A 454,630-nucleotide genomic window follows, 5' to 3' on the forward strand; every position below is an offset into this window, starting at 1 on the left:
CGCCCGACGAAGTCGTCGCCCTCCTGGCCGCACCCGCCCCGACGACCAGGACCGGACGACGCGACCACGCACTGCTGGCCATGACCGTGCAGACCGGCCTTCGCATCAGCGAGGTCTGCTCGCTCACGATCGACGACATCTACCTCGGCACCGGGCCTCACGTCACCTGCACCGGCAAAGGACGACGGCAACGCATCACGCCCTTGACCAGTGCAACCGTGAGCGTGATGACGGCCTACCTCACTGAGCGGACCACCCGGCCCGGAACCGCGCTGTTCTGCGGTCCCCGCGGACAGGCCCTGTCCCGCGACGCGCTCGAGCACCGCCTTGCCACCTGCGTCGCGGCCGCAGCGATCGTCTGTCCCAGCCTGGCCGGCAAGCACGTCACGATGCACACCCTGAGACACACCGCAGCGATGAACCTGCTCGCTGCCGGAGTCGACGTCGCCGTCATCGCGCTGTGGCTCGGGCACGCCGACACCCACAGCACCGACGCCTACCTCCACGCCGACATGGCCATCAAGCAAGCAGCCCTCGACCGAACACGACCACAAGACGTGAAGCCCGGGGTCTACCGCCCCGAGCCCGACATCCTCGCCTGGCTCGCAGCCCTCTGACTATGCCGACCATCCCGCGCCGAACGCCCCACCACCACAGCCCGTCACGACGAACGTCGGCATAGTCCGGAGGTCGGCATAGGACATCCAATGCCGACGTCGGCATTGCAGGTCGGTGACCCACACCCGGTTCGGGGCCGGCGCGGTGAAGTCGCGGTCGAGCAGGTCGCCGGCCCGCTTCCCGTCCTTGGCGGGGATCGTGGTGCGGACCTTCTTGGCCCGCCGCACGCCCTCCAACCCCAGCGTGCGCATCGCCCGATCCACCGCCCCGGCCGAGGCGCCCGGGACCGCGGTGCGACGCACGTAAGCGGTCATCTTCCGGCGCCCGTAGAGCCCTTCTGGGGCCATGACCCGCTCGCCCTTGGCGTTGAGAGTCCAGGCGATGTCACGGACCGCGTCGACGACGACAGCGTCGCTGACCGTGCGCTCGGCGACGGCCCGGTTGGTCTTGCGCCAAGACCGGTAGGTGCGCGCGGCGATCTGCAGGCCCTGCCCACACAGGACCCTGCAGACCGACTCGACCGCGTGCCCCTGGGCACGCTGCTCGTCGATGAAGGCGACGATCAGCGGTTGCGGGGGTCGAGCTCCCCGGCGAAGAAAATCGAGGCCGCCTTCAAGATCTCGTTGTCCTCACGCAGCCGACGGTTCTCGGCCTTCAACCGCTTGATCTCAGCCGACTCGCTGCTCGAGACCCCCGGCCGGTCCCCGGAATCGACATCGGCCTGGGCGACCCAACGCCGCAGGCTCTCCTTGCCGACCCCCACCTGCACCTGATCCCAGTACGGCCGAGGGCAGCACGGATTCGGAGGTCGCAGCCACCGCGCCGTGCGAGCCGCTGCCGGATCTGCCGCGTGGGCGGATCGCCTACACGCAGACCCGGGAGGACGGCTCGGCCGCCCTGTACCTGATGAAGCCTGATGGCACCGATCGGCGCTGCCTGGTCGACACCGATGGTCCGGACAGTTGGCCGGCCTGGTCTCCGGACGGGCGCTGGTTGGCGTTCGTCGGGAGTACCGGCGGTGCGGACCAGGTGTTCGTGGTCCGCGCAGACGGAACCGGATTGCGTGAGGTCACCGACTCGGCGACTGCCATCAAGGAAAGTCTGGTCTGGTCGCCCGACGGGCGCCGGATCGGTTACACCGCTTCGGTCTCCGAAGATTCCGGACCGTTCTCGATCCATCTCGTCGACCTCGACGGATCGCAGGACACGACGATCGCTGCGTCCCGTCCACCCGATGTCGGGTATGTCGAGCTGAAGGACTGGTCGCCCGATGGGAAGACCCTCCTCTACTCCGCGGACGCCGGCGCCGGCACCGGGCTCTGGACCATGACGCCCACGGGAAGGAACAAGGCCTTCCTCCGCGGGGAGCCCGGTGACTTCGGGTCAGGGGCGGTCTACTCTCCCGACGGCGCCAGCCTCGTCTTCCAGGCAGACCTCGACGGCGGCTGCATCTATCGCAGCGATGCCCGCGCACGACACCTGGTGCGGCTCACCCAAGGCTGCTCCGTTGGCTTCGAGCTCGACTGGTCCCCCGACGGCCGTTGGATCGTCTGGGCCGGAGGTCCGCACGGACCGGCCGATGCCGAGGTGATGGCCTCCGACGGCACCCAACGGCACACGATCGTCGACGACGCATCCGTCGCCCACACCGCATGGCAGCCTCGTCTCCACCCATGACACCACTGAGCAACACACATGACTCAACCGTCTCGGGCCCGGTGGGACCAGACCCAGCCGTGCAGGTGGGTCTCCCGCCGCCATCAGAGAAGGGCATCACCATGAGTTACAGCCTTACCAGCAGATCGATCCGGGTGGCCGCCGTGGGGGCGCTCAGCGTGTCCCTCGTCGCGTGGCTCCCGGACGCCGGGCCGGCGCTCGGCGCCGCCTCACCGACCGGATGCGGGATCGTTCTCCTGCCGAGCCTCGACGCGTCGGGGGAACACCCAAGCGGCGAAGTCCTGGACCTGACGCACGACGGCGTCTACGTGGGATCCTCCGACGACGCGGCGGGGGTGCGAAGAGCGACGTTCTGGGTGGACCGGGTCGCCCACCAGGTGCCGGTGGACCTCCAGGACGGCTGGATCGAGGACGTCAACCAGCAGCACGTCGCGGTCGGGGCCGGTTGGGACGCTTCCGCCGAGGTCTACAAGGGCTATGTGTTCGACCTCGACAGCGGTGACCTGACGTGGCTTCCCGGCATTGGTGGGGACGGGGCCGACGCCCGGCGCATCAACGAGCATGGTGTCGCGGTGGGTGGGGGCACGACCGCGAACGGAACGGCCTTTCCGTTGCGGTGGTCACCCCCGTACACCTCGGCCGATCGCCTGCCCAAGGCCGGCAGCAACCAGCACCATGAGGGCGCTTGGGCCGCTGGCAACAACGACCACGGCACGATCGTGGGGCTCGGGTTCCGCGGACGGGTCACTCCGGACCGCCGCGACTACGGCGGCTATCCGGGCTGGTTCCACTTCGCCGATCTCGACGCGATCAGGTGGTCGCCGGGACCGCACTCGATGGAGGAGGCCGGTCCCTACTCGCACGCGTGGGACGTCAACAACGATGGGATCGCTGTCGGGTTCGCCGACTTCGACACGTTGATGACCGCGGCCGCGGCCTACTGGACTCCTGACGACCGACTCCACCAGATGGGATCCGTAATCCCCGGCATGTGGGAGTCACTCGCGCTCGGCGTCTCCGAGGGCGGCTGGGCCACCGGAAACGTCGGGTTCGAAGTGCACGACGACATCGAGCCGCACGCGTTCGTGTGGACCGGGACGGGCGACTTGAGGATGATGCCGACGCTCGAAGGCCCCTGGGACGCGGCCTCCTCCAATGCGCACGGCGTTGATGACGTGCGCGACGAGGTCACCGGCAAGCTGGAGGTGGGCGGCGGCTCCAGGCCGACGGTCTGGCGATGCGCGTCGGCCATCGGCGTGGACGCGAGCTGAGGACCGCCACTGCCGCCCGTTTCGGGTTCCCCGCATACGGGAAGGGGCAGCGCACTCAGCCGAACGACGCTTCGATGCGTTGTCGGATTCCGTCCACGGTCACCGGACCTCCGTACGGAAGCACCCACTGCGGGATCGTGTGGCCGACGTCGACGTCCATGACGACCACCATCTCTGGGTGGTACTCCCTGACAGCCCGCAGGACGGCCTCCCGGTTCTCCGCTCGCAGCCTTCTCGCATGGTCCTGAGTGGGACGGTGGATGTGGTCGCCTACGGGCGGTCTGCCCCAGATGAGGGCGGGAAAGACCTCGAGCAAGCCGCGCTCGCCCAAGTTGCGCAGCATTCGGTAGACGTCGCGCGGCGGCGGTCGTTCCTCCGACGTCTCCACCAGTAGCACAGAGCCGGCGTACTCCTCGACTGGCAACACCCAGCGGCCAGCGGCCATGGTCCAGGTCAGCACCTCCAGGTTGCCGCCCCACAACGGACCGACGACCTGGCGTTGCGGACCCGACCAGGTCCACGGCTCGGCCGGCAAGCTCGGCGCCCACTCGGTGAGGGAGCGCGGGTTGTCCCAGGCCATCCCGATGTCGCGGGAGCTGGCAACCGGGTGTAGCTCGACGACACCTCCGAACAGCGCCGCCCGCAGTGAGGCGAGGTGGCGCGGGTCGATCGCAGGGCCTGGTCCGAGGTGCACCTGGGTCGAGCCGCCGTGTACCGAGGACACGCCGTGGAACCAGAGCCAGTTGAGGAGATTGGTGTTGTCCGAGTAGCCGACGAACCAGGTCGGGTCCCGGATCAGTGGAGCCGGGTCGAGGTGGCGGAGCACGGTGATCTGGTCCTCACCGCCGACGGTTGCCAGCACGGCGCGGATCGAGGGATCCGCGAACGCCGCGTTGAGGTCCGCAGCTCGCTCCTCGGGACTGCCCTGCCGACGAGTGGTAGGGAACTCGACCGGCTCGACTCCGAGCTCCATGCCTAGCCGGTGCATGGCCTGCTCGTGAACGGCAGGAAACTCACCCGGAACAGCCCACGATGGTGAGAGGACCGCCACCCGCTCGCCTTCAGTAAGGCGCCTCGGCCGTACCGTGTCGCGCGCCATGCGCCAGTAAACCACGAGCGCTTCGCCTGTCCGGAGCACAGAACCTATCGGGCCATGCACGCCGACCAGTCGACATGGACGCACTAGAATCGCCAGGTGCCAACAGGCCGCTTGACACACGTAGCGTCAACGGTCTGCTGCGTCAGTATCTGCCCCGCAGGCGGGACTTCCGGGCCCCCGCTCTGCCAGCGATGTGAGCCGCAGCGTTGCCGCTCGGGGTTCGGCTTGCGGGACGGTCGCGCCTGCTGACGTCGACTGAACCAGTTGTAATCGGTGCTTCAGGATCAGGGCGGCGCTTCTCCCTCACTTGGGCGATGTGCGCTGCCGCTGTGGTCCGTAACTTGGCCAGCGCCGGGAGTCCCGCGCGTCGCGGGAACGGGGGTTCCCGAACGCGAGGAGTCCCACATGCGACACCATCGAATCCTGACGTCCTCGGCCGTCCTCACCCTCGTCCTCGTCGTCGCCCTCCCGACCGCCTGGGCGACGCCCGGCAGCGGCGTGGTGGCGGAGCCGCTCGTCACCTCCAACGCCCCCGACGGTCTCGACGCCAAGTCGAGGACCGACGGCTGGAAGGCCCACCTCGACATCAAGGGCAGCACCGACGTGCGGACCGTGAAGTACACGGTCGCTCCGGGCGGCACGTTCGGCTGGCATTCGCACCCCGGGCCGACGATCGTCGTCATCAAGCAAGGCACATTGACGTACTTGGACAGCGAGACGTGCGAGTCGACGGCATACTCCCCCGGCACTGCCTTTGTCGACGATGGCAACCATGCGCACAATGCGTTCAACCATGGCACTGTCGAGCTTGTCTTCTACGCCACCCACCTGATGCCGGCGGGCATGCCGACCCGCATCGACGAGCCCGCCGCCGACTGCTAACGGATCAGGCCCGGACAAAGGCGGCGACAGTGGTGCTTGGCCGGCCCGGCATGGAGAGCGTTCCGACGACCCCGTGGACTACCGCGACGACTCGATCTGCACACACGTCCCAGGAACCCCACCGCGGAAGTGGTGGTGAGTCCCTGAGCCGATCAGGCCATCTCAGGGACGTGAAGGTGCGCGAACACCAGCTCCATCTCGTCCACCCGCTCGACCCGGGCGCCGAGCTCTTCGGCGACCCGCTCTCGAATGGTCCGAGCGTCGCTGCCCGTAGCGTCCATCGATCGGTCGCTGTCGAAGACGACAGTGCCGACCACTCGGCCGCCCTCGCGATCGATCATCAGGCTGGCACTGCAGAATCCTTCCATCTCCTCGAGACGCGGAAGGACCGCCATGCGGTAGGTGTCAATCGCCCGATCCGCGGTGCCGGGGTCTCCGCTGAGCCACGTGAGACGTGCGCATGCGCCCTCGGGCGCGGCGTGGTCCCGGTGCACCACCGCCACTTCCCACTCGTGTACCTCGCTGCCGTTGCTGCCAAGGCTCTCCTCCGCACGGCTGCGAAGGGACATCACCTTGTCGGCGCTGGCCAACGTCGCTTCCTTCGTCTGCCACGCCGTCGTAGCGATGCAGCGACCTGACTCGCGGTTCACCAGCAACGACATTCCGACGCATCCGTCCATCTCGGACACGACAGGAAAAACCTCGTCCCGGACGACGCCGATGCCGTCGTCGACCTTCTTGGGATCTGCCTGAACTTCGGTGGTGCGCACAAACATGACACGTCCCTATCTGCTGTCAGGCAGCGTCCCGGCGGCGCTGCCACCACCCCCAACGCTCCGCTGGTGGGTACTTCGCGTCAAGGCACAAGCGAGGGAAATCCGGTCCGCCAGTGGTCGCCAGCCAGAACGAAACGGGGCGCCCGTCTCGCACCCGTGTGCCGTCCTCCAGGCTCACGCGGGGCGCCCGGCTCCCGCGCCGCGGCCCTGCAGACAAGCTCTCGACCTCCAGGTCCGGCGCGACCCAGCCGTGGCGTCTTGGTGGACTTGACGGACGGTGCCCCGAACCGGGATGCGTCCCACCGCCGCCTGTCGGGGTACCCCCTCCGACCCAGAGCCCATGAGTGGGTTGGACGAGTGGGCCACGTGTTTATCGAGAAGCAAGTCGCATCCGGATACCCAGTCCAAGCGATGACGCCTCTCCTGGCGGAGCTGACGATGGATTGTCATGCGCTCGCCACTTCGGGTGGAAGACGAGTGACGTCCATCCTAGGAGGCATCATGAGACGAACTCTTGCGCTCGGACTGGTGGTCGGAAGCCTGATGATTGCCGCGCCGGCCGTGGCCGACCCGGACAACACGAACACCCTGAGCCGCACACTCGCCTGCGACAACGGGCGCACCGTGGACGCGGTGTTCGCCGGGGAGAACGGGAGCAACTTCAACGTTACGGTTGATCAGAGCGTGTTCGTCTACAGCCAGCTCATCGTGGACCGTCCCCCGCTCGGGCCTGGCGGAAACGATGAGACGACCACACGTGGCCTCCAGGGTCAGGGCGCGGACTCGCTCGTCACGTGCGAATACACAACACCATCCGGCAACCATGTCACGGCGATTGGCTTCTTCACGCCGAGGTCTTAGATCTCTGTGACTCATCGGTCAAGGGCGCCATGCTGCTGACCGTCCGCATCCGGTATCCGCTCTGATCCGCGCGCCGTTCGCGACGTGCCCCTTTCCGCCGCCAATGCCCGTCAACCGCGAGTCGGCTGATCTGAACGTTCCCGTTGGGCGATCCGCTTGCGAGACGGCGGCGGCTTTGGTGCCGGCCGGGGGAGTGGCGCCGGAAGCGGCTCGCTCTACGGACCGACCGGATCAGCCGATGAGAGTGTGCTGAGCGTCAGGCTCGCGATCGAGCAGCCCGATAGGCCCGCACTCCCACTGGATCATCATCTGGCGTTACGGCGAAGCCATCGACCGTCCGGACAACGTCGAACTCGGAGCCTTCCACCTGGCTCCACTCGCCGTTCTCTCGCGTCCAGAGAGCCTTGTTCACCGAGTGCGCTTTACGAAGGACCGGCCTTCCCTTGGCATCGAGCACAGTCGCGAACTGTCTTCGGTGAACTCCACCCAGACCTCGTCCGATGAGCCCTCGATGCTGTCGAACTCCACCACGAAACTGTGTGCGGCCACAGTTCGACCCATTCGCCACGCGACGTAGTCATACATGTCTGCCATGGTCACCGGGACCCCTTCCGCCGTCTCGCCGCGCGCCGCCGGACCAAAGGCGGCCGTGAAACCGTCGGGATCCCTGTTGAGAACCGCTTGAGTGCACAGGTCGTAGTTAAGACGGATCTCGCGCGCAACCGCCTCCAGGTCAGGTTCAGACATGGATTGACGATAGTTCCTGGCGCGTCCGCTCAGCCGCTGAGCGGATGGCGGCACAGGCTTCCGCTCATGTCGCTGCGCGGAGTCATGCGTATGAGCGGAACCATCAACGTGGCCTGGCCCAGCGTGCAAGACATGCTCATCGCGTCCCTCGGCTCGTGACCTCAACGAGCTGTACGACGATTACGCGCGGCGGGTGCGCCGCTGGTTGTGAGGCGGGCGTGTCACTTCGCACCCACCCCGAGCCAGACGGGGAACGACGGATTCCCTGCCTCGAAGCCGACCCAGACCTGTTCACCGACCTCCGGCAGCACATCCTCGGCGCCCACCGGGAAACAGGCCGAGGCCCACCTCGCCACGTCATCGCCCAGCGCCGGTAGCCGTACCCGCACTCGGCTCTTCCCGTCCGGGTCCGCCCGGTCCATCACCAGCCCGGGGTAGATCCCCCATGCTCGGCTCGGCTTCGCGACCACGGCCGGTCCGACGACCAGACGCCCCGCCTCCACGCTCACCACCGTGGCGCTCTGCCCCGGCGAGCGGTAGCGCACGTCGATCGTCGCCTCCGACGGCGGCCGACGTCCGTGCACGCCGTCCCCGAACTCGATGATGCGCGTGCCGCCGTCGCCGGGCAGGACGACGAAGTGCGGATCGTCGGGACTCGACCCGTCGAGGTCCTGGACCTGCCGCCAGGGCAGTCCCTCGACTGTGACCGAGATCCGTCGCCCGGCGCTGGCCAGGTGCGCCTCGTCCGAGAGTCGGTCGGAGTAGCAGCTCAGGAGGTCGCTCACCCACGCCAACAGCTCGACCAGGGCGATGCCGACGTCGCCCTCGCCGGCGGCGGTCCGCTCGCGCAGCTCGTCGAGCGCCTGGCCCACCAGGCTCTCCAGACGCCCCCGGTCGCTCGGAGCCCGGCCCTCACTCGTCGATCCGTCCACGCCCGTCATTGTGTGCCCGCGCGTGCTCTGCGCGGGAGCGTCGCGGGGTATCCAGTTTTGACTATTGCGGCGCCGGTCCGGACGCCGGAATACTCAAGTGCGCCGCTTCGTCTGGGTGACCCGAGGGGCCGTCATGGGACCTGAGAAGACACGGTCAGCCGTGCCACCGGGCGAGCGCGCAGTCACACCGGGCCCGACATGAGCGACCCCCTCGACCAGCTGGTGGTGGCGCTTGCGGCGCGCGCCCCGAACCCGGGTGCCGCGCTCCCAGCGCTGACCACTGCCGCCCAACGCGTCCGCGACGCGGACCCGGCGGGCCTCGACCAAGCGGTGCGATCGTGGCGGACCGTCCTGGCCTCCGTCGCGGCCGGAGCCGAGGCGGGCACGCAGGCCCAGGCCGAGCGCCTGGTCGCGAGCGCCCTGGGGCTCCCGCCGGTCCCCGGGCTCGCCGACGGCATCGCCCGGTCCGTCCTCACCGGCGACCACCGGCTGCTCAGCGGCTGGAGGGCCGACGCGCCCCTCGGGCCGCTCGCGTTGACGGCTCAGCACGCAGCCGTCGCAACGGCGCGGGCACATGGCGAGCGGCTGCTGGTCGGCCTGCTCCCGGCCAGCGGGGTCGCGGGGGTGCTGGACGCCGGACCGGTGCGGATCAAGGGCAGCTTCCTCGTCGACGACGACAGGAACGGCGCCACCGGCCACCTCTCGGTTAGCTCGGGCGCCGTCGCCGCCGGCGCGCTGGGACGCCTTGCCCGGGTCGACGGCACGGTCTCGTTCGTCGCGATCCTGGGCGCCCGGTTCACCCCCGGGGTCCAGCTCGGCTTCGGCTTCGAGCTCTCGACAGTGGGTGGCGTGATCGGCGTCAACGTCGCCGTCGACGCAGACGAGCTGCGCCGCAAGCTCCGAGAGGGCACCGCGCTGGCGATCTTCTTCCCCGCCGACGTCAACGCGGGCGAACGCCTGCTTCCGGCCGTGCGCGAGACGTTCCGGACCCGAGCCGGGAGCGTCGTCGTCGGTCCGTCCGCCGAGCTCACCTGGCTCCAGGTCGCAGGGGCGTCGATGCTGCGGATGTCGTTGGTGCTGCTCCTCGAGCTCCCTCGCGGCCGGGTGCTCGTGCTGGGGCGCGCCGCGGTGAGCATCCCGCCGATGCTGGACCTGCGGCTTGACGTGCTCGGCGAGATCGACGTCCCGCGCGGCTTCTACGCCATCGACCTCGCGGTGGTCGAGGGCCGGGTGATGGGGATCTTCCGGGCCGGAGGTACCGCGGCGATGCGGATCTCGACGGCGCGGCCGGCGTACACGCTCTTCACGATCGGCGGCTTCTACCCCGGCTACCGCACCCAGGTGCCGGGCCTGCCGGAGCAGCGGCGGATCTCGTTCGGACCCAGCATCCCGCTCCCCCTGACCTTCCGCTTCGAGGGCTACTTCGCCTTCACAGGCGGCACCTTCCAAGCCGGCGCCCGCTTCGAGATCGGCTTCGACGTCGGCATCCTCTCGGCCCACGGCTTCCTGACCTTCGACGCCATCGCCCAGCTCGACCCGTTCCACCTGCGCGTCGACCTCGCCGGCGGAGTCGAGGTCGAGGCGCTGGGCGTCGACTTCGCCGGGGTGAACTTCCACGGCACCCTCGACGGTCCGGGACCCGTCGTCGTCCGAGGGCGGGTGCGGGTCTCCTTCATGGGGGCCAAGGCCTCCTGGAACGACCGCTTCGTGCTCGGTTCCCCCGACCGACCGGCGCCGAAGCCGCTGCTCGACCACGTCGCCGCGGCCGTCGCCGAGCAGGTCGTCCCCGCCGCCATCTCCGGTACTGCGGGGCACGACCCGCACGTCGCGCTCGACGCGCCCGCCCGGACCCCCGAGGGCATCCCCGTCGTGCACCCGATGGGAGCCGTGCGGTGGAGCCAGACCCTGGTGCCGCTCGAGCACCAGCTGCAGCGTGTGCAGGGGCGGCGGATCGGACGGACCTGCACGGTCCGCGTCCAGAACCTGGTCGACGGCACCACCCAGGGCGTCGTCGCGTCGTTCGCCCCGGCCTCGTTCCGCGACGCCGATCGCGACCAGCTGCTGTCGCTACCCGCCTTCGAGGACCTGCCCTCCGGCGTCCAGGTGCCGCTCGACCTGGACCGCGACCAGCCGGCAGTCGTCCCGGGAGAGCTGGCCTACCGGGAAGTCTACGAGCGCGAGGACCGGCTGATCCCGACGAGCACCCTCCTCGTCACGGCGGCACTCGCGGCGCGGCTGGCGGCGGCGCGGAACCCGGCGTCGATTCGGCTCAAGCCACCACGGCTGGCAGTGCGGGCCGAGGCCTGGTCGGTGCGCGACACCGCCAACCCCGGACGCGCCGACGAGGCCACGTCGTGGACCGCCGCGGTCGTCGGCGCCGCTGCCGGGCGCAGCGAGGGTCGGGACACCGTGGCCCTCCCGCAGAGCGAGCCGGCCTACTCCGCAAGCGACCTGTGGGGGCCACCGTGAGTGAGCTCCTCGACTTCGCCCGGTGGGCGCGGCGCGGCGGGCCGGGCGACGCGCCTGTCGGCGGACGCCCGAGCACCAAGGTGGAGTTCGAGCTCACCGACGAGCGGCACACGGTGCCGACGGCGCTGCACTTCGCGCAGCCCGGCCCCGGTGATGTCCGCGGCCTCCGGGCGGGCGCGATCCGGCAGGTCGTGCCGCCCCCGGGCGACCACGACGCCGACGAGGAGCACTGCCCCTACGTCGAGCTCGCCACCGAGGACCTGCCCTGGCGCTACGGGCTCACGGGCGGTGGGGACCCGCGCCCCTGGTGCGTCCTCGTGGTCGGCGACCCCGCCGACGTCGAGATGCTCGGCGACCGCGCCCGGATCGGCCCGGTCGCGCAGGGTGCGCACCTGCTCGGTGAGGCGGGCCTTTCGGCTCACGTCCAACGAGCTCGAGGCGCTCCGGCCGGCTCCGGCTTCTCCCGCGTGCTCAGCCGTGCGGTGCTCGAGAAGGAGCACGACTACGTCGCCGCCCTCGTCATCCCGTGGCGCGCCGACGGCTCCCCCGCCTGGCCCGATGCCGGCCCGGTGATCGTGCCGTGCCTCCACTCGTGGAGATTCCGCACGGGCGAGGAAGGCACCTTCGACGACCTCGCCCTCGCGCTGCACGCGGCCGACAACGACCTCGTGGGCACGGTCCGCGTCCACGTGCGCCGACCGGACGGCGAGCACGAGATCACCGTCCCCGGGGCACTCACCACCCTCGGCTTCGAGTGGGAGCCGCTCACGCCGGGGCACCCCGCCCGCGACCACGAGGTGCTCACCGACGAGACCGACAGGCAGGGTCGGCGCTACGTCCAGCCGCCGGCGTACGGCGAGGCGTGGAACACGCACGGCGGCGTCCGCGACGACGTGGCCAACGCCGCCACCCGGCCCGACGCGCAGTGGCCCTGGACCGCGCAGGCCAACGCCGACCTCCGGATGCGGGCGATCGCCGGCGTCGGCCTCCAGGCGGGAATCGACCTCCAGGAGCAGATCGTCGACGCGGCCGCCCGCCAGTGGGGCGCCGGGCGATGGGCCGCCGACCTGGTCGGCTCGCTCGCCCTAGGGACCGCGGTGACCGACGGCCTGTGGCGTCGCGCCCCCGAGGACCAAGCGGCGCTGCTCGCACTGCTCGGCCCCGCCGCCCACCGGATCCCCGTCACCGACCACCCCACCGCCACGTCGCTCGCCGGCGCAATGACCGACCCCGGGCCGGGCCGGGCGGCCTACCCGGCCGGGCTGCTCGGTCCGCAGCTCGCCCGTGTCGTCGGCCGGGACGCGGTGCGGGACGCCGGCGGCGTCGGCGCCCTCCAGGACCGCGCGACCGAGGGCCTGCCGACCGCCACGTCGCCGCACGACGAGACCGCCTGGGGCGCCGAGGTCGACGAGATCGACGCCGGCCACGTGGCCGGGCTCGGGCATCGCACCGAGCGGGACACCGGTGGCGCGGTCACCGCCCAGGACGTCGACGACGCCATGCGCCGCAAGCTGGCCGACCTGCCCATCGCGCGCGAACTCGAACCGGTGCCACCCGAGTCGCTCCTGCCACCGCGCCCCGCGGCCGTCACCGAGATCCTCGTCGACGCGCTCACCAACGGCTCACCCGGCCGGCGCGTGATCGGCCGGCTCGAGGGCCACGACCTGGAGGAACCGCTCGCGCCGCTGCGCGACTGCCCGGACCTCGACCTGCCCGCCTGGCCCTACCTGCGCGACGTCGTACCCCACTGGCTGCTGCCGGGAGCCGAGACCCTCGAGCCCGGCGCAGTCGTGGCGATGCGCACCTGCCCCGAATTCGTGGAGGCGTTCCTGCTCGGCCTCAACCACCGGGCCCTCGGTGAGCTGGCGTGGCGACAGCACCCGGTCTCCGCCGGGTGCACGCCGCTGCGCCGGTTCTGGGACGCGGTCCCCGACGACGGCGCCGCCGCCACCGGGGCGGACGTGCTGCCCGTCAAGGACTGGGCCGCCGGCAGTCGGCTCGGGTCCCACCCCCCGCCGGGAGTCCGCGCCGAGCGGCTGGTCGTCGTGGTCCGATCCCCGCTCTTCCGCCGCTATCCGCGCACCCTGCTCTTCCTTGCGCCGCAGGGGCCGCTTGCTGACTGGAGCCGCGGCGACGTGCGCCTGGACCAGCCGGTCATGCCGCGCTCGGTGGCCGCGATGAGCCCCGACCTCACCATGTTCGCCTTCGACGAGGACCCCGACGTCATCCAGACCCATTGGGTGGTCGTGCAGGAGATGCCCGAGGGCATCCGCTTCCTGCGCACCGAGCCCGGCGCCGACAGCGCCACCTGGGCCGAGGCCAACCTCGACACCCCGCTCCGGGTGCTGCTCCCCGGGCCGGAGACGGTGGGGATGTCCCAGTGAGCGGCAGCATCGGCGTCCTCCTGCCGGCACGGCTCGAGACCCGCTTCGACCAGCGCCCCGACGGGTCGTGGCGGCTGCGGGTCATCGTCGTCCCCGGCGAAGCGTCGTTCGACGTGCACGACCCGGTGGTCCGCACCGACGAGCTCGACCGGCTCGAGGTAGCTGCGACCGCGTGCGACGGACAGCTCGCCGGCGAGGACGGCGCCGGCGCGTTCGACGCGCTCGCACAGGAGGTCGGTGCGGGTCGGGCGCTCTGGCTGGTGCGCACCCGGCTGCGGGTGACCGCCGCCGGCTGGTCGGTGGACCGGACCGGTGCCGTCGAGCGCGGCGAGGTCGAGGCTGCGCCGGCCACCCTGCGCGGCCTGCCGAAGCGGCTCCAGGTGTGGGCCGAGACCGCCGGCGGCGACGTGCTGCTGCGGACCCTGCGGCCGCGCCGCCGCAGCCTCCCGGTCAGCCCGCCGCGAACCGACCTTCCCGAGGCTGAGCGACCCGATGTCTACTGGGCCTCCTGGCAGGTCCTGCGCCGCAGCGGGCTCGCCGGCTCGGTCAACCTGAGCCGCAAGGGAGTCGACCCCGACGCCATCCAGCGGCTCGTGGTGGTCGGCATCGGCACCACGCCGGCGGCACCGCTGTTCGAGGCGCACGCCCACGCCGGCAACGCGGCGCTCCTGCGCCCCGGCACGCCGACCAACGTCACCGCCGGGTCCGCCGGTCATCCGCTTCCGACCGCGGCCGACCACCACTCGCTGCTGCGCCCACCCGTCGAGCCCGAGCACCTGACGCCATCCGCGTCGACGGCGTCGGAGGACCTGGCGCGCGCCCTCTCCGGCGCGACCACTGGGCTCCCGCGCCTGGTCGGCGGCGACGTCGACCACCGCAGCGTCCAGCACGCCGCCGTGCAGACGGTCTGGCCGGCGCTGTGGGGGCACGCGGCCCATGACCTCTGGGGCCCGGGTGACCGGTGGCCGGTGGGGGAGCTCTCCTGGTGGATCGAACGCAACCTGCTGCCGCAGGGCCCGTTCGCCACCCTGCTCGTCGACGACCAGCCCTACGGCGTGCTGCCGCTCACGCCCCTCGACGCGGCTGCCGGCGGACATCCCGTCGAGGACCACCTCGCACCCGCGCTCGCCGAGGCGCTCCGCTCCGTCGCCGGCCTCGCCGCCGAGGACCGCGACACCGTGGTCGGGGCCGACTCCGAGCGGCTGCTCCGGGTGCTGGGCCGGACGCCGACATCACGGGGCTACGCCTGGCGCTGGAGCCTCCCGCTGGCGCTGCTCGGCGAGCCGGCGGTCACCGACGCGCAGACCGCCGCGGTGGCGCCGTACCTCAACGCCGCCGGGCACGACGCGACCGCGGCGGCGGCGCCCCCGGTGACAGTGGGCTCGCGCCGCGACGTCACCGAGCCCCCCGCCGAGCCGCCCGCCCGACCCGACACCCCGGCCACCGCGGTGCAGTGGGACCTGGCGATGCGGATGGCCGAACAGGTACTCAACGCCGCGCACCCCGAGGGCGAGCTGCTGCGCCGGGCGCTGAGCGCGACGGTCAAGGACGAGCCGGTGCGCGCGCTGCTCGCATGGCTGTGGAACGCCGTCCACCCGCTGCGCGACGACCCGCAGTCGCTCAACGCCCATCTCGAGGGCCTCGGGGACCCCTGGCCCGACAGCCTGCTCTTCCACCTCGCGCGGCTGTCGCTCGCCGAGGTGTGGCGATGGGGGCACTGGGCGGCCGAGGGCCGGAGCGGGCCGCCGTCGTCGGAGGGGCGGACGCTGCAGGACTTCGGTGAGGCGTGGCCCTCCCCGTGGGTCGGCGACGCCACTTGGGTGATGGAGCTGGTCGCCCGGCTCGTGGACTCGCTGCTCGACCTCGCGATGCGCGACCTCGGGCGTCGCGGGGACCTCGACCGCACCACGGCCGCCCTGGTCGACACGGCCACCCATCGGCTCGACCCGTGGGCGATCGGTCTTGCCTGGCGGCGGCTCGACAGCCGGGACGACGCGGAGCGGGTGCTCGGGCTCTACGGCTACGTCGACCAGCCGTTCCGCGGCGAGCCCGGCCTCGGCGACCGCGGCGTCGCCCTGGCTCCCTCGCCCGACCAGGCCAAGACCGCGGCGATCGCGCGAGACCGGGCCGCGGCCCACCATGAGGACGGGCTCACCCCGGCGACCCTGAAGGACCTCGCCCTCGACTCCGAGCGGGTCCGGGTGGCGCTGCGGGTCGCCCGGGCCGTGCGCGGGGGCGCGCACCCGGCCGAGGCGTTGGGGCGCGAGTTCGAGCGGCTGCTTCCGTCAGCGCCGGTCGTCAGGGACTTCCGGGCCGCCTACCCTGCGCACCGCACCGACGCCGGCCGGCGCACCTGCGACGGACTCAAGGCCGCCGCGGCGGTGCAGGACGACACCCTCGCGGGCGATACCGGCTTCACGCCCGAGGGCGAGGTGGCCAGGCGGTTCGGACTGCTCGCCGAGCTGCCCGCCGACCTCGGTGACCTGTTCGTGCTCGAGGCCGTGCACGACAGCGTGACCGGCGGGGCCGCCCAGGCCGTGGTGGCGCTGGACGCCGCGGCCGGGCTCGCCGCGCCGCCGGACCTGCGTTTCCCAACCACGCCGGCGAGCGGCGTACCGCTGCGGACCAGCGTGCACCTCGAGCTGCCCGAGGCGCCAGTCAGGGCCGCGCGCTTCCCCTCCGACGCCTGCCCCGCCGCAGCGGCCCACCTCGACGACGCCCTCCCTGACCCGGACGGGGCGGACCTCGCGTGGTCGGCGGGCGACGCGATCGTGACGCTGGCCGGGATGGGGCTGGCCGCCGCGGACCTGGTCGCGGTCGACGACGACACGTTGCTGGCGGAGGCCGGCGCACGGCTGGGCGTGCCGGGATCCGAAGTGACACCCGCGCTCGGGCTGGAGACCGCACGACGCCGCGTCGACCTGCTCGTGCGGTGCGCGCCGCCGACGGAGACCGACCCCGGGCTGCTAGCCGACCTGGCGGACCGGGTGCGCGAGCTGCGGGCCGCTGCGCTCGACCTCGCGGTCGACCTGGAGGCCTTGGGGCCCGACGCCGACCTGCCGGCCGCGCTCGCCCGGCGCGCCCTCCGGTGGGGCGTGCGCGGGCCCGCGGACGGCGCGGCCGCGCGGCTGCGGGCCCTGCTGCCGTCGACACCGGAGGGCCCGGTGCCGGACCCAGTCGGCCACCCGGTCACGGACCCGGTCGAAGAGCTGGCACGGCTCGGGGGTGGCGCCGGCGGGGCGCCAGGGTCCGCCGTACGCCGCGGGCCGGTGCTGCTGCCCGCCGAGTCGAGAGCGACGGGGACCACCGTCTCCGACGAGTGGCGCGAGGTCTTCGGGCGGGTTCGCTCGACCGTGGCGCTGGTGCCCAACGGGTGGACCTGGCGGCACGCCTCCGGTGACGAGGCGTGGACGGGGCGACCCGACCAAGACGGGCGCGGCCGGGTGGCCGACGTGGTCGTCGGTCCGCGACGCCCAAGCGCCGTGGTCGCAGGGGTTCTGGACGCTTGGACCGAGACGCTGCCCGAGGGCGACGTGCCGGTGACCGTGGCGTTCTCGTTCCGTACGCCGGGTGCCCGGGCGCCGCAGGCGATCCTGCTCGTGGTGCCGCCGGCCGACGGCGACGAGATCGACGTCGACACCGCGCGCGACGTCGTCCGGCAGGCGGCGCTGCTGGCTCGCGCCCGCAGCGTGCCCCCCTCACGACTGGGCGGCGTCGGCGCGCTGCTGCCGAGCGCCCACCTGCCGGCCGGCGAGCGCGGCGGCGTCAAGCTCGCGAGCGTGCCGGTGCTCGGCGACGAGCGCGACAGCCACGGCCTACACGTGCGGCTCGAGCCCGCGCCCGCGTCCGCCGCCGACCTGGACGACGCGCTGCGCGCCGAGGTGGGCGACCCGGTCTGGATGCTCGCCCGGCAGTGGCAGCTCGGCGAGCACGCGGGGGAGAACGCGTCCAGCCCGGTGCGCTACCGGCTCCAGGTGTCCCATACCCCGCTTCGGGCGCCGGTGGGCCGGTCGTTCGCCGATCCGGTCCGGCTGCCTGGCGAGGCGGTGCTGGAAGCGGCGACGCGCGACGTGCTGCTGCCCGACGCTGTCGCCGGGCGCGCGAAGGACCCGTGGGATCCGGTCGCGCTGTGGCACCACGACGAGCTGCGCGCCGGGATCCCGCTGGTCCCCGTGCCGGCCCCCGAGCACGACGGCGGCGTCGCAGACTGGTGGTCGCTCGATGCGGACAGCGCGTTCACCCCGGTGGCGAGACGCCGGGTCTTCAGGGGTCTGCCCGGCCGGATGGACTATCCCGGCGCGCCGGAGCCGGGGTGGTTCACGCTTGAGGACCCGCGCCGGACGGTCATGGGACACCTGCCCGACCCCTCGCACGTGGCGTCGCTCTACTTCCTCGACGTGTTCGGCGGGCACGCCACCGACTGGTACCTCGCGTCGCTGGCGACCCCGCCCGGTCACGTCCTCCGGCTGCACGACCTCCAGGTCGTCGACTCGTTCGGCGACGTGTGGCCGCCGCCGGGAGAGCCCTGGGAGTCCGAGGCCGACGCGTGGACGACGCCGTTCCGCACGGCCGGTCTCGGGGAGCACGACCTCCTCGCCTGGTTCGCCACACCCCAGCCGTTGGAGGGAGACGTCCTCGAGCAGGTCGTGCTAGGCGTCGACGAGGACGCCGACCTGCTGTGGGTGGTCGAGGAGCGGATCGACGGTCGGGACGCACCGGGCCCGGACGCCGCGGTCGGGACGGGGGTCGCCGCGGCGCGCGGGGTCGAGGCGGGCGACAAGATCGCCGGCACTCCGCCGCTGCGCTACCGGCTCACGGCCCCATCGCCCGGGCCCTGGCACCCCTACCCGGCCCTCGACCCGACTCAGGGTGGGCCGCGCCGGTTCCGCCAGGGGCGGCTGCGGGTCGAGAAGAGCGGGAGGCCGCGCAACGGCGTCCTGCCCGACGCCTCGAGCCGGTTCCTGGCCACCCGCCGTGGGGGCCGGCTGCCCGAAATCGACCCGGCGGCCGTGCCCGCGGCCGGGCTGCGGCTCGAGAGGCGGTGGGTGCTGGCGCGCACTCGGGACGGTCTTCCGGTCGTGTGGCAGCAGCGTCGCCGGATCGACCCGCTCGCTGCGCCGGCGTACGCCGTGGGTCACGACCGGACGGAGCCGCGATGAGCTCGCTGGCGTCAGCGCTGGACGAGCGCCTGGGCCACTGGTCGACGACCTGGTGGCGCGGCTGGGACTGGCCGGCTGTCGGTCGCCGTCGTGCGTGGCATCGAGATGGTGATGCGCGGGTTCGGCGTGCCCGACGTACGCACGGGCGAACCGGTGACCCCGGAGACGATGCTCCACCTGGCGTCGGTGTCGAAGCCGTTCCGTGGCGACCGCGGTGATGGCGCTGGCCGCGCGCGGCGACCTCGACCTGGACGCGCCTCTCACCCAACACGTGCCCGAGTTCGCGCTCGCGGACGGGAGCGCGACGGAGGTCAGGGCTGGCGGACTGCTCAGCCACACCAGCGGGCTGGGCGACGTGACGGACTACTTCTGGCACGAGCCGCGGCTCGGGACGAGGCGCTGAGCGACTTCGCGCGGAGCCTGTCCGACTGGCGGCTCAAGTCCGACCCCGAGAGCGACCCACTCCTACTCCAACGCCGGCTATGAGCTGCTCGGCCTGCTCGTGTCGCGTGTCGCCGGGACGACGTTCGAGCAGGAGATGACCGACCTGGTGCTGGTGCCGGCGGGGATGGAGCGGAGCCCCTTCCTGCGCGCCGACGTACCGGCCGGGCTCGGCGCGACGCGGCACCTGGGGCGGCCCCTCGTGGTGCCCGGCGACGCCTCTATCCCGACACGCGGCGGCACGCGCCGAGCTCGACGCGGCACTCCAACCTCGTCGAGAGGAGCCGGTGGACCCACGCCGTCTCGGACGCGACGGTGCTCGACGCCGAGTGGTCCGAGCGGATGGCGGCGCCCGTGCTGCCGCTCGACGACCCGCCATGCGAGGAGGCTGTCACGCTGGCGTGGGGCCTCGGCACCTGGCGCGGCCACCGGGCCGTGAGCCACAGCGGGATCGGGCACCGGGCCAATGCCCCGTCTCGGGCGGGCCTTGTCGGCCCTTCCCAGACGAGCATTGGTGAGGTGTTCGTCACGAGCGCCGTATCAATCGGCGACGCAACTGGAGATCGTTGTTTTCCGTGTCGGGGAGCGGCGCCTCACGTAGCCGGCCCCCGCCGACCTGGAGATCCAGATCGGCGGGGCCCTTACCGCTGTTGCAGTGACGACCGGTGCGTGAACTCCGGGCGTATGAGTGCAGCTACTCCCACCGGATGGAGTCGAGCCAGGTCTGCATGGGCTCTTGGACCCTTGCCCGGTCCTTGGGTGCGTATTCCACCCAGAAGAGGACCAGTCCCTGCCCGGTGCGTACGGCCGTCACGTCCATCGGCTTCTCTTCCAGCAGCTTGTAGCACGCTCCGGCCCTCACGCAGAACAGGTCGTACGCCGCCGTCCCGGGCTTCTGAGCGAGGGTGAAGGTCTGCGCCGAACGGCCACCGACCTCGGTCGTGGCGACGTTGCTCACCGTGAGCTCGTCCCGGGTCTGGCGGATGTGAGCGGCCAGGTCGGCGGGCAGATCCGACGTCGGAACCTGGGTGAACGTGCTGATCAAGAAGGCTGCGGCAGCGCCGCTGGTGCCCTTGATGGAGTAGCCGCGCGTCCCGTTCTCCATCGACGGATCCGAGAAACCCTTCGGGACGACGAACCTCATCGGGAACGTGACCCCCTCGAATCCCTCGACGGTGCTGCCCGGGGTCTGAGGTGCTTCCGGCACCTCGGGCTCGGGCTCGGGCTCGGCCGAGGACGCGGACGGCGAGGCGACTGGGGCCGCGGGGTCCACCGGCGTCGGCGCCCCATCTTGTCCGAAGCCGAACCAGATGGCGCCGGCCACGACGGCTGCGGCGCCCAGAGCGGCGGCTGCGATGCCTGCCCTACCCCTGCGAGGACCTCGGGTGCCCTGGTCGAGTCGGTCGTGGAACTTGTTGAGCTCGGTGACGGTGTCTGTCTGGGTCATTGCTTCCTCCGCGTGTTGGTGGAGGACAGCGGTCAGTCGTCGCTCGACATCTGAGTCGGTCATGACTGCTCCTCCCATTCCTGAGCAAGCGCGGCCAGGCCGCGGCTCGCATGTTGTTTGACCGAGCCCCGGGATATCCCCAGGGTCTCGGCGATCTCGAGCTCGGACTGCTCGAGGTAGTAGCGCATGACCAGCACCTGCCGCTGGCGCATGGGCAGCGAGGTGACCGAACCCCACATGCGGGCGGCCTCCTCGTGCGCCACCACGCCCTGTTCCGCGGACTCGAGCTCCTCGGAACGAGGAACCAGGCGCAAGGTCGCTCGTTTCCCTCGGAGCCCGCGACGCAGGACGTCCCGGCTGCCGTTGACGACCGCACGGTTCAGGTAGGTCACCGCGGCGTTCTGGTCCCGAAGGCCTCGCCAGTGCCGGTGCAGCGCGGCGAACGCATCCTGCACCACGTCCTCCGCCACCTGGCGGTCGTCCACGAGCAGCGCTGCCAGTCCCACCAGTCGGCGGTGGTGGACCACGAACAACTCGGAGACAGCCGCGGACGCATCACTGTCCGTGGAGCGCAACGGCACCACCACCTCAGGCCCCGGCCCCTCGATCTCGTCCCTTGCCACGTGCATATCGGATCAGACGACGCAGGCGAACAACGGTTGACACCTGCCAGCCACGAGCTCAACTGGGCTAGACCAGCCTGACCGCACCGACTGAAGCGACGTTCGCGGCCCGAGTTGAGGAGACGCTCGCCTACTTCACCACCGCCGCCTCGCCCACGGCTTCCGCAACTTCACCAACCACCGCATCCGAGTCCTGCTCGCCGTCGACCGCTCACGCCCCTACCGCCGCCGCGCGAGGATCGGACCCCGAACCATGCTGAACTGGGAAGGGCCCCTTTGTCCCGCTCCACAGGGTCGTGTGGCACTACCGCTGGTGTAGGGGCCGTGCATGACTTGTGTCATGTGGTTCTTCAGGGCGGTGGAGACGAGTGAGGGCACATGGGTGTGCTGTCGGGGTCGACAGCAGTTCGACACTCACGCGTCACTTGCCGACGCTATCGAGCACCTTGGGGAGCTTGCCTCGCGCGACAAGCCCGCATGGTTGTTTGCCCATCATGAAGACGGCCGCGTCACGAAGGTGGGCGAGGTCGGCGCTTCGGCACCCGGCTCACATTCCGGCGCGTGAGAACCCTCGACATCACGTCTGGTTTGGCGCCGATGCGAGCCGGCCACGGTCGGGTCGTCAATCGACGATGAACTCACCGAGCGACTCGTTGCGGTGAATGGAAGAAGCAGGCCCGTTCGCAGTAGGCGCCTGTCGGTCATGGCCAACCGTCGGGGCAGGCAGTCGCCCTGTGACTTGTCGGTGAGGCGAGCGCATGATGAGGCATGGCCAGCGTCAGCAAGCGCACCTCGACGCGCATCGTCGTTGACAAGAGGTCCGGCAAGGAGACGACGGTGACGGTCGAGCGTTATCGCGCCCGCTACCGTGACGAGACGGGCAAGGAGCACGCACGGCACTTCGCCAAGAAGGCCAATGCCCAACGGTGGCTCGATGAAGTCACGGCCGCTGTTGTCCGAGGTGACTATGTCGACCCGGCGGCTGGGAAGATCACGTTCGGGCAGTGGTTCCGGCGTTGGTCGGAGGTGCAGGCTTGGACTGACGGCACCGCCGAGACGGCAACCATGACGCTGGCGTCGGTCACCTTCGCTGACGTGCCCATGAGCCGGATCACCCAGCTGCACGTCGAGGCCTGGCTGAAGGCCATGACCCAGCCGGGTCCGAAGCGCAAGAAGGGTCTTGCGGCGTCGACCAGGCGCACGCGCTACAACTACGTCCGCATGGCCTTCCTCGCGGCCGTCAAGGCGCGAGTGATCCGACAGGACCCGACATCGGGGATCTCCCCACCACGTGTCGCCAAGTCAGAAGGCAGGCTCAAGATCCCGACGCCCGAGCAGGTCGGCGCGGCGCTGCAGGAGGCGCCAGGTGACTTCCATGGCTTCGTCGCCGTGTGCGCCTTCGCCGGCCTCCGGCTCGGGGAGGCAGCTGGCCTTCAGTTGCGCGACGTCGACTTCCTCCGACGGACCTTGTCGATCCAGCGTCAGATCCAGGGCCAGGTCAATTCGAAGACGGTGGAGGTCTCGCCGAAGTACGAATCGGCCCGCACGGTCTACCTGCCCGACGACCTCGTGACAGTGCTGGCCGCTCACCTCGAGGACCATCCGCCGCTGGGTGACGAGCGGTGGCTGTTCTCCCTCAACGGCTACGTCTACAACCGCAACAGCGCCGGGAATCAGTGGCGGCGCCTTCGAGCGAAGGTGGGCATGGACGCGTTCACCCTGCACGACTTGCGGCACTTCTTCGCGTCGGGCCTGATCGCCGACGGCTGCGACGTGGTGACTGTGCAGCACGCGCTGGGTCACTCCTCGGCGTCGATCACCCTGAACGTGTACAGCCACCTGTGGCCCAAGGCGGAGGACCGAACCAGGGCTGCGGCGGCCAACCTGATGGCGACGACGACCGATTCTGCGGACTCTGTGCGGACTCTGGCCGGTTTCTGAGCGTGAATCAGCGGTAGTTGGTGAACTGCACCGCGAAGTCGTAGTCCTGCGACTTCACCAGCTGCTGGACGGCTTGGAGGTCGTCGCGCTTCTTCGACGAGACGCGCAGCTCCTCGCCCTGCACCTGCGCCTTGACGCCCTTGGGGCCCTCGTCGCGGATCAGCTTGGAGATCTTCTTGGCGTCCTCGGAGGTGATGCCCTCCTTGAGGGAGATGTCGATCTTGGCGACCTGGCCGGACTGGCGCGGCTCGGAGGCGTCGAGGATCTTGAGGCTCTGGTTGCGCTTGATCAGCTTGTCCTGGAAGACGCTGAGCACCGCGCTGGCTCGCTCCTCGGCGGACGCGGTGATCTCGATGGCCTTCTCGCCCTTCCACTCGATCGACGCGCCCGTGCCCTTGAAGTCGAAGCGCGTGGCGATCTCGCGGGCCGCCTGGCTGAGCGCGTTGTCGACCTCCTGGCGGTCCAGCTTGCTCACGATGTCGAAGCTCGAGTCAGCCATGGTGTGCCTCCTTGTGGGGTCCTTCTGGGGGTGCCCCGGCGATTCGTAGAGAAGTCTGTGCCTTGCTATTGTTCCGCACGGCCCGGCAGGTTGCCCGAGCGGCCAAAGGGAGCTGACTGTAAATCAGCCGGCATTGCCTACAGAGGTTCGAATCCTCTACCTGCCACTGGACGCAGTCCAGTCGCGAGACCCCCGTCGACAGGCGGGGGTCTCGTGCATTTGACTCGTTGCATGGACATCGCTCCTCCCGACGACGCGTGGCTCGACGCCGAGTGCCGCCGCCTCCTCGACTTCGGTCGCCACGTCGCCCACCCGTTCGGCGGCGCGGCCTGGCTCGACGACGACGGCGCACCCGACCTGTCCCGCCCGGTGCACACCTGGATCACCAGCCGCACCGTCCACGTGTACGGCCTCGGCTCGCTGCTGGGCGTCGAGGGCTGTACGCCGGTGGCGACCGCCGCGCTCGACGGGTTGCGCACGACCCTCCGGGACGCCGAGCACGGCGGCTGGTTCGGCGCGATCGGCGCCGACGGTGAGCCGACCGGCACCGGCAAGTCCTGCTACGACCACGCCTTCGTGATGCTCGCGACCTCGACCGCCACCGTCGCCGGGCTGCCCGGGGCGGAGGACCTGCTCGCCGAGGCGACGCAGGTCTTCGAGCAGCACTTCTGGGACGAGGACCTCGGCCGGGTCGTCGACGAGTGGGACCGCTCCTGGAGCGAGGCCGCGCCCTACCGCGGGCTCAACTCCACGATGCACTCCCTCGAGGCGATGCTCGCCGTCGGCGACGCCACGGGCGACGCCACCTGGCACCGGCGGGCCGGTCGCCTGGCCGGCCTGGTGGTCGAGCTCGCCGCGGCGTACGACGGGCGGCTCCCCGAGCACTTCGGGCCGGACTGGTCGGTCGACCTCGAGCTCAACCGCGACCGCCCCGACGACCCGTTCAAGCCCTACGGTGCGACCGTCGGCCACGGCCTGGAGTGGGCGCGGCTCCTCCTCCATGTCGAGGCGACCCTCGGCGCTGACGCGCCCGCCGGGCTGCTCGAGACCTCGCGGCTGCTGTTCGACCGGGCCGTGGCCGACGGCTGGCACGCCGACGGCGCTCCCGGCTTCGTCTACACCACCGACTGGTCGGGCACGCCCGTCGTGCGCCAGCGGATGCACTGGGTCGCGGCCGAGGGGATCGCGGCCGCGGCGGCGCTGCACCGGCGTACGGGCGAGGAGGCCTACGCACGTCGCTACGCCGAGTGGTGGGCGTACGCCGCCGAGCACCTGATCGACCTCGAGCGCGGGTCGTGGCACCACGAGCTCGACCCCGCCAACCGTCCGCAGGCGAGCGTCTGGCCGGGCAAGCCGGACCTCTACCACGCGGTGCAGGCGACGCTCCTCCCGCGACTGCCGCTGGCTCCAGGTCTCGCGCGCGCGGTGGCCCTGTCGCAGGGTCGGTCCGCCCCGGCATGATGGGGCCATGGCCCCCATGCAGCCCCGGGTCCTCGTGGTCGGCGAGGCGCTCGTCGACGTCGTCCCCGGCCCCGACGGGCAGCCCCGTGACCACCCCGGCGGCAGCCCCGCCAACGTGGCCATCGCCCTCGCCCGGCTCGAGCGCGACGTGCGCCTGGTGACCCTCCTCGGCGACGACGCGCGCGGCGCGGCCGTACGGTCGTGGCTCGAGGCGAGCAACGTGGTCGTGGTCGCCGGGCCGACCGGGTCGGGTCGCACGTCCAGCGCTGTCGTGACCCTCGACGAGTCGGGCGCCGCGAGCTATGTCTTCGACCTCGACTGGGACCTGCCCGCCGTGCCCGACGAGCCGTGCGAGGTCTTCCACGTCGGCTCGATCGCCACGGTGCTCCACCCGGGGGCCGACGCGGTCCTGGCGGCGTTCGAGGCGCGCAAGGGCCATGCGCTGCTGTCGCTCGACCCCAACGCCCGCCCTGCCATCACGCCCGAACGGGCCGGTCCCGTCGCCCGCGTCGAAGAGCTCGTCGCCCTCGCCGACGTGGTCAAGGTGAGCGACGAGGACCTCGCGTGGCTGCACCCCGACCACGACCCCGTCGCGACCGCCGCCCGCTGGGCCGCTGCCGGCCCCGGGCTCGTCGTCGTCACCCGCGGCGGTGCCGGCGCGGTCGCCGTACGCCCCGGCGGCACCACGCTCGAGGTCCCCGGCGTGCCGGTCGCGGTCGCCGACACGGTGGGAGCCGGCGACACCTTCAGCGGCGTGCTGGTCGACGCGCTCATCGCCCTCGGCGTGCACGGGGCGGAGTCGTCCGACGCGCTGCGCGCGCTCTCGGACCGCGACGTGCTCGGTGCGGTGACGACCGCCGCGATCGGCGCCGCGATCAACGTCTCGCGTCCCGGTGCGGACCCGCCCTCGCGCGCCGAGCTGAGCGCCGCGCTCGGGGTGGACCCCCAAGTCGGCCGGGAGTGACCCCGGAGCAGATCCACGACATCGGTCGTCGCCGCGCGTGGATCATCTGGTTCGTCGCGCTCGCGGTCTACGTCCTCGCGGTCTTCCACCGCAGCTCGCTCGGTGTCGCGGGCATCATCGCCTCCGACCGTTTCGACATCAGCGCCACCAGCTTGGCCACCTTCACCGTGCTCCAGCTCGTCGTGTACGCCGGGATGCAGGTGCCGGTCGGCGTGCTGCTCGACCGCTACGGCTCGCGCACCATGCTCCTCGTCGGTCTGGTGCTGATGACCGCCGGGCAGCTCGCCTTCGCGTTCTCGTCCTCCTTCGCCGGCGCCGTGGCCGCGCGGGCGGTCGTGGGTGCGGGCGACGCGATGGTCTTCGTCAGCGTGATACGGCTCGTCACGATCTGGTTCCTGGTGCGGCAGGCGCCGCTGGTCACCCAGCTCACCGGGCTGACCGGCCAGCTCGGCGCGATCGCCGCCGCCGGCCCGCTGGCGTACCTGCTCCACGAGCTCGGCTGGACGCGCACCTTCGCGCTGACCTCCAGCGTCGGCGTCGTGCTGCTCGTCGGGGTGGTCGCGCTGGTGAAGGACTCGCCGTACGCCCGCGACGACGTGGTGGCCGTCAAGCTGCGCGCGCTGGCGCAGTCGGTCCGTACGGTGTGGGGCAACCCCGGCACCCGGCTGGGCATGTGGTCGCACTTCGCGTCCCAGTTCTCCGCCACCGTCTTCGCGCTGCTGTGGGGCTACCCGTTCCTCGTGCAGGGCCTGGGGTGGTCGCCCCGCGGCGCCAGCACCCTGCTGATGGCGATGACGGCCTGGGCGGTGGTGAGCGGCCTCGTCCTCGCCCGGCTGGTCGCGCGGCTGCCCTACTACCGCTCGTGGATCGTGGTCGGCGTCGTGATCGCGATGGTCGTGCCGTGGACCGGGGTGCTGCTGTGGCCGGGCGCGGCACCCACCTGGCTGGTGGTCGTGATGGCGTTCGCGACGGCGAGCGGCGGCCCGGCCGCGATGGTGGGCTTCGACCTGGCCCGCTCGTTCACGCCGCCGCACGAGACCGGTCGCGCCAACGGGCTGGTCAACATCGGCGGCTTCACCGCCTCGCTGCTGACGATGGCGCTGATCGGCGTCGTGCTCGACCTGTCGGCGAGCGGCGGGATGGAGTCCTACACGCTCGGCGACTTCAAGCTGGCGATGGCCGTGCAGTACCTCTTCTGGGCGCTCGGGATCGTCCAGACCCTGCGCTACCGGCGTCGCGGCCTCGCCCACCTCGCCCGGGTGCACCCCGGATCGGTCGAGCAGATGCGGGCGGGGCAGCCCTTCGTCCACCCGGGCATCGGGACCGAGGGCGTCTAGGCGATCCCGAGGACAGCCGCCCCGCGGTGGTGAAGGATGCCTGCATGGGCATGTTCTGGAAGTCACGGGGGCGGGACCAGGGCCCCGCGGACGACGCGCTGACCTTCTTCTCCCGCGACCAGGCCGACGAGTTCCGGGCGCTGGTCGCGGCGACCCTCGGCGAGCGCGGGCTCGAGGTGCAGATGCAGCCCGACCACGCGGTGGACGCCGCCGGTCGGCAGTTCGGGCTGTGGAACCTCGCCGCCCAGTGCGTCGAGGCCCGCCGCCGTGAGTGGCCGCGGCTCGCCGCCGAGCACGTCGACCGGGTCCTCGCGAGCCTCGATGCGCCCGATCCGTTCGAGGACCTGTCCGCGGACGAGGCGGAGCTGCACACCTACGCGCGGCTCTACGACGAGAGCGCGATGCCGTCGCTCGACGGCTTCCCCCACCGTGAGTTCGTGCCCGGCGTGGTGGAGCTGCTGGCCCTCGACCTGCCGGAGACGGTGGCTGTCTACAACCGCGAGCACGCGTCGCGGCTCGGCGGCTGGGAGAGGCTGCGCGAGCACGGTGTCCGCAACCTGCGCGCCCTTCCGGTCGAGCACCTCGAGCAGGTCGACGTACCGGGTGGCGGGTCCTTCCACGCGCTCCTCGGCGACTCCGTGCACACCGCGAGCCGCGCCCTGCTGATGCCCGAGCTCGCCTCGGCGCTGGCCGGGCACGAGGACCTCGGTCACGGCTGGCTGATGAGCATCCCCAACAGGCACCAGGTGACGTGGCACATGATCCGCGACGCCTCGGTCATCCCGGCCGTCTCGGCGATGGCCCACTTCGCCGGGCTCGGGTACGCCGACGCGCCGAGTCCGCTGAGCCCGCACGTCTACTGGTGGGACGGGACCGGCTACCAGCAGCTCACCCGGATCGACGCGGACGGGGCGAAGTCCGTCCACGCAGGCCCGGAGTTCACCGAGATGCTCAACGAGGTCGTCGGCGACGAGCAGCCCTGACCCTCAGCCGATCTCGCCGTCCCCGTCGGAGTCGAGGTCGCCGGTCGGGTCCTCGGCGGTCGGGTCCTCCAGGAAGTCCCCGCCGACCGGGTGCCCCTGCCACGAGACCATCTCCCAGCCGGACTCGACGTCGCCCTCGAGCACGATGAGCGCGGTGTTGTGCAGCGGCTGCGTGGCGGGCGGCGCGTCGGGGTGCGGGGTCATCCGGGTCGAGACCCACGTACGCAGCGCAGCGCCGTGGCTCACGACGAGGGCGGCGTCGTGCCCGGCGGCGGCGATCGTACGGACGGCGGCGTCGTAGCGGGCCAGGAACTCCTCGCCGGTCTCGGCGCCGGGCATCCGGTGGGTGAGGTCCCCCTCCAGCCAGGTCGCCACGGAGCCGATGTAGCCGGCGACCGCGTCGTGGTCGCTGCGCATCTCGAAGTGGCCGGCCGCGATCTCCTCCAGCCCGTCGAGCTGGGTCGGGGTGAGCCCGCGGTCCTCGGCCGTCGGCGCGGCGGTCTGGTGGGTGCGCACACGGCTCGAGACGTAGATCGCGTCGAGGTGCTCGTCGGCGAGGGCCTTCGCGGCGGCCGCGGCCTGGGCGTGGCCGAGGTCGGTCAGGTCGAGCCCGGGGTGGGCGGTGTCGAGCTCGCCGGAGACGTTGGCGTGGGTCTGGCCGTGGCGCATGAGCAGCAGTCGCAAGGGAGGGATCCTCGGCAGGGTCGGTCGGTGTGGGCTAGGTGTTGAACTGGGAGGTCTTGCTGGAGGCGAGCTCGCGCGCCTGCTCCAGTGGCAGCGTCTCGAGCGCCTCGGCGACGTCGGAGCCGATGTGGCTCACCTCGACGCCGCGCTCGAGCGGGACGAGCGTGTGCACCAGGCGGTCGTCGTAGGCGTGGACCATCGTGAAGGCCTGGTTGGCGTCGACGCCGGAGACGAAGCGGTCGACGGGTGCCGGGTCGCTGGTGTAGCAGCTGGCCGAGGCGACCGAGACCGGGACGCCGGCGAAGGTCGACCACGTGGACAGGTGGAGGTGGCCGGCGAGGATGCCGCGCACGTCGGTGCCGGCGATGACGTCGGCCAGCGCCTGCTGGTCGTGCAGCTCGATCAGCTCGGCGGCGCGCAGCATCGGCAGCGGGAGCGGCGGGTGGTGCATGGCCAGCAGGGTGCCGTGCTCGGCAGGTGTGGCCAGGACGTCGGCCAGCCAGGCCAGCTGGTCGGCTGTGAGCTCGCCGTGGTGGTGCCCGGGGACACTGGTGTCGAGCGCGACGATCCTCAGGCCCTCGACCTCGTGCACCCGGTCCTGGGGGCCGGCGTCCTCGGAGTCGAAGAGCCCCCGGGCGAACGGCTCGCGCTCGTCGTGGTTGCCCATCGTCCACACCACGACAGCGCCCATCCCGGCCGCGAACGGCTCGACGATCGAGCGGATCGTGGCATAGGCCTCCGGCTCGCCACGGTCGGCGATGTCGCCGGTGAACACCAGCGCTTGCGGCGCGGGCCGTACGGCCGCCAGCCGGTCGAGCGTGCGCCGCAGGTGGGCCACGTTGTCGATGACGCCGTAGTGGAGGCCCCCGCCACCGATCAGGTGCGGGTCGCTGAGGTGCGCGACGACGTGCCGCGGGGCGGCGTACTGGCCGAGCTGCTTCACGACGAGCAGCCTAGGACCAGCGACAAGGCCGGGACCGGCTCGGAGCCGCGTCGGTGCCTGGGTTGGCCGGCCGTTCACCCGGTCGTCGAGGCACGGTCGGGAACGGGTCGGAACGGGGTCGCGACCCCCGCCTAGCGTCCGGCCCGTGGTGTCGCGCGGTGTGGTGGGGAGCGCGCTGGTGCTGCTCGGCGGACTGGTCGTCGCGACGATCCCCGGCAGCTACGCGGTGGCCGACCTGCTCCAGCCCCTGCGTGGCTCGGCCGCCGGCCGGATGGCGGGCCTGGTGGTCGTGCTCGCGGGGCTCGGCCTGCTGGCGTCCGCCTGGCTGCACCTGTGCCGGCAGGTGGCCCGCGCGGAGGGTCCCGACCAGCCGGCCGCGCTGGCGCGAGTGCGCGCCGCAACGGTCGCGTGGTCCCTGCCCCTGCTCGTCGCGCCGCCGCTCTTCTCGCGCGACGGCTGGTCGTACGCGGCCCAGGGCGCGCTGGTGCACCGCGGGCTCTCGCCCTACGAGCACGGTCCGTGGAGCCTGGTGGGGCCGCGCTCGGTGCCGGGGCCGATCGTCGAGGGCGTCGACCCGCGGTGGATGGCCACGCCGGCGCCGTACGGCCCGGTCCCGCTCGTCGGCGGCGACCTCGCTGCCGGGCTGACCTCCGACCCGTGGCTGCTCGTCGTCGCCCACCGGGTCATCGCGCTGGCCGGCCTGGCCCTGCTCGCCTGGGCGGTGCCGCGGCTGGCTCGCTGGTGCGGGGCCAACCCGGCCCTCGCGTCAGGCCTCGTGCTGGCCTCGCCGCTGACGGTCGCCAACGGAGTGGCGGGGCTGCACAACGATCTGCTGATGGTCGGGCTGATGGCCGCGGCCCTCGTGGCCGCCCGCGACCACGGCTGGGTGGCCGGCGCCGTCCTCGGAGGGCTCGCCGCCGGTGTGAAGCTGCCCGGAGGGCTGGCCTGCGTCGCGGTCGTCCTGCTGACCCTGCCTGCGGCGGCCCCGGTGGCCGTCCGGGTCCGCCGCACGGCCCGCGTCGGGGCCGTCGCCGTCGCCGCCCTCGTCCTGCCGGGGGCGGTGTGGGGGCTGGGCGTCGGGTGGATCGAAGCCCTGGCGGTGCCCGCCACGGTGAACACCCCGCTGTCGCTCCCGACGCTGCTCGGCGGCTGGCTCGACCTCGTCGCCCGGCTCCTCGGGGTCGGCACGCCCGACGAGACCTTCCTCGACGTCGTACGACTGCTGGCCCAGGTCGCCGTCGTCGGCGTCGTCGCGCGGGTGCTGGCCGCCCACCCCGCGGGCGACGGGCGGGCGGCGGTGCGTGCGCTCGCCCTGGTGATGCTCGTCGTCGTGGCGCTCAGCCCCGTGGTCCACCTCTGGTACTTCCTGTGGGTGGCGCCGTTCGTCGCTGTCCAGCGGCTCGGTCGCGGCGCGATGGCGACCCTGGTCGCCGTGTCGCTATTCTCCGGGCTGGTCGCACCCATGGACTCGTCGCTGCACGGCGCCTACCTGGCGATCGTGATCGGGTCCCTCCTCGCCGCCGCAGCGGCCGTGCTGCTGCTGCTCACCCGGCGGGCACGCGAACGACTGGCGGGCATCACCGAGGAATGGACCTCCAGCATCGACGCCACCGTCGCCGACCACGGATAACGCGCCGCCCGCTCGCGGGCCGCGGCGCGCCGGCTCGGCACCGGGCGGGCGGCCACCTCGAGCACCGCGTCCGCGAGGGACACCGGGTCGGGGGAGCCCCAGGCGCCCGACGCCTCTTCCACCAGCTCGCGTGCGCCGCCGCGGTCGGCGGTCACGACCGGCGTCCCCGACGCCAGTGCCTCGAGCACCGCGAGGCCGAAGGTCTCGCCCGGGCAGACGCTGAGGGCGACGTCGGCGTGCCCCAGCGCCCGGCTGAGGCGGGCGGGGGAGTCGACGTACCCGCGGAAGCGTACGGGCGCGGAGCCGGCGATCGCGACGAGCTCGTCGCGGTGCGGGCCGACGCCGTAGACGTCCAGCCGGACCGGTACGCCACGGCGGTGCAGCTCGACGGCGGTCGCGACGGCGAGGTGTGGGCTCTTCTCCCGGGAGAGCCGGCCGGCGTGCGCCAGTCGCAGCACCTCGACGGGCCCGCGCGGGTGCGGTCGGAAGGTCTCGAGGTCCACCCCGAGCGGGACGCGTACGACCGGGCAGCCCGCGGCGCCGGCGACCGCCGCGAACTCGTGGCGGGCGTAGTCGGAGGTGACGACGACGGTGTCCACGCTGCGCACGAGGAGCCGGTTGAGCAGCCCGACCGAGACCTTGGACGTCGCGTCGAGGCCGGTGCGCAGCGCCAGCATGTCGTCGAGCCGCTCGTGCGACAGCAGCACCGACCCCACGCCGTTGCGGCGTGCCCAGCGGGCCACGGGGAGGAGGGTGAGCTTGTCGCTGAGCTCGATCGACGTCGGCTGCCACTGCTCGAGGACCTCGGTCACCCGCCACGGCTCGACGATCAGCCGGTAGCCGCCGCCGACCCGCGGTGCGCGGAGCTGGACGACGTCACCGAGCGGCGTCGACGTGCGGGTGTCCTCCGGGCCGGGGACGACGAGCAGCCGCTCGCAGCCGGCCGCGACGTAGCCCTCGCCGAGGGCACGCAGCGCCGTACGCATCCCTCCCGAGGCCGGGCCGACGAAGTTGGCGAGCTGGGCGATGCGCATGCGCGCACGCTGGCGCAACGAGGTGAACGGACCTCGACGTGCGCCTTGCCGTCAGCGGGCCGGGAGGATGCGTCCGGTGACCTCGCCGAGCGAGATCCGGCCGCCGCCCGTGCCCGGCGCGGTGTAGCGCAGGGTCACCTCGTCGCCGTCCTCGAGGAAGGTGCGCTCCCGGCCGGCGACGGTGAACGGCTCCTTGCCGCCCCACGACAGCTCGAGCAGCGACCCGCGCTGGTGCCGCTCGGGGCCGGACACGGTGCCCGAGCCCCACAGGTCGCCGGTGCGCACGCTCGCGCCGTTGACCGTGGTGTGGGCGAGCATCTGGGCGGGCGACCAGTACATCGTGCGGTAGGGCGGGCGGGCGACGACCTCTCCGTCGAGCACGACCTCGACCTCGATGTCGAGGCCGGCCGGGCCGTCGACGCGGAGGTAGTCGAGGACCTCGGGGTCGTCCTGTCCGGGCAGGTCGGTCCACGCGGCGTCGAGGGCGGCCAGCGGCGTCACCCACGCGCTGATCGAGGTGGCGAACGACTTGCCGAGGAACGGCCCGAGCGGGACGTACTCCCAGGCCTGGATGTCGCGCGCCGACCAGTCGTTGAGGCCGACGACGCCGAAGGTGTGCCGGGCGAAGTCGGACGTCGCGACGCGCTCGCCCATGGCCGACGGCACGCCGACGACGAAGCCGAGCTCGGCCTCGATGTCGAGGCGCTGGGAGGGGCCGTACGTCGGGTCGTCGTCCGTGGGCGCCTTCCGCTGCCCGCAGGGGCGTACGACGTCGGTGCCCGAGACGACCACCGTGCCGGACCGGCCGTGGTAGCCGACGGGGAGGTGCTTCCAGTTGGGCAGCAGCGGCTCGGCGTCGGGGCGGAACATCCGCCCGACGTTGGAGGCGTGGTGCTCGGAGGCGTAGAAGTCCACGTAGTCGCCGACCGTGAAAGGCAGCAGCATCGTCACCGAGTCGAGCGGGGCCAGCGCGGACTCGACGAGGTCGCGCTCGGTCTGGTCGGTGAGCAGGCCGGTCACCCAGGCGCGCGTCGAGTCCCACACGGCGGGGCCGGCCGCCATGAACGGGTTGAGGGTGGGCTGGTCGAACAGCTCGTGGATGTCGACCATGTCGGCGGCCGCGACGACGCTGAGGTCGAGGACCTGGTCGCCGATCCGCACGGCGACCCGCGGCCGCTCACCGGAGCTGGCGAACACGCCGTAGGGCAGGTGGTCGACGTCGAAGCCGGAGCCGGCAGCCCCTTCGACCCAGCTGCTCGGGGTGGTGGGTGTGCTCATGGGGCGTCCTTCCGGTGGGGCAGCAGCCCGAGGGCGATCAGGTCGTCGCGGGGCTCGGTGACCGAGCACGACCCGAACGAGGTGAACCAGCGGCGGGCGGCGGCGACGCCTCCGTCGGCGAGGTCGGCGGCCAGCGCCGCGCCGTCGCGCTGCTCGAGCACCGCGGTCGCGTCGTCGACCGAGCCGCCGTCCCACAGCGCCTTCGTCGCGGCCGCCACGTTGAGGAAGCCGTGCGTGCCACCGCCCTCCGGGTCGTGGCGTACGGCGCGGTGCAGGCCGGCGGTCGCCTTGAACCTGGTCTCGCGGTCGAGCGCCGCGTCGATCCACGCCGCGACGGTCGCGGAGTCGGGCACCAGGTCGTGGTCGACGTGGCCGAGGCGCAGCTTGAGCCGGTGGTCGCACGCGGCGACCTCGTCGGCCGCTGCCAGCCATGCGGCGGTCGGCGGTCCGGGGAGCTCGATGAAGAGGGGCACGTCGAGGTCGGCGTCCCGGGCCGCGGCGTCGATGCGGCGGACGTTGCCGACCGGGTCGTCGGTGTCACGGACGACGATCTCGACGGCCGCGACGTCCAGTCCGAGCCTCGCCGCCGCGCCCAGGGGGCCGGCGAGCTGGCCGGCGCCGCCGGTGACCACCACGGAGAGCGGGGCGTCGAAGCCGCGCACCAGCGGCAGGTCGGTGTCACGGAGCACGAAGCTGCCGACGAGGTCGGCCCACCACTCCTCGCGACGCGCGCCGTACGCCGCGGTCGCGTCGTGGAGGGGGGCGTCGCCCGGCGGGAAGATGGCGGCGTCGTCGACGAGGCCGGTCCACTCGTCGGGCCAGCCCGAGGAGTCGGCGGGATCGGCAGGAGCGGGGTCGACAGGTGGTGGGGAGGGCGTCACGGGTCTACTCTAGCCACCAGATAGCGGACGTGAGAGTCCGATAATCGGATGACAGGATCGCACCGATGGCCTACTACCGAGCACTCGGCCAGCTGCCCCGCCAGCGCCACACCCAGCTGCGCGACGACGACGGTCACCTGTTCCGGGAGGAGCTGATGGGCGAGGAGGGCTTCTCCTCCGACTCCTCGCTGCTCTACCGCCGCGGCGTCCCGAGCGCGATCACCGACAGCACGGTCTGGGAGCTCGGCGACCAGACCCGCACCCCCAACCACCCGCTCAAGCCCCGCCACCTCAAGCTGCACGACCTGGCCACCGGTGACTGCGCCGTGGAGGGCCGCCGACTGGTCCTCGGCAACAACGACGTCCGGATCGCCTACGTCGTCACCGGCACCGACCCGTCCCCGCTCTACCGCAACGCGATCGGTGACGAGTGCGTCTACGTCGAGTCCGGCAGCGGCACCGTCGAGACCGCCTTCGGCGTGGTGCCATACCGCGCCGGCGACTACGTCGTCATCCCGCGCGCCACCGACCACCGCTGGGTGCCGGCCGAGGCCTCGCGTCTCTACGCGATCGAGGCCAACAGCCACATCCACCCGCCCAAGCGCTATCTCTCGCGCTTCGGCCAGCTGCTCGAGCACGCGCCCTACTGCGAGCGCGACCTGCACGGCCCCGCCGAGACCTTCCAGGCCGACGGCACCGACGTCGACGTGCTGGTCAAGCACCGCACCAGCTCGGGCATCGTCGGCACCCGGCTGACCTACGCCACCCACCCCTTCGACGTCGTCGGCTGGGACGGCTGCCTCTACCCCTACACGTTCAACATCGAGGACTACATGCCGATCACCGGCAAGGTGCACCAGCCGCCGCCGGTGCACCAGGTCTTCGAGGGCTGGAACTTCGTCATCTGCAACTTCCTGCCCCGCAAGGTCGACTACCACGAGCTCGCGATCCCGGTGCCCTACTACCACTCCAACGTCGACTCCGACGAGGTCATGTTCTACGTCGGCGGCGACTACGAGGCCCGCAAGGGCTCGGGCATCGGGATCGGCTCGATCAGCCTGCACCCCGGTGGCCACGCCCACGGCCCGCAGCCCAGCGCGATCGAGGCGTCCCTCGGCGTGCAGTACTTCGAGGAGTCCGCCGTCATGGTCGACACCTTCGCCCCGCTCGAGCTCGGCGAGGGCGGCCTCGCGGTGGAGGACCCGGCGTACGCCTGGAGCTGGGCCGGGCGTGGCCCCAGCCCCAGCCCCTCGGGTCGTGCCCCCGGCGAGGACGGCGGACCGGCGGTCTTCAGCAACAGCTGAGCGCCCCGTCGCCGCGGCCCCTTCCTTCGGGTGGTCGTTAGCGTGGCCGGCATGACGACCGCTGAGCACAGAGGCGGCGACGCCGACCTCCCGCCCTGCGTCCTGCTCCTCTTCGGTGCCCGCGGCGACCTCGCCGCTCGCAAGCTCTTCCCCGGCCTCTACCGCCTCGCGGCCGCGGGGCGGTTGCCGCGCGACTACGCGGTCATCGGCAGCGGCCGGCACTCGCCGGGCTCGGACGAGGACTTCCGCGACGAGGTGCTCGAGGGTCTGCGCGACTCCGTCGACGACCTCGACGAGGACGTCGCCCGCGAGCTGCTCGAGCGGACCGCCTTCTGCACCTCCGACGCCGACGACGGCACCGAGCTCGCGGCCCGGGTGCGCGAGGTCGAGAGGGACCTCGGTGAGGACGTACGCCGCCTCGTCTACCTCTCCGTGCCGCCGACCGCGATGTCCGGGATGGTGGCGATGCTCGGTCGCGAGGGCCTCGCCGAGCGGGCCCGGCTGGTCATCGAGAAGCCCTTCGGCCTCGACCTGGCCTCCTTCGAGGAGCTCGACGACGACGTGCACGCGGTCTTCGAGGAGGAGCAGGTCTTCCGCATCGACCACTTCCTCGGCAAGGAGGCCGTCCAGAACCTGCTCGCCCTGCGCTTCGCCAACGCGCTGTTCGAGCCGGCGTGGAGCCGCCACAGCATCGCCTCGGTCCAGGTCGACGTCCCCGAGACGCTCGCGATGGAGGGCCGCGGCTCGTTCTACGAGTCGACGGGCGCGCTGCGCGACATGGTCTCCACCCACCTCTTCCAGATCCTCGGCGCCGTCGCGCTCGAGGACCCGGGGGAGTGGTCAGCAGCCGCCGTGCGCCGCGCGCGGGCGGCGGTGTTCGCGGACGTGCGCCCGCTCGACCCGTCGCGCGTGGTGCTCGGCCAGTACGACGGCTACCGCGACGAGGACGACGTCGACGAGGACTCCGACGTGGAGACCTTCGTGGCGCTCGAGGCCTTCGTCGACAACGACCGGTGGCGCGGCGTGCCGTTCCACCTGCGCACCGGCAAGGCGATGGCCGAGACCCGGCGCACGGTGACCCTGCGCTTCCGCGAGCCGGAGTCGTCGGTGTTCGGCACCGGACTGGCGCCCGACGAGCTCGTCCTCGAGCTCACCGACGAGGCGCAGGTGCACGTCGAGCTGCTCGGCAAGCGTCCCGGCCCGGAGATGGAGCTGGCCCCGGCCACGATGCGGCTCGACCTGGGCGACGAGCTCCCGCACGACGAGCCGCTCGAGGCCTACGAGCGGCTGCTCCTCGACGTGCTCCACGGCGACCACACGCTCTTCGCGCACGCCGACGAGACCCGCCGGCTCTGGGAGGTCTGCCAGCCCGTCCTCGACGACCGCCCCGACCCCCGCCCGTACGCCTCCGGGTCGTGGGGCCCGCAGGAGGCACTCGGCCTCCCCGACGGGGGCTGGCGGCTGGGGCGCGAGGACTCCGATGGGTCGTGACAGGGGAAGTGACCCCGAGGCCCTCCCCATCGCGGAGCACGGCCTCGTCGGTGACCTGCGCACCGCGGCGCTCGTGGCGACCGACGGCACCATCGACTGGTTCTGCCCCGGCCGGTTCGACGCACCGAGCGTCTTCGCGTCGATCCTCGACCCCGGCGCCGGGTCGTGGCAGCTGCGTCCCGACGACGAGGACGCCCGCAGCCAGCAGTACTACCTCCCCGAGACCAACATCCTCATCACCCGCTTCATGACCGAGCGCGGGGTGGTCGAGGTCCACGACTTCATGCCCGTCCTGCGGGCCCACGACCCCGACCACCGCCAGCGCCTCGTACGCCGCGTCGTCGGGCTGCGGGGCTCCGTCGACCTCACGACGTCGATGGCGCCGCGCCCCGACTACGGCACGACCGAGCCGGACCTCGACGTCGAGGACGGCGTGGTGCGCTTCGCCGACGGCGACGTCCACCTGGCCCTGTCGAGCACCGTGGACCTCGACGTCGACGACTGCTCCGCCTCGGCCCGGCTGTCCCTGCGCGCCGGCGAGTCGGCCCTGTTCGTGCTCGAGGTCCTCGCGCCCGGGGAACCGGCCCACGGGTGCGGCAAGGGTGACGTCGACGAGCTGTTCGAGGCCACCGCCGCCTTCTGGCGGTCGTGGCTGTCGCAGAGCACCTACACCGGGCGGTGGCGCGAGTGGATCGACCGGTCGGCGCTCACCCTCAAGCTGCTGTGCCACGAGCCCACCGGCGGCATCGTCGCCGCCCCGACCACCAGCCTCCCCGAGAGCATCGGCGGCACCCGCAACTGGGACTACCGCTACGTCTGGGTGCGCGACGCCGCGTTCAGCGTGTACGCCCTGCTGCGCCTGGGCTTCACCGACGAGGCGGCGGCGTTCGTGCGGTTCCTGTCCGAGCGGCTCGGCGAGGCGGCCGAGGACGGTGACGACGAGCTCGGCCCACTGCGGGTGCTCTACGACCTCGACGGCAACCTGCCCCACGAGCGCGAGCTGGGCCACCTCGCGGGCCACCGCGGCTCGCGACCCGTACGCGTCGGCAACGGCGCCGTCGACCAGCTGCAGCTCGACGTCTACGGCGAGCTGATCGACTCGGTCTACCTCTTCGACAAGCACGGGCGCGGCATCAGCCACGACGCGTGGTCCGACCTGCGCCGCATCATGGCCTGGCTGATGGACAACTGGGAGCGCCCCGACGCGGGGATGTGGGAGATCCGCAGCGAGCCGCGGACCCACACCACGTCGCTGGTGATGAGCTGGGTCGCGGTCGAGCGGATGATGCGGGTGGCGCGGCGGCGTGGCCTGCCGAGCGACCTGACCGAGCTGGCCACGACCCGCGACGCGATCTACGAGCGGGTGATGACCGACTGCTGGAACGACGAGCTCGGCGCCTTCACGGCCTTCCCCGGCGGGAAGGTGCTCGACGCCGGTGCCCTGCTGATGCCGATGGTCAAGATGCTCGCGCCCGACGACCCCGGTTCCTCTCCACCCTCGCCAAGGTGGAGGAGCGGCTGGTGTCCGACAGCCTCGTGCTGCGCTACGACCCGGAGTCGTTCGCCGACGGCGTCTCGGACGCCGGTGGGACCGAGGCCGGCATGGCCGGCGGCGAGGGCACGTTCTCGCTGGCCTCGTTCTGGTACGTCGAGGCCCTCACCCGCGCCGGCCGGCTGGCCGATGCGCGCCTCGCGCTGGAGAAGATGTTCACCTACGCCAACCACCTCGGCCAGTACGCCGAGCAGGTGGGGCTCAACGGCGAGCAGCTCGGCAACTTCCCCCAGGGCTTCACCCACCTGAGCCTGATCAGCGCCGTGATCAACCTGGACCGTAGCCTCGACGCATGACCAGCGCGCCGGGGACCCGTCCGGCCCGCGGCACCCTGGTGCTGATCCCGTTCGTTCTGGCGATGCTGGCGATGCTCGGCCCGTTCAGCATCGACACCCCGTTCCCCGCGTTCTCGCAGATGGGCGACGCCCTCGACGTGTCCGTGGGTGAGCTCCAGCTCGTGGTGACCGCCTACATGCTGGCGTTCGCGGCGATGAGCATCTTCCACGGACCGCTGTCGGACGCGCTCGGCCGCAAGCCGGTGATCGTGTGGTCGCTGGCGGCGTACGCCGTGGCCTCCGTCGCGTGCGCGTTCGCGCCGACCCTCGAGTGGCTGCTCGTCGGGCGGGTCGTGCAGGGGCTGGCGGCGGGCGGCTCGACGATCGTGAGCCGCACGATCATCCGGGACCTGTTCGACGGCGCCGACGCGCAGCGCCTGATGAGCCAGGTCGCGGTGATCTTCGGGCTGGCCCCGGCGATCGCGCCGGTCGTCGGCGGGCTGCTGGTGCAGGTCGGGCCCTGGGAGACGGTGTTCTGGTTCATGGCGGCGTTCGCGCTGGTCCTGCTGGTCGGCTCGCTCGCGCTGCTGCCCGAGAGCCACCCGCCCGAGCGGCGGGTGCCGTTGCGGGTCGGCGAGGTCGTCGCCGGCCTCGCCGCGGTCGTGGCCGTGCCCGCCTTCCACCGGATGGCCTGGGCCGGCACCCTCGTCTTCGCCGCCCAGTTCCTCTACATCGGCGGCGCCGCGATCTTCGTCGTCGACCTGCTGGGCGAGGGCGAGCTCGACTTCTGGAAGCTCTTCGTCCCGATGATCGGGGCGATGGTGGTCGGGTCGGTCCTGAGCGGGCGCCTCGGACCGCTCGTGACCAGCTCCCAGCTGGTGTCCGCCGGGTACGCCGCCAGCGCCGCGGGCGCGCTCCTCGGCGTCGTCGTCGCGCTGACCCCCGCCGGCGAGGTGCTGCCGTGGGCGGCGGCCGGCGTCGCACTGATCGCCTTCGGCAACGGCCTGGCCTACCCCAACATCCAGCTGCTCATGCTCGACCTCGTCCCCACCCGTCGCGGTGCGGTCATGTCGGCGGGGGCGTTCGTCACGCTCGTGTTCAACGCCGTCAGCGCAGCCGTCCTCGCCCCGTACGCCGGTCGCTCCGTCCTCGGCTTCGCCGTGGCCGCGGCCGTCTGCGTGCTCCTCGGCTGGGCGTGCTGGCGCTGGCACCAGCACGCCTCGCGCACCTCGGTCCGCGCCTGAACGACCGCCCGCCGCCGCGGCCGAGGGTGGCGGCAGATTGCGGTTGGGGGTGCCTGGGAGGTGCGATGTGCCGCCACCCCTCGAGGTCGGGCGGCGGTGGTGGCGGCAGATGGCGCGTACGGGGGCGCGCGGGTGCGAGGTGCCGCCACCCCCGGGTCGGGCGGTGGGGGTGGCGGCAGATGACGGGTGGGGGTGCCTGGGAGGTGCGATGTGCCGCCACCCCTCGAGGTCGGGCGGCGGTGGTGGCGGCAGATGGCGCGTACGGGAGTGTGCGGGTTGTGATGTGCCGCCACCCCCGCACGCCGGGCCGGCGGCACGGGCTTTGCACCCGAGTTCCCTGCTTCGAGGTACGGATCTGTACCTGTAAGCAGGGCGGTCACCGGATATCCGGTGACTCCAGCCGCCGCGAGCCGACCGCCGACTCAGGAGGTCCAGGCCCGCCAGAGCGCGGCGTACTCCCCGTCGAGGTCGATCAGCTCGTCGTGGCTGCCGAGCTCGACGACGAGCCCGTCCATGACGACCGCGATGCGGTCGGCGTCGTGCGCGGTGTGGAGGCGGTGGGCGATCGCGACGACGGTGCGGCCCTCGAGCAGGTTGTTCATCGAGCCCTCGAGGGTGCGCGCCGTGCGCGGGTCGATCAGCGAGGTGGCCTCGTCGAGCACGAGGGTGTGCGGGTCAGCGATGATCAGCCGGGCGAGCGCCACCTGCTGGGCCTGCGCCGGCGTCAGGGCGAATCGCCCGGACCCGATCATCGTGTCGAGGCCGTCGGGCAGCCGCTCGACCCAGGCGAGGGAGCCGACGGCGCGCAGGGCCTCGCGCACGGCGTCGTCGGAGGAGTCCTCGCGCGCGAGCACGATGTTGTCGCGCACCGTCCCGATGAAGACGTGGTGCTCCTGGGTGACCAGCGCGACCTCGGTGCGCAGCACCTCCAGCGGCAGGTCGACCAGGTCGACGCCGCCCACCCGGGCGGACCCGGTGCGGGGGCGGTTGATGCCCGAGAGCAGCCGGCCGAGCGTCGACTTGCCCGAGCCGCTGGGGCCGACCACCGCGAGCCGCTCGCCCGTACGCAGCCGCAGGTCGATGCCGTGCAGCACGTCGTGGCCCTCGCGGTAGGCGAACCGCAGGTCCTCCCCGACCAGCTCGACCCCGTCGGGCAGCCGGTCGCCGGGCTCGCGGTCGGGCTGGACCTCGGCGATGCCGAGCAGGCGGCTGGTCGAGGCGGCACCGACCTGGAGCCGGTCCACCTCGCCGATCACGGCGTCGAGCGGCTCACTGAGCGCCACCACGTAGAGCATCGCCGCGGTGATCTGCCCGAGGTCGACCCAGCCGCGGCTGTAGGCGTACGCGCCCACCAGCAGGGTGACGACCTGCGGCACCTGGAAGGCACCGTTGAGGGCGGCGAACAGCACGTTGCGCAGCGTCATGCCGTAGCGCTCGGCCTGCGCGGAGACCTCGATGTCGTCGGAGCCCGCGCGCACCCGGGCGGTCGAGAGCCCGAGCGCCTCCACGGTGCGGGCGCCCTCGACGGTCTCGGTGAGAGTGGTGTTGATCCGCGAGTAGGTCGCCCCCTCGGTGATGTAGGCCTTGGGGGCGCGGCTCAGGTAGGTGCGCACCGCCGGCGTGCACAGCGCGAACACCACGAGGGCCGGCACCGCGAGCACGAGGGAGTTGAGCAGCATCGCCACGACGGAGAGCAGGACCGTCAGCAGCGAGATCAGCAGGCGGGGTACGCCCCACTGCACGCTGCGGGCCATGGTCCCGACGTCACGGGTGACGCGCGTGACCAGGTCGCCGGTGCTGGCACCCTCGACCCGCCCCAAGGGCAGGCGCAGGATCGTGCCGACGATGTACTCGCGTGCCGAGGCGAGGAGGTCCTGGCCGAAGTGGGTGGAGGTCCGCTGGGCGCCGAAGGTGAAGACGGCCTGGAGCAGGACCACGCCGACCACGACGAGGGCCAGCGTGTCGAGCCCCTCGACGGCGGCACCCTGGGTCTGGACGCGGTTGACCAGCTCCCCGAGCAGCCGCGGCACCACCAGCGCGGAGCCGGCGGCGAGCGCGTTGAGGGCCACGAGCAGGGCGAACGACTTCTTGCGGCTGCGCACCAGGTCGCCGAAGAAGGCGAGCACCGCGCGGTTGCCCGACACCGGCCAGCCGCGCGCCGGGTTGCGGGAGGCGGCGTAGACGTCCTCGGCGCGCTGGCGGCGCAGGGCGTGGCGCTGCCACAGCGCCCGGTGGCGCTCGCGAGCCCCGACGCCCCGCGGCGGGTGCAGCTCGTCGGGGATGGCGGGCGGGTCCTCGGTCCGGTCGCGCCAGGTCGCGGCCGAGGTGGCGAGGAGGTCGGTGCTCATCGGGCGGCCTCCTCCTCGTCGAGGGCGCGGGCGACCACGCGGCGGTAGTCGTCGACGGCGAGCAGGTCGGCGTGCCGGCCCTCGGCCACCACCGTGCCGTCGTGCAGCAGCACGACGTGGTCGGCGTGGTGCAGCCAGAGCGGTGAGACCGTCGTGACCACCGTGGTGCGGCCCCGGCGGGTGTGGGCGACCCGCTCGGCGACCCTGGCCTCGGTGTGGGCGTCGACGGCCGAGGTCGGCTCGACCAGCACCAGGACCGGCGGGTCCCCGGCGATGGCCCGGGCGAGGACGACGCGCTGGCGCTGCCCGCCGGACAGGCCGCGGCCGCGCTCGTCGAGCTGGCCCTGCCATCCCTCGGGCAGCGCGTCGTAGACGTCCTCGGCGTTGGCGACGCGGAGGGCGTGCTCGGCCTGCTCGCGGGTCAGCCGGCCGTGGGGGTCGACGGCGTCCTGGAGCGTGCCGGCGAACAGCTGGCTGCCGGTGTCGCTGACCAGCACCTGGCGGCGTACGTCGGCCAGGTCGGCGCGGGCCAGGTCGACGCCGCCGAGGGTGACGCCCCAGTCGCGGCCGGCGCGCTCCTCGTCGAGCGCCGCGATCCGGGCGCGTTCACGGGCCTTCTCGGCGCGGGCGCGTCGGGCGGCCCGACCGCGCACCGCGTCATCCCCGTCGACGGGGACGGGCTCGGTGTCGGCGGGCAGGTAGCGGCCGAGCCGGTCGGCCAGGGCGGAGCTCTGCTCGGGGACGGCGCTGACGACGACCGTGAGGATGCCCGGCTGCACGGTGAGACCGCTGGTCGCGTCGTGGAGGGCGGCGGTGCCGTCGAGGGCGACCGGCTCGGCCGGGTCGCGCCACGGGGGTCGCTGCTCGAAGATCGCGATGGCCTTGCGGGCGCTGACCATCGAGCGCACGCCCTTCTGGGCGAACTCGAAGAACGTCCGGATCGGCCCGACCATGAACAGGCCGTAGCCGAGGAAGGTGATGAGCTGGCCGACGGTCAGGGCGCCGGCCTCGACCTGCCGGGTGCCGAGCCAGACCAGGGCGACGAGGAAGATGCCGGAGAGCAGCACGCCGACGGCCTCGACGACGGCCTGCCAGATGCCGGCCGCGACGCCCGCGTCCTTGGCCGACTGGGACTGGCGGTCGTAGTTGGCGCCGAAGGTCTGCTCGCCGCCGATGCCCCGCAGGATCCGCAGGCCGGCGACGATGTCGGTGGCCAGCGAGGTGAGGTCGGACGTGCGCGAGCGCTCGAGCTGCTGGCGGCGGTGCAGCGGCCGCAGCAGCGGCAGCGCCGCGCCGACGAGCACGGGCGCCGCGACCAGCGTGAGCAGGCCGAGCTGCCACGACATGGTCAGCACGATGACCGCGACCGTCAGGTAGGAGACCAGCTGGCCGACGGTGCGGGCGAGGATCTCGGTGAGCGCGCCGAACTCGTCGGAGTCGCTGGAGGCCACGCTCAGCACCTCACCGGTCGGCGAGCGCCGGGGCAGCACGTGCCCCATCTGCACGACCTTGCGGGTGACCATCTCGAGCGCGCCGTAGAGGCCGATGAGCCAGGTCCGCACCACGAGCGTGTGGGACACGATCCCGAAGACGGCGCCGATCAGGACCACGCCGAGCAGCAGCGCCGCCCAGCCGAGCAGCGCCGCCGTCGAGCCGCCCACGATGCCGTCGTCGACCGCGCGGCCGAAGATCCACGGGCCGAGGGTCATCGGCAGGAACCACAGCGAGTAGCACAGCGAGGACAGCGCGATGAGCGCCTTCTGCTGGCCCAGCACCCACCTCAGGAATGCGGCAGGCGTCCGGGTGTCGGGGTCCGGAGAGGGGGCGGCGTCTGAACCCGAGAAGAACGTCGCGGTCCGGGGTGGGAAGTCCTGCATGTCACCGTCGACCCTAAGCGGTCGGGCCCCGTCCGGACGACGCAATAACCAGGTCGCCCGGACGGGGTCGTGGGCCTCAGGCCGCGCCGTACGCCGGGTAGTCGGTGTAGCCCTCGGCGTCGCCGCCGTAGAAGGACTCCGGGCGGGGCGGGTTGAGCGGCAGCCCCTCGGCCAGTCGGCGGGGCAGGTCGGGGTTGGCGATGAAGGTCCGGCCGAAGGCGGCCGCGTCGATCCAGCCCGCGTCGAGCAGCCGCTCGGCCTTGGCGAGGTCGTAGTTGCCGGCGCCGACGATCGGGCCGGGGTGCGCCTCGCGCAGGGCCCGGCGGTAGTCGTCGTCCAGCTCGGGGCCGCCGGCCCAGTCGGGCTCGGACAGGTGGAGGAACGCCAGGTCGCGGCGGCCGAGCTCCGCAGCGACGTACAGGCCGGCCTCGGCGCCCTCGGGGTCCTCGGTGCCGTTGAAGGACCCGATCGGCGAGATCCGTACGGCCACCCGGTCCGCGGACCACGCGCCGACCACGGCGTCGGTGACCTCGAGCATGAGCCGCGCGCGGTTCTCCAGCGGTCCGCCGTAGGGGTCGGTGCGCAGGTTGCTGTCCGCGGCGAGGAACTGGTGCAGCAGGTAGCCGTGGGCGCCGTGGATCTCGACGAGGTCGAAGCCGGCCTCGCGGGCGTTGACCGTGGCCCGCCGGTAGTCCTCGACGACCCGCGGGATCTCCTCGAGGTCAAGCGCGCGCGGCACCGGGCAGGCCACCCGCGTCGGGCGGCCGTCCTCGCCGCGCACGGTGGTGCGGTTGCGGTAGGGGCCGGCGCTGGCCGAGACCGGCAGCGCGCCGTCGTGGAACGACTCGTGCGAGACCCGGCCGACGTGCCACAGCTGCGCGGCGATCAGGCCGCCCGCCTCGTGCACCGCGTCGGTGACCCTCCGCCAGCCCGCGACCTGCTGGTCGCTGAAGATGCCGGGGGTGTCCATGTAGCCCTTGCCCTCCGGGCTGATCTGCGTCCCCTCGGAGATGAGGAGGCCCGCGCTGGCTCGCTGCACGTAGTACTCGCGCATCAGGTCGTTGGGCACGTCGCCCGGCACGGTCGCGCGCATCCGGGTCAGCGGCGCCATGAAGGCGCGGTTCTCCGTGCGTACGGCGCCGAGGGTCAGGGGATCGAAGAGGGAGGCCATGACGGGGAGCAACGGCCTCCGCGTGGCCGCTATTCCGTGCGCTGCCTCGCCGCACACCGCCCGGACGGGCCCGTCCGGGCGGTGTGGGGAGCGCCACCGGCGAGGCAGGATGGACCCGTGACCTTCCTCTCCCACCTGCGAGACGTGCCCGCCCGGCTCCGCAACGAGTCCCGGCAGGTGCCCACCGACGACATCGACGAGACGGAGGTGGAGGTCGAGTCGACCGCCCATGCGGCGGCCGGTGCGACGGCCGTCGCGGTCGCGATGCGGCGCGCCATCGGGCAGATGGGGGTGCGCCGCGCGGCCTCGACGCTGACCAGGCTCAACCAGGTCGACGGCTTCGACTGCCAGGGTTGCGCCTGGCCCGACCCGGCGCCGGGCCACCGGCACGCGGCCGAGTTCTGCGAGAACGGTGCCAAGGCCGTCGCCGAGGAGGCGACCAAGGAGCTGCTCGACCGGGAGTTCTTCGCCACGCACCCGGTCGCCGACCTCGCCGGGCGCACCGAGTTCTGGCTCGGCAAGCAGGGGCGCATCACCGAGCCGATGGTCCTGCGTCCCGGCGCGACGCACTACACGCCGATCTCGTGGGACGACGCGTTCGCCACGATCGCCGGCCACCTCCGCCGCCTCGACCACCCCGACCAGGCGACCTTCTACACGTCGGGCAAGACCTCCAACGAGGCGGCGTTCGCCTACCAGCTCTTCGTGCGCGCGTTCGGCACCAACAACCTCCCCGACTGCTCCAACATGTGCCACGAGTCGTCCGGGTCGGCCCTCGTCGACACCATCGGCATCGGCAAGGGCTCGGTGAGCCTCGAGGACATCCACCAGGCCAAGCTGATCGTGGTGGTCGGCCAGAACCCCGGCACCAACCACCCCCGCATGCTGTCGGCCCTCGAGGAGGCCAAGTCGCGCGGCGCGCGGATCATCGCGGTCAACCCGCTCAAGGAGGCCGGCCTGGTCCGTTTCAAGAACCCCCAGCACGCCAAGGGCCTGACCGTCGGCACCGCGCTGGCCGACCTCCACCTCCCCATCCGGCTCAACGGCGACCTGGCGCTCTTCCAGGCGATCGGCTCGCTGCTGGTCGAGTGGGACGCCGTCGACCGCGACTTCCTCGACCGCTACACCACCGGCTACGACGAGTACGTCGCCCACGTGGCCGACCTCGACTGGGCGAAGGTCGAGGCCTCCACCGGGCTCTCCCGCGAGCAGGTGACCGAGGCGGCCAGGATGTTCGCTGACTCGCCCGCGACGATCACCTGCTGGGCGATGGGCATCACCCAGCACCACAACGCCGTCGGGACGATCAAGGAGATCGTCAACGTGGCGCTGCTCCAGGGCAACATCGGCAGGCCCGGCGCCGGCGTGTGCCCGGTGCGCGGGCACTCCAACGTGCAGGGCGACCGGACGATGGGCATCTGGGAGCGGCTGCCCGACCACTTCCTCGACGCCATCCGCGACGAGTTCGGCTTCGAGCCGCCACGCGAGCACGGTCTGGACACCGTCGGGTCCATCCAGGCGCTCCGCGACGGGAGGGTCCGGGTCTTCTTCGCCATGGGCGGCAACTTCGTCGGTGCCGCGCCCGACACCGAGGCGACCGAGGCGGCCATGCGCAACGCCGCCCTCACCGTGCACGTGTCGACCAAGCTCAACCGTTCGCACGTCGTCCACGGCGGCGAGGCGCTGATCCTCCCCGCGCTCGGGCGCAGCGAGAAGGACCTGACCGGCGGGCGTCTGCAGCGCGTGACGGTCGAGGACTCGATGTCGGCGGTCCACGCCTCCCACGGGCCGCTCGAACCCGCTTCGGAGCACCTGAAGTCCGAGGTCGACATCATCTGCTCGCTCGCACTCGCCACCCTCGGCGAGGACTCGCCCGTCCCGTGGGCCGCGTTCCGCGACGACTACAGCGAGATCCGCCGCCGGATCGCGCGCGTGGTGCCCGGCTGCGCTGCGTACGACGAGAAGGTGCACGAGCCCGGCGGCTTCGTGCTGCCCCACCCGCCCCGCGACAACCGGGTCTTCGAGACCCCCAGCGGCAAGGCGGTCATCACCTCGACCCCGCTCGACGTCCTCGACGTGCCGCGTGGGCGGTTCCTGCTGCAGACGATGCGCTCGCACGACCAGTTCAACACCACGATCTACGGCCTCGACGACCGCTACCGCGGGGTCAAGGGCGGGCGGCGGGTCGTCTTCGTCAACCCGGACGACGTGCGCGACCTCGGCTTCGCCGAGGGCGACGTCATCGACCTGGTCAGCGAGTGGAAGGACGGCATCGAGCGGACCGCCCGGTCGTTCCGCGTCGTCCCCTACGACCAGCCGCGCGGCTGCGTGGCCGCCTACTACCCGGAGGCCAACGCGCTCGTCCCGCTGGACTCCACGGCGGAGAAGAGCAACCAGCCGGTCTACAAGTCGGTCGTGGTGCGCCTCGAGCGGCCCGGCTCCGACGAGCACGCGACGGGCAGCGGGCACGGGTCGAAGGACCAGGGACCCGGCTCCCTCCGCGACGACGAGCCGCACCACCTGAGCTGAGCCTCCGCACGAGTTCACCCGATCGGTTAGCGTGGCCGACGATGACCGCGCAGATCGACGTGCTCACCTCGCGCGAGGTCCCGCTGGGGGGCCCCCGGGCGATGCGCGTACGCCGAACGCTCCCGCAACGGCACCGCTCGCTCATCGGGGCGTGGTGCTTCGTCGACCACTACGGCCCCGACGAGGTCGCGCACACCGGCGGGATGGTCGTCGCGCCCCACCCGCACACCGGGCTGCAGACCGCGAGCTGGCTCTTCGAGGGCGAGATCGAGCACCGCGACTCGGCGGGCAACCGCGCGATCGTCCGTCCCGGAGAGCTCAACCTGATGACCTCGGGGCGCGGCATCTCCCACTCGGAGGTCTCCACCGAGGGCACGTCCGTGCTGCACGGCGCGCAGCTCTGGATCGCCCTGCCCGGCGGCACCCGCGACACCGACCCCGGCTTCGAGCACTTCGTCCCGCAGCCCGTGCGCGGCCCCGGCTGGGAGGCCCGCGTCTTCCTCGGCTCGCTCCTCGGCGCCGAGTCGCCGGTGGCCACCCACACCCCGCTGCTGGGTGCGGAGGTGATGCTCGCCACCGGCAAGACCCTCGAGATCGAGGTCGACGAGTCCTTCGAGCACGGCGTGCTGCTCGACGTCGGCGCGATCGACGTCGACGGCACCGAGCTCAAGCCCAGCGACCTCGCCTACGCGGCCCCGGGCACCCGTACGCTCACCGTCACCGCCCACGAGGAGGCCCGCCTGCTCGTGCTCGGTGGTCCGCCCTTCGGCGAGCCGATCGTGATGTGGTGGAACTTCATCGGACGCACCCACGAGGAGATCGTCGGCTACCGCGAGGAGTGGCAGGCGCAGATCCGCGGCGGCCGGCAGGTCGACGGCCGGTTCGGGGTGGTCGACATCGACATGGACGCGATCCCCGCCCCCGAGATGCCCAACGTACGCCTCAAGCTCCGGCACTGACCGCGATGGGTTCCTCCGCGGTCGTCGGCACGGACGGCGTCGCCCGCTGCCCCTGGGGCAGCGGCGACCCGGTCAACCTCGCCTACCACGACACCGAGTGGGGCCTGCGGGTCTCCGGCGAGTCGGCCCACCTCGAGCGGCTGACCCTCGAGGCGTTCCAGTCCGGCCTGTCGTGGCGCACGATCCTGCTCAAGCGGGAGAACTTCCGGGCGGCGTTCGCCGGCTTTGACGCCGACGCAGTCGCGGCGTACGGGCCCACGGACGTCGAGCGGCTGATGGCCGACGCCGGCATCGTGCGCAACCGGCGCAAGGTCGACGCCGCGATCGCCAACGCCCGGGCCACCGTCGCGCTGCGCGAGCAGGGCGGTCTGGAGGCGTTCATCTGGTCCTTCCGCCCCGAGCCTGGCCCGCCGCCGCGCACGACTGCCGACGTGCCGACCACCTCGCCCGAGTCGCTCGCCCTCTCCAAGGCGCTCAAGAAGGCCGGGTTCGCCCACGTCGGTCCCACCACGATGTACGCCCTGATGGAGGCCATCGGCCTCGTCGACGACCACCTCGAGGACTGCCACCGCCGCGGCTGCGCTGACTGACGGACGTCAGTCGGACTTGCGCCAGACCGAGACGTGGCTCTCGCTGTCGCTGGTGAAGGGTGCGCCGTGCCAGTCGGCGACGCGTCGTTCGAGCGACATCCCGGCGAGCTGGGCCATCAGGTCGCACTCCGCCGGCCAGATGTAGCGGAAGTTGCTCGCCCCGTAGGTGACCGTGCCGTCGTCGTGGCGGCGGTAGTGGTGGGACGTGCCCTGCTGGGTGGTCATGTCGTAGGTGTCGAAGCCGACGTGGCTGCTTCCGACGTGGAACGGCACCGCGTCCTGTCCCGGAGGGAACCGCCGGATGCCGGGGACCCAGAGCTCCACGACGAAGCGGCCGCCCGGCGCGAGGTGCCGTGCCGCGTTGCCGAAGCACGCCACCTGCTCGGCCTGGGTGCGCAGGTTGCCGATGCTGTTCCACACGACGTAGACGAGGCTGAACTCGCCCGGCACCCGGGCGGTGGCCATGTCGCCCACGACGACGGGGATGTCGCCCCGCTTGCCCAGGAGCTGGTCCGCCATCGGCTGAGAAAGCTCGATGCCGCTGACCCGCAACCCCCGGTCGGCCAGCGGGATCGCGACGCGGCCGGTGCCCACCGCCAGCTCGAGGGCTGGACCACCACCGGCCAGCGCAGCCAGGAAGTCGACCGCCGGGTCGAGGACCTCGGGGTCGAACATGAAGGCCGAGCTCTCGTCATAGGTCGCCGCTGCTTCTGCGTCCCAGTAGTCGCTGCTGGTCATGGCTGCACGCTGCCCGGCGGCGGTCGCCGACCACAACCGATTTGACCCCTGCCGCCGCGCGCGCCCAGTCCGTAGGCTGCCCCGCTATGACGCGCGTGCACGCCTTCTCCGCCGACGACGCCCTGGCCGACCTCGACGCCACCGGCCTGGTGGCCGCGCTCCGGGCGGGGGAGGTCACGGTGCCCGAGGTGGTCGACGCGGCCATCGCGCGCACCGAGCGGGTCGACGCCGCCCTCGGCGCCGTCGCGTACGCCGCCTACGACCGGGCGCGCGCGGAGGCGAGGAACCCGCGCGGGGGCTGGTTCGCCGGGGTGCCGACCTTCGTCAAGGACAACGTCGACGTGGCAGGGATGCCGACCCAGCACGGCGCGGACGCGTTCACGGCCCGGCCCGCCCGGGCCGACGGCGACTTCGCCCGGATGTACCTCGCCACCGGGCTGATCCCGCTGGGGAAGACCCAATTGTCCGAGTTCGGCTTCTCGGGCGCGGCCGACCACGTACGCCTCGGCCCGGTGCGCTCGCCGTGGAACCCCGACCACTACGCCGGCGCCTCCTCCGCGGGGTCCGCCGCGCTGGTCGCCGCCGGGGCGGTGCCCATCGCCCACGCCAACGACGGCGGCGGCTCGATCCGGATCCCCGCGGCCGTCAACGGCCTCGTCGGGCTCAAGCCCACCCGAGGCCGCCTCGCCCAGGACCGGATCATGCGCGAGATGCCCGTGCGCATCGTCTCCGACGGCGTGCTGACCCGCAGCGTCCGCGACACGGCCGCGTTCTACCGCGAGGCCGAGAAGATCTGGCGCAACCCGCTCCTCGCGCCGGTGGGCGACATCACCCGCCCCGGCCGCGCGCGGCTGCGGGTCGCGGTGGTCACCCAGGGCATCGGCCGCGACTGCAGCCCCGAGGTGCGCGAGCTCACCCTCGCCACCGCCGCGCTGCTGGAGTCGCTCGGCCACCACGTCGAGGAGGTCGACAACCCGGTCCCGGCGAGCTTCCCCGACCACTTCGTGCGCTTCTGGTCGCTCCTCGCCTACGTGATCGCCAAGCGCGGTCGCAAGGACTACGGAGACACCTTCGACCCCACCAGGCTCGACAACCTCACCCTCGGCCTGGCCAGGCACGCGGCGCGCAACCTGCACAAGCAGCCGTTCTCGATCGCGGTGCTGCGTCGCTCCCAGCACCTCGCGGCCCGGCACCGGGCGGCGTACGACATCACCCTCACGCCCACCCTGGCCACCGAGACGCCGCGCGTCGGGCACCTCCGACCGGACCAGGACTACGAGGAGCTCATGGGCCGGCTGATGGACTGGGTGGCGTTCACGCCGCTCCAGAACGCCACCGGCGAGCCGGCGATCTCGCTGCCCCTCGCGACCACCGCCAGCGGGCTCCCGCACGGCATGATGCTGGGTGCCGGAGCCGGTCGCGAGGCGCGCCTGCTGGGGCTCGCCTACGAGCTCGAGGAGGCGGTCGGCTGGCCCCGGATCCAGGGGGCCGCAGAGGCCGGATGAGGCCGCGCCCGAGTCGATTTCTCATCGTGGCGGGGCGTGTGTATCGTTCTCCGTCGTTGCCCCTTTAGCTCAGTCGGCAGAGCGTCTCCATGGTAAGGAGAAGGTCTACGGTTCGATTCCGTAAAGGGGCTCTGGGTCGGGTCTCCTCCGGGAGCCCCCGACCTCCGCGGCGGGGTAGCTCAGGTGGTTAGAGCACACGGCTCATAATCGTGGTGTCGCGGGTTCGAGTCCCGCCCCCGCTACCGCCAGTCCAGCAGCTCCACCCCGCACCACCCGCCAACGCAAAGGTTCTCCCATGGCCAGCAAGTCTTCTGACGTTCGCCCCAAGATCACGCTCGCGTGCACGGAGTGCAAGGAGCGCAACTACATCACGAAGAAGAACCGTCGCAACGACCCCGACCGCATCGAGCTGAAGAAGTTCTGCCCGCGCTGCCGCGCGCACACGGCTCACCGCGAGACCCGCTGACGCTTCTCCTCCCCGTCTCCGACCCGTCCGACTCCTCGGACGGGTCGTTGCGTGTTCGAGGGGGGTCGGGTCTCGGACGCTAGGGTCGACGTATGCCTGTCGACCCCTCGCTGGTGGGGCGTGAGTTCCCCGCGCCGGCGCCCCTGACCGTGACCTCCGAGCGGGTCGCCGCCTTCACGGCGGCCGTCGGCCACCCCGGCGGCGACGTGCCGCCGACCTTCCCGATCGTCCTCGCCTTCGACGCGATGATGGCGTTCCTCGACGCCGAGGCGATCGACCTGCACCGCATCGTCCACGGCGAGCAGCGCTTCGCCTACGTACGCCCGCTGGCGGTCGGCGACGAGCTCAGCGCGACGCTGACCGTGACCGGCCTGCGCCAGATCGGCGGCGCCGACATCATCGCCACGACCAGCGAGCTCACCGACACGACCGGCGCCGTCGTGTGCACCGGCAAGGCAACCCTCGTCCACTCGTCCGGAGCGGAGACAGCCCAGTGACCACCCAGCTCGCCGCCGGCGACGCCCTCGGGCCGTCGACCTTCACCGTCACCCGCGCCGACCTCGTCGCCTACGCCGACGCCAGCGGCGACCACAACCCGATCCACCAGGACGAGGACGTCGCCCGCAGCGTCGGCCTGCCCGGTGTCATCGCCCACGGCATGTTCACCCTCGCACTGGTCGGCCGCGCCGTCGCCGAGTGGACCGACGGCGCCGAGGTGGTGGACCTCGGCGCGAAGTTCACCAGCCCCGTCGTCGTGCCCGCCGAGGGCGGGGCCGAGGTGGTCGTGGGCGGCACCGTGAAGTCCGTCGCCGACGGCCTCGTCACGCTCGCCCTCGAGGTCACCTGCGGCGGCCAGAAGGTGCTCGGCATGCCCAAGGCGGTCGTGCGCGAGGCGGTCGTGCGTGGCTGAGCTGCTCGGCCCGCACACCTCGCTCCGCCTCGGCGGTCCGGCCGGCCGCTGGGTCGAGGCGCGGACCGAGGAGGAGCTGGTGGCGGCCGTGTCCGCCGCCGACGAGCGCGGCGAGCCCGTCCTCGTCCTCGGTGGCGGCTCCAACCTCGTCGTCGCCGACGACGGCTTCCCCGGCACCGTCGTCCACGTCGCCACCCGCGGGGTGGCCCCCGACGTCGACGCCTCCGGCGACCCGTCCTGCTCGGGCGCGACCGTCACCGTGGCTGCGGGCGAGACCTGGGACGACGTCGTCGCGCAGGCCGTCCAGCGGGGCTGGGTCGGCGTCGAGGCGCTGTCGGGGATCCCCGGCTCGGTCGGCGCCACCCCTATCCAGAACGTCGGCGCCTACGGCCAGGACGTCTCCCAGACGATCGCCCGGGTCCGCGTGTGGGACCGCGTGCTGCGCGGCGTACGCACCTTCCCGGCGAGCGAGTGCGGCTTCGGCTACCGCAGCAGCCGCTTCAAGGCCGACCCGGGCCGCCACGTCGTCCTCGACGTCACCTTCCAGTTCCGCCAGGGCACGCTGGGCGCGCCCGTGGCGTACGCCGAGCTGGCGCGGGCGCTCGGCGTGGCCGAGGGCGCGCGGGCGCCGCTGGCGGACGTCCGCGAGGCGGTGCTCGCGCTGCGGCGCGGCAAGGGCATGGTCCTCGACGCCGCCGACCACGACACGTGGAGCGCGGGCTCGTTCTTCACCAACCCGTTCCTCACCCCCGAGCAGGCGGCCGCCCTGCCCGACGGCGCGCCGCGGTGGGAGCAGCCCGACGGCACGTGGAAGTCCAGCGCCGCCTGGCTCATCGAGCACGCCGGCTTCGGCAAGGGCTACAAGAGCCCCGCGGCGGGGGAGCGGGTGCAGCTGTCGACCAAGCACACCCTGGCCCTCACCAACCGCGGCGACGCCACCACCGAGGAGCTCCTCACGCTCGCGCGCGAGGTGCGCGACGGCGTGCGCGAGCGCTTCGGCGTCACCCTCGTCAACGAGCCCGTGACGGTCGGCTGCTCCCTCTGACCCGTCTCGTGCGCCCTCCGGGTCAGGCGAGCCAGGCGGCGATGTCACGCCTGGCCGCGGCGACGACGTCCGACGGGGCGCGCGAGGCCTCGAACGACATCTCCGCCAGCCGCGCCAGCGTGGCGTCGTCGAGGTCGTGCGCGGCGCGCATCGTGGCGTACTGGCCCGCGAGCCGCGAGCCGAACAGCAGCGGGTCGTCGGCCCCGAGGGCCACCGTCGCGCCCGCGGCCAGCAGCTGCGGGAGCGGCACCGACGTGAGGTCGGAGTAGACGCCGAGCGAGACGTTGGAGGTCGGGCACACCTCGAGCGCGACGCCGGCGGCGACGATGCGCTCGAGCAGTGCGGGGTCCTCGACGCTGCGTACGCCGTGGCCGAGGCGGTGCGCGCCGAGGCTGTCGAGGCACTGCCGGACGTGGTCGGGGCCGCGCAGCTCGCCACCGTGGGGGACCAGCAGCAGGTCCGCCTGACGGGCGATCCGGAACGCGCCCTCGAAGTCGGCCGTGGTGCCGCGGCGCTCGTCGTTGGAGAGCCCGAAGCCGACCACCCCGCGGCCGGCGTACTGCGCGGCGAGACGCGCGAGCGTACGGGCGTCGAGGGGGTGCCGGGTGCGGTTGGCGGCGACGACGACGGCGATCGCGAGGCCGGTGCGCTCGGAGGCGTCGCGCACGCAGTCGAGGACCAGGTCGGTGAAGGCGGTGATCCCGCCGAACCTGGCGGCGTAACCGCTCGGGTCGACCTGGATCTCCAGCCACCGTCCGCCGTCGCGGACGTCGTCCTCGGCGGCCTCGACCACCAGCCGGCGCACGTCCTCGGGCGTACGCAGCACCGAGCGCGCCACGTCGTAGAGGCGCTGGAACCGGAACCAGCCCTTCTCGTCCGCGGCGCTGAGCTGCGGCGGCCAGTCCTCGACGAGCGAGTCGGGCAGCACGATGCCGTCCCGCTCGGCGAGCTCGAGGAGCGTGCCGTGCCGCATCGAGCCGGTGAAGTGCAGGTGCAGGTGGGCCTTGGGCAGCCGGGACACGTCACGCAGGGGTCGTACGCCGCCCGCCCCCGTTGCCGTCATGCCCCGCATCGTAGGCAGGGGTGACCACCTCGGTTCGACGCGGGCTGGATCAGCCCCGTATGCTTCCCGATTGGTGGTTTCGCCACATGCTTCGGCATGCCCCCAGCGATGGGACTGAGACCGCCGAAGGGCACTAGCTCAACTGGCAGAGCATCGGTCTCCAAAACCGAAGGTTGGGGGTTCAAGTCCCTCGTGCCCTGCGAGGAATCACTGCACCAGCAACACGCACAGCAACAACGAGAAGGTGGATGACGTGGCCGACGGCAACGCGGTTCAGGACCGGCGCGACTCGCGCGGCGACGACCGTGGGCGCACCAGCCCCGCCACGTTCCTGCGCCAGGTGGTGGCCGAGCTCCGCAAGGTGGTGTGGCCCACCCAGCAGCAGCTCATCACCTACTTCTTCGTCGTGCTGGTCTTCGTCGTCGTGGTGATGGCGATCGTGACGCTGCTCGACCTGGCTTTCGGAAAGCTGGTCTTCGAGGTCTTCACCGGCAGCAACACCCAGTGACGACACGGCAGTGACCCACCGCTCGTGAATCCCGCCGGGTGATCCCGGCCCCGGTCCCGGAGACCGGCCCAGCAACGACGTACGGAGTGAGACGTGTCTGAGAACAATGACGTGGACCAGGTCGACGACCAGGTCGAGTCCCTCGACGAGGCGACCCCGGAGGACGCCTCCGCGGACTCCGTCGCGGACACCGAGGACGACGCCCGCGACGACGCCGCCGAGGCCCAGGACGACACCGTGACCGACGAGCTCGACGGTGCTGAGACCGTCGAGTCCGACGAGGACGCAGACGCCGAGACCGTCGAAGGGGAGGGCGAGACCGAGTCCGCCGACGCCGAGCAGAACGACCCCCTCGAGGCCTTCCGCCGCGAGCTGTGGGCCAAGCCGGGCGACTGGTTCGTGGTGCACACCTACTCGGGCATGGAGAAGCGGGTCAAGCACAACCTCGAGAACCGCATCATCTCCCTCAACATGGAGGACTACATCCACGAGATCGTGGTCCCCACCGAGGAGGTCGCGGAGATCAAGAACGGCCAGCGCAAGATGGTCACCCGCACCGTGCTCCCCGGCTACGTCCTGGTCCGCATGGACCTCACCGACGAGTCCTGGTCGGCCGTGCGCCACACGCCGTCGGTCACCGGCTTCGTGGGCCACAGCCACCAGCCCGTGCCGCTGAGCATGAGCGAGGTCGAGGACATGCTCGCGCCGGCCGTCGTGGCCGTCGCCGAGGCCGAGGCCGCCGCCTCGGGCGAGAAGGGCTCCTCCACCACCCCGCGCAAGCCGGTCGAGGTCGCCGACTTCGACGTCTCCGACTCCGTCATGGTGGTCGACGGCCCGTTCGCCACGCTCCACGCGACGATCACCGAGATCAACGCCGAGTCGCAGCGCGTCAAGGCGCTCGTCGAGATCTTCGGCCGCGAGACCCCGGTCGAGCTCTCCTTCTCGCAGATCCAGAAGGTCTGACGATTTCCGTCCGCCTGCTCGTCGGGCCGACAATGCAGTAGCGACAACCCGTGGCAGGGGGCAGGTGCCCTCGTCATGACCACACGAGAGAAAGTAGAAGGCAATGCCTCCCAAGAAGAAGATCGCCGCACTGGTCAAGGTGCAGCTGCAGGCCGGCTCGGCCACCCCGGCCCCGCCGGTCGGTACGGCGCTCGGTCCGCACGGCGTCAACATCATGGACTTCTGCAAGGCCTACAACGCCCAGACCGAGTCCATGCGCGGCAACGTGATCCCCGTCGAGATCACCATCTACGAGGACCGCTCGTTCGAGTTCATCACCAAGACCCCGCCGGCCGCCGAGCTCATCAAGAAGGCTGCCGGTCTCTCCAAGGGCTCCGGCGTCCCGCACAAGGAGAAGGTCGGCAAGCTGACCAAGGACCAGGTCCGCGAGATCGCGACCACCAAGCTGCCCGACCTCAACGCCAACGACATCGACGCGGCCATGAAGATCGTCGAGGGCACTGCGCGCTCGATGGGCGTCACGACCGACTGACACGTGGGAGAGCCGCGCTGGCTCGCTAACCACATCCTTCGCACCAGAGAAACGAGAAGACCATGCAGCGCAGCAAGACCTACCGCGCGGCGGCAGAGCAGTTCGACAAGGACGAGCTCTATGCCCCGCTGGCCGCCATCAAGATCGCCAAGGGCGGCTCCAAGAAGAAGTTCGACGAGACCCTCGACGTCGTCATGCGCCTGGGTGTCGACCCGCGCAAGGCCGACCAGATGGTCCGCGGCACCGTCAACCTCCCGCACGGCACCGGCAAGACCGCCCGCGTCCTCGTGTTCGCGAACGCCGACAAGGCCGACGCCGCCCGTGAGGCCGGCGCCGAGTTCGTCGGTGGCGACGAGCTGATCGAGAAGGTCGCCGGCGGCTGGCTCGACTTCGACGCCGTCGTGGCCACGCCCGACATGATGGGCAAGGTCGGTCGCCTCGGCCGCGTCCTCGGCCCCCGCTCGCTCATGCCGAACCCCAAGACCGGCACGGTGACCCCCGACGTCGCCAAGGCCGTCACGGACATCAAGGGCGGCAAGATCGAGTTCCGCGTCGACCGGCACGCCAACCTGCACTTCATCATCGGCAAGGCGTCCTTCTCCGAGGTCCAGCTCGCAGAGAACTACGCCGCCGCCCTCGAAGAGGTGCTGCGTCTGAAGCCGGCCAGCTCCAAGGGTCGCTACATCAAGAAGATCACCGTCTCCACGACGATGGGCCCCGGCATCCAGGTCGACCCCAACCGCACCAAGAACGTCGCTTCCGAGGACGAGGCCGTCCAGGCCTGATCCCCGCAGCCGCAACGGCCCGGTCGCCCCTCCACGGGGCGGCCGGGCCGTTTGGCTGTGGAAGCATCGGGTAGAACCTCCCCAGGCAAGCAGCCGCCGGCTCGTCGCACCACTCGTCCCAGGAGACACACATGCGCGTCACGTCCCTCGCCCGCCGCCTCGGCTCCGCCGCCCTGGTGCTGACCATGGGAGCCGGACTTGCTGCGTGCAGCGACGACTCCGGCTCCGCCGACTCGAGCACGGCGACCGACGAGAGCGCGGACGCGACCGAGGAGTCCGCGGACGACTCCGCGGAGGAGCCCGACGAGGCGGCGGAGTCGTCGCTCGCCGAGCTGTCCGCAGCGGACTTCTACCCGTCGGTCATGGCGGCGCTGCAGGACGCCGAGACCTTCGCCTTCGAGACCACCTCCGACACCGGCGGCCGGACGCAGACGATGTCCGGAACGGCTCGCTTCAGCGACGAGGGCGTCGAGATGCAGGCCACCGGCACCGGCGCGCAGGCCATGGACATGATCCTGCTCGGCCAGGCGATGTACATGAAGTCTCCCGACCTCGGCACGGGCGACAAGTGGCTCAAGATCGACCTGAGCGACCCCAGCTCGCTGTTCGGGATGATCGGCAAGGCGACCGACCCCGAGGTCATGTTCAAGGCGATGGAGACCCCCAAGAAGCTCGAGCTCGTCGGTTCCGAGGAGGTCGACGGCGTCGAGACCAACCACTACCGGATCACGCTCGACCCCGCCCAGTACCTCGAGGCGATGGAGTTCCCCGCCGCGATGGCCGACATGCTCCCCAAGGAGCTGGTGACCGAGATGTGGGTCGACGCCGACAACCTGCCGCGCAAGTTCGCCCAGACCACCGAGGTCCCGGCGATGGGCGGCGGCCAGCCCACGACCTCGACCACCGAGGGCACCTACTCCGACTTCGGCACCGACGTCGAGATCGAGGAGCCCCCGGCCAGCGAGGTCACCGAGCAGCCGGGACTGTGACGACCAGCCTTCGGCTCACTCCCGGAAGACCCGCTCGTCGATCAGCTGCTCCTTGACCTCACTGCCCTCGGGCTCGTAGCGGCCCTGGTCGAACCGGGTCCGGTACTGGAGCACGGCCCCGTCGCGGCCGAACCGGTTCTTCTCCACCGTCAGCACGGCGTACTCCCGGAACCGCTCGGCGTTGCCGAGGTCGTAGGTCAGGTGGTGGCGGGCGACGATGTCGAACTTGTTGTTGAGCACCAGCACCACGTCGGCCTCGTACGCCAGGGCGCTGGACCCGCGCAGGTCGTTGGCGCGCATCCGCTTGCCGGAGCGCAGCGCCTCCTTCTCCGCGGCGGCGATGGCCAGGACCGGGGCGCTGATGTCGATGGCGAGGTCCTTGAGGCCCTCCACGATCTGGGTCGTGCTGGACTCCTCGTCGTCGTGGCTGGTCTTCACCTTCTGCAGGTAGTCGACGATCACCAGCGGGGTCGTGCCCGACAGCTCGCGCACGGCCGTGATGGCGGCCTCGATGGCGGAGAGGTCCGTACGCGTGCCGGTCGAGCGGTGCACGAACAGCATCTCGGAGTAGTGCGACACCTTGGCCAGCGCCTCGACGCCGGCGGGCACCGACTCCAGCCGGTGCTCGAGCGAGCTCACCCACAGGTCGTCGAAGATCGACCGGATGCTGTTGACTCGCACCTGGTCGGAGTCGTCGAGCTCGCCCGCCTCCATGGCGAGGAGCTTCTGGGTGAGGTCCTCGGCATCGTGCTCGTAGGAGAAGTAGATGACCGGGCGGCCGGTCGCGGCGTTGTTGCGCGCGACCTGCAGCGCGAAGGTCGACTTGCCGAGGCCCTGGGGGCCGGCGAGGAGGACGAGCGAGCCCGCGCGCATCCCGCCGCCGATGATCGGATCGAGGCCCGTGAAGCCGGTCTTCCACACCCGCCCGGCGGCGTTGCGTCCGGTGAGCATGCGTTCGTCGCTGCGAGCCAGGGAGGCCCCTACGGTCATGAGCTGGTGGTCCACGCGACCATGGAACCAGTGATGGGTGCCCGCCGGGTGCCGATTGCACGGTTTGCCCCGGCCGACCGCGCCGATTTGTCGGCTCCGCACGGTGGCGCGTACAGTTCCCACTCGAAACCAGAGACCGCAGGTTGTCATGAGCTCCACGCTCGTGACCGAAGGTCCGCAGCAGCGGGCGGCCGGCGCAGGTGACAGAGCAGAGCGGAACATCCCGCCCCACGCCCTGAGCCTGTGCTCAGGGCGTTCGTCGTCTGTGGGCCCGACGCCGGTGGTCAACCCCGGAAGGAGACCCATGGCGCGGCCAGAGAAGACTGCCGCCGTTGCAGAGATCGTTGAGTCCTTCAACGACTCCGCCGGCGCTGTGCTGACCGAGTACCGCGGGCTCACCGTGAAGCAGCTGCAGGACCTGCGGCGCGCCCTCGGCGAGAACGCCAACTATGCCGTGGTCAAGAACACGCTGGCCAAGATCGCCGCCACTGAGGTGGGCATCGAAGGCTTCGACGACCTGTTGACCGGCCCCACCGCCATCGCCTTCATCAATGGAGACGTGGTCGAGGCCGCCAAGGGTCTGCGTGACTTTGCCAAGGCCAACCCCGCCCTTGTCATCAAGGGTGGAGTCCTGGACGGCAAGCCGCTCGACGCTGCAGAGGTCGCCAAGCTGGCCGACCTCGAGTCGCGTGAGGTGCTGATGGGCAAGCTGGCGGGCGCAATGCTCGCCTCGCTGTCCCAGGCCGTCTACCTGCTCAACGCGCCGATCGCCCAGGCCGCCCGTCTCGCGGGTGCGCTGCAGGCCAAGGCCGAGCAGGACCCCACGATCCTCGCAGGTGGTGCCGGCGCGCCGGCCGCTGCCGAGGACGCCCCGGCGGAGGAGGCCACCCCCTCGGAGGGAGCCGCCGAGCCCGAGGCGACCGACGAGGCTGCCGAGCCGGCAGCCGAGTCCACCGACGCCTGAGCCCAGGCCGACGTACACCACCTGAAACCCGGCACGACCGCACGACGCGGACGGGCCACACACGGAAGGAACCGCCACCATGGCGAAGCTCAGCACCGACGAGCTCCTTGACGCGTTCAAGGAGATGACCCTGATCGAGCTCTCCGAGTTCGTCAAGCAGTTCGAGGACACCTTCGGCGTGACCGCCGCCGCCCCCGTCGCCGTGGCCGCCGCCCCGGCCGCCGGTGGCGCTGCCGGTGGCGACGCCGCCGCCGAGGAGAAGGACGAGTTCGAGGTTGTCCTCGAGGCCGCCGGCGACAAGAAGATCAACGTCATCAAGGAGGTGCGCGCCCTGACCTCCCTCGGTCTGAAGGAGGCCAAGGACCTCGTCGAGGCCGCCCCCAAGACGATCCTCGAGAACGCCACCAAGGAGGCCGCGGACAAGGCCAAGGAGGCCCTCGAGGCCGCCGGCGCCACCGTCACGGTCAAGTGACGATCCGCTAGTCGCTCCACGAGGGGCGGTCACCGTGAGGTGGCCGCCCCTCGTGTCATTTCGGGCCACCTCCTGCCCTGTCGCGCGGGGGCGGCAGCCACTAGAGTGAGCGGGTCTGGATGCGCATCACGAAACGAGTTGCTCCATGCGCAACAAGAGAACCACGGCGACTCTCGTCCGGCTGCTCGAGAACGCCCGCTACGAGGTGCTGCCCACCGCGTCCACGGAGGACAAGGTCCTCGAGCACCTGGCGCGCGACCGCACCGTCACCGTCACCGCCTCGCCCACCAAGGGGCTGGAGGCCACGCTCGACCTGGCCGAGCGCCTCGCCGGCCACGGCTACGCCACCGTGCCGCACCTCGCCGCCCGCATGGTCTCCGGTCGTGACGAGCTGGCCGAGATCGCCGAGCGGCTGCACGGCAAGGGCATCACGAGCGTGTTCGTCCCCGGTGGCGATGCCGAGGCCGTCGGTGACTACCCCGATGCACTCGCGCTGCTCGAGGACCTGAAGGAGCTGGGCTCGCCGTTCGCCCACGTCGGGATCACCGGCTATCCCGAGTCGCACCCGACCATCCACGACGACCTCACGGTGCAGTCCATGTGGGACAAGCGCCGCTATGCCACCCACATCGTCAGCAACCTCACCTTCGACCCGGCCGTGGTGCGCGACTGGGTGCGCCGGCTGCGCGCCCGCGGGGTCACCATGCCGCTGCTCGTCGGCATCCCCGGGCCGGTCGAGAGGGCCAAGCTGCTCGGCATGGCGACCAGGATCGGCGTCGGCGAGTCGACGAAGTTCCTCGCCAAGAACAAGGGGGTCTTCGCCCGCCTCGCTGCGCCGGGCGGGTTCACCGGCGAGAGGTTCCTCGAGAGGTGCGCGCCGGCGCTCGGGGAGGACGGGGCCCTCGTGGAGGGCCTGCACGTCTTCACCTTCAACCAGATCGGCGAGACCGAGGCCTGGCGCACCGACATGCTCGAGCGCCTGCGAGACGGCCACGCGCGATAGTTCGGGACGTTGTGGGGGCGTACGCGACCGTCCACCTACCAGTTCGTCCCGAACTACCCCGCCACGAGGGCCGCGAGGGCCCGCTCCAGGCCCTGGTCGCCGGTCTCGACCACGGTGAGGGGGAGCCCGATGGTGTCGGCGGCCTGCTCTGCGAGGACCTGCAGCTCGTCGTCGGGCGACTGGGCCAGCCAGACCACCCGGGTGTAGTTGCCGAAGTAGGCCTCGCGCAGCTCGGGGTGTCGGTCGAGCCCCATCTCCTGGACCACGGTGCGCGCGAACGAGCGCACGAGGAAGTCGGTCAGCAGGTAGGTGCCGGGCTGCTCGTCGAAGAACCGCTCGAGGCGCGACGCCCCGGCGTACACGTCGTAGCAGTGCAGGCCCGGGAGCCGCTCCACCCCGAGGTCGCGGCACACCTCGTCGAGGGCGCCGTACGTGCCGCAGTCGGCGTAGCCGATGACGACGCGGCCGTACGACTCCGCGAGCCGCTCGGCCAGGGTGCGCACCTCGTCGGCGATCCGCCCGGGGTGGTTGTGGAGCAGCGGGGGCAGCGGGTGCACGTCGACCGGCCAGCCGCGGCGTACGACGACCTCGGCGGCTGGCTGGGCGATGGCGCCGCAGGCGACCAGCGCGACCCGCTCAGAACGAGAGCTGCTCGACGAAGGCGTCGTTGAAGTCGGGGCGGTCGGAGAGCTCGACATAGTGCACCTCCTCCAGCAGCGCCAGCGCGCCGGCCCGCTCGCGCACGGACAGCAGGGCCATCTTCGCCCCTTCGCCAGCGACGTTGCCGGCCGCGACGATCCGCAGCACGGGCAGCCGGGGGACCAGGCCGATGCGGACGGCCGAGGCGGGGGAGAGGTAGCTGCCGAACGACCCGGCGAGCAGCACCTGCTGGATGTCGCGGTGCTCCAGCCCGAGCTCCTCCAGCAGCAGCGACCATCCCGTGGAGATCGCGGCCTTGGCGAACTGGAGCTCGCGGACGTCGCGCTGCGAGAGGTAGACGCACTCGGCCGGCTCGGTGTCGGCCGTGGGCCGGTGCAGGAGGAAGACACGCTCCTCCCCGACGAGCGAGAGCCGGTCGGCGAGCGCGGGGGCGATCTCCTTGGCCTCCTCGTCGGGCACGAGCCGACCGCTGGCGTCGAGCAGCCCGACCCGGACGAGCTCGGCCACCGCGTCGACCAGCCCCGAGCCGCAGAGCCCCCGGGGCTCGACGTCACCGATGACCCCGAGCGTGACGGAGACGTCCGGCTCCTCCGCGTGCGCGTCGACCTTGACGACCTCGATCGCCCCGTCGGCGGCGCGCATGCCGCAGCGGATCGCGCCGCCCTCGAAGGCCGGGCCGGCAGGGGCGGCGGTGGAGAGGAGCGTCTCGCCGTCGCTCAGCACGATCTCGCAGTTGGTGCCGACATCGATGAACAGCCGCGTGCGCTTGTCGCGGTCCATGCCGGTCGCGAGCATGCCGGCGACGATGTCGCCACCGACGTAGGCCCCGAGGGCAGGGAAGAAGAACGCCCGGGCCCGCGGGTGCAGGTTCAGCCCGATCTCGGACGCCAGGACGGTCGGTGGCTGCGCGGCCGACATGACGAACGGCGCGACCCCCAGCGGCTCGGGGTCGATGCCGAGGACCAGGGCGGTCATCGTGGCGTTGCCGGCGACCGCGACCTCGTAGACGTCGCTGGGGTCGACCCCGGCCTCGCGGCACACGCGACCGGCCAGGTCGGCCAGCGTGGCGCCGGCTGCCTGCTGGAGGCGGCCGAGCGCGGCGGGGTCCATCATCGTGGCGCTGATGCGGGTGATCACGTCGCCGCCGAAGGGTTGCTGCGCGTTGAGCGTCGAGGCGACGGCGAGCGGGGTGCCGGTGCTGACGTCGAGGAGGGTGCCGACGACCGTCGTGGTGCCGAGGTCGAAGGCGATGGCGTAGCGGATCGCCGTCGTGTCGCCCGGCTCCACGTCGACCAGCGCCTCGTCGAGGATGACGGCGGTGACCTTGAAGTCGGCGGAGCGCAGCACCGTCGAGAGCCGGCGCAGGACGTGGAGGTCCGCGGTGAGCTCGAGGTCGTCGATGGCGTCGGTGAGCCGGACGAGGTCGGTGCGCTGGTCCGACAGGGTCGCCTCGGTGAGCTCGACGTAGCGCTTCTGGAGGGCCGGACGCAGGATGACCTGCCGGCCGATGCCGACAGTCGCGGCCTTGGGGCGCGTGGTCAGCGGCGGGACCTCGACGGACAGGTCGCGGGTCGCGTGGAGGAGGCAGCCCAGCCGCCAGCCGGCCGAGAGCTGGTCGGCGGTGAAGGTGCGTACGTCGTGGCGGGTGACCGGCACATCGGCGTCGGAGGTGACCTGGATCCGGCACTTGTGGCAGGTGCCGTGGCCGCCGCAGGTCGAGTCGATCGCGATGCCGTTCCACGAGGCGGCGTCGAAGACGGTCACCCCGGGCGGGACGCGTACGCCTCGCACCGTCGGCGGGACCTCGACGCCGTCGTCGGAGGTGCTGCGGACGGTGAAGGACAGGTCGACGCGACCGGTGCCGTCGTGGGTGGGCGGCTCGGCTCCCGGCCTCTCGATCAGGCCCTCGCGGGCGACGTCCGCGAGCGAGAAGTCCGGTCCGTCAGGAGGTCGGCTCATCGTGGTGCTCCCGCGCGGCTGTCGTCACGCGCCGTCCGCCGCCTGCTTGGCCCGGTGGGCGGAGATCCAGGCCATGCCCCAGTCGTCGTGGCCGAGGAAGAGGTCGGCGGCCTTGACCGCCTCCACCACCTGCGGGGTGCGGGTGTCCATGATCGCGCTCGTGAGGCCGGACACCATCGCCATCGGCAGCCAGGTGCCGTTGAGGGTGTGCCGCCCCGGCATGCCGAAGGACACGTTGGAGGCCCCGCAGGTCATGTTGACGCCGAAGTCGTCGCGGATGCGGCGCATCACCTCGAAGGTCACCAGGCTGGTCGTCGTGTCGGCGCCGATCGGCATGGCCAGCGGGTCGATCACGATGTCGGCCTGGGCGATGCCGTACTCCTGCGTGGCCACGCGGACGATCTTGGCGGTGAGGTCGAGGCGCTTGTCGGCCTCCATGGGGATCTCGTCGTGGTCGTTGGGCAGCGCGATCACCGCCGCGTCGTACTTCTTCACCAGCGGCAGGATCGCCTCCATGCGGTCGTCCTCGGCGGTGATCGAGTTGACCAGGGCTCGACCCTGGTAGACCGAGAGGCCGGCCTCGAGGGCCTCGACGACCGAGGAGTCGATGCAGATCGGCAGGTCGGTGAGCTCCTGCACCATCTGGATGGCCTTGGCCAGCAGCTCGGGCTCGTCGGTCAGGGGGACGCCCATGTTGATGTCGAGGACGTCGGCGCCGCCCTCCACCTGGGCCTTGACGTCGCGCTCGATCGCGGAGAAGTCGCCGGCGCGGAGCTGCTCCTGGAAGATCCGGCGACCGGTCGGGTTGATCCGCTCGCCGATGAGGGTGAAGCGGGTGTCGTGGCCGATGACGACCTCGCGCGAGGCGGAGCGCAGGACCGTACGGAGCGGCTCGGCGCTCATCAGGCGGGGACTTTCGTACGCTTCGCCTCGAGCAGGCTCTTGGCGCGCTTGACCGTCTGGGACGCGTCGGCGGCATAGCCGTCGGCGCCGACCGCGTCGGCGTACTCCTGGGTGACGGGGGCGCCGCCGACCATCACGATCACCTCGTTGCGGATGCCGGCCTTCTCGAGGGCGTTCATGTTGGCCTTGAACATCGGCATGGTGGTCGTCAGGAACGCGGAGAAGCCGACGATGTCGGGCTGGTGCTCCTCGATGGCGGCGACGAACTTCTCCGGCGCGACCTGCACGCCGAGGTCGATCACCTCGAAGCCTGCGCCCTCGAGCATGATGTTGACCAGGTTCTTGCCGATGTCGTGGACGTCGCCCTTGACGGTGCCCATCAGGAACTTGCCGACGGTCTCCACGCCGGTCTCCGCGAGGAGCGGTCGCAGGCGCTCCATCGCGCCCGCCATCGCGCGCCCGGCGATGAGCATCTCGGGGACGAAGAAGTCGCCGCGCTCGAAGCGCGCGCCGACCTCCTCCAGCGACGGGATCAGGGCGTCGAACAGCAGCGTCTGCGGCTCCATGTCGAGGGCGAGCCCCTCGTTGGTCAGGTCGAGCACGCGCGGGGCGTTGCCCACCAGCGTCTCGTCGTAGAGGGCCTGCAGGATGTCCTCGGGGGTCATGCGACCACTTCCTCGTTCTCCTCGGTGCGAGCGGTGCGGCTGGCGGGTGTCGGGCGGGCGGGACCGCGCAGCAGGGAGGACAGCGCGGCGGACTGGTCCAGCAGGCGGTGGCCGAGCTCGTCGAGCCGTTGCGCCAGCCGGGGGGTCGGGCCGGAGATCCCGAGCGAGGCGACGACGTCGCCGCGGATGTCGAAGACGGGGACGGCGATGCCGGTCAGCCCGATCTCGAGCTCGTCCTCGGTCAGCGCCCAGCCCCGCTGGCGCGAGCGCTCGCCGTCGCGACGTACGGCCTCGCGGTCCGGCAGCGTCGTCGGCGTGGGTCGCTCGAGCTCGCCCTCGGGGAGCTCCAGCGCACCCCACGCGAGGAGGACCTTGCCGAGGGCCGAGCAGTGGGCGGGCACCTCGATGTCGGTCCAGTCGCGGGTCCCGAGCAGGTAGGTCGAGTCGACCTGGGCCACCTGCACGACGCGGTCGCCGCGGGTGACGCTGAGGTGCACGGTCTCGCCGGTGTCGGCGCCGAGCCTGTCCATCACGGGGCGGGCGAGCCGCACCAGCTCCTCCCACGGGTCGTGGCGCGCGGCGTAGAGCCAGAAGAGCCGGCCCGCGACGTAGGACCCCGCCGGGTCGCGCTCCACCAGCCCCGAGCGCTCGAGGGCGGTGAGCAGGCGGGAGGTCGTCGACTTGGCGAGCCCGCTCGCGTCCTGGAGGTCGGCGAACGACAGCGGCTCGTCGGCGTGGACGACGGTGGCGACCAGGTCGGCGGCGCGGTCCAGCGCACGCGTGCCGGTGGCGGCCTCGCTCACGGCAGCTCCTTCGCTGGAGGGGTTCCCAGAGGTTCCATGATGTGGAACCGTGGTTCCACATCATGAGGCTAGAAGCCGTCGTGAGTCGAGGTCAAGGCCCCGGGCACGTCGGTGGGCGGCCGCTCCGACCCAGCCGGACCCAGGAGGACCCGTGTTCCGCAACACGATGCCGCGCTACGAGGTGCTGTCCGAGGACGCCATGGCCACCCTCGACCGAGGCTGGCGCAAGCTGATGACCGAGATCGGCGTGGAGTTCATGGACGACCGCGCCCTGGAGCTGTTCCGCAAGGCCGGCCAGCGGGTCGAGGGCAACACCGTCTTCCTCGACCCCGACTTCGTGCTCGAGCAGGTCGCCAAGGCGCCGAGGGAGTTCGACGTCCAGGCGCGCAACCCCGCCAACACCATCCACATCGGCGGCGACTCGATGGCCTTCGGCGCGGTCTACGGCCCGCCGTTCGTGCGGCAGGGGGCCGTACGCCGCGACGCCACGATGGAGGACTTCCGCAGCTTCACCAAGCTGGCGCAGTCCTTCGCCGTGCTCGACTCCGCGGGCGGCGTCATCTGCGAGCCCAACGACACCCCGCTCGACAGCCGCCACCTCGACATGACGTACGCCCTGCAGACGCTGACCGACAAGGTCTACATGGGCAACGTCGTCTCCGGGGTCAACGCAGCCGACACGATCGCGATGACCTCGATCCTGTTCGGCTCGCGCGAGGCCATCGAGGAGACGCCCGCGACGATCTCGCTCATCAACTGCAACTCGCCGCTGCGCTGGGACGACCGGATGCTGGAGGCGCAGTTCGAGTACTCCGCCGCGGGCCAGCCGGTCGTGCTGACGCCCTTCATCCTGATGGGCGCGATGTCGCCGGTCACGATCCCCGCGGCCCTCGTGCAGCAGATCGTGGAGGCCCTGTCGGGGATCGCGCTGTCCCAGCTGATCCGGCCCGGCACGCCGGTGATCTTCGGGTCGTTCCTCTCCAACATCGACATGCAGTCCGGCTCCCCGACCTTCGGCACGCCCGAGTCCGGGATCGGCCTGCTGTGCACCGGTCAGATCGCCCGGCACTTCGGCCTGCCCTTCCGCACCGGGGGCGGTCTGACCTCGTCACAGGTGGCCGACGCCCAGGCGGGCTACGAGGCGCTGATGACCCTGATGCCGACCTTCCTCGCCGGGGCCAACTGGGTGATGCACTCGGCCGGCTGGCTCGAGGGCGGCCTGGTCGCGGGCTACGAGAAGTTCATCGTCGACGTCGAGCTGCTCCAGATGCTGCGCCACGAGTTCACGCCGCTGGAGATCGACGAGGAGTCGATGGCGTTCGGCGCGCACGAGGAGGTCGGCCACGGAGGGCACTTCCTCGGCGCGATGCACACCATGGAGCGCTTCCGCACCTGCTTCTACCGGCCGCTGCTGTCGTCGTCGGAGAACTACGAGCGGTGGATGCGCAACGGGGGCCACGACGCCAACGAGCGCGCCACCGTGGCGTACCAGAAGACGCTGGAGGAGTACGAGCAGCCGGCCCTCGACGACGCCGTCCGCGAGGAGCTCGAGGACTACGTCATCCGCCGGAGGGCCGAGCTCGGCGACTGAACCGGGTCGCCTACGACAGGCCGAGGATCGTGCCGTCGTCGGCGAGGTCGATGCGCGCCGCGGACGGGTCGCGGGGCAGGCCGGGCATGGTCATCATGTCGCCGCAGACGACCACCACGAACCCGGCGCCGGCGGAGAGGCGTACCTCCCGCACGTGCAGCTCGTGGCCCGACGGCGCGCCCAGCGAGGCGGGGTCGGTCGAGAACGAGTACTGGGTCTTGGCGATGCAGACGGGCAGGCCGGAGTAGCCGTCGCGCTCGATGCGCTGGAGCCGGCGCCGCGCCTTGGCGTCCCAGGTCACGAGCCCCGCTCCGTAGAGGCGGGTGGCGATCGCCTCGACCTTGGCGGTCAGCGAGAGCTCGTCGTCGTAGGTGAAGGAGAACTCGTACGGGGACGGCTCGGCCAGCGTCGCGAGCACTCCCTCGGCGAGGCCCTTCGCGCCGTTGCCGCCGTCGGCGAAGTGGGTGGCGGGATAGGCGCGTACGCCCTCGTCGGCCACGAGCGCGACCACCCGGTCCACCTCGGTGTCGGTGTCGGTGGGGAAGCGGTTGACGGCCACCACGGCCGGGATGCCGTAGACGTCGCGGATGTTGGCGAGGTGTCGGCGCAGGTTGACCATGCCCGCCTCGACGGCCGCCACGTCCTCGCGCCCGAGGTCCTCCAGCGGCACGCCTCCGTGGTACTTCAGGGCGCGTACGGTCGCGACCACGACGGCCACGTCGGGACGCAGGCCGGACTTGCGGCACTTGATGTCGACGAACTTCTCCGCCCCCAGGTCTGCGCCGAAGCCCGCCTCGGTGACGACGATGTCGGCCAGCCGCAGCCCGGCGCGGGTCGCCATCACCGAGCTGCAGCCGTGGGCGATGTTGGCGAACGGCCCGCCGTGGACGAAGGCGGGGGCGCCCTCGAGCGTCTGGACCAGGTTGGGCGCGAGCGCGTCGCGCAGCAGCGCGGCCATCGCTCCCTCGGCGCCGAGGTCGCGCGCGGTCACCGGCGCCATCGCCCGGGTGTAGCCGATGACGATGTCGCCGATGCGCCGCTTGAGGTCCGCCCAGGACTCGGTGAGGCAGAAGATCGCCATCAGCTCGGAGGCCACCACGATGTCGAAGCCGTCCTCGCGGGGAAAGCCGTTGATGTGCCCGCCCAGCGCCACGACGACCTCCCGCAGGGCGCGGTCGTTGGTGTCCACGACGCGCTTCCAGGTCACGCTGCGCACGTCGATGTCGAGCTCGTTGCCGTGGTGCACGTGGTTGTCGATGAGGGCGGAGAGCAGGTTGTTGGCGGCGGCGATGGCGGCGAAGTCGCCGGTGAAGTGCAGGTTGATGTCGGTCATCGGCACGACCTGGCTCCAGCCGCCGCCGGCGGCGCCGCCCTTCATGCCGAAGACCGGGCCCATGGACGGCTCGCGCAGGCATGCCATGGCGCGGTGGCCCAGGCCGTGCAGCGCGTCGGTCAGTCCGACGGTGGTGGTGGTCTTGCCCTCGCCGGGCGGGGTCGGGGAGAGGGCGGTGACCAGGACGAGCCGGCCGAGCGGGCGGTCCGCCAGCGAGGTGAGGTAGCCGACGTCGACCTTGGCCTTGAAGTGGCCGTAGGGGACCAGGTGCTCCTCGCCGATCCCGAGCGTCTCCTCGGCGATCTCGCGGATGGGCCGCAGGACGGCGGCGTTGGCGATCTCGATGTCGGACTGCATGGCGGGCTCCTGGGCGGTGGTCGGTGGCGGTTGCTGCTGGCCCGGCGTCTCAGCGGAAGACGACGGTGCGCTCGCCGTTGAGCAGGACCCGCGACTCGCTGTGCCAGCGCACGGCCCGCGAGAGCACCTGCGCCTCCACGTCGCGTCCTGCCGAGACGAGCTGGTCCTGGTCGTAGCCGTGGTCCACGCGCAGGACGTCCTGCTCGATGATCGGCCCCTCGTCGAGGTCGCCGGTCACGTAGTGCGCGGTCGCGCCCACCAGCTTCACGCCACGGTCGAAGGCCTGGTGGTAGGGCCGGGCTCCCTTGAAGCTCGGCAGGAACGAGTGGTGGATGTTGATCGCGCGTCCGGACAGCCGGCGGCACAGGTCGTCGGACAGCACCTGCATGTAGCGGGCCAGGACGACGAGGTGGGTTCCGGTGTCGTCGACGAGCTGCATCAGGCGTGCCTCCGCCTCGGCCTTGGTGTCCGGGGTGACGGGGACGTGGTGGAACTCGATGCCGTACGAGCGCGCGAGCGCACCCGCGTCGGGGTGGTTGGACACGATGGCCGGGATCTCGATCTGCAGCGCGCCCGTGCTGGCGCGGAAGAGCAGGTCGTTGAGGCAGTGCAGGTGCTTGGACACCATGATCAGCGTGCGGTAGGGCGCGGTCGCGGCCCAGAGCTCGAACTGCATGCCGAAGTCCTCGGCGACACGTGCGAACGCCGAGCGGAGGTCGTCGGCGTCGGCCGCCGCCTCGGTGACGAAGGCGATCCGCATGAAGAAGCGGTCGGTGAGCCGGTCACCGAACTGCTGGCTCTCCACGATGTTGGCGCCGCGCTCGACCAGGAAGCCCGAGACGGCGTGCACGATGCCGGGTCGGTCGGGGCACGACAGGGTGAGGACGAACTCGGCTCCGGTGGGGCCGTGCGGCATGGTGTCTCCTGCAGCGAGAGGGGGTGTCGTCGAGCGCGTTGCTGTTGCGCTTGACGAAACGCAGTCTGCGATACGCAACAGTGACTGCGCTAGTGTCCCCCCATGGTGGACGTGGCCGACACCCGCGACCCGGGCGGGGATCACGCGCAGCCCAGCCCCGCCGTGACGGGCGCCGGCGTGCAGTCGGTCGACCGGGCGCTCGGCATCCTCGAGGTGCTGGCGCGCACCGGCGAGTCCGGGGTCACCGAGATCGCGCTGGAGCTGGGCGTGCACAAGAGCACGGCCTTCCGCCTGGTGGCGACGCTGGAGGCGCACCGGCTCGTGGAGCAGACCGCCGACCGCGGCCGCTACCGCCTCGGGGTCGGGATCCTGAGGCTCGCGGGCGCCACCACGGCCCGCCTCGACCTCGTGCAGGAGGCCCGGCCGATCGCGCGACAGCTCGCCGCGGACACCGGCGAGACCGTCAACATCGCCGTGCTCTCGGAGAGCTCGGCCCTCTACCTCGACCAGGTCGCCGGGTCGTCCGCGCTCCAGTCGCACAACTGGGTCGGCCAGCACATCCCGCTCCACGCGACCAGCAACGGCAAGGTGCTCCTCGCCGGTCTCGACGACGACGGCCTCGACGCGGTCCTCGGCACGCTCGCGACCTACACCTCGCGCACCATCACCCGCCTGCCCGAGCTGCGTGAGGAGCTGGTGCGCGTGGGCGAGCGGGGCTACGCCGTCGCGGTCGACGAGCTGGAGGTCGGGCTGACGGCGGTCGCGGCTCCCATCCGCAACGCGCACGGCGACGTGATCGCGTCGATGAGCGTGTCCGGTCCGTCCTTCCGGCTGCCGGAGGAGCAGGTCGAGGAGGTCGTACGCCTCGTGGTCGCGGCTGCGGTCGAGGTGTCCCACCGCCTGGGCTGGGGGCACCGCTGACCCGACGACCGGACCAGCCCAGACCTTGACGGCCGAACCCGGGCCGCAGGATCCTTCCGCACAGAGAGAGCGAGGCGAACGTGGCCGACCTGTACATCGACGGCAGCTGGATCCCGGCCCGCGGAGGTGGGCGGCGTGAGATCCGCTGCCCGGCTGACGGGTCCCTGGTCGCGGAGGTCGCCGAGGCGGACGCCGGCGACACCGAGCTGGCCATCGCTGCCGCCCACCGTGCCTTCCACGAGGGCCCGTGGCCCGGGTGGTCCAACCGGGAGCGGGGCGACCTGCTGCTGCGCGTCGCCGACCTGCTCGAGCGTGACAAGGACGCGATCGCGCGAGCGGAGTCCCTCGACACCGGCAAGCGGCTGGTCGAGAGCGGCTACGACGTCGACGACGTGGTGTCGGTGTTCCGCCACTTCGGCCACGCGGCCGACGGCGAGGGCGGCCGCGTCGTCGACACCGGCAACCCCGCCGTGGTGAGCCGGGTCGTGCACGAGCCCGTCGGCGTGTGCGGCCTGATCACGCCGTGGAACTACCCGTTGCTCCAGGTGGCGTGGAAGGTCGCGCCCTGCCTGGCGGCGGGCAACACCTTCGTCCTCAAGCCGAGCGAGATCACCCCGCACACCGCCATCCACCTCATGCGGGTGCTGGAGGAGGCGGGGGTCCCGGCGGGTGTGGCCAACCTGGTGCTGGGGGAGGGGCCGACCGCCGGAGCGCCGCTCTCGGAGGACCCGCGCGTGGACCTGGTGTCCTTCACCGGGGGCCTCGCGACCGGCAAGCGCATCATGGCCGCGGCGTCCGGCACGGTGAAGCGGGTCGCCCTCGAGCTCGGCGGCAAGAACCCCAACATCGTGTTCGCCGACGCCGACTACGACACCGCCCTCGACTTCGCGCTCACCGCGGTGTTCCTCCACTCCGGCCAGGTGTGCTCGGCCGGCGCGCGCCTCATCGTCGAGGAGTCCATCCACGACCGGTTCGTCGACGACCTCGTCGCCCGCGCCCGCGAGATCCGGCTGGGCGGTCCCTTCGACGAGACGGCCGAGACCGGCCCCCTCACCAGCGCCGCCCACCGCGAGAAGGTCGAGGCGTACGTCGCCGCCGGCCTCGCCGAGGGCGCGGTGCTGCGGTGCGGCGGCGCGCGCCCGGACGACCCCGCCCTCGCCGACGGGTTCTACTACCTGCCGACCGTGCTCGACGGGTGCACCAGCTCCATGAGCGTCACGCAGGAGGAGTCCTTCGGCCCTGTGCTCACCGTCGAGACCTTCGCCGACGAGGCCGAGGCCGTGCGGCTGGCCAACGACAGCATCTACGGGCTCGCGGGTGCGGTGTGGACGCAAGACTCGGGCAGGGGGCAGCGGGTCGCGGCCGGGCTGCGCATGGGCACGGTCTGGATCAACGACTACCACCCCTACGTCGCCCAGGCCGAGTGGGGCGGCTACAAGCAGTCGGGCATCGGCCGCGAGCTGGGCCGGGCGGGGCTCGACGAGTACCGCGAGACCAAGCACGTCTGGCACAACATCGCGCCGGAGCCGCAGCGCTGGTTCGGCGGGTCCTCGTCGTGACCAAGGCGTACGACTTCGTGATCGTCGGCGGCGGGTCGGCCGGGTGCGCCCTGGCCAACCGGCTCTCCGCCGACCCCGCGACGAGCGTCCTGGTGCTCGAGGCCGGACGCACCGACCGGTTCGACCCGCTGATCCACGCGCCCGCCGCCCTGCCCTTCCCGATCGGCAACTCGCTCTACGACTGGAAGTACGAGTCCGAGCCGGAGCCGGCGATGGGAGGCCGGCGCATCTACCACGCGCGCGGCAAGGTGCTGGGCGGCTCCTCGTCGATCAACGGCATGATCTTCCAGCGGGGCAACCCGATGGACTACGAGCGCTGGGCCGCCGAGCCCGGCATGGAGGCCTGGGACTACCGGCACTGCCTGCCCTACTTCCGCCGCATGGAGTCACTGGTCCTGCCCGACGGACAGGTCGGCGCCGACCCCTGGCGCGGCGGGTCGGGCCCCTTGCGCCTCGAGCGCAGCCCGGCGCTCAACCCCCTCTTCAGCGCCTTCTTCGAGTCCGCCCAGCAGGCCGGCTACCCGCTGACCGACGACGTCAACGGCTACCGCCAGGAGGGGTTCGGTCGCTTCGACCGCAACATCGTCAACGGCGTACGCATGTCCGCCGCGCGGGCCTACCTGCACCCGGTGATGGGCCGCAAGAACCTCACGGTCGAGACCTACGCGCACGCCACGCGCGTGCGCTTCGAGGGCAGGCGGGCCGTCGGCGTGGAGTACCTCCGCGCCGGGCGCAAGCACGAGTACGCCGCGGCCGGCGAGGTGGTCCTGTGCGGCGGGGCGATCAACTCACCGCAGCTGCTGCAGCTCTCCGGCGTCGGCAACCCCGAGCACCTCCGGCCCCTCGGCATCGAGATGGTCCACGACCTGCCGGGGGTGGGGGAGAACCTCCAGGACCACCTCGAGGTCTACATCCAGCACGCCTGCCTGCAGCCGGTGTCGATCGTCGAGGGCCTCAAGTGGCACAACCGCCCGCTCGTCGGCCTGGAGTGGCTGTTCAAGCGGACGGGCACGGCGGCGTCCAACCACTTCGAGGGCGGCGGGTTCTGCCGGTCCAACGAGGACGTCGACTGGCCCAACCTGATGTTCCACTTCCTCCCGATCGCGATCCGCTACGACGGGTCGCCCCCGGAGGGCCAGGACCGCTACGCCCACGGCTACCAGGTCCACATCGGCCCGATGTACGCCGACACCCGCGGGTGGGTGCGGATCGCGTCGAGCGACCCGCGGCAGAAGCCCAGGATGCTCTTCAACTACCTCTCCACGCCCAACGACCGCCGCGAGTGGGTCGAGGCGGTGCGGGTGGCCCGGACCATCCTGGGCCAGCCCGCCCTCGCGCCGTTCAACGGCGGCGAGCTGTCGCCGGGCAGCGAGGTGGAGACCGACGAGGAGATCCTCGAGTGGGTCCGCAAGGACGCCGAGACCGCGCTGCACCCCTCGTGCACGGCGCGCATGGGCACCGACGAGCAGTCGGTGACCGACCCGGGGAGCATGCAGGTCCACGGCACGGAGGGTCTGCGGGTCGTCGACGCGAGCGTGTTCCCGTTCGTCACCAACGGCAACATCTACGCCCCGGTGATGATGGTCGCCGAGAAGGCCGCCGACCTGATCCTCGGCAACACCCCGCTCCCGCCGGCCGACGTGCCCTACTACCGTCACCGCGACCAGTCCCCGCTCTACCCGCCGGGGGACCCCCGCAACGCCACGTGACCCCGACCGCTCGAGACCGGAGGCCCACATGACCGCACAGCTCGACGCCCGCGCACCTGCCGAGCCGGACCGTGGTGCGCCCGGCCCCACCGTGCGGTGGCCGGTCTTCATCACGTCCTTCGTCGGCGTCTGCCTGATCACCCTGTGGGCGATCGTCGCGCCCACCAACGCCGAGAGCGTCATCGGCGACCTCGTGGGCAGGGTCGGGACGGGCTTCGGCTGGTTCTACGTCGCGCTGGCCACCTTCATCGTCGGCTTCGTGATCTTCCTCGGCGTCTCGCGCTACGGCAGCATCCGGCTCGGCCCCGACCACTCCCGCCCGGAGTTCTCGACCTTCGCGTGGGCGAGCATGCTGTTCGCCGCCGGCATCGGCACCGACGTGATGTTCTACTCGGTCATCGAGCCGGTCTCGCAGTACACCGCGCCGCCCGTCGGTGAGCCCGGGACCGTCGACGCGGCCCGCGAGGCGACCGTGTGGACGCTGTTCCACTACGGCGTGACGGGCTGGGCGATGTACGCGCTGATGGGCCTGGCCCTCGCCTACTTCTCCTACCGCAAGAACCTGCCGCTGGCCGTGCGGTCCGCGCTCTACCCGGTGTTCGGCAAGCGCATCGACGGCCCGCTCGGCCACGCCGTCGACACCGCGGCCGTCCTCGGCACGATCTTCGGGGTCGCCACCAGCCTCGGCATCGGCGTGGTGTTCCTCAACGTCGGGCTCAACGTCATCTTCGGCGTGCCCGTCGGCACCGGGGCGCAGGCGGCCCTGGCGGTCCTCGCCGTCACCGTCGCCGCGGTCTCGGCCACCACCGGCGTGGACAAGGGCATCCGGTTCCTGTCCCAGCTCAACGTGCTGCTCGCCCTCGCGCTCGCCGGCTGGGTGCTGATCACCGGCAGGACCTCGTTCCTGCTCAACGCCGTCGTGATGAACGTCGGCGACTTCATCAGGTCCTTCCCGGCCAAGTCGATGGAGACCTTCGCCTTCACCGACACGCAGGAGTGGATGGAGCTCTGGACGCTGTTCTTCTGGGCGTGGTGGGTGGCCTGGGCGTCCTTCGTGGGCCTCTTCCTGGCCCGCATCTCGCGCGGGCGCACGATCCGGCAGTTCGTGCTCGGCACGATGGTGATCCCGTTCAGCTACATCGTCATGTGGATCTCGATCTTCGGCAACGCCGCGATCGACAAGGTCCGCGGCGGGGACGAGGCCTTCGCCGAGGCTGCCGTCGACTTCACCGGCGTCGGGTTCTACGACCTGCTGCGCGACTACCCGCTGGCCGACGTCGTCGTGTTCCTCGCCGTCGTGGTGGGCCTGCTCTTCTACATCACCTCCGCCGACTCCGCGGCGCTGGTCATGGGCAACCTGTGCTCGGAGCTGCACGACGTGCAGCAGGACTGCGCCGCCTGGCTGCGGATCACCTGGGCCAGCGCCACCGGCCTGCTGACGGTCGCCATGCTCGCCGTCGGCGGCATCCTCGCCCTGCAGTACGCCACGATCATCATGGGCCTGCCGTTCGCGTTCGTGCTGGTGCTGGTGATGTGGGGCCTGTTCCGCTCGCTCCGCAGCGAGGGCCGCAAGGCCGAGGGCGGCGTACGCGGCATCGCGCCACTCCTCTCGGCGCGCACCGGGTCCACCGAGGACAACCGGAAGGCGTGGAAGGCCCGGCTCGCCCGGGCGATCAACTTCGTCGACGACGAGGCCGCAGCCGCGTACCTCGTCTCGACGGTCCGCCCCGCGCTGGTGGAGGTCGCGGAGGAGCTCTCGTCGATGGGGGTGCCCGCCGCGGTGACGGGTGGCGGGGCGATCGGCAGCGACGAGCTCCCGTGGGCGGAGCTCGCCACCGACCTCGAGGCTGACAGCTTCGTCTACCGCGTGGTGGTACGGCGCTCGCCCGTGCCGACCTACGGCGGCCGGATGATCGGCAACCGCGACCAGTACGCGCGCCTGGAGGTGCACCTCGCCGACGGCGGCCAGGACTACGACGTCATGGGCTACACGGCCGAGCAGGTCATCCACGACTGCCTCGACCAGTACGAGCGGCACCTGGAGTTCCTCCGCGCGCTGTGAACGGCCGGCCAGCCGGTCTGGACCGGGTCACGGGCAGGGCACGGTGTCGCCCCTGCTCTTGACCGCGGAGGTGAGTCGCAGGATCCTTCGCTTGTCCGGCTGGTTGCGTTCAGAGCATCTGGTTGCGACATACGCAACAGCCAGCAGCGAGGCGGAGGAGCAGCCATGACGGCAGCCCTGGCGGTCGACAGTCTCTGGAAGATCTTCGGCGCCCGCGCGGACAAGATCATCGGCACGCCCGACGCCGAGCTCTCGCGCGCCGACCTGAAGGCCCGGACCGACTGCGTGGTGGGGGTCAAGGACGTCTCCTTCGAGGTGGCTCCGGGAGAGGTGTTCGTGGTGATGGGCCTCTCCGGCTCGGGGAAGTCCACGCTGGTGCGGCTGCTGACCCGGCTCATCGAGCCCACCAGCGGCACGGTCACGCTCAACGGGATGGACATCACCTCGGCCTCGGCGAGCCAGCTGCGCGACGTACGCCGCACGCAGGTGTCGATGGTGTTCCAGCACTTCGGCCTGCTGCCCCACCGCCAGGTGATCGACAACGTCGCCTACGGGCTCGAGGTGCGCGGCGTCGCCAAGAAGGAGCGTCGGGCGAAGGCCGCCGAGATCGTCGAGCTGGTCGGGTTGCAGGGCTATGAGAAGTCCTATCCCGACCAGCTCTCGGGCGGCATGCAGCAACGGGTCGGCCTCGCCCGGGCGCTGGCCGGCGACCCGGAGATGCTGCTCTTCGACGAGCCGTTCTCCGCGCTCGACCCGCTGATCCGGCGTGACATGCAGAACGAGGTCATCCGGTTGCACCGCGAGCTCGGGAAGACGATGGTCTTCATCACCCACGACCTCGCCGAGGCCCTCAAGCTCGGCGACCGGATCATGATCCTGCGCGACGGCGAGATCGTGCAGATCGGAACTCCCGACGAGGTCGTGGCCCAGCCCGCCGACGACTACGTCAAGGACTTCGTGTCCGAGGTGCCGAAGGCCCACGTGCTCACGTTGAAGTGGGTGATGCGCGAGCCGCGTGCGGGGGAGCCGATGGACGGGCCTGCGCTGCCGGTGTCGACGATCGTGCGGCAGGCGGCCCGGGCCGCGATCGCGTCCGACGCCCCCATCCGGGTCATGGACGGGGACACCCTGGTCGGGGTGGTCGACGAGGAGGACATCATGCGGGTCGTCGTGGCGGAGGAAGACGTGACGTGACCGCCACCATCTCTCCCTCACCGTCGCCGACGCCCAAGCCCGTCGAGCCCGGCGCTCCGCCGCCGGCCGAGGAGCAGGCCAGCATCAGCCGCTGGATCCCGGCTGCGGTGATCCTGGCTGTCTGGGTCGTGGTCTGGTACTTCACCAACGGCACCCAGACGCTGGCGCTGCCCGGCACGTCCCGCACCGACCTGCACGACCGGCTCACCGAGTTCCAGAACGAGCTGCTGGCCGGGCGCGCGACCAACCCCGTCATGCAGTTCACCAACGCGATCGCCGATGCCCTGCGCAGCGCCGTCGAGTGGCTCCAGCGGATGGTCGTGCTGCCCAACTTCCCGCGGCCGGTGCCCGAGATCGGCTGGCTGGGCGTCGTCGCCCTCGCGACGTACGTCGCACTGGTCGTCGCGAGCTGGCGCATCGCCCTGCTGGTGGCGGCGTCGTTCCTCTCCTTCGGCGTCCTCGGCTACTGGCAGGACTCCCTCGACCTGCTCATCATCACCGGCATCTCGGTCGTGCTCGCCGTCGTCATCGGGATCCCGCTGGCCGTCCTGATCGGCACCAGCCGACGGGCCAACCAGGTCGTCACGCCCTTCCTCGACTTCATGCAGACGATGCCGACGTTCGTCTACCTGCTGCCGATCGTGCTCTTCTTCGGCATCGGCCCGAGCGCGGCCGTGGTCTCCACGCTGATCTACGCGCTGCCACCCCTGATCCGGATCGCCGGGTTCGGCATCCGCGAGGTGTCGGCGACGACCGTCGAGGCCACCGACTCGGCCGGACAGACCTACTGGCAGCGGCTGTTCAAGGTGCAGGTCCCGATGGCCCGCAAGACGATCATCGTCGGCCTCAACCAGACCACGCTGGCGGCGCTGTCGATGGCCACCCTCGCCGCCTTCGTCAACGGCCCCGGGCTCGGCAAGCCCGTGCTCGCCGGCCTGCGCATCAACGACGTCGGTACGGCATTCGTGCCCGGCGCGCTGATCGTGGTCATGGCGGTCATGCTCGACCGGACCACGACCGCGGCGAGCGAACGCGCCGAGAAGGTCGCCCGCGGTGGTGGCGGCGACCCGCGGGTGCGCCGGGGGCTGATCATCGGTGGCGGGGTGGCGACCCTGGTCGCGATCTACCTCTCGCGCACCTACGTCAGCCTGGCCGAGTTCCCTGCGTACAGCATCGGCGACACGGTCGCGCGGGCGGTGAGCGACGGCGTCGACTGGTTCACCGGCACCTTCGGCGGCGCGACCGAGTGGATCAAGGACCTCATCACCAACCAGTTCCTCAACCGCACGCAGGCCCTGCTCGCCGACTCACCCTGGTGGCTGGCGTTCGTGGCGCTCGCCGCCCTCGCCCTCGTCTTCGGCGGAGTGCGTGCCCTGGTCAGCACGATCATCTGCCTGGCCGGCATCTGGTACTTCGACCTGTGGCACGACGCGATGATCACCCTCAACATGACGCTGGTGGCCACCGTGCTGGTCATGGTCCTGGCCCTGGTCTTCGGCGTCTGGATGGCGCGCGACCGCCGCGTCGACCTGGGCATCCGCCCGCTGCTGGACGCCGGGCAGACGATCCCGCCGTTCGTCTACCTGATCCCGGTGCTCGCCCTCTTCGGTCCCTCCCGCTTCACCGCGATCACCGCCGGCATCGTCTACGCCGCCCCAGCCGCCATCAAGCTCGTCGCCGACGGGGTGAAGGCCGTCTCGCCCACCACGATCGAGGCAGGTCGATCCACCGGCCAGACAACCTGGCAGGAGATCACCAAGGTCCAGCTGCCGATGGCCAGAGGGTCGCTGGTGCTGGCCACCAACCAGGGCCTGCTCTACGTCCTCGCCATGACGGTCATCGGCGGTCTGGTCGGGGCCGGCGCGCTCGGCTACGACGTCGTCTACGGCTTCGCTCGCAGCGAGGCCTGGGGCAAGGGCCTCGCCGCGGGCATCACGATCGTGCTGCTCGGCGTGATGCTCGACCGGATCACCCGCGCGGCCGCCGACGTACGTCGTGACGACGGCCCCGGATCGCGCCGCGCCTTCAACCTCCGGCTGCCGATCGGCCCGCCGAGCAACTAGCACCACCCTCACAGAAGGAGCAGCACCATGCGCAACACCCGAAGCCGAGCGGCCCGCCTGGGCGCGCTCGCCACCGTCGCAGTCATGGCGCTCTCCGCCTGCGGCGGGGGATCCATCGACGAGCAGACCGAGGCCAACGAGGAGGCCGCGGGCGAGGCCGGGGGCGAGTGCGGCGACCTCAACATGGCCGTCAACCCCTGGGTCGGCTACGAGGCGAGCGCCTACGTCGTCGGCACCGTCGCCCAGGACCAGCTGGGCTGCACGGTCAACTACAAGGAGCTCAAGGAGGACGTTTCCTGGCAGGGCTTCGGCACCGGTGAGGTCGACGTGGTCATCGAGGACTGGGGCCACCCCGACCTGGAGAAGAAGTTCTTCGCCGAGGAGGGCGACGGCACCGCGGAGGACTTCGGCCCGCAGGGCAACGTCGGCATCATCGGCTGGTTCGTCCCGCCGTGGCTGGCCGAGGAGCACCCCGACATCCTCGAGTGGGAGAACCTCAACAAGTACGCCTCCGAGTTCGCCACCTCGGAGTCGGGAGGCAAGGGCCAGTTCCTGGGCGCCGACCCGTCGTACGTCCAGTTCGACGAGGCGATCGTGTCCAACCTCGACCTCGACTTCAAGGTCGTCTTCTCCGGCTCGGAGGCCGCCAGCATCGAGGCCTTCCGCAAGGCCGAGGAGAACAAGGAGTGGGTCATCGGCTACTGGTACGAGCCGCAGTACTTCAACGCCGAGGTCGCCATGCAGCGCGTCGCCCTCCCTCCCTACGAGGAGGGGTGCCAGGACGACCCGCAGGAGGTCGCCTGCGACTACCCCGAGACCGACCTGAAGAAGATCGTCGGCACCGAGTGGGCGGCGTCGGACTCCACTGCCGTCGACCTGGTGCGGAACTTCACTTGGACCAACGAGGACCAGAACGTCGTCGCTGCCTACATCGCCGAGGACGGCATGTCGCCCGAGGACGCGGCCGCGACGTGGATCGAGGAGAACCAGGACAAGGTCGACGCCTGGCTCGGCTGATCGTGCTGCGCTCCGCCCCCGGCCGGGAGTCCTTGACACCCGCGCCGGGGGCGGAGCACGAGGAGCCGTACGAGTCGACGCTCCCGTCGCGGGTGCGCAAGGCCGTGCTCCACGCGCAGAAGTACGACTCGGTCGAGAACCACTCGGTCGCGCTCGCCGCGCTCGGCGCCGACCCGGACGAGGTCAGCCCCATGCCCGACGGGGAGAAGAGGTCCTGACCGGGTCCTGACGGGAGCCCGAGCCCGTCCGCCGCCCCCGCGCACCCTTGACAGTGCGCGGGGGCGGCGGCGTACATTTCGAGTGTCGCGCATGACGCAACCAGTTGCACAATACGCAACACGCCACCACGCAGCATCCGAGCCGTCCCCCGCACAGGAGCCAGCCATGGCAGATGTCCCCCCGACCGCCGGCGTCGTCGTGATCGGAGCCGGCATCGTCGGCAACAGCCTCGTGCACCACCTCACCCGGCTCGGGTGGAAGGACGTGGTGCAGATCGACAAGGGGGCGCTGCCCAACCCCGGAGGGTCCACCGGTCACGCCTCCAACTTCATCTTCACCGTCGACCACTCCCGCGAGATCACCGACCTCACCCTCGACTCGGTCGCGCAGTACGAGGAGATGGGCGTCTTCACCCGGTCCGGCGGCTTCGAGATCGCCCGCACCGAGGAGCGGATGGAGGAGCTGCGGCGCCGCATGTCGAGCGCGCGGGCGTGGGGCATCGAGGCCGAGCTGGTCAGCCCGGCCTTCGTCAAGGAGCGGGTCCCCTTCATCGAGGAGGACCAGTTCATCGGGGCGTTCTGGACCCCGGGCGTCGGCGTCGTGGACTCCTTGCGCGCCGGCACGATCATGCGCGAGCGCGCGCTCGCCACGGGCGAGCTGACCGTCGTGCCGACCGTGGAGGTCGTCGGGCTCGACACCGAGGACGGCCCCCGCGGCCGTCGCATCACCCGGGTGCGTACGACGGGTGGCGACATCGACACCGACACCGTGGTCATCGCAGCGGGCGTGTGGAGCCCCAAGCTCGGCGACATGGCCGGCATCAGCATCCCGCTCACCCCGGCCGTGCACCAGATGATCAGCGTCGGGCCGTGCCCCCAGCTGGCCGAGAAGGAGGGCGAGATCTCCTTCCCGATCATCCGTGACATGGACACCTTCTGCTACGAGCGCCAGCACGGCGCCGACATGGAGGTCGGCTCCTACGCCCACCGCGCGATCCTCCACGAGCCCGAGGACATCCCCTCGATTGAGCAGGCCAGGCTGTCGCCGACCGAGATGCCCTTCACCTCCGACGACTTCGACCCCCAGCTCGAGCAGGCCTACGAGCTGATGCCCGAGCTGCTCGGCGCGGAGGGCGCGGAGATGCGCTACGCGATCAACGGCCTGCTCTCCCTGACCTGCGACGGCAACCCGATCCTGGGCGAGAGCGAGGTCGCCGGACTGTGGACCGCCGCGGCCGTGTGGATCAAGGAGGGCCCCGGCGTGGGTCGGGCGGTGGCGGAGTGGATGACCGACGGCCACTCCGAGATCGACCTGCACCACAGTGACATCGCCCGCTTCCACCAGCACCAGAAGCGGCGCGAGCACACGCGGCTGCGCACGACCGAGTCCTTCATCAAGACCTACGGGATCATCCACCCGGCCGAGCAGTACGAGTCCGACCGCGACCAGCGGCTCTCACCGATGCACGACTCGCAGGCCAAGCTGGGCGCCGTCTTCTTCGAGACCGCCGGCTGGGAGCGCCCGTTCTGGTACGAGTCCAACGCCGGACTGCTCGAGCAGTACGGCGACGCCGTGATGCCACGCGAGCACGAGTGGGACGCACGGTGGTGGAGCCCGATCATCAACGCCGAGCACCTCCGGATGCGGGAGGCCGCGGCGGTCATCGACCTCTCGGCGTTCTGCATCTTCGACATCGAGGGCCCCGCGGCGCTCGAGGTCGTCCAGACGACGTGTGTCGCACAGTGCGACGTCGCGGTCGGCAAGGTCATCTACACGCCCGTCCTCGACGCCAAGGGCGGCTTCCGCTCCGATCTGACGGTCATGCGGCTCGGTGCGGACCACTTCCGGGTCGTCACCGGCGGCGCGCACGGCATGGCCGACCGCGCCTGGTTCACCGGGCACCTGCCCGAGGCCGGCACCACCACGCTTACCGACCGCACCGACGACGTCTCGACGATCGGCATCTGGGGACCACGAGCCCGCGACATCGTCTCCTCGCTGACCTCCGACGACGTCTCCGACGAGGGCTTCGGCTTCCTGTCCTGCCGCGAGATCTCGGTGTCGTCGGGATCGGGGAAGGGCATCACTGTCCTCGCCTCGCGCATCTCCTACGTCGGCGAGCTCGGCTGGGAGCTCTACGTGCCGATGGACCGGGCCGCCGACCTGTGGGAGGTCCTGCTCGAGGCCGGCGCGCCGCACGGCGCGGTCCCGGCCGGCATCGGCGTCTACGGCACGACCGGCCGCATCGAGAAGGGGTACCGCGCGTACGGCGCCGAGCTCGACTCCGAGCGGACCGTCGTCGAGGCGGGCATGCAGCGGCCCAAGGTCAAGGCGGCCGACTTCGTCGGCAAGGAGGCCTACCTCGCCCAGCGCGAGGCGGAGCCGCAGTCGGTGCTCTGCACGCTCACCGTCGACGACCACACGTCGGCGTCCGGCACCAAGCGCTACATGCTCGGCGGAGAGCCGATCCTGACTCGCGACGGGGGCACCCTCACCGACGGCCACGGCCACCACCCCTACGTTACCAGCGCGGGCTCGGCGCCGTCGCTCGGCAAGCACGTGCTGCTGGCCTACCTCCCGCCCGAGGAGGCCGTGATCGGCAACGAGCTCGCCGTGTCCTACATGGAGGAGCTCTACCCCGTCACGGTCGGCTCCGTCGACGCCACCCCGCTCCTCGACCCCGCCAACGAGCGGATTCGCTGATGGTGAGCCCTCTCGTCTGCGTGAAGCGCGTCGTCGACTCCTCCAGCGAGGTGGTCCTCACCGAGGACGGCCAGGGCGTCGACGGCCGCTTCGCCGGCTTCACCACGAGCGCCCACGAGGAGTGCGCGGTCGAGCTGGCCGTGCGGATCGCCGCCGAGGAAGGTGGCGGCGCGACCGTCCTGACCCTCGGCGACGCCGACGCGGTGGAGCAGCTGCGCTCCGCGCTCGCGGTCGGGTGCACCGCCGCGACCCACGTGCTCGCCGACCCCCAGGCGTACGGCCCCGCCGACGTGGCGCGCGAGATCGCCGCGGTCGTCCGTGACCACGCCGCCGCCGGCACCCCGCACGACCTCGTCCTGCTCGGCAACGACGCCGCCGACAGCGGCGACTTCCAGGTCGGGATCCGGCTCGCGTACGAGCTCGGCTGGCCGGTCGTCAACGGCGTCAGCACGGTGTCGGTGGCCGACGGCGTGGTGACCGCGAGCGGCTCCGGCCCCGACGGCCACGAGACCTTCCGGCTGCCCCTGCCCGCCGTCGTCACCGTCCTCGAGGGCGGCGTCGAGCCGCGCTACCCGACCGTCCCCGGCCGGATGAAGGCCAGGAAGGTGCCGATCGAGGAGCGGGAGCCGGTCGCCGAGCCCGTCGGGACGTCCCGCGTACGCCTCGTGCTCCCGCCGCCCTCGCCGTCCACGGTGCAGGTGCTGGGGGAGGGCCCCGGCGCCGCGCCCGCGGTGGTCGACCTGTTCGAGCGGCTGGGGGTGCTGGCGCGATGATCCTGGTGCTGGTGGAGGTCTCTCCCGCCGGCGAGGCGGTCGAGACCTCGCGGGAGGCCGTCACGTTCGCCCGCGACCTCGCAGCCGCCGGCGGTGGCGTGCCGATCGACGCCGTGCTGGTCGGCACGCCCGACGACGCCCTCGTCGGGGTGCTCGCGTCCTACGGCGTGCGTCGCGTCCACGCCCTCACCGGCCCGGCGTACGACTCCTTCTCGGGAGCCGCGTGGGCGGCCGGCCTGCTCGAGGTGCGCGAGCGGTCGGGGTCCGTCGTCGTGATGGCCGCGGGCACGCCCCGGGGCAACGAGGTGCTCGCCCACGTCGCAGCCCGTACGTCCTTGCCGATGGCGGCCAACGTGGTCTCCTTCGAGGGCCTGTCGCCCTTCACGGTCACCCGCCAGGTCGTCGGCGGCGCCGCGCTCGAGGAGATGCGGCTCGCGCAGCGGCCCGCGATCTTCACCGTCGCCGGCCACGCCGTGGCGGCCGCGCCCGCCGACGCACCCGGCGCGGGCGAGCTGGTCGTGGAGACCCCCGCGGTGGCCGACGCCGACCTCGTCGCCCGCGTCGTGTCGACCGACGAGCCCGAGCCCGACCTGTCCGGTGCCCTGACGTCGGCGCGGGTGGTCGTGGGTGCCGGTCGCGGTGCCGGGTCGGCGGAGGGCTTCGACGACCTGCTGGAGCTCGCGGACCTGCTCGACGCCTCGCTCGGCGTCTCTCGGGTGGTGACCTCCCTCGGCTGGCGTCCGCACCACGAGCAGGTCGGCCAGACCGGCAGCCGGATCTCGCCCGACCTCTACATCCCGTGCGGCATCAGCGGCGCGATCCAGCACTGGGCCGGGTGCAGCAGCGCCAAGGCCATCCTCGCCATCAACACCGACCCGGACGCCCCGATGGTCACCAAGGCCACGCACGCCGTCATCGGCGACCTGCACGAGATCATCCCGGCGGTCAACGCCGAGATCCGCCGCCGCCGCGGCTGAGGGGCGTTCGGCTGCACCGACGCGACGTGCGGCCCTGCCTACGTGCGCAACGTCCGGATGCCCAGAGCGACCGCCAGCAACAGCGCGCCGACGGACACTGTCCCGAGCCAGACCCACTCTGGGATCGAGTCGGTGGGGTCCCAGGCCATCAGAGCACCGAGGACCAGGAGGGCCAGACCGCCCCGCAAAGCGCCGACAGGTGCGAACTTCGCCTCCGGAGATGCCATGACGGCGACCGTAGCCGATCAGCCGGACCGCCATCGCAACGCGGCCGGTCGGCGACTGGTCCTACGTGAGGCGTGGCGCGCGGGGCCACTGAGCTCCGTGACTGCCCGCGCATCTGCTCAGTTGTGCGGTGCCCGTGATGCGCCAGATGCGTCACAGCGACCGCACTGATCGCGGCTCCGGTCATCCAGACCTTCGAGTCGAGCCACAGTTGAGCCGGCAACGTCATGGTTGTGCGGCTGCTGGTACGACCTGAACCCATGACGTTCCGCCCCCGACGTCATGGGGGCCGGTCGCGGACGTGACCACCAGCCATGACCTCCGCGGCACGACCGCATCTCGGCAGGTCCGGATGTTGCGCGCACCCCTAGCGGTGTCTCAGCCACATCCGTGGGGTGCGGAATGTGGCTCAGGCACCGCGACTGGGCGCGTGTTCGTGTGCGACATCAACAGCGGTGTCCCAGCCACATTCCTGGGGCGCGGGATGTGGCTCACCCACCGCCACCAACGGCCCGCAGCCGCGACACAGTCCGCTCATCGGCACGTCCGCATGGTCCAGCTGAGCCGGCGGGCGGCGCTGCAGGGCAGGTCCTCCTGCCCCCGCCGCCGCGGCTGACCCCTCCCAAGGGTGGTGACGACCGTCTCAACCCGCCCGTAACCTCTCGCGACCTCCCGCGTTGTCTACCCAGTAGTAGCGCGGGACGGGAGCCCGGCTCGAGCCAGGAACCAGACGGCAGGAGGGTGCACATGGGTGTCGAGATCCAGGTCAACGACCTCACGAAGTCCTTCGGCAAGCAGCTCATCTGGGGCGACGTGACGCTCACCGTCCCCGCGGGCGAGATCTGCGTGATGCTCGGTCCGTCCGGCACCGGCAAGTCGGTCTTCCTCAAGACCCTCATCGGCCTGCTCAAGCCCGACAAGGGCTCGATCATCATCGAGGGCACCGACATCGCCAGCTGCTCCGAGCGCGACCTCTACGAGATCCGCAAGCTGTTCGGCGTGCTCTTCCAGGACGGCGCGATGTTCGGCTCGATGAACCTCTACGACAACGTCGCCTTCCCGCTGCGCGAGCACACCAGGAAGTCCGAGTCCGAGGTCCGCGAGATCGTCATGGAGAAGATGGACCTCGTCGGGCTCCTCGGCGCCGAGGACAAGCTCCCGGGCGAGATCTCCGGCGGCATGCGCAAGCGCGCCGGCCTCGCCCGCGCGCTCGTGCTCGACCCCGAGATCGTGCTCTTCGACGAGCCCGACTCCGGCCTCGACCCGGTCCGCACCGCCTTCCTCAACCAGCTGATCGTCGACCTCAACGCCCAGATCGACGCCACCTTCCTGATCGTCACCCACGACATCAACACCGCGCGTACGGTGCCCGACAACATCGGGCTGCTCTACCACCGCCACCTCGCGATGTTCGGTCCGCGCGAGCAGCTGCTCAGCTCCGAGGAGCCGGTCGTGCGCCAGTTCCTCAACGCCCAGCGCGTCGGACCCATCGGCATGTCGGAGGAGAAGGACGCCGACGAGCTCGCCGCGGAGGCCGGCCAGGAGCTGCCGCCGCTGCCGCCGATCCCGCTGCAGCTCGACCCGTCCAACGGCATCCCGCGGCGCAGCCAGCGACCCGCGGGGGAGTGGTGCCGCGAGAACGGCATCACCCCGCCGCCCGGGTCCTTCGAGTCCAGCAACGCCGGCCTGGCCCCGGGGGTCTGACGAGCCATGTCGACCTCGCTGTCCTTGCGCGCGCTCGCCCCCATCGGGGTCGCGGGCAACCTGTTCGCGTTCGCCCTCGACGTCTTCCGCGGGCTGTTCAGGCGGCCCTTCCAGCTGCGCGAGTTCATCCAGCAGTCGTGGTTCATCGCGTCGGTGACGATCATCCCGACGGCCCTGGTGGCCATCCCGTTCGGGGCCGTGATCGCCCTCCAGGTGGGCGGGCTGATCAAGCAGTTCGGTGCCCAGTCCTTCACCGGCTCCGCGTCGGTGCTGGCGGTGATCCAGCAGGCCGCGCCGATCGGGACGGCGCTGCTGATCGCGGGGGCCGGCGGGTCGGCGATCGCGGCCGACCTGGGCGCGCGCAAGATCCGCGAGGAGCTCGACGCGATGATGGTGCTCGGGATCGACCCGATCCAGCGCCTGGTGGTGCCACGCGTGCTCGCCTGCATGCTCGTGGCGTTCTTCCTCAACGGCATGGTCAGCGTGGTCGGCGTGACCGGCGGCTACGTCTTCAACGTGATCCTCCAGGACGGCACCCCCGGCGCCTACCTCGCGAGCTTCACCGCGCTGGCCCAGCTGCCCGACCTCTGGATCGGCCTCATCAAGGCGCTGGTCTTCGGCCTCATCGCCGCGATCGTCGCCTCCTACAAGGGCATGAACGCCAAGGGCGGACCCAAGGGCGTCGGCGACGCCGTCAACGAGTCGGTGGTCATCACGTTCCTGCTGCTCTTCGTGGCCAACTTCGTCCTGAGCATGATCTACCTGCAGGTCGTGCCCCCGAAGGGCGGATGACGATGGCTCTCAAGGACGTCTACGCCAAGCCGCTCTCCTCCCTCGACGACCTGGGAGGCCAGCTGGCCTTCCACCTCAAGGTGCTGCGGTCGGTGCCGCGCTCGGTGACGCGCTACCCCCGCGAGATCATGCGGATCCTCGCCGAGGTGACCCTCGGCTCGGGTGCCCTCGCGGTCATCGGCGGCACCGTCGGCGTGATCATCGGCATGACCTTCTTCACCGGCGCGCAGGTCGGCCTGTCGGGCTACGCCGCGCTCAACCAGCTCGGCACCGCGGCCTTCTCCGGGTTCGTCTCGGCCTACTTCAACACCCGTGAGATCGCCCCGCTGGTCGCCGGCATCGCGCTCGCCGCCACGGTCGGGTGCGGCTTCACCGCCCAGCTCGGTGCGATGCGCATCTCCGAGGAGGTCGACGCCCTCGAGGTGATGGCCATCCCGTCGATGCCGTTCCTCGTCGCCACCCGCGTCGTGGGCGGCCTGATCGCGATCATCCCGCTCTACGTCGTCGGGCTGCTCTCGTCCTACTTCGCCAGCCGGCTGGTGGTGACCCAGATCTACGGGCAGTCCTCCGGCACCTACGACCACTACTTCAACGCGTTCCTGCCGCCGGGCGACGTGCTGTGGTCCTTCGGCAAGGTCCTCGTCTTCGCCGTCACCGTCATCCTCATCCACTGCTACCACGGCTACACCGCCTCCGGCGGTCCCGCCGGGGTCGGCGTCGCCGTCGGGCGCGCCGTACGCACCAGCATCGTCGCGATCAACGTGCTCGACCTGCTGATGTCGATGGCCATCTGGGGCGCGTCCACGACCGTGCGGTTGGCGGGGTGAGGGCGCGATGAGGACCAAGGCACTGGGAGTGGTGTTCCTCGTCCTGATGCTCGCCGCGGTCTGGGCGACCTACGGCGTGTTCACCAAGAAGTTCAGCGACTACGACGAGGTGACCCTGCAGGCGTCCCGCATCGGCCTGCAGCTGCCGCAGCGCGCCGACGTCAAGATCAAGGGCGTCATCGTCGGCGAGGTGCTCGACTACGAGCCCACCGCCGAGGGGGCCGAGATCACCCTCGGGCTCTACCAGGACCGCACCACCGACATCCCGAGCGACGTCACGGCCTCGATCCTGCCCAAGACCCTGTTCGGCGAGAAGTTCGTCTCCCTCGACGTGCCCGACGGCGGCTCGTCCGCCGAGCCCATCGCCGACGGCGACGTCATCGAGCGCACCGACCTCTCGATCGAGGTCGAGCAGGTGCTCAGCGACCTCTACCCGCTGCTGCGAGCGGTCCAGCCGGCCGACCTCAACATGACGCTCAACGCCGTCGCCACGGCGCTCGAGGGTCGCGGCGAGCAGCTCGGCGAGACCCTCGAGACCCTCGACCGCTACCTCACCCGCTTCAACCCCGAGCTCCCCGCGCTCGTCGAGGACCTGCGCCTGACCGCCGAGGTGTCCGACACGTACGCCGACGTGCTGCCCGAGGTCGCCACGATCCTGCGCAACACGATCACCACCACCTCCACGCTGGAGGACCGCGAGGAGAAGCTGAAGGCGCTCTTCAACGACGTGTCGAAGTTCGCCGCCGTCGCCGACCGGTTCACCCGCGCCAACGGTGACAACCTGGTGCGGCTGGCCGACCTCGGTGCCGAGCAGCTCGAGGTGTTCGCCCGCTACGCGCCCGGCTACCCGTGCCTGCTCGGCGGCATCGTCGGCGCCGGCAAGCTCCAGGCCGAGGCCTTCCGCGGCTTCACCCTGCACATCGTGCTCGAGACGCTGCCCAACCAGCCGCGCGGCTACACCGCCGCCGACGCGCCGGTCTACGGCGACAAGCGGGGCCCCTACTGCGGCCGGCTGCCCAACCCGCCGTGGTCGCAGAGCAACCCCGTGACTCACCAGCCCAACTTCGTCGACGGCGTCGACGAGCCGACCGGCAAGGGCACCAGCCGAGTCGGCCCCGGTTGGTCCGGCACCTCCGCCGGCTATGCCGGCGGCCGCGACGAGACCGCGCTCCTCAAGGCCCTGCTCGCGCCCGGGCTCGGCCTCAGCGCCGACGACGTGCCCGACCTCGGCGTCCTCCTCGTCGGCCCGATGGCACGCGGGGCGGAGGTGTCGCTGCGATGAGCCAGCTCCTCGACAAGAAGACGTCCATCGACCTGTTCAAGCTCCTGGTCTTCGTGGTCGTGACCTCGCTCGCCACGACGGTCCTCGTCGTCACCATCGGCAACCTCGGCTTCGGCTCCTCGCGCCAGTACCGCGCCGAGTTCACCGACGCCACGGGGGTCAACAAGGGCGACGACATCCGCGTCGCCGGCGTACGGGTCGGCACGGTCGACGACGTCGAGATCGTCGACCGCACCCGCGCGCTGATCACCTTCTCCGTCGACGACGAGACCTCGGTCAACGGCGGCACCAACGCGGCCATCCGCTACCGCAACCTCGTCGGGCAGCGCTACATCTCCCTGACCCAGGAGGTGGGCGACACCCAGCGGCTGCCGGACGGCTCGACGATCCCGGTCTCGCGCACCAAGGCGGCGCTCGACCTGACCGTGCTGTTCAACGGCTTCAAGCCGCTGTTCCAGGCCCTCTCGCCCGAGGACGTCAACCAGCTGTCGTTCGAGCTGATCCAGGTCTTCCAGGGCGAGGGCGGGACGCTGGAGGGGCTGCTCGCGCACACCGCGTCGGTCACCTCCACGCTGGCCGACCGCGACGAGGTCATCGGCGACCTGATCGACAACCTCTCGCTCGTCCTCGACCACGTGGCCGACCGCGACCAGCAGCTGACCCGACTGATCCGGTCGTTCCGCACGCTCGTCGGGGGGCTCAAGAAGGACCGCAACGCGATCCTCGGCTCCCTCGAGGAGGTCTCCGCCCTGTCGGTCGAGACGGCCTCGCTCATCGACGGCATCCGCGAGCCCTTCGTCAAGGACATCAAGGAGCTGCGGGCGGTCGCGGGCAACATCGACAAGAACAAGGCCGAGCTCGACCGCGCCATCCAGGTCCTGCCGATCAAGCTCAACAAGATCGGCCGCACCGCGATCTACGGCTCGTTCTTCAACTTCTACCTCTGCGAGTTCCAGGGCCGGGTCAACCTGCCCGGCAACGTGCAGGTCCCGGTGAAGTACAACACCGGCTCCGACAGGTGTGATCTGGGATGAAACCTTTCCGTGAACGCAACCCGGTCGTCGTCGGCGCCGTCAGCATCGTCGTGCTGGCGATGGTGCTGGTCGCCGCGCTGCGCGCCGACGACCTCCCGGTCATCGGCGGCGGCGACACCTACCACGCGATGTTCACCGAGGCCGGCGGGCTCAAGGTCAACGACGAGGTCCGCATCGCAGGCGTACGTGTCGGCAAGGTCGACGAGATCGAGCTGGCCGGCAACGAGGTCAAGGTGAGCTTCAAGGTCGACGACGCCGCCGAGTTCGGCGCCGACACGCGCGCCGCGATCAAGGTCAAGACGATCCTCGGGTCGATGTTCCTCGCGCTCGAGCCGGCCGGTGGCGGCCAGCTCGACGAGGGGGCCACCATCCCGGCCGCGCGCACGACCTCGCCGTTCGACGTGGTCGAGGCGTTCGAGGGGCTGGCGTCGACCTCCGAGCAGATCGACACCGACCAGCTCGCCGAGTCGCTGACCACGCTGGCCGACCTCACCCGCAACACCCCCGAGGAGTTCCGCGGGGCGCTCGACGGACTGAGCCGGCTCTCGGCCAACATCGCCGCCAAGGACGAGCAGCTCAACACGCTGCTGGTCAACCTCGAGCGCGTCTCCACGGTCCTCGACGAGCGCGACCAGGACATCATCAGGCTGATGGAGGACAGCGACGTGCTGTTCCGCGCCCTCGTGGCCCGTCGGGAGGCCGTGCACGACCTGCTGGTCTCCAGCACCACCCTGTCCAAGGAGCTCACCAGGCTCATCGACCAGTCGCGTGAGGACCTCAAGCCGGCGCTGGCGCACCTCGAGAACGTCATCGCGGTGCTCAACAAGAACGAGGACAACCTCGACAGCAGCCTTCGGCTGATGGCGCCGTTCTACCGCGTCTTCGCCAACACGCTCGGCACCGGTCCGTGGTTCGACACCTGGATCTCCAACTTCCCGCCCGTCCCGCAGGTGGGCTGACCCATGGACCTCGTGAAGCGCATCCTCGTCCCCCTCATCGTGCTCGGCTTCGTCGTCGCGGCGGCCGTCAGCGTCCTCGGCGGCGACACCTCACGCACCGTCGTCGCGCACTTCCCTCGGGCGATCTCGGTCTACGAGGGCAGCGACGTCCGCGTCCTCGGCGTCCCCGTCGGCACCGTCACCCGCGTCGAGCCCACCGGCACGGACGTGACCGTCACGATGACGTACGACGACGAGGTCAAGCTGCCGGCCGACGCCAAGGCCGTCATCATCGCGCCGTCGGTGGTCGGCGACCGCTACGTCCAGCTCACCCCGGCCTACTCCGGCACCGGGGAGATCCTCGCCGACGGCGCCGAGCTGAGCGTCGAGGACACCTCCCAGCCGCTGGAGCTCGACCAGATCTACGACAGCCTCGACCGCCTCAACGTGGCGCTCGGCCCGCGCGGCGCCAACCGGACCGGCGCCCTGTCCGACCTGCTGTCGGTGACCGCCGACAACTTCGGCGGCCAGGGCACGACCTTCCGCCAGACCCTGCGGGACTACTCCCGCTTCAGCGACACGCTCGCGGGCAACTCGGACGAGCTCTTCGGCTCGGTCGAGGCGCTCGGCAACTTCATGGAGACCCTCGCCGACAACGACCAGACCGTCCGCCAGTTCAACCAGTCCCTCGCCGACGTCGCCACGATGCTCGCCGGCGAGCGCGAGGAGCTGGTCGCGGCGACCAGGAACCTGTCCGTGGCGCTGACCGCGGTCAAGGAGTTCGTCGAGGAGAACAAGGGCTCGCTCAGCCGCAACATCACCGGCCTCAACCGGGTGGCCAAGGTGCTCGTACGCCAGCGCGGGGCGCTCGACGAGATCCTGCGCGTCGCCCCGGGAGCGCTCAACAACCTCGCGCTGACCTACAACCCGCAGGCCGGCACGCTCGACACCCGGGCAAACTTCGGCGAGTCGATCAACCAGCTCGAGCTCGACCCGGCCGCGTTCCTGTGCGGCTTCGTCGGCCAGGTGGAGCGGTCGGGCCAGGTCTGCGACCGGATCACCCAGCTGCTGGCCCGGCCGCGCGCGGGTGCCCTCGGCGAGAGCGCCGCGCTGCCGGCGCAGGACGTGTTCGACCCGACGCTCGGCGGACTCGTCGCACCCGACGCCGCCGCCACCGACAGGGAGGAGCGGTGATGCGCCCCCAGGCCGGCCTCAGGGCACTCGTGCTCGGCATGCTCGGCTCGCTGGTCCTTGCGGGCTGCGACGCCAGCGTCTACTCCCTGCCCCTGCCGGGCGGACCCGACGTCGGTGAGGACCCGATGACGGTCAAGGTCGAGTTCGCCGACGTCCTCGACCTGGTGCCCCAGTCGACGGTGAAGGTCAACGACGTCAGCGTCGGCAAGGTGACCGACATCGACCTCGAGGGCTACCAGGCCCTCGTCACCCTGGAGGTCCGCCGCGACGTCGAGCTGCCCGGCAACGCCGTCGCCGAGCTGCGACAGACCAGCCTGCTCGGCGAGAAGTTCGTCGAGCTCAGCGCGCCCGAGGAGGGCGCGATCGACGACCCGCTCGAGGACGGCGAGACGATCCCGATCGAGCGTGCCGGCCGCAACCCCGAGGTCGAGGAGGTGCTCGGCGCTCTGAGCCTGCTGCTCAACGGCGGCGGCGTCGCGCAGCTCAAGACCATCACCCAGGAGCTCAACAAGGCCCTCGAGGGTCGCGAGGAGTCGGCGAAGTCGGTGCTGCGCAACCTGCGCACCTTCACCGGGCAGCTCGACGAGAACAAGGCCGACATCGTCGCCGCGATCGAGTCGCTCAACCGCCTCGCGCTGGCGGCGGAGAAGCAGCTCCCGACCATCGACGCAGCCCTCGAGGAGCTGCCCAGCGCGCTCGACTCCATCGACCGCCAGCGCGACGACCTGGTGGAGATGCTCGCCGCGCTCAACGACCTCTCCGACGTCGCCGTCGACGTCATCACCCGCTCCAAGGGGGCGACGATCACCTCCCTCGAGCGGCTCGACCCGGTGCTCACCCAGCTGGCGGCCTCCGGCGACGACTTCACCAACGCCTTCCACGTCTTCCTCACCTACCCGTTCGTCGACGAGGTCGTGGGCCGCGACCCGCAGGTGGCCCGCAACCTGCACATGGGCGACTACACCAACCTCTCGATCACCCTCGACGTCGACGTCCAGGGCGGCCTGACCAGCACGCCGACGCTGCCGACCAACCTGCCGACGGTGATCGACCCCACCGTCGTGGTCAACGACGTGCTGGCCTGCCTGCAGAGCGGATCACTCACCAGCGAGGCCTGCGCCAAGGTGCTCGCCAACCTCGAGAAGCTCACCCGGCTGCGCGAGGAGTGCGCCAAGTCGGAGAACAAGGACAAGGACGTCTGTCGCGAGCTCAACTCGATCCCGGGCCTGCCGCCCGAGCCGTCCCTGCCGATCCCGTCCACGCTCCTGCCGACGCTCGTCCCGACCGGCCTGCCCCGGGCGGGCACCGGCGAGGAGCCGCGCCCCGGCAACCCGACGATGGGTGACCTCATGGAGGCCTACGACCCCGACCTGGTGAGCCTGCTGATCCCGGGGATGGTGCAGCGATGATCACCCGTCGGACCAAGCTCCAGCTGCTCGTCTTCGCCATCATCACGCTGGTGGGCGTCAGCTTCGTGGGCGCCCGCTACGCGCGGCTGGACCGCCTCCTGATGGACCAGAGCTACACCGTGACGGCCCACTTCGCCGACTCCGGCGGGGCGTTCGCCGGTGCGCTGGTCTCCTACCGCGGCGTACGCGTGGGCGAGGTCCGCGAGCTGGTGCTCACCGACGACGGCGTGGACCTGGTCCTCGACATCGAGGACGAGCACGACGACATCCCGGCCGACGCCCACGCGCTCGTCGGCAACCGGTCCGCCGTCGGCGAGCAGTACGTCGAGCTCCAGCCGCAGAGCGACCGCGGCCCCTACCTCGAGGACGGGTCCGAGATCGCGCGGGAGCTGACGACCACGCCGATCGCGACGGACACCCTGCTCACGAACCTCGACGAGACGGTCCGCAGCGTCGACGAGGACGACCTCCGGACCGTCACCTCCGAGTTCGGAATGGCCTTCAACGGGGCAGGGGAGGACCTCCAGACGATCCTCGACAGCAGCGACGAGTTCATCACCGCCGCCGAGCAGAACTTCGACGTCACCGTGGACCTGATCCGCGACAGCAACACCGTGCTCAACGGCCAGATCGACTCCGAGCGCGCGTTCCGTCGCTTCGCCCGCGACCTGTCGCTCTTCACCACCACGGTGGCCGACAACGACAAGGACCTGCGGCGCCTGATCGAGGACGGCTCGCTCGGGGCCAACGAGCTGCGCGTCTTCCTCGAGGACAACGAGGTCGAGCTCGGCGACCTGATCAACAACCTGGTCACCACCGGCGAGGTGGTCGTCAAGCACCTCGACGGCATCGAGCAGCTGCTCGTGCTCTACCCCTACGTCGTCGAGGGCGGCTACACGGTCGTGTCGAAGTCGCCGGGCACCGGCCTCTACGACGCCCACTTCGGCATGGTGATGACGTCCGAGCCGCACGTGTGCCTCGGCGGCTACGAGGGCACCGACCGGCGCTCGCCGCTCGACGGCAGCAACGCACCGATGAACGAGGACGCCCGCTGCACCGAGCCCGCCTCGAAGTCCAACGCCCGCGGCTCGCAGAACGTCCAGGCCCCGCGAGCGGCGACCGGCTGGGGCACGGCCGACTTCGCGTACGACCCGGAGTCCGGCGCCGTGACCTCCGACCCGGCCGAGATCCAGCGGCTCCTGGGGGAGCGGGCCACCGCGCCGGGCACCCTGGGCCGCGACTCGTGGAAGTGGCTCTACCTGGAGCCGCTGCTGGCCGGAGGCGTGACCCCGGGCGGAGAGCCTCGTTAGACAACCAGTGAGACAGACAGGGCCCCGGGAGGGTGGCCCCGACGTTCTCGAGGGAGGGAACACATGCCTGTGCTGACCGACACGTCCGTCCGCGACGACGAGGCCGACCTGTCCGCGGACTCCACGCCGCCGGACACCGCCGGCGCACCGCGCCGCACCCGCCTGCGGCGGGCGTTGGCGGGGGTCCTCGCCGTCATCGTGGTGACCTGCGTCGTGCTGCTCGTCTGGATGGCCGCCGGTGGCCGCTCCTCCGCGTCGGGCGCGCTCGACCTGCCCCGCGAGCGCGAGCAGGCGATGAGCCTGACCGACCAGTTCGTCAAGCGACTCGGCACCTATAGCCCCGACATGCTCGACGACTCCGGCCAGATGCCCGCCTACCGCGAGCAGGTCCGCGAGGTGATCACCCCCAAGTTCGCGGCCGACTTCGACAAGGAGGTCGCCACCGCGGAGCAGCTGGTCGCCCAGGGCGGCATCACCCGCAGCGCCGAGGTCTTCGCCACCGCGGTGTCCTCCGTCGACGACGACTCCGCGCGCGTCCTGGTGGCGGGCGCGTTCACCGACAGCTACACCCAGGGCACGGGCGACGAGGCCCGCACCGTCGACCAGGAGCCGCTGCCGTTCCGCTTCACCGTCGACCTGGTGCGGATCGAGGGGGAGTGGCTCGTCGACGACTTCACCCCGGTGAGCGCCCCGCAGGAGTCCGGTGACCCGGCGACGGGCACCGGCAGCAGCGAGGGGAGCACCCCGTGAACGACGCACCCACCTGGTACGACCTCCTCGACGTCCCCCGCGACGCCTCGACCGAGGACGTCCGGGCCGCCTGGAAGGCCCAGATCGCCGACCTCGAGCCCGGCGACCGCCGCTTCGACGCCCTCAACCGGGCCGCCAAGGTGCTCCTCGACCCGGCCGCGCGGGAGGCGTACGACGCCGGGTTGGGCGAGTCTGAGCTGGTCGAGGCTGAGCTGGGCGAGCCTGCACTGGTCGAGCCTGAGCCGGTCGAGGCAGGCGCCCCGGCGCTGACCGACGTCGAGACCGAGCGCGAGCGGAGCCGCCTGCTGCGGCAGCGCTCCAGGGACCAGGCCAGGGTGCGGCGTACCCGCGAGAAGGAGCAGCGCGCCACCCGCCCCGCTCCGACGTCGGGGGACGTCCCCTCGTGGCTGCTCGCCGGTCTCGGCGTGCTGGCCGCCGGCCTCGTGGCCGCGACGGCGTGGATGTGGACCGCCGGCGACGAGGGCGACGACTCCGCGGCGCGCGAGGCGCAGGTCGCGGCCGAACGGGCCGTCGTGCCCGTGCTGTCCTACGACTACGAGACCCTCGAGGCCGACCAGAAGGCCGCGCAGGCACTGATGACCGGCGGCTACCGCGAGGAGTACGACAAGCTCTTCACGGTCCTCGAGGACAACGCGCCCCAGACGCAGACCCGGGTCACCGCCGACGTGATCGCCTCCGGCATCGTGCGCGCCGCGGCCGACCGGGTCCAGGTGCTCGTCTTCGTGGACCGCCCGACGACCAACAAGCTCAGCGCCGAGCCGGTGGTCTACAAGGACCAGGTGACGGTGGCGATGCAGCTCGTCGACGGCGAGTGGCTGGTCGACGACCTGACGACCTCACCCGTCCAGGGGTGAGCGCCCCGGTCGGTGCGCCCGGATCGGCGCGTTCTGCTTGACCCGGGAGGCTTCGACGTTCATAGTCGACGCCAACGCGTGGCACCCGGTCTCCGGAGTTTGACCCCGCGTTTGAGGCGTGTCCTGATGTGCGCTAGTGTGGGTCCTTGCGCCTGCCCTCAGATGCCCGACGCCTTCCGGACGGCTGTTGCGGTGGTCGGCCGGCGCCGAGATCACTTGGATCATTTGTGAGGACACCTCTTGGCCGCGCGCAGCTCCGCTGGTAACCACCGTCGCACCTCTTTCGCAAAGATCACCGAACCTCTCGAGGTTCCCCCCCTCATCTCGCTCCAGACGAGCAGCTTCGACTGGCTGGTCGGCGGAGAGCGTTGGGAGGAGGAGGTGGCAGCCCGTCGGGCCGCCGGTGAGGACGTCTCCGAGAAGACCGGTCTGCAGGAGATCTTCGAGGAGATCTCCCCGATCGAGGACTTCTCCGAGACGATGATGCTCTCCTTCGACAACCCCGTCTTCCTGGACGAGAAGTACACCGAGGAGGAGTGCAAGGAGAAGGACTTCACCTACTCCCGCCCGCTCTACGTCTCGGCGGAGTTCATGAACCACGAGACCGGTGAGATCAAGGGCCAGACGGTCTTCATGGGCGACTTCCCCATGATGACCAAGAAGGGCACCTTCATCATCAACGGCACCGAGCGGGTCGTCGTGTCCCAGCTCGTGCGGTCGCCCGGCGTCTACTTCGAGTCGACCCCGGACAAGACCTCCGACAAGGACATCTTCACCGCCAAGCTCATCCCGAGCCGCGGTGCCTGGCTGGAGTTCGAGATCGACAAGCGCGACCTGGTCGGCGTACGCCTCGACCGCAAGCGCAAGCAGAACGTCACGGTCCTGCTCAAGGCCCTCGGCTGGACGACCGAACAGATCCGCGAGGAGTTCGGCCAGTACGAGTCCATGATGCTGACCCTCGAGAAGGACAGCGTCCGCTACGAGGTCGTCTACGAGGAGCTGCAGAAGAAGGCGCGGGGCGAGGCCCCGACCGCCGAGCAGGTCAACGACGAGGTCACCCGCCTCGCGCTGCTCGACATCTATCGCAAGCTGCGCCCGGGCGAGCCGCCCACGGCCGAGGCCGCGCAGACGCTGCTCAACAACTACTACTTCAACCCCAAGCGCTACGACCTGGCGAAGGTCGGCCGCTACAAGATCAACAAGAAGCTCGGCCTCCACGAGGCGTTCGACCAGCAGACGCTGACCATCGACGACGTCGTGGCCGCCATCCGCTACGTCGTGCAGCTGCACGCCGCGGGTGTCCAGGGCGAGTCCCCTGACCTGGTCGACGCTGCCGGCAACGTGGTCGAGGGCCCCGACGGCTCGCCCGTCAAGGTCCAGGCCGACGACATCGACCACTTCGGCAACCGCCGCATGCGCACGGTCGGCGAGCTCATCCAGAACCAGCTCCGCACGGGCCTGGCCCGCATGGAGCGCGTGGTCCGCGAGCGGATGACGACCCAGGACGTCGAGGCCATCACGCCGCAGTCCCTGATCAACATCCGTCCCGTGGTCGCGGCGCTGAAGGAGTTCTTCGGCACCTCGCAGCTCTCGCAGTTCATGGACCAGACCAACCCGATCGCCGGCTTGACGCACAAGCGTCGCCTGTCGGCCCTCGGTCCCGGTGGTCTGTCCCGCGACCGCGCCGGCATGGAGGTCCGTGACGTCCACCCGTCGCACTACGGCCGCATGTGCCCCATCGAGACCCCTGAAGGCCCCAACATCGGCCTGATCGGCTCGTTGGCCTCCTACGGGCGGATCAACCCGTTCGGGTTCGTCGAGACGCCCTACCGCAAGGTCGTCGACGGTGTCGTCACCGACCAGATCGACTACCTCACCGCTGACGACGAGGACCGCTACGTCATCGCTCAGGCCAACGCGCCGCTCGACGACACCATGCGGTTCGTCGAGGAGCGCGTCCTGGTCCGCCAGAAGGACGGCGAGGTCGACGCGATCCTGGCCGCCGAGGTCGACTACATGGACGTCTCACCGCGCCAGATGGTGTCGGTCGCGACGGCCCTGATCCCGTTCCTCGAGCACGACGACGCCAACCGTGCGCTCATGGGCGCCAACATGCAGCGCCAGGCCGTGCCGCTGATCACCAGCGACAGCCCGCTGGTCGGCACCGGCATGGAGTACCGCGCCGCCGTCGACGCCGGTGACGTGGTCGTCGCCGACAACGCCGGTGTGGTCAAGGAGGTGTCCGCCGACGCCATCGAGACGATGAACGACGACGGCACCTACCAGACCTACCGCCTGGCCAAGTTCCGTCGCTCCAACCAGGGCACCTGCATCAACCAGCGTCCGCTGGTCAAGGCCGGTGACCGCCTCGAGGTCGGCACGCCCATCGCCGACGGCCCCTGCACCGACGACGCCGAGATGGCGCTGGGCACCAACCTGCTCGTCGCCTTCATGCCGTGGCAGGGCCACAACTACGAGGACGCGATCATCCTCAGCCAGCGCCTGGTGCAGGAGGACGTCCTCACCTCGATCCACATCGAGGAGCACGAGGTCGACGCCCGCGACACCAAGCTCGGCCCCGAGGAGATCACGCGGGACATCCCCAACGTCTCCGAGGAGGGTCTCGCCGACCTCGACGAGCGCGGCATCATCCGCATCGGCGCCGAGGTCACCACCGGTGACATCCTCGTCGGCAAGGTCACGCCCAAGGGCGAGACCGAGCTGACCCCCGAGGAGCGCCTGCTCCGCGCGATCTTCGGCGAGAAGGCGCGCGAGGTCCGCGACACCTCGATGAAGGTGCCGCACGGTGAGTCCGGCACGGTCATCGGCGTTCGCGTCTTCAACCGCGAGGACGGCGACGACCTGCCCCCCGGCGTCAACGAGCTGGTCCGCGTCTACGTCGCGCAGAAGCGCAAGATCTCGGTCGGCGACAAGCTCGCCGGACGCCACGGCAACAAGGGCGTCATCGCCAAGATCCTGCCCGTCGAGGACATGCCCTTCATGGAGGACGGCACGCCGGTCGACGTCGTGCTCAACCCGCTGGGTGTGCCGCGTCGTATGAACATCGGCCAGATCCTCGAGCTGCACCTGGGCTGGCTCGCCAAGCAGGGCTGGGACCTCAACCTCTCCGGCGAGAAGGGCGAGTCCGACTGGAAGAAGCGCCTCATCTCCATCGGCGCCGACAAGGCCGACCCGAACACCAAGGTCGCGACCCCGGTGTTCGACGGTGCCCGCGAGGACGAGATCACCGGCCTCCTCGGGTCCACCCTGCCCAACCGCGACGGCGACCGGATGGTCAAGGAGGACGGCAAGGCCAACCTCTTCGACGGCCGTTCGGGTGAGCCGTTCCCGGAGCCGGTGGCTGTCGGCTACATGTACATCCTCAAGCTCCACCACCTCGTCGACGACAAGATCCACGCTCGCTCGACCGGCCCCTACTCGATGATCACGCAGCAGCCCCTGGGCGGTAAGGCCCAGTTCGGCGGCCAGCGGTTCGGCGAGATGGAGGTCTGGGCGATGGAGGCCTACGGCGCCGCGTACGCCCTTCAGGAGCTGCTGACGATCAAGTCCGACGACGTGCCGGGCCGCGTGAAGGTCTACGAGGCCATCGTGAAGGGCGAGAACATCCCCGACTCCGGCATCCCCGAGTCGTTCAAGGTGCTCGTCAAGGAGATGCAGTCGCTCTGCCTCAACGTGGAGGTGCTGTCGCAGGACGGCTCCACCATCGAGATGAAGGACGCCGAGGAAGACGTCTTCCGGGCGGCCGAGGAGCTCGGCATCGACCTGTCCCGCCGCGAGCCCAGCTCCGTCGAAGAAGTCTGACCGGTGGACGCGCGAAGCGCCTGTCCTCCGGAACGAGGAGACAGTCGCGCGGAGCGCGTCCACCCCGGTCAGTCCCAGCTTTTTCTCTCACGTATCTAACGAAGGACTACAGCCATCGTGCTCGACGTTAACTTCTTCGACCAGCTTCAGATCGGCCTGGCCACCGCGGACGAGATCCGCACGTGGAGCCACGGCGAGGTCAAGAAGCCGGAGACCATCAACTACCGCACGCTCAAGCCCGAGCGTGACGGCCTCTTCTGCGAGAAGATCTTCGGTCCCACCCGGGACTGGGAGTGCTACTGCGGCAAGTACAAGCGCGTGCGCTTCAAGGGCATCATCTGCGAGCGCTGTGGCGTCGAGGTCACCCGCTCCAAGGTCCGCCGTGAGCGGATGGGCCACATCGAGCTCGCCGCTCCCGTGACCCACATCTGGTACTTCAAGGGCGTCCCGTCGCGCCTGGGCTACCTGCTCGACCTGGCCCCGAAGGACCTCGAGAAGGTCATCTACTTCGCGGCCTACATGATCACCTCGGTGGACGAGGACGCCCGTCACCGCGACATGGACTCCCTCGAGAACAAGGTCGGCCTGGAGCGCGAGCGCCTCGAGAAGCGTCGCGACACCTCCGTGGAGGACCGCGCCAAGAAGCTCGAGGAGGACCTCGCCACCCTCGAGGCCGAGGGCGCCAAGGCCGACGCCAAGCGCAAGGTGCGCGACGGCGCCGACCGCGAGATGAACCAGCTCCGCGACCGCGCCAACCGTGAGATCGCGCGGCTCGAGGAGGTCTGGGACACCTTCAAGAACCTCAAGGTGCAGGACCTGCTCGGCGACGAGCTGCTCTACCGCGAGATGAAGACCTGGTTCGGCAAGTACTTCGAGGGCCACATGGGCGCCACGGCGATCCAGAAGCGCCTCCAGGACTTCGACATCGAGGCCGAGGTGGAGTCGCTGCGCGACACCATCGCCAACGGCAAGGGCCAGCGCAAGGTCCGCGCCCTCAAGCGCCTCAAGGTCGTCGACGCGTTCCGCAAGACCGGCAACCAGCCCATCGGCATGGTGCTCGACGCCGTCCCGGTGATCCCGCCGGACCTGCGCCCGATGGTCCAGCTCGACGGTGGCCGCTTCGCCACCTCCGACCTCAACGACCTCTACCGCCGCGTCATCAACCGCAACAACCGTCTCAAGCGACTGCTCGACCTCGGCGCTCCCGAGATCATCGTCAACAACGAGAAGCGGATGCTGCAGGAGGCCGTCGACAGCCTCTTCGACAACGGTCGTCGCGGCCGTCCGGTCACCGGGCCGGGCAACCGCCCGCTCAAGTCGCTGTCCGACATGCTCAAGGGCAAGCAGGGTCGCTTCCGCCAGAACCTGCTCGGCAAGCGCGTCGACTACTCGGGTCGTTCGGTCATCGTCTCGGGCCCGCAGCTCAAGCTCCACCAGTGCGGCCTGCCCAAGCAGATGGCGCTCGAGCTGTTCAAGCCGTTCGTGATGAAGCGCCTCGTCGACCTGTCGCACGCGCAGAACATCAAGTCCGCCAAGCGGATGGTCGAGCGCGCCCGCCCGGTCGTGTGGGACGTCCTCGAAGAGGTCATCACCGAGCACCCCGTGCTGCTCAACCGTGCCCCCACCCTGCACCGCCTCGGCATCCAGGCCTTCGAGCCGCAGCTGATCGAGGGCAAGGCCATCCAGATCCACCCGCTCGTGTGCGGCGCGTTCAACGCCGACTTCGACGGTGACCAGATGGCCGTCCACCTCCCGCTGTCCGCGGAGGCGCAGGCCGAGGCCCGCATCCTGATGCTGTCGACCAACAACATCCTCAAGCCGTCGGACGGCCGTCCGGTGACCATGCCCTCGCAGGACATGATCATCGGCCTGTTCTGGCTGACCACCGACCGTGAGGGCGAGCCCGGCGAGGGTCGCGTCTTCTCCAGCCCGGCCGAGGCGATCATGGCCTTCGACCGCCGCGAGATCACGCTGCAGAGCAAGATCCGCATCCGCCTCACCGACGTCGTCCCGCCGCTCGACCTCGAGCTCGGTGCCGACTGGGAGGAGCGGACCGCGATCCTGCTCGAGACCACCCTGGGCCGCGTCTACTTCAACGACACGCTCCCGGCGGACTACCCGTTCGTCAACGAGGAGGTCGGCAAGAAGCGCCTCGGCGCGATCGTCAACGACCTCGCCGAGCGCTACACCAAGGTGCAGGTCGCTGCCTCGCTCGACGCCCTCAAGGACGCCGGCTTCCACTGGGCCACGCGCTCGGGTGTGACCGTCTCGATCGACGACGTCACCACGCCCGACAGCAAGGCCGAGATCCTGGGCCGCTACGAGGCGCAGGCCGAGAAGGTCCAGAAGAACTACGAGCGCGGTGTGATGACCGACGACGAGCGTCGTCAGGAGCTCATCGAGCTGTGGACCCAGGCTGCGGCCGAGGTCGGGCGGGCCATGGAGGCCAACTTCGACCGCGCCAACCCGATCTACATGATGGTCGACTCGGGTGCCTCCGGAAACATGAACCAGATCCGGCAGGTCGCGGCCATGCGTGGACTGGTGGCCAACCCGAAGGGCGAGATCATCCCGCGCCCGATCAAGGCCAACTTCCGCGAGGGACTCACCGTCCTCGAGTACTTCATCGCCACCCACGGTGCCCGCAAGGGTCTCGCCGACACCGCGCTGCGCACCGCCGACTCGGGCTACCTGACCCGTCGTCTGGTGGACGTGTCGCAGGACGTCATCATCCGTGAGGACGACTGCGGCACCGAGCGCGGCCTGCCCAAGCGGATCGACGACGAGCACGTGGAGACCTCGGCCTACGCCCGGGCCTCCGCCGTCGAGATCACCCACCCGGAGACCGGCGACGTGCTCGCCGCCGCCGGCGAGGACCTCGGCGACGTCAAGATCGGCGAGCTGGTGGCGGCCGGCATCACGGAGGTCAAGGTCCGCTCGGTCCTGACCTGCGACGCCCGCACCGGCACCTGCGCCAAGTGCTACGGCCGCTCGCTGGCCACCGGCAAGCTGGTCGACATCGGTGAGGCGGTCGGCATCATCGCCGCCCAGTCCATCGGTGAGCCCGGCACGCAGCTGACCATGCGTACCTTCCACACCGGTGGTGTGGCCTCCGCCGACGACATCACGCAGGGTCTGCCCCGTGTGGTCGAGCTCTTCGAGGCCCGCTCGCCCAAGGGTCGTACGCCGATCTCGGAGTCTGCCGGTCGCGTGAAGATCGAGGAGACCGACAAGGCCCGCGTCGTCGTGGTCACCCCCGACGACGGCTCCGAGGTCCAGGAGATCCCGGTGTCGAAGCGCTCGCGCCTCAACGTCGAGGACGGCGACCACATCGACGTGGGTCACCACATCACGTCCGGTACGCCCGACCCGCAGGACGTCCTCCGCATCCTCGGTGTCCGCAAGGCCCAGGAGCACCTCGTGGACGAGGTCCAGGAGGTCTACCGCTCGCAGGGCGTGGCGATCCACGACAAGCACATCGAGATCATCGTGCGGCAGATGCTGCGCCGCGTGACGGTCATCGAGTCCGGTGACACCAACCTGCTCCCGTCCGACCTGGTCGACCGGGTGCGGTTCGAGGAGGAGAACCGGCGCGTGGTCTCCGAGGGCGGCAAGCCGGCCTCGGGTCGTCCGGTCCTCATGGGCATCACCAAGGCCTCGCTCGCGACCGAGTCGTGGCTCTCGGCGGCCTCCTTCCAGGAGACCACCCGGGTGCTCACCGACGCCGCGATCAACGGCCGCTCCGACAGCCTCCGTGGCCTCAAGGAGAACGTGATCATCGGAAAGCTCATCCCGGCCGGCACCGGCCTCGAGCGCTACCGCAACATCCGGGTGGAGCCCACCGAGGAGGCGCGCGCCGCGGCCTACTCGGTCACCGGCTACGACTCCTACGACTACGACTTCGGTCCGTCGTCGCAGGCCGTCGCGCTCGACGACTTCGACTTTGGCTCGTACCAGAACTGATCGCGAAGCGATCAGCTCTGGTGTGACGAGCCAGATCGAGTAGCACCAACGCCCGCCCTCGCTTGCGAGGGCGGGCGTTGTGCGTATCGAGATCCACCAGTGGGCGTCCGAGATCGACCAGGGTGCGCAGCAGCCTCACTGACCAGCGGGGTCGCCGGCTACGGCGCGAGCGCGCGCACCCACCCGGCGAGCGTGCGCTGCACGCGGGCCGCGAGCTCGATGACCGGGTCGGCAGCGTCGGCGCCGCCGAGGACCCGCAGCTCCCAGGCGCCGTACCACGCGACGTAGGCGCCCACGAGCACGAGCAGCAGTCCCGAGACGCGGGGGATCCATCGGCCGGTGCGCCGCAGCCCGGTGACGAGCCCGCGACGGGCCAGCGCGACGGCCACGGCCGCGACGCCGACGAGCAGGCCCATGCCCACGCTGTACGCGACGAAGAGGCCGACCCCCTCATCGGTCGAGCCCGAGCGGAAGCTCGTCACCACGATCGCGAGGAACGGCGCGATCGAGCAGGTGAGGCTGGCCGCGGCGTACGACATGCCGAACCCGACCATGGCCGGCACCCGCCGGGTGACCGGCCGGCCGCCAGCGCGCCCCACCTGCAGGCGGGGCAGCTCCCGGCCCGCGAGCAGCCACAGGCCGGCCAGGGCGACCAGGGCGCCGAACACCGTGGTGAACCACGGCAGGTACTGCTGGGCCTGGGCCGCGACCGGCGAGACGACCAGGCCGAAGACCCCGAAGACGGCCACGAAGCCGACCGTCATCCACGCGGTCAGCCACAGCGCGCGGCCGACCGACCGCGCCGGCCCCGGCGCGTCGTCGCCGAGCACGAGCACCGAGAGGTAGGCCGGGAGCAGCGCGAAGCCGCACGGGTTGACCGCCGCCAGCATCCCCGCCGCCACGGCGAGGGTCAGGGTGTCGCCCACGGTCAGCCGAGCACGGCCTCGACCTCGGCCGCGAGGTCGTCCTCGCCGCCGTAGCCGGCCTCGAACGCGATCTCACCGTCGGCGTCGAGGACCACGAAGGAGGACTGCTCGGTGACCCCGAAGCGCTGCCACAGCACACCGTCGACGTCCTCGAGGTGGGTGATCCCCTCGACGTCTCCCGCGAACCCGGCGATGGCCTCGGCGCTGTCGAGCGAGCCGACGCCCACGACGGCGACCTCGTCCCCGTAGGTGCGGGCGAGCTCCTCCACCTGCGGCACCTGGCCGCGGCAGGTCGGGCACCACGGTGCCCAGAACCACAGCACCGCCGGGCTGCCGGCGAGGGAGGCGCCGTCGAACTCCTCACCCGCGACGGTCGTGGAGGTGAAGTCCAGCAGCTCGGGGACGGTCGCGTCGGGTTGCCCGGCCCCGTCTGCGGCCCCGGAGGCGTCGGGGGACTCGCCGGGCGGGTCGACGGGGGACTCGCTGGTCGCGGCCGGCGCGTCGGCGGAGGTGGTCGCCTCGCCACCGCAGGCGGCGAGTGCGACGGCGAGCGGCGCCACGATGGCGTGCGCGAGGCGTCTCATGGATCCAGCATCCCAGCGCGGTGCTGGCCCGCGGGTGGTCCCGGGATTACGAGACGCTTACGGCGGCCACCTAGAATTTGCCCGTGCAGATCCCCTCCTCGACCGACGTGCTGGTCGTCGGCGCCGGCCCGGCGGGTTCCGCTGCCGCGGCCTGGGCCGCCCGCGCCGGCCTCGACGTCGTGCTCGCCGACGCGGCGACCTTCCCGCGCGACAAGACCTGCGGGGACGGGCTCACGCCCCGCGCGATCGGGGAGATGCAGAAGCTCGGCCTCGAGGACTGGCTGCGCGCCCACACCGTCAACCAGGGCCTCCGCGCCCACGGGTTCGACCAGACGCTGCTGCTCCCGTGGCCGGGAGGGTCGCACCCCGACTGGGGATCGGCCGTCGCCCGCACCGAGCTCGACGACCACCTGCGCACGGTGGCGATCAAGAGCGGCGCCCGCGCGATCGACGGCGCCCGCGCGGTCGGCGTACGCCGCGAGGGCGAGCGGATCGCTGCGGTCGAGTTCCGGGGCTCGCAGGCTCGCACCTCGACAAGCGACGGGGACGGCCCCTTCGAGATCGCCTGTCGCTGGCTGGTCGTCGCCGACGGCGTCCGGTCGCCGCTCGGCAAGCTGCTGGGTCGCGAGTGGCACCGCGACACCGTGTACGCCGTCGCCGGGCGCTCCTACGTCGACTCCACCGCCTCCGACGACCCGTGGATCAGCTCGCACCTCGAGCTCCGCGACGAGCAGGGCGAGCTGGTGCCGGGCTACGGCTGGATCTTCCCGCTGGGCGACGGCACGGTGAACCTCGGTGCCGGCACGCTGGCGACCAGCAGGCGGCCCGCCGAGGTCGCGATCAAGCCGCTCATGCAGACCTATGCCGACACGATCGGGCCGGACTTCGGCCTGTCGGGCGAGCTTCGGATGCCGACGTCGGCGCTGCTGCCCATGGGAGGAGCAGTCAGCAACGTCGCCGGCCCCAACTGGGCGCTGATCGGCGACGCCGCGGCCTGCGTCAACCCGCTCAACGGCGAGGGCATCGACTACGGCCTCGAGACGGGCCGCCTGGTCGCCGAGCACATCGCCGGCGGCACCGGCCTCGGTGAGGCCTGGCGGGCCACCCTCGTGGAGCACTACGGCGAGTCCTTCTCCATCGCCCGCCGTCTCGCCGGGATCGCCACCCAGCCCCGGGTCGTGGCCGCCCTCGGCCCGGCCGGCATGCGGTCCGACTGGCTGATGACGCTCGCCCTGCGCTGGATGGGCAACCTCGTCGACGAGGCCGACCGCGACCGTGCGGCTCGCGTGTGGCGCTGGGCCGGGCGCCGGTCGATGGCCCGCGACGCGCGCCCGCCGTTCTCCTGATGCGACCGGGCGCGTGAGCGACGGCCATCCGCCGCCCCTGCGGCGCCGAAGCAGGACCGTGGGCAGGACCTCGGACAGTGCGACGGACAGCGCGACGAGCAGCGCGACGGACAGCACGGTGCGCACGGAGCGGACCTACCGGGCCGCCGTACGGATCGGGCGCGTCGGCCTGCGGGCGCTCGACATGACGGTCACCGGGACCGGCGCCGAGCACGTCCCGCGGACCGGGCCGGTGCTGCTCGCGGCCACGCACGTGTCCTACCCCGACTTCCTGTTCGTGCAGGGGGCCGTCCGGTCGTCGGGTCGCTTCCTGCGGTTCATGACCCGCCACGACGTGTGGAACGTGCCCGGCGTGGCGCAGGCGATGACGCGGATGCGGCACGTCCCCGTCGACCGGCAGGCGCCGGCAGGGGCGTACGTCGGGGCGCGGCGGCTGCTGCGCGAGGGCGAGGCGGTCTGCGCGTTCCCCGAGGCCGGGATCAGCTGGTCCTACACGGTCCGGTCCCTCATGCCCGGCGTGGCGGGCCTGGCCCGCGAGACCGGCGCCCCCGTGGTGCCGGTCGCGATCTGGGGGTCCCAGCGGGTCTGGTCGGTCGGGCTGCCCGACGAGCGGGGCGGGAAGCCGCGGCCCGACCTGACCCGCGGGCGCCGGATCGACGTGTCGTTCGGCGAGCCGATGACGATCGGTCCGGGCGAGGACATCGCCGGGTGGACCCGCCGGCTGGGGGAGGTGCTGACCGTGCAGCTCGAGGAGCTGCAGCGGCTCCCGCACCACGTGCCCGCACCCGGCGAGCACGCCCCGTGGCACCCGGCCCACCTCGGTGGGCACGCGCCCACCCGGGCCGGGGCGGCGCACCTCGACGTGGTGCCGCGGTCCGCGATCAGGCCGACGTGGGGGCCGAGCTAGCGGAGTCGTCCCGGCGTCGTCGGGCGTCGCGCCGCGCCTCGAGCCAGCCGAGGGGGTTGGTGAACGGCTCCAGCACCCGGCGTACGGGCGGGGAGGCGAGCAGCAGCGTCAGGGCCACCGCGCCGAGCATGGTGAGCACCAGGCCGGTGATCGGGTAGGAAGCGGTGAAGTCGGGCCAGCCGAGCGCCTTGAACGTCTTGATGACGAAACCGTGGAAGAGGTAGACCACCATCGTGGCGGTGCCCATCGTGGTGAACCAGCCGAGGCTGCGCCGCGGCACCAGCGACATCGCCGCGAAGGCGCCGAGCAGGCCGACCATCATCACCGTCAGCCGGGTCTGGAAGACGAACTCGTTGTCGATCGGGATCTCGGAGTAGCCGGTGTCGTACCAGAGCAGCGCCGACTCCGCCCACGTGTCGGTGTAGACCGCCATGATCCCGATGCCCACGAGCATCGGCACCGCCGCGACCTTCACCCACACGTCGTCGAGGTGCGCGAGGTGGCGGGGCTTGAGGTGCAGGCCGAGCACGAAGAACGGCAGCAGGCCGAGGAAGCGGGGGATCATCAGGGCCTCGGTGTCCCAGATCCCGCCCACCAGGCTGACGATCACCGACAGCGGCAGGAAGAGCCAGTGCGACGTGAGGATCGGGGTGACCAGGCGCCACATCAGCAGCACGATGAGGTACCACATGGTCCAGTGCGGCTCGAACCACAGCGGACCCGTCACCCCTTCGTCGACCACCTCGCGGCGGTAGTAGAACAGCGCCGGCTCGAAGAGCAGGTAGGGGATCGCGAGGGTGTAGACCAGGCTCTTCATCCGGCGGCGGTCCCACTCGAAGGACTTCGAGAGGTAGCCGCTGATGAAGACGAACGCCGGGATGTGCCACAGGTAGATGAAGTCGTAGACCCAGTGGCTGCCCGCGGTGTCCTCGACGAGCCCGATGGCGTGCCCGACCACGACGAGGGTGACCAGGACCATCTTGACGTTGTCGAGCCACGGGTCGCGGGACGGGGGAGCCACGGCGCTCACCGTACTTCACTAGGTTGGGCGCATGGGATCCCTGCCGAGGCGACAGCGCGTGGCGGCGTACGCCGTCATCCTGCGCGAGCGCGAGGGCCGCGTCGAGATCCTGCTGAGCAGGCTCGCACCGCGGGTCTCGCGCGCCGAGCTCTGGACGCTGCCGGGCGGCGGCGTCGACCACGGGGAGGACCCGCGGGACGCGTTGATCCGTGAGGTCCACGAGGAGACCGGCCTCGCCGCGGCCGTCGGAGACCGGGCCCGCGTCTACAGCGCACACATGCCCCGGTCCCCGCGTGACGGCCAGCTGGTCGACGCCCACGCGATCCGCCTCGTCTACGAGGGCTGGGTCTCCCCGGACTCGCCGGCGCCGCGGGTGGTCGAGGTCGACGGCTCGACCATCGAGGCCGCGTGGCGCCCCCTCGACGACATCGCGTCCGGCGCGGTGCCGGTGGCATCGGTCGTGACCGAGGCCCTCGTCGACCACCAGCCGTTCCGCCTGCAGCGCGTCGCGGCGTACGCCCTCGTCACCCGCCGACACGGTGGGCGCGAGGAGCTGCTGCTGACCCGCCTGTCGCCGCGCGCCGCGCACCCGGGCAGGTGGACGCTCCCGGGCGGGGGCGTCGACCACGGCGAGCACCCGTCGCTCGCGCTGGCCCGCGAGGTCGAGGAGGAGTGCGGGCTCCCGTGCCGCGTGGGCGAGCTCGTCGGCGTGCACGACACCCACTTCGCCGGCACCGCCCCGTCGGGGCGCATCGAGGACTACCACGGTGTCCACCTGGTCTACGCCGCCGCCGTCGACGACGGGGAGCCCCGCGTGCTCGAGCAGGACGGCACCACGGACGCCGCCGCCTGGGTGTCGGTGGGCGACATCGACTCGGGCGCGGTCGACGTGCTGGAGCTGGTCCGCTGGGCCCTCGACCGCAACCGCTCGCCTGCGCCGGGGGGCGGTCCACCGGATGCCGGCCGACGGCCGCCCCCGACCTAGGATGGACCCATGAACCCCCGCCACCGCCGACTCGTGATCCCGGTCGCGCTGGGGGCCCTCATCCTCATCGTCGTCCTCGCCGCCATCCTGTGAGCCGCACCGGTGGATGACGAGCTCACCACGGTCCGCTCGGCGATCCTCGACGCCGACCACCTCGTCCGCGCGCTGGGCAGCGGCCGTCGCAAGGGACAGCCGGTGCCGCGCGTCGGCGACCGGGACGTACGACGCGTCGAGGTCCGCGTCGTCGACCTCAAGGCCGGTCGCCACCTGCAGGTGACGTCGTACGACGCGACGCAGGCGCACACCGCCAACCACCGCCTCGGCGAGGCCGCCGAGGCCGCGGTCGACGCGCTGCTCGCCGAGCCCTTCGCCAACTGGCACGTCGACACGGCCACGGCGACCCTGCAGCTGCGGGTCACCAAGAAGGGGGTGCCCCTGCTGCACACCTCGGCCCGCGCCGAGGAGGTCGAGCCGGCGCGCGGGCACGACCGGCCCAAGGACCGGCTGCTGGCCGAGGACGACCCGGTCCTGGTCGCGCTGGGCATCAGCGACGCGCAGGGCCGGGTGAAGCCGACGCGGCAGGCCAAGTACCGCCAGGTCGAGGAGTTCGTCCGGCTGCTCGACGCCGGCCTCTCCGACGCGATCGCGCAGGGACGCGTACGCACTCCCACGACCGAGGAGCCGCTACGGGTCGTCGACCTCGGGTGCGGCAACGCCTACCTCACCTTCGCCGCCCACGCCCACCTCAGCCGTCGGTGGCCCGTACGGATGACCGGCGTCGACGTGAAGCAGCAGTCCGCGGACCACAACGCGCAGGTCGCCGAGCGGCTCGGCATCGACGCCGACTTCGTGGTCGGCTCGATCGCCGACGCGCAGCTCGAGCTCGCGCCCGACGTGGTGCTGGCCCTCCACGCCTGCGACACCGCGACCGACGACGCGCTCCACCGGGCGCTGGAGTGGCAGGCCCCCCTCGTGCTGGCCGCGCCCTGCTGCCACCACGACATCGCGGCGCAGCTCCGCACGGCCGAGGCGCCCGGCCCCTACGCGATGCTCACCCGCCACGGCATCCTGCGCGAGCGCTTCGCCGACACCCTCACCGACGCGCTGCGGGCCTCGCTGCTGCGCCGCGAGGGCTACCGCGTGGACGTGGTGGAGTTCGTCGAGAGCGCCCACACGCCCCGCAACACCCTCCTGCGGGCCGTCCGGACGGGTGCCGAGGGTGCGGGCGCGTCCCGCGAGTACGACGAGCTCCTCGCCGCGTGGGGCGTGCGGCCCCGGTTGGGCGAGCTGCTCGGCGAGTGAGGCTCCACCACCTCCACGCGGCTACGGTGGCCACGTGCGAGCGGGACGGGTGGCGGTCGGCGCGTCGGTGGGAGTGGCCGTCGCGCTGCCCTTCCTGCTGGGCGCGGCTGTAGGGGCACCGGACCCGGCCGGCACGCCGGTCCTCCGCTTCGGTGACCCCGACATCGTCGAGTCAAGGGGGCTGGCCTTCAGCGCCACCACGCGGGGCGGGCTCGTGCACACCGTCAACGACTCCGGCGACTCCGGGCGCGTGTTCACCGTCGACACCGCCACCGGCAGCACGGTCGGCGTGACGTCGTGGGACGCCGACCCCGTCGACGTGGAGGCGCTCGCCCCGGCCGGTCGCGGGCACGTCTGGGTGGCCGACATCGGCGACAACCGGCGCGTGCGCGACTCCGTCGAGGTGCTGCGCGTCCCGGTCGGGCCGGGCGAGCGGACCGCCACCCCGGAGGCGTACGAGCTCGTCTACCCCCACGGCGCGCGGGACGCGGAGGCGCTGCTCGCCGACCCGCTGACCGGGCGGCTGCACGTGGTCACCAAGGGCGTCTTCGCCGGGGAGGTGTACGCCGCCCCGACGCGGCTGCGTGCGGACCGGCCCAACCGGTTGGTCGAGGTCGCCGAGGCGCCCGGCATCGTCACCGACGCGACGTTCCTGCCGGGTGGCGGAGGCGTCGTGATGCGGACCTACTCGGCGGCCCACCTCACGGCGTACCCGTCGTGGCAGCCGGTGGCGTCGTGGGAGCTCCCCCCGCAGGACCAGGGCGAGGGGATCGCGTACGCCGTGGGGCAGGTGCTGGTCAGCACCGAGGGTGCGCGGTCGGAGGTGCTCGCCGTCGACCTCCCGGCGGAGGCGGGCCCGACCGACCTGGCGGGTCCGGCCTGGACCGCGCTGCGCTGGCTCGCGGTCGCGAGGGGTGCCCCGCTCCAGCCCTAGGCCAGCGCGGCGTCCAGCGCTGCCTGCACGTGCAGCGTCGTGCACGGGAACACCGGCAGCTCGACGTCGGCCTGCTTGACCAGCAGCTCGAGCTCGGTGCAGCCGAGCAGCACGCCCCCGGCCCCGGCGTCCCACAGCTCCTCGATGATCGAGACCACCCGGCCGCGGGTGCGGGGCAGAACCACGCCGTGCACGAGCTCCTCGTAGATGGCGTCGTTGAGGAAGTCGTGGTGCGAGGCGTCGGGGACCAGGACCGACAGGCCGTGGCTCTCGAGCCGGTCGACGAAGAACGACTCGGACATCGCGACCTTGGTGCCGATCAGCCCGACCTTCTCCACCCCGGCGGCCTTGACGGCCTCGGCGACGACGTCGGCCAGGTGCAGCACGGGGATGTCGACGGCCTCCTCCACCTGGTCGGCCACCTTGTGGAAGGTCGTCGTGCACAGCAGCAGGAAGTCGGCGCCCGCGCGCTCGACGCGGCGCGCGGCGTCGGCGAGCAGCAGCCCGACCTGGTCCCAGCGCTCGTCGTCCTCGAGGTGGGTGACCTCCGCGAAGTCGACGGTGGTGAGGGCGAGCTTCGGCGAGGACAGCCCGCCGAGCCGCTCCCGCATCCCGAGGTTGAGGTCGCGGTAGTAGACCGCGCTGCTCTCCCAGCTCATGCCGCCGACGAGTCCGATGGTCTTCACGCGTGGCAGTCTGCCATCTACCCGGTCCGGTGCACCTTGTGTGCCGCAGCCTGGGCACGCGGCTTGATCACCAGCTCGTCGACGTCGACGTGGGAGGGCCGGGTCGCGACCCACGCGATCGCGTCGGCCACGTCCTCGGCGAGCAGCGGCTGGTCGACCCCGGCGTACACCGCCTCGGCACGCTCGCGGTCGCCTCCGAAGCGCACGAGGGCGAACTCGTCGGTGCGCACCATGCCGGGTGCGACCTCGCTGATCCGGATCGGCTCGCCGTTGAGCTCCAGCCGCAGGGTCTGGGTGACGACCTTCACGGCGTGCTTGGCGGCGGTGTAGCCGCCGCCACCCTCGTACGCCCAGCGCCCGGCCGTCGAGCCGACGTTCACGACCACGCCGTCGCCGCTGGCGCGGAGGGCGGGCAGGAGCGCCTTGGTCACCCGGACGAGCCCGAGCACGTTGACGTCGTACATCCAGCGCCACGCGTCGAGGTCGGCGTCGTCCACGCGGTCGATGCCCACGGCGCCGCCGGCGTTGTTGACGAGCACGTGGCAGACCGGGACCGCGGCGGCGAGCGCCTCGACGGAGGCGGCGTCGGTGATGTCGCAGGTGACGGCCACGCCGCCGATCTCGGCGGCGAGCTGCTCGATCCGCTCGGTGCGCCGGGCGGCGCACACGACCCGGAACCCCTGCGCGGCGAGCGCGCGTGCGGTCGCGGCGCCGATGCCGCTCGAGGCTCCGGTGACGACGGCCGTGCGGGACTGGGCGCTGTCAGCGGCCGGTGGGGTGCTCATGCCCCCATCCTGCCAAGATGTGCCGGTGATCATCGCGGCGGCTGACGGTTCGGCACTCGGCAACCCCGGCCCCGCCGGGTGGGCGTGGTACGTCGACGACGGCTGCTGGGCCTCGGGCGGCTGGCCCCACGGGACCAACAACATGGGCGAGCTGATGGCGGTGCTCGATCTCCTGCAGCAGACCGCCCACCTCGACGACGACCTGCACGTCTTCTGCGACAGCAAGTACGTCATCGACTCGGTCACCAAGTGGATGCCGGGGTGGAAGCGCAAGGGCTGGAAGAAGGGCGACGGCAAGCCCGTCCTCAACGTCGAGCTGATGAAGGCGATCGACGCGGCCATGGAGGGCCGGCGCCACCGCGTCCACTTCGAGTGGGTGAAGGGCCACGCCGGCCACGAGCTCAACGAGGCGGCCGACAGGCGGGCCAACGCGGCGGCTGTGGCCTACCAGCGCGGCGTGGAGCCCGACCCCGGTCCGGGCTTCAGCGGGAGCACCACCGCCCACCCGGCCGCCGAGGTCGGTCAGGTCGAGCCGGAGCCCGACCTCTTCTCGGGTCTCGCCGCCGACGACCTCGACGTCGCGCCGACCGACGAGGAGCACGTGGTCGCGATGGAGCGCGCGCTGCTCAGCGACGAGGTGCGCTCGGACCGTGCCGCGGTCGCCGCCCTCCTCCACCCCGACTGGCGGGAGGTGGGTCGCTCCGGCCGGCTGTGGACCCGCGAGGAGACCCTCGACGTGATCGGTCCGATCGAGCCGATGGGCTTCGAGGTCGTCTCCGTCGACCGCCTCGGCCCCGACACGATCCTGTTGCTGTGGCGTACGTCCACCGACGAGCGTTCCACCCTGCGCAGCACCCTGTGGGTGCGCTCGGGCGGACAGTGGCAGGCCCGGTTCCACCAGGGCACCGACGAGCCCTGATCCAGCCCGTGGGGGTGTGGCGTGGCACACTCTCGGGGTGTCTCCCGCCAGGCTGGCCGCCGTCCTCTCGCTCCTGGGTGGTGCGCTGTGGATCGTCCACGCGCTGCTCGGGGGCGGCAGCGACCCGCTCGCCAGCACCCTCCACTTCGTCGGTCTCGCGTGCGTGATGGCCGCCTCGGCCGTCTTCGGCTCCACGCTCGTCAAGAGCGACGCCGTCGCGATGCGTGCCGTGGTGGCGATCGCATCCGGACTGCTCGCCCTGTCGCTGATCGAGGCGTTCCGGCCCGCCGACTCCGCCTGGTACGACGGGTTCTGGGGCGTGGTCGCCGCGCTGCTCGGCGGCATCGCGCTGCTGCGCGGGCGCGGCAGGCCATCCGGTCGGCCGTCCGCCGGCGCGCACGCCCGCTGACTCCCACCCCGGGAGGGTGTGTCGAAGGTCGCGGGAATCCCCGGGCCGCCCGCGCGGTTGTGCCGTGAGTGCCCGTGGCGGGTGCCGTGACCATCGAGACATCCCAAGGAGGCAGCGTGGGCGAGCGCGTGGCGATGATCAGCCTGCACACCTCACCCCTCGACCAGCCCGGCACGGGTGACGCGGGTGGGATGAACGTCTACGTCATCGAGCTCTCCCGACGCCTCGCCGCGCAGGGCATCGCGGTGGACGTGTTCACCCGGGCCACGTCCTCGAGCCTGCCGCAGGTGGTCGAGGCCGCCGACGGCGTGCTGGTGCGCCACGTCGCGGCCGGCCCGTTCGAGGGGCTCGCCAAGGGTGAGCTCCCCGGGCAGCTCTGCACCTTCGCGCGGGAGGTGCTGCGCACCGAGGCGATGCAGCCCCTCGGCCACTACGACGCCGTCCACTCCCACTACTGGCTCTCCGGGCAGGTCGGGGCGCTGGCCCGCGACCGCTGGAACGTGCCGCTCGTGCACTCGATGCACACGATGGCCAAGGTCAAGAACGAGGCGCTGGCCGAGGGCGACACCCCCGAGCCCCTCTCCCGGGTCATCGGCGAGGAGCAGGTCGTCGAGGCCGCCGACTTCCTCGTGGCCAACACCGACACCGAGGCGCGCCAGCTCGTCGACCTCTACGGCGCCAGCCCCGACGCGGTGGAGGTCATCCACCCCGGCGTCGACCTCTCCGTCTTCGCCCCGCGCGGCAGGGCCGAGGCCCGCCGGGAGCTCGGCCTGCCCGAGGACGCTGCGGTCCTGCTCTTCGCCGGCCGGATCCAGCCGCTCAAGGCGCCCGACGTGCTGCTGCGCGCCGTCGGGGTGCTCCTCGAGCAGGACCCGACGCTGCGCCACCGGCTCGTCGTGCCGGTCGTCGGCGGACCGTCCGGGTCGGGCCTCGAGCACCCCACCGCGCTCGCCGACCTCGCCGCCGACCTCGGCATCGCCGACGTGGTCCGGTTCGTCCCGCCGGTCACCCAGACCGAGCTGGCCGTGTGGACGTCGGCCGCGACCGCCGTCGCCGTGCCGTCCTACAACGAGAGCTTCGGCCTCGTCGCCGTCGAGGCGCAGGCGACCGGCACCCCCGTCGTCGCCGCGGCCGTCGGCGGGCTGACGACGGTCGTGCGCGACGGCGTGAGCGGACTGCTGGTCGACACCCACGACCCCCGCGACTGGGCCGCCACGCTGCGCCGCCTGGTCGACGACCCGGCCCTCGTCGAGCGGCTCGGGCGCGGTGCGGTCGCCCACGCGCAGGACTTCTCCTGGGAGCGCACCGCCGCGCGCACCCTGGAGGCGTACGAACGCGCCGGCAGCCGCATGCATGCTGTGATGGCGTCATGACCTCCACGGCCGTCGAGACCGTCCGCACCTACCTCGCCGACAACCGGATCGAGCACGACGAGACGGCCCGCGAGGGCGTGGAGGGGGCCAGCTTCTCGCTGACCCTGCCGGGGGAGAAGAAGCTCCAGACGCCCGTACGCCTCGACGTCGGCGCGCACGCGCTCGCCGTCCACGCGTTCGTGTGCCGCAACCCCGACGAGAACCACGCGCGGGTGCACCGGTGGCTGCTCGAGCGCAACCTGCGGATGTACGCCGTCTCGTTCGCAGTCGACCGCCACGGCGACATCTACCTCGAGGCGCGGCTGCCGCTCGCGTCGGTCGAGCACGACGAGCTCGACCGGATCCTCGGCTCCGTGCTGGCCAACGCCGACGAGTCCTTCAACGCGATCCTCGAGCTCGGCTTCGCCTCCTCCATCCGCAAGGAGTGGGAGTGGCGCATCTCGCGGGGCGAGTCCACCCGCAACCTCGAGGCCTTCCGGGGCTGGCTCGAGGCGGGGTCCGACCCGGAGCCGCCCGCCTAGCTCGCGGTCCGCGGCCGTCGCCGCGTCATCAGCACGCCCACGATCGCGAGCGCCCCGCCGACGAAGGTCAGGGACGGCGGCACCTCGTCGATGGTCAGCCACGCGACGAGGGTCGCGATCAGGGGCACGAGGAACGTCGTGAGCGACAGCGCGCCCGCGTCGGTGTGGGTCAGTGCGTAGGCCCACGTCGTGAAGGCGACCGCGGTGGGGAAGACGCCGAGGTAGACGATCCACCACAGCTCGGCGCCACCGTCGGCGACGATCGCCGGGAGGTCGCCGGAGAACGGCAGGCAGGTCACTGCGCCCATCAGGAACGACACGAGGACGACCTGGACCGACGGGATGCGGCGCAGCAGCACCTTCTGGGTCAGCACCCCCACGGCGTACATCGCGGCGGCGACGAGGACGAGCAGCACGCCCACCAGGCTCGCGTCGGCGGAGGTCGAGGAGCCGCGCGCGATCACCGCGACCCCGGCGAAGCCGACGACCATGCCGCCCAGCAGCCACGCGTGCAGCCGCTCGCCGAAGAGCGGCACCGCGAGCAGCGCCACGATCACGGGACCGATCTGGATGATCATCGCCGCGGTGCCGGCGTCGACGTGCCGCTCACCGGCGTTGAGGGCGAGGTTGTAGATGCCGAACCAGCCAATGCCGCCGATGGTCAGCAGCGTCCACTCGCGCCGGGTGGGGCGCACCCAGCCCCGGCGCAGGACCAGTGGCAGCACGACCAGGGCCGCCACCAGCAGGCGGCCGGATCCGAGGGCGCCCGGGCTGACGTCGTGGGCGACGTGGCGGATCACCACGAACGCCGAGGCCCACATGACCAGGGTGACCGCTCCGGCCGCGACGGGCAGCCAGGGCGCGGGAGCAGTGGTCCCGGTGCTCCCGGTGGTGGTTCCGGCGGGCGGTGGCGTGGTCTGGCTGGCGGCGGTCACGAGTCAAGGCTAGGTACGGTCATGACGAGCCGCCAGCGCATTTCGGACGCCGTACGCCGACATCCCGCCGGTGGTTGCCACAGGGACTCACAGATCCAACTTGTAGCCGAGCCCACGGACCGTGACGAGGTACTTCGGCTCGCTCGGGTCGGGCTCGAGCTTGGCGCGCAGCCGCTTGACGTGGACGTCGAGGGTCTTGGTGTCACCGACGTAGTCGGAGCCCCACACGCGGTCGATGAGCTGGCCGCGGGTGAGCACCCGGCCGGGGTTGCGCAGGAACATCTCGAGGAGCTCGAACTCCTTGAGCGGCAGCCGCTGCTCCGTGCCGTCGACGGTCACGACGTGGCGCTCGACGTCCATCCGGACCGGGCCGGCCTCGAGGGTGTCGGGGGCGAGGTCCGGCTCGTGGCCTCGCCGCAGGACGGCACGGATCCGGGCGACCAGCTCGCGCGGGGAGTAGGGCTTGGTGACGTAGTCGTCGGCACCGAGCTCGAGGCCCACGACCTTGTCGACCTCGTCGTCCTTGGCGCTGACCATGATGACCGGGACCGAGGAGGTCTGCCGGATCTGCCGGCACACCTCCGTGCCCGGCACGCCGGGCAGCATCAGGTCCAGGAGGACGATGTCGGGGCCGAAGCGGTCGAACTCGGTGAGGGCGGTGTTGCCGTCGGCGGCGATCGCCACCTCGTACCCCTCCTTGCGGAGCATGTAGGCGAGGGCGTCGCTGTAGCTCTCTTCGTCCTCGACGACGAGTACGCGGGTCATGTCGATGTCTCCTGCTGTGCTCTGCGGGGTGTGGGTGCGGTGCCGCTCGCGGGCCGCTCGGGTGCGACGACCTCGACCGGGGTGGTCGTCTGTCCCGAGCCCGGTCCGGGCTCGGCGTGGTGGGGGAGGGTGAGGGTGAAGGTGGAGCCCTGCCCCTGCACCGACCAGACCGAGATGTCGCCGCCGTGCGTCGCCGCGACGTGCTTGACGATGGACAGGCCCAGGCCGGTGCCGCCCGTGGAGCGGTGCCGCGCGGGGTCGACCCGGTAGAACCGCTCGAAGATGCGGTCGATGTCCTCGGCGGGGATCCCGATGCCCTGGTCGACCACGGAGATCTGCACCTTCGCGCCCTCGGCACGGGAGGTGACGACGACCCGGGAGCCCTCGTTGGAGTAGGCGACGGCGTTGGCGACGAGGTTGCTGATCGCCGCCCCGATCTGCTCCTGGGAGCCGAAGACCTCCAGGCCCGGCTCGCCGCGCGAGTCGACGGTGATGTTCTTGGCCGCCGCCTCCATGGCACTGGTGTCCACCGCGGTCGCGACCGCGGTGTCGATGTCGACCATCACCGGGGTCTCGAGCGGGTCGTTGCCCTGGAGCCGGGAGAGCTCGATGATCTGCTGCACGAGCTTGGAGAGCCGGTCGCTCTCGGTGATCATCCGGCCGGCGAAGCGCTGCACGGCCTCGGGGTCGTCGGCGGCGTCGGTGACGGCCTCGGCGAGCAACCGGATGGCGCCGACCGGGGTCTTGAGCTCGTGGCTGACGTTGGCGACGAAGTCGCGCCGCACCGCCTCGACGCGCCGCTCGCGGGTCCGGTCCTCGACGAGGGCCAGCACCAGCCGTGCGCCGAGCGGTGCCACGCGCGCGGTGAGCGTACGGGTGAAGCCGCCGTCGGGCGCCGGAAGGTCGATGTCGCGCTCGCGGATCTGGCCGTCGCGCCGCACTTGGGCGATGAGGTCGACCAGCTCCGGCACCAGCACCGTGTCGCCGCGCACCAGGCCGAAGGCGTACGCCGGCGCGGAGGCCTTGCGCACGTGGTCGGACTCGTCGACGACGACCGCGCTGGAGCGCAGGATGCTGAGCACCGCGGCGACACCCGCCTGCACGACGGGCTCCTCGACCTCCGGAAGCGTGTGGCGCTGGCGGTCGCTGATGTGCCACGCGAGCACCGCGCCTCCAGCGACGACGGCCCCGATGACCGCCGCGAGGGCGGCCTGCATCGTCGGATCCACGCTCACCATCGTACGCATCGCGCGACGCCGCTCGGCGCCGATGGACACCCCGAGGAGCGCCCGGCACGCACTGTTCACCCGTCGTTCATCGGGCACGTGCATCTGTTCGCTTCGGCTGCCTAGAGTGCGCGGCATGCGTGAGGCTTTCCATGACCAGCTCGACGGCATCTTCTCCGACCTCTCCGAGATCTGCGGACAGGTCGAGGTCGCCGTACGCGAGGCCACCAAGGCGTTGATGACCGGTGACGTCCACACCGCCGAGCAGGTGATCGGCAACGACAAGGCGATCGACGCGGCCCGCGAGCGGGTCGACGACACCGCGTTCGCGCTGCTGTCGCTCCAGCAGCCGGTCGCCGGCGACCTGCGCATCATCGTCTCGGCGCTGCGGATGGTCAGTGAGCTCGAGCGGATGGGCGACCTCTCGGTCCACGTCGCCAAGATCGCCCGCCTGCGGGTGCCGTCGGTCGCCGTCCCCGAGGAGCTCCGTCCGACGATGGAGAAGATGGCCGCGACCGCCGAGGACATGGTCCGTCGCGTGCGCAGCATCATCATCGACCGCGACGTCGAGGCGGCCATCGAGCTCGGTCGCGACGACGAGGTGATGGACCAGCTGCGCCGCAAGAGCTTCACCGAGCTGCTCTCCACCGACTGGCACCACGGCGTCGAGGCCGCGGTCGACATCGCCCTGCTCGGCCGTTACTACGAGCGGATCGCCGACCACGCCGTGTCGGTCGCGAACCGGGTCGTCTTCGTCGTCACGGGCGACATGCCGGCGCGCGACTGAGCCTCGGCTGGTGCCCGGGCGCGGGTCATGACCTCGCCCCGTGGACTGACAGCTGACACCGTGCAGGCAGTTCGGCTGCTGTCGGGTGTGGCTGAGCGTGCCCGACAGGGATCCAGCCTCGAACTGCCTGCACGGTGCCTGTGGACAGAGCGAGGGCCGCGTGGTCCCGGGGCCGACATCACTAGTCCGCGCACACCTCCTGGTAGGGCAGGTCTCCGAAGGTGTCCTGCCACTCCTCGCGGGTGAGCTCGCGACCGGCTGCGCGACAGGCGAACTCGATGGCGCGCTCGGGGCTGGGGTCCCAGACGTAGACCGCTGGCTCCGCGTTGTGGGCCTGGGCCAGGAGGAGCGTGCCGTCGGGCCTGAACCCGGCGAACGCGTGTCCCGGCGTCGGGACTTTGACCCGCGCCACCTGGGTGGCTGTCTCGGTGTCCCAGAGCACGACGGATCCGTCCTCGGAGCCGGTCGTCAGGCGGGAGCCGTCCGGGGAGAAGGCGACCCCGGAGATGTTGCCCGTGTGGGCCACCGCGAACGGGCGTACCGGCTCGCCCTTCACCAGGTCGAGGATGAGGACCTCCCCACCTTCGATCCCGAAGAGCACGGCGCGATCGCCTCTGGGTGACATGAGTCCCGCGTTGCCGATGAAGGGTCCGAATTCGCCCTCGTGCGTCACGACACCTCGTTGCAGGTCGAGCAAGGCCCATCGGTTCGCCCAGGACATCCAGAATTGGCCACCAGGTCTCTCCGAGGTCACGACGAACGCGGTGCGGTTGTCAGGTCCGAGTCCCAACGAGATGACCGCTCCGCCGGCCTTGACCGGGCTCGCCAGCGGCTCGAGGGTGTCGGCGTCGAGCAGGGTGACATCGCCGTTGAGCTGCCCGACCACTGCGGCCGTGCCATCTCGGGAGTAGGCCACATCCGCGACCAGGCCGGACATCTGGCGAGTCTGCACGAGTTGAGCCGAACGGGCGTCGAACTCGCGGATGGTGCTTCCGTCGGCACGCAGGAAGGTGGGCTGGTCGGCGCGCCAGCTTCCGACGCCGAAGTGGGAACCCTCGATGGCGTGCCGCGCGATGCGAACCTTTCGCCGGGCGACGTCGAGGAAGACGTACGAGTTCTCCAGGCGGGGCGCCACTTCCTCGCAGAGGACGTACATGACGCGGGACCCGTCGGGTGCCACGCTCGACCCACAGTTCCTGGCGGCCTGCTCGGGCCATGGGAGTCCGGTCACGGGGATGCGTCGCAGGAAGCCGCGCTCGCCGGTCGCGTCCCAACGACGGAGGAGGTCGATGGCCTTGTGCGCCTCGGCGCTCACGATCGTGCGGCCGGCGGCGTCGAGGTCGACAGCCCCCGCGGCTCGACCGGTGAGAGCGAGGTCCGCCAGTTTGCGGCCGGTCGCCACCTCCCAGACCTGGGCGGGTCTGCCGAACGCGGTGGTGAGGAGTCGGCTGGAGTCGGCGCTGAAACGCACGTCTTCTATGGATAGTTCGCTCAACCGGCGCACCTCTTGCAGTGACCGGGTGTCGACCACTGCAGCGCCCTGGTTCGGACCAGCCCCGAAGGCCAGCCACCTCCCGTCGGGGCTCACCTCGATGCGGGAGTTCCAGTCGGGCCCAGGAGGGAAGAATGTCGTCCGTTCGCCCGTACTCAGGTCCAGGACCGCTCGATCGGGCAGAGCATAGAGCCGGCGCCCATCCGGACTCAGTGCGACGAACGGTTTCTGGTCATCCGCCAATCGCGCCAACGTCGGCTTGTTCGGGCGGGCCAGCCGCCAGACGGCCGCCCAGGTGGACGCGACCTCGAGGGTGTCCTCACCCTCCTTGAGCCTCTGCAGTCCCGTGGCCAGGAAGCGACCGTCGTGGCTGTAGGCGATGCTGACGGCTTGCCAGCGCCCCCTGGGCAGCCCCTCCAGCCGTGTGCTCGACTCGGCGAGACTCGGCACGTCGAGCAGTGAGACCGGCCGGGGCGACAGTGCGGTCATGCCCACGGCGAGCATCTTCGCGTCGGGGCTGAACCCGATGGACCGAGGGTAGGGATCCTCCCTCGTGGCGCCGGCCTCATCATCGGCCAGCAGCGCACCGGTCCGGGCATCGAGCAGTTGAACCCGGTGGAGACCGTCGATGATGGCTACGGTGCGGTCGTCGAAGCTGAGGTCCAGCGCCATGTGGTCCTCGCCGTTGAATACGGCGGAGGAGACGAGGGCGGGGCTACGGGAGAGTGCGTTGCCGAGGGCCGCCGCCGACTCAGGTGAGCTGTCGAGCCTCGACGCCGCCACCGCGAGCAAAAGCGAGAGGTCGATGTCGTCCGTAGCCTCGGAGCGCAGGGCTGCCTGCCGGACCAGGGTCGTGAACGCGCTCTGCTCCGCCGTCTGCCGCGACGACACCGCCTGCGCCTCGTTGTCGCCCGCCCGCTTCGACTGCACGGCCGCGACCCCTCCGGCGGCGAGCGCCAGCACGAGGAGCACGACGGCTCCGGTCAGGACGCCGCGCAGGCGCCGAATCAGTCGCGCCTGGGCCCGAGCCTGCTCCTCCGCGCTGCGTTCCTCCAGCTCGGCCTGCTCCTGCGACGCGACCAGGAACGCGCGTTCGGTGTCGGTCAGGGGGGTTATCGACCCTGCCTGCCAGTCCCGGATCCGCGCCAGCCGGACGCCGCGGTAGAGCTCGCTGTCGGGACGGCCCATGGAGTCCCAGGCGTCGGCGGCGGTGGACAAGTGGTGCAGCATCCGCTGGCCCTCGACGTCGTCGTCCAGCCAGCCCCGCAGGCGCGGCCAGGCCCGGGCGAGCGCCTCGTGGGTGATCTCGAGGACACCGTCGTCGCTGGTGACGAGGCGGGCCGCGACGAGCTGCTCGATGAGCCGATCGCGGTCGGTGTCGGTGGCCACCATCCGACGGGGCACGCGGCTGCGCACCGGCTCACCCTGCGGTCCGGGCGCGACGAGCCGCAGGACCAGGTCCCGCAGCGTGTGCCGCTGGTCGACCGCGACCTTCGAGTAGAGGGTTTCCGCGGACTGGGCGACGGCGCCGTGGATGCCTCCCGATGCCCGGTAGCCGGCCACGGTGAGGGTGTTGCCCTCCCTCCGCCGCCACGTCTCGAGCAGCACGTGCGAGAGCAGCGGCAGTGCCCCGGGATCGTCCTTGACCTCGCGCACCAGCAGATCGACGAGCCCGGCCTCGATCACGAGTCCGGACTGGCGGGCCGGGGCCTCGATCGCCTGGGCGAGCCCTTCCTCGCCGAGACCGCCAACCAGGTAGAGGCCGCGCTCGACGAGCCGCACGAAGTCGGCGTACGCCGCGAGGTCGGCGAGGTGGTCGGCGCGCAGCGCGATGGCGATGGTGCGCGTCTGCGCCTCCTCCACGAGCAGCCGGAGGAACTCCTGGCGCTGTGCCACGTCCTCACACAGGGAGAAGATCTCCTCGAACTGGTCCACCAGCAGGGTGGCGCCGGCAGGAGCGCCCGCCAGCGCGGTGAGGGCCTCGAGCGGCCGAGACCCCGGAGTGATCGCGAGGGTCGACCTGCCCCGGGCGCGCAGCGCCGCGCCGAGGCCGGCGCGCATGAGGGAGGACTTGCCGGAGCCCGACGGGCCCACGAGCGCCAGCAGGGGCGTACGCCGCAGCACCTCCAGGCAGGCCTCGATGTCGCCCTGCCGCCCGAAGAACCGGTCGGCGTCGTCGATGTCGAAGGCATGGAGCCCTTGATAGGGGCACGCGCTGCTGGCGGCCACCACCGGGCCGCCGGAGAGCAGGGACGGGTCCTGGCGCAGGATCGCCTGCTCGAGCGCCGCGACGTCCGGACCGGGGTCGACGCCCAGTCTCGTGGCGAGGACCGTCTTCAACTGGTGCAACGTCCGGAGGGCCTCGCCCTGCTGGCCCGCCTGGTACTGCGCACGGGCCTGCAGCACCCAGCGGCGTTCGCGGAGCGGAGCCGCCCGCACCAGCGCCTGGATCTCGGCGAGCACCTCGGGGTACCTGCCGGCGCGCAGGAGGGCGTCCACCCGGAGCTCCTCGGCCTCGAGCCGGAGCTCGCCGAGCCGTCGCGCCTCGCGCATGGCGGGCGGCCACTCCTCGAGGTCGGCGAAGGCGTCGCCGTTCCACAACGACAGGGCCTCCGTCAGCTGGTACGCCGCGCGATCGGCCTGCGCGAGCGTGAGCAGCTCGCGGCCTCGCACCACCAGCCGCTCGAAGCGGCGCGAGTCGAGCTGGTCGGTGGGGAGGGCGAGCACGTAGCTGTGGGCCGAGGTCTCGATGGCATCGGGGCCCAGCGCCTTGCGGAGCCGGACGACGCACCCCTGGAGGATCTTGTGCGCCGACGCGGGCGGGTGCTCACCCCAGAGCACGTCGATGAGCTCCTCGGTGCGCACCGGGTGACCGGCGCGCACGGCCAGGGCCGCCAGGACCGCTCGGTCCCGGGGACTCAGGCTGGGGGCACCCGCCACGAGAAGGGGGCCGAGGACTGCGATACCCACTTCGCCAGAGTCCGCCTGCCGGGGATCGCGGTCAATGCCGCCGATACCCGGTCGATACCAGTGCGGTACCGGTCCGGAGCGGGTTCGATACCGGGCGGTGCCAGAACAGGGGAGTCCGGGACAGCCGGTCCCGCTTCCCAAGGAGCACCTGATGAACAGCTACTCACTCACCTCGGACTCGCGTCGCTGGTGGTGGCCGTCGGCCGCCGCAGGCACAGCAGGGGCTGCGGCCATCGCCGCGATCCTGGTCCTGCCGGCCGCGGTCCAGGCGGTGCCGGAGCCGGTCGCACCGGCCGAGCCCGCCCAGTCCGTCCTCGTCGGCGAGGTCCGCGACCGCCAGTGCTTCCTGCTGCAGCCGCGGTGGAACACCGGCCTCGACGGATTCCAGCCCCGGTGCGGGGGCACCGTCACGCAGCCCGCGAGCGGCGCCGTACGCCGGACCGGTCTCGCCTACGGGCCCTGACGGAAGCTCAGCGACCCTGGTTGGCGACGGCTGCGGCAGCGGCCGCCGCCGCCTCGGGGTCGAGGTACTCGCCGCCGGCGACCGTGGGACGCAGGTCCTCGTCGAGGCGGTAGACCAGCGGCATGCCCGTGGGGATGTTGAGCCCGGCGATGTCCTCGTCGGAGATGCCGTCGAGGTGCTTGACCAGCGCGCGGAGGCTGTTGCCGTGGGCGGCCACCAGCACGGTCTTCCCGGACTGGAGGTCGGGCACGATCTCGCCCTCCCAGTAGGGGAGGAACCGCGCGATGACGTCCTTGAGGCACTCGGTGCGCGGCATCTCCTCGCCGAGGTCGGCGTAGCGCGGGTCGCCGGCCTGCGACCACTCGTCGTCGTCCTCGATGGGCGGCGGCGGGGTGTCGAACGAGCGGCGCCAGAGCATGAACTGCTCCTCGCCGTACTCCTCGAGCGTCTGCTTCTTGTCCTTGCCCTGGAGGGCGCCGTAGTGGCGCTCGTTGAGGCGCCACGACCGCTTGACCGGGATCCAGTGGCGGTCGGCGGCGTCGAGCGACAGGCACGCGGTCGTGATCGCGCGACGCTGCAGCGAGGTGTGCACGACGTCGGGGAGCAGCCCGGCCTCGCGGATCAGCTCGCCGCCGCGCACGGCCTCGCGCACGCCCTTCTCGGTCAGGGCGACGTCGACCCAGCCGGTGAAGAGGTTCTTGGCGTTCCACTCGCTCTCGCCGTGGCGGAGCAGGACCAGGGTGTACGTCATGAGGCGTCCATGCCTTCCCAGTAGCCGGTGTCGTCGGCGACGACCGGGACGTTGAGCTGCACGCGCTCGCCGTTGCCGAAGTCGAAGGACAGCGGGACCACGTCGCCCGCGGTGAACTCGCCCGTCAGGATGATCCCGGCGGGCGGCTCGGCGAGGTTGACCAGGCCGCCGGCCGGGACCGTGACGGGCTCGAACTCGGCGACCTCGACCATCGTGCCCTCGGCGCCGGCGATGCCGGTGAAGCTCTGCTCGTCGGAGCGGTCGTTGTTGGACAGGGAGGCGATGAACGTGCCCGATCCCTCGGCGGCCGAGACGACCACCGCGGAGAGCACGTCCACCTCGCCCTCGCGGGTGTTGGCGCCGCTGCCCGGGGTGTAGTCGCGCTCGGTGGCGTAGTCGAAGCCACAGGAGGTCAGTGGTGCGGCGAGCGCGATGACCGCGGCGGCGGTCGCGAGGGGTCGAAGTCGCATGGGCGACAGCCTAGCGTCGGCTCAGGTCAGCCCGACCGTCCGCCCTGCGATCAAGATGGCGGCGACGACGAGCGCGGTGAGCACGCCCGCCAGCAGGAGCAGGCGCGGGGTGCCCGTCCGCAGCGCGACGAGCATGGGGAGCGACCGCTCGCCCTCCTCGTGGTCGTCCACGAGGCCCGGCAGCGCGACCAGCACGTGCACGCAGAGCCCGAGGACCGCGGCGAGGGCGACCATGACCACGGTCGGTGGCGTGGTTGTCCCGACGCCGCCCCACCCGCCGTACGCCAGGAACGCCGGGTATAGCGCGAAGCTCGCCATCCACGGGACGAACGACAGCGGCCGGGCGTGGAGCAGTCGGTCGCCGACCGCGGAGACCGCGAGGAGGGCGAGGTACGTCGCCCCCGCCCGCCGGCCGTGGGCCACCGCGAGCGGCACGACCAGCAGGACCGCGCAGGTGAGCGCGAACCACACGGTGCCCGGGTCGAGCCGGGCACCGGCCAGCGGCTTGTCCGGGCGGCGCCGGGTGTCACGCGGGCGGTCGGTCAGGTCGTCGGCCCAGCCGAGGACGCACTGGCCGACCAGCACGGTGGCGGCGACGAGCCCGACCTCGCGCAGCGGCCTGCCGGCCACGGCAGCCGCCGCGGCCAGCGTGGTCGCGGTCGCCAGCGCCTGGCGCGGGTGCGCCGACCGGACGAGGAGCAGCGACGGCGTCGTCGGCAGGGCCCGGGGCATGGGCCGAAGTATGGCCCGACGGAGTGCCCGCAGCCCGGTCCGACACGGGTGCGCACCACATGCACCCGGGATATGTCAAGCCCGCATAGGGCCTCTGACCTGCACAAACGCGTCGGGAGCCGGTTCGAACCCGTGTTAGAATGTTCACCTAGGAAGGGGAACTGAACATATGACTTTCACCGTCGGCGAAACGGTCGTCTATCCCAATCACGGGGCCGCAGTCATCGAGGACATCGAGATGCGGCAGATCAAGGGAGAGGACCGCCAGTACCTCGTCCTCAGGATTGTCGCCCAGCAGGACCTGGTCGTGCGAGTGCCGGCCTGCAACCTCGACCTCGTCGGCGTCCGTGACGTCGTCGACAAGGAGGGCCTCGACCGCGTCTTCGACGTGCTGCGCGCGGCCCACGTGGAGGAGCCGACCAACTGGTCGCGCCGCTACAAGGCCAACCTGGAGAAGCTGCACTCCGGTGACGTGATGAAGGTGTCGGAGGTCGTGCGCGACCTGTGGCGCCGCGAGCGTGACCGCGGCCTCTCGGCCGGCGAGAAGCGGATGCTGGCCAAGGCACGCCAGATCCTGGTCTCCGAGCTCGCCCTGGCGGAGAAGACCAACGAGGACAAGGCCGAGGCCATGCTCGACGAGGTGCTCGCCTCCTGAGCGTGGACGACGCCGACCGAGGCCCCTGGGACGACGTTCCCCGGGGCCTCGGTCTCGTTCTGGACGAGGACCGGGGCGCGCTGCCCTACACCCTGGTCCACGGGGAGGCGCTCGTCGCCTGCGCCGCCTGGGCGCTGGGCGAGGCCGGGGTCCACCTCGTCGACGCCAGCGTGCCGTGGTCCGGGCTCGTGGAGTCCGGGGAGGACCTCGTCCTGCACGACGCGCTGTGCCCGATGGCCCCGCCGGCCTTCCTCGCCGCCTGCCTCGAGCGGGCGCGGGAGACCGGCCGCCCGGTGGTCGGCACCCGTCCGGTGACCGACACCGTCAAGGTCGTGGCCGACGGTGTCGTGGGGGAGACCCTCGACCGCGACGGCCTGCTCGCGATCGCCTCCCCCCTGGTCCTGCCCGCCGCGGTCCTGGCGTCGCTCGCGCAGCGTCCGTCCGCCGACCTGGCGCGGGCCGTGGGCGACCTGGCCGCGGCGGGTCATCACGTCGAGACCGTCGAAGCACCCCCGGAGGGCCGGCGGGTGGCCACCGACGAGGACGTACGCCTCCTCGAGGCCCTCACGCGTCCGCTGCGCTGAGCGGGCTGAGCTCCTCCGCGAGCGCCACGTCCTCGGGGAAGGTGACCTTGAGGTTGAGGGAGCTGCCGGGGACGGCGGTGACGACGACGTCGCCGTACGCCGCCACGCAGGCGGACGTGTCGGTGCCCTCGAACCCCTCCCGCGCCGCCGCCCGGTAGGCAGCGAGCAGGTCACCGGCGCGGAAGGCTTGCGGCGTCTGGACGCCGCCCGTGGATGCGGCGACCGGTGCGAGGTCGTCGTGCACGAGCTGGGTCACCGGGACCATCGGCACGGCCCCACCTGACTCACGGGCCGCCTCGACGACGGCCCGCCACAGCGGCAGGCCCGCCAGCGGACGAGCTCCGTCGTGGACGACGACGACCTCCACCTCGCCCGACTCGACGTCGGCGGCGAGGACCTGCAGCGCCGCCCACTCCGAGGCGTGCCGCGTCGCGCCGCCGTCGACCACGAGCACCTCGCGGTCGCCGAGGTGGGGGGCGACGGCCTCGCCGACGGCGGCCCGGTCCTCGGGCCGCACCACCAGCAGGACGCGGCGTACGCCGGGCAGGGCGAGCGCGTCGCGCAGCGACCACACCAGGACGGGAACCCCGCGCAGCGGCAGCAGCACCTTGTTCACCTCGGCGCCGACCCGGCTCCCCGAGCCCGCGGCCAGGATCACCACGGCAGTGGCGGGCGGGGTCGCCGTCACCGCGTGACCAGCGCGGTGGCGATCGCCGCCACGCCCTCGCCCCGACCGGTGAGGCCCAGGCCGTCCGTCGTCGTGGCCGAGAGGCTCACCGGTGCGCCGACCGCGGCCGACAGGGCCGCCGTGGCCTCGTCGCGCCTCGGCCCGAGCCGCGGGACGTTGCCGATGACCTGCACCGCGACGTTGCCGATCTCCCAGCCGGCGGCACGTACGCGACGCGCGGTCTCCGCAAGGAGGGTGGCGCCGGAGGCGCCCGCCCACTCAGGCTCCGCAGTGCCGAAGTGGCTGCCGAGGTCGCCGAGGCCGGCCGCCGAGAACAGTGCGTCGCAGGCGGCATGGGCTGCGACGTCGGCGTCGGAGTGGCCCTCGAGACCGGCCGGTTCGTCCGGCCACGCGAGGCCGGCGAGGTGCATCGGCACGCCCGGGACGAGACGGTGCACGTCGGTGCCGATCCCGACGCTCGGAGTGGGGAAGGGTGAGGTCACGTCGGCATCATGCCCGACGCCCGTCACAATGGGAGCGTGACCACTCGCCGTCCGCCCTGGGTGCTGGCCGGAGTCCTCGCCGGACTCGCCGGCCTGGCCACCAGCTATGCCACGGCGATGGTGCTGACCATCCGCGAGTCGCCCGTCGTGGCGGTGGCCGAGCTGGTCATCAGGCTGACCCCGGGACCGGTGGTCGAGAGCGCCATCTCCGTCCTGGGGCTCTTCGACAAGCCGTTCCTCGTCGGAGTCATCCTGCTCCTCCTGCTGGCCCTCTTCGCGGTCGCCGGGATGCTGGCCCGCCGCAGCTGGTGGGCGCCGCTCCTGGTGTGGTTCCCGCTCGCCGGGGTGGGCCTGGTCGCGGTGCTGGTCCAGCGCGGCGCCGGTCCGGTCGACGTCCTGCCCGTGGCCGTCGGGCTGGTCACCTGGGTGACGCTCCACTCGGCCCTCACCGACGCGCTGCACCGCGGCCTGGGCCGGCCCGACCTGGAGTCCCACGAGCGGCGGGTTTTCCTCGTCGTGGCCGGGGTCGTGTCGGTCGCAGCGGTCGGGATCGCCGTGGCCGGCCGGCTCGTGGGGTCGGGACGCCGCCACGTCGAGGTGAGCCGCCGCCTGCTCCGGATCCCCGGCGTGACGAGGCGCCAGCCCCCGGCCGACACCTCCGTCGGTCTCGACGGGATCGCGCCGTGGCAGACGCCCAACGAGGACTTCTACCTGATCGACACGACCATCGCGAAGCCGACCATCGAGCCGGAGGAGTGGTCGTTGCGCATCCACGGGCTGGTCGAGCGCGAGCTGACCCTCAGCTACTCCGACCTGGTCCGACGCCAGATGACCCAGTCGTGGATCACCCTCAACTGCGTGAGCAACGAGGTCGGCGGTGGCCTGGTCGGCAACGCCCGCTGGAGCGGCGTACGGATCGCGGACCTCCTCGCCGACCTCGGCGTCTCCGACGAGGCCGACTGCGTCCTGCAGACCTCGCACGACGGCTGGACCTGCGCCACCCCGCTCGCCGCCCTCACCGACGACCGCGACGCGATGCTCGCCGTCGCGATGAACGGCTGGCCGCTGCCGATCGAGCACGGCTTCCCGGTGCGCACGATCGTTCCCGGCCTCTACGGCTACGTGTCGGCCACCAAGTGGGTCGTGGACCTGCAGGTCAGCACGTTCGCGGAGTCCACCGGCTACTGGACGACGCGCGGGTGGTCGGCCGAGGGACCGGTCAAGGTCGCCTCACGCATCGACGTCCCGCGCGGCGGCGACGAGGTGGCGGCCGGACCGGTGTCCTTCGGTGGCGTGGCGTGGCACCAGCACACGGGTATCGAGTCGGTCGAGGTGCAGGTCGACGGGGGCGAGTGGACGGCCGCCGAGCTCGGCGGGGTGCCGTCGGTGGACACATGGGTCCAGTGGGCGGTGACCCTCGACGTGGCGGAGGGCGACCACGAGGTCCGCGTGCGGGCCACCGGCAAGGACGGCGAGACCCAGACGAGCGTCGTACGGGCTCCCGACCCCGACGGCGCGACCGGCTGGCACGCCATCGAGTTCAGCGCGGTGTGATCGGCTGGGCCGTGATGGGGGAGCGGCGGCCTGCTCAGGGCGAGCCGGGACTCCCCGCTGTCAGCTGTTGCGGATGACGTACGCCGTGCCGCCGGAGGCGGAGATCCACAGCCGCTCGAACTGGGCGCGGTCGTAGACGCGGCGCACCTCGGCGTTGGTGGCGCCGGCCGGGTCGTTGACGACGACGTCGCCGTCGGCCTCGAAGCCGACGACGACCAGCAGGTGGCCGTCGCTCGCCGAGATCGGCGCACCGGTGAGCTCGTTGCGGCCGAACGCGATCGAGACGATGAGCGGCACCCCGGCGGCGATGTGGTCCTCGGCCTCGCGCAGGTCGCGCATCCGGGTGACGTAGGCGTCGCCGGCGACCAGGGTGGCGGCGTACGCGGTGTTGAACGCCCAGTTGCCGGTGCCGCGGTAGCCGTGGTCGTAGACCATCTTGGCGGTGTGGTCGACCACGGCGTCAGCGTGGCCCGCCGTGATGCCGCGGGGGGTCGGGGAGATGCCGTAGTAGGCGAGCACCATGGCCGTCGAGGTGGGTGAGCACCACGCCTCGCCGCCGCCGCCCCACTTCGGGTAGTGGCCGCTGTGGACCATCTGGGAGTAGGTCGGCACCGCGAGCACGGTGCCGGCTGCGGGCCCCGGCTTCGACGGAGGTCGGGCAGCGGTCGCGTCGGCCGAGGCCACGGCGCCGACGCGCTCCAGGCTCACGGCGAGGCTGGAGCCGCGGGGCCGCAGCAGCGTCACCCGAACCTGCCAGGACGTGACCGAGCCCGCGGCGAGCCAGGTGTCCGCGCTGACCCGGCCGAGGTCGTCGGTCTGCCCGGAGTAGGTCCGGCGGGAGACGGGGCGGTTGGTGAGGTTCCAGTCGGCGACGGTGTCCCACGTGCCGGTGAGGCCGCTCGCGTCGCGTGCCCTGACCTCGACCCGGACCAGGCTCTTGCCGGGCGTCGTGGCCTCCCAGCTCGGGACGAGCGCGGTCGCGCCGAAGCCCGGGGTGGCCCACGGGGAGGTCCAGGTGCCGGCTTCGTACGCCTTCCCCGCGACCGTGCGCGGCTTCGCCTTGCGCAGCGCCACCTGGCCGCGACCCATCTTGAGGCCCTTGCGCGTGCCGGCCTTGAGCTCGGCATAGCTGCTCCAGGAGGTCAGCTGCACCTGCGGGGTGGCCCGCTTGCGCGCCTCCGCCTGGGTCGCGGCACCCGCTGGGGGCACCAGCGCCGTTGCGAGGAGGAGGGGAAGGGCGAGGGTGGCGGCACGTCGGAGCACCGGTCGACGATAACCCGAGAAGTCCCACACGTCTCAGGAGTCACAGCCTCGGTCCCGCGGCCGGGTCCGTGGAAGCCAGCCGATCGGCCCTCCACCCCTAGACTTGCCCGGTGACTCTGAGGCTCCACGACACCGCGACGCGCGAGACCCGCGACTTCGTCCCCCTGGTCCCCGGCCGGGCGGGGATCTACGTGTGTGGTCTCACCGTGCAGTCCGAGCCGCACGTCGGCCACGTGCGCTCGGCGGTCAACTTCGACGTGCTGCGGCGCTGGCTCTCCGCGACCGGCTACGACGTCGACTTCATCCGCAACGTCACCGACATCGACGACAAGATCCTCGCCAAGTCGGCCGAGCAGGGCGTCCACTGGTACGCCCTCGCCGCCGCGATGAAGCGCGAGCTCGACGCGGCCCTCGCGGCCATCAACGTGCAGCCGCCGACCTACGAGCCGGGCGCGACCGGCCACGTCCCGGAGATCGTCGAGCTCATCGAGCAGCTCATCGCGCGCGGCCACGCCTACGCCGCCGAGGACGGCAGCGGCGACGTCTACTTCGACGTGCGCAGCTGGCCGGCGTACGGCGAGCTCACCCGCCAGAAGGTCGAGGACATGGAGCCCGCCGGCGACGCGGACCCGCGAGGCAAGCGCGATCCGCGCGACTTCGCCCTGTGGAAGGGGTGGAAGAAGGACTCCGAGCCGCAGACCGCGTCGTGGCCCTCCCCGTGGGGCCCCGGTCGTCCGGGCTGGCACATCGAGTGCTCGGCGATGGCCGGCAAGTACCTCGGCCCCGCCTTCGACGTCCACGGTGGCGGCGTCGACCTGCGCTTCCCGCACCACGAGAACGAGCAGGCCCAGTCGCGCGCGGCCGGGCGGCCGTTCGCGTCCTACTGGCTGCACAACGCCTGGATCACCACCGCCGGCGAGAAGATGAGCAAGTCGCTCGGCAACTCGCTGCTCATCCCGTCCGTGCTCGAGCGGGTGCGCGGGATCGAGCTGCGCTACTACATGGTCGCGGCGCACTACCGCTCCCACGTGGAGTTCAGCTTCGAGGCGCTCGACGAGGCGGCCAAGGCGTTCCGACGGATCGAGGACTTCCTCGACCGGGCCGCACCGGTCGTCGGCACCTGGTTCGCGGCGCTGCCCGACGCGTTCGTCGCGGCGATGGACGACGACCTCGGGACCCCGGCGGCGGTCGCGGTCATCCACGACTCGGTCCGTGAGGGCAACCGGCTGCTGGCCGACGGGCCGTCCGACGCGCTGAGCCAGAAGTTCGGCGAGGTCATCGCGATGCTCGACGTCCTCGGACTCAACCCCGCCGACCCCGCGTGGGCCGAGCGCGGGTCGGACGACCGGCTGACCGAGGTCGTCGACGCCCTGGTCAAGGGACTGCTCGAGGAGAGGACGGCGGCGCGCGAGGCCAAGGACTGGGCCCGCGCCGACGCCATCCGCGACCGGATCAAGGCGGCCGGCGTCGAGGTGGAGGACACCCCGACCGGCCCGAAGTGGAGCGTGTGAGGCAATGGCAGGGGTCTCGATACGCACGCTCGTGCCTCGCGAGCTACTCGACCACCGACAAGGACACTGACGTGGCAGGCAATTCAAAGCGCAAGGGCGCCATCAAGAAGACCGGCAAGGGCAACCCCACCGCCGGCTCCGGCGGGCGCGTGCGCCGCGGTCTCGAGGGTCGGGGACCGACCCCCAAGGCCAAGGACCGCCCCTACCACCAGGCTCACAAGGCCGCGAAGCGCGCCGAGAAGGCCAAGGAGACGCGGCCCAAGCGGCGTACGTCGTCCGACGCCGAGTGGGCGGCCGGCCGCAACTCCGTCGTGGAGCTGCTCCAGGCCGGGGTGCCGGTCACCGGGATCTACGTCGCCGAGGGCGCCGAGCGTGACGGCCGGATGCGCGAGGCGTTCCGGCTGGCCGCCGAGCAGGGCCTGACCCTGCTCGAGGTCACCCGCAACGAGATGGACCGGATGACCGGCGGTGCCGTCCACCAGGGCCTCGCGGCGCGACTCCCGGCCTACGACTACGCCCACGCCGACGACCTGCTCGACCGGGCCGACGAGGCCAAGGAGCCGGCGCTGATCGTGGCACTCGACTCCGTGACCGACCCGCGCAACCTGGGTGCCGTGATCCGCTCGGCCGCCGGCTTCGGTGCCCACGGCGTGCTGATCCCCGAGCGCCGGGCCGCGGGCATGACCGCGTCCGCGTGGAAGACGAGCGCCGGTGCCGCCGCGCGCCTGCCGGTCGCCCAGACGGTCAACCTGACCCGCCAGCTCAAGGCCTACCAGGAGGCGGGCTGCATGGTCGTCGGCCTCGCTGCCGACGGCGACCTCTCGCTGCCCGAGCTCGTCGCCCCCGGCGGTCTCGTCGAGGGGCCGCTGGTCGTGGTGGTGGGGTCCGAGGGCAAGGGCCTCGGTCGCCTCGTCGCCGAGACGTGCGACCAGATCGTGTCCATCCCGATGGCCGCCCAGCTGGAGTCGCTCAACGCCGGTGTGGCCGCCTCGGTCGCCCTCTACGCGATCTCGCAGGCCCGCACGGCGTGAGGCCCACCCCCCGGCGGTTGCTGGTCGGCGCCGCGCTGGTGTCGCTCAGCGTCGCGCTGGGCCTGGTGGTGGCGGTCTCGCTCTTCCTCACCAGCTCGCGGACCGTGGTGCTCGTCGGCCACGACACCGTCGTACGTCCCACGCTGGCGAAGGACGCCGTGGTCGAGACCGGCCCGCTGCTGCCGGACTTCCGGTTCCGCGACGTCGGGCCCCTGGGCGTCACCCTGACCCTCGGCAAGACCGAGGTCGGCTCGATCGAGGAGCTCGTCGAGCGCTACGCCCTCATCGCCGGCGACCCGAGGGCGCCGATCGAGAAGGTGCAGGGCGTCGTGGTCGAGATGGCGGTCTCCGCCGCGCTGCGCGGGCTCGGGGTCGGGCTCGTCCCGGTCGCGTTCTTCCTGCTGCTCGGCCGGCACCGGCGCGGCGAGCTGTTCCGCGGCGTACGGACCCGGCAGGGGCTGGTCGCGCTGGCACTCCTGCTGGTGCTGCCGGTGCTGGTCTGGCAGCCGTGGGAGTCCGAGGAGGAGACCCAGGAGGAGCAGGGCAGCTGGCAGACCCTCGCCGAGCTCGCCGGACCCGACGTCGTGCTGCCGGCGGAGGTGCGCGACATCGAGGTCCGGACCGGGCCGGTGACCACCCAGAGCAGGCGGCTGGTGCTCAGCGCGATCGACACCTACGACAAGAGTCGCGAGTTCTACTCCGCGGCCGCCGAGGGGGCTGCCGACCTGGTCGACCTCGGACTGCGCGAGCCCGAGGACGGCGAGACCGTCGCACTCCTCGTCAGCGACCGGCACGACAACATCGGCATGGACCGGGTCGCGCGAGCCATCGGCGACGCTGCCGGGGCCTCGGTCGTGCTCAACGCGGGCGACGACACCTCCACGGGCCAGCCGTGGGAGGCGTTCAGCCTCGACTCGGTCCAGTCGGCCTTCGCCGACTGGGAGCGCTTCGGGGTCGCCGGCAACCACGACCACGGCACGTTCGTCAGCACCTACCTCGCCGACCAGGGCTGGACGATGCTCGCCGGGGAGGCCGTCGACGCCCCGTGGGGCGGCACGGTCCTCGGGGTCGACGACCCCCGCAGCAGCGGCCTCGGCAACTGGCGCGACGAGTCGGGTCTCAGCTTCGCCGAGGTGGGCGACCGGCTGGCCGACGACGCGTGCGCGGCGGCCGCGGACGGCGAGCGGGTCAGCACCGTCCTGGTCCACGACGCCAACCTCGGCGACGAGGCGCTCGAGCGCGGGTGCGTCGACCTGGTCGTCGGCGGCCACACGCACGTCCAGTCGGGGCCCGAGGCCTTCGAGGGGGAGGACGGCGCGACCGGCTACTCCTGGACCAACGGCACGACCGGCGGGGCGGCGTACGCCATCGCGCTGGGCAGCAAGCCGCGGCGCGACGCCGAGGTGAGCCTGGTGACGTACGCCGACGGCCGGCCGGTGGGCCTGCAGTGGGTGCGGCTGCGCACCGACGGGTCGTGGCGCGTCGGCGAGTGGGAGCCCGTCTCTCCTGCCCCGTTCACTCCTGACCTGTGATGGCCTCGTCCGGTCGGGTGGTGAGGAAGCGGTCGATGTAGTCGCGCGCGGTCGTGTGGATGTCGATCTCGTGTCCGGCCTGCTCGGAGAGGTACCAGCGGTGCTCAAGGATCTCGTGGAAGATCTCGGCCGGCTCGAGCTTGCCGGTGGCGTCGGGCGGGATCATCGCCATGATCGGCTCGAAGATCTCGTGCATCCACCGGCTCGCCACCAGGTGCCGGTCCTCGCGGCCGAGGTCGTGGTGGGCGGTGAACGAGGCCAGGTCGTTGAGCATCCGGCGGGCCTGGTTGTCCTCGACGGTCATGCCGGTCAGGTCCCGGATCTCGCGGGTGTGGTGGCCCAGGTCGACGACCTTGGGCTGGATCCGGATGGTGTCGCCGCCGAGGTCGGTGACGATGTCGAGCTCGTCGACGTCGAAGCCGAGGTCGTTGAGCCGCTCGACGCGACGCTCGATGCGCCACATCTCGTCGCCCCCGAACTCCTCGAGGTCGGTCAGCTCGCGCCACAGCGCCTCGTAGCGCGAGCGGAGGTGCTCGATGATCGCGAAGCCGTCGATGGGTTGCTGCACCGCGCCGCTCGCGCTGAGGTCCATCAGCTCGGCGAAGATGTTCTCGCAGCCGACGGTGATGTCGTACTCGCGCAGCCGGTCGCCGACCGCGTCGTGCAGCTCGCCGGTCTCGGCGTCGACGAGGTAGGCCGCGAGGGCGCCGGCGTTGCGCCGGAAGAGCACGTTGGACAGCGACACGTCGCCCCAGTAGAAACCGGCCAGGTGCAGCCGGACGAGCAGGACCACGATGGCGTCGATGAGCGTCGGCACGTGCTCGGCGTCCATGCCGCGGCTGAAGAGGCTGCGGTAGGGGAGCGAGAACTGGAGGTGGCGGGTGATGAGCGCCGCGGGCAGGTCCTCACCGTCCTTGGCCTCACGCCCCGTCACCACGCCCTGGGGCACCACCGAGGGCATGCCCATGCGCTGGAGGTCGCGCAGCATCCGGTACTCGCGGAACGCGATGTCGTCGTTGGTCTCCTTGACGGCGTAGACGTTGCTGCCCAGCCGCACGATCCGTACGACGTGGCGCGACAGGCCTCGCGGCAGCGGGACGACGACGTCGTCGGGCCACTCTTCGAGCGGGAGGTCCCACGGCAGGCCGAGGATCGCCGGGTCGGGCCGGCTGGCGACGATCCGCATGGCCATGCGATGACACTAGCGGCTAGTGCGCGCCGAGCTCCCACACGTCGACCCGCGGGCCGTCGGAGGCCGGGACCGTGGCCCCGCCGTCGTCACGGGTGGCCAGGTCGGCGCCGCCCGGCTCGGTCCCGAACAGGTGCCGGCCGGGGCCGAGGGGGAGGGTGAGCGCCTGCCCGGCGCTGCGCCGCGCCACCACGAGGAGGCTCCCGTCCGGGTGCTCGCGGAGGTACGCGATCGTGTCGGCGTCGACGTGTGCCCAGCGCAGCCCGCCCCGGCGCAGCGCGACGTGGTCGCGGCGCAGCGCGGCGAGGTCGGCGTACGTCCCGAGGGTCCGTGCGTCCCACTCGTCGCGGCGGTGCCACGGCATGGTGCGGCGGGCGTCCTCGCCGGTGACGCCCTCGAGGCCGATCTCGTCGCCGGCGAAGACCATCGGGACGCCCGGCAGGGTGAACTGCAGCCCTGCGGCGACCCGGTGGACCGCCGCGTCGCCACCGACGACCGTGCGGATCCGGGCCGAGTCGTGGGAGCCGAGGATGTTCCAGCTGGACTCCGTGGCGCGCCAGCCGAGGCTGCCCTGCCAGGCGCGGAAGGTGTCGACCACGGCCGTCCCGTCGCGGCGGGCGACGGGCACCGGGCGACCGAACGCGCGCGCCGGGGAGGCCGGGTCGCGGAGCCACGACCACACCGGCCACGAGAAGCCGGAGTAGTTCATCGTCCCGTGCCAGCCGTCACCGTCGACGTCCCCGGTCGCGTCGTGGTTGTGCTCGCCGATGACCCACGGGTCGGCGCGCAGCGCCTCGGCGGTGGCGCGGACGGCGCGGGCGACCTCGTGGTTGACGTCGACGGCGCCGAGGCGCCCGGTCATGTTGGCGACGTCGATGCGCCACCCGTCGACGTCGTAGGGCGGCTGGAGCCAACGGCCGACGACGGAGTCCGGTCCCTCGACCATCGCGTGCCGCACGTCGCGGTCGGCGTGGTTGATCTTGGGCAGCGTGCCGTGGCCCATCCAGCAGGCGTAGGTGCCGTCCTCGTCGAAGTAGAAGAACGACCGGTGCGGGTCGTCGGGGTCGTCGACCGCCGAGAGGAACCACTCGTGGGTGTCGCCGGTGTGGTTGGTCGTCAGGTCGCCCAGGATCCGCCAGCCGCGTGCGTGCACGGCGGCGCTGAGCCGGGCGTACGCCTCGTCGCCGCCGAGCAGCGGGTCGACCTCGGTGAAGGTGGTCGCGTTGTAGCGGTGGTTGCTCTCGCCGGGGAAGACGGGCGTGGTGTAGACGACGTCGGCACCCACGTCGGCGACGTGGTCGAGGTGCTCGGTGATGCCGTCGAGGTCGCCGCCGAAGAACTGCATGGGGGTGCGCGGGTCGTCCGGCTCGAAGGCGACCTCGTCGTCCCACTCGGCCGCCAGCGCCCAGTCGGGGACGTCCCGCCCGTCGGCGGCTGCCGAGCGGGCGAACCGGTCGGGGAACACCTGGTAGACCACGGCGTCCCGGCCCCAGTCGGGCGCGGCCGGGTAGGCCGAGATCCGGAAGTCTGCGGCGTCGGGCACGTCGTGGCCCACCAGCCCGGCACCCGTCAGCCACTCCTGCGACCCGTCGGAGCGCTCGATCAGGAAGCGGTAGTGGGTCACCGGGTTGTGCACCAGCAGGCCCGCCTCCCACCACGTGGTGGCCCCCGCCGCGCTCGGGTGCATCTCGACGTAGACCGGCTCGGCGTCGTACGTCGTGCGCAGCCACATGCTCTCGACCGGGGCGTCCTCGGCGTGCGTGCGCACCCGGACCGTGACGGTGCCGCCGAGAGCCGGCGCCTCGTCGGAGACGAACAGCGGCGAGCCGTCGTGGTGGGGGTGGTGGAGGAGGCTCACGGGCCTCATCCTCGCAGCAGCGGCTGCCCTGACTAGGATTGCGGCCGCGTCCCGGGACGCACGCCGCGTTAGCTCAGGGGTAGAGCACCAATCTTGTAAATTGGGTTGCGAGAGTTCGAATCTCTCACGCGGCTCCGCTGTCGGTGGTTGAGGTGCGAGTGCAGCGAGCCTCGAAACCATCGAGCCTTTCAGCGGACCTGCTCGACCTCGAACTCGCACGCCGGCGACGCGATGGCCTCCTGCGCGGCGATCAGCCGCAGCTCGCGCTCACCGGATTCGAGGGTCTCCTTGAGCACCGCGAAGACCGACGAGGCCGTACGCGCGAGCGCGTCGGCGGGGGAGCCGGTCGCCTTGAGGTGTGCGGTGAACAGCGCGGCGGTGATGTCACCGGAGCCGTTGGCCTTCATCGGCAGTCGCGGCGTCGTGACCAGCCAGGCACCGTCCGCGGTGACGGCCAGCATCTCGATGACGTCCTCGGGCGCGCCCTCGCGGTCGACCGACGTGACCAGCACGGTCGTCGGGCCGAGGTCGCGCACCTCGTCGACCGCCGCCAGGACGTCGTCGAGGGACGACGGCCCGCTCAGGGCGTCCCGGTCGGTGATGAATCCGAGCTCGAACTGGTTGGGCGTCAGGACGTCGGCCACCGGGATGACGGTGGAGCGGTACTTGGGCGGGATCGCCGGGTTGACGAAGCACCCCGAGGTGGCGTTGCCCATGACCGGGTCGCAGGTGTACGTGGCGGCCGGGTTGGCCGCCTTGACCTGGGCGACCGCGTCGACGATGACGTCCGCGATCTCCGGCGAGCCCTGGTAGCCCGAGAGCACGGTGTCGCAGGTCTCGAACGCACCGCGCTCGCCGATCCCGGTGATCACCGCAGCCACGTCGTCGGCCGCGATGAGCGGCCCGCGCCAGGCGCCGTAGCCGGTGTGGTTGGAGAAGTTCACCGTCAGCACCGGCCACACCTCGTGGCCGAGCCGCTGGAGGGGGAACACGGCTGCGGAGTTGCCGACGTGGCCGTAGGCGACGTGGGACTGGATGGAGAGGACGCGCATCCGTTGAGACTAGATCAGGTCTCGATGCACGCCGTCACGACCTCGTGCCCTTCGATACACCCGCTCGTCCCTCGCGGGCACTCAGGGCATCGCCTCGGTCGTGGGCGCAGTCGACCTCGCCGGATTGCGGGCCGCCTCGTTCCTCCGCGACCCGTCAGGCGACCTGCAGTGACCGCTTGGAGAGCCCCATCCAGTATCCGTCGATCACCTGGATGCCGGGGTCGTCGGCGGTCGTCGCCGCGCCCAGCGTCACGAACAGCGGCGTGTAGTGCTCGACGGTCGGGTGGGCGTACGGCATGCCCGGGGCCTTGGCCTTGTAGTCGGACAGCGTGTCGACGTCGCCGCGGGTCAGCGCGTCGGCGGCCCACAGGTCGAAGTCGCGCGACCAGCCCGGCACGGCGGCGTCGATCCTCCACTCGGTGAGGAACGGCAGGCCGTGGGTGAGGAAGCCGGAGCCGATGATCAGCACGCCCTCGTCGCGCAGCGGGCGCAGCCGCTCGCCGAGCTTCATGAGGCGGTGCGGGTCGTCGGTCGGCAGCGACATCTGGAGGACCGGGACGTCGGCCTCGGGGAACATGATCCTGAGCGGCACCCACGCGCCGTGGTCGAGGCCGCGCGAGGAGTGCTGGTGCACGGGCTCGCCGCTGGGCATCATCGCGGCGACCCTCTGGGCCAGAGCCGAGGCGTCGGGGGTCTCGTAGGTCATCTGGTAGTACTTCGGCGCGAACCCGCCGAAGTCGTAGACCAGCGGGGCGCCGCTGGCGGACAGGCTCACCGGGGCGGACTCCCAGTGCGCGGAGACGATGAGGATGGCCTTGGGGCGCGGCAGGTCGCCGGCCCAGGCGGCGAGCTGCCCCGACCAGACCGGGTCGTCGAGCAGCGGCGGCGCACCGTGGCCGATGTAGAGGGCAGGCATGCGTGCGTTCATGACATCCTCAATAGTACAAGTTTCAATTATATTCCGGGAGGGTCCAGTCGACCGGGTCACCATCTTGCTCCTCCAGCAGCCGGTTGACCGTGCTGAACGGCTTCGACCCGAAGAACCCGCGCCGCGCGCTGAGCGGGGACGGGTGCGCCGACTCCACGCACGGGACCGGCCCGAGCAGGGGCTTGAGCGACTGGGCGTGGCGGCCCCAGAGGATCGCCGCGCACGGGCCGCCGCGCTCCGCGAGGGCGACGATCGCCCGCTCCGTGACGGCCTCCCAGCCCTTGCCCTGGTGGCTGTTGGAGTCGTTGGGCCGCACGGTGAGCGACCTGTTGAGCAGCATCACTCCTTGGTCGGCCCACGCCGACAGGTCGCCGTGGCGCGGTGGCACGATGCCGAGGTCGTCGCGCAGCTCGACATAGATGTTGACCAGGCTCGGCGGCAGCGGCCACACGTGCCGCTCGACGGCGAAGCTGAGCCCGATCGGGTGGGTCGGGTTGGGGTAGGGGTCCTGCCCGACCACGAGGACGCGTACGTCGGCCAGCGGGCGCTCGAACGCCCGGAAGATCCGATCGGCGGCGGGCTGGTAGCCGCGGCCGGCGGCGTTCTCGTCACGGAGGAACCGGCCCATCGCGGCGATCTGGTCGTCGACCGGCGCCAGCGCCTCGGCCCAGTCCGGGGCGACCCGGCCCTTCTCGACGAGGCCGGCGAGCGCGCTCGTCCGGGTGGTCATCGCGCACCTCCCCGGGTCGGGCGCTGCAGCCGGTCGAGGAACGCCACCAGCAGCGCCTCCCGCATCGCCGGCGAGGCGACGTCGAGCATCGCGTTGACCTCCGCCATCCGGCCGGGCAGCTCGAGGCCGCCGTCCGCGGAGGCCCCCACGAGGCCCGACGCGGCGAGGAGGCCGTCGAAGTCGTCGTCCCCGAGCGCGGTCGGGTCCAGCGCCTCGATGAACGCCACCACCTCCGGGTCCACCGCCACCGGGCCGGCAGCCTGCGCGGCCGCGACCGAGTCCGACAGCGCCGTCGCGAGCTCCTCGACGTGCTGGTGCGTGCCGGCGCTCACCGACAGGTGGACGGTCGGCCCGGCATCCCCGTACGACAGCTGGGGCTGGACGTACCAGCCGCGCGAGACCAGCTCGTCGGTCAGGGTGAACGGGTCGCACGAGTCGTCCGTGGCCAGCGTGACGAGGGTCGAGTCGGGGGGCACGACCAGGCGCAGCGCAGGCTCGGCGTCGATGCACGCCACGATCGCGTCGACGGCCGCGAACGCGAGGTCGGCGAGGCCGAGGTAGCCGGCGTCGCCGATGTGCTCGACCACGGCCCACGTGCCGGCGATCGGACCGCCCGAACGGGTCGACTGCGTCGTCGCGTTGAGCATCGTGTAGCCCGGCCAGGCAGCGGAGGCGAAGAACTGGGGCCTGCGCAGCGTGGCGTAGCGGTGCAGCAGCAGCGACGTCCCCTTGGGGGCGTAGGCGTACTTGTGGGTGTCGACCGAGATCGAGGTGACGCCCTCGACGGCGAAGGTCCACGGCGGCACCGGACGCCCGAGCCGCGCGGCGTAGGGGAGCACCCACCCGCCGATGCAGGCGTCCACGTGGCAGCGGACGCCGCGGGCCGCCGCAGCCGCCGCGATGTCCGCCACCGGGTCGACCACCCCGTGTGCGTACGACGGCGCGCTGGCCACCACGAGCACCGTGTCGTCGTCGATCGCCTCGGCCATCGCCCGGGCGTCGGCGCGGAAGTCGGGGCCGACCGGCACGAGGACCGCCTCGACCCCGAAGTAGTGGGCCGCCTTGTGGAAGGCGGCGTGCGCCGTGGCGGGCAGCACCATCCGGGGCCGTACGACGTCGGGGCGGCTGTCCCGTGCCCCCTGGACGGCCAGCAGGATCGACTCCGTGCCTCCCGAGGTCACCGTCCCGACCGCGGAGTCCGGGGCCTCGAGGAGGTCGCAGGCGAAGCCGACGAGGTCGTTCTCCATCCGGAGCAGCGACGGGAAGGCCGTGGGGTCGAGCGCGTTCGAGGCGGCATAGGCGGCGACGGCCTCGCGGGCGATGCGATCGACCTCCGGGTCGCCGGAGTCGTAGACGTAGGCCAGCGTGCGCCCGCCGTGGACCGGGAGGTCACCACGCTGCATCTCGGCCAGTCGCTCGATCGGGTCAGGCACGGACGGCTCCTTCCGCTGCCGCCACCTCGGCGGCGTCGAGGGTGTACTGCCGCAGCCACCACAGGCTGAGCAGCGTCAGGACCGCGGGCAGCACCGAGAACCCGAGCGTGATCGCGGTGAGGGCCGAGTCCGGCTGGGTGATCTCGCGACCCTCGCTCGAGAGGTAGCCGCCGAGCGCGAGCACGACCGCGAACACGGCTGGCCCAAGGGCGAGGCCGAGGGTCTCCCCGGCCGTCCACACGCCGGTGTAGACGCCCGCCCGGTTCTCACCCGTGCGCGCCGAGTCGACGGCTGCCGCGTCGGGCAGCATCGCCATCGGGAAGACCTGGCACCCGGCGTAGCCCACTCCCACCAGCGCGGTCGCGGCGAACACGACCGCGGGCGGCGCGACCCGGGCGGCGCTTGCGAGCACCGCCCCCGCCGCCAGCACGAGCGAGGCGATGACGTAGCCGCGCTGCTTGCCGATGCGCGTGCCGATGGAGGCCCACACCGGCGTCAGCAGCAGGGCGGGCCCGACGAAGCACACGAAGAGGATGGTGGCGGCGCCCGACCGCTCCAGCACGTCGCCGGCGAGGTAGTCCACGCCCGCCAGCATGCAGCCGGTGGCGAGGGCCTGCAGGACGAAGGTGGTCAGCAGCACACGGAAGTCACGCGCCTGACCCACGACCCGCAGCTGCTCGCGCAGCGAGCCCGCGCCGGCGGCGACCGCGCCGATGGGCGCGCTCCGGGTGCCCCACCAGGCGCTGGCGACCCCGACCGCGATCAGCACCGACATGACCACGCCCATCACCCGGTAGCCGTCGCGGCCGCCCACGGCGTCGCGGATCAGCGGTGCGGTCGCGCCGGCCAGCATGATCGTGAAGGCCAGGATCGCCACCCGCCACGTCATCAGGCGGGTCCGCTCGTCGTACGACGTGGTGATCTCGGCAGGCATCGCGACGTAGGGCACCTGGAAGAACGCGTACGCCGACGCGGCCAGCACGAAGAAGAGCAGCACCCAGCCCGCCTCGAGCACCGAGCTCCCGAGGTCGGGAGCGGCGAAGATCAGCGCGAAGGCGCCCGCGAGCATGAGCCCGGCACGGATCAGCCACGGCCGGCGCGGGCCGGCCGGGTCGACCGTCCGGTCGCTCACCCGCCCGGCGATAGGGTTGAGCACCACGTCCCACGCCTTCGGGACGAAGACGATGACGCCCGCCCACAGGGCGGCGATCCCGAGCTCGTCGGTGAGGTAGGGCAGCAGCATCAGGCCCGGCACGGTGCCGAACGCACCGGTCGCCACCGACCCGCTGCCGTAGCCGATCCGGACACCGCGGGGCAGCGTCGCGGGCTCGCTCGCCGGAAGGGCTGACGTCACCGCTGACCCAGCGCCCGCGAGCCCGCCGACCCGTAGCGCCGGGACGGGTTGGAGCCGATCGTGTCGGCGGACGCCTTCTTGGCTGCGGTCTTCCTGGTAGCCGTCTTCTTGGCCGTGGCCTTCCTGGCCGGGGCCTTCCTGGCAGCCGCCTTGCGGGCCGGACGCTTCGGGGCCGCCCGTGTCGCCGGGGCTGCGCCCGACCACTCGTCGACCCACTCGTCGATGACCGTCCACGTGGTCCCGCGGGCGGCCCGGCCGGTCAACATGCCGAGGTGGCCGCCCGGCACGACCTCGAAGCGCACCTGCGGCGCGCCGATCAGCAACGGCACCACGGCGCGTACGGCGGGCAGGGGTGCGATGCCGTCGGTGTTGCCGGCGAAGACGAGCGTCGGGACCGAGATCGCCGCCAGGTCGATCGTCCGGTCGCCGACCTCCATGGTGCCCCGCGCGAGGGCGTTGCCCTTGACGAAGCGGTGGTAGAGCTGGCCGAACGTCCTGCCGGGGTAGGCGGACATGTTGGCCCGGAAGCGATCGACCGCCTCCAGCTGGGCGAGGTAGTCGGTGTCGTCGAGGTGGGTCAGCACCGCCAGCGGCTTGGTCACCAGCTTCTGGGCGGACGCGGCGGTGAAGGCCCAGTTGACGATCGGCTGGGGGATGCCACCCAGGGCCCGGTAGGCGCGGGTGATCGCGCCGCGACCCTGGGTCAGGTTGAGCAGCGGACGGACCGGCGCCACCAGCGGCACCTTGGTGACGTCGACGGGCGACCCGACCACGGTGATCGACGCGATGGGCAGGTCCTGCCGGTCGGCGGCGACGAGCAGCGTGAAGATGCCACCGAGGCTCCACCCGACCAGGTGCACCCCGCGACCGCCGGAGTGCTCGTGCACCGTCCGGATCGCCTCGGGCAGCACCTCGTCGACCCAGTGCTCCATGCCCAGCGACCGGTTCCGGAACGACACCTGCCCGTACTCCAGCAGGTAGGTCGGCCGGCCGGCCGTCACGAGGTGCTCGACCAGCGAGCACCCGCGGCGCAGGTCGAAGCACAGGGCCGGTGCGGCCAGCGGCGTGACCAGCAGGACCGGGTCGCCCGTCTCGGGCACGTCCTTGGCGGGCCGGTAGTGGTAGACCTCGCGCAGCTCCCCGTCGTCGATCAGCGTGCGGGGCATCGGGCGCAGGTCGGCCAGCCCTCCGTAGAGCAGCGTGTGCGCCACGTTCCCGGCCGCGGCGACGACCTGCTCGGGCTTGGGGATGAGGTCCATGGAAAGAAATCTACGGCCCGGGTGCATCCACCGGGGGGCCTCGGCCGGAGAAGGGGGCGACGGGCGCCACCGGGCGCCCCTGATGGAAGGACTTCCCATGGCTCGTCGCGTACCCGCCATCCTCGCCGCCTCGGCCCTCGCCCTCGGCGCGATGGCCACGGCACCCGCCGCGTCCGCTGCCCCCGCGGCCAAGCCCGGCAACACCAGCCTCGCCGAGGTGCTCACCTCGGACGGCAACACGTTCGACAAGAACAAGTCCGACTTCGACATCGTCACCGAGGCCGCTCTCGCGGTCATCGGCGCCAAGCCGGACTCCCCGGTGGCCCTGCTGGCCGACGGCAAGACCCGGCTCACCGTCTTCGCCCCCACTGACCAGGCCTTCCGTCTCCTGGCCGAGGACCTCACCGGCCAGACCATCAAGAGCGAGAAGAAGCTGTTCAACGCGCTGGTGGAGCTCGCCGGGGTCGACACGATCGAGACCATCCTGCTCTACCACGTTGTGCCCGGTGCCACGCTCACCAGCAACAAGGTGCTCAAGGCCGACGGCGCCAGGCTGACCACCGCCCAGGGCGGCAAGGTCAAGGTCAAGGTCCGGATGAAGCCCAGCCTGCGCATCACGCTCAAGGACCGCGACAAGAACGACCGCAACCCGCGGGCGATCCTCGCGGCACTCGACATCAACAAGGGCAACAAGCAGGTCGCCCACGCGATCGACCGCGTGCTCCGCCCGATCGACCTCTGATCCACCGACGGCGACGCGAAGCCTGACGGGCGGGGAGCGGCGATGACCATCATCCCGTTCCCCGCTCGCTCGCCCCGCCGGTACGGTGACCCCGTGGTCACCCAGGCGATGTCCTTCGAGGACGAGCAGGACGACGCCGTCCGTGCTCTCGCCGCGCGACTGGTCTCGGGCGACGAGAGCGCCCTCGAGGAGATCTACGACCGGTGGTCCGCCCTGGTCCACACCTACGCGCTCCGTGCGCTGCACGACCCGCACGACGCCGAGGACGTGACCCAGCAGGTCTTCGTCGCGGCGTGGCGCAGTCGCCACACGTTGACCCCGAGCCCCGCGGCCCTGCCCGCCTGGCTGCTGGGCATCGCCCGCCACAAGGTGGCGGACGCACGGGCGGCGCGGGCGCGCGACGCCCACCGGGTGGCCGCCGTCGTGTCCCTCCCGGGGGCCCACGACGGCTCCGACCAATCCGTCGACGACGACGTCGCCGAACGACTGGTCGTACGGCAGGCCGTCGACGAGCTGCCGGACCCGCGCCGCACCATCATGTTCCTCGCCTTCTGGGAGGAGCGCAGCCATGCCGAGATCGCCGAGACCGTCGGCCTGCCGCTCGGCACCGTCAAGAGCCACGTCCGTCGTGGCCTGATCAAGCTCCACCAGCAGCTCGAGGGGGTGCGCCATGAATCACGCTGATCCCGACCAGCTGGCCGGGCTCGCCCTCGACCCCACCGACGGCCCCGACGACGTCCGCGACCACGCCGCGACCTGTCCCGACTGCGCCGGGCTGCTGGCTGCGTTCACCGGCGTACGCCGCCGCGCAGGTGCCGACGCACTCGTCGCCCCGCCGACGCGGGTCCGCGCGCAGGTGCTGGCCGAGGTCCGTGCCGGCGAGCCCGCCGCCGACCCAGCGCCGCTGCCCGTGCCCGACGAGCTGGCCCGGCGCCGCGGCGTACCGCTCTGGCTCGCGGCGGTGGCCGCGGCCCTGGCGCTGCTCGCCGGGGTGGGCCTGGGCCGCTGGGGCACCGGAGGTGCAGAGGCGCCCGAGGCGGTGGTCCCGCCGGTCGACACCGGCACCGTCGTGGCAGCCGCCACCCTGACGGCGCTGGACAGCGACGCCGACCGCGGCGAGGCCAGCGCCGTGCGGTCCGAGGACACCTTCACCATCCGGGTCAGCGCCACTCAGCTCGGTGACGAGCCCGGCGTGCGCGAGGTGTGGCTGATCCACGTCGACGGGGTCCGGATGGTCTCCATCGGCCTGCTCGCCTCGGGCGACGACGGCGAGTTCGCCGTCCCGATGGAGCTGATCGACGAGGGCTACCGGATCGTCGACATCTCGGTCGAGCCAGACGACGGCGACCCCACCCACTCCGGCGTCAGCGTGGCCCGCGGCGAGCTCGCCTGAGCCTGCGCACCGGGTCCGGAGGGGTGGGCTTCCTCGACATCGCGGCGCGGTGCGGCTAGGAACGTCTCCATGAGGTGGAGGTACGCGATCCTGGGCGGCTCCGCGGCCGCGGCCGCCGCGACGACGGTCCACGACCTGGTTCAGCGCAAGCACGCGATCCTGCGCAACTTCCCCGTCGTCGGCCACGGCCGGTTCCTCGTGGAGAAGTTCGGTCCCGAGCTGCGCCAGTACATCGTCACCAGCAACGACGAGGAGCGTCCGTTCAGCCGCGACCAGCGGCGCTGGGTCTACGCCAGCTCCAAGCTCGAGAACAACTACTTCGGCTTCGGCACCGACAACGACGTGGAGCGCGTCGAGGGCTACCCGATCATCAAGCACCGCACCTTCGCCGGTCCGGGGGCGGCCACCATGCCGCACGCGCAGGAGGAGATCGCCCTGCCCTGCACCAAGGTGATGGGAGCCGCCCGCGGACGTACGCACGCCTTCCGCCCCGGGTCGGTCGTCAACATCTCCGGCATGAGCTTCGGCTCACTGTCGGGCAAGGCGATCGAGGCGCTCAACAAGGGCGCCGCGATGACCGACTGCCTGCAGAACACCGGCGAGGGCGCGCTCTCGCCGCACCACCGCCACGGCGGCGACATCGTCTTCCAGATCGGCACGTCCTACTTCGGCTGCCGCGACGAGCACGGTCGTTTCGACCTGTCCCGCCTGGTCGACGTCGTGCAGTCCGCACCCGTACGCGCGATCGAGGTCAAGCTCAGCCAGGGCGCCAAGCCGGGGCTCGGCGGGATGCTGCCAGGGGAGAAGGTGAGCAGGGAGATCGCCGAGATCCGCGGCATCCCCGAGGGCCGGGACTGCGCCTCGCCCAGCCGGCACGCGGTCTTCTCCGACGTCGACTCGATGCTCGACTTCGTGGAGACGGTCGCGCAGGCGACCGGCCTGCCCGTCGGCATCAAGTCGGCCGTCGGCAACCTCACCATGTGGGACGAGCTGACCGAGGAGATGTCCCGCGGCGGGCGCGGCGTCGACTTCGTCAACATCGACGGCGGCGAGGGCGGCACCGGTGCCGCGCCGATGATCTTCGCCGACTCGGTCGCCTACCCCTTCCGCATCGGGTTCGCCGAGGTCTACCGCCGCTTCGCCGCCGCCGGGCTGACTGACGACGTGGTGTTCATCGGCGCCGGCAAGCTGGGCATCCCGGAGAACGCGGTCGTCGCGTTCGCCCTCGGCGCCGACATGGTCAACGTCGGCCGGGAGGCGATGATGGCCATCGGCTGCATCCAGGCGCAGAAGTGCCACACCGACCACTGCCCGGTCGGCGTGGCCACCCAGAACCCCCGCTACACGCGTGGGCTCGACGTCAGCCTGAAGAGCGTGCGGGCCGCCAACTACGTCCGCTCCCTGCGGCGCGACCTGCTCAAGGTCTCGGAGGCGATCGGCGTCGTGCACCCGGGCCTCATCGCGCCGGGCGACATCGACCTGCTGGACGGCACGAGGTCCTCGGTCGGCCTCGCGCAGACCTACGGCTACGACCCGTCCTGGCAGCGGCTCGGCCCGGCGCTGGTGAAGGAGATCGAGGCGATCATGGTCGCGCAGGACGCCACGCACGGCGCCGCGGCCGGCGCCAGCGACGGGGCGTGAGCCCTGGCGCGTCGCGTCAGCGCGCCCGCGACTCGCGCACGGTCTTGTCGTGGTGCTCGGGCAGGGCCTCGAGCTCGTCGAGGAAGTCGGCGGCCCACTTCGCCACGTCGTTGGCGACGACCGTCCTGCGCATCGCACGCATCCGTCGCGAGGTCTCCTTGCCCTCGGCGGCGTACGCCTCGAGCAGCGCGGACTTCATGCCGTCGATGTCGTAGGGGTTGACCAGCCACGCCTGGCGCAGCTCCTGCGCCGCGCCGGCGAACTCCGAGAGCACCAGTGCGCCGTCGTCCTCGAAGCGGCAGGCGACGTACTCCTTGGCGACGAGGTTCATCCCGTCGCGGAACGGGGTCACGACCATCACGTCGGCTGCCCGGTAGAGGGCGGCCATCTCCTCGCGGGGGTAGGAGGAGTGCATGTAGGAGATGGCCGGACGACCGATGCGGCCGTGGTCGCCGTTGATGCGGCCGACCAGGAGCTCGATCTCGTCGCGGAGGATGCGGTACTGCTCGACGCGCTCGCGCGAGGGGGTGGCGACCTGGACGAAGACGGCGTCCTCGACGTCGAGCTCGCCGTCGCGGACCAGCTCGCCGAAGGCGCGCAGGCGCGAGTGGATGCCCTTGGTGTAGTCGAGGCGGTCCACCCCGAGGAAGATCCGTCGCGGGTTGCCCAGCGCGTCACGGATCTCGGCGGCGCGCTTCTCCACGCCCTCGGACCGGGCGAGCTTCTCGAAGCCCGCCGTGTCGATCGAGATGGGGAACGCGGTCGCCTTCACCGGGCGGCCGTCGGGGAGGTAGATGGTGTCGCGGTGGGTCTTGTGGCCCACCCGGCTGCGCACGAGCCGTACGAAGTTGGCGGCCGCGCCGGGCAGCTGGAAGCCGATCAGGTCGGCGCCGAGCAGTCCCTCGAGGATCTGGCGGCGCCACGGCAGCTGGGAGAACAGCTCTGCAGGGGGGAACGGGATGTGGAGGTAGAAGCCGATGCGCAGGTCGGGCCGCTTGGTGCGCAGCATCTGCGGCACGAGCTGGAGCTGGTAGTCCTGGACCCAGACCGTCGCGCCCTCGGCGGCCACTTCCGCGGCCTTGTCGGCGAAGCGCTGGTTGACCGCGACGTAGGAGTCCCACCACTCACGGTGGAACTCCGGCTTGGCGATCACGTCGTGGTAGAGCGGCCAGAGCGTGCCGTTGGAGAAGCCCTCGTAGAACTCCTCGACCTCCTGCGCGCTCAGCGCCACCGGGACCAGGGAGAGCCCGTCCTCCACGAAGGGCTCGAAGTCCTCGTCGTCGGCCGACCCCGGCCAGCCGATCCACGCACCGTCGTTGGCGCGCAGCACCGGCTCGAGGGCGGTCACCAGCCCGCCGGGGGAGGTGCGCCACGACGCGGAGCCGTCGGAGGCGATCACGCGGTCCACGGGCAGTCTGTTGGCCACGATGACGAGGTCTGCCTGCGGGGTGGGGCTCACACCGGCCACCCTAACGACGACCGGTGACGCCGGGGTCACCCCGGAGTGTCGCCCGGGAGGCTCGCGGGAGACCCCAGCGATCCCGTGGGTTTGTCCAGACGACTCGCCGGAGGCGAATGACATCGTTGTGGTTCGTCACCTAGACTGAGTCCAGTCCACCCGGTCACGGGCTGGACGTGGGGTCGAGGAGGAACACACGCATGGACGCAGCGAAGCACATTCCGACCGAGCAGGAGACTGCTGCCGGGCTGAGCCAGCGCGACCGCGACATCCTCGAGTTCGAGCGCCACTGGTGGAAGTACGCCGGCGCCAAGGAGCAGGCCGTCCGCGAGAAGTTCGACATGTCCTCGACCCGCTACTACCAGGTCCTCAACGCCCTCATCGACCGCCCGGAGGCGCTCGAGGCCGACCCGCTCCTCGTGCGTCGGCTGCGTCGGCTCCGCGCCTCCCGCCAGCGACAGCGCTCCGCGCGCCGCCTCGGCTTCGAGATCTGACCCAGCGAGACCCGCCCACTCACGATCGGTCACCTTCCCCATGACCTTCCGCACGACCTCCTTCCCCAGTCCCGGCCGTTCCCCGCGCCGTCGCCGTCGCGACGAGCGGGGTGTGGCGTTCCCGTCCCCGCTCGTGATGCTGTCGGTCCTCGCCGTCGCGATGGCCTCGATCACGTTCATCGCCACCCGCGACCAGGCGCCGACCGAGCGACGGGTCGACACCGCGACGATCGCCAGCGCCCAGCAGTCGCCCTCCGTCGAGCCCGAGCCGGCCCCGACCGAGACCGAGACGGCCAAGCCCAAGCCACGGGTCAAGCGCGGCGAGGTCTACGTCGAGGTCTACAACAACTCCGGCATCAAGGGCCTCGCGGCCGCGACAGCGGCCCGCGCCACCGGCGTCGGCTGGTCTGTCGTGGGCGAGGACAACTGGCAGGGCCTGATCCCCACCAGCACCGTCTACTTCCCGCCGCGGCTCAAGGCCGCCGGCAAGCAGCTCGCGCTCGACCTCGGCATCAAGCGCACGGCGCCCGCCGTGGGCGTGATGAAGCGCGACCGCCTCACCGTCATCCTCACCGCGGACGCCCCGCGCTGACCCGTCCGGCGGCCTCCGGATTTCCGGGACGGTTCGGCGGCTGTGGGCATCGCGTGGTTGGGTGAGTCCATGGAGTTCACCTCCGACGACGCGCGCGCCCACTACGACGCCGTACGCGACGTCCTCGCCGGTGTGGTCGTCGGGCTCGACTTCGACGGCACCCTCTCGCCGGTGGTGGACGACCCCGAGGCCGCCCGCCTGCACCCCGGTGCCCCCGGCGCGCTGCTCGAGCTCGCCGAGGCGGTGCGGGCCGTCGCGGTGATCACCGGGCGTCCCGCCCGCCAGGCGATCGCCATGGGCGACCTCGACGCGCTCGGCAACGCCATGCTCGACCGCGGGGCCGAGCTCTTCGTCTTCGGCCAGTACGGCAACGAGCGGTGGTCGGCCACCGAGCAGCGGATCCGCTCGCCCCGCCCGCCGGCCGGGCTCGCCAGCTTCGAGCGCGAGCTGCCCCAGGTGCTGCGCGGCGCCGGGGCGGCCGAGGCCTACGTCGAGGAGAAGGGCCTGGCCGTCGCGGTCCACACGCGGCGGATGGACGACCCCGCAGGGGCCTTCGAGAGGCTCGTCAAGCCGATCGCCGCCCTCGCCGAGCGCCACCACCTCACCATCGAGCCGGGCCGCAACGTCATCGAGATCCGCTCGGGCGACATGCACAAGGGCCAGGCCGTGCGCACCTTCGTCGCCGAGCAGGAGGCCACGGGCGTGGTCTTCGGCGGCGACGACCTCGGTGACGTGGAGGCCTTCGAGGCCGTCCGCTCGCTGCGCGCCGACGGCCTGCCCGGCCTCGTCGTCTGCTCGGCGTCGCACGAGCAGCCCGACCTCGTGCGCCTGGCCGACGTGGTCGTCGACGGCCCTGCCGGGGTGGTCGACCTCCTCGGCGGACTGGCTCGCCGCCGCTGATCGAGCCGCCCGCGTCGGGACACCACCGGCGCCGCGGTGTGACCACATCGTGGACTCGATGTGCGCATCGTGAGACAGCCCGCCTAGGCTGAGCCTGCTCATCACGAGGGACTGAGGGAACGGCCCGTTGAAGTCCCGGCAACCACCCGCGAGCCTCCTGTCCGGAATCGTCCGGCCAGTCGCGGGAGCAGGTGCCAAATCCGACCCACGCGAGAGTCGCGGGGACAGATGAGAAGGAGGACTTCATGAGCACCCTGCTGGACGAGACCACGAGCACGACGACCCCGCGCAAGGGCCTGCGGGAGGGTGCCTTCGGCAACGCGCGCGCCCTGGCCTGCCGCGAGTGCGGCCACGAGGTCGAGCTCGGCCCGTCGTACGCCTGTCCGGAGTGTTTCGGGCCACTGGAGGTGGCCTACGACTTCCCGACGGTGACCCGCGAGGAGATCGCCGCCGGGCCCCGCAACATCTGGCGCTACAAGGCGCTGCTGCCGGTGCCGACCGACATCGAGCAGAGCCCCAACACCGAGCCCGGCTTCACCCGGCTGCTCGAGGCGAAGAACCTCGCCCGCGAGCTCGGCATCGACAAGCTCTGGGTCAAGGACGACTCGACCAACCCCACCAACTCCTTCAAGGACCGCGTGGTCGCCTGCGCCCTGAGTGCCGCGCGCGAGCTCGACGCGAAGGTCTTCGCCTGCCCCTCCACCGGCAACCTCGCCAACGCGGTGGCCGCAGCCGGTGCCCGCGCCGGGATCCCCACGGTGGTGTTCATCCCGAGCAACCTCGAGACGCCGAAGAAGGTCAACTCGGCGGTCTTCACCGAGAAGCTCGTCGCGGTCGACGGCAACTACGACGACGTCAACAAGCTCGCCTCGGAGATCGCCGGCGAGGAGGAGGGCTGGGCGTTCGTCAACGTCAACGTGCGCCCCTTCTACGCCGAGGGCTCCAAGACACTGGGCTACGAGATCGCCGAGCAGCTCGGCTGGCGCCTGCCCGACCAGATCGTCATCCCCGTCGCGTCGGGCTCCCAGCTGACCAAGGTCGACAAGGCGTTCCAGGAGCTCATCACGCTCGGCCTCGTCGAGGACAAGCCCTACAAGGTCTACGGCGCCCAGGCGACCGGCTGCTCGCCGGTGTCGGTGGCCTACAAGGCCGAGACCGACGCGATCCGCCCGGTCAAGCCCGACACCATCGCCAAGAGCCTCGCGATCGGCAACCCCGCGGACGGCATCTACGTCCTCGACATCTGCCGCCGCACCGGCGGGGCGGTCGAGGACATCTCCGACGACGAGGTCCGCGACGCGATCGTGCAGCTGGCCCGCACCGAGGGCATCTTCACCGAGACCGCCGGTGGCACCACTGTCGGCGTGCTCAAGAAGCTCGTCGAGACCGGCCAGCTCGACACGTCGCTGGAGACCGTGGTGATCAACACCGGACACGGACTCAAGACCCTCGACGCGGTGTCCGACCGCGTCGGCCCGGCCGCCACCATCGCCCCGTCCTACGACGCCTTCGTGGCGTCCGGCATCCTCTGAGAGGGAAGATCAGCACATGAGCGTCTCGGTCCGGATCCCGACCATCCTGCGCACCTACACCGGCGGCGAGTCCGAGGTGAGCGCGGAGGGCGACACCCTCGCCGCCGTCCTCGACGACCTCGACGCCAGCTATGCCGGCATCAAGGGGCGGATCCTCGACGAGGCGGGCCAGCTGCGTCGCTTCGTCAACGTCTACGTCGGCAACGACGACGTCCGCTTCCTCGAGGACCTCGCGACCCCCACTCCGGACGGCGTACAGATCTCGGTGATCCCGGCGGTCGCCGGAGGCTGAGCTCAGGGAGCCCGTACGTCGACCACGGCGGCGTTGCCGCGTCCGTCGACGCGGACCTCCGCGACCGCGCCGTCGCGCAGCAGGTCCTCGGTCGCGGCGGCCTCGTCCTCGGGGAGGAAGAAGCTCTCGATGCCACACCGGATCTGCCACGACCGGTCGTCGCAGGCGAGGTAGGGCCCGTCCTCGGGCCGGTCGCGGCTCCACTCGCCGGCCACCCAGACGTCACCCTGCTGCACGAGGGTGACGTAGACGTCGCCCTCCTTGCCGTCCTCGAGCGCGCCGAGGCCGGGCTCGCCGAAGGACTGCGAGTCGTCGTGGCGCAGGTCGGGGTAGTCGAGGGCGACGTAGGCGCCCCGGAACGGGTCGATGGGGTCGAGCGGCGCGACCGTCATGAGGTAGGTGTCTCCGGTGAGGCGGGCGGAGAGCTGGGGAGCCACGCCCACGCCCACCAGCGCCAGCTGGGACGCGGCGACGACGGCGGTGACGGCGATGCGGTTCATCGGTCTGCTCCTTCAGTGGTGTCGGTGTCGAGCGCGTGGGCCAGCTCGCGGCGGGCCCGGTCGAACAGGAAGCCGGTGCCGAGGAAGACCGTGCCGAGCACCACGAAGAGCCACGCGCCGGTGACGATCGGGGCGAAGACCGCGAAGCTCTGGAAGGTCGTGAAGACGACCAGGCCGACCATGGCCATCGCGGTGATGACCGAGTGGTCGCGCACCGTCCCGAGGGCCACGAGCCCGACGGCGAGCATGACGTACGCGATCACCGATACCGAGGCGTGCAGCCAGTCGGCGGTGTCGATGTCCGCGGTGTCGGTCCCAGTGGTCCAGAGCCCGATGAGCATGGCGACCACGAGCACGACGACCGCGCCGAGCGGTTCGAGGGCGCGTACGCCGGGTCGCGTCGCGGCAGCAGCGGCCGCGGAGACCCCGGCGACGACCAGGGCCCCGACGAGCCAGCCCGACCAGACGATCCCGTCCCCGCCGATCTCGGGGATCGCGGCGACGAACATCGCCAGCAGCGCCATGCCACCGCCGACCGTGCGCCAGGTCCACGCGAAGGAGTCGAACCGACCGTCGTGGAGCACGGCGAGGGCGGCAGCCAGCACCGAGCCGGCCCCGAAGAGCATCACGACGGTGAGTCCGCTGGGCTCGTCCCACATCGGCTGGGTGAACCACCACGCGACGCCGGTGGCGACGCCGACGAGGAAGGGCAGGTAGGCCCGGGTGAGATAGCCGTGCAGCAGCGCTGCCCCGGACCAGAGCCCGAGGAGGCGCGGCTCGAACGCGGGGACCTGCAGCGACTGGGCGGCCTGGAAGAGCACCGCGCCGATCCCCAGCGCGGCGAGGAGGCGTGCGGCCCCGACGACGGGGGCCGACGCTTTGCGGCCCGCGAGCACCTCGCCCCCGACGAGGAAGGCGAGCCAGATGAGGGTGACCGCGACGAAGCGGGCCACGGGGGAGAGCTGGTCGAGGTTGGCTGCGATCAGCCAGATGAGGCCGACGCCGACGAAGCCGCCGCCGAGGGTGAGCAGGATGCGCCCGATGCTGAACCTGGTGTGGCTGTCGGCGCTGTACCTCGTGGAGATGCGGGTGGCCTGGTCCTCGCTGATGATCCCCTGCGAGGTCCAGTCGGTGAGCTCGGTGCGCAACCAGGCGAGCTGGCGCGGCGGGACTGGGCGGGTTGCGAGGGACGTGCCCGGGGCAGAGGTGCTCATGCCTCCAGCGTTCTCCTCCGGAGCCGGGTTGTCCTGAGTACATCGACCCATCTGTGGAGTGCCGTTGGGCCACGCGTCGCGCCCGGTTGCGCCGGCGTTCAGGTCGCTGTGGTTCACAGGTGTCGTGGCGAGCAAGCACCTGACCCGGGCCGGCGTCGCGCTGGCCGTCCTCGGCAGCGTCGCGGGAGGCACGGCGTACGGTGCCCGCGAGCTGCTGCACCGCCAGGCCGCGCAGGCGCGGCGCAGGATCGGCAAGCCGCTCGGCGAGCACGCTCCCGCGGCCGACCGCCACTGGAAGAAGAAGTACGGCGCGCCGGTCGACCTGCTGATGCTGGGCGACTCCGTCGCGGCGGGGCTGGGGGCCGAGAAGGCGAAGCACACGCTCGGCGGCCGGCTGGCCCGGGGCATCGCCGTCGGCGCCGAGCGATCGGTGCGGCTGCGGACGGCGGCGGTCGTCGGCTCGGAGAGCAGCATGCTCGCCGCCCAGCTCGCGTCCCTGCCCCCGGCGTACCGCCCGGACGTGGCCGTCATCGTCGTCGGCGGCAACGACGTGACCCACCGGGTGCCGGTCGCGGAGTCCGTACGCCACCTCGCCGAGGCCATCGACGAGCTGCGTGCCCGCGGGGCCGGGGTGGTGGTCGGGACGTGCCCCGACCTCGGTGCCCTGCGACCCGTCCCGCAGCCGCTGCGGGCGCTCGGCTCGCGCGCGTCCCGTCAGCTCGCGGACGCCCAGCGCGCGGTCGCGCTGGACCGTGGGGCGCGCGTGGTCTCGCTCGGCCACGTCGTCGGACCGTTCTTCATCACCAACCCGGACGAGATGTTCAGCCTGGACCGGTTCCACCCCAGCGCGCACGGCTACAAGCGCACCGCCAAGGCGATGCTGCCCTCGGTCCTCGCCGCCCTCGGCGTGGTCGAGGACGTGCCGTTCGGGCACCACGCACCGGGGGTCGGCGGGTCAGGCTAGGGTTCCCGGGTGCGCACCACTGCTCGACGAGCCGGCCAGGCCGTCAAGAAGGCGGCCCGCAAGGCCGGCCGGATGCAGGCATCCTCGGAGTCCGAGGTCGTCGGGCCTCCCGCCGACCCCAAGGCCGAGCGTCGCCGCCGCCTCCTGGCCAGCAACCTGACCGAGCTCGCCATCGAGTTCCGCACCGACAAGTGGGGTGTCCACAAGTACACCCCCCACTACGAGCGCCACCTCGAGCACCTGCGAGGCGAGTCCTTCACGCTGCTCGAGCTCGGCATCGGCGGCTACAAGAAGCGCCGCAGGAGCGGCGCCTCGATGAAGATGTGGCGCTGGTTCTTCCCCAAGGCCCGCATCGTCGGCCTCGACATCGAGGACAAGACCTGGCTCACCCGGGGGCACATCCACGCCTACCACGGTGACCAGACCGACCCGGAGATCCTCCGGCGGATCATCGACGAACAGGGCGCGCCGCTGGTGGTGATCGACGACGGCAGCCACATCCCGGCCCACGTGCGCGAGTCGTTCCGGATCCTCTTCCCGCTGCTGCCCGACGGTGCGATCTACTGCATCGAGGACACGCAGACCTCCTACTGGCCGGCGTGGGGCGGCCAGCTCGACCCGCGGGCACCGGGGACCTCGATGGACCTGGTCAAGGACCTCGTCGACGGCCTCAACCACGAGGAGTTCCTGGTCGAGGGCTACGAGCCGACCTACACCGACCAGTGGGTCCGAGCCGTGCACTGCTACCACAACCTCGTGATCATCGAGAAGGGCGACAACCGGGAGGGCAGCAACCGCGACGACGTCGCGCACGAGCTCTACGGCTCCTCGGAGCTCCCCGAGCAGTGACCGTCCTGCTGGCCACCAGCGGCGACCTGCCCCGGGGCGAGCCCGGGGCCGCCGTGCTCGACGCGGCCCTGCGCGAGCGCGGCATCGAGCACGCCTGGGCCCGCTGGGACGATCCGGTCGTGGACTGGGCCGCGGCCGACCTCGTGGCGGTCCGCTCGACCTGGGACTACGTCACCCGGCACTCCGAGTTCCTCGCGTGGGCCTCGTCGCTGGACCAGTCCCGCCTGCTCAACGGCGCCGACGTCTTCGCCTGGAACCACGACAAGCGCTACCTCACCGAGCTGGCCGACCTGCCGGCCGTGCCGACCCTGCTGGCCGACGACCGTGCGGGGCTGGCGGACGGCGTACGCCGCTTCGGCACCGCGGTCGTCAAGCCGCGCGTCGGCGCCGGGGGAGCGGGCCTCCTCGTGGTCACCGACCCCGACGACCCCCGCCTGGGCCGGCCGGTCCGCAGCCACCCCGACTACCCCGAGGTCGACGGGCCGTGGGTGGTGCAGCCTCTCGTGGAGTCGATCCGCGAGCACGGGGAGGCCTCGGTCTACGTCATCGACGGGCGACTCGGACAGCGCTTCGACAAGCTGCCGGGCGCGGGCGACGTACGCGTCAACGAGGAGTTCGGCGGCCGGGTGCGCGCCGTAGCGACCGGTGACGTCGGCGACCTGGCGATGCGGGCGCACGCCGCCATGGTCGAGCGGTTCGGCCGGCCGGTCGACTACCTGCGAGTCGACCTCCTGCGGTGGGAGGACCGCTGGGTGGTCAGCGAGCTCGAGCTGATCGAGCCCGGGCTCTACCTCGACGTCTCGCCCGCCAACGCGGGTCCGTTCGCCGACATGCTCGCGGCGCGCAGGCGTACGCACGCCTGAACCAGACCTGTCTAGACAGGTCGGCAAACAAATCCCCACATCGCCGGTGAGGGTGACCTCACGCCCCTAGGTTGCCCGTGTTCTGCCTGCGCTGGGGGGTGCGGGCACGGCCGGTGATCCGACATCCGTGCCGGGTCACCGTCACAACCTTCGCGGTGCCTCGACGGCGCCGCACCTGCGGGAGGAAATAGTCATGCCCTTTTCACGCCCACGCGCGGAGCGCGGAGCGGCGGCTGTGGAGTTCGCACTCGTCGTGCCGCTCCTGCTGGCGGTCGTGTTCTCGATCATCGACCTCGGGTTCGCGATCAACCGCTACACCGTGCTCAACAACGCCACCCGCGAGGGGGTGCGCGCCGCCAGCCTCAGCGCCAGCAGCAGCGAGGTCGACGCGGTCGTCAACGGCTCGCTGACCGACCTCGAGGGGAAGGTGACGGTCCAGGTGACCTGCGAGACGCCGCTGGGCGGCGCGTGCGGGTCCTGGGACGGCGACCACACCGCCGGCGGGGTCGCCGTGGTGACGGCGACCTACGAGCACGCGTGGCTGACCCCGATGGGCAAGGCGCTGTCCTCGAGCTTCACCCTGTCCAAGACCAGCAAGATGAGGATCGAGTGAGGCGCGCGCTCGGGGCGCGCAGGGACGAAGGAACGGACGAGACGGGCGCGGTGGCCATCATGGTCGCCCTGCTCGCCCTGGTCATCTTCGCCTGCGCGGCCCTCGCCGTCGACATCTCCTCCCTCGCCATGGAGCGCCAGAAGCTCCACGACCACGTCGACTCCGCGGCGCACGCCGGTGCGTTCGAGCTCCCGGCGAGCGGTGCCGACGCCAAGGCCTGGGCGGTGACCATGGCCAAGACGCAGGACGCCGGCATGACCCCGGACACCGAGCTCTTCTGCGTGGTCGCGTCGACCGGAGCCAGCAGGCAGGTGGCGTCGGGTCAGATCCCCGCGACGTGCGACCCCGGGACGTACTCCAGCTCGCAGGTGCGGTGCAACACGAAGATCTGCTCGATCCCGTGCCCGGTCACGGCCCGCTGCAACACCATCAGGGTGAGCGACTCCAAGGACGTCGACTTCGACTTCGCCCCGGTGATCGGGCGCGACCGGGGGTCGACCGGCTCCGTGTCGTCGTCGGCCTGCCGGGGCTCGTGCGGGGAGACGCTGCCGAACCCGATGGACATCGTCTTCATGGCCGACCGCACCACGAGCATGGCCGACGACGACCGGGAGGACATGCAGTCCGCGATCGTCGACAGCCTGGCGGTGATGGACCCGACGCTGCACTACGTCGCGTTCGGGGCGATGCACAAGAGCAAGGCCACCTCGACGTGCGCCACGGCGGCCACCACGGCGTCGGACGGCGCCAAGGGCGGCACGTGGATCGCGATCGACTTCACCAACGACTACCGGGCGAACCGTGAGTCGCCGATCAGCTCCAGCAGCAAGCTCGTCAGGGGCGTGAAGTGCATGCCCAACGGTGCGGTTCCCGGTCTGTCGACCGGCAGCTACGGCACCCACCTGGCGTCGGCGTTCAAGGGGGCGTCGCGCTACCTGCTCGGCCTCGACCCGAACAACCTCGCGTCGCTGCCCGAGCGACCGGGCACGGCGAAGAAGGTGCTGATCTTCGAGACGGACGGCCAGCCCGACGAGCTCCTCGAGGAGGGCAGCACGTCGATCACGAGCGCGGGCGACATCGGGGCGGGCCGCAACTCCTACGGCAACGGCAAGGGCAAGAAGGGCTGCGACAACCTGACCACGGTGGCCGAGCAGGCCAAGGCGCGCGGTGTCACGGTCCTGGTGATCGGCTTCGGGGACGCGCGGTCGGCGTCGTGCGAGAAGCCCAACGGCCGTACGCCTCGCTCACCGTGGGTGCGCGACTACCTGGCCGCGGCCGCGTCGCCGACACCCTCCGGCGCCCCGAGCAGGGCCGACAGCGATTGCTCGACCACGGCCGAGCGGGTGGCGGAGAACAAGGACGGCGACTACTTCTACTGCGCCGCCAGCGGCACCGAGCTGGGGCCGATCTTCGCGACGGCCGTCAACGCCGTCACGGAGAGCATCAAGCTCATCCGGATGCCCTGATCCGGAGGACCGGAGCGTTTGCACTCTCATGGGCCGAGTGCTAAACATGACGTTGGCACTCTCGTCATGAGAGTGACAACGACTCAGGTGACGCTGAGGTGCGCAGATGCCGGCGGGAATGGATCGCCGGCGGAGCGGACCGTCCGTCGCGGGCAGCCCGCCTGTGGTCGACCCACAGACTCACGTCGATAGGAATCGCACGCGATATGGCCAAGCTGATTGCTTTCAACGAGGAGGCCCGCCGCGGCCTCGAGCGGGGCATGAACACCCTCGCCGACGCGGTCAAGGTCACTCTGGGCCCCAAGGGCCGCAACGTCGTCCTGGAGAAGAAGTGGGGCGCTCCCACGATCACCAACGACGGTGTCTCGATCGCCAAGGAGATCGAGCTGGAGGACCCCTACGAGAAGATCGGCGCCGAGCTGGTCAAGGAGGTCGCCAAGAAGACCGACGACGTCGCCGGTGACGGCACGACGACGGCCACCGTCCTGGCCCAGGCCATGGTGCGCGAGGGCCTGCGCAACGTCGCGGCCGGCGCCAACCCGATGGGTCTCAAGCGCGGCATCGAGGCCGCCGTCGCCGCCGTGTCCGAGCAGCTGCTCAGCATGGCCAAGGACGTCGAGACCAAGGAGCAGATCGCCTCCACCGCGTCGATCTCCGCCGCCGACACCACCGTCGGCGAGATCATCGCCGAGGCGATGGACAAGGTCGGCAAGGAAGGCGTCATCACCGTCGAGGAGTCCAACACCTTCGGGCTGGACCTCGAGCTGACCGAGGGCATGCGGTTCGACAAGGGCTACATCTCGGCCTACTTCGCCACCGACCTCGAGCGCATGGAGGCCGTGCTGGAGGACCCCTACGTCCTCATCGTCAACTCCAAGGTGTCGACGGTCAAGGACCTGCTGCCGCTGCTGGAGAAGGTCATGCAGTCCGGCAAGCCGCTGCTGATCATCGCCGAGGACGTCGACGGCGAGGCGCTGTCGACCCTGGTGGTCAACAAGATCAAGGGCACCTTCCGCTCCGTGGCCGTCAAGGCCCCGGGCTTCGGTGACCGCCGCAAGGCCATGCTGCAGGACATCGCGATCCTCACCGGCGGCCAGGTCATCTCCGAGGAGGTCGGCCTCAAGCTCGAGTCCGCCGGTCTGGAGCTGCTCGGCCAGGCGCGCAAGGTCGTCATCACCAAGGACGAGACCACCATCGTCGAGGGGGCCGGCGACCAGGGCCAGATCGAGGGCCGGGTCAACCAGATCCGCGCCGAGATCGAGAAGTCGGACTCCGACTACGACCGCGAGAAGCTCCAGGAGCGCCTCGCCAAGCTGGCCGGCGGCGTGGCCGTCATCAAGGTCGGCGCGGCCACCGAGGTCGAGCTCAAGGAGCGCAAGCACCGCATCGAGGACGCCGTCCGCAACGCCAAGGCTGCGGTCGAGGAGGGCATCGTCGCCGGAGGTGGCGTGGCGCTCGTCCAGGCTGCTGCCACCGCGTTCGACAAGCTCGAGCTGACCGGCGACGAGGCCACCGGCGCGAACATCGTCCGCGTCGCGACCTCCGCCCCGCTCAAGCAGATCGCCATCAACGCCGGCCTCGAGGGCGGCGTCGTGGCGGAGAAGGTCGCGAACCTGGAGGCCGGTCACGGCCTCAACGCCGCGACCGGCGAGTACGTCGACATGATCGCCGAGGGCATCATCGACCCGGCGAAGGTCACCCGCTCCGCGCTGCAGAACGCCGCGTCGATCGCTGCGCTGTTCCTCACCACCGAGGCCGTCGTGGCCGACAAGCCGGAGAAGGCGCCGGCCATGGGTGGCGGCGACGGCGGCATGGGCGGCATGGGCGGCATGGACTTCTGATCGTCCACCGCTCCACCAGCTCCACCAGCACCACCAGCAGGGCCCCCGCTCCGGCGGGGGCCCTGCTGCCGTCTCCGGCCCCCTCCGTCCGCGGAGTACGTCATGGCCGGTGGTCGTCCCCGCAACCGCTGGCCATGACGTCCGCGGCGTACGTCATGGCGCGGGGCTGCCCGCGCGACCGGGCGCCATGACGTCGTCGGCGTACGTCCCACCCCGGGGGAGGCGCTGGTAGGAATGCGGCATGCGCCTCCCCGTTCCCGGCCCTCGCGACGTGCTCTCCGCCCTCGAGCGAGGAAGCGAGCAGGTCGAGGCCCTGCTGGGGGCCGTGCCGCGGGTCCTCGCCCTGCTCGACCAGGCCGAGGCGCTGGTCGCACGGGCGTCCCTCATCGTCGACCGGGTCGAGGTGGTTGCCGACGCGGCGACCGCCGAGGTGGCGCGCGTGGGCGCGGTCGTGGACGCGGCGACCGCCGAGGTGGCGCGCGTGGGCGGGGTCGTGGACGCGGCGACGGCACGCGTCGAGTCCGTCGGCGCGGTCGTGGACGCGGCCGCCACGCAGATCGAGCGGGTGGACACCGTCGTCGGCGGCGCCGCCGTCCAGGCGGGTCGCGCGGCGGCGCTGATCGACAGCCTCGAGCCCTCCCTCACGGCGCTCCAGCCGACCCTGCAGACCCTGGCGGAGACCACGCATCCCGACGAGGTCAAGGCGCTGGTCCAGCTCGTCGACCACCTCCCCGAGCTGACCGCGCGTGTGGAGGGCGACGTGTTGCCGGTGCTCACGACGCTGGGCACGGTGGCGCCCGACGTGCACGACCTCCTGACCGTGGCCCGCGAGCTCAACGACATGCTCGCCAAGATCCCGGGGATGGGGCGCATCAAGCGCCGCGTCGACGAGGAGGTGGGCGATGACCACACCGACGAGACGCTGAAGTGATGCCGTCGGGCGGAACCTCCCCGGAGCGCGTTCCGTCCCAGTGATGGACGACCCGGGCCGACCCGCCCGACGCACGCCTGACGAAGGGATGCCAGCCATGAGCCGACACGAGAGCCGATTCCGCACCGCCCGCCTGCTCCCGGGCCTCGCAGCAGTCCTCGCCCTCGCCGTCTCCGGCTGCGGCTCGGCTGACGACACGTCGACGCCCGCCGACCCCTCCGCGAGCGACAGCTCGAGCCCCGCGGGGGACGAGACCCTCGCCCTGACCGCCGACGGGTCGGCGACCGCCAAGTGCGCGATGCCGTCCGCGGAGATCCTCGCCACCTTCGACACCGCCTTCGAGGGCACGGTGACGTCGATCGCCGACGGCACGGTCACCCTCGACGTCGAGCGCTGGTACGCCGGCGACGAGGCGTCGACGGTCACCGTCGAGGCGCCGAGCAAGGCCCTCGAGGACCTCCTCATGGCCGTCGACTTCCAGGAGGGCAGGACCTACCTCGTCAGTGCCGACGACGACCGCGTCACCCTCTGCGGCTTCACCGCGGAGACGTCGCCCGAGCTCGAGGCGCTGTACGCGGAGGCGTACGCCGGGTGAGCCCGGTGCGACCTCACCCGGGCTTGGGGGCTCCCTTCCGAGCGTAGCGGACCCAGGTGATGGCCACGCACATGACGGCCCACGCGATCCCGATGGCGTAGAAGGTGGTCGGACCGAGCGTCGTGACACCGATCCCGAAGAAGAACGGGCCGAAGGCGGCGATCGCCGCGGTCCAGCCGATGACGCCACCGGCCTGCCGCTTCTCGAAGATCATCGGCATCTGCTTGAACGTCGAGGCGTTGCCGATGCCGGCGAAGAGGAAGATCGCGAGCATGCCCCACAGGAACTGGTCGAAGCCGGCGTCCAGGGTCGCGGCCGACGTGGTGTCCGGTGTCAGCGCCGGGATGGTGAAGGCGATGGAGAAGATCAGCCCGATGCCTGACACGAGGGTCCAGATCGCACCGCCCGTACGGTCGGTGAGCGGGGAGAACAGCACGCGCGCGCCGGCGCCGACCAGTGGACCGAGGAACACGAACTTCACCACGTCCGGGACGTCGTAGCCCTCGATCAGGACGGTCGCGGCGGCTCCTGTGCCTTGGACGATCTCGGGGTTGCTGATGCCGTAGAGGTCCGCCATCAGCAGGCCGAACTGGGCCGCCAGCCCGGAGAAGGTGCCGAAGGTCATGATGTAGAGCAGGGTCATCAGCCACGTGTCGACGTTGCCGAAGATGTCGAACTGCTGGCGGATGTTGGCCTTGATCGGCACGGACTTGAGCATCGTCCACGCGAGCACAGCGGCCAGCACCATCAGCGGGATCCAGATGAACGCGGCGTTCTGGTACCAGACGTCCTGCGGCTGCTTGCCGGGCATCGAGATGGTCTGGTTGGACCCGAAGAACGCCAGCCACGAGAAGCCGATCAGGTACGGGGTCAGCAGCTGGACGGCCGAGACGCCGAAGTTGCCGATGCCGGCCTGGAGGCCCAGCGCCGTCCCCTGCTTGCGCTTGGGGAAGAAGTAGGACGTGCTCGGCATGAAGCCCGAGAACGCACCTCCGCCGATGCCCGCCAGGAAGGCCAGCACCATCAGCTCCCAGTAGGGGGCCGTCGGCTCCTGGACGCGGACTCCCCAGCCGAGGGTGGAGAACACCAGCAGCAGGGAGGTCAGGGCCACCATCTTGCGCGTGCCCATGATCGGGGGAAGGACCATCCACAGGAGCCGGAAGAGGCCTGCGGAGAGGCCGGGCATGGCCGCCATCCAGTAGAGCTGGGTGGTGCTGAAGCTGTAGCCCAGGGGATTCAGCTTGGGGATCAGCGCGCTCGGGAGGAACCACGCCACGAAGGCGAGGAACAGGGCGAACGTGGTGAGCCAGAGGGTCTTCCAGGCCAGGCGCTCGTCCCAGGTCTCCTCGTTCTCGGGGTCCCAGGAGTCGAGCCACTCCCCACTCCTGCGCGGTGCTTGGGTGCTCATGGGTGCCTCCTCAGGCAGTCGGGGCGGACGCCAACCCGGGCACGGGTCGGCGGTCGTCGGACGGGCTCTCCAGGCGGTGGGCGAGCTCCGGGGACTCGGTGTGCAGCATGTGGACGACGGTCCAGTGCATCCAGACGGCGCACACGAGGGTCAGGACGAACAGGACGAAGAACGTGCTCGAGGGGAACCCGGACCACGCCTTGGTGTAGGCGAACAGGGGCGGGAGGAAGAACCCGCCGAGGCCGCCGAGCATCCCCACCAGGCCACCGACGGCGCCCACGTTGTCGGGGAAGTACTCCGGGATGTGCTTGAAGACGGCCGCCTTGCCGACGCCCATCGCGCACCCGAGCAGGAAGACGAGCACGGCGAACGGCACCAGGCCGATGCTGTAGGCGAGGTGCTCGCTCTGCGTCCCGTCGGGGTGGCTGATGACGATGTGCCCGTTGGGCATCATCAGGATCCCCGTGACGACGAGCATCGCGCCGAACGTCCAGTACATGACCCGCCGGGCGCCGAAGCGGTCGGACAGGTGGCCGCCGTACGGACGCAGCAGGGACGCGGGGAAGATGTACGTCGCCGTCAGCAGCGCCGCGGTCTGGAGCGAGACGGCGAAGTTGTCCATGTAGTAGGTCGGCAACCAGGCGGCGAGGGCGACGTACGCCCCGAACACGGCCACGTAGTAGAGGCTGAAGCGCCAGACCCGCATGCTGCGCAGCGGTCGGACCTGCTGGCGCAGCGGCTGGCCCGTGCCGGGCGCCCGGTCCTCGCTGGGCGTCCCGAACCAGATCAGCGCCGCCATGACCAGCAGCAGGACGGCGTACACAACGGGGACGAGGCGCCAGCCGCCGTCGATGAAGCCGAAGTAGGAGGCACCGGCGGTGCCGGCGATCAGCGGCGGGCCGATGAACTTGGTGACCGACGCGCCCACGTTGCCCGCCCCGAAGAGGCCCAGCGCGAAGCCCTGGCGCTCGCGGGGCTGCCACGCGGAGTTCCACGCGATGCCGGCGGAGAAGGAGTTGCCGCCGAAGCCGACGAAGAAGGCCAGCACCACCAGCATGACGTAGGAGTCGGCGCGCGAGACCAGGTACGCGGGCACGGCCGTCGCCGCGAGCAGGAACGTCATCACCTTCCGGCCGCCGATGCGGTCGGTGATCATGCCGGTGGGGAGCCGCCACAGCGAGCCGTTGAGCGCCGCGGCCGCCACGATCCAGGACAGCTGGACCTCGCTCAGCCCGAACTCCTCCTGGATGGGCTTGCCGAGGATGCCGAACATCAGCCACACCGCGAACATCAGGGTGAATCCGATGGTGGACAGCCAGAGCACCCGGTTGGGGCCGGTCGTCGTCTCGCTCATCTGCACTCCGTTCGGGACGAGGCGGGCTCGGACCCACCTTGGCGGAAAATAGGCCGGTTCGGAACCGCGTCGCCAACGGAGGGGACCTAGGTCCCGTGGGGCGGGGGACCTAGTGCTCCAACCGGCCCGAGGGGGTGGCCGCCGGGTGCCGGTCGCTCTAGGGTCGGATGGCGGGCCACTGGCCCACCGTCACCTGACGCACCGCCCGACCCGGAGGTCCGATGAGTCTGGAAAGCCCGCTGTCGTCCGCCCTGATCGGCAGCCGCCGGTTCTTCACGAAGGCCGAGGTGAGCGACGACCTCCGCACGGTGCACAAGAGCGGCGGCCGGGAGGGTGACGTCTTCTACCGGGAGCGCTGGAGCCACGACAAGGTCGTCCGCAGCACGCACGGCGTGAACTGCACGGGCTCGTGCTCGTGGAAGGTCTACGTCAAGGACGGCATCATCACGTGGGAGGCGCAGCAGACCGACTACCCCAGCGCCGGCGCCGACCGCCCGGAGTACGAGCCCCGCGGGTGCCCGCGCGGTGCCGCGTTCAGCTGGTACACCTACAGCCCGACCCGCGTGCGCTACCCCTACGTCCGCGGCGTGCTCCTCGAGCTGTTCCGCGCCGCCAAGCGCCAGTGCGGCGACCCCGTGGTCGCCTGGGGCTCGATCGTGCAGGATCCGGAGAAGGCGCGGGCCTACAAGTCGGCCCGCGGCAAGGGCGGGCTCGTCCGGGCGAGCTGGGACGAGGTGGCCGAGATCGTCGCGGCCGCGCACGTCTACACCGTCAAGCGGTGGGGTCCCGACCGGATCGCGGGCTTCTCCCCGATCCCCGCCATGTCGCCGGTCTCGTACGCCTCCGGGTCGCGGTTCCTCGAGCTCATCGGGGCCCCGATGCTCTCCTTCTACGACTGGTACGCCGACCTGCCCAACGCCTCGCCGCAGATGTTCGGCGACCAGACCGACGTCCCGGAGTCGGGCGACTGGTGGGACGCGGGCTACCTGATGATGTGGGGCTCCAACGTCCCGATGACCCGTACGCCCGACGCCCACTGGATGACCGAGGCGCGCTACCGCGGTCAGAAGGTCATCGCCGTCGCGCCCGACTACGCCGAGAACGTGAAGTTCGCTGACGAGTGGGTCACCCCGGCGCCGGGCACCGACGGCGCGCTCGCGATGGCGATGGGGCACGTCGTGCTCAAGGAGTTCTTCGTCGACACCACGACGCCGTTCTTCGCCGACTACACCAAGCAGTACACGGACCTGCCCCACCTCGTCTCACTCGAGGCCTCCGCAGACGGCACCTACCGTCCCGGCAAGTTCCTGGTTGAGGGGGACCTCGGCGGCACCAGCGAGAACGCGATGTGGAAGCCGGCGGTCATCGACGCCGCCACCGGCGAGGTCCGCATCCCGCACGGCTCCATCGGCGACCGCTACGGCGACGAGGGCCTGGGCAGGTGGAACCTCGAGCTCGGCGACATCGACCCCGCGCTGACCATGTACCTCGACCACGAGGGCGGCACCCGCGAGTCGGTCGAGGTCGAGCTGCCCCGGTTCGACGCCGCCGACGGCAAGGTCGCCTTCGAGCGGCGCGGGGTTCCGGTCGCCCGCGTGGGCGACCGCCTCGTCACCACCGTCCTCGACCTGCTGCTGGCGCAGTACGGCGTGGCCCGTCCCGGGCTCCCGGGCGCGTGGCCGCGCGCCGACGAGGCGGACCCGTACGGCTACGACGACCCCGCGATCCCCGCCACGCCCGCGTGGCAGGAGCAGCACACCGGTGTCCCGGCCCGGCAGGTGACCCGCCTGGCGCGCGAGTGGGCGCAGAACGCGATCGACACCGAGGGCCGCGGGATGATCCTGCTCGGCGCGGGGGTCAACCACTGGTTCCACTCCGACCAGATCTACCGCGCGATCCTGCTGCTGACCACGATCACCGGCACCCAGGGTCGCAACGGCGGCGGCTGGGCCCACTACGTCGGGCAGGAGAAGATCCGCCCGATCATGGGCTTCCAGCACATGGCCTTCGCCCTGGACTGGCACCGCCCGCCGCGGCACATGAACCAGACGGCCTACTGGTACGTGAACACCTCCCAGTACCGCTACGACACGTTCAGCGCCGACGACCTCGACGCCGGGACGGGCGTCTTCGCCGGGAAGTCGGTCATGGACCTGCTGGCCCAGTCCGTACGCCTCGGGTGGTCGCCGTCCTACCCGACCTTCGACCGCAGCAGCCTCCAGCTCGCCGACGACGCCGAGGCCGCCGGCATGGACGCGCCGGCGTACGTCGCCCAGCAGCTCAAGGAGGGCGCGCTCCGCTTCGCGGTGGAGGACCCCGAGCACGAGGACAACCACCCCCGGATCCTGTCGCTGTGGCGCTCCAACCTGCTGGGCTCCTCGGCCAAGGGCAACGAGTACTTCCTGCGCCACCTGCTCGGCACCGACTCGGCCGCGACCGCCGTGGAGGCGCCGCCGGACCAGCGCCCGCGCGACGTCGAGTGGCCGGACAAGGCGGCCGAGGGCCGGCTCGACCTGCTGACCACGATCGACTTCCGGATGACCTCGTCGACGATCTTCAGCGACGTGGTGCTGCCGGCGGCGACCTGGTACGAGAAGCACGACCTCTCCACGACCGACATGCACCCCTTCGTGCACTCCTTCAACCCCGCCATCTCGCCGCCGTGGGAGACGAAGTCCGACTGGGACACGTGGAAGGTCATCGCGCGGCGGTTCTCCGAGCTCGCCGTCGACCACCTCGGCACCCGCAAGGACGTGGTGGCCAAGCCGCTGTGGCACGACACCCCGGAGGCGATGGCCACCGAGCACGGCGTCGTCAAGGACTGGAAGACCGGTGAGGTCGAGCCGATCCCGGGCAAGACCATGCCGGTGATCGCCGTGGCCGAGCGGGACTACACCGCGATCTACGAGAAGATGACCTCGATCGGCCCCCTGATGGAGCGCGTCGGGATGCTGACCAAGGGCGTGGCCTACGACGTGAAGCGCGAGATCGACATCCTCCGCACCCGCAACGGCGTCGCGCGTGGCGGGGCCGGCGACGGCCAGCCCAAGGTCGAGACCGACGTGCAGATGGCCGACGCGATGCTGCACCTCGCCGGGGTCTCCAACGGCCACCTCGCCACCCAGGGCTTCCGGTTCCTGGAGAAGCGCACCGGCACCGAGCTCGCCGACCTCGCCGCCGAGCACGAGGGCAAGCAGATCACCTTCGCCGACACCCAGGTGGCACCGGTGCCGGTGATCACCTCGCCCGAGTGGTCGGGCTCGGAGTCCGGCGGGCGCCGCTACAGCCCGTTCACCATCAACATCGAGCGCAAGAAGCCCTTCCACACGCTCACCGGCCGGCAGCAGTTCTACGTCGACCACGACTGGTTCATCGGGATGGGCGAGATGCTGCCCGTCTACCGACCGCCCCTCAACATGACCGACCTGTTCGGGGAGGCGCCCATCGGCGAGCAGAACGAGCTCGGTGTCTCGGTGCGCTACCTCACCCCGCACAACAAGTGGTCCATCCACTCCGAGTACCAGGACAACCTGTTCATGTTGTCGCTGTCGCGCGGCGGCCAGTCGGTGTGGGTCTCGGACCGCGACGCGGCCAAGATCGGGATCAAGGACAACGACTGGATCGAGATGGTCAACCGCAACGGCGTCGTCGCGGCCCGGGCCATCGTCAGCCACCGGATGCCCGAGGGGACGGTCTACATGCACCACGCCCAGGACCGCCTCATCGACGTCCCGCTGACCGAGCGCGACGGCAAGCGCGGCGGCATCCACAACAGCCTCACGCGCATCCTGCTCAAGCCCAACCACATCGTCGGCGGCTACGCCCAGCTGGCCTACTTCTTCAACTACATCGGTCCCATCGGCAACAACCGGGACGAAGTCACGATGATCCGCAAGCGGACCGCGAAGGTGGAGTACTGAGATGCGCGTCATGGCCCAGATGGCGATGGTGATGAACCTCGACAAGTGCATCGGGTGCCACACCTGCTCGGTGACCTGCAAGCAGGCGTGGACCAACCGCGCCGGCACGGAGTACGTCTGGTTCAACAACGTCGAGACCCGGCCCGGCCTCGGCTACCCCCGGACCTACGAGGACCAGGACGAGTGGCAGGGCGGGTGGATCCGCAAGCCCAACGGTCGCCTGGAGCTCCGGGCCGGCGGCCGGTGGAAGAAGCTGCTCACGATCTTCTCCAACCCCAAGCTGCCCTCGATCAACGACTACTACGAGCCGTGGACCTACGACTACGAGACCCTGCTCAACTCGCCGCAGACCGATACCTTCCCGGTGGCGCGGCCCAAGAGCCTGATCTCGGGCAAGGACATGAACGTCGAGTGGTCGGCCAACTGGGACGACGACCTCGGCGGATCGCAGGAGCACGCGGCGCGTGACGTGATGCTGAAGGGCATCGAGGACAAGGTGAAGCTCGAGTTCGAGCAGACCTTCATGTTCTACCTGCCCCGCATCTGCGAGCACTGCCTCAACCCGTCGTGCGCCGCGTCCTGCCCCAGCGGTGCGATCTACAAGCGCGAGGAGGACGGCATCGTCCTGGTCGACCAGGACCGGTGCCGCGGCTGGCGCATGTGCGTGTCCGGGTGCCCCTACAAGAAGATCTACTTCAACCACAAGACCGGCAAGGCCGAGAAGTGCACCTTCTGCTACCCCCGCATCGAGGTCGGCATCCCGACCGTCTGCTCCGAGACGTGCGTCGGCCGGCTGCGCTACATCGGTTTGGTGCTCTACGACGCCGACAAGGTGCTGGAGGCGGCCTCGATCGAGGACGAGCACGCGCTGTACGACGCGCAGCGGGCGTGCTTCCTCGACCCCGAGGACCCCGAGGTCCAGCGCGCCGCCGAGCAGGCCGGGATCCCGGGTGACTGGGTGGAGGCGGCGAAGAAGTCGCCCGTCTGGGCGCTGATCAACCGGTACGAGGTGGCCCTGCCGCTGCACCCGGAGTACCGCACGATGCCGATGGTCTGGTACATCCCGCCGCTCTCGCCGGTGGTCGACGTGGTCCGCGACACGGGGGAGGACGCCGAGGACCGGGGCAACCTGTTCGCCGCCATCGACACCCTCCGCATCCCGGTCGAGTACCTCGCCAACCTCTTCACCGCCGGCGACACCGAGCCCGTCGACAAGGTGCTCAAGAAGCTGGCGGCCATGCGCTCCTACATGCGCGACATCAACCTCGGTCGCGACCCCGACGAGTCCATCCCGGCTGCGGTCGGGATGACGGGGGAGGAGATGTACGAGATGTTCCGCCTGCTCGCGATCGCGAAGTACTCCGAGCGCTACGTCATCCCCACGGCCCACGCCGAGCAGGCGCACGCCCTCGAGGAGCTGGCCACCGAGTGCGCCGTCTCCGACTACGGCGGCGGCCAGCAGGACCTCTTCGGCGAGGGCTCGGGATATCCGACCCCGGTCGCGGTCGAGAACTTCCGGATGCTCCAGGACCGGCAGACCTCCGACACGCTCGCCTCTCCCAGCGACAAGTCCTCGCGCGTGAACCTGCTCAACTGGGACGGCAAGGGCACCCCCGAGGGGCTCTTCCCGCCCCGCGACGAGGGAGGTGCCTGATGTTCGGCCGCAGGGCCCGCACCGTCCCGGCCGACACGATGCGCACCTGGGCGGTGTGCTCGGCGGTCCTGGACTACCCGACCGAGGAGCTCGTGGCGTCCCTCGACGACCTCGAGGCGCTGGTCCCCGGCAACGCCGAGCTGCTCGGGCTCTTCGCGCACATGCGGAGCGTCGGGCTGACCGAGCTCCAGCAGGAGTACGTCGCCACGTTCGACCTCACGCGCAAGTGCGCTCTCTACCTCACCTACTTCGCCTACGGCGACACCCGCCGGCGCGGAGCCGCCCTGGTGGAGTTCAAGGAGGCCTACCGCCGCGCGGGGGTGGAGTGGGCCGAGGAGCTCGGCGAGCTGCCCGACCACCTGTGCGCCGTCCTCCAGCTCGGGGCGACGGTCGATGCCGACGTCGCCTGGCGCCTGCTCAACGACTACCGCGCGGGCGTCGAGATGCTGCGTCTGGCGCTGACGGGCTGGCGCAACGACGACGGCACCACGGGCTCACCCTGGGCGGCGGCCCTGACCGCCTTGTGCGGCACGCTCCCCACGCTCAAGGGGGAGGAGGCCGACGCCGTACGCCGCCTCGTCGAGCAGGGCCCGCCGGCCGAGGAGGTCGGCCTGTCCGGCTACGGCGCCGACCCGGCGCTGGCCACCGGCCCCGCCCTCATCTCGTCCGCCACCATCCCCGTAGGAGCCCCCCGGTGAACGTCTTCCTCTGGGTCATCGTCCCCTACCTGTGCCTGGCGGTGTTCGTCGTCGGGCACGTGTGGCGCTACCGCTACGACAAGTTCGGCTGGACCACGAGGTCCTCCCAGCTCTACGAGGACCGGCTGCTGCGCCTGGGCTCGCCGCTGTTCCACTTCGGCATGCTCGGCGTCGTCGGGGGCCACGTGATCGGACTGCTCATCCCGCGCTCGTGGACCGCGGCGGTGGGCGTCGACGACCACCTCTACCACTACGGCGCCGTCATCGGCGGGCTCATCGCGGGCTTCATGGCGCTGGTGGGCATGAGCATCCTCATCTACCGTCGCCGCACCGTCGGTCCGGTCTTCTCGGCCACCACGGTGATGGACAAGGTGATGTACGCCTTCCTGGCCGCCGCCATCGTGCTGGGCATGTGGAACACCATCGCGGGCTCGATCTTCAGCCTGGGCGGCGAGTACAACTACCGCGAGGGGGTGTCGGTCTGGTTCCGCTCGTTCCTGGCGTTCCAGCCCGAGGCGGACCTGATGGCCGAGGCGCCGATCGGCTTCCAGCTCCACGCGCTCGTCGCGTTCGGGCTCTTCGCGCTGTGGCCCTTCACGCGGCTGGTGCACGTGTTCTCCGCGCCCCTGGGCTACGTCACCCGGCCCTACATCGTCTACCGCTCCCGCGACGACCGCCCCCTCGGCAACGCCGCGCCGCGACGGGGCTGGGACCAGGTCTCGCGGTGAGGCACCCCTGTGCCGGCGACGACGCCGTGCTCGACCTCGCACGTGGTCGGGCGCGGATCCGGCAGCACATGGTCCGTGACGTGATGGCCACCCGCCCGAAGGTGCTGGCGGCGTCGGCATCGGTCGACGACGCACGGTCCGTGCTGGCCGACGACCACGTCCACATGGTGCTCCTGACCCGGGGTGCGACGCTCGTGGGGACCCTGGTCCGGGCAGACCTGCCACCGAGCGCGCCCGGGGACGGACCGGCCCTGTCGTGGTCGACGCTGTCCGGGCGGACCACGGTCCCCGACGTGCCGGTGGCACCGCTGCGGGAGCTCCTCGTCCGGAGGGGGCTGCGTCGCCTGGCCGTCACGGACGCGGACGGCACCCTCCTCGGCCTGCTGTGCCTCAAGAGCTCGGGAGCAGGTTTCTGCTCCGACGCCGACATCACGTCCCGCGCCCTGGCCACCACGACAGATCACGGAGCAGCACGATGAGCACCACGATGAACAGCACGTCCCTGGTCGCGCTGGTGGACGAGCACCTGGCGGAGGCGCGCAGCAACAGCGCAGGTCGCAGCGCCCGGACCCTCCACGGCGGACAGGGTCACGTGCTCCGCCAGACGCTCATCGCCCTCGCCGCGCACCGCCGACTGGGTGAGCACGAGAGCCCCGGCGAGGCGACGCTGCAGGTGCTGCGCGGCAGCGTCCGGCTCCATGCCGGTGACGAGACCTGGAACGGCGAAGCCGGGGACCACGTGGTGATCCCGCCGACCCGGCACGACCTCGAGGCCCTCGAGGACGCGGCCGTCCTGCTGACCGTCGCCCTGCACGGCGTGCCGGGAGCCTGACCCGGCCGTACGGACGTCGCCCGCGGCAGGTCAGCCGAACAGCGCGCTGCCGTACCGCGTGACGAGGAGCAGGAGGATCCCGCACAACCACACCGCGGTCGCCAGCAGGTCGAGCCGGTGGCGGATGACCTCCTCGAGGAACCGGCGTGCCGCCGGTGGCAGGGGCAGGTTGCCCTCCAGCACGTTGATGCGGGTCATCTCGACGAACACGAAGGTGGTGGCCACGGTCACCAGCAGGCACCACGGGCACACCGCGCCGATGTGGAAGATCGCCTGGTGGAGCAGCCAGTACGCCAGTGCGAGCCCCAGCGTGTAGCCCACCTGCGCGGTCAGCATCATCCAGCGCGGGAGGCGTACGCCGGTGAGACCGGCGGCCGCGAGGGTCAGCACGACGGGCTCGCTGACCAGGCCGAGGAACGCGTTCGGGAAGCCGAAGACCGACGCCTGCCAGGAGCTGCCCACCGTGCCGCAGCTGACGACGGCGTTGATGTCGCAGCCGAAGACCGCGTCCTGGTTGCCGGCGAGGGTGACGGCCTCCGCGGCCAGCACGAAGGACGCGGTGAGGCTGGCCGCCGACCAGAAGAGCATCGCGAGCCACGCGCCGCGGACCCTCGACCGAGCGGGCCCCGGTGTCGTCCTCGCGCCGTCGGCGCCCCTCCGGGCCGTCTGCAGGGTCACGGTGCCGCCTGCCCGGCGACGGACGCCAGCGACCCGGCCTCGTAGGGGTCACCCGCGAACGGCTTCCCGTCGACCAGGATCGTGGGCGTCCCCTCGACGCCGCTGGCGAAGGCCCGGGCGGTCTGCTGGGCCACCCATCCCTCGTGACGACCCTCCGCGAAGAGCGCCGCCACCTCCGACGGCACCCCGACGTCGCGAGCGATGCCGGCGAGCTGGTCGTCCGTCAGCCCCTCCGCGCCCTCGGGGGGCTGGTGGGCGTACAGCGCGCGGTGGAACGACCAGGCGTGGTCAGGGTCGGCGTCCACCACCGTCGCCAGCGCGTTGGCGGAGCGGGTGGAGTACTCGGTGCCCTCGGACAGGCGGTCCAGGAAGGCGATGGGGCGGAGGTCCACCGTGACGTCCTCGGCCACGAGCAGCTGCTGGAGCGTCTCGCCGTTCGCCTGCTCGAACGCACCGCATGCCGGGCACAGGTAGTCGAAGTAGATCGTGACGGTCACCGGCCCCTCCCCGATGGCGATCGAGCCCTCCGGGCCCAGCCCGCTGGGCGCGACGACCTCGCCGTCCGCGGCGCGCGGGGCACGGTCCGTCTCGGCCGGGTCCCGGACCACGACCGCGATGACGGCGACCACCAGGGCGACGAGGACGCCGATGCCCACCCATCGGGCCACGCGGTAGCGCGTGGCCGAGGGTCGCGTGGACTGCGTGCGTGTGCTCATGCGGGTTCCTTGCGTGCGGGATGGCGATCGTGGCGATCGTGTGTCGCCAGCCTTCAAGGTCCGCGCCGCGGACGCCGCGGTCCAACGGCCCGAGGTCGCGGGCCCAAGGTCCCGACCGCACGTCGCCGCCGGGCCGTACGGTGGGTGCATGACCGTCGGACTGCTGCTGGCCGCAGGGGCGGGGAGCCGTTTCGGTGGTCCCAAGGCCCTGGCCCGCGACGCCGACGGCACCTCGTGGCTGCTCCGGTCGGTGCACGCCCTGCAACCGTGCGAGGAGATCGTGGTGGTGCTCGGGGCCGAGGCCGGACGGGCGGCGGCGCTGCTGCCGATGTCGGTGTCGCGGATCCGCTGCGACGACTGGGCCGAGGGGATGGGAGCGTCGCTGCGCGTGGGGCTCGAGGCGCTGACGTACACCGACCACGACGCAGTGCTCGTCTCGCTGGTCGACCTCCCCGACGTCGACGCGGCCGTCGTGGCCCGGGTGCTCGACGCGGCGCACGGGCGCGCGACCCTCGCGCGGGCGGCGTACGGCGGGGTGCCGGGGCACCCGGTGCTCCTCGGGCGCGACCACTGGGCGGGCGTCGTCGACGCCGCGACGGGTGATCGCGGGGCCCGCGACTACCTCGCGACCCACGACGTCGAGCTGGTCGAGTGCGGGGACCTCGCGACCGGGACCGACGTGGATCACCGCTGACGGCGTCCGGTCCGGCGTCCGGTCCGAGGCCCGGTCCAACGTGCGACCAACGTGCCGGGTCGTAGCCTGACGGCATGCAAGGCATGGACTCCGCTGCAGACGTGGCCGCCCGGCTGGGCGCGACCGGCTACCTCGCCGACGAGGAGCTGGCGACCGTCGTGTTCCTGGCCTCGCGGATGCAGCGCCCGCTGCTGCTCGAGGGCGAGCCGGGCACGGGCAAGACCGCGCTGGCCGAGGCGCTGGCCCAGAGCCTGGACCTGCCGCTCGTGCGCCTCCAGTGCTACGAGGGGATCGACGCCAGCCAGGCGCTCTACGACTGGGACTTCCCCCGGCAGATCCTGCACCTCAGGGCGCTCGAGGCGGCCGGGGAGGTCGACTCCGACGAGGCCGAGAAGAGCCTCTACGACGAGCGATTCCTGCTCTCGCGACCGGTCCTCGCCGCGCTGCGGCAGGCGCCGGCGGTGCTGCTGGTCGACGAGGTCGACCGGGCCGACGACGAGTTCGAGGCGTTCCTGCTGGAGGTGCTGTCGACGTGGCAGGTGACGATCCCGGAGTTCGGCACGGTCACCGCGCCGGAGCCGCCGCTGGTGGTGCTGACCTCCAACCGCACCCGTGAGCTGCACGACGCGCTCAAGCGCCGCTGCCTCTACCACTGGATCGACCACCCGGGCCTCGAGCGCGAGGTGGAGATCGTCCGCTCGCGGGCACCCGAGGTCAGCGAGACGCTGGCCCGGCAGGTGGTCGGGCTCGTCCAGCAGCTGCGCCAGCGCGACGACCTGCTCAAGCCGCCCGGCGTCGCCGAGACCCTCGACTGGGCGCGCGCCCTCACCTACCTCGGGACCGTCGAGCTCGACCTGGCCTCCGCCGCGGCCACCCTCGGCGCCCTGCTGAAGTACCGCGAGGATGCCGACCGGGTGAAGGCCGCCCTGGACCGGATGTTGTCGCGATGAACGCCGTGCTCCACGAGGCCGACGAGGTGCTGCTCGGCTTCACCCGCGCGCTGCGCGCCGCCGGCGTCCCCGTCACCCAGGACCGGGCCTACGGCTTCCTGGCCGCGGTGGCGGCCGTGGGGGCCGACGACCGCCAGGCGACCTACTGGGCCGGCCGCGCGACCCTCTGCGGCTCGCCGGACGACCTGGCCCGCCACGACCAGGTCTTCGCCGCGTGGTTCGACCCGCGCGACGGCCTGCCGCGGGCGCAGCCGCGCGAGGCCTCGCGGCCCTCCACCGCGCACCTGCTGCCCGACGCCGAGGGCGCCGGTGGCGGCGACGAGGCGGGGGAGGAGGACCTCGTCCGGGCGAAGGCCTCGGAGGCGGAGGTGCTCAAGCACCGCGACGTGGCGACTCTCGACGCGGCGGAGAAGCGGCGCCTGGCCTCGATGTTCGTCCGCCTGTCGCTGCGCCCGCCCGTCCGGCGTACGGCCCGGCACCGGCGCTGGCACCGCGGGGAGCTCGACGCCTCGCGGACCCTGCGCAACTCCCTGCGCCACCTCGGCGAGCCCGGCGAGATCGCGTGGCGCCGGCGCGGCACCCGCCCGCGCCGGGTGGTGCTGCTGGTCGACGTCAGCGGGTCGATGAGCCCGTACGCCGACGCGCTGCTGCGCCTCGCCCACCGGCTGACCCAGTCGGCGCGCGGGGTCGGCGGCACGGTCGAGACCTTCACGATCGGCACCCGGCTGACCCACGTCACCCGCGCCCTGCGCTCGCGCGACGCGGACCGCGCCATCGTCGCCGCCGGCGAGGTCGTGCCGGACTGGTCGGGCGGCACCCGGCTGGGCGAGACACTGCGGGTGTTCCTCGACCGGTGGGGCCAGCGCGGCATGGCGCGCGGTGCCGTCGTGGTGGTCTTCAGCGACGGGTGGGAGCGCGGCGACGCCGAGCTCCTCGGCGAGCAGATGGCCCGGCTCAAGCGGGTCGCGCACCGCGTGGTGTGGGTCAACCCGCATCGCGGCAAGGCCGGCTACGAGCCGCTCCAGGGCGGGGTGGTGGCCGCCCTCCCGCACTGCGACGACTTCCTCGCCGGCCACTCGCTGGCGACCTTCGCCGACCTGACCGAGGTGATCTCCCGTGCGTGACGTGCTGCCCGAGCTGATGCAGTGGTGGGATTCCGGCGAGACGATCGGCGTCGGGACCGTCGTCGCGACCTTCCGCTCCGCGCCCCGCCCGGCCGGCGCCTCGATGCTGGTCGGCCCCGACGAGACGGCCGTGGGATCGGTGTCGGGCGGCTGCGTCGAGGGCGCGGTCTACGAGCTCGCCCAGTCGGTCGTGGCTTCCGGGGAGCCGGTGCTCGAGCGCTACGGGGTCTCCGACGACGACGCCTTCGCGGTCGGCCTCACCTGCGGCGGCATCCTCGACGTCTTCGTCGAGCAGGTCTCCCGTGAGACCTTTCCCCAGCTGGGCGAGGTGGCCGCCGACATCGAGGCCGGACGCCCCGTCGCGCTGGCCACCGTCATCGAGCACCCGGACCCCGCCTGGGTCGGACGCCGGATGGTGATCCGCCCGGACGTCCCGGCGGACGGCAGCCTCGGCTCGCCGCGCGCCGACGCCGCCGTCCACGACGACGCGCTCGGCCTGCTGGCCGCCGGCACCAACGCCACCCTCACCTACGGCCCGGACGGTGAGCGCCGCGGCGAGGGGATGCGCGTCTTCGTCTGGGGCTTCGCGCCCAAGCCGCGCATGCTGGTCTTCGGCGCGATCGACTTCGCCGCCGCCGTGGCCAAGGTCGGCTCGTTCCTCGGCTACCACGTCACCGTGTGCGACGCGCGGCCCGTCTTCGCGACCACCTCCCGCTTCCCCGGCGCCGACGAGGTCGTCGTCGACTGGCCGCACCGCTACCTGCAGGCCGAGCTCGACGCGGGCCGCATCGACCGGCGCACCGTGCTCGCCGTGCTGACCCACGACCCGAAGTTCGACGTCCCGCTGCTCGAGGTCGCGCTGCGCCTCGACGACGACGTACGCCCGGGCTACATCGGGGCGATGGGGTCCCGTCGCACCCACGACGAACGGCTCGCGCGGCTCGTCGAGGCGGGCCTCACCGAGGACGAGGTGTCCCTGCTGTCCTCGCCCATCGGCCTCGACCTCGGCGCCCGTACGCCCGAGGAGACGGCCGTGTCGATCGCGGCCGAGATCGTGGCCCGGCAGTGGGGCGGGTCGGGGGAGCGGCTGGCCACGACGCAGGGTCGGATCCACCACGACGACTGACCGGTCGGCGGCGGCTGGTCCTGACGACGGATCGGTCCGAGCCGGCCCACGTCGGCCCGAGTTGGCCCGTGCGGGTGGGGCAACCTAGGGTCCTCCAATGCTTTTGCCTGCTGCGCCGCCCCGTCGCCGTGCCCGATCGACCGCTCTGATCGTCGCGGTCGTCCTGCTGCTCGCCGTCCTGACGCCGGGCGCCTCGGCAGTGGACGTTCGCGACGAGAGCCGGTCGCAGGATCGGGCCACCGGGCCCGCCGGGCGTTTCAGCGTGGCGACGCTCAACCTGCGCAAGGGGATGCGGGTCGCGGGCATGCGGCACGACATCGGGCGGGTCCTCGACGGTGGCGCCTCCGTCATCGGCTTCCAGGAGCGCCTCTTCAGCCGGCCCGCGCTGCGCGCGTCCCTGCCGAAGTCGTGGACCCTGCTGATGCCCAGCGGCCCGACCGGCACGGACGACAACCCGATCGCCTTCGACAAGGACGTCTGGAATCTCGAGAAGTCCTGGTCCGCCCTCCTCACCGGCCGGACCTGGCGGCGCTACTCCGGTCGGGTCGCCCACGACCAGTACGGCGTGGTGGCGGTGCTCCGGCACCGTGCGAGCGGCCACGTCATCCGCGCCGTGAGCTTCCACCTGCCCAACCACCTGCACAACCGCCGCTCGGGCGGGCCCAACTACGCCAACCGCCAGGGGGTCGAGGCGATGTGGCGGATGGCCGCCCGGGTGCGCGCGCTCAAGGAGAACGCGCCTGAGGAGCACCAGTTCGTCGCGATGTGCGACTGCAACGTCACCGAGAACCGCGACACCACCGACCACCTCGTCAAGGGCCGGATCACCAGGCCGCTGCGGCTGGAGACCAACTACAGCGGCCGCAAGGGTGGGTCGGGGATCGACTACGTGATGGGCGAGCGCGACTCGCGGTTCCGCATCGACTCCTTCCGGTCCTACCGCCACCTGGTCACCGACCACCCCGGGATCGTCGCCACCTTCACGCGCAAGCGCTGAGCGGGCTGGGCATGGCCCTCTACGACTAGCGTCCTGCGAGTGGCCGCCCGGATCCCGCTCGCAATCGCTGCACTCGTGCGCGACGGCCTCGTGCTCCTGGTGCACCGCCATGCATCACGTCGTGGTATCCCAACTGCTGGGACCTCGTCGGCGGACATGTCGAGCCGAACGAGCTGCCCCACCAGGCCGTCACGCGGGAATGTCTCGAAGAGCTCGGGGTCCACGTCCAGGACCCCGGACCCATCCCGATGACGGTCAGCGACCCCACTCTCGACATGCATGCGTTCCTGGTCACGCGGTCAGCGCCGTCCAGGTCGCAGCCGATCAGTCGCAACGACCAGCCGGCTCATCGGGCACGAGCGGACGCACGGGTCGCGGCAGACCCGGTCACTGAGCCTGGCCCGTCTGCTTCGGCTCAGTTGTGCGGTGCCTGTGACGCACCAGGTGCATCACAGCCGCCGCACTGATCGCGGCTGCTGTCCCGCCCTTCAGGTCAGGACGTGCCTGTTGGCCCCGCCGTCAGATGGAGGGCGAGGTGTGGGGCAGGGTCATCGTCGGCGGGGTCGCGGGATGCCCGGTGGGGCGGGTGGATCGATCGCGGTGGTGCCGGTGTGGTCGCGGCGGTAGCGGTGGCCGTAGGGTGAGGTCCACTCGAACACCCCGTTCTCGACCATCGCGTAGCGCCAGGGGGAGTGGGTCTTGAGTCGGTGGTGGAAGCGGCACAGGCAGGCGAGGTTGTTGGTGCGTGTCGGACCGGGCTGGGGTCTGCCCTCGGCGTTGGCGTCGTGGTCGTACGCGACGACGTGGTCGACGTCGCAGCCGCGGGCCGGGCGCGTGCAGTGCGGGAAGACACACGTGCGATCCCGGAGAATGATCTGCTCGCGGATCCGGTCGGGGATCTCGTACCCCTGCGCGGTCAGCTGGGCGTTGAGGTCGATGACCGGCTTGATCGTGACCTCGGTGCGCGAGTCGGCGCACCACGACTTGATCTGGTCGAGCAGGACGAGGCGCTGGCCGTTCTCCATCCGTCCGGTGGGCCCGAAGACCGTGGTGTCGCCGGAGAAGCTGGCGTCGAAGTGGGCGTGGATCACGACCTCGCGAGCAGCAGGCAGGTTCGGCTCGTCGTTGGCTGCGTCGACGTCGGCCAGGGCTGCGTCGGTCTGGGCTGCACCGTCCTGGAAGGCGAGGTCGAGCGCGGTCTGCGTCCGGGCGAGCTCACCGAGGGCCTTGGCGCGTCGTGCGTCGAGCGACAGCTGCGATCCGAGTGCCTTCTGCGTGGCGGCGTGGTGGGCGACGGCGCGGTCGAGGTCGAGGGCGTCGGCGATGTCGAGGTCGGCTTCCAGGTGCAGGGTGCCGGCGTAGTGGACGTCGTCCTTGTTGACGGTGACGTGGCGGGGGTCGACGGCGAGGTAGCCGTCCTCGGGGTCCTTCGTGGGGTCGGCGGTGGCGAGGTCGTAGCGCTTGATGGTCTCGGCGACGAGCCGGTCGAGCTGTGCGGTGCCGATGCGTCCGGCGACGGCGGCGACCTGGGAGTCGACGAACCCGGCCGCCTCGCGAGTCAGGGCGGGTGAGGAGTGGATGGTGGTGTCCGCGACGACACGGGCCCGCCACGCGGGTACCTGGCCGGTGTGGACCTGGTCCCACAGTCGGGGGAGGCGGTGGCGCAGCTCGAGGGCGTGGCCGATGAGCTTCTTCGCCGCCGTGGTCGAGATCCCGAGGGTGGTGCCGAGCTCGGCGACGCAGAACTCCGCGACCAAGGGTGCACCGTCGCCGGCGATGGGCTCTTCGTGCTCGCACCCAGGGACCGTGAACGAGGCGGCGTCGTGGATCGACTCCGGCGGGTGCAGGTCCGCCCACCGGGCGGCAAGCACGAGCTGGTCGGCTGCGGCCCGGTCCTCGGTGGCCTTGCGGTCGCGGATCGCTGACAGCACGTCGGCGGCCGAGAGGTCGTCTGCGACCCCTCGTGCCCCGGCTGCCAGTCCGTCGATCATGTGTTCGATCCTACGGAAACCCACCGACAGTGGCCGCGACGGTGGCCACGGCTCTGATGGTTGCAGGCCAGACGATCTCGGAGTGGTTTCGAGGCTCGCTGCGCTCGCACCTCAACCACCGGAACCGGGGTCTCGATACGCCCACTCGTGCCTCGCGGGCTACTCGACCAGCGAAGTGAGGCGAGTCCTTGACCGCCAGGACGAGGTCTCGATGCGCCCGCTCGTGCCTCGCGGGCTACTCGACCACCGAAGCGAAGCGGGCCACTCGACCACAGAGGGGGAGGAGCGACACAGAATCCCTGTTGCGGTCATCACACGCGGGCTAGGTTTGCGATGACCCACCAGGAGCCGTCATGACCAGTGAGGACCTGCACGCCCGCCGCGTGAGTGCCGTGCGCGCCTGGACGCGCTTCGTCGAGGAGGGGGAGGGCGGCGCCACCGCGGTGCGGCCCGAGATCCTGCGCAGCTGGGAGCTGTCGGGCGTCGTGTCGCCGACGGTGACCCACGCGCCGCTCGCCGACGAGGGCGACACGGCCGACTTCTGGAGGCAGTCACCGCTCCAGACCGCCGTCGAGCGCGTCCAGGACGAGCTGCGGCGCACGGCCGAGGACGGCGACCTGGTGATCGCGGTGACCGACGACCAGACCCGGATCCTGTGGACCTACGGCGGCCGGGTCATGCGTCGCAAGGCCGAGACGGTCAACTTCGTGCCCGGCGGCCGCTGGGACGAGCAGAGCGTCGGCACCAACGCGCTGGCGATCGCGGGCCGGACCGCGCGGCCGGCGATGGTGTTCAGCGCCGAGCACTACGCCGAGGTCGTGCACAACTGGGTGTGCTGGGCGGCCCCGGTGTTCGACCCGGTGACCGGACGCTCGCTGGGGGTCATCGACCTGTCGACCACGTGGGACCGCACCCACCCGATCGGGCTCGCCACCGCGCGCGTGATGGCCCGGCTGATCGAGGGCGCCCTGCCGGCCGACCGGCGTACGACCCTCGCCGGCGACGCCGGCCCCACCGAGCCCGGGCTCACCCTGACCCTGCTCGGCACCGCCGAGGTGTGGCTCGACGGGCAACGGCTCCTGCTCAACCGCCGCCAGACCGAGATCCTCGCCCTGCTCGCCATGCACCCGGCGGGCCTGTCGGTCGAGCACCTGCACTCGCTGCTCTACGGCGACTCGTCGGTGACCACCTCGACCCTCAAGGCGGAGGTCTCGCACCTGCGGGCCGCCCTGGCCGGACAGCTGTCCTCGCGCCCCTACCGCCTCACGATGCCGGTCGCCACCGACGTCGAGGAGGTCCAGCGGCTGCTGCGCCGCGGCGACGTACGCGCGGCCGTGCGGGCGTACGGCGGCGACCTGCTGCCCGGCACCGACTCGCCCGCGCTGGTGCAGATGGGTGACTACCTCGCGGTGAGCGTGCGCGAGGCCCTGCTCGCCAACCCCGACGCCGACGCGGTGCTCCGCTACAGCGAGCTCGCGCCCTACGACACCGCCGTGGTCGAGGCGTGCCTCGCGGCACTGCCGGTCCACCACCCGGTCGCGCCGCTGCTCAAGGGCAAGCTGGCCGCCTCCGGCGGATGACCGACCTGCGGAGCGCGACCGCGTCCGTTGCCGCGCTCGTGACCGCGCTCGCGGTGCTGACGGCGTGCGGCGGCGATCGTCAGGAACCGGCTCCCGAGCCCGTGACGCGGTCCAGCGAGGCCCCCGACGCCGGGCCCTGGGAGACAGTGGTCGACGAGGGCACGGGAATCCGGTTCGACTTCCCCGTGGCGGCGACGCCGGTCGAGGGTGAGCAGGTCGTGGCCGGACACCGGTTCCCGACCTACACCTATGCGCACCAGGCCGGTCGCACCGAGCTGGTGGTGGTGCTCGAGGACGTCGGGCTGCGGCTCCGGCTGGTCCCCAAGGACATGGTCCGCATGATCACGGGCACGCTCGAGGGGGCAGGTGACGAGCAGATCCGGTGCGGGCAGGTGCGTGGCGACGCGCGGCGGCTGCGTACGACGTGCCGGTCGGTGGACGAGACGGGCCACGACCGGATCTCCATGGGCATCGCGCTGGCCTTCCGCGAGGTGGTGTCCACCTCGATCGTCGCCCACACCGCCGGCCCCGACGAGGGGTTGCACACCCACCAGGTCAGCGGCGCGGCCAGGAAGATCGCCGACAGCATGCGGGCTGGCGGCGAGGTGGTCTGAGCCGGTCGACCCCGCCCCCAACCGTTCGCCAACCAGTCCGACCTAGGTTCGGCACCAGGAGTGACCCACCTCACACTGGAGCGGCCAGATGACGAAGATCGAACTCACCGTCGACGGGGCTGCGGTCTCCGACGACGTCGAGCCCCGGATGCTGCTCGTGCAGTACCTGCGCGAGAAGCTCGGCAAGACCGGAACCGTGATCGGGTGCGACACCTCGAACTGCGGCGCCTGCACCGTCCACCTCGACGGCACGAGCGTGAAGTCGTGCAACGTGCTCGCCGTGCAGGCCAACGGGCGCACCGTGACCACGATCGAGGGGCTCGCCGACGCCGCCGAGGGTGAGCTGCACCCCGTCCAGGAGGCGTTCCGCGAGTGCCACGGCCTGCAGTGCGGCTTCTGCACCCCGGGGATGATCATGCAGGCCGTCGACCTGCTCGCCGAGAACCCGGACCCGACCGAGGAGGAGGTGCGGCTCGGCATGGAGGGCAACCTCTGCCGCTGCACCGGCTATCACAACATCGTGAAGAGCGTGCTCCACGCAGCTGAAGGAGCCAAGGCATGACCGCCACCCAGGACCGTCCCGCCGCGGAGATCGGCAAGGACCGGCGCCGCAAGGAGGACCAGCGGCTGATCACCGGTCGTACGCGCTGGACCGACAACATCACCCTGCCCGGCATGCTGCACCTGGCCATGGTGCGCAGCCCCTTCGCCCACGCCACCATCACCTCGGTCGACGTCGAGGCCGCCAAGGCCTCCCCCAACGTGGTCGCCGTGCTGAGCGGCAAGGACTTCGGCGACGAGCTCGGCGTGTGCATCAACGCCTGGCCGATCACGCCGGACCAGAAGACCCCGACCCACTCGCCGATGCCGTCCGACCGCGTGGCCTTCGCCGGTGAGGTCGTCGCCGTGGTCGTGGCGCGCAGCGCAGCCGAGGCGCGTGACGCCGCCGAGCTCGTCGACGTCGAGTACGAGGAGCTGCCCGCCGTCGTCGGCATCAAGAACGCCCTCGAGGACCAGGTCCTCGCGCACCCCGACCTCGGCACCAACAAGTCGGCCCTGTGGGTCTTCGACTCCAGCGACGCCGGCACCGGCGGCGACGTCGAGGCCGCGATCGAGGAGGCCCGCGCCAACGGCATCGTCATCGAGCGGGAGTACCGCCAGCAGCGGCTCATCCCCGCGTTCATGGAGCCGCGCAGCGTCGTGGTGGACCCCACCGGCAAGCAGATCACGATGTGGTCCGCGACCCAGATCCCGCACATCCTGAGGTTCGCCCTGGCGGCGACCACCGGCGTGCCCGAGTCCAAGATCCGGGTCATCGCGCCTGACGTCGGTGGTGGCTTCGGCGGCAAGCTCCAGACGACCCCGGAGGAGTGGATCGCCTGGGCCGTCGCGCGCCGGCTCTCCAAGCCGGTGAAGTACACCGAGACCCGCAGCGAGAGCCTGCTGGCGGCCCACCACGGCCGCGACCAGGTGCAGACGCTGACCCTCGCGGCCGACAAGGAGGGCAAGGTCACCGGCTTCAAGGTGCACCTCGACGCCGACCTGGGCGCCTACATCGCGATCGTCGGCGGCGGTGTCCCCGTCCTCGGCGCCTTCATGTTCAACGCGATCTACAAGTTCCCCTCCTACCGCTTCGAGTGCCAGACCGTGCTCACCAACACGACCTTCACCGACGCCTACCGTGGTGCCGGGCGTCCCGAGGCGACGTACGCCATCGAGCGGCTGATGGACGAGCTGGCCGCCGAGGTGGGGGTGGACCCGCTCGAGATCCGTGAGCGCAACTGGATCACGCACGAGGAGTTCCCGTTCACGACCGTCGCCGGGCTCGAGTACGACACCGGCAACTACGAGGCCGCCACGGCCAAGGCCAAGGAGTCCTTCGGCTACGACGCGCTGCGCGCCGAGCAGAAGGAGCGCCGCGAGCGTGGCGACCGCGTCCAGCTGGGCATCGGCGTCTCGACCTTCACCGAGATGTGCGGCCTCGCGCCGAGCCGGGTGCTCGGCAGCCTCGACTACGGCGCAGGCGGCTGGGAGCACGCGAGCGTACGGATGCTGGCCACCGGCAAGGTCGAGATCGTCACCGGCGCCAGCGCGCACGGCCAGGGCCACGAGACGGCGTTCAGCCAGATCGTCGCCGACCGGCTCGGGGTGCCGTTCGAGGACGTCGAGGTGCTGCACGGCGACACCCAGATCGCGCACAAGGGCCTCGACACCTACGGCTCGCGGTCACTGGTGGTCGGCGGCGAGGCGCTCGTCCGCGCGGTCGACAAGGTGATCGAGAAGGCCAAGCACCTCGCCGCGCACCTGCTCGAGGCCAACGCCGACGACCTCGACTACACCGCCGGGCGGTTCAGCGTCCGCGGCACCGACCAGGGCGTGACCATCCAGGAGCTCTCCACCGCGGCGTTCGCGGCGCACAACTATCCCGAGGACATGGAGCCCAGCCTCGATGCCGACGCGACGTACGACCCCGTCAACTTCAACTACCCCCACGGCACGCACCTGTGCGCGATGGAGGTCGACACCGAGACCGGTGCGGTGAAGATGCGGAAGTACACCTGCTGCGACGACATCGGGGTCATCATCAACCCGCTGATCGTGGCTGGTCAGGTCCACGGCGGACTGGTGCAGGGCATCGCGCAGGCGCTGTGGGAGGAGGCCGTGCACGACGAGGCCGGCACGCTCGTGAGCGGGTCGTTCGTCGACTACCTGCTCCCGACGTCGGCCGACACGATCTCCTTCGACGTCGTGCACACCGACGAGCCGAGCGTGTGCACGACCAACACGCTGGGCACCAAGGGCGTCGGCGAGGCCGGCACCATCGCCTCGACGCCGGCGGTCGTCAACGCCGTCGTCGACGCCGTACGCCACCTCGGCGTCCACGACATCCAGATGCCCTGCACGCCCGAGCGCGTGTGGCGGGCGATCCACGCGGGCGACGGTGACGCACCGACCCCGGAGACGGCGATGCCGCACTTCGAGGAAGGCGCCCTCAACCAGGACGAAGGAGCAGGCCAGTGATCCCGGTGAAGTTCGACTACCTCGCACCCACGTCGGTCGAGGAGGCCATCTCGGCGCTCGGCCAGCACGGCGACGACGCGAAGATCCTCGCCGGCGGGCAGAGCCTGCTGCCGGTGCTGCGGATGCGCCTCAACGCCCCCGAGGTCGTCATCGACCTCGGCGGCATCTCCTCGCTGCGGGGCATCCGCGACGACGGCGACGCCATCGTGATCGGCGCGATGACCACCCACCACGACGTGCGCGACGACGGTCTCGTCAAGGAGCACGCGCTGCTGCTCTCCAAGGCGGCGGCCGAGGTGGCCGACTCGCAGATCCGGCACCGCGGCACGTTCGGCGGGGCGCTCGCCCACGCCGACCCCGCGGGCGACCTCGGTGCACCCGCGCTCGCGCTCGGCGCCCAGTTCGTGATCGCCGGGCCCGGCGGGGCGCGTACGGTCGAGGCGTCCGACTTCTTCGTCGACCTCTTCGAGACCGCGATCGGCGACGACGAGATCCTCACCGAGGTGCGCATCCCCAAGCACACCGGCTGGGGCGCCCACTACGAGAAGTTCGTCCGCGTCGCGCACCAGTGGCCGATCGTGGCCGTCGCCGCCACCGTGAAGGGCTCGATCGACGAGGCGCGCATCGGTCTGACCAACATGGGCTCGACGCCCCTGCGGGCCACCGCCAGCGAGCAGGCATTGGCCGGCGCCAGCGCGACCGAGGACGGCGTACGCGCCGCCGCGGACCTCGCCGCCGACGGCACCAACCCGCCCTCGGACCTCAACGGCGCGGCCGACTACCGGCAGCACCTCGCCCGGGTCCTCACCGGACGGGCCGTCCTCAAGGCCGCGGGGGTGTAGGGGTGGAGCTGAACCACCGGTTCACCGTCCCGATCGGCGTCGAGGAGACCTGGGCGCACTTCAACGACATCGCCTCGGTGGCCGAGTGCTTCCCGGGCGCGCAGGTCACCGAGGCCGACGAGAGCTCCTTCTCGGGGTCGGTCAAGGTCAAGCTCGGGCCGATCGCGCTGCAGTACAACGGGAGCGGCACCTTCGTGGAGAAGGACGCCGAGGCCCACCGGTTCGTCGTCGACGCCAAGGGCAAGGACAAGCGCGGCAACGGTACGGCCGGGGCGAAGGTGACCGTGTCGATGAGCGACGCGGGCGGCTCGACGGACGTGGCGGTGGAGACCGACCTCGCCATCACCGGCAAGCCCGCACAGTTCGGGCGCGGGGTGATGCAGGACGTCTCGGACAAGCTGCTGGGTCAGTTCGTGGCGTGCCTCGAGCAGCGGCTCACGGCGCCTGAGCCCGAACCGGCACCCGCGCCGCCGACCGAGCCTGCCGCTGAGGCGACTGCGCCGGCGGCCGCGGCCGCGCCGCCGCCTCCTCCGGCACCACCCCCGCCCCGGCCCGTACGGGAGCCCGAGGCGCTCGACCTCGGCAGCGCCGTGCTGCCGGTGATCCTCAAGTCCTACTGGAAGCAGGCTCTGGCCGCGATCGTGGTGCTCGTCGTCGTGCGGAGGCTGCTCAGAAGACGTTGAGCGGGCGGAACTGGACGGAGATGCGCGGCCCTGCGTGAGCCACCTTGGGCACGGCGTGCTCCCAGGTGCGCTGGCACGAGCCTCCCATCACGACGAGGTCGCCGTGCCCCATCGTCAGCGCGATCGACGACCCGCCGCCCCGGGGCCGCAGCAGCAGCCGGCGCGGGTCGCCGACGCTGACGATCGCGACCATCGTGTCGGCGGTGCGGCCGCGGCCGATCGTGTCGCCGTGCCAGGCGACCGAGTCGCGACCGTCGCGGTAGAAGCAGCAGCCGGCCGTCACGAACGGCTCGCCCAGCTCGGGCCGGTAGTGCCGGCTCAGTGCCGTACGTGCCTCGTCCAGTGCGGGATGGGGGAGCGGGGCACCAGCGAGGTAGGTGTGGACCAGGCGGGGGACGTCGACCACCGAGTCGTACATCTCGCGTCGCTCGGCGCGCCACGGCACCTCCTCGACGAGTGCGGAAAACACGGCGTCGGGGTCCGCCAGCCAGCTGCGCTGGACGTCGACCCACGCTCCGCGGGTCAGCAGGCGACGCTCAGGTGACAGCGCCACGGAATCCGCGGTGTGGTCGGCGAAGAGGGACGTCTGGTAGTCCACGACGGCAGCGTACCAGCCGAGTCGAACAGACGTTCGACCCCCTCGGGATGTCGAGGGTTTATCGAAGGAACCGTCAAATTGGAGACACCCGTCCAGACCAGTCCTAGCCTGACTGCTATGGATCCGGTCGACGTCGTCGTCCCGCGACAGCGGGCGCTGAAGCACGTCCAGGTCCGCGAGCACGTCCGCAGCCTCATCGAGGCGCAGCCGCCGGGCTCCGCGGCACCGTCCGAGCGCGAGCTCGTGGCTCGTTTCGGCGTGGCGCGGATGACCGTACGACAGGCGCTCGACGCGCTCGTCGCCGAGGGCCTCCTCGAGCGGATCCCCGGCCGCGGCACCTTCGTCGCACAGCCGCCCAAGAACGCCGGACGCCTGACCTCCTTCACCGAGGAGATGCGCCGCCGCGGGATGCTGCCGGAGTCGCAGACGCTGCTCGCCCGCGTCGAGCAGGCCGGCCCGGGCGTGGCCCGGGCGCTCGACATCTCACCGGGCGACCCGGTCCTGCACTGGCGGCGGCTGCGCCGTGCCGACGCGGCCATCGTCTGCGTCGAGGACGCCTACCTCAACGAGGTGCTGCTGCCGGGCTTCCTGCAACACGGCACGCCCACGAGCCTCTACGAGGCCCTCGGTGCGCGCGGCCTGCGCCCGACCGAGGTCGAGGACTCCATCAGCGCCGACCGTGCCAGCGCGGACGAGGCGGCGATCCTCGAGATCGCCGAGGGCGACCCGGTCCTGCGCCACGCCCGTCGTGCCGTGTCGGAGGGGCGCATCGTCGAGGTGTCGCGCACCTGCTACCGCCACGACCGTTTCACCGTCTACCTCCAGCTCAACGACCGCTGACGCGTCACCCGCGGCGCAGCTCGGCGAGCTCGCGCTCGAGGTTGGCCCGCGCCGCCGCCTCCCACAGCTCGCGCGCCTGCGAGGTGTGGAACAGGTGCGGCTTCGCCGCGAGGTCCGAGAGCACGGCCGCCCGGCCGGCGCGGAAGTCCGCGTCGCCCACGTGCGCGAAGTCGGCCCGCACGCCCGCGACGTAGGCGTCGTACCGCTCGCGCGGCGCAGCGAGGATCGCGAGGTCGGCGTCGCTGAGCGCGCAACCCGCGGGGTCGTCGTCGTCCGGGCGGTGGTGGACGGTCATCCGCACCAGCCGCGCCGCCTCGGCTGCGTACGCCGCGGGCAGGGTCCGTTCGGCCCAGCGGGCGGAGCGCTCCTCGTCGTCCTCGGCCCCCTCGTAGACCGCGTCGTGGAACCAGGCGGCGAGCGCGACGGCGGTCCGGTCGAACCCGGCGCCCGCGGCGGCCAGCCGGTCGAGCCGCTCGAGGACCTCCTCGAGGTGCAGCAGGTCGTGGTAGCCGGGACGGTCCCAGGCGGCGAGCAGCTCCTCGCGCAGGTCGTGGTGGTCGGGGAGCGGCCACCGCCCGGCGAGCGTCATCGGGGCGGGGGTCACCCGCGGGCGTCCTGGAGCTCGCGCGCCTGCGCGTGCCCGGACGCCATCGCCCACCGGATGGCGCCGGTCGACACCTTCCCGAGCGCGCGGCCGACGACCCGGTCCAGCGCCTCGTCGAGCACGGGCGGATGGGGCAGACCCAGCTCGCGGCGTTGCCACTCGGGCGTCAGCGACACGGCGGCACCGACGAGGGCGAGGTACGCCGGGCGCGCGGCGACCGGCAGGTCGGGATGCCAGACGAGGAACGAGATGGCGTCGCGCGCGGCGGGGGTCCCGGCGAGCTCGGGCCGGTAGGCGTCGAGCGTCGCGCGGAGGCCGGCCTCGGTCGTGGGCGGGTCCGTCACGCCGAGCAGGGCCGCGACGTGCGCGGTCTGGGCGACGTACTCGTCGCGCTCCGCCCCCACGAGCGGCTCGTGCCCGAACCGGTCGTGCGCCAGCAGGAAGCTGTCGACCTCGGCGACGTGCACCCAACCGAGGAGGTGCGGGTCCGAGGCGGCGTACGGGGTGCCGTCGGGCATCGTGCCGGTCACCGACTCGTGGGCGCGCTGGACGGCGCGGATGACCTGGAGGGCGTCGCGCTCGGCCCCGAACGTGGTCATCGCGATGTAGGTGGAGACCTGCGCCAGGCGTCCCCACATGTCGCCGCGGTAGCCGGAGTGGTCCGCCACGCCCTGCATCGCCGCCGGGTGCAGCGACTGCAGCATGATCGCGCGGATGCCGCCGACGAACATCGAGGCGTCGCCGTGCACGCGGGTGATCGGGGAGTCGGGCGCGAACCACCGCGGGCCCGGGGTGCCGTGCACGCGCTCGCGGTTGCGCGGGCCGTCGGGGCCGGCGACCTTGCGGAACAGCTCGGCGCCGAGGCGTTCGCGGAGGGTCACGACGTCGAGAGTAGCGACGGCCCCCAACGCCCCGGTCCGGCTTTGACTTCGAGTACTCGAAGTTCCTAGCGTCGAGGTCGTGACCGCCTACGCCGAGCCCCGCAGCTACACCATCCGGGAGACCGCAGCCCTCACCGGGCTGCCGGCCAGCACGCTGCGCTACTACGAGCAGGTCGGGGTCATCCCCCCGATCAGCCGCGGCGCGAGCAGCGGACACCGCGTCTACGGCGAGGACGACCTCGACCAGCTGATGGCGGTCTCCTGCCTGGCCGCGACCGGGATGGGGCTCGACGACATGCGCCACTACATGGCCAACGCCAGGCGTGGTGCCGCTGCCGCGGCCGAGCAGCGCGAGCTGCTCGAGCTGCAGCAGCAGCACCTCAGGGTCGAGGCGGAGCGGCTGGTCCTGCGCCAGCGCTACGTCGACCTGAAGATCGGCTACTGGCAGGCCGTGGAGGACGGCGACGCCGCCCGGAGCGAGGACATCGCGTCCCGGGCGCGTGACCTCGCCGAGGAGCTGCGCGCGGTCACCGACCACTAGTCGGCACCCGCCGACGTACGCCCCGGGGCAGCCCCGGGGCATCCCCACAGAGCACCCCAGAGACCAAGGAGACACCCCCATGCGCGTGAACGCCTACGCCGCACCCGCAGCCGGTGAGCCGCTGGCCCCGACGACCATCGAGCGCCGCGAGGTCGGCGCCGACGACGTGCTGATCGCCATCGAGTACGCCGGCATCTGCCACTCCGACATCCACACCGTCAACGGCGACTGGGGCCCGCAGCCCTTCCCGCTCGTCCCGGGTCACGAGATCGTCGGCACCGTCACCGAGGTCGGCGCCGACGTCACCCGCCACCGCGTCGGCGACCGGGTCGGCGTCGGCTGCATGGTCAACTCGTGCGGCACGTGCGACAACTGCCGCAACGGCGACGAGCAGTACTGCCGCGAGGGCATGGTCGGCACGTACGCCGCCACCGACCGCGACGGCACCATCACCCAGGGCGGCTACTCCACCCACGTCGTGGTCGACGCCGACTACGTCCTCTCGATCCCCGAGGGCCTCGACCCCGCGGCCGCCACGCCGCTGCTGTGCGCCGGCATCACGACGTACTCGCCGCTCAAGCACTGGCAGGCCGGGCCCGGCAAGAAGGTCGCCGTCGTCGGCCTCGGCGGGCTGGGGCACATGGCCGTCAAGATCGCTCACGCCATGGGTGCCGAGGTCACGGTGCTGTCGCAGTCGCTGAAGAAGCAGGAGGACGGCCTCCGCCTGGGCGCCGACCACTACTTCGCCACCAGCGACCCCGACACCTTCGAGGCGCTCGCGAGCTCCTTCGACCTGATCATCAACACCGTCAGCGCGAAGATCGACGTCAGCGCCTACCTCGGCCTGCTCGCCGTCAACGGCGCGATGGTCAACGTGGGCGCCCCCGCCGAGCCGCTGAGCCTCAACGTGTTCTCGCTGCTCAGCAACCGCCGCACCTTCGCCGGCTCGATGATCGGTGGCATCGCCGAGACCCAGGAGATGCTCGACTTCTGCGCCGAGCACGGCATCGGCTCCGAGGTCGAGGTCATCGCCGCCGACCAGGTCAACGAGGCGTACGAGCGCGTGCTCGCCTCCGACGTGCGCTACCGGTTCGTGATCGACAGCAGCACGCTCGCCTGACCCGCGGTGGTCGTCACGCCGGGGCCCGGTCGGATGTTGTACGCCGCCGGTCCCGGCGGACCTCGGCGTCACGCCTCGGCGGCGAGGTCCCCGGCGTCGACGATCCGGTAGGCGTACCCCTGCTCGGCGAGGAACCGCTGCCGGTTCTGCGCGAAGTCGGCGTCGACGGTGTCGCGCGACACGATCGTGTAGAAGTGCGCGGTGCGGCCCTCGGTCTTGGGCCGCAGCAGCCGGCCGAGGCGCTGCGCCTCCTCCTGGCGCGAGCCGAACGACCCGCTGACCTGGATGGCCACCTCCGCCGAGGGGAGGTCGATGGAGAAGTTGGCGACCTTGCTGACCACGAGCAGGTCGATCTCGCCGGTGCGGAACGCCTGGAAGAGCCGCTGTCGCTCCTTGACCGTCGTCTCGCCCTTGATCACGGGGGCGTCGAGCATCTCGCTGATCTCGTCGAGCTGGTCGATGTACTGGCCGATGACCAGCGTCGGCTGGCCGGCGTGCTGGCGCACGAGGTCGCGCACCACGTCGATCTTGGCGTGGGTGCAGGAGGCGAGGCGGTAGCGGGTGTCGGGATCGCTGGTGGCGTACGCCAGTCGCTCGCCGTCGGGGAGGGTGACCCGCACCTCCACGCAGTCGGCGGGCGCGATCCAGCCCTGCGCCTCGATGTCCTTCCAGGGCGCGTCGTAGCGCTTGGGGCCGATGAGGGAGAAGACCTCGCCCTCGCGGCCGTCCTCGCGCACCAGCGTCGCGGTGAGGCCGAGCCGGCGGCGGGCCTGGAGGTCCGCGGTCATCCGGAAGATCGGCGCCGGCAGCAGGTGCACCTCGTCGTAGACGATGAGCCCCCAGTCGCGCGCGTCGAGGAGCTCGAGGTGCGGGTAGACGCCCTTCCGCTTGGTGGTCAGCACCTGGTAGGTCGCGATCGTGACCGGCCGGACCTCCTTGACGGCGCCGGAGTACTCGCCGATCTCGTCGGCGGTCAGCGAGGTGCGGGCGACGAGCTCGTCCTTCCACTGCCGCGCGCTGACCGTGTTGGTGACGAGGATGAGGGTGGTCGCCTGCGCCTGCGCCATGGAGGCCGCGCCGACGATCGTCTTGCCCGCCCCGCAGGGCAGCACGACCACACCGGACCCGCCGTCCCAGAAGGAGTCGGCCGCCTCGCGCTGGTAGGGACGCAGCGTCCAGCCGTCCTCGGCCAGGTCGATCGCGTGCGCCTCGCCGTCGACGTAGCCGGCGAAGTCCTCGGCCGGCCAGCCGAGCTTGAGCAGCGCCTGCTTGAGGTTGCCGCGCTCGCTCGGGTGCACCGCGACGCTGTCGTCGTCGAGGCGCGCGCCGACCATGCCGGCGACCTTCTTGGCGCGCAGCACCTCCTCGAGCACCGGCCGGTCGGTCGAGGAGAGCACCAGCCCGTGGACCGGGTGCTTCTCCAGCCGGAGCCGGCCGTAGCGGCCCATCGTCTCGGCGACGTCGACGAGCAGCGCGTGCGGGACGGCGTACCGGCTCCAGGTGAGCAGGGCGTCGACCACCTGCTCGGCGTCGTGGCCGGCGGCGCGGGCGTTCCAGAGGCCGAGCGGCGTGAGGCGGTAGGTATGGATGTGTTCGGGCGAGCGCTCGAGCTCGGCGAACGGTGCGATCGCCTTCCGCGCCTCGGCGGCCGACGGGTGGTCGACCTCGAGCAGGAGCGTCTTGTCCGACTGGACGATGAGGGGACCGTCGTTCATTCGGGGTCCCTGCGGGAGCGCGAGCGCAGCGAGCGATCTCGTGGGGTGATCTGCACCCGACGATTCTACGGACGGGGCCAGCACGGCCGTGCCAGCATGCGGCGCAGCGACCGTACGGACGGCGCACGTGAGGGCGGGGACGGCATGGACGAGGACGAGCTGGACTGGTTCGAGTCGGTGGTGGCGGCGACCAAGGAGGCAGCGGGCCTGCCCGCAGGCTGGGGCACGTACCCGACACCGCTCAGCGCGGAGGAGGAGCTGGAGGACGCTCCTCCACCGCCGCGGCTGCGCAGCGGCATGACCACCGACGAGCTGCTGCCCTACGGCACGGTCGTGCCGACCGCGTACGGGGCCGACCCCGTCGTCGAGCGGGTCGTCGCGCCCCCGATCGTCGCCCCGCACGGCTCGATCTGTGCCTACGACCCGATGTCGGTCGCCTGGCAAGGAGTGTCCGTCCGCATCGAGCTGCGCGGCGAGCTGCTGCCCGTCGAGATGGCGGTCCTGCGGCGCGACACCCCGCGAGGCGTCCGCGTGCAGGGAGCCGTCGCGGTGGTCGGCAACCTGGCCGCGGTCCGCGAGTGGATCGAGATGCCGTCCGCGACCCGACTCTCGATCGACAAGGGGTGTGGCGCGTTCGTCGCGGCCGACCGGGTCGACGAGGTGTCGGCGGTCGCGGACCGGCTCCCGTGGCCCTACGTCCCGGACGGCGCGCAGGCGGTCGAGCTCGACGGGGTCGTGGCGGGGGTGCTGTTCGACCCCGGTGAGGGTCCCTACGGCTACGAGCTGATGCTCGGCCGCGGGCGGTACGCCGTGCCCGAGGCGCTGCTCGTCGACCTCCACGTGCTGCCGCGCTGAGGCAGCCGGATCGAGCGGATCAGCTGGCGGACGCGGCCTTCTGGCGGGCCCGGAAGGCGGCCACGTTGGCGCGCGATGAGCACCGGTCCGAGCAGTAGCGCCGCGACTGGTTGGGCGAGGTGTCCACGAAGACGTGGTCGCAGCGGGCCTCGGAGCAGATCCCGAGGCGGGTGGCGCCGAGGTCGCACACCAGGTTGGCCAGGCCCATCAGCGCCTCCCCGATGAGCAGCTCGGCCACCGAGGCGGCGCGGTTGGCGACGTGCATGTGCAGGTTGTCGGGATCGTGGTCGGAGATCATCGGCGTGACCGGGTGCCGCGCGAGCAGGTCGTTGAGCGAGCTCACGACGAGGGTCACGTCGTCGACGTCGGAGGCCTCGAACACCGCCCGCAGCTCGGAGCGGAAGGCCTGCAGGGACTCCACGTCGCCCTCGACGAGCGACCGGTGCAGCCACGAGCGGTCCGCGAGGTGCGCGCGCAGCGCCTCCTCGTCGAGGAGCTCGGCGTTGACGAGCGCCGCCGAGCGCTCGGCGTACCGGATGAAGTCCATCCGGCAAGTCTACGGAGGGGGCGGGGCGCGCCTACGCCCGGCGGACGCCGGTGATGCGGTGCACCGCGAACTCGCGCACGTCGTCGGCGCGGTGGTCGTACGCCGCCAGCCGGCCGCCGTCGAGGCGGCGCGGGTCGACGACCCGCTCACCGGTCGCGCCGTGGTTGTCGACGTAGCCGATCACCACGGTGCTGCCCGCCTCGATGGCCTCGCGCAGCGCCGCGAGCGCGCCGGACGGCGTGGTCGTCTCCGCGGTCGCCGGTCGCGAGGACCGGGCCCGGTCGCCGGCACGGATCGCGGTGGCCACCGCCTGCAGCTCGGCCGCCCGGCGGGCCTCGACCGCACCGGCGGGCCGGCGACCGCGACGGGTGCGCGCGCGCCGGAGGTCGGGACGGCTGACCCGTACGGTGCCGTCGGCGGCCTCGACGACGGGAGCGGCGCCGAGCTCGCGCAGGCGGGGCAGGAGCACGTCGAGGGGCGAGGTGGCGATCGCCACCGTCGGTGCGAGCAGGCGCAGGCCGAGGCTCCGGGCGCGCGCGTCGTGCACCAGCGCGGCGAGGGCGGCCTCGTCGTCGGACCGCAGGAAGGCCTCGGCGTGGCCGACGCGGACGCTGCCGAACGTGCGGGACACGTCGTCGACCAGGAACTCCAGCGGCTGCGGCACCGGGGTCTGCGACACCGCGGCCAGGAAGTCGCGCACCTCGGCCGCCGACCAGCCCGCGTCGAGGCCGCGGCGCACCGACCCGGCGGTGAACCGGTAGACGGTCGCCCCGCCGCGGGACTCCACGTCGGCGAGCAGGTGCAGCCGTCGGGCGACCTCGGTCTCGAGGGGGCCGGGCGCGACGGCCGTGAGGTCGGCCTGCAGCAGCACGTGGTCCACCGGCCGGGGCAGGTGCGGGTCGATGGCCGCGGCGGCGGCCGTCAGGTCGTCCTCGGCGGCGTGCCGACCGCTCGGGGGGAGCCCGCCGGCTCCGCTGACGCCGAGCACCGCCGCCTCGCTCACGGCGGCCGCGACCAGGTCGGCGAAGGTCGTGGGCCGCCGCGGGCGCAGCCAGCGCACGCGCTGCACGAGCGAGGCGATGCCGGTGCCCGCGGCGAGGACCTCGCCGTCCGGCAGCTCCGCCAGCACCCGCAGGGCCAGCCGGCGCGCCTCCTCGGCCAGCCCGCTGGAGAGCTCCGGCGCGAGGGCGTTCCAGGCCTTGCCGGCGGGGTCGCGCGAGCCCACGAGCGACGGCACCCGGCTGCTCGCGAGCCAGCCGCCCACCAGCCGGGTCCAGCGCTCGGAGATCGGCCGGCCGGACCACACGTCGAACTCGTCGGTCGGCAGCCATGCGGGGGAGCCGTCGGTGTCGGCGGCCTCGGCGATCAGTCCGGCCGCGAGCGCCACCTCGACGACCAGCGCCGCTCCCGGCTCGTCGACGTGCAGGTCGCGCGCGACGGCCTTGAGGTCGCGGACCGCCAGTCCGCCGCTGCGCAGCACGCTCGGGGGCTGCACGCCCCAGTGGTCGAGCAGCAGCTCCACCCGGCGTACGACGTCGAAGGCCGCGCCGGCCGCGCTGCGGGCCACGAGCGCGGCGTCGCGCGCCGACGTGGCGAGCGCCGGCACGTCGTCGACCGGCTCGGTGGTCGTACGACCTCCGCGGAGCGCCAGGCCCACCTCGCCCGGCAGCACCACCGAGTCGCCGTCACGCGGCACCAGCAGGCGGCGGCTGAGCAGCTCCTCGGCGGGCGAGCGGGCCTCGGCCGGTGACACGGTGCGCCGCGCCGACCCGGTCGTCCCCTCCCCGCCGTGCTCGTCGACGTGGCGCAGCAGGGCGGCCGCGGCGGGGGAGAGCTCCGCGATCCGCGCCGTGACCTCGGCGGGAGCCGCCGGGTCGGGGCTGGAGGGCCGCAGCCCGCTCACCAGGCCGGGCATCCCGCGCATCGCGTCGGCCACGCCCGTCAGTGGGCGTACGCCTCCGGGCGCCTCCCACGCCAGCGCCAGGTCGAGCAGGTGCTGGAGCGCGGCAGCGGTCCGGTCCCCGTCGGCCCGCACGATCGAGATCAGCTCCTCGGAGGTGGTTTGACCTGCAACCAGCAGGGCATCAAGCACCGAGAGCTCCAGATGGTCCAGGCTGTCGAGGGCGCGGTGGATCGACGAACGCGTGGCGGCCCGCGAGGCCAGCTGCGACGAATCCTGAGGGGCGGGTGTGGCGAGATCTGGACGGGCCCGGAGCAGCGCCACGAGCCGCTCGTCCGGCCAGCCGCGCAGCTGGTCGGCGAGGGTGCGTGCGGGTGTCGTCCGCCCTGAACTGGACATCCCTCTTACGCTACTCGCCGGGTCGAGACCGCGGCCCCACATCTCGACACGGGGCGAAGAGGGCTGGGCATGAAGGACGTCGATCTGCACCACGGGGCGTCGACCGACGTCGGACTGGTGCGAAAGGTCAACGAGGACTCCTACCTCGTCGCGCCCCCGGTGTTCGTGGTGGCCGACGGCATGGGCGGACACTCCGGCGGTGACGTGGCCAGCCGGATGGTCGTCGAGGAGTTCCAGCGGCTCGCGGAGGCCTACGACCCCCGTCGCGGGGCCGAGCTGGTGTCCGACGCCCTCGCCCGCGCCCAGGCGCGGATCATCGACTACGGCGAGGCACACCGTGCCCTCCAGCCGGGCTGGCACGCGGGCACGACCGCGGTGGCCGCCGTCCTGGTCGACGACGACGGTGTCACCAAGTGGCTGCTCGTCAACCTCGGCGACTCGCGGATCTACCGCATCGTCGACGGCCGGCTCGAGCAGGTCAGCGTCGACCACTCCGTCGTGCAGGAGCTCGTCGACTCCGGCCAGATCACGCCCGAGGAGGCCTCGGTGCACCCAGAGCGGCACGTCATCACGCGCGCGCTCGGCAGCCCCGGAGGCATCCAGCCCGACTTCTTCCTGCTGCCCCTCGGCTCGGTCGAGCGCCTGATGCTGTGCAGCGACGGCGTCACCGGGATGATCGAGGACGAGGAGATCGAGGAGATCCTCGAGTCCGTCGCCGACCCGCGTGACGCCGCCGACCGGCTCGTCAAGGCGGCGGTCGCCGCCGGCGGTCGCGACAACGCGACGGCGATCGTCGTCGATGTGGTGGGATTGGTGAAGGACGCGACCTACGACTCGCAGCGGCAGCTGGAGAGTCTCGAATCGAAGCTGGGGGGACGACTGTGAGCACAGAGGCCAGGTTCGCCGCGGGGGACTGGTACGCCGTGGTCGGTGACCGGGCCACGGTCCTGCTGCCCGGCAGCCAGCGCGGGCGCGTCGCCGGCCTCTGGGACCTCGCCGACTCCGGCGCCGGTGCCGACGCGCTCCTCGACGCCCTCCTCGCGGACGGTCTGTCCTCGCTGGACCACTTCGCCCTCGTCGCCCACGGCGACGAACGCACCCGGCTCCTCGTCCGCGGTGCCCCCACAGCAGCCGTCTCCTCCACCGGGGGCGACGAGCTCGTCAGCGCCGCCCCGGGCACCGCCTGGGCCGAGCGGCTGGTGACCGGCGTCTCCAGCATCAGGGTCACCCTCACCGGAGACGCCGCGGCCGAGCACCTCCTCGCGCCCGGCCTGGCGCGCGTGTCGGTGGTCGAGTTCGGTGCGCCGGCCCCCGCCGCGGAGCCGGCGACCGAGGATGCTGCCCCGGCCCTCGCGGCCGAGGCGGAGCCCGAGCCCGAGCCCGCCGTCACGCCCGAGCCGGAGCCCGAGCCGGAGCCGGAGGCCGCTCCCGAGCCGGTCGCCGCCGTGGAGCCGGCACCCGAGCCGGCGGACGCGCCGATGCAGTTCGGCGAGCCGGCCGACGACCCGACGCCCACCGGTGAGACGCCCGCCGTGGCCGACGACTGGTCCGACCGCGACGGCCAGACCCAGATCGGCGCGCCGGCGCCCGACTTCGACCGCCCGCCGATCCCCGGCCAGGAGATCGCCCCCGAGGTGGTCTCGCGACCCGTCGCCGCCCTCGTCTTCTCGACCGGCGACGTCGTCGCCGTCGACCGGACCGTCCTGGTGGGTCGCGCGCCGGAGGCACGACGCTTCGCCTCCCAGGACCAGCCCCACGTCGTGACGGTGCCGAGCCCGCACCAGGAGATCTCCTCCACGCACCTCGAGATCCGGCCCGGCGCCGGGGCCGACCACGGCTCCGCGATCGCCACCGACCTCGGCTCGACCAACGGCACCGTGCTCGCCCTGCCCGGCCTCGACGCCGAGGAGCTCAAGCCGGGCATCGCGGTCAGCCTCGTCCCCGGCGCCGTGCTCGACCTGGGCGACGGCGTCACCATCCAGGTCACCAACCCCTGAACCGCACCGTCGTGACCCAGCACCCCCAGCCCCTGACCTATCCGGTCGCCCAGCTCGAGCGGCGGTTCGTCGCGTTCGCGGTCGACCGCCTGCTCGCGTGGACCCTGCTGGCGGCCGTCGGCGTCGGCACGGCGCTGTTCGTCTCCGACGACGTCTGGACCGTGGTCGGTGCCGTGGCCGGTGCGATGGTGCTGCTCTGGCTGGTGCTCGCGATCGTGCTCGGGGTCAGCGGCACCTCGCCCGGCAAGGCGATGACGGGCCTGCGCGTGGTGCACCACGGCACGGGCACTCCGATCGGCGTGGGACCGGCCCTGCTCCGCTCGTTCGTGCTCGGGGCCTCGGGCCTGCCCACCTTCGGCATCGGGGTCGCCACCCTGGCGTGGACCGCCGTCGAGGACCGCGGCCGGCAGCGCCGCGGATGGCACGACCACCTGACCGACACCGTCGTGGTCGACGTACGCCCCGTCGTCGAGGTCGCCGACGACGGCGCCGACGACGGCCCGCGGCACATCGTGAACCTCACCGCGATGCGGCTGGTCCCGGCTCCGCCGGTCGAGGCGGTGAAGACGCCGGAACGCTCGGAGAACTCCGTACGCCGCCAGCCGCTGCCGGCCGACCTCGCCCAGCCTCCCGCCGCCGTCACCGCTCCGCCCCGCGCCGCCGCGCCCCAGGCCGCTCCTCCCCAGCCCGCGCCCCACCCGGCGCCGGCGCCGATGCCCCCACCCGTCCGGCCCCACCCGCAGCAGTCCCCGCTGCAGCCCCCGCAGCAGCCCCCGCAGCAGCCCCCGCGCCAGCCTGCGCAGCCGTGGCCCCAGCAGCCGCACCCGGCCCCGCCGCAGTGGCAGCAGCCGCCGCACCACCAGCAGCCGGCGCCGACCCGTACGCCTGCGTCAGCCCACCCGCGCTGGCGGGTGCACTTCGACAACGGCGAGAGCTTCGTGATCGCCGGCCTCGCGCTGGTCGGCCGGCGGCCCGAGGCCCGGTCGGGGGAGAACGTCGCCCACCTGATCCCGCTCTCCTCCGCCGACATGTCGGTCTCCAAGACCCACGCCCAGTTCGGCCCGGCGCACGACGGGACCATCGTCGTGATGGACCGCGGCTCGACCAACGGCACCGTCCTGGTCCGCCAGGGCGTCTCGCGCCAGCTCGCGCCGGGCAAGCCCGCGGCCCTCGTCGACGGCGACAAGGTCGTCTACGGCGACCGCGAGATGACCATCTCCCGCGAGCACTGAGCACTCGGCGCAGCCACCGCCGCTGCCCACGCGACAGGACGTGGCGGCAGGATGTGTCCGTGCCGACCTTCCTGGACCTGCTCTACGACGAGGCGCCGCTCGCCGCCTTCGACGAGCACCTCGCCCGTGCCGAGGCCGGTCTCGGCGAGGCCGAGGCCGCGGTGCTGCGATCGGAGTACGACGTCGCCGTCCGGCTGCGCGACCTCATGGGGCGGATGCGCTCGCGGGAGGCGGAGCTCTCCGCGCTCTACGAGACCGCCTCGGACCTCACCGCGATCCGCGACGTCGACACGATCCTGGCCGCGATCGTGCGTCGCGCGCGCCAGCTGCTGCACTGCGACATGACCTACCTCTCCCTCAACGACGAGAGCGACGGCGCGTCCTACATGAAGGTCACCGACGGCGCGCTCACCCGGGAGTTCCAGAACCTCCGCCTGCCGCTGGGGACCGGCCTGCTCGGGCTGGTCGCGCAGACCGGCGCGGCCTACTTCACCGAGGACTACTCGACCGACCAGCGGTTCGTGCACCAGGGCTACATCGACGAGGCCGTCGCCGGTGAGCAGATCCGGGCGATCCTCGGGGTGCCGCTGGTGCTCGACGGGGTCGTGATCGGCGCCCTGCTCGCGGTCCACCGGTCCGTACGCCGCTTCCCGCAGAACGAGGTCAGCCTGCTGACGTCGTTCGCGGCCCACGCCGTCGTGGCGCTGGAGAACGCCCGGCTGTTCGCCGAGCTCGACGAGGCGAACCGCTCCCTGACCCGCCACACCGAGGCCGTGGACGCCGCCGCGCTGGCGCACGACCGGCTCACCGACGTGCTCATCGGCGGCGGTGGCGTGGCCGAGGTCGCCGACGTGCTGTCGGGCGTGCTCGACGGTGCGGCCTCGGTGTGGACCTCGTCGGGCGAGCTGCTGGCGGGGGAGGACCCCGGCCTGGAGTGGCGGGAGGTCGTGCCCGGCGCGGTCGCCTCGGGGCGATCGGTGGCCGTCGGCTCGGGGATGGTCGCAGCGGCGCTCGCCGGCACCGAGCACGTCGCGACCCTGGTGCTGCGGCGCGACGAGCCGCTCGACCTCGCCGGGCGCCGCACGCTCGAACGCGGTGCACTCGTCACCGCGCTCGTCCTCCTCTTCGCCCGGTCCGTCACCGACGCCGAGGAGCGGCTCGGCGGCCAGCTGCTCGCCGACCTGCTGGAGGCCGACGCCGAGTCGCGCGAGCGGCTGCGCGAGCGCGTACGCCGTCACGGCGCCCGCCTCGACGGCCCCCTGGTCGTGGCGACCGCGACCGTGGAAGGCGCCGACCGGCACCGCGCCAGCCGTGCCGCCGTCGCCCTGGCCCGGCGCAGCGCCGGTCTCGCCGGAGAGCACCGCGGTGCGATCGTGCTGGTGGTGCCGGGCGAGGACCCGCTGCGGGTCGGCGCCGAGCTCAGCTCGGCCATCGCCGACCTGGGCGGCGTCGGCACCGTCGGCGTCGCCGCGACGAGCGACGGCCTCCGCGGCGACCGGCTCGTCGCGGCCCACCACGAGGCGCGGCGCTGCCTCGACACGCTCGTACGCCTCGGCCGGCGCGGCGAGGTCAGCGACCCCGCAGGGCTCGGGGTGGCCCGGCTGCTGCTCGGCGACAACGATCCCGAGCACGTCGCCGCCTTCGTCGAGACGATGATCGGACCGGTGCGAGCCTGGGACGAGCGCCGCGGCACCGGCCTCGTGGCGACGATCGAGGCGTGGTTCGCCACCGGCGGCCACCTCAAGGACACCGCGGGCGTCCTGCACGTCCACCCCAACACCGTGACCCAGCGGCTGGAGCGGGTCGGGGAGCTGCTCGGCAGTGGCTGGCGGGAGCCGGCACGGGCGCTCGACCTCCAGCTCGCCCTGCGGCTGGCCCGGCTCCAGGGCGGCTGATCCACGCCTGAAGGTGTGACTTGATCACACTGAGCCGCACGAAGTATGGATTCCGACACCATGTGCCGTGCGTCACGCCCGTCCCTACGGTGTCGGGCATGAGCACCGTCAGAGACACCGCCGCGCCCGCCCTGGCCGGACGTCGCGCGCTGGTCACCGGGGCCGCCAGTGGCATCGGCGCCGCCGTCGCCGCGCGGCTCGCGGAGGCGGGCGCGGAGGTCCACCTGGTCGACCGTGACGAGGAGGGCGTCGCCAAGGTGGCCGCGCAGGTCCACGGCACCCCGCACGTGGTCGACCTCACCGACGAGGCGGCGATCGCGCGCCTCGACGTCGCCGCCGACATCCTCGTCAACAACGCCGGCATCCAGCACGTCGCGCCGATCGAGGACTTCGAGCCCGAGCGGTTCCGCACGATCCACGCGCTGATGCTGCACGCCCCGTTCCTCCTGGCCCGCCGGGTCCTGCCCGGCATGTACGCCCGGGGCTGGGGCCGGATCGTCCACGTCTCCAGCGTGCACGGCCACCGCGCGTCGGCCTACAAGTCGGCCTACGTCAGCGCCAAGCACGGCCTCGAGGGGCTCTCGAAGGTCATCGCGCTCGAGGCGGCCGACAAGGGCGTGACCAGCAACACCGTGTGCCCCGGCTACGTCCGTACGCCGCTCGTCGAGGGCCAGCTCGCCGACCAGGCCCGCTCCCACGGCATCCCCGAGGACGAGGTCCTCGACACCGTCCTGCTCGCCCGCACCCCGCTCAAGCGGCTGGTCGAGCCCGAGGAGGTCGCCGACGCGGTCGCCTTCCTCTGCGGCTCGGCCGGCACCTCCATCACCGGCAGCTCCCTCTCCCTCGACGGCGGCTGGACCGCCGCCTGAGGCGTCCGGCCCCTCACCGCCCCCCCCACGAAAGGCACGTCATGACCACCGACACCTCCACCGCGACCGGCAGCGGGTCACCGGGCACCGAGCCCGAGCGCACCAGCATCGTCAAGGTCGTCTTCGCGTCCCTGATCGGCACCGCCGTCGAGTGGTACGACTTCTTCCTCTACGGGTCGGCGGCCGCGCTCGTCTTCGGCACGCTGTTCTTCCCCGAGAGCGAGCCGGCCACCGCGACCCTGCTGGCGTTCGGCACCTACGCCCTCGGCTTCGTCGCACGCCCCCTCGGCGGCATCGTGTTCGGCCACTACGGCGACAAGGTCGGCCGCAAGAAGATGCTGGTCTTCTCCCTGTTCCTCATGGGCGTGGCGACCTTCGCGATCGGCCTGCTGCCGACGTACGCCTCCATCGGCGTCGCGGCCCCGCTGCTCCTGCTGACCTGCCGCCTGCTCCAGGGCTTCGCGGTGGGCGGCGAGTGGGGTGGCGCGGTCCTGATGGCGGCCGAGCACGGTGACGACTCGCAGCGCGGCTTCTGGTCCTCGTGGCCGCAGGCCGGCGTCGCGCTGGGCAACCTGTTCGCCACCGGCGTCCTCTGGGTGCTGGCGGCCGTCCAGTCCGACGCGGCCTTCGAGTCGTGGGGCTGGCGCATCCCGTTCCTGCTGAGCGCCGTGCTGGTCGGCGTGGGCCTGTGGGTCCGCCTCTCCATCGAGGAGTCGCCCGTCTTCGCCGAGGCCAAGGCCGAGCTCGAGACCAAGGAGACCGCCCACCTGCCGCTGGTCGAGGTCTTCCGCAAGTACCCCAAGGAGGTCTTCGTGGCCATGGGGATGCGGATGGCGGAGAACATCTCCTACTACCTCTTCACGATCATCTCGATCTCGTTCCTCACGATCTACGCCGGCACCGCCGACGACAAGTCGCTCATCCTCAAGGCCCTGCTGATCGGCTCCGTCGTGCACTTCCTCGCGATCCCGGTCATCGGAGCGCTCAGCGACCGCGTCGGCCGCCGCCCGCTCTACCTCGTCGGCGCCGTCGGCGTCGCGGCCTGGTCGTGGATCTTCTTCGACCTGATCGCCTCGCGCTCGGAGGGCAAGATCATCCTCGCGATCGTCGTCGGCCTGGTCCTGCACGCCCTGATGTACGCCCCGCAGGCGGCGTTCTTCTCCGAGCTGTTCGGCACCTCGGTGCGCTACACGGGCGCCTCGGTGGGCTACCAGCTCGCCTCGATCTTCGCCGGCGCGCTCGCCCCGATCATCGCGATCGAGCTGCTCGGCGACGCCAGCGCCGGGGTCAGCAACGTCCCCAAGGTCGCCATCTACATGACCGTCGCGTCGGTGATCACCGTCGTGGCCGTGCTCCTAGCCCACGAGACGAAGGCCAGCTCGCTGCGCCACGACCGCGTCCTGGACTGACGCACCACGAAGGAGAACGGGCCGTCGTCCCCAGGGGACGGCGGCCCGTCGGTGCGTTCCGGCCTGTCGGACAGGAGGAAGTCCGGTGCCGCGGCGTGCGCCGACCGGCGAGGGGCTTCCTGCGGCGGGTTCGTCCTGTTCGACGCGCCGTACGGCTCAGCGGGTCAGCGGCTCAGCGGGTCAGCGCGACCGGGACGCGGGTGACTCCGCCGCGGGCGCCGAGCCAGACGAGCACGCCGTCGTCGAGGACGCCCGGGCTGGTCGGCCCCGAGACCGTCACGGTGAAGTCGGCCGACTCACCCGGCGCGAGGCGTACGGCGAGCGGCTGCACGCGGACCCGGTGCGAGGTGAAGCCGCGGGCGGTGACGGAGAAGTACTCGGGGCGGGGTCCCACGTTGGTCACGGTGCGCACGGCCCGCGACTGCCGCGCCGACAGCAGCAGCGAGCTGGTGTTGAGGCGGTCGAGCGAGCGGGTGCGCAGCGCACGCCGCCACGCGCGGGGGGACACGTCGAAGGCCAGGTGCGCGGTCGGTGCGCGGCCGGGGAGGGCGCCGGTGCCCTGCTCGAGGACGGACGAGCCGGGGATCGGCCGGGCCGACGTCACGATCAGCGAGCGCACCCTGGCCGCCGACCAGTCGTCGTGGCGACCGAGGAGCAGGGCGGCCAGGCCACTGGCGTGGGCGGTGGCGGCCGAGCTCCCGCTGAACACGCCCCAGCTCCGCCCGGTCGACTCCGGCAGCGCGCCGAGGACCGCGTCGCCGTCGGCCACCGCGTCGGGCTTGAGGGACGCCCCGCGCGGGTCGCCCGCGGCGCTCCACGGAGCCGTACGCCGGGTGCCGGGGTCGCCGAGCACCCGCGACATCCGCAGCCGGACGTCGGGGTGGCGGGCCACCCAGCGGCTGAAGGTCCGGCCGTCCGCCGCGGACAGGTGGATCGTCGGCACGGAGTGGAAGTCGGCGCTGACCGCGCCGGGGTCACGGTTGACGAGCACCATGGCCCGCCCGCCCGCTCGGGAGACCGACTCCGACTTGTCGATGCGACCGATGCCGCCGCGGCGGCAGACCACGATCCGGTCGGCCACCGCGCGTGCGTCGAGGGCGTCGGGCCGGCACTGGCCGGCCGCACTGCGCGAGGCCCCGGGAGCGGCTGCGTCCTGCGCCAGGACGGCCCTGCCACTCACGTCGTTCGGCCGCCCGCCGCCGGTCCACGCCCTGCCGCCGGGCAACGCCACGCGTCCGCGCGACATCCGGCCCACGGCGGCGCCGACGGTGGTGACCCACGGGCCCGCGTGCGAGGCGTACGCCGAGGCTCCGGAGTTGCCCGCGGCGCCGACCACGACGACGTCGGCCTCCGCCGCGCCGAGCAGGGCGAGCTGGAGGGTGTCGAGGCGCTCGCCGCCGGCCAGCGCGAGGGTCAGCACGTCGACCCCGTCGGCGACGGCGGCGTCCACCGCGGACACCACGTCGGCGGTCGAGCAGCCGTCGTCGGTCGGGTCGGGTGCTCCCCAGCACGCCTTGTAGGCGGCGATGCGCGCCTGCGGCGCGACGCCGCCGAAGCTGCCGGCCGGGCGGCCCTCGACCCGGACGCTGACCGCGGCGTTGCCGGCTGCGACCGAGGAGACCTGCGTGCCGTGGCCGAGCACGTCGAGAGGGGAGAGCGACTCCGAGGAGCGGACCCGGTCGGCGCCGAAGCCCTCGACGTACCACCGCGCCCCGACGAGCTTGCGCGTGCAGTCCTCGGCCGTCCACCCGTCGCCCTCGGCGCACGCGCCGGCGAAACCCTCCGGGTCGGCGCCGAGACCGGGGACGTCCGCGAACGCCGGGGACTCCGGCGCGATGCCCGAGTCGACGACGCCGATGACCACTCCCGCCCCACCGCGCAGCCGCGGGCTAGCGGTGGCGCCGCGCACCGCGGCCAGGGACGTACGCCCGGCCAGCGGGCGCACGGTGTCGGTCTCGATCGAGGCGACCATCGGCTGGTCGTCGAGGGCGGCGAGCTGGGCGTCGCTCAGGCGGGCGGCGAAGCCGTTGAGCGCGGTGGTCCACCGGTAGACGGGCTGGTCGGCACCGATGGCGGCGAGCACGGCGTCCTGGCGTGCGAAGAGCTCATCGGCGGCGGCGCGCCCGCCAGCGGTGCCGGCGCCGGTCAGGGTGACGAGCGTCAGCGGCGGGGGAGCACCGGTCGTCGGGGCGTCGTCGGCGGTGGCGACGCCGGCCAGGGGCAGGCCGAGGGAGAGCGCGAGCAGCCCGCACCCGATGGCGCTGCCCGCCAGTCTGCCCGCTCGTCGTGCACGCACGCTGTTCTCCCGCTGTCGATCGTCTGGTCGCCGCGCCCCCGCGCGGTGGGACCTCAGAGTCTCCCACGGTCCCACCAGTCACGTGGAGGGATCCCCAGGTGGTGTCCGGCACGAGTGTGCAACCCGTTGGTCGGCGGGCCACCCGGCCGCCTATCCTTTGCCGGGCCGCGATCCGCGCGGCGTCGGGCGCAGAGTCGCGCAGAGCTGAGTGGGGTGGACCGTGCCGAGTGGCAAGGTGAAGTGGTACGACGCGGAGAAGGGCTTCGGCTTCCTGTCGCAGGAGGACGGCCCGGACGTCTACGTCCACTCCGATGCGCTGCCTGAGGGGACCACCACCCTCAAGGCCGGCACCAAGGTCGAGTTCGGCATCGCCCAGGGGCGCCGCGGCGACCAGGCGCTGCAGGTGCGCGTCGTCGACGCGCCCGCCTCGGTGACCCGCAACCAGCGCAACGCCCAGCGCAAGCAGCCCGAGGCGATGGTCACCATCGTCGAGGACCTGATCAAGATGCTCGAGGGCGTCGAGGAGACCTACCGTCGCGGCCGGCACCCCGAGCGTGCCGCAGCCCGTGGGACCGCCAAGGTGCTGCGCGCGCTCGCCGACGAGCTGGAGATCTGAGACCCGTCCCTGGCGACGTACGGGCCCCTCAGGTGCTGGCCGGCTGCGCCGCGCGGCCCGGGCGGCTGAGGAGCACGAAGGTCGCCCACGCCCCGAGCACACCGGCGGCGATGCCGAGGCCGAGCTGCGGCATGAGGGGCATCGCGATCCCGACGAAGCCGCCGATCACCCAGGCGAGCTGAAGTGTCGTGTCGGACCGGGCGAACGCGCTCGCCTGGATCCGGCTCGGCACGTCGCGCTGGATGGTCGAGTCGAGCGACAGCTTGGCCAGTGACTGGGCCAGCCCGGCCGTGAGGCCGAGCAGCACCAGCGTCACCAACCCGTAGAACATCGCGGCGAGCGCCGCGACAGCCACGTCGGCGAGGAGGGCGAGCACCACCGTCACCGCGGGGTTGAGGCGCTTGAGCACCGACCCGATCGCGATGCCGAGGGTGTTGCCGAGCCCGGCCGCCCCGATCACCAGGCCGAGCAGCACCTCGGGCCGCCACTCCCCGATGGGGTTGTCGCGCAGCAGGAACGCCATGAACATCGTGAGGAACCCCGACAGCCACCGGGGCCCGCAGTTGGCCCGCAGCGCGAACGCGACCGCGCCCGGGATCCGGGTGCGGGGCCGGCGGGTGGTGCCCGTGTGGTCGGTCGAGCCGGTCAGCACCAGCTCGCCCTCGCCCTGGCTGGCGTCGACCTTCTCCGGGAGGCGGATCGCCCAGATCGTGGCGAGCACGAACACGACGAAGCCGTAGCGCAGCGACCACTCCGGACCGAACGTCGAGGCCAGGATCGCCAGGGGTGCCGAGATGCCGGCGCCGACCACGCCGGCCAGCGAGACGCGCGCGTTGGCCTTGACCAGGGTCAGGTCGGGCGGCAGCAGCCGGGGCACGGCCGCGGCCCGTGTCACGCCGTAGGCCTTGGACGCCACCAGGCAGCCGAGCGCGGCCGGGAACAGCCAGCCGGACTCGGTCACCACCGCGGTGGCGAGCACCCAGCACAGGAAGCAGCGGATCGCCATCGTCGCGCCCACGGCCCACCGCCGACCGTGGCTGAAGCGGTCGAGGAACGGCCCGATCAGGGGCGCCACGATCGCGAACGGGAGCATCGTGAGCCCGAGGAACAGCGCGACCTGGCCGCGCGCCTCGCCGGTCGGGACCTGGAAGAAGAGCGTGCCGGCGAGCGAGATCGCCACCGCGGCGTCACCGGCGGCGTTGAACGCGTGGAGCTCGATCAGTCGGGAGAGCCCGGAGTCGCCGGCGCCCTCCGCGCGCGCTGCCCGCCTGGCCTGCGAGACGGCGTAGTGGCCCGCGCTGCCGGCGCCGCGGCCGGCGACGCGCGCCCCGCGGCCGGCGGCCTTGACCCCGCGGGCGGCACCGGACAGGGACCGGCGTACGGCGCTGTCGCGCGGCGGCCGTGGCGCGCCCCCCGAGCTCCCGCCGGACGTGTCGCGCGGGGGCCCGTGCTCCTGTCCCGCAGCGGTGTCGGGGCGCTCGGAGGTCACGGGCACCATCTTGACCTACGCGCCCGACAGCGCCGCGTACGCCGTCCCGGCAGGCGTCCCGACGGGACAGGACCACCGACCATTTGCCATGATGCGCAGGTGATTGCTCTCCCCACCCGTGCCGGCAAGCCGGACGCGACCCTCGCCAAGGCCGTGGACCTCGCCCGCACCGTCGTCCTCGAGGTCGCCGAGCCCGGCGACGTCGGCGACCACCTGGGGGTGCGGGCCGACGGCGAGCGCGTCGTCACCCACCACTTCGCGTGCCTCAGCGCGGGCTACCCCGGCTGGTACTGGTCGGTGACGATGACCCGCGCCAAGCGCGGCAAGGACCTCACCGTCAACGAGGTCGTGCTGCTGCCGGGCGACGAGGCGATCGTGGCACCCGCGTGGGTCCCCTACAAGGAGCGGCTCCAGCCCGGCGACCTCTCGCCCGGTGACCTGCTCCCCGTCGAGGACGAGGACGTCCGGCTGGTCCCGACCTACCTCGTCGGCGACGACCCGCTCGACGCCGACGCCCGGGCGCAGGTGCGCCGCGTGGCCGAGGACCTCGGCCTGGGCCGGGTACGGACCCTGAGCCGTGAGGGCATCGACATGGCCGCCGAGCGGTGGCACGCCGGACCCGGCGGCCCCGAGGCGCCGCTGGCCAAGAGCGCCCCCGACCACTGCTGGTCCTGCGGCTTCCTGGTGCGCCTCAACGGCTCACTGTCCGACCGGTTCGGTGTCTGCGCCAACGGCAACGCCAACGACGACGGCAGGGTGGTCACCCTCGATCACGGGTGCGGCGCCCACTCCGAGGTCAAGCTCGCCCGCAAGCAGCAGCCGCTGCCGCTGCCGGACCACGTGTTCGACACGCTGACCGACGACGAGGTCGAGGCGCTCTGAGACGCACGGTCGCGACCGACGAACGAGGTCGTGACGTGGGTGCGGCCAGATCGAGCAAGCGACGCGACTGAGGCACGAAGTCGCACGAGCGCGTCGCAATCAGCTCCTGTGGTGCTCCAGCACCCAGACGGCGTAGTCGTCGGCGGGCGGGTGCAGCTCGTAGGAGCCGGCTCGCAGGGCGACCCGCAGGCCGCTGGCCTCGACGTCCGCGACGAACTCGTCCGCCGGATAGCGGCGGGCCGTCGGCGGTCCGCCGTCCAGGTGGAAGCCCACCAGCACGCGGCCGCGCGGCGCCAGGAGGTCCCGTACGCGCCGGAGCACCTCGCGCTCGGTCCGCTCGGCCAGGAAGACCATGACGTTGCCGACGAGGACGGCCAGGTCGAACGAGGTGGGTCGTCCGTGCCGCTCCAGCGCGTCGGCGGCCAGCAACCGGGCGTCGAGCGGGAGCACCTCGAGGTCGGGATACGTACGCCGCGACTGCTCGGCCAGCACCGGGTCGGGCTCGACCGCGACGACCTCGTGCCCGCGGGCGGACAGTGCCGCCGCGACCCGCCCCATCCCCGACCCGACGTCGAGGACCCGACCCCCGCGCGGGAGGAGCGTGTCGGCCAGCCGGGCCTCGCCGTCGACGTCCTCGCCCGATGCCACGAGCTCGCCGAACCTCCTGCCGTAGCCGTGGTTGGCCGGGCCGCTGAGTTCCCAGCGGGTCGGGGGCAGGCTCATGCCTCCGCCTGCAGGGCAGCGCGCTCCTTGCGCCGTCGGCGGCAGTACTCCAGCCCGCACAGGCCGAGCCCGAACCCGGCCAGGCAGGTCCACAGCCACCAGGTGCGGCCGCTCTCCTGGAGCGCGCCCCAGAAGGGCAGCAGCCCGAGGAAGCCCAGCAGCCAGAGCGCGGTGCCGACCTCGGTGGTGCGTACGCCGTCGACGTCGAGCGGCTCGACCTGCGCGACGATGTAGGTGCGCCGGCCGATCTCGTGCTGCGTCGGCTGCTCGTCACCCAGGTCCACGGCCGTCACGCTACACGCGCGCGCGGAGATGAAACACGGACGTAGCACGCTTCTGCCAGACTGCGGTCCCGTGAGCGACCAGACGCAGACCGCACCCCAGCCGCCGAGGGCCACCGGCCTCGACGGGTTCTTCGAGATCAGCAGGAGAGGCTCGACCGTCGGCCGCGAGGTGCGCGGCGGCGTCGTCACCTTCCTGACGATGGCCTACATCATCGTGCTGAACCCCCTCATCCTCGGCTTCGTGCCCGACTCCACCGGGGCCTTCCTCGGCGGCGGGGCCGAGCCGGGCAGCGGGATCCCGGCCATCGCGGCCGGCACGGCGCTGGTGGCCGGCGTGCTGACCATCGCCATGGGCGGCTTCGCCAACTTCCCGCTCGCCCTGGCGACCGGGCTCGGGCTCAACGCCTTCGTCGCCAACTCGATCGCGCGGCAGTCGACGTGGGAGGCCGCGATGGGACTCGTGGTGCTCGAGGGCATCGTGATCCTCCTGCTGGTCCTGACGGGCTTCCGCAAGGCGGTCTTCCACGCCGTGCCGCAACAGCTCAAGGTGGCGATCTCGGTCGGCATCGGGTTGTTCATCGCGCTCATCGGCTTCGTCGACGCCCGCGTCGTGACACGGATCCCGGACGCCTTCCAGACCACCGTCCCGGTTCAGCTGGGCTCCGACGGCCACCTCGGCGGCTGGCCGGTCCTCGTGTTCTGCCTGGGGCTGGTCCTGGTCATCGCCCTGTGGGTACGCCGGGTGCGGGGAGCGATCCTGATCTCGATCGTCGTCACGACGATCGTCGCGGTCGTGGTCGAGGCCGTCGGCGACATCGGTGCCTCCTCGGCGGAGAACCCGAAGGGCTGGTCGCTCACCGTGCCGGCCCTGAGTGGTGACGTCGTCGGCCTGCCGTCGTTCGACACCATGGGCGACGTCGATCTGTTCGGCGCCTTCGGCAGCGCCGGCACCGGCGTGCTGGCCGCGCTGCTGCTGGTCTTCTCCCTCCTGCTTGCCGACTTCTTCGACACGATGGGCACGATGACGGCCATCGGCGCCGAGGCCGGCCTCAACGACGAGGAGGGCATCCCGCCCAACGCGCAGCGCATCCTCGTCGTCGACTCCGTCGCCGCCATGGCGGGTGGCGCGGCCGGTGTCTCCTCGAACACCTCCTACATCGAGAGCGCCTCCGGCGTCGGCGAGGGCGCCCGTACGGGTCTCGCGTCGATCGTGACCGGCGTGCTGTTCCTGCTGGCGACCTTCTTCACCCCGCTGGTCTCGGCCATCCCGTCGGAGGCCGCCGTCCCGGCCCTCGTGCTGGTCGGGTTCCTGATGATGCAGCAGGTCGCCGACATCGACTGGCGCGACCTCGAGCTGGCCATCCCCGCCTTCCTCACGATCGTGCTCATGCCCTTCACCTACTCGATCTCGGTGGGCATCGGCGCCGGCTTCGTGGCCTACGTGCTCATCAAGGTCGTCGTCGGCAAGCTGCGCGACGTGCACCCGCTGATGTGGGTCGTCGCCGCGCTGTTCGTCGTCTACTTCGCCTACACGCCGATCAGCGGCTGGCTCTCCTGACCGCTCCCCGCCCGGGCGACCACCCGGCGTCGGGCCACACGTCGCGGCTGCCGCGCGTGTGCGACGTACGACCCCCGCGACTTGTCGGGGAAGTCTGACTCCTGGAGGCCGTTGCAACCCCCTCCAGGAGGTGGAGTCCCCGCTCATGCGGGGACTCCACGCGAGCGACCTCGGTCGCCGGAATAGTTAGCACAGGTAATGAGTTATGCTAACGACATGCCGACCGCCGACCTCCGCACCGACACCGGGCTCGCCTCCGAGCTCCGGGCCGGCGTCATGCGGCTGCGCCGCCGCCTGATCTCCGAGCGCCACCCCGACAACGACCTGAGCATCAGCCAGATGGTCGTCCTCGGCCTGCTCGTACGCACGGGGGAGCAGACCGTCGGCGACCTGGCCCGCGCCGAGCGGGTGCAGCCGCCGTCGATGACGCGCACGGTCAACTGCCTGGAGGCGGACGGCTACGTCGTACGCCGCCCCCACGAGACCGACGGCCGCCAGGTCGTGGTCTCGCTCACCGACGCCGGTCGCGCCGCGGTCCTCGCCGACCGCCAGCGGCGCGACGCCTGGCTCGCCCGCCGGCTCGGCAGCCTCACGCCCGCCGAGCGCGCCACCCTCCGCGAGGCGGCACCGATCCTGGCCCGCCTCGCGCAGGCCGACTGACCACACCCCTGACCACCCGACCGACCACCTCACGACCGAGGAGTCACCACGAGTCCCACGTTCCGCTCCCTCGCGAACCCCAACTACCGCCGCTACGCCGCCGGCGGCGTCGTGTCCAACACCGGCACCTGGATGCAGCGCGTCGCCCAGGACTGGCTGGTGCTCGAGCTGGCCGTCGGCTCCGGCGCGACCGCGCTCGGGATCACGACCGGCCTGCAGTTCCTCCCTTTCCTGCTGCTCACGCCCTTCGCGGGCCTCGTCGCCGACCGCATGCCCAAGCAGCGACTGCTCCAGCTGACCAACATCGGCATGGCGGTGCCGGCCGCCTTGCTCGGCATCCTCGCCGTGACCGGCGTGGCCGAGGTGTGGCACGTCTACGTCCTCGCCTTCCTCCTCGGCTCGGCCTCCGCCTTCGACGCGCCCGCGCGCCAGTCGTTCGTGTCCGAGCTCGTCGAGCCCGGCGACCTGACCAACGCCGTGGGCCTCAACTCCGCCAGCTTCAACGCCGCGCGCCTCGTCGGGCCCGGCCTCGCCGGCGTGCTGATCGCCGCCTTCGGCGGGGGAGCGGTGGCGACCGGGTGGGTGATCCTGCTCAACGCGGTCTCGTACGCCGCCCCGATCTGGTCGCTGCGCCACCTCGACGCCAGCCGGATCGACGCCGCCGCCCCCGCGGACCGCGGGCCGGGAGCGATCCGCGAGGGCGTCGCCTACGTCCGTGCCCGCCCCGACCTGCTGCTCGTGCTGAGCCTGGTGTTCTTCGCCGGCACGTTCGGCCTCAACTTCCAGATCACCTCCGCGCTGATGGCCACCGAGGTCTTCGGCAAGGGGCCGGAGGAGTTCGGGCTGCTCGGCACCTTCCTCGCGGTCGGCTCGCTCACCGGTGCGCTGCTCGCCGCCCGGCGCCCCCTGGTGCGGCAGCGCCTCGTGGTCGGCGCCGCCCTGGCCTTCGGCGCCACCGTCGTGCTGGCCGGGCTCATGCCGTCCTACCTCACCTTCGCGCTGCTGGCGCCGGTCACCGGTCTTGCCGCGCTGACCTTCATCACCAGCGCCAACACCTACATGCAGCTGCACACCGACGCCGGCGTGCGCGGCCGGGTGATGGCGCTCTACCTGATGATCTTCATGGGCGGGACGCCGGTCGGCGCGCCCATCATCGGGTGGATCGGTGAGACGTACGGCGCCCGCTGGACCCTGCTCGGGGGCGGGATGCTCACCATCGCGGGGGTGGCGCTCTCGGCGCTGGTCCACCTGCGCCTCCAGCGGGCCCGTTCGGCGCGGGCCGCTACGCTGGAGAAGACGCCCGCGGAGCAGGCTCCGGCGGCATTTTGACCCTGCCGTAGCGCCCGAGTAGCCTCAATCCTTGTGTCTGGTCCGTCCAGACCCATGCGCATGCTCGGACCGTGATGGTCCGAGAGGGCGGTCCGTCGAGGCGCCGCCCGCCCGCAGTCGCACAGGCACACCGCAACAACGCACGACACCCGAGTCCGGCACCGCGTCGGACCGTGATGAGCAGACAGAGAGAGGGAACCACCCGGTGCCCACCATCAACCAGCTGGTCCGCAAGGGCCGCCAGGACAAGGTGTCCAAGAACAAGACGCCTGCCCTGAAGGGATCCCCGCAGCGCCGTGGCGTCTGCACCCGCGTCTACACCACCACCCCGAAGAAGCCGAACTCCGCCCTCCGCAAGGTCGCCCGCGTGCGCCTGAGCAGTGGCGTCGAGGTCACCGCCTACATCCCGGGTGTCGGTCACAACCTGCAGGAGCACTCGATCGTGCTCGTCCGCGGCGGCCGTGTGAAGGACCTTCCCGGCGTCCGCTACAAGATCATCCGCGGCTCGCTCGACACCCAGGGTGTCAAGAACCGCAAGCAGGCCCGCAGCCGCTACGGCGCGAAGAAGGAGAAGTAATGCCTCGCAAGGGTCCCGCTCCCAAGCGCCCCCTCGTCGTCGACCCGGTCTACGGCTCGCAGCTGGTCACCCAGCTCGTCAGCAAGGTCCTCCAGGACGGCAAGAAGGCCGTGGCGCAGCGCATCGTCTACACCGCCCTCGAGGGCTGCCGCGAGAAGACCGGCACCGACCCGGTCGTCACGCTCAAGCGCGCGATGGACAACGTCAAGCCGGCCATCGAGGTCAAGTCCCGCCGCGTCGGCGGCGCGACCTACCAGGTCCCCGTCGAGGTCAAGGCCAACCGCTCCACCACGCTGGCCCTGCGCTGGCTCGTGGGCTACGCCGCCGACCGACGTGAGAAGACCATGGCCGAGCGCCTGATGAACGAGATCCTCGACGCGAGCAACGGCCTCGGTGCCGCTGTGAAGAAGCGCGAGGACACCCACAAGATGGCCGAGTCCAACAAGGCCTTCGCCCACTACCGCTGGTGACGCCGGGAGGTCGTACGCCCCGCGATCCGCGGCGTACGACCTCTCGCCCCAACCCTAACCGACTTCCGAGGGACTGAGACACAACAGTGGCTGTCGACATCACCACCGACCTCAAGCAGGTCCGCAACATCGGCATCATGGCGCACATCGACGCCGGCAAGACCACCACCACCGAGCGCATCCTCTTCTACACCGGCATCACCTACAAGATCGGTGAGGTCCACGAGGGCGCCGCCACGATGGACTGGATGGAGCAGGAGCAGGAGCGCGGCATCACCATCACGTCGGCCGCGACGACCTGCTGGTGGAAGAAGCACCAGATCAACATCATCGACACGCCCGGCCACGTGGACTTCACCGTCGAGGTCGAGCGCTCGCTGCGCGTCCTCGACGGCGCCGTCGCCGTCTTCGACGGTGTCGCCGGTGTCGAGCCGCAGTCCCAGACCGTGTGGCGCCAGGCCAACAAGTACGCCGTCCCGCGGATGTGCTTCATCAACAAGCTCGACCGCACCGGCGCCGACTTCTACAAGTGCGTCGACTCGATCGTCGAGCGCCTCCACGCCACCCCGCTGGTCCTGCAGCTCCCGATCGGTGCCGAGTCGGACTTCATCGGCGTCGTCGACCTGGTCGAGATGCACGCCAAGGTCTGGCGCGGCGAGACCGAGATGGGCGAGGACTACGCGGTCGAGGAGATCCCGGCCGACCTCGTCGAGAAGGCCGCCGAGTACCGCGAGAAGCTCGTGGAGACCGTGGCCGAGGCCGACGACGAGATCATGGAGACCTACCTCGAGGACGGCGACGTCTTCGACGTGCCCACCCTCAAGGCCGCCATCCGTCGCGCCACGCTGGCCGACAAGCTCAACCCGATCCTCACCGGCACCGCGTTCAAGAACAAGGGCGTGCAGCCCCTGCTCGACGCGGTCGTCGACTACCTCCCCTCGCCGCTGGACGTGGACGCCATCGTCGGCCACAAGCCCAACGACGAGGACACCGAGATCCTGCGCAAGCCCAACGACGACGAGCCGTTCTCGGGCCTCGCGTTCAAGATCGCCTCGGACCCGCACCTCGGCAAGCTGATCTACGTCCGCGTCTACTCCGGCAAGCTCGAGGCCGGTTCGACCGTGGTCAACTCGGTCAACGGCCGCAAGGAGCGGATCGGCAAGGTCTACCAGATGCACGCCAACAAGCGTGAGGAGATCGCGTCGGTCGGCGCCGGCCAGATCGTGGCCGTCATGGGCCTCAAGGACACCAAGACCGGCCACACCCTGTCCGACCCGCAGAACCAGGTCGTCCTCGAGTCGATGACGTTCCCGGCCCCGGTGATCGAGGTCGCGATCGAGCCCAAGACCAAGGGCGACCAGGAGAAGCTCGGCACCGCGATCCAGCGGCTCACCGAGGAGGACCCGACCTTCACCGTCAAGACCGACGAGGAGACCGGCCAGACCATCATCGCCGGCATGGGCGAGCTCCACCTCGAGGTCTTCGTCGACCGGATGAAGCGCGAGTTCAAGGTCGAGGCCACCGTCGGCAAGCCGCAGGTCGCCTACCGCGAGACCATCCGCCGCAAGGTGGCGAACCACTCCTACACCCACAAGAAGCAGACCGGTGGGTCCGGCCAGTTCGCCAAGGTGGTCATCTCCATCGAGCCGAACATCGACCCCGAGACCGGCACCGGTGCGGGCTACGAGTTCGTCAACGCCGTGTCCGGTGGTCGCGTGCCGAAGGAGTACATCCCCTCGGTCGACCAGGGCGCGCAGGAGGCACTGCAGTTCGGCATCAAGGCCGGCTTCCCGATGGTCGACGTGAAGGTCACCCTCGAGGACGGCGCCTACCACGACGTCGACTCCTCCGAGCTCGCCTTCAAGATCGCCGGCATCCAGGCGTTCAAGGAGGCCGCGCACAAGGCCCAGGCCGTGCTGCTCGAGCCGGTGTTCGCCGTCGAGGTCACCACGCCGGAGAGCTTCCTCGGCACGGTCATCGGCGACATCAACTCGCGCCGCGGCCAGATCCAGGCCCAGGAGGAGCGTCACGGCGACCTGGTCGTCAACGCCCTCGTGCCGCTGTCAGAGATGTTCGGGTACGTTGGCGACCTGAGGTCCAAGACCTCTGGTCAGGCGTCGTACTCGATGGAGTTCGACTCGTACGCCGAGGTTCCGACGAACATCGCCGACGAGATCGTGAAGAAGGTCCGCGGCGAGTAATCGCGTCCGGATCCTCGGCACCAGCACCACCCCACACCCACGAGTCCCAAACTCTCACACGCAGAGAACAACAATCAGGAGGAGCCCCAGTGGCTAAGGCGAAGTTCGAGCGGACCAAGCCGCACGTCAACATCGGCACCATCGGTCACATCGACCACGGCAAGACGACGCTGACCGCGGCGATCACCAAGGTGCTGCACGACAAGTACCCGAATCTGAACGAGGCCTCGGCCTTCGACCAGATCGACAAGGCTCCCGAGGAGCGTCAGCGCGGCATCACGATCTCGATCGCGCACGTCGAGTACCAGACCGAGGTGCGCCACTACGCGCACGTCGACTGCCCCGGTCACGCCGACTACATCAAGAACATGATCACCGGCGCGGCGCAGATGGACGGCGCGATCCTCGTGGTCGCCGCCACCGACGGCCCGATGCCGCAGACCCGCGAGCACGTGCTGCTCGCCCGCCAGGTCGGCGTCCCCGCCCTGGTCGTGGCGCTCAACAAGTGCGACATGGTCGACGACGAGGAGCTCATCGAGCTCGTCGAGATGGAGGTGCGCGAGCTCCTCTCCGAGTACGAGTTCCCGGGCGACGACATCCCCGTGGTCCGCGTTGCCGCCTTCCCGGCGCTGCAGGGCGACGCCAAGTGGGGCGAGTCGGTGGCCGAGCTCATGCAGGCCGTGGACGACTACATCCCGACCCCCGAGCGTGACACCGAGAAGCCCTTCCTCATGCCCGTCGAGGACGTCTTCACGATCACCGGTCGTGGCACCGTCATCACCGGTCGCATCGAGCGCGGCATCGTCAAGGTCAACGAGGAGGTCGAGATCATCGGCATCCGCGAGGGCTCGCAGAAGAGCACCGTCACCGGTGTCGAGATGTTCCGCAAGCTCCTCGACGAGGGCCAGGCGGGCGAGAACGTCGGTCTGCTCCTCCGTGGCACCAAGCGCGAGGACGTCGAGCGCGGCATGGTCGTGATCAAGCCGGGCACGACCACCCCGCACACCAACTTCGAGGCCTCGGTCTACATCCTCTCGAAGGACGAGGGCGGCCGTCACACGCCGTTCTTCAACAACTACCGTCCGCAGTTCTACTTCCGGACCACGGACGTGACCGGTGTCGTGACCCTGCCCGAGGGCACCGAGATGGTCATGCCGGGTGACAACACCGAGATGTCGGTCGAGCTCATCCAGCCCATCGCCATGGACGAGGGCCTGCGCTTCGCCATCCGCGAGGGTGGCCGCACCGTCGGCGCCGGCCGCGTCACCAAGATCACCAAGTGATCACCGCCGGTCGCTGACCGGCACCCCGTAGCACCCGAGACCCCGTCTCCCGCAAGGGAGGCGGGGTCTCGTGCATGTCCGGCCCGGGGGATCTAGGGTGTCGCCGGTGACGGGGGACGACACAGCACGCGGGCAGGAAATCGGGGCGCTCGTCGCGCAGCGTCTCGAGTGGTACGCGAGCCCCGGAGGGCGGGACCACGTGCCCAACCCGCGCCGACCGCTCGCCGTCGACGGTGCGGTCCCGGGTCGGACCGGAGCGGTCGTGGGGTGGGTCGGCTACGGAGCGGCACTCCTCTACCTCGCCTTCCTCTCCGACGCCGCCGACGACGGGCTGTCCGGCCTCGCCGTGCTCCTGTTCGTGCTCGGTCTGCTCGTCGCTCCGCTGATCGTCTGGCGGGCCAGGCGGCGCACCGGCCAGGTCGCCCTGTGGACCGAGCTGGCGCGCCCCTGGCTCGACGTGCTCGACGGGCTGCGGCTCGGGTCCGTGGAGCCCGCCAACCCGGCGCGGGGCGTCGCGCTGTCCCACGTGGGCCGGGTCCAGCGGTTGCTCCGTCCCGAGGCCCGGCGGTGGGACACGCGAGTCCTGCCCGCGGACGCGGTCCGCGACGAGGTGCAGCAGGCCGGCGCGTTGACGTGGGCGACGTCCGAGGCGTGGCGGCGTCGTCAGGTGGGGCTGCCCCCGGCGCGGGGCGTCTCGCCGCTCGACCGGCTCCCGGCGGTGGTGGGGCCCACGGTGGAGGAGGCGTCCTCGGCCAGCGACGCGAGCGCCGACGCCGCCACGGCGGCCTTGGGGGAGGGGGAGTACGACCTCGACTTCGCGGACCTCGCGCGCAGGCGCGCGGCGATGTACGCCCGCGCGGACGGTCCGGACGCCAGGCTGCCGGACCCGTCCGAGCCCCTGCTGGTCGGTGCCAGCGGGCTCGAGCGTCGGCGGCGCCGGGTGGTGGCCGGGGCGGCCGTGGTGCTGGCCGGCCTGGTCGTGTCGTGGGGCCTCCTGGTCGCCGGCCACCCCGGCTGGTCGGTGCTCGCCGCGGTGCCGACGGCGGTCGTCTGGTTCCGGGGGAGGGCCCTGTCGTGGCGCGACGTGTGGCCGCGTACGGTCGCGCTGCCGGCCGGCCCGGCGATGGCGTGGCGCGACTACCTCGACGCGGTCGACCACGCCGACTCCGGCCTGGCCCCGGTGACGACGGTCGAGGCGATCCGTGGGTGCGAGGAGCGGGTCCGCGCCCTCGTGGTCGAGCTCGGCCGCGCCTCGGCCACCGAGCAGCCCGTCCTCGCCGCCGAGCTCCACCGCCTGTGCAGCGGGACCTGGACCCTGGTCGGCCAGGAGCGGGCGGAGGCCCGGCTGCTCGACGAGCTCGACGGCCGGCCGGGGGCGGACCGCGGCTGACGTCACGGCATGATGGCGCGCATGGGGTTCACCAGGGCCGAGCTGGAGTCGTTCCGCGACGTCGAGGTCCCCGACCTCCTCCCGGCAGCCGACCAGTCGCTGCGGCTGCTCTTCGTCGGCATCAACCCCGGGCTGTGGACGGCCGCCACGCAGACCCACTTCGCCCGCCCGGGCAACCGGTTCTATCCCGCGCTGCTGGCCGCCGGCATCATCGAGCAGCCGGTCGACCCGTCGGCCGGCATGACGGACGCCGACCGTGCGGCGCTGCGCCGCCGCGGGATCGGCATCACCAACGTCGTCGCGCGGGCCACTGCCCGGGCCGACGAGCTCACGGCCGAGGAGCTCAGGGCCGGCGGCGCGCGGCTGCGCGAGCTCGTCGCCGAGCGGGATCCGGTCGTGGTCGCCGTCGCCGGCGTGACGGCCTACCGCACCGCGTTCGGCGAGCGGAAGGCCCGGGTCGGTGAGCAGCCGTCGACGTGGGGCCGGACACGGGTCTTCGTGGTGCCCAACCCGTCGGGCCTCAACGCGCACGACACCGTGGACACGCTCGCCCGGGCCTACGCCGAGGCGGCCCTGGCCGCGGGCGTCGTCGGCCGGCTCCCGGAGCACTGAGCCGCGTCGGCCGGCGCGGCGTCCGTCAGGCGGCGTACGGCGGGAGCAGCCCGTGGTGGCGGAGCAGCAGCTCGACCCGCGTGCGCTCGTGGTCGAGCTCGGAGCCGGGGGTGAGGATGCCGAGCAGGTGGGCGACCCCGGCCATGTCGGCCGCCTCCGCGAGGACCCGGTCGTAGGCCTGGCGGCACCCTTCGTACTTGGCGAACCGCATGCCGCCGCGGTGGAACGCCGCATGGAGCCTGTTGAGGTCGGCGCCCACCTGCTCGATCGGGCGGTGGAGGGGCACGACGTCCGCGCCGGCCCCACGGCGGCCGATGCGTCGCACGACGGCGGCGCCGAGCCGGTAGCTCCGCCACTCGACGATGTCGCCGAAGCAGCACGCGATCGCGACCCGGGTGGTCGCACCGGTGAGCAGTGCCAGGCCGACGACCTGGAGCCAGAGCCGCATCGCTCCACGGTACGCCGGTGCGGGCGCGCGCATCAGTGCCTCAGTCCATGTCGACGCCCTCGAAGTCCTCGGGCGTGTAGTCCCGCTTCTCGACCAGGACCAGAACCGTCATCCGAGCAGCGCCTCCACGGCACCACGGAACGCCGAGGTGTGGGCGTCGACGTCGGTCCGGTCGTGGAACGGCGAGAACAGCGACATGTTGTGGAAGGGCGCCAGCAGCACGCCCCGGTTGACCGTCCACAGGTGGAAGAAGGCGTCGAGCTCCTCGTCGACCGCGGCGGCGGCCTCGGCCCCGGTGCGCGGCGGCGGGCAGAACCAGTACTCCGCGCGGCAGCCGAGCCGCTGCACGTGCCAGGGCAGGTCGTGCTCGTCGATCACGCCCTGGATCCCGGCGGTGAACGACTCCGCCAGCGGGATGGAGACGTCGAAGTCCTCCTGTCGCAGCGCCGTCGACAGCGTCGCGCGTACGGCGGCCATCGCCAGCGCGGACCCCGACAGGGTGCCGCCGACGCCGGCCACGTCGATGTCGTGGCCCAGCATCGGGCCCTCGAGCCGGGCCGCGACGTCCTCTGTCATCCCGTACGCCGCGACGGGGATGCCGCCGCCGATGGGCTTGCCGATCACCACCAGGTCGGGCTCGAGGCCCCACGCGGTCGTGGCCCCGCCCGGACCGGCGCAGATCGTGTGGGTCTCGTCGTTGACCAGCAGGACACCGTGCCGGCGGGTGATCTCCCGGACCCCGGCGAGGTAGCCGTCGTCGGGCAGCACGATGCCGATGTTGGTGAGGGCCGGCTCCATGAGCAGACAGGCGACGTCGCCCTCGGCGAGCCGCGCATCCAGGGCCTCGAGGTCGTTGAAGGGCACGACGGCCGTGGTGGTCGCGACGTCGACCTGCGGCCCGAGGGCGCCAGGACGCGCGACGACCCGGTCACCGGCCCGACCGTGCTCGAGCACGCCGAGCGTCTCGTCGACGGTGCCGTGGTAGCACCAGTCCATGACGGCGATCCGCGGCCGTCCGGTGAGGTGGCGGGCGAAGCGGAGCACGAACCGGTTGGCGTCGGTGGCGGTCATCGCCATCTGCCAGCGGGGCAGGCCGAAGCGCCGGCTGAGCTCCGCGGCGACCCAGGCGGCATCGGTCGAGGGCAGCATGGTGGTGATGCCGCGCTCGGTGCGCTCGCGCACGGCCTCGGCGACGGCCGGCAGGCAGTGGCCGGTCATCGAGCCGGTGTCGCCCAGGCAGAGGTCGACGTAGGTGATGCCGTCGATGTCGGTGAACCGCCCGCCGCCCGCCGTCTCCACGAACAGCGGGAACGAGCCCGGCCACCGCGTCATCCACGGCATCGGCACGCCCGCCAGCAGGTGCTCGCCGGCCTCGGCGGCCAGCCGCGCGGAGGTGGGGTGCAGGTCGACGAAGCGCTGCTCCTCCTCGGCGTGCAGCGCCGCCAGGCGCCCGCGGTCCACGGGTGACGCGGGTGCGGTCACAGCGCGCTGCCGACGTACTTGGTCTCGAGGTACTCCTCGATCCCCTCGAACCCGCCCTCGCGCCCGAACCCGGAGTGCTTCACGCCGCCGAAGGGTGCCGCCGGGTTGGACACGATGCCGGTGTTGACCCCGACCATCCCGAACTCCAGGGCCTCGCTCACCCGGAGCACCCGGGCGTGGTCGCGGGTGAAGACGTAGGCGACCAGGCCGTACTCGGTGTCGTTGGCGCGCCGGACCACCTCGTCCTCGTCGGCGAAGGTTGCGATCGGCGCGACGGGACCGAAGATCTCCTCGCGGAACACGCGCGCCGACGGGGGTACGTCGACCAGCACGGTCGGCGGGTAGAAGTGGCCGGGGCCGTCGGGGACCTCCCCGCCGGTGAGCGCGCGGGCACCGCCGGAGACGGCGGCGGAGACGAGCTCGTGCACGCCGGCGCGGGCCTTCTCCGTGATCAGCGGGCCGACGTCGACACCGTCCTGCGTGCCGTCGCCGACCGTGAGGGAGCCCATCCGCTCGGCCATCCGGGTCGAGAACTCCTCGGCGACCGACTCGTGCACCAGGAACCGGTTGGCCGACGTGCAGGCCTCGCCGATGTTGCGCATCTTGGCGAGCATGGCGCCGTCGACGGCCGCGTCGAGGTCGGCGTCGTCGAAGACGATGAACGGTGCGTTGCCGCCCAGCTCCATCGAGACGCGGAGCAGCTGGTCGGAGGCCTGCCCGACGAGCACCTTGCCGACCGCGGTGGAGCCGGTGAACGTGAGCTTGCGCAGGCGCGGGTCACGGATGAGCGGCTCGCACACACCACCGGAGTCGGTGGTGGTGACGACGTTGAGCACACCCCGCGGGAGGCCGACCTCCTCGAGCAGCGCGGCCAGGGCGAGCATCGTCAACGGCGTCTCGTGGGCGGGCTTGACCACCATCGTGCAGCCGGCCGCGATGGCCGGGCCGATCTTGCGGGTGCCCATGGCGAGCGGGAAGTTCCACGGCGTGATCATCAGCGTCGGCCCGACGGGGGCCTTCATGGTGATGAGGCGGGTGTTGCCGGCCGGTGCGGCGGAGTAGCGCCCGTGGATGCGTACGGCCTCCTCGGAGAACCACCGGAAGAACTCGGCGCCATAGGCCACCTCGCCCTTCGCCTCGGGCAGCGCCTTGCCCATCTCGAGCGTCATGAGGCGTGCGAAGTCGTCGGCCCGCTCGGTGAGCAGCTCGAACGCCGAGCGCAGGATCTCGCCCCGGGCGCGGGGCTCGGTGCGTGCCCAGTCGCGCTGTGCCGCGGCCGCCGCCGCCAGCGCGCGCTCGCCGTCGGCCGGCGTCGCGTCGGCGATCCGGGCGAGCACGTCGCCCGTGGCGGGATTGGTCACCTCGAAGGTGCCGCCGCCGGTGGCGTCGACCCACGCGCCGTCGACGAGCAGCTGGGTGGGAACGGTCTCGATCACGGTCTCCATCACTCCACCTTGCCACCGACCGCGTCGTCGAAGGCGGCCTCGAACACGTCGAGCCCCGCCGCGAGCAGGTCGTCGCCGATCGCCAACGGCGGCAGGAAGCGGAACACGTTGCCGAAGGTGCCGCAGGTCAGCGTCACCAACCCCTGGGCGGAGCACGCCCGGTGCACCGCGCCGGCCAGCGCTGCGTCGGGCGTACGACCGGGACCGTCGCTGACGAGCTCGACGGCCAGCATCGCGCCGCGGCCGCGGATGTCTCCGACCCGGTCGGGGTGGCGCTCGGCCAGCGCGCGCAGGCGCGGCACGAAGACCGCCTCGATCTCGCGGGCGCGGGCGCGGAGGTCCTCGGCCTCCATCGTCTCGATGGCCGCCACCGCGGAGGCGCAGGCGACCGGGTTGCCGCCATAGGTGCCGCCGAGGCCGCCGACGTGGACGGAGTCCATCACCTCGGCGCGCCCGGTGACCGCCGCGAGCGGCAGCCCGCCCGCCATGCCCTTGGCCGTCGTCAGCAGGTCGGGCACGACGCCCTCGTGGTCGCAGGCGAACCAGTCGCCGGTCCGTGCGAACCCGGTCTGGATCTCGTCGGCGATGAGCAGGACGCCCTGCTCGCGGCACCACTCTGCGACGCGGGCCAGCCACCCCGGCGGGGGCACGATGAAGCCGCCCTCGCCCTGGATCGGCTCGATCAGCACCGCGGCGCAGTTCTCCTCCCCCACCTGGGTGTGGACCGTCGTGACGAACGCGTCGAACGCCTCGTCGGCACACGCCTCGGCGCCGCCGGGCCAGCGGTAGGGGTAGGCCATCGGGGCGCGGTAGATCTCCCCGGCGAACGGACCGAACCGGTGCTTGTAGGGCATGTTCTTGGCGGTCAGCGCCATCGTCAGGTTCGTCCGGCCGTGGTAGGCGTGGTCGAAGACGACGACCGCGTCCCGGCCGGTGTGGTGCCGGGCGACCTTGACCGCGTTCTCCACCGCCTCGGCGCCGGAGTTGAAGAGTGCCGAGCGCTTCTCGTGGCTGCCCGGCGTCAGCTCGGCGAGCTTCTCGCAGACCGCGACGTACTCCTCGTAGGGCGTGACCATGAAGCAGGTGTGGGTGAAGTCGGCGACCTGGCGCTGCACCGCCTCCACCACCCGGGGTGCCGCGTTGCCGACCGTCGTCACCGCGATGCCCGAGCCGAAGTCGATGAGCTGGTTGCCGTCGACGTCGCGCAGGATGCCCCCACCCGCTCGCTCGACGTAGACCGGCAGCGTGGTGCCGACGCCGGCGGAGACGCTGGCGACCTTGCGGGCCTGGAGCGCGCGCGAGCGCGGGCCGGGGATCTCGGTGGCCAAGATCCGCTCCTGGGACAGTCCGGTCAGGGTGCTCATGCTCGCTCCTCCATCGCCCACGGGGAGCCGTATCCCTCTGGCTTCGCTGCGGCGAGCAGCTCGAGGAACGGCTTGGGCGGCAGCGCCTCGGGCCCGAGGACGCCGGTGCCCTTCCAGGTGCCGTCGGCCAGCAGCTCCAGGGCCACCACCGGGTTGAGCGCGGTCTGCCACACCACGCACTGCGCGCCGTAGTCGCGCATCGAGTCGGCGTTGTCGACCACGTGGTAGAGGTACGTGGAGCGTGGCGCCCCGTCCTTGCCGGTCCCGGTGACCCACAGGCCGGCGCAGGTCTTGCCCTCCATCCGCGGACCGATCGTCGCGGGGTCGGGCAGGCAGGCGGCGACGACGTCGCGCGGCGAGACCGCGACGCCCTTGACGGTGACCGGCTCGACTGCGTCGAGGCCGAGCGTGTGCAGCGTGCGCAGGATCGTGATCATCTCCTCGCCGAGGCCGTACTTGAAGGTCACCCGGTCCGCCTCGACCCATCGCGGCATCAGGAGCACCTCCTCGTGCTCGACGTGCACGCACTCCACCGGGCCGATGCCCTCGGGGAAGTCGAAGACCTCGGGCTCGGAGAAGGGGGGCAGCGTGAAGAATCCCGCCTCCAGGTCGCCGCCGCCGCGCTCGCGCTCCCACACCACCGGCGGGTTGAGGCACTCCTCGATGATCGTCCACATCGAGAACCCGGGCGCGAAGACCTCGTTGCCGTCGTCGTCGCGGATGACCAGGTTGGCTCCGTCGCGGGTGCCGAGCTCCTCGATGTGGTCGAAGAGCTCGTCGGCGGCGTACCGCGCGAAGACGTCGGACAGCCCCGGCTCGACGCCGATGCCGAGCAGGGCGAGCCGACCGGCCGACTCCCACTCGCCGGCCATCGCGAACTGCTCGTCACCGAGCTTGACGCCGACCTGCTCGTACGGCGCCTCGGGGTGGCGGACCGACAGGCTCATCGCCATGTCGAGGTAGTCGGCGTCGGCGGCCAGCGCGCCGGTGAAGATCGGCATCACGAAGCGCGGGTCGACCGCGTTGAACACGTGGGTGGCCCGGACCTCGCGGGCGAGCGCGGCCACGGCGTCGGCGTCGGAGGCGTCGACCCGGGCGGCGGAGAAGCGCTCCTCTCCAGTACGCCGCCCGCGCGCCGCCGCGACGGTGCGCTCGGCCCGGTCGAGGTCGTGGTCGGCCACCACCCACGCCTCGAAGAAGTCGCGCTCGACGGCGATCCGGGCGGCGGCGTCGCCGACGCCGCCCGCCCCGACCATCAGGACGCGCATGGGTTGGGACACTCGTTCTCTCCTTGGACTGAAGGACTGAGGGAGTCAGCTCTTGTACTTCGAGGCCCGCATCGAGCCCACGACCTGCGCGCCGACGACGAGCAGGACGGCGATCACGAACATCGAGAAGCCGATGACGTTGGCCTCGGCAGGGATGCCGCGGCGCGAGGCGACGTAGACGAACTTGGGGAACGTGTTCTCGTTTCCGGAGACGAAGTTGGTGATGATGAAGTCGTCGAACGACAGCGAGAAGGCGAGCATCGCCGCGCCCAGGATGCCGGGCAGGATCAGCGGGAAGGTGACCTTCCAGAAGGTCTGCATCGGGCTGGCGTAGAGGTCCTGCGCGGCCTCCTCGATGCGCGGGTCGAGCGACTGGATGCGTGCCCGGACCGTCACGACCACGAAGCTCAGGCAGAACATGATGTGGGAGAACACGATCGTGCCGAAGCCCAGGCTGATGCCGATGTTGGCGAAGCCCTGCACGAAGATCGTCAGCAGCGCGGCACCCATCACGATCTCGGGCGTGGCCATCGGCACGAAGATCAGGACGTTGCTGGCCTGCTTGCCGCGGAACCGGTAGCGCACCATCGCCAGCGCCATCATCGTGCCGAGGACCGTGGCCACGAGGGTGGAGATCGCCCCGACCTGGAGCGAGGTGACCAGCGACTCGCACGCGCCGGTGACGCCGCACGGGTCCTGCCAGTGCTCCCAGGTGAAGCCCTGCCACACGATGTTGGTCTTGCCGTGGTCGTTGAACGAGAAGGCGAAGGTGTAGGCGACCGGGAGGAACAGGTAGAGCAGCACCAGGATCGCCGACAGCATCGCGAAGTGCTGGGCCAGCCACAGCTGGGCCCGCTTGGCGGCCGAGGGCCGGTAGGCGGACGGGGACGTCGGGGTCAGCGTGGCCATGTCACACCAGCTCCTCGGTGCCGAAGCGGCGTACGTAGAGGAAGACCATCGCCAGGATCGCGGCCATCAGGGTGAAGGAGAGTGCCGCGGCGACGGGGTAGCCGCCGGGGATCGCGAGGAACTGGTCGTTGATGACGTTGCCGACCATCTTCCCGCGCTGGGGGCCGAGCAGCTCCATGTTGACGAAGTCGCCGGCCGCGGGGATGAAGGTCAGCAGCGTCCCCGCCAGCACGCCGGGCATGGACATCGGCAGCGTCACCGTGCGGAACGTCGTGAACCCGTTGGCGTACAGGTCGCCGCCCGCCTCGATGACGCGCGGGTCGGCGCGCTCGAGCGAGGCATAGATGGGCAGCACCATGAAGGGCAGGAAGTTGTAGGTCAGGCCGGCGACCACCGCGACGGGCGTGTTGACGATGCTCCCGCCGGGCAGCAGGTTGAGGAAGCTGAGCACCCCGACCACCCAGCCCTCGTCGGCCAGGATCTGCGACCACGCGAACGTGCGCAGGATGAAGGAGGTGAAGAACGGCGCGATGACGCAGATCATCATCAGGTTGCGCCACCTGCCGGCCTTGAACGCCATCGCGTAGGCGAGGGGGTAGGCGATCACGAAGGCCAGGAGCGTCGCCAGCCCGGCATAGAGGAACGAGCGCGCGAAGTGGGGCGCGTAGTCGGTCAGCGCGGCGGCGTAGTTCTCGAAGTTGAGGTCGCGGTAGTAGTAGCCGGGGAAACCGGGATAGCGGCTCTGCAGGCTGACCGACGCCAGCTGCACCAGCGGCAGGATGAAGAAGACGCCGAGCCACAGCACGCCCGGGAGGAGCAGGAGGTACGCCGTCCAGCTCCGCTTCTGCGTCTCGGGCGCCGGCGGCGCGGGGTGCACCGCGGGGTCGCCCGCCACCTGGGAGACCGGCGCGAGGGCGCTCATCCGGCGTCCACCGGGACGCCGAAGGCGTGGCCGGGGTTCCAGGTCAGCCAGACCTCGTCGCCGGGACGGAGGTCGAGCGGCTCGACGTCGAGGTTCTGCTCGTAGCAGCTCCAGGTCGTCCCGCTCGGCATGTCGACGAGGTAGCTCGTCGCGACCCCGAGGAAGGAGACGTCGCGCACGACGCCCTTGACGTCGTTGCCGACCCCCTCGGGCTGCTTGCGCGACACGGTCACCTTCTCGGGACGTACGCCGAACAGCACCTCGCCCTCGTGCACCTGCGAGCGGTCCTTGAGGATCCTCACCTTGGTGCCGACCACGTCGGCGACCAGGTGGTCCCCGTCGATCCCCTCGATGGTGCCGACGCCGGTGTTGGCCTGGCCGAGGAAGTTGGCCACGAACCGGGTGCGCGGCAGGTCGTAGAGCTCCTCGGGTGCACCCAGCTGCTCGATGTGGCCCCGGTTCATCACCGCGACGGTGTCGGCCATGGTCATGGCCTCCTCCTGGTCGTGGGTGACGTGGATGAAGGTGAGCCCGACCTCGGTCTGGATGCGCTTCAGCTCGACCTGCATCTCGCGGCGCAGCTTGAGGTCGAGCGCGCCGAGCGGCTCGTCGAGGAGCAGCACCTCCGGGTGGTTGACCAGCGCCCGAGCCAGCGCGACCCGCTGCTGCTGGCCACCGGACAGCTGCGCCGGCTTGCGCCCGGCGAAGTCGGTCATCTGCACCAGCTCGAGGGCGTCGGCTGCGCTCTTCGCCGCATCCTTGTCCTTGCGGCGCTTGGGGCCGAAGGCGACGTTGTCGCGGATGGTCAGGTGCGGGAACAGCGCGTACGACTGGAACACCGTGTTGACCGGCCGCTCGTAGGGCCGGGACCCGGTGAGGTCGGTGTCGCCGATCAGCACCCGGCCGGCGGTGGGCTGCTCGAGCCCCGCCACCATCCGGAGCGTGGTGGTCTTGCCGCACCCCGACGGGCCGAGGAGGGCGAAGAAGGAGCCCCGGGGGACGACCAGGTCGATGTCGTCGACGGCGACGAAGTCGCCGAACGTCTTGGTCACGCTCTCGAGCTGGAGGTCGCCGCGCGCCTCGCGGAATCCGGCCATGTCAGTTCCCCATCACCTTCGTGGACCACAGGTCGGCGTACTCGATGTCCTCGTCGGCATCGAGCGCGCGGAACTGCTGGATGTTGCGCTCCGAGATGAAGTCGGCGGTCGGGAAGATCCACGGGCTCTCGGCGAGCTCGGGGTCGATCTTCTCCATCTCCGCCTGCGCGCCCTCCACCGGACAGACGTAGTTGACCCACGCCGCGACCTGGGCGGCGACCGCCGGGTCGTAGTAGTAGTCCATCAGCTTCTGGGCGTTGCTGCGGTGCGTGGACGTGATCGGCACCATCATGTTGTCCGACCACAGGGTGCCGCCGGACTCGGGGATGGTGAAGGTCCAGCTGGGGTCCTCGGTGTCGTAGGCCAGCACGAAGATGTCGCCGCTCCACGTGATGCCGGCGACGGCGTTGCCGCTGGTGAGGTCCTCCATGTAGGAGTTGCCCTTCACCTTGCGGATGTAGCCCTCGTCGATCTTCTGCTCGATGAAGTCCAGGGCCGCCTCGAACTCCGCGCGCCCCCAGTCGCTGTCGATGTCGACGCCCTGCGACTGCATCACCAGCCCGGCCGTGTCGCGGAACTCCGACAGGACGACGATCCGGCCCTTGAGGTCGTCGGCCCAGAGGTCGTCGAGAGTCTTCAGCTCGCGGCCGACCTTGTCCCGGTTGTAGCCGATGCCGGCGAAGCCGCTCTGCCAGGTCACCGAGAAGTTGCGGCCGGGGTCGAAGGACACGTCCTTCAGCGGCTGGAGCAGGTTGCTCACCACGTTGGGCATCTGGATCAGCTCCAGCGGCTGGCACAGCTGGTCGCGGATCACGCGGCCGCTCATCCAGTCGGTGAGGGTGAAGATGTCGCGGTCGATGCTCTGGCCGGCGCGCAGCTGGGGCGCGACCTTGGCGTAGTAGGAGTCGTTGTCGTCGACGTCCTCGCTGTAGGTGACCTCGATCCCGGTCTGCTCCATGAACGCCTCGAGCGTCGGGGACTTCGTCTCCTTGCCGTTCATGTCGAGGTAGGCCGTCCAGTTGGCCCACTTGAGGATCTTCTCGGTGTCCGAGACGTCCGTCGGCAGCTTCAGGCTCGTGAGTCCGCCCCCCGACGGGGGCGGGGGCGGGGCACACCCGGTGAGCGCCACGCCCGCACCGGCGGCGAGCCCGGTGCCCAGCAGTGCGCGGCGGCTCAGGCCGCCGGAGGCGGCCTGGGTCAGTGCCGCGGCCGGGGCCGACAGGTGGCGCCGTGATCGGCGCGGGATCGGTGTCATCAGTTCAGGTCCTCCGCTCAGCCCCCGAGTCGCTCTGGATGTGGGTGCTGTCAGCTCTCGATGTTGGCCATGACGTGCTTGATGCGGGTGTAGTCCTCGAATCCGTACATCGACAGGTCCTTGCCGTAGCCGGACTTCTTGTAGCCGCCGTGGGGCATCTCGGCCACCAGCGGGATGTGCGTGTTGATCCACACGCAGCCGAAGTCGAGCGCCCGCGACATCCGCATCGCGCGCCCGAAGTCCTTGGTCCACACCGAGGACGCGAGGCCGTAGTCCACGCCGTTGGCCCAACGCACGGCCTCGTCCTCGTCGGTGAAGCGCTGAACGGTGATCACCGGGCCGAAGATCTCGTTCTGGATCGCGTCGTCGTCCTGCCGCAGGCCCGAGAGGACGGTGGGCTCGAGGAAGTAGCCGTCGCCGAGGTCCGTACGCCGGTTGCCGCCCGCGGACACGGTCGCGTGCGAGGGGAGGTGCTCGATGAAGCCGCTCACGCGGGCGAGCTGCGTCGCGTTGTTGACCGGACCGAAGAGCGCGTCCGCGTCGTCGGGCATTCCGACCGGTGCCGAGCTGCGGGCGTAGTCGGCGAGGGCGGCGACGAAGTCGTCGTGGATGCCGGGGCCCGCGAGCACCCGCGTCGCGGCGGTGCAGTCCTGGCCGGCGTTGAAGTAGCCGGCGATGGCGATGCCCTCGACGGCCGCCTCGATGTCCGCGTCGTCGAAGACCACCACGGGCGCCTTGCCGCCCAGCTCGAGGTGCACGCGCTTGACGCGCGGGGCGGCGCTCGCCGCGACCTCGGCACCGGCGCGTACGGACCCGGTGATGGCGACCAGGGCGGGCGTCTCGTGCTCGACGAGGCGGCGACCGGTCTCCCGGTCGCCGGTGACCACGTTGAGGGTGCCGGCAGGCAGGAACTCCGAGGCCAGCTCGGCCAGCCGCAGCGTGCTCTCCGGGGTCGTGTCGCTCGGCTTGAGGACGACCGTGTTGCCGGCGGCGAGCGCCGGGCCGATCTTCCACACCGCCATGAGCAGCGGGTAGTTCCACGGGGTCACCTGGCCGACCACGCCGATCGGCTCGCGCCGGACCCACGAGGTGTGGCCGGCCATGTACTCGCCGGCCGCCTTGCCCTCGAGGACCCGCGCCGCGCCGGCGAAGAACCGGAGCTGGTCGACCATCGGGGGGATCTCCTCGCTCGCGGTGAGCGCCTTGATCTTCCCGGTGTTCGCCGACTCGAGCGCGATCAGCTCCTCGGCGTTCGCCTCGATCGCGTCGGCGATCCTGAGCAGCGCCTGCTGGCGCTCGCTCGGCGTCGTACGCCCCCACTCGCCGAACGCCGTGTTGGCGGCCGCGTAGGCGGCGTCGACCTCCTCGGTGCCGCTGATCGGCGCCCGGGCCACGACCTGGCCCGTGGCGGGGTCGACGACGTCGCTCATCGCGCCGGCATCGCTGTCGACGAAGGTGCCGCCGATGAAGTTGCGCAACGTGCGTGGGCTGGTCACGGAAGTCCTCCCGGTCGGGTGCGGTGAAGGGAGAGTAGGACGCGACCGGGGACAATCTCTATAGCCTCCGCCAAAATAATGTGCGGGAATCGCAGAATTTACGGGCCCGAAATGCGGATTCCGCGTCAGGTGACTTGCAAACCCACGCCTCGCCCGTCCACCATGTGTGCCATGAGCGAGCGCGAGGGACCCGTGAAGCTCGATGCGACCGCCAAGCGCATCATCGAGCTCATGCAGGAGGACGGGCGGATCTCGTACGCCGCGATCGCCAAGGCGGTCGGGCTGTCCGAGGCCGCGGCCCGGGCACGGGTCCAGAAGCTGCTCGACTCCGAGGTCATGCAGGTCGTCGCCGTGACGGACCCGACCCAGGTCGGCTTCACCCGCCAGGCGATGATCGGCGTCCGCACCGAGGGCGACCCGATGAAGGTGGGCGACCGGCTCGCGCAGGTGCCCGAGGTCGACTACGTCGTCACCACCGCCGGCAGCTTCGACCTCCTCGTCGAGGTGGTGTGCGAGGACGACCCGCACCTGCTCGACGTCATCCGTCAGGTCCGCGAGCTCGAGGGCGTCGTCTCCTCCGAGACCTTCGTCTACCTCAAGCTCAACAAGCAGCACTACAACTGGGGAACACGATGAGCCTCCACCCGTCCCACGACGAGTCCTTCGACTACCAGGCCGCCGGTCGCGACCACCTGTGGTTGCACTTCACCCGCCACTCGACCTACGAGAAGGGCGGCGAGATGCCGCTCATCGTCAAGGGCGAGGGGCACAAGATCTGGGACAGCCACGGCCGCGAGTACATCGACGGCCTCGCCGGCCTCTTCGTGGTCCAGGTCGGCCACGGTCGCGAGGAGCTGGCCGAGGCGGCCGCGAAGCAGGCGAGGGAGCTGGCCTTCTTCCCGCTGTGGTCCTTCGCGCACCCGCGCGCGGTCGAGCTCGCCGACCGCATCGCGGCGATGGCGCCCGGCGACCTCAACCGGGTCTTCTTCACCACCGGCGGCGGCGAGGCCGTCGAGTCGGCCTGGAAGCTCGCCAAGCAGTACTTCAAGCTCACCGGCAAGCCCAACAAGCACAAGGTCATCTCCCGGGCCGTGGCCTACCACGGCACCCCGCAGGGCGCGCTCTCCATCACGGGCATCCCCCCGCTCAAGGAGATGTTCGAGCCGCTGGTCCCGGGGGCGCACAAGGTGCCCAACACCAACTTCTACCGCCGCCCCGACTACCTCGGCGACGACGAGAAGGCCTTCGGCCGCTGGGCCGCGGACCGCATCGCCGAGGCCATCGAGTTCGAGGGCCCCGACACGGTGGCCGCCGTGTTCCTCGAGCCGGTGCAGAACGCCGGCGGCTGCTTCCCCCCGCCCCCCGGCTACTTCGAGCGGGTCCGCGAGATCTGCGACGAGTACGACGTGCTGCTCGTCTCCGACGAGGTCATCTGCGCCTTCGGCCGGGTCGGGGAGATGTTCGGTGCCGCCGAGTTCGGCTACCAGCCCGACATCATCACCTGCGCCAAGGGCATGACCTCGGGCTACTCGCCGATCGGCGCGATGATCGCCAGCGACCGGCTCTTCGAGCCCTTCAGGACCGGCACCACCGCGTACGCCCACGGCTACACGTTCGGCGGCCACCCCGTCTCCTCGGCCGTGGCGCTGGCCAACCTCGACATCTTCGAGCGCGAGGGCCTCACCGACCACGTCCAGCAGAACGCCCCTGCCTTCCGGACGACGCTGGAGAAGCTGCTCGACATCCCGATCGTCGGCGACGTCCGCGGCCACGGCTACTTCTACGGCATCGAGCTGGTCAAGGACCGCGAGACCAAGGAGACGTTCGACGACGCCGAGTCCGAGCGGCTGCTGCGCGGCTACCTCTCCGGCGCGCTGTGGGAGGCCGGGCTCTACTGCCGCGCCGACGACCGCGGCGACCCGGTCATCCAGCTCGCCCCGCCGCTGATCATCGGCCAGCCCGAGTTCGACGACATCGAGCAGCGGCTGCGCTCGGTGCTCACGGGAGCCCTCGCGCACCTCTGAGCATCCCCTCGGATGTGCGTCCGACCCGGGGGAGCGGGGAGGATGGCGGCGTGAACGACGTACGCCCCGCGCGCCCCCACCTCAAACTGACCGAGGACGGACGCCGCATGCGCGAGGTCCTGACCTACTCCCGGCGTGGCAGCCGGTTCACGCCCCGGCAGGCCGAGTCGTGGGCCGCGCACCACGCCGACTGGGTGATCCCCGACGAGGCCGTCGACAGGCCCGACTTCTCGCTGGCCGAGTGGTTCGGGCGCCAGGCCCCGCTGATCCTCGAGATCGGACCGGGCATCGGTGAGGCGACCGCGGTCCTCGCGGCGGCCCGCCCGGACCACGACGTCCTCGCGCTCGAGGTGTGGCGCCCGGGTGTCGCCGACTCCCTGTGGCGCGTGGCGGAGGCGGGGGCCGACAACGTCCGGTTCTGCTCCGTCGACGCCGTGTGGTCGCTCGAGCACCTGATCGCCCCGGCGAGCCTCGCCGAGATCTGGACCTTCTTCCCCGACCCGTGGCGCAAGACCAAGCACCGCAAGCGTCGTCTGGTCAACCCGGCCAACGCGGCGCTCGCCTCCTCGCGCCTGGTGCCGGGCGGGGCGTGGCGCCTGGCCACCGACTGGGCCGACTACGCCGACCAGATGCAGGAGGTCCTCGACGCCGAGCCGACGCTCGAGGGCGGCCGCGTCGAGCGGTGGGTCGAGCGCCCCCTCACCCGGTTCGAGCGCAAGGGCCTCGACGTGGGTCGCGACATCGCCGACTTCTGCTACCGCCGGCGTGACTGAGGCCGTACGGGCGCGACGCGACTCAGTCGAGCGCGAGTCCCGCCTGCCGCAGCAGGTGCTCGAGGCGCAACCGCTCGGCCTCGCGGTCGGTGCCCTCGCGCAGGTCGGTGAGCAGGTCCGGCACCCCGAGCGCGCGGGCCGCCTGCGCGAGCAGGTCGTCGTACGCCGCCACGGTCCCGCGGCGGCGCGCCATGGGAGTGCCCGGCGCGGTGGCGAGCACGTCCCGCCGCACCCGGCGCAGGGCTGCGGCGAGGTCCTCGATGGCCGGCGCCGTCGGCGCGGGTGGGGGAGGGGAGAGGCGCTCGCGGACCCGGCGCACCGCCCGGCCGACCTCGTCCTGGCACAGGGCCAGGCCCAGCGCGGCGCCCAGCATGAACGTGCAGACGACGAGCGCGACCAGACCGGCCATCCTTCGACGGTAGGTCTGCCTCGGAGGGGAGGCAAGGGGCCCTACCCGAGCAGCTCCAGCTCCTCGTCGACGTAGGGGTCGTGCTCGCCGGCTGCCGCCAGCTCGGCGCTGAGCGCCAGCTGCACCTCGCGGGCCTCGACGGTGCGCCCGAGGTGCCGCAGCGACCACCCGACCATCCACCGCGCCACCCGCGTGCGCGACGCGTCGCCGATGCGCTCCCGCGCCGCGAGCGCGCCTTCGAAGGCGACCAGTGCCGCCGCGTGGTCGCCGGCGTCGGCGTGGGTCATGCCGATGTTGTTGAGGAGGGAGGCGTCCCAGTCGCGTGCCGCCGGGTCGCTCGCGCACCGGGCGCGGCCCAGCGCCGCCTCGTGCGCCGACAGGCGGTCAGCCGGGGCGGCCACCAGCGCCACCATGTGCAGGGCGTCGACCTCCAGCTCATCCAGCCCGGCGCCGCGGGCCGCGGTCGCGGCGTCCTCGAAGTGCTCCCGGGCTGTCGCCTCGTCCCCGGCGGAGCGCAGCAGCCGGCCCCGCTCGAGGGAGATTCGCACGCGCGCCTCAGGGTCGACGGGGGCCAGGCCGTCGAGCACCGCGTGCCCGTCGGCGTACCTCTCCAGGAGGCCCAGCGCGCGGGCGGCCTGGGTCAGCGCGTGGGTCCGCAGCGGGGCTGGAGCCCTCTCGGCGAGGTCGCGGAAGCGTCGCTCGCTGCCGGCGGGGTCGGCGAAGTCCCAGAGGTCGCGGAGGTGCTCGGCCATGCCCCGGAGCGTAGGCCAGCGAGTAGGATGGGTACGCCCTCCGGGACGTGGGGCGCGGGCCACCGGCACCCATGACGTTGCGATTTGGCGTGGGCGTACGGAGTCTGCCAAGATGTTCCGGTTGCTCCGGCGGGTTGCCGGGGTGCGGCACACCTTGACTTCTGAATCGCGTCTCCTTGATCGAACCAGTCGTCCTGCGTGCACCGCACCGGATCACATGGTGATCGGAGACCCGACCAGATCCGACAACCGTCGGGTGCCACCCAGAGCATCACCACCTCCCTTCCGGGTCGTGTCACGGGCCAGATCAGTTCAGTTGGCCGAGCGACACGCCCGACCGCGGGGGTCGGAGGGTGGAGGAGAGACAGGCGGCGCCAGCCCACCAGGGGCCGGGAGCCGAAACCAGACCAGGCGTACGAGATCGAAGAGGACACGGACCTATGGCGGGACAGAAGATCCGCATCAGGCTCAAGGCCTATGACCACGAGGTGATCGACACCTCGGCGCGGAAGATCGTGGACACCGTCACCCGTACGGGTGCGAAGGTCGCCGGCCCTGTGCCGCTGCCGACCGAGAAGAACGTGTACTGCGTCATCCGTTCGCCCCACAAGTACAAGGACTCCCGCGAGCACTTCGAGATGCGCACGCACAAGCGCCTGATCGACATCATCGACCCGACGCCGAAGACCGTCGACTCGCTGATGCGTCTCGACCTGCCTGCCGGTGTCGACATCGAGATCAAGCTCTGAGGCGACGACATGGCTAAGACTTTCGAACGCAACGTGAAGGGGCTGCTGGGCACCAAGCTCGGCATGACCCAGCTCTGGGACGAGAACAACAAGGTCGTCCCCGTCACCGTGATCGCGGCCGCGACCAACGTCGTGACCCAGGTCCGCCAGCCCGAGGTGGACGGCTACAACGCCATCCAGGTCGGCTTCGGCGAGATCGAGGCCCGCAAGGTCAACTCGCCCGACGCCGGGCACTTCGCCAAGGCCGGGGTCACCCCGCGCCGGCACGTGGCCGAGATCCGCACCGCTGACGCTGCCTCCTACACCGTGGGCCAGGAGATCGGTGTCGACACCTTCGCCGCCGGCGAGGAGATCGACGTCACCGGCACCAGCAAGGGCAAGGGTTTCGCCGGTGTCATGAAGCGTCACGGCTTCCACGGTGTCTCCGCCTCGCACGGTGCCCACCGCAACCACCGCAAGCCCGGCTCCATCGGTGCCTGCGCCACGCCGGGCCGTGTCTTCAAGGGCACGCGCATGGCGGGCCGCATGGGCAACGACACGGTCACCACCCAGAACCTGACGGTGCACGCCGTCGACGCCGAGAAGGGCCTGATCCTGGTCAAGGGTGCCGTCCCCGGCCCCAAGAACGGGCTCGTGGTCCTCCGCTCGGCCGCCAAGAAGACGCAGGAGGCCTGAGCATGGCTGTCAAGACCATCAAGGTCGACCTCCCCGCCGAGATCTTCGACGTCGAGGTCAACATTCCCCTGATCCACCAGGTCGTCGTCGCGCAGCAGGCCGCTGCTCGTCAGGGCACGCACGCCACCAAGACCCGCGCCGAGGTGCGCGGCGGTGGCCGCAAGCCCTACAAGCAGAAGGGCACCGGCCGCGCCCGCCAGGGTTCGACCCGCGCGCCCCAGTTCGCCGGCGGTGGCGTCGTCCACGGCCCGCAGCCGCGCAACTACGACCAGCGCACCCCCAAGAAGATGAAGGCCGCCGCCCTGCGCGGTGCCCTCTCCGACCGGGCCCGCAACGGCCGCGTCCACGTGGTCGACGCCCTGGTGTCGGGCGACAAGCCCTCCACCAAGGCCGCCCTGGCCGCGTTGGTCACGCTGACCGACCGCGTGGGCTACCTCGTGGTGCTCGAGCGCTCCGACGCGATCACCTGGCTCTCGCTGCGCAACGCGCCCGAGGTCCACATCGTCGCCGTCGACCAGCTCAACACCTACGACGTGCTCAACGCCGACGACGTGGTCTTCACCAAGGGTGCCTACGACGTGTTCGTCGGTGGCGCCTCCGCCCCGGCCGCCCAGGCCGAGACGGTCGAGACGCCCGCTGCCACCGAGCAGTCCGCCGACGAGCCCGCCCTCCCGGCCGGCGCGAAGGCCCCGCTCAAGAGCGGCAAGAACCCCAAGGGCCACGAGGTCCAGGGCCTGCAGTCCGGCACCTACCTCGTCGAGGGCGACGCCGGCTACGACGTCTCCGGCGGCGACTTCTGGTTCAAGTCCGCCGAGGACGCCGAGGCGGCCGGCCTGACCCGCGCCGACGCGAAGGAGAGCGACAAGTGAGCACCCTGCACAAGGACCACCGCGACGTGCTGATCGCGCCGGTCGTGTCGGAGAAGAGCTACGGCCTGCTCGACGCCAACAAGTACACCTTCATCGTCCACCCGGACGCCAACAAGACCGAGATCAAGATCGCGGTCGAGAAGGTCTTCGGCGTCAAGGTCACCTCGGTCAACACGATCAACCGCCAGGGCAAGACGCGTCGCACCCGCTACGGCATGGGCAAGCGTCCCAACACCAAGCGCGCGATCGTCAGCCTCGCCGAGGGCCACCGCATCGACATCTTCGGAGGTCCGGTCTCCTGACCGGGCTCCTGACTAGGAACTGATATGGCTATCCGCAAGTACAAGCCGACCACCCCGGGCCGTCGTGGCTCGTCGGTGGCCGACTTCGTCGAGATCACCCGGTCCACGCCCGAGAAGTCGCTGACGCGCCCGCTGCCGAAGAACGGTGGCCGCAACAACCAGGGCCGCATCACCACCCGGCACAAGGGTGGCGGCCACAAGCGCGCCTACCGCATCATCGACTTCCGTCGCTACGACAAGGACGGCGTCCCGGCCAAGGTCGCTCACATCGAGTACGACCCCAACCGCACCGCACGCATCGCGCTGCTGCACTACGCCGACGGCGAGAAGCGCTACATCGTGGCGCCCAAGGGCCTGACGCAGGGCACCGCGGTGGAGTCCGGCCCCAACGCCGACATCAAGCCCGGCAACAACCTGCCGCTGCGCAACATCCCGGTCGGTACGACCATCCACTGCGTGGAGCTGCGTCCGGGCGGCGGCGCCAAGATCGCCCGCTCGGCCGGCAACTCCGCCCAGCTGGTCGCCCGTGAGGGAAGCCGCGCGACGCTGCGCATGCCCTCGGGCGAGATGCGGTTCGTCGACGTGCGCTGCCGCGCCACGATCGGCGAGGTCGGCAACGCCGAGCAGTCCAACATCAACTGGGGCAAGGCCGGCCGCATGCGGTGGAAGGGCGTCCGCCCGACCGTCCGCGGTGTCGTCATGAACCCGGTGGACCACCCGCACGGTGGTGGTGAGGGCAAGACGTCCGGTGGTCGCCACCCCGTCTCCCCCTGGGGCAAGCCCGAGGGCCGCACGCGCAAGCGCAAGGCCAGCGACTCCCAGATCATCCGTCGTCGCAAGTCCGGCAAGGGTAGGAAGTAACCGACATGCCTCGCAGCCTGAAGAAGGGCCCCTTCATCGACGACCACCTTCAGAAGAAGGTGGACGCCGAGAACGAGAAGGGCACCCACAACGTCATCAAGACCTGGTCGCGCCGGTCGATGATCGTGCCCGACATGATCGGTCACACCATCGCCGTGCACGACGGTCGCAAGCACGTCCCCGTCTTCGTGACCGACTCCATGGTCGGCCACAAGCTCGGGGAGTTCGCCCCGACCCGCACCTACCGCGGGCACGTCAAGGAAGACCGGAAGGGACGCCGTCGATGAGCACCACCGAGCGCAGCCGCACCAGTGCGCGCCGCGAGTCGCTGCTCGGCGACCAGCCGGGCGCGTTCGCCAGCGCACGCTACGTGCGGATCACCCCGATGAAGGCCCGCCGTGTCGTCGACATGGTCCGCGGCCTCCAGGTCGACGAGGCCCTGACCCTGCTGCAGTTCGCGCCGCAGGCCGCCTCCGAGACCGTCTACAAGGTGCTGGAGAGCGCCGTCGCCAACGCCGAGACCACCGAGGGCCTCAACCGGGCCGACCTGGTGCTGTCCGTCGCGATGGTCGACGAGGGCCCGACGATGAAGCGTTGGCGTCCGCGTGCCCAGGGTCGTGCGACCCGCATCAACAAGCGCACCAGCCACATCACCCTCGCGGTGCAGCCGGCCGACGCGCTGACCAACCCCAAGGGTAAGAACGGAAAGGGTGCCTGATGGGCCAGAAGATCAACCCGAACGGCTTCCGCCTGGGCATCTCCACCGACCACAAGAGCCGTTGGTACGCCGACAAGCTCTACAAGTCGTACGTCGGTGAGGACGTCGCCATCCGCAAGCTGCTCTCCAAGGGCATGGAGCGGGCCGGCATCTCCAAGGTGGAGATCGAGCGCACCCGTGACCGTGTCCGGGTGGACATCCACACCGCGCGTCCCGGCATCGTCATCGGTCGCCGTGGCGCCGAGGCGGACCGCATCCGCGGCGAGCTCGAGAAGCTCACCGGCAAGCAGGTCCAGCTGAACATCCTCGAGGTGAAGCAGCCCGAGATCGACGCGCAGCTGGTCGCCCAGGGTGTCGCCGAGCAGCTCGCGGGCCGCGTGCAGTTCCGCCGCGCCATGCGCAAGGCCATGCAGACCTCGATGCGCTCCGGTGCCAAGGGCATCCGGATCCAGTGCTCGGGTCGTCTCAACGGCGCCGAGATGTCGCGCACGGAGTTCTACCGCGAGGGTCGCGTGCCCCTGCACACCCTCCGCGCCGACATCGACTACGGCTTCTACGAGGCCAAGACCACCTTCGGCCGCATCGGCGTGAAGGTCTGGATCTACAAGGGCGAGGTCGCCGGCACCCGTGCCGAGCGCCAGGCCCAGCAGGCCGCCCGCGCCGGTGCCCCCGGCCGCAGCGGCCGTCCCAACACCCGTGGCGGCGACCGTCCGAGCCGTGGCTCGCGCGGCGACCGCGCTCCTCGCACCGAGGCCACCGCTGAGACTTCAGCGGCCCCGGCCGCCGAGGCTGCACCGAGCACCGGACAGGAGGCCTGACCTCATGTTGATGCCCCGTCGTGTCAAGCACCGCAAGCAGCACCACCCCAAGCGCCGCGGCGTTGCCAAGGGTGGCACCACGCTGGCCTTCGGTGACTTCGGCATCCAGGCGGTCGAGGGTCACTACGTGACCAACCGACAGATCGAGTCGGCCCGTATCGCCATGACCCGTCACATCAAGCGTGGTGGAAAGGTCTGGATCAACATCTACCCGGACCGCCCGCTGACCAAGAAGCCTGCCGAGACCCGCATGGGTTCCGGCAAGGGTTCCCCCGAGTGGTGGGTTGCCAACGTCAAGCCCGGCCGCGTCATGTTCGAACTCTCCGGCGTCGACGAGACCACTGCCCGTGAGGCCATGCGCCGCGCGATGCACAAGCTCCCGATGAAGTGCCGGTTCATCTCCCGTGAGGCCGGTGAATTCTGATGGCTACCAAGCTGAACGCCCACGAGCTCGACGAGCTCGACGCCACCGAGCTCGAGGCGAAGCTCCGCGAGGCCAAGGAGGAGCTGTTCAACCTCCGTTTCCAGGCGGCCACCGGCCAGCTGGAGAGCAACGGCCGGCTCCGCGTGGTCAAGAAGGACATCGCCCGCATCTACACCGTGGTCCGCGAGCGCGAGCTCGGCATCCGCACCACCCCGGGCACCAACGAAGAGGCGAAGGCATGAGCGAGAACACTGCGACCCGGACGTCCGGCGAGCGCAACCAGCGCAAGGTCCGCGAGGGCCTCGTCGTGAGCGACAAGATGGACAAGACCATCGTCGTCGCCGTCGAGGACCGCGTGAAGCACGCCCTCTACGGCAAGGTCATGCGCAAGACGTCGCGGCTCAAGGCCCACGACGAGACCAACCAGTGCGGCATCGGCGACCGGGTCCTGATCATGGAGACCCGCCCGCTGTCCGCCACCAAGCGCTGGCGCCTCATCGAGGTCCTCGAGAAGGCCAAGTGACCTGAGGCCCCCGGCCTCGAGCTCCACATTTCCACACATCAGTTCGGCCAGGCTCGCCCCCCGCTGAGGGAGCGAGAACCAGCTCGACAACCAGGAGAAATCAATGATCCAGCAGGAGTCGCGACTCAAGGTCGCCGACAACACCGGTGCGAAGGAGATCCTCTGCATCCGTGTTCTCGGTGGCTCTGGGCGTCGCTACGCCGGCATCGGTGACGTCATCGTCGCCACCGTCAAGGACGCGATCCCCGGTGGCAACGTCAAGAAGGGCGACGTCGTCAAGGCCGTGGTCGTACGCACCGTCAAGGAGCGTCGCCGCGCCGACGGTTCCTACATCCGCTTCGACGAGAACGCCGCCGTCATCCTCAAGAACGACGGCGAGCCTCGTGGCACGCGCATCTTCGGCCCCGTCGGCCGCGAGCTGCGCGAGAAGCGCTTCATGAAGATCATCTCGCTCGCCCCGGAGGTGTTGTGAGAGATGGGTAAGCACATGAACATCAAGAAGGGCGACACCGTCAAGGTGATCGCCGGCAAGGACAAGGGTGCCCAGGGCAAGGTCATCTCGGTGCTCCGCGAGGAGGACCGCGTGATCGTCGAGGGTGTCAACCTCGTCAAGCGCCACACCAAGTCCGTGCAGCAGACCAACACCACCGGCGGCATCATCACCCGCGAGGCGCCCATCCACGTCTCCAACGTGATGCTCGTCGAGGACGACGGTGTCACGCGTGTCGGCTTCCGCCGCGACGAGGTCACCAAGCGCCGTCCCGACGGCTCGACCTACACCGCCACCCGGTCGGTCCGCGTGTCCCGCAAGACCGGCAAGGAGATCTGAGATGGCCGAGACCCAGACCACTGAGATTCCGCGGCTCAAGGCGCGCTACCGCGAGGAGATCATCCCCGCGCTGCGCTCGGAGTTCGACATCGCCAACATCATGCAGGTCCCCGGCCTGACCAAGATCGTGGTCAACATGGGCGTCGGCGAGGCTGCTCGCGACTCCAAGCTGATCGAGGGCGCGATCCGCGACCTCACCGCGATCACCGGCCAGAAGCCGGCCGTGACCAAGGCCCGCAAGTCGATCGCGCAGTTCAAGCTGCGTGAGGGCATGCCGATCGGTGCGCACGTCACGCTGCGCGGCGACCGCATGTGGGAGTTCCTGGACCGCCTGCTGTCCCTGGCGCTGCCCCGCATCCGCGACTTCCGCGGGCTCTCGCCCAAGCAGTTCGACGGTCGTGGCAACTACACCTTCGGTCTCACCGAGCAGGTCATGTTCCACGAGATCAACCAGGACAAGATCGACCGGTCGCGCGGCATGGACATCACCATCGTGACCACCGCCACCAACGACGACGAGGGCCGCGCGCTGCTGAAGCAGCTCGGGTTCCCGTTCAAGGAGAACTGACGACATGGCGAAGACTGCTCTCAAGGTCAAGGCCGCTCGCAAGCCGAAGTTCGCTGTCCGCGGCTACACCCGCTGCCAGCGCTGCGGCCGCCCGAAGGCCGTCTACCGCAAGTTCGGCCTGTGCCGCATCTGCCTGCGGGAGATGGCCCACCGCGGCGAGCTCCCCGGCGTCACCAAGTCCTCCTGGTAATCACCTCACACACGTTGAAGGTCCCCAGGCCGTGAGCCTGAGGAAACCACGACGAGAAAGAACCACATCATGACGATGACTGACCCGATCGCAGACATGCTCACGCGTCTGCGCAACGCCAACCAGGCGTACCACGACGTGGTGTCGATGCCCTACAGCAAGATGAAGGCCGGCCTCGCGGAGATCCTCAAGCAGGAGGGTTACATCACCTCCTACGACGTCGCCGACAACGTCAACGCCGAGGGCGAGCCCGCCGTCGGCAAGACGCTGACCGTGACCCTCAAGTACGGCCGCAACCGGGAGCGCTCGATCGCGGGCGTACGCCGCATCAGCAAGCCCGGCCTGCGTGTCTACGCCAAGAGCACCAACCTGCCCAAGGTCCTCGGTGGCCTCGGCGTCGCGATCATCTCGACGTCGCAGGGCCTGCTGACCGACCGCCAGGCGAACCAGAAGGGCGTGGGCGGCGAAGTCCTCGCCTACGTCTGGTGACCCGGACCAACTGAGACCAGGAAGAGAGAGAAGCATGTCGCGCATTGGCAAGCTCCCCATCGCGGTCCCGTCCGGTGTCGACGTCGCGATCGACGACTCGCTGGTGACCGTCAAGGGCCCCAAGGGCACCCTGTCGCACACCATCGCGTCGCCGATCACGGTCGCCAAGGGCGAGGACGGCATCCTCGAGGTCAAGCGTCCCGACGACGAGCGCAACAGCCGCTCGCTCCACGGCCTGACCCGCACGCTCATCAACAACATGGTGGTGGGCGTGACCGAGGGCTACGAGAAGAAGCTCGAGATCGTGGGCGTGGGTTACCGCGTCCTGCCCAAGGGCCCCACGCAGCTCGAGTTCCAGCTCGGCTACTCGCACCCGATCATCTTCGACGCCCCCGAGGGCATCACCTTCACCGTCGAGGGCCCGACCAAGCTCGGTGTCGTCGGCATCGACAAGCAGCTCGTCGGAGAGGTTGCGGCCAACATCCGCAAGCTCCGCAAGCCTGAGCCCTACAAGGGCAAGGGCGTGCGCTACGCCGGCGAGCACATCCGCCGCAAGGTCGGAAAGGCCGGTAAGTGACATGGCGATCTCCCTGAGCAACAACAAGCACACGGCGAACCGTGTCCGTGCGCGCCTGCGCCGTCAGGCGCGTGGTCGCAAGCGCATCAACGGGACCGCCGAGCGTCCGCGCCTGGTCGTCACCAAGTCGGCCAAGCACCTCTCGGTGCAGGTCGTCGACGACCTGCAGGGTGCCACCCTGGCGTACGCCTCCACGATGGAGGCGGACGTGCGCGGCACCGACGGCGACAAGACCGCCAAGGCCAAGCTGGTCGGAGAGCTGGTGGCCTCGCGTGCCAAGGCCGCAGGTATCGAGGACGTCGTCTTCGACCGTGCCGGCAACAAGTACCACGGTCGCATCGCGGCCCTGGCTGACGCCGCCCGTGAGGGCGGCCTCCAGTTCTGATCGCACGACATCCAATGATTCTGATTAAGGAGCAAGTCTCATGAGCGGAGCCCAGCGCGGACAGCGCGGTGGCGAGCGCCAGTCTGGTGACCGTCGCGGACGCGACAACGGTCGCAACCAGGCTGACAAGACCGCCTACATCGAGCGCGTCGTGGCGATCAACCGAGTCGCCAAGGTCGTGAAGGGTGGTCGTCGCTTCAGCTTCACCGCCCTCGTGATCGTCGGCGACGGTGAAGGTCTGGTCGGCGTCGGCTACGGCAAGGCGAAGGAAGTTCCCGCGGCGATCGCCAAGGGTGTCGAGGAGGCCAAGAAGCACTTCTTCAAGGTCCCCCGCATCCAGGGCACCATCCCGCACCCGGTGCAGGGTGAGAAGGCCGCGGGCGTCGTCCTGCTGCGTCCCGCCGCTCCCGGTACCGGTGTGATCGCCGGTGGCCCGGTGCGCGCGGTCCTCGAGTGCGCCGGCATCCACGACGTGCTGAGCAAGTCGCTCGGCTCGTCCAACCAGATCAACATCGTGCACGCGACCGTCGAGGCGCTCCGCATGCTCGAGGAGCCCGAGGCCGTGGCCGCTCGTCGCGGCATGCGCGTCGAGGACGTGACCCCGGCCGCGCTGCTCAAGGCGCGCGCCGAGGGCCTGAACGAGACCGCGGGGGTGCAGTCCTGATGGCACAGCTCAAGGTCCAGCAGAAGCGCGGGCTGGTCGGCCTCAAGGCCAACCAGCGCGAGACGCTGCGCTCGCTCGGTCTCAAGCGGATCGGCGACGTCGTCGTGAAGGAAGACCGCCCGGAGATCCGGGGCATGATCAACACCGTCCGTCACCTGGTGACGTTCGAGGAGGTGGAGTGACATGACGCTCAAGCTGCACCACTTGCGTCCCGCTCCGGGCGCCAAGACCGCCAAGACCCGCGTGGGTCGCGGTGAGGGCTCCAAGGGCAAGACGGCCGGCCGCGGTACCAAGGGCACCAAGGCGCGCTACCAGGTTCCGGTTGCCTTCGAGGGCGGCCAGATGCCGATCCACATGCGCCTGCCCAAGCTGAAGGGCTTCAAGAACCCCTTCCGCGTGGAGTTCCAGGTCGTCAACCTCGACCGCCTCGGCGAGCTGTTCCCCGAGGGTGGCACCGTGACGGTCGCCGACCTGGTGGCCAAGGGCGCGGTTCGCAAGAACCAGCCCGTCAAGGTCCTGGGTCAGGGCGACATCTCGGTCGCCGTCCAGGTCAGCGCCAACGCGTTCTCGTCCTCCGCCAAGGAGAAGATCGAGGCCGCCGGCGGCTCCGTGACCGTGGCCTGAGGCCTGCCCTCATGGTCATCTGATCGCACATCCGGTGAAGGCCTGGCCGCACAGTGGGAACTGTCGGCCGGGCCTTCGTCGTTCTCTCCCCATCGTCGGGGTGAAGCGGGTCGGACCCCGACTGTTAGGCTTCCCCGGGCCCTCCGCCGTACGACGGTGAGGGTTTCTCGTCCGCCCGCCGATCCTGGCCGGGCACCCATACGAAAGAGGAACCAGTGCTAGGCGCGTTCGCCAACGCTTTCCGGACTCCGGACCTGCGGCGCAAGCTGCTCTTCGTCCTGCTGATCATCACGATCTTCCGGCTCGGCTCGCAGGTGCCCACCCCCGGTGTGAACGTCGCCAACGTTCAGGCCTGCATCGACCAGCTGGAGGAGGGCGGGCTCTACAGCCTGATCAACCTCTTCTCGGGTGGTGCGCTGCTGCAGCTCACCATCTTCGCGCTGGGGATCATGCCCTACATCACGGCCTCCATCATCCTGCAGCTGCTCGTCGTGGTGATCCCGCGACTCGAGGCGCTGAAGAAGGAGGGCCAGGCCGGGCAGACCAAGATCACCCAGTACACCCGCTACCTGACGCTGGGCCTCGCGGTCCTGCAGGCCACCGGCATCGTCGCCCTCGCCCGCAACGGCGCGCTCCTCCAGGGCTGCACCCGCGACCTGCTGCACGACAACGGCACCTCCACGTTCCTGGTCATGGTGGTCACCATGACCGCCGGCACCGCGGTGATCATGTGGCTCGGTGAGCTCATCACCGACCGCGGCATCGGCAACGGCATGTCGATCCTGATCTTCACGCAGGTCGTCGCGACCTTCCCGGCGTCGCTGTGGAGCGTCCAGACCTCGCAGGGCTGGGTGACCTTCTCCATCGTCATGGTGGTCGGCCTGGTCCTCGTCGCGGGCGTCATCTTCATCGAGCAGGCGCAGCGCCGCATCCCGGTCCAGTACGCCCGCCGCATGGTCGGGCGCAAGATGTTCGGCGGCAACTCGACCTACATCCCGTTGAAGGTCAACCAGGCCGGCATCATCCCGGTCATCTTCGCCTCGTCGCTGCTCTACCTGCCGGCGATGGCGGTGCAGTTCAACCCGGAGAGCCAGAACCCGGTGCTGGACTTCATCGGCACCTACCTCGTCGGCGGCGACCACCCGCTCTACATGGCGACCTACTTCGCCCTCATCATCTTCTTCACGTACTTCTACGTCTCGATCACCTTCAACCCTGTCGAGGTGGCGGACAACATGAAGAAGTACGGCGGCTTCATCCCCGGGATCCGGGCGGGCAAGCCGACCGAGGACTACCTGTCCTACGTCCTGTCCCGCATCACGTTCCCTGGAGCGCTCTACCTCGGCCTGATCTCGTTGGTCCCGCTCGTCGCCTTCGCGATGATCCAGGCCAACCAGAACTTCCCGTTCGGCGGCACGTCCATCCTCATCATGGTCGGCGTGGCACTCGACACCGTGAAGCAGATCGAGAGCCAGCTCCAGCAGCGCAACTACGAAGGATTCCTGAAGTAGATGAGACTCATCCTCATGGGCCCGCCCGGTGCGGGCAAGGGCACGCAGGCCCGCTTCGTGGCCGATCACTTCGGCGTCCCTGCGATCTCCACCGGCGACATCTTCCGCGCCAACGTCTCGCAGGGGACCCCGCTCGGGGTCGAGGCCAAGCGCTACATGGACGCCGGTGAGTACGTCCCCGACGAGGTCACCAACCACATGGTGCGCAACCGCATCGACGAGGCCGACGCCGCACCTGGCTTCCTGCTCGACGGCTACCCGCGCACCCTCGCCCAGGTCACCGAGCTCGACGGGATGATCGAGTTCACCGGCCACCGCCTCGACGCCGTGGTCGTGTTGACCGTCGACTCCGAGGAGCTCGTCCAGCGCCTGCTCCAGCGCGCGGTGACGGACGGTCGTGCCGATGACACCGAGGACGTCATCCGGCGCCGCCAGGAGGTCTACCTCGAGCAGACCGCGCCGCTGATCGAGGTCTACCGCGAGCGCGGCATCCTCGTCGAGGTCGACGGGATGGGCGAGGTCGACGACGTGACGGCCCGCATCTTCGCCGCGCTCGACGAGATCCCGCGGAGCTGAGCGGTCCCGTGGGCTTCCGCGACCGGGGCATCGAGATCAAGACCCCCGAGCAGATCGACCTCATGCGGGTGGCCGGACGGCTCGTGGGGGAGACCCTCGAGCTCCTGCGCGGGGCCGTACGCCCCGGCGTCACCACGCTCGAGCTCGACGCCCTCGCCGAGACCAACATCCGCGACCACGGCGGCATCCCGTCGTTCAAGGGCTACAGCCACCCGCCGTTCCCCGCGACGATCTGCGCCTCGGTCAACGACGAGGTGGTCCACGGCATCCCCGGTCCGCGCACGCTGGCCGAGGGTGACGTCATCTCCATCGACTGCGGCGCGATCGTCGCGGGCTGGCACGGCGACGCCGCGATCACCGTCCCCGTCGGTGAGGTCGCGGACGACGTGACCGAGCTGCTGCGCGTCACCGAGGAGTCGCTGTGGCGCGGCATGGCCGCGGCGCGCCTCGGCGGCCGGGTCACCGACATCAGCCATGCCGTCGAGACCTACGTCCGCGGCCAGGGCCGCTACGGCATCCTCGAGGACTACACCGGGCACGGCATCGGCACCGAGATGCACATGCCCCCCAACGTGCCCAACGTCGGACGTCGCGGTCGCGGCCCCACGCTCGTGGAGGGCCTCGCGCTCGCGGTGGAGCCGATGGTGACGCTCGGCACCAAGCACACCGACCTGTTGGAGGACGAGTGGACCGTCGCCACGGTCGACGGCTCGTTCGCCGCCCACTTCGAGCACACGTTCACCCTGACCGACCGGGGCGCGTGGGTGCTGACGGCCGTCGACGGCGGTGCGGCGCGCTTCGCCGAGCTCGGCGTCCCATTCGGCGGACGCTGACGCCCGTTTCGCTCCGCCCGAGGGTGCGTGACAGACTGGCGCGGTTGGAGGGGAGTATTCCCCGGTAGTGGTGTCGTCAGTACGGCGGCCGCGTGAGCGGCGCCCGGTGCCACTGGTTCGCCGTCGTCCGGCGAGCGGAAGAGACCTCCGGCGTCCGTGCGCTGCGCGCGGGCACCGAACTCGCCTCATTGCTAGGAGCAACAGAGTGGACGTCCCCACCTGGGTCTGGATCGCCACCGCCGTGGTGACCATCGCGATCTTCATCTTCGACCTCGCCATCGTCGGCCGGCGGCCGCACGAGCCGAGCATGAAGGAAGCCGCGACCTACCTCTCCATCTACGTCGGCATGGCCATCCTCTTCGGCCTCGGCGTGTGGTTCACCTCCGGCGGCACGCCCGCGCTGGAGTTCTTCTCGGGCTGGCTGGTCGAGTACTCGCTCTCGATCGACAACCTGTTCATCTTCATCATCATCATGGCGAAGTTCGCGGTCCCGCGTGAGCTCCAGCAGTACGCGCTGATGATCGGCATCGTGATGGCGCTGGTCATGCGCGCCATCTTCATCGCGGTCGGTGCCGCGGCGATCAGCAACTTCAGCTGGATCTTCTACCTGTTCGGCCTGTTCCTGGTCTACACGGCGTTCAAGCTCGCCAAGGAGGGCGCGGAGGACGAGGACGAGGACGAGTTCGAGGAGAACAAGCTCGTCGCCTTCATCGAGCGTCGCTTCCCGGCGACCTCGGAGTGGCACGGCAAGCAGCTGTTCATCACCGGCGACAACGCCAAGAGGATGATCACCCCGATGTTCATCGTGATCCTCACGCTGGGCACCACGGACCTGCTGTTCGCGCTGGACTCGATCCCCGCGATCTTCGGCATCACCAAGGAGCCCTACCTGGTGCTCACGGCCAACATCTTCGCGCTGATGGGCCTACGGCAGCTCTACTTCCTCATCGGCGGCCTGCTCCAGCGCCTGATCTACCTGTCCTACGGCCTGGCGTTCCTGCTGGCCTTCATCGGCGTGAAGCTCTTCTTCCACGCCCTGCACGAGAACGAGCTGCCGTTCATCAACGGCGGCGAGCACCTCGACTACGCGTGGCTCGAGATCCCGATCTGGCTCTCGCTCGTGGTCATCGTCGCCACGCTGGCCATCACCGCCGTGCTGTCGCTGTGGGCGTCGAGCCGGATGTCGGCTGCGGAGCAGGACGCGCGCTCGGGTCCGCGCCGCGACTGGCAGGACGACTGACGACCGGGTCCTGACCTCCCCCGACACGGCGAGGTCAGGACACGCACTGGCTCGCCCGGGGCGAGCTGTCGGACCCGCGGGTCATCTTGACGTCGAGGCAGACGGGCGCGTCGGTGCGTACGAGCAGTCGCCGGCGATCGGTGCTGCCGTACTGGTCGGTGTCGTCGCGGTGCCAGCTGAACGAGTCGCCCGGCTCGACCGGCACGGGCGGGCGCCACTCGAACAGCACCCCCTGCGGGGTGCGGCTGCCGGTGAGGGCCACCGCCTCGGTCAGCACGTCCGGAACGACCGGGTCCGGCGTCCGGGACTCGGTGGGGACGACGACCCCGGGGTCCTCCTCGCGACCGTCACCCCCGAGCACCAGGAAGCCGACGAGGAGCGCGAGGACGGCGACTCCGACGCCGGCCCACACGAGGCCCGACCTGGCTGCGGGCTCCTCGGCGTCGGGGTCGACCACCGGCACGACGTCCTGGGCGGCGATGCGGCGCGGACCACTGGCCGAGATCACCGTCACCGGCTTCATCGCGGTGGCGTCCTCCGGCGCCTCCGGGACCTCCGAGGCCGTCACGGACGCGTCGGGACGGTCGCCCTCGACCGCCACGGCTGTGCGTGCCCACCCGGCGGCGGACTCGATCCGCTGGAGCGCGCGCGCCAGCTCGAGCGCGCTCGCCGGACGGTGCTCGGGCCGCTTGGCCAGGCACTGCTGGAGCAGCCGGTCGAGTGCGGGCGGCACGTCGGGGCGCTGGGTGGCGGGGGGCGTGGCGTGCAGGATCCGTGCACTCAGCGCCCGGGTGGAGTTGTCGCCCGACGGGATGGAGAACGGGGACCGTCCCACCAGCAGGTGCCAGATCGTGGCGCCGAGCGAGTAGACGTCGGAGGCGACGGAGCCGTTGGAGCGTCCGTCGAGGAGCTCCGGCGGGGACCACGGGTAGGAGATGCGGACGTCGCTGTCGCCGTCGACGTCGGCCATGTGCCCTGCGATGCCGAAGTCGGTCAGCGCAGGCTCGTGGTAGGTGGTGACGAGCACGTTGCTCGGCTTGATGTCGCGGTGCAGGATGCCGGAGCGGTGGGCCGTCTCGATCGCGCTCGCGAGCTTGATGCCGGTGGAGACCGCGTCGACGGGCGCCATCGGGTTGGACCGGACGCGCACGCCGAGGTCCGGCGGTGGGCAGTAGCGCATCACGAGGAAGGGTCGCCCGCCCTCCGCGGTCACGCCGGCGGTGATCACCGACACGATGTAGGGGTGGTCGGCCAGCCGGGCCATCGCATTGGCCTCGGCGGTGAAGAGGTACTTCTCGCGGTCGGTCAGCGGCACGTCGGGGCGCACGACCTTGACCGCCACGCGCTGGCGCGGCCACTGCTGCTCGTAGAGGAACACGTCGGCGAAGCCGCCGCTGCCCAGGTGCTCGACGAAGGCGAACCCGGGGATGATCGGGGCGCTCACCGGGCGACCGCCCCCGTCTCGAAGCGGACCGCATAGACGTGGGCCAGGTCGAGGACCGTGCCCGGTTCGAGGACGTAGGCGTCGCCGGGCCGCATGCGCTCGGCGTCGCGGCCCGGCGGGGCGATGGTGGTGCCACCCCGGCTGTCGAGGTCCCGGGCGACGACGTCCCAGCCGTCGAGCTCGATCTGGAGGTGCCGGCGCGAGACGAAGGAGTGGTCCGACGGCAGGTGCACGAGGTGCGGCCAGTCGCTGCTGCCGGTGGGCGGAGCTGGCTTGCGGCCGAGCACGACCCCGCGGTCCAGCGGCACCACCTCGCCGGTGGGCAGCCGCAGGCCGCCGAGGGCCGGCCGGTCGACGCGGCGCGGCTCCTGCGGGGCGACCCGCTGGTGGCAGACCCGGCACTGCGGTGAGACCGGTGGCGTCAGGTGCCCGAGCGGGCAGCTGACCGCCAGCACCGTCGGGACCGTGCCGTGCGCGAGGTGGGACGGTCGCATCGTGGTGGCGCCGTCGTGGTCGTCGGGCTCGGGGGCGGCGTGCGGGTCGGACGCGGGGCGGATGGTGGTGTGGGCGCCCTCCTCGATCCGCTGGACCACCAGCGGGTCGGGCTCGGAGGTGTCCATGAGCGAGCCGGTGTCCTCGACCGGCCGGCGCACGCGGGTGCGCGGGGGAGGACCTTCGGGTCCCTTGGCGGCCAGGATCGCCTCCGGGATGCCGTCGATGAGCGCGGCGGACGCCGGCGGCGCCGCGACCTCCCGGGCTCGGGGCGTCGGGGCGGGAGCGGTGCGGGCGGACATGGGCGTCAGGTCCACGCGGTCGGCCGCCACGACCCCGCCGACGAGGCGTCGGGTCGCCGGCAGCTCCGCGGGATCCGCCCCGGCGTCGAGGCTCAGCACGCGTGACGGACCGGCGAGGCGTACGTGCCCGGAGCCGCGCGAGAGCGTCGAGGACGCCCCCGAGGTGAAGTCGACGGCCGCGAGGGCGGGTGGATCACCCTCGAACGCCTTCTCGACGATCGCCGTCACGCGCTCGAGCACGCCGGCGCCGGACGTCGCCGGCATCGCCAGCACGTCCCAGATCTCCTGCACGACCTGCTCGTCGCCGGGGTCGGTGAGCAGCACCCAGTGGGCTCCGCTGCCGACGAGCACGCCAGCCCCCCTGGCGTACCGCGCTTCCACGATCAACGTCGGCTCCCCTCGTACACGCCCACCGCTCCATCATCACCCATCGGACCTGTCCCGCGCACATGATCAGGATTGGTCGGAAACTTGTCGGAACCTCCGAGACATACATACCCTCCTCTGGGTGACTGCGGCGGGCGCACGTCATCCGGGGGGCCAAGGGGGACTGGCGTGGCACGTGGGACGGCTCTGCGTCGGCACAGGGTGGGCATCGCCTCGGGCGTCGCCCTGGCGGTCGCCTCGGCCGCGGTCGTGGCCTACGCGCTCTCCGCCGAGGGCTACAAGAAGCACGAGGCCGAGCTCAACGACGGCGGCGTCTGGGTGGTCAACGGCAAGCTGGGCTGGTCGGGACGGCTCAACAAGCCGATCAACCAGCTCGACGGCGTCGTGCCCGGCCAGGACGGCAAGGCACGGCTCGACGTGGTGCAGGACGGCGCCGCGGTCGTCACGCTCAACCGCAACGCGGCCCGCGGCCAGTCCATCGAGACCAGCCGGCTCGAGGCCCAGGACGGCGGCTCGGCCGCGGTCCCGGTCAACGGCGACGTGCGGATGGCCGGCGGGACGCTCGCCACGGCCGACACGGAGACCGGCGAGGTCTGGGCCGTGCGCTACGACAGCCAGCTCGGCAAGCCCCTGATGAGCGTGGTCGACCGGCAGGCCGACCCGCTCGCCGAGGCCGGCGAGGGAGCGGCCCTCGCCGTCGGCCTCGACGGCACGGTCGTGGTCACCTCGACCGAGGAGCGCACCGTCACCACGCTCGCACCCCGGGACACGGCGTTCGGCAAGCCCGTCGTCGCGGACCTCCCGGGTGACGCGGGGAGCGTCTCGGAGGTCACCACGGTCGGCGACCGGATCGTCACCCTCGACGCCGACGCCGGCGTCCTGGCCGTGGTCGGGGGCGCGACGGCGTCCGTCCCGCCCGACAGCGTGCTCCAGCAGTCCGGCCCGTCGTACGACGCCGTCCTGGTCGGTGCCCCCGACGGGCTGCTGAGCATCGACCTCGAGTCGGGCGAGACCACCTCGGTCTCCGACCTGTCGGGCGACCCGGCCGCGCCCGTACGCCTCGGCGCCTGCGTCTTCGGCGCGTGGTCGGGCGGACTGGGCGCCGTGGCGGTCCAGTGCGGGTCGCAGGAGGTCAACGAGAAGGACCTCACCGGCAACGCCAGCAGCCTCGCCTTCCGGGTCAACCGCGGCGAGATCGTGCTCAACGACGCCAACAGCGGCACCGTCTGGGACGTCCAGGCGGACAAGCCGGTCAGGATCGACAACTGGGACTCCTTCACGTCGAAGAAGAAGAAGGACGACGAGGACGACGAGAACGAGAACCAGAGCGAGGCCGACCGGCGCCCGCCCCGCGCCAAGCCCGACTCCTACGGCGTGCGGGCCGGCCGCACCACCGTGCTGCACCCGCTCGACAACGACTCCGCCCCCGAGGGACGGCTGCTGAGCATCGTCGACGTCGACCAGCCCTCGGGCGGCGCCCGCGTGGAGATCAGCCCGGACGGGCAGACCCTGGTGCTGCAGATGCCCGAGGACGCCCGCCCGGCGACCTTCGACTACTACATCGACGACGGCCGCAACGGGGTCTCGGCCCAGGCTGCCGTCGACATCGAGGTGCGCGCCGACGCCCAGAACGAGGCGCCCGCGCTCCGCGAGGGCTACGAGAAGCCCACCTACAAGGTGCCGCACGGCGGCGCGCTCTCCGTCCCCGTGCTGTCCGACTGGCGCGACGACCGCGACGGCGACACCCTGCTGCTCGACTCGGCGCAGGCTGTCGGCGGCGAGGAGTCCGGCGCGCGGGCGCGCACGACGGCCGACGGCCGGATCCGCTTCACCGCCCCGACCGGCGACGCCGCGGCCCAGCAGCAGCTCGTCCGGGTGGAGTTCGGCGTCACCGACGGCCGCTCGGCGCCGGTCCGCAAGGCGATCAGCTTCCAGGTCCAGGCGCGCTCGGACCAGAACGCGTTCGCGCCCAGTGCCGAGCCCGACGTCGTCCGCGGAGAGGTCGGCAAGCCGATCAAGATCCGTCCGCTGCTCAACGACCTCCCGGGCTCGGACCCCACCGACCTCGACGCCGAGCTCGTCCTGGGGGCCAAGGTCCCGCAGCAGCCCGGCGCGAAGGTCGTCTCCGACCTCGAGTCCGGCCAGCTGACCTTCACCGGCGACCGCGCGGGCACCTACTTCCTGCGCTACGACGCGGGCTACGGCAACGCACCGCTCGACCAGGGCACCGTCCGGGTCGACGTGAAGCCCCCGCCCAAGCGCGCCGCCGCCCCGGTCGCGATGCCCGACACCCTCACGCTCTACGGCCAGGCCCCCGGCATCGTGGACGTGCTGGCCAACGACCTCGACCCGGCCGGCGGCCTGCTGACCGTCCAGCGGGCGTCGGGGGACAGGGCCGGCCAGCTCGACGTCGCCATCGTCGAGGGCCGCTGGCTGCGGATCTCCGCCATCCAACCCGACCTGCTGCCGAAGACCCAGACGGTGTCCTACACGATCACCAACGGCCCCAGCTCCGGCGTACGCGGCGAGGTCGTGGTGACCCAGCGCGCCGAGCCCGAGGACAACACCCCGATCACGGTCGCGGACAAGGTCGTCGTCCGCGCGGGCGCCGCGGTCTCGGCCCCGGTCCTGGACAACGACGTGTCGCCCGCCGGCGACCGCCTGACCCTGCTGGCCGACCTCGTCGACACCGACGCCCCCGGACGGCTCGACGTGGTGGCCCCGATCGACGTCACCGGTGACGTCGGCAAGGCCTTCGTGTCGGGCCGCGTCGTGCGCTACGTCGCCCCCGACAAGATCAAGGAGCGCGACACCTACTCCATCACCTATGTCGCCCAGAACCTCGAGGGCAAGCGGGCCAACGGCCTGCTCGAGGTCACCGTCGTCCCGGCCGACGATCCCAACGACCCGCCGGAGCCCCCGACGCTGGAGGGACGGGTGGTCTCGGGCGACACCATCAAGATCCGCGTGCCCGGCGTCGGTGTCGACCGCAACGGTGACCCGGTCACGGTCACCGGCGTCACCTCCGCCCCTCGCCTGGGCCGGATCGTGTCCTACGGCGGCAACTTCCTCGAGTACCAGGCCTACCCGCGCACGGTCGGCACCGACGAGTTCACCTACTCGGTCGTCGACGCCCAGGGCGCGTTCGCGACCGGCACCGCGCGCGTGGCGGTCGTCAAGCCCGGCCAGCCGCAGCCTCCGCTGGCCGTCGAGGACCGGCTGACCGTCGAGCCGGGGCGCACCGCCACGTTCGACCCCCTCGCCAACGACTTCATCGCCCCCGGCGACGCCGCCGAGATCGAGCTGCTCGACGCGCCGGACGGGGTCACCCACGACCAGGACACCAACCTCGTCAGCGTCCCCGCCCCGGACTCGCTCGACGCGCCGCCCGTGGTGATCGTCTACAGCGTGTCCAACGGGCTGAGCGAGTCCCGCGCGACCATGACGCTGCAGACGGCGAGCTCGTTCAACAACCCGCCGGTCGTCTACGACGCGTTCGGGCGCGCCAACGACAGCGGCAGCGTCCTGGTCGACGTGCTGGAGGGCGCGTACGACCCCGACGGCCCGGCCGAGGCGCTCGAGGTCACCGATGTCGGCGCGGGGGCGACCGTCGTGGACGGGGTGGAGGTGCGTGCCGACCGCGGCACCGCGCCCAAGGTCCTGCCCTTCGTGGTCGAGGACGCCGAGGGCTCGTCGAGCGCGGCGTCGGTCTACATCCCCCCGACCGGCAACGGCCTGCCCTACGTCCCGGACGGCACGCTCATCGAGCTCGACCCCGGGGACTCCATGACCGGCAAGCTCGCCGACTACGTCGAGGCGCCCGGTGACGCGGAGGTACGGCTCGCCTCGGGTCGCCGCTCCTGGTCGGCGTCGCCGTCCGCGCTGCAGGCCGGTTCCGACGGCGAGCGGGGCTTCACCCTGAGCTCGGCGCCGGGGTTCCGCGGCCCGGGCGCGGTCCTGGTCGAGGTCACCTCGGCCGCGGACGCCAGCGGCAACGAGGACACGTCGACGACCGCCGACGGCGCGACCGTGCTGCTGTCGATCCCGGTGCAGGTCGGCGACGACACGCCCTCCCTCGAGTGCCCCGACACGGTCGTGCCGATCGCGGCCGGCCAACGCTACGACCTCGACATCGCGACGTTCTGCAAGGTCTTCACCGTGGACCCGCGCGACGCGGTCGGCCTCACCTACGACGCCCAGTGGAGCCAGGACCTGGCCGGGGTCGGCGTCGGCGACGCAGTCGGTTCCGTCGTCGCGATCACCGCCTCGGACTCCGCCACCCAGGGCGGGGAGGCCGTCCTCGCCGTACGCGCCGGCGACAGCAACACCGAGGTGGTGCGCTTCCGCCTCGCCCAGGCGCCGCCGCCGACCATGCTGCCGATCAAGGTCGAGACGATGGAGGCCGGGCAGACCCGCACCTTCGACGTGGGCGCCTACCTGCAGGCCGGTGTGGCGGACCCGTCCCCGAGCATCGTCTCGGTCGAGAACATCGGCAACCCCGGAGTGCGGGCGAGCGCCGACGGCAGCCGGCTCACCCTCACCGCGGCCAAGGACACGCGGGGCGTGCAGGCGGGCTTCCGCCTCGTCGTCAGCGACGTCTCGTCCTCGGACCCGCCGCCCGAGCGCCGCGCCGACGCCCGGATCCAGTTCCAGGTGATCGGCACGCCGTCGCAGCCCGGCGAGCCGCGTCCCTACCCGGTCTCCGACGAGGTCGGCACGATCAAGATGTCGTGGAAGCCGCCGGACGACGACGGGGGTGCGCCCATCACCCACTACGTCGTGCGCGAGGAGCGCAAGGGAACGACCCAGCGCTGCGCCACCAACGAGTGCGTCTTCCGCAAGCTCGACTCCGCAGGCAACTACAGCTTCCGCGTGCAGGCCGTGAACCGCGTCGGCGCGAGCGAGTGGAGCGAGCTGTCGCGCTCCGCGCGGGCAGACACCGCGCCGGGGCGGGTGCAGAACATCCGGATGAAGAGCCGCGGCGACGGCACGATCACCATCGCGTGGGACAAGCCGGCCACCAACACCTCGCGGATCCTCAACTACTCCGTCACGTGGGTCGGAGGGGGCTCCTCGGAGATCCCCGGCGAGCAGACCGAGTTCACCGCCACGGGCCTCAACAACAACGAGAAGTACGTCTTCACCGTCCGGGCACGCAACCGCATCGAGTACTCCCTGCCGCGCTCGTCGACGGAGTTCCAGCCGCTCGGCACCCCGCCGGCGCCTGCCGCGCCGACGGCGACAGACCTGCAGTCGGGCGCCAACCAGACCGACGTACGCATCGGCTGGCAGGCGGTGCAGGCCGAAGGCCCCGGGCCTGCCGTCTACACCGTGACCTACACCAACGGCCAGACCTCGGGCACCGTGTCGGGCTGCCAGCGGCTCGCCTCGCTGACGTGCACCCACTCGGGGCTGCCCTACGACGGGCTCACCTACACCTACCGCGTGGTCGCGGCCAACCAGCCGGAGGGCGAGCCGGGCAACCGGTCGGCGCCGAGCGAGGGCGGCTCCGTGGCGCTCGTCGGACGACCGGCGGGCTGGTCGGACTGGTCGGTGGCCCCCACCGGCGTCAGCCAGGAGGTGCAGGTCACCTTCACGGTGCCCGACTCACGAGGCAGCGTGAGCAACGTCGACGTCCTGGTCGGCGGCGTGGTCGCCAGGCCGCTGCCGAACACGACCGGCACCGTGACCACGAAGGTCAGCATGCCGAGCAACGAGCAGGCCTACAACGTGGAGCTGCGGGTGTGCAACGAGAAGGCGCCCGCGGGCTGCACCCTGAGCGGGGCGAAACAGGCGCAGAGCTACGGCCCGCTCGGGAACTCCCTCACCGAGATCCGTCCGGTCGTGAACGGCAAGAACATCTACTGGGTGATCACCGGCACCGCCAACGGCGCGCCCGTGTCCGTCCGCTACGACCTCGACAGTGACGGCGAGCAGCCGGTCACCACCCAGCCCGGCGTGACCGGCCAGTTCAGCGTGCAGACCAAGACCTACACGACCGCGAGCTTCAACCAGGACGTCCGGCTCAGCGTGGTCGTCTTCGACCCGGTCAGGTCGGGGAGGGGGGAGGACGAGGGTGAGAACCGGACCAAGTCCGGGCTCCCGCCCGCCCCGACGGTCAGCATCGCCCGAGGTCAGGCCTGTGGCGACGGACTCGACACCACGCGTGCCTGCAAGACCAGCCCCAGCCAGCCCGCCTGCCTCGTGAACAGCTGCAGCACGATCCGGCTCGCGACCGAGGGCTTCCTGGAGAACTACAACTGCTCCGTCGACGGCGCTGTGCTCAACCCCACGAGCGGCAACCCCGGTCTCCAGAGCTCCAACCACCCCGGCAGCGGCATCGAGACCGAGTGGTACGCCCCGGGCGGCACGGTGACCGTCACGTGCACCGACACCACCGGGCTGCAGACGAACTCGTCCACGGTCTCGTGGGAAGTCAAGAACGACTGATGCACCCGAACCCAGACCCCCTGACAGGAACAACGCGATGACGATCAGCCACGAACAGGCCGAGTGGTTCAAGTCGACCTTCGACCAGCTCACCGACAACATGGAGAAGGCCGTCCTCGGCAAGCGCCACGTCGTACGGCTGGCACTGACCTGCCTGCTCTCCGAGGGTCACGTCCTGCTCGAGGACTTCCCGGGCACCGGCAAGACGATGCTGGCTCGGGCCCTCGCCAACACCGTCCAGGGCAGCCACGCGCGCATCCAGTTCACGCCCGACCTGCTGCCGTCCGACGTCACGGGCGTGACGGTCTACGACCAGCACAAGGGCACCTTCGAGTTCCACCCCGGGCCGATCTTCCACACGATCGTGCTGGCCGACGAGATCAACCGTGCCTCGCCCAAGACGCAGTCGGCGCTGCTCGAGGTCATGGAGGAGGGTCGCGTCACCGTCGACGGAGTCGCGCACCCCGTCGGCAGGCCGTTCCTGGTGATCGCCACCCAGAACCCCATCGAGCAGGCCGGCACCTACCGCCTGCCCGAGGCGCAGCTGGACCGCTTCCTGATGAAGACGTCGGTCGGCTACCCCGACCGGCAGGCCACGGTGGAGCTGCTCAACAACGCGGCGATCCGCGACCGCGCCGCCCTGGTCACCCCCGTCATCACGGCCGCGACGATCGCGCAGATGAGCGGGCTCGCCGACGAGGTCTACGTCGACCCCGCCGTCGTGGGCTACGTCGCCGAGCTCGCCGAGGAGTCGCGACGCCAGCCGCACGTCAAGCTCGGCCTGTCCCCGCGCGGGTGCCTGGCGTTCGTCCGGGTCGCGAAGACGTGGGCGGCCGCGGACGGTCGCGACCACGTCGTCCCCGACGACATCAAGGACCTCGCGGAGCCGGTGCTCTCGCACCGGCTGCTGCTCGACGCCGAGGCGCAGTTCAGCGGTGTGGACGTCCAGACCGTCATCTCGCGGCTGCTCGACTCCGTGGCCCCGCCGACCGATCGCGTGGGGACCTGACGACCCCGATGAGGCAGCGGTTGAACGACGCGCTGGAGGTCATCAAGCCGATCGGCTGGCTGGTCCTCGCCCTGGGCCTGGGTGCGCTCCTGGTCGCCACGGCCACGCACTGGCGTGAGCTGGCGGTCCTGGGCGCCGCGTGCCTGGCGCTGATCGTGCTGGCGCTGCCGTTCCTGCTGGGCCGCACCTCGGTGTCGGTCGACCTGCGGCTGCAGCCCGAGCGGGTCGCGGCGGGGGAGTCCGTGGCGGCCGGTGTCCTCGTCGTCAACCGGGCGAGCTCCCGGCTGGTCCCCACCACGCTCGAGGTGCCGGTGGGGTCCGCCGTGCACCGCTACGGCATCAGCTCGCTGGCGCCCGGCGCCACCCACGAGGAGTCGTTCACCATCCGCACGGAGCGGCGCGGGGTGATCGCGGTCGGACCGGCCATGACCCGGCGCGGCGACCCGATCGGCATCTTCTCGCGCGACGTGGTCTGGACCCCGGTGCGCGAGGTGCTGGTGCGCCCGCACCTCGTCCCGATGGAGTCCCTCGGTGCGGGCCTGCTCCGCGACCTCGAGGGCGTCTCCACCGACGCCGTCAGCCAGAGCGACCTGGCCTTCCACGCGCTGCGCGAGTACGTCCCCGGCGACGACCTGCGCCACATCCACTGGCGGTCCTCGGCCAAGGTGATGGCGTCCACCGGCGAGTCGGCACTGCTGGTCCGCCAGTACCTCGACACCCGGCGCAGCCACGCCACGATCGTGGTCGACGACCGGCTCGGCTCGTGGGCCGACCCCGAGGACTTCGAGACCGCGATGGCCGTGGCGGCCTCGATCGCGGTCCGCGCGGTGCTCGACGAGTTCGACGTCTCGTTCGTCTGCGGCGCGCACGCCTCCTCGGGCTCCGACGGCCACCTCGCGCTCGACGCGGTGTGCCGGGCCGACTTCGGCGACCGCGGGCTCGTGGAGTCCGGCCGCCAGGCCACCATGCTCGCGCCCGACACGAGCCTGGCCTTCTTCGTCGGCGGCAGCGAGTCGGCGTTCACCGACCTGCTCCGCGCGGCGGCCGCGTTCCCGCCCGAGGTGCGCCGCTTCGGCATCGTCGTGGACCCCACCGGCACCAGCCGGGTGACCGAGACCGGTGGCCTGCCGGTCCTCCACCTCTCCGCCAAGGAGGACCTCGGCGGCCTCCTCCGCTGGAGCGTGCGATGAGACTCACCACCGGCACGACCAGCACCCGCACCCGCGTGCGCCCCCACGCCCTCGTCCCCGACCGCCACGCGTGGGTCGACATCGCCTTCACCCTCGCCCTCGCGGGTGTGGCCCTGAGCGCCTTCGGGACCTCGTTCACGGGCAGCGCCTACCTGGTGGTGGGCCTGATCGGTGCCGTCGTCGCGGTGGCCGTCACCCACCTCACGCGGGCAGCCGGGTGGCCGATCATCTCGGCCGTCGTGATCTGCCTCGTGCTGTTCTTCCTGCTCGGCGGACCGCTGGCCCTGCGCTCGCTGGGCGACACGTACGCCCTGCCGGGTGCGGCGACGCTGGCCAGGGTGGCCGACCAGGCGATCTTCGGCTGGAAGGACCTGCTCACCACCTTGCCGCCGGTCGACGGCGACGGACCGCTGCTGGTCCTGCCGTGGCTCTCCGGCATGCTGGCCGGCCTGGTGGGGCTCGCGCTCGCGCACCTCCCCGTACGCCGGGCGTGGCTGGCCGCGATGCTGCCGGTCGTCGGCATGACGGTCCTGCTCTCGGGCGTGATCCTGCTCGGCGTGCGTCACCCGCAGTCGCTGCTGCTCCAGGGGTCGGTCTTCGCCGCGCTGGCCCTCGGGTGGCTGGCGGTCCGGGCCCGCCGGGCCAGTGCCACCGTGCAGGGGGGCAGCACGTCGTACGTCCGGGGGGTGGGCGCCGTCGCGATGCTCGGCCTCGCGGCCGCGGTCGCCCACCCCGTCAGCGCCCTGTTCACCGACGGCGACGACGCCCGCACGGTCGCCCGCAACTGGGTCGAGCCGCCCTTCGACATCGGGCGCTATCCCTCGCCGCTCGCGGGCTTCCGCAAGTACGTCGACCTCAAGGGCAGGTCCGACCCCGCCAACGTCTACGACAAGACGCTGCTCGACATCGAGGGCGTCCCGGCCGACACGCGGATCCGGTTCGCCACGATGGACCGCTACGACGGGATGGTCTGGGGCGCGACGGACAACGCGCTCCCCGGGCCGGCCGACGACTCCTTCCAGCGGGTGTCCTCCACGATCGACAACCCCGTCGACGGCGCCGAGGTGGAGGCCACCGTCACGCTCGGCGAGGGCTGGACCGGCGTGTGGCTGCCGACGGTCGGGGCGCTCCGGTCGATGGCGTTCGAGACCGGTGACCCGCGTGCCACGGCCGAGGTCTTCCGCTACAACCTCGCCACCTCCACCGCGGTCGTGCCGACCGGCCTGCAGCCGGGCGACCGCTACTCCTTCACCGCCGTCCAGCCGGACGACGAGCTGACCGGGGAGACCGTGGGCTCCTCGGAGCTGACCCCGCTGCCGACGGGTGCCGGGTTCATCCAGGGGCCGACGGACAAGTGGACCGAGGACGCCGGACCCGACCCGATGGACCGGGTGCTGGCCGCGGCCGAGCACCTGCGGTCGGAGGGCAAGTACTCCGACGGGATCGGGCGCACCGAGCGCATCTACGTCGCCGGCCACAGCGTGTGGCGCCTGGCCGACGAGTTCGTCAACGCTCCGCAGATCGTCGGCAACGACGAGCAGTACGCCGCCACCATGGCGCTGATCGCCAACGACATCGGTGTCCCGGCGCGCGTCGTGCTCGGAGCGGTCGTGCCCGAGGGCGGCCGGGTCACCGGCAAGGACGTGTCGGCCTGGGTGGAGCTGCGGGCCGCGGACGGCTCGTGGAAGACGCTTCCGACCGAGGCGTTCATGTCGACCACCCCGCCCGCCGACCAGGTGCCCGAGACCAACACGCCGATGTCCGGCACGGTCATCCCGCCGCCGAACCCGATCCCGCCGCCCTCCGACGCCGGGGAGCAGAGCGACGCCGACCTCAAGGAGCGCAAGGCCAAGCGCAAGGAGGCCGCCGAGGAGGACGAGGGCCTGATCCCGGGTGTGCCCGGCTGGATCGGGGTCGTGCTGACCTACGTCGGCGGCCCGCTGCTGCTGGTCGCGCTGCTGCTCGGTGCCGTCGTCGGACTGAAGGCGTGGCGCCGGCACCGGCGCCGCAGCGCCGAGTCGCCGTCGGCTCGTTTCGTCGGGGCCTGGCGCGAGCTCGTCGACCACGCCCGCGACCTCGGGCAGGTCGTCCCGCTCGGTCCGACCGTCACCCGGCGCGAGCAGTCCGTCGGCATCGTGTCGGGGCAGGCCGGCGTGCTCGCCCGGCGCGCGGACGGCTTCGTCTTCGGGCCCAGCGCACCCGAGGTGGCCGCGGCGACGACCTACTGGGAGTCCATCGACGCCGAGCGCCGTGCGATGTCGCACGAGGTCGGCCGGTGGCAGCGCGTCCGGGCCGCGGTCAGCCTGCGGTCGCTGCGGCGTACGTCCCCGGGCAGGGGAACGGCGCCCGACGCCGAGCCCGACACCGCCTCCCACACCGCCGGCGACGCGCCGACCCCCGCAACCGGGCGTGTCGCGACCGCCGCGGGCCGGCTGCGCGGCCTCGCTGATTGGCGTTCTCGACGTAGGCCTGACTAAACTGGTGCGTCGGCCCAACGTGGGCTGTGTTTCGTGGTGCCTCGCGGCTGCCCGGACCTCGTGCGATCGTCGTCAGACGCTCGCGCGCGTGCCCCGGGAAGAGGTTCCCGGATCCGCCCACGAGGTCCACCGGTCACCTGCGCAGCAGGTGCCGGGCGGTTCCCGGGCCACGGTAGACAACGAGACGACAGATTGTGGAGGACATGCCGAAGAAAGAAGGCGTGATCGAGATCGAGGGCACCGTCGTGGAGGCCCTTCCCAACGCCATGTTCCGCGTGGAGCTGGCCAACGGGCACAAGGTGCTCGCGCACATCAGCGGCAAGATGCGACAGCACTACATCCGGATCCTCCCCGAGGACCGGGTCGTGGTGGAGCTCTCGCCGTACGACCTCACGCGAGGTCGGATCGTCTACCGCTACAAGTAAGTGATCGAGCTTGCGAGATCACCATCTGCGCAAGCGCCAGCCGAGCAGCAAGGATTTGTTGGCATGAAGGTCAACCCGAGCGTCAAGCCCATCTGTGACAAGTGCAAGGTCATCCGCCGTCACGGCCGGGTCATGGTCATCTGCGAGAACCCCCGCCACAAGCAGCGGCAGGGCTGACCGCCGCGGCCGGCTCCGCCGTCCGCGCCGATCAGGCACGACCAGCAACAACTGAATCACCCACAACGTGATCGCTAGGCCAGGCACCGCCTGAGTCGAAGTCACCTCCGGAGCACTGGCCGGAGCCCACCCGAGGCGGGATGGGACGCGACACGACCAGAAACCACTGCGAAGACAGACAAGGAAACGCCACATGGCACGCCTCGTTGGTGTCGACCTCCCGCGCGACAAGCGCATCGAGATCGCACTCACCTACATCTACGGCATCGGCCGTACCCGCGCCCAGCAGCTCCTGGCTGCCACCGGCGTCGACCCGAACGCCCGGGTCCACACGCTCGGTGACGAGGAGCTGGTCAAGCTTCGCGACGAGATCGAAGCCAACTTCAAGATCGAGGGTGACCTCCGCCGTGAGGTCCAGGCGGACATCCGCCGCAAGATCGAGATCGGCAGCTACCAGGGTCGCCGCCACCGCATGGGCCTCCCGGTCCGCGGCCAGCGCACCAAGACCAACGCGCGCACCCGCAAGGGCCCCAAGCGCACCGTCGCCGGCAAGAAGAAGGCCAAGTGACCGTACGCCTCACGGCGTGTCACTGACCTCTTCCCACGAAGCTTCCAGACCAGAACCTCACAGGAGTTACTGAATGCCTCCCAAGAGCCGCGCGACCAAGGTCCGCCGCAAGGAGAAGAAGAACGTCGCCCAGGGCGAAGCCCACATCAAGAGCACGTTCAACAACACCATCGTCACGATCACCGACCCGACCGGTGCGGTGATCTCGTGGGCCTCTGCCGGCACCGTCGGCTTCAAGGGCTCGCGCAAGTCCACCCCCTTCGCCGCGCAGATGGCTGCCGAGGCCGCCGGCCGTCGCGCCATGGACCACGGCATGAAGAAGATCGACGTCTTCGTCAAGGGTCCGGGCTCGGGTCGTGAGACCGCCATCCGGTCACTGGGTGCCATCGGCCTCGAGGTCGGCACCATCCAGGACGTCACGCCCACCCCGCACAACGGATGCCGGCCGCCCAAGCGCCGCCGCGTCTGACCCGAGACTGAGAAAGAGAGACTGACACATGGCCCGCTACACCGGTCCCATGACCCGCAAGTCGCGCCGTCTCGGTGTCGACCTCGTCGGCGGCGACGCCGCCTTCGAGAAGCGTCCCTACGCCCCCGGCCAGCACGGCCGCGGTCGCATCAAGGAGTCCGAGTACCTGCTGCAGCTCCGTGAGAAGCAGAAGGCTCGCTTCACCTACGGCGTGATGGAGAAGCAGTTCGTCCGCTACTACAAGGAGGCGAGCCGCCGCCAGGGCAAGACCGGCGACAACCTCCTGCAGCTGCTCGAGTGCCGCCTCGACAACGTGGTCTACCGCGCCGGCTTCGCCCGTACGCGCCGCCAGGCCCGCCAGCTCGTCGTGCACGGCCACTTCCTGGTCAACGGCAAGAAGGTCGACATCCCGTCCTTCCAGGTCACCGACCACGACATCATCGACGTGCGCGAGAAGTCGCTCGAGCTGACCCCGCTGATCGTCGCCCGCGAGACCCACGGCGAGCGCGTCGTCCCCGCGTGGATGGAGGCCATCCCGTCCCGGATGCGCATCCTCGTGCACCAGGTCCCGGTCCGCGCGCAGATCGACGTGCCGGTCCAGGAGCAGCTCATCGTGGAGTACTACTCCAAGAAGTGATCCACCGTCGGTGGCCGTCCCTCCGGGCGGCCACCGTCGCCCCTCTTCCACATCACTCCTCACCATGTTCGGATCCGTCAAATAGTGGGTGGATCCGGAAAGGAAAAACTCCGTGCTTATCGCTCAGCGCCCGACCCTCACGGAAGAGACCGTCGACGAGTTCCGCTCGCGGTTCGTCATCGAGCCCCTCGAGCCCGGCTTCGGCTACACGCTCGGCAACTCGCTGCGTCGTACGCTCCTCAGCTCGATCCCGGGTGCCTCGGTCACCAGCATCAAGGTCGACTCCGTCCTCCACGAGTTCTCGACCATCGAGGGCGTCACCGAGGACATGACCGAGATCATCCTCAACCTCAAGGGCATCGTCGTGTCCTCCGAGCACGACGAGCCGGTCGTGATGTACCTGCGCAAGTCCGGTGCCGGTGACGTCACCGCCGCCGACATCACCCCGCCCGCCGGTGTCGAGGTGCACAACCCCGAGCTCAAGATCGCAACGCTGTCCGACAAGGGCAAGCTGGAGATGGAGCTCGTGGTCGAGCGTGGCCGCGGCTACGTGTCGTCCGTGCAGAACAAGGGCGCCGACAACGAGATCGGCCGCATGCCGGTCGACTCGATCTACAGCCCTGTGCTCAAGGTGACCTACAAGGTCGAGGCCACCCGAGTCGAGCAGCGCACCGACTTCGACAAGCTCGTCATCGACGTCGAGACCAAGCCGTCGATCCGTCCCCGCGACGCGATCGCCTCGGCCGGCAAGACGCTCGTCGAGCTCTTCGGCCTGGCCCGCGAGCTCAACGTCGAGGCCGAGGGCATCGACATCGGCCCGTCGCCGGTCGACGAGCAGCTCGCCGCCGACCTGGCCCTGCCGGTCGAGGACCTGCAGCTCACGGTCCGCAGCTACAACTGCCTCAAGCGCGAGGGCATCCACACCGTGGGTGAGCTCATCTCCCGCTCCGAGCAGGACCTGCTCGACATCCGCAACTTCGGCGCGAAGTCCATCGACGAGGTGAAGGCCAAGCTCGTCGAGATGGGCCTCTCGCTCAAGGACAGCGCGCCCGGCTTCGACCCGCACGCCGCCCTCGCCGCCTACGGCGACGACGACGACGATGCGTTCATCGAGGACGAGCAGCTCTGATCTCCCGGCCCCGACCACGGGGCCGTCCCACGAAAACCGACCGGGCTCAGCGCATGCTGGGCCGGTCGTCTACCCGGGTACCTGACACGGCCCGAGAGGAAGAAGGCACACCATGCCCAAGCCCAAGAAGGGTCCCCGCCTCGGCGGCAGCCCCGCCCACCAGCGCCTGATGCTCTCGAACCTGGCGACCGCCCTGTTCGAGCACGGCCGGATCACCACCACCGAGACCCGGGCGCGCCTGCTGCGCCCGGTCGCGGAGAAGCTGATCACCAAGGCCAAGCGTGGCGACCTGCACAACCGTCGCGAGGTCCTCAAGACCATCCGCGACAAGTCGGTCGTGCACACGCTGTTCACCGAGATCGCGCCGACCTTCGCCGAGCGTCCCGGTGGCTACACGCGCATCACCAAGATCGGCCCCCGCAAGGGCGACAACGCCCCCATGGCGGTCATCGAGCTCGTGACCGAGGCCTACAGCCCCAAGGCTCCCTCGACCAGGAAGACCGAGGCTGCTGCCGCTCCGGCGCCCGCCGCCGAGGAGACCGCTGCTCCGGCCGAGGTGGAGGCCGAGCACGTCGACGGTGAGACCGAGGTCGTCGAGATCGAGGGTCAGGACGTCGCCGTCGTCGCCGCCGACGAGGGCGTCACCGACGGCAACGTGGCTGGCAAGTACGCCGGCTCGCACGCGCCGATGGAGAACGTCGACGAGGCCCCCGACGGCTTCCCGATCAAGGGCAACGAGAACTCGATGAAGTTCCACGAGCCCGACAGCCAGTGGTACGCCCAGACCGAGGCCGAGGTGTGGTTCGACTCCGTCGAGTCCGCCGAGGCCGCGGGCTTCACGCGCGCCGGCGAGTGATCGCCTAGCAACGCCACGACGAGGCCCGTCACCCCGCTGGGGTGGCGGGCCTCGTCGCATCCCGGCGAGCCGTCACAGGCGCGCCAGGACCTCGGCGGCATCGAGGCTGCGGGCGGGACCCCCGGCGTACGCCAGGGCTCGCGTCGCGGCGACGACGGCCTCGTTGACCGGGGTGGGGATGCCCAGGAGCCGGCCCTGCAGCACGACCTCGCCGGCGAGGTAGTCGATCTCGGAGTCGCCGGTGCCGCGGGCGAGGCTCTGCCACGTCGACCCGCCGGAGCGCTCGAGGTCGGGGCGGCGTCGGAGTATCGCCCCGCGGCGATCGCTGTCCTGCTCAGCGGTGACGAGGGTGAGCCCCGCGGCGGCGAGGACGTCCTCGCCCTCGGCCTGCGCCCGCGCGGCGAGCTCGTCGGCCGCGTCGCCCTGCGCGAAGGAGGCGTCCACGCCGTTGCCGAGGTTCATGATGAGCTTGCGGCGTTTGCTGGCCATGATGTCCTCGCGCTCCTCCGAGGAGATCCCCGCCGCTCGGAGGTCGGCCGACACGGCCGCCGTGACGGCGTCGGTCCCGCCGGGGAACCGTCCGATGTCGAGGATCGCCGGGGTCGGGTGGCACCCGGCCACCACGACCCCGGGCTCGAGGTGGGTGGCGGGCAGCATCACGCACACGGCGTACGTCCGCGCGAAGAGCCGCAGCGTCGCGGTCTCGGTGGCGATGCCGTTGGTGGCGCAGACGACGGGTACGCCGGCCGGGGCGTGGGCACGCAGGTCCGTGAGCGCGGCGCCCGCCTGGTGCGACTTCACGGCCAGCAGCACGACGGTGTCGTCGGTCCAGCCGACCTCCGCGGCCGTGTCGGTGGCGGGGGCGTCGATGCGGTGGCGGCCGTCGCCGGCGTCGAGGACCAGCCCACCCGCCCTGATCGCCTCGAGGTGTGCCCCGCGGGCCACGAGGGTCATCGCGTGGTCGGTCAGGGCGAGTCGGCCTCCGATGACTCCACCGACCGCGCCGGCCCCGTACACGACATAGCGCATGAGCTCACCCTAGGGGGAGCCCGGGGACGCTCCCGCGACGCCCGGTTCAGCGACGCACGCGGAACCGCAGGTGGAGCACGCGGTCGCCCTGGACGACGACATGCGGGTCCTCGAGCAGGTGCTGGGTCTGGACCGAGCCGAAGTAGCGCTTGCCGGTGCCGAGCACGACCGGCGCGACGTCCATCGCCACCTCGTCGACGAGACCGAGTGCGAAGGCCTGTCCGCCCACGTCGCCGGCCGCCACCGAGACGGTGGCGTCCCCGGCCAGCTCGCGCGCGGTCGCGACTGCGCGCGCCACGCCGTCGACGAAGTGGTAGGACGCCTCGGGGTGCCAGCCCTCGGGCTTCGGGCGGTGGGACACCACGACCACGTGCTCACCCGTCGGGGGTCGACCCTCCCACCCGTTCGTGATGTCGAACAGGTGGCGGCCGATCACCATGCAGCCGATGCCGTCCCAGACCGGGCGGACGTGGTCGTAGGAGGCCCGCGACACCCGCAGGCCGCCCGGGGCCGGGTCGTCCATCTCCTGCGCGGCGAGGTGCTGGTCCCCGTTGAAGTACCAGTCGAACAGGGGGCCGGGGTCGTCGTCGGGGTCGGCGACGAACCCGTCGAGGGAGACCACGTTGTGCATCACGACGGTGCTCACGGCGTGCCTCCCGTCCCGGGCTGCCAGCCCGGATCGCGACCGATGAAGCCCATCAGCCGGTCGACGACGGGGGCGTCGGCGGCCACGGGCACGGCCGGGCCGTAGTGCCCGGAGCTGCGCAGGGCGTCCTCCATGGCAACCATCCCGCCGAGCAGCTCGGCGGCGAAGTCCTCGTCGAGCCCGGCGTCCTGGTCGCTCGCGCGCGCCAGGTCCCAGGAGTGCATGAACACGTCGGAGGTGTAGAACCGGTCGACGGCCCGGGCGAGCGGCTGCGTGCCGAGGGAGGGGTGGGTGAAGTCCTCCGCCCCGCGGTCCTCGACGAGCGCCTGGACGGCGTCGGCGTGGTGCTGCCAGGCCGCCGCGGGGTCGTCGGCCGCCGACGGCCCGGCGGCGAGGTCGACGCCGCCGGAGGACAGGAACCCGGGGAACCAGGTGACGAGGTGGTCGACCACGTCGCGGGCGCTCCAGCCGGCGACGGGCGTCGGCGCGGACCAGTCGCGGGTGCCGCCGACCAGCCGCGAGAACTCCCCGGCCACGGCGCGGTGGCGGGCGGCCGGGGCGTCCGGGAGGGCCATCAGACCGTGCCCGCGGCGAGCATCCGGTCGATCGCGGCGTACCCGTCGTTGACGCCGACCTCCATCCCGCTGCGGAGCCAGGCGTCGCGGCCCTCGAACGAGTCGCACAGGCTCATGGCGTGCAGGCGGGTGCGCCCGTCGCCGAGGTCCTCGAAGGTCATCGTCTCCAGGGCCACGTCGTCGGGCATCCCGTCCCACGTGAAGGTCTGCACGATGCGGTCCTCGCGCACGGTGTGGAAGCAGCCGCGGAAGGAGGTCTCGAAGTCCTCGCGACCGTCGCTGCCGCGTGCGGTGTAGCTCCAGCTGCCGCCGTCGCGGGCGTCCCAGTGGGTGATGTCGGCGCCGACGTCGTCGGGGCCGATCCACTGCGCGTACAGCTCGGGGTCGGTGTGGGCGCGGAAGAGCTGGGCCGGGGTGGCGGTGAAGTCGCGCCAGATGTGGATGGCGGGGACGTGCTCGTCGGCCAGGATCGCGGCCTCGGGGAAGCGGGTGGTGGTGTCGGGGCTGTGCGTGGTGGTCATGATGCGGTTCCTTCCGTGCGGTTGTCGCTGGTGTGGGTGGGGTCTTCCTCGTCCTGCATCCGCGCGAGCACGCCGTCGAGCGCGGTGTAGCGCGCCTCGGCCTGTCGGCGGTATCGCTCGATCCACTTCGTCATGAGGTCGAACACCTCGGCTTCCAGGTGCACGGGCCGGCGCTGCGCCTCACGGCTCCGCGTCACCAGGCCGGCCTCCTCGAGCACCTTGAGGTGCTTGGACACCGCCTGGAGGCTGACCTCGTAGGGCGCTGCCAGGTCGTTGACCGTGTGGTCGGCCTCGGTGAGGCGGGCCACCATGTCGCGGCGGGTCGGGTCGGCGAGGGCGGCGAAGACGCGGGAGAGCTGGTCGGTCACGAGGCACCTTCTTCAACTGAGCGGTTGAATAAAAGGTAGGACGGACGGCCGGCGTTGTCAACCATGTGGTTGAACAAGTCTCAGGGGCGGGGAACCCGGACCTTCCTCGAGACCGCCTTGAGGCACTCGGCCCTGCCCGAGCTGTAGGACGGCGACACCGTCACGTAGTAGGTCGCACGTCGCTTGGCGCGGAAGCGCTGGCGGCCGGCGTACGACGCGGTCGCGCCGTCCACCTTGACGTCCCCACCGCGCCGGACGCGCCACAGGTTGACCCGGGCGCGCGAGGCGCAGGTCTGCTCCGGGGAGAGGATCCTGGCCTCGAGCCGGTCGCGGCCCTCGACCCAGCGCAGGCGGGCCGTACGCGAGGCGCTGGGGCAGCCGGTCGGGTTCGACGACGCCACCGCCGGGCAGCCGTCGACGAGGTCATCGAGCCCGTCGCCGTCGGTGTCGCCCGCGGATGCTACGGCGGTGCGGGGGGCTGCCGCCGAGGCCGACGGGACGCTGAGGGCTGCCGGCGAGAACGTCGCGACCAGGAGGGCGACGGCTCGGCTGACACCTCGGGACCGGGTCATCTCGCCGTCAGCCTAGGCGCTGCCGGGCGGTCGGTCACCACCTCGTGGGCCAGCCTCGCCCAGCGCCTAGGATCGCTGGCGTGCGCCTGCGGATCGACTGTGCCTACGACGGCGCCGATTTCTCCGGCTGGGCCGCGCAGCCGGGGCGGCGCACGGTGCAGGGCACCCTCGAGGACGCGTTGGCCACCGCGCTGCGGCTGCCGGAGGTGCGGGTCACCGTCGCCGGGCGTACGGACGCCGGGGTGCACGCGCGCGGGCAGGTGGCCCACGTCGACGTCGATCCCGACGTCGTGGCGGCGTCCGCGGGCCGGTCCACCGACCCTCCGCTGGACGCGCTCGCCCGTCGCGTCGACGGCATCCTGCCGCCCGACCTGCGCGTACGCCGCGTGGTCGAGGCACCCCACGGGTTCGACGCCCGCTTCTCCGCGACCTGGCGGCGCTACGCCTACCGGATCGCCGACGCCCAGGAGCTCGCCGACCCGCTGGTGCGCGGCCACGTCCTGACCTGGGGCCGTCGCCTCGACCTCGACGCGATGAACGAGGCCTCCGCGCCGCTGGTCGGCCTCCAGGACTTCGCGTCCTTCTGCAAGCAGCGGGAGGGCGCGACCACGGTCCGCACGCTGCTCGACCTCTCCTGGCGCCGCGACGACGCCGGCCTCGCGGTCGGCACGGTGCGGGCCGACGCGTTCTGCCACAACATGGTGCGCTCGCTCGTCGGCTGCCTCATCGCGGTCGGGGAGGGGCGCCGGCCGACGACCTGGCCGGCCGAGGTGATGGCCGGACGGCGACGCGACCAGGGCGTGCGCGTGGTGCACGCCCACGGCCTCACGCTGGAGGAGGTCGGCTACCCCGACGACGACGAGCTCGCGGCGCAGGCCGCGCGGGCCCGAGCCAGACGAGAGGCGATCGATGCCTGAGCACTACTTCTCCGCCGACCCTGCCGTCCCCTTCGAGCGCGAGGCGTTCACCGCCGAGCTGTGGGGCCACGAGCTGCGGTTCGACACCGGCTCGGGCGTCTTCAGCCGGGGCCACCTCGACCACGCCACGGCCGTCCTCTTCAAGGAGCTCGAGCCGCCGGTGCAGGGGCAGTTCCTGGACCTCGGCTGCGGCTACGGCGTCATCGGGCTCGCCATCGCGAAGGCCGTGCCGCTGGCCAACGTGACCGCCGTCGACGTCAACGAGCGCGCGCTGCTGCTGGCCAACGACAACGCCCGCGCGGCGGGCCTGGCCTCGCGCTTCGTCGCGTGCCTGCCTGAGCAGGTGCCCAGCGACCAGGTCTTCGACGAGATCTGGTCCAACCCGCCGATCCGGATCGGCAAGGAGGCGCTCCACGAGCTGCTGCTCACCTGGCTGCCCCGGCTGGCGCCAGGCGGGCGGATGGTCACGGTCGTCGGCAAGAACCTGGGTGCCGACTCGCTCCAGCGCTGGCTCGGTGACCAGGGCTGGCCGACGCAGCGGCTGGCGAGCAGCAAGGGGTTCCGGGTGCTGGAGACGCGGCGCGCGTGAGCGCCTAGGGCGAGCCGTCGAGGAACATCCTCAGGCGGGTGTGCGTCTGGCCCGGGTCCTGGGGCAGCGCACCGTTGATCGCGCGGCACACCCAGCCCAGCCGCATCGCGATCCGCGCCGCCTCGCGGAGCTCGGGTTCGGTGAGCGGGTACGTCCCCGCGTAGGGCCGGAGGTACGCCGCCAGGTGGGGGTCGAGGTCCTCGGAGCCCTCCTCGTCGTCGACGCCCCACGCGATGACGCCCTCGAGGGTGACCGACAGGGTGAAGAAGGGATGCGAGACGCACGCGTCGCCCCAGTCGAGCACCTGGTGCACGCCGCTGCCGAGGAAGACCTGTCCGTCGTGCAGGTCGTCGTGCTGCACGGTCTCGCAGAGGCCGAAGGCGGTGAGCCGCTCGCACAGGTCGGCGATCGCCTCGGGCCCCGGGAGGCGCGGGTCGACGTCGTCGAGCCCGGCGAGCAGGGCGGCGTACGCCCCGGGAAGCGTGTGCAGCCGGCGGTCCGGGAGGCCGGCGGCCAGCAGGGCGCCGACCCGGTCCTCACAGGCGATCTGGAGCCGGGCGTACGCCTCCAGCACGTCGTGCCACCGCTCGAGGCTGCGCTCAGCGGGGATGACGTCACGCAGCCGCGGGCCGGCGTCCGCGAGGAGCATCCAGCCGGTGAGCGGGTCGCTGGCGAGCGGCACCGGCACCCGCCCGCCGGACAGTGGCGCGACGATCGTGGTGACGGCCGCCTCGTGGCGCATGGACTCGTCGTTGGCCTTGAACCAGACCGGCCCGTCCTCGGTCGGCACCCGCATCACGGTCGACCAGTCGGTCACGTGCGGCTGCTCGACCGGGGCGACGACCGAGCGGCCGTGCTCGGCGAGCCGTGCCACGATCCACGCGTGCGCGGCGTCGACGAAGCTGGGATCGCGCCACCGGTCGCTCAGCGCGGTCAGCTCGGGCATGGCGTGCATTCCACCGCGCCGAGCCGAGTGCGGGCAACGGGTTTCACGCGGGTCGGGTCGCCACGAGCACGCCGATCTTGTCGATGCGGTGCTCGGGGTTGTCGAACTCGTCGGACCAGTAGTTGCCGTTGGCGTGGTCCTCGAGGGTCGCGCACGTCGAGAGCGTGATCATCGGCCGCGTGGCGTCCGTGCCGGGGCGCCCCGGCACCTCGGCACGCTGGGCGCGCAGCGAGGCCGGCCGCCGGAAGGACGTCCAGCGGGTGCGGCGGACCTCGTAGACGTGCACGGTGTCGCCGGTGCGCACCAGGATCCGGTCGCCGCGGCGCAGGGAGGGGGAGTCGCGCAGCGGGGCGGTCCCGGTCAGCCGGTGCCCGGTGACGATGTAGTTGCCGACCTCGCCGGGGCCGGCGCCGCCGGCCGGTCCGCGCGGGGACGCCATGTCCCCGGCGTTCTGCAGCGCGGTCCCCGGGGCGTCGTCGGGCGACCCGCGGTAGCGCACGACCGGGAAGTCCCTCAGCCCGATGGCCGGGATGGTGACGAACGAGCGCCGCGGCTCGGGCACCACCGGCTCGGGCGGCTCGGTGGTGGGCTCGGGGGCGGGCGTCGCGCTCTCGATCTCCGGGCTTGCGGGCGTCTCCGGCGGCGCGCTCGTCGTACGTCGCTCCACGGGTGCAGCCCCCTGGCTCGCGCCGCGCGGGTCCCCGGCGGCGCAGGACGACGTCACCGCGACGACGGCCGCGGCCAGGAGGACGACGACTCTGCCTGCCACCCGCACCACGGTACGCAGCCGGTGGGCGTCACCCCAGCCGTACGGGCAGCTGCTCGACCCCGTGGACGATGGCGAGCTCGGTGAACCGCAGGTCGCGGGGATCGCAGGCCAGCGCGAGGTCGGGGAAGCGGCGGGCCAGCGCGACGAGTGCCGTACGGAGCTCCATGCGGGCCAGCTCCGCGCCGACGCACCGGTGCAGGCCGTGGCCGAAGGCGAGCGTCCCGGCGGCGGCCGCTGTGGGGTCGAAACGGGCGGGGTCGGCGTGGCGGGCCGGGTCGCGTCCGGCGCCCGTCAGCGAGACGACGACGACGTCGCCGGCGCGCACCCGCTGGTCCCCGACGACGACCTCCCGGCGGGCGATGCGCGGGAACGCGACCTGCACCGGGCAGACGAACCGGAGCAGCTCCTCGACGACACGGTCGACCTCGGCGCGCTCGCCGCGCTGGAGCGTCGCCCACGCGCCCGGGTGCTGGAGGAGGACCCAGGTGCCCAGCGACAGCATGCTCGCGCTGGTCTCGTAGCCGCCCAGGAAGACCCCGTCGGCGAGGCCACCGAGCTCGACGTCGTCGAAGCCCGCCCCGTGGTCGGCGACCATCCGGGCGAGCAGACCGTCCGGCAGGTGCGGCGACCGGCGCTCGGCGGCCACGAGGTCGATGAGGAACTGCCGGGTCCCGGCCGCGGTGTCGAAGATCCGAGCGCTCCCGTCGCGCAGGTCGAAGCGCGCCGAGCCGTGGCGGCGGAACTCGTCGCGGTCCACGGCCGGCATGCCGAGCAGGTCGCAGATGACGCCGAAGGGCACCGCGAAGCCGAAGCGCTCGACCAGGTCGACCTCCGGTCCGTGGGAGACCAGGTCGTCGAGGGCCGCCTCGACGACGCGGTCGACGTCCTGCTGGATCCCGACCAGCCGGCGCCGGGTGAAGTACGGGGTCAGCACCCGCCGCAGGCGCTCGTGGTCGGGGGAGTCGGTCATCCCGAGACCGCCGATCCGCTCGGCGGGCGCCCGGCCCTGGCGGCCGATCAGGTTGCGCACGTCGTTGGCGAAGGCGTCGGAGTCGGCGAGCACGGCCCGGGCGGCGTCGTACCCCGTGACGAGCCAGACGCGCGTCCCCAGCAGCCGGGCGAGGCGCACCACGTCGCCGCGCGCGCGACTCGCCTCGAGTCGAGCCACCGGGTCGACTCCGTCGCGCTGCAGCGGGAACCGCACGGCCGCGGGCACCCGTCCGGCAGACGACACGGCGATCCGGAGGGCGGTGCCGCGCAACGAGGGAGCCATGTCTCCAGTGCACGCTGCGACACGGCAGGCGGCCATCGGGCATCACCCCGGTCCGTCCCGGACGCGTCCCCGGTACCCGACCGGGCAGGATGGGGCCATGGCCTACGACGCAGCCGACGACAGGTACGACGACTCCACCGGGATGCACTACCGGCGGACGGGACGGAGCGGGCTCAAACTGCCCGCGCTGTCGCTCGGCCTCTGGCAGAACTTCGGGACCGACCGGCCCGAGGAGACGCAGCGCGCGATCCTGCGGCGCGCCTTCGACCGGGGGGTCACGCACATCGACCTGGCCAACAACTACGGCCCGCCCTACGGCCGCGCCGAGGAGAACTTCGGCCGCTACCTGAAGGACGACTTCAAGCCATACCGCGACGAGCTGGTCATCTCGACCAAGGCCGGCTACGACATGTGGCCCGGCCCGTACGGACAGGGCGGCGGGTCGCGGAAGTACGTCCTGGCCTCGCTCGACCAGTCGCTCGACCGCCTCGGCCTCGACTACGTCGACATCTTCTACAGCCACCGCTTCGACCCGGAGACGCCGGTCGAGGAGACGATGACGGCGCTCGACGCGGCGGTCCGGTCGGGGCGCGCGCTCTATGTCGGCATCTCGTCCTACTCCCCGGCGAAGACCAGGGAGGCGGCCGAGATCGCCCGCGACCTCGGCACGCCGCTGCTGATCCACCAGCCGTCCTACTCGATGCTCAACCGCTGGGTCGAGGGCGGGCTGCTCGACGAGCTCGAGCAGCAGGGGATGGGCTGCATCGTCTTCACCGCCCTCGCCCAGGGCCTGCTCACCGACCGCTACCTCGACGGCGTGCCGGCGGACTCGCGCGCCGCCCGCGACGACTCCACGCTCACCGGCCTCGACGAGGAGACGCTCGAGCGGGTGCGGGCGCTGAACCGGGTCGCCGAGGCCCGCGGCCAGAAGCTCGCCCAGCTCGCCCTGCAGTGGGTGCTGCGCGACGAGCGGGTGACCAGCGCGGTGATCGGCGCCTCCAGCGTGGAGCAGCTCGACACCAACCTCGACGCCCTCTCCGGGCCGCCCCTGACCGACGACGAGCTGGCCGAGATCGACCGCCACGCCGTGGACTCGGGGGTCAACCTGTGGGCGTGAGCGAGCGCAGCGAGCGAAAGCACTCATGGACGCGCGCAGCGAAGCAAGCGCGCACATGAGTCCGGCGCAGCGCATCGTCGTCGTCGGCGCCGACGCCGCCGGGATGTCCGCGGCGCACCAGGCGCTGCGGACCGCGCGGCGTACGGGGCGCGAGCTGGCGATCACCGTCCTCGACCGCGGCACCCACACCTCCTACAGCGCCTGCGGGATCCCCTACTGGATGGCGGGCGACGTCGACGGCGGCGACGACCTCGTCGCCCGGACTGCCGAGCAGCACCGGGAGGCAGGGATCGACCTGCGGCTCGGGGTGGAGGTGGTCGCGGCCGACCTGTCCGGGCGTACGGTCACGACCGCCGACGGCGAGGCGATCGACTTCGACGAGCTGGTCGTCGCGACGGGTGCCCCCGCAGTGGTGCCCGACTGGGCGCTGCGACCCGATGGCACGAGCCACGCCGGGGTCGGGGTGGTCAAGACGCTCGACGACGGCACGGCCTGGGTCGAGCGGTTCGCCGAGGCCGGCGACGGTGCGCACGTCGTGGTCGTCGGCGCGGGCTACATCGGCGTCGAGGTCGCCGAGGCCGCCCTGCGGCGGGGGTACGGCGTCACCGTCCTCACCCGTGGCCGCGGGATGTCGACGTTGGAGGACGAGATGTCCGACCGGGTCAACACCGCGCTGGTCGACGCGGGCGTCGAGCTGGTGCTGGGGGCCGAGGTCACCGGTCTCGACCTCGACGGCGACCGGGTGACCGGCGTGCACTGGGACGGCGGCAGCCGCGAGGCGGACCTCGTGGCCGTGGCGGTCGGCGTACGCCCGGCGACGGACTTCCTGCGCGGGACCGGGCTGCCGCTCACCGAGGACGGCGCGCTGCGGCCGGACCCGCACGGCCGCGTGGCCGACCACGTCTGGGCTGCCGGCGACTGCTGCGAGGTGCGGCGACGGATGGACGGCGCGTGGGTCTTCCGCCCGCTCGGCACCCACGCCAACAAGCACGGCCGCGCGCTCGGTGACAGCCTCGCCGGCGGCTCCCTCGCCTTCGAGGGGATGACCGACACCTCGATCACCCGCTTCGCCGCGTGCGGGCAGTACGTCGAGATCGCCCGCACCGGGCTGTCCCGCGCCGACGCGGAGGCGGCCGGCCTCGACCCGGTCGCGCTCGTCACCGAGGGCTCGACGGCGAGCGGCTACATGCCGGAGGCCGACCCGGTCGCCATCTGGGTGATGGCCGACCGCGCCAGCCGCAGGCTGCTGGGCGTACAGATAGTGGGGGGTCGCGGAGCCGGTAAGCGGATCGACGCCGCGGCCGCCGTGCTGTGGCACGAGGGGACGGTCGACGACCTCGCGTGGATGGACCTGGCCTACGCGCCGCCCTTCGCCACCGCGTGGGACGTGCTGCAGGTGGCTGCCCGTCGGGTGGCCGAGCGGCTCTGAAACCTGTTGCGGCCACGACCAGAATGGCCCGTATGCACCTCGAGTTCGTCACGCTGGCCCAGCGACCGGAGCTGATGGACGTCTTCTGGGACATGGAGACGTCGTGGCCGGAGTTCATGTTGCACGACCCGATCGGCAACGGTTACTACGGCTCGCTCGAGGAGTTCGCCGAGTACGTCCTGGTCTGCCTCGACGAGTCGGGGCGGATGGTCGCGAAGGCCCACTCGGTGCCGTTCCGACTGCCCGAGGGCGAGCTGCCCGACGCGGGGTGGGACTTCGCCATCCGCAGCGGCCTGCTGACGAAGTTGTGGGGGGAGCAGCCCGTCGCGGTGTCGGCGGTCGAGATCGCGATCGAGCCGGGTCTCCAGGGCGCCGGGCTCTCGGGCCGGATCGTCGCGGCGCTGCGCGACAACGCGGGCCGGCTCGGGTTCGGCGAGCTGCTCGCACCGGTGCGACCCAACGGCAAGGCCGACGTCCACGAGCCGATGGCGGCGTACGCCCGCCGCACCCGTGACGACGGGCTCCCCGTGGACCCGTGGCTGCGGGTGCACGTACGCGCCGGGGGCCGGATCGACCGCGTCTGCCCGCGGTCGATGGTCATCCCCGGCACGGTCGAGGAGTGGCGCGAGTGGACCGGGCTGCCCTTCGACACGACCGGCCCCGTGGTCGTGCCCGGTGCCCTCGCGCCGGTGATGTGCGACGCCGAGCACGGCACCGCGACGTACGTCGAGCCCAACGTGTGGGTCAGGCACCCGACGGGCGCGTGAGGGTCAGGCCCCCGCGACCGCCTTGCGGACCTCGTTGACGCAGAGCGCGACGAAGGCCAGCGCGATGATCGCCATCAGCACGTTGGAGTGGATCTTGTTGCGCCACTCCGCCGGGGTGCGGTCGGTGTTGAGCAGCCAGAGCAGGGTGATCGCCAGGAATGGCATGAAGAAGGCGCCCAGCACGCCGTAGGCGAGGATCAGCCAGACCGGCTTGCCGAGGAACATCATCACCATCGGCGGGAAGGTCAGCCAGAGGATGTAGACCCGGTACCACTTGCCTCCGGCGCGGGCGTCGGCCTCGTCGCCGTCGGTCACGTTGGTCATGAAGTCGGCGAACATCAGGCTGACGCCGTTCCACACGCCGCCCAGCGACGACATCGCGGCGGCCCAGAAGCCCAGCAGGAAGAGCTTGCCGGCCCACTGGCCGTAGCGGTCCTGCAGCACCACGCCGAGGTCGAGGAGTCCCGCGTCGCCGGTCTCGATCGCGACGCTGGTCGAGTAGAGCAGCTCGGCGCCGACCACGAGGGTCGCGAGGACGAAGATGCCGGTGACGACGTAGGCGACGGTGTTGTCGATGCGCATGACCCGCATGTAGGCCGGGGAGCTCCAGCCCTTCTCGCGCAGCCAGTAGCCGTAGGCGGCGAGGGTGATGGTGCCGCCGACGCCGCCGGCGAGGGCGAGGGTGTTGACCAGTCAGTCCTCGGGGATCCGCAGGACCAGGCCGGTGAGGAGCTCGCCGAGGTTGGGCAGGGTCAGCAGCGCGGCCCCGACCATCGTGACGAACATGATGCCGACCAGAGCGGCGAGGACCTTCTCGAAGACGTTGTAGCGCCCGGCCCACACCAGCACCAGGCCGAGGACGCCCGACAGGATGCCCCACCAGGTCGTCGACAGGACTCCGGTCAGCCCGGCGAGGGCGAGGCCGGTGCCGGCCATGGCGGCGGCACCGTAGACGAAGCCCCAGATGACGATGTACGGCGCGAAGTACCACGTCGTCCAGGCTCCGAGCGAGCGCCAGCCCTCGAAGATCGTCCGGCCGGTCGAGAGGCAGTAGCGGCCCGCGCCCTCGACGAGCACGATCTTCATGAGGCACCCGACGACCACGCACCACAGCAGCGTGTAGCCGAACTTCTGCCCCGCGATGAGGGTCGCCACGAGGTCGGCCGCACCGACGCCGGTCGCCGCGACGACGAGCCCGGGTCCGATGATGCGCCAGCGGGGGACGGTGGTCTGCTCTTCCGAGGTGGAGGTCGCCATGGCCAGCACCCTAACCGTGGTCTAGACCACAGGTCATCGCGAGAAGATCTGCCTGCCCGCCGGAGTGCACGCGGTCCGAGTCGAAGACCCTCAGCGCGCTGATGGGCACGCGTCCCGTCCTGGTGCTCAGCACGAGCGCCGGCGAGTTGCTGACCCGAGCGTGCCTGTGACCCCGCCTTGGCGTGAGAGGCGGGGTGTGGGGCGGGGTCATCGTCGGCGTGGTCGCGGGATGCCCGGCGGTGCCGGTGGGTCGAGCGCGGTGGTGCCGGTCCGGTCGCGTCGGTAGCGGTGGCCGTGGGGTGAGGTCCACTCGAACACCCCGTTCTCGACCATCGCGTAGCGCCAGGCGGAGTGGGTCTTGAGGCGGTGGTGGAAGCGGCACAGGCAGGCGAGGTTGTCGGTCCGCGTGGGACCGGGCTGGGGTCTGCCCTCGGCCTCGGCGTCGTGGTCGTACGCGACGATGTGGTCGACGTCGCAGCCTCGGGCCGGTCTCGTGCACCGCGGGAAGACGCACGTGCGATCCCGGAGCTGTACTTGCTCACGGATCCGGTCGGGGATCTCGTAGCCCTGCGCGGTGAGCTGGGCGTTGAGGTCGATGACCGGCTTGATCGCGACCTTGGTGCGCGAGTCGGCGCACCACGACCGGACCTGGTCGAGCAGGACGAGGCGCTGCCCGTTCTCGATGCGCCCGGTGGGACCGAACACCGTCTGCTCACCGACCACCGATGCGTCGAAGTGGGCGTGGATGACGACCTCACGAGCGGCAGGCAGGCTCGGCTGGTCTTCGGCGTCGGCGTCGGCGTTGGTGTCGGCGTCGGCGTTGGTGTCGGTGGCTGAGGTGCGAGCGTCGACACCACCGTCCGGTGCTGCACCGTCCTGGAATGCGAGGTCGAGCGCGGTCTGCGTCCGGGCGAGCTCACCGAGGGCCTTGGCCCGACGTGCGTCGAGTGGCAGCTGCGATCCGAGGGCCTTCTGCGTGGCGGCGTGGTGGGCGACGGCTCGGTCGAGGTCGAGGGCGTCGGCGATGTCGAGGTCGGCTTCCAGGTGCAGGGTGCCGGCGTAGTGCACGTCGTCCTTGTTCACCGTGACGTGGCGAGGGTCGACGGCGAGGTAGCCGTCCTCGGGGTCCTTCGTGGGGTCCGCGACGGCGAGGTCGTAGCGCTTGATCGTCTCGGCGACGAGCCGGTCGAGCTGCGCGGACCCGATCCTCCCGGCGACGGCGGCGACCTGGGAGTCGACGAACCCGGCCGCCTGGACCGTCAGCGGGGTGGTGGCGTGGATCGTGGCCTCCGCGATCGCGCGGGCCCGCCACGCCGGAACCAGGCCGGCGTGGACCTGCTCCCAGAGCCGGGGCAGCCGGTGCCGAAGCTCGAGGGCGTGACCGATCAGCTTCTTCGCCGCCGTCGGAGAGATGCTGAGGACGGTGCCGAGCTCGGCGACGCAGAACTCCGCCACCAGCGGGGCGCCGTCGCCGGCGATGGGCTCTTCGTGCTCACACCCCGGGACCGTGAACGAGGCGGCGTCGTGGATCGACTCGGGTGGGTGCAGGTCCGCCCACCGGGCGGCAAGGACGAGCTGGTCGGCCGCGGCCCGGTCCTCGGCGGTCTTGCGGTCGCGGATCGCGGACAGCAGCTCGGAGGCCGAGAGGTCGTCTGCGACCTCTCGTATCTCGGCTGCCATTCCGTCGATCATGTGCTCGATTGTAGTTGTCGGGTCCGACAGTCGGCCATGCCTGTGGACATCTGCTGGCCAGGGTTTCTCGGCGGGTTTCGAACGGGACTTCGTCGCACTCAACCACCGGGGCTGGGGCCGGCTTCCTCGACCACCGAACAGCACGCACCTCGGCCTGCGGGCCTCGAGTCGTTTAACCCCGCGACGCGGAGGGCGCGGGGTTGCGACAATCCTGCTCGTGGGACACGTCGACGTTGCTGGAGTGCGCTACGAGCTGCCGGACGGCCGGGTGCTGCTCGACGACGTCAGCTTCCGGGTGGGGGACGGCCAGAAGGTCGCCCTGGTGGGGGCGAACGGTGCCGGCAAGACCACCCTCCTGCGGATCGTGACCGGCGACGTCACGCCGCACGCGGGCGTGGTCACCCGGTCAGGCGGCCTCGGCGTGATGCGGCAGTTCGTCGGCCACGGGGGTGCCGACGAGACGGTCGCCGACCTGCTGCTGTCCGTGGCGCCGGCCGACGTACGCCGGTGGGCGCAGGAGGTCGCGGCCCAGGAGCTGCGGCTCATGGACGACGACAGCGAGTCGGTGCAGATGGCGTACGCCGGGGCGCTCGGCCACTACGGCGACGTCGGCGGCTACGACCTCGAGGTCGTCTGGGACAAGGTCACCACCGCGGCGATGGGCATGCCCTACGACCGCGCGAAGTACCGCGCGCTCACCACCCTCTCCGGCGGTGAGCAGAAGCGCCTCGTGCTGGAGTACCTGCTCCAGGGGCCGGACCAGGTCCTGCTGCTCGACGAGCCGGACAACTACCTCGACGTGCCGGGCAAGATCTGGCTGGAGGAGCGCATCCGCGAGTCGGCCAAGACGATCCTGTTCATCAGCCACGACCGCGAGCTGCTCAACAACACCGCGACCCGCATCGTGACCGTCGAGCTCGGCAGCGCCGGCAACCTCGTGTGGACCCACCCCGGCGGCTTCGCGAGCTATCACCAGGCGCGCGCCGAGCGGTTCGAGCGGTTCGAGGAGCTGCGCCGGCGCTGGGACGAGGAGTACGCCAAGCTGCGCGCGCAGATGCTGATGTACAAGCAGAAGGCGGCGTACAACTCCGACATGGCCAGCCGCTACCAGGCGGCCCAGACCCGCCTGAAGAAGTTCGAGGACGCCGGTCCGCCGACGGAGCAGCCGCGCGAGCAGCAGGTGAAGATGCGGCTCAAGGGTGGGCGTACGGGGAAGCGGGCCGTGGTGTGCACCGACCTCGAGCTCACCGACCTGATGCGCCCGTTCGACCTCGAGGTCTGGTACGGAGAACGGGTGGCCGTGCTGGGCTCCAACGGGTCCGGCAAGTCGCACTTCCTGCGCCTCCTGGCCGCAGGCGGCAGCGATCCCGACGTCGAGCACCAGCCCGTCGGCGCGCCTCCCGCGCCGGTCGCGCACACCGGCAGCGCCAAGCTCGGTGCGCGGGTCCGACCGGGATGGTTCGTCCAGACCCACGAGCACCCCGAGCTGGTCGGCCGCACGCTGCTGGAGATCCTGCACCGCGGCGACGACCACCGCGACGGCATGGGCCGTGAGGCGGCGAGCCGGGTGCTCGACCGCTACGAGCTGGCGCACGCCGGCGAGCAGCGGTTCGAGTCGCTGAGCGGCGGGCAGCAGGCGCGCTTCCAGATCCTGCTGCTCGAGCTGTCCGGCGCGACGCTGCTGCTCCTCGACGAGCCGACCGACAACCTCGATGTGCAGTCCGCGGAGGCGCTGGAGGCGGGGCTCGAGGCCTTCGACGGGACCGTCCTGGCGGTGACGCACGACCGCTGGTTCGCGCGGGGCTTCGACCGCTTCCTGGTCTACGGTGCCGACGGCGAGGTCTACGAGTCGCCCGGTCCGGTGTGGGACGAGGGACGGGTGGCGCGCTCGCGATGAACGCTCCCGACGGCCTCGAGATCCACGCGCTCGACCCTGCCGACGACGCCGCGTTTGCCGCCTGGCACCACGTGTACGAGACCTCCGCCCGGCACGAGCTGGGCGACGTGGCGTCGGTGTGGCAGCTCGAGGAGCTGCGGGCGATGATGCAGGACCCGGCCCGGCACAGCCGCAGCGGCGGGTGGTCGGCCCTGCTCGACGGGGAGGTGGTCGGTGCGGGGTGGATGCGGACCCCGCTGCTCGACAACCTCGAGCTGGCCGAGATCGACGTCCACGTCCTGCCTGCGCACCGACGGTGGGGTGTCGGTTCGGCCGTGCTCGCCGGCTTGGAGGACGAGGCCCGCGCCCGCGGTCGGCGGGTGCTCATGGGGCTGGCGTCCTGGCCGTACGCCGCCGGCTCGGACGGTGCCGGCGCCTCGGGCCCGGAGTTCGCGAGCGCGGCGGGCTTCGACCTCGCGCTGTCGGAGGTGCAGCGCGAGCTCGCGCTCCCGGTCGCCGAGTCCGTGCTGGCCGGCCTGGCGGCGACCGCGGCGCCCGCCCACGCGGCGTACACGCTGCGGTCGTGGAGCGGACCGGTGCCCGACGAGCTCCTGCAGGGGTGGGCCGAGATCACCTCGACCCTCGCGACCGAGGCGCCGACGGGTGACCTCGAGCTGGAGCCGGAGGCGGTCAGCACGGACGCGGTGCGCGAGCGCGAGGCGACCATCGCCCGGCAGGGGCGTACGAAGTACAACACCGTCGCGCTCTCCGCCGCGGGCGAGGTCGTCGCCTACTCCGACCTCGCGACGACGATCCACGAGCCGGGGCGGGCCTACCAGTGGGGCACGCTCGTCCACCGGGCACATCGCGGCCACCGGCTCGGTCTGGCGGTCAAGGTCGCCACCCTGCAGCTGCTCCAGCGCGAGCGGCCCGACGTCACCCGGCTGACCACCTACAACGCCGAGGTCAACGCGCACATGATCGGCGTCAACGAGGCGCTGGGCTTCCGTCCGGTCGCACGGCTCGGGGACTTCCAGAAGAAGCTGGGCTGACTCGGAGGCGGCGCTCGCGCCATGGGGCACGATCGACGCCATGACCACCCGCCGCGGCCTCTTCGTCGCCCCCTTCGACGCCCTCGCCGACCCGCGCCTGATCGGCGACCTGGCAGCGGAGGCGGAAGCCGCGGGATGGGACGGGTTCTTCGTGTGGGACCACCTGCTCTACGGCGAGCGCGTCACCGACATCGCCGACCCGTGGACCTGCTGCGCTGCCGTCGCGATGCGGATCGAGCGGATGGTCCTCGGGCCGATGGTCACGCCGCTGCCGCGACGTCGACCGCAGGTGCTGGCCCGGCAGGCCGCCAGCCTGGCGGTGCTGTCGGGCGGCCGGTTCGTCCTCGGCCTGGGGCTGGGCGACGACTGGGTGGGGGAGTTCAGCGCGTTCGGCGACGAGGCCGACCCGAAGGTGCGCGGCCGGATGCTCGACCAGGGATTGGGCGTGCTCACCGCTCTGCTCAGTGGCGAGAGCGTCGACGTCGGTGGAGAGCACCACGCGGCGCACGGCGTACGCTTCCGGCCCGCGCCCGCGGTGCCGATCTGGCTGGCCGGTCGATTCGGCAACCGGGCGCCGCTGCGGCGCGCAGCCGGGCACGGCGGGTTCTTCGTCATCGGCCTCGACGGGCCCGGCGACCTCGACGAGGTGACGTCCGCCCTCGCCGCGCACGAGCCGGCGCCCGGCTTCGAGGTCGTGGTCGACCTGGAGCCCCGAGCAGGACGTCGCACCCTGGCTCGACGCCGGCGCGTCGTGGGTGCTGACCCGGATCGGGCCCTACGACCTCGACGTGGAGGAGACGCGCCGCATCATCGCGGCGGGTCCGTGACCCGGCCGGGCTCATCGACCGCACGTGCGGCGGTGCTGGCCCCCGAGAGGCCGGTCGCGGGGGCCACATCCGCCACACGTGCGGCGGAGGGCCGCCGCCACGGGCGTAAGGGCGGATCGGAGGGAGCGACGCGGAAGACGGGCGAGCCGATCTCCGTGCGCCGCTCACGACGGCTGCGTCACCTGTCTCGGCAGCGCTTCCCAGATCGTCTCGGCGAGGACGGCGTGCCCGGCGACCGAGAGGTGGTTGTAGTCCGCGCCCAGCAGGTCCGGGGTGACGGGCATCGTCCCCGCGGCGCCGCGATCGGTCCAGCACCTGGGGGTCCGGCGACAGGTCTCGGTCATCGCGTCGTAGTAGAGGCGCGAGATGCGACGGATGCCCTCGACGCCCTCTGCACGCACGCGCCCCTTGCCGTCGAAGAGGTCGCACGGTCCGCTCCCGGTGTTGCCCAGGACGAGGCCGTCGACGTCGGACACCGCCCGCGCCCACGCGTCGGGGGTGCCCCACTGGTCGACCACGAAGATCGCGACGGAGTCGTTGCCGCGCCTGATGGTGCGGACCAGCTGCTCGAACTTCCGTGCGAACCGGCGGGCGTTGGCCGGATCGGTGCCGTCGCAGCGCATGTCGTTGTCGATGCCCTGCACCAGCACCAGGTCCGGCAGCGGGCCCTCCACGGTCGACAACGCTGCGGCCTGCCCGAGCATCTGGTCGATGGCGGCACCGTTGGCGGACAGGTTGTAGTTGTGCCCTTCGATGGCGGGGTGGTCCTCCAGCAGGCGGAGGTAGATGCTGTCGACCTCGGGGTTGTCCCCAGTGGCCCACGAATTGGCGTTGACGCTCTCCATCGGCGAGTCGGGGTCGGACGCCACTCCTGTCGCGCCGGAGTGACCGACCACCGCGATGGCGTCGAACCGAGCAGTGGCTCGAGCCACCTCGTCCTCGGCGGCCGGGGACGCGCTGGCCTCGTCTCCCGCCGCCGGAGCCACCGAGGTGGGCTCGCTCGTGGGACCGGTCCCGGTGCCGTCGCTCGAGCACCCCACCAGCGCCATCAGGAACAGGGCGACCGCCCATCGTCCGGACACCGTTCCACCCTAGGTGGCGCCGGTCGGGCCGGTCTTCGCTCGAAGTGGGGAGATCACGACGTCAGGCAAGCCCGGACGGCGACCTCGCACTGTTGGGCCGGGTGGGACGACAGCGGACCCGCCGCGCGCACACGGCGACACGGATCTGGGACGATCGCATCATGAAGGTCGACGTGCTCGGAGCCGAGCGGCTCCGCCTCCCGGACGGCTCGCCCGTGCGTGCTGCGTCGGCCGTCGACGCCTGGGAGGAGGGCCACCTGGTGGTGTCGGACGACTCCACCCACGCCAGCTGGTTCCGCGGTGCGGCGGTGACATCCGTACGCCTCCTGCCACCGGTGGACGGACACGAGGTGTTCGACGAGCAGTCCGGGACCAAGCACCTCAAGCCGGACCTGGAAGCGGCGTGCCGCGTCGAGGTGGACGGTGCACCCGCGCTGCTCCTGATGGGCTCGGGCTCCTCGCCCGCCCGGATGCGGTGGTGCCTGCTGCGCAAAGGCACGCGTGGACCGACGGCGCTGGTGGCTGACATGGCGCCGGTCTACGCCACCGTCGCAGCAGGACTGGGCCTCGATCCCGACGTCCTCAACATGGAGGGCGCCTGCATCGTCGACGGAGTGTTGCGGTGGTTCCAGCGGGGGTTGCCGGCCGCCGGCCTGCCGTCCGCGAGCATCGACCTCGACGCATCCGCGGCCGTCGCTGCGGCGCTCGGGCTGGCGGCACCCACGGAGGTGGTCGCGAGCGGGCCGGCACACTACGACCTCGGAGAGGTGCACGGCGTCGGCCTGGCCGTCACGGACGTCGTCGCGCTGCCGGGTGGCGACCTCCTCGTGAGCGCTGCCGCCGAGGACAGCCCCAACCCGCGCGACGACGGACCGGTCGTGGCCTCCGCGCTGGCCCGTCTGCGAGGCGACCGTGTCGTCGACGTCGTCTCGCTTCCCCGGCTGGAGGACAGCGTGATCAAGGTCGAGGGACTGATGGTGGTCGACAGCCGCGACGACCGGACCACGTTGCTCGCCGTGACCGACGTCGACGACCCAGGGGCCGCATCCTGGGGGATCAGGCTGGCGATCTCCGACTGACGCGGCGGCGCGACGAGACCCGCGTCACGTGAATGCGCTGATCCCCGTCTCGGCACGCCCGATGATGAGCTTCTGGATCTGCGAGGTGCCCTCGTAGAGCGTCATCACGCGGGCGTCACGGAGGTACTTCGCGACCGGGAAGTCGTCGACGTAGCCGGCGCCGCCGTGCACCTGGATCGCGTTGTTGGCCGCGCGCACGGCGGCCTCCGAGGCGAAGAGCTTGGCCTTGGAGGCGGCCACGCCGTACGGCTCGCCGCGGTCGATGAGGTCGGCGCACCTCCACGCCAGCAGCCGGGCGGCGTCGACGTCGAGCGAGATGTCGGCGATGAGGTCCTGCACGAGCTGGAAGGACGCGATCGGCTTGCCGAACTGCGTGCGCTGGCTGGCGTACGCGACCGAGGCCTCCAGGCAGCCCTGCACGATGCCGACGCAGCCCGACGCGACCGCGAGCCGGCCCTTGTCGAGGGTGCCCATCGCGATCTTGAAGCCGTGGCCGACCTCGCCGAGGCGGGCCGAGTCCGGGACGCGTACGTCGTGCAGGAACAGCTCGGCGGTGGCCTGGCCGCGCAGCCCGAGCTTGTGCTTGATCTCGCGCGCCTCGAAGCCGGGGGAGTCGGTCGGCACCAGGAACGCCGTCACGCCACGCGGGCCGTCGTCGCTGGTGCGGGCGAAGACGAGCGCAACGTCGGCCCAGGTGCCGTTGGTGATGAAGAGCTTCTGCCCGGTGATCACCCAGTCCGAGCCGTCGCGGCTCGCGCGCGAGGTGAGGTTGCCGGCGTCGGAGCCGGTGCCGGGCTCGGTCAGCCCGAAGCAGCCGAGCCTCGTCGCGGCCGCGAGCTGCGGCAGCCACTCCTGCTTCTGCTCCTCGGTGCCGTGGAAGAGGATCGACTTGCCCACCAGCCCGCTGCTGACCGAGACGATGCCGCGCAGGGCGGAGTCGGCGCGGCCGAGCTCCTCCATCGCGAGGGAGTAGGTGACGTAGTCGCCGCCGACGCCGCCGTACTCCTCGGGGATGGTGAGGCCGAAGAATCCCAGCTCGGCCATCTTCGGCACGATCGCGAGGTCCACCGACTCGTCGTGGTCCCACTGCATGCGGTGCGGGACGGCTTCGCGCTCGAGGAAGTCGCGGGCGAGGGCGCGGAAGGCCTGCTGCTCCTCGGTGAGGGAGAGGTCCATCAGTGCCGACTCCTCATGACAGGGCCTCGACGAGGTCGTGGTCGGTGACCCGCTCGGCCAGCCTGCGGAGGTGGTGGGGCCCGTTGCCCAGCCACTGGTCGAGCACCTCGAGGTGGGCCGTGCCGACGCCCACGGCGTACTCCCCGGTCATGCCGATGCCGCCGTGCAGCTGGATCGCCTCCTGCCCGACGTGCCGGCCCGACCGGCTGACCTGCAGCCCGACCCGGTCGGCCGCGTCGGCCACCGCGTCACGGTCCCCGCCGCCGATCGTCATGGTCGCCCAGTCCACCATGCTGTGCGCGAGCTCGAGCTCGACGTACATGTCGGCGGCGCGGAAGGTCAGCGCCTGGAAGGTGTTGAGCGTGACGCCGAACTGCTTGCGGCTCTTGAGGTAGTCGGTCGTGGCGCGCACCTGGGACTGCATGACGCCGAGCGCCTGGTTGGCGCCCATGATCCGGGCCAGGTCGCTGATCGTGGCGATGCTGACGGACAGGTCGCGACCGGGCTGGCCGAGCGGTGTCGCGGCGCTGCCGTCGAAGCGCACGGTGGCCGCTCGCGTCAGGTCGGCGGCGGCGTACGCCGTCACTCTCGCGGCCGACGCGTCCACGAGGAAGACGCCGGTGCCTGTCCCGTCGCCGTCGGGCAGCGCCGCGGTCACGACGAGGACGTCGGCAGTGCCGCCGCCCATCACCGGGTCGGCGACGCCGTCGAGGGTCCAGGCGCCGCCGGACACGGAGGCGCGTACGCCGTCGGCGTGCGAGGACCACCGACTGCCGGGAGAGGTGTCGGCCGCCGCCAGCAGGAGCTCGCCGGCGCCGAGCCGGCCCAGCAGGTCGGCCTTCTGCTCGGGCGAGCCGACCGCGGCGACCAGCCCGCCGGCGTGCACGACGGAGGCGAGGTAGGGCTCGGGCGCGAGCACCCGGCCCAGCTCCTGGCACACGATGCCGATCTCGACCGGCCCGGCGCCGACGCCGCCGTCGGCCTCGCTGAAGGGCAGGCCGAGGACGCCCATCTCGGCCAGCCGGCCCCACAGGGCGCGGTCGAACCCGTCGTCGGAGGCGACGGTGCGGCGTCGTGCCTCGTGGTCGGCGTACGCGCTGGCGAGCAGGCCGCGGACGGCCTCGCGCAGCGCCTGCTGCTCGTCGTCGTAGGTGAAGTCCACGTCGTCCCCCTCAGAGTCCCAGGATCGTGCGGCTGATGATCTGGCGCTGGATCTCGTTGGACCCGCCGTAGATCGAGGCCTTGCGGAGGTTGAGGTAGGTCGGTGCCGCCCGCCTGGCCCAGCCCTCCTGCGGTGAGTCGTCGTTGGCCCGGGAGGCCAGCGAGGCCGGGCCGGCGAGGTCGAGGGCGAGCTCGCTGACCGCCTGCTGGAGCTCGGTGCCGCGGAGCTTGAGCACCGACGAGGCCGGGTGGGGCTCGCCGTCGCTGGAGTGGGCGACCACCCGGAGTGCGGTGAGCTCGAGGGCGAGCAGGTCGTTCTCGAGCTCGGCGACCCGGGCGCGGACGAGCGGGTCCTCGAGCTGCGCGGCGGCGGCCGTCTTGAGGGTGGCGAGGGCACGCTTCGTGGCGCCGACCGGCGCCACTCCGACGCGCTCGTTGCCGAGGAGGAACTTCGCGATCGTCCACCCGCCGTTGAGCTCGCCGACGAGCAGGTCGCCCGGGACGCGTACGTCGGAGAACCAGACCTCGTTGACCTCGTGGCCGCCGTCGATCAGCTCGATCGGTCGCACCTCCACGCCGGGGGAGGTCATGTCGATGAGGAGCATGGAGATGCCGGCCTGCTTCTTCACCTCGGGGTCGGTGCGCACCAGGGTGAAGATCCAGTCGCCGTGCTGGCCGAGGGTGGTCCACGTCTTCTGCCCGTTGACGACCCAGTCGTCCCCGTCGCGCACGGCGCTCGTACGCAGGCTGGCGAGGTCGGACCCGGCGTCGGGCTCGGAGAATCCCTGCGACCACCAGATGTCGAGGTTGGCGGTCGCGGGCAGGAAGCGCTCCTTCTGCTCCTGCGTGCCGAAGTGGGCGAGGACCGGGCCGATCATCGAGGCGTTGAAGGCCAGCGGGATCGGCACCCCGGCGCGCTGCATCTCCTCGTGCCACAGGTGTCGCTGGAGGTCGGTCCAGTCCTGGCCGCCCCACTCGACCGGCCAGTGCGGCACGGCGAGCCCCTCGGCGTTGAGCACCCGTTGGCTCTCGACGATCTGGTCCCTGCTGAGGTGGCGGCCCTCCAGGACGGTGTCGCGGATCTCCTGCGGGACCTTCGTGGTGAAGAACTCCCGCATCCGGTTCCGGAACTCCGCGTCGGCGGGACTGAGCTCGAGCTGCATGTGGCTCCTCGCTTCGGGTCGGTGGCCCCATCATGGCGGCCCGCCGGTAACGGGTCCACGTGCGCACTCCCGCCCCCACTGGTGGGGGCGGGAGTGCATCTCCCGGGCAGTTGCCGGAAGGGGACGCGGTCTCAGCCCTCCGTGGCGTCGGAGTCGAGGGTCACGGTCGCGGACTGGCTCTCGCCGTCGCGCGTCCAGGTGACCTCGACCTGGTCGCCGGGACGGTAGGAGCGGATGGTCGCGACGAGCGAGTCCGCGCCGGTGATCCGGCGGTCGTCGATGGAGGTGATGACGTCGCCCGCCGCGATGCCCGCCTCCGCGGCGGTCGAGCCCTCGGTCACCTCGGCGATCCGGGCGCCGGCCTCGTCGTCGGCGACCCGGATGCCCAGGCGGGCGTGCGTCGGGGTCTCGCCGGCGGCCATCTGGTCGACGACCGGCATGACCTCGTCGATGGGGATCGCGAAGCCGAGGCCGATCGACCCCGACCCCGACTGCCCGTACGGCGACTGCGACGCGGCGGTGCGGATGGAGGAGTTGATCCCGACGACCGCCCCGGTCATGTCGACGAGCGGGCCGCCGGAGTTGCCGGGGTTGATGGCCGCGTCGGTCTGGATCGCGGGGTAGGTCGTGGAGTTGCCCTGGTCGTCGGAGCCGACGTTGACCGGACGGTCGAGCGCGCTGACGATGCCGCTGGTGACGGTCGCGTCCAGCCCGAAGGGCGAGCCGATGGCGACGACGCCCTCGCCGACGCCCAGGTTGGCGGACTTGCCGATCGTCGCCGGGGTCAGGCCGGAGACGTCGGAGGCCTGGATGACGGCGGTGTCGGTGAGCGGGTCGGTGCCGAGGATCTCCGCCTCGGCACTGGTGCCGTCGTCGAAGGAGACCTCGATCGACCCGCCCTGCGTGGCCGGCTCGACCACGTGGTTGTTGGTCAGGATGGTGCCGTCGGCGGTGAGGATGATGCCGGACCCCGACCCGGAGCCCTGCTGGCCGGTGACGTCGATCTTCACCACGCTCGGCAGCACCGTCTGGGCGACCGACTCGACCGAGCCGTCGGCTGCCGGTGCCTGGTCCTGCGACACGGTCGCCGTCGAGACCGGGCTCGTCCGGGACGAGCCCGACGACTCGCCCTGGGTGGCGTCCCACCACGCGGCCCCGCCGATGCCCGCTCCTCCGCCGACGAGCAGCGACGTGGCGACGACCGCCGCCGCCAGACCCGTACGCCGTGGTCGCGGCGGCGCGGTCGGCTGCTGCGCCGGCTGCTGCGGGAAGGCCTGGGTGTGGGCCTGCTGGTAGGGGTTGCCGTGCTGGGGGATCTGTCGGTCGTCCATGTCTCCGACGATGCGCCGGGACCCTGTGGATGTGCTGAGAACCGGCTGGGAAGGTGCAGAGACCTGTCCGGGGGTTCAGCGGGGCAGCCCAGGCAACGCCATCCACGCAGCCCACGTCAGGTCTCGCCCGACGTAGCGGGGGTTCTCGAGCGGCCACTCCTCGGCGATCCACCGCGGGACGAGCTCGTCGAGGGCGGCCTCGAGCTCGGTGCCGACGCACTCGTCGACGACCCACCACGAGATCTCCGCGTCAGCACCGGGCTTCTCCGGAGGATCGATGTAGACGCACCCCAGCAGTGCTGTCTCGTCGGTGTCGAGCAGGGCGTAGTTGAAGGACTGGTGCGCCTCCGTCTCGGCGGCGTGGCGGGCCAGGTCGGCGCGGTCCTCCTCGTGGGTCATGTTCGCCGGCGGCCATCCCCACGCCTCGCCGTAGATGCTCCAGAGCCGCTCGCGCGAGCCCATCACCGCGATCATGTCGAGGTCGGTGTCCTCGGCGCGGATCGGGCGCAGGTGGTGCCCGAAGGGGACCTCGACCCGGGTCGGGTGGCGGAAGCCGGCGGGCAGCCAGGTGGCGGCTGCGGTCTGGTGCGACGACATGGGATTTCCCTCGGGTGTCATCCGGCGAGCGCCGTGTCGGCGGCGAGCCGGCGGAGCGCGGCGAGGCCGCGGCTGGTGTTGGACTTGACGGTGCCGGGCGAGCAGCCGAGCACCTCGGCGGTCTCGGCGACGCTGAGCTGCTCGTAGAAGCGCAGTGCCACGGCCGCGCGCTGCCGGGCCGGGAGCGCCAGCACCAGGCCCCAGACCTCGTGCGCCTGCCGCGGGTCGACGGGGTCCGGTGGACTGGTCGCGGGCTCCGGGAGCCAGGACGAGACGACCTCGTCGCGTCGCCACGGCTGGCGCTGCCAGCTGACGTACTGCCGGGTGATGGTGCGCCGGACGTACGCGTCCGCGGCGCCGCCCTCCCGGATCGACTCCCACCGGGGGAGGACCCGTACCAGCGAGGCCTGGAGCAGGTCCTCGGCGGTGTGGGGGTCCCCGGCGACGGCCCGCGCCCACCGGAGCAGCGCGGGCCGCCGCTCGGCGACGTACGCCTCGAAGTCGACGACCCGGGAGCCGGGCGCGGACGGGGTCGACATGTCAGGACTCGCGCGCCGTGCGGAGGAGGCTGGACGGGTCGAGCGCGGTGCTCATGGCGGCTCCTGGATCTGGCGGCGGCGGCACGGATGCGTGCCGTGGCACCACCCTCGGAGCCGGCGTCGCTGCACACCACGGACAGGCGCAGGTGTGGCGAAGGTGTGCGGGAGGTGTACGGGTCGGGCCCGGTCAGGTCCGCAGCATCGTGGCGGCGTCCGTGGCCGGAAGACCGCGGCCGGTGTCGAGGGCGTCGTCGTAGCGGTCGGGTCCCAGGTGGGTGCGGGCCTCGGTCGCGGCGGCCTCGATCGCCGCCGGGTCCGGGCGGTAGTAGCCGTAGCCGCGGGAGCCGAGGGCCTCGCGGATCGCCTGCGCGGCGCCGAGGAGCAGCGGCACGCGCGCGTGCTGGCCGGACGCGGCGGCGAGCACGGCGCCGGCGTCGAGGAGGTACGCCAGGTTGGCCTGGTCGCCGGTCTCGAGGGAGAGCCGGGCGCCCTCCTCGAGGTGACGGCGCGCGGCGCCGTGGTCACCGCGGCCGAGCTCGACCTGGAAGAGGTTGTAGAGGGCGATGTAGGACGACAGCCGGTCCTCGCGACCGCGGGCCGACTCCAGGCCGGCCTCGATCAGCCGCACCGCCGCGTCGGCATCGCCCTCGAGCAGGGCCACCGTGCCGAGCCAGACGTGCGTCAGCCCCCAGGTCCACTGGACCTCGGTGCCACCGCGCTCGGAGTGACGCATCGCCTCCTCGAAGCGGTCACGGGCCACCGGGAGGTCGCCGGCGACGAGCGCCACGAGGCCCTCGCCGGCGACGGCGTTGGCGAGGATCGCGGGGATGTCGCCGGCGTGGGCGTGGGAGCGGACCCACCACGCACCGGCCGCCCCCACGTCGTCCATCGCGAAGGCCATCGTGGCGGCGGCGAGGGCGGCACGGGCGTGCACCTCGTCCGGCAGGTCCGCACTGTGGTGCAGGGCGGTCTCGGCGAACCGCCGTCCGTGGTCGTGGTGGCCGCGCAGCCACCAGTAGAGCCAGAGCTCCCACGCCATCCTGGCGGGCGTCTCGGTGTCGCCGAGCGCCAGCGAGCGCTCCGCTGCCGCGGTGAGGTTGGCGTGCTCCAGGTCGATGCGGTTGAGGGCCGCGACCTGGCCTCCGTCGCGGTAGCTCGAGTGGTTGGCCTCGGCGACCCGGAGGTAGTGGGCGGCATGGGCGGCGACGGCCTGCTGCCACTCGCCGGCCTCGTGCAGCAGGTCGCGGGCGTACTGGGCGACCGGCTCCAGCAGGCGGAAGCGGCCCGACGGCTCGGCGACCACGAGCGACTGCTCGACCAGCGACTCCAGCGCGGCGACCACGTCGTACGTCGCTCCCGCGCGCTCGGCGACGGCCTCGAGGTCGGTCAGCGTCGTCCCGCCGACGAAGACGCCGAGCAGGCGCAGCAGCGACTGGGCGGCGGCGTCGAGGAGCCCGTTGCTCCAGTCGAGGGTGGCGCGCATCGTCCGCTGTCGCGGCGGCAGGTCGCGCGGACCGGACCGCAGCGCGCTGTCGAGGCGGTCCAGCAGCGCGGGCGGGTCGAGCAGCCGGGCGCGGGCTGCCGCGAGCTCGAGGGCCAGCGGCAGTCCGGCGAGCTGCTCGCAGGTGGCGGCGACGGCGGCGGCGTCCGCGGAGTCGGCGCCCCAGCCGGGGCTCACCCGCTGCGCCCGGTCGAGCAGGAGACGGGCGGCGGGGGAGGGCGAGCCGTCGGGCGCCTCCTCGACCTCCAGCGGCTCCACGCCGTACTCGGTCTCACCACGCACCCGCAGCGGGGCCCGGCTCGTGGTGAGGACGGTCAGGTCGGGGACCGACTCGACCAGTGCCGCCACGTCCGGGGCCGCGTCGAGCAGGTGCTCGAGGTTGTCGAGGACGAGCAGCAGGTGCTGCCCGCGCAGCCGGTCGACCACGTCGTCGAGGACGGGTCGTGCCGGGTCCCGCACGGCGTCGACCGCGTCGGCGACGGCGGGGAGCACCTGTCCGGCCTCCAGGAGCGGAGCGAGCTCGACGAGGGTGACCCCGTCGGCGAAGCGGTCCCGCACCCGGGTCGCCACCGCCAGGGCGAGACGGGTCTTGCCCACGCCGCCGGGACCGCTGAGGGTGACCAGCCGGCCGGTGCCGAGGAGGTCGGCGACCCGTGCGACGTCGTCGTCGCGACCCACCAGTGGCGTGGCCGGGACGGGGAGGTCGCGCGGGCGTACGGAGGCCGTCGCGGCGGCCTGCCGGGACGATCGCGCCGGGACCGCGGCGACCAGCCCGGCGCGCTGGTCGTCGGTCAGGTCGAGTGCGGCCGCCAGCGAGCGGAGCGTGTGGGGGTACGGGCGGGTGCGGGTGCCGCGCTCGAGCGCGCTGATGGCGTGCGGGCTGAGCCCGGCGCGCTCGGCGAGCTCCTCCTGCGAGAGCCCGGCGCCCTCGCGCAGCGCGCGCAGCACCGTGCCGAGTGTGGTGTCCCCCTGTGTCCCCACGTCTCCTCCGTGACTGCCTGTCCGGCCGGTCCCGAGTGCTGGGAGTGTAGTGACCGGCGTGGCGCCTGACGAAGCATCGGGTGCGCCCTAGGGGTGGGAGCGGGACGTGAAAATTGTTGCAGACCTTGCAACTTTTCCCAGCCCGCCCCTAGTGTGACCGACGCCACCCCGACCACCCGCGGACCGGGGACTCGCACCTCTCGGGAGCCACCGTGCGTCGTTCGTCCCCTGCCCTGCTCGGCGCGGCCACCGTCGTCGCCACCCTCGTCGCCTCGCTCGCACCCCTCGCGCCCGCCCGGGCCGAGCACCGCGTCGAGGCACCGGCCTCCGTCACCGTGGTGGGCAACCTCCAGGACGAGGTCGGGTGCGCGGACGACTGGTCGCCGGCGTGCGAGGCCTCCGGCCTCACCCGCCTGCCCGACGGCTCGTGGGAGCTCGTCGCGGAGGTGCCCGCCGGGACCTACCAGTACAAGGTCGCGGTCAACGGCTCGTGGGAGGAGAACTACGGGGTGGGCGGCACGGCCGACGGGCCGAACCTGCCCCGGGTGCTCGAGCACGCCGCGCGTCTGCGCTTCACCTACGACGACGCCTCGCACCGCGTCGCCGTCGCACCGGCGGAGCAGCCGCCGTCGAGCCCGACAGCGGCCGACCGGGCTCTGGCGGGCACCTCGCTGCGAGGACCGTTGACCCGCGAGAACTTCTACTTCGTCATGGCGGACCGCTTCGCCAACGGAGACCCGGCCAACGACGCCGGCGGCCTCGCCGGCGACCGGCTCGCAACCGGCCTGGACCCGACCGACAAGGGCTTCTTCCACGGCGGTGACGTGCAGGGCCTCTCCGACCGCCTCGACTACATCGCCGGCCTCGGCACCACCGCGATCTGGCTGACGCCGAGCTTCAAGAACCGGCCGGTCCAGGGCAGCGGAGCCGACGCCAGCGCGGGCTACCACGGCTACTGGGTCACCGACTTCACGCAGATCGACCCGCACTTCGGCACCAACGCCGAGCTCGAGGCCTTCATCGACGAGGCGCACGGGCGCGGCATCAAGGTCTTCTTCGACATCATCACCAACCACACCGCGGACGTCATCGACTACGAGGAGCAGCAGTACGGCTACGTCTCCAAGGAGGAGGAGCCCTACCGCGACGCCGACGGCGACGCGTTCGACGACCGCGACTTCGCGGGCACCGAGGACTTCCCCGAGCTCGACGCGGCGACGTCCTTCCCCTACACGCCGACCTTCCGCACCGAGGCCGACCGCACCGTCAAGGTCCCGGGGTGGCTCAACGACCCGACGAACTACCACAACCGCGGCGACTCGACCTTCGCCGGCGAGTCCTCGACCTACGGCGACTTCGTCGGCCTCGACGACCTCTTCACCGAGAAGCCCGAGGTGGTCGACGGCATGACGGACATCTACGAGGCGTGGGTCGACCTGGGCATCGACGGCTTCCGCATCGACACCGCCAAGCACGTCAACCTCGAGTTCTGGCAGCAGTTCGCCCCCGCGATCCGCGAGCACGCCGCCTCCATCGGCAACGACGACTTCTTCGCCTTCGGCGAGGTCTACGACGCCAACCCGGAGTACCTGTCGACCTTCAGCACCGCGGGTCGCCTCGACGCCACGCTCGACTTCGGGTTCCAGGACGTCGGCACCGGCTTCGCCAAGGGCGCCGCGACGACACGGCTGCGCGACTTCTACGCCGCCGACGACTGGTACACCGACGCCGACTCCAACGCGTACGCCTCGCCGACCTTCCTCGGCAACCACGACATGGGCCGCATCGGCACGTTACTCCAGGGCACGGACTCCGTGCTGGAGCGCGACGAGCTGGCGCACGCGCTGATGTACCTCACCCGCGGCCAGCCGGTCGTCTACTACGGCGACGAGCAGGGCTTCGTGGGCGACGGCGGCGACAAGGACGCGCGCGAGGACATGTTCCCCAGCAGGGTCGGCTCCTACAACGACAACGACCTCATCGGCACCGACGCCACCACGGCGGAGGCCAACTTCGACACCGACCACCCGCTCTACCGCACCATCCGCGACCTCGCGGCGCTGCGGAGGACCTACCCGGCGCTCGCCGACGGCGCGCAGCTGCACCGCTACGCATCCAACGCCGCCGGCATCTACGCCTTCAGCCGGATCGACGCCACCGAGCGCCGCGAGCTCCTCGTCGCGGTCAACAACGCCACCACCGCGAAGACGGTGACGGTCGGCACCGAGATGCGCCGGCGCACCTTCACGCGGGTCTGGCCCGCGGGCAGGGAGTCGCTGCGCACCGACGCCGAGGGGCGTACGACGATCACGGTCCCGCCGCTGTCGGCCGTGGTCTGGCGCGCCAACGGCACGCTCGCCGAGCGCGAGGCCGCGCCGGCGATCAACCTCGAGAAGCCCTCGGCCGGCGGCACCGTCGGCGGCCGCGCGCCCATCACCGTCGCCGTCCCCGACGGCGGCTTCAACCAGGTCACCCTCGCCTGGCGTCGTGCGGGTGCCGCGGAGTGGACGCGGCTCGGCACCGACGACAACGCGCCCTACCGGGTCTTCCACGACGTCCGGTCGCTGCCGCACGGCACGCTCGTCGAGTACCGCGCGGTGCTGCGCGACAGCAGCGGCAACCTGTCGGTGGCCTCGTCCTGGGCGACCGTGGGCGAGCCCGAGCCGGAGCCGACGCCCGGAGGCGGTGGCGACGGCGGACCCGTCACCCAGCCGGGTGCGGTGTCGGTCCCCGGCAGCCACAACTCGGAGATGGGCTGCGCCGGCGACTGGGACCCGGGCTGCGCCGAGGCGCAGATGTCGCTCGACGCGGACGACCTGGTGTGGAAGAGGACCGTGACGCTCCCCGAGGGCGACTACGAGTACAAGGCGGCCATCGACGGCACGTGGGACGAGAACTACGGCGCCGGAGGTGCCCGTGGCGGCGCCAACGTCCCCCTCGACGTCCCTGCCGGCGGGAGCCCTGTGACGTTCTACTACGAGCACGGCTCGCACTGGGTCACCAGCGACGCCAACGGCCCGATCATCACGCTGGCCGGGGACATGCAGTCCGAGCTCGGCTGCCCCGGGGACTGGCAGCCCGACTGCATGCGCGGGTGGCTCAAGGACCTCGACGGCGACGGCACCTACACCTTCACCGGCACGCTGCCGGCCGGCAGCTACGAGACGAAGGTCGCCCACGGGCTGTCGTGGGCCGAGAACTACGGCGCCGACGGCGTGCGTGACGGGTCCAACATCGGCTTCGACGTCCCCGCGGGAGGGGTACAGGTGGTCTTCACTTATGACGTGCTCACCCACCGGCTGCAGGTCTCGACGCGCAGCGCCGGCACCGCCCCCGACCTCGGGAAGGCGCGCGCGCACTGGCTGCGGCGCGACCTCGTCGCCTGGGACGTCACCGACCCCGGGTCGCGCCGCCACCGCCTGCACTGGTCGCAGGCCGGCGACCTCGGCGTCGACGCCGAGGCCGTCACCGGTGGTTCCAGCGCCCCGCTGACCCACGACCCCGCCGGCCTGCCCGCGGACGTGCTCGCGGACTTCCCGCACCTCGCCGGCCACGAGGCCTTCCGCCTCGACCGCGCCACGGCCCGGCGCGTGCCCGAGATCCTCACCGGGCAGGTGGCCGTCGCGTCGTACGACCCGGGCGGGGCGCTGCACGACGCGACCGGGGTCCAGCTCCCGGGCGTGCTCGACGACGTGTACGCCGGGGCGGCCGACGCCGACCTGGGCGTCACCTGGCGCGGAGGACGGCCGACGCTGGCGCTCTGGGCGCCGACGGCGCAGGACGTCTCCGCGACGGTCGCCGGCCGGACGGTCCGGATGACCCGGCGCGCCGACGGCACGTGGACGGCCTCGGGGCCGGCGTCGTGGCGCAACGCGGCGTACACCTACGACGTCACCGTGTTCTCACCCGCGGCCGGGAAGGTCGTCACGAACCGGGTGACCGACCCCTGGTCGGTTGCGCTCACCACCAACTCGCAGGCCTCGCTCGTCGTCGACCTCGCCGACCCGTCACTCGCGCCCGCGGGCTGGTCGCGGACCGCGCCCCCGGCGATCGCGCAGCCCGAGGACCGCACCGTCTACGAGCTGCACGTGCGCGACTTCTCCATCGGCGACGAGACGGTCCCGGCGGCCGAGCGCGGGACGTACCTCGCCTTCACCCGCGACGACAGCGCCGGCATGCGCCACCTGCGCCGCCTCGCCGACGCGGGGCTCAACACCGTCCACTTGCTTCCGGTGTTCGACATCGCCACGATCGAGGAGCGGCGCTCCGCCCAGCAGGTGCCTGCGTGCGACCTGGCCTCCCTGCCCCCGGACTCCCCGCGCCAGCAGGAGTGCATCGACGCCGTGCGCGGCAGGGACGGCTTCAACTGGGGCTACGACCCGCTGCACTACACCGCGCCCGAGGGGTCGTACGCCACCGATCCCGAGGGCACCCGGCGCACCGTCGAGTTCCGCCGGATGGTGCAGGGCCTCAACGGTGCCGGGCTCCAGGTCGTCATGGACGTCGTCTACAACCACACCGCGGCCAGCGGGCAGGACCCGAAGTCGGTCCTCGACCGGATCGTCCCCGGCTACTACCACCGGCTCAACGCGACGGGCGCCGTCGAGAGCTCCACCTGCTGCTCCAACACCGCGACCGAGCACCGGATGATGGAGAAGCTGATGATCGACTCCGTGCTCACCTGGGCGCGGGACTACAAGGTCAACGGCTTCCGCTTCGACCTGATGGGCCACCACTCGCTCGACAACATGACCCGCCTGCGCGCCGCGCTCGACGGGCTCACGGTGGAGCGCGACGGTGTCGACGGGAAGGCGATCTACCTCTACGGCGAGGGCTGGAACTTCGGCGAGGTCGCCGACGACGCCCGCTTCGTGCAGGCCACGCAGCTCAACCTGGCCGGCACGGGCATCGGGTCGTTCAGCGACCGGCTGCGCGACGCCGTACGCGGTGGCGGGCCCTTCGACGAGGACCCGCGCGTCCAGGGGTTCGGGTCCGGTCTCTTCACCGACCCCAACGGCGCGGAGGTCAACGGCACGGCTGAGGAGCAGCGCGCGGAGCTGCTGCACCAGCAGGACCTGGTCAAGCTGGGGCTGGCCGGCAACCTCGCCGACTTCCGCTTCCGCTCCTCGACGGGCGAGGACGTGCTGGGCTCCGAGGTCGACTACAACGGCCAGCCGGCCGGCTATGTCGCCGATCCGTCCGAGACGGTCACCTACGTCGACGCGCACGACAACGAGACGCTCTTCGACTCGCTCGCCCTCAAGCTCCCGACGGGTACGTCGATGGCCGACCGCGTGCGGATGAACACCGTCTCGCTGTCGACGGTCGCCCTCTCGCAGGGCGTGGCGTTCTGGCACGCCGGGACCGACCTGCTCCGCTCCAAGAGCCTGGACCGCAACTCCTACGACTCCGGCGACTGGTTCAACCGGGTCGACTGGCAGCGCCGCGACAACACGTTCGGCTCGGGCCTGCCACCGCGGGCGGACAACGAGGACAAGTGGGACTTCATGCGCCCGCTGCTGGCCGACCCCGCGCTCGACCCGGGCCCCGACGCGATGGACGCGGCGCACGCCCGCGCGCAGGACCTGCTGCGGATCCGGTCGTCGTCGCGGCTCTTCCGCCTCGGCAGCGCGGAGGCGATCCAGGCGAAGGTGTCGTTCCTCGACGCCGAGCCCGGGGTGATCGCGATGCTCATCGACGACACCGCAGGGACCGACGCCGACCCCGACCGCGACGGGATCCTGGTCGTCTTCAACGCGACCCCGGACGCCACCACCGTCAGCGGCACCGGCGCCGGCTGGACGCTGCACGACGTGCAGGCCACCGGCGGCGACGCGGTCGTCAAGGGCAGCACGGTGGCCGCCGACGCGGTCACGGTCCCGGCGCGGACCACGGCCGTGTTCGAGCGCTGACCGCGCACGCACGAACGCCCCCGGCCGTGAGGCCGGGGGCGTTCGGTCGTACGGGCGGTGGGGCCGGGCTCAGCTCCAGCGCTCGGAGGCCGGGGTGAAGGTGAGCTCGCGGTCGCCGGTGTAGATCTGCTTGGGGCGGGCGATCTTCTGGTCCTTGTCCTGCACCAGCTCGGCCCACTGCGCCAGCCAGCCCGGCGTACGGCCGATGGCGAACAGCACCGTGAACATCTCCGGCGGGAACTGGAAGGCCTCGTAGATGAGGCCGGAGTAGAAGTCGACGTTGGGGTAGAGCTTGCGCTGGACGAAGTACTCGTCCTCGAGCGCGATCTTCTCCAGCTCGAGGGCGATGTCGAGCAGCGGGTTGGTGCCGGTGACCTCGAAGACGTCCTCGGCGGACTTCTTGATGATCTTGGCACGCGGGTCGTAGTTCTTGTAGACCCGGTGGCCGAAGCCCATCAGGCGCTCGTTGCCGTCCTTCACCCCGTCGATGAAGGCCGGGATGTTCTCCGTGCTGCCGATGCGCTTGAGCATCCGCAGCACCGCCTCGTTGGCACCACCGTGGAGGGGGCCGTAGAGGGCGCCGACGCCCGCCGACACGGCCGAGTAGGGGTCGACCTGCGAGGAGCCGACGGAGCGGACCGCGTTGGTCGAGCAGTTCTGCTCGTGGTCGGCGTGCAGGATGAAGAGCACGTCGAGGGCCTTGACCAGGCGCTCGTCGGCCTCGAACTTCGACTCGCTCATCTTGAAGAGCATCGAGAGGAAGTTGGCGGTGTAGCCGAGGTCGTTGTCGGGGTAGACGTAGGGCTTGCCCTGCGCGTGACGGAACGACCAGGCGCCCAGGGTCGGCATCTTCGCGATCATGCGGACGATCTGCATGTGGCGGTTGTCGGCGTCGCTGATGTTGCGGGCGTCGGGGTAGAACGTCGACAGCGCCCCGACCGAGGCCATCAGCATGCCCATCGGGTGCGCGTCGTAGCGGAAGCCCTGCATGAAGGTCTTCACGTTCTCGTGGACGAACGTGTGGTAGGTGATCTCGTGCACCCAGGCGTCGTACTGCTCCTTGGTGGGCAGCTCTCCGTGGATGAGGAGGTAGGCCACCTCGAGGAAGTTGGACTTCTCGGCGAGCTGCTCGATCGGGTACCCGCGGTACTCGAGGATGCCCTTGTCGCCGTCGATGAAGGTCACCGCCGAACGGCACGAGGCCGTGTTGACGAATCCCGGGTCGTAGGTCGCGAGACCGGGCTGCTCCTCGTCGAGGCGGATCTGCCCCAGGTCCTTGGCCGCGATCGTGTTGTCGGTGATCGCGATGTCGTACGTCTGACCGGTCCGGTTGTCGGTGACAGTCAGGGAATCCTTGGCCGCAACGTCGGTCACGTCGGCTCCTGTCTCTGCACTCGATGAGTTTCGAGCGTCTGGTGTACGTCGTCAGTTGTCCCCTCAACTTAGTCCGGCCTCAGACACGACGGCCAATCAGGTGTCCACGTCCGAGGTCGCCACCACGGAATCAGCGGCCGGCGACCCGATTCGCGAGGGAAGCCATGCGGCTGGTGCGGCGGAGCCCGGCGTCCTCGCGACGGTCGGCGGCGCGGTAGAGCCGGTAGAGCGTGTGCACGCCCGCCCAGCGCAGGGGTTCGGGCTCCCACCTCCGGACGCGGTGCCCGGTCCAGGGGAGCCGGGTCAGCTCGGTGTCAGCACCCAGCACCAGGTCGCGCAGCGTCCGGCCGGCGAGGTTCGTCGCGGTGAGGCCCGACCCGACGTAGCCGCCGGCGTGGCCGAGCCCCGTCCCGGGGTCGTACGCCACGCTCGCGCTCCAGTCGCGCGGCACGCCGAGCACCCCGCACCAGGCGTGGTCGAGGCCGATCCCGCGCAGCGACGGGAAGAGGGACGCCAGCGTCGCGCGCAGCGACTCGACCGTCCACTCCTGCGTGCGGCCGTCGACGTCGGTGCGCGAGCCGAACCGGTAGGGCACCCCGCGACCGCCGAGCGCGATGCGCCCGTCGGCGGTGCGCTGGGCGTAGCAGTAGGCGTGCGCCTCGTCGCCGAGCAGCTCCTCGCCGCTCCACCCGATCCCGTCCCACTGGCCGGGCGTGAGGGGCTCGGTCACCACGATGGCCGAGTTCATCGGGAGCCAGTCGCGGCGGTGTCCCGGGAGCCCGGCGGTGAACCCCTCGAGGCAGCGCAGCACGACGGGCGCCCGGACCGTGCCGCGCTCGGTGACGACGGCGCCCGGGTCGAGGCGTACGGCCCGGGTGTCCTCGTGGATGCGGACACCGCGCTCGCGCACCGCCCGCGCGACGCCCGACACCAGCTTCGCCGGGTGCACCCGCGCGCAGTCGGGGTCGAAGTGGCCGGACACCGCACCGGCGACGCGGATCCGCTCGGCGACCTGCCCCGCGGTCAGCTCGCCGTCGAGCCGCTGGCGCTGGGCCTCGGAGCGGGCGACCATCAGCACCCCGCTCCGCACGACGTCGGCCTCGATGCCCTCGCGTGCGGCGACACCGACCACCTCGTCGACCGTGCCGCGCAGGGCGGCCCGGAGGCGCTCGACCCCGTCAGTGCCAGCGACCCGCTCGTACGTCCGCGCGCTGCCCGGCAGCTCGCTCGACAGCCAGCCGCCGTTGCGGCCCGAGGCCCCGAAGCCGGCGAACTCCGCCTCGACGACCCGGACGTCGAGGGTCGGGTCGGCCTCGTGCAGGTACCAGGCCGTCCAGAGCCCCGTCAGGCCGCCGCCGACGATCGCGACGTCACAGGTCGTGTCCCCGTCCAGCCGGTCGGTGGGGGAGGGCAGCCCGACCTGCTGCCACCAGAAGGACACGCCGCCGTTGCGCACGGGCACATTCTCGCCCGATCGCGGACCGTCGGCGTTTTGACCCTCCCGCGTGGGGCGCCGTAGTCTTGCTGGTCGCGACTCCTGCCGCGTCCGCTCCCTCCCCACGGAAGGCCAGAGCGGGTGCAGATCCGGACGTCATCCCCCGTCTCCGCGAGCGGAGCGAGGGAGCGATCCGGGCCGTGTTCGTCAGACGTCGCGGCACCACCTCCGTCTCCCGGCCGGGAGACGGACCCAACGAACCAGAACGGGATACCGCCGTGCGCACGTACAGCCCCAAGCCCGCTGACATCCAGCGCGAGTGGCTCGTCATCGACGCCACCGACGTGGTCCTCGGACGCCTCGCCGTCCAGACCGCCAACCTCCTCCGCGGCAAGCACAAGCCGACCTTCGCTCCTCACATGGACGTCGGCGACTTCGTGATCATCGTCAACGCGTCCAAGGTGTCGCTGTCGGGGACCAAGAAGACCACCAAGATGGCCTACCGCCACTCCGGCTACCCGGGCGGCCTCTCGGCCACCCCGTTCGGTGAGCTCCTCGAGAAGGACGCCCGCAAGGCCATCGAGAAGGCCGTGTGGGGCATGCTCCCGAAGAACAAGCTCGGTCGCCAGATGCTGAAGAAGCTCAAGGTCTACCCCGGCCCCGACCACCCGCACGCGGCCCAGAAGGCCACTCCGTTCGAGATCTCGCAGATCTCCCAGTGACGACTGAGGACTCACACATGACTGAGAACAGCACCGAGGTCGAGGAGACCTTCGAGACCGGCGCCGACGGCGTCACCTACACCTCCGAGAGCGACGCCTCCGCCGACGCTCCCGCCCGCCCGGCCACCATCGCGCCGGCCGGCGCCACCGGCCGCCGCAAGGAGGCCGTCGCCCGCGTCCGCATCGTCCCGGGCACCGGCGAGTGGACCATCAACGGTCGCTCGATGGACAGCTACTTCCCCAACAAGCTGCACCAGCAGATCGCCAACGAGCCGTTCGTCGAGCTGCAGCTCGAGGGCCGCTTCGACGTGATCGCCCGCATCCACGGCGGCGGCATCGCCGGCCAGGCCGGCGCCCTGCGCCTCGGCGTGGCCCGCGCGCTCAACGCCGTCGACGTCGAGGCCAACCGTCCGGCGCTCAAGAAGGCCGGTCTGCTCACCCGCGACGCCCGCGTCGTCGAGCGCAAGAAGGCCGGTCTCAAGAAGGCCCGCAAGGCCTCGCAGTTCAGCAAGCGCTGATCCCAGCACCGCCCACGAGGCCCGCACCGTCCAGGACGGTGCGGGCCTCGTCGCGCGTCCACCCCCAGGGGGGTGCGTACGTCAAGAAACGTCGCAGCGACGAGCGAGGTCGTCCGAAGCCACCTCCGTGATCGGTGGCTGTTCCTAGCGTCCTCAGGGTGCGCCGTGGGGGTGCACCTGGATGCATCGGAGCACGCACATGCCTGTGTCAGTTTCACTACGACGCGGGGCCTTCAGCCTCGCTTTCGCCACGGCGCTCGTCGCCGGGCTCTCCACGGCGGTTCACGCCGACAACCTGGACGTCAGCGGTGACGTCCTCGAGAACAAGAGCGCCGTCGCACTCGGCACGGTCTGTCGCGGTGAGGGTGGGACGGCCGGGGTGACGTTCGGGCTCGTCCGCAACGGCGGCACCAGCAGCCCCCAGGTGTGGGGCAACTCGGCCGTCGTGTCGATCGCCCCCGGGGCCGTCGCGGGCAACGCAGCGGGAAGCCTGGTCCTGGGTTCGACGACCGCGACCACCCTGCCGGGCTGGACGGGCGCGGACAACAACACGCGGGTCGCCTCCGGGGTCGCGTCCGTGGTGCTCAGTGTCCCCGCCGACGCTCCCGTCGGAGCAGCGAGCGCGTCCGCGACGTACTCGGCAACCGGGCCGGGCGCCTCCGCGACCTCGGTCACCCGGACCGACCCGGTCACCTTCACCTGGACCGTCGAGGACTGCGCTCCTGCCGACACCTCGGCGCCCGAGATCTCCTACGTCCTCGACCCCGCCACGCCGGACGGCGACAACGGCTGGTACGTCTCCGACGTCTCCATCGACTGGACCGTCACCGACCCCGAGTCCGACGTCACGGCCACCGTCGGGTGCGTGGACGAGACCTTCGGGGCCGACGGCACCTTCGCGCCCCAGTGCTCGGCCACGAGCGCGGGCGGCACCGCTGGGCCGGTGACCGTCAGCATCGAGCGCGACGCGACTGCGCCGGAGGTCGCCTTCACGGGTGGTCCCGCGGACGGGTCGTCGTACTGGTTCGGCGACCCGATCCCCGAGCCCTCGACCTGCTCGGCGTCCGACGAGACCTCGAAGGTCACGGCGGCAGGCTGCAGTGTCGCCGGCGGCGGCACCGCCGTCGGCACGTACGAGCAGATCGCGTCGGCGAGTGACAATGCCGGGAACTCGACCATGATCACCCGCAGCTACGAAATCAAGGCGTGGACCCTCGACGGCTTCTACAAGCCGGTGACCATGGGGACGAGCGTCGCCAACACGGTCAAGGCCGGCTCGACGGTGCCGCTGAAGTTCAACGTCCTCAAGGGCAGCACGCCCATGACGTCCGACATCGGTGCCTCGTTCAGCGCGAGGAAGGTGGGGTGCGACGGCTCGGACGTCCTGAACGCGGTCGAGGAGTTCGTCACCACCGGCAGCACGAGCCTCCGCTACGACGCGGCGGGCGGCCAGTGGGTGCAGAACTGGGCGACGCCGTCGGGCGGCAAGGGCTCCTGCTACCGCGTGACGATGACGACGGCCGACGGGTCCGCGATCTCGGCGGACTTCAAGCTCAAGTAGTACCGGGGGAGGACTTGGGGGAGCTGCACTGGGGGAAGGGTGGGGGAAGGGGTCATGGCCCGGGGGCTCCCGTAGGCTCCCGGGCCATGACCCGACTCTTCGGCACGGACGGGGTCCGGGGCCTGGCGAACGCCGATCTCACGGCTGAGCTGGCCCTGGACCTCTCCGTCTGTGCGGCACACGTCCTGGCCGACCGCGGCGAGTTCGAGGGGCACCGCCCCCTCGCCGTGGTGGGCCGCGACACCCGCATCTCCGGCCAGTTCCTCGAGGCCGCCGTCGTCGCCGGCCTCGCGTCGGCGGGCGTCGACGTCCTGCTCCTGGGCGTGCTGCCGACCCCCGGCGTGGCCTACATGACCGAGCGGCTCGGCGCCGACCTCGGCGTGATGCTGTCGGCCTCGCACAACCCGATGCCCGACAACGGCATCAAGTTCCTGGCCCGCGGCGGCCACAAGCTCGACGACGCGATCGAGATCGCGATCGAGCGACGGATGGGCGAGCCGTGGGACCGGCCCACCGGCGGCAACGTCGGCCGCGTCGACGTCTACGAGACGGCCGTCGAGGAGTACGCCGCCCACCTCGAGAGCACCATCACGCACCCGCTCGTGGGGCTCAAGGTCGTCCTCGACTGCGCGGAGGGCGCCGCCCACGCCGCCGGCCCGCGTGCTCTCGAGGACGCCGGCGCGACCGTCATCGCGATCCACGCCGACCCCGACGGCCTCAACATCAACGACAGCTGCGGCTCGACGCACCTCGAGTCGCTGCGCGCCGCGGTCGTCGAGCACGGCGCGCACGCCGGCTTCGCGCTCGACGGGGACGCCGACCGCTGCCTGGCCGTCGACGCCGACGGCAACGTGGTCGACGGTGACCAGATCCTCGCGATCCTGTCGCTCTCGCTGCTCGAGCAGGGACGGCTCGCCAAGGACACCGTGGTCGCCACGGTGATGAGCAACCTCGGCTTCGTCCAGGCGATGCGCGCAGGCGGGGTCGGCGTCCGCCAGACCAAGGTGGGCGACCGCTACGTCCTGGAGGCGATGAAGGTCTCCGGCTACAACCTCGGCGGCGAGCAGTCCGGCCACGTGATCCTCAGCGACCACGCGACCACCGGTGACGGCATCCTCACCACGCTCCACGTGATGGAGCGGATGGCGACGACCGGCAAGTCGCTGGCCGAGCTCGCGTCGGTGATGACCCGGCTCCCGCAGGTGCTGGTCAACGTCGCCGGGGTCGACAAGTCGCGCGCGGACGAGGACGCCGTGCTCGCCGCTGCCGTCTCCGAGGAGGAGGCGGCGCTCGGCGAGCGCGGCCGCATCCTGCTGCGGCCGTCGGGCACCGAGCCGATCGTGCGGGTCATGGTCGAGGCCCCCACCCAGGACGAGGCGCAGGGCGTGGCCACCCGCCTCGCCGACGTCGTACGCCGCCAGCTGGCGCTGTAGCGCTCGCCACGTGGTGACGGGTGACCCACGGCCCGGGTTCGAGGAGCGCGCGCGGCCGCACCGGTGGTGGCTGACGCGCGGGGACGTCGCGTTCGGCGTGGTTGCCGGCCTCCTGCTCGCGGCGGTGCTGGTGGCGGTCATGCCCGACGTCCGTACCCACCTCCTCGGTGGCACCGATGAGCGGCTCACGACGGTGATCGGCGTGCGGGAGGGCACGCGGTCCGGTGACAGCGACCGCCCGCTCACGACGTACGTGGTGCGCTGGGAGGACGGGGCCGACGTGCGGTCGGCGACCTACCGGCGCAGCGGCCCGCCGCGCCGCGAGGTGGGCGAGACGTGGACGCTGTGGGTCGCACCCGACGGCTCGACGGTCGAGGCGGAGTCACCGCTCGTCACGTGGCTGTGGCTCGGCCTGGGGCTGCCGCTGGCGTGCCTCCTGCTGGGCGCGCTCTGGGAGTGGCGTCGCCGGGTCCTCTCGCGAATGCTCCAACGCGACGTCGAGCGCCACGCGGCGCGGCGGGCGCGCAAATCCGCATGACGGGCCGTCGCCGCGCGGCTACGGTCGCCGCGTGGTCGACATCGAGCAGATCAACCCCCGCAACGAGGCCGCCCTGCGCGCGTGGTGGGAGGTCGGCCGGGCCGCGACCGCCGACCGCCCCGGCAAGCCGTGGCCGCTGTGGGAGCAGAGCCGGGTCGCCCTCGCCGCCGACAACCCGGAGCGGGCCGTCATGCTGCTGGGAGCGATCGACGGACGCGAGATGGTCGGCGCAGGGATGGCCATCCTGCCGACCCGGGAGAACCTGCACCTGGGCGGCGCAGCGGTGTACGTCGCCGCTGCGCGCCGCCGGGAGGGGATCGGCACGGCCCTGCTCGCCGAGGCCGAGGTCGTCGCGGCCGGCCACGGTCGTACGACGATGACCGGCGAGGCCTACCTGCCGCCCCACGGCACCGTCCCCGCCGAGGCCTTCGCTGAGGCCCGCGGCTACGACGTCGCCAGTCGCGAGTCGATCAAGGAACTGGTGCTGGACGACTACCGGGCGCGACGCGCGTCGCTCGTCGCGGCGGCGCCGGTGCCCGACGCCTACCGCGTCCTCACCTTCGACACCGTCTGCCCGGACGAGCACGTCGAGTCCTTCGGCCGCCTGCTCGGCACGCTCCTGGCCGAGATCCCCCTGGGCGACCTCGACATCGAGGACTCCGAGTGGCCCGCGGAGCGGGTCCGCGACGCCGAGCAGCGCCAGGTGCGCATCGGCCGCCACGTGCTGTCCGCGCTCGCGATCGCGCCCGACGGCGAGGTGGCCGGTGTCTCCGACGTGCGCGTCGACGACACGGATCACGAGCACGCCCAGGTCGGCATCACGCTCGTAGCTCCCGCCCACCGCGGCCGTCGGCTCGGGCTGGCGCTCAAGGTCGCGACCCACGACCTGGCGGTGGCGACGTACCCCGACCTGGTCTCCGTCGACACCTCCAACGCCGATGCCAACACCCACATGAACGCTGTCAACGAGGCGCTCGGCTACCGCACGATCGAGACCCTGCTGGAGCTGCAGAAGAAGTTGTGATCAGCGGGCGTCGAGCGGCGCATCGTACGTCTCCCGCGCGCCGAGGATCTGCGCCAGGTGGGTCTCGGCCCAGTCGGTGAGGGTCTGGATCGGGCCGGTGAGGGAGGCCCCGAGGTCGGTGAGCTCGTAGTCGACGCGCGGCGGCACCTGGGCGTGGACCGTACGGGTGAGCAGGCCGTCGCGCTCCATCGCCCGCAGCGTCTGGGTCAGCACCTTGGCGGCCACGCCGCCGATGCGCGCACGGAGGACGCTGAAGCGCAGGGGGCCGTCCTGGAGGGCGCCGATGACCAGCACCGTCCACTTGTCGCCGATGCGGTCGAGCACGACCCGGGTCGGGCAGTCGGGGTCGAAGGCGTCGCCGCGGTCGGGGGTGCTCATGGTTACCACAGGGTACTCATAGCACGTTGAAGTGCTTGGTTACCAGTGGTTACCGTCATGTCCTCAGCCCCACGACCCCGAAGGACTCCTCATGAAGATCGCCCTGTTCGGCGCCACCGGCATGGTCGGCTCCCGCATCGCCGCCGAGGCCACCGGCCGCGGCCACGAGGTCACCGCGCTCAGCCGCTCGACCGGTGCCGACATGGCCGACGCGGGCGCCGTGCGCGAGGCCGCGGCCACCCACGACGTCGTCGTGTCCGCCACCGGCCCGAGCCGCACCGGCGAGCCGCACGAGCCGTGGCTCGACTCGGTCTCCACCCTCATCGCGAACGCCGCCGACGCCCGCGTCCTCTTCGTCGGGGGAGCCGGCTCGCTGCTCACCCCCGACGGCACCCGCCTGCTCGACACCGACGGCTTCCCCGAGGCGTACAAGGCCGAGGCCACCTCCGGCGCCGCCGCCCTCGACTTGTTCCGTGCCGCGCCGGAGTCGCTCGACTGGACCTTCGTCAGCCCGGCGCCGGTCATCGCCCCCGGCGAGCGCACCGGCTCCTATGCCACCGCCCTCGACACCCCGGCCGGCGACTCCATCAGCGCCGAGGACTACGCAGTCGCCTTGGTCGACGAGATCGAGCAGCCGCGGCACCGGCGCCAGCGCTTCACCGCCGCCACGGCCTGACCGTTTCCTCCGTACGCCGCCCGCACGCGGGACCGCCGCGGACGTCATGAGAATCTCCGGTTCGCACCGGAGATTCCCATGACGTCGTGCTCGGAGGAGCGCCGTCCACCATCCACAGGCAGGCTCCTCGCGGCTTCATCCACAGGAGTTGGTCGCCACACGAGCGCGTGGGGCTCCGCTCGGCGACAGTCGGCGGATGCCCAGCCGAGGAATGACTCCCCGCAGTCGAGACGAGCGTCAACGGCGCCTGGCCGTCGTACGTGCGCTCGGTGACGTCCAGGGCGGGGTGGTGTCGCGAGACCAGCTCAGCTCGCTCGCCATCACCTCGCACGAGATCGCGGCCCACGTCGCCGGGCATCGTTGGCGCCCGGTCCACACCCAGAGCGTCGCCGTGCACACCGGATCGTTGCCTTTGCTGGGACGCCAGTGGGCGGCCGTGTTCGAGGGTGGCGCCCGGAGCTGCCTCGACGGTGCGTCTGCGCTCATCGCCGAGGGTCTGGAGCACTACACCGAGGACGTGATCCGGGTGTCGTGCCGCGCGGGGTGCTGGTGCGCCGGGCCACGGGCATCGACGTACGCCAGACGCGCCGCCTGCGGACCCAGGACCTGGCCCCCAGCGGTGTCCCGCGTACACGACCCGATGTCGCCGGTGTGCGTGCGGCGCTGTGGGCACGTTCGGACAAGCAGGCGACGCTGCTCCTCACGATGGCTGTGCAGCAGCGGTTGACCACCCCCGAACGCCTCGGTGCGCAGGCCCTCACGGTGAAGCGGGACGCGCGACGCATGCTGGTGGCCACGGTCATCGGAGACCTCCTCGGCGGGGTCCGGTCGCTGGGTGAGCACGAGTTCGCTCAGGAATGCCGACGCCGCGACATCCCGGAGCCCAACCGGCAAGTGCTCCGGAAGGCGCCAGGGGGCCGGTGGTACCTCGACGTCTGCTGGGACGAGTGGGGTGTGGTCGTCGAGGTGGACGGCATCCAGCACGAGTGGGCCACCAACGTCGTCTCCGATGCCCTCCGGCACAACGCCGTGACGCTCGAGCGAGCCGTCGTGCTCCGCCTGCCGTTGCTCGGGCTGAGGGTGGCGCCGGACGAGTTCTTCGCCCAGATTCGCGCGGCCCTTGCGGGGCGGGGCTGCTCCCTCGCCCTTGCGTCATGAGAATCGCCGGTTCGGACCGCGGATTCTCATGACGTCCGGCGAGCCCGGCGTACGCCTCAGAGCTTGCGAAGCCGCACGTAGCGCACGGAGTGGTCGGCGTCCTTGCGCAGCACGAGGTTGGCGCGCGAGCGGGTGGGGGCGACGTTCTGGACGAGGTTGGGCTCGTTGATCGAGTCCCAGATCCGGGTCGCCTGGTCGACGGCCTCGTCGTGGGAGAGCGCGGCGTACTTGCGGAAGTAGGACGCCGGGTCGCGGAACGCGGTCTCGCGCAGCCGCAGGAACCGGTCGACGTACCAGCGCTTGATGTCGGTGAGCGCGGCGTCGACGTAGACGGAGAAGTCGAAGAAGTCGCTGACCGCGAGACCCGTACGGCCGTCGTCGCGCATCCGCGCGGGCTGGAGGACGTTGAGGCCCTCGATGATCACGATGTCGGGCCGCTTGACGACGACCCTCTCGTCGGGGAGCACGTCGTAGACGAGGTGGCTGTAGATCGGCGCCTCGACCTCGTCCTTGCCGGACTTGATGTCGATGACGAACTTGAGCAGCGCCTTGCGGTCGTACGACTCCGGGAAGCCCTTGCGGTGCAGGATCCCGCGCCGCTCGAGCTCGGCGTTGGGCAGCAGGAAGCCGTCGGTGGTCACGAGCGCGACGTTGGGGTGCTCTGGCCAGTGGGCGAGCATCTGCTGGAGCACGCGGGCCGTGGTCGACTTGCCGACCGCCACCGAGCCGGCGAGGCCGATCACGAAGGGCGTACGCGGCGGTGTCACGCGGTGCAGGAACTCCTCCTGCTCGCGGTGGAGCCGGGAGTTGGCCGCGACGTAGAGGCTCAGCAGGCGCGACAGCGGCAGGTAGACCTGCTCGATCTCGCGCAGGTCGAGCTGGTCGCCGAGGCCACGGAGGCGCGCGACCTCCTCGGGGGTGAGGGCCGTCTCGGCGGTGCCGGCGAGCTCGGCCCAGGCCGCCCGCTCGAGCTCGACGTAGGGGGAGGCCTCGTTGCCGTTGGAGCCGCCGCTGGTGCCGCCGGGGGAGGGCGACGCGACCTCGGACATGGGTGCGATTGTGGCATCGTGGCGCCCCGCAGCCGCGCAGCGGCCTGCCGATAGACTCCCGGGCCATGTGTGGAATCGTCGGGTACGTGGGTGCCAAGCCGGCCGAGGGAGTGGTGATCGAAGGCCTCAGGCGGCTGGAGTACCGGGGGTACGACTCCGCCGGGATCGCCCTCGTCGACGCGGGGTCGATCGTCTCCGACAAGCGTGCCGGCAAGCTCGCCAACCTCGAGAAGGCCATCGCCGAGTCGCCCCTGCCTCAGGTCACCACCGGGATCGGCCACACGCGCTGGGCCACCCACGGCCCGCCGACCGACCGCAACGCGCACCCGCACGTGGGGCGCGCGCGGCGCGTCGCGCTGGTGCACAACGGCATCATCGAGAACTTCGCCGAGCTCCGCGGCCGCCTCGAGTCGGCGGGGGTCGAGATGGCCTCCGACACCGACACCGAGGTCGCGGCCCACCTGCTCGAGGAGCAGCTCGAGACCGGCGTCGACCTGACCGTCGCGATGCAGAACGTCTGCCGCGGGCTCCATGGCGCCTTCACCCTCGTCGCCGTCGATGCCCTGGACCCCGACCGCGTGGTCGCCGCCCGCCGCAACAGCCCGCTCGTGGTGGGGATCGGCGAGGGCGAGAACTTCCTCGGCTCCGACGTCGCGGCCTTCATCGAGCACACCCGCGAGGCGATGGAGCTCGACCAGGACCAGGTCGTCACCATCACCCGCGAGGGCGTCGCGGTCTCCGGCTTCGACGGCACGCCCGCCGAGGGTCGCCGCTACCACGTCGACTGGGACCTGTCGGCCGCCGAGAAGGACGGCCACGACTGGTTCATGCGCAAGGAGATCTTCGAGCAGCCGCGCGCCGTCGCCGACTCGCTGCTCGGCCGCCGCGGCACCGACGGGCTGCTGCAGCTCGACGAGATGCGCCTGTCCGACCAGGACCTGCGCGACGTCGACAAGATCATCATCATCGCGGCCGGCACGTCGTTCTACGCCGGGATGGTCGCCAAGTACGCCATCGAGCACTGGTGCCGGATCCCGGTCGAGGTCGAGCTCGCCAGCGAGTTCCGCTACCGCGACCCGATCCTCACCAGCGACACCCTCGTCGTGGCCATCAGCCAGTCCGGCGAGACCGCCGACACGCTCCAGGCGATCCGCCACGCCCGCGAGCAGCGGTCGAAGGTGCTGTCGATCTGCAACACCAACGGCTCGACCATCCCGCGCGAGTCCGACGGCGTCATCTACACCCACGCCGGCCCCGAGATCGGCGTCGCGTCGACCAAGGGCTTCCTCACCCAGCTCGTCGCCTGCTACCTGCTCGCGCTCTACCTCGCGCAGGTCAAGGGCACCCGCTTCGGCGACGAGATCTCCCAGGTGATGGACCAGCTCGAGCGGATGCCGGCCCACGTGCAGACCGTGCTCGACAAGGCCGAGGAGGTCTACTCCCTCGCCCGCGACCACGTCGGGAGCCGCTCGGTGCTCTTCCTCGGTCGCCACGCCGGCTATCCCGTCGCCCTCGAGGGCGCGCTCAAGCTCAAGGAGATCGCCTACCTGCACGCCGAGGGCTTCGCGGCCGGCGAGCTCAAGCACGGGCCGATCGCGCTGGTCGAGGAGGGGCTGCCGATCCTGTGCGTGGTGCCGCCCCGCGGCCGGGACCAGCTGCACGACAAGATGATCAGCGGCATCCAGGAGGTCCGGGCGCGCGGCGCCCGTACGCTCTGCCTGGCCGAGGAGGGCGACACCACCATCGAGCCCTACGCCGACGTGCTGATCACGCTGCCCCAGGTGCCGGTGCTGCTGCAGCCGCTCGTCGCGGTGGTGCCGCTCCAGCTGTTCGCCTGCGAGCTGGCCACCCAGCTCGGCCACGACGTCGACCAGCCGCGCAACCTCGCCAAGTCCGTCACGGTCGAGTAGAAGCGACCGTGCCCGTCATCGGCGTCGGCATCGACGTGGTCGACATCGACCGCTTCATGCAGTCCCTCGAGCGCACGCCCGCCCTGCGCGGTCGGCTGTTCACCGCGGCGGAGGCCGCGCGCCCGCCCGCGTCCCTGGCGGCCAGGTTCGCCGCCAAGGAGGCGATGGCCAAGGCGCTGGGCGCACCGGTCGGCATGGCCTGGCACGATGCCGAGATCGTCTCGGAGGAGACCGGCCGGCCCCGCTTCGAGATCCGCGGGACCGTGGCCGCCCGGGCCGAGCAGCTGGGCGTCGCGCACGTGCACGTCTCGCTGTCCCACGACGCCGGCATCGCCTCGGCCGTCGTCGTACTGGAGTCCTGACGTGCTGCGCGCCCACACCGTGGAGGACGTACGCCGGGCCGAGGCCGCCCTCATGGCGCGGCTGCCCGAGGGTGCCCTCATGCAGCGGGCCGCCGCGGGCCTGGCCGCTGCGGTCCTCGACCTGCTCGGTGGCGGCTACGGCCGCCGTGTGCTGCTCCTCGTCGGTCCGGGCGACAACGGCGGTGACGCGCTGTGGGCCGGCGCCCGGCTCGCGGCCCGCGGGGCCCGGGTCGAGGCACTGCTCCTCGCCGACCGCGTCCACGGGGCCGGTCTCGCCGCGCTGCGGGCCGCCGGCGGGACCGTCGCCCGCGACCTCGCCGACCTCGATCCCGCGCCCGACGTCGTCGTCGACGGGATCGTCGGCATCGGCGGCCGTCCGGGCCTGCGCCCCGACGCGGTCGCCGCGCTGGAGGCGTACGCCGGGGTCCCGCTCGTCGCGGTCGACGTGCCGTCGGGCGTCGACGTCGACACCGGGAGGCTCGACGGACCGCACGTGCGCGCCGACCTCACCGTCACCTTCGGCACGCACAAGGTGGCCCACCTCGTGGACCCGGCCGCCGCGGCGAGCGGGGCGCTCCACCTCGTCGACCTCGGCCTCGACCTCGGCGAGCCGGCGGTGGAGGCACTCCAGCCCGCCGACGTGCGCGGGCTGCTGCCGCGCCCCGGCGACGCCGACCACAAGTACACCCGCGGCGTCGTCGGCGTACGCGCCGGGTCGGGCACCTACCCCGGCGCTGCGCTGCTGGCGGTGGCCGGCGCCAACACCGGGCTGGTCGGCATGGCCCGCTACATCGGCCCCGCGGCCATCGCCGACGCCGTGCGCTCCGCGCACCCGGAGGTCGTGGGGGAGGGGCGCGTCCAGGCATGGGTCGTCGGGCCCGGTGGCGGTGACGACGCGGCCCCGATGCTCGCCGAGGCCCGTGCCGACGGCGTGCCGGTGGTCGTGGACGCCGACGCGCTGCGCCACGTCGACGGCCCGGTCCCCGGGTGCGTGCTCACCCCGCACGCCGGCGAGCTGGCCGCGATGCTCGGCGTCGACCGCGAGGAGGTGGAGGCAGCACCACTGGAGCACGCGCGTGCCGCCGCCCGCCGCTGGGACTGCGTGGTCCTGCTCAAGGGCCACCACACGCTCGTCGCCACACCGGACGGACGGGTCCGGGTCACCACCACGGGGGTGCCGTGGCTGGCCACGGCCGGAGCCGGCGACGTGCTCTCCGGCCTGGTCGGTGCGCTGCTCGCCGCGGGCCTGGAGCCGTACGACGCGGCGTCCGTGGGCTCGTGGCTGCACGGGGCCGCCGCGACCCGCGCGGCCGGGGGCGGCCCGATCACCGCGAGCCGGGTCGCGGTCGAGGTCCCCCGGCTGGTGCGCGAGCTCCTCACCTCCCCGGGGTCGAGGTCTTTGGGATGATCGACCGCATGAGCGATCCCGTGCCGCCGCGCGCCGAAATAGTGGTGGACCTCGCCGCCGTGCGGCACAACGTACGGATCCTCAAGGACCTCGTCTCCGTCGACGGCCCCGTCGCGCTGATGGCGGTCGTCAAGGCCGACGGCTACGGACACGGCATGGTCGAGGTCGCGGGTGCCGCCCGTGATGGTGGTGCCGACTGGCTCGGCGTCGCGACGATCGACGAGGCGCTGGCCCTGCGGGCCGCCGGGGACCGCGGGCACCTGCTCTGCTGGCTCAGCGCTCCGGGCGACGACTTCGCGTCGGCCGTCGCTGCGGGCGTCGAGCTCACCGCCTACAGCGCCGACGAGCTCGAGGAGATCGCCGCCGTCGGTGGCGCCCGGGTGCAGATCAAGGTCGACACCGGGTTGTCGCGCGGCGGGGCCGCACGGGAGGAGTGGCACGACCTGTTCGCCCGCGCGAGCGACTTCGAGCGCGAGGGCCGGATCACCGTGACGGGCATCTGGTCTCACTTCGCCGCCAGCGACGAGCCCGCCCACCCCGCCAACGACGCCCAGGAGGCCGCCTTCCGCGACGCGCTCGCGCTGGCCGCGTCCGCCGGTCTCGACCCCGAGGTGACCCACCTGGCCAACTCGGCGGCGACGCTCCTGCGCCCGTCGTCGCACTTCGACCTCGTGCGCTGCGGCATCGCGACGTACGGCCTCGACCCGGCCCCCGGCACCAGCCCGCGGATCGGCCTGCGTCCGGCGATGACCGCGCGCGCCCGGCTCGTGATGAGCAAGGCGATCGCGGCCGGTGACGGCGTCTCCTACGGGCACACCTGGCACGCCACGGACGACACCACCGTCGGCCTCGTGCCCGCCGGCTACGGCGACGGGGTCCCGCGCGCCGCCGGCAACGCGGCCTCGGTGTGGGTCGAGGACTCGCTGCGCCCGATCCGCGGACGCGTCTGCATGGACCAGGTCGTGGTCGACCTGCACGGCGAGCTGCCGCCGCCCGGCACCGAGGTGGTCCTGTTCGGCCCGGGCGACCTCGGCGAGCCGACCGCGCAGGACTGGGCCGACGCAGTGGGCACCATCAGCTACGAGATCGTGACCCGCATCGGCGGTCGGTTCGTCCGGCGCCACATCGACACCGACGCCCCTGACGGGGCGAGCGAAGGGACCGTGCGTTGAGCATCAAGGGCCGCATCTTCGGCACCGTCGTGGGCGCAGCCGGACTGGCTGCCGCTGCCGGCGCGGTCGGCATCGCCCGGCAGAACCGCATCATCAGCAACCGCGCCGCCGGGGAGGACGTGGCGTTCGGCGAGCTGCACAGCGCACCGCGCGTGGTGGTCGCCGACGACGCCGTCGACCTGCACGTCGAGATCGACGAACCGGCCGACTTCGGCGGTCGTCCCGCCACCGACGACGACCTGACCGTCGTCTTCGTCCACGGCTACTCGCTCAACCTCGACTGCTGGCACTTCCAGCGCGCCGCCTACCGCGGTCACGTGCGCACCGTCTTCTACGACCAGCGCAGCCACGGCCGGTCCGCGCGGTCCGACGAGGACCACTGCACCGTCGAGCAGCTCGGCCACGACCTGCGGCGCGTCATCGAGCACACCGTGCCCGGCCGCTGCGTGGTCGTCGGTCACTCGATGGGCGGCATGAGCGTGATCTCGCTCGCCGAGCAGCACCCCGACCTCTTCGGCGACAAGGTCGTCGGCGCCGCCCTGATCTCCACCACCGCCGGTGGCCTCGACCCCGGGCGCATCCTGTTCCCGATGGTGCCGCTGGGGCTCGGCGGCCGGTTCGTCGGGCGGGTCGTACGCACCCTCGACCGCGGTCACCGCGTCGTCGACCTCGCCCGCTCGTGGGGGCACGCGGCGGCCGACGTGGTCACCGACCTCTACGCCTTCGGCGACGACGTGCCCGCCTCGCACGTCGAGTTCGTCTACTCGATGCTCAACGCGACGCCGTTCGCGGTGGTCGCCGACTTCTACCCGGCGTTCGCGACGCTCGACCACTTCGACCACCTCGAGCCGCTGGGCCGGGTGCCCACGGCGATCATCTGCGGTTCCGAGGACAAGATCACCTCGGTCGGCCACAGCCGCAAGCTGCACAGCCGGATCCCCGGCTCCAGCCTGCTCGAGTGCGAGGGCGCGGGCCACATGGTGCTGCTCGAGCGCCACAAGCAGGTGACCGCCGAGCTCGACGACCTGATCTCGCTCGCCCTGGGGCAGGAGGCACGATGAGCGTGGACGTACGCCGCGTCGGTCCCGAGGCGGCAGCGGAGGTCCTGGCCGTGGTGCAGGAGGCGTTCGGGTCGCGTCCCGTCCTCGACCCGCCCGCCGACGCCCTGGGCGAGGACCTCGCCTCGATCCGGCGACTGCTCGCGCGACGCGGCGGCCTGCTCGCCACGCTCGACGACGAGCCTGTCGGCTGCGTGGTGCTCGACCCCGACGCCGACGGCATGGTGCTGCGTCGCTTCGGCGTCACCCCGGCCGCTCAGGGCAGGGGCGTGGCGACCGCCCTCGTGGAGGCGGCCGTCGAGGCGGCGACCGGCCGGTCGGCCGTACGGGTGGTCGCACGCGAGGAGCTGCCCGACACCGTCGCCTTCTGGGAGGCCCAGGACTTCGTCGTCACCGGCCAGCGCAGCCCCTACGTCGAGCTCGCCCGCTGGCTGGGCAGCACCTTCGACGTCCCTGATGCCGACACGATGCGGGGCCTCGGCGCGCGCGTCGGCGCCAGCCTCGTCGCCGGCGACCTGGTCGTGCTCACCGGCGAGCTCGGGGCCGGCAAGACGACCTTCAGCCAGGGCCTCGGGGCCGGCCTGCAGGTCCGGGGCCAGATCGCGTCGCCGACCTTCGTGATCGCCCGGGTGCACCCCTCGCTCGGCGACGGACCCGCACTCGTGCACGTCGACGCCTATCGCCTCGGCTCGCTCGAGGAGCTCGACGACCTCGACCTCGACACCTCGCTCGACTCTGCGGTGACCGTCGTGGAGTGGGGCGCCGGGCTGGCCGAGGGCCTGGCCGACTCGCGGCTCGAGGTCGTCATCGACCGCGCCGTGGGTGCCGTGCCGGACGACGACGAGCTCGATCCGCGCCGGGTTTCGCTCCGCTGGATCGTCGGCCAGTAACCTCGTCGCCGTGCTCCTCGCCTTCGACACCGCGACCCAGCTGGTCTCCGTCGCCCTCCACGACGGCGAGCGGGTGGTCGTCGAGCTCTCCTCCGACCAGCCGATGAAGCACGGCGAGCACCTCGCCCCGCTCATCGCCCGGTCGCTCGAAGAGGCCGGCCTCGTGCGCCAGGACCTCACCGCCATCGCGGTCGGGGTCGGCCCCGGCCCCTTCACCGGCCTGCGCGTCGGCGTCGTGACGGCGCGGACCCTCGGCTTCGTGCTCGACGTCCCGGTCTACGGCGTGTGCTCGCTCGACGCGATCGCCCTCGAGGTGGTCGCCAGCGGTGCGACCCCGGGCAGCTTCCTCGTGGCCACCGACGCACGGCGCAAGGAGGTCTACCTCGCCTCCTACGACGCCGACGGCCGTCGGCTGGAGGGCCCCGTGGTCACCAAGCCTGCCGACGTCGCCACCGACGTCCCGGTCGCGGGTGCCGGACCGGAGCTCTACCCCGACGCGTTCCCGCACGCGATCGCCCCCGTACGCCCGGGTGCGGGCTGGCTCGCCGCCGGCGTCGGCTCCGAGCTCGTAGAATTGCTGGACCCCGAGCCCCTCTACCTGCGACGCCCCGACGCGGTCGCCGGCGCACCCAGAAAGCCCGTCTCGTGATCCGACCCGCCGCGCCGGCCGACATCCCGGCCCTCGCCGTGCTCGAGCAGGAGCTGTTCGGGGCCGACGCGTGGAGCGAGGAGCTGATCCGGCAGGAGATCGAGGGCCCTGGCCGCACGTTCGTCGTGACCGACGACCTCTCCGGCTACGGCGTGACGATGTCGGCCGGTGACATCGTCGACCTGCTGCGCATCGGCGTACGCCCCGACGCCCGCCGCTCCGGGGTGGCCTCGGCCCTGCTCGACGAGCTGCTGGTCGGGACCGACGACGCGTCGCGGATGCTGCTCGAGGTGAGCGTGACCAACGCGGCGGCGCTCGGCTTCTACGTCGCGCGCCAGTTCAGCGTCATCGACGTGCGCCCGCACTACTACCGCGACGGGTCCGAGGCGCTGGTGATGTGCCGCTGGCTGCCAGGTGCGGCGCGGGCGCAGACCGCCACCGCGCACGACTGACGCCACCTCGGCACAGCGACCACCCTCCGGACGACGAAGGTCCCCGCCCGAGAGCGGGGACCTGCATCTTCGAACACCCGACGAGGCGTGGCTCAGTCGAGGACGCCGGGGGCGACGTCGTCGTCGCCGAGCCAGTCCTGGTCGTAGACCAGGCTGTCGCGCTTCTGTGCCTCGTCGCGGTCGCCCTTGCGGCCGCCGCGACCGGACGCACCACCGACGCCTGCGCTGCGCGCACCGCTCGCACCACGCCCGCCCGAACGGGAACCGGCGGTCGAGCCGGTCGCCGCACCGCGACCGCCGGCCGACCCGGCACCGCCGCGCCCGCCGGCCGATCCAGCGGTGCCGGCCGCACCGCGTGCGCCAGCCGAACCGGCCGAACCGGCCGCGCCGCGAGACGTCGGGCTGCCGGCCGTGCCGCTGCGCGCGGCTGCCGAGCCGCTCGAGGCGGCGGGCGTACGGGAGAGCGCGCCGGCGCTGCCGCTGCGACCGGTCGCACCGATCGGGCGGGTGGGCGCGCTGCCGGCCGAGGCGGAGGCCGCCCGTCCGCCACCCATCATGCCGCTCGCGCTGCCGGCCGCGCCCGCAGCGCCGAAGGCGGCTGCGTTCATGCCGCCGGCACCGCCCGCGCCACCAGCGCCGCCCGACGAGGTCGGGGTCGAGACCTGCGGACCCTGGTAGGTCACGCCGCTCTGCTGGCTGCCGCCCACCGTGGTCGTCTCGGTCGGGACCGTGGGCACCGAGATCGGCTGCGTGGGGTAGGTCGGGTGGGTGATCGGAGGGGTGGTGATCGGCTGGGGCGGGTTGGTGGTGGTCGTGGTGGTCGTGGTGACTTGGGTGCCGGACGGGGTCCAGCTGTCGACGTAGAAGCCCTGGGCGTTCTTGTTGCCGCCCCCGGCACCGCCGCCCGTGGTCGGCGGGGCCTGGGTGCCGGGCAGGTAGGGCCCGCCGGGACCGGAGGGGACGTCGTTGGTCGGCTCGGTGGGGTCGTCCTGCCCGTGGATCTCCTTCATCGGCGGGATGGCGCCGAGGAAGGCGGCGTCGAGCTCCCGGGTGAGCGCGAGCGACCTGGCCTCCTGCCGGTCGTACTGCGTCTGCCAGGCGTTGCGCTCGTTCTGGCGGGCCTGGGCGGCCTGGGCCTGGGCCTGGAGCTCCTCGGGGGTCGGCTCCACGCCGGGCGTGCCGGCGGGGGCCTGGTAGGCCGCCGGCTTGGCGCCGAGGTCGGCCATCGCGTCGCGGGCGTCCTTGGTGTCGTTGATCTGCTGCCCGACGGTGACGAGGGCCTCGCCGGCGGTGCGGAGCGTGTCGGCCTTCTCGGACATCGACGTGGAGGACTTCTCCATGCCGGCTCGCAGGGCCGGACCCATGAGGGTCTGCTCGCCGATGCGGAGCTCGGCCTGTGCGGCGGCGAGCTTGAGGGCGTCGCTCAGCGTCTGGAGGTCCTGCGCCTTGCGCTTCCAGTCGCGGCCCACGACCTGCACGTGCCCGCCGAGGGCACTGTCGAGGTAGCTGTCGAGGTTGATCCGGTTGGGTCCCTTGGTCACGGCGTCAGTCCTGGTTCTCGGTCGGCAGCGTGCACTGGCTGGAGGAGAAGTCGGGCGCGGCGACGCAGTCGGCGGCGACCTCGATCCGGGCGGCCGTGGCCACGCTCTGCTCGGTGGTCTGCTGCACGTCGTTGCTGAACTGCTGGACCGAGGCACCCAGCTCGCGCAGGCCCGCGATCATCCGGTTGAGCTCCTCGCCGACGGCGTCGTGGGCCATCTGCACGTTGGTGGCGAGGCGGTAGCCACCGGTGAAGGAGTCGCCGAACGACGTCTGGTGCACGGCGGCGATCGGATCGTTCTCCAGGCCGGTGGCGGCCTTGTCGAACGAGACCAGCAGCGACGAGATGGTCTCGGGGTCGATGTTGAGCCCCAGCATCGTCTGGTTGAGCAGTTCGCGGTCTTCGAGCGGCAGCATGGTCTGTCCTTTCCCCCTGGTCACAGAACCGAAACCAACCTTAGGTGGCTGATCTGGGTCCGTCACCATCGTCCCCCGCGGCTAGGGTCGCCGCATGACTTCTCGGGCAGCTCGTCCTCGTCGCGCGCTCTCGACGGTCGTCGCGGTGGGCGCCCTGGCCGTCACGGCCGGCTGCCAGTCCTCCTCCTCCGGGGAGTCGGCGCAGGAGCCCACCACCGGGACGCCGCCGACCTCCACGACCCCGACACCGGTGCCGGTGCCCAGCACGCCGGTCGTCGAGCCGGCCGACGGCAAGGTGGTGAAGGTGCCGGGGGCGTCGATGCGCGCGCTCAGGTCGTACAAGCGGGTCAGCGACTACGGCATCGTCCAGGGCTACAACGACGAGAAGAGCGCACTCACGCTGTCGCCCAACCTGACCCTCGGGAAGTCGCTCGACGGCTTCGCCAGGGAGTGGATCCGCGACCACGGCGGTCCGAAGGTGATGGAGCGCCAGGACAACGTGGTCGTCGGTGGCAAGTACAACGCGTGGCACGTGATCGACACCCGCGACGACAACGAGGAGTCGCACTACTACGGGGTGATGTTCCTCGACAGCGCGTGGCTGATCAACGTCGCGATCTACCAGGGCGACCCCTGGAGCCTGACGCCCGAGGAGGGCGAGGAGGTCATCGCCAGCCTCCTCGCCTCGTTCAAGACCGATCTGGACTAGCGGACCTCGGCCATGGAGAGCCCGGACTCTCCGGCGCTCTCGATGCCGAGCCGCTGCACTGTGCCGTCCAACCCCAGGCGCACGATCACGCTGCCCGCGCCACTTTGCCAGACCCGTGCGACCAGGTGGTCGTCGTCCTCCCAGAGGACGTTGGTCTCGTTGACGCCGCCGACCTGGCGGCGGGGCAGCACCAGCTCGAAGTCGACGACCACCTCGCCGGTCGTCGCGTCGAGGACCGCCAGCGTCGGTGAGCCGTACTCGCCACCGGACGCGACCGTGCCGACGACGTGCTGACCATCGGGGCTGAAGTGGTCGAGTGCGTAGTCGCACGTCTCCCACGCCACTGCGCCGCTGGGCGACGTACCGTCGATGACGGCGGAGCACGAGCCCTCGATGTCCGAGCTGATGAAGGCGGCGACCACGCCGGCGACCGGTGACGACGACCGCGCGTTGACCGGGCCGGGCAGCGCGGTGGGGGTGTCGCCGTCGGCGATGAAGGTCGAGGTGGTGCCGTCGCCGTGGGTCTGCGTCGCGGCGACCTCCACGTCCGACACGAACCCGATCGGTGCGACCCGGTGCTCCCGCGGGCTCGGCGGGAACTCGAGGTAGGTCGAGATCGGGCCGCCGGCGACCTCGGCGATCTTGACCCGCCACTGAACGTCGTCGTACTCCGACCACGCGACGCGGCTGCCGTCCGGGCTCACCACGACGCCGCCGGTGGGCCCGACCTGGTCGACCACCTCGAGATCGGCGTCGAGGACCTCCAGGGTGTAGCTGCCCTCGTCGTTGGCGACGGCCATCCAGCCGTCCCGGTAGGGCGTGACCGTGTCGTAGGCCTTCGGCAGCTCGATCGTGCGCTCGGGAGTGATGAGGCTGGGGCTGTCGACGTCGACCAACGGGACGCCGACCGAGTCGACCACCTCGGCGCTGCGCGGGTCGATGCGGACGGTGCCGGTGACCGTGGGGGACGGCGGCTGGGTGGCGGGAGGGACCTCGCTGCGCTGGGAGGGCCCGACCGTGCTGAGCCCGATCGGCACGGCGACGGCCACCATCGCCGCCACGGCGGCGCCGGCCACCGCGGCGCGGCGACGCTGGATGCGGCGGGCGCGCGTCCGCACGTCGCCGACCGTGAACGGCCTGCGCTCGAGCGGATCGGCCGTGCGGTGCAGGGCGTCGTGGACCTGGTCCTCGAGGGGAGTGGTGTTCATCGCGCATCGTCTCCGGACTCGTGGGGGTCGAGCCCATGTGGATTGAGGGAGTGGGGTGCCCGCGCGCGCAGGCCCGCGAGCGCGCGGCTGGCCTGGGACTTCACGGTCCCGACGGAGATGCCGAGGGTGTCGGCGATCTCGGCCTCGCTGAGCTGCTCGTAGTAGCGCAGCACGATCACCGACCGCTGCTTGGGCGGCAGCGTCTGGACGAACGACCAGAGCGCGCCGCCCATGCCGTCGTCGTAGGTGTCGACGGTGCCGGTCTCCGGCATCGTGTCGGTCGAGTGCTCCCTGCGCTTCCAGGCCCGTCGCCACAGCGAGTTGTTCTCGTTGACCATGATCCGGCGGACGTAGCCGTCGAGGGCCTCACGATCGCGGACCTTGTCCCACGACAGGTAGAGCTTGGCGAAGGCGTTCTGGAGCAGGTCCTCAGCCGTCGCGTGGTCACCGGCGAGCAGGTACGCCGTCCGGTAGAGGGCGGCCTGGCGCGCGGACATGTACGCCGAGAAGTCTGCGTCCTTCTCGGCTCGCCGGTCGTGCGCTCCCATGTCGACGAGTGTCGCGGTCACCCTGCACCTCCTGCTCGATCTCGTGTGTTCCGTGCTGTGGCGTGTCGGGGTGAGGACGCGACCCGGTCGACGAAGGTTGCATCCGTTTGGGAGGGTCGTGTCATCCACGTCGTAGGAGGAACACGCATGCAGCAGGTCAAGGCCGTCGTCGCGCTCGCCAAGGGTGAGCCGGTGCAGCTCACCACCATCAACGTCCCCGACCCGGGTCCGGGCGAGGTGGTGGTGGAGGTGCAGGCGTGCGGGGTGTGCCACACCGACCTGCACTACCGCGAGGGCGGGATCAACGACGACTTCCCCTTCCTCCTCGGCCACGAGGCCGCAGGGGTCGTGGAGTCGGTCGGTCCCGACGTGACCGGCGTCGAGCCGGGGGACTTCGTCGTCCTCAACTGGCGCGCGGTGTGTGGTGAGTGCCGCGCCTGCAACCGGGGCGAGCCGTGGTACTGCTTCGCCACCCACAACGCCACCCAGAAGATGACGCTCGCCGAGGGTGACCTTGCCGGCACGGAGCTGTCGCCGGCTCTGGGTATCGGCGCGTTCGCCGAGAAGACCCTGGTCGCGGCGGGGCAGTGCACCAAGGTCGACCCGTCTGCCCGACCGGCCGCCGTCGGCCTGCTCGGGTGCGGCGTGATGGCCGGTCTCGGTGCCGCGATCAACACCGGCAACGTCGGTCGCGGGTCCACGGTCGCCGTGATCGGCTGCGGCGGCGTCGGTGCGGCCGCGATCGCCGGTGCCGCGCTGGCCGGCGCGGCGAAGATCATCGCGGTCGACATCGAGGACCGGAAGCTCGAGACCGCGAAGAAGCTCGGCGCGACCCACACCGTGAACTCCTCCCAGGTCGACGCCGTCGCCGCGATCCGCGAGCTGACCCCGCCGCCGGACGGCACCGGCCACGAGGGCGGCGCGGACGTGGTCATCGACGCGGTCGGTCGTCCCGAGACGTGGAAGCAGGCCTTCTACGCCCGTGACCTGGCCGGCACGGTCGTGCTGGTCGGTGTGCCGACCCCGGACATGAAGGTCCCCGACATCCCGCTCATCGACGTCTTCGGGCGCGGCGGGTCCCTCAAGTCCTCCTGGTACGGCGACTGCCTGCCCTCGCGCGACTTCCCGATGCTCGTCGACCTCTACCAGCAGGGTCGGCTGGACCTCGACGCCTTCGTGACCGAGGAGATCGGCATCGGCGACGTCGAGGCAGCGTTCGAGAAGATGCACGGGGCCCCCGACGGGCAGAGCGTGCTCCGGTCCGTGGTGGTCCTCTGATGGCCGCGCGCGTGGACCACGCCGTCGTCTCCGGGACCTTCTCGCTCGACGGCGAGACGCACGACGTCGACAACAACGTGTGGGTGGTCGGTGACGACGAGCAGTGCCTGGTCATCGATGCCCCCCACGACGTGGACGCGATCCTCGAGGTGGTCGCCGGCCGGGCGGTGAAGGCGATCGTGTGCACCCACGCCCACGACGACCACGTACGGGTCGCGCCCGAGCTGCGTCGGCGCACCGGCGCACCGATCCTGCTCCACCCTGACGACCGGCCGCTGTGGGAGCTCACCCACGGAGGGGACGAGGAGGGCGCCGAGCTGTGGGACGTGGACCTCACCGACGGGCAGACGCTGACGATCGGGGGTGCCGCGGTCACGGTCATCCACACGCCCGGCCACGCTCCGGGCGCCGTGTGCCTCTATGTCCACGACCTCGGCTGCGTCTTCACCGGTGACACCCTCTTCGAGGGCGGACCGGGCGCCACGGGCCGTTCGTACAGCGACGCCGACCTCATCAAGGACTCGATCCGCCGACGCCTGCTCGACCTGCCCGACGAGACGGTCGTGCACACCGGCCACGGCCCCGACACCACGATCGGGGCCGAGCGGGAGAACCTCTGACGCCGCTCAGGCCGTCAGCCAGCCGGGAGGCGGCCGGAACCACGGCCGCTCCTCGAGGATGCGCCGCCGGCGCTGCTCCCTGAGCTCGTCGAGGTGGACCGCCTCCGCCACGAGCTGCTCGTGCGAGGGGTGGTCCACCGGGGTCCCGTCGAGGAGTCGGTAGAGGCGCCGCAACGAGGTGTGGAAGACGACCCTCGGCGCGCGCCTCCGGCGGGAGTGCCGACGCCACCACAGGATGTCGGCGGTGGACTCCACGCCGCGCGGTCGCCACCAGCCGGCGACGGACAGGTCGACGTGCGCAGGGAAGCGGCGCCCCCCGCGGTCGCGCGCCCCGTCGTCGCGCATCGGCTCGACCTCCTCGCCCGTCTCCACGTCGTGGATCCGGCTCCCGAGGCCCGCGAGGCGCAGCAGGTGCTGCAGCACCGACGCCCGCGGACTCGTCCGGCCCGTCTCCCAGCGAGCCACGACGGACTGGGACACGCCCAGGATCGCGGCGAGGCCGCGCTGCGACACGTCGAGCACCCGCCGGCGGCGTACGGTCCCCGGGATCCCGCCGTCGAACGGCCCCATCGCGTACCACTCCACCTCCTCGGGGGTCCAGTCCTTCATCTGCTGCCAGTCGAACTCCGTCTCCATGTCTGCCCCCTACGTCGGTGTGTGTCCCTGCATCACACCCGCGCGCACCGACACTCGGAAGGGGTTCTCCACAGGCTGACGTGTTGTTCGGATCGCGGTCCCGTGTCGAGGGGTCGTCGCGCGCCCTCGCGATTGAGTCTCTGAGCGACTCAGTCGCTAGGGCGCGGGCGGGGCGCGCGGGGCGGTGGGGAGCAGGCGGCGGACGTCGAGCCGCCGAGGTGTAGTCGTCGGTGACAGCGGCTGGTGCGGCTGGGAGCGCCCCGACCGACATGGCCGGTGACCGACGACGGATCGACATCGGCACCCGTGCCACCATGACGGGATGCGTGCGCGGTCGATCTCCTTCCTGACGACGCTCGCGCTGGTCGCGTCGCTGAGCGCGTGCGAGAGCGGGAGCGGCGACGAGGGTCCGGACCGGGGAACGGGGGACGCCGGCGCGGCCGGCGAGCCCACCAGTACGCCGACCGTCCCGCCGACGCCGTCGGAGGAGCTCGGTCTCGTGGAGGGCTGGGGACCGGACCGGTCCGAGCTGGACCGCGCCGCGCGGATCGTGGGCCGCATGCGGCTGCCGGACCTCGCCGGTCAGGTCATCGTCGCCGACTGGCAGGGGACCGACGCGCCGGTGCGGATGGTGCGCGAGCTGCACCTCGGCGGTGTCATCGCCTTCTCGTCCAACGTCGCGTCGGCCGCCCAGGTCGCCCGCGTGAACACCACGCTGACACGCCAGGTGCGACGGAAGTGGCCGCTGTTCCTCGGCGTCGACCAGGAGGGCGGGGTGGTCGAGCGCCTGCGCGGCGCGGCGACGAGGTTCCCGACGTTCATGAGCGCCGGCGCAGCGGGGGATGTCGCCCTCACCGAGCAGGCGTACGCCGCGAGCGGCGCCGAGCTGCGCCGACTCGGGTTCACCGTCGACTTCGCCCCCGACGCGGACGTGACCTCCGGGCCCGGCGATCCCACCATCGGCTCGCGTTCGGCCTCCTCCCGGCCGGCCGACGCGGCCGACCACGTGGTCGCGGCGGCCGCCGGTTTCGGGGGGGCGGGCGTCATGCCCGTCGTCAAGCACTTCCCGGGGCACGGATCGGTGCCCGCCGACAGCCACCTGACGCTGCCGGTGCAGACCAAGACGTCGGCCCAGCTCGAGGCGACGGACCTGGTCCCGTTCCGCGCGGCCGTCGAGGCGGGGGTGCCCGCGGTCATGGTCGGGCACATCGACGTCCGGGCCGTCGACCCGCGGGTGCCGTCGTCCTTGTCGCGCAAGGTGACGACGGGGATGCTGCGTGACGAGCTCGGCTTCGGTGGCCTGGTGGTGACCGACTCGCTGGAGATGGCCGCGGTCACCCGTGGCCGTGACCCGCGACGTACGGCCGTGCAGGCGATGCGGGCCGGATCCGACGTCCTCCTGATGCCGCCGTCACCGGCCGTCGCGCGTGCCGCGCTGGTCCGCGCGGTTCGGTCGGGGGCGCTGCCGCGCCGTCGTCTGGAGCAGGCCGCGGCCCGGCAGATCGCGTTGCTGACCCACCTGGCAGACGAGCGGCAGGAGCCAGCGAGTGCGCCCGCCGCCGCGTCGCGTGCCCTGTCGGCTGCCGCCGTGACGGTGACCGACGGAGCGTGCTCGGGTCGCCTGACGGGCGACACCGTGCACCCGTACGGCGACCCAGGTGCCGTCGCCGTGTTCGCGGCGGCCGCTCGCGGCGCCGGGATGACGGTGCTGTTGCGGCAGTCGCCGCCGTCACGGCTCGCCGATGCGAAGCCGAAGCCGGAGCGACGGAAGAAGGAGGGCAAGCGCGCCTTCAAGAAGCGCACGCGGGAGTGGCAGCAGGCGGAGGCCAGACGCGTACGCCGGCTCGCGGCCTGGACCGCGCGGGAGGACGCCCGGCTCGCAGCCGGGACGGCCATCGGCTTCACAGGCTTCCGCGACGCCCCGGTCGACGGCCAGGTCGCCGTCGCCACCGACGCCCCGTGGGTGCTCGGCAGGGTCAGCGCGCCCACGCGGATCGCCACCTTCGGTGACACGCCGGCGGCGATGGCCGTCCTGGTCGAGGTGCTCCAGGGCCGGGCGACCGCCCCGGGCCGGCTCCCGGTCAAGGTCGCCGGGGTGGCGCGCCCCGGCTGCTAGGTGCAGGCCGGGTCAGAACGGCTCGACCAGCAGTGCCGTGCCCTGCCCGGCGACCCGCGTCAGCACGAGCGTCGCCTCGTTCTCGCCGCGGAGGGCGAGGCGCTTGCGCAGCTCCTCCGGGACGACCTGCACGCCGCGCTTCTTGATCGTCAGGCGGCCGATCCCGCGCTCGTGCAGCGCTGCGCGCAGCGGCTTCTCGCGGTAGGGCAGCTGCTCGACCACGCGGTAGCCGCGGGCGAAGGGCGTACGGAACGAGGCGTCGCTGGTGACGTAGGCGATGTGCTCGTCGACCAGCCCGCCGTCGACCCCGGCGGCCACCGCCGTCACCAGCCCGGCGCGCACCACCGCGCCGTCCGGCTCGTAGAGGTACGCCCCGACCGCGCGCACGTCTGCGCCCGGGTCGTCCTCGCCGGTGAGGGTGGCGAGCCCGCGCTCTCCGATCACGGTGGCGCGCCGGTCGGTGGTCGAGAGGCCGGGCGACCAGATGACGGCCTCCTTGACCTCGCCTCCGTCGCTGACCCACTCGGCCTCCGCGCCGGGAGGCACGAGGTCGTGGCCGATGCCCGGAGCCACCTTGACGAGGGCACGCCGCTGGAGCAGGTCGAGCACCCATTGCCATGGCGGCGCCCACCCCTCCACGTCGAAGACACGGCCCCGACCGCCGCGGCGGGCCGGATCGGCGAAGGCGGCGTCGAACCCGCTCGGGTCGACGGTGGTGGCGTCACCTGCCTGGACCGCGCCGGCGAGGCCAAGGGCCTCGAGGTTGGCCCGTGCCATCGCCGCGCGGACCGGGTCGAGGTCGATCCCGGCCGCGACGAGCCCGGCCCGGGCGAAGGCGATCAGGTCGCCGCCGATGCCGCAGCCGAGGTCCACGACGCTGCCTCCGGGGATCGCCGCGGCCAGCCGGGCCGCCCGGTGGTCGGCGACCCGCGTCCGCGTGGCCTGCTCGAGCGCGTCGGGGGTGAAGAACATCTGGTGGGCGGCCTCGCCGAACTTGGCCACGCCCTTCGCGCGCAGCTGCGCCTGGGTGGTGGCCGCGGCGGCCTTCTCGGCGTCGGGCTCGAGGCGGCGTACGACCGAGGCGACGCGCACCGGGTCGCCGGCGTGGTCCGCCCAGGCCTGGGTCGCGTGGACGAGCAGGCGACCGCCTTCGGACGTCCGCAGCCAGTCCAGCGTCTCGATCTCCACGTCGGCATCCTGTCAGGCGGGCCGGCGCAGCGTGGGCGGTGCGGACCGGTGCCGGGTCCGGCTAGCACTCGGTTGGTCAGAGTGCTAGCGTCTGTTCTGGCACTCTCGACCCGAGAGCGCCAACGCTCGTGAGCCTGGCACGACCCCCGCGACGGCGTGCCGCCCGGATCGCGAGCCCACGTCCTGGGAGCCCCGGGTCACATCGATCCGGGCTCCTGAAGAATCTCGTGCAGAGAAAGTGGAGGTTGATCCGAAGTGTCGGTCAACATCAAGCCCCTCGAGGACCGCATCGTCGTCCAGACGCTCGAAGCCGAGCAGACCACCGCCTCCGGCCTGGTCATCCCGGACACCGCCAAGGAGAAGCCCCAGGAGGGCGAGGTCGTGGCGATCGGTCCCGGTCGCATCGACGACAACGGCAACCGCGTCCCGCTCGACGTCGCGGTGGGCGACAAGGTCATCTACAGCAAGTACGGCGGCACCGAGGTCAAGTACTCCGGCCAGGAGTACCTGATCCTCTCCGCCCGCGACATCCTCGCGGTCGTCTCCTGACGCACCTGGCATCCCGGCCGGCCCAGCGCCGGCCGGGATCCGTGCACGTCAGGTCCTGATCAACCCTTCCTAGGAGCACACCCAGATGCCCAAGATCCTGGAGTTCGACGAGAACGCCCGCCGCGCGCTCGAGCGCGGCGTCGACGCCCTCGCCAACGCCGTCAAGGTGACGCTCGGCCCCAAGGGCCGCTACGTCGTCCTCGACAAGAAGTGGGGCGCGCCCACCATCACCAACGACGGGGTGACCGTCGCTCGCGAGATCGAGCTAGACGACCCGTTCGAGAACCTCGGTGCCCAGCTCACCAAGGAGGTGGCCACCAAGACCAACGACATCGCCGGTGACGGCACCACCACCGCCACCGTGCTCGCCCAGGCCATGGTCCACGAGGGCCTGCGCGCCGTCGCGGCCGGTGCCAACCCGATGGGTCTCAAGCGGGGCATGGACGCCGCGGCGGAGGCCGTCGGCGACGCGCTGCGCGAGGCCGCGCGCGAGGTCGAGACCCGCGAGGACATGGCGTCCGTCGCCACGATCTCCAGCCGCGACAGCCACATCGGCGACCTGCTCGCCCAGGCCTTCGACAAGGTCGGCAAGGACGGCGTGATCACGGTCGAGGAGTCCAACACCATGGGCACCGAGCTCGAGTTCACCGAGGGCATGCAGTTCGACAAGGGCTACATCTCGGCCTACTTCGTCACCGACCCGGAGTCGATGGAGACCGTCCTCGACGACCCCTACATCCTCCTCCACCAGGGCAAGATCTCCTCGATCCAGGAGCTGCTCCCGGTGCTCGAGAAGGTCATCGCGACCGGCAAGCCGCTCTTCATCCTCGCCGAGGACGTCGAGGGTGAGGCGCTCTCGACCCTGGTCGTCAACAAGATCCGCGGCACCTTCAACGTCGCCGCGGTGAAGAGCCCGGCGTTCGGTGACCGCCGCAAGGCGATGATGCAGGACATCGCCGTCCTGACCGGCGGCCAGGTCGTCGCCCCCGAGGTCGGCCTCAAGCTCGACCAGGTGGGCCTCGAGGTCCTCGGCCAGGCGCGTCGCGTGGTCATCACCAAGGACAACACGACCATCGTCGACGGCGCCGGCGACGCCACCGCCGTCGAGGGCCGCGTCAACCAGCTCAAGGCCGAGATCGAGAACACCGATTCCGACTGGGACCGCGAGAAGCTCCAGGAGCGCCTCGCCAAGCTCGCCGGCGGTGTCTGCGTGATCAAGGTCGGCGCCGCCACCGAGGTGGAGCTGAAGGAGAAGAAGCACCGCATCGAGGACGCCGTCTCCGCGACGCGCGCCGCGATCGAGGAGGGCATCGTCCCCGGCGGTGGCTCCGCGCTCATCCACGCCGTGTCGGTGCTCGAGGGCAACCTCGGCCTGACCGGTGACGAGGCCGCCGGTGTCCGCGTGGTCCGCAAGGCGTGCGACGAGCCGCTGCGCTGGATCGCCGAGAACGGCGGCGTCAACGGCTACGTCGTGACCTCCAAGGTCCGTGAGCTCGGTGTCGGCAACGGCTACAACGCAGCCACCGACGAGTACGGCGACCTGGTCGCCCAGGGTGTCCTCGACCCGGTCAAGGTCACCCGCTCCGCGCTCGTCAACGCGACGTCCATCGCCGCGATGCTGCTCACGACGGAGACCCTCATCGTCGAGAAGCCCGAGGACGAGGAGCCGGCCGCTGCCGGTGGCCACGGGCACGGCCACGGTCACTGACCCCGGCCGCTCCACGAGCACGTACGGCCCGCTCCGCACTCCGCCACTCGGCGGGGGCGGGGCGGGCCGTCGCCATTTCAGGCCGCGGTGTTGACGTGCGCGTCACACCTCGCACCACCTCCCGAAACATCGCCCGGGCACCATGGGCGACATGCTGTGGAGAGTGCGCACGACCCTGGACGACCGGCCCGGTGCCCTGGCCGGGCTGACCACCGCCTGCGGCTCCGCGGGCGTGAACATCCTGGGGCTCCAGGTCTTCCCCGGCGTGGACCGGGTGACCGACGAGCTCGTCCTCCGTACGCCCGACGACTGGGAGCTCGCCGACCTCGCCGACCTGGTCGAGCGCTCCGGCGGCACGCGCGTGAGCGTGCTCCCGTGCACCGAGGCCGCGCTGGCCGACCAGCCCACCCGCTACGTGCTGGCGGCGCGGAGCATCCTCGCCGAGCCGGCGACCTTCCCCGACGTCGTGGCCCAGCTCTTCGACGCCGAGGCCGACCCGGACGGTGCGGGGCTCTCGCCGGTGATGGACGGCATGGACCTCGAGATCGGCGACGTCGTCGTCCAGCTGCGGCGTACGGCGCCGTTCACCGCCGCTGAGCACGCCCGCGGCAGGGCGCTCGCCGAGCTCGTCGCGGACGTGCTCGCCGCCTCGGCGGCCTCGGCGGCGCCCGAGCCGAAGGACCTGTCCCTCGACGAGGAGCCGGTCATCGAGGTCCGAGAGGGGGAGGTGTGTGCCGTCGTCGCGGGCGTCGTCGTCGGCCAGGCCGCCTGGGAGGTCGACGCCGAGCACGCCTGGCACGTCGAGCTGTCGGTCGACCCGGCCTGGCGGCGCCGCAGGATCGGGTCGCGACTGCTCCTGGAGACGGCGCGAGCGGCGCGGCGCTCCGAGGCCCACGAGATCGTCCTGCGTACCGCGGCGGACAACCCGGCCGTGCTGCCGCTCGTCCTCGGCACAGGCCTGCGCGGACGGATCCGGATGGGCAGCGACGACCTCACCGTGCGGATCCCGGTGCGGAGGCTCGCCACGGTGTGACGGGCGGCGTCAGCGGATGATCTCGCCGAGGTGAGCGGTCGCCCCGCTGCGGCCGAACAGCTCGACCCTGCCGCCGGCGGGCGTGGTCCACATGAACTGGTCGCCCGGGGTCGGGCCGACGGCCACGCTCCAGCTCGACATGCCATCGCTCAGCCGCAGCAACCGTCCCTCCTCGAAGTCGTAGAGGTAGGTGCCTCCCGTCGCCCTGTCGTACGCGGTCACGGTCAGGTAGTCCCCGCCCGCGACCAGCTGGCCGCCCTCGACGCCGTTGTCCTGCACGGTCATGACCTGGTCGCCCTCCGTCGTGACGACCTGGACGCGGTCGTCGCGCACGCCGCCCTCGTAGGTGCCGCAGTACTGCGACATGGCGATGCGATCACCGTCCGCGCTGAAGCCGAGGAGGTTGCAGCGCTCCCCGAGGGCGGGGTCGAAGGAGGTCTCCTCGCCGGTCACCAGGTCGCGCACGTGCACCCGTCCGGCGTCGCCGTTCTGCGAGTCGGTCCACACCAGCGCGTCGTCGGTGAAGTCGAAGGAGCCCGCCCGCAGGCCCTCGTCGCGCACGTCGCGCTGGTCGGTGAGCGACACCGACCACAGGTCGTAGGTGTCGCCCTCGGCGCCGGCGTCGTCGGCCTCGCCGTCGGGGCCCATCGGCCAGCCGCCCTCCGGGACCTCGCCCCGGGTCGCGAGCACGGGGACGTAGAGGCGCCCGTCCGGACCGACCCGGGCGCCCCACGGCCCGTCGGTCGCGGGGAGGCCGGTCCAGCGCAACGTGTCCCAGGTGCCCCTCGCACGGTCGTAGACGTCTGCCGTCAGGGCCATCGCCAGGTCGCCACCGGACTGCACCGGCTCGCCGGGGCTGACGAGAACGAGCCGCTGCTCGCTGAGCTCGACGGCCCACAGCTGGCTCTGGCCGATGTCACGCGCCTCCGTCAGCCAGTCCTTCTCGCCGGTCGCGGGGTCCATGAGCGCGAAGCGCGGGTAGAGCTGGGTGGAGCGCGGACCGTCCCGGAACAGGACGAGGCCGTCGTCGGTGACCCCGTCGAAGTACTGTCCGTTGTCGGCGTCGAGGTCGTCGTTGGTGTGCGAGGCCAGCTCGCGGTAGTCCTGGCCCTCGACCGCCGGCGTGGCCTCGGCGAGGCGGACCGTGGGACCCTCGGGTCGGGGCACCCCCGCCGCGGCGAGGTCGGCGGGGGAGGGGTTGACCCAGGCGAGCGCCCCGAGTGCGATCGCACCCGCCGCCAGCGACGTACCCCCGACGATCGCGACGCGGCGGATCCGCACCCGGCGGCGGCCTGCGCCGAGGACGGCGCCGAGGTCACTGTGGTCCTGGGGCGGGCGCGCCGACGCCTCGCTCATCAGCTCGCGCAGCTCGTTCACCATGACACCGCTCCCTCGGACTGCTCGCTGGTCGGCGAGTCGCTCAACACGGACCGGAGCGAGAACAGCGCACGGGAGGTCTGGCTCTTCACCGTGCCCTCGGTGCACCCCAGCAGGGCCGCCGTCTCCGCGACCGAGAGGTCCTCGAAGTACCGCAGCACCACGCACGCGCGCTGCCGCGGCGGCAGGTCGGCCAGGGTGGACATCAGCGCCTCGCGGGTGGCCACGGCGGTGGCGACGTCCTCGCCGCTGGCCCTCGTGTGGTCGGCCTCCTGCGGCCGCTCGGTGCTGGACCGACGCCGGGCGTGGTCGAGGCACGCGCTCACCACGGCCTTGCGGGCATAGGCGAGCTCGCCGCCGTTGCGCTCCAACCGCGGCCACCGGACGTACACCCGGATCAGCCCCTCCTGGACGAAGTCCGAGGCCCGCTCCCAGTCGCCGCACATCAGGTACGCGGTGCGCCGGAGGTGGGCGCGCGACGACGCGGCGAACTCCACGAACGCCGCCTCGTCACGCACTGTTCTGCTCCATGTCCGTCTGAACGCAGTGACGCGGCCCGGAGGTTGCACGCACGTCCCGGGAATCCTCGACCATCCCGGGTCACCCGGGCCGGGCGCCCCGCCGCGGCACCGTAGAATGTGCGCCGTGGAGATCCCGGAGAAGTTCGCTGCGCTCGGCCTCACCTACGACGACGTGCTGCTGCTGCCGGGGGAGTCGGACCTCGCGCCCAGCGACATCGACACCACCACCCGCCTGACCCGCGAGATCTCGATCCGCGTGCCGCTGATCAGCGCCGCGATGGACACCGTCACCGAGGCCCGGATGGCGATCGCGATGGCCCGCGAGGGCGGCATCGGCGTGCTGCACCGCAACCTCTCCATCGAGGACCAGGCCCGCCAGGTCGACCTGGTCAAGCGCACCCAGACCGGGATCATCTCCAACCCCGTCACGATCGGCCCCGACGCGACCCTCGAGGAGCTCGACCGGCTGTGCGGCGAGTACCGCGTCTCCGGCCTGCCCGTCGTCGACGTCGACAACCACCTGCTCGGCATCATCACCAACCGTGACCTCCGGTTCACCCCGGTCGCGGAGTGGGCGACGACCAAGGTCGACGAGGTGATGACCCGGGAGGGACTCATCACCGGCCACGTCGGGATCTCGCGCGACGAGGCGACCTCCCTGCTGCGCGCCCACAAGCGCGAGCGGCTCCCGCTCGTCGACGCCGAGGGCCGGCTCAGCGGCCTGATCACCGTGAAGGACTTCGTCAAGGGCGAGCAGTTCCCGCACGCGTCGTACGACGCCGACGGCCGGCTGCTCGTCGGTGCGGCCATCGGCTACTTCGGTGACGCCTGGGAGCGCGCGACCACGCTGGTCGAGGCCGGGGTCGACGTGCTCGTCGCCGACACCGCCCACGGCCACGTCCACCTGCTCCTCGACATGGTCCGCCGGCTCAAGTCCGACCCCGCGACCAGGCACGTGCAGGTCATCGGCGGCAACGTCGCGACCCGCGAGGGCGCCCAGGCGTTCGTCGACGCGGGCGCCGACGCCGTCAAGGTCGGGGTCGGCCCCGGCTCGATCTGCACCACCCGCGTCGTGACCGGCGTGGGCGTGCCGCAGGTGACGGCCGTCTACGAGGCCTCGCTCGCGACCAAGCCCGCCGGCGTCCCGCTGATCGCCGACGGCGGCATGAAGCACTCCGGGGAGATCGCCAAGGCGCTCGTCGCCGGCGCCGACGCGGTCATGGTCGGCTCGATGCTCGCCGGCTGCGAGGAGTCGCCGGGCGACGTCGTCTTCGTCAACGGCAAGCAGTTCAAGTCCTACCGTGGGATGGGCTCGCTCGGCGCGATGAGCAGCCGCGGCAAGAAGTCCTACTCCAAGGACCGCTACTTCCAGGCCGAGGTCGCCAGCGACGACAAGATCGTGCCCGAGGGCATCGAGGGCCAGGTCGCCTACCGCGGGCCGCTGTCCGCGGTCGCACACCAGCTCGTCGGTGGCCTCAACCAGTCGATGTTCTACGTCGGGGCGCGCACCATCCCCGAGCTGCAGGACAAGGGCCGCTTCGTCCGGATCACGTCGGCCTCGCTCAAGGAGAGCCACCCGCACGGCGTGCAGATGACCGTCGAGGCCCCCAACTACAGCGGGTCCTGAGCCTCGCGCCAGCGTCGTACGACCGGCGCGGAGGACCGTGGCAGCGCGGACGAGCGGTTGCCACGCACCTCCGTCCCGGGTCCGGTCGCCAGCCGGTAGGGGCCGGACAGCAGCAGGCTGCCGGCCAGGCGCCGCAGGCGCGACATCTCGGCGCGGACGGTCACGGTGCGGCTCGGGTCGTCGAACAGGTCCTCCGAGAGCTGGGTGGCCGTCCGCCCGTCGGGACCGGCGGCCAGGAGGGACAGCAGGATCTCTGCGTGCCGCGGCGACAGCGCGCGCGACCACGAGCCGCTCGGCCCGCTGACACGAAGGCGCGGGTCGCCGTCCAGGTCGAGCACCAGCGCGGTGGTCGAGGGGTCGGCGGTCTCGCCGTCCTCGAGGCGCAGCAGCCAGCCGCCGTCGAGCGGCTCCGCGGTCGCGTGCCCCAGCAGGGGGAGCCACACGCGGCCGGCACCCAGGCGGTCGGGGAGCGCTACCCGGTCGGGGCTGTGGCTGCCGATGGAGGCGGCCAGGTGTCCGGCGTGGTCGATGGCGAGTGCATCGCCCGTGAGCCCCGCGAGCAGCGGGGCGGCGCGGGCCCGCAGCCGGTCGAGGTCGGCGCGGTGGCGGGCGACCAGCTCGGAGGAGGTCATCTGCGCGGCGAGCTGCACCAGCGCCAGCTCCGCGGGGTGCATGCCGCGGCTCGGACCGCTGACGTCGAGCACGCCCAGGGTGCGACCCGTCCAGGGGTCGACCAGCGGTGCCGCCGCACACCCCCACCGGGTGTGCGACTCGACGAAGTGCTCCGGCCCCTGCACGTGCACCGCGGAGCCGAGCACGAGCGCGGTGCCGATGGCGTTGGTGCCGACGTTGGCCTCGGTCCACGCGGAGCCGCCGACGAAGCCGAGGTCGTCGGCGAGACGGCGTACGGCGCTGCTGCCCAGGCGCCACAGCACCCGGCCCTCGGCGTCGGCGACCACGACCAGCTGCCCGGCGTCGACCACCGGCGCCAAGGACTCCGCCAGCCGCGGGACGAAGTCGGCCAGCCCGCTCGCAGCGCGTCGTCGTTCGAGCTCGGACTCGGCCAGCGGCGGGACCTCGGCACCCGCACCCGGGTCGAGCCCGGCGGCGGCGACGCGGCGCCACGACGCGGCGATCTCCGTACGTGCGCCCGGCGCTCGCGCGGCGCCGGACATCGCCGCCTCCCGGCTGCGGTGCAGGTCGCGATCACTCATGCGTGGGTCCCTCCGGCCCGAGCGGCTGCAACGTCTCGCAACCCTGTCGCCGCCCGGCGTGGGAGGTGTGTGCTCGGTCACACCAGCGTAGGCGAAGGAGAGACGATGACCCAGACCCTGGATCCCGGGACCGACACCACCTCGGGCACCGAGACCGACCCGCAGGCGCGCGTCGATGCGTGGCTCGCCCGCTTCGAGGCGGCCGTCGCCGCCGGCGACGCGCAAGCGGGGGCGGCCCTGTTCGCGACCGACTGCTACTGGCGCGACCTGGTGGCCTTCACCTGGAACATCAAGACCGTCGAGGGCCGCGACGAGGTGGCGGACCTCATCGCCGGCGTCGGGAGCCGCGTCGCCCCTGCCGGGTTCGCCACCACCGAACCGCCGGACGAGGCTGACGGCGTGGTGACCGCGTGGATCGGCTTCGAGACCGCCGTCGGCCGCGGCAACGGCCTGCTGCGGCTGACGCAGGAGGACGGAGAGGACCGGGCGTGGACGCTGCTCACCGCCCTCTACGAGCTGAAGGGGCACGAGGAGCCCCGCGGCACGCACCGCCCGATGGGCACCCAGCACGGCGCCACCAAGGAACGGGTGACCTGGAAGGAGCAGCGGCAGGCGGAGGCCGAGAGCCTCGGCAGCACGACCCAGCCGTACGTCCTGGTCATCGGCGGCGGCCAGGGCGGCATCGCCCTCGGCTCGCGGCTGCGCCAGCTCGGCGTACCCAGCCTGGTCATCGACAAGCACCCGCGCCCCGGCGACCAGTGGCGCAACCGCTACAAGTCGCTCTGCCTGCACGACCCCGTCTGGTACGACCACCTGCCGTACCTGAAGTTCCCCGACAACTGGCCGGTCTTCGCGCCCAAGGACAAGATCGGCGACTGGCTCGAGTCCTACGTGAAGGTCATGGAGGTGCCCTACTGGTCGAGCACGGTGGCCACCAGCGCCACCCGGTCGGAGGAGACGGGGGCGTGGACCGTCGAGGTCGAGCGCGAGGGCAGGCCGCTGACGCTGCGCCCGACGCAGCTGGTCTTCGCCACCGGCATGAGCGGCAAGCCGAGGATGCCCGAGATCCCGGGCACGGACGTGTTCCGCGGCGACGTGCACCACTCGTCCGCGCACCCGGGCCCCGACGCGTACGCCGGCAAGAGGGCCGTCGTGATCGGGAGCAACAACTCCGCGTTCGACATCTGCGGGGCGCTGTGGGAGCACGACGCGGACGTCACCATGGTCCAGCGCTCCTCGACGCACATCGTCAAGAGCGACAGCCTGATGGAGATCGGGCTCGGCGACCTCTACTCCGAGCGGGCACTGGCCGCCGGGGTCACGACGGAGAAGGCGGACCTGATCTTCGCCTCGCTGCCCTACCGGATCCTGCACACGTTCCAGATCCCCGCCTACGAGGCGATGGCCGAGAAGGACAAGGACTTCTACGAGCGGCTGGAGCGGGCCGGCTTCCGGCACGACTGGGGTGACGACGGGTCGGGGCTGTTCATGAAGTACCTCCGGCGCGGCTCGGGCTACTACATCGACGTCGGCGCCGCTGAGCTGGTGGCGAACGGCGAGGTGAAGCTGGCCCACGGCCAGGTGACCCACCTGACCGAGGACGCGGTGGTGCTGGAGGACGGCACCGAGCTGCCGGCCGACGTGGTGGTCTTCGCCACCGGCTACAACTCCATGAACGGGTGGGTCGCGGACCTGATCGACCAGGAGACCGCCGACCGCCTCGGCAAGTGCTGGGGCCTGGGCTCGGACACCACCAAGGACCCCGGGCCGTGGGAGGGCGAGCAGCGCAACATGTGGAAGCCCACCCAGGTCGACAACCTCTGGATGCACGGCGGCAACCTGCACCAGTCGCGGCACTACTCGCTCTACCTCGCGCTCCAGCTCAAGGCGCGCCACGAGGGGATCGAGACGCCGGTCCACGGGCTGCAGGAGGTGCACCACCTAGGCTGAGGCATGACCTCCGCGAAGATCGCCATCGTCGGTGCCGGCGCCGTCGGCTCCACGCTCGCCTACGCCTGCCTGGTGCGTGGCGTCGCGACCACGGTCGCGCTCCACGACGTCGACGCCGACAAGGTGCGCGCCGAGGAGCTCGACCTCCGCCAGGGGCTGCAGTTCCTGCCGACCGCGCACGTGGAGGCGTCCACCGACGTGTCGGTGTGCGAGGGCGCCCGGGTGGTCGCGGTGACCGCCGGGGCCAAGCAGCAGCCCGGCCAGTCCCGCCTCGACCTCGCGGCCTCGACGACGAGCATGCTCCGCACGCTCATGCCGGCTCTCGTCGAGGCCGCACCGGACGCGCGGTTCGTGATGGTCACCAACCCCGTCGACGTCGTCACCTACGCCGCGCAGAAGCTCACCGGGCTCGGCACCGAGCAGCTCTTCGGCTCGGGCACGGTGCTCGACTCGGCCCGGCTGCGCGGGCTGGTCGCGGCGCGCTGCGGGGTGGCGGTGCAGAACGTCCACGCGTACGTCGTCGGCGAGCACGGCGACAGCGAGATCCCGCTCTGGAGCAGCGCGAGCATCGGCGGCGTACCGGTCACCGAGCTCGTGAGCGAGGCCGACCGCGACGCCATGGCCGCCGAGGTCGTCGGCGCGGCCTACGAGATCATCAAGGGCAAGGGAGCCACCAACTACGCCATCGGCGTCTCGGCCGGCCGGATCATCGAGGCGGTCCTGCGCGACGAGAAGCGCGTGCTGCCGGTGTCCACGCTGCTCACCGACTACCACGGCATCGGCGACGTGTGCCTGTCCGTCCCGACCGTCGTGGGCGCCGGTGGCGCGGAGCGTCGCCTGGAGGTCCCGATGAGCGACAGCGAGCTCGCCGGGCTGCGCACGAGCGCCGACCGCATCCGCGCCACCGCCCGCGACCTCGGCTTCTGACCCGACGCCGTTAGGCTGCAGCCCGTGACCGAGATCGAGATCGGCCGTGCCAAGCGCGGTCGCCGCGCCTACTCCTTCGACGACATCGCGATCGTGCCCTCGCGGCGCACCCGCGACCCCGAGGAGGTCAGCACGGCCTGGCAGATCGACGCCTACCGCTTCGACATCCCCGTGCTGGCCGCTCCGATGGACTCGGTCATGTCGCCGTCGACCGCGATCGCGCTGGGCCAGATGGGCGGCCTCGGGGTGCTCGACCTCGAGGGCCTGTGGACCCGGTACGACGACCCGACCGGGCTGCTCGAGGAGGTCGCCGGGCTCCAGGGCGCCGAGGCGACCCGCCGCATGCAGGAGATCTACGCCGAGCCGATCAAGCCCGAGCTGATCACCGCGCGCCTGAAGGAGATGCGGGCAGCGGGGGTCACCGTCGCCGGCTCGCTGTCGCCGCAGCGCACCAAGGAGCACGTCAAGGCCGTCGTCGACGCCGGCGTGGACATGTTCGTCATCCGCGGCACGACCGTCTCCGCCGAGCACGTCAGCAGCCAGTCCGAGCCGCTCAACCTCAAGGAGTTCATCTACGAGCTCGACGTCCCCGTCATCGTCGGCGGCTGCGCGACCTACCAGGCCGCCCTCCACCTGATGCGCACCGGCGCGGCCGGCGTCCTCGTCGGCTTCGGGGGCGGGGCCGCGCACACGACCCGCACGGTCCTCGGCGTGGCCGTGCCGATGGCGAGCGCGGTGGCCGACGTCGCCGCCGCCCGCCGCGACTACCTCGACGAGTCCGGTGGCCGCTACGTCCACGTCATCGCCGACGGCTCCATCGGCAGCTCCGGCGACATCGCCAAGGCCATCGCCTGCGGAGCCGACGCCGTCATGATCGGCTCGCCGCTCGCCCGCGCCACCGAGGCCCCCGGCCGCGGCTTCCACTGGGGCAGCGAGGCCACCCACGCCGAGCTGCCGCGCGGGCAGCGCGTCGAGTTCGCCCCGGTCGGGACGCTGGAGGAGATCATGTTCGGCCCGTCCCGCACGGCCGACGGCACCATGAACCTCGTCGGCGCCCTGCGCCGCGCGATGGCGACCACGGGCTACACCGAGGTCAAGGAGTTCCAGCGCATCGAGGTCGTCGTCCAGCACTGAGCGGAGAGAGTGGAGTCACAAGGTCACGGGGTGCCCTTGCGGCTCCGCGTTCCTGCTTCGGTCGGCCTGCGACAATCGGGGCATGACCCTCGCCAAGGCCCTCGATGCCGACCAGCGCGCCGACGCGCTCCACCAGCTCGGGTCGGGCGAGCTCGACGTCCTGGTCGTCGGCGGCGGCATCGTGGGGGTGGGCGCCGCGCTCGACGCGGTGACCCGCGGGCTGAAGGTGGGCCTGGTAGAGCAGCGCGACCTCGCGTCCGGCACGTCCTCGCGCTCGTCCAAGCTGGTGCACGGCGGCCTGCGCTACCTCGAGATGCTCGACTTCGCGCTGGTCAAGGAGGCCCTCGAGGAGCGGGGGCTGCTCCTCACCCGGCTCGCGCCCCACCTCGTACGCCCGGTGCCGTTCCTCTACCCGCTCGAGCACGCGTGGCAGCGGCCCTACGTCGGCGCCGGCGTCGCGCTCTACGACGGCATGGCGATGACCGGCAAGTACGACATGGGCGTGCCCAAGCACAAGCACGTCTTCCGCAAGCAGCTCGCCCGGATGGCGCCCGACATCCGGACGGACACGCTGCACGGCGCGATCCGCTACTACGACTGCCAGGTCGACGACGCCCGGCTGGTGATGACCATCGCCCGCACCGCCGCCAACAACGGCGCGCACGTCGCGACCCGCACCAAGGTGATCGGGTTCCTGCGAGAGGGGGAGCGGGTCGTCGGTGTACGCGCCCGTGACCTCGAGGGCCAGCGCGACCTCGAGATCCGCGCGCGGGTCGTCATCAACGCCGCCGGGGTGTGGACCGACGAGGTGCAGAAGCTGATCGGCGGGCAGGCGCAGCTCGACGTCGACGCGAGCAAAGGCATCCACCTCGTCGTGCCCAGGGACCGGATCCGCTCCGAGTGCGGGTTCATCACCAAGACCGAGAAGTCGGTGCTCTTCGTGATCCCGTGGGGCCAGTTCTGGATCATCGGGACGACCGACACCGCCTGGGACTACGACCTCGCGCACCCGGCCGCGAGCAAGACCGACATCGACTACCTCCTCGGGCACGTCAACCGGCTCCTCAAGGACCCGCTCGACCACCGCGACGTCATCGGCGTGTGGGCCGGGCTGCGCCCGCTGCTCAAGCCGATGCGCAAGGAGGGCGAGATGGGGGAGACGACGAAGCTCTCCCGCGAGCACACCGTCACCAACCCCGTGCCCGGCCTCGTCCTGGTCGCCGGCGGCAAGCTGACGACCTACCGCATCATGGCCAGGGACGCCGTCGACCACGCCATCCGCGACTTCGACGCCACGCCCGCCTCGATCACCGACCGGGTGCCGCTGATGGGCGCGTGGGGCCACGAAGCGCGCACCAACCAGCGCGTGGCGCTGAGCAGGTCGTCGGGCCTCGACGTCCGCGTGATCGACCACCTGCTCGGCCGCTACGGCGGGCTCATCGACGAGCTGCTCGAGCTCATCCACGAGCGCCCCGAGATGGGCGAGCCGCTCCCCGGGGCGGAGCACTACCTGCGCGCCGAGGTCCTCTACGCCGCGACCCACGAGGGCGCGCGCCACCTCGACGACGTGCTGGCCCGGCGTACGCGTGTGTCGATCGAGACCTTCGACCGCGGGATCTCCGCGGCCCGCCCGGCCGCCGAGCTGATGGCCGAGGCGCTGGGGTGGGACGAGGCACAGGTCGCGGACGAGGTCGACCACTACCTGCGCCGCGTCGAGGCCGAGCGGCAGAGCCAGCTCATGCCGACCGACCAGGAGGCCGACGAGGCGCGCGTGAAGGCGCCCGAGATCGTCTGAGCCGCACGACCGGACCGGCCGCGCCGGGCATTGGACAAATGTGCTCGAAGTGTCAAATGCTGGGATGAAGTGACCAACCAGTAGCAACCGGGAGCGAGGGCGACCTACGCTGCACGGATGAGTGAGCACAGCCACACCGGCGCGTCCTCCGGCGGCTCGATCGGCGACGGCCCCGCCGACCCCGAGCACGACAGCACGGCTGCCTACGGCCTCGACCGGGCGTACGTCGCGAGCCTCACGCGCCGCGTCGTCAGCACCACCGGCGAGACGGCCGCCGTGGCCTCGCCCATCGGGCGGACCCCCCTCGCGCACGTCCCGCAGTCGAGCCCGGCCGACGTGGCCGAGGCGTTCGCGCGGGCGCGCCGTGCCCAGTCGGCGTGGGCGGCGACCTCGATCGACGACCGCGCCGCCGCGCTGCTGCGGCTGCACGACCTGCTCCTCGACCGCCAGGACGAGCTGATCGACCTCGTCGTGTGGGAGTCCGGCAAGGCCCGCAAGGACGCCTACCTCGAGGTCGCGCACCTCGCGCTGACCGCGCGCTACTACGCCCGCACCGCCCACGAGCACCTCGACAGCGTGCGCGTCGGCGGCATGTTCCCGGTGCTGACCCGCGCCGAGGTCAACCGGGTCCCCAAGGGCGTCGTCGGCATCATCTCGCCCTGGAACTACCCGCTCAGCATGGCGTTGTGCGACGGCATGCCGGCCCTGCTCGCCGGCAACGCCGTCGTCGCCAAGCCCGACGCGCAGACGATGCTGACCGCCCTGCTGGCCGCGCAGCTGCTCGACGAGGCCGGCTTCCCGCCGGAGCTGTGGCAGGTCGTCGCCGGCCCCGGACCCGAGGTGGGCGGCGCGATCGTCGCGCACGCCGACTACGTCTGCTTCACCGGCTCGACCGCCACCGGCCGCAAGATCGCGCAGGGCTGTGCCGACCGGCTCATCGGCTGCTCGCTCGAGCTCGGCGGCAAGAACCCGATGCTCGTCCTCCGCGACGCCGACGTGCAGCGCGCGGCCGAGGGCGCCACCCGCGCGGTGTTCTCCAACGCCGGGCAGCTGTGCGTGTCGATGGAGCGGCTCTTCGTCGCCGACCAGGTCTACGACCGGTTCGTCGACGCGTTCGTCTCGCGCACGCAGGCGATGACCCTCGGCGCCAGCCACGAGTGGTCGGTCGACATGGGTTCGCTGATCTCGCAGGCGCAGCTCGACACCGTCACCGCCCACGTGGAGGACGCCGTCGCCAAGGGCGCGCACGTGCTCACCGGCGGCCGGCACCGGCCCGACCTCGGGCCGTACGTGTTCGAGCCGACGATCCTCGAGGGGGTGTCGGCCGACATGGAGTGCTTCGGCAAGGAGACCTTCGGCCCGGTGGTCTCGATCTACCGCTTCCACAGCGAGGACGAGGCGGTCGACCGCGCCAACGACGGGCAGTACGGCCTCAACGCCTCGGTCTGGACGCGCGACGCCGCCCGCGGCCGTACGATCGCGCGCCGCATCAAGTGCGGCACCGTCAACGTCAACGAGGCCTACGGCGCGACGTTCGGGTCGCTCGGTGCGCCGATGGGCGGCATGCGCGAGTCGGGCATGGGCCGCCGCCAGGGCGCCGAGGGCATCCTGCGCTACACCGAGTCCCAGTCCGTCGCGACGCAGCGGCTGATGCCGATCGCGCCGATGTTCGGGATGTCGGAGGAGACCAACGCCAAGGTGATGACCACCGCCCTGCGCCTGCTTAACAAGCTGGGCCGAGCGTGAGCAGCGACAACGTGAGCGCGCACTACGACGTCCTGGTCATCGGGTCCGGCTTCGGCGGGTCGGTCACCGCGCTGCGGCTCACCGAGAAGGGCTACACCGTCGGCGTGCTGGAGGCCGGCGCGCGCTTCGAGGACGACGAGCTGCCGGAGAACGGCGGGGACGTGAAGAAGTTCCTGTTCCGTCCCGAGGTGGGGCTCTACGGCATCCAGCGGATCGACATCGTCCGCGACTGCCTCATCCTGGCCGGAGCGGGTGTGGGCGGCGGTTCGCTCAACTACGCCAACACGCTCTACGAGCCGCTCGACCCGTTCTACCGGGATCCGCAGTGGGCGCACATCACGGACTGGAAGTCCGAGCTGGCTCCCTACTACGACCAGGCCAAGCGGATGCTCGGCGTGGTCGAGTACGCCAGGACGACGCCTGCCGACGTGGCCATGAAGAAGGTCGCGGACGAGATGGGCGTGGGCGACACCTTCCACCCCACGCCCGTCGGGGTCTTCTTCGGCGAGCCCGGCCAGCCCGAGGGCGAGCGGGTGGCCGACCCGTTCTTCGGCGGCGCCGGCCCCGATCGCACCACCTGCATCAACTGCGGCTCGTGCATGACCGGGTGCCGCCACAACGCCAAGAACACCCTCGTCAAGAACTACCTCCACCTCGCCGAGCAGGCGGGCGCCGTCGTCCACCCGCTGACCACGGTCACCGACGTCCGGCCCCGCGACGGCGGCGGCTACGAGGTCACGGCCCGCTGGACCAAGGCCAAGCTGTCGCGACGTACGGCGACGAAGACGTTCACGGCCGACCAGGTCGTGTTCTCCGCCGCCGCGATCGGCACGCAGCGACTGCTGCACCGGCTCAAGGCCGAGGGGTCGCTGCCACGGATCTCCGACCGGCTGGGTGTCCTCACCCGCACGAACTCCGAGGCCATCCTCTGGGCGACGGCCAACGACGACTCGATCGACTGGTCGGAGGGGGTGGCGATCACCTCCAGCTTCCACCCCGACGAGCACACCCACGTCGAGCCCGTCCGCTACGGCCCCGGCCGCAACGTGATGCCGCTGATGGCGACGGTGCTGGTCGACGAGGTGACGGGCGAGAAGCGGTGGCGCACCTGGGGCAAGGAGCTGTGGCGCCAGCGCAACGGCCTGCGCGACCTCTACTCGCTGAACACCTGGTCGCGACGGACCGTGGTCGCCCTGGTGATGCAGACCCTGGACAACTCGATCAGCACGGTGTGGCGCACGCGTGGCGGCGTCGGCTACATGTCGTCGGTGCAGGGCCACGGAGCACCCAACCCGACCTACATCGCCGCCGCCTACGACGCCGTACGACGCCTCGCGCGGATCATGGGCGCGCGTCAGGCGTACGGCGCCGTCGGGGAGCCGCTCGGGATGCCGTTGACGGCCCACTTCATCGGGGGCTGCGCCATCGGCGACTCCCCGGAGGCCGGCGTCATCGACCCCTACCAGCGGATGTACGGCCACGACGGCCTGCACGTCGTCGACGGCTCGGCGGTGTCGGCCAACCTCGGGGTCAACCCGTCGCTGACGATCACCGCCCAGGCCGAGCGGGCGATGGCGTTCTGGCCCAACAAGGGCGAGGCCGACCCGCGGCCGGCGCTGGGCTCGACCTACCGCCGGGTGGCGCCCGTCGAGCCCAAGAACCCGGTCGTGCCGGACGCCGCGCCCGGTGCGCTGCGGCTGCCGATCGTCGGCGTCAGCTGAGTCGCAGGACTCATCGGCCAAGATTCATCGACCAGCGCCGTAACCACCCTCCGCAGGCGTCGTTGGGCGGAGTAAGGGGTCCGGCAGTCATGCTCCCTCCCAAGGGTCGGGCTCCGAGTCTCGGCGCTGCTCGCAGGGCTGGGACTCAAGCGTCAGGGCCCGATCACCCTCCCTCCCCGATCGGGCCCTGATGCGATTTCCAGCCGCCGACGGCGCAGCCGGCGGGGGCGTTGGAAATCGGGTCGAGTAGGCCCGGCGCCGCGAAGCGGGGCCGACGGCCGTATCGAGACACACCCCGATCATCGGACGTGAGAGCGCCGATAGACTCCGCGGCGTGACGCAGCCTGCAGAGCACGACCTGGTCCTCGTCGTCGACTTCGGGGCCCAGTACGCCCAGCTCATCGCGCGGCGCGTGCGCGAGGCGCGAGTCTACTCCGAGATCGTGCCGCACACGATGCCGGTCGCCGACATGCTCGCGCGCAACCCGAAGGCGATCATCCTGTCCGGCGGGCCGTCCAGCGTGTACGCCGAGGGTGCGCCCGGCATCGACACGGCCGTCTTCACGGCCGGGGTCCCGGTCTTCGGCATGTGCTACGGCTTCCAGCTGATGGCGAAGGGCCTCGGCGGCGAGGTCGCGCACACCGGCGCGCGTGAGTACGGCCGTACGCCCGTCTCCGTCACCGAGCCCGGCACCCTGCTCGCCGGGATCCCGGGCGAGCACAAGGTCTGGATGTCGCACGGCGACTCGGTCGCCCAGGCGCCCGAGGGGTTCACCGTCCTCGCGTCCACCGACGTCACGCCGGTCGCCGCCTTCGAGGACGTCGACCGCGGCCTCGCGGGCGTCCAGTGGCACCCCGAGGTGCTGCACTCCGAGCACGGCCAGAAGGTCCTCGAGCACTTCCTGCACCACATCGCGGGTGCCCGGCAGACGTGGACGATGCTCAATATCGCCGAGGAGCAGATCGAGCGGGTCCGCGATCAGATCGGCGACCGCGGCCTCGCGATCTGCGGGCTGTCGGGCGGTGTCGACTCCGCGGTCGCGGCGGCGATCGTGCAGCGCGCCATCGGCGAACGGCTGCACTGCGTCTTCGTCGACCACGGGCTGCTGCGCGAGGGCGAGGCCGAGCAGGTCGAGCGCGACTTCGTCGCCGCGACCGGTGTGAACCTCCACGTCTACGACGCCCGCGAGACGTTCCTCGCCGCGCTCGCCGGGGTCACCGACCCGGAGGAGAAGCGCAAGATCATCGGCCGCGAGTTCATCCGTGCGTTCGAGGCCGCCGAGGTGCAGGTCCTGGGCGAGGCTGCGGAGCAGGGCGAGAAGGTCGGCTTCCTCGTGCAGGGCACGCTCTACCCCGACGTCGTGGAGTCCGGCGGCGGCGCCGGCACGTCCAACATCAAGTCCCACCACAACGTCGGGGGCCTGCCCGAGGACCTCGAGTTCGCGCTCGTCGAGCCGCTGCGCACCCTGTTCAAGGACGAGGTACGCCTCGTGGGCGAGCAGCTCGGCCTCCCCGCCGAGATGGTGTGGCGCCAGCCGTTCCCCGGTCCCGGCCTCGGCATCCGGATCATCGGTGAGGTCACCGCCGACCGGCTCGACATCCTGCGCCGCGCCGACGCGATCGCCCGTCAGGAGCTCACCCGCGCCGGCCTCGACCGCGACATCTGGCAGATGCCGGTCGTGCTGCTCGCCGACGTCCGCTCCGTCGGCGTCCAGGGCGACGGTCGCACCTACGGACACCCCGTCGTGATCCGCCCGGTCACCTCCGAGGACGCGATGACCGCCGACTGGGCGCGGCTGCCCTACGAGGTGATGGAGCGCATCTCGACCCGCATCACCAACGAGGTCGAGGAGATCAACCGGGTCACCCTCGACATCACCTCGAAGCCGCCGGGCACGATCGAGTGGGAGTGAGCCGGGCTCACAGCAGGCCGGCCGCGCGGAACATCCGCTCGTAGATCGCGCGCACCACGGGCTGCTTGACGGAGTTGTAGCGCATCCCGAAACCGAGCGCACCGTGGTCGGCGCCGGGTGCGTCCACGTGGGCGAGCGCAGCGCGCTTCGCCTCGGCGTACAGCTCCCGGTCCTCGTCGTGCTCGGTCAGCCAGTCGCGGAACATCCGGTGCCTGACCAGCTCGGGACAGTCGGGTCCGAAGACGTGCAGGTGGACCCGTGGTTCGGTCAGCATCTTGAAAAGCCGGTGCTGGTGCCAGCCTGGCTCGGTGAGCCAGTGGACCAGTCCGAGCGACTCGAGGGCGGGCACGTACGACGCCTCGTCGACGGGGTCGGCCACGGCGACGTCGATGTCGATGATGGGCTTGGCCGGGAGGCCCGGCACCGAGGTCGAGCCCACGTGCTGGATGGCGAGGAGCCGCTCGCCGAGCGCGGTCGAGATCTGCTGCTCCAGCTCGGCGTAGCGCTGAGGCCACGTGGGGTCGGGCTCCTCGATCCGTACGACGTAGCCCGTCGGGTGCGCCCCGACGTGGACGACCTCGCCGTCGTCGTGGTGGCGGGTGATCTCCTCCGGCGTCGGCACGCGCCCATCAGACCACGGCTTGATCATCGGCCCCGAGGCTGCCACGGTCGGCAGATGACCCACCTGCACGGCCTGCTGCTCGCCGAGTTCGAGGCCGCCGCTTCCCGTGCCGCTGCGGTGCGGCCCGAGGTCGAGGCGGAGACCGCGCGCGAGCTGATGGCCGAGGCCGCGGAGATGCTGCACAACAGCCTCGCCCTCGAGGCGCTCACCGAGGGGGACGCGGCCGTCGTCGTCCGCAACCTCGCCTCCGACCTGACGACGCCCGATCCCGGGGAGGCCGTACGAGCCAGGTCTGCGGCTGTGGCCCAGGAGTCCGCTGGGCTGGACGAGCCCGATGTCGTGGCGGAGACCTACCTCGTGTGCGCGGCGGTGCTGCAGCTCTGACGGGGGTGTCCCTGCCCCGTGAAGGCCGCCCTAGCCTGTGGGCATGGGCAACCAGTTCGCCGATCATGTGCTGGAGGGTGACGGCTTCCGCCTCAGCCCCTTGGGTCCCGGTGACGTCGAGGACGTCACGTCGGGCTGCCGCGATGAGGTCACGCAGCAATGGCTACCGCTCCCGGTGCCCTACACCCCCGACGTGGCGCGCGCCTTCATCGAGCAGATGGCACCCGGGATGCACGCGAGCGGCGCAGGCCTGGTGCGACGGATCGAGGTCTCTGGACGGTTGTGCGGCGTCATCGACCTGAAGAAGACCGACTGGCGAGCGGGCACGACCGAGATCGGCTACTGGGTCGCGCCCTGGGCGCGAGGACGCGGCCTTGCCGGCAAGGCGTCGAGAGTCCTCGCCGACTGGGCTCTGACCGAGCAGGACATGGCGCGAGTCGTGATCCGCTGTGCGACCGGCAACGTGCCGTCGCAGAAGGCAGCGGCGTCGGCCGGGTTCGTCCGCGAGGGAGTCGCGCGGTCAGCCGGGATCGTCCACTCCGGAAGAGTGGACCTCGTGGTCTTCAGCAAGATCTCGTCGGATCTCCGCGTCGCGTAGCGGCGGGGCCGGGACGTGCTTCGCGCCCCCTGGCTGTCGTCTGTCAGGGGGTGCGGGGCGGGGTCATCGTCGGCGGGGTCGCGGGACGCCGGGCGGGGCGGGTGGGTCGATCGCGGTAGCGCCGGTCCGGTCGCGGCGGTAGCGGTGGCCGTGGGGTGAGGTCCACTCGAACACCCCGTTCTCGACCATCTCGTATCGCCAGGCGGAGTGGGTCTTCAAACGATGGTGGAACCGGCACAGGCAGGCCAAGTTGTCGGTCCGCGTGGGACCGGGCTGGGGTCTGCCCTCGGCGTCGGCGTCGTGGTCGTACGCGACGACATGATCGACGTCGCAGCCGCGTGCCGGGCGGGTACACCACGGGAACACACACGTCCGATCCCGAAGGTGCACTTGCTCGCGGATCCGGGCGGGGATCTCGTAGCCCTGCGCGGTGAGCTGGGCGTTGAGGTCGATGACCGGCTTGATCGTGACCTTCGTGCGCGTGTCGGTACACCAGGAGCGGACCTGGTCGAGCAGGGCGAGGCGCTGACCGTTCTCCATGCGTCCGGTGGGCCCGAACACCGTCTGCTCGCCGACCACCGATACGTCGAAGTGGGCGTGGATGACGACCTCGCGAGCGTGCGGGAGGTTCGGCTGGTCGTCGGCGTCGGCGTCGGCGTCGGCGTCAGAGCTGGTGTTGGTGGTCGAGGTGCGAGCCTCGACACCATCGTCCGGTGCTGCACCGTTCTGGAAGGCCAGGTCGAGTGCGGTCTGCGTACGCGCGAGGTCGCCCAGTGCCTTGGCGCGTCGTGCGTCGAGCGGCAGCTGGGACCCGAGGGCCTTCTGCGTAGCGGCGTGGTGGGCGACGGCGCGGTCGAGGTCCAGGGCGTCGGCGATGTCGACCTCGGCCTCGATGCGCATCGTCCCGGCGTAGTGGACGTCGTCCTTGTTGACGGTGACGTGGCGGGGGTCGACGGCGAGGTAGCCGTCCTCGGGGTCCGCGGTGGGGTCGGCGGTGGCGAGGTCGTAGCGCTTGATCGTCTCCGCCACGAGCCGGTCGAGCTGCGCGGTGCCGATGCGTCCGGCGACGGCGGCGACCTGGGAGTCGACGAACCCCACCGCCTCACGAGTGAGTGCGGGCGAGGAGTGGATGGTCGTGTCCGCAACAACCCTCGCCCGCCACGCAGGAACGTGTCCGGCGTGGACCTGTGCCCACAGCCGTGGGAGGCGGTGCCGCAGCTCGAGGGCGTGGCCGATGAGCTTCTTCGCCGCGGTCGTCGAGATGCCGAGGGTGATGCCGAGCTCGGCGACGCAGAACTCCGCAACCAGGGGTGCACCCTCCCCGGCGATGGGCTCCTCGTGCTCACACCCCGGCACGGTGAACGATGCGGCGTCGTGGATCGACTCGGGCGGGTGCAGGTCCGCCCACCGGGCCGCGAGGACCAGCTGGTCGGCTGCAGCCTGCTCCTCGGCGGCCTTGCGCTCACGGATCGAGGCAAGCACCTGCGAGGCTGAGAGGTCGTCTGCGACCACTCGTGCCTCGGCTGCCATTCCGTCGATCATGTGCTCGAGTTTAGTCGTCGGGTCCGACAGCGGCGATGCCTGCGGACGGTTGCTGGCCATGGTTTCTCGGACTTTTCGTGACGGGACGTCGTCCCTCCTCGACCAGCGAGGAACGGGGGTCAGGAGGCCCGGTCAGCCTGACTCCTCGAGGCACGTCTCGTAGGAGACGTTGCGCGGACAGCCGCGGAGGTCGGAGCCGATCACGAGCCCGGTCATCAGGGTCGCGAGGACGGCGAGGATGGCGGCGTACGCACCCAGCCGCACGCTGCGGCGTACGAATGCGTAGACCGTCAGCGGGAGCCCGGCCACCACGCCGGTCACGAGGAGCAGGATGCGAGTGAGGCCTGGGTCGGTCGCAAGGCCGTAGCCGCCGCCCGTGCACCCTGAGACGCCACAGATCGAGAAGCCCGCGGCGAGGGCCGGACCGGTGGCAAGCACCAGCCCGAGGACGACGAGTGCCGCCGCGAGCGCCGCCGAGACGCTACGTGTCTCCATCTCGCCACCCTGCCAGACGTCTAGGGTCGACTCCATGCCGCGCGCCCTGCACCACCTCGACCTGTGGGTCGACGACGTCGCGACAGCTGAGGGGGAGTGGGGTGGCTGCTGGCCCGGTGCGGATGGCAGCGCGAGGAGGGGGTGCTGTCCTGGGTGCACCCCGACGGCACCTACGTCTTCATGGAGCGTTCGCCCGACCAGCACGGCGCGCACGACCGCCTGCGGCCCGGGATCAACCACCTCGCCACCACCGTGGAGTCGCGCGAGGAGCTCGACCGGATGCGGTCGGAGTCGACGGAGCACGGCTGGCACGAGCTGTACGCCGGTCGCTACCCGCACGCGGGCGGCGAGGACCACGTCGCGCTCTACCTGGAGAGCTCCGAGGGCTTCGAGGTGGAGGTCGTCGCGGGCGAGTGACCTCCGGAAGGGTGGTCGCGCTGGCCATGGCATCGGGTCTAGGTTGCTGGGTGGTCCGACGAAGCTGATCCTCGGGAGGCAACCATGGGCTCCGACACCCTGATCAACGCGACCTGGCTGGACTACCTGCTGGTCGCGATCTACTTCGGCTTCGTGCTCGGCATCGGGGTGATGGCGCGGCGGTCGGTCTCGGACTCGATCGACTTCTTCCTCTCCGGCCGCTCGCTGCCGGCGTGGGTGACCGGTCTGGCGTTCATCTCCGCCAACCTCGGTGCCGTCGAGATCATGGGCATGTCCGCCAACGGCGCCCAGCTCGGCCTGCCGACCTTCCACTACTTCTGGGTCGGTGCCGTCCCGGCGATGCTCTTCCTCGGCGTCGTGATGATGCCGTTCTACTACGGCTCCAAGGTGCGCTCGGTGCCGGAGTTCATGTTCCGACGGTTCGGCACCGGAGCCCATCTGGTCAACGCCATCAGCTTCGCGGTCGCCCAGCTGCTGATCGCCGGCGTCAACCTCGCCCTCCTCGCCGGCATCGTGCGCGCCCTTCTGGGCTGGCCGATCTGGGTCTCGCTGATCGTCGCCGGGGCGGTGGTGCTGTCCTACATCACGCTGGGCGGACTGAGTGCGGCGATCTACAACGAGGTGCTGCAGTTCTTCGTCATCGTCGCCTCCTTGCTCCCCCTGACACTCATCGGCCTGAACCGCGTGGGGGGCTGGGACGGCCTGACCGAGAAGATCAGCGCCGCCTCGGCGGACGCGTCCTCGGCGTCCGACGCACCACCGGCCGCGCAGCAGCTGAACGCCTGGCCGGGCGAGGCGCTCTCCGGCTTCGACTCGCCGCTCCTGTCGGTGATCGGCATCGTCTTCGGCCTGGGCTTCGTGCTGTCCTTCGGCTACTGGACGACCAACTTCGTCGAGGTCCAGCGGGCGATGGCCTCCGACTCCATCTCCGCCGCGAGGAAGACGCCGATCATCGGCGCCTTCCCCAAGATGTTCGTGCCCTTCATCGTGATCGTGCCCGGCATGGTCTCCGCCGTCCTCGTCGCGGAGATGATCGAGCTCAAGGACGGCGGCAGTCCCGCGGGCGGCGCGTCCGGCGACGTGACCTACAACGACGCCCTGCTCCTGCTGATGCGCGACGTCCTGCCCAACGGCCTCCTCGGCCTGGCGATCGCCGGCCTCCTCGCCGCCTTCATGGCCGGCATGGCCGCCAACATCTCCGCCTTCAACACCGTCTTCTCCTACGACCTGTGGCAGCGCTACATCCGCAAGGACCACAGCGACGACTACTACCTGCGGATCGGCCGGCTGGCCACCGTGGGAGCGACGGTCATCGCGATCTTCACCGCCCAGATCGCGCTCGGCTACGACAACGTCATGAACTACCTCCAGACGCTGTTCGGGTTCTTCAACGCCCCGCTGTTCGCGACGTTCATCCTCGGCATGTTCTGGAAGCGGATGACCCCGACGGCCGGCTGGGTGGGTCTGGTGGCAGGCACGCTGTCGGCGATCGCGGTCGACCGCACCGCGGCGGCTGGCGTGTTCGAGCTGTCCGGGCAGGGAGTGGCGTTCCTCGCGGCGTCGGTCGCCTTCGTGGTCGACATCGTGCTGAGCATCGTGGTGTCGCTGGTGACCAAGCCCAAGCCTGCCGAGGAGCTCCGCGGCCTGGTCTACTCCGAGACACCCCGCGAGGACCGCACCGACCCGAACGAGGCGTCGTACCCGTGGTACCGGCGCACTGCACCGCTCGCCGGCATCGCGCTCGCGATGGTCATCGTCCTCAACTTCGCCTTCTGAGAGGGGCCAGCATGTCCACGACGGCGTCCGAGACCGACGGCAAGCCCAAGAAGGCCGGCCTCTTCGACATCCGCAACATCATCGGCGCCCTGATGGCGTTGTACGGCGTGATCCTCGCGCTGGCCGGACTCCTCGGCGAGCACGAGCCGGAGAAGACCGGTGGGGTGAACGCCAACCTCTGGACCGGCCTGGCCCTGCTCGCGGTGGGGTTGGGCTTCTTCGCGTGGGCGAAGCTCCGGCCGATCGTCGTACCTCCCGACGTGGACGCCCCCGACGACGACCCGACGCGCCCGGCGCCCCAGCGCAAGCGGCCGCCCACGCACTGAGCCATGCCCTAGATTCCCTGCATGCAACGTCGCGAGCACCTCGACCGCCTGGTGGGCGAGCTCGCCGACGACCTCGACGCGAGGCTCGCTGAGGTCGACGAGGCGCTCGCAGCGAACTACCCCGGTGAGCGACCCGGGCGTCAACCCGTGCACACGCTGTACGTCCCGTCCGACCGCTTCCACGCCGGCCTCGTGGCCGAGCACGGGGCCGCCGCGCTGGCCGCCGTCGACGCCCACGAGGACCTGCTCCTCGCGGTGCTCGACGACGACCGGGACCTCCTCTCCCGGGTCCGCGACAAGCTGGCCCGCGAGCCCGTCGAGGACCTGCGCATCGACCTCGAGGACGGCTACGGCACGCGCGCCGACGACGAGGAGGACCGCGACGCCGAGCGCGCCGCGGCCGAGCTGCGCTCCGCGCTCGACGCCGGTACGGCGACCTCCTTCACCGGCATCCGGGTCAAGGGCTTCGAGGCGCCGACCCGACGCCGCGGCGTACGCACCCTGACCCTCTTCCTCGCCCGTCTCGTCGCGGACGGCCCGCTGCCCGACGGGTTCGTCGTGACGCTGCCCAAGGTGACGGCGGTGGAGCAGGTCGAGGCGCTGGTGCACGCGGCCGGCCGGCTCGAGGCGTCGCTCGGGCTCGACGCGGGCGCACTGCGCTTCGAGATCCAGGTCGAGACCCCGCAGTCCATCCTCGGCCCCGACGGCACCGCGCTCGTGGCACGCATGGTGCACGCCGCCGAAGGCCGCTGCACCGGCCTGCACTACGGCACCTACGACTACTCCGCGTCCTGCGGCATCGCGGCCGCCCACCAGAGCCTCGAGCACCCGGTCGCCGACCACGCCAAGGCGGTGATGCAGGCCGCGGCCGCGGGCACGGGCGTACGTCTCTCCGACGGCTCCACCAACGTGCTGCCGATCGGCGAGCCCGACCAGGTCGCGGCCGCCTGGCAGAACCACCTGCGGCTGGTCCGCCGGTCGCTGGAGCGCGGCTACTACCAAGGGTGGGACCTGCACCCGGCACAGCTGCCGACCCGGTTCGCGGCCACCTTCGCGTTCTACCGCGACGGCTTCCCGGCGGCGGCGGCGCGGCTGCGCGCCTACCTCGGGCAGCAGGACTCCGCGATCCTCGACGAGCCCGCGACCGCCCGCGCGCTGGCCGACTTCGTGCTGCGCGGCCTCGACTGCGGGGCCGTCTCGCCGGACGAGGTCAGGGACGCCGGGCTGCTCGACGTCCACGTGCTCGCCGGGCTGGCGCACCGCACCGGCGACACCGACACCGACGAGGGAGAGGGCTGAGATGGGGATCAGGCTGGGACCGAACCGCTACGGCAAGGCGGAGTCACGCGTCGTACGCATCGTGCGCGACACCCCGCGCCACGAGATCCGCGACCTCAACGTCTCGACGTCGCTCTACGGTGACTTCGCCGCGGCCCACACCGACGGCGACCAGTCGCAGGTCCTGCCCACCGACACGCAGAAGAACACGGCGTTCGCGTTCGCCAAGAAGTACGGCGTGGAGTCGCCCGAGGACTACGCGCTGGTCCTCGGCCGACGGCTCTTCGAGGTGACCCCCGCCGCCCACGGGGCGATGGTGAAGGTGTCGGAGTACGCCTGGGACCGGATCCGCGTCGACGGCTCAGGTCACGACCACGCCTTCGTGCGGCGAGGCGGCGAGGTCAGGACGACGTCGGTCCACGTGAGCCCCGGTCGCACGTCGGTCGACTCCGGCCTGCGTGAGCTCGTGGTGCTGAAGTCCACCGGCTCGGAGTTCAAGGACTTCCTGCACGACGACTACACGACGCTCGCCGACGCCGACGACCGCATCCTCGCGACCGAGCTGCAGGCTGACTGGCGATACTCCCGCTTCGACGACATCGACTGGAACGCTTCGTACGCCTCGGTGCGCGCGCTGCTGCTGTCCACGTTCGCGACGACCTACAGCCGTGCCCTGCAGGAGACCCTCTACCTGATGGGCAAGGCGGTGCTCGAGGCTCATGACGAGATCGACCTGATCTCCTTCAGGGCGCCCAACAAGCACCACTTCCTGGTCGACCTCGAGCCCTTCGGCCTCGACAACCCGGGCGAGGTGTTCTTCGCCGCCGACCGGCCGTACGGCCTCATCGAGGCGACCGTGGTCCGCGAGGGGGAGACATGACCGTGACCCGACCCGGGCTCGCCGCCTTCAACGAGGCCGACGAGCAGCAGGCCCGCGAGCAGCTGCTCACCTGCCTCGACGCACCCGGCTGGGCCGACCGGGTGCTCGCCGGGCGACCGTACGCCGACCTCGGCGAGCTCGCGGCGGCCATGGGGGCGGCGTCGGCGACCCTCGACGACGACGACCTGGAGCAGGCCCTCGCGCGGCACCCGCGCATCGGCGAGCGCGCCGACGCGGCGAAGCACGACGCCGCCCACTCGACTCGCGAGCAGTCGGGCGTGGACGCGTCCGACGCCGAGCTCGCCCGCCGGCTCGCGGAGGGCAACCGGGCCTACGAGGAGCGCTTCGGCCGGGTCTTCATCGTCCGCGCGGCCGGACGCACCGGGCCCGAGATCCTCGAGCACCTGCGGCTGCGCCTCGACAACACAGACGAGGTCGAGCGCGCCGCGACCATCGACCAGCTGACCCAGATCGCGGTCCTGCGCATGAGGGAGGCACTGTCCTGATGGCTGCCACGACGGCTTCGTTGAGCACCCACGTCCTCGACACCGCAGGCGGCCGGCCGGCCGCCGGTGTGGCCGTCACCCTGGAGGCCCCGGACGGCACCGTCCTCGCCGAGGCGGTCACCGACGCCGACGGCCGGGTCGGCGCGCTGGCCGACGGCCTGTCCGCGGGCGACCTGCGGCTGCGCTTCGACACCGGGCGCTGGTACGCCGCCCGCGGCGAGGTCACGTTCTACCCCGAGGTGGTCGTCGCCTTCACCGTTTCCGACGGCGAGCACCACCACGTCCCGCTCCTGCTGAGCCCCTTCGGGTACTCGACCTACCGGGGGAGCTGAGTGGCGCCCGAGCCGGAGACCGTCGTCCGCGCCCGCCGCGCGGTCGTCGGTGGCGTGGAGCGCGCGGCCGACGTCGGCATCCGCGACGGGCGCATCGTCGCGGTCACGGCGTACGACGAGCTCGAGGCGGCCGAGGTCGTGGAGCTGGCCGACGACGAGGTGCTGCTCCCGGGCCTGGTCGACACCCACGTCCACGTCAACGAGCCGGGCCGCACCGAGTGGGAGGGGTTCGCCAGCGCGACGCGCGCCGCCGCGGCCGGGGGCGTGACCACGATCGTCGACATGCCGCTCAACAGCATCCCGCCCACGACGACGGTCGCGGCGCTGGAGGAGAAGCGCGGCGTCGCCGAGGGCCAGGCCTGGGTGGACGTCGGATTCTGGGGTGGCGCGGTCCCCGGCAACCTCGACGACCTCGCCGGGCTGCACGAGGCCGGCGTCTTCGGCTTCAAGTGCTTCCTGCTGGACTCCGGCGTCGAGGAGTTCCCACACCTCCCGTCGGCCGACTTCGCGGACGCGATGACCGAGGTCGCGCGCCTCGGCGCCCTGATGATCGTGCACGCCGAGGACGCCGACGAGGTGGCCGAGTGCGCCCACGGCACGGCCTACCGCGGGTTCCTCGAGAGCCGCCCCGACGCGGCGGAGGAGCGGGCGATCGCGCTCGTCGTCGACACCGCCCGCGCCACCGGCGCCCGCGCCCACGTGGTCCACCTCAGTGCCTCGGGTGCCGTGCCCACGCTGCGCGCGGCCCGCGCCGAGGGAGTCGACGTGTCGGTCGAGACCTGCCCGCACTACCTGCACTTCGAGGCCGGCTCGATCCCCGACGGCGCCACCGAGCTCAAGTGCTGCCCGCCGATCCGCGACGCCGCCAACCGCGACGCGCTGTGGGCCGCGCTCGGCAGCGGCGACATCGACATGGTCGTCAGCGACCACTCGCCGTGCACCGCCGAGCTCAAGCGCTCCGAGACCGGCGACTTCGCCGACGCGTGGGGCGGCATCGCCTCCCTGCAGCTCGGCCTGCCGGTCGTGTGGACGAGTGCCCGCGAGCGGGGCGTACCGCTGGCCGACGTGGTGCGCTGGATGGTGACGGCCCCGGCCCGCCGCGTCGGACTGGCCGGCAAGGGCGAGATCGCCGTCGGCGCCGACGCGGACCTCTGCGTCTTCGCGCCCGACGAGCCGTGGGTCGTCGACCCGGCCCGGCTGCACCACAAGAACCCCGTCTCGGCGTACGCCGGGCGTACGCTCACCGGCACCGTGCGGGCCACCTGGCTGCGCGGGCGCCCGCTCGACCTGTCGGCCGGGCCACGGGGTCGGCTGCTGAGGAGACGTGCATGAGCTACTGGGTCCCGCGGGGCGGGCTGCCGGCGCAGACCGACCTGACCACCGGCCAGTCCGGCCGGGCGGTCTTCACCGAGGCGTACGCCGTGATCCCGCGCGGCACCCTCAGTGACATCACCGCCAGCCGGCTGCCGCACTGGGACGACACCCGGCTGTGGGTGATCGCGCGGCCGCTGTCCGGCTTCGCTGAGACGTTCAGCCAGTACGTCGTCGAGGTGGCGGCAGGCGGCGGGTCGGACCGGCCCGACGACGACCCCGACGCCGAGTCCGTGCTCTTCGTCGTCGACGGGGCCGCCGAGCTGCGGATCGGGAGCGCGGACGGGGGAGAGGGGCACGCGCTGCGCCCCGGGTCGTACGCCTTCCTCCCGCCCGGCACGACCTGGACCCTGCGCAACACCTCGGGCGAGACCGCGACGTTCCACTGGATCCGCAAGGCCTACGAGCGCGTCGACGGCGTCGAGGTCCCCGAGCCCTTCGTGGTGCACGAGGACGACGTGGCGATCGAGCCGATGCCCGACACCGGCGGCGCGTGGGGCACCCAGCGCTTCGTCGACCCGCTCGACGTGCGGCACGACATGCACGTCAACATCGTGACCTTCGAGCCCGGCGGCGCGATCCCGTTCCCGGAGACGCACGTCATGGAGCACGGCCTCTACGTCCTGGAGGGCAAGGCGGTCTACCTGCTCAACCAGGACTGGGTGGAGGTGCAGGAGGGGGACTTCATGTGGCTGCGCGCCTTCTGTCCGCAGGCCTGCTACGCCGGCGGGCCCGGCCGGTTCCGCTACCTGCTCTACAAGGACGTCAACCGACACCCGCGGCTGCGGCCGTACGGCGGCTGACGCCGCGCTGGGTGGTGACTGTCCTCACTGCCGACGTGGCCCGCGTCACGTAGGATGTAACCTGGCAGGTCGTCGTTCGGCATGGACAACCGGCGGCCCGTGACTCCCAACCATGCGAGCGCCGGGCACCCCTGCCCGGGCCGAGGGGAGGACCGTGGCCGAGCCACAGATCACCGTCAACGGGCAGCCGCGCCCGCTGGCCGGCGTGCCCGCCCACACCAACGCGCTCGACTTCGTGCGCGGCCTCGGGCTGACCGGGGCCAAGGAGGGGTGCGCCGAGGGGGAGTGCGGCGCGTGCGCCGTGCTGGTCGCCCGCCCCGACGGGGACGGGAGCCGCTGGGCGCCGGTCAACGCCTGCCTCGTCCCTGCCCTCGCGCTCGACGGCCAGGAGGTGGTCACCGCCGAGGGTCTCGGCGGCCCCGACGACCTCCACCCCGTGCAGGCCGGGCTGGCCGAGGCCGGCGGCTCCCAGTGCGGCTACTGCACGCCGGGCTTCGTGTGCTCGATGGCCGCCGAGTACTACCGCCCCGACCGCGCACCGGGCCCCGACGGGTTCGACGTCCACGCGATCGGCGGCAACCTCTGTCGCTGCACCGGCTACCGCCCCATCCGCGACGCGGCCTGCGCACTGGCCTCCCCGGCGTCGGGCGACCCGCTGGCCGAGCGGCAGGACCGTCCCGCCCCGGGGCCGGCCCTGACACGGGTGGACGGCTTCGCGCGCCCGGCCGGCCTCGCCGAGGCCCTCGCCCTGCTCGCCGAGCACCCCGACGCGACGGTCGTCGCTGGCTCCACCGACTGGGGCGTGGAGGCCAACCTCCGCGGCCGGCGCGCGGCGTACGTCGTCGCGGTCGACCGGCTCCCCGAGCTGCGCGGCCTCACGACGAGCGCGGACGGGATCGAGATCGGTGCCGCCCTCACCCTCAGCGAGGTCGACGCCTCGCTCGGCGACGACGTGCCGCTGCTCGCACAGGTGTGGCCGCAGTTCGCCTCGCGGCTGATCCGCAACGGGGCCACCATCGGCGGCAACCTCGCCACGGCGTCCCCGATCGGCGACCTCGCACCGGCGCTGCTGGCGCTGGACGCGCGGCTGGTGCTCGCCTCCGCCGACGGCGACCGCGAGGTGGCGCTGGCTGACTTCTTCACCGGCTACCGCGAGACCGTCCTGCGTCCCGCGGAGCTGGTCCGCGCGGTCCGGGTCCCGACCCCGCTCGCCGCGCACGCGACCTTCCGCAAGATCGCCAAGCGGCGCTTCGACGACATCTCGAGCGTCGCCGTCGCGGTGGCGCTCGACGTGGTCGACGGCACCGTCGCCCGCGCCCGCATCGGCCTGGGTGGCGTCGCGGCGACCCCGGTGCGCGCGCTGGCCACCGAGGCCGCCCTCGAGGGCCGGCCCTGGGACCTCGGCACGGTCGACGCGGCGTCCGCCGTCCTCGCAGGGGAGGGGACGCCCATCGACGACCAGCGCGCCAGCGCGGCCTACCGCTCGGCCATGCTGGGCAACGCCCTCAAGGCCTGGTGGGACGAGGAGTGGGCAGGGGAGGGGTCGGAGTGAGCGACCTGTCCCGCCGCCCCGCCGACGCCGTGGTCGGTCGCGCGCTGGCCCACGAGAGCGCGGCCGCGCACGTCACCGGGCACGCGCTCTACACCGACGACCTGGTGCACCGTACGCCCCACGTCCTCCACGCGCACCCGGTCTGCTCGCCGCACCCGCATGCCCGGGTCACCCGCCTGGACACCTCGCCAGCGCTGGGGGTCGACGGCGTCGTACGGGTGCTGACCGCCGACGACGTGCCCGGCACCAACGACGCGGGCGTGAAGCACGACGAGCCACTGTTCCCCGAGATCGTGATGTTCGTCGGGCACGCGGTCTGCTGGGTGCTGGGCGAGACCCTCGAGGCAGCGCGCCTCGGTGCCGGGGCGGTCGAGGTCGACTACGAGCCGCTGCCCGCGATCGTGTCGCTGACGGAGGCGATCGAGGCCGAGAGCTTCCAGGGCGGCCGCCCCGTCGTCGCCCGGGGCGACGTCGAGCAGGGCCTCGCAGGCGCGGCCCACGTCTTCAGCGGCGTGACCGAGATGGCCGGCCAGGAGCACTTCTACCTCGAGACCCACGCCTCGCTCGCGCTCGTGGACGAGGCCGGCCAGGTGTTCGTGCAGAGCAGCACGCAGCACCCGACCGAGACGCAGGAGATCGTGGCGCACGTGCTGGGCCTCGACAGCCACCATGTCACCGTGCAGTGCCTGCGGATGGGCGGCGGCTTCGGGGGCAAGGAGATGCAGCCGCACGGCTTCGCGGCGGTCGCCGCACTCGGCGCGGTCCTCACCGGCAGGCCGGTCCGGCTCCGGCTGAGCCGCACCCACGACATGACGATGACCGGCAAGCGGCACGGCTTCCACGCCCAGTGGCGGGTCGGCTTCGACGTCGACGGACGGCTGACCGCGCTCGAGGCGACGCTGACCTCCGACGGCGGCTGGAGCCTCGACCTCAGCGAGCCCGTGCTCGCGCGGGCCCTGTGCCACGTCGACAACGCCTACTGGATCCCCCACGTGCGCCTCCACGGCCGGGTCGCGCACACCCACAAGACCTCGCAGACCGCGTTCCGCGGCTTCGGGGGGCCGCAGGGGATGCTCGTGATCGAGGACGTGCTCGGCCGCTGCGCACCGCTGCTCGGGATCGACCCGATCGAGCTGCGCCGCCGCAACTTCTACGTCGAGGGCCAGGCCACGCCGTACGGCCAGGTGGTCCGTCATCCCGAGCGCGTCGGCGCCGCGTGGGAGCAGGTGCTGACGACGGGCGAGGTCGCGCGGCGCCGCAGCGAGATCGCCGCCTTCAACGCCGCGCACGAGCACACCAAGCGCGCGCTGGCGGTGACCCCGGTGAAGTTCGGCATCTCGTTCAACTTCACGGCGTTCAACCAGGCGGGGGCGCTGGTGCACGTCTACAAGGACGGCTCGGTGCTGATCAACCACGGCGGCACCGAGATGGGCCAAGGCCTGCACACCAAGATGCTCCAGGTCGCGGCCACCACCCTCGGCGTACCACTCGGCAGGGTCCGCGTCGCGCCCACCCGCACCGACAAGGTGCCCAACACGTCCGCGACCGCGGCGAGCTCGAGCGCCGACCTCAACGGCGGCGCCGTCAAGAACGCCTGCGAGCAGATCCTCGCGCGCCTGCGGGCGGTCGACGCGGGGCGCGACCTGCCGTGGGAGGACCTCGTCCGTGAGGCCTACTTCAGCCGGGTGCAGCTGTGGGCGGCGGGCTTCTACCGGACCGAGGGCATCCACTGGGACTCCACGGTCATGCGGGGCCACCCGTTCAAGTACTTCGCCTACGGCGTCGCGGCGGCGGAGGTCGAGGTGGACGGCTTCACCGGCTCCTACCGCACCCGGCGGGTCGACATCGTGCACGACGTCGGCGACAGCCTCTCCCCGCTCGTCGACCTCGGGCAGGTGGAGGGCGGGTTCGTGCAGGGGGTGGGCTGGCTGACGCTGGAGGACCTGCGGTGGGACGAGTCGTCGGGTCCCGGCCGCGGCCGGCTGACCACGCAGTCCGCTAGCACCTACAAGCTCCCCAGCATCGGCGAGCTGCCCGACGAGCTCAACGTCGCGCTGCTCGAGCAGGCCCACGAGGACGGCGTGGTCTACGGCTCCAAGGCCGTGGGCGAGCCGCCGGTGATGCTGGCGTTCGCGGTCCGCGAGGCGCTCCGCGAGGCGGCCGCGGCGTTCGGGCCGGAGGGCACCAGCGTCGAGCTTGCCTCCCCGGCCACGCCTGAGGCGGTCTTCTGGGCGGTCGAGCGCGCCCGGCGCGGTGCCGATGACCACGTCGTCGAGGGCCTGCCCGGGGCCGTCCCCGACCGGCCCGACCCTGCGGCGCCGGCCCTCCACCCGAGGTCCGAGCAGGCCGTCCGCGGGTCGGGGGAGCGCTGACATGCACTGGCTGGCTGCAGTCGAACGACTCCGCGAGGCGCGGGAGGCGGGCGTGCTCGTCACCGTCGCCGCCGTGCGCGGGCACGCCCCGCGCGACGCCGGCGCCAAGATGGTCGTCGCGGCCGGGCGCTCGTGGGGGAGCGTCGGCGGCGGCAACCTGGAGGAGACCGCGCTCGCCCGGGCCCGCACGATGCTGGAGACGTACGCCGTCGCCCCCGAGCAGCTCGTGCTCAACCTGAGCGACAAGGCGCGCACCGACCACGGGCGGCAGTGCTGCGGCGGCGAGGTGACGCTGCTGCTCGAGCCGCTGCCGGTCGTCCCGGCGGTCGCGGTGTTCGGGGTGGGCCACGTGGGGCTCGAGCTGGCCCGCATCCTCTCCGCCCACGACGTCGACCTGCACCTCGTCGACTCGCGCGCCGAGCAGCTCACCGACGAGCGGCTCGCCGTGCTCGAGGCCGGCGTGGCGCGCGTCCGCGTGCACCACGCACCGGTCCCCGAGCTCGCGCTCGGATCCGTCCCGCCGGGCGCCCACGTGCTGGTGATGACCCACGACCACGCCGAGGACTTCGCCCTGTGCGACGCCGCGCTGCGCTGCACCCACCTCGCCACGATCGGGCTCATCGGGTCGGACGCCAAGTGGGCACGCTTCCGCTCCGGTCTGGCGGTCGAGGGGCACGACGCGGCACACGTCGACCGGATCCGCTGCCCGATCGGGCTGCCCGGCCTCCGCGGGCCCAGCGCCAAGGAGCCGGCCGCGATCGCGGTGTCGGTCGCCGCGGAGCTGCTGCAGGCCTTCGCCGCCGACCGCGCCCGGACCGACGCATGAGGCCCGCCGAGGTCGTCTACCGTGCCCGCGCCTACGACACCCCCGACGACCCGTTCGACCCCGCGACCGCCGCGCCCGGCTTCCGCTACGACGACGACCTGGGTCTCGCCGTCTCGGCCGACGGCGTCATCGTGGCGCGGGGGCCGTACGCCTCGGTCGCGGCCGCACACGCGGGCGCGCCGGTGCTCGACCTCCGCTCTGGCCTCCTGCTGCCGGGACTCGTGGACACGCACGTGCACTTCCCGCAGGTGCGCGTCATCGGCGCGCTCGGGATGCCGCTGCTCGAGTGGCTGGAACGCTGCGCGCTGCCGGAGGAGGTGCACCTCGGCTCGCCCGACTACGCCGCCACCATCGCCGAGGAGTTCGTGGCGAGCCTCATCTCGGCGGGGACGACCACCTCGCTGGTCTTCGGCTCGCACTTCGCCCCGGCGGTCGACCTGCTGCTCGCGGAGGCCGAGCGCTACGGGCTGCGGGTGACGAGCGGGCTGGTCGTCAGCGACCGCATCCTGCCCGAGCCGTTGCTCACCACCCCGGACCGGGCGTACGACGACGCGCTGGGGCTGGCGAGCCGCTGGCACGGCCGCGGCCGGATCCGCTACGCCGTGACGCCGCGCTTCGCGCTGTCCGCCTCCGACCCGGTGCTCGCCGCCTGCGCCGCCGTGCTGGAGGAGGTCGGCGGATCGCTGTTCACCACCCACGTCAACGAGAACTCCGCCGAGGTCGCCACGGTCGCCGGACAGTTCCCCCACCGCGACCACTACGTCGACACCTACGACCACCACGGGCTGCTGGGACCGCTGTCGGTGCTGGCCCACGACGTGCACCCCACCGACGCCGAGCTGGACGTGATGGCCGCGCGCCGCACCTCCGTCGCGTGGTGCCCGACGAGCAACTCCGCCCTCGGCTCCGGCATCTTCCCCCTGCGGCGCCACCTCGCGGCCGGCGTACGGGTCGCGCTCGGCAGCGACGTCGGCGCGGGCACCGGGTTCTCGGTGTTCAAGGAGGGCCTGCAGGCCTACTTCCTCCAGCACCTGCAGGGTGCGGACGGGGTGCGGCTCGGCGCGGGGCACCTGCTGCACCTGAGCACCGCGGCAGGAGCGGCCGCGCTGGGGCTGGCCGACACCGTCGGCGACCTGTCCGAGGGCAAGCAGTTCGACGCCGTGCTGCTCCGGCCGCCGCCGGGCACGGCGCTCGACCTCGGGCTGCGGCACGCCGACTCCCCGGAGTCGGCGCTCGGCAAGGTCTTCGCCCTGGCGGGCGACGCCGACGTCGCCGAGGTGTGGGTGGGCGGCGACCAGGTCGCCTCCGGCGGGTTCGTCCGGCCCGTCACTCCCCGCGCGCCAGCAGCACGTCGTACGCCTGCAGGGTGAGGAAGTCGGGGTAGTCGTCCGCGAGCGCGCACGCGACGAACAGCCGCCGCGCCTCCGGGTCGACCGCGTGGCCGAGCGCGCCCTCCAGTGCCGCGTGCTCCTCGTCGACGAGCCGCTCGACCAGCGCGCGGTCGATCACCTCGCCGGTGTCGAGCGTGGCGCCGTTGTGGACCCACTGCCACACCTGCGAGCGGGAGATCTCGGCGGTCGCGGCGTCCTCCATGAGGTTGTCGATGCCGGCCGCACCGTTGCCCGAGAGCCACGCGTGGAGGTAGTGCATGCCGATCCGGACGTTGCCGCGCAGCCCCTGCTCCGTACGCTCACCGGGCGTGCGGTCCACGGCCAGCAGCTCGGCCGCGGTGACGGCGACGTCCTCGCGGCGTACGTCGAGCTGGTTGTCTCGGCGGCCGAGGACCTCGTCGAACACCTCGGCGCACAGCGGGACGAGGTCCGGGTGGGCCACCCACGAGCCGTCGAAGCCGGCAGTCGCCTCGCGCGTCTTGTCCTCGCGCACCTTGGCGAAGGCGCGCTCGTTGACCTCGCGGTCGCGCCGGCTGGGGATGAAGGCCGCCATGCCGCCGATGGCGAAGGCGCCGCGGCGGTGGCAGGTCTGCACGAGCAGGTCGCTGTAGGCGCGCATCATCGGGGCCGCCATCGTGACCGCGTTGCGGTCGGGGAGGGTGAAGGCCGCCCCGGCGTCGCGGAAGTTCTTGATGATGCTGAACAGGTAGTCCCAGCGACCGGCGTTGAGCCCGGCCGCGTGGTCGCGCAGCTCGTGGAGGATCTCGTCCATCTCGAAGGCCGCGGTGATCGTCTCGATCAGCACGGTCGCCCGGATCGAGCCGTGGGGGAGACCCAGGGTGGCCTCGGCGTGGGTGAACACCTCGTCCCACAGCCGCGCCTCGAGGTGCGACTCCATCTTGGGCAGGTAGTAGAAGGGCCCGCGCCCCTGCTCGTGCAGCTCGCGGCCGTTGTGGAAGACGTGGAGCCCGAAGTCGGCGAGCGCCGCGACCACCGGGCGCCCGTCCCGGGTCAGGTGCGCCTCGTCGAAGTGCCAGCCGCGCGGGCGGGGCAGGACCACCGGGGCGGTGGCCGGGTCGGTCACGGCGTACTCCCGGCCGTCGGGGGAGGTGAACGCCAGGCACCCGCGGGTGGCGTCGCGCAGGGTGAGCTGGCCACCGACGACGTTGCGCCAGTGGGGCGTGTTGGCGTCCTCGAGGTCCGCCAGCCACACCCGGGCGCCGGAGTTGAGGGCGTTGATCGCCATCTTGGGGTCGGTCGGCCCGGTGATCTCCACCCGCCGGTCGCGCAGCGCCTCCGGCACCGGCGCCACGGTCCAGCCGCCCGCGCGGACCGCGGCCGTCTCCTGGAGGAAGTCGAGGGTGCCCGTCCGGGCGATCTCCTCCCGACGGGCCCGGCGCGCGGTCAGCAGCTCGTCGCGGCGTACGTGGAAGCGCTCGTCGAGGTCAGCGACGAAGGCGAGCGCCTCGGTCGTGAGGACCTCGTCGGACCGGGGGACGGGCGGGGCGGAGACGACGAGCTCGGTCATCCGCCCACGCTAGCCGTCACGAGGGGGTGGAGGTGGGACGGTGGACCAGACCGGTGACGCCCGCGCGACCCGTTTTGGTAACGAACCGGCAACGGGGAGTCCGGCGGTCTGGACGTGACGACCGTCACTGCATATGTTGTCCGGAACAACATATGCACGTCGGCTGAGGACACTAGCCGACGCGCACGAAATCGCTAGGAGGCGGTTCGCGTGAAGCGGAAGCACAACTTGGTCCTCGTCACCCTCGTGGGTGCAGCCCTGACCCTGACGGCATGCGGCAGCGACGACAGCGGCAGCACCGGCAGTGGCAGCGACGACAGCGGCAGCGCTGCCGAGGTCGGCAAGGTCGGCGTCATCCTCCCCGACACCGAGTCCTCGGTGCGCTGGGAGAGCGCGGACCGTCCGGCCCTCGAGGCCGCCTTCGAGGAAGCCGGGGTCGAGTACGACATCCAGAACGCCGAGGGTGACGCCGAGCGGATGACCCAGATCGCGGACACCATGATCGGTGCCGGCGTGACGGTCCTCGCGATCGTCAACCTCGACTCCGAGTCGGGCGCCGCCATCCAGGAGAAGGCCGCCTCGCAGGGCGTCGCCACCATCGACTACGACCGCCTCACCCTCGGCGGCTCGGCTGAGTACTACGTCTCCTTCGACAACACCGTCGTCGGCGAGCTGCAGGGCCAGGGCCTCGCGGACTGCCTCGGCGACAAGGAAGCCAACATCGTCTACCTCAACGGCTCGCCCACCGACAACAACGCGACGCTGTTCGCCGAGGGCGCCCACAGCGTGCTCGACGAGATGGACAACTACACCGTCGTCGGTGAGCAGGCCGTCCCCGACTGGGACAACGAGGAGGCCGCCACGATCTTCCAGCAGCTCTACACGGCTGCGGACGGCAAGGTCGACGGCGTGCTCGCGGCCAACGACGGTCTCGGCGGCGCCGCGATCAGCATCCTCGAGGGCAACGGCCAGGCCGGCAAGGTCCCGGTCACCGGTCAGGACGCCACGGTCGAGGGCCTGCAGAACGTCCTCGCCGGCACCCAGTGCATGACGGTCTACAAGTCCGCCACGCAGGAGGCGCAGGCCCTGGCCGACGTCGCCATCGCACTCGCCAACGGCGAGGAGGCAGAGGTCACCGGCACCACGGTCGACTCCTCGGACGACAGCGAGGTCCCCTCGATCCTGCTGGAGCCGCAGGCGATCACCAAGGACAACGTCGGTGACGTGATCGAGGACGGTGGCCAGAAGGCCGAGGACGTGTGCACCGGCGAGTTCGCCGACCTGTGCGCCGAGGCCGGCATCTCCTGATCACCTGACGTGGGACGGCGTTCGGGCGCACGACGCCCGGGCGCCGTCCCACCCCCAGCTCCGTCCGCCGACAGGTCATTTCTGTCGACGCGGACAACAAATTCTTTGCGATCGGAGTAGTTCCATGGCTGAACCGCTGCTCGAGCTCCGCGGCGTCAACAAGAGCTTCGGTGTGGTGCACGTCCTGCACGACGTCGACTTCGCCGTCTATCCCGGCCAGGTCACCGCGCTCGTCGGCGACAACGGCGCCGGCAAGTCCACCCTGGTCAAGATCATCGCCGGCATCTACGGCCGCGACAGCGGTGACTACCTGTTCGAGGGCAAGAAGGTCGAGGTGCACGGCCCGCGTGACGTGGCCGCCCTCGGCGTGGAGGTCGTCTACCAGGACCTCGCGCTGTGCGACAACCTCGACATCGTCCAGAACATGTTCCTCGGCCGCGAGGAGACCAAGGGCCTCGGCCTCGACGAGGTGACGATGGAGTCCCGCGCCCGCGAGACCCTCGCGTCCCTGTCGGTCCGCACGGTCAAGTCCGTGCGCCAGAGCGTGGCCAGCCTGTCGGGCGGCCAGCGCCAGACCGTGGCGATCGCCAAGGCCGTGCTGTGGAACTCCAAGATCGTCCTGCTCGACGAGCCGACGGCAGCGCTGGGCGTGGCCCAGACGCGCCAGGTGCTCGACCTCGTGCGTCGCCTCGCCGACCGCGGGCTCGGCGTGGTGCTGATCTCGCACAACATGGGCGACGTCTTCGAGGTCGCGGACCGGATCACCGCGCTCTACCTCGGCCGGGTGGCGGCCGACGTCCCTGCCAAGGACGTCACCCACAGCCAGGTCGTCGAGCTGATCACAGCCGGACGCTCCGGCGACCTCGGCATCGCCGAGAACCCCGCGACCGCGACCGTCTGAGAAGGACCGGAGACCACATCATGACTGCTGACACCGACACCGCGTCCGCTCCGACGCCCGCCGCCAGCGGGTTCGACAACGACAACCGCCAGGCCGCCACGATCGGCGACTCGGCGCGCGACTACGTGAACCGCCTGCGCGGCGGCGACATGGGCTCGCTCCCGGCCATCCTCGGCCTGATCTTCCTCTTCGTCGTCTTCTCCTCGCTCAACGACCGCTTCCTCACGACCTACAACATGGCCAACCTGGTCATCCAGGCCGGCTCGATCATCGTCCTGGCGATGGGCATCGTCTTCGTGCTGCTGCTCGGCGAGATCGACCTCTCGGCCGGCGTCGCCGGCGGTGCCTCGGCGACGATCATCGCGCTGGCGCTCATCGACTACGACTGGACGTGGTGGATGGCCACGCTCGCCGGTGTGGCCGTGGGTGCGTTGATCGGCCTGGTCATCGGCGCGCTCGTGTCCCTGCTGGGGATCCCCTCGTTCGTCGTGACGCTCGCCTTCTTCCTCGCCCTCCAGGCGGTGCCGCTGCGGCTCATCGGCTCGGGCGGATCGCTCCGCTTCAACGACGAGGTGCTGCGCGGGCTGTCGATCAAGAACGTCCCGGTCACCGCCGGCTGGATCGCGGCGATCCTCATCGTGCTGGGCTTCGCCGCGCTGTCGCTGTGGCGCTACCGCTCGCTGTCGGACAAGGGCCTGGTCCACGAGCCGCTCGGCCTCGTCGTCATCAAGATCGTCGTGCTGGGCGCCATCGTGCTCGGGCTGACCGCGCTGCTGAGCGCCAATCGCGCGCCCAACCCCAACTTCAACATCAGCGGCATCCCGTGGGTGGCGCCGGTCGTCATCGCGCTGCTCCTCTTCTGGACGTTCGTGCTCACCAAGACCCGCTTCGGCCGGCACCTCTACGCCGTCGGCGGCAACGCCGAGGCCGCGCGACGCGCGGGCATCAACGTCCTGCGCGTCAAGATCGTGGCGTTCGTCATCTGCTCCTCGATGGCAGCGATCAGCGGCCTGCTGGCCGCGTCCTACACGGGCAAGGTGTCCCCGGGCTCCGGTGGCGGCAACGAGCTGCTCTACGCCGTGGGTGCCGCGGTCATCGGCGGCACCAGCCTCTTCGGTGGCCGCGGCCGGGCGATGGACGCCGTGGTCGGCGGACTGGTGATCGCGACCATCCCCAACGGCCTCGGCCTGCTCAACCAGGCGAGCTACATCAACTTCCTCGTCACCGGTGGCGTCCTGCTGCTCGCGGCGAGCGTCGATGCCATCTCGCGTCGTCGTCGGTCCTCGGCGGGCGTCTAGGTCACGAGCATGACCCCGCCACGGCGCGCGGGCCTCGGCACCAACCAGGAGGCCGTCCGGCGCCACAATCTCGGAACCCTGCTCCGGCACGTCCACGGGGCCGGTCAGATCTCGCGCGCCGAGCTGACCAGCCTCATGGGGCTCAACCGCAGCACCATCGCCGGCCTGGTCGGCGAGCTGGAGTCGCTCGGGATCTCCGAGAACACCACGCCGATGGGCGGCGCCCGGCAGGGAGCCGGGCGCCCGTCCGCGGGCGTGCGCATCGCGGCCGGGGGCCCGTACGTGATCGCGGTGGACCTCGGGGTCGACCGGGCCGTGGTGGCCCGGGTCGGCCTCGGGGGCCGGGTGCTCGCCCGTGCCCAGGCGCCCGTGCACAGCCACGGCGAGGCCTGGCAGGTCGGTGCGTCGGTCGCCGCCCTCATCCGCCGGGTCGTCGAGGACGCCCCTCCCGCGGCGCCGCTGGTCGGCATCGGGATCAGCGTCCCCGGACTCGTGCGCCGAAGGGACGGGCTGGTCCGGCTGGCGCCCAACCTGGAGTGGCACGACGTGTCCTTCGGCGGGATCGTCCTCGCCGCGCTGGGCCTCGACGTGCCGGTGTCGCTGGCCAACGACGCCGACCTCGGTGCGCTGGCCGAGCACGTCCGCGGCGCAGGCGTCGGGGTCGACGACCTGATCTACGTCTCCGGCAACGTCGGCGTCGGTGCCGGCGTCATCGCGGGAGGCGTACGCCTCGAGGGGGCCGGCGGCTACGCCGGCGAGGTCGGGCACCTGCGGTTCAACCCGCAGGGTCGTCCGTGCCACTGCGGCAACCTCGGCTGCTGGGAGACCGAGGTGGGCGCGCACGCCATCGCCGAGGCGATCGACTGCCCGCCCGACAAGGTCGCCCAGCTCGACGAGGTGCTCGAGGGGTTCACGGAGCCGCCGCGCGAGCTGCGCGCCACCGGCACCGCGCTGGGCCACGGGCTGGCGAGCATCGTCAACACGTTCAACCCGCGCCTCATCGTCCTCGGCGGCTACTTCCGCTCGCTCTACCCGCTGGTGGGGGCGGAGGTCGACTCCGGTCTCGCCGACCGGGCGCTGCCGGCCCCGCTCGAGTCGGTGACGCTGGTCCTGCCGGCGCTGGGCTCCGACTCCGCGCTGCTCGGTGCGGCGGAGATCGCCCTCGAGCCGCTCTTCGTGGACCCGGTGGCGGCGCTCGGCGCGGCCCTGGTCGACGTACGGTCCCGGCTCGCCGGCTGAGCGCCCCGGAGCCGGGACGTTCGCCGCTCAGTCGGTGAGGTCGAGCTCGCCGGCGAAGACCGGCCCGAGGGACTGCTCGGCCGCGCCGAGGGCGGCGGCCCGGATGCCGAGGCTGCTCGGGCGCAGCTCCGGGCGGACCTGGGCGGGGGAGGCGAGCCGCTCGTCGAGGGTGCGCCGAGCGGGCTCGAGGACGAGGTCGCCGAGCGCGGCGAAGTAGCCGCCGAGCACCACCACCTCGGGGTCGAGGATGCTGCTGAGCATGGCGATCCCGAGGCCGAGGTCGTGACCCACCCGCTCCAGCCCGGCTCGCACGGCCGGGTCGTCGACGGCCCGGGCGGCCACTGACTCGGCGCTGCGCAGCGGGGTGTCGAGCTCGGGCATGCCGACCGCGGCCAGCATCGCGTGCAGCCCGACCGACGCCTCCCAGCAGCCGCGGCGGCCGCAGCCGCACACCGCGGATGAGTCGCCCACGGGCATGTGGCCGACCTCGCCGGCGAATCCCGCCCCGCCGCGGACGAGCTCGCCGTTCTGGAGGATGCCGGCGCCGATGCCGACCGTCCCGGTCAGGTAGAGCGCGTGCCGCACGCCGCGGGCCGCACCGTGGTGCGACTCGGCGTACGCCGCGCAGTTGGCGTCGTTGCTCACCTGCACCGCACCGGGGACGAGGCTGCGGACGGCCTCGGCGAGGTCGCGGCCCTCGACGTCGAGGTTCGGTGCCCAGGCGACCGTACGGTCGTCGCCGCGCACCAGCGCCGGGACGGCCAGGGTCGTGCCGACCACCTCGCGGCCGTCGACGCGCTGGGCGACCACGTCGCGCAGGAGGTCCGTCAGGGCGTCGGGACCGGTCGCCGGTCGGCTGTCGCCGAACAGCACCGTGCCGGCGAGGTCGAGCACGACGGCGGAGACGTAGTCGACGTTGAGCTCGAGGCCGAGGCCGACGTAGCGGTCGCCGCGCAGCGCGACGGGTCGCCCGGGACGGCCTCGGGCGCCCGGTCGCGAGTCCTCCTCGACCACCGCCCCTGCGGCCTCCAGGCCCGCCACGATGACGCCGACCGTGGCCTTGGCCAGCCCCGTGAGCTGCGCGAGCTCGGCGCGCGAGGACGCGCCGTGCTCGCGCAGTGCCCGCAGGACGGCGGCGGTGTTCTGTCGGCGCAGCCCCTCGGTCCCGGCGTTCCGAGGTTGCACTGTCAGCGGACGCCGTAGAGGTGCTCGAGGGCCAGCTGGTCGAGGTGCTCGAAGGCACCGCCGCGCGCGGCCAGCACCTCGGGATCGGCGAGCTCGGCGTCGAGCAGGCCGCGCCACCCCTCGCCGTCACCGACGGTCGGGACCGACAGCTCGGGCACCTTCGCCGCCTCGAGCGCGGCCTGCACCTCGGGGTCGGCGCGGAAGGCCTTCACCTTCTCGCGCAGGATGAGGTAGTTGCGCATGTTGGCCGCGGCGGAGACCCACACGCCGTCCTCGTCCTCGGTGCGCGCGGGCTTGTAGTCGAAGTGCACCGGGCCGTCGTAGCCGCCCTCCAGCAGCGCGTCGACCACCCAGAACGCCCCGCGCACGTTGCCGGCGCCGAAGCGGAGGTCCTGGTCGTACTTCGGGCCGTTCTGGCCGTTGAGGTCGATGTGGAAGAGCTTGCCCGCCCAGATCGCCTGGGCGTAGCCGGCGGCGGCGTTCATGCCCGCCATCTCCTCGTGGCCGATCTCGGGGTTCACGCCGACCAGCTCGGGGCGCTCGAGGCGCTCGATGAAGGCGAGCGCGTGCCCGATCGTCGGGAGCAGGATGTCGCCGCGCGGCTCGTTGGGCTTGGGCTCGATCGCGAAGCGCAGGTCGTAGCCGTTGTCGGTGACGTAGTCGCCGAGGACGTCGAAGGCCTCCTTCATGCGGTCGAGGGCCACGCGGGTGTCCTGCGAGCCGCCGTACTCCGCACCTTCGCGACCGCCCCACGCGACGTAGACCTTGGCGCCGAGCTCCGCGGCGAGGTCGATGTTGCGCATGACCTTGCGCAGCGCGAAGCGGCGGATGTCGCGGTCGTTGTTGGTGAAGCCGCCCGCCTTGAAGACCGGGTGGCTGAAGAGGTTGGTCGTGGCGGTGGTGACGACCAGGCCGGTGTCCTCGAGGCCCTGCCTGAAGCGGGCAATGATCTGGTCGCGGGTGGCGTCGTCGCTGCCGAAGGGGATCACGTCGTCGTCGTGGAAGTTCACGCCGTACGCCCCGAGCTCCGCGAGCTTCTCCAGCGCGTGGACGGTGTCCATGTGCGGGCGGGTGGCGCCGCCGAACGGGTCGACGCCCTGCCAGCCGACCGTCCAGAGGCCGAAGGAGAACTTGTCCTCGGGGGTCGGGGTGGGGATCTGCGTGCTCATGGGGTGCTGCCTTCCGTTGCAGGGTTCGAGGGGTGGTTCAGGAGGTCCAGGGGGCGGTGCGCTCGCGGAGGTCGGCGTACGCCTCGCGGACGTGGGGGGTGGGCTCCGCGCGGAGCACGGTGCCCTCGCGCTCGGGCCAGGCGGGCGGCTGGTGCGACCCGTCGAGGGCCCAGGCGGCCTGGCGGGCCGCCCCCAGTGCGACGTACTCGCCCTCCGGGGGCAGCACGACCTCGCGGCCGAGCACGGCGGGTGCCAGCGCCCGCAGGGCGGCGCTCTTCGTCGCACCACCCACCATGAGCAGGCGCCGGGGCTCCTGCCCGGTGGTGGCGACCAGGCGGTCGACCGCGTCGGCGAGCGAGCAGAGCAGCGCCTCGTACGCCGCGCGGGCGAGGTCGGCGCGGGTGCTGGCCGGCGTCAGTCCCGTCCAGGTGCCCACGGCGCCGGGGCGGTCGGGGGAGCGCTCGCCGCCGTAGTAGGGAAGCAGGGTCACGCCACCGGCGCCCGGCGTGGAGGACACGGCGAGCTCGGCGAGGCCGTCGTGGTCGACGCCGAGCCAGCGGGCCTGGAGGTCGAGGATGCCGGCGGCGTTGAGGGTCGTGACCATCGGCAGGTAGCCGCCCGAGGCGTCGGCGAAGCCGGTGACGACGCCCGTGCCGTCGGCGACCGGGTCCGGGCTGATCGTGGACGCGACGCCGGACGTGCCGACCGAGACCAGCAGGTCGCCGGGTGCCAGCGCCATGCCGAGGGCGGCGCCCATGTTGTCGCCGGTGCCGCCCGCGACCACTGCTCCGTCGCGCGACTCGGCGGCGACCGCCCCGGGCGCGACGACGCGGGGCAGGTCGACCTCGTGCCCGAGCGCGAGCGCGGCGAGGTCGGGACGCCAGGCGTCGTCGGGTGCGGAGAAGTAGCCCGTGCCGGAGGCGTCGCCGCGGTCGGTGAACGCGCCGGTCCCGGAGGCGCTCAGGTGGAGGGACACGTGGTCGTGCGGCAGCCGTACGGACCGCACGCGCGCCGCGTGGTCGGGCTCGTGGTCGCGCAGCCAGCGGAGCTTGGAGGAGGTGAAGGAGGCGACCAGGACGCTGCCCACGGCGTCGGCGCAGGCCTGCGGACCGCCCATCTCGGCGACGAGGTCGCGGGCCGCGGCTGCGGAGCGGGTGTCGTTCCACAGCAGGGCGTCGCGCACCGGCGCCCCGGTCTCGTCGACGGCCACCATGCCGTGCTGCTGGCCGGCGACGGAGACGGCGTCGGCGCGCTCGAGCAGGCCCTCGGTGGCTGCGTCGACGGCGTCCAGCCACGCCGCCGGGTCGACCTCGGTGCCGGGCGGGTGGGGAGCGGTCTGCTGCGCAACGACCGTCCCGTCGTCGGCGTCGACGAGCAGGGCCTTGGTCGACTGCGTCGAGGAGTCGATGCCGAGCACGAGGGTCACGTACCTATTTAGTACGACTCTCGAACTAAAGTCAATGGTCTGCCGGGTGCGCGTTGGACCAGCCCGGCTCGATAACCTCCTCGCGATGCTCCGCGCCCGCTACTCCTCCGTCGTGCTCGCCGTCGCCCTGAGCGCCGCCGTGCCGCTGCTGTCCGCCTGCACGGCCGACGAGCCGACCGTCGCGCTCCTCGTCGCCGACGGCACCGACTCCTCGTCGCGCGCCGTCGACGTCGACGTGTTCACCGAGCGGGTCGAGGCCACCTGCGACGAGTGCCGGGTCCGGGTCTACGACGCCGAGGGCGACGCGGACGCGCAGAAGAGCCAGGCGCGACAGGCCGAGGCGACGTCCGCCGACGTGGTCGTCGTCGTGCCGGTCGAGCCCGACGACCTCGGCACGCTCACCGGCAGCGGCCTGCCCGTCGTCTCGCTCGGCGAGCTCGTGCCCGGCGCCGACCGCCACGTCGGCCTCAGGGGCGGGGCGGTGCCGAGCCAGTCGGGCAGCGACCTCGACGCCGCCCGCGACGTCCTGCTCGGCGAGGAGGACTCGATGACCTACGTCCCCACCCGCGCCATGAGCGAGCGGGCCGCCGACGTCGCCGTGGCCTACCTCGCCGACGCGCCCGTGTCCGACGGCGAGGTCGTCGACGGCGTGGAGTCCTGGCTCTACCGCGACCGCGAGGTCACCATCGACTCGCTCACCTCGGTGCTCGTGGCGCAGGGGGTCGTCGACCTCGACGAGCTGTGCAGCGGCGCCACCGAGAAGCGCTGTGCGAGGCTGGGGCTGCGATGATCGAGATCCTCACGCCCGGCCAGGTCGACAAGGCCCGCCGCACCGGCGCCCTCGTCGGCGACATCCTCGCCACGCTCCGCCAGCGCAGCGAGGTCGGCACCAACCTGCTCGACCTCGACCGGTGGACCGCCGAGATGATCCGCGACGCCGGCGCCGAGTCCTGCTACGTCGACTACGCCCCGTCCTTCGGGCGTGGCCCGTTCGGGCACTACGTCTGCACGGCCGTCAACGACGCCGTGCTGCACGGGCGCCCGCGCGACCAGCGCCTCGCCGACGGTGACCTCCTGACCCTCGACCTGGCCGTGCGCCTCGACGGCATCGCCGCCGACTCCGCGATCAGCTTCGTCGTGGGGGAGAGCCGGCCCGCCGAGAGCGTCCACCTCATCGAGACCACCGAGCGCGCGCTCGCCGCCGGCATCGCCGCGGCCGGGCCCGGCGCCCGCATCGGCGACCTGTCCCACGCCATCGGCACGGTGCTCACCGACGCGGGCTACCCGATCAACATGCAGTTCGGCGGGCACGGCATCGGCACGACGATGCACCAGGACCCGCACGTCTCCAACAACGGCCGCCCCGGTCGCGGCTACCAGCTGCGCCCCGGACTGCTGCTCGCGCTCGAGCCGTGGATCATGGCCGACACCGACGAGCTGGTCACCGACGACGACGGCTGGACCCTCCGCAGCGCCACCGGGTGCCTCACGGCCCACAGCGAGCACACGGTCGCGATCACCGAGGACGGGGCCGAGGTCCTGACGCTGCCGTCGCGCTGAGGCTCGTTCGAGGTCAGGTCGGGTCGGGCAGCAGGAACTCGCCAGTGACGATCCGCCAGCCGGCATCGGTCGCCATGACGGTGCCGGAGAGCACCAGCGCGAAGGTCCCGACGCGGGCGAGCACGGGTCGGGCTCGCGGCAGGAGGTCGCGCAGCCACGCCAGCAGCGCGACGGCGATCACCATCTCGACCAGTCGACCCCAGCGAGGCCGAGCGCAAGGCGGCGACCAGGCCGAGCGGTGATCTGGGGGCGAGCCATGGCCTTCGGCCGGAGCACGGGAGCTGTCAACGCGCGAAGAGCGCCCTGTTCTCCTCGATCCATCTGATCTCCGCCGCTTCTTGCTCGAGGCTGCCCTCGGCAACCCAGGTCTTCTGAGGTTCCAGCCCCTGGTCGGCGAGGAAACGGACGTGCTCGATGGTTGCGTGACGACGTCGGATCACCGCGTCGACCACGTCGAAGTCGGCCGGGATTCCATAGGCGTCGAGGAAGGCATCGATGCGCGCACGACGGTCGGGCACCTCAGGGAAGTGGTGCCACTCCAGAGCCGATGCGTCGTCGCGCATGGGGGCGAACCACAGGAGGGCGTACGCCACGTCGTCCAGCCGAGGTGCAGGGTGCAGGAAGTCCCAGTCGAGAAGCGCGATCGCCTCTCCGTCTCGCCAGACGAAGTTCCACGGCCCGGGATCGCCGTGAACGAAGACGTCACCGCCTGCGGCCATCGGCGGCGCGTCGAAGACGGCGGCCTGTGGTGGAACCCAATCAGCCGAGGCGTCGTGGATACGTCGAAGCAGATGCGCGGCTGAACGGAGACCCTCCTCGTGGTGCTGGTTCTTCCATCCGTCCCCGCCGCTCTCACCGTCGATGTAGCGCAGCACCTCGGTCTCATCGCTCAGCGACAGCGGCTCTGGAACACAGTCCAGGCCCTTGTCCCGGAGGTGGCGCAGGAACGAATGCACTGTCCGGCTCTGAGGCCCCGCCGGCCGCATCACTGTTGCGCCAGACAGCTTCACGGGACGGAACTGTTCATTCACTTCTGCTGCTCGGTTCAGTGCCTCGTCATCGGCCACACCTGCACCCTCACACACGCGGAGGACAGGTCACCATCGGGTTGTCTGGGACGCGGCTGCACGAGAAGCACGAGCATCCCCAAGGGTGATCCGTCGAGGTCGCCAGGCGACGAGGCTGGGACGACACATCTCACGAAGGAGCGCAGCATGTCTGATGACGCCAAGGCGGCCAAGGAACTGGTCGAGACGCTGAAGGACGGCGAGCGGGGCTTCGCCCACGCGGCCGACAAGCTCCGCGACGGAGAGCACCCCGAGTGGGCAACGGTTCTTCAGCGCTTCTCCGCGCAGCGCGCAGGCTTCTGGCGCGAGATCGTCGATCTCGGGCACGACTACGGCGACGACGTCGACGAGAGCGGCACCGTCGCTGCGGCCATGCACCGTGGCTGGATCTCGCTGAAGGACGCCCTCACCAGCGACGACGCCGACGCCGTGCTCAAGGCGGCTGCGACCGGTGAGGATCACGCGGTCTCGGAGTACGAGGACGCCCTCAAGATGGACCTCAGCGCAGGCTTCCGCGAGGTCGTCGTACGCCAGCAGGCCGCCGTCGTCGCCGCCCGCGACGAGGTCAAGGCGCTCCAGGGCGCTGGCTGACAGGTCACTGGCCCGGCGCCGCACGACTCAGGTACCTCGAGATCGATGTACCCGTCGGTCGCTCAGGTGGACCGCATTGCAGCGACACTCTTCACGAGACGACGCAGCGGTGTGTCGCGCTGCACGCTGAGGCGGCCACCATCCTGCGTCAGACCGAAGTGGGACAGGAGGTCCTGGCGCCCCTCCCGCTCGGCCATCAGCAAGATCGCGTCCTGGTCGTAGGAGTCAGCGAGCTCGGCGGCGAGGGCCAGGTCGTCGGCCGCGACGGCATCGTTGATGGACTCGACGTAGTTGGCGTAGAGGGCGTTGAGCTCGTCGATGAGGCGGGTCTGGTTGGTCATGGACAACCCCTTGGAGTCGCGATGTGGCTCAGTGGTGATCTCCAGTCTCGGGCAGGAAGTGGATCGATCAAATAGACCGACGCCATGACCTTGGGCACGCCGTCACCCGGTCGACGCGAGAAGGCCGTTGTCGAGATCCGGATGTCCCCGACGCGGCAGGACGCTGTTCGATCCGCAATCGTGCCAAGTCAGACCTAAGGTCGTCACGTGAGCGAACTCCCCGTCCTCGATGCGACTGACCAGCGCATCCTCGGCAGCCTGCTGGAGAAGCAGACGACCGTGCCCGCCACCTATCCCCTCTCCGCGAACGCACTGGTGTCGGCGTGCAACCAGAGGAGCAGCCGCGACCCCGTCACCGACCTCGACCAGCAGACCGTCGAGCGGACCGCGAAGTCGCTCAAGGAGCGCGGGCTGTTGCGGATCGTGTGGTCCGACACCGGGCGCCGGACACTGAAGTACCACCAGATCCTCGACGAGCATCTCGCCCTCGAGCCCGATGAGCGGGCGCTGCTCACGGTGCTGCTGCTCCGCGGGGCGCAGGCGCCGGGTGAGCTGCGCACCCGCACCGAGCGGTTGCACGGGTTCGCCGACCGGGGCCAGGTCGAGGAGTGCCTGCGCCGGATGGCGAGCCGCCCGCAACCGCTGGTGCGCGAGCTCGAGCGCCGGTCCGGCCAGCAGGATCCGCGCTGGATCCACCTCCTGGGAGCCGCGCCCGAGCAGACCTCAGGCGAAACGGGCCCAACCGGGAGTGCCGACACGTCGCGCATCCGCGTCACGCAGATCATCGCCGACCTTCACGTACCCGACCTCCCCGCCTCCAGGAGCTTCTACAGCGACTACCTCGGGTTGGCCGAGGAGGAGTTCAACCTGGGCTGGGTGGCCCGCCACACCTCGCCGGCATCCAGGGCGACGCTCCAGGTCATGACCAGCGATGCCACCGCACCCGTGGACCCCGTGGTCTCGGTCATGGTCGACGACGTCGAAGCCGCCTACCGTCAAGCACAGGAGCGCGGCTACGAGATCGTGCATCCCCTGACGACCGAGACCTGGGGCGTGACTCGCTTCTTCGTCCGCGCTCCCGATGGCAATGTGCTCAACGTCGTTCAGCAGCACGCAAGCTGAGGGCCCTGGTCATCCGCGGCGGTAAGGCGCAGGTTGCGAACTGTTCGGGTGGGCTGCTGGAGCGAGGTCCGGTGACTGGGACGGAACGCCGCCGGGTTCAGGCGGCGTCGGAGCTGCCAGCTTCCCCATGACAGCACCTCGGCGCGTGCGTCGAACGTTCGCGTCATGACTGGCTGGCACCTGGCTCTGACCTATTCACTTGACACACGCACTGAATGGAGAACACTCGAGGAAGGGACAGCACTCCAGCGACTCGCGCTGGTTGGGAGCGACCCGGAAGAAGGACCGGCGATGACTGACCGGAGCCGCACCTCGTCAATCGTCCCACCAGCCGGGCGGTACAAAATGGACCCCGAACGCTCCCGGGTGACCTACTCCGGCAAGCACCGTTTCGGCACGGGCACCGTTCATGCCACGTTCACCGTGCGCGAAGGTGACCTCAGCATCGGCGTGACCGGGGCACCGTTCAGCGCCGATATCACCATCGACGCCGCAAGCTTCGCCTCGGACAGTGCAAGGCGCGACAAGGACGTACGCTCGGCCGGGTTGCTGGACGTCGAGAGATATCCAGACATCACCTTCGCCTCTCACACCATGCAAGAGACCGAGGGTGGGTGGCTCGTGCCCGGCACGGTGACTGCGCATGGGCACACGGTGCCGGTCGAGGTGCAGGTCGACAGCCTCGTCTCCGATGGTCCAGACCTGCGCATCCGCGGCTCGGCAGTGCACCTGGACCGCACCGCGTTCGGCGTCACCAAGGGACGAGGCATGGTCGGTCGCTACCTGGACCTCGAGATCGACGTGGTCGCGAGACCCAACTAGGCGCCTCGGCGTCGCTCGGGAGCGCGAGACATCTCCGCGACGCCGCGGTCTCAGCCGTGAGGTGCCCTTCCCGGCAACCCGTCACACAGCCATCCCACGAAGACTCCGCGGGACTGGAGGGGGAACGCTGCTACTGAGGGCCTGGTGAGTAGCGGCGTTCCCGTACCGAAGCGGCACGCAGACCCTTGCGAGACGCAGCACGTCGTCGCAGTGCGCGAACGCGGCGACAGGACGCAGGTCAGGCGGAGCGCTCGTGCTCGAGTCGTTCCAGGAGTGGGGGCAGGTCCCATTCCTACCCGGCCATATGGCCGCGCGTCCATGCTGCCCGACGGCGCCCGCGGGGACGGGATGAGTGTGGATGGATGCCCTGCGCGACTGCATCGACGGCGCGCATACTCGGCAGATGAGAGCCAACGACGTGCTGGGCGCTGTTGTCGCCACGACTCTGGCGCTGTTGATGGTCGCCTGCGGCTCCGAGGTGACGGGCGCCGCGGACCGGGCCGAGCGAGGCAATGATGAGGACGGCGCTTCCTCAGGTGACAGCTCCGGCAGCCAGAGGGAGCAGATCACCCCGGAGGGAATCGCGGCGGTGGTCCTCGAGCACCTCGGGCAAGACGCCGTGCGGGAGTTCGTCGCCGTCTCGCCTGACGAGGAGCCTGGCACGGTCGGGGTCATGGTCCATCTCCGCGACCGCACCCCCCACAACTTCGGAGTGACGGTCTATCCGCCGGAGCAGGCCGAGGCTTTTGGTGCGGAGTGCGGCCAGGAGCGAGGCATGGTGGGCGAGGAGCGGTGCCGGACCCTCGAGGACGGGACCGTCATCAGCATGCGCGTGATCGCCGAGGGCTTCAGCGATGACAACACCGAGGGCAGCGTGCTCCTGGGCAGCGTGGTCACCCCGGAGGACGGCGCCGTCCTGTCGATGTTCGAGAGCTACGACGACTCCCCGGCGATCAGCTCGGCAGACCTCGAGGCCCTGCTCACCGACTCCCGGCTCACCTGGCTCACCGACCCTGCTGTGAACGAGGCCGGAGACGTTGTGGACATGCACGATGCCAACGGCTGAGGGTGCGGCAGTCGCTGGTGGTTGAAGTCGAAGTCCCTGTGAGGGAGCGCGTGATGCAGAAGAAGAGGACTTCTGCTGCTGACATCGCGGCGGAGTGTCCGCCCCTGGCCGATCTCGCCGTCAGCGCTCGTCCTCGAAGACGACGTGCCCTGCCGGCAGCACCGAGCCGTCGTACTGGGTCATGAAGACATCCTCCAGGACACTGCGCACCCGGTCACGCTGCGATTCGTCGCACTCGATGCGGACGCAGTCGACCATGCCGATGCGATCGTGGCCGGAGTTGAAGCCCGCCAACGCAAGCGCGGTCTGGGGGGTCACGGGATCCACGCCGGCGGGAATCGCGAAGGCAAGGGTGTGCGTGTGCGGGTCCCTCAGGTGCGCCTCGCGCCGCGATTCCTCTCGGACCCAGTTGCGCAGGAAGAGGCTGATGGCGATGCTGCCGCCCACCACGACGACCACCAGGAACACGATTGCGGCGGCCATGACTTCCTCCTCTGTCGTTGTATGGGTATCTCTCGACTGTGCGCGCCGCAGTGGGGACATCGACAGGGCCACGTGTCACCCGGTCGGGGGGTCTCTGGTCCCGACTGCCGACGAGCCTGTATCGAAACGCCACTCGGTGTGGTGTTCCGGGCTCTCGCGGCACAGGGCTGGCCACCGCGCCGCTTCGCGCCGGAATGTCGCACGTTCGACCGCGCGGCGGGTCACTCAAGTTCGCCGGCCGGGGCTTCGTCGACGGGACGTTTTGCGCGCCTCGGCGTCCCGCGTTCCCACCAGTCGATCGGCGGAGCTCCGTGCAACTGGCCCGCGGTCACCTGGACGTTTCCGATGTTGCAGAACTTCCAGAGTTCTTTCGCGGCACGTGAGTACTGGAACAGGACCTCGTCGACGTCGACGGCCCTGAGTTCGCCGCTGCGGAACCGGTCAATCGCCTCGGCTACGTGCGCGACGAGTTCGGCGAGCTCCGCCTCCTGGTGGGCCGCCACCGCCTCGCGAGCGTGTTGACGATCTGACTTCTGGGACACGAACTGAGGCTAGTGCGGATCTCCGAACGAAGAGAATGCGTGCACTACTCGCGGCAGATCCGGGCGAGCGTAGCCGCCCTCAACGCGGCAGATGCGTGCGTTCGGGCTCGTAGCCTCACGCCCCCGGAATGGGCCCTGCGCTTTCCAATGATGACCGGGCCTTCTGTCCAATCAACGCCCCAGCACAACGGCGTGCGGAGATGTTGGCTACCGTCACCTTTGTGGGTGCTTGGGGTCCAGCCATCTTTTCGGACGACACGGCGTGCGACATCCGCGACGACTATCGCGAACTCCTCGAGGACCAGGTCCCGGACGACGAGGCGACGCAGCGCATCATCGACGCCAACGCGCACCTGGGCGACGACGAGAAGCATGTGCTCTGGCTCGCCCTGGCCGCAGTGCAATCACAACTGGGCCGCTTGGATGACCAGGTCAAGGCCAAGGCGCTCCACGTCATGGACAACGAGGCTGGACTCGAACTCTGGCAAGAGGCCGGCGCGGCGGAGCTCGCCAAACGCAAGGCGGCACTGGCCAAGCTTCGCGCCGAGCTGGTGGGACCACAGCCAGCCAGAAAGACCGTCAGGCGGCCCTGGCGTGACGTCACCGACCTCCGCGCAGGTGACGTTCTCAGTCTCGGGGAGGGGGACTTATGCCAGCTGTTTCGTGTGCTCCGGGTCGACGACGCGCGGATTGGGGCAGCACCGATTCTCGGCTGGCTGGACTGGCATGGCTCCCGAGTGCCCTCAGATCGACGAGTCCGTCGTCTCAAGGTCCGGCTGCAGAACCACCTCGGGCCGACGCGCCCCGATACGTATCGGGTTGCTCGACACAGGAAGAACGATCCCGACTGGACTTCGCTTGGCTTCACCTTGGTTGCGCACCTCGAGCCACGGGCAGAGGAAGCCGAGGCGGCCGCTTGGGCCTACACCGCGTGGACCGGCTTGGTCGAAATCATTCAGCAGGAGCGAAGGCCGTAGCGGTGCACGTTGCTGGCCCGCTGCGGATCGCGTACTGACAACGGCGTGTCTGTGCGCTTCGCAAGAGGAACTGCGACGCTTGGTGAGTGACGGAGCGCGAAGGACTGATCGAGCTCGTTCCACGGATCATGAGCGACGACTACCCCAGTGACGAGGAGATGGAGTTCCTCGTCCGAGAGTTCGAGTCCTCCGTTCTTTACCCAGGCGCCTCAGCCTGATCTTCTGGCCACCGGACGAGCGGCGTCGGCGAAGGCGCGACCCGACGGTGCTGCTAGGGGCGGCGAGCGCCCAGCCGGTGGTGTACACCCGCCGGGGCCTCGCCGAGCCCGCCAACATGACCAGTCCGATAGGGCATCACGACCGGATCGCGTGCGTGCCTCCGCTTCGAGGCACGGCACAGGATCAGGAAGAGTCCGATCAGACCGATCGCCACCCACACCATGATTGTCAAGGTAACACCGCCAGACGCGGGCGGTCGCGCGCTCCAGGTCCCTCCCGACGCGCACGCTGATCGGCAGATCCGCGCACCCATCGCGGCATGAGTGCGTCGGGTGCGGATGGTCAACAGTCATGATTGATCTGACTCAGGACAAGGAGGGTGATGAGGCAACCGACGCTTTTCCTGATGGTGGGGCTTCCGGCTACCGGCAAGACGACTGCTGCCCGACGCATGGAGGTCGATCACCGTGCCCTTCGTCTTACGAAGGATGAATGGATGAAGGCGCTCTACTTAGAGCAGAACCCGTCGTCCGCCTCCGACGTGATCGAAGGACGGCTCATCGAGATCGGTCTGCGTGCACTCGAGCTGGGTCTCAACGTGGTGATCGACTTCGGCCTGTGGGGTCGGGATGAGCGCTCCGCGCTGCGCCAGGCAGCAACAGACCGTGGCGCTGGCGTGGAGATGCACTACTTCGAGGTTTCCGTAGTCGAGCAGCGGAGACGACTGGATCAGCGGCTGATGGTCGAGCCGCACACCACGTGGCCCATCCGGGAACAGGAACTGGTCGGATGGGCCGACAAGATGCAGGTCCCAACACCCGGAGAGGTTGACGGCAGCGAGGCGATCGATGGTCCACCGCCGGGATTCATGTCATGGGACGAATGGCGCTGGGATCGCTGGCCGCCCTCGGTTGCCTGAGCGCTACCGCTCATCGGCAGATTCGGACGTTCCCCGACAGGCGTCGGAGCTACTTGACCGCCGTCGGTCAACTGAGGTGCGGGTCCATGGGAGTCGAATGTTCATCTGAATGCGTGTTCAGAGGACGGACTGGGTACGGCAGACTGCGCTCGCCCGAACGAATAGGACGTACATCCCACCATGGCAACTGACTACGACGCATCTCGCAAGAGCGAGGAGGAGCAGAAGGAGGAGAGCCTCGAGGCTCTTCGCCTCGCTGCGACCGACAAGGACGCGAGCTCCAGCAAGATCGACGAGGACGAAACCGAGGCCGCAGAGTCCTTTGAACTGCCCGGAGCCGACCTGTCGAATGAGGAGCTCAGCATCGAGGTGGTGCCGAAGCAGGACGACGAGTTCACGTGCTCGGTGTGCTTCCTCGTGCACCATCGCAGCGCGCGGATCGCAGACACCCCGCTCGTTTGTCGCGACTGCGCCTAATCGCGCGCGCATCGGTCGGGCCGGCGGTCGGTCGGGGGATCGAGGCCGGATAGGTCGTCGGCGCACTGAGCCGGGGCGGATCCGGACGTCCCCGACAGGCGGCAGTATGGGGCAGCTACGCCGGCTCGCCAGGCCGGGGGGACAGGCCCCCACGCGGTCGTAGCGACGCGACGCCGCGTTGATTTGCCCAGAGCGAAGTGATCTGGCCGCTCAGCCACCCGGCAAAGGATCTATCGCAGCGAACTGCATCAGCGGCGCAATGACGCACCTTCCCGAGCCCTCGACCACGCGATGAGCGGCCTTGGGCGGGCTTCGCCCGCAGTGCTGGTGCAGAGCGTCCACATTCATTCTGGCCACGTCTAATCGGTTGTGAGCGGTTGGCGCTTCCCTGGCCGTCGCTCGCCAACTCGCGGCACTACCTCCCGATGCCCGGCCGACGAGCGGCATGGGCCACGTGCAATGACCACGTGCAATGACCACGTGCAATGACCACGTTTTCGTGTGGGTGACCATTTGCATCAAATAGATTTGGTAGTAACGTCGCTTGACATGAAATCTCGCGCCTACCGGATGGCGGCACGGGCAGAAGGGGTCCAGGCGACCCGCACCGCGATTCTCGACGCGTGTCTGATGCTGTCGACGCAGCAACCCATCGCCTTGATCACTCTCGAGGCGGTGGCCGCCCAGGCGCGAGTGAGCGTGCAGACCATCCTGCGGCACTTCACCAGCAAGGCCGGGCTCATCGAAGCCACCGTGGCATACGGGACGGAACTGATTGCCGCAGCGCGCACCGCCGACCCGGGAGACATCGACTCCGCGGTGCACCGCTTGTTGGATCAGTACGACGCCGGTGAAGGCAAGCTGGCGCTCCTGCTGCTCGCCCAGGAGGAGACAGATCCCGAGGCCGTCGCGACTATCGCTGCAACAGGCAAGTCGGTCCACCGCCGGTGGGTCGAGGACGTCTTCGCGCCGTACACGAACGACCCTGCGGTGATCGACCTCCTGGTCGTTGCGACCGACGTCTACACGTGGAAGTTGCTGCGCCGCGACCGGGGCCTGAGCCGAACCGACACCGAAGCCCGCGTCCACGCCCTGATCAACGCGATCCTCGATCGAAAGGGCTCGCCATGACCAGGTATCTCTTCGTGACCTGGGACGGCGGCGGCAACCTTGATCCGGAGCTCGCGGTTGCAGTCGAGCTGCGAGTCCGGGGTCACGACGTTCGCTTCCTCGGCCACAGAGCGCAGGAACAGCGGATCCGAGATGCCGGCATGGTGTTCTCGACGTACGCCACGGCGAAACCGTTCGACGGTCGTGAGCCGCACTCCACCGCCCGGATGCTGGCCTTGGTGAGTGACCGCACCATGGGCCAGGATGTCTTGACGTCGCTGGAGAGCGCGCCGGCGGACGTCGTGGTGGTCGACGGGTTGCTCTTCGGGGTCATGCAGTCCCTGCATGCGAGCGGACGCTCATGGGTCACCTTCGCGCACGCGTTCGACAGCTACTGGCGCAAGGCTGCTCGAGGCCCCCTCGGCCTGGCGCTCCGGCTGCGCGGCTGCCCTCTTCTGTCGTTGTACGACGCCGGTTCACCGACGCTGGTGATGGCGCTGCCGGGCCTGGACCACGGTGCCGGCGACGTTGTGCACGCCGGACCGACTGCAACCGGCCAGTCTGCGACCCCTAGGGAGAAGACCATCCTGGTCAGCTTCAGCACCTTCGGTTTCGCCTCTCTCGTCGGACTGTGGCAGCGGACCTTCGACGCGCTCGGCGATGTCGACGCGCGCGTGCTCGCCACTGTGGGGCCGTCGGTGCCGGTCGGTCGACTACGCATCCCGGAGTCGATCGAGGTGCACCAATGGCTGCCTCACGCGGAAGTCCTCCCTGACGCGTCCCTGGTAATCAGCCACGGCGGCCACGGGACAGCGATGGCAGCGCTTGCGCACGACGTCCCGCTGCTGATCCTGCCGCTCGACCGCAGGAGCGACCAGCCGCTGGTCGGCCGGGCGATCGCCCGCACCGGCGCGGGACTGAGCCTGTCCCGGAACTCCAAGCCTGCGCAGATCAGGGCGGCCGCCGAGCAACTGCTGGCCGACGGTCCGCACCGCGCCGCCGCGGCCCGACTGGGAGCCGAGATCCGCGAGCTCGACGGCCGCCGCCGCGCGGCCGACATCCTCGAGAAGGAACGCCATGAGTGATCCACCCATCGTCACGGTGAACCTCGGCCATGCTGCAGTATCTCCGGGGCCGACGCGGCGCATTGGGCCAGCCTCCGGGAGGGTCACACCCGCGGGCCCGGCCATCAGACCGAGGTAACGTGCCGGCGTTCACCGCAGCGGCGGCGAGGATGTCCCGCCTGATCGGCTTGGTCAGCGGGTCTGGAGCTGGAACGGCGCCCAGGTGTCCATCGACCCGCGGCGAGGCGCCACGGCGTACTCCATCGACCCGTCGACGCCGAGGCGGACGACCGCCCACCTGTCGGCCTGGTAGGTGACCACCAGCACGTGCTCGGCGTCCTCCCAGACCTCGTCGAAGTACGTCGCGGATCGACCGTTGCGCGCGCTGGTGAAGCTGTGGACCGTCTCGCCGTCCGTGGTCGTGAGGACGTCCAGCGAGTTCGGTCCGAACCCGTCGGCGTACGCCGGGGTGCCGAGGACGTGGCGGTTGTCCGGCGAGATGTCGGAGAGCTGGTTGTCACAGGTGCGCCACCGGACCTGCCACGACCGCAGGAGCGCGCTGCACGAGCCGAAGTCGCTGAGGGAGGTGATGCCGCCGAGCCAGCGGCCGCGCCCGGTGGAGACGATCCGGAGGTGGGGGACGCGGTCGACGATTCCGTGGGACGACGTGTAGTGGGCGGTCCGCGGCCCGTTGACGTAGACCGAGCAGCCGTTGCTCGTCGCGTCCTCCTTGCAGCTGTCGCCGATCACCGCGGCTGCGCGGCCCCTGCCGGTGATCGGGACCGGGTTGAACGCCAGCACCCGGTCGCCCTCCTCGTCGATCGTCCACACCTTGCCGGCCCTGCCCGAGAACCCGACGGCCGTGCCCTTCGCGGAGACGCCGAGGCCTTGACCTGTGCGCCACTCGCGGCGGCCGGGAGCGCCGTCGGCGTCGATCCACCGGGTCCGGGTCCCGCCACGGCCGAAGGTCTGGATGACGTGGCCGGAGCCCATCGGCGCCATCTCGGCCAGACGGTTCGGGGCGGGGATGCGGGTGCCGTCGGTCCCGTGGATGACTGTCTTCCCGGACCGTCGCTCGCTCCACGAGATTGCAGGCGGGTCACCCCGGGGGAGGTCACGGACGTCGAGGACGGTGCTGGGGGCCGCCCGATCGCCGGCCGTCACGTCGGCGGACGACGAGGGCGTCGTCGCAGCGAGCCCGGCGGTGACGGCGAGTGCGGCGGTCAGGGCGGCAGTCCGAGAGAAGGTCTTCATGTCAGGGAGACGTCGCGAGCGGCCCCCGGGTTGCCCTGTCTAGCCCGGGAACGACGGCGGCAGCCCACGTCCCTCGTCGGCCAGCACCTCCCGCAGTCGCTCGGGTCGGTTGGTGATCAGACCGTCGACTCCGAGCCGCACGAGGTGGCGCATCGTCGCCGCGTCGTCCACGACGTACGGCACGACCGCCAGCCCGGCGGCATGGGCCGCGTCGACGAGGGCCGCGGTGGCGAACGGGCGGTACGCCGGGTCGTCCACGCCCGAGGTGTACGGCGAGCCGTGGATCGGCGAGATCGCGGTGAAGCCCTCGTCCGCTGCGGCGCGCACGAAGTCGTCGCCGACCGGGAGCCCGTCGAACCACGGCGAGGGCGCCTCGGCCGTGCCCCTCAGGTACTTCGGTGAGACGAGCAGGTTGCGCGCGAGACCGGGCTCGGCGTCACCGACGCGGCGCAGCACGCCCCAGTCGAAGCACTGGATGCTGGTCCGCCCGACGAGCTCGTCGATCCGCAGCGCCTCGACGACCCGCGCCACGAACTCCTCGCGCGACGTCAGGCCGCTCTCGTCGATCGCGTCGTACTTGATCTCGAGGTTGACCCGCACCGGGTCGGCCCCGCGCTCGTCGAGCAGCGCGGCGACCTGCCGCAGCAGGGGCATCGTCGGCGGGAGGTCGGAGCGGGTGAGCTCGCGGATCCTCCGGGTGTCGTCGAGGGCAGGGTCGTGGGCGACCACGACGTCGTCCTCGGCTGTGAGGTGGACGTCGAGCTCGAGCGTCGAGACACCGAGGGCGAGGGCGCGCCCGAAGGCCTCGAGGGTGTTCTCGGGCCAGAGGCCCGCGCCGCCGCGGTGGGCCTGGAGGTCGAAGGTCACTCGGCGTAGAGGGCGTCGACCACGTCGGCGTACTTGGTCTTCACCACGCGTCGCTTGAGCTTGAGCGTCGGGGTGAGCTCCTCGGACTCGGCCGTCCACTCGTCGGCCAGCAGCTCCCAGGCCTTGACCTGCTCGGGGCGGGAGAGGCGCTCGTTGGCCTTGTCAACGGCCGCCTGGGCCATCGCCCGGATCTCCGGCCTGGCCGAGAGGTCGGCGAGGTCGGTGAACTCGATGCCCATCTTCGCCGCGACCAGCGGCGCGATCTCGCCGTCGAGGGTGAGGATCGCGACGACGTACGACCGGTCGTCGCCGAGCGCCATGGCGTGGCCGATGATCGGCGACTCCTTGAGGTAGTTCTCGATGTTGGAGGGCGCGATGTTCTTGCCCGCCGAGGTGATGATCAGCTCCTTCTTGCGGTCGATGATCGAGTAGAAGCCGTCCTCGTCGACCGTGCCGATGTCGCCGGTGTGGATCCAGCCGTCCTCGTCGATGAGGTTCCGCGTGGCCTGCTCCTGCAGGTGGTAGCCCGGGGTGTTGACCGGCCCGCGGCACAGGATCTCGCCGTCCTCGGCGAGCCGGACCTCGATGCCGGGGTTGGGCCGCCCGACCGTGCCGAGCTTGAAGGCGCCCGGGCCGTTGGAGGTGAAGGCGCCAGTGGTCTCGGTCATCCCGTAGACGTCGTAGACCTGCAGGCCGAGCCCGCCCATGAACTTCGCGACCTCGAGCGGCATCGGCGCCGCCGCGCTGGCCGCCCACTGCACCTGGTCGAGCCCGAGCAGCAGCCGGAGGAAGCCGAGGATCGCCTCGTCGGCCTTCGCGTACGCCTCCTCGACCTCGGGCGTCATCTCGTTGCCGTGCTCGTGGGCCTGCGTCCACGCCAGCCCGGCGGCCATCGCGTTGGTGACCAGCTCGTGGTTGGCCGGGTCCGGGTCCTCGGCGAGCTTGGCGGAGATGCCGGTCTTGATCTTCTCCCACACCCGCGGGACCCCGAAGAACGCGGTGGGGTGCACCTCGCCGAGCGCTCCGAGCAGCCCGGCGGGGTCGGGGATCGCGTGCACGTGGTTGCCGAGGAACGGGGGAGCGTACGTCGCCAGCACCCGCTCGGCGATGTGCGCGAGCGGGAGGTAGCTGATCGTGCGCTGCGGCCCCTGAAGCCCTGCGGCGTCGAGGGTGGAGACGGCCTCGTACATGACGTTGTGGTGGGTGAGCACCACGCCCTTGGGGTTGCCGGTCGTGCCGGAGGTGTAGAGGAAGGTCGCCGGCAGGTCTGGGGTGATCCGGTCCATCCGCTCCTCGACGCCGCTCGTGTCCTGACCGCGGGCGAGGAAGTCGTCCCACGTCATCACGCGCGGGTCGTCGACGCGGTCGACGTCGGCCAGCATCACGACGTGGCGGATCGAGTCGACCTCGTCGAGGGCCTTCTCCCAGCGCTGGTAGCGGTCGTGGTCCTCGAGCACCACGACCACGGGCCGCGACTCCCCGGCGATGAAGGCGACCTGGTCCTGCGCGAGGGTGTTGTAGATCGACATCGGCACGGCCGCTGCCGTCATCGCGCCGTAGTCGGCCAGCGTGTGCGCGGTGCGGTTGGCGGCCATGATCGCCACCGGGTCGCCCTTCTCGACACCGAGGTCGACGAGTGCCGCGGCGACCTGCTGGGTCAGCAACCACGTCTCTGCCCAGGTGATCGTGGACCAGGTCTCGCCCTCGGGCACGTCGAACCGGTCGGAGAACGCCGGCTGGTCGCCGTACTTGTCCGCGGCCTGCCGCACCGTGGCGGGCATGTGCAGGCCGAGGATGCGCGCCTCGTACTGCTCGCGCACGGCCAGAACGTCGGGGTCGGGCGCGAGCTCGGGGTCGGGGTTGGTCATGTCCGGCTCCTCGGAGGTGCGGTGTGTGGCGGGGGTCACATCATGGCGGCACGCCCCGGCAGATTCCATAGCCCTCTGGCCCGGGTCGCTCGCTCGTCGACCGCTCGTGGGCCTTAGGCCCGTGGCGGGAGCCGATGAAGGGTGACGTCGCGCAGCCGGCCGTCGTCGGCGGTCGCGGACATGAAGGTGCAGTGCGGCTGCCGCCGGCGGTCGGTGGGGGAGCCCGGGTTGAGCAGCCGCAGCCCCGTGGACGTCGTGGTGTCCCAAGGGACGTGGCTGTGGCCGAAGACCAGCACGTCGAGGTCTCCGTACGCCTCGCTCATCCGCTCCTCGCGGCCCTTCGCCTGCCCGGTCTCGTGGACCACGCCCAGAGCGAGGCCCTCGACCTCGGCACGGGCGACCTCCGGCAGGCGATCGCGCAGCTCGCCGTGGTCGTTGTTGCCCCAGCAGGCCACCAGCCGGGCCGACCGCGCCTCGAGCTCGTCGAGCAGCGCCACGTCGACCCAGTCCCCGGCGTGGACGACGAGGTCGGCCGCGTCGACGGCCTGCCACACCTCCTCCGGGAGGGTCCGGGCGCGCTTGGGCACGTGGGTGTCGGCCAGCAGGAGGAGTCGGGAGGGCACGGCCCCAGTCAACTCCACGTCCGGTGGGTACCCGTGAGGCGATGACTGCACCCGGAGCACCGGGCCGCTGCAGAAGTGGTCCAGACCTCACGTCGTCCTGCTGCCGCCGCGCTCGGACAGACGTAGCCTGAGGGCAGGAGTCCTTCCTTTCTGGAGATACCATGAACCACGGCCGCCGACTCATCCTGACCGTCACGACGACGATGCTCGCCGCGGTCCTCGCCCTGACTGTCGCTCCCGCACAGAGCGCGCAGGCGGACATCGGGCCCGGTGCGGTGTCGGGGACCGTGACCGACACTGCGGGCGACCCGGTGCCCGACATCGTGGTGTCCTTCTACCGCGAGGGCAGCCTCGTCGGCCAGGACGAGACCGACGCCACGGGTGCCTACGAGGTGGGTCCGCTCCAGCCGTACGCCTTCGGCTACTACGTGGAGTTCTACGACCCCGGCGGCGCGTTCGCCACGGAGTGGTACGACGACCGGAGCCCCGGCGACTTCCTCTACGTCCCTGTTCCCGTCGTGGCCGACGACACGACGACAGGGGTCAACGCCGTGCTGGAGGCCGCGTCCACCATCACCGGGCGTCTGACGACCGCGACCGGAGCACCCCTGGTGGGCGGGAAGGTCTCCATGTGGGTGGGACAAGGGGGCGGCTACTGGTCGTGGCGCACCGTCTACACGACCGACGCCGCCGGTCGCTACACCATCGACAGGCTCAAGGCGCGCACCTACCTCGTCGAGTTCTACGACCCGGCGACCGGGCTCCAGGAGTTCTGGGACAACGCGTCGAACCTGTACGCCTCGACGCCCGTCGCGCTGGCGAGCGGCAGCACGGTCACGGCCGACGCCATGCTCGGGGGCACGATCACGAACACCCAGGCGCCGACCATCAGCGGGGCGCCCGAGGTGGGCAAGGCGCTGACCGCGTCCCCGGGTGCGTGGACTCCTGCGGGCATCGCGCTCACCTACCGGTGGGTGGTCGGGGCGGACAGCGACCCGACCGACGACCCGACGGGCGCCGTCTACGTGCCCGGCGCCGCAGACGTCGGCAAGACCATCCGGGTCCGTGTCACCGGCACCGCACTGGGCTGGCTGCCCGGCTCGGCACTCTCCGCCCCGACCGCGCCCGTCTCCGACCCGACCGGGCCCGTCGCCCCTCCGCCTGCGGTCGTCAACGTGGTGCGCCCGCGCATCAAGGGCGTCGCGAGGGTCGGGCGCACCGTCTGGGTCTCCCGCGGCCAGTGGGAGCCCGATACGGTCGCGCGCTCCTACCAGTGGTTCGTCGCCGGCCGGCGCGTGCGCGACGCCACCCTGCGTCGCTTCGTCCTCAGGCCCAGCCACCTCGGCAAGCGGGTGAAGGTGCGGGTCCGCGCCACGGCTGCGGGGCACAGCCAAGCGACCGTCTGGACCAGGACGGTCCGCGTACGCCGCTGACGACCGTCGTCACTCCGCCGCGGCGGCTGCGGGCCGGGTCCGCAGCCGGGCCTGCACCTCGCCCAGGCGTACGAGGAACGCGCGCTCGTCGAGGCGCTTGCGCCGCAGCCACGCGGTGACCTCGTCGTTGCACTTGCTCGCGTTGCACGAGCGGCAGGCCGGGACGACGTTGAGCAGCGTGTAGCGACCGCCGCGCGAGATGGGCAGCACGCAGTCCTTCTGCAGCGGCGTGCCGGTCACGCCGCAGTAGGCGCAGCAGCCCCACGCCTCCTGCAGCGCCGTCCACTCGGCCGGGCTGAGGTCGTGCTCGACGGCGGCGATCCGCCGCTTGCGCCGCGTGGCTGCCCGGGCGCGGCGGGTGCGGGCGGCAGGCATGGCCTCAGGGTAGGGGCGACGGTGCCGCGACCGGGTGAGGCGCGGGGAGAGGCGGGCGTCCGGGTAGGTTCGGCGCATGGCACCCGACGACTCCACCACCGACGACATCGTCGCCGAGGCGGCGCTCCAGCTCTGGTCGGCGGCCCAGACCGACTTCGACCCCTTCGAGGTCCCCTCCGAGGAGTGGCCCGAGACGGCCGTGCCGGTCCGCGACGCCGACATCGCCGTCGACACCCACCTCGACGTCCAGGACGTGCGCGATGCGCTCGAGCGCCTCGACGGCGTGAAGGTCGTCGTGGGGCGGGAGGCCGGCACGTGCAGCGTCCTGCGGGTGATCCCCGACGACACCGCGCTCTGAGGGCGGGGACACGAGATGGTCGCGAGCCGATCAGCCCGCGAGCGCAGGGCGGGCGTGCAGGCAGGGCCCCTGGCTCGGGTGAAGATCGACCTCGACGGCGAGCAGCAGTTCCTCTACCGGATCAGCTGCACCACGTGCGTGGCGCGCGGGCGCTCGCCGTGGTCGACGCACCGCTCCGGTGGTGACAACGGCTTCATGGCCGCGATGGACCGCTGGACCTTCCACCTCGTCGAGAAGCATCCCGGTGAGGACGCACCGTGCCTGGCCTTCCTCGCCGAGGCCCAGCAGCGCCTGCACGAGAGGCGCGAGCAGGCGCCGGGATGAGCCCGCTCAGGCGTCCTTCGGCATGACGATCCACGCGATGATGTAGGCGATCTCGCCCGCACCCACCAGGCCGAACAGCACGAAGCCGAGGCGGACCAGGCCGCGGGAGACGCCGAAGCGGTCGGCGAGGCCGGCGCAGACGCCGGCGATGATCCTGCCCTGACGGGGGCGGACGAGCTTCGAGGTGGCCATGGGCCATGTCTACACGGTCAGCCTCGGCTTCTCGACCGCTGAGGCGCGCGGGGGGCGTGGTGGCGTTCACTAAGGTCGACGCGTGGAGACAGACGTCGTCGTCGTGGGTGCCGGACTGGCCGGCCTGCGCTGTGCGCAGGCGTTGACCGCGGCCGGTCGCGAGGTCGTCGTGCTGGAGGCGTCAGACCGCGTCGGCGGCCGCATCCGCACCGACCGCATCGACGGCTTCCTCGTCGACCACGGCTTCCAGCTGCTCAACCCCGCCTACCCCGCCGTGCGCCGCTGGGTCGACGTCGACGCCCTCCGCCTGCAGCCGTTCGGTGCCGGGGTCGCCGCGCGCACCGAGGGCGGGCTGAGGATGCTCGGCCACCCGCTTCGCGAGCCCGCGCTCCTCCCGCAGACCCTGCGTGCCGTCGCCGGCCGTCCCGCGGAGGTGGCCGCGCTCGCCCGTTGGGCCGCACCGCTCCTGCGCCCGCGCCGGGGGACGTCGCTGTCGGAGGTCCTCGCGTCCCGCGCGGACGTCGACCGGCGTACGGCCCTCGACCGGGCGGGCGTGGACGGGTTCCTGCGGCGAGTGGTGGACCGGTTCTTCGCCGGCGTCCTGCTCGAGGACGACGGCAGCACCGCCGACCGGTTCGCGCTCCTCCTGACCTGGATGTTCGCGCGCGGCGTGCCGGCCCTGCCGAGGGAGGGCATGGCCGCGCTGCCGGCACAGCTCGCGGCCGGGCTCGACGACCGCGTCAGGCTCGGTCAGGCGGTGCACCGGGTGAGCGGCACGACCGTCGAGACCGACGACGGCACGTGGACCGCCGACCACGTCGTGGTCGCGACCGGCGCCCCCGAGGCGGCCGCCCTGATCGGGGTCGACGCGCCCGCCACCAAGGGAGTCGCCACCGTGTGGTGGTCGGCCCCCGACGCCCCGGACACCGACCTGCTCCACGTCGACGCGAGGCCGACCCCGACCGGCCCGCTGGTCAACGCCGCCGTCGTCTCCCGCGCCGCTCCGTCGTACGCCCCACCCGGCCGCCACCTCGTCCAGGGCTCCGCCCTGCTGGGACCCGGCCGCGACACCGACGAGCCGTCGATGCGGCGCCACGCCGGCGACTTGCTCGGCACCGGCGCCACCGGCTGGGAGGTCGTCGCGCGCCACGACGTCCCCCACGCCCTCCCCGCGCAGCCGGTGCCCTACAGCGCGACCCGTCCGGTGCGGCACGGTGACGTGCTCGTGTGCGGCGACCACCGCGACACCGGCTCCATCCAGGGCGCGCTGGTCAGCGGCCAGCGCGCGGCCGACGCGGTGCTGGAGGGACGGTCGTGAGGAGCGCGGGCGAGGTGGTCGTCGTCGGCGCCGGGCTGTCGGGCGTGGCGTGCGCCCGCGAGCTGCGGGCCGCGGGAGTCGGCGTACGGCTCCTCGACCGCGGCCACGTGCCCGGCGGCCGGATGGCGTCGCGGACGCTGTGGGAGCGCCGCGTCGACCTCGGCGCGTCCTACTTCACGGTGTCCGACGACGGCTTCGCCGCCGTCGTCGACGACTGGGCCCGCCGCGGGCTGGCCCGCGAGTGGACCGACACGTTCCACGTCCTCGGCGACGAGGCGCGCGACTCGACGAGCGGACCGATGCGCTGGGGTGCCACCCACGGGCTGAGGTCGCTGGTCGAGGACCTCGCCACCGGCCTCGCGGTCGAGCGGCGACAGGTCGAGTCGGTCGACGAGGTCGGCGCGGACGAGGCCGACGTCGTCGTGCTCGCCATGCCCGACCCCCAGGCCCGCCGTCTCGTGGGCGACCACCCCGTCGGGGCGTCGCTCGATCGAGAGTGGGAGCCGGTGATCGCCGTCGCCGCGCGCTGGGCCACCCGCGGCTGGGACCTCGACGGGGCGTTCGTCAACGGTGACCCGGACCTCGGCTGGATCGCCGACGACGGTCGTCGGCGCGGGGACGGCGCACCCGTGCTCGTCGCGCACACCACGCCCGCTCTCGCGGCGCGCCACCTCGAGGACCCGTCCGGCGCCGCACGCGCCTCGGTGCAGGCGTTGCAGCGGCTCCTCGACCTCGGCGAGCCCGAGGACGTCCACGTCCACCGCTGGACGTTCGCGCGACCGGTCGGCGAGCGCACGGACCCCTTCGCGCTCGTCGACGGCGACCGGCTGGTCGGCGTGTGCGGCGACGGCTGGGGAGCGACGCCCAAGGTCGAGACCGCCTGGCTCTCGGGCGTACGACTCGGGCGGGCGCTGGCGGAACTGCTCGGCTAGCCGCCCAGCACCGCGAGGTCTCGCTCGGCGTAGAGCCGGTGCTCCCACTCCTCGTTGAGCACCACGCGCAGGCAGTGGCCGACGGTCAGGTCCGGGACGTCTTGGAGGAAGGGCGTCGCCGAGGTGACCTGCCGGGTGAGGCCGACGTCGTCCATCCGCTCCAGCAGCTCGGCCACCGTCGCCCGGCGCTGGCGGCGCAGCCCCAGCACCTCGTGCAGCTCCGGACGCGCGCGACGCTCCCAGGGGACGCCCTCGTGGACGGGTGCCTCGTCCCAGGGCAGGTCGAGGGGGTGCCACGGCGAGGGGAAGCCGTAGACGACGCCGCTGACCCAGCAGGCGTGGGCGAAGCCGAGGTGGCGCAGCGTCTGGATGAAGGACCACTCACCGTTGACCTGCTCGTGCAGCTGCTCCGGCGGCAGCACCCGCGCGCGGTCCAGCGTCTCGCCCCAGAGCCGGTCGAGGATCGCAAAGGCCTCGCGGAAGCCGTCGGCGGTCGTCGGCCGCATCGCCGCCCGCTCGGGGTGGCGCCGGTCGAGCTCGGCCTCCACCAGGGGGCCGACCTCCACTCCGTTGACGACCAGCCGGCCGATCTCGCCGCTGATCTCGAGGTCCGGGATCTCGACGCCGGTCATCCTGACCTTGTCGAGCCAGGCGGCGTGGATGCGTACGCCGCTGAAGTCGACGTCGTTGAAGGACGCTCCGGTCAGGGAGACGTCGTGGAAGGTCGCCCTCTGCAGGTGCACCTTCTCGAAGCGGGAGTCCGAGAGGTCCTGCTCGGTGAAGTCGGTCATGGCCGACAGGGTAGGGCCGGATGCGGACGTTCGGCGGCCGATTCAGTCGGCGAGCACCGCGGGCTTCGCCCCGGCCGGGATCGGCGGCTCGAGGACCTGCGCTGCGACCCCCCACTCGTCCCGCGCGACCCAGGAGCGTACGTCTGCGATGACCTCGGCGAACGCGGCGCGGCGCAGCTCGGGCGTCACGTCCATCGGCTGGGCGTTGAAGAACGTCTGGTCCGCGATGCCGACGAAGCCGAAGATGGTGCGCAGGTAGGACTCGAGGAAGTCGAGCGACGCCAGCGGACCGGAGTAGTCGGCCCCACGGGACGTGACGCACACCAGCTTCTTGCCGTGCACCAGGCCTCGCGGAGCGCCGTGCTCGTCGTACTGGAACAGGTAGCCCGGCTGCACGATCGCGTCGATGTAGTACTTCAGCGCGTAGGGCACGCCGAAGTTCCACATCGGGACCGTCAGGAGGTAGACGTCGGCGGCGAGGAACTCCTCGATGGTCCGCTCGATGCTGCGCCACGAGCCGCGGGCGGCCTCGTCGACGGGCTGGCCGGTCATCAGGGCGTACTTGGTCTTGATGTTGACGCCTGCCACGGCCGGCAGGTCCGCGCTGAAGAGGTCGAGCGTGTGCACCTCGAGGTCGTCGTGCTTGGCGTGGAGCTCCTCCAGGAGCACGCCCGAGATGCGTCCGGTGTGCGAGGCGAGCCCTCGGGGGGTGGCGACGATGTGCAGCAAGCGCTTGGTCAATGGAGTGCCCCTCCTCGCGGCACTGGTGGCGCCGAATGCCCCATTACAGTCCAGGGCACGACGTCCACGACAGGCCGGTCTGGACCGCGATCGCCGGCTACAGGCCCAGCATCCGCCCGATGATCTCCTTCTGGATCTCGGTCGTTCCGCCGTAGATCGTCTGGATGCGCGAGTCGGTGTAGGCCTTGGAGATCGGGTACTCGTCCATGTAGCCGTAGCCGCCGTGCAGCTGCACCCCGGCGTCGACGACGCGCTTCTGCAGCTCGGTCGTCCACCACTTCGCCATCGACGCGAGCGCCGTGTCGACCTCGCCGGCGTTGAGGCGCAGGACGCAGTCGTTGATGAAGACCCGGGCGATGTGGGCCTCGGTCGCCATCTCCGCCAGCACGAAGCGGTTGTGCTGGAACTTCCCGATCGGGCGGCCGAAGGCCTCGCGCTCCTTGGCGTAGGCCAGGCACAGGTCGAGGACGTGCTCGACCGCGGCGACCGCGATGCAGCCGATCGAGATGCGCTCCTGGGGGAGGTTCTCCATCAGCGAGATGAAGCCGGAGCCCTCGGCGCCGAGCAGGTTCTCCTTGGGCACGCGCACGTCGGTGAACGACAGCTCGGCGGTGTCCTGGGCGTGCAGGCCCATCTTGGCGAGGTTGCGACCGCGCTCGAAGCCCTCCATCCCGCGCTCCACGACGAGCAGCGAGATGCCCTGGTGCCCGGCGTCGGGGTTCATCCGGCAGACCACGACCACGAGGTCGGACAGGATGCCGTTGGAGATGAAGGTCTTCGACCCGTTGAGGACGTAGTGGTCGCCCGCGTCGACCGCGGTCGTACGGATGCCCTGCAGGTCCGAGCCCGCCCCGGGCTCGGTCATCGCGATCGCCGTGACGAGGTCGCCCGACACGCAGCCGGGCAGCCAGCGCTGCTTCTGCTCCTCGGTCCCGAGGGAGGAGATGTAAGGGACGATGATGTCGGTGTGCACGGCGAAGCCCGGTCCCGATGCGCCGGCGCGCGCCGACTCCTCGGCGAGCACCATGTTGTAGCGGAAGTCCTTGATGCCCGGCCCGCCGTACGCCTCGTCGACGTCGAAGCACAGCAGCCCGCGCTCGCCCGCCCTGCGCCAGACCTCGCGATCGACGATGCCGGCCTGCTCCCACGCGGCGTGGTGGGGCGCGACCTCCTTCTCGAAGAACGCGCGCGCGACGGCGCGGAAGTCCTCGTGCTCCTGCTCGAGGATGCTGGGGCGCTCAGGCATGTGATCTCTCTCCGTGGGTGGGACGAGCGCGGGCCACTGCCCGCGCCGCGACGTAGGCGGGCTCGCGCAGGCCTTCGACGAAGGCGTACTGCTCGATCCCGGCAAGGGGGTGGGTGATCGGGTCGAACCGGTCGCCGGTGTCCGCCTCGACCCAGGTCACGTCGATGTGGCCGACTGGCTGCCAGTCGCCGGTGCCGAGGGCGAGGTCGAGCGCGTACGTGGCCGGCGGCAGGCCCTCGTGCGGATCCGACTGCGGGCTCAGGCGGAACGTCACGGCGCGTCCGCCGGCCCTGACGGGGAGCAGCGTGGTCAGTGGGCCGAAGCGGCCCGGCCCCCGGAGGGTCAACAGGTAGCGGCTCCACCCGCTTCCACCGGTGCTGGCGAAGAGCAGGTCGGCGTCATCGCCGTCAGGTCCGGCACCGTCGAGGCGGACGGCCAGCCCCTCGATGTCGGGCCATCCCTGGGGGAGGCCCATCGATCGCGACCACCGGGTCCGGCACGGCCGGGTGCCGGCCCGGGCGAGGACGTCGATGCCGAGGTCGGGGGCGGGATCGGTGATGGTGAGCCGGCCCGTCCCGCGGTGGCCGACGGGGTGCAGGGCCTTGTCACGCCGGATCGAACCGGTGAGGGCGGCGGCCGCCGCGAGCAGGGCACCGGGCAGCGCACCGGTGAGTGACAGGGGGGAACGGTCGGTCATGGTGTCCCGTACCCGTTCGCCGCGCCGGGAACCCGGTTGAGCTCGTCGAGCATCGACAGCGGCCCCAGGTCCTCGAGCCGGTGGCCGTGCGGATAGGTGGTCGGCCGGTGGACGTACGCCGTGCGCCGGGATGGCGCGAACCGGAGCAGCCGGCCGCGCAGCCGCAGGCCGCCCCGTACGGCCCGGACGAGCCACCGCGGCTGACGCGGCAGGCCGAGCGCCTCGCGCAGCGGCTCGTCCATCACCGCGATGGTGACCCGGCGCAGCAGCGGGCGCAGCGGGGGAGGGGCGACCTCCTTCGCGATGCGGATCGACGCCTCGGCGAGGCGGGTGGCGGCGGGTGTGTGCGCGAAGTGCCGGCGCTCGTGGTCGACGAGCAGCGCGAGGTAGCCGTCGTACGTCGTGGGCAGGCCCTTGAGGCCCATCAGCTCGCCGAAGCGGGTGGTGACCCTGGTGATGGCCGTCAGCTCGTGCGGGTCGAGCGGGCGCCAGCCGTAGGCCCCGATCCACCGGACCGGGCCCACGATGGTGGTCGCGAGGACGTACGCGAAGTCTTCGGCCGCGATGTCGTAGTGGCCGTGGATCCGGTTGAGGCGGCGCAGCGCGGCGTGCGAGCGTGGCGAGTCGATGCCGTCGAGCGTGGCCTCGTCGCCGATCAGGATGGTGTCGTCGTAGCGCTTGACGCCGTGGTCCTCGAACTCGCGGGTCCGGTCGAGCAGATCGGCGATCGAGGGCACGCCGTAGTCGCGCAGGAAGGCGATGCCGGTGCCCTGGACGTAGTCCCAGGGGAACTCGAAGCGGGCGGTCAGCCGCAGGATCTCGTCGTGGTCGACCTCCGGGTCCAGCGACCGGATCCGGTGGAGGTTGTCGTAGCGACCGGGCGCGTGCACGGCCTCAGGACACCCATTCCTTGAGCTGTGCCACGGTGGCGGCGGGGTCGTCGCTGACCGGGGTGATGTTGAGGTCGGTGACGCCGGCCTCCCGGAAGGCCTCGATGCGCTCCTTGACGTAGGACTCCGGGCCGACGAGGTTGGCGGCCTCGAGCCACTCGGTGGGCACGAGCGCCGCGGCCTGGTCCTTCTTGCCGGCGAGGTAGAGGTCCTGGATCTCCTCCGCCTCCTTCTCGTAGCCGTAGGCGCGGGCGACGTCGTTGTAGAAGTTCTTGCCCCTCGCGCCCATCCCGCCGACGTAGAGGGCGAAGACCGGCCGGGCGAAGTCGAGCAGCGCCTTCGTCTCCGGGCCCTCGCCGATCGCGACCATGCCACCGGCCATCACCTGCAGCGGGCCGAGGCCGTCGAGCCGCTTGGCGTTGCCCTTCGCGAGCGCGTCGCCCCACACGAGGTGGGCCTTCTCGGGGTGGAACAGGTGCGGGATCCAGCCGTCGGCGATCTCGGCGGTCTGCTCGACGTTCTTGGGGCCGAGGGCGGCGATCCAGATCGGGATCGTGTCGCGCTCGGGCCGGGTCAGGAGCTTGAGCGGCTTGCCGAGGCCGGTGACCGCGCCGTGCTCCTTGGTCAGCGGGAGGTGGAACTCCCCGTCCGCCGAGAGGGGCTCGCGCTTCAGCCCGCTGCGGATGATCTCGACGATCTCCGCCGTGCGCGCCATCGGCCGGCTGTAGGGCACGCCGTGGAACCCCTCGATCACCTGCGGTCCGCTGACGCCGAGGCCGAGGATCGCGCGGCCCTGGCTGACGTTGTCGAGACCGGCCGCGGTCTGGAGCAGGGCGCCGGGGGTGCGGGAGTAGATGTTGAGGATGCCGGACCCGATCTGCACGGTCTCGGTCCGCGCCGCGAGGTAGCCCATCAGCGTCGGTGCGTCGAAGCCGTACGCCTCCGCGACCCACACGCTGTCGAGGCCCGCCCGCTCCAGCGCGACCACGTCGTCGGCCGCCTTGCGCGGGTTGCCGTCGTACATCAGGAGGGAGGCGAGGCGCATGCGGCAATCGTGACAGTTTCACTGTCACGATGGCAAGCGTTCTACTCCTGCGGGCAGACGGACCGAAACGGCTGGCCGGGGAAGTGCTCGGCCCACTCGGCCTCGGTGAGGTCGCGACCGGCCGCACGGCAGGCGAACTCGAGTGCCCGACCAGCGGACGGATCCCACTCGTAGAGTGCATGCTCCTCCCGCCCGACGATCATGATGTTGCCGGTCGGCAGGAACGACGGCGTGTAGGCTTCGGACTCCGGGAGCGTGACGCGCCCAGTCAACCGCCCGGTCTCGGGGTCCCACATGACCACGGACCCGTCGATACCTCCACTGACCAGGCGCGATCCGTCGTCGGAGAAGGCGACCCAGTGGACCCAGGCGCCGTGCGCCCGCACCGGCTCCCGGACGAGTCGTCCGGTCTCGGTGTCGATGACCGCCACCTGTCCCTCGAGGCCGGCCGCCGCAAGGTGCCTGCCGTCGGGCGAGTACGCCGCCCAGTTCCCGTTGCTCAGCCCGAGCGAGCCGTCGCGCACCACCTCGCCGGTCTCGAGGTCGACCAGGACCCACCGGTCCGAGAGCTCCTCCCAGTCGCCCGTGCGCTCCGGTCCCCCGACCAGCGCGAAGGCCGTCCGGTTGTCCGGCCCGAGGGCGACGCAGCAGACGTTGGCGCCCAGGTCGACCGGCTCACCCGCAGGCTCCAGGGTGGCCCCGTCGAGCAGGGTGAGGGTGCCGGCGAGCTCGGAGATCACCGCACGGGAGCCGTCGGGGCTGTGGTCGACCTCCGTCACCGTCTCGCCTGCCGGCTTCGGTCCGGTCCGGACCCGACCCGTCCGGCCGTCCCAGATGTAGAGCACGCCTCCAATGGCACGCACGTACTCCGCGCGCGACGGGTGCCAGCTGCCACCTCCGAAGTCGTACCCGCTCCCTGCTGCGTCCGGGGCGAACGTGCGCATGCGACTGACGTCCAGGATGGACACGCTCACGCGGTCGCACAAGACGTATGCCACGTAGGCGCCGTCGGGTGACGGGCTGGGCCAGCACGTCGCCTGGGCCTCGCCCTCCACGAACAGGCCCGACACGGCCGTACGGCTGACGTAACGGCTGCTCCCGTCGACGTCCCAGATGTGTGCGACCGGATCGAGCGCGGCACTCACGACACGGTCCCCGGCCCCGACCAGGTCCACCGCGTCCGGCTCGCCGGTGGGGAGGGTGAACCGGCTGAGCCGACGGCCGGTGCGGGTGTCCCACACCGAGGCGGACTCGGGACGGTAGGTGACGGTCAGCAGACGCCGCCCGTCGCTGCTGAACCGGGCATCGAAGGTCGCGGAGTCGTGGCGCAGTGTGTGCTGGACCTCCCCGTTGTCGGCGTCGAGGAGGACGGTGTCGGTACCCAGCTCGCCGCGGGCGAGTGCCAGCTGTCGTCCATCCGGGCTGACCTCGAGGCCGAGCTCGAACGGGGTGGCCTCCTGCTCCGAGAGGGTGCGGACGCCGCCCGCGCGCAGGTCGTGGACGCGAAGGGTCGGGGTAGCGGTGTAGAGCAACTGGCCGTCGGGAGAGAGTGCGGCCGACGCCCAGTCCTTCGTCCACCGGCTGAGGTCGACCCTCAGCGGGATGGACGAGGATCCGAGGGTCCAGACGTAGGCGCGTGTGTCGGCCGAGGGTGTCGCGTCGTCGTAGACGTAGCGGCCGAGTACGGCGACCAGCGTCGATCCGTCCTGGCTGAACTGCGCGTCCTTCAGCTGCCACCGGCCGGGTGCAAGACCTGCCGCCGCTGGGAGGGCCACGGGGCGGAGCGTCTCCGCGTCGAGGACCTGCAGGACGGATTCCGACTGCGCGGCGCCCACCGCGATGAGCCGTCCGTCGGGGCTGGCGCGAAGGATCCGGCGCGGGTCGATCTCGCTCCGTGCCGGGCCGATCTGTCGTCGCGCGACCTCCGCGCCGGTGGCCAGGTCGACCAGGCTGAGTGAGTGGCGGCTGTCGAGCAGCGCTGCGATCCGGCCGCCCGGGAGGACGTCCAGTGCGGACGTGTCGCTCACCGCGAGCGGGGTGGAGCCGACCAACGCCGGGTTCTGGCTGATCACCTGCTGCAGGTTGGCCACCGTCTCGGGCGACTCATCCAGGACCACCCCGGCCGCGGCCAGCAGCAGCCCAGCGTCCAGGGCGCCGGAGGCGCCGCCGCGAGACGCCGCACCCCGGGCGAGGGCGGAGATCGCGGACTGCTCCGCCTGGGCGGCGTTCTCGCCGGCCCGGTCCGACTGGACGGCGGCGAGCCCGCCTGCGGCGAGAGCGAGGACGAGGAGCATGGCCGCGCCACCCAGCACGATCCGGAGCCGCTGGATCAGCCGCGCCTGGTCACGGGCGTGCTCGGCCGCGCTCCGCGCCTCGGCGTCGGAGGCCTCGCGGGCGGCGTCGAGGAAGTCGCGCTCGGTGTCGGTGAGGGTCGACTCGGTGCGGGTCTGCCAGTCCAGCACGCGGGTCAGCCGGACCCCGCGGTAGAGCTCACTGGGAGGGCGCCCGAGGGTGTCCCAGGCGTCGGCCGCACCGCTGAGGTGGTGCCGGATCCGCTGCCCTTCGACGTCGTCGTCGAGCCAGCCGCGCAGTCGCGGCCAGGCGCGCGTCAGGGCCTCGTGGGTGATCTCGAGGACGCCCTCGTCGCTGGTGACCAGGCGGGCGGCCACCAGTGCTTCGACGAGCTGGTCGTGGGCGGGGGCGACGAGCCGTCGGGGGACGCGCGTCCGGAGAGCCTCGCCCTCGGCGCCGGGCGAGACCAGCCGCAGGACCAGGTCGCGCAGCTGTCGGCGCTGCTCGGGCTCGATGTGTGCGTAGAGCTGCTCGGCGGACTGGGCGACGGCCCCGTGGATGCCACCGGAGGCGCGGTAGCCGTCGACCGTGAGGGTGTTTCCCTCGCGTCGCTGCCAGGTCTCGAGCAGGGCGTGCGAGAGCAGGGGCAGGGCGCCGGGGTCGTCCCGCACCTCGCGCACCAGGAGGTCGACCAGGCCGTGCTCGATGACCAGGCCAGCCTGTTCGGCGGGTCGCTCGATCGCCTGGCGCAGGCCGTGCTCGTTGAGAGCGCCGACGAGGTGCAGGCCGCCCTCGACCAGGCGGCTGAAGCCCGCGTGCTCGGTCACCTGGCCCAGCCGGTCTCCTCGCACGGTGACGAGGACGGGTCGCCGTCGCGCCTCCTCGACCAGTCGCTCGAGGAAGTCCCGCCGCTCCTCCAGGTCCTCGCACAGGGCGAACACCTCCTCGCCCTGGTCCACGGCGAGGACCGTGCCGGCCGGCGCGTCGTCCGCCAGGGCGGTGAGCGACTGCACCGGGTGCGGACCTGGCGTGACCAGGACGATCCGGTGGCCGCGCCGACGCAAGGTCGCCAGCACGCCGGCGCGGAGGAGGGACGACTTGCCGGAGCCGGAAGGCCCCACGAGCGCGACGAACGAGCCCCGGTCCACGATCGCGAGGCACGCGGCCACGTCCGCGTCACGGCCGAAGAACCGCTCCGTGTCATCGACGTCGTACGCCTTGAGCCCCTGCCACGGACACTGGGCCGTCCCGGCCCGCGGCTGCGGGACGAGGAGGCGGGGGTCCTGGGTGAGGATCGACTGCTCGAGGGCCAGCATCTCCGGCGACGGGTCGATCCCCAGCTCGCGGGCCAGGACGGCGCGGAGCTGGCGCAGCGAGCGCAGGGCCTCGCCCTGGGCTCCCGTCTGGTACTGCGCGAGGACGAGGAGCTCCCAGCGTCGCTCCCGCAGCGGCGCGGCCCGCACCAGGGTGTGTGCCTGTGCCAGTACCTCGCGCGGACGGCCGCTGCGGAGCATGGCGTCGACGTGCATCTCCTGCGCCTCGAGGCGCAGCTCCTCGAGCCGGCCCGCTGCTCGCCGAGCGGGCGGCCAGTCGGGGAGGTCCGCGAAGGCGGGACCGCGCCACTGGGCGAGCGCCTGCTCCAGCAGGAAGGCGACCCGGTCGCTCTCGCCCACCGTCATGAGCCCGCGCGCCCGGGTCACCTGCGCCTCGAACTCGTTCGCGTCGAGGTGGTCGGGGGGCACCGCCAGGACGTAGCCGTGGGGCGAGGTCTCGATCGCCTGGGTGCCCAGCACCTTGCGGAGCCTGACGATGCAGGACTGGAGGTTCTTCGCCGCCGACGGTGGCGGGTGGTCTCCCCAGACAGCGTCGACGAGCTCGTCCACGCTCACCGGGTGCCCCGGCCTCGTGGCCAGGGCCTGCAGTGCGACTCGGTCGTGGGGGCCGAGACGGCCCGGTCCGTCGACGGTCAGCGGACCAAGGACGTTGATCCCCACCCCGTCAGCGTCCTCGGCGTGGTGGGCCCGGTCAACGCCGTCTATACCCGGGCTATACCGCGCCTGCGCCGGATGTGTACCGGGTGGTGGGCAACTGGGCACCTCGAGCCGCCTGGCCCGGGAAACCGCCAGCTCAGGAGATCACCATGAACAGCATCAGGAACACCGTCGCCGCCGTGGTCGCCACCGCCGCCCTCGGCCTCGTCGCCGCCTGCGGCGACCTGGAGGAGCCCGCGACGGGCGCGGACACCTCGGTCGAGAAGAAGAGCAAGAGCCCCACGTTCCCGGTGCGCGACCACACGAACCGGATGGAGTTCGGCGACGGCGAGGCGACGCTGCCGGCGAAGCCGAAGCCGTCCAGGGACACCAACTCGTCGCGGCTCGACTTCGGTGACGACGGACGCCCGTGATGAGCACCTACTCGATCGGCTCGGACTCTCCGCGATGGTGGTGGCCACCGGCCGCCGCCGGCGCGTTGGGGGCCGCGGCGATCGCCGCCATCCTCGTCCTTCCCGCCAACAGCACCACTCTGCCCGAGCAGATGACGCCGCAGGCCCCGCCGGCTCCGGTCAGCGATCCGTGGTTCTCCACGATCGACCCGGGGGTCGGCCGCCAGTGCTTCGCGCTTCCGCCCCGGCGGGCCTCGTCGCTCGAGCACCACCCACTCTGTGGGCAGCGCCCGGTCGTCGAGCCGTGGTCGGGGACCGACGTACGACGCCCCGGCCTCGACCCTCGCCCCTGAGCGCCGTGAAGACCACCACGTGCGCCGGGCGGGCCCTCGCCGCGGGGTCGCTCGTCCTCGGCGTGCTGTCCGTCTCCGCGTGCGACCTGGCCGTCGGCCCGCCCGTCCAGGACCTCGGCTACGAGCACAGCGTCGGCTCGGGCTACTGCGGGCAGGTCTCGCGGAACGGCAGGTCGCCGAAGTGCTCGGCCCATTCCGCACGCGTCAGGTCGCGGCCCACGGCCCGGCAGGCGAACTCGACGGCGCTCTCCCTCGAGAGGTCCCAGTCGTAGGCCCGTCCCGTGCCCCAGTCGAGGATCCGCGCCGTCCGGCCGTCGGGAAGGAAGGCGCCGGTCAGCACCGAGGAATCGGGCGCGACGAGGGTCGCGATGGGTGTGACAGTGGCGGCGTCCCACACCGCGACGAGGCCGTTGGGGCTCGACGACAGCAGCTGGGTCCCGTCGGGCGAGAAGACGACCTGCGACCGCTGGTCGCCCGCCCACTCCCGCGCCGGCGCGACGCGCTCCCCGGTCGACAGGTCGATGACCTCCACCTTGCCCCGGGCCCCGGAGAGAGCTCCGTCGCCGTTCTCCCCTCCACCGACGACCGCGTACCTGCCGTCCGGTGACACGTCGAGCCACTGGTGGTAGCGCATCTCCAGCTCACCCCGGTCCACCACGACGCCGTCGACCAGGTCGACGACCGCCCAGCCGCTGTTCGGGACCACGAACCGGCCCGTGGCCTCGACCCCGCCGAGCAGCACCACGGCAGTACGACGGTCCGGCCGGGCGACGACCCAGGACACGGGCTCACCGAGCTCCACTGGCAGCCCCACAGGCCGCAGGGTGGCGCCGTCCAGCATCGTGACGGTCCCGTCGAGCTCGGACACGGCGATCCGGCTGCCGTCGGCCGTGTAGTCGATCTCGGTGATCCGCTGCCCGGGAAGGGTGGTCCGCTGCCCGGTCGGCTCGCCGTCCTCGTCCCAGACCCTGATCTCGCCGTCCGAGGTCGTCGCGAAGTGGCGTCCGTCGGGGTGGAAGGCGCCATAGGTGTGGCGGTAGCCGAAGGTGGGCGGGATCTCGCCCACGCTGCCGTCCCGGTAGTCGGTGAGGGCCCAGCCGAAGTCGCGCAGGACCACGGAGCGCTGACCACCTGCCGCGATCACGCCGAAGTCACCGCCGTGGTGCGACGACGTCGGGACGGATCGGACGTAGCCCCGCTCCCCGGTGAGGTCCCACTTCCGCAGCGCGGTGCCGCCTCGCCCGGTGGCGACCAGGAAGGTCCCGTCGGCGGAGTAGTCGACGGCGTTCGCGTTTCCGCGGTCGACCGCGAACGCCCGGTGCGGTCCCTCCGGGTGGTCCAGCCGCCACTCCTGGACGTCGCGCTGGTGCAAGGTGGTGACGATGAACCTGCGCCCGTTCGGGGCGACCCGCAGCGAGGTGATGTACCCCTCGGCGGAATAGCTGGCACGCACCCGGCCGGTGACGCCGTCGAAGACCCGCGTCGTGTTGGCGTCGATGCCGATGACCGCCTCGCCGCCACGGAGCGCGTCGAGGGACCAGATGAAGTGGCGCCCGCCCGGGTCCAGCGAGCGCGAGAGCCCGGTGACCACGGAGCGTCTCGTCAGGGGATGAGAGGTGAAGAGCACCTCTCCCCGCTCGTCGAGCGCGACCTGGGGGTGGATCTCCCCGGCGTCCAGCCGGAACCGCCGGGGCGGAGCCTGGCGCTCGAGGTCCCACACCAGCGCCGCCCCGACGAGTGCCGAGGGATCAGACTCCGACGGGCCCTGCAACCCGGCGGCGAGGTGGCTCCCGTCGCCACTGAACGACAGGTCGGTCGCCTGCCACCCGCGAGGTGGAAGGCCCCGCAGCGGACGTGCCGGGGTCAGGCTCGGCACCGTGAGCAGCGCCAAGGGCTGTCGGTCGTTCGCGCTCCTCGCGACCGCGAGCCACCGACCGTCGGGGCTGAACATGAGCTGCCTGCCGAAGGCAGCGCCCCAGGAGACCAGCGGATCCCCCAGTCCGCGTTCGCCGGCGAGCTCGCCGGTGTCGGCATCGTAGAGCCGCAGGTGGTGCGACTCGTCCAGCACCGCGACGAACCGGCCGTCCGCGCTGGCATCGACGGACAGGGGGAGGCCGCCCTCGATGGGAGTGGAGGAGACGAGCTCGGGCCGCTTCGTGATCGCGGCCAGCAGGCTGTTGTGGGTGCCGGTGGCGGGGTCCAGCCGGACGCCGGCGACCGCGAGCAGCAACGAGGTGTCGATGTCCCCGGTGACCAGAGCGCTGGCGCCGGCGCGCCGCGCGACGGCCTCGATCTCCGCCGCCGCGGCAGTATCCGCGTTGTCGCCCGCCCGGTCCCACTGGGTGAGTGCCACACCACCTCCGGCGACGGCGAGCAGGAGCAGCACGGTGGCGACGGCGAGCACCTGGCGCAGTCGTGAGATCAACCGCGCCTGCTCCTTCGCCCGAGCAGCGGCGCTCTGCTCCTCGACGTCGGCCTGCGCCCGCCCGGCCTCCAGGAAGTCGCGTTCGACGACGGTGAGCGTCGCTCCGGTGCTGCTCCACCAGTCCAGGGCGCGAGTGAGCCGGACACCTCGGTAGAGCTCGCTGGCGGGACGGCCGAGGGTGTTCCAGGCGTCCGCGGTGGCGCTCAGGTGGTGCAGGATCCGACGGCCGTCGACGTCGTCCTCGAGCCAGCCACGCAGTCGGGGCCACGCCCTGGCCAGGGACTCATGGGTGATCTCGAGGACGCCTTCGTCGCTCGTCACGAGCCGCGCCGAGACCAGCATCTCGATCAGCCGGTCGTGCTCGGCGTCGGTGCCGATCAGCCGGCGTGGCACACGGGTCCGCACGGGTTCGCCCTCGGTGCCGGGGGAGAGCAGCCGGAGCACGAGGTCGCGGAGCGCATCGCGCAGGTTCGGCTCGACCTGGGCATAGAGGCGCTCTGCAGACTGTGCCACGGCGTCGTGGATCCCGCCGCTGGCGCGGTAGCCGTCGACGGTGAGGGTGTTGCCCTCCCGCCTCTTCCAGGTCTCCAGAAGGGCGTGGGACAGCAGCGGCAGGGCGCCGGGGTCGTCGCGGACCTCGGTGACGAGCACGTCGACCAGACCGGGTTCCAGGATCAGCCCCGCCTGCCGGGCGGGCCCGACCACGGCCAGGCGGAGACCGGCCTCGTCCAGCCCGCCGACGAGGTAGAGGCCGCGTTCGACGAGGCGGCTGAAGGCGGGGTAGGCGGTGAGGTCCGCAAGATGGTCGGCACGCAGCGCCACGACGACGGGGCGGCGCGAGGCCTCCTCAGCCAGGGCGTCGATGAAGGCGCGGGTCTCGTCGGGGTCCTCGCAGAGGGTGAAGAGCTCCTCGGCCTGGTCGACCAGGAGGGCATCACCGGTTCCGGACGCGGTGAGCGGCGACAGTGCCTGGACGGGGTGGCGGCCCGGCGTGATCGTCACCAGCCGGGTGCCGCGTTGCATCAGGCGTGCCCCGATCCCCGCTCGCATCAGCGACGACTTGCCCGAGCCCGACGGGCCCACGAGCGCCAGCAGTCCCTGCGCGTCGAGGATCGCCAGCCCGGCCTCGATCTCACCCTCCCGGCCGAAGAACCGGTCCGCCTCGGTGACGTCGTACGACTGGAGGCCCTGCCAAGGGCAGGTCGGGTGCGCCACCGGGGCCTCGTCGTGCTGGAGCGCGGGGTCCTGCCGCAGGATGGACTGCTCGAGGGCCACGACCTCGGGTGCGGGATCGATGCCGAGCTCGCGGGAGAGGACCGCCCGGAGCTGCCGGATGGTGCGCAACGCCTCGCCCTGGGCCCCGGTCCGGTACTGGGCCAGGGCGAGCAGCTCCCATCGGCGTTCGCGCAAGGGAGCCGACCGGACCATCTCGTGAGCCCGGGCGAGGGCCTCCCGGGCGCGACCGCCACGCAGCTGCGCGTCGAGCAGGAGCTCCTCCGCGTCCCGGCGAAGCTCGTCGAGGCGTCCGGCCTCGCGGCGTGCGGGCGGCCATTCGTCGAGATCCGCGAACGCGGGGCCGCGCCACAGGCGTAGCGCCTGCTCCAGCAGGAAGCAGACGCGGTCGGCCTCGCCGAGCTCGAGGAGCTCGCGAGCCCTCACCACCTGGGCCTCGAACCGCTGGGTGTCGAGGTCGTCGGCGGGGGTGCCGAGCCGATACCCGTCGGCCGTGGTCTCGATGGCGTCCGCGCCGAGGACCTTGCGCAGCCGGACGATGCACGACTGCAGGTTCTTGTGGGCCGAGGCGGGCGGAGCGTCTCCCCAGAGCGCGTCGGTCAGCTCGTCGGCCGTGACCGAGCGTCCCTGGCGGACGGCCAGGGCCTGGAGTACGACACGGTCCCGTGGGCCGAGACGTCCCGAGCCGTCCACGGTCAGCGGGCCGAGGACCTGGATGCCCACCGCTCCACGGTGCTCCCGACTTCGGGTCGCGTCAACGCGGCGGATACCGGACGGATACCGCCGCGGGGCCCGACGGATACCGACCCGGCGGAACGTCGAGTGGTCGGAGCGCCCGCTCCGGCGATCCACGACATCACCGGAAGGACCAGACGATGGACATCATCACGACTGTGCGCACGTGCCTGGTGGCCGCCTCGTTCGGCGTCGCCAGCCTGACCCTCAGCTCCTGCGGCGACGAGGTGAGCCCACCCGCCCAGGACATCGGCGTCGAGCTGCCGGAACCGGCCACCCAGCCCTTCGACCCGCCGGGACCGACCACCCGGCACTACGAGCCGGCCTGCAACACCCGAGCAGCGGTCAGGCCCTGCCCGGAGCCGAACCCGGCCGGCAGCGGGACCCGCAACCGGATGGACTTCAACGACGAGTTCGAACCCGGACGGTGAGGGGAGATGGCGGGCCGGCGGTGGCCCGGGCCCTGACGTCAGCCCTCGACGTACGCGGCTCCGTCGAGCACCGCAGCCAGCGCCTCAGACCTCGGGGGGACGCCCAGCAGCGTCGCGGTGACGAACTCGGCGGCGTACGTCTCGAAGGTCCTCCCGTGGCGCAGCATCGCGTGACGGGCCCCGGGGACGGCGACGTAGCCGACCTGAGTGGAGGCAGCGAGGCGACGGGCGAAGTCGGCCGACCTCGACGGGAGCGCGATGCGGTCGTCGGTGCCGTGCACGACGAGCACGCGGGCCCCGCGCAGGTCGGCGCGGTCGGTCGGCGTCACCCAGGGGTTGAGGGCCACGACACTGCGGACCTGCGGGTCGTTGCCGCCCAGGAGGGCGGCGCGGCCGCCGAGGGAGTGGCCGACGAGTGAGACGGGGAGGTCGCCGTGCTGGGCGGTGACCTGCTCCAGTGCCCACGCGAGGTCCATGACCGGCGTGGTCTGCGAGTCCCACCCGCGGTGGGTGTTGAGCAGGCGGTGGACGGCGAGGCGCGAGCGACCGGCGCGGGCGATGCGCCGGGCGACCGGCACCATCCGCAGCACCGACAGCTGGGCCGGGCTCACCATCACGCGGTCGCCCCGGCTCGCCCCGCCGTGCAGCACGATCACGACGCCCTCGGGGTCGCGTGGCGTGCGGACGGGGACGAGCCGGGCGCCGGTCATCAGGAGAGACCGGGGATGCGCGCGGCCAGGCCGTCGAGCACGTTCGAGACGCGCTGCTGCTCGCCCAGGCGGGCGTCCGCCACGATCATCGCGGCGGTCAGGGCCGGGACGGCCCACTGGAGCACGCGGAGCTTGCGCTGCGCCTCGGCGACGTCACGCGGGGTGCGGGCCGAGGGCTCGGTGCCGGACTCCGCCGGCACGTGGGTGTTGTCGGCGACGCGGCGCCCGAGCATGCGGCTGTAGGCCGTCACGCCGAGCGCGGCGGCGGTGAGGCCGGTCTTGGCGAGCGACGTGCTCGCCACGCCGCGCTGGCCGACGACCCGACCCTTGTTGCCGAGCAGCAGGCCGGTGCTGCCGACGAGGTGGGCGCCGATCGCCGCTGCGTTGACCGGCGTCCACCGGTCCCAGCCGGTGTTGGCGACCGAGCCGACGCGAGCGGGGGAGTCGGCCTCGCCGGCCGCCGGGTTCAGGGCGACGGCATTGGCCAGCGTCCCGCCGAACCAAGCCGCCAGGCCGACGTCGTTGAGCGTGCGGGACAGGGTGTTGCCGGACATGGTGTTCTCCAGACCTCGGGTACGGGGGAACCCGCTCCGTACCCGCGAGCCCTTGTCCCATTCGCCGATCAGCACGCAGCCTCAGCGGCCGAGGTCCGGCACCACCTCGGCGCCCGGCAGGTCGGCGAGCAGGGCGCCGGGGACCAGCAGCTTCGAGCGGCGCACGCCACTGCCGAGCACGACCACCGGCTCGTCGAGGAGGACGTCGTGGACCAGCACCCGCCAGCCGTCGGGCAGCCCGAGCGGCGTGATGCCGCCGTACTCCATCCCGGTCTCCTCGACCGCGCGGTCCACCGGCAGGAACGACGCCTTGCGCACGTCGAGCATCTTGCGCACGAGCGTGTTGACGTCGGCGCGGGTGTCGGCGCGCACGACGCACGCGGCGACCCGCTCGTCGCCGGCGCGCGTGCCCGCGACGACGACGCAGTTGCCGCTGGCCGTCATCGGGATGTCGTACGCCTCGCTCATCGCCGCGGTGTCGGCGAGCTCCGGGTCGATGTCGACGACCGCCACCTGCGCGGCGCCTGGCCAGCCGGCCAGCGCGACGGCGACTGACGTGGCGACGAGGGACGGGTTCTCCGCGGCGGGCAGGGACTCGAGCGTGGGGAACGAGGGGAGAGTCACGCGGTCATCATGCGACATTCACCCTGACGACACCCGGCGACCACCGGCCGGTCCCGTCGGCCCGACACGGTGGGGCCATGACGGTGACCCGCGAGGCGGTCCACAGGACCTCGTCGTTGGTCCTCACGCCCGCCGTGGTTGCGCACCGCGGCGCCAGCGGGCACCGTCCCGAGCACACCCTCGACGCCTACCGGACCGCCATCCGGATGGGCGTCGACGACATCGAGCTGGACCTCGTCTCGACGAAGGACGGCGTGCTGGTCGCCCGCCACGACCTCGAGCTCAGCGCCACCACCGACGTCGCGCGGCGCCCCGAGCTGGCCCACCTCCGGCGGACCGTCGTCGTCCACGGGGTGGCGCAGCACGGCTGGTTCGCCGAGGACCTCACGCTGGCCCAGCTCAAGACCCTCGCCGCCCGCGAGCGGATGCCGGACACCCGGCCGGCCAGCGCGGCGTACGACGGGGCCGAGGGCGTGCCGACGCTCAACGAGGTGCTGGCGATGGTCGGCGCGGAGTCGGCGCGACGCGGCCGGGCCGTCGGGGTGATGCTCGAGCTCAAGCACGCCGCCCACCAACACGCGATCGGGCTGCCGCTCGACGTGCCGCTGTTCCGCGACCTCGCCCGCCACGGCCTCGACCACCCGTGGGCGCGCGTGACGCTGATGGCATTCGAGTCCCCGGTCCTGCGGCGGCTGGCCACCCGCACCCGGCTGCCCGTCGTGCAGCTCCTCGATGCCGGCGGGCGCGTGACGGCCGACGACCTGGACCGGATCGACGAGTACGCCGACGGCATCGGCCCGCACCGGGCGCTCGTGCTGCCGCGCGACGCCGCGGGGGCGGTCGGTGCGCCGTCGACCCTCGTGCGCGACGCCCACCGCCGTGGTCTCACCGTGCACGTGTGGACGGTGCGCGGGGAGAACCGCTTCCTCCCCACCAACCTGCGCCGCGGCGACGCCCCGGACGGGCTGGGTGACATGGCCGGCGAGGTGGAGGCCCTGCTCGCCGCCGGTGTCGACGGCGTCATCACCGACCATCCCGAGGCCGCGCTCGCAGCCGTGCGGGCAGTCAGTGGCCCGCCCCTGCGCCGGGTAGTCCAGTGAGAGGTGGTCGGGCGCTGGGGTAGTCCAGTGGAATGTGGTCGGGCGCCGCGGTAGTCCAGTGGAATGTGGTCGAGAAACGTGCCGGCAGACAGCCACTTCCCACTGGACCACCGCCGCCAAGGGGCACGTGCCAGCCACTGCCCACTGGACTACCCCACCGGGGGCGCGACGGTGCGCGCCGATCGGTGACAGGCACAGCCTCGCAGCGGCGTACGCTCGGGTCGTGACGCACGACTCCGCCACCTCGACCGCCCTGCTCGAGCGCATCCGCGCGTCCGTCATCGGCGACGACCAGGTGATGCAGGGCCCCTACGGCCCGCGCCGCGTGACCTACGCCGACTACACCGCCTCAGGTCGCAGCCTGACCTTCATCGAGGACTTCATCCGCACCGAGGTGCTGCCCGCCTACGCCAACACCCACACCGAGGCCAGTGGCACCGGCCTCCAGACGACGCGGCTGCGCGAGGACGCGCGCCGCATCATCCGCGACGCGGTCGGCGGCGACGAGGAGACCGTCGTGGTCTTCTGCGGGTCCGGCAGCACGGCGGCGATCGACAAGCTCATCGGCATCCTCGGCCTCCGCATCCCGTGCGTGCTCGAGGACCGCTACCACCTCAGCGACGCCATCCCCGCCGACCAGCGGCCGGTGGTGTTCATCGGCCCGTTCGAGCACCACTCCAACGAGATCCCCTGGCGCGAGACCATCGCCGACGTCGTCACCATCCACGAGGACGCCGACGGCCGGGTCTCGCTCGACCACTTGCGCGAGGAGCTCGAGCGCCACGCCGACCGTCCGCTCAAGATCGGCTCGTTCTCCGCGGCCTCCAACGTCACCGGCATCGTCACCGACACCGAGGGCGTCGCCGACCTGCTCCACGAGCACGGCGCGCTGAGCTTCTGGGACTTCGCCGCCTGCGCGCCCTACGTCGACATCGAGATGTACGGCCCCGGCCGCTCGCGCAAGGACGCGATCTTCATTAGCCCGCACAAGTTCATCGGCGGACCCGGCACCCCGGGCGTGCTGGTCGTACGCCGCGAGCTGATGGCCAACCGGGTGCCGGTGGTGCCGGGTGGCGGCACGGTCATGTACGTCAACCCGACCGAGCACCGCTACCTCGACGACAACGCCCACCGCGAGGAGGGCGGCACGCCCGCGATCGTCGAGTCGATCCGCGCCGGGCTGGTCTTCCAGCTCAAGCAGGCCGTCGGCGTGGAGACGATCCAGGCCCACGAGGAGGAGCTGCTGCGACGCGCGGTCGAGGCGTGGGTGGCGGAGCCGACGATCCAGATCCTCGGCAACCTCGACTCCCAGCGGCTCTCGATCCTGTCCTTCGTCGTCAAGGCCCCCGACGGGACCTACCTCCACCACAACTTCGTCGTCGCGCTGCTCAACGACCTCTTCGGCATCCAGACCCGCGGCGGCTGCTCGTGCGCCGGCCCCTACGGCCACCGGCTGCTCGACATCGACCTCGACCGGAGCCACGCCTTCGAGGCGCAGATCGCGACCGGCTGCGAGGGCATCAAGCCGGGCTGGGTGCGGGTCAACTTCAACTACTTCGTCGACGACGAGGTCTTCGCCTACGTCGTGGAGGCCGTGCGGCTCGTCGCCCGCGACGGCTGGCGGCTGCTCGGCGACTACCGCTTCGACCCGCTCACGGGTCTCTGGCACCACCGCACCGGCCCGGTCGAGCCGCCGATGCGGCTGGCCGACGTCACCTACGCCGCCGACGGGACGATGACGTGGCCCGCCCACACGCAGACGGCCCCCGTCTCGGTGCTCAGGGAGCACCTCGACGAGGGCCGCGCGATCATGGCCGCCGCGTCGCCGCCGGACTGGTCCGACACCGGCCACCTCGACCAGGGCTTCGACGACCTCAGGTGGTTCGCGCTGCCGGCCTGCTCACTCGTGTGAGGTCCGGCGTGTGCCCCACACCGTGGCCGCCAGCCCGGCGGCACCGGCCGCCAGCCACGGGATCGGCATCAGCCAGTTGAGCTCGGAGGTCTCGACGACGTCGCCCTGGACGAGCGCCCACACCAGCACCATGCCGGCGAAGGCGACGCCCATCACGAGGTGGCCGACGTTGACCGGGTGGAAGCCGCTGGGCTTGTCCGGGGCGTCGAGGGGACCGACCATCGGCTCGTCGTAGCCGTACAGGTCCGTGTCGTAGCTGCTGTTCTCACTCATGGCGCTGCTCCTCAGGCCGCTTCGCGGACGATGACCTCGCCGGCGACCAGGTCGATGGTGATGGACATGTCGGGGACCTCGTCCCCGCCGTCGCGGAATCCGTCGACGTTGACGTCGAACCCGTCGCGGCGCTCGTCGAAGACCCGGCTGTCGCCGGCGACCAGGTCGGTCCGCACGGTGACGTCCATGCCGTCGGGGACGACCACCTCCACCCGGCCGCCGACTCCGTCCACGGTGATGTCGCGCCCGTCGAGCGCCTCCACGTCGGAGACGCCGGACAGGTCGAGGGTGAGCTCGCCGCCGCCCAGGTCGTAGGAGTCGCGGACCTCGTCGGCACTCGTCGGGGCGTAGGAGAGGCGGTCGTCGGGGAAGCTGCTGGAAGCGGTCGCGGCAGCGGTCACGACGGCAGCGACGACTCCCAGGGCGATCAGGCCACCGGCCCGACCCCAGACGGAGCCGACGACCAGCATCAGCGCCGTGATGCCGAGCGCGAGTGCGGGATAGGCGCTGTCCGTGACGGCGACACCGGCCACGTCGACCACACCGAGGACCCCCTCGGCCAGGGCGATCAGGGCGAGCGTGAAGAAGAACAGGATCGGGCCGCGCTTGCGGGGGTTCCGCGGGCGGGGAGCCCGGGCGTACCCGTCCCAGCCGCCCGGGTCGGCGGGGGGACCGTAGGCCGGACCGTACGCCGTGGCGGGGTCGGATCCGTACGTCTCTCCGTACGCCTCCCCGTACCCCTGCCCGTACGCCTCGGGTGCCGCGCCCGGTGCCCGCTGCGACCCCGAGCCCTGGCGGTGCAGGAACCACACGGCCAGCGCAGCGAGGATCGCCAGCGGCCAGGGGAACCAGAACGCGCCAGCCCAGTCGCCGAGTGCGGCGATCAGCGCGAGCACGCCCACGCCGGTGAGCGCGATCGCGCGGCTGCGGCGGTCGAGGCCGAGCGGCTCGTCGTCCGTGCCCTCCTCGGGCACCAGCAGCCAGCCGGCGACGTAGAGGAGGAGGCCGGCGCCGCCGAAGAAGACGCCCACCACGAGCGCCACCCGGACGATGATCGGATCGATGTCGAGGTGACGGGCGATGCCGCCGGCCACGCCGGCGATGTGGCGGTCGGTGACGCTGCGGCGCAGGCGGCCGAGGTCCTTCATCTCGTCGCGGGTGACCCGAGGGCCCGACGAGGGCTGGCCCGTCGGGGGCTGGCCGGGCGAGGACTGCTCGGCGCCGGCGCCGGTGTCTGTGGTGGGGCTGGGGTTGTCCATGGCTCCACTCTCGTCCGCGGACGGCGCTGCCACCATCGGGGACAGCCCTGATTCGCCGCCCCGATCCGCAGGCGTCGGGGCGGGGGCCGGCTCAGGGTCGCCTCGGGGTCAGTCCTCATGGTCGCGCGCCTGCGCGCCTGCGACGATGGGAGACACGATGACCCACCCCACGTCCACCTCCCACGCGGCCGCCCAGCCGGGCCGCCCGGTGCGCCCCGGCTCGCCGCGTCGCGCCTACCGCGACCTCACCGCGCCCATCGCGGGCGGCGTCGCGTCCGGCCTGGCCCGGCACCTCGCGCTGCCGGTGCTGTGGGTGCGTGGCTTCTTCGTGGCCACGGCGTTCCTCGGTGGCTTCGGCCTGATGCTGTACGCCGGGCTGTGGGTGTTCCTGCCCGCGGACCAGCACTTCGAGGTCGGCGCGCCCGGCCTCGAGAGCGCGACCCGCACCGGCAAGCGCCCCGGTCGGCGCTCGCGGCTGCGCGACGCCGGCCCGGCCATCGCCCTCGGCGCGCTGTTCTTCGGCGTCGTCCTCGGCGTCGAGGGCATCTTCGGCCAGGGCGTGCTGTTCTGGCCGGTGGTCCTCGGCGTCGCCGGCATCGGACTGCTGTGGCGCCAGGCCGACGAGGCGCAGCGCGAGCGGTGGATCGACTCCTCCGGGCGCATCGACCCGTTCCGGGCCGTCTTCGGCAACGGCGGCTGGGCCGCCTACGCCCGGATCGCCGCCGGGCTCGGCCTCATCGTCACCGGCCTGCTCGTCTTCGCGATCGCCGCGGGGCAGGCCACCTTCGCCGTCCCGGTGCTGGTCGCCGGCCTCCTCGGCCTCGTCGGGCTCGCCATCGTGGTCGGCCCCTGGGCCAAGCGGCTCATCGACGACCTCGGCGCCGAGCGGGTGGAGCGGGTCCGGACCCAGGAGCGTGCCGACATGGCCGCGCACCTGCACGACTCGGTGCTCCAGACGCTCGCACTGATCCAGAAGAACGCCCACGACGCCACCACGGTGGCGCGCCTGGCCCGCTCGCAGGAGCGCGACCTGCGCCAGTGGCTCTTCGAGGCCGAGACGACCGACGCCACCACGCTCGCCGGCGCGCTCAAGGAGATGGCCGCCGACGTCGAGTCGCAGCACCCGGTGGTCGTCGACGTGGTGACCGTCGGCGACTGCGACCTCGACGAGGCCCTGCGGCCGGTCGTCCTCGCCGCGCGGGAGGCCGTCGTCAACGTCGCCAAGCACGCCGGCACCCAGCGCGCCGACGTCTACGCCGAGACCACCTCCGGCGCCGTCGACGTCTTCGTGCGCGACCGCGGCGCCGGCTTCGACCTCGGCGCGGTCGCGACCGACCGGCACGGCGTACGCAGCAGCATCGTCGACCGGATGGAGCGCCACGGCGGACGGGCGGACGTACGCTCTGCCCCCGGCGAGGGCACCGAGGTCCGGCTCCACCTGCCCCGCCACTCCCACGCTCAATCCCACCCCCAGCCCGAGCCCCAGCCGCAGTCCCAGGCGCCCGACGAGGAGACCCGATGACCGAGACCGCCAGCGCAGGACCCGTGCGGGTCGTCCTGGTCGACGACCACGCCATGTTCCGGGCAGGGGTGCGCGCCGAGCTCGCCGCCAGCGGCGCCGGGCTGGTCGAGGTCGTCGGGGAGGCGGCCGACGCCGACGCGGCCGTGGACGTCGTGCGGGAGCTGCGGCCGCAGGTCGTGCTGCTCGACGTGCACCTGCCCGGCGGGGGAGGCGTCGAGGTGATGCGCCGGCATCCGTCGGCCGACACCCTCTACCTCGCGCTGTCGGTCTCCGACGCCGCCGAGGACGTCATCGGCACCATCCGGGGCGGCGCGCGCGGCTACGTCACCAAGACCATCACCGGCCCCGAGCTGGTCGACGCGATCACCCGCGTGGCCGGGGGAGACGCTGTGTTCTCGCCGCGGCTGGCCGGGTTCGTGCTCGACGCGTTCGCCGGGTCGATCGACGTCGCAGCCGTCGACGAGGACCTCGACCGGCTCACGGAGCGCGAGCGGGAGGTGATGCGCCTCATCGCCCGCGGCTACGCCTACAAGGAGGTCGCCAAGGAGCTCTTCATCTCGGTCAAGACGGTCGAGACGCACATGTCGTCGGTGCTGCGCAAGCTCCAGCTCTCCAGCCGTCACGAGCTGACGAAATGGGCCTCGGACCGCCGCCTCCTCTGAGCCGGGCCGCCTCCCATCGGGTGGGCGACGTTTGACACCAGGGCCTCGGAGGCGGTGGGGTCGACGGATCCCCACCCCCACTCGGGAAGCGAGGCCGCCGTGGCCGACTCCACCGCCACCGTTGCGCACACCGGCGACGACGAAGACAGCCTGAAGCGCTCCATCACCGGGGCGCAGCTGTTCTTCTACACCCTCGGGGACGTCCTGGGCTCCGGCATCTACGTCCTCATCGGCCTCGTCGCCGCCGCGGTCGGCGGCGCCTTCTGGATCGCGTTCGCCGCGGGCGTGACCGTCGCGGCCATCACCGGGTCGGCCTACGCGGAGCTGGTCACCAAGTACCCCCAGGCAGCGGGCTCCTCGCTCTACGTCCAGAAGGCGTTCGGCAACAAGGCGCTCACCTTCCTGGTCACCGTGTCGTTCCTCTCCGCGAGCTTCGCCGCCTCCGGCTCGCTGGCGACCGGCTTCGCGTCGTACTTCTCCCAGCTCTTCGACGGCGGCGGGCCCCCGGCACTGCTCGTCTCGCTCGTCTTCGTCGCCGTCCTGGTGCTCATCAACTTCATCGGCATCACCGAGTCGGTGGTGATGAACATGCTGATGACCTTCATCGAGCTCACCGGCCTGGTCATCGTCATGGTCATCGGCGTCTGGTACATCGCCGAGGGCAACGCCGACTTCGGCACCCTCACCGACATCAGCGTCTCGGGCAACCCGGCCCTGGCGGTCCTCGCCGGTGTCGCGCTCTCCTTCTTCGCGATGACGGGCTTCGAGAACACCGCCAACGTGGCCGAGGAGACCATCGACCCCTACCGGGCCTTCCCCCGCTCGCTCATCGGGGGCATGGTCGTCGCCGGCGTCGTCTACGTCCTGGTCTCGATGGCGGCGGCCCTCACGGTGCCCGTCGACACCCTGGCGGAGTCCGACGTCGCGCTGCTCGAGGTGGTCAAGCAGGGCATCCTGCCGTTCTCCACCGACCTGATGACCACGATCTTCACGGTCATCGCCCTGGTCGCGATCACCAACACCACCCTCGTCACCCTCGTCACCCAGCCCCGCATCCTCTACGGCATGGCGCGCGAGGACGTGGTCCCGGGAGTCTTCGCCAAGGTCCACGCGACCCGTCGCAGCCCCTGGGTGGGACTGCTGTTCAGCGGCCTGGTCGTGGGCACGCTCCTCGTCACCGGCTACGCCGTCACCGCTGCCGGCGGCGGCATCGACCTGGTCAACCGGCTGGCGCTGGTCACGGTGGTCTTCCTGCTGGTGATCTACGCGCTCGTGATCGCGACGTGCCTCAAGCTGCGCGGGCAGGACGAGGACGAGCGGGCCTTCCGTGCCAACACGCCGCTGCTGGTCCTGGGCCTGGTCGGCAACCTCGCGATCCTCTACTACGCCGTCTACGACGATCCCGCCTCGCTGCTGTGGTGCGCCGGCCTGCTGGCGGTGGGAGTGGTGCTGTACCTCCTCGAGCAGCTCTTCGGTGGCCGGTCCCGCCCCCGACCCGGCACCGCCTCGCAGACACCCAAGGGAGACCTCTGATGCACGTCATCGTCGCCACGGACGGCTCGAAGCAGTCGCTGGCCGCCGCCAAGCACCTGAAGTCCTTCGCCGACCCGGCGAAGATCACCGAGATCTCCGTCGTCGCGGTCGTACGTCCCCTCGCCTCGGTCGCGTTCGCCGACGACGTGTCCGAGCACGGGTTCGACGGCTCGTTCCGCGACGCCGCCCAGAGCGCCGTCGACACCATCGCCGGCGTCTTCGAGGGCTGGGGCCCCAAGGTCAGCAAGCGCATCCGCAGCGGCTCCGCGGCCAACGAGATCATCAAGGCCGCCAAGCAGTACGACGCCGGGCTCGTCGTGGTCGCCGCCGGCGGCCGCGGCCTGAGCGACGCCGTCCTCGTCGGCAGCACCGCGCAGCGCGTCCAGCACTACGCGCCGTGCCCGGTGCTCGTCGTACGCCCCGCGCCCCGGAAGAAGAAGTAGCACCCGCCGGCCGTAGGATCCCCGCCATGGAGACCCTGCGGCTGGTGCTGCTCTTCGTCCACATCCTCGGCTACGCCGCGCTGCTCGGCGGCCTGCTCGTGCAGCTGCGCTCGGAGCAGAAGGCCGTCAACTCGCTGATGCGCGACGGCTCCGGCACGGCCTTTCTCGCCGGGCTGCTGCTCGTCGGCGTGCTCGAGAGCATCGGCAGTCCCGACCACGCCAAGATCGGCGTGAAGTTCGCCGTCGGCCTCGTGATCCTGGTGCTGGTGATGGTCAACCTGCGCAAGCCGAGCATCCCGCAGGGCCTCTACCTCGGGCTGCTCGTGCTGACGGTCGCCAACATCGCCGTCGCAGTGTTCTGGTCGCCCACGCACGCCTGATCCACAGCCCCGGACGGGGGCGTACGGCTGTCACCCCCGCCGCATAGGCTGGGGCGGACATGAGCCCCACTGACGCCTCCCCTGATCAAGCCCTCTTCGAGCGCGCCGACCACCCCCTCCTCGAGGGGCTCAACGAGCCCCAGCGGGCGGCCGTGGTGCACTCCGGCGCGCCGTTGCTCGTCGTGGCCGGCGCCGGGTCGGGCAAGACGCGGGTGCTGACCCGTCGCATCGCGTGGCTGATCTCCGAGCGCAAGGCCCACCCCGGCTCGATCCTGGCGATCACCTTCACCAACAAGGCCGCGGCCGAGATGAAGGAGCGGGTCCAGCACCTGGTCGGCAACCGCGCGAAAATCATGTGGGTCTCGACCTTCCACTCCTCCTGCGTGCGCATCCTGCGCAAGGAGATCGATCGGGTCGGCTTCAAGTCCAACTTCTCGATCTACGACGCCGCCGACTCCAAGCGGCTCATGACGCTGGTGCTGCGCGACCTCGAGCTCGACCCCAAGAAGTACCAGCCCAACGCGGTGCTCCACTGGGTCTCCGACCAGAAGAACGAGCTGCGCGACGCCGAGGACGCCGCCAAGGAGGCGCGCAACAGCTTCGAGGAGGCCTACGCCAAGGCCTTCGCCGCCTACCAGCGCCGCCTGCGCGAGGCCAACGCGCTCGACTTCGACGACCTGATCTCCACCACGGTCCACCTGCTGCAGGCCTTCCCCGACGTCCGCGAGAACTACCGCCGCCGGTTCCGTCACGTGCTGGTGGATGAATACCAGGACACCAACCACGCCCAGTACAGCCTGATCCAGCAGCTGTGCGGCCAGTCCCTGGAGGAGACCGGGGCCGAGCAGGTCGAGCCGAGCGAGCTGATGGTCGTCGGTGACGCCGACCAGTCGATCTACGCCTTCCGCGGCGCCGACATCCGCAACATCCTCGACTTCGAGCAGGACTTCCCCGACGCGACCACCATCCTGCTCGAGCAGAACTACCGCTCGACCCAGACCATCCTCAGCGCCGCCAACTCCGTCATCGGCAACAACCGCGGCCGCAAGCCCAAACGGCTGTGGACCGACGCGGGGGAGGGTGAGCGCATCGTCGGCTACGTCTCCGACGACGAGCACGACGAGGCCCGGTTCGTCAGCGAGGAGATCGACAAGCTCGTCGACGAGCACGGCGTACGCCCCGCCGACGTCGCCGTCTTCTACCGCACCAACGCGCAGTCCCGCGTCTTCGAGGAGGTGTTCATCCGCACCGGCCAGCCCTACAAGGTCGTCGGCGGGGTGCGCTTCTACGAGCGCAAGGAGGTCCGCGACGCGCTCGCCTACCTGCGGATGCTCGTCAACACCGCCGACGAGATCTCGCTGCGCCGCGTGCTCAACACCCCCAAACGCGGCATCGGCGAGCGGGCCGAGGCGTGCATCGCCGCGCTCGCCGAGCGCGACCGGATCACCTTCTGGGAGGCGCTCACCCGGGCCGCCGAGGCGCCCGGCCTGGCCACCCGCAGCCTCAGGAACATCGAGGGTTTCGTCGCCATCGTCCAGGAGCTCCAGTCCATGGTCGAGGCCGACGAGCGCCCCGACGTGATCCTGGAGTCGGTCCTCGAGCGCTCCGGCTACCTCGCCGAGCTCGAGGCCAGCGACGACCCGCAGGACGGCACCCGTGTCGAGAACCTCGCCGAGCTCGTCGCCGTCGCGCGCGAGTTTGCCGAGGACCCGCAGCCGGGCCCCAGCGCCGACCCGGCCGAGGTCGAGGCAGGCACCGTGGCCGTCGGGCTCGGTGACTTCCTCGAACGGGTCGCCCTCGTCGCCGACGCCGACCAGATCCCCGACGCTCCCGACGGCGACGACTCCGGCGTCGTCACCCTGATGACGCTCCACACGGCCAAGGGCCTCGAGTTCCCCGTCGTCTTCCTCACCGGCCTCGAGGACGGCGTCTTCCCCCACCAGCGCTCGCTGGGCGACCAGCCCGAGCTCGAGGAGGAGCGCCGCCTGGCCTACGTCGGCCTCACCCGCGCCGAGAAGCGGCTCTACATCTCCCGCGCCCTCGTCCGCTCCGCCTGGGGCGCTCCCAGCCACAACCCCGCGAGCCGCTTCCTCGACGAGCTCCCCGTCGACCTCGTCGACTGGCGGCGTACGGCTGTCGAGCAGACCCGCTGGGGCCGCCAGGACCTCAGTGGCGGCTCCACGCGCCTCGCCACGCCGACCGACGCCGGGCGCCGCAACTTCAGCTCCGCGGCGCTGCGCGCCGACGCGGCCGCCAAGGCCAAGCCGGCCCGCGCCATCCCCAGCCTCGCGCCGGGCGACCGGGTCGTCCACGACTCCTTCGGGATGGGCACGGTCGTGGCCGTCGAGGGCGTCGCGGAGAAGTCGGTGGCCTCCATCGACTTCGGCTCGGAGGGCGTCAAGCGCCTGCTGCTGCGCTACGCGCCCGTCGAGAAGCTCTGAGCACCCTCGGTGGTCGAGCAGCCCGCGAGGATCTCTCGGTGGTCGAGCAGCCCGCGAGGGACGAGCGGGCGTAGCGAGACCCGCGACGTCATGGCCGCGGGTTGCCGGGGCGACCACTCGCCATGACCTCCTGGGCGGTGGCCCAGCCACGTTCCGTACGTCGGCACGGTGGCTCCCGCACCGCTCAGGGGCTGTCGGTGTACGCCCCGACAGGATCGGGGAGTGCCAGCCTGCCCTGGGCGAGCCAGGACTCCCCGCTGACCGAGCAGCGAGGAGATCTCGATACGCGCTTTTGCCTTCGTTCCTCAGGCGCTGCGCGCTACTCGATCTTCCGTGACCTCAAGCCCGCTAGGCGGTCCTGGTCACGGAACGATGCCGTGCTCGACGAACGCCTGGAACGGGTCGACCGGACCGCCGCCGCCGGGGCGTACCTCGAGGTGCAGGTGCGAGCCGGTCACGTTGCCCGTGGCGCCAACGGTGCCGATGGTCTCGCCGCCGTTGACGCGGTCGCCGACCGAGACGTAGATCGAGGTCTGGTGGCAGTACCAGATCTCGGTGCCGTCATCGAGGGTGACGACGGTCTTGTTGCCGTAGGCCCCGTCGTAGCCGGTCGAGGTGACGGTGCCGTTGGCCACCGACAGGATCGGGTCGCCGCTGTTGGCGTTGAAGTCGAGGCCGGTGTGATAGCTGGCCCACAGCCCGTACTGGCCGAAGGTGGCGGTGATGCCATAGCTGGTGAGGGGGAGAACCCACTTGTTCTCCTTGATCTTCGCCGCCTGGGCCTCTGCGGCCTTGCGCATCTCCTCGAGCTTGGCGGCGCGCTCGGCCATCTGCTTCTCGGCCAGGGCGATGAGCTCGGGGTCGGTCTCCTCGCCGCCGGGGTCGCGCGTGGCGTCGCGGCTGACGATGACGCCGCGGCGGGAGAGGGCCTGGCCGGCGGCCTGGCCGATGGATCCGGTGGCCTCCATCGCGGAACCCGTCGAGGTCAGCGCGGTGACGCCCGTGCCGGACGCGGTGACGGCGCCACCGGCGGAGACGGCCAAGACGGCGACTCCGGCCACGAGGGGCAGGGACGGGAGCTTCACCACGGAGCGGCGGGGCGCCGGCGTGGCGCGGCGCTTGCCGTTCGTGGGTGCAGCCATTGCCGAGGTGCGTCGCTTGGGAGCGCGCTCCGCTCGGTGGTTGCCCATGGAGGAGTTACCAATCTGCCGGATCGTCAGGGGGGTTCGGGTCGGCGAGACCGCGCACGACTGTAACGGAAAGATCACGGGAAAGTGCAACCCTCGACAAAAAGAGTTCATGTACCCGCGTGACCGGTCGATAAACGGACGTCTCACCCTCAGGTATGGGTCAGCCCCGCGCGGACTGGTAGCGCTCGAGCGCTTCGCGCCGCTCGTCCGCGTGGTCGACGATGCGCAGCGGGTAGTCGCGCTCGTAGCCGACGTCGGACTTCCACGGCTCGTGCGCGGCCTTGCCCGACAGGTGCGCGAGCTCGGGCACCCAGCGCCGTACGTAGTCGCCCTGCGGGTCGAACTTGAGGCCCTGGGTGACGGGGTTGAAGACGCGGAAGTAGGGCGAGGCGTCGGTCCCGGTGCCGGCCACCCACTGCCAGCCGTGGTTGTTGGACGCCACGTCGCCGTCGATCAGCAGGTCGAGGAAGTGGCGCGCACCGACCGGCCACCACACGTGGAGGTCCTTGGTCAGGAAGGAGGCGGTGATCATCCGCACCCGGTTGTGCATCCACCCGGTGTGGAGGAGCTGCCGCATGCCGGCGTCGACGATGGGGAACCCCGTCGTGCCGGTGCGCCACGCCTCGATCGCGTCCTCGGGCTCGTCGTACGTCATGCCCTGCAACGCGGGCTTGAGGTCGGTCCACGCCGAGGCGGGGGTGTGCCACAGGACGTCGGCGTAGAACTCGCGCCAGCCGAGCTCGTCGGCGTACGTCGACGTGTGGTCGACCTCGGCCAGGAGCGAGCGCGGGTGCAGCACGCCCAGGTGCAGGTAGGGCGAGAGCCGCGAGGTCCCGTCGTGGTCGGGCCGGTTGCGCTCGGTGGCGTACGCGTCGAGGCCGTCGTCGCGGAAGGCCCGCCAGCGGCGCCACGCGGCGTCCTCGCCGGCGCCGGGCAGCTCGAAGGGCGCGTCGTCGACCGCCTGGTGCAGCATGTCGATCGCGCGCTGGTGGGAGTCGCCCTGCTCGATGTCGGGGGAGCGGGGCGTGTGCGCCGGCTCGGGCCAGCCGTGCTCGCGCCAGGCACGCGCGAAGGCGGTGAAGACCTGGTAGGGGTCGCCGCTGCCGTTGCGGACCAGCCCCGGGCCCACGGCGTACGGGGATCCGGTCGCGACCAGCTCGACCTGCTCGCCCACGGCGTCGTCGCGGCGGCGGCCGTACGGGGTGGTCTCGGCGGCCACGTGCACGCGGCGCCCGTCCGCCATGCGGGGCACGACGTCGCGCGGGTCACCGTGGTGGACGGTCAGCGGGATGCGCTCGGCGAGGGCCAGCACGTTGGCCGCGAGCCACGCCCGCCGCGCCGCACCGGCGCTCGCCCAGATCGCCGGGTCGACCACGAAGAGCGCCGTGACCGGTCCCTCCTCGAGGGCGGCGAGGAGGGCCGGGTTGTCCCTGACCCGCAGGTCCCTGCGGAACCACATGACCGATGGCATGCGACTCAACGTAGCCCGGGAGTGAGCACCACCACGCTCACCCGACCTCGTGCGACCCCGCCGGGGAGGTCTAGGGTGCCGAGAGGGAATCCCCGCCACCGTTCGCATACGAAAAGGACTGGTCACCTCGTGGACCTGATGGAATTTCAGGCGAAGGAGCTCTTCGCCAAGCATGGAGTAGCGACCACCCTGGGTGTCGTGGCCGAGACCCCGGAGGCCGCGCGAGCCGCCGCCGAGGAGATGGGCGGCGTCACCGTCGTCAAGGCCCAGGTCAAGGCCGGCGGCCGCGGCAAGGCCGGCGGCGTCAAGATCGCGAAGACCGCCGACGAGGCCGAGTCCTACGCCCGCGACATCCTCGGGATGGAGATCAAGGGCCTCACCGTCAACCGGGTCCTCGTGACCCCGGCGACGCCGCCGGTGGAGGAGTACTACTTCTCCTTCCTGCTCGACCGGTCCAACCGCTCGCACCTGTGCATCGCATCGGTCGAGGGCGGCGTGGAGATCGAGGAGGTCGCCAAGACCAACCCCGACGCCGTCAAGAAGATCCCCGTGGACGCGCTCGAGGGCGTGACGCCGGAGAAGGCCACCGCGATCGTCGACGAGGCCAAGTTCCCCGCCGCGCTGCGTGACCAGGCCATCGAGATGGTCCAGAAGCTGTGGCAGGTCTACGTCCAGGAGGACGCCACCCTCGTCGAGGTCAACCCGCTGGCTCGCCTCGAGGGCGACAAGCTCGAGGCGCTCGACGGCAAGGTGTCGCTGGACGACAACGCCTCCGAGGTCCGCCACCCCGACCACGCGCAGTTCGAGATCCGCGAGGAGGCCGACGCGCTCGAGTCGAAGGCCAAGGACAAGGGCCTCAACTACGTCAAGCTCGACGGCCAGGTCGGCATCATCGGCAACGGCGCGGGCCTCGTGATGAGCACCCTCGACGTCGTCGCCTACGCCGGCGAGGCGCACGGCGGCGTGAAGCCCGCCAACTTCCTCGACATCGGTGGCGGCGCCAACGCGCAGGTGATGGCCGACGGCCTCGACGTGATCATCAACGACCCGCAGGTCAAGAGCGTGTTCGTCAACGTCTTCGGCGGCATCACCGCCTGCGACGAGGTCGCCAACGGCATCGTGGGCGCGCTGAAGATCCTCGGCGACGAGGAGAGCAAGCCCCTCGTCGTACGCCTCGACGGCAACAACGTCGAGGAGGGTCGCCGGATCCTCGACGAGTTCAACCACCCGCTGGTCACCCAGGTCGACACGATGGACGGCGCGGCCGACAAGGCCGCCGAGCTCGCCCACCAGGCCTGAGAGAGAGAACTGAACAGATGAGCATCTACCTCAACTCCGACTCCAAGATCATCGTCCAGGGCATGACGGGCGGCATGGGCGCCAAGCACACCACCCTCATGGTCGAGTCGGGCGCCAACATCGTCGGCGGCGTCAACGCCCGGAAGGCCGGCACCACCGTCGAGCTCGGCGGCAAGGAGCTCCCGGTCTTCGGCACCGTCGAGGAGGCCATGAAGGAGACCGGCGCCAACGTCTCGGTCGCCTTCGTGCCTCCGGCCTTCACCAAGGACGCCTGCATCGAGGCCATCGACGCCGAGATCCCGCTGCTCGTGGTGATCACCGAGGGCGTCCCGGTCCTCGACACCGCCGAGGTCGTGGCCTACCTCGAGGGCAAGAACACCCGGATGATCGGCCCCAACTGCCCCGGCATCATCACGCCGGAGGAGTCGCTGGCCGGCATCACCCCGCACACCATCGCGGGCAAGGGCCCGGTCGGCCTCGTCTCGAAGTCGGGCACGCTGACCTACCAGATGATGTACGAGCTGAAGGACTACGGCTTCACCACCGCCATCGGCATCGGCGGCGACCCGATCATCGGCACCACGCACATCGATGCGCTCGAGGCCTTCGAGAACGACCCGGAGACCAAGGCGATCGTGATGATCGGCGAGATCGGCGGCGACGCCGAGGAGCGCGCGGCGGCCTACATCAAGGAGCACGTGACCAAGCCCGTCGTGGGCTACGTCGCCGGCTTCACCGCCCCCGAGGGCAAGACCATGGGCCACGCCGGCGCCATCGTGTCGGGCTCCTCGGGCACCGCGCAGGCCAAGAAGGAGGCCCTCGAGGCCGCCGGGGTCAAGGTCGGCAAGACGCCGTCCGAGACCGCCGCGCTGATGCGCGAGGTCCTCGAGAAGCTCTGAGGCGATCCCTGAGCCGGCGGCTCAGTCCAGACGGCCTCGCAGGTCCTCCTGCGGGGCCGTCGGCGATTTCGCCTGCCGCCCGGGTCGTACGGGAGCCTTCGCCTCCCACAGCACGCGCCACACGACGTGGGCGCCGAGCAGGCGTACGGGCGCGACGGCGTTGAGCCGGCGCGGGGACGGCAGGGTCGGGCAGGCCGAGCTGGCCAGCGTCGATGGAATGGACATGATCTTCTAGCACCCCGTTTTCGTGAACACACACATCGCCGGAAGGATGTTCTCCGAGGTCGCGGTGACCTCGTCGGCCTGCCCGTCCAGCGACGCGAGCGAGCCCTCACCGTATGTGCTGACGAGCAGCCGCGCCGAACCGACGCGGGTGACCTGGAAGACCGAGCTGCCCAGGCCGTCGGAGTAGGTCAGGCCGACCGTGACCGTGTCGTACCCGGTGTCGCGCTCGAGCACGGTCCACACCAGGTTGCGGTTGGTGCGGCACTCCGACACGGCCTCCCGGAGGACGTCCATGGTCGAGCTCGCCTGGTCGGGGCCGGCGTGCACGACCAGCTCGCGCCACTCGTAGTGCTCGGGAGCCACGGCCGACGCCACGAGGCGCCGCAGGCCGCCGGGCGTCTCCCGCTGCGGCCACACCACCTGCCCGCACATCTCGACCTCCCCGATGCCGTCGCCGTCCGCCGACGGCGGGGACACCCGGACGTCACCCCCGTCGGCCGGGAGACCCGCGGCGAGGGGGAAGTCCGCCGGGATCTCGGTGGGCGCAGCCTCCTCGGTGGGGGCCTCGGTCGGGGCCTCGGTCGGCTCCTGGGTGGGCTCCTGGGTGGGCTCCTGGGTGGGCTCCTCGGTCGGCTCCGGCACCTCGCCGAACACCCCGAGGGCGGCGACCGTGTCACGCAGCGGGTCGACGGTGTCGTCGACGGCCAGCCGGGCCTGGTCGCGCGTCCACTGCCCGTAGGTCGAGGTGAGCAGCAGCGCCGGACCGACCGGCACGACGTGGACGACCGTCGCGCCGGTGCCGGGCTCCCCGTCGACGGTGTAGGTCTGCAGCAGCGTCGTCGTCGGCGCGGGGCCGAACGGCGACTCCAGCACCTCGGTGCGGGTCGTCATCCGGTCGCCGCCACCTGTCGCTCCGGCGTCGTCGCAGCCCGTCGCGAGCGCGGCGATCTCCTCGCCCAGCGCGGTCGCCTCGTCGGCGCCGCTCAGGAGGACGAGCTCACGGGTGTCGGCGGACTCGCCACCGCTGTCGTCGGCGACCATCCGGTCCCGGGTGCCGACGCCACGCAGCGGCGTCGTACGGCACACCTCCAGGTCGCGCAGGCCGGTGCCGGTGCGCGAGGTGGGGACGGTGTCCTCCGCCCCGCCCATCCCGGCCGAGAGGGGGAAGTCGTCGGGGATGGTCACCTCGGTGGCGCTGGACGTGCCGGCCCTCGACGCGTCCGCGGGAGCGAGGTCGCCCGACCGCTGGTCCCCGCACCCGGCGAGCGCCAGGCCCCCGGCCAGGCCCCCCGCCAGGGCGCAGGCCAGGGCGCGCGCCGCGGCGGCGCGCCGTGGCCGGTGACGGTGCCTCATGACAGATGAGACACCGCTGGGCGGCAAAAGGTTGCGTCAGCCGGAGGAGTCGAGTCGTCCGAGGCGCTCGAGGACCCGTCGCGAGAGCGCCACGAAGTCGGTGCGCGACATCGTCATCGTGCGGTCGGGGGCGAACCCGAGCTGGGACACGGCGGTGCCGTGGCGGACGATCGCCATGAGGAACGGGAACGACTGGCGGTCGTTGAGCTCGATGGTCAGGGCCCACACGCTCAGGTCGGTCGTCCGGGTCGAGGTCTCGGCGAGCTGGGTCACGCTGGTGCCGAGGTTCTCCCGGCCGCACTGCCGGATGCGGTCGCGGACCTGGTCGACGAACCCGCTCGCCTTCGCCTGCTTCATCGACCCGACGGTCTGGGTCAGGCCGAGCTGGGAGGCGTCCGGCGTCTCGGGGAACAGGAAGGTCCGGGTGAGCGCCTTGCTGATGCCCTTGCCCTGGAACGTGGTGCGGTCGCACCTGGTGGCCGCGTAGTTGCTGCGCGCCCGCTCGGGCTCGGTGCCGACCCACGGGCCGCGCACCTGGGCGACGGGAGGCAGGTCGACCACGGACAGCAGCCCGGGAGGCGTGCCGATGTCGAGGGGGGCGGTGGTGGTCGCGCGGGCACGACCGGCGCAGTCGCCGGCACCGTGGGAGCCGCACAGCCCGTTGACCGCGGCCGCGAGGCCGGTGAGGACCGCCTTGTCGCCGACCGCCTTGCCCTGGCTGCGGACCACGGTGGTGACGAGAAGGCTGCCGGTGCGGGCGGTGCCGACGCTGACCGTGGCCGGCACCTTGCCCCACGACCGCAGCCGGAACACCCTCGCGTCGTCGCCCACGCGCTTGACGGTGCCTGTGGAGAGCAGCTGGGTGCGGGGGTCGATGCAGCCGGCGAACCACAGCGACGCGGTCTCGAAACCCTGCTCCGCCTGGCGCTCGTTGCGCGACATCTCCACCATCTGGACGGCGGTGGACTCGACGCGGGTGACCTCGCGCTCGCGGGTGCGCTTGCGCTGGCCCTTGCCGACCTGTTGCTTCACGACCCGGGTCGTCGAGCCCTCCCACGTACGGGCGAGGGCGGTGACGCCGTCGGGGTCGGCGAACCGCTCCCGCTGGCACGGCGCGAGCAGGCCGTTGCCGGAGAGGTTGTCGGTCGTCGACGTCTCGGCCCAGTCCAGCCCGGAACCGAACCGGGACAGCTGGTCGGGGGAGAAGAGGGCGGCCTCGTCGATGATCGGCTCGCCGGCCCCCTCGGTCTCGGGCTCGTGCACCGTGACGCCGGGCGTGGCCTTCTCCTCGCTGAGGCTGGTCGCCTCGGCGTTGGACCCGGTGGCGACGAGGGACCCCGAGGCGACGAGGGCGGCCGTGGCGACGGCGGCGCCGATCACCGTGTGCGTACGACGCCGCGCCGCGCCGGCGCGCCGGATGACCGTCGCACGGGGCCAGCGGATCTCCTCGAGCGGCGCCGCGAGGCCGTGGAGCAGGCGGGGGATCTCGGTGGTGGGCGCATCTCGGTGCAGGGAGAACTGCGAGCTCGCGGTCTGCAGCTCGCGCTCGGCGTCGGCGCGGGGCAGGCCCACGGTGCGGGACATGTCGGACAGCGACAGCGCGGACAGGCCGTTGAGCACGAGGAGCTCGCGCTGGCGGGTGGGGAGCTTGGACAGGGCCTCGAGCGTGCTGCGCGTCTCGGGGTCGAGCGACTTGTCACGGTGCCAGATGCGGGCTGTGTGCCGGCGCCGGGCGCGGCCGAGGGCGAGCGGGCGGACGTACGCGTCGCGGTCGTCGAGCTGGCCGACCTTGCGCCAGTGGTGCCACGCGACGACGAAGGCGTCGCGAACGGCTGCACGGGCGGCCGGGGCGTCGCCGGTCAGTGCGTAGGCCTCGTGCAGGAGTCGGGTGCGGGTCTCGACGTAGTAGGCGTCGAACGTCTCGGGGCTCCTCATGACCGCTCCACGGTACGGGAGCGGGCAACGCGGCGCACATCCTTCCCCGACACCAGCCTCCTGCTCGGCCGGGCCCCGCGGCCGGGCGGCGTGGCAGCGCGATCTGCCGCGACGACCGGGTGATGATGGGTCGGCCATGACGTCGCTCCTCACCCGACCCGACCACGCGCGCACCGAGGCTGCCCGGCCGCGCCCGCTGGTGCTGATCGCGACGCTCGGCGGGGTGATGGCCGCACTCGGCCCGCTCGTGGTGCTGCTCGCCATCGGGGTGATCGGCTGGTTCGCCACCGACGCCGGCGTGCACGGCGCCCCCCGCGACGGCATGCGCGTCGGCGCGCTGGCGTGGCTGGCCGGTCACGGCTCCGGCGTCACCGTGATGGGTGCGCGGATCTCGATCGTGCCGCTCGGGATCACCGCGATCGCCGCCTGGTCGATGTGGCGCCTCGGGCACCGGGTCGGCGACTCGGTCTCCGGGCACGGCCCCGACGCCGACCGGATCTCCGACGGCGAGCGCGACCTCACCGTGCCCACCGCGGTCGTGCTGTTCCTCTCCGGGTACGTGATGGTGGCCGTCGTGGTCGCGACCCTGGCGGCCGGCACCACCGCCGACCCGTCCCTGCCGCGGGTGCTCGGCTGGACCGTCCTGCTGACCGCCTTCGTGGCGGCCCCCGCGATCGCGATCGGGTCCGGACGGGCCGCGATCTGGGCGGCGTTCCTCCCGGCCGCGGTGCGCGCGGGTGCCGCCGTCGCAGGCGCGGTCCTGGCCCGGCTGCTCGTCGTCTCCGCGCTGGTCCTCCTCGTCGCGCTGGCGCTCTCCTTCGACGACGCCGCCACCATGACGTCGCGGCTGCACCCCAGCCCGTCCGAGGCCGGGCTCTACGCGCTCGTCAACACCGCGTTCGTCCCCAACGCCGCGCTGTTCACCGGCTCCTTCCTGCTCGGGCCGGGCTTCGCGGTCGGGGGCGCCACCCTCGTCTCGCCCGCGGCTGTCGTGCTCGGTCCGCTGCCGGTCGTGCCGCTCCTGGCCGCGCTCCCGGCGACGGGCACGCCCGCGGGCTGGGTCGGCGCGCTGATGGCCCTCCCGCCGCTCGTCGCGGCGTTGGCGGCCTTCCGGGCGCTGCGCGGCCGGCTCCTCACCTGGGACCGGCTCCTGCTCGCCGGCTGCGGCGGTGGGCTCGTGGCGGGCTTCGCGTTCGCGGTGCTCGCCTCCCTCTCCGGCGGGGCGGCCGGACCGGGTCGGATGCGCTTCGTCGGTCCGTTCACCCGCGACGTGCTGGTCCACTCGGTGACCGCCTGCGGCATCGGCGCCCTGCTGGGAGCCTCCGTGCTGGCCGTCCTCGCCTGGCGCTCGACCCGTACGCCCCGCACGACCCCCGCGGAGGACTGAGCATGGGGGCTGGGCACAGCCACGGCGACCGCCCCTCCCTCGGGCCCGCGCCGCGGCGGCTGCAGGTGTTGATGGCCGTGATCGTCGGACCCCTCGTGCTGGCGACCCTGGTCGGCCTCTTCGTGCTCTGGCCCGACGGCGACCTGGAGGTCAGCGGTCCGGGCGTCGACGTCGAGCGCGGCACCGCCGAGGTGCTCTCCGTCGGACCCTGCCAGCAGGCGCAGGCAGTCGAGGGCTGCCAGCAGGCCGAGGTGGAGCTGCTCAGCGGTCCCGGGGCTCCCGCCGAGGCGGTGGCCCTGCTGCCCTACGGCAGCCAGGCGCCCGAGGTGGTGGCCGGCGACCGGATCATCGTCTCCTTCACCGCGGAGGCCCCCGACGGGGAGCAGTACGCCTTCCAGGACTTCGACCGCGGCCCGCCGCTGCTCGTGCTGACCATCCTGTTCGCCCTCGGCGTCCTGGCGCTGTCGCGGTGGCGCGGCATCGGCGCCCTCGCCAGCCTGGCGTACTCACTGGTCCTCATCGCGGTCTTCACCCTCCCCGCCATCATGGACGGCGCCTCGCCGCTCGCCGTGGCCGTCATCACCGCCGCCGCGATCATGCTGGTCACGCTCTACCTCTCCCACGGCTTCGACCTCCGCTCGACCGTCGCGATGCTCGGCACCCTCGTCTCGCTGGTGGTCATCGGCGTGCTCGGATGGGTGTTCACCCGCGTGGGCCACTTCACCGGCCTGGTCGACGAGGGCAGCCAGTACATCTCGGGCATCGCCGCCCAGGTCGACCTCCGCGGGCTGTTGCTCGCCGGCCTCGTCATCGGCGCGCTCGGCGTGCTCGACGACGTCACCGTCACGCAGACGTGGGCGGTGTGGGAGCTCGCCGACGTCGACCCCGACGCCAGCGTGCGCTCGATCTTCGTGCGGGCGATGCGGATCGGGCGCTCGCACGCCGCCTCGACCGTCAACACCCTCGTCCTGGCCTACGTCGGCGCCACGCTCCCGCTGATGCTCGTCTTCTCCGCGCTGTCGCTGCCCTTCGGGATCGCGGTCAGCCAGGAGGTGGTAGCCCAAGAGGTCGTGCGCGGCCTCGTCGGCGGACTCGGCATCCTCGCTGCCGTGCCGGTGACGACCGGCATCGCGGCGCTCGTCGCGGGCCGCCTGGCCCGGGAGCGGACCGCAGGCGCCGGGCCGTCGCACCGCGCCTAGAATCCGACGGTGCCCACCACCGCTCGCCTCGTCGTCCTCGTCTCGGGATCCGGCACCAACCTCCAGGCGCTGATCGACGCCTGCGCCGACCCGGCGTACGGCGCCCGCATCGTCGCGGTCGGCGCCGACCGCGAGGACATCGAGGGCCTCGCGCGCGCCGAGCGGGCCGGGATCCCGACCTTCGTGCGCCAGGTGTCGGACTTCGAGACCCGCGAGGGCTGGGACGCCGCGCTGGCCACCGTGGTGGAGCGCTTCGAGCCCGACGTCGTGGTCTCCGCCGGCTTCATGAAGCTGCTCTCGCAGGACTTCCTCGACCGGTTCCTCACCCTCAACACCCACCCCGCGCTGTGCCCGGCGTTCCCCGGGATGCACGGCCCGCGCGACGCGCTCGAGCACGGCGTCAAGGTCACCGGGGCGACCCTGTTCGTGGTCGACGCGGGGGTCGACACCGGCCCGATCGTGGCCCAGGTGCCCGTCGAGGTCGCCGAGGACGACGACGTGGAGTCGCTGCACGAGCGGATCAAGACCGCCGAGCGCGCGATGCTCGTCGACACGGTCGGCCGGATCGCCCGCGAGGGGATCTCGGTGGAGGGCCGCCGGGTTCGCATCGGCGGCGGCGCTCGGTAGTCTGCGGGGCACACGACTGGCGCAGGTGGGCCACCACCAGGGAGTGACGCGCGAGGACATCGAACGCCTGGGTGCCCTCGATCTCGTCAACAGCTCGACCTCCGAGGAGTCCCGTGTCTTCTGAACTGCGTATCCCGATCAAGCGTGCACTCGTCTCCGTCTACGACAAGACCGGGCTCGACGCCCTGGTCCGGGGCCTGCACGACGCCGGCGTCGAGCTGGTCTCCACGGGCGGCTCGGCCGCGCTGATCGAGTCGCTCGACCTCCCGGTCACCAAGGTCGAGGACCTCACCGGCTTCCCCGAGTGCCTCGACGGGCGGGTCAAGACGCTGCACCCGCGCGTGCACGCCGGCATCCTCGCCGACCGCCGCCTCGAGTCCCACGTCGCGCAGCTCGAGGAGCTCGGCGTCGAGCCGTTCGACCTCGTGGTCAGCAACCTCTACCCCTTCACGCAGACCGTCGCCTCCGGCGCCAGCCCTGACGAGTGCGTCGAGCAGATCGACATCGGCGGTCCCTCGATGGTGCGCGCCGCCGCCAAGAACCACCCCAGCGTCGCGATCGTCACCTCGCCCGCGGCGTACGACGCGGTGCTGGCCGCCGTGGCCGCCGGGGGCTTCACACTGGCCGAGCGGCAGCGCCTCGCCGCCGAGGCGTTCGTCCACACCGCGACCTACGACGTGCACGTGGCGTCCTGGATGGGCAACGTGCTGACCGACACGAGCGACGGCTCCGGCTTCCCGGCCTGGATGGGCGCGACGTGGAACAAGGAGGCGGTGCTGCGCTACGGCGAGAACCCGCACCAGTCCGCCGCGCTCTACAGCAACGGCTTCCTGCCCGGCGGCCCCGGCCTGGCGCAGGCCACGCAGCACCACGGCAAGGAGATGTCCTACAACAACTACGTCGACGCCGACGCGGCCCGCCGGGCGGCGTACGACTTCGACGAGCCGGCCGTGGCGATCATCAAGCACGCCAACCCGTGCGGCATCGCGATCTGCTCGGACGACGTCCCCGACCCCATTTCCGTCGCGCACCGCAGGGCGCACGAGTGCGACCCGGTCAGCGCGTTCGGCGGCGTGATCGCCACCAACGTCCCGGTCTCCGTCGCGATGGCCGAGCAGGTCGCCGAGATCTTCACCGAGGTCATCGTGGCGCCCGGCTACGAGGACGGCGCGATCGAGGCGCTCCAGGCCAAAAAGAACATCCGCATCCTCGAGTGCCCGCCGCTGGCGCGTGGTGGCGGCGACATGCGCTCGATCTCCGGTGGGCTGCTGCTCCAGGACCGCGACGACGTCAGCGCCGAGGGCGACGACCCGTCGACGTGGACCCTCGCGACGGGAGAGGCCGCGTCCGACGAGGTGCTCGCCGACCTCGCCTTCGCGTGGCGCGCGTGCCGCGCGGTGAAGTCCAACGCGATCCTCCTCGCCTCCGGCGGCGCCTCGGTCGGCGTCGGCATGGGCCAGGTCAACCGCGTCGACTCCTGCCGCCTCGCGGTCGAGCGGGCGGGGGAGCGGGCCGCCTCGGCCGTCGCCGCCTCCGACGCGTTCTTCCCCTTCGCCGACGGCCCGCAGATCCTCATCGACGCCGGCGTGAAGGCGATCGTCCAGCCCGGGGGCTCGGTGCGCGACGCCGAGGTCGTCGCCGCCTGCGAGGCAGCCGGCGTGACGATGTACCTGACCGGCGCGCGGCACTTCTTCCACTGAGCTCCTTCCGGCCCAGGCCCCGGGAGCGGTGAGTGAGACATCTTCTGGACGTCGAGAAGCTGCGTCACTCACCGCTCCCCAGCCCGCGGTGAGTGAGACACGTTCTGTGGGCCCGGAAACCTGCGTCACTCACCGCTCCGACCGAAGCCCCCACCCGATGCGCCCTCCACCACCGGACCTCTCCCTAGGATGACCACCGTGACCGCACAGACCCTCGACGGCGCCGCCACCCTCAGGACCATCAAGGCCGAGCTCGCCCAGCGCGTCGCCGCCCTGAAGGAGCAGGGGATCACCCCCGGCCTCGGGACGGTGCTCGTCGGCGACGACCCCGGCTCGCACTGGTACGTCGGCGCCAAGCACAAGGACTGCGCGGAGATCGGCATCACCTCGATCCGCCGCGACCTGCCCGCCACGGCCACCCAGGCCGAGGTCGAGGCGGTCATCGACGAGCTCAACGCCGACGCCGCCTGCACCGGGTTCCTGGTCCAGCAGCCGACCGGCCTCGACGAGTTCGCCCTGCTCTCGCGCGTCGATCCCGACAAGGACGTCGACGGCCTGCACCCGGTCAACCTGGGCAAGCTCGTGCTCGGTGAGTCCGGGCCGCTGCCGTGCACCCCGGTCGGTGCCATCGAGCTGCTGCGGCGCCACGGCGTCGAGATCGCCGGCGCGGAGGTCGTGGTCGTCGGCCGCGGACTCACCGTCGGCCGCCCGCTCGGGCTGCTGCTGACCCGCCGCTCCGAGAACGCCACGGTCACGCTGTGCCACACCGGCACCCGTGACCTCGCCGCCCACGTGCGCCACGCGGACATCGTCGTCGCGGCCGCCGGCGTGCCCGGCATCATCACCGCCGACATGGTCAAGCCCGGCGCCGCCGTGCTCGACGTGGGCGTCTCCCGGGTCGACGGCAAGGTCACGGGCGACGTGGACCCCGGGGTGTGGGACGTCGCCGGCTGGGTCTCGCCCAACCCCAAGGGAGTGGGCCCCATGACGCGCGCGATGCTGCTGACCAACATCGTGGAGATCGCCGAGAAGTCCGTCCGGTCCTGACATGGCCGACAGCCCCGACCACATCGAGCCGCCCGAGTCCGTCCCGCCGGTCTCGGCCGAGCCGTTCGACCCCGAGGAGCCGCGCCGCTACCCCTCGACCATCGGTGGCGCGTTCTACCTGCTCGTCCTCGGCGCAGTCGGCGTCGCGATGGTGGTCGTCGCGCTCGACGAGTGGCGCACCGGGATCCGCATGATGGGCGGCACGCTGATCTTCGCGGCCGCCGTACGCCTCGTGCTCCGCCGCCGTGACGCCGGCATGCTCGCGGTGCGGCACAAGGTCCTCGACGCGGTCGTGCTCATCGTGCTCGGCGGGTCGCTGATCTTCCTGGCCGGGTCGATCCCGGACCAGCCCGGGTTCTAGGTCCCGACAACGCACGAGCGGTGCGTGAGGCACGATTCCGGGCTCCGGAACAGGCCTCACGCACCGCTCGGGTGCATCGGGAGACCGATCAGATCAGGCCGAGCTCCGTGACGGCCTTGCGCTCGTCGGCGAGCTCCGCGGTGGAGGCGTCGATGCGGGCACGGGAGAAGTCGTCGATCTCGAGGCCCTCGACGATGGTCCAGTCGCCACCGGAGGTGGTGACGGGGAACGAGGAGATCAGGCCCTCGGGGACGCCGTACTCGCCGTTGGACGCCACGGCCATGGAGACCCAGTCGTCGGCCGCCGAGCCGAACAGCCAGTCGCGGGCGGCGTCGATCGTGGCCGACGCGGCGGACGCGGCGGAGGACGAGCCGCGGGCGTCGATGATCGCGGCGCCGCGCTTGGCGACGGTCGGGATGAAGTCGTTCTCCAGCCAGGCCTGGTCGCCGACGAGCTCGGCGGCGTTCTGGCCGTTGACCTCGGCGTGGAACAGGTCGGGGTACTGGGTGGCGGAGTGGTTGCCCCAGATCGTCATCTTCTTGATGTCAGTGACCTTGGCGCCGGTCTTCGCCGCGAGCTGGCTGATCGCGCGGTTGTGGTCGAGGCGGGTCAGCGCGGAGAAGCGCTCGCGCGGGATGTCGGGAGCGTTGCTCATCGCGATGAGGGCGTTGGTGTTGGCCGGGTTGCCGGTCACGCCGATGCGCACGTCGTCGGCCGCGACGGCGTTGAGGGCCTTGCCCTGGGCGGTGAAGATCGCGCCGTTGGCGGAGAGCAGGTCGCCGCGCTCCATGCCGGGGCCGCGCGGGCGCGCGCCGACGAGCAGGGCGAGGTTGACGCCGTCGAAGATCTTCTCCGCGTCGGCGCCGATCTCGACGCCGGCGAGGTTCGGGAACGCGCAGTCGTCGAGCTCCATGACGACGCCCTCGAGCGCCTTGAGGGCGGGCTCGATCTCGAGCAGCCGGAGCTCGATGGGGCGGTCCGCGGCCAGTGCGCCGCTGGCGAGGCGGAAGAGCAGGCTGTAGCCGATCTGGCCGGCGGCGCCGGTGACGGCGACCTTGAGAGGTTCGGAGGTCACGGTGGGTTTCTCCTCGTGAGGTGAGCGCGAGCGTGGATTCCCGCTGACGCTAGCAGCGCCCGGTCCGCCGTCGTCCTCTGGTCTGCGGCTGGCATGCTGGCGCCCATGACGACGGGGCCCCGAGCCGTACGCCGCACGCTGGCGGCAGCCGCGCTGGCGGCCGGCCTCGCGCTGGGGCTCACCGGGTGCGCCGGCATCGGCCAGCCCGCGCCGT

413 protein-coding genes, 5 tRNA genes, 8 pseudogenes, 2 riboswitches and 1 other annotated feature (1 of these 429 cut by a window edge) are annotated in these 454,630 nt (G+C 71.8%); of the genes and pseudogenes, 275 read left to right on the plus strand and 151 right to left on the minus strand.

Translation table 11 applies throughout. The features are described from left to right. Window positions 1-617: tyrosine-type recombinase/integrase (locus AC57BS_RS13570; RefSeq protein ID WP_496411987.1), on the plus strand; the 617-nt coding region annotated here is incomplete at its 5' end. Window positions 618-728: 111 nt separating this feature from the next. Here AC57BS_RS13570 and AC57BS_RS13575 read toward each other — a convergent pair. Next, window positions 729-1,375, minus strand: a pseudogene (locus AC57BS_RS13575) (transposase family protein); the annotation flags it as partial. Continuing rightward, window positions 1,089-1,221, minus strand: a sequence feature (AL1L pseudoknot). (Overlaps the previous pseudogene by 133 nt.) Before the next feature lie 149 nt (window positions 1,376-1,524). Here AC57BS_RS13575 and AC57BS_RS13580 point away from each other — a divergent pair. Continuing rightward, window positions 1,525-2,295: a TolB family protein gene (locus AC57BS_RS13580; RefSeq protein WP_496411988.1), complete on the plus strand. Its 771-nt coding sequence runs from the start codon at window positions 1,525-1,527 to the stop codon at window positions 2,293-2,295. A 101-nt stretch (window positions 2,296-2,396) separates the two neighbouring features. Continuing rightward, window positions 2,397-3,566, plus strand: coding sequence for a hypothetical protein (locus AC57BS_RS13585; protein ID WP_496411989.1), 1,170 nt, complete (start codon window positions 2,397-2,399; stop codon window positions 3,564-3,566). Between the two features lie 55 nt (window positions 3,567-3,621). Here the strand turns inward: AC57BS_RS13585 and AC57BS_RS13590 are convergent, their stop codons facing one another. Then, window positions 3,622-4,665, minus strand: coding sequence for a S66 peptidase family protein (locus tag AC57BS_RS13590; RefSeq protein WP_496412750.1), 1,044 nt, complete (start codon window positions 4,663-4,665; stop codon window positions 3,622-3,624). Between the two features lie 405 nt (window positions 4,666-5,070). On the opposite strand from AC57BS_RS13590, the gene AC57BS_RS13595 reads away from it, so the two are divergent. Beyond that, window positions 5,071-5,547, plus strand: coding sequence for a cupin domain-containing protein (locus AC57BS_RS13595; protein WP_496411990.1), 477 nt, complete (start codon window positions 5,071-5,073; stop codon window positions 5,545-5,547). A gap of 152 nt (window positions 5,548-5,699) precedes the next feature. Here AC57BS_RS13595 and AC57BS_RS13600 read toward each other — a convergent pair whose 3' ends face one another. Continuing rightward, entirely contained in the window at window positions 5,700-6,323 is a 624-nt protein-coding gene (locus tag AC57BS_RS13600) for an antibiotic biosynthesis monooxygenase (protein ID WP_496411991.1), read from the minus strand. Between the two features lie 501 nt (window positions 6,324-6,824). Here AC57BS_RS13600 and AC57BS_RS13605 point away from each other — a divergent pair. After that, window positions 6,825-7,184 (plus strand): hypothetical protein, encoded by a 360-nt coding sequence (locus AC57BS_RS13605; protein ID WP_496411992.1) that lies wholly within the window; start codon window positions 6,825-6,827, stop codon window positions 7,182-7,184. Between the two features lie 408 nt (window positions 7,185-7,592). On the opposite strand, the gene AC57BS_RS13610 is transcribed toward AC57BS_RS13605, so the two are convergent. Beyond that, window positions 7,593-7,931, minus strand: coding sequence for a hypothetical protein (locus tag AC57BS_RS13610; protein WP_496411993.1), 339 nt, complete (start codon window positions 7,929-7,931; stop codon window positions 7,593-7,595). A 221-nt stretch (window positions 7,932-8,152) separates the two neighbouring features. Further along, a complete protein-coding gene (locus AC57BS_RS13615) occupies window positions 8,153-8,863 on the minus strand; it encodes a phage baseplate assembly protein V (protein WP_496411994.1) in 711 nt (236 codons plus the stop codon). A gap of 198 nt (window positions 8,864-9,061) precedes the next feature. On the opposite strand from AC57BS_RS13615, the gene AC57BS_RS13620 reads away from it, so the two are divergent. The 5 genes and pseudogenes from AC57BS_RS13620 (at window position 9,062) to AC57BS_RS13640 (ending at window position 19,755) form a co-directional block, all read left to right on the plus strand. After that, window positions 9,062-11,332 carry a DUF6603 domain-containing protein gene (locus tag AC57BS_RS13620; RefSeq protein ID WP_496411995.1) on the plus strand — a complete coding sequence of 757 codons (2,271 nt, stop codon included), beginning with the start codon at window positions 9,062-9,064 and terminating at the stop codon, window positions 11,330-11,332. Then, entirely contained in the window at window positions 11,329-13,716 is a 2,388-nt protein-coding gene (locus AC57BS_RS13625) for a hypothetical protein (protein ID WP_496411996.1), read from the plus strand. The genes AC57BS_RS13620 and AC57BS_RS13625 overlap by 4 nt, the downstream gene beginning before the upstream one ends. Next, window positions 13,713-18,875 carry a hypothetical protein gene (locus tag AC57BS_RS13630; RefSeq protein WP_496411997.1) on the plus strand — a complete coding sequence of 1,721 codons (5,163 nt, stop codon included), beginning with the start codon at window positions 13,713-13,715 and terminating at the stop codon, window positions 18,873-18,875. The genes AC57BS_RS13625 and AC57BS_RS13630 overlap by 4 nt, the downstream gene beginning before the upstream one ends. A gap of 39 nt (window positions 18,876-18,914) precedes the next feature. Further along, window positions 18,915-19,064: pseudogene (locus tag AC57BS_RS13635) on the plus strand (hypothetical protein); the annotation flags it as partial. A 25-nt stretch (window positions 19,065-19,089) separates the two neighbouring features. Next, window positions 19,090-19,755 (plus strand): annotated as a pseudogene (locus tag AC57BS_RS13640) (serine hydrolase domain-containing protein). Between the two features lie 255 nt (window positions 19,756-20,010). Here AC57BS_RS13640 and AC57BS_RS13645 read toward each other — a convergent pair. Next, on the minus strand, window positions 20,011-20,826 hold the full coding sequence (locus tag AC57BS_RS13645; RefSeq protein ID WP_496411998.1) for a hypothetical protein: 816 nt from the start codon (window positions 20,824-20,826) through the stop codon (window positions 20,011-20,013). Further along, window positions 20,823-21,392, minus strand: coding sequence for a SigE family RNA polymerase sigma factor (locus AC57BS_RS13650; protein WP_496411999.1), 570 nt, complete (start codon window positions 21,390-21,392; stop codon window positions 20,823-20,825). The genes AC57BS_RS13645 and AC57BS_RS13650 overlap by 4 nt, the downstream gene beginning before the upstream one ends. A 762-nt stretch (window positions 21,393-22,154) precedes the next feature. Between AC57BS_RS13650 and AC57BS_RS13655 the strand changes: the two genes are divergently transcribed. After that, the gene (locus AC57BS_RS13655; protein ID WP_496412000.1) at window positions 22,155-23,327 is read left to right on the plus strand and encodes a tyrosine-type recombinase/integrase; all 1,173 of its coding nucleotides are present in this window, start codon (window positions 22,155-22,157) and stop codon (window positions 23,325-23,327) included. 7 nt (window positions 23,328-23,334) lie between these two features. On the opposite strand, the gene AC57BS_RS13660 is transcribed toward AC57BS_RS13655, so the two are convergent. Further along, window positions 23,335-23,826 (minus strand): YajQ family cyclic di-GMP-binding protein, encoded by a 492-nt coding sequence (locus AC57BS_RS13660; protein WP_496412001.1) that lies wholly within the window; start codon window positions 23,824-23,826, stop codon window positions 23,335-23,337. An 84-nt stretch (window positions 23,827-23,910) separates the two neighbouring features. Between AC57BS_RS13660 and AC57BS_RS13665 the strand changes: the two genes are divergently transcribed. The 5 genes from AC57BS_RS13665 to AC57BS_RS13685 all read left to right on the plus strand — a co-directional run bounded on the left by AC57BS_RS13665 (window position 23,911) and on the right by AC57BS_RS13685 (window position 28,571). Continuing rightward, a tRNA-Tyr gene (locus tag AC57BS_RS13665) sits at window positions 23,911-23,992 on the plus strand. A gap of 65 nt (window positions 23,993-24,057) precedes the next feature. Beyond that, a complete protein-coding gene (locus AC57BS_RS13670; protein ID WP_496412002.1) occupies window positions 24,058-25,287 on the plus strand; it encodes an AGE family epimerase/isomerase in 1,230 nt (409 codons plus the stop codon). A 7-nt stretch (window positions 25,288-25,294) separates the two neighbouring features. After that, on the plus strand, window positions 25,295-26,251 hold the full coding sequence (locus AC57BS_RS13675; protein ID WP_496412003.1) for a carbohydrate kinase family protein: 957 nt from the start codon (window positions 25,295-25,297) through the stop codon (window positions 26,249-26,251). After that, window positions 26,248-27,588 (plus strand): MFS transporter, encoded by a 1,341-nt coding sequence (locus AC57BS_RS13680; protein ID WP_496412004.1) that lies wholly within the window; start codon window positions 26,248-26,250, stop codon window positions 27,586-27,588. The genes AC57BS_RS13675 and AC57BS_RS13680 overlap by 4 nt, the downstream gene beginning before the upstream one ends. 44 nt (window positions 27,589-27,632) lie before the next feature. Next, window positions 27,633-28,571, plus strand: a complete 939-nt coding sequence (locus AC57BS_RS13685) for a DUF1444 domain-containing protein (RefSeq protein ID WP_496412005.1) — start codon at window positions 27,633-27,635, stop codon at window positions 28,569-28,571. Window positions 28,572-28,574: 3 nt separating this feature from the next. On the opposite strand, the gene AC57BS_RS13690 is transcribed toward AC57BS_RS13685, so the two are convergent. Beyond that, the gene (locus tag AC57BS_RS13690) at window positions 28,575-29,255 is read right to left on the minus strand and encodes a histidine phosphatase family protein (protein WP_496412006.1); all 681 of its coding nucleotides are present in this window, start codon (window positions 29,253-29,255) and stop codon (window positions 28,575-28,577) included. A gap of 34 nt (window positions 29,256-29,289) precedes the next feature. Continuing rightward, the gene (locus AC57BS_RS13695) at window positions 29,290-30,198 is read right to left on the minus strand and encodes a phosphodiesterase (protein WP_496412007.1); all 909 of its coding nucleotides are present in this window, start codon (window positions 30,196-30,198) and stop codon (window positions 29,290-29,292) included. Window positions 30,199-30,361: 163 nt separating this feature from the next. On the opposite strand from AC57BS_RS13695, the pseudogene mptB reads away from it, so the two are divergent. Continuing rightward, a pseudogene (mptB, locus tag AC57BS_RS13700) lies at window positions 30,362-31,696 on the plus strand (polyprenol phosphomannose-dependent alpha 1,6 mannosyltransferase MptB); the annotation flags it as partial. Here the strand turns inward: mptB and AC57BS_RS13705 are convergent. The 3 genes from AC57BS_RS13705 to AC57BS_RS13715 are packed head-to-tail and all read right to left on the minus strand — an operon-like array spanning window position 31,684 to window position 35,021. Further along, entirely contained in the window at window positions 31,684-32,862 is a 1,179-nt protein-coding gene (locus tag AC57BS_RS13705) for a glycosyltransferase (RefSeq protein WP_496412008.1), read from the minus strand. The pseudogene mptB and the gene AC57BS_RS13705 overlap by 13 nt on opposite strands. A gap of 51 nt (window positions 32,863-32,913) precedes the next feature. Next, the gene (gene fahA / locus AC57BS_RS13710) at window positions 32,914-34,140 is read right to left on the minus strand and encodes a fumarylacetoacetase (protein ID WP_496412009.1); all 1,227 of its coding nucleotides are present in this window, start codon (window positions 34,138-34,140) and stop codon (window positions 32,914-32,916) included. Next, window positions 34,137-35,021 (minus strand): hypothetical protein, encoded by an 885-nt coding sequence (locus AC57BS_RS13715; RefSeq protein WP_496412010.1) that lies wholly within the window; start codon window positions 35,019-35,021, stop codon window positions 34,137-34,139. The genes fahA and AC57BS_RS13715 overlap by 4 nt, the downstream gene beginning before the upstream one ends. Window positions 35,022-35,086: 65 nt before the next feature. Between AC57BS_RS13715 and AC57BS_RS13720 the strand changes: the two genes are divergently transcribed. The 4 genes and pseudogenes from AC57BS_RS13720 to AC57BS_RS13735 all read left to right on the plus strand — a co-directional run bounded on the left by AC57BS_RS13720 (window position 35,087) and on the right by AC57BS_RS13735 (window position 40,887). Continuing rightward, window positions 35,087-36,325 carry a homogentisate 1,2-dioxygenase gene (locus AC57BS_RS13720; protein ID WP_496412011.1) on the plus strand — a complete coding sequence of 413 codons (1,239 nt, stop codon included), beginning with the start codon at window positions 35,087-35,089 and terminating at the stop codon, window positions 36,323-36,325. A 51-nt stretch (window positions 36,326-36,376) separates the two neighbouring features. Next, window positions 36,377-37,816 (plus strand): glucose-6-phosphate dehydrogenase, encoded by a 1,440-nt coding sequence (gene zwf, locus AC57BS_RS13725; protein ID WP_496412012.1) that lies wholly within the window; start codon window positions 36,377-36,379, stop codon window positions 37,814-37,816. Further along, a pseudogene (locus AC57BS_RS13730) lies at window positions 37,806-39,664 on the plus strand (glycoside hydrolase family 15 protein). The gene zwf and the pseudogene AC57BS_RS13730 overlap by 11 nt, the downstream one beginning before the upstream one ends. Further along, on the plus strand, window positions 39,661-40,887 hold the full coding sequence (locus AC57BS_RS13735; protein ID WP_496412013.1) for a multidrug effflux MFS transporter: 1,227 nt from the start codon (window positions 39,661-39,663) through the stop codon (window positions 40,885-40,887). Before AC57BS_RS13730 ends, AC57BS_RS13735 begins: the two are co-directional and overlap by 4 nt. A 422-nt stretch (window positions 40,888-41,309) precedes the next feature. Here the strand turns inward: AC57BS_RS13735 and AC57BS_RS13740 are convergent, their stop codons facing one another. The 3 genes from AC57BS_RS13740 to nemA all read right to left on the minus strand — a co-directional run bounded on the left by AC57BS_RS13740 (window position 41,310) and on the right by nemA (window position 46,283). Next, window positions 41,310-43,235 carry an ABC transporter ATP-binding protein gene (locus AC57BS_RS13740; protein WP_496412014.1) on the minus strand — a complete coding sequence of 642 codons (1,926 nt, stop codon included), beginning with the start codon at window positions 43,233-43,235 and terminating at the stop codon, window positions 41,310-41,312. Beyond that, window positions 43,232-45,112 carry an ABC transporter ATP-binding protein gene (locus tag AC57BS_RS13745; RefSeq protein WP_496412015.1) on the minus strand — a complete coding sequence of 627 codons (1,881 nt, stop codon included), beginning with the start codon at window positions 45,110-45,112 and terminating at the stop codon, window positions 43,232-43,234. The genes AC57BS_RS13740 and AC57BS_RS13745 overlap by 4 nt, the downstream gene beginning before the upstream one ends. Window positions 45,113-45,188: 76 nt before the next feature. Continuing rightward, on the minus strand, window positions 45,189-46,283 hold the full coding sequence (gene nemA, locus AC57BS_RS13750) for an N-ethylmaleimide reductase (protein ID WP_496412016.1): 1,095 nt from the start codon (window positions 46,281-46,283) through the stop codon (window positions 45,189-45,191). 117 nt (window positions 46,284-46,400) lie between these two features. Between nemA and AC57BS_RS13755 the strand changes: the two genes are divergently transcribed. Genes AC57BS_RS13755 through AC57BS_RS13765 form a run of 3 tightly spaced genes read left to right on the plus strand, consistent with a single transcriptional unit; the run spans window position 46,401 to window position 50,361 of the window. Then, window positions 46,401-48,812: an FdhF/YdeP family oxidoreductase gene (locus AC57BS_RS13755; RefSeq protein ID WP_496412017.1), complete on the plus strand. Its 2,412-nt coding sequence runs from the start codon at window positions 46,401-46,403 to the stop codon at window positions 48,810-48,812. Between the two features lie 41 nt (window positions 48,813-48,853). Next, the gene (locus AC57BS_RS13760; protein WP_496412018.1) at window positions 48,854-49,771 is read left to right on the plus strand and encodes a pirin family protein; all 918 of its coding nucleotides are present in this window, start codon (window positions 48,854-48,856) and stop codon (window positions 49,769-49,771) included. A 5-nt stretch (window positions 49,772-49,776) separates the two neighbouring features. Beyond that, window positions 49,777-50,361, plus strand: a complete 585-nt coding sequence (locus tag AC57BS_RS13765; protein ID WP_496412019.1) for a DNA-3-methyladenine glycosylase I — start codon at window positions 49,777-49,779, stop codon at window positions 50,359-50,361. A gap of 6 nt (window positions 50,362-50,367) precedes the next feature. On the opposite strand, the gene AC57BS_RS13770 is transcribed toward AC57BS_RS13765, so the two are convergent. Next, on the minus strand, window positions 50,368-51,099 hold the full coding sequence (locus AC57BS_RS13770) for a class I SAM-dependent DNA methyltransferase (protein WP_496412020.1): 732 nt from the start codon (window positions 51,097-51,099) through the stop codon (window positions 50,368-50,370). Window positions 51,100-51,185: 86 nt separating this feature from the next. On the opposite strand from AC57BS_RS13770, the gene AC57BS_RS13775 reads away from it, so the two are divergent. From AC57BS_RS13775 to AC57BS_RS13805, 7 genes are all read left to right on the plus strand, one after another. Next, the gene (locus AC57BS_RS13775) at window positions 51,186-52,604 is read left to right on the plus strand and encodes an amidase (protein ID WP_496412021.1); all 1,419 of its coding nucleotides are present in this window, start codon (window positions 51,186-51,188) and stop codon (window positions 52,602-52,604) included. A 58-nt stretch (window positions 52,605-52,662) separates the two neighbouring features. Beyond that, window positions 52,663-52,735, plus strand: a tRNA-Thr gene (locus tag AC57BS_RS13780). Window positions 52,736-52,772: 37 nt separating this feature from the next. Continuing rightward, window positions 52,773-52,846: transfer RNA gene (locus tag AC57BS_RS13785), tRNA-Met, on the plus strand. 53 nt (window positions 52,847-52,899) lie between these two features. After that, a complete protein-coding gene (gene rpmG, locus AC57BS_RS13790) occupies window positions 52,900-53,070 on the plus strand; it encodes a 50S ribosomal protein L33 (protein WP_056602159.1) in 171 nt (56 codons plus the stop codon). A gap of 92 nt (window positions 53,071-53,162) precedes the next feature. Next, window positions 53,163-53,567, plus strand: coding sequence for an FAS1-like dehydratase domain-containing protein (locus tag AC57BS_RS13795; protein ID WP_496412022.1), 405 nt, complete (start codon window positions 53,163-53,165; stop codon window positions 53,565-53,567). Beyond that, window positions 53,564-53,980, plus strand: a complete 417-nt coding sequence (locus AC57BS_RS13800) for a MaoC/PaaZ C-terminal domain-containing protein (RefSeq protein ID WP_496412023.1) — start codon at window positions 53,564-53,566, stop codon at window positions 53,978-53,980. Before AC57BS_RS13795 ends, AC57BS_RS13800 begins: the two co-directional genes overlap by 4 nt. Further along, the gene (locus tag AC57BS_RS13805; RefSeq protein ID WP_496412024.1) at window positions 53,973-55,025 is read left to right on the plus strand and encodes a UDP-N-acetylmuramate dehydrogenase; all 1,053 of its coding nucleotides are present in this window, start codon (window positions 53,973-53,975) and stop codon (window positions 55,023-55,025) included. The genes AC57BS_RS13800 and AC57BS_RS13805 overlap by 8 nt, the downstream gene beginning before the upstream one ends. 22 nt (window positions 55,026-55,047) lie before the next feature. Here AC57BS_RS13805 and AC57BS_RS13810 read toward each other — a convergent pair whose 3' ends face one another. Then, on the minus strand, window positions 55,048-56,088 hold the full coding sequence (locus AC57BS_RS13810; RefSeq protein WP_496412025.1) for an adenosine deaminase: 1,041 nt from the start codon (window positions 56,086-56,088) through the stop codon (window positions 55,048-55,050). Between the two features lie 127 nt (window positions 56,089-56,215). On the opposite strand from AC57BS_RS13810, the gene AC57BS_RS13815 reads away from it, so the two are divergent. From AC57BS_RS13815 to AC57BS_RS13840, 6 genes are all read left to right on the plus strand, one after another. After that, window positions 56,216-56,288 (plus strand) — tRNA-Trp (locus AC57BS_RS13815). A 53-nt stretch (window positions 56,289-56,341) separates the two neighbouring features. After that, on the plus strand, window positions 56,342-56,596 hold the full coding sequence (secE, locus tag AC57BS_RS13820) for a preprotein translocase subunit SecE (RefSeq protein ID WP_135837166.1): 255 nt from the start codon (window positions 56,342-56,344) through the stop codon (window positions 56,594-56,596). Window positions 56,597-56,689: 93 nt separating this feature from the next. Further along, the gene (nusG, locus tag AC57BS_RS13825; RefSeq protein ID WP_496412026.1) at window positions 56,690-57,559 is read left to right on the plus strand and encodes a transcription termination/antitermination protein NusG; all 870 of its coding nucleotides are present in this window, start codon (window positions 56,690-56,692) and stop codon (window positions 57,557-57,559) included. Between the two features lie 103 nt (window positions 57,560-57,662). Further along, the gene (gene rplK, locus AC57BS_RS13830) at window positions 57,663-58,091 is read left to right on the plus strand and encodes a 50S ribosomal protein L11 (protein ID WP_091198593.1); all 429 of its coding nucleotides are present in this window, start codon (window positions 57,663-57,665) and stop codon (window positions 58,089-58,091) included. Between the two features lie 62 nt (window positions 58,092-58,153). After that, window positions 58,154-58,876 (plus strand): 50S ribosomal protein L1, encoded by a 723-nt coding sequence (gene rplA, locus AC57BS_RS13835; protein ID WP_496412027.1) that lies wholly within the window; start codon window positions 58,154-58,156, stop codon window positions 58,874-58,876. Window positions 58,877-59,007: 131 nt separating this feature from the next. Continuing rightward, window positions 59,008-59,865: an SCO4651 family lipoprotein gene (locus AC57BS_RS13840; protein ID WP_496412028.1), complete on the plus strand. Its 858-nt coding sequence runs from the start codon at window positions 59,008-59,010 to the stop codon at window positions 59,863-59,865. A 15-nt stretch (window positions 59,866-59,880) separates the two neighbouring features. Here the strand turns inward: AC57BS_RS13840 and AC57BS_RS13845 are convergent, their stop codons facing one another. Then, the gene (locus tag AC57BS_RS13845) at window positions 59,881-60,870 is read right to left on the minus strand and encodes a DnaB-like helicase C-terminal domain-containing protein (protein ID WP_496412029.1); all 990 of its coding nucleotides are present in this window, start codon (window positions 60,868-60,870) and stop codon (window positions 59,881-59,883) included. A gap of 289 nt (window positions 60,871-61,159) precedes the next feature. Between AC57BS_RS13845 and rplJ the strand changes: the two genes are divergently transcribed. The 3 genes from rplJ (at window position 61,160) to AC57BS_RS13860 (ending at window position 63,294) form a co-directional block, all read left to right on the plus strand. Further along, window positions 61,160-61,819 (plus strand): 50S ribosomal protein L10, encoded by a 660-nt coding sequence (gene rplJ, locus AC57BS_RS13850; RefSeq protein ID WP_496412030.1) that lies wholly within the window; start codon window positions 61,160-61,162, stop codon window positions 61,817-61,819. A gap of 79 nt (window positions 61,820-61,898) precedes the next feature. Continuing rightward, window positions 61,899-62,291 carry a 50S ribosomal protein L7/L12 gene (rplL, locus tag AC57BS_RS13855; RefSeq protein ID WP_129456211.1) on the plus strand — a complete coding sequence of 131 codons (393 nt, stop codon included), beginning with the start codon at window positions 61,899-61,901 and terminating at the stop codon, window positions 62,289-62,291. 145 nt (window positions 62,292-62,436) lie between these two features. Next, window positions 62,437-63,294, plus strand: coding sequence for a methylenetetrahydrofolate reductase (locus AC57BS_RS13860; RefSeq protein WP_496412031.1), 858 nt, complete (start codon window positions 62,437-62,439; stop codon window positions 63,292-63,294). 53 nt (window positions 63,295-63,347) lie between these two features. Here the strand turns inward: AC57BS_RS13860 and AC57BS_RS13865 are convergent, their stop codons facing one another. From AC57BS_RS13865 to AC57BS_RS13885, 5 genes are read right to left on the minus strand one after another with little or no spacing between them, the layout of a single operon-like run. Continuing rightward, the gene (locus AC57BS_RS13865) at window positions 63,348-63,992 is read right to left on the minus strand and encodes a DUF1638 domain-containing protein (protein WP_496412032.1); all 645 of its coding nucleotides are present in this window, start codon (window positions 63,990-63,992) and stop codon (window positions 63,348-63,350) included. Further along, window positions 63,931-65,913 carry an ASKHA domain-containing protein gene (locus AC57BS_RS13870; RefSeq protein WP_496412033.1) on the minus strand — a complete coding sequence of 661 codons (1,983 nt, stop codon included), beginning with the start codon at window positions 65,911-65,913 and terminating at the stop codon, window positions 63,931-63,933. The genes AC57BS_RS13865 and AC57BS_RS13870 overlap by 62 nt, the downstream gene beginning before the upstream one ends. A 24-nt stretch (window positions 65,914-65,937) precedes the next feature. Beyond that, the gene (locus AC57BS_RS13875) at window positions 65,938-66,816 is read right to left on the minus strand and encodes a dihydropteroate synthase (protein ID WP_496412034.1); all 879 of its coding nucleotides are present in this window, start codon (window positions 66,814-66,816) and stop codon (window positions 65,938-65,940) included. Continuing rightward, window positions 66,816-67,481 carry a corrinoid protein gene (locus tag AC57BS_RS13880; RefSeq protein ID WP_496412035.1) on the minus strand — a complete coding sequence of 222 codons (666 nt, stop codon included), beginning with the start codon at window positions 67,479-67,481 and terminating at the stop codon, window positions 66,816-66,818. Before AC57BS_RS13880 ends, AC57BS_RS13875 begins: the two co-directional genes overlap by 1 nt. Then, the gene (locus AC57BS_RS13885) at window positions 67,478-68,284 is read right to left on the minus strand and encodes an IclR family transcriptional regulator (protein WP_496412036.1); all 807 of its coding nucleotides are present in this window, start codon (window positions 68,282-68,284) and stop codon (window positions 67,478-67,480) included. Before AC57BS_RS13885 ends, AC57BS_RS13880 begins: the two co-directional genes overlap by 4 nt. 49 nt (window positions 68,285-68,333) lie before the next feature. Between AC57BS_RS13885 and AC57BS_RS13890 the strand changes: the two genes are divergently transcribed. Beyond that, complete coding sequence (locus AC57BS_RS13890) at window positions 68,334-69,875, plus strand: trimethylamine methyltransferase family protein (protein ID WP_496412037.1); 1,542 nt, start codon at window positions 68,334-68,336, stop codon at window positions 69,873-69,875. A gap of 10 nt (window positions 69,876-69,885) precedes the next feature. On the opposite strand, the gene AC57BS_RS13895 is transcribed toward AC57BS_RS13890, so the two are convergent. Together AC57BS_RS13895 and purU are read right to left on the minus strand one after the other, a co-directional pair. Continuing rightward, window positions 69,886-71,565 (minus strand): formate--tetrahydrofolate ligase, encoded by a 1,680-nt coding sequence (locus AC57BS_RS13895; protein ID WP_496412038.1) that lies wholly within the window; start codon window positions 71,563-71,565, stop codon window positions 69,886-69,888. Window positions 71,566-71,614: 49 nt separating this feature from the next. After that, window positions 71,615-72,481 carry a formyltetrahydrofolate deformylase gene (gene purU / locus AC57BS_RS13900; RefSeq protein ID WP_496412039.1) on the minus strand — a complete coding sequence of 289 codons (867 nt, stop codon included), beginning with the start codon at window positions 72,479-72,481 and terminating at the stop codon, window positions 71,615-71,617. A 102-nt stretch (window positions 72,482-72,583) separates the two neighbouring features. Here purU and AC57BS_RS13905 point away from each other — a divergent pair, with 102 nt between their 5' ends. The 11 genes from AC57BS_RS13905 (at window position 72,584) to AC57BS_RS13955 (ending at window position 87,678) form a co-directional block, all read left to right on the plus strand. Continuing rightward, window positions 72,584-73,402, plus strand: a complete 819-nt coding sequence (locus AC57BS_RS13905; protein WP_496412040.1) for an IclR family transcriptional regulator — start codon at window positions 72,584-72,586, stop codon at window positions 73,400-73,402. Window positions 73,403-73,482: 80 nt separating this feature from the next. Further along, window positions 73,483-74,961, plus strand: coding sequence for an aldehyde dehydrogenase family protein (locus AC57BS_RS13910; RefSeq protein ID WP_496412041.1), 1,479 nt, complete (start codon window positions 73,483-73,485; stop codon window positions 74,959-74,961). After that, complete coding sequence (betA, locus tag AC57BS_RS13915; protein WP_496412042.1) at window positions 74,958-76,670, plus strand: choline dehydrogenase; 1,713 nt, start codon at window positions 74,958-74,960, stop codon at window positions 76,668-76,670. The genes AC57BS_RS13910 and betA overlap by 4 nt, the downstream gene beginning before the upstream one ends. Window positions 76,671-76,698: 28 nt before the next feature. Next, window positions 76,699-78,732, plus strand: coding sequence for a choline BCCT transporter BetT (betT, locus tag AC57BS_RS13920; protein ID WP_496412043.1), 2,034 nt, complete (start codon window positions 76,699-76,701; stop codon window positions 78,730-78,732). 165 nt (window positions 78,733-78,897) lie between these two features. Next, the gene (locus tag AC57BS_RS13925; RefSeq protein ID WP_496412044.1) at window positions 78,898-79,926 is read left to right on the plus strand and encodes a quaternary amine ABC transporter ATP-binding protein; all 1,029 of its coding nucleotides are present in this window, start codon (window positions 78,898-78,900) and stop codon (window positions 79,924-79,926) included. Beyond that, window positions 79,923-81,989 carry an ABC transporter permease gene (locus AC57BS_RS13930; protein ID WP_496412045.1) on the plus strand — a complete coding sequence of 689 codons (2,067 nt, stop codon included), beginning with the start codon at window positions 79,923-79,925 and terminating at the stop codon, window positions 81,987-81,989. Before AC57BS_RS13925 ends, AC57BS_RS13930 begins: the two co-directional genes overlap by 4 nt. 27 nt (window positions 81,990-82,016) lie before the next feature. Then, entirely contained in the window at window positions 82,017-83,006 is a 990-nt protein-coding gene (locus AC57BS_RS13935) for an ABC transporter substrate-binding protein (RefSeq protein WP_496412046.1), read from the plus strand. Window positions 83,007-83,008: 2 nt separating this feature from the next. Further along, window positions 83,009-83,224 (plus strand): hypothetical protein, encoded by a 216-nt coding sequence (locus tag AC57BS_RS13940; protein ID WP_496412047.1) that lies wholly within the window; start codon window positions 83,009-83,011, stop codon window positions 83,222-83,224. 166 nt (window positions 83,225-83,390) lie between these two features. Continuing rightward, window positions 83,391-85,928: a GcvT family protein gene (locus tag AC57BS_RS13945; RefSeq protein ID WP_496412048.1), complete on the plus strand. Its 2,538-nt coding sequence runs from the start codon at window positions 83,391-83,393 to the stop codon at window positions 85,926-85,928. Then, the gene (locus AC57BS_RS13950) at window positions 85,928-86,701 is read left to right on the plus strand and encodes an electron transfer flavoprotein subunit beta/FixA family protein (RefSeq protein ID WP_496412049.1); all 774 of its coding nucleotides are present in this window, start codon (window positions 85,928-85,930) and stop codon (window positions 86,699-86,701) included. Before AC57BS_RS13945 ends, AC57BS_RS13950 begins: the two co-directional genes overlap by 1 nt. Continuing rightward, the gene (locus AC57BS_RS13955; protein ID WP_496412050.1) at window positions 86,698-87,678 is read left to right on the plus strand and encodes an electron transfer flavoprotein subunit alpha/FixB family protein; all 981 of its coding nucleotides are present in this window, start codon (window positions 86,698-86,700) and stop codon (window positions 87,676-87,678) included. Before AC57BS_RS13950 ends, AC57BS_RS13955 begins: the two co-directional genes overlap by 4 nt. A 38-nt stretch (window positions 87,679-87,716) precedes the next feature. On the opposite strand, the gene AC57BS_RS13960 is transcribed toward AC57BS_RS13955, so the two are convergent. Then, window positions 87,717-87,905 carry a hypothetical protein gene (locus AC57BS_RS13960; RefSeq protein ID WP_496412051.1) on the minus strand — a complete coding sequence of 63 codons (189 nt, stop codon included), beginning with the start codon at window positions 87,903-87,905 and terminating at the stop codon, window positions 87,717-87,719. Between the two features lie 745 nt (window positions 87,906-88,650). Between AC57BS_RS13960 and AC57BS_RS13965 the strand changes: the two genes are divergently transcribed. The 13 genes from AC57BS_RS13965 to AC57BS_RS14025 all read left to right on the plus strand — a co-directional run bounded on the left by AC57BS_RS13965 (window position 88,651) and on the right by AC57BS_RS14025 (window position 107,803). Beyond that, window positions 88,651-89,607 (plus strand): ABC transporter ATP-binding protein, encoded by a 957-nt coding sequence (locus tag AC57BS_RS13965; RefSeq protein WP_496412052.1) that lies wholly within the window; start codon window positions 88,651-88,653, stop codon window positions 89,605-89,607. A 6-nt stretch (window positions 89,608-89,613) separates the two neighbouring features. Further along, window positions 89,614-90,399 (plus strand): MlaE family ABC transporter permease, encoded by a 786-nt coding sequence (locus tag AC57BS_RS13970; protein ID WP_496412053.1) that lies wholly within the window; start codon window positions 89,614-89,616, stop codon window positions 90,397-90,399. Window positions 90,400-90,401: 2 nt separating this feature from the next. Then, window positions 90,402-91,226 carry an MlaE family ABC transporter permease gene (locus AC57BS_RS13975; protein WP_496412054.1) on the plus strand — a complete coding sequence of 275 codons (825 nt, stop codon included), beginning with the start codon at window positions 90,402-90,404 and terminating at the stop codon, window positions 91,224-91,226. Window positions 91,227-91,233: 7 nt separating this feature from the next. Further along, window positions 91,234-92,508, plus strand: coding sequence for an MCE family protein (locus AC57BS_RS13980; protein ID WP_496412055.1), 1,275 nt, complete (start codon window positions 91,234-91,236; stop codon window positions 92,506-92,508). After that, window positions 92,505-93,542 carry an MCE family protein gene (locus tag AC57BS_RS13985; protein ID WP_496412056.1) on the plus strand — a complete coding sequence of 346 codons (1,038 nt, stop codon included), beginning with the start codon at window positions 92,505-92,507 and terminating at the stop codon, window positions 93,540-93,542. Before AC57BS_RS13980 ends, AC57BS_RS13985 begins: the two co-directional genes overlap by 4 nt. After that, complete coding sequence (locus AC57BS_RS13990) at window positions 93,539-94,501, plus strand: MCE family protein (protein WP_496412057.1); 963 nt, start codon at window positions 93,539-93,541, stop codon at window positions 94,499-94,501. The genes AC57BS_RS13985 and AC57BS_RS13990 overlap by 4 nt, the downstream gene beginning before the upstream one ends. Before the next feature lie 3 nt (window positions 94,502-94,504). After that, window positions 94,505-95,674 (plus strand): MCE family protein, encoded by a 1,170-nt coding sequence (locus AC57BS_RS13995; RefSeq protein WP_496412058.1) that lies wholly within the window; start codon window positions 94,505-94,507, stop codon window positions 95,672-95,674. Further along, complete coding sequence (locus tag AC57BS_RS14000; RefSeq protein WP_496412059.1) at window positions 95,674-97,083, plus strand: MCE family protein; 1,410 nt, start codon at window positions 95,674-95,676, stop codon at window positions 97,081-97,083. The genes AC57BS_RS13995 and AC57BS_RS14000 overlap by 1 nt, the downstream gene beginning before the upstream one ends. Beyond that, a complete protein-coding gene (locus AC57BS_RS14005) occupies window positions 97,080-98,393 on the plus strand; it encodes an MCE family protein (protein WP_496412060.1) in 1,314 nt (437 codons plus the stop codon). The genes AC57BS_RS14000 and AC57BS_RS14005 overlap by 4 nt, the downstream gene beginning before the upstream one ends. A gap of 63 nt (window positions 98,394-98,456) precedes the next feature. After that, window positions 98,457-99,143: a hypothetical protein gene (locus tag AC57BS_RS14010; protein ID WP_496412061.1), complete on the plus strand. Its 687-nt coding sequence runs from the start codon at window positions 98,457-98,459 to the stop codon at window positions 99,141-99,143. Next, window positions 99,140-100,018 (plus strand): J domain-containing protein, encoded by an 879-nt coding sequence (locus AC57BS_RS14015; RefSeq protein ID WP_496412062.1) that lies wholly within the window; start codon window positions 99,140-99,142, stop codon window positions 100,016-100,018. Before AC57BS_RS14010 ends, AC57BS_RS14015 begins: the two co-directional genes overlap by 4 nt. A 240-nt stretch (window positions 100,019-100,258) precedes the next feature. Continuing rightward, window positions 100,259-103,840 (plus strand): DNA-directed RNA polymerase subunit beta, encoded by a 3,582-nt coding sequence (rpoB, locus tag AC57BS_RS14020; RefSeq protein WP_496412063.1) that lies wholly within the window; start codon window positions 100,259-100,261, stop codon window positions 103,838-103,840. A 117-nt stretch (window positions 103,841-103,957) separates the two neighbouring features. Next, window positions 103,958-107,803, plus strand: coding sequence for a DNA-directed RNA polymerase subunit beta' (locus AC57BS_RS14025; protein WP_496412064.1), 3,846 nt, complete (start codon window positions 103,958-103,960; stop codon window positions 107,801-107,803). Window positions 107,804-107,961: 158 nt separating this feature from the next. Here AC57BS_RS14025 and AC57BS_RS14030 read toward each other — a convergent pair whose 3' ends face one another. Next, on the minus strand, window positions 107,962-108,729 hold the full coding sequence (locus tag AC57BS_RS14030; protein ID WP_496412065.1) for a cytochrome c biogenesis CcdA family protein: 768 nt from the start codon (window positions 108,727-108,729) through the stop codon (window positions 107,962-107,964). 2 nt (window positions 108,730-108,731) lie between these two features. Further along, window positions 108,732-109,313, minus strand: coding sequence for a TlpA family protein disulfide reductase (locus AC57BS_RS14035; RefSeq protein WP_496412066.1), 582 nt, complete (start codon window positions 109,311-109,313; stop codon window positions 108,732-108,734). An 83-nt stretch (window positions 109,314-109,396) separates the two neighbouring features. Here AC57BS_RS14035 and AC57BS_RS14040 point away from each other — a divergent pair, with 83 nt between their 5' ends. Beyond that, window positions 109,397-110,659 carry a geranylgeranyl reductase family protein gene (locus AC57BS_RS14040; RefSeq protein WP_496412067.1) on the plus strand — a complete coding sequence of 421 codons (1,263 nt, stop codon included), beginning with the start codon at window positions 109,397-109,399 and terminating at the stop codon, window positions 110,657-110,659. Between the two features lie 118 nt (window positions 110,660-110,777). After that, the gene (locus tag AC57BS_RS14045) at window positions 110,778-111,566 is read left to right on the plus strand and encodes a lysophospholipid acyltransferase family protein (RefSeq protein ID WP_496412068.1); all 789 of its coding nucleotides are present in this window, start codon (window positions 110,778-110,780) and stop codon (window positions 111,564-111,566) included. Here the strand turns inward: AC57BS_RS14045 and AC57BS_RS14050 are convergent. Next, complete coding sequence (locus tag AC57BS_RS14050; RefSeq protein WP_496412069.1) at window positions 111,541-112,587, minus strand: acyltransferase family protein; 1,047 nt, start codon at window positions 112,585-112,587, stop codon at window positions 111,541-111,543. The two genes, AC57BS_RS14045 and AC57BS_RS14050, sit on opposite strands and share 26 nt — an antisense overlap. A 31-nt stretch (window positions 112,588-112,618) precedes the next feature. Between AC57BS_RS14050 and AC57BS_RS14055 the strand changes: the two genes are divergently transcribed. The 3 genes from AC57BS_RS14055 (at window position 112,619) to AC57BS_RS14065 (ending at window position 115,808) form a co-directional block, all read left to right on the plus strand. Then, window positions 112,619-113,572 carry an NUDIX domain-containing protein gene (locus AC57BS_RS14055; protein WP_496412070.1) on the plus strand — a complete coding sequence of 318 codons (954 nt, stop codon included), beginning with the start codon at window positions 112,619-112,621 and terminating at the stop codon, window positions 113,570-113,572. Between the two features lie 102 nt (window positions 113,573-113,674). Then, on the plus strand, window positions 113,675-114,874 hold the full coding sequence (locus AC57BS_RS14060) for a class I SAM-dependent methyltransferase (RefSeq protein WP_496412071.1): 1,200 nt from the start codon (window positions 113,675-113,677) through the stop codon (window positions 114,872-114,874). A gap of 34 nt (window positions 114,875-114,908) precedes the next feature. Continuing rightward, window positions 114,909-115,808, plus strand: coding sequence for a hypothetical protein (locus AC57BS_RS14065; protein ID WP_496412072.1), 900 nt, complete (start codon window positions 114,909-114,911; stop codon window positions 115,806-115,808). Here AC57BS_RS14065 and AC57BS_RS14070 read toward each other — a convergent pair. Together AC57BS_RS14070 and AC57BS_RS14075 are read right to left on the minus strand one after the other, a co-directional pair. Beyond that, on the minus strand, window positions 115,805-116,494 hold the full coding sequence (locus AC57BS_RS14070) for an aspartate/glutamate racemase family protein (protein WP_496412073.1): 690 nt from the start codon (window positions 116,492-116,494) through the stop codon (window positions 115,805-115,807). The two genes, AC57BS_RS14065 and AC57BS_RS14070, sit on opposite strands and share 4 nt — an antisense overlap. A gap of 17 nt (window positions 116,495-116,511) precedes the next feature. Then, window positions 116,512-117,279 carry an SDR family NAD(P)-dependent oxidoreductase gene (locus tag AC57BS_RS14075; protein ID WP_496412074.1) on the minus strand — a complete coding sequence of 256 codons (768 nt, stop codon included), beginning with the start codon at window positions 117,277-117,279 and terminating at the stop codon, window positions 116,512-116,514. Between the two features lie 25 nt (window positions 117,280-117,304). Between AC57BS_RS14075 and AC57BS_RS14080 the strand changes: the two genes are divergently transcribed. The 4 genes from AC57BS_RS14080 to AC57BS_RS14095 all read left to right on the plus strand — a co-directional run bounded on the left by AC57BS_RS14080 (window position 117,305) and on the right by AC57BS_RS14095 (window position 120,501). Next, window positions 117,305-118,198 (plus strand): RNase H family protein, encoded by an 894-nt coding sequence (locus AC57BS_RS14080; RefSeq protein WP_496412075.1) that lies wholly within the window; start codon window positions 117,305-117,307, stop codon window positions 118,196-118,198. Window positions 118,199-118,235: 37 nt separating this feature from the next. After that, window positions 118,236-118,607, plus strand: coding sequence for a hypothetical protein (locus tag AC57BS_RS14085; RefSeq protein ID WP_496412076.1), 372 nt, complete (start codon window positions 118,236-118,238; stop codon window positions 118,605-118,607). Window positions 118,608-118,723: 116 nt separating this feature from the next. After that, complete coding sequence (gene mshA, locus AC57BS_RS14090; protein ID WP_496412077.1) at window positions 118,724-119,980, plus strand: D-inositol-3-phosphate glycosyltransferase; 1,257 nt, start codon at window positions 118,724-118,726, stop codon at window positions 119,978-119,980. Continuing rightward, window positions 119,977-120,501, plus strand: coding sequence for a type III secretion system chaperone family protein (locus AC57BS_RS14095; RefSeq protein ID WP_496412078.1), 525 nt, complete (start codon window positions 119,977-119,979; stop codon window positions 120,499-120,501). Before mshA ends, AC57BS_RS14095 begins: the two co-directional genes overlap by 4 nt. Here the strand turns inward: AC57BS_RS14095 and AC57BS_RS14100 are convergent. From AC57BS_RS14100 to AC57BS_RS14110, 3 genes are all read right to left on the minus strand, one after another. After that, window positions 120,498-121,436 (minus strand): DMT family transporter, encoded by a 939-nt coding sequence (locus AC57BS_RS14100; protein WP_496412079.1) that lies wholly within the window; start codon window positions 121,434-121,436, stop codon window positions 120,498-120,500. The two genes, AC57BS_RS14095 and AC57BS_RS14100, sit on opposite strands and share 4 nt — an antisense overlap. Before the next feature lie 87 nt (window positions 121,437-121,523). Beyond that, on the minus strand, window positions 121,524-122,201 hold the full coding sequence (locus AC57BS_RS14105) for a response regulator (RefSeq protein WP_496412080.1): 678 nt from the start codon (window positions 122,199-122,201) through the stop codon (window positions 121,524-121,526). Continuing rightward, window positions 122,198-123,508, minus strand: coding sequence for a sensor histidine kinase (locus tag AC57BS_RS14110; RefSeq protein ID WP_496412081.1), 1,311 nt, complete (start codon window positions 123,506-123,508; stop codon window positions 122,198-122,200). Before AC57BS_RS14110 ends, AC57BS_RS14105 begins: the two co-directional genes overlap by 4 nt. Window positions 123,509-123,563: 55 nt before the next feature. Between AC57BS_RS14110 and phoU the strand changes: the two genes are divergently transcribed. Beyond that, on the plus strand, window positions 123,564-124,214 hold the full coding sequence (gene phoU / locus AC57BS_RS14115; protein ID WP_496412082.1) for a phosphate signaling complex protein PhoU: 651 nt from the start codon (window positions 123,564-123,566) through the stop codon (window positions 124,212-124,214). A 181-nt stretch (window positions 124,215-124,395) separates the two neighbouring features. On the opposite strand, the gene AC57BS_RS14120 is transcribed toward phoU, so the two are convergent. Continuing rightward, a complete protein-coding gene (locus tag AC57BS_RS14120) occupies window positions 124,396-128,676 on the minus strand; it encodes an nSTAND1 domain-containing NTPase (protein ID WP_496412083.1) in 4,281 nt (1,426 codons plus the stop codon). Window positions 128,677-128,827: 151 nt separating this feature from the next. Between AC57BS_RS14120 and AC57BS_RS14125 the strand changes: the two genes are divergently transcribed. Continuing rightward, window positions 128,828-129,139, plus strand: coding sequence for a hypothetical protein (locus AC57BS_RS14125; protein ID WP_496412084.1), 312 nt, complete (start codon window positions 128,828-128,830; stop codon window positions 129,137-129,139). A gap of 7 nt (window positions 129,140-129,146) precedes the next feature. Here the strand turns inward: AC57BS_RS14125 and AC57BS_RS14130 are convergent, their stop codons facing one another. The 3 genes from AC57BS_RS14130 to AC57BS_RS14140 are packed head-to-tail and all read right to left on the minus strand — an operon-like array spanning window position 129,147 to window position 131,092. After that, entirely contained in the window at window positions 129,147-129,890 is a 744-nt protein-coding gene (locus AC57BS_RS14130) for a phosphoglyceromutase (protein ID WP_496412085.1), read from the minus strand. Beyond that, window positions 129,887-130,360, minus strand: coding sequence for a copper chaperone PCu(A)C (locus tag AC57BS_RS14135; RefSeq protein ID WP_496412086.1), 474 nt, complete (start codon window positions 130,358-130,360; stop codon window positions 129,887-129,889). The genes AC57BS_RS14130 and AC57BS_RS14135 overlap by 4 nt, the downstream gene beginning before the upstream one ends. Before the next feature lie 21 nt (window positions 130,361-130,381). After that, complete coding sequence (locus tag AC57BS_RS14140; RefSeq protein ID WP_496412087.1) at window positions 130,382-131,092, minus strand: UbiA family prenyltransferase; 711 nt, start codon at window positions 131,090-131,092, stop codon at window positions 130,382-130,384. 169 nt (window positions 131,093-131,261) lie between these two features. Between AC57BS_RS14140 and AC57BS_RS14145 the strand changes: the two genes are divergently transcribed. Beyond that, window positions 131,262-131,747 (plus strand): CarD family transcriptional regulator, encoded by a 486-nt coding sequence (locus AC57BS_RS14145; RefSeq protein WP_496412088.1) that lies wholly within the window; start codon window positions 131,262-131,264, stop codon window positions 131,745-131,747. A gap of 2 nt (window positions 131,748-131,749) precedes the next feature. Continuing rightward, entirely contained in the window at window positions 131,750-132,331 is a 582-nt protein-coding gene (locus AC57BS_RS14150; protein ID WP_496412089.1) for a 2-C-methyl-D-erythritol 4-phosphate cytidylyltransferase, read from the plus strand. Here the strand turns inward: AC57BS_RS14150 and AC57BS_RS14155 are convergent. After that, a complete protein-coding gene (locus tag AC57BS_RS14155) occupies window positions 132,312-133,019 on the minus strand; it encodes an IspD/TarI family cytidylyltransferase (protein WP_496412090.1) in 708 nt (235 codons plus the stop codon). The genes AC57BS_RS14150 and AC57BS_RS14155 overlap by 20 nt on opposite strands. Continuing rightward, on the minus strand, window positions 133,016-133,501 hold the full coding sequence (gene ispF / locus AC57BS_RS14160) for a 2-C-methyl-D-erythritol 2,4-cyclodiphosphate synthase (protein ID WP_129453283.1): 486 nt from the start codon (window positions 133,499-133,501) through the stop codon (window positions 133,016-133,018). The genes AC57BS_RS14155 and ispF overlap by 4 nt, the downstream gene beginning before the upstream one ends. A gap of 36 nt (window positions 133,502-133,537) precedes the next feature. Between ispF and AC57BS_RS14165 the strand changes: the two genes are divergently transcribed. Continuing rightward, window positions 133,538-135,055 (plus strand): molybdopterin-dependent oxidoreductase, encoded by a 1,518-nt coding sequence (locus AC57BS_RS14165; protein WP_496412091.1) that lies wholly within the window; start codon window positions 133,538-133,540, stop codon window positions 135,053-135,055. A 60-nt stretch (window positions 135,056-135,115) separates the two neighbouring features. On the opposite strand, the gene AC57BS_RS14170 is transcribed toward AC57BS_RS14165, so the two are convergent. Next, entirely contained in the window at window positions 135,116-136,318 is a 1,203-nt protein-coding gene (locus tag AC57BS_RS14170; protein WP_496412092.1) for a C39 family peptidase, read from the minus strand. A 110-nt stretch (window positions 136,319-136,428) separates the two neighbouring features. Here AC57BS_RS14170 and cysS point away from each other — a divergent pair, with 110 nt between their 5' ends. The 3 genes from cysS to AC57BS_RS14185 all read left to right on the plus strand — a co-directional run bounded on the left by cysS (window position 136,429) and on the right by AC57BS_RS14185 (window position 140,392). Further along, window positions 136,429-137,829, plus strand: a complete 1,401-nt coding sequence (cysS, locus tag AC57BS_RS14175) for a cysteine--tRNA ligase (protein ID WP_496412093.1) — start codon at window positions 136,429-136,431, stop codon at window positions 137,827-137,829. Window positions 137,830-137,900: 71 nt separating this feature from the next. Beyond that, on the plus strand, window positions 137,901-138,860 hold the full coding sequence (gene rlmB, locus AC57BS_RS14180; protein ID WP_496412094.1) for a 23S rRNA (guanosine(2251)-2'-O)-methyltransferase RlmB: 960 nt from the start codon (window positions 137,901-137,903) through the stop codon (window positions 138,858-138,860). Next, window positions 138,857-140,392, plus strand: coding sequence for a metallophosphoesterase (locus AC57BS_RS14185; protein WP_496412095.1), 1,536 nt, complete (start codon window positions 138,857-138,859; stop codon window positions 140,390-140,392). Before rlmB ends, AC57BS_RS14185 begins: the two co-directional genes overlap by 4 nt. Here the strand turns inward: AC57BS_RS14185 and AC57BS_RS14190 are convergent. After that, entirely contained in the window at window positions 140,376-141,584 is a 1,209-nt protein-coding gene (locus tag AC57BS_RS14190; RefSeq protein ID WP_496412096.1) for a DUF4032 domain-containing protein, read from the minus strand. The genes AC57BS_RS14185 and AC57BS_RS14190 overlap by 17 nt on opposite strands. A gap of 16 nt (window positions 141,585-141,600) precedes the next feature. Next, entirely contained in the window at window positions 141,601-143,439 is a 1,839-nt protein-coding gene (locus AC57BS_RS14195) for a glycoside hydrolase family 13 protein (RefSeq protein ID WP_496412097.1), read from the minus strand. Between the two features lie 62 nt (window positions 143,440-143,501). Between AC57BS_RS14195 and AC57BS_RS14200 the strand changes: the two genes are divergently transcribed. Continuing rightward, window positions 143,502-143,573, plus strand: a tRNA-Thr gene (locus AC57BS_RS14200). Window positions 143,574-143,627: 54 nt separating this feature from the next. On the opposite strand, the gene pdxY is transcribed toward AC57BS_RS14200, so the two are convergent. From pdxY to AC57BS_RS14230, 6 genes are all read right to left on the minus strand, one after another. Then, window positions 143,628-144,491 carry a pyridoxal kinase PdxY gene (pdxY, locus tag AC57BS_RS14205; protein ID WP_496412098.1) on the minus strand — a complete coding sequence of 288 codons (864 nt, stop codon included), beginning with the start codon at window positions 144,489-144,491 and terminating at the stop codon, window positions 143,628-143,630. Between the two features lie 154 nt (window positions 144,492-144,645). Further along, complete coding sequence (locus AC57BS_RS14210; protein ID WP_496412099.1) at window positions 144,646-145,419, minus strand: dioxygenase family protein; 774 nt, start codon at window positions 145,417-145,419, stop codon at window positions 144,646-144,648. Between the two features lie 22 nt (window positions 145,420-145,441). Next, window positions 145,442-146,149, minus strand: coding sequence for a uracil-DNA glycosylase (locus tag AC57BS_RS14215; RefSeq protein ID WP_496412100.1), 708 nt, complete (start codon window positions 146,147-146,149; stop codon window positions 145,442-145,444). Next, a complete protein-coding gene (locus AC57BS_RS14220) occupies window positions 146,146-147,582 on the minus strand; it encodes a pyridoxal phosphate-dependent decarboxylase family protein (protein WP_496412101.1) in 1,437 nt (478 codons plus the stop codon). The genes AC57BS_RS14215 and AC57BS_RS14220 overlap by 4 nt, the downstream gene beginning before the upstream one ends. Further along, window positions 147,575-148,936, minus strand: coding sequence for an MFS transporter (locus AC57BS_RS14225; RefSeq protein WP_496412102.1), 1,362 nt, complete (start codon window positions 148,934-148,936; stop codon window positions 147,575-147,577). Before AC57BS_RS14225 ends, AC57BS_RS14220 begins: the two co-directional genes overlap by 8 nt. Beyond that, window positions 148,933-150,195, minus strand: coding sequence for an alpha/beta fold hydrolase (locus tag AC57BS_RS14230; protein WP_496412103.1), 1,263 nt, complete (start codon window positions 150,193-150,195; stop codon window positions 148,933-148,935). Before AC57BS_RS14230 ends, AC57BS_RS14225 begins: the two co-directional genes overlap by 4 nt. A 97-nt stretch (window positions 150,196-150,292) precedes the next feature. Here AC57BS_RS14230 and AC57BS_RS14235 point away from each other — a divergent pair, with 97 nt between their 5' ends. From AC57BS_RS14235 to AC57BS_RS14250, 4 genes are all read left to right on the plus strand, one after another. Continuing rightward, window positions 150,293-150,937 (plus strand): fasciclin domain-containing protein, encoded by a 645-nt coding sequence (locus AC57BS_RS14235; protein WP_496412104.1) that lies wholly within the window; start codon window positions 150,293-150,295, stop codon window positions 150,935-150,937. Window positions 150,938-150,979: 42 nt separating this feature from the next. Beyond that, window positions 150,980-151,621, plus strand: a complete 642-nt coding sequence (locus tag AC57BS_RS14240; protein ID WP_496412105.1) for an RNA polymerase sigma factor — start codon at window positions 150,980-150,982, stop codon at window positions 151,619-151,621. Then, on the plus strand, window positions 151,608-152,330 hold the full coding sequence (locus tag AC57BS_RS14245) for an anti-sigma factor (RefSeq protein ID WP_496412106.1): 723 nt from the start codon (window positions 151,608-151,610) through the stop codon (window positions 152,328-152,330). Before AC57BS_RS14240 ends, AC57BS_RS14245 begins: the two co-directional genes overlap by 14 nt. A 69-nt stretch (window positions 152,331-152,399) precedes the next feature. After that, window positions 152,400-153,971 (plus strand): glutamate synthase-related protein, encoded by a 1,572-nt coding sequence (locus AC57BS_RS14250; protein WP_496412107.1) that lies wholly within the window; start codon window positions 152,400-152,402, stop codon window positions 153,969-153,971. Window positions 153,972-153,987: 16 nt separating this feature from the next. Here AC57BS_RS14250 and AC57BS_RS14255 read toward each other — a convergent pair whose 3' ends face one another. Next, window positions 153,988-155,430, minus strand: a complete 1,443-nt coding sequence (locus AC57BS_RS14255; protein WP_496412108.1) for an alpha,alpha-trehalose-phosphate synthase (UDP-forming) — start codon at window positions 155,428-155,430, stop codon at window positions 153,988-153,990. A 200-nt stretch (window positions 155,431-155,630) separates the two neighbouring features. Here AC57BS_RS14255 and napA point away from each other — a divergent pair, with 200 nt between their 5' ends. The 5 genes from napA to AC57BS_RS14280 all read left to right on the plus strand — a co-directional run bounded on the left by napA (window position 155,631) and on the right by AC57BS_RS14280 (window position 159,240). Beyond that, window positions 155,631-155,924: a nucleoid-associated protein NapA gene (gene napA, locus AC57BS_RS14260; protein WP_129453301.1), complete on the plus strand. Its 294-nt coding sequence runs from the start codon at window positions 155,631-155,633 to the stop codon at window positions 155,922-155,924. A 112-nt stretch (window positions 155,925-156,036) separates the two neighbouring features. After that, window positions 156,037-156,516, plus strand: a complete 480-nt coding sequence (locus tag AC57BS_RS14265) for a LytR C-terminal domain-containing protein (RefSeq protein ID WP_496412109.1) — start codon at window positions 156,037-156,039, stop codon at window positions 156,514-156,516. Between the two features lie 69 nt (window positions 156,517-156,585). Further along, window positions 156,586-157,416, plus strand: a complete 831-nt coding sequence (otsB, locus tag AC57BS_RS14270; protein WP_496412110.1) for a trehalose-phosphatase — start codon at window positions 156,586-156,588, stop codon at window positions 157,414-157,416. 95 nt (window positions 157,417-157,511) lie between these two features. Then, a riboswitch (SAM riboswitch) is annotated at window positions 157,512-157,651 on the plus strand. A 10-nt stretch (window positions 157,652-157,661) separates the two neighbouring features. Further along, on the plus strand, window positions 157,662-158,948 hold the full coding sequence (gene thrC / locus AC57BS_RS14275; RefSeq protein WP_496412111.1) for a threonine synthase: 1,287 nt from the start codon (window positions 157,662-157,664) through the stop codon (window positions 158,946-158,948). 16 nt (window positions 158,949-158,964) lie between these two features. Then, complete coding sequence (locus tag AC57BS_RS14280) at window positions 158,965-159,240, plus strand: MoaD/ThiS family protein (RefSeq protein ID WP_496412112.1); 276 nt, start codon at window positions 158,965-158,967, stop codon at window positions 159,238-159,240. A 2-nt stretch (window positions 159,241-159,242) separates the two neighbouring features. On the opposite strand, the gene AC57BS_RS14285 is transcribed toward AC57BS_RS14280, so the two are convergent. Both AC57BS_RS14285 and AC57BS_RS14290 read right to left on the minus strand, forming a co-directional pair. Beyond that, window positions 159,243-159,740: a GDYXXLXY domain-containing protein gene (locus AC57BS_RS14285; protein WP_496412113.1), complete on the minus strand. Its 498-nt coding sequence runs from the start codon at window positions 159,738-159,740 to the stop codon at window positions 159,243-159,245. Next, the gene (locus tag AC57BS_RS14290) at window positions 159,737-160,954 is read right to left on the minus strand and encodes a DUF2157 domain-containing protein (RefSeq protein WP_496412114.1); all 1,218 of its coding nucleotides are present in this window, start codon (window positions 160,952-160,954) and stop codon (window positions 159,737-159,739) included. Before AC57BS_RS14290 ends, AC57BS_RS14285 begins: the two co-directional genes overlap by 4 nt. Before the next feature lie 124 nt (window positions 160,955-161,078). Between AC57BS_RS14290 and AC57BS_RS14295 the strand changes: the two genes are divergently transcribed. The 8 genes from AC57BS_RS14295 to AC57BS_RS14330 all read left to right on the plus strand — a co-directional run bounded on the left by AC57BS_RS14295 (window position 161,079) and on the right by AC57BS_RS14330 (window position 169,076). Beyond that, window positions 161,079-161,918, plus strand: coding sequence for an SGNH/GDSL hydrolase family protein (locus AC57BS_RS14295; protein WP_496412115.1), 840 nt, complete (start codon window positions 161,079-161,081; stop codon window positions 161,916-161,918). A 9-nt stretch (window positions 161,919-161,927) separates the two neighbouring features. After that, window positions 161,928-162,767 (plus strand): hypothetical protein, encoded by an 840-nt coding sequence (locus AC57BS_RS14300; protein ID WP_496412116.1) that lies wholly within the window; start codon window positions 161,928-161,930, stop codon window positions 162,765-162,767. Continuing rightward, window positions 162,764-163,630, plus strand: a complete 867-nt coding sequence (locus AC57BS_RS14305; protein WP_496412117.1) for an ATP-grasp domain-containing protein — start codon at window positions 162,764-162,766, stop codon at window positions 163,628-163,630. The genes AC57BS_RS14300 and AC57BS_RS14305 overlap by 4 nt, the downstream gene beginning before the upstream one ends. A 193-nt stretch (window positions 163,631-163,823) precedes the next feature. Then, on the plus strand, window positions 163,824-164,243 hold the full coding sequence (locus AC57BS_RS14310) for a TadE/TadG family type IV pilus assembly protein (protein ID WP_496412118.1): 420 nt from the start codon (window positions 163,824-163,826) through the stop codon (window positions 164,241-164,243). Next, window positions 164,240-165,709, plus strand: a complete 1,470-nt coding sequence (locus AC57BS_RS14315) for a TadE/TadG family type IV pilus assembly protein (RefSeq protein WP_496412119.1) — start codon at window positions 164,240-164,242, stop codon at window positions 165,707-165,709. Before AC57BS_RS14310 ends, AC57BS_RS14315 begins: the two co-directional genes overlap by 4 nt. Before the next feature lie 206 nt (window positions 165,710-165,915). Continuing rightward, complete coding sequence (groL, locus tag AC57BS_RS14320) at window positions 165,916-167,550, plus strand: chaperonin GroEL (RefSeq protein WP_496412120.1); 1,635 nt, start codon at window positions 165,916-165,918, stop codon at window positions 167,548-167,550. Window positions 167,551-167,791: 241 nt separating this feature from the next. After that, window positions 167,792-168,481 carry a hypothetical protein gene (locus tag AC57BS_RS14325; RefSeq protein WP_496412121.1) on the plus strand — a complete coding sequence of 230 codons (690 nt, stop codon included), beginning with the start codon at window positions 167,792-167,794 and terminating at the stop codon, window positions 168,479-168,481. 97 nt (window positions 168,482-168,578) lie between these two features. Further along, window positions 168,579-169,076: a hypothetical protein gene (locus tag AC57BS_RS14330; protein ID WP_496412122.1), complete on the plus strand. Its 498-nt coding sequence runs from the start codon at window positions 168,579-168,581 to the stop codon at window positions 169,074-169,076. A 13-nt stretch (window positions 169,077-169,089) separates the two neighbouring features. Here the strand turns inward: AC57BS_RS14330 and AC57BS_RS14335 are convergent, their stop codons facing one another. Then, window positions 169,090-170,484: an MFS transporter gene (locus AC57BS_RS14335; protein ID WP_496412123.1), complete on the minus strand. Its 1,395-nt coding sequence runs from the start codon at window positions 170,482-170,484 to the stop codon at window positions 169,090-169,092. A 10-nt stretch (window positions 170,485-170,494) separates the two neighbouring features. After that, window positions 170,495-171,838 (minus strand): MFS transporter, encoded by a 1,344-nt coding sequence (locus tag AC57BS_RS14340; protein ID WP_496412124.1) that lies wholly within the window; start codon window positions 171,836-171,838, stop codon window positions 170,495-170,497. A 221-nt stretch (window positions 171,839-172,059) separates the two neighbouring features. Between AC57BS_RS14340 and AC57BS_RS14345 the strand changes: the two genes are divergently transcribed. Genes AC57BS_RS14345 through AC57BS_RS14370 form a run of 6 tightly spaced genes read left to right on the plus strand, consistent with a single transcriptional unit; the run spans window position 172,060 to window position 179,670 of the window. After that, complete coding sequence (locus tag AC57BS_RS14345; protein ID WP_496412125.1) at window positions 172,060-175,758, plus strand: nitrate reductase subunit alpha; 3,699 nt, start codon at window positions 172,060-172,062, stop codon at window positions 175,756-175,758. Window position 175,759: 1 nt separating this feature from the next. Then, on the plus strand, window positions 175,760-177,412 hold the full coding sequence (gene narH / locus AC57BS_RS14350) for a nitrate reductase subunit beta (RefSeq protein ID WP_496412126.1): 1,653 nt from the start codon (window positions 175,760-175,762) through the stop codon (window positions 177,410-177,412). Next, window positions 177,412-178,110, plus strand: coding sequence for a nitrate reductase molybdenum cofactor assembly chaperone (gene narJ / locus AC57BS_RS14355; RefSeq protein ID WP_496412127.1), 699 nt, complete (start codon window positions 177,412-177,414; stop codon window positions 178,108-178,110). Before narH ends, narJ begins: the two co-directional genes overlap by 1 nt. Continuing rightward, on the plus strand, window positions 178,107-178,838 hold the full coding sequence (gene narI, locus AC57BS_RS14360; protein WP_496412128.1) for a respiratory nitrate reductase subunit gamma: 732 nt from the start codon (window positions 178,107-178,109) through the stop codon (window positions 178,836-178,838). Before narJ ends, narI begins: the two co-directional genes overlap by 4 nt. Then, on the plus strand, window positions 178,835-179,317 hold the full coding sequence (locus tag AC57BS_RS14365; protein ID WP_496412129.1) for a CBS domain-containing protein: 483 nt from the start codon (window positions 178,835-178,837) through the stop codon (window positions 179,315-179,317). Before narI ends, AC57BS_RS14365 begins: the two co-directional genes overlap by 4 nt. After that, complete coding sequence (locus AC57BS_RS14370) at window positions 179,314-179,670, plus strand: cupin domain-containing protein (RefSeq protein ID WP_496412130.1); 357 nt, start codon at window positions 179,314-179,316, stop codon at window positions 179,668-179,670. Before AC57BS_RS14365 ends, AC57BS_RS14370 begins: the two co-directional genes overlap by 4 nt. A gap of 30 nt (window positions 179,671-179,700) precedes the next feature. Here the strand turns inward: AC57BS_RS14370 and AC57BS_RS14375 are convergent, their stop codons facing one another. Continuing rightward, complete coding sequence (locus AC57BS_RS14375; RefSeq protein ID WP_496412131.1) at window positions 179,701-180,348, minus strand: vitamin K epoxide reductase family protein; 648 nt, start codon at window positions 180,346-180,348, stop codon at window positions 179,701-179,703. Continuing rightward, window positions 180,345-181,064, minus strand: a complete 720-nt coding sequence (locus AC57BS_RS14380; RefSeq protein ID WP_496412132.1) for a DsbA family protein — start codon at window positions 181,062-181,064, stop codon at window positions 180,345-180,347. Before AC57BS_RS14380 ends, AC57BS_RS14375 begins: the two co-directional genes overlap by 4 nt. Window positions 181,065-181,212: 148 nt before the next feature. Between AC57BS_RS14380 and AC57BS_RS14385 the strand changes: the two genes are divergently transcribed. The 6 genes from AC57BS_RS14385 to AC57BS_RS14410 all read left to right on the plus strand — a co-directional run bounded on the left by AC57BS_RS14385 (window position 181,213) and on the right by AC57BS_RS14410 (window position 186,422). After that, window positions 181,213-181,758, plus strand: coding sequence for a nucleotidyltransferase family protein (locus AC57BS_RS14385; RefSeq protein WP_496412133.1), 546 nt, complete (start codon window positions 181,213-181,215; stop codon window positions 181,756-181,758). A gap of 74 nt (window positions 181,759-181,832) precedes the next feature. Further along, complete coding sequence (locus AC57BS_RS14390; RefSeq protein ID WP_496412134.1) at window positions 181,833-182,708, plus strand: AAA family ATPase; 876 nt, start codon at window positions 181,833-181,835, stop codon at window positions 182,706-182,708. Beyond that, window positions 182,705-183,832: a vWA domain-containing protein gene (locus AC57BS_RS14395; protein ID WP_496412135.1), complete on the plus strand. Its 1,128-nt coding sequence runs from the start codon at window positions 182,705-182,707 to the stop codon at window positions 183,830-183,832. The genes AC57BS_RS14390 and AC57BS_RS14395 overlap by 4 nt, the downstream gene beginning before the upstream one ends. After that, complete coding sequence (locus tag AC57BS_RS14400) at window positions 183,825-184,958, plus strand: XdhC family protein (RefSeq protein ID WP_496412136.1); 1,134 nt, start codon at window positions 183,825-183,827, stop codon at window positions 184,956-184,958. The genes AC57BS_RS14395 and AC57BS_RS14400 overlap by 8 nt, the downstream gene beginning before the upstream one ends. 97 nt (window positions 184,959-185,055) lie before the next feature. After that, a complete protein-coding gene (locus AC57BS_RS14405; protein ID WP_496412137.1) occupies window positions 185,056-185,955 on the plus strand; it encodes an exonuclease/endonuclease/phosphatase family protein in 900 nt (299 codons plus the stop codon). 173 nt (window positions 185,956-186,128) lie between these two features. Further along, entirely contained in the window at window positions 186,129-186,422 is a 294-nt protein-coding gene (locus AC57BS_RS14410; protein ID WP_496412751.1) for a hypothetical protein, read from the plus strand. 81 nt (window positions 186,423-186,503) lie between these two features. Here the strand turns inward: AC57BS_RS14410 and AC57BS_RS14415 are convergent, their stop codons facing one another. After that, the gene (locus AC57BS_RS14415; RefSeq protein ID WP_496412138.1) at window positions 186,504-187,946 is read right to left on the minus strand and encodes an HNH endonuclease signature motif containing protein; all 1,443 of its coding nucleotides are present in this window, start codon (window positions 187,944-187,946) and stop codon (window positions 186,504-186,506) included. A gap of 353 nt (window positions 187,947-188,299) precedes the next feature. On the opposite strand from AC57BS_RS14415, the gene AC57BS_RS14420 reads away from it, so the two are divergent. The 6 genes from AC57BS_RS14420 to AC57BS_RS14445 all read left to right on the plus strand — a co-directional run bounded on the left by AC57BS_RS14420 (window position 188,300) and on the right by AC57BS_RS14445 (window position 194,686). Further along, a complete protein-coding gene (locus AC57BS_RS14420) occupies window positions 188,300-189,526 on the plus strand; it encodes an AfsR/SARP family transcriptional regulator (protein WP_496412139.1) in 1,227 nt (408 codons plus the stop codon). Then, window positions 189,523-190,140: a hypothetical protein gene (locus AC57BS_RS14425; protein ID WP_496412140.1), complete on the plus strand. Its 618-nt coding sequence runs from the start codon at window positions 189,523-189,525 to the stop codon at window positions 190,138-190,140. Before AC57BS_RS14420 ends, AC57BS_RS14425 begins: the two co-directional genes overlap by 4 nt. 88 nt (window positions 190,141-190,228) lie before the next feature. Beyond that, on the plus strand, window positions 190,229-190,702 hold the full coding sequence (locus tag AC57BS_RS14430) for a (2Fe-2S)-binding protein (RefSeq protein WP_496412141.1): 474 nt from the start codon (window positions 190,229-190,231) through the stop codon (window positions 190,700-190,702). Beyond that, entirely contained in the window at window positions 190,699-193,161 is a 2,463-nt protein-coding gene (locus tag AC57BS_RS14435; protein WP_496412142.1) for a xanthine dehydrogenase family protein molybdopterin-binding subunit, read from the plus strand. Before AC57BS_RS14430 ends, AC57BS_RS14435 begins: the two co-directional genes overlap by 4 nt. After that, entirely contained in the window at window positions 193,158-194,003 is an 846-nt protein-coding gene (locus tag AC57BS_RS14440) for an FAD binding domain-containing protein (protein WP_496412143.1), read from the plus strand. Before AC57BS_RS14435 ends, AC57BS_RS14440 begins: the two co-directional genes overlap by 4 nt. A gap of 2 nt (window positions 194,004-194,005) precedes the next feature. Then, window positions 194,006-194,686 (plus strand): SRPBCC family protein, encoded by a 681-nt coding sequence (locus AC57BS_RS14445; RefSeq protein ID WP_496412144.1) that lies wholly within the window; start codon window positions 194,006-194,008, stop codon window positions 194,684-194,686. Here AC57BS_RS14445 and AC57BS_RS14450 read toward each other — a convergent pair. Beyond that, complete coding sequence (locus AC57BS_RS14450) at window positions 194,673-195,284, minus strand: alpha-ketoglutarate-dependent dioxygenase AlkB (RefSeq protein WP_496412145.1); 612 nt, start codon at window positions 195,282-195,284, stop codon at window positions 194,673-194,675. The two genes, AC57BS_RS14445 and AC57BS_RS14450, sit on opposite strands and share 14 nt — an antisense overlap. A 117-nt stretch (window positions 195,285-195,401) precedes the next feature. Between AC57BS_RS14450 and AC57BS_RS14455 the strand changes: the two genes are divergently transcribed. Then, complete coding sequence (locus AC57BS_RS14455) at window positions 195,402-196,124, plus strand: GntR family transcriptional regulator (protein ID WP_496412146.1); 723 nt, start codon at window positions 195,402-195,404, stop codon at window positions 196,122-196,124. A gap of 4 nt (window positions 196,125-196,128) precedes the next feature. Here the strand turns inward: AC57BS_RS14455 and AC57BS_RS14460 are convergent, their stop codons facing one another. Together AC57BS_RS14460 and AC57BS_RS14465 are read right to left on the minus strand one after the other, a co-directional pair. Beyond that, window positions 196,129-196,728: an HD domain-containing protein gene (locus tag AC57BS_RS14460; protein ID WP_496412147.1), complete on the minus strand. Its 600-nt coding sequence runs from the start codon at window positions 196,726-196,728 to the stop codon at window positions 196,129-196,131. Next, window positions 196,725-197,609 carry an oxygenase MpaB family protein gene (locus AC57BS_RS14465; protein WP_496412148.1) on the minus strand — a complete coding sequence of 295 codons (885 nt, stop codon included), beginning with the start codon at window positions 197,607-197,609 and terminating at the stop codon, window positions 196,725-196,727. The genes AC57BS_RS14460 and AC57BS_RS14465 overlap by 4 nt, the downstream gene beginning before the upstream one ends. Before the next feature lie 79 nt (window positions 197,610-197,688). On the opposite strand from AC57BS_RS14465, the gene AC57BS_RS14470 reads away from it, so the two are divergent. Both AC57BS_RS14470 and AC57BS_RS14475 read left to right on the plus strand, forming a co-directional pair. Then, window positions 197,689-198,150 carry a MerR family transcriptional regulator gene (locus AC57BS_RS14470; RefSeq protein WP_496412149.1) on the plus strand — a complete coding sequence of 154 codons (462 nt, stop codon included), beginning with the start codon at window positions 197,689-197,691 and terminating at the stop codon, window positions 198,148-198,150. 79 nt (window positions 198,151-198,229) lie between these two features. Continuing rightward, entirely contained in the window at window positions 198,230-199,270 is a 1,041-nt protein-coding gene (locus AC57BS_RS14475; protein WP_496412150.1) for an NAD(P)-dependent alcohol dehydrogenase, read from the plus strand. Between the two features lie 68 nt (window positions 199,271-199,338). Here AC57BS_RS14475 and AC57BS_RS14480 read toward each other — a convergent pair whose 3' ends face one another. After that, window positions 199,339-200,985 (minus strand): DNA repair helicase XPB, encoded by a 1,647-nt coding sequence (locus tag AC57BS_RS14480; protein ID WP_496412151.1) that lies wholly within the window; start codon window positions 200,983-200,985, stop codon window positions 199,339-199,341. Between the two features lie 96 nt (window positions 200,986-201,081). On the opposite strand from AC57BS_RS14480, the gene AC57BS_RS14485 reads away from it, so the two are divergent. Further along, entirely contained in the window at window positions 201,082-201,840 is a 759-nt protein-coding gene (locus AC57BS_RS14485) for a hypothetical protein (protein WP_496412152.1), read from the plus strand. A gap of 19 nt (window positions 201,841-201,859) precedes the next feature. Here AC57BS_RS14485 and AC57BS_RS14490 read toward each other — a convergent pair whose 3' ends face one another. Then, window positions 201,860-202,387: a CGNR zinc finger domain-containing protein gene (locus tag AC57BS_RS14490; protein ID WP_496412153.1), complete on the minus strand. Its 528-nt coding sequence runs from the start codon at window positions 202,385-202,387 to the stop codon at window positions 201,860-201,862. A gap of 31 nt (window positions 202,388-202,418) precedes the next feature. Then, entirely contained in the window at window positions 202,419-204,686 is a 2,268-nt protein-coding gene (locus AC57BS_RS14495) for a helicase-associated domain-containing protein (protein WP_496412154.1), read from the minus strand. Window positions 204,687-204,755: 69 nt separating this feature from the next. Here AC57BS_RS14495 and AC57BS_RS14500 point away from each other — a divergent pair, with 69 nt between their 5' ends. The 6 genes from AC57BS_RS14500 to AC57BS_RS14525 all read left to right on the plus strand — a co-directional run bounded on the left by AC57BS_RS14500 (window position 204,756) and on the right by AC57BS_RS14525 (window position 212,088). After that, window positions 204,756-205,571, plus strand: a complete 816-nt coding sequence (locus AC57BS_RS14500; protein ID WP_496412155.1) for a PP2C family protein-serine/threonine phosphatase — start codon at window positions 204,756-204,758, stop codon at window positions 205,569-205,571. Further along, complete coding sequence (locus tag AC57BS_RS14505; protein ID WP_496412156.1) at window positions 205,568-206,683, plus strand: FHA domain-containing protein; 1,116 nt, start codon at window positions 205,568-205,570, stop codon at window positions 206,681-206,683. Before AC57BS_RS14500 ends, AC57BS_RS14505 begins: the two co-directional genes overlap by 4 nt. 11 nt (window positions 206,684-206,694) lie before the next feature. Beyond that, window positions 206,695-207,915, plus strand: a complete 1,221-nt coding sequence (locus tag AC57BS_RS14510) for an RDD family protein (protein ID WP_496412157.1) — start codon at window positions 206,695-206,697, stop codon at window positions 207,913-207,915. A 59-nt stretch (window positions 207,916-207,974) separates the two neighbouring features. Further along, window positions 207,975-209,810, plus strand: a complete 1,836-nt coding sequence (locus AC57BS_RS14515; RefSeq protein ID WP_496412158.1) for a helix-turn-helix domain-containing protein — start codon at window positions 207,975-207,977, stop codon at window positions 209,808-209,810. 98 nt (window positions 209,811-209,908) lie between these two features. Then, window positions 209,909-210,679 (plus strand): 3-hydroxybutyrate dehydrogenase, encoded by a 771-nt coding sequence (locus AC57BS_RS14520; RefSeq protein WP_496412159.1) that lies wholly within the window; start codon window positions 209,909-209,911, stop codon window positions 210,677-210,679. A gap of 41 nt (window positions 210,680-210,720) precedes the next feature. Next, a complete protein-coding gene (locus tag AC57BS_RS14525) occupies window positions 210,721-212,088 on the plus strand; it encodes an MFS transporter (RefSeq protein ID WP_496412160.1) in 1,368 nt (455 codons plus the stop codon). Window positions 212,089-212,260: 172 nt separating this feature from the next. On the opposite strand, the gene AC57BS_RS14530 is transcribed toward AC57BS_RS14525, so the two are convergent. Further along, window positions 212,261-214,384: a S8 family serine peptidase gene (locus AC57BS_RS14530; protein WP_496412161.1), complete on the minus strand. Its 2,124-nt coding sequence runs from the start codon at window positions 214,382-214,384 to the stop codon at window positions 212,261-212,263. Window positions 214,385-214,604: 220 nt separating this feature from the next. On the opposite strand from AC57BS_RS14530, the gene AC57BS_RS14535 reads away from it, so the two are divergent. After that, window positions 214,605-215,000: a cold-shock protein gene (locus AC57BS_RS14535; RefSeq protein ID WP_496412162.1), complete on the plus strand. Its 396-nt coding sequence runs from the start codon at window positions 214,605-214,607 to the stop codon at window positions 214,998-215,000. Window positions 215,001-215,028: 28 nt separating this feature from the next. On the opposite strand, the gene AC57BS_RS14540 is transcribed toward AC57BS_RS14535, so the two are convergent. Then, window positions 215,029-216,489, minus strand: coding sequence for an MFS transporter (locus AC57BS_RS14540; protein WP_496412163.1), 1,461 nt, complete (start codon window positions 216,487-216,489; stop codon window positions 215,029-215,031). A 99-nt stretch (window positions 216,490-216,588) separates the two neighbouring features. Between AC57BS_RS14540 and AC57BS_RS14545 the strand changes: the two genes are divergently transcribed. Beyond that, on the plus strand, window positions 216,589-217,371 hold the full coding sequence (locus tag AC57BS_RS14545; protein WP_496412164.1) for a DUF3027 domain-containing protein: 783 nt from the start codon (window positions 216,589-216,591) through the stop codon (window positions 217,369-217,371). 99 nt (window positions 217,372-217,470) lie between these two features. Here AC57BS_RS14545 and AC57BS_RS14550 read toward each other — a convergent pair whose 3' ends face one another. After that, window positions 217,471-218,094, minus strand: a complete 624-nt coding sequence (locus AC57BS_RS14550) for a class I SAM-dependent methyltransferase (protein ID WP_496412165.1) — start codon at window positions 218,092-218,094, stop codon at window positions 217,471-217,473. Then, window positions 218,091-218,378 (minus strand): DUF2530 domain-containing protein, encoded by a 288-nt coding sequence (locus tag AC57BS_RS14555; protein ID WP_496412166.1) that lies wholly within the window; start codon window positions 218,376-218,378, stop codon window positions 218,091-218,093. Before AC57BS_RS14555 ends, AC57BS_RS14550 begins: the two co-directional genes overlap by 4 nt. Before the next feature lie 28 nt (window positions 218,379-218,406). On the opposite strand from AC57BS_RS14555, the gene AC57BS_RS14560 reads away from it, so the two are divergent. The 9 genes and pseudogenes from AC57BS_RS14560 to AC57BS_RS14600 all read left to right on the plus strand — a co-directional run bounded on the left by AC57BS_RS14560 (window position 218,407) and on the right by AC57BS_RS14600 (window position 228,458). Further along, the gene (locus tag AC57BS_RS14560; protein ID WP_496412167.1) at window positions 218,407-219,936 is read left to right on the plus strand and encodes an NCS2 family permease; all 1,530 of its coding nucleotides are present in this window, start codon (window positions 218,407-218,409) and stop codon (window positions 219,934-219,936) included. Between the two features lie 216 nt (window positions 219,937-220,152). Then, entirely contained in the window at window positions 220,153-220,596 is a 444-nt protein-coding gene (locus AC57BS_RS14565; RefSeq protein WP_496412168.1) for a MarR family winged helix-turn-helix transcriptional regulator, read from the plus strand. Between the two features lie 72 nt (window positions 220,597-220,668). Next, a pseudogene (locus AC57BS_RS14570) lies at window positions 220,669-221,925 on the plus strand (MFS transporter); the annotation flags it as partial. A 205-nt stretch (window positions 221,926-222,130) separates the two neighbouring features. Beyond that, a complete protein-coding gene (gene rpsL / locus AC57BS_RS14575; RefSeq protein ID WP_056906817.1) occupies window positions 222,131-222,502 on the plus strand; it encodes a 30S ribosomal protein S12 in 372 nt (123 codons plus the stop codon). Next, on the plus strand, window positions 222,502-222,972 hold the full coding sequence (rpsG, locus tag AC57BS_RS14580; RefSeq protein WP_135838828.1) for a 30S ribosomal protein S7: 471 nt from the start codon (window positions 222,502-222,504) through the stop codon (window positions 222,970-222,972). The genes rpsL and rpsG overlap by 1 nt, the downstream gene beginning before the upstream one ends. Before the next feature lie 86 nt (window positions 222,973-223,058). Next, a complete protein-coding gene (fusA, locus tag AC57BS_RS14585) occupies window positions 223,059-225,173 on the plus strand; it encodes an elongation factor G (protein ID WP_496412169.1) in 2,115 nt (704 codons plus the stop codon). An 89-nt stretch (window positions 225,174-225,262) separates the two neighbouring features. After that, window positions 225,263-226,456 carry an elongation factor Tu gene (gene tuf, locus AC57BS_RS14590; protein WP_496412170.1) on the plus strand — a complete coding sequence of 398 codons (1,194 nt, stop codon included), beginning with the start codon at window positions 225,263-225,265 and terminating at the stop codon, window positions 226,454-226,456. Window positions 226,457-226,562: 106 nt separating this feature from the next. After that, on the plus strand, window positions 226,563-227,846 hold the full coding sequence (locus AC57BS_RS14595; RefSeq protein WP_496412171.1) for a hypothetical protein: 1,284 nt from the start codon (window positions 226,563-226,565) through the stop codon (window positions 227,844-227,846). Window positions 227,847-227,867: 21 nt separating this feature from the next. Then, window positions 227,868-228,458 carry a mismatch-specific DNA-glycosylase gene (locus AC57BS_RS14600; RefSeq protein ID WP_496412172.1) on the plus strand — a complete coding sequence of 197 codons (591 nt, stop codon included), beginning with the start codon at window positions 227,868-227,870 and terminating at the stop codon, window positions 228,456-228,458. Between the two features lie 25 nt (window positions 228,459-228,483). On the opposite strand, the gene AC57BS_RS14605 is transcribed toward AC57BS_RS14600, so the two are convergent. The 10 genes from AC57BS_RS14605 to AC57BS_RS14650 all read right to left on the minus strand — a co-directional run bounded on the left by AC57BS_RS14605 (window position 228,484) and on the right by AC57BS_RS14650 (window position 240,144). Next, window positions 228,484-228,906 carry a hypothetical protein gene (locus AC57BS_RS14605; RefSeq protein WP_496412173.1) on the minus strand — a complete coding sequence of 141 codons (423 nt, stop codon included), beginning with the start codon at window positions 228,904-228,906 and terminating at the stop codon, window positions 228,484-228,486. A gap of 108 nt (window positions 228,907-229,014) precedes the next feature. Then, a complete protein-coding gene (locus AC57BS_RS14610; RefSeq protein ID WP_496412174.1) occupies window positions 229,015-230,388 on the minus strand; it encodes a transaminase in 1,374 nt (457 codons plus the stop codon). Then, window positions 230,385-231,833 (minus strand): NAD-dependent succinate-semialdehyde dehydrogenase, encoded by a 1,449-nt coding sequence (locus AC57BS_RS14615; protein ID WP_496412175.1) that lies wholly within the window; start codon window positions 231,831-231,833, stop codon window positions 230,385-230,387. Before AC57BS_RS14615 ends, AC57BS_RS14610 begins: the two co-directional genes overlap by 4 nt. Next, the gene (gene gabT / locus AC57BS_RS14620) at window positions 231,833-233,197 is read right to left on the minus strand and encodes a 4-aminobutyrate--2-oxoglutarate transaminase (protein WP_496412176.1); all 1,365 of its coding nucleotides are present in this window, start codon (window positions 233,195-233,197) and stop codon (window positions 231,833-231,835) included. The genes AC57BS_RS14615 and gabT overlap by 1 nt, the downstream gene beginning before the upstream one ends. Beyond that, window positions 233,194-234,477 carry a saccharopine dehydrogenase family protein gene (locus AC57BS_RS14625; RefSeq protein ID WP_496412177.1) on the minus strand — a complete coding sequence of 428 codons (1,284 nt, stop codon included), beginning with the start codon at window positions 234,475-234,477 and terminating at the stop codon, window positions 233,194-233,196. Before AC57BS_RS14625 ends, gabT begins: the two co-directional genes overlap by 4 nt. A gap of 33 nt (window positions 234,478-234,510) precedes the next feature. Continuing rightward, window positions 234,511-235,374, minus strand: a complete 864-nt coding sequence (locus AC57BS_RS14630; RefSeq protein ID WP_496412178.1) for an ABC transporter permease — start codon at window positions 235,372-235,374, stop codon at window positions 234,511-234,513. Window position 235,375: 1 nt separating this feature from the next. Further along, on the minus strand, window positions 235,376-236,296 hold the full coding sequence (locus AC57BS_RS14635; protein ID WP_496412179.1) for an ABC transporter permease: 921 nt from the start codon (window positions 236,294-236,296) through the stop codon (window positions 235,376-235,378). Continuing rightward, window positions 236,293-237,393, minus strand: a complete 1,101-nt coding sequence (locus AC57BS_RS14640; protein WP_496412180.1) for an ABC transporter ATP-binding protein — start codon at window positions 237,391-237,393, stop codon at window positions 236,293-236,295. Before AC57BS_RS14640 ends, AC57BS_RS14635 begins: the two co-directional genes overlap by 4 nt. 1 nt (window position 237,394) lies before the next feature. Then, window positions 237,395-238,648 (minus strand): ABC transporter substrate-binding protein, encoded by a 1,254-nt coding sequence (locus AC57BS_RS14645; RefSeq protein ID WP_496412181.1) that lies wholly within the window; start codon window positions 238,646-238,648, stop codon window positions 237,395-237,397. A 50-nt stretch (window positions 238,649-238,698) separates the two neighbouring features. After that, complete coding sequence (locus AC57BS_RS14650; RefSeq protein WP_496412182.1) at window positions 238,699-240,144, minus strand: gamma-aminobutyraldehyde dehydrogenase; 1,446 nt, start codon at window positions 240,142-240,144, stop codon at window positions 238,699-238,701. Window positions 240,145-240,315: 171 nt separating this feature from the next. On the opposite strand from AC57BS_RS14650, the gene AC57BS_RS14655 reads away from it, so the two are divergent. The 3 genes from AC57BS_RS14655 to trmB are packed head-to-tail and all read left to right on the plus strand — an operon-like array spanning window position 240,316 to window position 242,941. Further along, window positions 240,316-240,780, plus strand: a complete 465-nt coding sequence (locus tag AC57BS_RS14655) for an Lrp/AsnC family transcriptional regulator (RefSeq protein WP_496412183.1) — start codon at window positions 240,316-240,318, stop codon at window positions 240,778-240,780. Beyond that, the gene (locus AC57BS_RS14660; protein WP_496412184.1) at window positions 240,777-242,168 is read left to right on the plus strand and encodes an aspartate aminotransferase family protein; all 1,392 of its coding nucleotides are present in this window, start codon (window positions 240,777-240,779) and stop codon (window positions 242,166-242,168) included. The genes AC57BS_RS14655 and AC57BS_RS14660 overlap by 4 nt, the downstream gene beginning before the upstream one ends. Before the next feature lie 50 nt (window positions 242,169-242,218). Continuing rightward, entirely contained in the window at window positions 242,219-242,941 is a 723-nt protein-coding gene (gene trmB, locus AC57BS_RS14665) for a tRNA (guanine(46)-N(7))-methyltransferase TrmB (RefSeq protein WP_496412185.1), read from the plus strand. A 22-nt stretch (window positions 242,942-242,963) separates the two neighbouring features. Here the strand turns inward: trmB and AC57BS_RS14670 are convergent, their stop codons facing one another. Together AC57BS_RS14670 and AC57BS_RS14675 are read right to left on the minus strand one after the other, a co-directional pair. Further along, entirely contained in the window at window positions 242,964-243,350 is a 387-nt protein-coding gene (locus AC57BS_RS14670; protein ID WP_496412186.1) for a hypothetical protein, read from the minus strand. A gap of 41 nt (window positions 243,351-243,391) precedes the next feature. Beyond that, complete coding sequence (locus AC57BS_RS14675; protein WP_496412187.1) at window positions 243,392-244,102, minus strand: tetratricopeptide repeat protein; 711 nt, start codon at window positions 244,100-244,102, stop codon at window positions 243,392-243,394. A 440-nt stretch (window positions 244,103-244,542) separates the two neighbouring features. Between AC57BS_RS14675 and rpsJ the strand changes: the two genes are divergently transcribed. From rpsJ to AC57BS_RS14800, 25 genes are all read left to right on the plus strand, one after another. After that, window positions 244,543-244,851, plus strand: coding sequence for a 30S ribosomal protein S10 (gene rpsJ / locus AC57BS_RS14680; protein WP_008360994.1), 309 nt, complete (start codon window positions 244,543-244,545; stop codon window positions 244,849-244,851). A gap of 9 nt (window positions 244,852-244,860) precedes the next feature. Then, window positions 244,861-245,526: a 50S ribosomal protein L3 gene (gene rplC / locus AC57BS_RS14685; protein ID WP_496412188.1), complete on the plus strand. Its 666-nt coding sequence runs from the start codon at window positions 244,861-244,863 to the stop codon at window positions 245,524-245,526. Window positions 245,527-245,528: 2 nt separating this feature from the next. Next, window positions 245,529-246,395 carry a 50S ribosomal protein L4, sunset domain variant gene (rplD, locus tag AC57BS_RS14690; RefSeq protein ID WP_496412189.1) on the plus strand — a complete coding sequence of 289 codons (867 nt, stop codon included), beginning with the start codon at window positions 245,529-245,531 and terminating at the stop codon, window positions 246,393-246,395. Continuing rightward, a complete protein-coding gene (gene rplW / locus AC57BS_RS14695; RefSeq protein WP_129453375.1) occupies window positions 246,392-246,697 on the plus strand; it encodes a 50S ribosomal protein L23 in 306 nt (101 codons plus the stop codon). Before rplD ends, rplW begins: the two co-directional genes overlap by 4 nt. Window positions 246,698-246,721: 24 nt before the next feature. Next, complete coding sequence (rplB, locus tag AC57BS_RS14700; RefSeq protein ID WP_129453376.1) at window positions 246,722-247,558, plus strand: 50S ribosomal protein L2; 837 nt, start codon at window positions 246,722-246,724, stop codon at window positions 247,556-247,558. A gap of 5 nt (window positions 247,559-247,563) precedes the next feature. Further along, entirely contained in the window at window positions 247,564-247,845 is a 282-nt protein-coding gene (gene rpsS, locus AC57BS_RS14705) for a 30S ribosomal protein S19 (protein WP_129453377.1), read from the plus strand. Continuing rightward, window positions 247,842-248,276: a 50S ribosomal protein L22 gene (gene rplV, locus AC57BS_RS14710; RefSeq protein ID WP_135838847.1), complete on the plus strand. Its 435-nt coding sequence runs from the start codon at window positions 247,842-247,844 to the stop codon at window positions 248,274-248,276. Before rpsS ends, rplV begins: the two co-directional genes overlap by 4 nt. Continuing rightward, entirely contained in the window at window positions 248,276-249,094 is an 819-nt protein-coding gene (rpsC, locus tag AC57BS_RS14715; protein ID WP_496412190.1) for a 30S ribosomal protein S3, read from the plus strand. The genes rplV and rpsC overlap by 1 nt, the downstream gene beginning before the upstream one ends. Window positions 249,095-249,098: 4 nt before the next feature. Next, window positions 249,099-249,518: a 50S ribosomal protein L16 gene (rplP, locus tag AC57BS_RS14720; RefSeq protein ID WP_129453380.1), complete on the plus strand. Its 420-nt coding sequence runs from the start codon at window positions 249,099-249,101 to the stop codon at window positions 249,516-249,518. Next, the gene (gene rpmC / locus AC57BS_RS14725; RefSeq protein WP_496412191.1) at window positions 249,518-249,760 is read left to right on the plus strand and encodes a 50S ribosomal protein L29; all 243 of its coding nucleotides are present in this window, start codon (window positions 249,518-249,520) and stop codon (window positions 249,758-249,760) included. The genes rplP and rpmC overlap by 1 nt, the downstream gene beginning before the upstream one ends. After that, complete coding sequence (gene rpsQ, locus AC57BS_RS14730; RefSeq protein ID WP_496412192.1) at window positions 249,757-250,041, plus strand: 30S ribosomal protein S17; 285 nt, start codon at window positions 249,757-249,759, stop codon at window positions 250,039-250,041. The genes rpmC and rpsQ overlap by 4 nt, the downstream gene beginning before the upstream one ends. 103 nt (window positions 250,042-250,144) lie before the next feature. After that, complete coding sequence (gene rplN, locus AC57BS_RS14735; RefSeq protein WP_056599693.1) at window positions 250,145-250,513, plus strand: 50S ribosomal protein L14; 369 nt, start codon at window positions 250,145-250,147, stop codon at window positions 250,511-250,513. A 15-nt stretch (window positions 250,514-250,528) separates the two neighbouring features. Continuing rightward, window positions 250,529-250,870: a 50S ribosomal protein L24 gene (gene rplX, locus AC57BS_RS14740; RefSeq protein ID WP_496412193.1), complete on the plus strand. Its 342-nt coding sequence runs from the start codon at window positions 250,529-250,531 to the stop codon at window positions 250,868-250,870. A 1-nt stretch (window position 250,871) separates the two neighbouring features. Next, window positions 250,872-251,438 (plus strand): 50S ribosomal protein L5, encoded by a 567-nt coding sequence (rplE, locus tag AC57BS_RS14745; RefSeq protein WP_496412194.1) that lies wholly within the window; start codon window positions 250,872-250,874, stop codon window positions 251,436-251,438. Window positions 251,439-251,442: 4 nt separating this feature from the next. Next, window positions 251,443-251,628: a type Z 30S ribosomal protein S14 gene (locus AC57BS_RS14750; RefSeq protein WP_011757321.1), complete on the plus strand. Its 186-nt coding sequence runs from the start codon at window positions 251,443-251,445 to the stop codon at window positions 251,626-251,628. Between the two features lie 69 nt (window positions 251,629-251,697). Further along, on the plus strand, window positions 251,698-252,117 hold the full coding sequence (rpsH, locus tag AC57BS_RS14755; RefSeq protein WP_129453385.1) for a 30S ribosomal protein S8: 420 nt from the start codon (window positions 251,698-251,700) through the stop codon (window positions 252,115-252,117). A gap of 34 nt (window positions 252,118-252,151) precedes the next feature. After that, window positions 252,152-252,694 (plus strand): 50S ribosomal protein L6, encoded by a 543-nt coding sequence (rplF, locus tag AC57BS_RS14760; RefSeq protein ID WP_129453386.1) that lies wholly within the window; start codon window positions 252,152-252,154, stop codon window positions 252,692-252,694. A 1-nt stretch (window position 252,695) separates the two neighbouring features. Then, complete coding sequence (gene rplR, locus AC57BS_RS14765) at window positions 252,696-253,079, plus strand: 50S ribosomal protein L18 (RefSeq protein ID WP_191278204.1); 384 nt, start codon at window positions 252,696-252,698, stop codon at window positions 253,077-253,079. Between the two features lie 40 nt (window positions 253,080-253,119). Next, on the plus strand, window positions 253,120-253,743 hold the full coding sequence (rpsE, locus tag AC57BS_RS14770) for a 30S ribosomal protein S5 (RefSeq protein WP_496412195.1): 624 nt from the start codon (window positions 253,120-253,122) through the stop codon (window positions 253,741-253,743). Beyond that, window positions 253,743-253,925 (plus strand): 50S ribosomal protein L30, encoded by a 183-nt coding sequence (gene rpmD / locus AC57BS_RS14775; protein WP_056599717.1) that lies wholly within the window; start codon window positions 253,743-253,745, stop codon window positions 253,923-253,925. The genes rpsE and rpmD overlap by 1 nt, the downstream gene beginning before the upstream one ends. A 1-nt stretch (window position 253,926) precedes the next feature. Beyond that, window positions 253,927-254,367, plus strand: a complete 441-nt coding sequence (rplO, locus tag AC57BS_RS14780; RefSeq protein ID WP_496412196.1) for a 50S ribosomal protein L15 — start codon at window positions 253,927-253,929, stop codon at window positions 254,365-254,367. 215 nt (window positions 254,368-254,582) lie between these two features. Then, window positions 254,583-255,878, plus strand: a complete 1,296-nt coding sequence (secY, locus tag AC57BS_RS14785; protein ID WP_496412197.1) for a preprotein translocase subunit SecY — start codon at window positions 254,583-254,585, stop codon at window positions 255,876-255,878. Further along, on the plus strand, window positions 255,879-256,454 hold the full coding sequence (locus tag AC57BS_RS14790) for an adenylate kinase (protein WP_496412198.1): 576 nt from the start codon (window positions 255,879-255,881) through the stop codon (window positions 256,452-256,454). 8 nt (window positions 256,455-256,462) lie between these two features. Beyond that, window positions 256,463-257,287, plus strand: coding sequence for a type I methionyl aminopeptidase (gene map, locus AC57BS_RS14795; RefSeq protein ID WP_496412199.1), 825 nt, complete (start codon window positions 256,463-256,465; stop codon window positions 257,285-257,287). A gap of 205 nt (window positions 257,288-257,492) precedes the next feature. Continuing rightward, entirely contained in the window at window positions 257,493-258,527 is a 1,035-nt protein-coding gene (locus AC57BS_RS14800; protein ID WP_496412200.1) for a TerC family protein, read from the plus strand. Between the two features lie 34 nt (window positions 258,528-258,561). Here AC57BS_RS14800 and AC57BS_RS14805 read toward each other — a convergent pair whose 3' ends face one another. Further along, window positions 258,562-259,971 carry a serine/threonine-protein kinase gene (locus AC57BS_RS14805; RefSeq protein WP_496412201.1) on the minus strand — a complete coding sequence of 470 codons (1,410 nt, stop codon included), beginning with the start codon at window positions 259,969-259,971 and terminating at the stop codon, window positions 258,562-258,564. Then, window positions 259,968-261,116, minus strand: a complete 1,149-nt coding sequence (locus AC57BS_RS14810; protein WP_496412202.1) for an FHA domain-containing protein — start codon at window positions 261,114-261,116, stop codon at window positions 259,968-259,970. Before AC57BS_RS14810 ends, AC57BS_RS14805 begins: the two co-directional genes overlap by 4 nt. Before the next feature lie 204 nt (window positions 261,117-261,320). On the opposite strand from AC57BS_RS14810, the gene AC57BS_RS14815 reads away from it, so the two are divergent. From AC57BS_RS14815 to rplQ, 11 genes are all read left to right on the plus strand, one after another. Next, window positions 261,321-267,602, plus strand: coding sequence for an Ig-like domain-containing protein (locus tag AC57BS_RS14815; RefSeq protein ID WP_496412203.1), 6,282 nt, complete (start codon window positions 261,321-261,323; stop codon window positions 267,600-267,602). A 37-nt stretch (window positions 267,603-267,639) separates the two neighbouring features. Beyond that, a complete protein-coding gene (locus tag AC57BS_RS14820; RefSeq protein WP_496412204.1) occupies window positions 267,640-268,611 on the plus strand; it encodes an AAA family ATPase in 972 nt (323 codons plus the stop codon). 20 nt (window positions 268,612-268,631) lie between these two features. Further along, window positions 268,632-269,801, plus strand: coding sequence for a DUF58 domain-containing protein (locus AC57BS_RS14825; RefSeq protein WP_496412205.1), 1,170 nt, complete (start codon window positions 268,632-268,634; stop codon window positions 269,799-269,801). Continuing rightward, a complete protein-coding gene (locus AC57BS_RS14830) occupies window positions 269,798-272,278 on the plus strand; it encodes a transglutaminase TgpA family protein (protein ID WP_496412206.1) in 2,481 nt (826 codons plus the stop codon). The genes AC57BS_RS14825 and AC57BS_RS14830 overlap by 4 nt, the downstream gene beginning before the upstream one ends. 203 nt (window positions 272,279-272,481) lie before the next feature. Next, window positions 272,482-272,703: a translation initiation factor IF-1 gene (gene infA, locus AC57BS_RS14835; RefSeq protein ID WP_056599768.1), complete on the plus strand. Its 222-nt coding sequence runs from the start codon at window positions 272,482-272,484 to the stop codon at window positions 272,701-272,703. Between the two features lie 63 nt (window positions 272,704-272,766). Continuing rightward, window positions 272,767-272,880: a 50S ribosomal protein L36 gene (gene rpmJ / locus AC57BS_RS14840; protein ID WP_004008316.1), complete on the plus strand. Its 114-nt coding sequence runs from the start codon at window positions 272,767-272,769 to the stop codon at window positions 272,878-272,880. A 193-nt stretch (window positions 272,881-273,073) separates the two neighbouring features. Continuing rightward, entirely contained in the window at window positions 273,074-273,448 is a 375-nt protein-coding gene (gene rpsM, locus AC57BS_RS14845; RefSeq protein WP_056599771.1) for a 30S ribosomal protein S13, read from the plus strand. Between the two features lie 73 nt (window positions 273,449-273,521). Beyond that, window positions 273,522-273,917 carry a 30S ribosomal protein S11 gene (gene rpsK, locus AC57BS_RS14850; RefSeq protein WP_056906616.1) on the plus strand — a complete coding sequence of 132 codons (396 nt, stop codon included), beginning with the start codon at window positions 273,522-273,524 and terminating at the stop codon, window positions 273,915-273,917. A gap of 28 nt (window positions 273,918-273,945) precedes the next feature. Continuing rightward, window positions 273,946-274,554: a 30S ribosomal protein S4 gene (gene rpsD, locus AC57BS_RS14855; RefSeq protein WP_496412207.1), complete on the plus strand. Its 609-nt coding sequence runs from the start codon at window positions 273,946-273,948 to the stop codon at window positions 274,552-274,554. A gap of 112 nt (window positions 274,555-274,666) precedes the next feature. After that, a complete protein-coding gene (locus AC57BS_RS14860) occupies window positions 274,667-275,683 on the plus strand; it encodes a DNA-directed RNA polymerase subunit alpha (protein WP_121141540.1) in 1,017 nt (338 codons plus the stop codon). A gap of 112 nt (window positions 275,684-275,795) precedes the next feature. Then, window positions 275,796-276,539, plus strand: a complete 744-nt coding sequence (rplQ, locus tag AC57BS_RS14865) for a 50S ribosomal protein L17, sunset domain variant (protein ID WP_496412208.1) — start codon at window positions 275,796-275,798, stop codon at window positions 276,537-276,539. Window positions 276,540-276,611: 72 nt separating this feature from the next. On the opposite strand, the gene AC57BS_RS14870 is transcribed toward rplQ, so the two are convergent. From AC57BS_RS14870 to AC57BS_RS14895, 6 genes are all read right to left on the minus strand, one after another. Then, the gene (locus AC57BS_RS14870; RefSeq protein ID WP_496412209.1) at window positions 276,612-277,568 is read right to left on the minus strand and encodes a ketopantoate reductase family protein; all 957 of its coding nucleotides are present in this window, start codon (window positions 277,566-277,568) and stop codon (window positions 276,612-276,614) included. 46 nt (window positions 277,569-277,614) lie between these two features. Next, entirely contained in the window at window positions 277,615-278,214 is a 600-nt protein-coding gene (locus AC57BS_RS14875) for a dihydrofolate reductase family protein (RefSeq protein ID WP_496412210.1), read from the minus strand. Beyond that, a complete protein-coding gene (locus AC57BS_RS14880; protein ID WP_496412211.1) occupies window positions 278,211-278,789 on the minus strand; it encodes a TIGR03086 family metal-binding protein in 579 nt (192 codons plus the stop codon). The genes AC57BS_RS14875 and AC57BS_RS14880 overlap by 4 nt, the downstream gene beginning before the upstream one ends. Then, entirely contained in the window at window positions 278,789-279,310 is a 522-nt protein-coding gene (locus tag AC57BS_RS14885; RefSeq protein WP_496412212.1) for an SRPBCC domain-containing protein, read from the minus strand. The genes AC57BS_RS14880 and AC57BS_RS14885 overlap by 1 nt, the downstream gene beginning before the upstream one ends. Further along, window positions 279,307-279,678, minus strand: a complete 372-nt coding sequence (locus AC57BS_RS14890) for an ArsR/SmtB family transcription factor (protein WP_496412213.1) — start codon at window positions 279,676-279,678, stop codon at window positions 279,307-279,309. Before AC57BS_RS14890 ends, AC57BS_RS14885 begins: the two co-directional genes overlap by 4 nt. 80 nt (window positions 279,679-279,758) lie before the next feature. Then, on the minus strand, window positions 279,759-280,250 hold the full coding sequence (locus tag AC57BS_RS14895) for a hypothetical protein (RefSeq protein ID WP_496412214.1): 492 nt from the start codon (window positions 280,248-280,250) through the stop codon (window positions 279,759-279,761). 80 nt (window positions 280,251-280,330) lie between these two features. Here AC57BS_RS14895 and truA point away from each other — a divergent pair, with 80 nt between their 5' ends. After that, window positions 280,331-281,167, plus strand: coding sequence for a tRNA pseudouridine(38-40) synthase TruA (gene truA / locus AC57BS_RS14900; RefSeq protein ID WP_496412215.1), 837 nt, complete (start codon window positions 280,331-280,333; stop codon window positions 281,165-281,167). After that, entirely contained in the window at window positions 281,160-281,756 is a 597-nt protein-coding gene (locus AC57BS_RS14905) for a class I SAM-dependent methyltransferase (RefSeq protein ID WP_496412216.1), read from the plus strand. Before truA ends, AC57BS_RS14905 begins: the two co-directional genes overlap by 8 nt. A 4-nt stretch (window positions 281,757-281,760) precedes the next feature. Here the strand turns inward: AC57BS_RS14905 and AC57BS_RS14910 are convergent, their stop codons facing one another. Genes AC57BS_RS14910 through AC57BS_RS14920 form a run of 3 tightly spaced genes read right to left on the minus strand, consistent with a single transcriptional unit; the run spans window position 281,761 to window position 284,744 of the window. Further along, on the minus strand, window positions 281,761-282,702 hold the full coding sequence (locus tag AC57BS_RS14910) for a phosphotransferase (RefSeq protein WP_496412217.1): 942 nt from the start codon (window positions 282,700-282,702) through the stop codon (window positions 281,761-281,763). A 43-nt stretch (window positions 282,703-282,745) separates the two neighbouring features. Beyond that, window positions 282,746-283,471: a sortase domain-containing protein gene (locus AC57BS_RS14915; protein ID WP_496412218.1), complete on the minus strand. Its 726-nt coding sequence runs from the start codon at window positions 283,469-283,471 to the stop codon at window positions 282,746-282,748. 28 nt (window positions 283,472-283,499) lie between these two features. Further along, on the minus strand, window positions 283,500-284,744 hold the full coding sequence (locus tag AC57BS_RS14920; protein WP_496412219.1) for a cytochrome P450: 1,245 nt from the start codon (window positions 284,742-284,744) through the stop codon (window positions 283,500-283,502). Between the two features lie 97 nt (window positions 284,745-284,841). Between AC57BS_RS14920 and mgrA the strand changes: the two genes are divergently transcribed. Genes mgrA through AC57BS_RS14935 form a run of 3 tightly spaced genes read left to right on the plus strand, consistent with a single transcriptional unit; the run spans window position 284,842 to window position 288,057 of the window. Then, window positions 284,842-285,861 carry an L-glyceraldehyde 3-phosphate reductase gene (gene mgrA, locus AC57BS_RS14925; RefSeq protein WP_496412220.1) on the plus strand — a complete coding sequence of 340 codons (1,020 nt, stop codon included), beginning with the start codon at window positions 284,842-284,844 and terminating at the stop codon, window positions 285,859-285,861. A 25-nt stretch (window positions 285,862-285,886) separates the two neighbouring features. Next, complete coding sequence (locus tag AC57BS_RS14930; protein ID WP_496412221.1) at window positions 285,887-287,290, plus strand: FAD-dependent oxidoreductase; 1,404 nt, start codon at window positions 285,887-285,889, stop codon at window positions 287,288-287,290. A gap of 32 nt (window positions 287,291-287,322) precedes the next feature. Then, a complete protein-coding gene (locus AC57BS_RS14935; protein WP_496412222.1) occupies window positions 287,323-288,057 on the plus strand; it encodes an N-acetyltransferase in 735 nt (244 codons plus the stop codon). A 3-nt stretch (window positions 288,058-288,060) separates the two neighbouring features. Here the strand turns inward: AC57BS_RS14935 and AC57BS_RS14940 are convergent. Further along, window positions 288,061-289,314: pseudogene (locus AC57BS_RS14940) on the minus strand (Nramp family divalent metal transporter). Window positions 289,315-289,521: 207 nt separating this feature from the next. Next, window positions 289,522-291,006: an HNH endonuclease signature motif containing protein gene (locus AC57BS_RS14945; protein WP_496412223.1), complete on the minus strand. Its 1,485-nt coding sequence runs from the start codon at window positions 291,004-291,006 to the stop codon at window positions 289,522-289,524. A gap of 217 nt (window positions 291,007-291,223) precedes the next feature. Here AC57BS_RS14945 and AC57BS_RS14950 point away from each other — a divergent pair, with 217 nt between their 5' ends. The 3 genes and pseudogenes from AC57BS_RS14950 to AC57BS_RS14960 form a co-directional block, all read left to right on the plus strand. Continuing rightward, entirely contained in the window at window positions 291,224-292,903 is a 1,680-nt protein-coding gene (locus AC57BS_RS14950; protein WP_496412224.1) for an ABC-F family ATP-binding cassette domain-containing protein, read from the plus strand. Beyond that, window positions 292,900-293,934: a GNAT family N-acetyltransferase gene (locus AC57BS_RS14955; RefSeq protein ID WP_496412225.1), complete on the plus strand. Its 1,035-nt coding sequence runs from the start codon at window positions 292,900-292,902 to the stop codon at window positions 293,932-293,934. The genes AC57BS_RS14950 and AC57BS_RS14955 overlap by 4 nt, the downstream gene beginning before the upstream one ends. A gap of 40 nt (window positions 293,935-293,974) precedes the next feature. Continuing rightward, window positions 293,975-294,793, plus strand: a pseudogene (locus tag AC57BS_RS14960) (LLM class flavin-dependent oxidoreductase); the annotation flags it as partial. Between the two features lie 132 nt (window positions 294,794-294,925). Here the strand turns inward: AC57BS_RS14960 and AC57BS_RS14965 are convergent. Continuing rightward, a complete protein-coding gene (locus tag AC57BS_RS14965; protein WP_496412760.1) occupies window positions 294,926-295,843 on the minus strand; it encodes an SGNH/GDSL hydrolase family protein in 918 nt (305 codons plus the stop codon). 161 nt (window positions 295,844-296,004) lie between these two features. On the opposite strand from AC57BS_RS14965, the gene AC57BS_RS14970 reads away from it, so the two are divergent. Further along, entirely contained in the window at window positions 296,005-296,922 is a 918-nt protein-coding gene (locus AC57BS_RS14970; protein WP_496412226.1) for a DUF6910 family protein, read from the plus strand. 24 nt (window positions 296,923-296,946) lie between these two features. On the opposite strand, the gene AC57BS_RS14975 is transcribed toward AC57BS_RS14970, so the two are convergent. The 7 genes from AC57BS_RS14975 to AC57BS_RS15005 form a co-directional block, all read right to left on the minus strand. Beyond that, window positions 296,947-298,098 (minus strand): acyl-CoA dehydrogenase family protein, encoded by a 1,152-nt coding sequence (locus AC57BS_RS14975; protein ID WP_496412227.1) that lies wholly within the window; start codon window positions 298,096-298,098, stop codon window positions 296,947-296,949. Between the two features lie 13 nt (window positions 298,099-298,111). Further along, window positions 298,112-299,260 (minus strand): acyl-CoA dehydrogenase family protein, encoded by a 1,149-nt coding sequence (locus tag AC57BS_RS14980; RefSeq protein ID WP_496412228.1) that lies wholly within the window; start codon window positions 299,258-299,260, stop codon window positions 298,112-298,114. A gap of 10 nt (window positions 299,261-299,270) precedes the next feature. Continuing rightward, a complete protein-coding gene (locus AC57BS_RS14985) occupies window positions 299,271-300,422 on the minus strand; it encodes an acyl-CoA dehydrogenase family protein (protein ID WP_496412229.1) in 1,152 nt (383 codons plus the stop codon). Window positions 300,423-300,553: 131 nt separating this feature from the next. Continuing rightward, the gene (locus tag AC57BS_RS14990; protein WP_496412230.1) at window positions 300,554-301,753 is read right to left on the minus strand and encodes a S1C family serine protease; all 1,200 of its coding nucleotides are present in this window, start codon (window positions 301,751-301,753) and stop codon (window positions 300,554-300,556) included. Window positions 301,754-301,828: 75 nt separating this feature from the next. Beyond that, the gene (locus AC57BS_RS14995) at window positions 301,829-302,350 is read right to left on the minus strand and encodes a GNAT family N-acetyltransferase (RefSeq protein WP_496412231.1); all 522 of its coding nucleotides are present in this window, start codon (window positions 302,348-302,350) and stop codon (window positions 301,829-301,831) included. A gap of 17 nt (window positions 302,351-302,367) precedes the next feature. Continuing rightward, complete coding sequence (locus AC57BS_RS15000) at window positions 302,368-302,889, minus strand: SigE family RNA polymerase sigma factor (protein ID WP_496412232.1); 522 nt, start codon at window positions 302,887-302,889, stop codon at window positions 302,368-302,370. Window positions 302,890-303,076: 187 nt separating this feature from the next. Continuing rightward, entirely contained in the window at window positions 303,077-305,371 is a 2,295-nt protein-coding gene (locus tag AC57BS_RS15005) for an ATP-binding protein (RefSeq protein ID WP_496412233.1), read from the minus strand. Between the two features lie 212 nt (window positions 305,372-305,583). Here AC57BS_RS15005 and pulA point away from each other — a divergent pair, with 212 nt between their 5' ends. Continuing rightward, on the plus strand, window positions 305,584-311,283 hold the full coding sequence (gene pulA, locus AC57BS_RS15010) for a pullulanase-type alpha-1,6-glucosidase (protein ID WP_496412234.1): 5,700 nt from the start codon (window positions 305,584-305,586) through the stop codon (window positions 311,281-311,283). Window positions 311,284-311,352: 69 nt separating this feature from the next. Here pulA and AC57BS_RS15015 read toward each other — a convergent pair whose 3' ends face one another. Further along, window positions 311,353-312,657 carry a citrate synthase gene (locus tag AC57BS_RS15015; RefSeq protein ID WP_496412235.1) on the minus strand — a complete coding sequence of 435 codons (1,305 nt, stop codon included), beginning with the start codon at window positions 312,655-312,657 and terminating at the stop codon, window positions 311,353-311,355. A 130-nt stretch (window positions 312,658-312,787) separates the two neighbouring features. Continuing rightward, window positions 312,788-314,113, minus strand: a complete 1,326-nt coding sequence (locus AC57BS_RS15020; protein ID WP_496412236.1) for an NAD(P)/FAD-dependent oxidoreductase — start codon at window positions 314,111-314,113, stop codon at window positions 312,788-312,790. Window positions 314,114-314,370: 257 nt separating this feature from the next. Here AC57BS_RS15020 and rplM point away from each other — a divergent pair, with 257 nt between their 5' ends. The 6 genes from rplM (at window position 314,371) to AC57BS_RS15050 (ending at window position 319,888) form a co-directional block, all read left to right on the plus strand. Then, window positions 314,371-314,814, plus strand: coding sequence for a 50S ribosomal protein L13 (gene rplM, locus AC57BS_RS15025; protein ID WP_496412237.1), 444 nt, complete (start codon window positions 314,371-314,373; stop codon window positions 314,812-314,814). Window positions 314,815-314,831: 17 nt separating this feature from the next. Then, complete coding sequence (gene rpsI, locus AC57BS_RS15030; protein WP_129453427.1) at window positions 314,832-315,332, plus strand: 30S ribosomal protein S9; 501 nt, start codon at window positions 314,832-314,834, stop codon at window positions 315,330-315,332. A gap of 199 nt (window positions 315,333-315,531) precedes the next feature. Then, window positions 315,532-316,893, plus strand: a complete 1,362-nt coding sequence (locus AC57BS_RS15035) for a PxKF domain-containing protein (protein ID WP_496412238.1) — start codon at window positions 315,532-315,534, stop codon at window positions 316,891-316,893. Between the two features lie 86 nt (window positions 316,894-316,979). Continuing rightward, the gene (gene glmM / locus AC57BS_RS15040) at window positions 316,980-318,326 is read left to right on the plus strand and encodes a phosphoglucosamine mutase (protein ID WP_496412239.1); all 1,347 of its coding nucleotides are present in this window, start codon (window positions 316,980-316,982) and stop codon (window positions 318,324-318,326) included. Window positions 318,327-318,336: 10 nt separating this feature from the next. Continuing rightward, entirely contained in the window at window positions 318,337-318,864 is a 528-nt protein-coding gene (locus AC57BS_RS15045) for a hypothetical protein (protein ID WP_496412240.1), read from the plus strand. Between the two features lie 31 nt (window positions 318,865-318,895). Next, entirely contained in the window at window positions 318,896-319,888 is a 993-nt protein-coding gene (locus tag AC57BS_RS15050; RefSeq protein ID WP_496412241.1) for a GNAT family N-acetyltransferase, read from the plus strand. Here the strand turns inward: AC57BS_RS15050 and AC57BS_RS15055 are convergent, their stop codons facing one another. Next, window positions 319,889-320,266, minus strand: a complete 378-nt coding sequence (locus tag AC57BS_RS15055) for a winged helix-turn-helix transcriptional regulator (protein WP_496412242.1) — start codon at window positions 320,264-320,266, stop codon at window positions 319,889-319,891. It abuts the gene before it with no gap. A 91-nt stretch (window positions 320,267-320,357) separates the two neighbouring features. On the opposite strand from AC57BS_RS15055, the gene AC57BS_RS15060 reads away from it, so the two are divergent. Both AC57BS_RS15060 and AC57BS_RS15065 read left to right on the plus strand, forming a co-directional pair. Then, window positions 320,358-320,942: an NAD(P)-dependent oxidoreductase gene (locus tag AC57BS_RS15060; protein ID WP_496412243.1), complete on the plus strand. Its 585-nt coding sequence runs from the start codon at window positions 320,358-320,360 to the stop codon at window positions 320,940-320,942. Window positions 320,943-321,473: 531 nt separating this feature from the next. Further along, a complete protein-coding gene (locus AC57BS_RS15065) occupies window positions 321,474-322,100 on the plus strand; it encodes a putative endonuclease domain-containing protein (protein WP_496412244.1) in 627 nt (208 codons plus the stop codon). Between the two features lie 56 nt (window positions 322,101-322,156). Here AC57BS_RS15065 and coaA read toward each other — a convergent pair whose 3' ends face one another. Then, complete coding sequence (coaA, locus tag AC57BS_RS15070; RefSeq protein WP_496412245.1) at window positions 322,157-323,149, minus strand: type I pantothenate kinase; 993 nt, start codon at window positions 323,147-323,149, stop codon at window positions 322,157-322,159. A 65-nt stretch (window positions 323,150-323,214) separates the two neighbouring features. Between coaA and glmS the strand changes: the two genes are divergently transcribed. Genes glmS through AC57BS_RS15110 form a run of 8 tightly spaced genes read left to right on the plus strand, consistent with a single transcriptional unit; the run spans window position 323,215 to window position 331,050 of the window. Next, the gene (glmS, locus tag AC57BS_RS15075; protein ID WP_496412246.1) at window positions 323,215-325,059 is read left to right on the plus strand and encodes a glutamine--fructose-6-phosphate transaminase (isomerizing); all 1,845 of its coding nucleotides are present in this window, start codon (window positions 323,215-323,217) and stop codon (window positions 325,057-325,059) included. Window positions 325,060-325,067: 8 nt separating this feature from the next. Beyond that, window positions 325,068-325,421, plus strand: a complete 354-nt coding sequence (locus AC57BS_RS15080; RefSeq protein ID WP_496412247.1) for a holo-ACP synthase — start codon at window positions 325,068-325,070, stop codon at window positions 325,419-325,421. A gap of 1 nt (window position 325,422) precedes the next feature. After that, the gene (locus AC57BS_RS15085; RefSeq protein ID WP_496412248.1) at window positions 325,423-326,829 is read left to right on the plus strand and encodes an NAD(P)H-hydrate dehydratase; all 1,407 of its coding nucleotides are present in this window, start codon (window positions 325,423-325,425) and stop codon (window positions 326,827-326,829) included. An 8-nt stretch (window positions 326,830-326,837) separates the two neighbouring features. After that, the gene (gene alr, locus AC57BS_RS15090) at window positions 326,838-328,001 is read left to right on the plus strand and encodes an alanine racemase (RefSeq protein WP_496412249.1); all 1,164 of its coding nucleotides are present in this window, start codon (window positions 326,838-326,840) and stop codon (window positions 327,999-328,001) included. Continuing rightward, a complete protein-coding gene (locus tag AC57BS_RS15095) occupies window positions 327,998-329,062 on the plus strand; it encodes an alpha/beta fold hydrolase (protein WP_496412250.1) in 1,065 nt (354 codons plus the stop codon). Before alr ends, AC57BS_RS15095 begins: the two co-directional genes overlap by 4 nt. Beyond that, window positions 329,059-329,949, plus strand: coding sequence for a tRNA (adenosine(37)-N6)-threonylcarbamoyltransferase complex ATPase subunit type 1 TsaE (gene tsaE / locus AC57BS_RS15100; RefSeq protein ID WP_496412251.1), 891 nt, complete (start codon window positions 329,059-329,061; stop codon window positions 329,947-329,949). Before AC57BS_RS15095 ends, tsaE begins: the two co-directional genes overlap by 4 nt. 10 nt (window positions 329,950-329,959) lie before the next feature. Continuing rightward, complete coding sequence (gene tsaB / locus AC57BS_RS15105; RefSeq protein ID WP_496412252.1) at window positions 329,960-330,598, plus strand: tRNA (adenosine(37)-N6)-threonylcarbamoyltransferase complex dimerization subunit type 1 TsaB; 639 nt, start codon at window positions 329,960-329,962, stop codon at window positions 330,596-330,598. Further along, window positions 330,595-331,050, plus strand: a complete 456-nt coding sequence (locus AC57BS_RS15110; protein ID WP_496412253.1) for a GNAT family N-acetyltransferase — start codon at window positions 330,595-330,597, stop codon at window positions 331,048-331,050. Before tsaB ends, AC57BS_RS15110 begins: the two co-directional genes overlap by 4 nt. A 92-nt stretch (window positions 331,051-331,142) precedes the next feature. Here AC57BS_RS15110 and AC57BS_RS15115 read toward each other — a convergent pair whose 3' ends face one another. After that, the gene (locus AC57BS_RS15115) at window positions 331,143-332,591 is read right to left on the minus strand and encodes a hypothetical protein (protein WP_496412254.1); all 1,449 of its coding nucleotides are present in this window, start codon (window positions 332,589-332,591) and stop codon (window positions 331,143-331,145) included. Window positions 332,592-332,595: 4 nt separating this feature from the next. Beyond that, window positions 332,596-333,006: a hypothetical protein gene (locus tag AC57BS_RS15120; protein ID WP_496412255.1), complete on the minus strand. Its 411-nt coding sequence runs from the start codon at window positions 333,004-333,006 to the stop codon at window positions 332,596-332,598. 94 nt (window positions 333,007-333,100) lie between these two features. Here AC57BS_RS15120 and AC57BS_RS15125 point away from each other — a divergent pair, with 94 nt between their 5' ends. After that, window positions 333,101-333,715 (plus strand): hypothetical protein, encoded by a 615-nt coding sequence (locus AC57BS_RS15125; protein ID WP_496412256.1) that lies wholly within the window; start codon window positions 333,101-333,103, stop codon window positions 333,713-333,715. Here AC57BS_RS15125 and AC57BS_RS15130 read toward each other — a convergent pair. Next, the gene (locus tag AC57BS_RS15130; RefSeq protein ID WP_496412257.1) at window positions 333,712-334,923 is read right to left on the minus strand and encodes a hypothetical protein; all 1,212 of its coding nucleotides are present in this window, start codon (window positions 334,921-334,923) and stop codon (window positions 333,712-333,714) included. The two genes, AC57BS_RS15125 and AC57BS_RS15130, sit on opposite strands and share 4 nt — an antisense overlap. Next, a complete protein-coding gene (locus AC57BS_RS15135) occupies window positions 334,920-335,492 on the minus strand; it encodes a SigE family RNA polymerase sigma factor (protein WP_496412258.1) in 573 nt (190 codons plus the stop codon). Before AC57BS_RS15135 ends, AC57BS_RS15130 begins: the two co-directional genes overlap by 4 nt. Window positions 335,493-335,618: 126 nt before the next feature. On the opposite strand from AC57BS_RS15135, the gene AC57BS_RS15140 reads away from it, so the two are divergent. Next, window positions 335,619-336,749, plus strand: a complete 1,131-nt coding sequence (locus tag AC57BS_RS15140; protein WP_496412259.1) for an S-(hydroxymethyl)mycothiol dehydrogenase — start codon at window positions 335,619-335,621, stop codon at window positions 336,747-336,749. Beyond that, window positions 336,749-337,369, plus strand: coding sequence for an MBL fold metallo-hydrolase (locus AC57BS_RS15145; RefSeq protein WP_496412260.1), 621 nt, complete (start codon window positions 336,749-336,751; stop codon window positions 337,367-337,369). Before AC57BS_RS15140 ends, AC57BS_RS15145 begins: the two co-directional genes overlap by 1 nt. A 6-nt stretch (window positions 337,370-337,375) precedes the next feature. On the opposite strand, the gene AC57BS_RS15150 is transcribed toward AC57BS_RS15145, so the two are convergent. Beyond that, complete coding sequence (locus AC57BS_RS15150) at window positions 337,376-338,005, minus strand: helix-turn-helix domain-containing protein (RefSeq protein WP_496412261.1); 630 nt, start codon at window positions 338,003-338,005, stop codon at window positions 337,376-337,378. Window positions 338,006-338,327: 322 nt separating this feature from the next. On the opposite strand from AC57BS_RS15150, the gene AC57BS_RS15155 reads away from it, so the two are divergent. After that, the gene (locus AC57BS_RS15155; RefSeq protein WP_496412262.1) at window positions 338,328-340,121 is read left to right on the plus strand and encodes a glycoside hydrolase family 3 protein; all 1,794 of its coding nucleotides are present in this window, start codon (window positions 338,328-338,330) and stop codon (window positions 340,119-340,121) included. 12 nt (window positions 340,122-340,133) lie between these two features. Here the strand turns inward: AC57BS_RS15155 and AC57BS_RS15160 are convergent, their stop codons facing one another. Next, window positions 340,134-341,309: a class I SAM-dependent methyltransferase gene (locus AC57BS_RS15160; RefSeq protein ID WP_496412263.1), complete on the minus strand. Its 1,176-nt coding sequence runs from the start codon at window positions 341,307-341,309 to the stop codon at window positions 340,134-340,136. A 255-nt stretch (window positions 341,310-341,564) separates the two neighbouring features. Between AC57BS_RS15160 and groES the strand changes: the two genes are divergently transcribed. From groES to AC57BS_RS15175, 3 genes are all read left to right on the plus strand, one after another. Then, window positions 341,565-341,858 carry a co-chaperone GroES gene (groES, locus tag AC57BS_RS15165; RefSeq protein ID WP_129455534.1) on the plus strand — a complete coding sequence of 98 codons (294 nt, stop codon included), beginning with the start codon at window positions 341,565-341,567 and terminating at the stop codon, window positions 341,856-341,858. 85 nt (window positions 341,859-341,943) lie between these two features. After that, window positions 341,944-343,566 carry a chaperonin GroEL gene (gene groL / locus AC57BS_RS15170; protein WP_496412264.1) on the plus strand — a complete coding sequence of 541 codons (1,623 nt, stop codon included), beginning with the start codon at window positions 341,944-341,946 and terminating at the stop codon, window positions 343,564-343,566. Between the two features lie 163 nt (window positions 343,567-343,729). Then, entirely contained in the window at window positions 343,730-344,599 is an 870-nt protein-coding gene (locus AC57BS_RS15175) for a GNAT family N-acetyltransferase (protein WP_496412265.1), read from the plus strand. A gap of 9 nt (window positions 344,600-344,608) precedes the next feature. On the opposite strand, the gene AC57BS_RS15180 is transcribed toward AC57BS_RS15175, so the two are convergent. Both AC57BS_RS15180 and AC57BS_RS15185 read right to left on the minus strand, forming a co-directional pair. Then, window positions 344,609-345,979, minus strand: a complete 1,371-nt coding sequence (locus tag AC57BS_RS15180) for a TolB-like translocation protein (protein WP_496412266.1) — start codon at window positions 345,977-345,979, stop codon at window positions 344,609-344,611. Further along, the gene (locus AC57BS_RS15185) at window positions 345,973-346,494 is read right to left on the minus strand and encodes a SigE family RNA polymerase sigma factor (protein ID WP_496412267.1); all 522 of its coding nucleotides are present in this window, start codon (window positions 346,492-346,494) and stop codon (window positions 345,973-345,975) included. Before AC57BS_RS15185 ends, AC57BS_RS15180 begins: the two co-directional genes overlap by 7 nt. Window positions 346,495-346,612: 118 nt before the next feature. Here AC57BS_RS15185 and guaB point away from each other — a divergent pair, with 118 nt between their 5' ends. Beyond that, window positions 346,613-348,124, plus strand: coding sequence for an IMP dehydrogenase (gene guaB / locus AC57BS_RS15190; protein WP_496412268.1), 1,512 nt, complete (start codon window positions 346,613-346,615; stop codon window positions 348,122-348,124). Here guaB and AC57BS_RS15195 read toward each other — a convergent pair. Beyond that, entirely contained in the window at window positions 348,109-349,338 is a 1,230-nt protein-coding gene (locus AC57BS_RS15195; protein WP_496412269.1) for a GAF domain-containing protein, read from the minus strand. The genes guaB and AC57BS_RS15195 overlap by 16 nt on opposite strands. Before the next feature lie 105 nt (window positions 349,339-349,443). On the opposite strand from AC57BS_RS15195, the gene AC57BS_RS15200 reads away from it, so the two are divergent. The 7 genes from AC57BS_RS15200 (at window position 349,444) to guaA (ending at window position 360,523) form a co-directional block, all read left to right on the plus strand. Beyond that, a complete protein-coding gene (locus AC57BS_RS15200) occupies window positions 349,444-351,288 on the plus strand; it encodes a flavin-containing monooxygenase (protein WP_496412270.1) in 1,845 nt (614 codons plus the stop codon). Between the two features lie 3 nt (window positions 351,289-351,291). Beyond that, window positions 351,292-352,215 (plus strand): L-lactate dehydrogenase, encoded by a 924-nt coding sequence (locus AC57BS_RS15205; protein WP_496412271.1) that lies wholly within the window; start codon window positions 351,292-351,294, stop codon window positions 352,213-352,215. A gap of 24 nt (window positions 352,216-352,239) precedes the next feature. Beyond that, window positions 352,240-353,349, plus strand: a complete 1,110-nt coding sequence (locus tag AC57BS_RS15210) for a GuaB3 family IMP dehydrogenase-related protein (protein WP_496412272.1) — start codon at window positions 352,240-352,242, stop codon at window positions 353,347-353,349. An 82-nt stretch (window positions 353,350-353,431) separates the two neighbouring features. Continuing rightward, window positions 353,432-355,144, plus strand: coding sequence for a glycerol-3-phosphate dehydrogenase/oxidase (locus AC57BS_RS15215; RefSeq protein ID WP_496412273.1), 1,713 nt, complete (start codon window positions 353,432-353,434; stop codon window positions 355,142-355,144). Between the two features lie 117 nt (window positions 355,145-355,261). Beyond that, complete coding sequence (locus AC57BS_RS15220; RefSeq protein ID WP_496412274.1) at window positions 355,262-356,890, plus strand: succinic semialdehyde dehydrogenase; 1,629 nt, start codon at window positions 355,262-355,264, stop codon at window positions 356,888-356,890. Between the two features lie 11 nt (window positions 356,891-356,901). Further along, window positions 356,902-358,611, plus strand: a complete 1,710-nt coding sequence (locus AC57BS_RS15225; protein ID WP_496412752.1) for a GMC oxidoreductase — start codon at window positions 356,902-356,904, stop codon at window positions 358,609-358,611. Between the two features lie 334 nt (window positions 358,612-358,945). Further along, complete coding sequence (guaA, locus tag AC57BS_RS15230) at window positions 358,946-360,523, plus strand: glutamine-hydrolyzing GMP synthase (RefSeq protein ID WP_496412275.1); 1,578 nt, start codon at window positions 358,946-358,948, stop codon at window positions 360,521-360,523. Between the two features lie 7 nt (window positions 360,524-360,530). On the opposite strand, the gene AC57BS_RS15235 is transcribed toward guaA, so the two are convergent. Beyond that, a complete protein-coding gene (locus AC57BS_RS15235; RefSeq protein WP_496412276.1) occupies window positions 360,531-361,172 on the minus strand; it encodes a GrpB family protein in 642 nt (213 codons plus the stop codon). Between the two features lie 27 nt (window positions 361,173-361,199). On the opposite strand from AC57BS_RS15235, the gene AC57BS_RS15240 reads away from it, so the two are divergent. Together AC57BS_RS15240 and AC57BS_RS15245 are read left to right on the plus strand one after the other, a co-directional pair. Beyond that, window positions 361,200-361,529: a hypothetical protein gene (locus AC57BS_RS15240; protein ID WP_496412277.1), complete on the plus strand. Its 330-nt coding sequence runs from the start codon at window positions 361,200-361,202 to the stop codon at window positions 361,527-361,529. A gap of 43 nt (window positions 361,530-361,572) precedes the next feature. After that, complete coding sequence (locus AC57BS_RS15245) at window positions 361,573-362,127, plus strand: GNAT family N-acetyltransferase (RefSeq protein ID WP_496412278.1); 555 nt, start codon at window positions 361,573-361,575, stop codon at window positions 362,125-362,127. Window positions 362,128-362,190: 63 nt separating this feature from the next. Here the strand turns inward: AC57BS_RS15245 and AC57BS_RS15250 are convergent, their stop codons facing one another. Continuing rightward, window positions 362,191-363,669: an HNH endonuclease signature motif containing protein gene (locus AC57BS_RS15250; protein ID WP_496412279.1), complete on the minus strand. Its 1,479-nt coding sequence runs from the start codon at window positions 363,667-363,669 to the stop codon at window positions 362,191-362,193. Between the two features lie 132 nt (window positions 363,670-363,801). Continuing rightward, window positions 363,802-364,164, minus strand: a complete 363-nt coding sequence (locus AC57BS_RS15255; RefSeq protein WP_496412280.1) for a hypothetical protein — start codon at window positions 364,162-364,164, stop codon at window positions 363,802-363,804. 96 nt (window positions 364,165-364,260) lie between these two features. On the opposite strand from AC57BS_RS15255, the gene AC57BS_RS15260 reads away from it, so the two are divergent. The 13 genes from AC57BS_RS15260 to AC57BS_RS15320 all read left to right on the plus strand — a co-directional run bounded on the left by AC57BS_RS15260 (window position 364,261) and on the right by AC57BS_RS15320 (window position 377,994). Beyond that, entirely contained in the window at window positions 364,261-364,581 is a 321-nt protein-coding gene (locus tag AC57BS_RS15260; protein ID WP_496412281.1) for a VOC family protein, read from the plus strand. Window positions 364,582-364,665: 84 nt separating this feature from the next. Then, a complete protein-coding gene (locus tag AC57BS_RS15265; RefSeq protein WP_496412282.1) occupies window positions 364,666-366,378 on the plus strand; it encodes a sodium:solute symporter family protein in 1,713 nt (570 codons plus the stop codon). 11 nt (window positions 366,379-366,389) lie between these two features. Beyond that, window positions 366,390-366,704, plus strand: a complete 315-nt coding sequence (locus AC57BS_RS15270; RefSeq protein ID WP_496412283.1) for a hypothetical protein — start codon at window positions 366,390-366,392, stop codon at window positions 366,702-366,704. A 21-nt stretch (window positions 366,705-366,725) separates the two neighbouring features. Beyond that, window positions 366,726-368,003, plus strand: coding sequence for a DUF6986 family protein (locus AC57BS_RS15275; protein ID WP_496412284.1), 1,278 nt, complete (start codon window positions 366,726-366,728; stop codon window positions 368,001-368,003). A 1-nt stretch (window position 368,004) separates the two neighbouring features. Further along, a complete protein-coding gene (gene pucL, locus AC57BS_RS15280) occupies window positions 368,005-368,862 on the plus strand; it encodes a factor-independent urate hydroxylase (RefSeq protein WP_496412285.1) in 858 nt (285 codons plus the stop codon). Then, window positions 368,859-369,368 carry a 2-oxo-4-hydroxy-4-carboxy-5-ureidoimidazoline decarboxylase gene (gene uraD / locus AC57BS_RS15285; RefSeq protein WP_496412286.1) on the plus strand — a complete coding sequence of 170 codons (510 nt, stop codon included), beginning with the start codon at window positions 368,859-368,861 and terminating at the stop codon, window positions 369,366-369,368. The genes pucL and uraD overlap by 4 nt, the downstream gene beginning before the upstream one ends. Further along, window positions 369,368-369,700: a hydroxyisourate hydrolase gene (gene uraH, locus AC57BS_RS15290; protein ID WP_496412287.1), complete on the plus strand. Its 333-nt coding sequence runs from the start codon at window positions 369,368-369,370 to the stop codon at window positions 369,698-369,700. Before uraD ends, uraH begins: the two co-directional genes overlap by 1 nt. Further along, window positions 369,701-371,032: an allantoinase AllB gene (gene allB / locus AC57BS_RS15295; RefSeq protein ID WP_496412288.1), complete on the plus strand. Its 1,332-nt coding sequence runs from the start codon at window positions 369,701-369,703 to the stop codon at window positions 371,030-371,032. It begins immediately after the preceding gene. Continuing rightward, window positions 371,029-371,874, plus strand: a complete 846-nt coding sequence (locus AC57BS_RS15300; RefSeq protein ID WP_496412289.1) for a bifunctional allantoicase/(S)-ureidoglycine aminohydrolase — start codon at window positions 371,029-371,031, stop codon at window positions 371,872-371,874. The genes allB and AC57BS_RS15300 overlap by 4 nt, the downstream gene beginning before the upstream one ends. A gap of 154 nt (window positions 371,875-372,028) precedes the next feature. Further along, a complete protein-coding gene (locus AC57BS_RS15305) occupies window positions 372,029-373,426 on the plus strand; it encodes a xanthine dehydrogenase small subunit (protein WP_496412290.1) in 1,398 nt (465 codons plus the stop codon). Next, window positions 373,423-375,798, plus strand: a complete 2,376-nt coding sequence (locus tag AC57BS_RS15310; RefSeq protein ID WP_496412291.1) for a xanthine dehydrogenase molybdopterin binding subunit — start codon at window positions 373,423-373,425, stop codon at window positions 375,796-375,798. The genes AC57BS_RS15305 and AC57BS_RS15310 overlap by 4 nt, the downstream gene beginning before the upstream one ends. A 1-nt stretch (window position 375,799) precedes the next feature. Beyond that, on the plus strand, window positions 375,800-376,624 hold the full coding sequence (gene xdhC / locus AC57BS_RS15315; protein WP_496412292.1) for a xanthine dehydrogenase accessory protein XdhC: 825 nt from the start codon (window positions 375,800-375,802) through the stop codon (window positions 376,622-376,624). Next, window positions 376,621-377,994, plus strand: coding sequence for a guanine deaminase (locus AC57BS_RS15320; protein ID WP_496412293.1), 1,374 nt, complete (start codon window positions 376,621-376,623; stop codon window positions 377,992-377,994). The genes xdhC and AC57BS_RS15320 overlap by 4 nt, the downstream gene beginning before the upstream one ends. Here the strand turns inward: AC57BS_RS15320 and aceB are convergent. After that, window positions 377,951-379,543 (minus strand): malate synthase A, encoded by a 1,593-nt coding sequence (gene aceB / locus AC57BS_RS15325; RefSeq protein WP_496412294.1) that lies wholly within the window; start codon window positions 379,541-379,543, stop codon window positions 377,951-377,953. The genes AC57BS_RS15320 and aceB overlap by 44 nt on opposite strands. A gap of 210 nt (window positions 379,544-379,753) precedes the next feature. On the opposite strand from aceB, the gene AC57BS_RS15330 reads away from it, so the two are divergent. The 4 genes from AC57BS_RS15330 to AC57BS_RS15345 all read left to right on the plus strand — a co-directional run bounded on the left by AC57BS_RS15330 (window position 379,754) and on the right by AC57BS_RS15345 (window position 384,289). Continuing rightward, window positions 379,754-380,851 (plus strand): sugar ABC transporter substrate-binding protein, encoded by a 1,098-nt coding sequence (locus tag AC57BS_RS15330; RefSeq protein WP_496412295.1) that lies wholly within the window; start codon window positions 379,754-379,756, stop codon window positions 380,849-380,851. 124 nt (window positions 380,852-380,975) lie between these two features. Then, on the plus strand, window positions 380,976-381,752 hold the full coding sequence (locus AC57BS_RS15335) for an ATP-binding cassette domain-containing protein (RefSeq protein ID WP_129455568.1): 777 nt from the start codon (window positions 380,976-380,978) through the stop codon (window positions 381,750-381,752). A 20-nt stretch (window positions 381,753-381,772) separates the two neighbouring features. Continuing rightward, the gene (locus AC57BS_RS15340; protein WP_496412296.1) at window positions 381,773-383,050 is read left to right on the plus strand and encodes a sugar ABC transporter permease; all 1,278 of its coding nucleotides are present in this window, start codon (window positions 381,773-381,775) and stop codon (window positions 383,048-383,050) included. Window positions 383,051-383,059: 9 nt separating this feature from the next. Further along, window positions 383,060-384,289, plus strand: a complete 1,230-nt coding sequence (locus tag AC57BS_RS15345; protein ID WP_496412297.1) for an ROK family protein — start codon at window positions 383,060-383,062, stop codon at window positions 384,287-384,289. A 27-nt stretch (window positions 384,290-384,316) separates the two neighbouring features. On the opposite strand, the gene AC57BS_RS15350 is transcribed toward AC57BS_RS15345, so the two are convergent. From AC57BS_RS15350 to AC57BS_RS15360, 3 genes are read right to left on the minus strand one after another with little or no spacing between them, the layout of a single operon-like run. Next, the gene (locus tag AC57BS_RS15350; RefSeq protein WP_496412298.1) at window positions 384,317-385,474 is read right to left on the minus strand and encodes an ROK family transcriptional regulator; all 1,158 of its coding nucleotides are present in this window, start codon (window positions 385,472-385,474) and stop codon (window positions 384,317-384,319) included. 2 nt (window positions 385,475-385,476) lie between these two features. Then, complete coding sequence (xylA, locus tag AC57BS_RS15355; protein WP_496412299.1) at window positions 385,477-386,643, minus strand: xylose isomerase; 1,167 nt, start codon at window positions 386,641-386,643, stop codon at window positions 385,477-385,479. Window positions 386,644-386,680: 37 nt separating this feature from the next. Further along, on the minus strand, window positions 386,681-388,069 hold the full coding sequence (locus AC57BS_RS15360; RefSeq protein ID WP_496412300.1) for an FGGY family carbohydrate kinase: 1,389 nt from the start codon (window positions 388,067-388,069) through the stop codon (window positions 386,681-386,683). Between the two features lie 85 nt (window positions 388,070-388,154). Between AC57BS_RS15360 and AC57BS_RS15365 the strand changes: the two genes are divergently transcribed. Together AC57BS_RS15365 and map (AC57BS_RS15370) are read left to right on the plus strand one after the other, a co-directional pair. Continuing rightward, complete coding sequence (locus AC57BS_RS15365; RefSeq protein WP_496412301.1) at window positions 388,155-388,859, plus strand: hypothetical protein; 705 nt, start codon at window positions 388,155-388,157, stop codon at window positions 388,857-388,859. Continuing rightward, window positions 388,856-389,629, plus strand: a complete 774-nt coding sequence (gene map / locus AC57BS_RS15370) for a type I methionyl aminopeptidase (RefSeq protein WP_496412302.1) — start codon at window positions 388,856-388,858, stop codon at window positions 389,627-389,629. Before AC57BS_RS15365 ends, map (AC57BS_RS15370) begins: the two co-directional genes overlap by 4 nt. Before the next feature lie 13 nt (window positions 389,630-389,642). On the opposite strand, the gene AC57BS_RS15375 is transcribed toward map (AC57BS_RS15370), so the two are convergent. Both AC57BS_RS15375 and AC57BS_RS15380 read right to left on the minus strand, forming a co-directional pair. Next, window positions 389,643-389,813, minus strand: coding sequence for a hypothetical protein (locus tag AC57BS_RS15375; RefSeq protein ID WP_496412303.1), 171 nt, complete (start codon window positions 389,811-389,813; stop codon window positions 389,643-389,645). A 100-nt stretch (window positions 389,814-389,913) separates the two neighbouring features. Next, window positions 389,914-390,696: a phosphotransferase gene (locus AC57BS_RS15380; protein WP_496412304.1), complete on the minus strand. Its 783-nt coding sequence runs from the start codon at window positions 390,694-390,696 to the stop codon at window positions 389,914-389,916. A 147-nt stretch (window positions 390,697-390,843) separates the two neighbouring features. Between AC57BS_RS15380 and AC57BS_RS15385 the strand changes: the two genes are divergently transcribed. Continuing rightward, a complete protein-coding gene (locus AC57BS_RS15385) occupies window positions 390,844-391,287 on the plus strand; it encodes a ferritin-like domain-containing protein (RefSeq protein WP_496412305.1) in 444 nt (147 codons plus the stop codon). Between the two features lie 62 nt (window positions 391,288-391,349). On the opposite strand, the gene AC57BS_RS15390 is transcribed toward AC57BS_RS15385, so the two are convergent. Beyond that, window positions 391,350-391,628, minus strand: coding sequence for a hypothetical protein (locus tag AC57BS_RS15390; protein ID WP_496412306.1), 279 nt, complete (start codon window positions 391,626-391,628; stop codon window positions 391,350-391,352). A 207-nt stretch (window positions 391,629-391,835) separates the two neighbouring features. Between AC57BS_RS15390 and AC57BS_RS15395 the strand changes: the two genes are divergently transcribed. From AC57BS_RS15395 to AC57BS_RS15405, 3 genes are all read left to right on the plus strand, one after another. Next, entirely contained in the window at window positions 391,836-392,750 is a 915-nt protein-coding gene (locus AC57BS_RS15395; RefSeq protein WP_496412307.1) for a DUF480 domain-containing protein, read from the plus strand. A gap of 345 nt (window positions 392,751-393,095) precedes the next feature. Next, window positions 393,096-393,572, plus strand: coding sequence for a YceI family protein (locus AC57BS_RS15400; protein ID WP_496412753.1), 477 nt, complete (start codon window positions 393,096-393,098; stop codon window positions 393,570-393,572). A 403-nt stretch (window positions 393,573-393,975) separates the two neighbouring features. Then, window positions 393,976-394,638 (plus strand): hypothetical protein, encoded by a 663-nt coding sequence (locus AC57BS_RS15405; RefSeq protein ID WP_496412308.1) that lies wholly within the window; start codon window positions 393,976-393,978, stop codon window positions 394,636-394,638. A gap of 120 nt (window positions 394,639-394,758) precedes the next feature. On the opposite strand, the gene AC57BS_RS15410 is transcribed toward AC57BS_RS15405, so the two are convergent. Both AC57BS_RS15410 and AC57BS_RS15415 read right to left on the minus strand, forming a co-directional pair. Beyond that, window positions 394,759-395,121, minus strand: a complete 363-nt coding sequence (locus tag AC57BS_RS15410; protein WP_496412309.1) for a hypothetical protein — start codon at window positions 395,119-395,121, stop codon at window positions 394,759-394,761. A 221-nt stretch (window positions 395,122-395,342) separates the two neighbouring features. After that, window positions 395,343-395,663 carry a hypothetical protein gene (locus AC57BS_RS15415; protein WP_496412310.1) on the minus strand — a complete coding sequence of 107 codons (321 nt, stop codon included), beginning with the start codon at window positions 395,661-395,663 and terminating at the stop codon, window positions 395,343-395,345. A 221-nt stretch (window positions 395,664-395,884) separates the two neighbouring features. Between AC57BS_RS15415 and AC57BS_RS15420 the strand changes: the two genes are divergently transcribed. The 6 genes from AC57BS_RS15420 (at window position 395,885) to AC57BS_RS15445 (ending at window position 400,450) form a co-directional block, all read left to right on the plus strand. Further along, a complete protein-coding gene (locus AC57BS_RS15420) occupies window positions 395,885-396,640 on the plus strand; it encodes a DUF4259 domain-containing protein (protein ID WP_496412311.1) in 756 nt (251 codons plus the stop codon). Between the two features lie 86 nt (window positions 396,641-396,726). Continuing rightward, entirely contained in the window at window positions 396,727-396,858 is a 132-nt protein-coding gene (locus AC57BS_RS15425) for a hypothetical protein (RefSeq protein ID WP_496412312.1), read from the plus strand. 383 nt (window positions 396,859-397,241) lie between these two features. After that, window positions 397,242-397,778 (plus strand): P-loop nucleotide/nucleoside kinase family protein, encoded by a 537-nt coding sequence (locus AC57BS_RS15430; protein WP_496412313.1) that lies wholly within the window; start codon window positions 397,242-397,244, stop codon window positions 397,776-397,778. A 180-nt stretch (window positions 397,779-397,958) separates the two neighbouring features. Further along, window positions 397,959-398,255 carry a DUF4193 domain-containing protein gene (locus tag AC57BS_RS15435; protein ID WP_496412314.1) on the plus strand — a complete coding sequence of 99 codons (297 nt, stop codon included), beginning with the start codon at window positions 397,959-397,961 and terminating at the stop codon, window positions 398,253-398,255. Between the two features lie 549 nt (window positions 398,256-398,804). Beyond that, window positions 398,805-399,386 carry a TetR/AcrR family transcriptional regulator gene (locus AC57BS_RS15440; protein WP_496412315.1) on the plus strand — a complete coding sequence of 194 codons (582 nt, stop codon included), beginning with the start codon at window positions 398,805-398,807 and terminating at the stop codon, window positions 399,384-399,386. A gap of 14 nt (window positions 399,387-399,400) precedes the next feature. Continuing rightward, entirely contained in the window at window positions 399,401-400,450 is a 1,050-nt protein-coding gene (locus AC57BS_RS15445; protein WP_496412316.1) for a glycosyltransferase, read from the plus strand. A gap of 171 nt (window positions 400,451-400,621) precedes the next feature. On the opposite strand, the gene AC57BS_RS15450 is transcribed toward AC57BS_RS15445, so the two are convergent. The 4 genes from AC57BS_RS15450 to AC57BS_RS15465 form a co-directional block, all read right to left on the minus strand. Next, window positions 400,622-401,683 carry a hypothetical protein gene (locus tag AC57BS_RS15450; protein ID WP_496412317.1) on the minus strand — a complete coding sequence of 354 codons (1,062 nt, stop codon included), beginning with the start codon at window positions 401,681-401,683 and terminating at the stop codon, window positions 400,622-400,624. Between the two features lie 39 nt (window positions 401,684-401,722). After that, entirely contained in the window at window positions 401,723-402,550 is an 828-nt protein-coding gene (locus tag AC57BS_RS15455) for a glycerophosphodiester phosphodiesterase family protein (protein WP_496412318.1), read from the minus strand. Continuing rightward, window positions 402,547-404,418, minus strand: a complete 1,872-nt coding sequence (locus AC57BS_RS15460) for an AMP-dependent synthetase/ligase (protein WP_496412319.1) — start codon at window positions 404,416-404,418, stop codon at window positions 402,547-402,549. Before AC57BS_RS15460 ends, AC57BS_RS15455 begins: the two co-directional genes overlap by 4 nt. 113 nt (window positions 404,419-404,531) lie before the next feature. Then, window positions 404,532-405,041: a metallophosphoesterase family protein gene (locus tag AC57BS_RS15465; protein ID WP_496412320.1), complete on the minus strand. Its 510-nt coding sequence runs from the start codon at window positions 405,039-405,041 to the stop codon at window positions 404,532-404,534. A 161-nt stretch (window positions 405,042-405,202) separates the two neighbouring features. Here AC57BS_RS15465 and AC57BS_RS15470 point away from each other — a divergent pair, with 161 nt between their 5' ends. After that, window positions 405,203-406,474, plus strand: a complete 1,272-nt coding sequence (locus AC57BS_RS15470; protein ID WP_496412321.1) for a carboxypeptidase-like regulatory domain-containing protein — start codon at window positions 405,203-405,205, stop codon at window positions 406,472-406,474. Window positions 406,475-406,483: 9 nt separating this feature from the next. Here AC57BS_RS15470 and AC57BS_RS15475 read toward each other — a convergent pair whose 3' ends face one another. Then, window positions 406,484-406,849 carry an HNH endonuclease gene (locus AC57BS_RS15475; RefSeq protein ID WP_496412322.1) on the minus strand — a complete coding sequence of 122 codons (366 nt, stop codon included), beginning with the start codon at window positions 406,847-406,849 and terminating at the stop codon, window positions 406,484-406,486. A gap of 76 nt (window positions 406,850-406,925) precedes the next feature. On the opposite strand from AC57BS_RS15475, the gene AC57BS_RS15480 reads away from it, so the two are divergent. Next, window positions 406,926-407,207, plus strand: coding sequence for a hypothetical protein (locus AC57BS_RS15480; protein ID WP_496412323.1), 282 nt, complete (start codon window positions 406,926-406,928; stop codon window positions 407,205-407,207). Window positions 407,208-407,285: 78 nt separating this feature from the next. Next, the gene (locus tag AC57BS_RS15485; protein WP_496412324.1) at window positions 407,286-407,531 is read left to right on the plus strand and encodes a hypothetical protein; all 246 of its coding nucleotides are present in this window, start codon (window positions 407,286-407,288) and stop codon (window positions 407,529-407,531) included. A 6-nt stretch (window positions 407,532-407,537) separates the two neighbouring features. Here AC57BS_RS15485 and AC57BS_RS15490 read toward each other — a convergent pair whose 3' ends face one another. Beyond that, window positions 407,538-407,723 (minus strand): PspC domain-containing protein, encoded by a 186-nt coding sequence (locus AC57BS_RS15490; protein WP_496412325.1) that lies wholly within the window; start codon window positions 407,721-407,723, stop codon window positions 407,538-407,540. 82 nt (window positions 407,724-407,805) lie between these two features. Here AC57BS_RS15490 and AC57BS_RS15495 point away from each other — a divergent pair, with 82 nt between their 5' ends. Continuing rightward, window positions 407,806-409,041 carry an NAD(P)/FAD-dependent oxidoreductase gene (locus tag AC57BS_RS15495; RefSeq protein WP_496412326.1) on the plus strand — a complete coding sequence of 412 codons (1,236 nt, stop codon included), beginning with the start codon at window positions 407,806-407,808 and terminating at the stop codon, window positions 409,039-409,041. Beyond that, complete coding sequence (locus AC57BS_RS15500) at window positions 409,038-409,973, plus strand: NAD(P)/FAD-dependent oxidoreductase (RefSeq protein ID WP_496412327.1); 936 nt, start codon at window positions 409,038-409,040, stop codon at window positions 409,971-409,973. The genes AC57BS_RS15495 and AC57BS_RS15500 overlap by 4 nt, the downstream gene beginning before the upstream one ends. On the opposite strand, the gene AC57BS_RS15505 is transcribed toward AC57BS_RS15500, so the two are convergent. The 7 genes from AC57BS_RS15505 to AC57BS_RS15535 form a co-directional block, all read right to left on the minus strand. After that, window positions 409,970-410,764: a DinB family protein gene (locus tag AC57BS_RS15505; protein ID WP_496412328.1), complete on the minus strand. Its 795-nt coding sequence runs from the start codon at window positions 410,762-410,764 to the stop codon at window positions 409,970-409,972. The genes AC57BS_RS15500 and AC57BS_RS15505 overlap by 4 nt on opposite strands. Before the next feature lie 42 nt (window positions 410,765-410,806). After that, window positions 410,807-411,505, minus strand: a complete 699-nt coding sequence (locus tag AC57BS_RS15510) for an FMN-dependent NADH-azoreductase (protein WP_496412329.1) — start codon at window positions 411,503-411,505, stop codon at window positions 410,807-410,809. Window positions 411,506-411,602: 97 nt separating this feature from the next. Next, a complete protein-coding gene (locus AC57BS_RS15515) occupies window positions 411,603-412,751 on the minus strand; it encodes an acyl-CoA dehydrogenase family protein (RefSeq protein WP_496412330.1) in 1,149 nt (382 codons plus the stop codon). Continuing rightward, a complete protein-coding gene (locus tag AC57BS_RS15520) occupies window positions 412,744-413,448 on the minus strand; it encodes a hypothetical protein (protein WP_496412331.1) in 705 nt (234 codons plus the stop codon). The genes AC57BS_RS15515 and AC57BS_RS15520 overlap by 8 nt, the downstream gene beginning before the upstream one ends. After that, window positions 413,445-414,338 carry an oxygenase MpaB family protein gene (locus tag AC57BS_RS15525; RefSeq protein ID WP_496412332.1) on the minus strand — a complete coding sequence of 298 codons (894 nt, stop codon included), beginning with the start codon at window positions 414,336-414,338 and terminating at the stop codon, window positions 413,445-413,447. Before AC57BS_RS15525 ends, AC57BS_RS15520 begins: the two co-directional genes overlap by 4 nt. A gap of 4 nt (window positions 414,339-414,342) precedes the next feature. Beyond that, complete coding sequence (locus AC57BS_RS15530) at window positions 414,343-415,383, minus strand: LLM class F420-dependent oxidoreductase (protein ID WP_496412333.1); 1,041 nt, start codon at window positions 415,381-415,383, stop codon at window positions 414,343-414,345. Between the two features lie 41 nt (window positions 415,384-415,424). Then, window positions 415,425-419,669, minus strand: a complete 4,245-nt coding sequence (locus AC57BS_RS15535) for an nSTAND1 domain-containing NTPase (RefSeq protein WP_496412334.1) — start codon at window positions 419,667-419,669, stop codon at window positions 415,425-415,427. Between the two features lie 146 nt (window positions 419,670-419,815). On the opposite strand from AC57BS_RS15535, the gene AC57BS_RS15540 reads away from it, so the two are divergent. Both AC57BS_RS15540 and AC57BS_RS15545 read left to right on the plus strand, forming a co-directional pair. Then, the gene (locus AC57BS_RS15540; RefSeq protein ID WP_496412335.1) at window positions 419,816-420,079 is read left to right on the plus strand and encodes a hypothetical protein; all 264 of its coding nucleotides are present in this window, start codon (window positions 419,816-419,818) and stop codon (window positions 420,077-420,079) included. After that, on the plus strand, window positions 420,079-420,411 hold the full coding sequence (locus tag AC57BS_RS15545; RefSeq protein ID WP_496412336.1) for a hypothetical protein: 333 nt from the start codon (window positions 420,079-420,081) through the stop codon (window positions 420,409-420,411). The genes AC57BS_RS15540 and AC57BS_RS15545 overlap by 1 nt, the downstream gene beginning before the upstream one ends. Before the next feature lie 142 nt (window positions 420,412-420,553). Here AC57BS_RS15545 and AC57BS_RS15550 read toward each other — a convergent pair whose 3' ends face one another. Next, a complete protein-coding gene (locus tag AC57BS_RS15550) occupies window positions 420,554-424,792 on the minus strand; it encodes an nSTAND1 domain-containing NTPase (protein ID WP_496412337.1) in 4,239 nt (1,412 codons plus the stop codon). A gap of 152 nt (window positions 424,793-424,944) precedes the next feature. On the opposite strand from AC57BS_RS15550, the gene AC57BS_RS15555 reads away from it, so the two are divergent. Next, a complete protein-coding gene (locus AC57BS_RS15555; RefSeq protein ID WP_496412338.1) occupies window positions 424,945-425,235 on the plus strand; it encodes a hypothetical protein in 291 nt (96 codons plus the stop codon). A gap of 38 nt (window positions 425,236-425,273) precedes the next feature. On the opposite strand, the gene AC57BS_RS15560 is transcribed toward AC57BS_RS15555, so the two are convergent. From AC57BS_RS15560 to AC57BS_RS15570, 3 genes are all read right to left on the minus strand, one after another. Beyond that, on the minus strand, window positions 425,274-425,945 hold the full coding sequence (locus AC57BS_RS15560) for an alpha/beta hydrolase (RefSeq protein WP_496412339.1): 672 nt from the start codon (window positions 425,943-425,945) through the stop codon (window positions 425,274-425,276). Then, a complete protein-coding gene (locus tag AC57BS_RS15565; protein ID WP_496412340.1) occupies window positions 425,945-426,499 on the minus strand; it encodes a hypothetical protein in 555 nt (184 codons plus the stop codon). Before AC57BS_RS15565 ends, AC57BS_RS15560 begins: the two co-directional genes overlap by 1 nt. Window positions 426,500-426,580: 81 nt before the next feature. Beyond that, the gene (locus AC57BS_RS15570) at window positions 426,581-427,123 is read right to left on the minus strand and encodes a YbaK/EbsC family protein (protein WP_496412341.1); all 543 of its coding nucleotides are present in this window, start codon (window positions 427,121-427,123) and stop codon (window positions 426,581-426,583) included. A gap of 77 nt (window positions 427,124-427,200) precedes the next feature. Between AC57BS_RS15570 and AC57BS_RS15575 the strand changes: the two genes are divergently transcribed. Together AC57BS_RS15575 and AC57BS_RS15580 are read left to right on the plus strand one after the other, a co-directional pair. Then, entirely contained in the window at window positions 427,201-428,223 is a 1,023-nt protein-coding gene (locus AC57BS_RS15575) for a glycerophosphodiester phosphodiesterase family protein (RefSeq protein WP_496412342.1), read from the plus strand. Window positions 428,224-428,446: 223 nt separating this feature from the next. Next, window positions 428,447-430,135 (plus strand): aminotransferase class V-fold PLP-dependent enzyme, encoded by a 1,689-nt coding sequence (locus AC57BS_RS15580; protein ID WP_496412343.1) that lies wholly within the window; start codon window positions 428,447-428,449, stop codon window positions 430,133-430,135. Here the strand turns inward: AC57BS_RS15580 and AC57BS_RS15585 are convergent. Together AC57BS_RS15585 and AC57BS_RS15590 are read right to left on the minus strand one after the other, a co-directional pair. Next, window positions 430,124-430,408 carry a hypothetical protein gene (locus AC57BS_RS15585; RefSeq protein WP_496412344.1) on the minus strand — a complete coding sequence of 95 codons (285 nt, stop codon included), beginning with the start codon at window positions 430,406-430,408 and terminating at the stop codon, window positions 430,124-430,126. The two genes, AC57BS_RS15580 and AC57BS_RS15585, sit on opposite strands and share 12 nt — an antisense overlap. 11 nt (window positions 430,409-430,419) lie before the next feature. Then, window positions 430,420-431,667 carry a PspC domain-containing protein gene (locus AC57BS_RS15590; RefSeq protein ID WP_496412345.1) on the minus strand — a complete coding sequence of 416 codons (1,248 nt, stop codon included), beginning with the start codon at window positions 431,665-431,667 and terminating at the stop codon, window positions 430,420-430,422. A 157-nt stretch (window positions 431,668-431,824) separates the two neighbouring features. Between AC57BS_RS15590 and AC57BS_RS15595 the strand changes: the two genes are divergently transcribed. The 6 genes from AC57BS_RS15595 (at window position 431,825) to pcrA (ending at window position 438,648) form a co-directional block, all read left to right on the plus strand. Then, window positions 431,825-433,189: a PspC domain-containing protein gene (locus AC57BS_RS15595; protein ID WP_496412346.1), complete on the plus strand. Its 1,365-nt coding sequence runs from the start codon at window positions 431,825-431,827 to the stop codon at window positions 433,187-433,189. After that, the gene (locus tag AC57BS_RS15600; RefSeq protein ID WP_496412347.1) at window positions 433,186-433,851 is read left to right on the plus strand and encodes a LuxR C-terminal-related transcriptional regulator; all 666 of its coding nucleotides are present in this window, start codon (window positions 433,186-433,188) and stop codon (window positions 433,849-433,851) included. The genes AC57BS_RS15595 and AC57BS_RS15600 overlap by 4 nt, the downstream gene beginning before the upstream one ends. Before the next feature lie 99 nt (window positions 433,852-433,950). Next, on the plus strand, window positions 433,951-435,384 hold the full coding sequence (locus AC57BS_RS15605) for an APC family permease (RefSeq protein ID WP_496412348.1): 1,434 nt from the start codon (window positions 433,951-433,953) through the stop codon (window positions 435,382-435,384). After that, complete coding sequence (locus AC57BS_RS15610) at window positions 435,384-435,827, plus strand: universal stress protein (protein ID WP_496412349.1); 444 nt, start codon at window positions 435,384-435,386, stop codon at window positions 435,825-435,827. The genes AC57BS_RS15605 and AC57BS_RS15610 overlap by 1 nt, the downstream gene beginning before the upstream one ends. Window positions 435,828-435,853: 26 nt before the next feature. After that, on the plus strand, window positions 435,854-436,207 hold the full coding sequence (locus AC57BS_RS15615) for a hypothetical protein (RefSeq protein ID WP_496412350.1): 354 nt from the start codon (window positions 435,854-435,856) through the stop codon (window positions 436,205-436,207). Window positions 436,208-436,266: 59 nt separating this feature from the next. Next, a complete protein-coding gene (gene pcrA, locus AC57BS_RS15620; RefSeq protein ID WP_496412351.1) occupies window positions 436,267-438,648 on the plus strand; it encodes a DNA helicase PcrA in 2,382 nt (793 codons plus the stop codon). A 362-nt stretch (window positions 438,649-439,010) separates the two neighbouring features. Here pcrA and AC57BS_RS15625 read toward each other — a convergent pair whose 3' ends face one another. Together AC57BS_RS15625 and AC57BS_RS15630 are read right to left on the minus strand one after the other, a co-directional pair. After that, complete coding sequence (locus tag AC57BS_RS15625; protein WP_496412352.1) at window positions 439,011-439,790, minus strand: M23 family metallopeptidase; 780 nt, start codon at window positions 439,788-439,790, stop codon at window positions 439,011-439,013. A gap of 208 nt (window positions 439,791-439,998) precedes the next feature. Continuing rightward, a complete protein-coding gene (locus AC57BS_RS15630; protein WP_496412353.1) occupies window positions 439,999-441,309 on the minus strand; it encodes a cryptochrome/photolyase family protein in 1,311 nt (436 codons plus the stop codon). Between the two features lie 129 nt (window positions 441,310-441,438). On the opposite strand from AC57BS_RS15630, the gene sucC reads away from it, so the two are divergent. Together sucC and sucD are read left to right on the plus strand one after the other, a co-directional pair. Further along, entirely contained in the window at window positions 441,439-442,608 is a 1,170-nt protein-coding gene (gene sucC / locus AC57BS_RS15635) for an ADP-forming succinate--CoA ligase subunit beta (protein ID WP_496412354.1), read from the plus strand. Window positions 442,609-442,625: 17 nt separating this feature from the next. Beyond that, on the plus strand, window positions 442,626-443,507 hold the full coding sequence (sucD, locus tag AC57BS_RS15640; protein ID WP_496412355.1) for a succinate--CoA ligase subunit alpha: 882 nt from the start codon (window positions 442,626-442,628) through the stop codon (window positions 443,505-443,507). A 21-nt stretch (window positions 443,508-443,528) separates the two neighbouring features. Here sucD and AC57BS_RS15645 read toward each other — a convergent pair whose 3' ends face one another. The 3 genes from AC57BS_RS15645 to AC57BS_RS15655 are packed head-to-tail and all read right to left on the minus strand — an operon-like array spanning window position 443,529 to window position 447,020. Next, window positions 443,529-443,732 (minus strand): hypothetical protein, encoded by a 204-nt coding sequence (locus AC57BS_RS15645; RefSeq protein ID WP_496412356.1) that lies wholly within the window; start codon window positions 443,730-443,732, stop codon window positions 443,529-443,531. Between the two features lie 6 nt (window positions 443,733-443,738). Then, window positions 443,739-445,085: a PT domain-containing protein gene (locus tag AC57BS_RS15650; RefSeq protein ID WP_496412357.1), complete on the minus strand. Its 1,347-nt coding sequence runs from the start codon at window positions 445,083-445,085 to the stop codon at window positions 443,739-443,741. A gap of 36 nt (window positions 445,086-445,121) precedes the next feature. Next, the gene (locus AC57BS_RS15655) at window positions 445,122-447,020 is read right to left on the minus strand and encodes a SigE family RNA polymerase sigma factor (protein WP_496412358.1); all 1,899 of its coding nucleotides are present in this window, start codon (window positions 447,018-447,020) and stop codon (window positions 445,122-445,124) included. 136 nt (window positions 447,021-447,156) lie between these two features. On the opposite strand from AC57BS_RS15655, the gene AC57BS_RS15660 reads away from it, so the two are divergent. From AC57BS_RS15660 to AC57BS_RS15685, 6 genes are all read left to right on the plus strand, one after another. Continuing rightward, entirely contained in the window at window positions 447,157-448,407 is a 1,251-nt protein-coding gene (locus AC57BS_RS15660) for a cell division protein PerM (RefSeq protein ID WP_496412359.1), read from the plus strand. Window positions 448,408-448,409: 2 nt separating this feature from the next. Further along, window positions 448,410-449,606 (plus strand): YibE/F family protein, encoded by a 1,197-nt coding sequence (locus tag AC57BS_RS15665; protein WP_496412360.1) that lies wholly within the window; start codon window positions 448,410-448,412, stop codon window positions 449,604-449,606. Between the two features lie 9 nt (window positions 449,607-449,615). Continuing rightward, window positions 449,616-450,233 carry a phosphoribosylglycinamide formyltransferase gene (purN, locus tag AC57BS_RS15670; protein WP_496412361.1) on the plus strand — a complete coding sequence of 206 codons (618 nt, stop codon included), beginning with the start codon at window positions 449,616-449,618 and terminating at the stop codon, window positions 450,231-450,233. A gap of 2 nt (window positions 450,234-450,235) precedes the next feature. Beyond that, window positions 450,236-450,313, plus strand: a riboswitch (ZMP/ZTP riboswitch). A gap of 33 nt (window positions 450,314-450,346) precedes the next feature. Next, window positions 450,347-451,933, plus strand: coding sequence for a bifunctional phosphoribosylaminoimidazolecarboxamide formyltransferase/IMP cyclohydrolase (gene purH, locus AC57BS_RS15675; RefSeq protein ID WP_496412362.1), 1,587 nt, complete (start codon window positions 450,347-450,349; stop codon window positions 451,931-451,933). A gap of 198 nt (window positions 451,934-452,131) precedes the next feature. Then, window positions 452,132-452,980 carry a bifunctional methylenetetrahydrofolate dehydrogenase/methenyltetrahydrofolate cyclohydrolase gene (locus tag AC57BS_RS15680; protein ID WP_496412363.1) on the plus strand — a complete coding sequence of 283 codons (849 nt, stop codon included), beginning with the start codon at window positions 452,132-452,134 and terminating at the stop codon, window positions 452,978-452,980. Between the two features lies 1 nt (window position 452,981). Then, window positions 452,982-453,341, plus strand: a complete 360-nt coding sequence (locus AC57BS_RS15685) for a DUF3017 domain-containing protein (protein ID WP_496412364.1) — start codon at window positions 452,982-452,984, stop codon at window positions 453,339-453,341. Window positions 453,342-453,429: 88 nt separating this feature from the next. Here the strand turns inward: AC57BS_RS15685 and AC57BS_RS15690 are convergent, their stop codons facing one another. Beyond that, the gene (locus AC57BS_RS15690; protein ID WP_496412365.1) at window positions 453,430-454,416 is read right to left on the minus strand and encodes a malate dehydrogenase; all 987 of its coding nucleotides are present in this window, start codon (window positions 454,414-454,416) and stop codon (window positions 453,430-453,432) included. Window positions 454,417-454,521: 105 nt separating this feature from the next. Here AC57BS_RS15690 and AC57BS_RS15695 point away from each other — a divergent pair, with 105 nt between their 5' ends. Beyond that, window positions 454,522-454,630: the beginning of a hypothetical protein gene (locus AC57BS_RS15695; RefSeq protein ID WP_496412366.1), read on the plus strand. It continues 578 nt past the right edge of the window; 109 of the gene's 687 nt are visible here — the first part of the coding sequence; the start codon lies at window positions 454,522-454,524; its stop codon lies off the right edge, out of view.

This window comes from Nocardioides sp. BGA-UO-ETr-FS32 (genome assembly GCF_059567905.1).

Coding starts and splice junctions, on each gene's coding strand:
- rplE (WP_496412194.1), top strand. CDS start 250,872: ATGGCCGAGACCCAGACCACTGAGATTCCGCGGCTCAAGGCGCGCTAC.
- AC57BS_RS14750 (WP_011757321.1), top strand. CDS start 251,443: ATGGCGAAGACTGCTCTCAAGGTCAAGGCCGCTCGCAAGCCGAAGTTC.
- nemA (WP_496412016.1), bottom strand. CDS start 46,283: ATGGCCTCCCTCTTCGATCCCCTGACCCTCGGCGCCGTACGCACGGAG.
- rpsM (WP_056599771.1), top strand. CDS start 273,074: ATGGCACGCCTCGTTGGTGTCGACCTCCCGCGCGACAAGCGCATCGAG.
- AC57BS_RS14560 (WP_496412167.1), top strand. CDS start 218,407: ATGAAACACGGACGTAGCACGCTTCTGCCAGACTGCGGTCCCGTGAGC.
- AC57BS_RS14820 (WP_496412204.1), top strand. CDS start 267,640: ATGACGATCAGCCACGAACAGGCCGAGTGGTTCAAGTCGACCTTCGAC.
- AC57BS_RS13870 (WP_496412033.1), bottom strand. CDS start 65,913: ATGAGCCGACCTCCTGACGGACCGGACTTCTCGCTCGCGGACGTCGCC.
- AC57BS_RS14480 (WP_496412151.1), bottom strand. CDS start 200,985: ATGAACGACGGTCCCCTCATCGTCCAGTCGGACAAGACGCTCCTGCTC.
- AC57BS_RS13650 (WP_496411999.1), bottom strand. CDS start 21,392: ATGCACGTGGCAAGGGACGAGATCGAGGGGCCGGGGCCTGAGGTGGTG.
- AC57BS_RS15540 (WP_496412335.1), top strand. CDS start 419,816: ATGAACAGCATCAGGAACACCGTCGCCGCCGTGGTCGCCACCGCCGCC.
- AC57BS_RS15625 (WP_496412352.1), bottom strand. CDS start 439,790: ATGGCTGCACCCACGAACGGCAAGCGCCGCGCCACGCCGGCGCCCCGC.
- glmM (WP_496412239.1), top strand. CDS start 316,980: ATGACCCGACTCTTCGGCACGGACGGGGTCCGGGGCCTGGCGAACGCC.
- napA (WP_129453301.1), top strand. CDS start 155,631: ATGGACGCAGCGAAGCACATTCCGACCGAGCAGGAGACTGCTGCCGGG.
- AC57BS_RS15610 (WP_496412349.1), top strand. CDS start 435,384: ATGCACGTCATCGTCGCCACGGACGGCTCGAAGCAGTCGCTGGCCGCC.
- AC57BS_RS13660 (WP_496412001.1), bottom strand. CDS start 23,826: ATGGCTGACTCGAGCTTCGACATCGTGAGCAAGCTGGACCGCCAGGAG.
- AC57BS_RS15470 (WP_496412321.1), top strand. CDS start 405,203: ATGAACCACGGCCGCCGACTCATCCTGACCGTCACGACGACGATGCTC.
- gabT (WP_496412176.1), bottom strand. CDS start 233,197: ATGAGCACCCTGACCGGACTGTCCCAGGAGCGGATCTTGGCCACCGAG.
- AC57BS_RS14670 (WP_496412186.1), bottom strand. CDS start 243,350: ATGGCCGGTCTGGTCGCGCTCGTCGTCTGCACGTTCATGCTGGGCGCC.
- rplA (WP_496412027.1), top strand. CDS start 58,154: ATGCAGCGCAGCAAGACCTACCGCGCGGCGGCAGAGCAGTTCGACAAG.
- thrC (WP_496412111.1), top strand. CDS start 157,662: ATGAGCACCCTGCTGGACGAGACCACGAGCACGACGACCCCGCGCAAG.
- AC57BS_RS13860 (WP_496412031.1), top strand. CDS start 62,437: ATGCGCAACAAGAGAACCACGGCGACTCTCGTCCGGCTGCTCGAGAAC.
- AC57BS_RS13945 (WP_496412048.1), top strand. CDS start 83,391: ATGGCAGATGTCCCCCCGACCGCCGGCGTCGTCGTGATCGGAGCCGGC.
- AC57BS_RS14565 (WP_496412168.1), top strand. CDS start 220,153: ATGCCGACCGCCGACCTCCGCACCGACACCGGGCTCGCCTCCGAGCTC.
- AC57BS_RS15145 (WP_496412260.1), top strand. CDS start 336,749: ATGGCCGCGCGCGTGGACCACGCCGTCGTCTCCGGGACCTTCTCGCTC.
- AC57BS_RS15255 (WP_496412280.1), bottom strand. CDS start 364,164: ATGGAGACACGTAGCGTCTCGGCGGCGCTCGCGGCGGCACTCGTCGTC.
- AC57BS_RS14325 (WP_496412121.1), top strand. CDS start 167,792: ATGCGCCTCCCCGTTCCCGGCCCTCGCGACGTGCTCTCCGCCCTCGAG.
- AC57BS_RS14790 (WP_496412198.1), top strand. CDS start 255,879: ATGAGACTCATCCTCATGGGCCCGCCCGGTGCGGGCAAGGGCACGCAG.
- AC57BS_RS14425 (WP_496412140.1), top strand. CDS start 189,523: ATGACCGACCTGCGGAGCGCGACCGCGTCCGTTGCCGCGCTCGTGACC.
- rplO (WP_496412196.1), top strand. CDS start 253,927: ATGACGCTCAAGCTGCACCACTTGCGTCCCGCTCCGGGCGCCAAGACC.
- AC57BS_RS14955 (WP_496412225.1), top strand. CDS start 292,900: ATGAACGCTCCCGACGGCCTCGAGATCCACGCGCTCGACCCTGCCGAC.
- AC57BS_RS13795 (WP_496412022.1), top strand. CDS start 53,163: ATGCCTGTCGACCCCTCGCTGGTGGGGCGTGAGTTCCCCGCGCCGGCG.
- infA (WP_056599768.1), top strand. CDS start 272,482: ATGCCGAAGAAAGAAGGCGTGATCGAGATCGAGGGCACCGTCGTGGAG.
- AC57BS_RS15205 (WP_496412271.1), top strand. CDS start 351,292: ATGACCTCCGCGAAGATCGCCATCGTCGGTGCCGGCGCCGTCGGCTCC.
- AC57BS_RS14975 (WP_496412227.1), bottom strand. CDS start 298,098: ATGGACCTCTCCCTCACCGAGGAGCAGCAGGCCTTCCGCGCCCTCGCC.
- AC57BS_RS14310 (WP_496412118.1), top strand. CDS start 163,824: ATGCCCTTTTCACGCCCACGCGCGGAGCGCGGAGCGGCGGCTGTGGAG.
- AC57BS_RS14235 (WP_496412104.1), top strand. CDS start 150,293: ATGGCTCGTCGCGTACCCGCCATCCTCGCCGCCTCGGCCCTCGCCCTC.
- AC57BS_RS14640 (WP_496412180.1), bottom strand. CDS start 237,393: ATGGCCGGATTCCGCGAGGCGCGCGGCGACCTCCAGCTCGAGAGCGTG.
- AC57BS_RS15615 (WP_496412350.1), top strand. CDS start 435,854: ATGGAGACCCTGCGGCTGGTGCTGCTCTTCGTCCACATCCTCGGCTAC.
- rplK (WP_091198593.1), top strand. CDS start 57,663: ATGCCTCCCAAGAAGAAGATCGCCGCACTGGTCAAGGTGCAGCTGCAG.
- AC57BS_RS15265 (WP_496412282.1), top strand. CDS start 364,666: ATGGGCTCCGACACCCTGATCAACGCGACCTGGCTGGACTACCTGCTG.
- AC57BS_RS13975 (WP_496412054.1), top strand. CDS start 90,402: ATGGCTCTCAAGGACGTCTACGCCAAGCCGCTCTCCTCCCTCGACGAC.
- AC57BS_RS14430 (WP_496412141.1), top strand. CDS start 190,229: ATGACGAAGATCGAACTCACCGTCGACGGGGCTGCGGTCTCCGACGAC.
- AC57BS_RS14495 (WP_496412154.1), bottom strand. CDS start 204,686: ATGTCCAGTTCAGGGCGGACGACACCCGCACGCACCCTCGCCGACCAG.
- xylA (WP_496412299.1), bottom strand. CDS start 386,643: ATGAGCACGCAGATCCCCACCCCGACCCCCGAGGACAAGTTCTCCTTC.
- AC57BS_RS15480 (WP_496412323.1), top strand. CDS start 406,926: ATGGCACCCGACGACTCCACCACCGACGACATCGTCGCCGAGGCGGCG.
- guaB (WP_496412268.1), top strand. CDS start 346,613: ATGTGCGCCGTGGAGATCCCGGAGAAGTTCGCTGCGCTCGGCCTCACC.
- AC57BS_RS15645 (WP_496412356.1), bottom strand. CDS start 443,732: ATGTCCATTCCATCGACGCTGGCCAGCTCGGCCTGCCCGACCCTGCCG.
- AC57BS_RS15400 (WP_496412753.1), top strand. CDS start 393,096: ATGGACCCCGAACGCTCCCGGGTGACCTACTCCGGCAAGCACCGTTTC.
- AC57BS_RS15215 (WP_496412273.1), top strand. CDS start 353,432: ATGACCCTCGCCAAGGCCCTCGATGCCGACCAGCGCGCCGACGCGCTC.
- rpsG (WP_135838828.1), top strand. CDS start 222,502: ATGCCTCGCAAGGGTCCCGCTCCCAAGCGCCCCCTCGTCGTCGACCCG.
- AC57BS_RS15000 (WP_496412232.1), bottom strand. CDS start 302,889: ATGTCGACCCCGTCCGCGCCCGGCTCCCGGGTCGTCGACTTCGAGGCG.
- sucD (WP_496412355.1), top strand. CDS start 442,626: ATGAGCATCTACCTCAACTCCGACTCCAAGATCATCGTCCAGGGCATG.
- AC57BS_RS13880 (WP_496412035.1), bottom strand. CDS start 67,481: ATGACCCCCGAGGACATCCTGCAGGCCCTCTACGACGAGACGCTGGTG.
- AC57BS_RS13810 (WP_496412025.1), bottom strand. CDS start 56,088: ATGACGGCAACGGGGGCGGGCGGCGTACGACCCCTGCGTGACGTGTCC.
- AC57BS_RS14985 (WP_496412229.1), bottom strand. CDS start 300,422: ATGCAGCTCGAGCTCAGTCCCGCCGACGCGGAGTTCCGGAACCGGATG.
- AC57BS_RS14035 (WP_496412066.1), bottom strand. CDS start 109,313: ATGAGACGCCTCGCGCACGCCATCGTGGCGCCGCTCGCCGTCGCACTC.
- rplQ (WP_496412208.1), top strand. CDS start 275,796: ATGCCCAAGCCCAAGAAGGGTCCCCGCCTCGGCGGCAGCCCCGCCCAC.
- AC57BS_RS13685 (WP_496412005.1), top strand. CDS start 27,633: ATGGGCATGTTCTGGAAGTCACGGGGGCGGGACCAGGGCCCCGCGGAC.
- AC57BS_RS14130 (WP_496412085.1), bottom strand. CDS start 129,890: ATGACGTACACCCTGGTCCTGCTCCGCCACGGCGAGAGCGAGTGGAAC.
- AC57BS_RS15430 (WP_496412313.1), top strand. CDS start 397,242: ATGAGGCAACCGACGCTTTTCCTGATGGTGGGGCTTCCGGCTACCGGC.
- AC57BS_RS13865 (WP_496412032.1), bottom strand. CDS start 63,992: ATGTCGAGCTCTCCGACCGCCCCGACTTCAACGACGCCTTCGTCGAGC.
- rpsI (WP_129453427.1), top strand. CDS start 314,832: ATGACTGAGAACAGCACCGAGGTCGAGGAGACCTTCGAGACCGGCGCC.
- AC57BS_RS13670 (WP_496412002.1), top strand. CDS start 24,058: ATGGACATCGCTCCTCCCGACGACGCGTGGCTCGACGCCGAGTGCCGC.
- AC57BS_RS15685 (WP_496412364.1), top strand. CDS start 452,982: ATGGCCGACAGCCCCGACCACATCGAGCCGCCCGAGTCCGTCCCGCCG.
- rpmG (WP_056602159.1), top strand. CDS start 52,900: ATGGCCAGCAAGTCTTCTGACGTTCGCCCCAAGATCACGCTCGCGTGC.
- AC57BS_RS13925 (WP_496412044.1), top strand. CDS start 78,898: ATGACGGCAGCCCTGGCGGTCGACAGTCTCTGGAAGATCTTCGGCGCC.
- AC57BS_RS14500 (WP_496412155.1), top strand. CDS start 204,756: ATGAAGGACGTCGATCTGCACCACGGGGCGTCGACCGACGTCGGACTG.
- AC57BS_RS15490 (WP_496412325.1), bottom strand. CDS start 407,723: ATGGCCACCTCGAAGCTCGTCCGCCCCCGTCAGGGCAGGATCATCGCC.
- rpmJ (WP_004008316.1), top strand. CDS start 272,767: ATGAAGGTCAACCCGAGCGTCAAGCCCATCTGTGACAAGTGCAAGGTC.
- AC57BS_RS15575 (WP_496412342.1), top strand. CDS start 427,201: ATGACGGTGACCCGCGAGGCGGTCCACAGGACCTCGTCGTTGGTCCTC.
- AC57BS_RS15460 (WP_496412319.1), bottom strand. CDS start 404,418: ATGACCAACCCCGACCCCGAGCTCGCGCCCGACCCCGACGTTCTGGCC.
- AC57BS_RS14935 (WP_496412222.1), top strand. CDS start 287,323: ATGCACCTCGAGTTCGTCACGCTGGCCCAGCGACCGGAGCTGATGGAC.
- AC57BS_RS15555 (WP_496412338.1), top strand. CDS start 424,945: ATGGACATCATCACGACTGTGCGCACGTGCCTGGTGGCCGCCTCGTTC.
- AC57BS_RS13595 (WP_496411990.1), top strand. CDS start 5,071: ATGCGACACCATCGAATCCTGACGTCCTCGGCCGTCCTCACCCTCGTC.
- AC57BS_RS14145 (WP_496412088.1), top strand. CDS start 131,262: ATGACTTTCACCGTCGGCGAAACGGTCGTCTATCCCAATCACGGGGCC.
- AC57BS_RS13655 (WP_496412000.1), top strand. CDS start 22,155: ATGGCCAGCGTCAGCAAGCGCACCTCGACGCGCATCGTCGTTGACAAG.
- AC57BS_RS14990 (WP_496412230.1), bottom strand. CDS start 301,753: ATGGACGACCGACAGATCCCCCAGCACGGCAACCCCTACCAGCAGGCC.
- AC57BS_RS14000 (WP_496412059.1), top strand. CDS start 95,674: ATGCGCCCCCAGGCCGGCCTCAGGGCACTCGTGCTCGGCATGCTCGGC.
- AC57BS_RS14870 (WP_496412209.1), bottom strand. CDS start 277,568: ATGCGCTATGTCGTGTACGGGGCCGGCGCGGTCGGTGGAGTCATCGGA.
- AC57BS_RS15125 (WP_496412256.1), top strand. CDS start 333,101: ATGACTTCTCGGGCAGCTCGTCCTCGTCGCGCGCTCTCGACGGTCGTC.
- AC57BS_RS15200 (WP_496412270.1), top strand. CDS start 349,444: ATGACCCAGACCCTGGATCCCGGGACCGACACCACCTCGGGCACCGAG.
- AC57BS_RS14660 (WP_496412184.1), top strand. CDS start 240,777: ATGAGCCTCCACCCGTCCCACGACGAGTCCTTCGACTACCAGGCCGCC.
- rplV (WP_135838847.1), top strand. CDS start 247,842: ATGAGCACCACCGAGCGCAGCCGCACCAGTGCGCGCCGCGAGTCGCTG.
- AC57BS_RS15375 (WP_496412303.1), bottom strand. CDS start 389,813: ATGGTGATCGCCGTCGCGCTGCTGGCGTGGCTGCGCGACCTCCTGCCG.
- AC57BS_RS15450 (WP_496412317.1), bottom strand. CDS start 401,683: ATGAAGACCTTCTCTCGGACTGCCGCCCTGACCGCCGCACTCGCCGTC.
- AC57BS_RS14395 (WP_496412135.1), top strand. CDS start 182,705: ATGAACGCCGTGCTCCACGAGGCCGACGAGGTGCTGCTCGGCTTCACC.
- rpsS (WP_129453377.1), top strand. CDS start 247,564: ATGCCTCGCAGCCTGAAGAAGGGCCCCTTCATCGACGACCACCTTCAG.
- AC57BS_RS14345 (WP_496412125.1), top strand. CDS start 172,060: ATGAGTCTGGAAAGCCCGCTGTCGTCCGCCCTGATCGGCAGCCGCCGG.
- AC57BS_RS14135 (WP_496412086.1), bottom strand. CDS start 130,360: ATGCGACTTCGACCCCTCGCGACCGCCGCCGCGGTCATCGCGCTCGCC.
- AC57BS_RS14905 (WP_496412216.1), top strand. CDS start 281,160: ATGCCTGAGCACTACTTCTCCGCCGACCCTGCCGTCCCCTTCGAGCGC.
- fahA (WP_496412009.1), bottom strand. CDS start 34,140: ATGAGCACACCCACCACCCCGAGCAGCTGGGTCGAAGGGGCTGCCGGC.
- AC57BS_RS15300 (WP_496412289.1), top strand. CDS start 371,029: ATGAGCTACTGGGTCCCGCGGGGCGGGCTGCCGGCGCAGACCGACCTG.
- AC57BS_RS14910 (WP_496412217.1), bottom strand. CDS start 282,702: ATGCCCGAGCTGACCGCGCTGAGCGACCGGTGGCGCGATCCCAGCTTC.
- AC57BS_RS14390 (WP_496412134.1), top strand. CDS start 181,833: ATGCAAGGCATGGACTCCGCTGCAGACGTGGCCGCCCGGCTGGGCGCG.
- rplB (WP_129453376.1), top strand. CDS start 246,722: ATGGCTATCCGCAAGTACAAGCCGACCACCCCGGGCCGTCGTGGCTCG.
- AC57BS_RS13585 (WP_496411989.1), top strand. CDS start 2,397: ATGAGTTACAGCCTTACCAGCAGATCGATCCGGGTGGCCGCCGTGGGG.
- AC57BS_RS15195 (WP_496412269.1), bottom strand. CDS start 349,338: ATGAGTGATCGCGACCTGCACCGCAGCCGGGAGGCGGCGATGTCCGGC.
- AC57BS_RS13935 (WP_496412046.1), top strand. CDS start 82,017: ATGCGCAACACCCGAAGCCGAGCGGCCCGCCTGGGCGCGCTCGCCACC.
- map (WP_496412302.1), top strand. CDS start 388,856: ATGATCGAGATCCTCACGCCCGGCCAGGTCGACAAGGCCCGCCGCACC.
- AC57BS_RS15270 (WP_496412283.1), top strand. CDS start 366,390: ATGTCCACGACGGCGTCCGAGACCGACGGCAAGCCCAAGAAGGCCGGC.
- AC57BS_RS13620 (WP_496411995.1), top strand. CDS start 9,062: ATGAGCGACCCCCTCGACCAGCTGGTGGTGGCGCTTGCGGCGCGCGCC.
- pucL (WP_496412285.1), top strand. CDS start 368,005: ATGGGGATCAGGCTGGGACCGAACCGCTACGGCAAGGCGGAGTCACGC.
- AC57BS_RS14335 (WP_496412123.1), bottom strand. CDS start 170,484: ATGAGCACCCAAGCACCGCGCAGGAGTGGGGAGTGGCTCGACTCCTGG.
- narH (WP_496412126.1), top strand. CDS start 175,760: ATGCGCGTCATGGCCCAGATGGCGATGGTGATGAACCTCGACAAGTGC.
- AC57BS_RS13645 (WP_496411998.1), bottom strand. CDS start 20,826: ATGACCGACTCAGATGTCGAGCGACGACTGACCGCTGTCCTCCACCAA.
- AC57BS_RS14370 (WP_496412130.1), top strand. CDS start 179,314: ATGAGCACCACGATGAACAGCACGTCCCTGGTCGCGCTGGTGGACGAG.
- rpsD (WP_496412207.1), top strand. CDS start 273,946: ATGGCCCGCTACACCGGTCCCATGACCCGCAAGTCGCGCCGTCTCGGT.
- tsaE (WP_496412251.1), top strand. CDS start 329,059: ATGAGCGTGGACGTACGCCGCGTCGGTCCCGAGGCGGCAGCGGAGGTC.
- alr (WP_496412249.1), top strand. CDS start 326,838: ATGAGCGATCCCGTGCCGCCGCGCGCCGAAATAGTGGTGGACCTCGCC.
- AC57BS_RS14285 (WP_496412113.1), bottom strand. CDS start 159,740: ATGAACCGCATCGCCGTCACCGCCGTCGTCGCCGCGTCCCAGCTGGCG.
- AC57BS_RS15515 (WP_496412330.1), bottom strand. CDS start 412,751: ATGCCTGAGCGCCCCAGCATCCTCGAGCAGGAGCACGAGGACTTCCGC.
- AC57BS_RS14520 (WP_496412159.1), top strand. CDS start 209,909: ATGAGCACCGTCAGAGACACCGCCGCGCCCGCCCTGGCCGGACGTCGC.
- rpsJ (WP_008360994.1), top strand. CDS start 244,543: ATGGCGGGACAGAAGATCCGCATCAGGCTCAAGGCCTATGACCACGAG.
- AC57BS_RS13740 (WP_496412014.1), bottom strand. CDS start 43,235: ATGAGCACCGACCTCCTCGCCACCTCGGCCGCGACCTGGCGCGACCGG.
- AC57BS_RS15130 (WP_496412257.1), bottom strand. CDS start 334,923: ATGAACACCACTCCCCTCGAGGACCAGGTCCACGACGCCCTGCACCGC.
- AC57BS_RS13580 (WP_496411988.1), top strand. CDS start 1,525: ATGAAGCCTGATGGCACCGATCGGCGCTGCCTGGTCGACACCGATGGT.
- AC57BS_RS13905 (WP_496412040.1), top strand. CDS start 72,584: ATGGTGGACGTGGCCGACACCCGCGACCCGGGCGGGGATCACGCGCAG.
- AC57BS_RS13990 (WP_496412057.1), top strand. CDS start 93,539: ATGAAACCTTTCCGTGAACGCAACCCGGTCGTCGTCGGCGCCGTCAGC.
- rplD (WP_496412189.1), top strand. CDS start 245,529: ATGGCTGTCAAGACCATCAAGGTCGACCTCCCCGCCGAGATCTTCGAC.
- AC57BS_RS14420 (WP_496412139.1), top strand. CDS start 188,300: ATGACCAGTGAGGACCTGCACGCCCGCCGCGTGAGTGCCGTGCGCGCC.
- AC57BS_RS13765 (WP_496412019.1), top strand. CDS start 49,777: ATGGGTTCCTCCGCGGTCGTCGGCACGGACGGCGTCGCCCGCTGCCCC.
- AC57BS_RS14630 (WP_496412178.1), bottom strand. CDS start 235,374: ATGGCCACGCTGACCCCGACGTCCCCGTCCGCCTACCGGCCCTCGGCC.
- rplC (WP_496412188.1), top strand. CDS start 244,861: ATGGCTAAGACTTTCGAACGCAACGTGAAGGGGCTGCTGGGCACCAAG.
- rplX (WP_496412193.1), top strand. CDS start 250,529: ATGAACATCAAGAAGGGCGACACCGTCAAGGTGATCGCCGGCAAGGAC.
- AC57BS_RS14330 (WP_496412122.1), top strand. CDS start 168,579: ATGAGCCGACACGAGAGCCGATTCCGCACCGCCCGCCTGCTCCCGGGC.
- AC57BS_RS13895 (WP_496412038.1), bottom strand. CDS start 71,565: ATGCAGTCCGACATCGAGATCGCCAACGCCGCCGTCCTGCGGCCCATC.
- AC57BS_RS13995 (WP_496412058.1), top strand. CDS start 94,505: ATGGACCTCGTGAAGCGCATCCTCGTCCCCCTCATCGTGCTCGGCTTC.
- betT (WP_496412043.1), top strand. CDS start 76,699: ATGACCGCACAGCTCGACGCCCGCGCACCTGCCGAGCCGGACCGTGGT.
- narJ (WP_496412127.1), top strand. CDS start 177,412: ATGTTCGGCCGCAGGGCCCGCACCGTCCCGGCCGACACGATGCGCACC.
- AC57BS_RS15405 (WP_496412308.1), top strand. CDS start 393,976: ATGAGAGCCAACGACGTGCTGGGCGCTGTTGTCGCCACGACTCTGGCG.
- AC57BS_RS15565 (WP_496412340.1), bottom strand. CDS start 426,499: ATGTCCGGCAACACCCTGTCCCGCACGCTCAACGACGTCGGCCTGGCG.
- AC57BS_RS14600 (WP_496412172.1), top strand. CDS start 227,868: ATGGGGTTCACCAGGGCCGAGCTGGAGTCGTTCCGCGACGTCGAGGTC.
- AC57BS_RS14645 (WP_496412181.1), bottom strand. CDS start 238,648: ATGACACCGATCCCGCGCCGATCACGGCGCCACCTGTCGGCCCCGGCC.
- AC57BS_RS14435 (WP_496412142.1), top strand. CDS start 190,699: ATGACCGCCACCCAGGACCGTCCCGCCGCGGAGATCGGCAAGGACCGG.
- AC57BS_RS14945 (WP_496412223.1), bottom strand. CDS start 291,006: ATGATCGACGGAATGGCAGCCGAGATACGAGAGGTCGCAGACGACCTC.
- AC57BS_RS14830 (WP_496412206.1), top strand. CDS start 269,798: ATGAGACTCACCACCGGCACGACCAGCACCCGCACCCGCGTGCGCCCC.
- AC57BS_RS14215 (WP_496412100.1), bottom strand. CDS start 146,149: ATGACCACCCGGACGAGCGCGCTCGCCGGCCTCGTCGAGAAGGGCCGG.
- AC57BS_RS13775 (WP_496412021.1), top strand. CDS start 51,186: ATGACGCGCGTGCACGCCTTCTCCGCCGACGACGCCCTGGCCGACCTC.
- rpmC (WP_496412191.1), top strand. CDS start 249,518: ATGGCTACCAAGCTGAACGCCCACGAGCTCGACGAGCTCGACGCCACC.
- AC57BS_RS15345 (WP_496412297.1), top strand. CDS start 383,060: ATGACCCCGCCACGGCGCGCGGGCCTCGGCACCAACCAGGAGGCCGTC.
- rplL (WP_129456211.1), top strand. CDS start 61,899: ATGGCGAAGCTCAGCACCGACGAGCTCCTTGACGCGTTCAAGGAGATG.
- AC57BS_RS14605 (WP_496412173.1), bottom strand. CDS start 228,906: ATGCGGCTCTGGCTCCAGGTCGTCGGCCTGGCACTGCTCACCGGTGCG.
- AC57BS_RS15630 (WP_496412353.1), bottom strand. CDS start 441,309: ATGCCATCGGTCATGTGGTTCCGCAGGGACCTGCGGGTCAGGGACAAC.
- AC57BS_RS14210 (WP_496412099.1), bottom strand. CDS start 145,419: ATGAACGCACGCATGCCTGCCCTCTACATCGGCCACGGTGCGCCGCCG.
- xdhC (WP_496412292.1), top strand. CDS start 375,800: ATGCACTGGCTGGCTGCAGTCGAACGACTCCGCGAGGCGCGGGAGGCG.
- AC57BS_RS13980 (WP_496412055.1), top strand. CDS start 91,234: ATGAGGACCAAGGCACTGGGAGTGGTGTTCCTCGTCCTGATGCTCGCC.
- AC57BS_RS15655 (WP_496412358.1), bottom strand. CDS start 447,020: ATGAGGAGCCCCGAGACGTTCGACGCCTACTACGTCGAGACCCGCACC.
- aceB (WP_496412294.1), bottom strand. CDS start 379,543: ATGACCGAGCTCGTCGTCTCCGCCCCGCCCGTCCCCCGGTCCGACGAG.
- AC57BS_RS15235 (WP_496412276.1), bottom strand. CDS start 361,172: ATGATCAAGCCGTGGTCTGATGGGCGCGTGCCGACGCCGGAGGAGATC.
- AC57BS_RS15410 (WP_496412309.1), bottom strand. CDS start 395,121: ATGGCCGCCGCAATCGTGTTCCTGGTGGTCGTCGTGGTGGGCGGCAGC.
- groL (WP_496412264.1), top strand. CDS start 341,944: ATGCCCAAGATCCTGGAGTTCGACGAGAACGCCCGCCGCGCGCTCGAG.
- AC57BS_RS15650 (WP_496412357.1), bottom strand. CDS start 445,085: ATGAGGCACCGTCACCGGCCACGGCGCGCCGCCGCGGCGCGCGCCCTG.
- zwf (WP_496412012.1), top strand. CDS start 36,377: ATGACGACCGCTGAGCACAGAGGCGGCGACGCCGACCTCCCGCCCTGC.
- rpsH (WP_129453385.1), top strand. CDS start 251,698: ATGACGATGACTGACCCGATCGCAGACATGCTCACGCGTCTGCGCAAC.
- AC57BS_RS15245 (WP_496412278.1), top strand. CDS start 361,573: ATGGGCAACCAGTTCGCCGATCATGTGCTGGAGGGTGACGGCTTCCGC.
- AC57BS_RS14290 (WP_496412114.1), bottom strand. CDS start 160,954: ATGAGCACCTCTGCCCCGGGCACGTCCCTCGCAACCCGCCCAGTCCCG.
- coaA (WP_496412245.1), bottom strand. CDS start 323,149: ATGTCCGAGGTCGCGTCGCCCTCCCCCGGCGGCACCAGCGGCGGCTCC.
- AC57BS_RS14525 (WP_496412160.1), top strand. CDS start 210,721: ATGACCACCGACACCTCCACCGCGACCGGCAGCGGGTCACCGGGCACC.
- AC57BS_RS15585 (WP_496412344.1), bottom strand. CDS start 430,408: ATGAGTGAGAACAGCAGCTACGACACGGACCTGTACGGCTACGACGAG.
- AC57BS_RS13735 (WP_496412013.1), top strand. CDS start 39,661: ATGACCAGCGCGCCGGGGACCCGTCCGGCCCGCGGCACCCTGGTGCTG.
- pdxY (WP_496412098.1), bottom strand. CDS start 144,491: ATGCGCGTCCTCTCCATCCAGTCCCACGTCGCCTACGGCCACGTCGGC.
- AC57BS_RS15340 (WP_496412296.1), top strand. CDS start 381,773: ATGACTGCTGACACCGACACCGCGTCCGCTCCGACGCCCGCCGCCAGC.
- AC57BS_RS14280 (WP_496412112.1), top strand. CDS start 158,965: ATGAGCGTCTCGGTCCGGATCCCGACCATCCTGCGCACCTACACCGGC.
- AC57BS_RS14880 (WP_496412211.1), bottom strand. CDS start 278,789: ATGGCCCTCCCGGACGCCCCGGCCGCCCGCCACCGCGCCGTGGCCGGG.
- AC57BS_RS13950 (WP_496412049.1), top strand. CDS start 85,928: ATGGTGAGCCCTCTCGTCTGCGTGAAGCGCGTCGTCGACTCCTCCAGC.
- AC57BS_RS14140 (WP_496412087.1), bottom strand. CDS start 131,092: ATGCCCCGGGCCCTGCCGACGACGCCGTCGCTGCTCCTCGTCCGGTCG.
- AC57BS_RS15060 (WP_496412243.1), top strand. CDS start 320,358: ATGAAGATCGCCCTGTTCGGCGCCACCGGCATGGTCGGCTCCCGCATC.
- AC57BS_RS13720 (WP_496412011.1), top strand. CDS start 35,087: ATGGCCTACTACCGAGCACTCGGCCAGCTGCCCCGCCAGCGCCACACC.
- AC57BS_RS14380 (WP_496412132.1), bottom strand. CDS start 181,064: ATGAGCACACGCACGCAGTCCACGCGACCCTCGGCCACGCGCTACCGC.
- AC57BS_RS15365 (WP_496412301.1), top strand. CDS start 388,155: ATGCTCCGCGCCCGCTACTCCTCCGTCGTGCTCGCCGTCGCCCTGAGC.
- AC57BS_RS14970 (WP_496412226.1), top strand. CDS start 296,005: ATGAAGGTCGACGTGCTCGGAGCCGAGCGGCTCCGCCTCCCGGACGGC.
- AC57BS_RS14230 (WP_496412103.1), bottom strand. CDS start 150,195: ATGGACCTCATCCCCAAGCCCGAGCAGGTCGTCGCCGCGGCCGGGAAC.
- AC57BS_RS15220 (WP_496412274.1), top strand. CDS start 355,262: ATGAGTGAGCACAGCCACACCGGCGCGTCCTCCGGCGGCTCGATCGGC.
- AC57BS_RS15055 (WP_496412242.1), bottom strand. CDS start 320,266: ATGAGCACCCCCGACCGCGGCGACGCCTTCGACCCCGACTGCCCGACC.
- groL (WP_496412120.1), top strand. CDS start 165,916: ATGGCCAAGCTGATTGCTTTCAACGAGGAGGCCCGCCGCGGCCTCGAG.
- AC57BS_RS14895 (WP_496412214.1), bottom strand. CDS start 280,250: ATGACCCGGTCCCGAGGTGTCAGCCGAGCCGTCGCCCTCCTGGTCGCG.
- AC57BS_RS13675 (WP_496412003.1), top strand. CDS start 25,295: ATGGCCCCCATGCAGCCCCGGGTCCTCGTGGTCGGCGAGGCGCTCGTC.
- rpsC (WP_496412190.1), top strand. CDS start 248,276: ATGGGCCAGAAGATCAACCCGAACGGCTTCCGCCTGGGCATCTCCACC.
- otsB (WP_496412110.1), top strand. CDS start 156,586: ATGGAGTTCACCTCCGACGACGCGCGCGCCCACTACGACGCCGTACGC.
- AC57BS_RS15545 (WP_496412336.1), top strand. CDS start 420,079: ATGAGCACCTACTCGATCGGCTCGGACTCTCCGCGATGGTGGTGGCCA.
- AC57BS_RS13600 (WP_496411991.1), bottom strand. CDS start 6,323: ATGTTTGTGCGCACCACCGAAGTTCAGGCAGATCCCAAGAAGGTCGAC.
- AC57BS_RS13605 (WP_496411992.1), top strand. CDS start 6,825: ATGAGACGAACTCTTGCGCTCGGACTGGTGGTCGGAAGCCTGATGATT.
- AC57BS_RS15120 (WP_496412255.1), bottom strand. CDS start 333,006: ATGCTGCCGCTCGAAGACCGCGAACTGCTCAACCAGACGATGCTGGGG.
- AC57BS_RS13965 (WP_496412052.1), top strand. CDS start 88,651: ATGGGTGTCGAGATCCAGGTCAACGACCTCACGAAGTCCTTCGGCAAG.
- rpsQ (WP_496412192.1), top strand. CDS start 249,757: ATGAGCGAGAACACTGCGACCCGGACGTCCGGCGAGCGCAACCAGCGC.
- AC57BS_RS15150 (WP_496412261.1), bottom strand. CDS start 338,005: ATGGAGACGGAGTTCGACTGGCAGCAGATGAAGGACTGGACCCCCGAG.
- AC57BS_RS14995 (WP_496412231.1), bottom strand. CDS start 302,350: ATGTCGTCGCACCAGACCGCAGCCGCCACCTGGCTGCCCGCCGGCTTC.
- AC57BS_RS14250 (WP_496412107.1), top strand. CDS start 152,400: ATGAGGTGGAGGTACGCGATCCTGGGCGGCTCCGCGGCCGCGGCCGCC.
- phoU (WP_496412082.1), top strand. CDS start 123,564: ATGCGTGAGGCTTTCCATGACCAGCTCGACGGCATCTTCTCCGACCTC.
- AC57BS_RS14125 (WP_496412084.1), top strand. CDS start 128,828: ATGAACAGCTACTCACTCACCTCGGACTCGCGTCGCTGGTGGTGGCCG.
- AC57BS_RS14485 (WP_496412152.1), top strand. CDS start 201,082: ATGCGGCGCAGCGACCGTACGGACGGCGCACGTGAGGGCGGGGACGGC.
- pcrA (WP_496412351.1), top strand. CDS start 436,267: ATGAGCCCCACTGACGCCTCCCCTGATCAAGCCCTCTTCGAGCGCGCC.
- AC57BS_RS14005 (WP_496412060.1), top strand. CDS start 97,080: ATGATCACCCGTCGGACCAAGCTCCAGCTGCTCGTCTTCGCCATCATC.
- AC57BS_RS13840 (WP_496412028.1), top strand. CDS start 59,008: ATGCGCGTCACGTCCCTCGCCCGCCGCCTCGGCTCCGCCGCCCTGGTG.
- AC57BS_RS15320 (WP_496412293.1), top strand. CDS start 376,621: ATGAGGCCCGCCGAGGTCGTCTACCGTGCCCGCGCCTACGACACCCCC.
- AC57BS_RS15335 (WP_129455568.1), top strand. CDS start 380,976: ATGGCTGAACCGCTGCTCGAGCTCCGCGGCGTCAACAAGAGCTTCGGT.
- rplR (WP_191278204.1), top strand. CDS start 252,696: ATGGCGATCTCCCTGAGCAACAACAAGCACACGGCGAACCGTGTCCGT.
- AC57BS_RS15520 (WP_496412331.1), bottom strand. CDS start 413,448: ATGACCGACCGTTCCCCCCTGTCACTCACCGGTGCGCTGCCCGGTGCC.
- glmS (WP_496412246.1), top strand. CDS start 323,215: ATGTGTGGAATCGTCGGGTACGTGGGTGCCAAGCCGGCCGAGGGAGTG.
- rplJ (WP_496412030.1), top strand. CDS start 61,160: ATGGCGCGGCCAGAGAAGACTGCCGCCGTTGCAGAGATCGTTGAGTCC.
- AC57BS_RS14415 (WP_496412138.1), bottom strand. CDS start 187,946: ATGATCGACGGACTGGCAGCCGGGGCACGAGGGGTCGCAGACGACCTC.
- AC57BS_RS15600 (WP_496412347.1), top strand. CDS start 433,186: ATGACCGAGACCGCCAGCGCAGGACCCGTGCGGGTCGTCCTGGTCGAC.
- AC57BS_RS15590 (WP_496412345.1), bottom strand. CDS start 431,667: ATGGACAACCCCAGCCCCACCACAGACACCGGCGCCGGCGCCGAGCAG.
- AC57BS_RS14675 (WP_496412187.1), bottom strand. CDS start 244,102: ATGGCCGAGCACCTCCGCGACCTCTGGGACTTCGCCGACCCCGCCGGC.
- uraH (WP_496412287.1), top strand. CDS start 369,368: ATGGCTGCCACGACGGCTTCGTTGAGCACCCACGTCCTCGACACCGCA.
- AC57BS_RS14385 (WP_496412133.1), top strand. CDS start 181,213: ATGACCGTCGGACTGCTGCTGGCCGCAGGGGCGGGGAGCCGTTTCGGT.
- AC57BS_RS13875 (WP_496412034.1), bottom strand. CDS start 66,816: ATGAGCGCCGAGCCGCTCCGTACGGTCCTGCGCTCCGCCTCGCGCGAG.
- AC57BS_RS14615 (WP_496412175.1), bottom strand. CDS start 231,833: ATGGAGACCGTGATCGAGACCGTTCCCACCCAGCTGCTCGTCGACGGC.
- AC57BS_RS14930 (WP_496412221.1), top strand. CDS start 285,887: ATGGACGCGCGCAGCGAAGCAAGCGCGCACATGAGTCCGGCGCAGCGC.
- AC57BS_RS14885 (WP_496412212.1), bottom strand. CDS start 279,310: ATGACCACCACGCACAGCCCCGACACCACCACCCGCTTCCCCGAGGCC.
- rplN (WP_056599693.1), top strand. CDS start 250,145: ATGATCCAGCAGGAGTCGCGACTCAAGGTCGCCGACAACACCGGTGCG.
- AC57BS_RS15475 (WP_496412322.1), bottom strand. CDS start 406,849: ATGCCTGCCGCCCGCACCCGCCGCGCCCGGGCAGCCACGCGGCGCAAG.
- AC57BS_RS14105 (WP_496412080.1), bottom strand. CDS start 122,201: ATGACCCGCGTACTCGTCGTCGAGGACGAAGAGAGCTACAGCGACGCC.
- AC57BS_RS15155 (WP_496412262.1), top strand. CDS start 338,328: ATGCGTGCGCGGTCGATCTCCTTCCTGACGACGCTCGCGCTGGTCGCG.
- rplF (WP_129453386.1), top strand. CDS start 252,152: ATGTCGCGCATTGGCAAGCTCCCCATCGCGGTCCCGTCCGGTGTCGAC.
- rpsK (WP_056906616.1), top strand. CDS start 273,522: ATGCCTCCCAAGAGCCGCGCGACCAAGGTCCGCCGCAAGGAGAAGAAG.
- AC57BS_RS14550 (WP_496412165.1), bottom strand. CDS start 218,094: ATGAGCCTGCCCCCGACCCGCTGGGAACTCAGCGGCCCGGCCAACCAC.
- AC57BS_RS14245 (WP_496412106.1), top strand. CDS start 151,608: ATGAATCACGCTGATCCCGACCAGCTGGCCGGGCTCGCCCTCGACCCC.
- AC57BS_RS15275 (WP_496412284.1), top strand. CDS start 366,726: ATGCAACGTCGCGAGCACCTCGACCGCCTGGTGGGCGAGCTCGCCGAC.
- AC57BS_RS14635 (WP_496412179.1), bottom strand. CDS start 236,296: ATGAGCGCCCTCGCGCCGGTCTCCCAGGTGGCGGGCGACCCCGCGGTG.
- mgrA (WP_496412220.1), top strand. CDS start 284,842: ATGGCCTACGACGCAGCCGACGACAGGTACGACGACTCCACCGGGATG.
- AC57BS_RS14240 (WP_496412105.1), top strand. CDS start 150,980: ATGACCATCATCCCGTTCCCCGCTCGCTCGCCCCGCCGGTACGGTGAC.
- AC57BS_RS13955 (WP_496412050.1), top strand. CDS start 86,698: ATGATCCTGGTGCTGGTGGAGGTCTCTCCCGCCGGCGAGGCGGTCGAG.
- AC57BS_RS15240 (WP_496412277.1), top strand. CDS start 361,200: ATGACCCACCTGCACGGCCTGCTGCTCGCCGAGTTCGAGGCCGCCGCT.
- AC57BS_RS15660 (WP_496412359.1), top strand. CDS start 447,157: ATGACGTCGCTCCTCACCCGACCCGACCACGCGCGCACCGAGGCTGCC.
- rpmD (WP_056599717.1), top strand. CDS start 253,743: ATGGCACAGCTCAAGGTCCAGCAGAAGCGCGGGCTGGTCGGCCTCAAG.
- AC57BS_RS14655 (WP_496412183.1), top strand. CDS start 240,316: ATGAGCGAGCGCGAGGGACCCGTGAAGCTCGATGCGACCGCCAAGCGC.
- AC57BS_RS14455 (WP_496412146.1), top strand. CDS start 195,402: ATGGATCCGGTCGACGTCGTCGTCCCGCGACAGCGGGCGCTGAAGCAC.
- AC57BS_RS13970 (WP_496412053.1), top strand. CDS start 89,614: ATGTCGACCTCGCTGTCCTTGCGCGCGCTCGCCCCCATCGGGGTCGCG.
- AC57BS_RS15595 (WP_496412346.1), top strand. CDS start 431,825: ATGACCCACCCCACGTCCACCTCCCACGCGGCCGCCCAGCCGGGCCGC.
- AC57BS_RS15250 (WP_496412279.1), bottom strand. CDS start 363,669: ATGATCGACGGAATGGCAGCCGAGGCACGAGTGGTCGCAGACGACCTC.
- AC57BS_RS15665 (WP_496412360.1), top strand. CDS start 448,410: ATGGGGGCTGGGCACAGCCACGGCGACCGCCCCTCCCTCGGGCCCGCG.
- purU (WP_496412039.1), bottom strand. CDS start 72,481: ATGCCGCACGGCCCCACCGGAGCCGAGTTCGTCCTCACCCTGTCGTGC.
- AC57BS_RS13960 (WP_496412051.1), bottom strand. CDS start 87,905: ATGGCATCTCCGGAGGCGAAGTTCGCACCTGTCGGCGCTTTGCGGGGC.
- AC57BS_RS15140 (WP_496412259.1), top strand. CDS start 335,619: ATGCAGCAGGTCAAGGCCGTCGTCGCGCTCGCCAAGGGTGAGCCGGTG.
- AC57BS_RS14490 (WP_496412153.1), bottom strand. CDS start 202,387: ATGGACTTCATCCGGTACGCCGAGCGCTCGGCGGCGCTCGTCAACGCC.
- AC57BS_RS15180 (WP_496412266.1), bottom strand. CDS start 345,979: ATGGTGAACGAGCTGCGCGAGCTGATGAGCGAGGCGTCGGCGCGCCCG.
- AC57BS_RS13770 (WP_496412020.1), bottom strand. CDS start 51,099: ATGACCAGCAGCGACTACTGGGACGCAGAAGCAGCGGCGACCTATGAC.
- AC57BS_RS13985 (WP_496412056.1), top strand. CDS start 92,505: ATGAGCCAGCTCCTCGACAAGAAGACGTCCATCGACCTGTTCAAGCTC.
- AC57BS_RS14920 (WP_496412219.1), bottom strand. CDS start 284,744: ATGGCTCCCTCGTTGCGCGGCACCGCCCTCCGGATCGCCGTGTCGTCT.
- AC57BS_RS15435 (WP_496412314.1), top strand. CDS start 397,959: ATGGCAACTGACTACGACGCATCTCGCAAGAGCGAGGAGGAGCAGAAG.
- AC57BS_RS14475 (WP_496412150.1), top strand. CDS start 198,230: ATGCGCGTGAACGCCTACGCCGCACCCGCAGCCGGTGAGCCGCTGGCC.
- AC57BS_RS13590 (WP_496412750.1), bottom strand. CDS start 4,665: ATGGCGCGCGACACGGTACGGCCGAGGCGCCTTACTGAAGGCGAGCGG.
- AC57BS_RS13705 (WP_496412008.1), bottom strand. CDS start 32,862: ATGCGCATCGCCCAGCTCGCCAACTTCGTCGGCCCGGCCTCGGGAGGG.
- AC57BS_RS14010 (WP_496412061.1), top strand. CDS start 98,457: ATGCCTGTGCTGACCGACACGTCCGTCCGCGACGACGAGGCCGACCTG.
- AC57BS_RS15505 (WP_496412328.1), bottom strand. CDS start 410,764: ATGACCGACTTCACCGAGCAGGACCTCTCGGACTCCCGCTTCGAGAAG.
- AC57BS_RS15440 (WP_496412315.1), top strand. CDS start 398,805: ATGAAATCTCGCGCCTACCGGATGGCGGCACGGGCAGAAGGGGTCCAG.
- AC57BS_RS13745 (WP_496412015.1), bottom strand. CDS start 45,112: ATGCAGGACTTCCCACCCCGGACCGCGACGTTCTTCTCGGGTTCAGAC.
- AC57BS_RS13760 (WP_496412018.1), top strand. CDS start 48,854: ATGACCGCGCAGATCGACGTGCTCACCTCGCGCGAGGTCCCGCTGGGG.
- rpsE (WP_496412195.1), top strand. CDS start 253,120: ATGAGCGGAGCCCAGCGCGGACAGCGCGGTGGCGAGCGCCAGTCTGGT.
- AC57BS_RS14405 (WP_496412137.1), top strand. CDS start 185,056: ATGCTTTTGCCTGCTGCGCCGCCCCGTCGCCGTGCCCGATCGACCGCT.
- AC57BS_RS14075 (WP_496412074.1), bottom strand. CDS start 117,279: ATGAGCACCCCACCGGCCGCTGACAGCGCCCAGTCCCGCACGGCCGTC.
- AC57BS_RS15390 (WP_496412306.1), bottom strand. CDS start 391,628: ATGACCAACCAGACCCGCCTCATCGACGAGCTCAACGCCCTCTACGCC.
- AC57BS_RS15530 (WP_496412333.1), bottom strand. CDS start 415,383: ATGCGCCTCGCCTCCCTCCTGATGTACGACGGCAACCCGCGCAAGGCG.
- AC57BS_RS14340 (WP_496412124.1), bottom strand. CDS start 171,838: ATGAGCGAGACGACGACCGGCCCCAACCGGGTGCTCTGGCTGTCCACC.
- AC57BS_RS14190 (WP_496412096.1), bottom strand. CDS start 141,584: ATGGCCATGCGGATCGTCGCCAGCCGGCCCGACCCGGCGATCCTCGGC.
- rplP (WP_129453380.1), top strand. CDS start 249,099: ATGTTGATGCCCCGTCGTGTCAAGCACCGCAAGCAGCACCACCCCAAG.
- AC57BS_RS14095 (WP_496412078.1), top strand. CDS start 119,977: ATGACCTCCACGGCCGTCGAGACCGTCCGCACCTACCTCGCCGACAAC.
- uraD (WP_496412286.1), top strand. CDS start 368,859: ATGACCGTGACCCGACCCGGGCTCGCCGCCTTCAACGAGGCCGACGAG.
- AC57BS_RS14055 (WP_496412070.1), top strand. CDS start 112,619: ATGGGATCCCTGCCGAGGCGACAGCGCGTGGCGGCGTACGCCGTCATC.
- AC57BS_RS15385 (WP_496412305.1), top strand. CDS start 390,844: ATGTCTGATGACGCCAAGGCGGCCAAGGAACTGGTCGAGACGCTGAAG.
- AC57BS_RS15560 (WP_496412339.1), bottom strand. CDS start 425,945: ATGACCGGCGCCCGGCTCGTCCCCGTCCGCACGCCACGCGACCCCGAG.
- AC57BS_RS15035 (WP_496412238.1), top strand. CDS start 315,532: ATGCCTGTGTCAGTTTCACTACGACGCGGGGCCTTCAGCCTCGCTTTC.
- AC57BS_RS13610 (WP_496411993.1), bottom strand. CDS start 7,931: ATGTCTGAACCTGACCTGGAGGCGGTTGCGCGCGAGATCCGTCTTAAC.